This window comes from Pseudomonas sp. SWI36, from assembly GCF_002948105.1.
Lineage (GTDB): Bacteria > Pseudomonadota > Gammaproteobacteria > Pseudomonadales > Pseudomonadaceae > Aquipseudomonas > Aquipseudomonas alloputida.
Window position 1 is genome coordinate 1702181 of sequence record NZ_CP026675.1, and the last position, 461373, is coordinate 2163553.

Annotated in this window: 399 protein-coding genes, 10 tRNA genes, 6 rRNA genes, 11 pseudogenes and 1 riboswitch (2 of these 427 only partly in view); of the genes and pseudogenes, 194 read left to right on the forward strand and 232 right to left on the reverse strand. The window is 61.1% G+C overall.

Features of this window, described 5'->3' with window-relative positions:
- The 3 genes in view from C4Q27_RS08325 to C4Q27_RS08335 are tightly spaced (each overlapping or abutting the next) and all read right to left on the reverse strand, a layout consistent with a single transcriptional unit that may run on beyond the window.
- A protein-coding gene (locus C4Q27_RS08325) for a hypothetical protein (protein ID WP_104886733.1) crosses the window boundary here: on the reverse strand, positions 1-256 show its 5' portion. Its footprint begins 209 nt before the window's first position; 256 of the gene's 465 nt are visible here — the first part of the coding sequence; its start codon is at positions 254-256; its stop codon lies off the left edge, out of view.
- Positions 253-891 carry a PilW family protein gene (locus C4Q27_RS08330; protein ID WP_020192261.1) on the reverse strand — a complete coding sequence of 213 codons (639 nt, stop codon included), beginning with the start codon at positions 889-891 and terminating at the stop codon, positions 253-255. The genes C4Q27_RS08325 and C4Q27_RS08330 overlap by 4 nt, the downstream gene beginning before the upstream one ends.
- Positions 888-1070 carry a prepilin-type N-terminal cleavage/methylation domain-containing protein gene (locus tag C4Q27_RS08335; RefSeq protein WP_020192262.1) on the reverse strand — a complete coding sequence of 61 codons (183 nt, stop codon included), beginning with the start codon at positions 1068-1070 and terminating at the stop codon, positions 888-890. Before C4Q27_RS08335 ends, C4Q27_RS08330 begins: the two co-directional genes overlap by 4 nt.
- A 109-nt stretch (positions 1071-1179) precedes the next feature.
- Here C4Q27_RS08335 and C4Q27_RS08340 point away from each other — a divergent pair, with 109 nt between their 5' ends.
- Positions 1180-1662, forward strand: coding sequence for a GspH/FimT family protein (locus C4Q27_RS08340; protein ID WP_010951873.1), 483 nt, complete (start codon positions 1180-1182; stop codon positions 1660-1662).
- Between the two features lie 76 nt (positions 1663-1738).
- On the opposite strand, the gene ispH is transcribed toward C4Q27_RS08340, so the two are convergent.
- From ispH to murJ, 6 genes are all read right to left on the reverse strand, one after another.
- Positions 1739-2686, reverse strand: coding sequence for a 4-hydroxy-3-methylbut-2-enyl diphosphate reductase (ispH, locus tag C4Q27_RS08345; RefSeq protein ID WP_064491425.1), 948 nt, complete (start codon positions 2684-2686; stop codon positions 1739-1741).
- A gap of 14 nt (positions 2687-2700) precedes the next feature.
- Entirely contained in the window at positions 2701-3138 is a 438-nt protein-coding gene (fkpB, locus tag C4Q27_RS08350) for an FKBP-type peptidyl-prolyl cis-trans isomerase (protein ID WP_010951871.1), read from the reverse strand.
- The gene (lspA, locus tag C4Q27_RS08355) at positions 3131-3646 is read right to left on the reverse strand and encodes a signal peptidase II (protein ID WP_003247609.1); all 516 of its coding nucleotides are present in this window, start codon (positions 3644-3646) and stop codon (positions 3131-3133) included. The genes fkpB and lspA overlap by 8 nt, the downstream gene beginning before the upstream one ends.
- The gene (gene ileS / locus C4Q27_RS08360; RefSeq protein WP_104886734.1) at positions 3639-6470 is read right to left on the reverse strand and encodes an isoleucine--tRNA ligase; all 2832 of its coding nucleotides are present in this window, start codon (positions 6468-6470) and stop codon (positions 3639-3641) included. Before ileS ends, lspA begins: the two co-directional genes overlap by 8 nt.
- Positions 6467-7417 carry a bifunctional riboflavin kinase/FAD synthetase gene (ribF, locus tag C4Q27_RS08365; protein WP_010951868.1) on the reverse strand — a complete coding sequence of 317 codons (951 nt, stop codon included), beginning with the start codon at positions 7415-7417 and terminating at the stop codon, positions 6467-6469. The genes ileS and ribF overlap by 4 nt, the downstream gene beginning before the upstream one ends.
- 118 nt (positions 7418-7535) lie before the next feature.
- Positions 7536-9074: a murein biosynthesis integral membrane protein MurJ gene (gene murJ, locus C4Q27_RS08370; protein ID WP_064491427.1), complete on the reverse strand. Its 1539-nt coding sequence runs from the start codon at positions 9072-9074 to the stop codon at positions 7536-7538.
- Between the two features lie 250 nt (positions 9075-9324).
- On the opposite strand from murJ, the gene rpsT reads away from it, so the two are divergent.
- Entirely contained in the window at positions 9325-9603 is a 279-nt protein-coding gene (rpsT, locus tag C4Q27_RS08375) for a 30S ribosomal protein S20 (protein ID WP_003247625.1), read from the forward strand.
- Positions 9604-9838: 235 nt separating this feature from the next.
- On the opposite strand, the gene C4Q27_RS08380 is transcribed toward rpsT, so the two are convergent.
- From C4Q27_RS08380 to C4Q27_RS08435, 10 genes are all read right to left on the reverse strand, one after another.
- Entirely contained in the window at positions 9839-12139 is a 2301-nt protein-coding gene (locus C4Q27_RS08380) for a PqiB family protein (protein WP_104886735.1), read from the reverse strand.
- Positions 12132-12755, reverse strand: coding sequence for a paraquat-inducible protein A (locus C4Q27_RS08385; protein ID WP_014589576.1), 624 nt, complete (start codon positions 12753-12755; stop codon positions 12132-12134). Before C4Q27_RS08385 ends, C4Q27_RS08380 begins: the two co-directional genes overlap by 8 nt.
- Positions 12742-13401 carry a paraquat-inducible protein A gene (locus tag C4Q27_RS08390; protein WP_020190949.1) on the reverse strand — a complete coding sequence of 220 codons (660 nt, stop codon included), beginning with the start codon at positions 13399-13401 and terminating at the stop codon, positions 12742-12744. The genes C4Q27_RS08385 and C4Q27_RS08390 overlap by 14 nt, the downstream gene beginning before the upstream one ends.
- 259 nt (positions 13402-13660) lie before the next feature.
- A 5S ribosomal RNA gene (gene rrf / locus C4Q27_RS08395) occupies positions 13661-13776 on the reverse strand.
- Between the two features lie 131 nt (positions 13777-13907).
- Positions 13908-16800 (reverse strand): 23S ribosomal RNA (locus C4Q27_RS08400).
- A gap of 243 nt (positions 16801-17043) precedes the next feature.
- A tRNA-Ala gene (locus tag C4Q27_RS08405) sits at positions 17044-17119 on the reverse strand.
- Between the two features lie 24 nt (positions 17120-17143).
- A tRNA-Ile gene (locus C4Q27_RS08410) sits at positions 17144-17220 on the reverse strand.
- Positions 17221-17305: 85 nt separating this feature from the next.
- Positions 17306-18842 (reverse strand): 16S ribosomal RNA (locus tag C4Q27_RS08415).
- The 16S, 23S and 5S rRNA genes sit together here with 2 tRNA genes alongside, the layout of an rRNA operon.
- Before the next feature lie 984 nt (positions 18843-19826).
- Positions 19827-21320, reverse strand: a complete 1494-nt coding sequence (locus tag C4Q27_RS08430; protein WP_064493232.1) for a CoA-acylating methylmalonate-semialdehyde dehydrogenase — start codon at positions 21318-21320, stop codon at positions 19827-19829.
- Between the two features lie 69 nt (positions 21321-21389).
- The gene (locus C4Q27_RS08435) at positions 21390-22736 is read right to left on the reverse strand and encodes an aspartate aminotransferase family protein (RefSeq protein WP_064493233.1); all 1347 of its coding nucleotides are present in this window, start codon (positions 22734-22736) and stop codon (positions 21390-21392) included.
- A gap of 118 nt (positions 22737-22854) precedes the next feature.
- On the opposite strand from C4Q27_RS08435, the gene C4Q27_RS08440 reads away from it, so the two are divergent.
- The 5 genes from C4Q27_RS08440 (at position 22855) to C4Q27_RS08460 (ending at position 27207) form a co-directional block, all read left to right on the forward strand.
- Positions 22855-23772, forward strand: a complete 918-nt coding sequence (locus tag C4Q27_RS08440; protein ID WP_014755221.1) for a LysR family transcriptional regulator — start codon at positions 22855-22857, stop codon at positions 23770-23772.
- 90 nt (positions 23773-23862) lie between these two features.
- Positions 23863-24525, forward strand: a complete 663-nt coding sequence (locus C4Q27_RS08445) for a TetR/AcrR family transcriptional regulator (protein WP_003255279.1) — start codon at positions 23863-23865, stop codon at positions 24523-24525.
- Between the two features lie 9 nt (positions 24526-24534).
- Positions 24535-25119, forward strand: a complete 585-nt coding sequence (locus C4Q27_RS08450; RefSeq protein ID WP_010951864.1) for a YigZ family protein — start codon at positions 24535-24537, stop codon at positions 25117-25119.
- Between the two features lie 368 nt (positions 25120-25487).
- Positions 25488-26174, forward strand: coding sequence for an SDR family oxidoreductase (locus tag C4Q27_RS08455; RefSeq protein WP_104886736.1), 687 nt, complete (start codon positions 25488-25490; stop codon positions 26172-26174).
- 85 nt (positions 26175-26259) lie between these two features.
- A complete protein-coding gene (locus C4Q27_RS08460; protein WP_003255282.1) occupies positions 26260-27207 on the forward strand; it encodes an adenosine deaminase in 948 nt (315 codons plus the stop codon).
- 20 nt (positions 27208-27227) lie between these two features.
- On the opposite strand, the gene C4Q27_RS08465 is transcribed toward C4Q27_RS08460, so the two are convergent.
- On the reverse strand, positions 27228-27941 hold the full coding sequence (locus tag C4Q27_RS08465) for a helix-turn-helix transcriptional regulator (RefSeq protein ID WP_004576993.1): 714 nt from the start codon (positions 27939-27941) through the stop codon (positions 27228-27230).
- Positions 27942-28430: 489 nt separating this feature from the next.
- Here C4Q27_RS08465 and C4Q27_RS29745 point away from each other — a divergent pair, with 489 nt between their 5' ends.
- On the forward strand, positions 28431-28628 hold the full coding sequence (locus C4Q27_RS29745; protein WP_080574868.1) for a hypothetical protein: 198 nt from the start codon (positions 28431-28433) through the stop codon (positions 28626-28628).
- Here the strand turns inward: C4Q27_RS29745 and C4Q27_RS08475 are convergent.
- A complete protein-coding gene (locus tag C4Q27_RS08475) occupies positions 28579-29760 on the reverse strand; it encodes a multidrug effflux MFS transporter (protein WP_003255285.1) in 1182 nt (393 codons plus the stop codon). The genes C4Q27_RS29745 and C4Q27_RS08475 overlap by 50 nt on opposite strands.
- A gap of 107 nt (positions 29761-29867) precedes the next feature.
- On the reverse strand, positions 29868-30065 hold the full coding sequence (locus C4Q27_RS08480; protein WP_014589568.1) for a heavy-metal-associated domain-containing protein: 198 nt from the start codon (positions 30063-30065) through the stop codon (positions 29868-29870).
- A 145-nt stretch (positions 30066-30210) separates the two neighbouring features.
- Between C4Q27_RS08480 and C4Q27_RS08485 the strand changes: the two genes are divergently transcribed.
- The 5 genes and pseudogenes from C4Q27_RS08485 to C4Q27_RS29980 all read left to right on the forward strand — a co-directional run bounded on the left by C4Q27_RS08485 (position 30211) and on the right by C4Q27_RS29980 (position 35567).
- Positions 30211-30597 (forward strand): hypothetical protein, encoded by a 387-nt coding sequence (locus tag C4Q27_RS08485; protein WP_003255287.1) that lies wholly within the window; start codon positions 30211-30213, stop codon positions 30595-30597.
- Positions 30598-30649: 52 nt separating this feature from the next.
- Positions 30650-33049, forward strand: coding sequence for a heavy metal translocating P-type ATPase (locus tag C4Q27_RS08490; RefSeq protein WP_104886737.1), 2400 nt, complete (start codon positions 30650-30652; stop codon positions 33047-33049).
- Positions 33046-33456, forward strand: a complete 411-nt coding sequence (gene cueR, locus C4Q27_RS08495; protein ID WP_004576995.1) for a Cu(I)-responsive transcriptional regulator — start codon at positions 33046-33048, stop codon at positions 33454-33456. Before C4Q27_RS08490 ends, cueR begins: the two co-directional genes overlap by 4 nt.
- Before the next feature lie 365 nt (positions 33457-33821).
- Positions 33822-34661, forward strand: a pseudogene (locus C4Q27_RS29975) (cache domain-containing protein); the annotation flags it as partial.
- A 201-nt stretch (positions 34662-34862) separates the two neighbouring features.
- Positions 34863-35567 (forward strand): methyl-accepting chemotaxis protein, encoded by a 705-nt coding sequence (locus C4Q27_RS29980; RefSeq protein WP_371919367.1) that lies wholly within the window; start codon positions 34863-34865, stop codon positions 35565-35567.
- Positions 35568-35662: 95 nt separating this feature from the next.
- Here the strand turns inward: C4Q27_RS29980 and C4Q27_RS08505 are convergent, their stop codons facing one another.
- Positions 35663-36442, reverse strand: a complete 780-nt coding sequence (locus C4Q27_RS08505; protein ID WP_003255291.1) for a helix-turn-helix transcriptional regulator — start codon at positions 36440-36442, stop codon at positions 35663-35665.
- A gap of 89 nt (positions 36443-36531) precedes the next feature.
- On the reverse strand, positions 36532-37809 hold the full coding sequence (locus tag C4Q27_RS08510) for an acetyl-CoA C-acetyltransferase (RefSeq protein WP_064493237.1): 1278 nt from the start codon (positions 37807-37809) through the stop codon (positions 36532-36534).
- Between the two features lie 117 nt (positions 37810-37926).
- Here C4Q27_RS08510 and C4Q27_RS08515 point away from each other — a divergent pair, with 117 nt between their 5' ends.
- The 8 genes from C4Q27_RS08515 (at position 37927) to C4Q27_RS08555 (ending at position 44182) form a co-directional block, all read left to right on the forward strand.
- Positions 37927-39279, forward strand: coding sequence for a 3-oxoacyl-ACP reductase (locus C4Q27_RS08515; RefSeq protein WP_104886738.1), 1353 nt, complete (start codon positions 37927-37929; stop codon positions 39277-39279).
- A 2-nt stretch (positions 39280-39281) separates the two neighbouring features.
- Complete coding sequence (locus C4Q27_RS08520; protein WP_104886739.1) at positions 39282-40133, forward strand: MaoC/PaaZ C-terminal domain-containing protein; 852 nt, start codon at positions 39282-39284, stop codon at positions 40131-40133.
- 78 nt (positions 40134-40211) lie between these two features.
- On the forward strand, positions 40212-40517 hold the full coding sequence (locus tag C4Q27_RS08525; protein ID WP_003255298.1) for a MazG-like family protein: 306 nt from the start codon (positions 40212-40214) through the stop codon (positions 40515-40517).
- Positions 40514-41263 carry a methyltransferase domain-containing protein gene (locus C4Q27_RS08530; protein WP_064493240.1) on the forward strand — a complete coding sequence of 250 codons (750 nt, stop codon included), beginning with the start codon at positions 40514-40516 and terminating at the stop codon, positions 41261-41263. Before C4Q27_RS08525 ends, C4Q27_RS08530 begins: the two co-directional genes overlap by 4 nt.
- 22 nt (positions 41264-41285) lie before the next feature.
- Complete coding sequence (locus tag C4Q27_RS08535) at positions 41286-41921, forward strand: DUF4136 domain-containing protein (RefSeq protein WP_014589558.1); 636 nt, start codon at positions 41286-41288, stop codon at positions 41919-41921.
- A 19-nt stretch (positions 41922-41940) separates the two neighbouring features.
- Positions 41941-42510 carry a DUF4136 domain-containing protein gene (locus tag C4Q27_RS08540; RefSeq protein WP_010951849.1) on the forward strand — a complete coding sequence of 190 codons (570 nt, stop codon included), beginning with the start codon at positions 41941-41943 and terminating at the stop codon, positions 42508-42510.
- A 305-nt stretch (positions 42511-42815) separates the two neighbouring features.
- A complete protein-coding gene (locus C4Q27_RS08550) occupies positions 42816-43286 on the forward strand; it encodes a prepilin peptidase (RefSeq protein WP_010951848.1) in 471 nt (156 codons plus the stop codon).
- Between the two features lie 119 nt (positions 43287-43405).
- Positions 43406-44182 carry a response regulator transcription factor gene (locus C4Q27_RS08555; RefSeq protein ID WP_029615321.1) on the forward strand — a complete coding sequence of 259 codons (777 nt, stop codon included), beginning with the start codon at positions 43406-43408 and terminating at the stop codon, positions 44180-44182.
- A gap of 72 nt (positions 44183-44254) precedes the next feature.
- Here the strand turns inward: C4Q27_RS08555 and C4Q27_RS08560 are convergent, their stop codons facing one another.
- Both C4Q27_RS08560 and pbpC read right to left on the reverse strand, forming a co-directional pair.
- Entirely contained in the window at positions 44255-45919 is a 1665-nt protein-coding gene (locus C4Q27_RS08560; protein ID WP_104886740.1) for a ShlB/FhaC/HecB family hemolysin secretion/activation protein, read from the reverse strand.
- A gap of 92 nt (positions 45920-46011) precedes the next feature.
- Positions 46012-48365: pseudogene (gene pbpC / locus C4Q27_RS08565) on the reverse strand (peptidoglycan glycosyltransferase PbpC).
- Between the two features lie 77 nt (positions 48366-48442).
- Between pbpC and C4Q27_RS08570 the strand changes: the two are divergent.
- On the forward strand, positions 48443-48736 hold the full coding sequence (locus C4Q27_RS08570; protein ID WP_004577004.1) for a hypothetical protein: 294 nt from the start codon (positions 48443-48445) through the stop codon (positions 48734-48736).
- A gap of 150 nt (positions 48737-48886) precedes the next feature.
- Here the strand turns inward: C4Q27_RS08570 and C4Q27_RS08575 are convergent, their stop codons facing one another.
- Positions 48887-53788, reverse strand: a complete 4902-nt coding sequence (locus tag C4Q27_RS08575; RefSeq protein WP_104886741.1) for an alpha-2-macroglobulin — start codon at positions 53786-53788, stop codon at positions 48887-48889.
- 279 nt (positions 53789-54067) lie between these two features.
- Between C4Q27_RS08575 and C4Q27_RS08580 the strand changes: the two genes are divergently transcribed.
- From C4Q27_RS08580 to C4Q27_RS08590, 3 genes are all read left to right on the forward strand, one after another.
- Positions 54068-55423, forward strand: a complete 1356-nt coding sequence (locus C4Q27_RS08580) for an MATE family efflux transporter (RefSeq protein WP_064493245.1) — start codon at positions 54068-54070, stop codon at positions 55421-55423.
- Positions 55424-55519: 96 nt separating this feature from the next.
- On the forward strand, positions 55520-55906 hold the full coding sequence (locus C4Q27_RS08585; protein ID WP_172402827.1) for a polymorphic toxin type 44 domain-containing protein: 387 nt from the start codon (positions 55520-55522) through the stop codon (positions 55904-55906).
- Positions 55884-56315, forward strand: a complete 432-nt coding sequence (locus C4Q27_RS08590; RefSeq protein WP_064493246.1) for a hypothetical protein — start codon at positions 55884-55886, stop codon at positions 56313-56315. Before C4Q27_RS08585 ends, C4Q27_RS08590 begins: the two co-directional genes overlap by 23 nt.
- A gap of 35 nt (positions 56316-56350) precedes the next feature.
- Here C4Q27_RS08590 and speA read toward each other — a convergent pair whose 3' ends face one another.
- The 4 genes from speA to C4Q27_RS08610 form a co-directional block, all read right to left on the reverse strand.
- Entirely contained in the window at positions 56351-58264 is a 1914-nt protein-coding gene (speA, locus tag C4Q27_RS08595) for an arginine decarboxylase (RefSeq protein ID WP_010951840.1), read from the reverse strand.
- A gap of 150 nt (positions 58265-58414) precedes the next feature.
- Positions 58415-58786 (reverse strand): translation initiation factor Sui1, encoded by a 372-nt coding sequence (locus C4Q27_RS08600; RefSeq protein ID WP_003255318.1) that lies wholly within the window; start codon positions 58784-58786, stop codon positions 58415-58417.
- Positions 58787-59025: 239 nt separating this feature from the next.
- Positions 59026-59559, reverse strand: a complete 534-nt coding sequence (locus tag C4Q27_RS08605; protein ID WP_010951839.1) for an NUDIX hydrolase — start codon at positions 59557-59559, stop codon at positions 59026-59028.
- A gap of 2 nt (positions 59560-59561) precedes the next feature.
- The gene (locus C4Q27_RS08610; RefSeq protein WP_104886742.1) at positions 59562-60629 is read right to left on the reverse strand and encodes a DUF2333 family protein; all 1068 of its coding nucleotides are present in this window, start codon (positions 60627-60629) and stop codon (positions 59562-59564) included.
- A gap of 247 nt (positions 60630-60876) precedes the next feature.
- Between C4Q27_RS08610 and C4Q27_RS08615 the strand changes: the two genes are divergently transcribed.
- From C4Q27_RS08615 to accC, 6 genes are all read left to right on the forward strand, one after another.
- Positions 60877-62232 carry a diguanylate cyclase gene (locus tag C4Q27_RS08615; protein WP_010951837.1) on the forward strand — a complete coding sequence of 452 codons (1356 nt, stop codon included), beginning with the start codon at positions 60877-60879 and terminating at the stop codon, positions 62230-62232.
- A gap of 651 nt (positions 62233-62883) precedes the next feature.
- Positions 62884-64437 carry a methyl-accepting chemotaxis protein gene (locus C4Q27_RS08620; protein WP_371919368.1) on the forward strand — a complete coding sequence of 518 codons (1554 nt, stop codon included), beginning with the start codon at positions 62884-62886 and terminating at the stop codon, positions 64435-64437.
- A gap of 188 nt (positions 64438-64625) precedes the next feature.
- Complete coding sequence (locus C4Q27_RS08630) at positions 64626-66398, forward strand: protein-disulfide reductase DsbD (protein WP_104886744.1); 1773 nt, start codon at positions 64626-64628, stop codon at positions 66396-66398.
- A gap of 179 nt (positions 66399-66577) precedes the next feature.
- The gene (aroQ, locus tag C4Q27_RS08635) at positions 66578-67033 is read left to right on the forward strand and encodes a type II 3-dehydroquinate dehydratase (RefSeq protein ID WP_010951834.1); all 456 of its coding nucleotides are present in this window, start codon (positions 66578-66580) and stop codon (positions 67031-67033) included.
- A 99-nt stretch (positions 67034-67132) separates the two neighbouring features.
- Positions 67133-67594, forward strand: a complete 462-nt coding sequence (accB, locus tag C4Q27_RS08640) for an acetyl-CoA carboxylase biotin carboxyl carrier protein (protein WP_003255332.1) — start codon at positions 67133-67135, stop codon at positions 67592-67594.
- Between the two features lie 17 nt (positions 67595-67611).
- Positions 67612-68967: an acetyl-CoA carboxylase biotin carboxylase subunit gene (gene accC, locus C4Q27_RS08645; RefSeq protein ID WP_003255333.1), complete on the forward strand. Its 1356-nt coding sequence runs from the start codon at positions 67612-67614 to the stop codon at positions 68965-68967.
- 90 nt (positions 68968-69057) lie between these two features.
- Here accC and C4Q27_RS08650 read toward each other — a convergent pair whose 3' ends face one another.
- Entirely contained in the window at positions 69058-70911 is a 1854-nt protein-coding gene (locus C4Q27_RS08650) for a sigma-54-dependent Fis family transcriptional regulator (protein ID WP_064492936.1), read from the reverse strand.
- 284 nt (positions 70912-71195) lie between these two features.
- Between C4Q27_RS08650 and C4Q27_RS08655 the strand changes: the two genes are divergently transcribed.
- The 7 genes from C4Q27_RS08655 to C4Q27_RS08685 all read left to right on the forward strand — a co-directional run bounded on the left by C4Q27_RS08655 (position 71196) and on the right by C4Q27_RS08685 (position 79146).
- Positions 71196-72251, forward strand: coding sequence for an ATP-NAD kinase family protein (locus C4Q27_RS08655; protein ID WP_064492935.1), 1056 nt, complete (start codon positions 71196-71198; stop codon positions 72249-72251).
- A 22-nt stretch (positions 72252-72273) separates the two neighbouring features.
- Positions 72274-73251 carry a thiamine pyrophosphate-dependent dehydrogenase E1 component subunit alpha gene (locus tag C4Q27_RS08660; protein ID WP_010951830.1) on the forward strand — a complete coding sequence of 326 codons (978 nt, stop codon included), beginning with the start codon at positions 72274-72276 and terminating at the stop codon, positions 73249-73251.
- Between the two features lie 33 nt (positions 73252-73284).
- On the forward strand, positions 73285-74307 hold the full coding sequence (locus C4Q27_RS08665; protein ID WP_010951829.1) for an alpha-ketoacid dehydrogenase subunit beta: 1023 nt from the start codon (positions 73285-73287) through the stop codon (positions 74305-74307).
- On the forward strand, positions 74304-75410 hold the full coding sequence (locus C4Q27_RS08670; protein WP_104886745.1) for an acetoin dehydrogenase dihydrolipoyllysine-residue acetyltransferase subunit: 1107 nt from the start codon (positions 74304-74306) through the stop codon (positions 75408-75410). The genes C4Q27_RS08665 and C4Q27_RS08670 overlap by 4 nt, the downstream gene beginning before the upstream one ends.
- A 52-nt stretch (positions 75411-75462) precedes the next feature.
- Positions 75463-76527, forward strand: coding sequence for a 2,3-butanediol dehydrogenase (locus C4Q27_RS08675; protein ID WP_256600102.1), 1065 nt, complete (start codon positions 75463-75465; stop codon positions 76525-76527).
- A 213-nt stretch (positions 76528-76740) separates the two neighbouring features.
- Positions 76741-78474: a C13 family peptidase gene (locus tag C4Q27_RS08680; protein ID WP_104886747.1), complete on the forward strand. Its 1734-nt coding sequence runs from the start codon at positions 76741-76743 to the stop codon at positions 78472-78474.
- Between the two features lie 27 nt (positions 78475-78501).
- A complete protein-coding gene (locus C4Q27_RS08685; protein ID WP_010951825.1) occupies positions 78502-79146 on the forward strand; it encodes an oxidoreductase in 645 nt (214 codons plus the stop codon).
- Positions 79147-79253: 107 nt separating this feature from the next.
- Here the strand turns inward: C4Q27_RS08685 and C4Q27_RS08690 are convergent, their stop codons facing one another.
- The 4 genes from C4Q27_RS08690 to C4Q27_RS08705 form a co-directional block, all read right to left on the reverse strand.
- Complete coding sequence (locus C4Q27_RS08690) at positions 79254-79541, reverse strand: YceK/YidQ family lipoprotein (RefSeq protein ID WP_003255347.1); 288 nt, start codon at positions 79539-79541, stop codon at positions 79254-79256.
- The gene (ubiX, locus tag C4Q27_RS08695; protein ID WP_013970698.1) at positions 79538-80167 is read right to left on the reverse strand and encodes a flavin prenyltransferase UbiX; all 630 of its coding nucleotides are present in this window, start codon (positions 80165-80167) and stop codon (positions 79538-79540) included. Before ubiX ends, C4Q27_RS08690 begins: the two co-directional genes overlap by 4 nt.
- Positions 80164-81513, reverse strand: coding sequence for a UDP-N-acetylmuramate:L-alanyl-gamma-D-glutamyl-meso-diaminopimelate ligase (gene mpl / locus C4Q27_RS08700; protein WP_064492931.1), 1350 nt, complete (start codon positions 81511-81513; stop codon positions 80164-80166). The genes ubiX and mpl overlap by 4 nt, the downstream gene beginning before the upstream one ends.
- Before the next feature lie 66 nt (positions 81514-81579).
- Complete coding sequence (locus C4Q27_RS08705) at positions 81580-83595, reverse strand: sigma-54-dependent Fis family transcriptional regulator (RefSeq protein ID WP_104886748.1); 2016 nt, start codon at positions 83593-83595, stop codon at positions 81580-81582.
- Between the two features lie 254 nt (positions 83596-83849).
- Between C4Q27_RS08705 and C4Q27_RS08710 the strand changes: the two genes are divergently transcribed.
- From C4Q27_RS08710 to C4Q27_RS08760, 10 genes are all read left to right on the forward strand, one after another.
- Positions 83850-85370, forward strand: coding sequence for an aldehyde dehydrogenase family protein (locus C4Q27_RS08710; RefSeq protein WP_010951822.1), 1521 nt, complete (start codon positions 83850-83852; stop codon positions 85368-85370).
- Between the two features lie 227 nt (positions 85371-85597).
- Complete coding sequence (gene eat, locus C4Q27_RS08720; RefSeq protein ID WP_003255355.1) at positions 85598-87046, forward strand: ethanolamine permease; 1449 nt, start codon at positions 85598-85600, stop codon at positions 87044-87046.
- A gap of 46 nt (positions 87047-87092) precedes the next feature.
- Complete coding sequence (locus C4Q27_RS08725; protein WP_104886750.1) at positions 87093-88487, forward strand: ethanolamine ammonia-lyase subunit EutB; 1395 nt, start codon at positions 87093-87095, stop codon at positions 88485-88487.
- Positions 88488-88495: 8 nt separating this feature from the next.
- Positions 88496-89314, forward strand: a complete 819-nt coding sequence (eutC, locus tag C4Q27_RS08730) for an ethanolamine ammonia-lyase subunit EutC (RefSeq protein WP_010951820.1) — start codon at positions 88496-88498, stop codon at positions 89312-89314.
- A 107-nt stretch (positions 89315-89421) separates the two neighbouring features.
- Positions 89422-89880 (forward strand): GNAT family N-acetyltransferase, encoded by a 459-nt coding sequence (locus C4Q27_RS08735; protein ID WP_012051075.1) that lies wholly within the window; start codon positions 89422-89424, stop codon positions 89878-89880.
- A 234-nt stretch (positions 89881-90114) separates the two neighbouring features.
- Positions 90115-90762 (forward strand): DedA family protein, encoded by a 648-nt coding sequence (locus C4Q27_RS08740; RefSeq protein WP_104886751.1) that lies wholly within the window; start codon positions 90115-90117, stop codon positions 90760-90762.
- A 20-nt stretch (positions 90763-90782) separates the two neighbouring features.
- Positions 90783-91598, forward strand: a complete 816-nt coding sequence (locus C4Q27_RS08745) for a zinc-dependent peptidase (RefSeq protein ID WP_104886752.1) — start codon at positions 90783-90785, stop codon at positions 91596-91598.
- 92 nt (positions 91599-91690) lie between these two features.
- Positions 91691-92218 (forward strand): inorganic diphosphatase, encoded by a 528-nt coding sequence (gene ppa, locus C4Q27_RS08750; RefSeq protein ID WP_003255365.1) that lies wholly within the window; start codon positions 91691-91693, stop codon positions 92216-92218.
- Between the two features lie 182 nt (positions 92219-92400).
- A complete protein-coding gene (locus tag C4Q27_RS08755) occupies positions 92401-93102 on the forward strand; it encodes an XRE family transcriptional regulator (RefSeq protein ID WP_049587189.1) in 702 nt (233 codons plus the stop codon).
- Between the two features lie 523 nt (positions 93103-93625).
- Positions 93626-94096: a hemerythrin domain-containing protein gene (locus C4Q27_RS08760; protein WP_104886753.1), complete on the forward strand. Its 471-nt coding sequence runs from the start codon at positions 93626-93628 to the stop codon at positions 94094-94096.
- Between the two features lie 161 nt (positions 94097-94257).
- Here the strand turns inward: C4Q27_RS08760 and C4Q27_RS08765 are convergent, their stop codons facing one another.
- Positions 94258-96435: a TonB-dependent siderophore receptor gene (locus C4Q27_RS08765; protein WP_064492924.1), complete on the reverse strand. Its 2178-nt coding sequence runs from the start codon at positions 96433-96435 to the stop codon at positions 94258-94260.
- Positions 96436-96616: 181 nt separating this feature from the next.
- Here C4Q27_RS08765 and C4Q27_RS08770 point away from each other — a divergent pair, with 181 nt between their 5' ends.
- The 3 genes from C4Q27_RS08770 (at position 96617) to C4Q27_RS08780 (ending at position 99631) form a co-directional block, all read left to right on the forward strand.
- A complete protein-coding gene (locus tag C4Q27_RS08770; RefSeq protein WP_003255373.1) occupies positions 96617-97309 on the forward strand; it encodes a response regulator transcription factor in 693 nt (230 codons plus the stop codon).
- Positions 97309-98637, forward strand: a complete 1329-nt coding sequence (locus C4Q27_RS08775) for a sensor histidine kinase (RefSeq protein WP_104886754.1) — start codon at positions 97309-97311, stop codon at positions 98635-98637. The genes C4Q27_RS08770 and C4Q27_RS08775 overlap by 1 nt, the downstream gene beginning before the upstream one ends.
- A 100-nt stretch (positions 98638-98737) precedes the next feature.
- On the forward strand, positions 98738-99631 hold the full coding sequence (locus tag C4Q27_RS08780) for an alpha/beta hydrolase (RefSeq protein ID WP_104886755.1): 894 nt from the start codon (positions 98738-98740) through the stop codon (positions 99629-99631).
- Positions 99632-99652: 21 nt separating this feature from the next.
- Here the strand turns inward: C4Q27_RS08780 and C4Q27_RS08785 are convergent, their stop codons facing one another.
- Positions 99653-100633 carry a zeta toxin family protein gene (locus C4Q27_RS08785; RefSeq protein ID WP_064492920.1) on the reverse strand — a complete coding sequence of 327 codons (981 nt, stop codon included), beginning with the start codon at positions 100631-100633 and terminating at the stop codon, positions 99653-99655.
- 150 nt (positions 100634-100783) lie between these two features.
- A riboswitch (FMN riboswitch) is annotated at positions 100784-100925 on the forward strand.
- A gap of 80 nt (positions 100926-101005) precedes the next feature.
- Between C4Q27_RS08785 and ribB the strand changes: the two genes are divergently transcribed.
- The 5 genes from ribB (at position 101006) to C4Q27_RS08815 (ending at position 107796) form a co-directional block, all read left to right on the forward strand.
- On the forward strand, positions 101006-101656 hold the full coding sequence (ribB, locus tag C4Q27_RS08790; RefSeq protein WP_020192444.1) for a 3,4-dihydroxy-2-butanone-4-phosphate synthase: 651 nt from the start codon (positions 101006-101008) through the stop codon (positions 101654-101656).
- 165 nt (positions 101657-101821) lie between these two features.
- Positions 101822-102064 (forward strand): exodeoxyribonuclease VII small subunit, encoded by a 243-nt coding sequence (locus C4Q27_RS08795; protein ID WP_003255380.1) that lies wholly within the window; start codon positions 101822-101824, stop codon positions 102062-102064.
- Complete coding sequence (gene ispA / locus C4Q27_RS08800) at positions 102061-102948, forward strand: (2E,6E)-farnesyl diphosphate synthase (protein WP_020192445.1); 888 nt, start codon at positions 102061-102063, stop codon at positions 102946-102948. Before C4Q27_RS08795 ends, ispA begins: the two co-directional genes overlap by 4 nt.
- A gap of 177 nt (positions 102949-103125) precedes the next feature.
- Positions 103126-105021, forward strand: a complete 1896-nt coding sequence (gene dxs / locus C4Q27_RS08805) for a 1-deoxy-D-xylulose-5-phosphate synthase (protein ID WP_010951809.1) — start codon at positions 103126-103128, stop codon at positions 105019-105021.
- Positions 105022-105924: 903 nt separating this feature from the next.
- A complete protein-coding gene (locus tag C4Q27_RS08815) occupies positions 105925-107796 on the forward strand; it encodes a TonB-dependent receptor domain-containing protein (RefSeq protein ID WP_104886756.1) in 1872 nt (623 codons plus the stop codon).
- Here C4Q27_RS08815 and C4Q27_RS08820 read toward each other — a convergent pair.
- The 12 genes from C4Q27_RS08820 to nrdR all read right to left on the reverse strand — a co-directional run bounded on the left by C4Q27_RS08820 (position 107774) and on the right by nrdR (position 116527).
- Positions 107774-108586 (reverse strand): cobalamin-binding protein, encoded by an 813-nt coding sequence (locus C4Q27_RS08820; protein ID WP_104886757.1) that lies wholly within the window; start codon positions 108584-108586, stop codon positions 107774-107776. The genes C4Q27_RS08815 and C4Q27_RS08820 overlap by 23 nt on opposite strands.
- The gene (locus C4Q27_RS08825; RefSeq protein ID WP_064492915.1) at positions 108586-109005 is read right to left on the reverse strand and encodes a hypothetical protein; all 420 of its coding nucleotides are present in this window, start codon (positions 109003-109005) and stop codon (positions 108586-108588) included. Before C4Q27_RS08825 ends, C4Q27_RS08820 begins: the two co-directional genes overlap by 1 nt.
- Positions 109002-109619 carry a GTP cyclohydrolase II gene (ribA, locus tag C4Q27_RS08830; RefSeq protein WP_003255389.1) on the reverse strand — a complete coding sequence of 206 codons (618 nt, stop codon included), beginning with the start codon at positions 109617-109619 and terminating at the stop codon, positions 109002-109004. Before ribA ends, C4Q27_RS08825 begins: the two co-directional genes overlap by 4 nt.
- Before the next feature lie 180 nt (positions 109620-109799).
- Positions 109800-110543 (reverse strand): ABC transporter substrate-binding protein, encoded by a 744-nt coding sequence (locus C4Q27_RS08835; protein ID WP_010951804.1) that lies wholly within the window; start codon positions 110541-110543, stop codon positions 109800-109802.
- 16 nt (positions 110544-110559) lie between these two features.
- Positions 110560-111063, reverse strand: a complete 504-nt coding sequence (locus tag C4Q27_RS08840; protein WP_010951803.1) for a phosphatidylglycerophosphatase A — start codon at positions 111061-111063, stop codon at positions 110560-110562.
- The gene (gene thiL / locus C4Q27_RS08845) at positions 111060-112028 is read right to left on the reverse strand and encodes a thiamine-phosphate kinase (RefSeq protein WP_010951802.1); all 969 of its coding nucleotides are present in this window, start codon (positions 112026-112028) and stop codon (positions 111060-111062) included. Before thiL ends, C4Q27_RS08840 begins: the two co-directional genes overlap by 4 nt.
- Before the next feature lie 18 nt (positions 112029-112046).
- Positions 112047-112547, reverse strand: coding sequence for a transcription antitermination factor NusB (gene nusB, locus C4Q27_RS08850; RefSeq protein WP_003255393.1), 501 nt, complete (start codon positions 112545-112547; stop codon positions 112047-112049).
- Positions 112544-113020: a 6,7-dimethyl-8-ribityllumazine synthase gene (gene ribE, locus C4Q27_RS08855; RefSeq protein ID WP_003255395.1), complete on the reverse strand. Its 477-nt coding sequence runs from the start codon at positions 113018-113020 to the stop codon at positions 112544-112546. The genes nusB and ribE overlap by 4 nt, the downstream gene beginning before the upstream one ends.
- Before the next feature lie 91 nt (positions 113021-113111).
- Complete coding sequence (gene ribBA, locus C4Q27_RS08860; RefSeq protein WP_003255398.1) at positions 113112-114203, reverse strand: bifunctional 3,4-dihydroxy-2-butanone-4-phosphate synthase/GTP cyclohydrolase II; 1092 nt, start codon at positions 114201-114203, stop codon at positions 113112-113114.
- Between the two features lie 18 nt (positions 114204-114221).
- Positions 114222-114887, reverse strand: coding sequence for a riboflavin synthase (locus tag C4Q27_RS08865; RefSeq protein WP_003255399.1), 666 nt, complete (start codon positions 114885-114887; stop codon positions 114222-114224).
- A 42-nt stretch (positions 114888-114929) separates the two neighbouring features.
- Positions 114930-116060, reverse strand: coding sequence for a bifunctional diaminohydroxyphosphoribosylaminopyrimidine deaminase/5-amino-6-(5-phosphoribosylamino)uracil reductase RibD (ribD, locus tag C4Q27_RS08870; RefSeq protein WP_049588007.1), 1131 nt, complete (start codon positions 116058-116060; stop codon positions 114930-114932).
- 2 nt (positions 116061-116062) lie between these two features.
- A complete protein-coding gene (nrdR, locus tag C4Q27_RS08875) occupies positions 116063-116527 on the reverse strand; it encodes a transcriptional regulator NrdR (protein ID WP_003255402.1) in 465 nt (154 codons plus the stop codon).
- Positions 116528-116633: 106 nt separating this feature from the next.
- On the opposite strand from nrdR, the gene C4Q27_RS08880 reads away from it, so the two are divergent.
- From C4Q27_RS08880 to trxA, 3 genes are read left to right on the forward strand one after another with little or no spacing between them, the layout of a single operon-like run.
- On the forward strand, positions 116634-117080 hold the full coding sequence (locus C4Q27_RS08880) for a YbaY family lipoprotein (RefSeq protein WP_020191400.1): 447 nt from the start codon (positions 116634-116636) through the stop codon (positions 117078-117080).
- A 3-nt stretch (positions 117081-117083) separates the two neighbouring features.
- Positions 117084-117740, forward strand: a complete 657-nt coding sequence (locus C4Q27_RS08885) for a methyltransferase (protein WP_064492914.1) — start codon at positions 117084-117086, stop codon at positions 117738-117740.
- Between the two features lie 31 nt (positions 117741-117771).
- Positions 117772-118644: a thioredoxin gene (gene trxA / locus C4Q27_RS08890; protein ID WP_010951799.1), complete on the forward strand. Its 873-nt coding sequence runs from the start codon at positions 117772-117774 to the stop codon at positions 118642-118644.
- Between the two features lie 151 nt (positions 118645-118795).
- Here trxA and C4Q27_RS08895 read toward each other — a convergent pair whose 3' ends face one another.
- The gene (locus C4Q27_RS08895) at positions 118796-119140 is read right to left on the reverse strand and encodes a hypothetical protein (RefSeq protein ID WP_064492913.1); all 345 of its coding nucleotides are present in this window, start codon (positions 119138-119140) and stop codon (positions 118796-118798) included.
- 130 nt (positions 119141-119270) lie between these two features.
- Here C4Q27_RS08895 and C4Q27_RS08900 point away from each other — a divergent pair, with 130 nt between their 5' ends.
- The 5 genes from C4Q27_RS08900 to C4Q27_RS08925 all read left to right on the forward strand — a co-directional run bounded on the left by C4Q27_RS08900 (position 119271) and on the right by C4Q27_RS08925 (position 123278).
- Positions 119271-119870, forward strand: a complete 600-nt coding sequence (locus C4Q27_RS08900) for a DUF2796 domain-containing protein (RefSeq protein ID WP_104886758.1) — start codon at positions 119271-119273, stop codon at positions 119868-119870.
- Positions 119871-120581 (forward strand): ABC transporter ATP-binding protein, encoded by a 711-nt coding sequence (locus C4Q27_RS08905; protein ID WP_104886759.1) that lies wholly within the window; start codon positions 119871-119873, stop codon positions 120579-120581.
- The gene (locus tag C4Q27_RS08910; RefSeq protein ID WP_010951795.1) at positions 120581-121846 is read left to right on the forward strand and encodes an FtsX-like permease family protein; all 1266 of its coding nucleotides are present in this window, start codon (positions 120581-120583) and stop codon (positions 121844-121846) included. Before C4Q27_RS08905 ends, C4Q27_RS08910 begins: the two co-directional genes overlap by 1 nt.
- Positions 121847-121972: 126 nt before the next feature.
- A complete protein-coding gene (locus C4Q27_RS08920; protein WP_020191397.1) occupies positions 121973-122485 on the forward strand; it encodes a DUF3299 domain-containing protein in 513 nt (170 codons plus the stop codon).
- A gap of 109 nt (positions 122486-122594) precedes the next feature.
- Positions 122595-123278, forward strand: coding sequence for an OmpW family protein (locus C4Q27_RS08925; protein ID WP_010951793.1), 684 nt, complete (start codon positions 122595-122597; stop codon positions 123276-123278).
- On the opposite strand, the gene C4Q27_RS08930 is transcribed toward C4Q27_RS08925, so the two are convergent.
- A complete protein-coding gene (locus tag C4Q27_RS08930) occupies positions 123266-124471 on the reverse strand; it encodes an MFS transporter (protein ID WP_104886760.1) in 1206 nt (401 codons plus the stop codon). The two genes, C4Q27_RS08925 and C4Q27_RS08930, sit on opposite strands and share 13 nt — an antisense overlap.
- 103 nt (positions 124472-124574) lie before the next feature.
- Between C4Q27_RS08930 and C4Q27_RS08935 the strand changes: the two genes are divergently transcribed.
- The gene (locus tag C4Q27_RS08935) at positions 124575-125018 is read left to right on the forward strand and encodes a helix-turn-helix domain-containing protein (RefSeq protein ID WP_010951791.1); all 444 of its coding nucleotides are present in this window, start codon (positions 124575-124577) and stop codon (positions 125016-125018) included.
- A gap of 30 nt (positions 125019-125048) precedes the next feature.
- Here the strand turns inward: C4Q27_RS08935 and C4Q27_RS08940 are convergent, their stop codons facing one another.
- Together C4Q27_RS08940 and C4Q27_RS08945 are read right to left on the reverse strand one after the other, a co-directional pair.
- Positions 125049-125981: an NAD-dependent epimerase/dehydratase family protein gene (locus C4Q27_RS08940; protein WP_003255418.1), complete on the reverse strand. Its 933-nt coding sequence runs from the start codon at positions 125979-125981 to the stop codon at positions 125049-125051.
- Entirely contained in the window at positions 125974-126858 is an 885-nt protein-coding gene (locus tag C4Q27_RS08945; protein ID WP_019439170.1) for a sugar nucleotide-binding protein, read from the reverse strand. The genes C4Q27_RS08940 and C4Q27_RS08945 overlap by 8 nt, the downstream gene beginning before the upstream one ends.
- A gap of 258 nt (positions 126859-127116) precedes the next feature.
- On the opposite strand from C4Q27_RS08945, the gene C4Q27_RS29300 reads away from it, so the two are divergent.
- The 3 genes from C4Q27_RS29300 to C4Q27_RS08955 are packed head-to-tail and all read left to right on the forward strand — an operon-like array spanning position 127117 to position 128966.
- Positions 127117-127278 carry a hypothetical protein gene (locus C4Q27_RS29300; RefSeq protein ID WP_155741836.1) on the forward strand — a complete coding sequence of 54 codons (162 nt, stop codon included), beginning with the start codon at positions 127117-127119 and terminating at the stop codon, positions 127276-127278.
- A gap of 42 nt (positions 127279-127320) precedes the next feature.
- Positions 127321-128112 carry a TSUP family transporter gene (locus C4Q27_RS08950; protein ID WP_014755162.1) on the forward strand — a complete coding sequence of 264 codons (792 nt, stop codon included), beginning with the start codon at positions 127321-127323 and terminating at the stop codon, positions 128110-128112.
- 8 nt (positions 128113-128120) lie between these two features.
- A complete protein-coding gene (locus C4Q27_RS08955; RefSeq protein WP_104886761.1) occupies positions 128121-128966 on the forward strand; it encodes an alpha/beta hydrolase in 846 nt (281 codons plus the stop codon).
- A gap of 11 nt (positions 128967-128977) precedes the next feature.
- Here C4Q27_RS08955 and C4Q27_RS08960 read toward each other — a convergent pair whose 3' ends face one another.
- The gene (locus C4Q27_RS08960) at positions 128978-129787 is read right to left on the reverse strand and encodes a helix-turn-helix transcriptional regulator (protein ID WP_020191391.1); all 810 of its coding nucleotides are present in this window, start codon (positions 129785-129787) and stop codon (positions 128978-128980) included.
- A 178-nt stretch (positions 129788-129965) separates the two neighbouring features.
- Here C4Q27_RS08960 and C4Q27_RS08965 point away from each other — a divergent pair, with 178 nt between their 5' ends.
- Both C4Q27_RS08965 and C4Q27_RS08970 read left to right on the forward strand, forming a co-directional pair.
- Complete coding sequence (locus C4Q27_RS08965) at positions 129966-131408, forward strand: sodium:alanine symporter family protein (protein WP_064492906.1); 1443 nt, start codon at positions 129966-129968, stop codon at positions 131406-131408.
- A 63-nt stretch (positions 131409-131471) separates the two neighbouring features.
- Positions 131472-132470, forward strand: a complete 999-nt coding sequence (locus C4Q27_RS08970; protein WP_081273286.1) for an asparaginase — start codon at positions 131472-131474, stop codon at positions 132468-132470.
- A 106-nt stretch (positions 132471-132576) separates the two neighbouring features.
- Here the strand turns inward: C4Q27_RS08970 and C4Q27_RS08975 are convergent.
- The 9 genes from C4Q27_RS08975 to C4Q27_RS09020 all read right to left on the reverse strand — a co-directional run bounded on the left by C4Q27_RS08975 (position 132577) and on the right by C4Q27_RS09020 (position 143483).
- Positions 132577-132672 (reverse strand) — tRNA-Sec (locus tag C4Q27_RS08975).
- A gap of 6 nt (positions 132673-132678) precedes the next feature.
- Entirely contained in the window at positions 132679-134601 is a 1923-nt protein-coding gene (selB, locus tag C4Q27_RS08980; protein WP_064492918.1) for a selenocysteine-specific translation elongation factor, read from the reverse strand.
- On the reverse strand, positions 134598-136025 hold the full coding sequence (selA, locus tag C4Q27_RS08985) for an L-seryl-tRNA(Sec) selenium transferase (protein WP_064492904.1): 1428 nt from the start codon (positions 136023-136025) through the stop codon (positions 134598-134600). The genes selB and selA overlap by 4 nt, the downstream gene beginning before the upstream one ends.
- A 139-nt stretch (positions 136026-136164) precedes the next feature.
- The gene (gene fdhE, locus C4Q27_RS08990; protein ID WP_064492903.1) at positions 136165-137091 is read right to left on the reverse strand and encodes a formate dehydrogenase accessory protein FdhE; all 927 of its coding nucleotides are present in this window, start codon (positions 137089-137091) and stop codon (positions 136165-136167) included.
- 4 nt (positions 137092-137095) lie between these two features.
- Positions 137096-137752 carry a formate dehydrogenase subunit gamma gene (locus C4Q27_RS08995; RefSeq protein ID WP_011953329.1) on the reverse strand — a complete coding sequence of 219 codons (657 nt, stop codon included), beginning with the start codon at positions 137750-137752 and terminating at the stop codon, positions 137096-137098.
- The gene (gene fdxH / locus C4Q27_RS09000) at positions 137749-138699 is read right to left on the reverse strand and encodes a formate dehydrogenase subunit beta (protein ID WP_003255436.1); all 951 of its coding nucleotides are present in this window, start codon (positions 138697-138699) and stop codon (positions 137749-137751) included. The genes C4Q27_RS08995 and fdxH overlap by 4 nt, the downstream gene beginning before the upstream one ends.
- Positions 138699-141767, reverse strand: a complete 3069-nt coding sequence (gene fdnG, locus C4Q27_RS09005) for a formate dehydrogenase-N subunit alpha (RefSeq protein ID WP_158666130.1) — start codon at positions 141765-141767, stop codon at positions 138699-138701. Before fdnG ends, fdxH begins: the two co-directional genes overlap by 1 nt.
- Positions 141768-141914: 147 nt before the next feature.
- Positions 141915-142676, reverse strand: a complete 762-nt coding sequence (locus C4Q27_RS09015; protein WP_020192248.1) for an SDR family NAD(P)-dependent oxidoreductase — start codon at positions 142674-142676, stop codon at positions 141915-141917.
- A gap of 21 nt (positions 142677-142697) precedes the next feature.
- Positions 142698-143483, reverse strand: a complete 786-nt coding sequence (locus C4Q27_RS09020; RefSeq protein ID WP_104886763.1) for a TSUP family transporter — start codon at positions 143481-143483, stop codon at positions 142698-142700.
- Positions 143484-143683: 200 nt separating this feature from the next.
- Between C4Q27_RS09020 and C4Q27_RS09025 the strand changes: the two genes are divergently transcribed.
- Positions 143684-145066 carry a PLP-dependent aminotransferase family protein gene (locus C4Q27_RS09025; RefSeq protein WP_020192246.1) on the forward strand — a complete coding sequence of 461 codons (1383 nt, stop codon included), beginning with the start codon at positions 143684-143686 and terminating at the stop codon, positions 145064-145066.
- Positions 145067-145156: 90 nt separating this feature from the next.
- Here the strand turns inward: C4Q27_RS09025 and C4Q27_RS09030 are convergent, their stop codons facing one another.
- Together C4Q27_RS09030 and C4Q27_RS09035 are read right to left on the reverse strand one after the other, a co-directional pair.
- On the reverse strand, positions 145157-145702 hold the full coding sequence (locus tag C4Q27_RS09030; RefSeq protein WP_003255446.1) for a single-stranded DNA-binding protein: 546 nt from the start codon (positions 145700-145702) through the stop codon (positions 145157-145159).
- A gap of 9 nt (positions 145703-145711) precedes the next feature.
- Entirely contained in the window at positions 145712-147106 is a 1395-nt protein-coding gene (locus C4Q27_RS09035) for an MFS transporter (RefSeq protein WP_064492899.1), read from the reverse strand.
- Between the two features lie 129 nt (positions 147107-147235).
- On the opposite strand from C4Q27_RS09035, the gene uvrA reads away from it, so the two are divergent.
- On the forward strand, positions 147236-150070 hold the full coding sequence (gene uvrA / locus C4Q27_RS09040) for an excinuclease ABC subunit UvrA (protein WP_010951778.1): 2835 nt from the start codon (positions 147236-147238) through the stop codon (positions 150068-150070).
- A gap of 72 nt (positions 150071-150142) precedes the next feature.
- Here uvrA and bfr read toward each other — a convergent pair whose 3' ends face one another.
- From bfr to tyrS, 54 genes are all read right to left on the reverse strand, one after another.
- Positions 150143-150607 (reverse strand): bacterioferritin, encoded by a 465-nt coding sequence (gene bfr, locus C4Q27_RS09045; protein WP_003255449.1) that lies wholly within the window; start codon positions 150605-150607, stop codon positions 150143-150145.
- Positions 150608-150770: 163 nt separating this feature from the next.
- Complete coding sequence (locus C4Q27_RS09050) at positions 150771-152210, reverse strand: catalase (RefSeq protein WP_064492898.1); 1440 nt, start codon at positions 152208-152210, stop codon at positions 150771-150773.
- 172 nt (positions 152211-152382) lie between these two features.
- Positions 152383-152769 (reverse strand): 50S ribosomal protein L17, encoded by a 387-nt coding sequence (rplQ, locus tag C4Q27_RS09055; protein ID WP_003255451.1) that lies wholly within the window; start codon positions 152767-152769, stop codon positions 152383-152385.
- A 42-nt stretch (positions 152770-152811) separates the two neighbouring features.
- Positions 152812-153813, reverse strand: a complete 1002-nt coding sequence (rpoA, locus tag C4Q27_RS09060; RefSeq protein WP_003255452.1) for a DNA-directed RNA polymerase subunit alpha — start codon at positions 153811-153813, stop codon at positions 152812-152814.
- A gap of 22 nt (positions 153814-153835) precedes the next feature.
- Complete coding sequence (rpsD, locus tag C4Q27_RS09065; RefSeq protein ID WP_003255453.1) at positions 153836-154456, reverse strand: 30S ribosomal protein S4; 621 nt, start codon at positions 154454-154456, stop codon at positions 153836-153838.
- A 15-nt stretch (positions 154457-154471) separates the two neighbouring features.
- On the reverse strand, positions 154472-154861 hold the full coding sequence (gene rpsK, locus C4Q27_RS09070; protein WP_003255454.1) for a 30S ribosomal protein S11: 390 nt from the start codon (positions 154859-154861) through the stop codon (positions 154472-154474).
- A gap of 18 nt (positions 154862-154879) precedes the next feature.
- A complete protein-coding gene (gene rpsM / locus C4Q27_RS09075; RefSeq protein WP_003255457.1) occupies positions 154880-155236 on the reverse strand; it encodes a 30S ribosomal protein S13 in 357 nt (118 codons plus the stop codon).
- Between the two features lie 131 nt (positions 155237-155367).
- On the reverse strand, positions 155368-155484 hold the full coding sequence (gene rpmJ, locus C4Q27_RS09080) for a 50S ribosomal protein L36 (RefSeq protein ID WP_002555468.1): 117 nt from the start codon (positions 155482-155484) through the stop codon (positions 155368-155370).
- Between the two features lie 28 nt (positions 155485-155512).
- A complete protein-coding gene (gene secY, locus C4Q27_RS09085; protein WP_003257108.1) occupies positions 155513-156844 on the reverse strand; it encodes a preprotein translocase subunit SecY in 1332 nt (443 codons plus the stop codon).
- Positions 156845-157279 carry a 50S ribosomal protein L15 gene (gene rplO / locus C4Q27_RS09090; protein WP_003255461.1) on the reverse strand — a complete coding sequence of 145 codons (435 nt, stop codon included), beginning with the start codon at positions 157277-157279 and terminating at the stop codon, positions 156845-156847. It lies immediately after the preceding gene.
- A gap of 3 nt (positions 157280-157282) precedes the next feature.
- Positions 157283-157459 (reverse strand): 50S ribosomal protein L30, encoded by a 177-nt coding sequence (gene rpmD, locus C4Q27_RS09095; protein WP_003255463.1) that lies wholly within the window; start codon positions 157457-157459, stop codon positions 157283-157285.
- A 2-nt stretch (positions 157460-157461) separates the two neighbouring features.
- Positions 157462-157962, reverse strand: coding sequence for a 30S ribosomal protein S5 (gene rpsE, locus C4Q27_RS09100; RefSeq protein ID WP_003255465.1), 501 nt, complete (start codon positions 157960-157962; stop codon positions 157462-157464).
- Between the two features lie 3 nt (positions 157963-157965).
- Positions 157966-158316 (reverse strand): 50S ribosomal protein L18, encoded by a 351-nt coding sequence (gene rplR, locus C4Q27_RS09105; RefSeq protein ID WP_003255467.1) that lies wholly within the window; start codon positions 158314-158316, stop codon positions 157966-157968.
- A 10-nt stretch (positions 158317-158326) separates the two neighbouring features.
- Positions 158327-158860, reverse strand: coding sequence for a 50S ribosomal protein L6 (gene rplF, locus C4Q27_RS09110; RefSeq protein WP_003255469.1), 534 nt, complete (start codon positions 158858-158860; stop codon positions 158327-158329).
- Positions 158861-158872: 12 nt separating this feature from the next.
- Positions 158873-159265: a 30S ribosomal protein S8 gene (rpsH, locus tag C4Q27_RS09115; protein ID WP_003255471.1), complete on the reverse strand. Its 393-nt coding sequence runs from the start codon at positions 159263-159265 to the stop codon at positions 158873-158875.
- A gap of 208 nt (positions 159266-159473) precedes the next feature.
- Positions 159474-159779, reverse strand: a complete 306-nt coding sequence (gene rpsN, locus C4Q27_RS09120) for a 30S ribosomal protein S14 (protein ID WP_003255472.1) — start codon at positions 159777-159779, stop codon at positions 159474-159476.
- A 13-nt stretch (positions 159780-159792) separates the two neighbouring features.
- Complete coding sequence (rplE, locus tag C4Q27_RS09125; RefSeq protein ID WP_003255474.1) at positions 159793-160332, reverse strand: 50S ribosomal protein L5; 540 nt, start codon at positions 160330-160332, stop codon at positions 159793-159795.
- A 20-nt stretch (positions 160333-160352) separates the two neighbouring features.
- The gene (rplX, locus tag C4Q27_RS09130) at positions 160353-160667 is read right to left on the reverse strand and encodes a 50S ribosomal protein L24 (RefSeq protein ID WP_003255476.1); all 315 of its coding nucleotides are present in this window, start codon (positions 160665-160667) and stop codon (positions 160353-160355) included.
- An 11-nt stretch (positions 160668-160678) separates the two neighbouring features.
- Positions 160679-161047 (reverse strand): 50S ribosomal protein L14, encoded by a 369-nt coding sequence (rplN, locus tag C4Q27_RS09135; protein ID WP_002555479.1) that lies wholly within the window; start codon positions 161045-161047, stop codon positions 160679-160681.
- A 23-nt stretch (positions 161048-161070) separates the two neighbouring features.
- Positions 161071-161337, reverse strand: a complete 267-nt coding sequence (gene rpsQ, locus C4Q27_RS09140; RefSeq protein ID WP_003255478.1) for a 30S ribosomal protein S17 — start codon at positions 161335-161337, stop codon at positions 161071-161073.
- Between the two features lie 2 nt (positions 161338-161339).
- Entirely contained in the window at positions 161340-161531 is a 192-nt protein-coding gene (rpmC, locus tag C4Q27_RS09145; RefSeq protein WP_002555481.1) for a 50S ribosomal protein L29, read from the reverse strand.
- Positions 161531-161944, reverse strand: a complete 414-nt coding sequence (gene rplP / locus C4Q27_RS09150; protein WP_003255479.1) for a 50S ribosomal protein L16 — start codon at positions 161942-161944, stop codon at positions 161531-161533. The genes rpmC and rplP overlap by 1 nt, the downstream gene beginning before the upstream one ends.
- 12 nt (positions 161945-161956) lie before the next feature.
- Positions 161957-162643: a 30S ribosomal protein S3 gene (rpsC, locus tag C4Q27_RS09155; RefSeq protein ID WP_003255481.1), complete on the reverse strand. Its 687-nt coding sequence runs from the start codon at positions 162641-162643 to the stop codon at positions 161957-161959.
- Between the two features lie 13 nt (positions 162644-162656).
- The gene (gene rplV / locus C4Q27_RS09160; protein WP_003103908.1) at positions 162657-162989 is read right to left on the reverse strand and encodes a 50S ribosomal protein L22; all 333 of its coding nucleotides are present in this window, start codon (positions 162987-162989) and stop codon (positions 162657-162659) included.
- An 11-nt stretch (positions 162990-163000) separates the two neighbouring features.
- Positions 163001-163276, reverse strand: a complete 276-nt coding sequence (gene rpsS / locus C4Q27_RS09165; protein WP_003255482.1) for a 30S ribosomal protein S19 — start codon at positions 163274-163276, stop codon at positions 163001-163003.
- A 16-nt stretch (positions 163277-163292) separates the two neighbouring features.
- The gene (rplB, locus tag C4Q27_RS09170; RefSeq protein WP_003255483.1) at positions 163293-164117 is read right to left on the reverse strand and encodes a 50S ribosomal protein L2; all 825 of its coding nucleotides are present in this window, start codon (positions 164115-164117) and stop codon (positions 163293-163295) included.
- Between the two features lie 14 nt (positions 164118-164131).
- Complete coding sequence (gene rplW / locus C4Q27_RS09175; protein WP_003255484.1) at positions 164132-164431, reverse strand: 50S ribosomal protein L23; 300 nt, start codon at positions 164429-164431, stop codon at positions 164132-164134.
- Complete coding sequence (gene rplD / locus C4Q27_RS09180) at positions 164428-165030, reverse strand: 50S ribosomal protein L4 (protein ID WP_003255485.1); 603 nt, start codon at positions 165028-165030, stop codon at positions 164428-164430. The genes rplW and rplD overlap by 4 nt, the downstream gene beginning before the upstream one ends.
- A 12-nt stretch (positions 165031-165042) precedes the next feature.
- Complete coding sequence (gene rplC / locus C4Q27_RS09185) at positions 165043-165678, reverse strand: 50S ribosomal protein L3 (RefSeq protein WP_003255486.1); 636 nt, start codon at positions 165676-165678, stop codon at positions 165043-165045.
- 80 nt (positions 165679-165758) lie between these two features.
- Positions 165759-166070, reverse strand: a complete 312-nt coding sequence (gene rpsJ / locus C4Q27_RS09190) for a 30S ribosomal protein S10 (RefSeq protein WP_003186070.1) — start codon at positions 166068-166070, stop codon at positions 165759-165761.
- Between the two features lie 141 nt (positions 166071-166211).
- On the reverse strand, positions 166212-167405 hold the full coding sequence (gene tuf / locus C4Q27_RS09195) for an elongation factor Tu (RefSeq protein WP_010951775.1): 1194 nt from the start codon (positions 167403-167405) through the stop codon (positions 166212-166214).
- Between the two features lie 27 nt (positions 167406-167432).
- Positions 167433-169580 carry an elongation factor G gene (fusA, locus tag C4Q27_RS09200; protein ID WP_003255490.1) on the reverse strand — a complete coding sequence of 716 codons (2148 nt, stop codon included), beginning with the start codon at positions 169578-169580 and terminating at the stop codon, positions 167433-167435.
- A 30-nt stretch (positions 169581-169610) separates the two neighbouring features.
- Positions 169611-170081 (reverse strand): 30S ribosomal protein S7, encoded by a 471-nt coding sequence (rpsG, locus tag C4Q27_RS09205; protein ID WP_003246741.1) that lies wholly within the window; start codon positions 170079-170081, stop codon positions 169611-169613.
- Between the two features lie 106 nt (positions 170082-170187).
- Positions 170188-170559 carry a 30S ribosomal protein S12 gene (gene rpsL / locus C4Q27_RS09210; protein ID WP_003255492.1) on the reverse strand — a complete coding sequence of 124 codons (372 nt, stop codon included), beginning with the start codon at positions 170557-170559 and terminating at the stop codon, positions 170188-170190.
- A 211-nt stretch (positions 170560-170770) separates the two neighbouring features.
- The gene (gene rpoC / locus C4Q27_RS09215; RefSeq protein WP_010951774.1) at positions 170771-174970 is read right to left on the reverse strand and encodes a DNA-directed RNA polymerase subunit beta'; all 4200 of its coding nucleotides are present in this window, start codon (positions 174968-174970) and stop codon (positions 170771-170773) included.
- A gap of 64 nt (positions 174971-175034) precedes the next feature.
- A complete protein-coding gene (gene rpoB, locus C4Q27_RS09220) occupies positions 175035-179108 on the reverse strand; it encodes a DNA-directed RNA polymerase subunit beta (RefSeq protein WP_003255495.1) in 4074 nt (1357 codons plus the stop codon).
- 220 nt (positions 179109-179328) lie between these two features.
- Entirely contained in the window at positions 179329-179694 is a 366-nt protein-coding gene (gene rplL, locus C4Q27_RS09225; RefSeq protein ID WP_003255496.1) for a 50S ribosomal protein L7/L12, read from the reverse strand.
- Between the two features lie 77 nt (positions 179695-179771).
- Positions 179772-180272 (reverse strand): 50S ribosomal protein L10, encoded by a 501-nt coding sequence (gene rplJ / locus C4Q27_RS09230; RefSeq protein ID WP_003255497.1) that lies wholly within the window; start codon positions 180270-180272, stop codon positions 179772-179774.
- 197 nt (positions 180273-180469) lie between these two features.
- Positions 180470-181165 (reverse strand): 50S ribosomal protein L1, encoded by a 696-nt coding sequence (gene rplA / locus C4Q27_RS09235; RefSeq protein ID WP_003255499.1) that lies wholly within the window; start codon positions 181163-181165, stop codon positions 180470-180472.
- On the reverse strand, positions 181165-181596 hold the full coding sequence (gene rplK, locus C4Q27_RS09240) for a 50S ribosomal protein L11 (protein ID WP_003255500.1): 432 nt from the start codon (positions 181594-181596) through the stop codon (positions 181165-181167). The genes rplA and rplK overlap by 1 nt, the downstream gene beginning before the upstream one ends.
- 119 nt (positions 181597-181715) lie before the next feature.
- Entirely contained in the window at positions 181716-182249 is a 534-nt protein-coding gene (gene nusG, locus C4Q27_RS09245) for a transcription termination/antitermination protein NusG (protein WP_003255501.1), read from the reverse strand.
- Between the two features lie 9 nt (positions 182250-182258).
- Positions 182259-182627, reverse strand: coding sequence for a preprotein translocase subunit SecE (gene secE, locus C4Q27_RS09250; RefSeq protein WP_010951773.1), 369 nt, complete (start codon positions 182625-182627; stop codon positions 182259-182261).
- Between the two features lie 44 nt (positions 182628-182671).
- Positions 182672-182747, reverse strand: a tRNA-Trp gene (locus tag C4Q27_RS09255).
- A gap of 54 nt (positions 182748-182801) precedes the next feature.
- Entirely contained in the window at positions 182802-183995 is a 1194-nt protein-coding gene (gene tuf / locus C4Q27_RS09260; protein ID WP_003255489.1) for an elongation factor Tu, read from the reverse strand.
- Between the two features lie 78 nt (positions 183996-184073).
- Positions 184074-184149, reverse strand: a tRNA-Thr gene (locus C4Q27_RS09265).
- Positions 184150-184178: 29 nt separating this feature from the next.
- A tRNA-Gly gene (locus tag C4Q27_RS09270) sits at positions 184179-184252 on the reverse strand.
- A 24-nt stretch (positions 184253-184276) separates the two neighbouring features.
- Positions 184277-184360, reverse strand: a tRNA-Tyr gene (locus C4Q27_RS09275).
- Positions 184361-184512: 152 nt separating this feature from the next.
- On the reverse strand, positions 184513-184938 hold the full coding sequence (locus C4Q27_RS09280) for a hypothetical protein (RefSeq protein ID WP_014589472.1): 426 nt from the start codon (positions 184936-184938) through the stop codon (positions 184513-184515).
- Between the two features lie 7 nt (positions 184939-184945).
- On the reverse strand, positions 184946-185695 hold the full coding sequence (locus C4Q27_RS09285; protein ID WP_010951771.1) for a pantothenate kinase: 750 nt from the start codon (positions 185693-185695) through the stop codon (positions 184946-184948).
- Positions 185685-186644: a bifunctional biotin--[acetyl-CoA-carboxylase] ligase/biotin operon repressor BirA gene (gene birA, locus C4Q27_RS09290; RefSeq protein WP_010951770.1), complete on the reverse strand. Its 960-nt coding sequence runs from the start codon at positions 186642-186644 to the stop codon at positions 185685-185687. Before birA ends, C4Q27_RS09285 begins: the two co-directional genes overlap by 11 nt.
- A gap of 185 nt (positions 186645-186829) precedes the next feature.
- Positions 186830-186945, reverse strand: a 5S ribosomal RNA gene (rrf, locus tag C4Q27_RS09295).
- Positions 186946-187076: 131 nt separating this feature from the next.
- Positions 187077-189969: ribosomal RNA gene (locus C4Q27_RS09300) — 23S ribosomal RNA — on the reverse strand.
- Between the two features lie 292 nt (positions 189970-190261).
- A 16S ribosomal RNA gene (locus C4Q27_RS09305) occupies positions 190262-191798 on the reverse strand.
- 754 nt (positions 191799-192552) lie between these two features.
- Positions 192553-193752, reverse strand: coding sequence for a tyrosine--tRNA ligase (gene tyrS / locus C4Q27_RS09310; protein ID WP_064491031.1), 1200 nt, complete (start codon positions 193750-193752; stop codon positions 192553-192555).
- A 213-nt stretch (positions 193753-193965) separates the two neighbouring features.
- On the opposite strand from tyrS, the gene C4Q27_RS09320 reads away from it, so the two are divergent.
- Positions 193966-195387 (forward strand): peptidoglycan DD-metalloendopeptidase family protein, encoded by a 1422-nt coding sequence (locus C4Q27_RS09320; RefSeq protein ID WP_003255509.1) that lies wholly within the window; start codon positions 193966-193968, stop codon positions 195385-195387.
- A 3-nt stretch (positions 195388-195390) separates the two neighbouring features.
- A complete protein-coding gene (locus C4Q27_RS09325; RefSeq protein ID WP_064491032.1) occupies positions 195391-196482 on the forward strand; it encodes an anhydro-N-acetylmuramic acid kinase in 1092 nt (363 codons plus the stop codon).
- 59 nt (positions 196483-196541) lie between these two features.
- Here the strand turns inward: C4Q27_RS09325 and erpA are convergent, their stop codons facing one another.
- Complete coding sequence (gene erpA / locus C4Q27_RS09330; protein ID WP_003255511.1) at positions 196542-196892, reverse strand: iron-sulfur cluster insertion protein ErpA; 351 nt, start codon at positions 196890-196892, stop codon at positions 196542-196544.
- Positions 196893-197039: 147 nt separating this feature from the next.
- Positions 197040-198074 carry an N-acetyl-gamma-glutamyl-phosphate reductase gene (gene argC / locus C4Q27_RS09335; protein ID WP_019472953.1) on the reverse strand — a complete coding sequence of 345 codons (1035 nt, stop codon included), beginning with the start codon at positions 198072-198074 and terminating at the stop codon, positions 197040-197042.
- Positions 198075-198216: 142 nt separating this feature from the next.
- On the opposite strand from argC, the gene hemJ reads away from it, so the two are divergent.
- The 6 genes from hemJ (at position 198217) to C4Q27_RS09365 (ending at position 202643) form a co-directional block, all read left to right on the forward strand.
- A complete protein-coding gene (gene hemJ / locus C4Q27_RS09340) occupies positions 198217-198642 on the forward strand; it encodes a protoporphyrinogen oxidase HemJ (RefSeq protein WP_010951764.1) in 426 nt (141 codons plus the stop codon).
- Between the two features lie 28 nt (positions 198643-198670).
- Positions 198671-199627, forward strand: coding sequence for a nitronate monooxygenase family protein (locus C4Q27_RS09345; RefSeq protein ID WP_064491033.1), 957 nt, complete (start codon positions 198671-198673; stop codon positions 199625-199627).
- Between the two features lie 67 nt (positions 199628-199694).
- Complete coding sequence (locus C4Q27_RS09350) at positions 199695-200477, forward strand: SDR family oxidoreductase (RefSeq protein WP_010951762.1); 783 nt, start codon at positions 199695-199697, stop codon at positions 200475-200477.
- 63 nt (positions 200478-200540) lie between these two features.
- Positions 200541-200879 carry a histidine triad nucleotide-binding protein gene (locus tag C4Q27_RS09355; protein ID WP_003255518.1) on the forward strand — a complete coding sequence of 113 codons (339 nt, stop codon included), beginning with the start codon at positions 200541-200543 and terminating at the stop codon, positions 200877-200879.
- A gap of 65 nt (positions 200880-200944) precedes the next feature.
- A complete protein-coding gene (coq7, locus tag C4Q27_RS09360) occupies positions 200945-201592 on the forward strand; it encodes a 2-polyprenyl-3-methyl-6-methoxy-1,4-benzoquinone monooxygenase (protein ID WP_104886764.1) in 648 nt (215 codons plus the stop codon).
- A 10-nt stretch (positions 201593-201602) separates the two neighbouring features.
- Complete coding sequence (locus C4Q27_RS09365; RefSeq protein ID WP_104886765.1) at positions 201603-202643, forward strand: DUF2157 domain-containing protein; 1041 nt, start codon at positions 201603-201605, stop codon at positions 202641-202643.
- 76 nt (positions 202644-202719) lie between these two features.
- Here the strand turns inward: C4Q27_RS09365 and C4Q27_RS09370 are convergent, their stop codons facing one another.
- Positions 202720-203142, reverse strand: a complete 423-nt coding sequence (locus tag C4Q27_RS09370; RefSeq protein ID WP_004376171.1) for an OsmC family protein — start codon at positions 203140-203142, stop codon at positions 202720-202722.
- Positions 203143-203333: 191 nt separating this feature from the next.
- On the opposite strand from C4Q27_RS09370, the gene crp reads away from it, so the two are divergent.
- Positions 203334-203978 carry a cAMP-activated global transcriptional regulator CRP gene (gene crp / locus C4Q27_RS09375; RefSeq protein WP_010951759.1) on the forward strand — a complete coding sequence of 215 codons (645 nt, stop codon included), beginning with the start codon at positions 203334-203336 and terminating at the stop codon, positions 203976-203978.
- Here the strand turns inward: crp and C4Q27_RS09380 are convergent.
- The 4 genes from C4Q27_RS09380 to C4Q27_RS09395 form a co-directional block, all read right to left on the reverse strand.
- Entirely contained in the window at positions 203975-204679 is a 705-nt protein-coding gene (locus C4Q27_RS09380; protein WP_014589460.1) for a lipoate--protein ligase family protein, read from the reverse strand. The genes crp and C4Q27_RS09380 overlap by 4 nt on opposite strands.
- Positions 204680-204826: 147 nt before the next feature.
- Positions 204827-205660, reverse strand: a complete 834-nt coding sequence (trpC, locus tag C4Q27_RS09385; protein WP_064491036.1) for an indole-3-glycerol phosphate synthase TrpC — start codon at positions 205658-205660, stop codon at positions 204827-204829.
- The gene (gene trpD, locus C4Q27_RS09390) at positions 205657-206706 is read right to left on the reverse strand and encodes an anthranilate phosphoribosyltransferase (protein WP_010951756.1); all 1050 of its coding nucleotides are present in this window, start codon (positions 206704-206706) and stop codon (positions 205657-205659) included. The genes trpC and trpD overlap by 4 nt, the downstream gene beginning before the upstream one ends.
- A 9-nt stretch (positions 206707-206715) precedes the next feature.
- Positions 206716-207309 (reverse strand): aminodeoxychorismate/anthranilate synthase component II, encoded by a 594-nt coding sequence (locus tag C4Q27_RS09395; RefSeq protein WP_003255531.1) that lies wholly within the window; start codon positions 207307-207309, stop codon positions 206716-206718.
- 367 nt (positions 207310-207676) lie between these two features.
- On the opposite strand from C4Q27_RS09395, the gene estP reads away from it, so the two are divergent.
- Entirely contained in the window at positions 207677-209566 is a 1890-nt protein-coding gene (gene estP, locus C4Q27_RS09400; RefSeq protein ID WP_104886766.1) for an esterase EstP, read from the forward strand.
- A gap of 385 nt (positions 209567-209951) precedes the next feature.
- Here the strand turns inward: estP and trpE are convergent, their stop codons facing one another.
- The 9 genes and pseudogenes from trpE to C4Q27_RS09445 form a co-directional block, all read right to left on the reverse strand.
- Positions 209952-211433, reverse strand: a complete 1482-nt coding sequence (gene trpE, locus C4Q27_RS09405; protein ID WP_104886767.1) for an anthranilate synthase component I — start codon at positions 211431-211433, stop codon at positions 209952-209954.
- A 69-nt stretch (positions 211434-211502) separates the two neighbouring features.
- A complete protein-coding gene (locus tag C4Q27_RS09410; RefSeq protein WP_014589455.1) occupies positions 211503-212321 on the reverse strand; it encodes a phosphoglycolate phosphatase in 819 nt (272 codons plus the stop codon).
- Complete coding sequence (rpe, locus tag C4Q27_RS09415) at positions 212318-212992, reverse strand: ribulose-phosphate 3-epimerase (protein ID WP_003255539.1); 675 nt, start codon at positions 212990-212992, stop codon at positions 212318-212320. The genes C4Q27_RS09410 and rpe overlap by 4 nt, the downstream gene beginning before the upstream one ends.
- Before the next feature lie 152 nt (positions 212993-213144).
- A complete protein-coding gene (locus C4Q27_RS09420) occupies positions 213145-213972 on the reverse strand; it encodes an ABC transporter permease (protein ID WP_014589454.1) in 828 nt (275 codons plus the stop codon).
- A gap of 10 nt (positions 213973-213982) precedes the next feature.
- A complete protein-coding gene (locus C4Q27_RS09425) occupies positions 213983-215230 on the reverse strand; it encodes an ABC transporter permease (protein ID WP_010951751.1) in 1248 nt (415 codons plus the stop codon).
- Between the two features lie 60 nt (positions 215231-215290).
- Positions 215291-216325: an ABC transporter substrate-binding protein gene (locus C4Q27_RS09430; RefSeq protein ID WP_064491038.1), complete on the reverse strand. Its 1035-nt coding sequence runs from the start codon at positions 216323-216325 to the stop codon at positions 215291-215293.
- A gap of 40 nt (positions 216326-216365) precedes the next feature.
- Entirely contained in the window at positions 216366-217490 is a 1125-nt protein-coding gene (locus C4Q27_RS09435; protein WP_003255547.1) for an ABC transporter ATP-binding protein, read from the reverse strand.
- A 295-nt stretch (positions 217491-217785) separates the two neighbouring features.
- A complete protein-coding gene (locus C4Q27_RS09440; RefSeq protein ID WP_173401663.1) occupies positions 217786-218418 on the reverse strand; it encodes a response regulator transcription factor in 633 nt (210 codons plus the stop codon).
- 7 nt (positions 218419-218425) lie between these two features.
- Positions 218426-220812 (reverse strand): annotated as a pseudogene (locus C4Q27_RS09445) (PAS domain S-box protein).
- A 95-nt stretch (positions 220813-220907) separates the two neighbouring features.
- Between C4Q27_RS09445 and C4Q27_RS09450 the strand changes: the two are divergent.
- Entirely contained in the window at positions 220908-221906 is a 999-nt protein-coding gene (locus C4Q27_RS09450) for an alpha/beta hydrolase family protein (RefSeq protein WP_104886768.1), read from the forward strand.
- 27 nt (positions 221907-221933) lie between these two features.
- On the opposite strand, the gene C4Q27_RS09455 is transcribed toward C4Q27_RS09450, so the two are convergent.
- From C4Q27_RS09455 to C4Q27_RS09465, 3 genes are read right to left on the reverse strand one after another with little or no spacing between them, the layout of a single operon-like run.
- On the reverse strand, positions 221934-222701 hold the full coding sequence (locus C4Q27_RS09455) for a TerB family tellurite resistance protein (RefSeq protein ID WP_010951746.1): 768 nt from the start codon (positions 222699-222701) through the stop codon (positions 221934-221936).
- A 1-nt stretch (position 222702) separates the two neighbouring features.
- Entirely contained in the window at positions 222703-223374 is a 672-nt protein-coding gene (murU, locus tag C4Q27_RS09460) for an N-acetylmuramate alpha-1-phosphate uridylyltransferase MurU (protein WP_010951745.1), read from the reverse strand.
- Positions 223371-224390, reverse strand: coding sequence for an aminoglycoside phosphotransferase family protein (locus tag C4Q27_RS09465; RefSeq protein ID WP_014755129.1), 1020 nt, complete (start codon positions 224388-224390; stop codon positions 223371-223373). Before C4Q27_RS09465 ends, murU begins: the two co-directional genes overlap by 4 nt.
- Before the next feature lie 130 nt (positions 224391-224520).
- On the opposite strand from C4Q27_RS09465, the gene C4Q27_RS09470 reads away from it, so the two are divergent.
- The 11 genes from C4Q27_RS09470 to C4Q27_RS09520 all read left to right on the forward strand — a co-directional run bounded on the left by C4Q27_RS09470 (position 224521) and on the right by C4Q27_RS09520 (position 238559).
- Positions 224521-227328 (forward strand): LPS-assembly protein LptD, encoded by a 2808-nt coding sequence (locus tag C4Q27_RS09470; RefSeq protein ID WP_104886769.1) that lies wholly within the window; start codon positions 224521-224523, stop codon positions 227326-227328.
- Positions 227303-228628 (forward strand): peptidylprolyl isomerase SurA, encoded by a 1326-nt coding sequence (gene surA / locus C4Q27_RS09475; RefSeq protein ID WP_019750284.1) that lies wholly within the window; start codon positions 227303-227305, stop codon positions 228626-228628. Before C4Q27_RS09470 ends, surA begins: the two co-directional genes overlap by 26 nt.
- Positions 228625-229614 (forward strand): 4-hydroxythreonine-4-phosphate dehydrogenase PdxA, encoded by a 990-nt coding sequence (gene pdxA, locus C4Q27_RS09480; protein WP_014860204.1) that lies wholly within the window; start codon positions 228625-228627, stop codon positions 229612-229614. The genes surA and pdxA overlap by 4 nt, the downstream gene beginning before the upstream one ends.
- Complete coding sequence (gene rsmA / locus C4Q27_RS09485; RefSeq protein WP_003255558.1) at positions 229611-230414, forward strand: 16S rRNA (adenine(1518)-N(6)/adenine(1519)-N(6))-dimethyltransferase RsmA; 804 nt, start codon at positions 229611-229613, stop codon at positions 230412-230414. Before pdxA ends, rsmA begins: the two co-directional genes overlap by 4 nt.
- Before the next feature lie 191 nt (positions 230415-230605).
- Complete coding sequence (gene apaG, locus C4Q27_RS09490; RefSeq protein ID WP_064491652.1) at positions 230606-230986, forward strand: Co2+/Mg2+ efflux protein ApaG; 381 nt, start codon at positions 230606-230608, stop codon at positions 230984-230986.
- Positions 230986-231852, forward strand: a complete 867-nt coding sequence (locus C4Q27_RS09495) for a symmetrical bis(5'-nucleosyl)-tetraphosphatase (protein WP_004576191.1) — start codon at positions 230986-230988, stop codon at positions 231850-231852. Before apaG ends, C4Q27_RS09495 begins: the two co-directional genes overlap by 1 nt.
- 14 nt (positions 231853-231866) lie before the next feature.
- Positions 231867-232199 (forward strand): thiosulfate sulfurtransferase GlpE, encoded by a 333-nt coding sequence (glpE, locus tag C4Q27_RS09500; RefSeq protein ID WP_104886770.1) that lies wholly within the window; start codon positions 231867-231869, stop codon positions 232197-232199.
- A 283-nt stretch (positions 232200-232482) separates the two neighbouring features.
- Positions 232483-234405 (forward strand): PrkA family serine protein kinase, encoded by a 1923-nt coding sequence (locus C4Q27_RS09505; RefSeq protein WP_003255563.1) that lies wholly within the window; start codon positions 232483-232485, stop codon positions 234403-234405.
- 155 nt (positions 234406-234560) lie between these two features.
- A complete protein-coding gene (locus C4Q27_RS09510) occupies positions 234561-235832 on the forward strand; it encodes a YeaH/YhbH family protein (RefSeq protein ID WP_003255564.1) in 1272 nt (423 codons plus the stop codon).
- Positions 235829-237397: a SpoVR family protein gene (locus tag C4Q27_RS09515; RefSeq protein WP_010951740.1), complete on the forward strand. Its 1569-nt coding sequence runs from the start codon at positions 235829-235831 to the stop codon at positions 237395-237397. The genes C4Q27_RS09510 and C4Q27_RS09515 overlap by 4 nt, the downstream gene beginning before the upstream one ends.
- 55 nt (positions 237398-237452) lie before the next feature.
- A complete protein-coding gene (locus C4Q27_RS09520) occupies positions 237453-238559 on the forward strand; it encodes a multifunctional CCA addition/repair protein (RefSeq protein WP_104886771.1) in 1107 nt (368 codons plus the stop codon).
- A 423-nt stretch (positions 238560-238982) separates the two neighbouring features.
- Here the strand turns inward: C4Q27_RS09520 and C4Q27_RS09525 are convergent, their stop codons facing one another.
- The 3 genes from C4Q27_RS09525 to folB all read right to left on the reverse strand — a co-directional run bounded on the left by C4Q27_RS09525 (position 238983) and on the right by folB (position 241098).
- Positions 238983-240041 carry an IS110-like element ISPpu11 family transposase gene (locus C4Q27_RS09525; RefSeq protein WP_098316384.1) on the reverse strand — a complete coding sequence of 353 codons (1059 nt, stop codon included), beginning with the start codon at positions 240039-240041 and terminating at the stop codon, positions 238983-238985.
- Positions 240042-240241: 200 nt separating this feature from the next.
- Positions 240242-240751: a 2-amino-4-hydroxy-6-hydroxymethyldihydropteridine diphosphokinase gene (gene folK / locus C4Q27_RS09530; RefSeq protein ID WP_010951738.1), complete on the reverse strand. Its 510-nt coding sequence runs from the start codon at positions 240749-240751 to the stop codon at positions 240242-240244.
- Positions 240742-241098: a dihydroneopterin aldolase gene (folB, locus tag C4Q27_RS09535; RefSeq protein WP_004576188.1), complete on the reverse strand. Its 357-nt coding sequence runs from the start codon at positions 241096-241098 to the stop codon at positions 240742-240744. Before folB ends, folK begins: the two co-directional genes overlap by 10 nt.
- A gap of 74 nt (positions 241099-241172) precedes the next feature.
- Between folB and plsY the strand changes: the two genes are divergently transcribed.
- The gene (gene plsY, locus C4Q27_RS09540; RefSeq protein WP_014589441.1) at positions 241173-241742 is read left to right on the forward strand and encodes a glycerol-3-phosphate 1-O-acyltransferase PlsY; all 570 of its coding nucleotides are present in this window, start codon (positions 241173-241175) and stop codon (positions 241740-241742) included.
- Positions 241743-241759: 17 nt separating this feature from the next.
- Here the strand turns inward: plsY and tsaD are convergent, their stop codons facing one another.
- Entirely contained in the window at positions 241760-242785 is a 1026-nt protein-coding gene (gene tsaD / locus C4Q27_RS09545; RefSeq protein ID WP_010951736.1) for a tRNA (adenosine(37)-N6)-threonylcarbamoyltransferase complex transferase subunit TsaD, read from the reverse strand.
- Between the two features lie 204 nt (positions 242786-242989).
- Between tsaD and rpsU the strand changes: the two genes are divergently transcribed.
- From rpsU to C4Q27_RS29750, 12 genes and pseudogenes are all read left to right on the forward strand, one after another.
- Positions 242990-243205 (forward strand): 30S ribosomal protein S21, encoded by a 216-nt coding sequence (gene rpsU, locus C4Q27_RS09550; protein ID WP_003255575.1) that lies wholly within the window; start codon positions 242990-242992, stop codon positions 243203-243205.
- 304 nt (positions 243206-243509) lie between these two features.
- Positions 243510-245492 carry a DNA primase gene (gene dnaG / locus C4Q27_RS09555; protein WP_064491650.1) on the forward strand — a complete coding sequence of 661 codons (1983 nt, stop codon included), beginning with the start codon at positions 243510-243512 and terminating at the stop codon, positions 245490-245492.
- Positions 245493-245559: 67 nt separating this feature from the next.
- On the forward strand, positions 245560-247410 hold the full coding sequence (gene rpoD / locus C4Q27_RS09560; RefSeq protein WP_003255578.1) for an RNA polymerase sigma factor RpoD: 1851 nt from the start codon (positions 245560-245562) through the stop codon (positions 247408-247410).
- A gap of 127 nt (positions 247411-247537) precedes the next feature.
- Positions 247538-251281: a bifunctional diguanylate cyclase/phosphodiesterase gene (locus C4Q27_RS09565; protein ID WP_064491649.1), complete on the forward strand. Its 3744-nt coding sequence runs from the start codon at positions 247538-247540 to the stop codon at positions 251279-251281.
- A gap of 137 nt (positions 251282-251418) precedes the next feature.
- Positions 251419-251495, forward strand: a tRNA-Ile gene (locus C4Q27_RS09570).
- A gap of 163 nt (positions 251496-251658) precedes the next feature.
- Positions 251659-253074, forward strand: a complete 1416-nt coding sequence (locus tag C4Q27_RS09575) for a site-specific integrase (RefSeq protein ID WP_104886772.1) — start codon at positions 251659-251661, stop codon at positions 253072-253074.
- Complete coding sequence (locus C4Q27_RS09580) at positions 253067-256303, forward strand: hypothetical protein (protein WP_104886773.1); 3237 nt, start codon at positions 253067-253069, stop codon at positions 256301-256303. Before C4Q27_RS09575 ends, C4Q27_RS09580 begins: the two co-directional genes overlap by 8 nt.
- Positions 256300-256968 carry a hypothetical protein gene (locus C4Q27_RS09585; protein WP_104886774.1) on the forward strand — a complete coding sequence of 223 codons (669 nt, stop codon included), beginning with the start codon at positions 256300-256302 and terminating at the stop codon, positions 256966-256968. The genes C4Q27_RS09580 and C4Q27_RS09585 overlap by 4 nt, the downstream gene beginning before the upstream one ends.
- A 40-nt stretch (positions 256969-257008) precedes the next feature.
- A complete protein-coding gene (locus C4Q27_RS09590; protein ID WP_158666131.1) occupies positions 257009-257428 on the forward strand; it encodes a hypothetical protein in 420 nt (139 codons plus the stop codon).
- Positions 257425-259590, forward strand: a complete 2166-nt coding sequence (locus C4Q27_RS09595) for an AAA family ATPase (protein ID WP_104886776.1) — start codon at positions 257425-257427, stop codon at positions 259588-259590. The genes C4Q27_RS09590 and C4Q27_RS09595 overlap by 4 nt, the downstream gene beginning before the upstream one ends.
- Before the next feature lie 478 nt (positions 259591-260068).
- Positions 260069-260187, forward strand: a pseudogene (locus C4Q27_RS29985) (site-specific integrase); the annotation flags it as partial.
- A 213-nt stretch (positions 260188-260400) separates the two neighbouring features.
- Positions 260401-260479, forward strand: a pseudogene (locus C4Q27_RS29750) (hypothetical protein); the annotation flags it as partial.
- 101 nt (positions 260480-260580) lie between these two features.
- Here the strand turns inward: C4Q27_RS29750 and C4Q27_RS09600 are convergent.
- On the reverse strand, positions 260581-261135 hold the full coding sequence (locus C4Q27_RS09600; protein WP_104886777.1) for a serine acetyltransferase: 555 nt from the start codon (positions 261133-261135) through the stop codon (positions 260581-260583).
- Between the two features lie 187 nt (positions 261136-261322).
- Between C4Q27_RS09600 and C4Q27_RS09605 the strand changes: the two genes are divergently transcribed.
- The 10 genes from C4Q27_RS09605 (at position 261323) to C4Q27_RS09655 (ending at position 272389) form a co-directional block, all read left to right on the forward strand.
- Positions 261323-261784, forward strand: a complete 462-nt coding sequence (locus C4Q27_RS09605) for an Lrp/AsnC family transcriptional regulator (protein WP_104886778.1) — start codon at positions 261323-261325, stop codon at positions 261782-261784.
- Positions 261785-262123: 339 nt separating this feature from the next.
- Positions 262124-263806, forward strand: a complete 1683-nt coding sequence (locus C4Q27_RS09610) for an NAD(P)/FAD-dependent oxidoreductase (protein WP_064491647.1) — start codon at positions 262124-262126, stop codon at positions 263804-263806.
- A 14-nt stretch (positions 263807-263820) separates the two neighbouring features.
- Positions 263821-264615 carry a carbon-nitrogen hydrolase family protein gene (locus tag C4Q27_RS09615; protein ID WP_104886779.1) on the forward strand — a complete coding sequence of 265 codons (795 nt, stop codon included), beginning with the start codon at positions 263821-263823 and terminating at the stop codon, positions 264613-264615.
- A gap of 140 nt (positions 264616-264755) precedes the next feature.
- Positions 264756-267056: a pyrroloquinoline quinone biosynthesis protein PqqF gene (gene pqqF, locus C4Q27_RS09620; RefSeq protein WP_104886780.1), complete on the forward strand. Its 2301-nt coding sequence runs from the start codon at positions 264756-264758 to the stop codon at positions 267054-267056.
- A 159-nt stretch (positions 267057-267215) separates the two neighbouring features.
- Positions 267216-267287 carry a pyrroloquinoline quinone precursor peptide PqqA gene (pqqA, locus tag C4Q27_RS09625; protein WP_003243383.1) on the forward strand — a complete coding sequence of 24 codons (72 nt, stop codon included), beginning with the start codon at positions 267216-267218 and terminating at the stop codon, positions 267285-267287.
- Between the two features lie 78 nt (positions 267288-267365).
- Positions 267366-268277, forward strand: coding sequence for a pyrroloquinoline quinone biosynthesis protein PqqB (gene pqqB, locus C4Q27_RS09630; RefSeq protein ID WP_010951729.1), 912 nt, complete (start codon positions 267366-267368; stop codon positions 268275-268277).
- Positions 268278-268440: 163 nt separating this feature from the next.
- Positions 268441-269196, forward strand: coding sequence for a pyrroloquinoline-quinone synthase PqqC (gene pqqC / locus C4Q27_RS09640; RefSeq protein WP_003255592.1), 756 nt, complete (start codon positions 268441-268443; stop codon positions 269194-269196).
- Entirely contained in the window at positions 269193-269468 is a 276-nt protein-coding gene (gene pqqD, locus C4Q27_RS09645; protein ID WP_104886781.1) for a pyrroloquinoline quinone biosynthesis peptide chaperone PqqD, read from the forward strand. The genes pqqC and pqqD overlap by 4 nt, the downstream gene beginning before the upstream one ends.
- A complete protein-coding gene (gene pqqE, locus C4Q27_RS09650; RefSeq protein ID WP_014860209.1) occupies positions 269440-270600 on the forward strand; it encodes a pyrroloquinoline quinone biosynthesis protein PqqE in 1161 nt (386 codons plus the stop codon). The genes pqqD and pqqE overlap by 29 nt, the downstream gene beginning before the upstream one ends.
- Complete coding sequence (locus C4Q27_RS09655) at positions 270566-272389, forward strand: S9 family peptidase (RefSeq protein ID WP_104886782.1); 1824 nt, start codon at positions 270566-270568, stop codon at positions 272387-272389. Before pqqE ends, C4Q27_RS09655 begins: the two co-directional genes overlap by 35 nt.
- Positions 272390-272452: 63 nt before the next feature.
- Here C4Q27_RS09655 and C4Q27_RS09660 read toward each other — a convergent pair whose 3' ends face one another.
- Entirely contained in the window at positions 272453-272611 is a 159-nt protein-coding gene (locus C4Q27_RS09660) for a YqaE/Pmp3 family membrane protein (RefSeq protein WP_003177654.1), read from the reverse strand.
- Positions 272612-272758: 147 nt separating this feature from the next.
- Positions 272759-274039 carry an aspartate aminotransferase family protein gene (locus tag C4Q27_RS09665; RefSeq protein ID WP_104886783.1) on the reverse strand — a complete coding sequence of 427 codons (1281 nt, stop codon included), beginning with the start codon at positions 274037-274039 and terminating at the stop codon, positions 272759-272761.
- A gap of 210 nt (positions 274040-274249) precedes the next feature.
- Between C4Q27_RS09665 and C4Q27_RS09670 the strand changes: the two genes are divergently transcribed.
- The gene (locus tag C4Q27_RS09670; protein ID WP_010951723.1) at positions 274250-275173 is read left to right on the forward strand and encodes a LysR family transcriptional regulator; all 924 of its coding nucleotides are present in this window, start codon (positions 274250-274252) and stop codon (positions 275171-275173) included.
- 337 nt (positions 275174-275510) lie between these two features.
- Here the strand turns inward: C4Q27_RS09670 and C4Q27_RS09675 are convergent, their stop codons facing one another.
- The 10 genes from C4Q27_RS09675 to bioB all read right to left on the reverse strand — a co-directional run bounded on the left by C4Q27_RS09675 (position 275511) and on the right by bioB (position 288715).
- Positions 275511-277289, reverse strand: coding sequence for an acyl-CoA dehydrogenase C-terminal domain-containing protein (locus C4Q27_RS09675; protein WP_104886784.1), 1779 nt, complete (start codon positions 277287-277289; stop codon positions 275511-275513).
- Between the two features lie 124 nt (positions 277290-277413).
- The gene (locus tag C4Q27_RS09680) at positions 277414-278697 is read right to left on the reverse strand and encodes a diguanylate cyclase (protein ID WP_064491642.1); all 1284 of its coding nucleotides are present in this window, start codon (positions 278695-278697) and stop codon (positions 277414-277416) included.
- Between the two features lie 474 nt (positions 278698-279171).
- Positions 279172-280230, reverse strand: a complete 1059-nt coding sequence (locus C4Q27_RS09685; RefSeq protein ID WP_098316384.1) for an IS110-like element ISPpu11 family transposase — start codon at positions 280228-280230, stop codon at positions 279172-279174.
- A gap of 1424 nt (positions 280231-281654) precedes the next feature.
- Entirely contained in the window at positions 281655-283460 is a 1806-nt protein-coding gene (locus C4Q27_RS09710) for a phenylacyl-CoA dehydrogenase (RefSeq protein WP_010951720.1), read from the reverse strand.
- Between the two features lie 287 nt (positions 283461-283747).
- On the reverse strand, positions 283748-284044 hold the full coding sequence (locus tag C4Q27_RS09720) for a hypothetical protein (protein ID WP_003255603.1): 297 nt from the start codon (positions 284042-284044) through the stop codon (positions 283748-283750).
- 212 nt (positions 284045-284256) lie between these two features.
- Positions 284257-284937 (reverse strand): dethiobiotin synthase, encoded by a 681-nt coding sequence (gene bioD / locus C4Q27_RS09725; RefSeq protein ID WP_003255605.1) that lies wholly within the window; start codon positions 284935-284937, stop codon positions 284257-284259.
- A gap of 10 nt (positions 284938-284947) precedes the next feature.
- Positions 284948-285766: a malonyl-ACP O-methyltransferase BioC gene (gene bioC, locus C4Q27_RS09730; protein ID WP_064490770.1), complete on the reverse strand. Its 819-nt coding sequence runs from the start codon at positions 285764-285766 to the stop codon at positions 284948-284950.
- Positions 285759-286490, reverse strand: coding sequence for an alpha/beta fold hydrolase (locus tag C4Q27_RS09735; RefSeq protein WP_003255608.1), 732 nt, complete (start codon positions 286488-286490; stop codon positions 285759-285761). Before C4Q27_RS09735 ends, bioC begins: the two co-directional genes overlap by 8 nt.
- Positions 286483-287655 carry an 8-amino-7-oxononanoate synthase gene (gene bioF, locus C4Q27_RS09740; RefSeq protein ID WP_104886790.1) on the reverse strand — a complete coding sequence of 391 codons (1173 nt, stop codon included), beginning with the start codon at positions 287653-287655 and terminating at the stop codon, positions 286483-286485. The genes C4Q27_RS09735 and bioF overlap by 8 nt, the downstream gene beginning before the upstream one ends.
- 1 nt (position 287656) lies before the next feature.
- A complete protein-coding gene (bioB, locus tag C4Q27_RS09745; RefSeq protein ID WP_064490767.1) occupies positions 287657-288715 on the reverse strand; it encodes a biotin synthase BioB in 1059 nt (352 codons plus the stop codon).
- Positions 288716-288804: 89 nt separating this feature from the next.
- On the opposite strand from bioB, the gene C4Q27_RS09750 reads away from it, so the two are divergent.
- The 4 genes from C4Q27_RS09750 to rarD all read left to right on the forward strand — a co-directional run bounded on the left by C4Q27_RS09750 (position 288805) and on the right by rarD (position 292435).
- Positions 288805-289536 (forward strand): ComF family protein, encoded by a 732-nt coding sequence (locus tag C4Q27_RS09750; RefSeq protein ID WP_104886791.1) that lies wholly within the window; start codon positions 288805-288807, stop codon positions 289534-289536.
- 49 nt (positions 289537-289585) lie between these two features.
- Positions 289586-290350 carry a TOBE domain-containing protein gene (locus C4Q27_RS09755; protein WP_104886792.1) on the forward strand — a complete coding sequence of 255 codons (765 nt, stop codon included), beginning with the start codon at positions 289586-289588 and terminating at the stop codon, positions 290348-290350.
- A 158-nt stretch (positions 290351-290508) separates the two neighbouring features.
- On the forward strand, positions 290509-291483 hold the full coding sequence (locus tag C4Q27_RS09760; protein WP_020192753.1) for a serine/threonine protein kinase: 975 nt from the start codon (positions 290509-290511) through the stop codon (positions 291481-291483).
- 64 nt (positions 291484-291547) lie between these two features.
- Positions 291548-292435 carry an EamA family transporter RarD gene (gene rarD, locus C4Q27_RS09765; protein ID WP_003255619.1) on the forward strand — a complete coding sequence of 296 codons (888 nt, stop codon included), beginning with the start codon at positions 291548-291550 and terminating at the stop codon, positions 292433-292435.
- 296 nt (positions 292436-292731) lie between these two features.
- Here rarD and C4Q27_RS09770 read toward each other — a convergent pair whose 3' ends face one another.
- A complete protein-coding gene (locus tag C4Q27_RS09770) occupies positions 292732-293250 on the reverse strand; it encodes a glycine cleavage system protein R (RefSeq protein WP_010951709.1) in 519 nt (172 codons plus the stop codon).
- A gap of 449 nt (positions 293251-293699) precedes the next feature.
- On the opposite strand from C4Q27_RS09770, the gene C4Q27_RS09775 reads away from it, so the two are divergent.
- Entirely contained in the window at positions 293700-295877 is a 2178-nt protein-coding gene (locus tag C4Q27_RS09775) for a malate synthase G (RefSeq protein ID WP_010951708.1), read from the forward strand.
- A gap of 48 nt (positions 295878-295925) precedes the next feature.
- On the opposite strand, the gene C4Q27_RS09780 is transcribed toward C4Q27_RS09775, so the two are convergent.
- A complete protein-coding gene (locus C4Q27_RS09780) occupies positions 295926-296471 on the reverse strand; it encodes a response regulator (protein ID WP_064490762.1) in 546 nt (181 codons plus the stop codon).
- 116 nt (positions 296472-296587) lie between these two features.
- Between C4Q27_RS09780 and C4Q27_RS09785 the strand changes: the two genes are divergently transcribed.
- From C4Q27_RS09785 to C4Q27_RS09825, 8 genes are all read left to right on the forward strand, one after another.
- Positions 296588-298525 (forward strand): putative nucleotidyltransferase substrate binding domain-containing protein, encoded by a 1938-nt coding sequence (locus tag C4Q27_RS09785; RefSeq protein ID WP_104886793.1) that lies wholly within the window; start codon positions 296588-296590, stop codon positions 298523-298525.
- Complete coding sequence (locus C4Q27_RS09790; protein WP_010951705.1) at positions 298522-299232, forward strand: PolC-type DNA polymerase III; 711 nt, start codon at positions 298522-298524, stop codon at positions 299230-299232. The genes C4Q27_RS09785 and C4Q27_RS09790 overlap by 4 nt, the downstream gene beginning before the upstream one ends.
- Before the next feature lie 147 nt (positions 299233-299379).
- Positions 299380-299898 carry an RNA polymerase sigma factor gene (locus C4Q27_RS09795; RefSeq protein ID WP_010951704.1) on the forward strand — a complete coding sequence of 173 codons (519 nt, stop codon included), beginning with the start codon at positions 299380-299382 and terminating at the stop codon, positions 299896-299898.
- Positions 299895-300851, forward strand: a complete 957-nt coding sequence (locus tag C4Q27_RS09800) for a FecR domain-containing protein (protein ID WP_104886794.1) — start codon at positions 299895-299897, stop codon at positions 300849-300851. Before C4Q27_RS09795 ends, C4Q27_RS09800 begins: the two co-directional genes overlap by 4 nt.
- A 517-nt stretch (positions 300852-301368) precedes the next feature.
- Positions 301369-303801: a TonB-dependent siderophore receptor gene (locus tag C4Q27_RS09810; RefSeq protein ID WP_104886795.1), complete on the forward strand. Its 2433-nt coding sequence runs from the start codon at positions 301369-301371 to the stop codon at positions 303799-303801.
- 56 nt (positions 303802-303857) lie between these two features.
- Entirely contained in the window at positions 303858-304970 is a 1113-nt protein-coding gene (locus tag C4Q27_RS09815) for a PepSY domain-containing protein (RefSeq protein ID WP_064492520.1), read from the forward strand.
- Positions 304967-305152 (forward strand): hypothetical protein, encoded by a 186-nt coding sequence (locus C4Q27_RS09820; RefSeq protein WP_019750253.1) that lies wholly within the window; start codon positions 304967-304969, stop codon positions 305150-305152. The genes C4Q27_RS09815 and C4Q27_RS09820 overlap by 4 nt, the downstream gene beginning before the upstream one ends.
- Before the next feature lie 67 nt (positions 305153-305219).
- Positions 305220-308006, forward strand: a complete 2787-nt coding sequence (locus C4Q27_RS09825; RefSeq protein ID WP_064492519.1) for a dermonecrotic toxin domain-containing protein — start codon at positions 305220-305222, stop codon at positions 308004-308006.
- Positions 308007-308024: 18 nt separating this feature from the next.
- Here C4Q27_RS09825 and C4Q27_RS09830 read toward each other — a convergent pair whose 3' ends face one another.
- From C4Q27_RS09830 to glnE, 8 genes are all read right to left on the reverse strand, one after another.
- Entirely contained in the window at positions 308025-309467 is a 1443-nt protein-coding gene (locus C4Q27_RS09830) for a lipopolysaccharide kinase InaA family protein (RefSeq protein WP_064492518.1), read from the reverse strand.
- A complete protein-coding gene (locus C4Q27_RS09835; RefSeq protein WP_064492517.1) occupies positions 309467-310219 on the reverse strand; it encodes a lipopolysaccharide kinase InaA family protein in 753 nt (250 codons plus the stop codon). The genes C4Q27_RS09830 and C4Q27_RS09835 overlap by 1 nt, the downstream gene beginning before the upstream one ends.
- Positions 310216-310950, reverse strand: coding sequence for a lipopolysaccharide kinase InaA family protein (locus C4Q27_RS09840; protein WP_010951698.1), 735 nt, complete (start codon positions 310948-310950; stop codon positions 310216-310218). The genes C4Q27_RS09835 and C4Q27_RS09840 overlap by 4 nt, the downstream gene beginning before the upstream one ends.
- Entirely contained in the window at positions 310950-311756 is an 807-nt protein-coding gene (gene rfaP / locus C4Q27_RS09845) for a lipopolysaccharide core heptose(I) kinase RfaP (protein ID WP_010951697.1), read from the reverse strand. The genes C4Q27_RS09840 and rfaP overlap by 1 nt, the downstream gene beginning before the upstream one ends.
- On the reverse strand, positions 311753-312877 hold the full coding sequence (locus C4Q27_RS09850; RefSeq protein WP_003255647.1) for a glycosyltransferase family 4 protein: 1125 nt from the start codon (positions 312875-312877) through the stop codon (positions 311753-311755). The genes rfaP and C4Q27_RS09850 overlap by 4 nt, the downstream gene beginning before the upstream one ends.
- Positions 312877-313935 (reverse strand): lipopolysaccharide heptosyltransferase I, encoded by a 1059-nt coding sequence (waaC, locus tag C4Q27_RS09855; RefSeq protein WP_104886796.1) that lies wholly within the window; start codon positions 313933-313935, stop codon positions 312877-312879. The genes C4Q27_RS09850 and waaC overlap by 1 nt, the downstream gene beginning before the upstream one ends.
- On the reverse strand, positions 313936-314985 hold the full coding sequence (gene waaF / locus C4Q27_RS09860) for a lipopolysaccharide heptosyltransferase II (protein ID WP_064492516.1): 1050 nt from the start codon (positions 314983-314985) through the stop codon (positions 313936-313938).
- Between the two features lie 202 nt (positions 314986-315187).
- Positions 315188-318121: a bifunctional [glutamate--ammonia ligase]-adenylyl-L-tyrosine phosphorylase/[glutamate--ammonia-ligase] adenylyltransferase gene (glnE, locus tag C4Q27_RS09865; protein ID WP_010951694.1), complete on the reverse strand. Its 2934-nt coding sequence runs from the start codon at positions 318119-318121 to the stop codon at positions 315188-315190.
- A 383-nt stretch (positions 318122-318504) separates the two neighbouring features.
- Between glnE and aceE the strand changes: the two genes are divergently transcribed.
- The 5 genes from aceE to C4Q27_RS09890 all read left to right on the forward strand — a co-directional run bounded on the left by aceE (position 318505) and on the right by C4Q27_RS09890 (position 327267).
- A complete protein-coding gene (gene aceE, locus C4Q27_RS09870) occupies positions 318505-321150 on the forward strand; it encodes a pyruvate dehydrogenase (acetyl-transferring), homodimeric type (protein WP_010951693.1) in 2646 nt (881 codons plus the stop codon).
- A gap of 13 nt (positions 321151-321163) precedes the next feature.
- Positions 321164-322807 carry a dihydrolipoyllysine-residue acetyltransferase gene (aceF, locus tag C4Q27_RS09875; RefSeq protein ID WP_104886797.1) on the forward strand — a complete coding sequence of 548 codons (1644 nt, stop codon included), beginning with the start codon at positions 321164-321166 and terminating at the stop codon, positions 322805-322807.
- Positions 322808-323113: 306 nt separating this feature from the next.
- Complete coding sequence (locus C4Q27_RS09880) at positions 323114-325804, forward strand: bifunctional diguanylate cyclase/phosphodiesterase (protein WP_014860927.1); 2691 nt, start codon at positions 323114-323116, stop codon at positions 325802-325804.
- A 167-nt stretch (positions 325805-325971) separates the two neighbouring features.
- Complete coding sequence (msrA, locus tag C4Q27_RS09885; RefSeq protein ID WP_010951691.1) at positions 325972-326640, forward strand: peptide-methionine (S)-S-oxide reductase MsrA; 669 nt, start codon at positions 325972-325974, stop codon at positions 326638-326640.
- A gap of 3 nt (positions 326641-326643) precedes the next feature.
- Positions 326644-327267, forward strand: a complete 624-nt coding sequence (locus C4Q27_RS09890; protein ID WP_019437095.1) for a glutathione S-transferase — start codon at positions 326644-326646, stop codon at positions 327265-327267.
- A gap of 165 nt (positions 327268-327432) precedes the next feature.
- On the opposite strand, the gene creD is transcribed toward C4Q27_RS09890, so the two are convergent.
- The 4 genes from creD to C4Q27_RS09910 form a co-directional block, all read right to left on the reverse strand.
- Positions 327433-328761, reverse strand: coding sequence for a cell envelope integrity protein CreD (gene creD, locus C4Q27_RS09895; RefSeq protein ID WP_064492513.1), 1329 nt, complete (start codon positions 328759-328761; stop codon positions 327433-327435).
- Positions 328762-328867: 106 nt separating this feature from the next.
- Positions 328868-330304: a two-component system sensor histidine kinase CreC gene (gene creC / locus C4Q27_RS09900; RefSeq protein ID WP_064492512.1), complete on the reverse strand. Its 1437-nt coding sequence runs from the start codon at positions 330302-330304 to the stop codon at positions 328868-328870.
- A complete protein-coding gene (gene creB / locus C4Q27_RS09905; protein ID WP_019437093.1) occupies positions 330304-330984 on the reverse strand; it encodes a two-component system response regulator CreB in 681 nt (226 codons plus the stop codon). Before creB ends, creC begins: the two co-directional genes overlap by 1 nt.
- A 132-nt stretch (positions 330985-331116) precedes the next feature.
- The gene (locus C4Q27_RS09910; protein ID WP_014589395.1) at positions 331117-331617 is read right to left on the reverse strand and encodes an ATP-dependent zinc protease; all 501 of its coding nucleotides are present in this window, start codon (positions 331615-331617) and stop codon (positions 331117-331119) included.
- Positions 331618-331799: 182 nt separating this feature from the next.
- Between C4Q27_RS09910 and C4Q27_RS09915 the strand changes: the two genes are divergently transcribed.
- Together C4Q27_RS09915 and C4Q27_RS09920 are read left to right on the forward strand one after the other, a co-directional pair.
- Complete coding sequence (locus tag C4Q27_RS09915; RefSeq protein ID WP_014589394.1) at positions 331800-332687, forward strand: acyltransferase; 888 nt, start codon at positions 331800-331802, stop codon at positions 332685-332687.
- 240 nt (positions 332688-332927) lie between these two features.
- Positions 332928-334277 carry an APC family permease gene (locus C4Q27_RS09920; RefSeq protein WP_104886798.1) on the forward strand — a complete coding sequence of 450 codons (1350 nt, stop codon included), beginning with the start codon at positions 332928-332930 and terminating at the stop codon, positions 334275-334277.
- A gap of 96 nt (positions 334278-334373) precedes the next feature.
- Here the strand turns inward: C4Q27_RS09920 and C4Q27_RS09925 are convergent.
- Positions 334374-334948, reverse strand: a pseudogene (locus C4Q27_RS09925) (DUF2780 domain-containing protein).
- 175 nt (positions 334949-335123) lie between these two features.
- Between C4Q27_RS09925 and C4Q27_RS09930 the strand changes: the two are divergent.
- Positions 335124-336083: an RHS repeat-associated core domain-containing protein gene (locus C4Q27_RS09930; RefSeq protein WP_256600062.1), complete on the forward strand. Its 960-nt coding sequence runs from the start codon at positions 335124-335126 to the stop codon at positions 336081-336083.
- Positions 336084-336243: 160 nt separating this feature from the next.
- On the opposite strand, the gene fdhA is transcribed toward C4Q27_RS09930, so the two are convergent.
- From fdhA to C4Q27_RS09965, 7 genes are all read right to left on the reverse strand, one after another.
- On the reverse strand, positions 336244-337443 hold the full coding sequence (gene fdhA / locus C4Q27_RS09935) for a formaldehyde dehydrogenase, glutathione-independent (RefSeq protein ID WP_011953256.1): 1200 nt from the start codon (positions 337441-337443) through the stop codon (positions 336244-336246).
- A gap of 302 nt (positions 337444-337745) precedes the next feature.
- Positions 337746-338603, reverse strand: a complete 858-nt coding sequence (gene purU, locus C4Q27_RS09940) for a formyltetrahydrofolate deformylase (RefSeq protein WP_016714526.1) — start codon at positions 338601-338603, stop codon at positions 337746-337748.
- Between the two features lie 11 nt (positions 338604-338614).
- On the reverse strand, positions 338615-339247 hold the full coding sequence (locus C4Q27_RS09945; RefSeq protein WP_003255677.1) for a sarcosine oxidase subunit gamma: 633 nt from the start codon (positions 339245-339247) through the stop codon (positions 338615-338617).
- Between the two features lie 170 nt (positions 339248-339417).
- Positions 339418-342432 (reverse strand): sarcosine oxidase subunit alpha, encoded by a 3015-nt coding sequence (locus C4Q27_RS09950; protein WP_104886799.1) that lies wholly within the window; start codon positions 342430-342432, stop codon positions 339418-339420.
- On the reverse strand, positions 342429-342764 hold the full coding sequence (locus C4Q27_RS09955) for a sarcosine oxidase subunit delta (protein WP_010951682.1): 336 nt from the start codon (positions 342762-342764) through the stop codon (positions 342429-342431). Before C4Q27_RS09955 ends, C4Q27_RS09950 begins: the two co-directional genes overlap by 4 nt.
- A gap of 14 nt (positions 342765-342778) precedes the next feature.
- Positions 342779-344029, reverse strand: coding sequence for a sarcosine oxidase subunit beta family protein (locus C4Q27_RS09960; protein ID WP_003255680.1), 1251 nt, complete (start codon positions 344027-344029; stop codon positions 342779-342781).
- A gap of 15 nt (positions 344030-344044) precedes the next feature.
- On the reverse strand, positions 344045-345298 hold the full coding sequence (locus C4Q27_RS09965) for a serine hydroxymethyltransferase (RefSeq protein ID WP_003255681.1): 1254 nt from the start codon (positions 345296-345298) through the stop codon (positions 344045-344047).
- A gap of 324 nt (positions 345299-345622) precedes the next feature.
- On the opposite strand from C4Q27_RS09965, the gene C4Q27_RS09970 reads away from it, so the two are divergent.
- The gene (locus C4Q27_RS09970; RefSeq protein WP_047603169.1) at positions 345623-346663 is read left to right on the forward strand and encodes a low specificity L-threonine aldolase; all 1041 of its coding nucleotides are present in this window, start codon (positions 345623-345625) and stop codon (positions 346661-346663) included.
- A 34-nt stretch (positions 346664-346697) separates the two neighbouring features.
- Here the strand turns inward: C4Q27_RS09970 and C4Q27_RS29990 are convergent, their stop codons facing one another.
- The 4 genes and pseudogenes from C4Q27_RS29990 to C4Q27_RS09990 form a co-directional block, all read right to left on the reverse strand.
- Entirely contained in the window at positions 346698-347435 is a 738-nt protein-coding gene (locus C4Q27_RS29990) for a methyl-accepting chemotaxis protein (RefSeq protein ID WP_371919369.1), read from the reverse strand.
- Positions 347436-347609: 174 nt separating this feature from the next.
- A pseudogene (gene mcpH, locus C4Q27_RS29995) lies at positions 347610-348635 on the reverse strand (methyl-accepting chemotaxis protein McpH); the annotation flags it as partial.
- A gap of 526 nt (positions 348636-349161) precedes the next feature.
- On the reverse strand, positions 349162-349464 hold the full coding sequence (locus C4Q27_RS09985; protein WP_003255684.1) for a cell division protein ZapA: 303 nt from the start codon (positions 349462-349464) through the stop codon (positions 349162-349164).
- Entirely contained in the window at positions 349461-349691 is a 231-nt protein-coding gene (locus C4Q27_RS09990; protein WP_003255686.1) for a hypothetical protein, read from the reverse strand. Before C4Q27_RS09990 ends, C4Q27_RS09985 begins: the two co-directional genes overlap by 4 nt.
- 266 nt (positions 349692-349957) lie before the next feature.
- On the opposite strand from C4Q27_RS09990, the gene C4Q27_RS09995 reads away from it, so the two are divergent.
- Positions 349958-351583, forward strand: a complete 1626-nt coding sequence (locus tag C4Q27_RS09995; RefSeq protein ID WP_003255688.1) for a methyl-accepting chemotaxis protein — start codon at positions 349958-349960, stop codon at positions 351581-351583.
- Between the two features lie 108 nt (positions 351584-351691).
- On the opposite strand, the gene gbcB is transcribed toward C4Q27_RS09995, so the two are convergent.
- Positions 351692-352792 carry a glycine-betaine demethylase subunit GbcB gene (gene gbcB / locus C4Q27_RS10000; protein WP_014589387.1) on the reverse strand — a complete coding sequence of 367 codons (1101 nt, stop codon included), beginning with the start codon at positions 352790-352792 and terminating at the stop codon, positions 351692-351694.
- Positions 352793-353087: 295 nt separating this feature from the next.
- Here gbcB and gbcA point away from each other — a divergent pair, with 295 nt between their 5' ends.
- Positions 353088-354380: a glycine-betaine demethylase subunit GbcA gene (gene gbcA, locus C4Q27_RS10010; protein ID WP_064490902.1), complete on the forward strand. Its 1293-nt coding sequence runs from the start codon at positions 353088-353090 to the stop codon at positions 354378-354380.
- A 43-nt stretch (positions 354381-354423) separates the two neighbouring features.
- On the opposite strand, the gene C4Q27_RS10015 is transcribed toward gbcA, so the two are convergent.
- The 7 genes from C4Q27_RS10015 to C4Q27_RS10045 all read right to left on the reverse strand — a co-directional run bounded on the left by C4Q27_RS10015 (position 354424) and on the right by C4Q27_RS10045 (position 363734).
- The gene (locus C4Q27_RS10015; RefSeq protein WP_064490901.1) at positions 354424-355323 is read right to left on the reverse strand and encodes an RHS repeat-associated core domain-containing protein; all 900 of its coding nucleotides are present in this window, start codon (positions 355321-355323) and stop codon (positions 354424-354426) included.
- 607 nt (positions 355324-355930) lie between these two features.
- Positions 355931-356701, reverse strand: a complete 771-nt coding sequence (locus C4Q27_RS10020; RefSeq protein WP_003255694.1) for an electron transfer flavoprotein subunit beta — start codon at positions 356699-356701, stop codon at positions 355931-355933.
- Between the two features lie 10 nt (positions 356702-356711).
- Positions 356712-357944 (reverse strand): electron transfer flavoprotein subunit alpha/FixB family protein, encoded by a 1233-nt coding sequence (locus C4Q27_RS10025; RefSeq protein WP_064490900.1) that lies wholly within the window; start codon positions 357942-357944, stop codon positions 356712-356714.
- Entirely contained in the window at positions 357944-359896 is a 1953-nt protein-coding gene (dgcB, locus tag C4Q27_RS10030; RefSeq protein WP_088513489.1) for a dimethylglycine demethylation protein DgcB, read from the reverse strand. The genes C4Q27_RS10025 and dgcB overlap by 1 nt, the downstream gene beginning before the upstream one ends.
- Positions 359897-360074: 178 nt before the next feature.
- Positions 360075-362135, reverse strand: a complete 2061-nt coding sequence (gene dgcA, locus C4Q27_RS10035) for a dimethylglycine demethylation protein DgcA (RefSeq protein WP_003255697.1) — start codon at positions 362133-362135, stop codon at positions 360075-360077.
- A gap of 15 nt (positions 362136-362150) precedes the next feature.
- Entirely contained in the window at positions 362151-362681 is a 531-nt protein-coding gene (locus C4Q27_RS10040; RefSeq protein ID WP_003255698.1) for a DUF5943 domain-containing protein, read from the reverse strand.
- A gap of 75 nt (positions 362682-362756) precedes the next feature.
- Positions 362757-363734 (reverse strand): dipeptidase, encoded by a 978-nt coding sequence (locus tag C4Q27_RS10045; protein WP_003255700.1) that lies wholly within the window; start codon positions 363732-363734, stop codon positions 362757-362759.
- Positions 363735-364019: 285 nt separating this feature from the next.
- On the opposite strand from C4Q27_RS10045, the gene C4Q27_RS10050 reads away from it, so the two are divergent.
- The 3 genes from C4Q27_RS10050 (at position 364020) to C4Q27_RS10060 (ending at position 365958) form a co-directional block, all read left to right on the forward strand.
- Entirely contained in the window at positions 364020-364436 is a 417-nt protein-coding gene (locus tag C4Q27_RS10050) for a lysozyme inhibitor LprI family protein (protein WP_064490898.1), read from the forward strand.
- Positions 364437-364574: 138 nt separating this feature from the next.
- Positions 364575-365267: a hypothetical protein gene (locus C4Q27_RS10055; protein WP_020193117.1), complete on the forward strand. Its 693-nt coding sequence runs from the start codon at positions 364575-364577 to the stop codon at positions 365265-365267.
- Positions 365268-365340: 73 nt separating this feature from the next.
- Positions 365341-365958: a hypothetical protein gene (locus C4Q27_RS10060; RefSeq protein ID WP_064490897.1), complete on the forward strand. Its 618-nt coding sequence runs from the start codon at positions 365341-365343 to the stop codon at positions 365956-365958.
- Between the two features lie 3 nt (positions 365959-365961).
- Here C4Q27_RS10060 and C4Q27_RS10065 read toward each other — a convergent pair whose 3' ends face one another.
- On the reverse strand, positions 365962-366909 hold the full coding sequence (locus C4Q27_RS10065; protein WP_011953245.1) for a GlxA family transcriptional regulator: 948 nt from the start codon (positions 366907-366909) through the stop codon (positions 365962-365964).
- Positions 366910-367053: 144 nt separating this feature from the next.
- On the opposite strand from C4Q27_RS10065, the gene choX reads away from it, so the two are divergent.
- From choX to C4Q27_RS10085, 4 genes are all read left to right on the forward strand, one after another.
- Entirely contained in the window at positions 367054-367998 is a 945-nt protein-coding gene (choX, locus tag C4Q27_RS10070) for a choline ABC transporter substrate-binding protein (protein WP_014589378.1), read from the forward strand.
- Positions 367999-368121: 123 nt separating this feature from the next.
- A complete protein-coding gene (locus tag C4Q27_RS10075; protein WP_003255710.1) occupies positions 368122-369006 on the forward strand; it encodes a 3-keto-5-aminohexanoate cleavage protein in 885 nt (294 codons plus the stop codon).
- A gap of 162 nt (positions 369007-369168) precedes the next feature.
- Complete coding sequence (locus tag C4Q27_RS10080; protein ID WP_104886801.1) at positions 369169-370134, forward strand: L-carnitine dehydrogenase; 966 nt, start codon at positions 369169-369171, stop codon at positions 370132-370134.
- Positions 370135-370144: 10 nt separating this feature from the next.
- Entirely contained in the window at positions 370145-370615 is a 471-nt protein-coding gene (locus C4Q27_RS10085; RefSeq protein ID WP_104886802.1) for a thioesterase family protein, read from the forward strand.
- 44 nt (positions 370616-370659) lie between these two features.
- Here C4Q27_RS10085 and C4Q27_RS10090 read toward each other — a convergent pair whose 3' ends face one another.
- Entirely contained in the window at positions 370660-372324 is a 1665-nt protein-coding gene (locus C4Q27_RS10090) for a reprolysin-like metallopeptidase (protein WP_256600063.1), read from the reverse strand.
- 369 nt (positions 372325-372693) lie between these two features.
- Here C4Q27_RS10090 and C4Q27_RS10095 point away from each other — a divergent pair, with 369 nt between their 5' ends.
- Positions 372694-372951, forward strand: a complete 258-nt coding sequence (locus C4Q27_RS10095) for a hypothetical protein (protein ID WP_003255717.1) — start codon at positions 372694-372696, stop codon at positions 372949-372951.
- A 118-nt stretch (positions 372952-373069) separates the two neighbouring features.
- On the opposite strand, the gene C4Q27_RS10100 is transcribed toward C4Q27_RS10095, so the two are convergent.
- Together C4Q27_RS10100 and C4Q27_RS10105 are read right to left on the reverse strand one after the other, a co-directional pair.
- Positions 373070-374176: a GlxA family transcriptional regulator gene (locus C4Q27_RS10100; protein WP_010951663.1), complete on the reverse strand. Its 1107-nt coding sequence runs from the start codon at positions 374174-374176 to the stop codon at positions 373070-373072.
- Between the two features lie 501 nt (positions 374177-374677).
- Entirely contained in the window at positions 374678-376054 is a 1377-nt protein-coding gene (locus C4Q27_RS10105) for an L-serine ammonia-lyase (protein WP_010951662.1), read from the reverse strand.
- Between the two features lie 452 nt (positions 376055-376506).
- On the opposite strand from C4Q27_RS10105, the gene C4Q27_RS10110 reads away from it, so the two are divergent.
- From C4Q27_RS10110 to choV, 3 genes are all read left to right on the forward strand, one after another.
- Positions 376507-377454: a choline ABC transporter substrate-binding protein gene (locus C4Q27_RS10110; protein WP_014589371.1), complete on the forward strand. Its 948-nt coding sequence runs from the start codon at positions 376507-376509 to the stop codon at positions 377452-377454.
- Between the two features lie 81 nt (positions 377455-377535).
- Positions 377536-378384 carry a choline ABC transporter permease subunit gene (gene choW / locus C4Q27_RS10115; RefSeq protein WP_172830946.1) on the forward strand — a complete coding sequence of 283 codons (849 nt, stop codon included), beginning with the start codon at positions 377536-377538 and terminating at the stop codon, positions 378382-378384.
- Positions 378381-379559 carry a choline ABC transporter ATP-binding protein gene (gene choV, locus C4Q27_RS10120; RefSeq protein ID WP_010951660.1) on the forward strand — a complete coding sequence of 393 codons (1179 nt, stop codon included), beginning with the start codon at positions 378381-378383 and terminating at the stop codon, positions 379557-379559. The genes choW and choV overlap by 4 nt, the downstream gene beginning before the upstream one ends.
- A 173-nt stretch (positions 379560-379732) precedes the next feature.
- Here the strand turns inward: choV and hisF are convergent, their stop codons facing one another.
- From hisF to C4Q27_RS10150, 6 genes are all read right to left on the reverse strand, one after another.
- The gene (gene hisF / locus C4Q27_RS10125) at positions 379733-380503 is read right to left on the reverse strand and encodes an imidazole glycerol phosphate synthase subunit HisF (protein WP_104886804.1); all 771 of its coding nucleotides are present in this window, start codon (positions 380501-380503) and stop codon (positions 379733-379735) included.
- Between the two features lie 10 nt (positions 380504-380513).
- Positions 380514-381251, reverse strand: a complete 738-nt coding sequence (gene hisA / locus C4Q27_RS10130; RefSeq protein ID WP_064490893.1) for a 1-(5-phosphoribosyl)-5-[(5-phosphoribosylamino)methylideneamino]imidazole-4-carboxamide isomerase — start codon at positions 381249-381251, stop codon at positions 380514-380516.
- Positions 381252-381278: 27 nt separating this feature from the next.
- A complete protein-coding gene (locus tag C4Q27_RS10135) occupies positions 381279-381539 on the reverse strand; it encodes a DUF2164 domain-containing protein (protein ID WP_064490892.1) in 261 nt (86 codons plus the stop codon).
- Complete coding sequence (hisH, locus tag C4Q27_RS10140) at positions 381540-382178, reverse strand: imidazole glycerol phosphate synthase subunit HisH (RefSeq protein ID WP_014589369.1); 639 nt, start codon at positions 382176-382178, stop codon at positions 381540-381542. It lies immediately after the preceding gene.
- Positions 382179-382772: an imidazoleglycerol-phosphate dehydratase HisB gene (gene hisB / locus C4Q27_RS10145; protein WP_003255736.1), complete on the reverse strand. Its 594-nt coding sequence runs from the start codon at positions 382770-382772 to the stop codon at positions 382179-382181.
- A 186-nt stretch (positions 382773-382958) separates the two neighbouring features.
- Positions 382959-384620, reverse strand: coding sequence for an OFA family MFS transporter (locus C4Q27_RS10150; RefSeq protein ID WP_014755064.1), 1662 nt, complete (start codon positions 384618-384620; stop codon positions 382959-382961).
- Between the two features lie 268 nt (positions 384621-384888).
- Here C4Q27_RS10150 and C4Q27_RS10155 point away from each other — a divergent pair, with 268 nt between their 5' ends.
- From C4Q27_RS10155 to C4Q27_RS10170, 4 genes are all read left to right on the forward strand, one after another.
- Entirely contained in the window at positions 384889-387135 is a 2247-nt protein-coding gene (locus C4Q27_RS10155; protein WP_064490890.1) for an AsmA family protein, read from the forward strand.
- Entirely contained in the window at positions 387132-388199 is a 1068-nt protein-coding gene (gene mutY, locus C4Q27_RS10160; RefSeq protein WP_010951654.1) for an A/G-specific adenine glycosylase, read from the forward strand. Before C4Q27_RS10155 ends, mutY begins: the two co-directional genes overlap by 4 nt.
- On the forward strand, positions 388196-388468 hold the full coding sequence (locus tag C4Q27_RS10165) for an oxidative damage protection protein (RefSeq protein ID WP_003255742.1): 273 nt from the start codon (positions 388196-388198) through the stop codon (positions 388466-388468). The genes mutY and C4Q27_RS10165 overlap by 4 nt, the downstream gene beginning before the upstream one ends.
- 90 nt (positions 388469-388558) lie before the next feature.
- Positions 388559-388634: transfer RNA gene (locus tag C4Q27_RS10170), tRNA-Phe, on the forward strand.
- 187 nt (positions 388635-388821) lie between these two features.
- Here the strand turns inward: C4Q27_RS10170 and C4Q27_RS10175 are convergent.
- Positions 388822-389049, reverse strand: a complete 228-nt coding sequence (locus C4Q27_RS10175) for a hypothetical protein (protein ID WP_019439077.1) — start codon at positions 389047-389049, stop codon at positions 388822-388824.
- Positions 389050-389288: 239 nt separating this feature from the next.
- On the opposite strand from C4Q27_RS10175, the gene C4Q27_RS10180 reads away from it, so the two are divergent.
- Positions 389289-389723 (forward strand): hypothetical protein, encoded by a 435-nt coding sequence (locus tag C4Q27_RS10180; RefSeq protein WP_104886805.1) that lies wholly within the window; start codon positions 389289-389291, stop codon positions 389721-389723.
- Positions 389724-389960: 237 nt separating this feature from the next.
- On the opposite strand, the gene gabP is transcribed toward C4Q27_RS10180, so the two are convergent.
- Positions 389961-391346 (reverse strand): GABA permease, encoded by a 1386-nt coding sequence (gene gabP / locus C4Q27_RS10185; protein WP_104886806.1) that lies wholly within the window; start codon positions 391344-391346, stop codon positions 389961-389963.
- Between the two features lie 631 nt (positions 391347-391977).
- Here gabP and C4Q27_RS10190 point away from each other — a divergent pair.
- From C4Q27_RS10190 to C4Q27_RS10210, 5 genes are all read left to right on the forward strand, one after another.
- Positions 391978-392751, forward strand: a complete 774-nt coding sequence (locus C4Q27_RS10190; RefSeq protein WP_003255746.1) for an ABC transporter ATP-binding protein — start codon at positions 391978-391980, stop codon at positions 392749-392751.
- Positions 392752-392762: 11 nt separating this feature from the next.
- Positions 392763-393515, forward strand: coding sequence for an ABC transporter substrate-binding protein (locus tag C4Q27_RS10195; RefSeq protein WP_021782626.1), 753 nt, complete (start codon positions 392763-392765; stop codon positions 393513-393515).
- Positions 393516-393569: 54 nt separating this feature from the next.
- A complete protein-coding gene (locus tag C4Q27_RS10200) occupies positions 393570-394262 on the forward strand; it encodes an ABC transporter permease (protein ID WP_003255749.1) in 693 nt (230 codons plus the stop codon).
- A complete protein-coding gene (locus C4Q27_RS10205; protein ID WP_014589362.1) occupies positions 394262-394951 on the forward strand; it encodes an ABC transporter permease in 690 nt (229 codons plus the stop codon). Before C4Q27_RS10200 ends, C4Q27_RS10205 begins: the two co-directional genes overlap by 1 nt.
- 111 nt (positions 394952-395062) lie before the next feature.
- Positions 395063-396268, forward strand: a complete 1206-nt coding sequence (locus tag C4Q27_RS10210; RefSeq protein ID WP_054888458.1) for an adenovirus L4-33K/L4-22K family protein — start codon at positions 395063-395065, stop codon at positions 396266-396268.
- Between the two features lie 354 nt (positions 396269-396622).
- Here the strand turns inward: C4Q27_RS10210 and C4Q27_RS10215 are convergent, their stop codons facing one another.
- Positions 396623-396910 (reverse strand): DUF3077 domain-containing protein, encoded by a 288-nt coding sequence (locus C4Q27_RS10215; RefSeq protein WP_047603189.1) that lies wholly within the window; start codon positions 396908-396910, stop codon positions 396623-396625.
- Between the two features lie 530 nt (positions 396911-397440).
- Between C4Q27_RS10215 and C4Q27_RS10220 the strand changes: the two genes are divergently transcribed.
- The 3 genes from C4Q27_RS10220 (at position 397441) to C4Q27_RS10230 (ending at position 398475) form a co-directional block, all read left to right on the forward strand.
- Entirely contained in the window at positions 397441-397689 is a 249-nt protein-coding gene (locus tag C4Q27_RS10220; protein WP_010951646.1) for a hypothetical protein, read from the forward strand.
- Between the two features lie 98 nt (positions 397690-397787).
- Positions 397788-397863, forward strand: a tRNA-Thr gene (locus tag C4Q27_RS10225).
- Between the two features lie 288 nt (positions 397864-398151).
- Positions 398152-398475 carry a helix-turn-helix domain-containing protein gene (locus tag C4Q27_RS10230; RefSeq protein WP_104886807.1) on the forward strand — a complete coding sequence of 108 codons (324 nt, stop codon included), beginning with the start codon at positions 398152-398154 and terminating at the stop codon, positions 398473-398475.
- Here C4Q27_RS10230 and C4Q27_RS10235 read toward each other — a convergent pair.
- The gene (locus C4Q27_RS10235) at positions 398472-398822 is read right to left on the reverse strand and encodes a type II toxin-antitoxin system RelE/ParE family toxin (RefSeq protein WP_104887855.1); all 351 of its coding nucleotides are present in this window, start codon (positions 398820-398822) and stop codon (positions 398472-398474) included. The two genes, C4Q27_RS10230 and C4Q27_RS10235, sit on opposite strands and share 4 nt — an antisense overlap.
- A 173-nt stretch (positions 398823-398995) precedes the next feature.
- Between C4Q27_RS10235 and C4Q27_RS10240 the strand changes: the two are divergent.
- The 4 genes and pseudogenes from C4Q27_RS10240 to C4Q27_RS10260 all read left to right on the forward strand — a co-directional run.
- A pseudogene (locus tag C4Q27_RS10240) lies at positions 398996-399316 on the forward strand (integrase); the annotation flags it as partial.
- Positions 399317-400250: 934 nt separating this feature from the next.
- Positions 400251-401227, forward strand: a pseudogene (locus C4Q27_RS10250) (integrase domain-containing protein).
- Positions 401224-401523: a hypothetical protein gene (locus C4Q27_RS29755; protein ID WP_104886808.1), complete on the forward strand. Its 300-nt coding sequence runs from the start codon at positions 401224-401226 to the stop codon at positions 401521-401523. Before C4Q27_RS10250 ends, C4Q27_RS29755 begins: the two are co-directional and overlap by 4 nt.
- Before the next feature lie 278 nt (positions 401524-401801).
- On the forward strand, positions 401802-404600 hold the full coding sequence (locus C4Q27_RS10260) for a hypothetical protein (protein ID WP_104886809.1): 2799 nt from the start codon (positions 401802-401804) through the stop codon (positions 404598-404600).
- A gap of 170 nt (positions 404601-404770) precedes the next feature.
- Here the strand turns inward: C4Q27_RS10260 and C4Q27_RS10265 are convergent, their stop codons facing one another.
- The 7 genes and pseudogenes from C4Q27_RS10265 to C4Q27_RS10290 form a co-directional block, all read right to left on the reverse strand.
- Positions 404771-404980 carry a KTSC domain-containing protein gene (locus tag C4Q27_RS10265; RefSeq protein WP_104886810.1) on the reverse strand — a complete coding sequence of 70 codons (210 nt, stop codon included), beginning with the start codon at positions 404978-404980 and terminating at the stop codon, positions 404771-404773.
- Positions 404981-405014: 34 nt separating this feature from the next.
- Complete coding sequence (locus C4Q27_RS10270) at positions 405015-406889, reverse strand: ATP-binding protein (protein ID WP_104886811.1); 1875 nt, start codon at positions 406887-406889, stop codon at positions 405015-405017.
- A complete protein-coding gene (locus C4Q27_RS10275) occupies positions 406882-408291 on the reverse strand; it encodes an SIR2 family protein (protein WP_256600064.1) in 1410 nt (469 codons plus the stop codon). Before C4Q27_RS10275 ends, C4Q27_RS10270 begins: the two co-directional genes overlap by 8 nt.
- 546 nt (positions 408292-408837) lie before the next feature.
- Positions 408838-408972, reverse strand: a pseudogene (locus C4Q27_RS29305) (hypothetical protein); the annotation flags it as partial.
- Positions 408973-409476: 504 nt separating this feature from the next.
- Positions 409477-411945: a TonB-dependent receptor gene (locus C4Q27_RS10280; RefSeq protein ID WP_064491787.1), complete on the reverse strand. Its 2469-nt coding sequence runs from the start codon at positions 411943-411945 to the stop codon at positions 409477-409479.
- 99 nt (positions 411946-412044) lie between these two features.
- Positions 412045-413028 carry a FecR domain-containing protein gene (locus tag C4Q27_RS10285; protein ID WP_064491789.1) on the reverse strand — a complete coding sequence of 328 codons (984 nt, stop codon included), beginning with the start codon at positions 413026-413028 and terminating at the stop codon, positions 412045-412047.
- 5 nt (positions 413029-413033) lie between these two features.
- Entirely contained in the window at positions 413034-413543 is a 510-nt protein-coding gene (locus C4Q27_RS10290) for a sigma-70 family RNA polymerase sigma factor (RefSeq protein WP_064491786.1), read from the reverse strand.
- A gap of 301 nt (positions 413544-413844) precedes the next feature.
- Here C4Q27_RS10290 and C4Q27_RS10295 point away from each other — a divergent pair, with 301 nt between their 5' ends.
- The 3 genes and pseudogenes from C4Q27_RS10295 to C4Q27_RS29760 all read left to right on the forward strand — a co-directional run.
- Positions 413845-414168 carry a helix-turn-helix domain-containing protein gene (locus tag C4Q27_RS10295; protein WP_064491785.1) on the forward strand — a complete coding sequence of 108 codons (324 nt, stop codon included), beginning with the start codon at positions 413845-413847 and terminating at the stop codon, positions 414166-414168.
- Positions 414168-415394, forward strand: coding sequence for a type II toxin-antitoxin system HipA family toxin (locus C4Q27_RS10300; protein WP_064491784.1), 1227 nt, complete (start codon positions 414168-414170; stop codon positions 415392-415394). The genes C4Q27_RS10295 and C4Q27_RS10300 overlap by 1 nt, the downstream gene beginning before the upstream one ends.
- A gap of 41 nt (positions 415395-415435) precedes the next feature.
- A pseudogene (locus C4Q27_RS29760) lies at positions 415436-415528 on the forward strand (DUF3079 domain-containing protein); the annotation flags it as partial.
- Between the two features lie 163 nt (positions 415529-415691).
- Here the strand turns inward: C4Q27_RS29760 and C4Q27_RS10310 are convergent.
- The gene (locus tag C4Q27_RS10310) at positions 415692-417989 is read right to left on the reverse strand and encodes a TonB-dependent siderophore receptor (RefSeq protein ID WP_064491783.1); all 2298 of its coding nucleotides are present in this window, start codon (positions 417987-417989) and stop codon (positions 415692-415694) included.
- Positions 417990-418129: 140 nt separating this feature from the next.
- Between C4Q27_RS10310 and C4Q27_RS10315 the strand changes: the two genes are divergently transcribed.
- The 3 genes from C4Q27_RS10315 (at position 418130) to C4Q27_RS10325 (ending at position 422038) form a co-directional block, all read left to right on the forward strand.
- The gene (locus C4Q27_RS10315) at positions 418130-418849 is read left to right on the forward strand and encodes a response regulator (protein ID WP_060545248.1); all 720 of its coding nucleotides are present in this window, start codon (positions 418130-418132) and stop codon (positions 418847-418849) included.
- 1 nt (position 418850) lies between these two features.
- Entirely contained in the window at positions 418851-420218 is a 1368-nt protein-coding gene (locus tag C4Q27_RS10320) for an ATP-binding protein (protein ID WP_104886813.1), read from the forward strand.
- 149 nt (positions 420219-420367) lie between these two features.
- Positions 420368-422038, forward strand: a complete 1671-nt coding sequence (locus C4Q27_RS10325; RefSeq protein WP_020190008.1) for an FMN-binding glutamate synthase family protein — start codon at positions 420368-420370, stop codon at positions 422036-422038.
- Positions 422039-422189: 151 nt separating this feature from the next.
- Here the strand turns inward: C4Q27_RS10325 and C4Q27_RS10330 are convergent, their stop codons facing one another.
- A complete protein-coding gene (locus C4Q27_RS10330; protein WP_003255784.1) occupies positions 422190-423509 on the reverse strand; it encodes an OprD family porin in 1320 nt (439 codons plus the stop codon).
- Between the two features lie 474 nt (positions 423510-423983).
- Between C4Q27_RS10330 and C4Q27_RS10335 the strand changes: the two genes are divergently transcribed.
- The gene (locus tag C4Q27_RS10335; protein WP_104886814.1) at positions 423984-426053 is read left to right on the forward strand and encodes a TonB-dependent siderophore receptor; all 2070 of its coding nucleotides are present in this window, start codon (positions 423984-423986) and stop codon (positions 426051-426053) included.
- A gap of 67 nt (positions 426054-426120) precedes the next feature.
- Here the strand turns inward: C4Q27_RS10335 and C4Q27_RS29765 are convergent, their stop codons facing one another.
- Positions 426121-426318 carry a hypothetical protein gene (locus C4Q27_RS29765; protein ID WP_011953221.1) on the reverse strand — a complete coding sequence of 66 codons (198 nt, stop codon included), beginning with the start codon at positions 426316-426318 and terminating at the stop codon, positions 426121-426123.
- Between the two features lie 192 nt (positions 426319-426510).
- Positions 426511-427617 (reverse strand): agmatine deiminase, encoded by a 1107-nt coding sequence (gene aguA / locus C4Q27_RS10345; protein ID WP_010951636.1) that lies wholly within the window; start codon positions 427615-427617, stop codon positions 426511-426513.
- Positions 427618-427894: 277 nt separating this feature from the next.
- Here aguA and rfbC point away from each other — a divergent pair, with 277 nt between their 5' ends.
- From rfbC to C4Q27_RS10365, 4 genes are read left to right on the forward strand one after another with little or no spacing between them, the layout of a single operon-like run.
- Positions 427895-428440 (forward strand): dTDP-4-dehydrorhamnose 3,5-epimerase, encoded by a 546-nt coding sequence (gene rfbC / locus C4Q27_RS10350; protein WP_104886815.1) that lies wholly within the window; start codon positions 427895-427897, stop codon positions 428438-428440.
- A gap of 42 nt (positions 428441-428482) precedes the next feature.
- On the forward strand, positions 428483-430297 hold the full coding sequence (locus C4Q27_RS10355; RefSeq protein ID WP_010951634.1) for an ATP-binding protein: 1815 nt from the start codon (positions 428483-428485) through the stop codon (positions 430295-430297).
- Positions 430294-431700 (forward strand): sigma-54 dependent transcriptional regulator, encoded by a 1407-nt coding sequence (locus C4Q27_RS10360; RefSeq protein ID WP_010951633.1) that lies wholly within the window; start codon positions 430294-430296, stop codon positions 431698-431700. The genes C4Q27_RS10355 and C4Q27_RS10360 overlap by 4 nt, the downstream gene beginning before the upstream one ends.
- Complete coding sequence (locus tag C4Q27_RS10365) at positions 431700-432155, forward strand: YiiD C-terminal domain-containing protein (protein WP_104886816.1); 456 nt, start codon at positions 431700-431702, stop codon at positions 432153-432155. Before C4Q27_RS10360 ends, C4Q27_RS10365 begins: the two co-directional genes overlap by 1 nt.
- Positions 432156-432315: 160 nt before the next feature.
- Here C4Q27_RS10365 and cysQ read toward each other — a convergent pair whose 3' ends face one another.
- Positions 432316-433134 carry a 3'(2'),5'-bisphosphate nucleotidase CysQ gene (cysQ, locus tag C4Q27_RS10370; protein ID WP_104886817.1) on the reverse strand — a complete coding sequence of 273 codons (819 nt, stop codon included), beginning with the start codon at positions 433132-433134 and terminating at the stop codon, positions 432316-432318.
- Positions 433131-433697 carry an ADP compounds hydrolase NudE gene (nudE, locus tag C4Q27_RS10375; RefSeq protein ID WP_003255794.1) on the reverse strand — a complete coding sequence of 189 codons (567 nt, stop codon included), beginning with the start codon at positions 433695-433697 and terminating at the stop codon, positions 433131-433133. The genes cysQ and nudE overlap by 4 nt, the downstream gene beginning before the upstream one ends.
- 64 nt (positions 433698-433761) lie before the next feature.
- Here nudE and yrfG point away from each other — a divergent pair, with 64 nt between their 5' ends.
- Entirely contained in the window at positions 433762-434424 is a 663-nt protein-coding gene (gene yrfG / locus C4Q27_RS10380) for a GMP/IMP nucleotidase (RefSeq protein ID WP_104886818.1), read from the forward strand.
- Between the two features lie 96 nt (positions 434425-434520).
- Here yrfG and lysM read toward each other — a convergent pair whose 3' ends face one another.
- On the reverse strand, positions 434521-434961 hold the full coding sequence (gene lysM, locus C4Q27_RS10385) for a peptidoglycan-binding protein LysM (protein ID WP_104886819.1): 441 nt from the start codon (positions 434959-434961) through the stop codon (positions 434521-434523).
- A gap of 175 nt (positions 434962-435136) precedes the next feature.
- Between lysM and fdhD the strand changes: the two genes are divergently transcribed.
- From fdhD to C4Q27_RS10400, 3 genes are all read left to right on the forward strand, one after another.
- On the forward strand, positions 435137-435967 hold the full coding sequence (gene fdhD / locus C4Q27_RS10390) for a formate dehydrogenase accessory sulfurtransferase FdhD (protein ID WP_010951628.1): 831 nt from the start codon (positions 435137-435139) through the stop codon (positions 435965-435967).
- A gap of 5 nt (positions 435968-435972) precedes the next feature.
- Positions 435973-438318, forward strand: coding sequence for an FdhF/YdeP family oxidoreductase (locus C4Q27_RS10395; protein WP_104886820.1), 2346 nt, complete (start codon positions 435973-435975; stop codon positions 438316-438318).
- Positions 438319-438514: 196 nt separating this feature from the next.
- Positions 438515-438997 (forward strand): glycine zipper domain-containing protein, encoded by a 483-nt coding sequence (locus tag C4Q27_RS10400; protein WP_064491775.1) that lies wholly within the window; start codon positions 438515-438517, stop codon positions 438995-438997.
- Between the two features lie 56 nt (positions 438998-439053).
- Here the strand turns inward: C4Q27_RS10400 and C4Q27_RS10405 are convergent, their stop codons facing one another.
- From C4Q27_RS10405 to hslO, 3 genes are all read right to left on the reverse strand, one after another.
- Positions 439054-439494, reverse strand: coding sequence for a thioesterase family protein (locus tag C4Q27_RS10405; protein WP_003255804.1), 441 nt, complete (start codon positions 439492-439494; stop codon positions 439054-439056).
- Positions 439495-439777: 283 nt separating this feature from the next.
- The gene (locus C4Q27_RS10410) at positions 439778-441319 is read right to left on the reverse strand and encodes a phosphoenolpyruvate carboxykinase (RefSeq protein ID WP_104886821.1); all 1542 of its coding nucleotides are present in this window, start codon (positions 441317-441319) and stop codon (positions 439778-439780) included.
- A gap of 179 nt (positions 441320-441498) precedes the next feature.
- Positions 441499-442398, reverse strand: coding sequence for an Hsp33 family molecular chaperone HslO (hslO, locus tag C4Q27_RS10420; RefSeq protein ID WP_020191055.1), 900 nt, complete (start codon positions 442396-442398; stop codon positions 441499-441501).
- Positions 442399-442518: 120 nt separating this feature from the next.
- Here hslO and C4Q27_RS10425 point away from each other — a divergent pair, with 120 nt between their 5' ends.
- Positions 442519-443313, forward strand: a complete 795-nt coding sequence (locus C4Q27_RS10425; protein WP_104886822.1) for a phosphatase PAP2 family protein — start codon at positions 442519-442521, stop codon at positions 443311-443313.
- Between the two features lie 27 nt (positions 443314-443340).
- Here the strand turns inward: C4Q27_RS10425 and C4Q27_RS10430 are convergent, their stop codons facing one another.
- Entirely contained in the window at positions 443341-443742 is a 402-nt protein-coding gene (locus tag C4Q27_RS10430; RefSeq protein WP_003255812.1) for an RNA-binding S4 domain-containing protein, read from the reverse strand.
- A gap of 175 nt (positions 443743-443917) precedes the next feature.
- Between C4Q27_RS10430 and C4Q27_RS10435 the strand changes: the two genes are divergently transcribed.
- Positions 443918-444334 carry an ATP-dependent zinc protease gene (locus C4Q27_RS10435; RefSeq protein WP_371321092.1) on the forward strand — a complete coding sequence of 139 codons (417 nt, stop codon included), beginning with the start codon at positions 443918-443920 and terminating at the stop codon, positions 444332-444334.
- Entirely contained in the window at positions 444331-445236 is a 906-nt protein-coding gene (gene rimK, locus C4Q27_RS10440) for a 30S ribosomal protein S6--L-glutamate ligase (protein WP_003255817.1), read from the forward strand. Before C4Q27_RS10435 ends, rimK begins: the two co-directional genes overlap by 4 nt.
- 97 nt (positions 445237-445333) lie before the next feature.
- On the opposite strand, the gene C4Q27_RS10445 is transcribed toward rimK, so the two are convergent.
- On the reverse strand, positions 445334-446647 hold the full coding sequence (locus tag C4Q27_RS10445) for an ATP-binding protein (RefSeq protein WP_014589336.1): 1314 nt from the start codon (positions 446645-446647) through the stop codon (positions 445334-445336).
- A gap of 13 nt (positions 446648-446660) precedes the next feature.
- Positions 446661-447401 (reverse strand): two-component system response regulator OmpR, encoded by a 741-nt coding sequence (gene ompR, locus C4Q27_RS10450; protein ID WP_003255821.1) that lies wholly within the window; start codon positions 447399-447401, stop codon positions 446661-446663.
- A 217-nt stretch (positions 447402-447618) separates the two neighbouring features.
- Between ompR and C4Q27_RS10455 the strand changes: the two genes are divergently transcribed.
- From C4Q27_RS10455 to C4Q27_RS10470, 4 genes are all read left to right on the forward strand, one after another.
- A complete protein-coding gene (locus C4Q27_RS10455) occupies positions 447619-449943 on the forward strand; it encodes a Tex family protein (protein ID WP_104886823.1) in 2325 nt (774 codons plus the stop codon).
- A complete protein-coding gene (locus tag C4Q27_RS10460) occupies positions 449943-450326 on the forward strand; it encodes a PaaI family thioesterase (RefSeq protein WP_003255824.1) in 384 nt (127 codons plus the stop codon). Before C4Q27_RS10455 ends, C4Q27_RS10460 begins: the two co-directional genes overlap by 1 nt.
- A gap of 153 nt (positions 450327-450479) precedes the next feature.
- Complete coding sequence (gshA, locus tag C4Q27_RS10465) at positions 450480-452057, forward strand: glutamate--cysteine ligase (protein ID WP_269806267.1); 1578 nt, start codon at positions 450480-450482, stop codon at positions 452055-452057.
- Entirely contained in the window at positions 452057-452689 is a 633-nt protein-coding gene (locus C4Q27_RS10470; RefSeq protein WP_104886824.1) for a TetR/AcrR family transcriptional regulator, read from the forward strand. The genes gshA and C4Q27_RS10470 overlap by 1 nt, the downstream gene beginning before the upstream one ends.
- Before the next feature lie 142 nt (positions 452690-452831).
- Here C4Q27_RS10470 and C4Q27_RS10480 read toward each other — a convergent pair whose 3' ends face one another.
- From C4Q27_RS10480 to C4Q27_RS10515, 8 genes are all read right to left on the reverse strand, one after another.
- Positions 452832-453047 carry a molybdopterin-binding protein gene (locus C4Q27_RS10480; protein ID WP_003255829.1) on the reverse strand — a complete coding sequence of 72 codons (216 nt, stop codon included), beginning with the start codon at positions 453045-453047 and terminating at the stop codon, positions 452832-452834.
- Positions 453048-453074: 27 nt separating this feature from the next.
- Positions 453075-453887, reverse strand: coding sequence for an aliphatic sulfonates ABC transporter ATP-binding protein (gene ssuB / locus C4Q27_RS10485; protein WP_104886826.1), 813 nt, complete (start codon positions 453885-453887; stop codon positions 453075-453077).
- A complete protein-coding gene (ssuC, locus tag C4Q27_RS10490; protein WP_003255831.1) occupies positions 453884-454681 on the reverse strand; it encodes an aliphatic sulfonate ABC transporter permease SsuC in 798 nt (265 codons plus the stop codon). The genes ssuB and ssuC overlap by 4 nt, the downstream gene beginning before the upstream one ends.
- Before the next feature lie 10 nt (positions 454682-454691).
- Positions 454692-455840 carry an FMNH2-dependent alkanesulfonate monooxygenase gene (gene ssuD, locus C4Q27_RS10495; RefSeq protein ID WP_003255833.1) on the reverse strand — a complete coding sequence of 383 codons (1149 nt, stop codon included), beginning with the start codon at positions 455838-455840 and terminating at the stop codon, positions 454692-454694.
- A 59-nt stretch (positions 455841-455899) separates the two neighbouring features.
- Entirely contained in the window at positions 455900-456865 is a 966-nt protein-coding gene (locus C4Q27_RS10500; protein ID WP_014589331.1) for a sulfonate ABC transporter substrate-binding protein, read from the reverse strand.
- A gap of 85 nt (positions 456866-456950) precedes the next feature.
- Positions 456951-457544 (reverse strand): NADPH-dependent FMN reductase, encoded by a 594-nt coding sequence (gene ssuE, locus C4Q27_RS10505; RefSeq protein WP_003255835.1) that lies wholly within the window; start codon positions 457542-457544, stop codon positions 456951-456953.
- Positions 457545-457761: 217 nt separating this feature from the next.
- Complete coding sequence (locus tag C4Q27_RS10510; protein WP_003255836.1) at positions 457762-458400, reverse strand: peroxiredoxin; 639 nt, start codon at positions 458398-458400, stop codon at positions 457762-457764.
- Positions 458401-458565: 165 nt separating this feature from the next.
- Positions 458566-459900, reverse strand: a complete 1335-nt coding sequence (locus C4Q27_RS10515; RefSeq protein ID WP_064491769.1) for an OprD family porin — start codon at positions 459898-459900, stop codon at positions 458566-458568.
- A 474-nt stretch (positions 459901-460374) separates the two neighbouring features.
- Between C4Q27_RS10515 and tauA the strand changes: the two genes are divergently transcribed.
- Positions 460375-461346 carry a taurine ABC transporter substrate-binding protein gene (gene tauA, locus C4Q27_RS10520; RefSeq protein WP_020191047.1) on the forward strand — a complete coding sequence of 324 codons (972 nt, stop codon included), beginning with the start codon at positions 460375-460377 and terminating at the stop codon, positions 461344-461346.
- A 13-nt stretch (positions 461347-461359) separates the two neighbouring features.
- Positions 461360-461373, forward strand: the 5' portion of a protein-coding gene (gene tauB / locus C4Q27_RS10525; protein WP_064491768.1) for a taurine ABC transporter ATP-binding subunit. It continues 775 nt past the right edge of the window; 14 of the gene's 789 nt are visible here — the first part of the coding sequence; it begins with the start codon at positions 461360-461362; its stop codon lies off the right edge, out of view.

The window sequence follows — 461373 nt, forward strand, 5'->3', positions numbered from 1 at the left end:
GCCACTGCCCAACCAGATCGTGCGGCCTGGGCGGTGGCAGGCACGCGTTACAAACGTCAGGGGGCGCCCGTTCAAGTTCGCGTACCCCGGCCAGCAAAGTGGCCTCAGCCTCTTCCAGCGCCATCAGGCCATCGCTCAGGTTGCCGGTCATTCGCGTTTCCACCAGCGCGTCGCGCAGGGCAGATGTGGCAAGCAGGCCCAGCAGGACGCTGAGCACCAACGCCAACAACAGGACAACACCCCGCTGTCGGTTCATGAATCCGGAACCGGGTTGCGCAATGCCACGCTCAGCGCATGGTGCTGCTCAAGCTGCAAGGTCGGCTCATACAATGTCAGCTGAAGATCGATCCGCTCTCCAGCCACCTGAACCACACGCAGTTCGCGCACGTAATCGACCAAGGGCTGATTGCGGCCGCGCCGCTCGAAGTAAAGCGTACTTCCAACGTGAACATAGCGATGCCGGCTGAAAGGCAAAGCCATAAGCTTGTCAGTCCCTTGCGCGCGCTCCTTGTGTACCTCCACCGTGTCGATACAGTTTGTCAGCAAGGTCCAGTCGGGGTCGCCGGCATATCCTGGTAACTCAGCGACAACCAGGCTCAAACTTGACGGGCCGTTCGCCAAGGGCCGGGCAAAGGCCTGCTCCGCGCCTGGGATCAGAAAGTCGTCTGGGCCCAGGCGCAGGCAACCGAACATCCCGGCCATGCGGATATCCTGCGCCATGCGCAGCAACGCAAGCCGCGCAGAATCCTGCATGCGCACTGCCGTACTTTGCAGGCGCCAAGTCTGGTGCGCAGAGACAAAAAGCTGACTGGCCGCCGCCAGCAGCATCAATCCGATCGCCAGCGCCACCACCATCTCAAGCAACCCAAACCCTGTATGGCAGCGCCTCATCGCCGCCTGCGCTCATGTTCGCTGTGCAGCGCCATCGCCGCCTGTCCATCCCGGCGCGCGCTGTCCGCAGCCTGCAATGCCTGCAACTGCATAGCAGCCGTTGCGAACAGGCCTGCGGCCACGACCACAACCGCCAACAGCACTTCCAGAAGCGTCATGCCCCCTTGCCTTGCATGCATCCCTGCGCCTCCTGCGACTTTTCCCGTCATTGCTTTCAACTTGGGCGACTGGACCTCTTTTCCAACCGCCAGGAAGCTATAGCCAAGCACGTCCAGGGAGGAATGCACGGTGAAGCAACGCGGCGTAACACTGATACAAATGTTGTCGGCCTTGGCCGTGGCGGTCTTGCTGACCCAACTGGGCATGCCGGCCTACGCCCGAATGAGCGATGACCTGCACCGGGCGGCGGCTGCCCGTGATCTGGCGCAGGCGCTGCGCAGTGCACGCAGCCATGCGCTGTTGCAGGGTCAGCCGGTGCTGGTGCTGGCGCTGGACGGTAATTGGGGGAATGGGTGGCGGGTAGTGCTGGAGCATAACCGGCAGGTGCTGCGCGAACAGCGCCTTTCAAAGCCGCTGAAAATAACCAGCAATCGCGGTGAGCAGTTCAAATTCAGTGCGCTGGGCGTGCCCATGACGTCGGGCAACAGCTGGTTGGGCGCAAAACTGGAAATGTGCGAACGCGCCGCTGCTCGCAGCCGATATCAGGTGGTGCTGGCATCAAGCGGCAGAGTCAGGTTGCTTACGGAGGACCTGAGCAATGACCGCTGCTAGCGCGGTCATTGCAGGAGCGGTCTTGTGTCGCGCAAGGGCTGCAAAGCAGCCCCTGCATTGGCGGCGGTGCTGCCCGTCAGATCAGCGAGCGAACCCGCAGCTCTTTGGGCATTGAAAAGGTGATGTTCTCTTCGCGCCCGTCCAGCTCTTCAGCGCCAGTGGCGCCCCAGGCCTTGAGCTGTTTTATCACGCCACGCACCAGCACTTCGGGCGCAGAAGCACCGGCGGTGATGCCGATGCGCGCGGCCTGGTCAAACCAGCCGCGTTGCATGTCCTCGGCACCGTCGATCAGGTAGGCCGGGGTGCCCATGCGCTCAGCCAGCTCACGCAAACGGTTGGAGTTGGAACTGTTCGGGCTGCCGACCACCAGCACCACGTCGCTCTCGCCGGCCAGTTGCTTGACGGCATCCTGGCGGTTCTGGGTGGCGTAGCAGATGTCGTCCTTGCGCGGGCCGCCGATGTTCGGGAAGCGCGCACGCAGCGCATCGATGACGCGGCTGGTGTCGTCCATCGACAGTGTTGTCTGGGTGACGAAAGCCAGGTGGTCCGGGTCGCGCACCTGCAGGTTGGCCACATCTTCCTCGTCTTCGACAAGGTAGATGGCGCCGCCGTTGCTGGCATCGTACTGGCCCATGGTGCCTTCGACTTCCGGGTGCCCTTCGTGGCCGATGAGAATGCACTCACGGCCATCGCGGCTGTACTTGGCCACTTCGATGTGAACCTTGGTCACCAGCGGGCAAGTGGCATCGAACACTTTCAGGCCACGGCCAGCAGCTTCCTGGCGCACGGCCTGGGAAACACCGTGGGCACTGAAGATGACGATGACATCGTCCGGCACCTGGTCCAGCTCTTCGACAAAGATGGCGCCGCGGTTACGCAAGTCTTCCACCACGAACTTGTTGTGCACCACTTCGTGGCGCACATAGATCGGCGGGCCGAAGACTTCCAGCGCGCGGTTGACGATCTCGATCGCCCGGTCGACCCCGGCGCAGAAGCCGCGAGGGTTGGCGAGTTTGATTTGCATGCTCGGCTCCAGGCTTACAGGGCCTTCACCTCGAGGATCTCCACCTCGAAGGTCAGGGTCTTGCCAGCCAGTGGGTGATTGAAGTCGATGGTGACCTGGTCGTCATCGAACGCTTTGACCACACCCGGCAGCTCGGTGTTGGCGGCGTCGTTGAAGATGATCAGCAGCCCTTCGGACAACTCCATGCCTTCGAAGTTGGACCTCGGCATGACCTGCACGTTCTGCGGGTTAGGCTGGCCGAAGGCGTTCTCCGGGGCCACTGCCACGGTGCGCTTGTCACCGGCCTTGAAGCCGAACAGGGCGTTTTCAAAACCCGGCAGCAGGTTGCCATCACCCACTTTGAAAGTAGCCGGGGCCTTATCGAACGTGCTGTCGACGGTGTCGCCGTTTTCCAGGTGCAGCGCGAAGTGCAGGGTGACTTCGGTGTTCTGGCCGATACGGGTGTCAGTCATGGACCGGATCCTCGGACTTCTTGCTCTTGAACATATCCAGCGCCAGCATCACCGCACCAACGGTGATGGCGCTGTCGGCCACGTTGAAGGCCGGGAAGTAATGGCGGTTCTGCCAGTGCACCAGGATGAAGTCGACTACGTGGCCCAGCACGATGCGGTCGTACAGGTTGCCAATCGCCCCACCCAGCACCAGCGCCAGCGCCACGGCCAGCCAGGTCTCGTTGCGCCCCAGGCGCTTGAGCCAGACGACCAGTACCGCGCTGACCACCACGGCGATCAGGGCGAACAACCAGCGCTGCCAACCCGCTCCGTCAGCCAGGAAGCTGAACGCGGCACCGGTGTTGTAGGCCAGGGTCCAGCTGAAGTAGTCAGGAATGACCACGATCTGCTGGTACATGGTCAGGGCGTTGTTGAAGTACAGCTTGGTGGCCTGGTCGATGACCAGGACCAGCAAGCTCAGCCACAGCCATGCAAGGCGCCCGAAGCGCCCCGCTGCAGGGTTAGGCATAGTGGCGCACCTCACCCGAGCCGGTCAGGTTGTCGACGCAACGGCCGCAGATTTCCGGGTGCTCCGGATGGCTGCCGACGTCGGCGCGGAAGTGCCAGCAACGGCCGCACTTGGTGTGGCCGGACTTGACCACTTGCAGCTTGAGGCCTTCGACTTCGGTGGCTACCGCTTCGGCCGGCGCCTGTGCGAACGGCACCACGCTGGCGGCCGAGGTGATCAGCACGAAGCGCAACTCGTCGCCCAGCTTGCCCAGGTCGGCACTCAGGCCTTCGTCGGCGTACAGGGTCACTTCGGCTTGCAGGTTGCCGCCGATGACCTTGGCAGTGCGCTGGTTTTCCAGCTCCTTGTTGACCGATGCCTTCACTGCCATCACGCGGTCCCAGTAGGCGCGGTCCAACTCGGTGCCTTCCGGCAGCTCGCTCAGGCCTTGGTACCAGCCGTTGAGCATTACCGACTCGTTGCGCTCGCCCGGCAGGTACTGCCAGATTTCGTCGGCGGTGAATGCCAGGATCGGCGCGATCCAGCGCACCAGCGCCTCGCTGATGTGGTACAGCGCAGTCTGGCAGGAACGGCGGGCGACACTGTTGGCGCCGGTGGTGTACTGGCGGTCCTTGATGATGTCGAGGTAGAAGCCGCCCAGCTCCTGTACGCAGAAGTTGTGCACCTTGGAGTAGACGTTCCAGAAACGGTACTCGCTGTAGTGCTCTTCCAGTTCGCGTTGCAGCAGCAGGGTACGGTCCACGGCCCAGCGGTCCAGCGCCAGCATGTCTTCCGGGGCCAGCAGGTCGCGGGCCGGGTCGAAGCCGGACAGGTTGGACAGCAGGAAGCGGGCGGTATTGCGGATACGCCGATAGGCGTCGGCACTGCGCTGCAGGATCTGCTCGGAAACGGCCATTTCACCGGAATAGTCGGTGGCCGAAACCCACAGGCGCAGGATATCGGCACCCAGGGTGTTGTTGACCTTCTCCGGCTCGATGGTGTTGCCCAGCGACTTGGACATCTTGCGGCCGTTCTCGTCCACGGTGAAACCGTGGGTCAACAGCTCGCGGTATGGCGCATGGTTATCGATGGCGCAACCGGTCAGCAAGGACGAGTGGAACCAGCCGCGGTGCTGGTCGGAACCTTCCAGGTACAGGTCAGCGCGCGGGCCGGTGGCGTGGCCGATGTCGTGCGAGCCACGCAGTACGTGCCAGTGAGTGGTGCCCGAGTCGAACCACACGTCGAGGGTGTCGGCGATCTTGTCGTACTGGTCGGCTTCAGCGCCCAGCAGTTCAGCGGCGTCCAGCTTGAACCAGGCCTCGATGCCTTGCTGCTCGACACGCTTGGCCACTTCTTCCATCAGTTCGACAGTGCGCGGATGCAGCTCGCCGGTCTGCTTGTGCAGGAAGAACGGGATCGGCACACCCCAGTTGCGCTGACGCGAGATGCACCAGTCCGGGCGGTTGGCGATCATCGCGTGCAGGCGCGCCTGGCCCCAGGCCGGGACGAACTTGGTGTCTTCGATGGCTTTCAGCGCACGCTCACGCAGCGGCTCGCCGGTGCTCGGCTGCTTGTCCATGCCCACGAACCACTGCGCGGTGGCGCGGTAGATCAGCGGGGTCTTGTGGCGCCAGCAGTGCATGTAGCTGTGGCTGATGGTTTCGGTGTGCATCAGCGCACCGACTTCGCTCAGCTTCTCGACGATGGCCGGGTTGGCCTTCCAGATGAACTGGCCGCCGAAGAATGGCAGCGAGTCGACATACACGCCGTTGCTCTGCACCGGGGTAAGGATGTCGTCGTTGACCATGCCGTAGCGCTTGCAGGTGACGAAGTCGTCTTCACCGTAGGCTGGCGAGGAATGCACCACGCCGGTACCGGCGCCCAGCTCGACGTAGTCGGCCAGGTAGATTGGCGACAGGCGATTGTAGAACGGATGGCGGAAGTTGATCAGCTCCAGCGCCGAACCTTGGGCGGTGGCAACGACCGAACCTTCCAGGTTGTAGCGCTTCAGGCACGACTCGACCAGCTCTTCAGCCAGCACCAGCAGGCGTTCGCCGGTGTCGACCAGGGCGTACTTGAATTCCGGGTGGATATTCAGGGCCTGGTTGGCCGGGATGGTCCACGGGGTGGTGGTCCAGATCACGATGGCGGCCGGCTTGGCCAGCGAGGCCAGGCCGAAGGCGGCGGCCAGCTTGGCTTCATCGGCAACCGGGAAGGCCACGTCGATGGTCTGCGACTTCTTGTCGGCGTACTCGACTTCCGCTTCAGCCAGCGCCGAACCGCAATCAAAGCACCAGTTCACCGGCTTCAGGCCCTTGAACACGAAGCCTTGCTTGACCATCTCGGCCAGGGCGCGGATTTCACCGGCCTCGTTGGCGAAGTTCATGGTCTTGTATGGGTTGTCCCAGTCACCCAGCACGCCCAGGCGGATGAACTCGGTCTTCTGCCCTTCGATCTGCTCGGCAGCGTACTCGCGGCACAGCTCGCGGGTACGGTCGGCGGAAAGGTGCTTGCCGTGGGTAACCTCGACCTTGTGCTCGATCGGCAGGCCGTGGCAGTCCCAACCTGGCACGTACGGCGCATCGAAGCCGGCCAGGGTCTTGGAACGGACGATCATGTCCTTGAGGATCTTGTTCAGCGCATGACCGATGTGAATCTTGCCGTTGGCATAGGGCGGGCCGTCGTGCAGGACGAACTTGGGACGATCCTTGCCAATTTCGCGCAGCTTCTGGTACAGGCCAATGCTGTCCCAGCGCTGCAGGATCTGCGGTTCGCGCTGAGGCAGGCCGGCCTTCATGGGGAAGGCGGTGTCCGGAAGGTTAAGCGTGGCTTTGTAGTCGGTCATTTCAGGCTCTTCGTTAGCGGTTGAGCGTGCCAATGTGCACGTGCGGCGGCGATATCCGCATCGATCGCCGACTTCAGCGCCTCCAGGGAGGCGAATCGCTGCTCTTCACGCAGCTTGTGGTGGAACTCCACCGTCAGGCGCCGGCCGTAAAGATCGCCGGCAAAGTCCAGAAGATGAATCTCCAGGTGCGGGCGCCCATCACCGGCAACGGTGGGGCGCACGCCGATATTGCCGACACCCGGCCAAGCTTTGCCGTCGATCACGATGCTGGCCAGGTATACCCCGGACAGCGGCACGCGGCGGCGCTTGAGCTGGATGTTGGCGGTTGGTGTGCCGAGCTGGCGGGCCAGCTTCTGGCCGTGCAGCACGCGGCCTGTAATGCGGTACGGGCGGCCCAGCAGGTGTTCGGCCAGTTCGAAGTCGCCCTCGGACAAGGCCTTGCGCACTTCGGTGCTGCTGACCCGCAGGCCATCCTGGATGACCGTGTTGGCGGCCTCGACGGTAAAGCCGTACGCGTTGCCGGCCTCGACCAGGAAAGCGAAGTCGCCAGCGCGGTCGCAGCCGAAGCGGAAGTCATCGCCCACTTCGAGATGACGCACGCCCAGGCCGTCGACCAGGATGGCCTTGACGAAGGCATCGGCACTGAGCTTGCTCAGACGCTGGTTGAACGCCAGGCACAGCACCCGGTCGATGCCTTCGGTCGCCAGCAGCTCGATCTTGTCGCGCAGCCGGGCCAGACGTGCCGGCGCGGTATCGGGTGCGAAGTACTCGCGTGGTTGCGGTTCGAAGATCACCACGCAGGTCGGCAGGCCCAAGGCCTGACCGCGCTCGCGCAGGCGCGCCAGGATTGCCTGGTGGCCGCGGTGAACCCCGTCGAAGTTGCCAATGGTGGCGACACAGCCCCGGTGCTCGGGGCGCAGGTTGTGAAGACCTCGAACCAGCTGCATAACGCGCTTCTTGCTCATAAAGTGGCCGATTATAACCACACCCGGGCGCTGGTGACAGGCAGCAGCGCCCAAGGGCGGCGTGGAATGCGAAAAACCGACGCCTGACCCGCCAAAAGCCTCAGTGCAAGGCCTTGCGAGCGAAATGCCGGGGCCTGAAGCCACACAGGTACAGGCAGCCAAAATACGTCACGACGCCCGCCAGGATCAGCGCCCCAAGCCGCAGGAAGCGCTCAAGCATGATGCCCTGTTCCCAGGCCGGCATATAGTGCATGCCCGCCAGCAGTACTGCCGACATCAGCGCCACCGCCAACACAAGCTTGAGCAGGAACACTGCCCAGCCAGGCTGAGGCTCGAACAGCTGCTGACTGCGCAGCTTCCAGAACAGCAAACCGGCATTCAGGCAGGCACCGAGGCTGATCGCCAATGCCAGGCCGGCATGTGCAAGCGGGCCGACCAGGACAAGGTTGAACAGCTGGGTGCAGACCAGGGTGAAGACTGCGATCTTCACCGGCGTGCGAATATTCTGCTGCGCATAGAAGCCAGGTGCCAGTACCTTGATCAGAATGATCGCCAGCAAGCCCACGGAATAGGCGATCAACGCTCGCTGGGTCATCGCCGCATCAAACGCGCTGAACTTGCCATATTGAAACAAAGCAACGGTCAGCGGTTCGGCAAGAATGGCCAACGCCAGGGTGCAGGGCAGTACCAGCAGGAAGCACAGGCGCAGGCCCCAGTCGAGAATCCGTGAGTACTCCTCGCGGTCCTTGTTGGCGTAGGTCTTGGCCAGGGTCGGCAGCAGGATGGTGCCCAGGGCAACGCCCAGCACACCGGAAGGCAGCTCCATGAGGCGGTCGGCGTAGTACATCCACGATACCGAGCCGGCCACCAGGAAGGAGGCGAAGATGGTGTTGATGATCAGCGAGATCTGGCTCACCGACACCCCCAGGATCGCCGGCAGCATCTGTTTCAGTACCCGCCACACACCCGCGTCCTTGAGGTTCAGGCGCGGCAGCACGAGCATGCCGATCTTCTTCAGCGCTGGCAGCTGGTACAGCAACTGCGCCAGGCCACCCGCCAGCACGCCCCAGGCCAACGCCATGATTGGCGGGTTGAAGTACGGCGTCAGCAACACGGCGAAGGCGATCATCGCCACGTTCAGCAAGGTGGGCGTGAAGGCCGGCACCGAAAAGCGGTTCCAGGTATTGAGGATCGCTCCGGCCAGGGAAGACAGCGAGATCAGGAATATATAAGGAAACGTCACCCGCAACAGGTCGGTGGTCAGCTCGTATTTTTCGGTGCTGTCGACAAAACCCGGGGCCGTCGCCCACACCACCCACGGTGCAGCGAGGATGCCGATGGCGGTCACCAGGGCCAGCACCAGGGTCAGAAGGCCGCTGACATAGGCAATGAAGGTGCGCGTCGCCTCCTCGCCTTGCTGGGTCTTGTACTCGGCCAGAATCGGCACGAAGGCCTGGGAGAATGCGCCTTCGGCGAAGATGCGCCGCAACAGGTTGGGCAGTTTGAACGCGATGAAGAAGGCATCGGTAGCGACACCAGCACCAAAGATGCGGGCCAGGATGGTGTCGCGAACAAAGCCCAGCACCCGCGAAATCATGGTGATCGAGCTTACTGCAGCCAGGGATTTGAGCAGGTTCATCGAAAAGATTCACGCCAATGACAGAGGACGCTGCCAGAGAGCGTCCGAATGTGCGATACTCCCGCGCCTTCGCAGGGGAGCCAAAAATTCCCGAGTGTACAGGTCGCGCAGCAGAAAGGAATCTTTCCCGCTTGTTGGCGCACCGCTCGGCGGAACCTTGCAGGTGGCCTTGACATCCGCTCGACTGATCGGCATGATTCGCGGCCTATTTTGTTTGCTATTTACCTAAAGTCTTTCGAGGAGCTCGACGGTGGCCAACACACCTTCCGCCAAGAAACGTGCAAAACAGGCTGAGAAGCGTCGCAGCCACAACGCCAGCCTGCGTTCCATGGTCCGCACCTACATCAAGAATGTAGTTAAAGCCATCGACGCAAAAGACGCCGAAAAAGCGCAAGCCGCTTACGTTCTGGCTGTACCTGTAATCGACCGTATGGCCGACAAGGGTATCATCCACAAGAACAAGGCTGCTCGTCACAAAGGCCGTCTGAATGGCCACATCAAGGCGCTGAAAGAAGCTGCAGCTGCCTAAGCGACGCGCTAGTCGAAAAACCGACCCTAGGGTCGGTTTTTTGTTGCCTGCGATTTATGCTTGCGGGCCCAGTTCCATGTGGGTCTCGATCTCTGTGTGTCGCGAAAGGGCTGCGAAGCAGCCCCGGCAATCTCAGCTTCTGCGCTGAAACCGAGGGGCCGCTACGCGCCCCTTTCGCGACGCAAGGCCGCTCCCACAAAAAAGCAGGGCCGCGTTTGGCGGCCCTACTTTTACATCACTTGGCGATCTGAATCTTCGGTGCCCACTGCAGCCATTCATCCTCGGCCTTTTCGAACAAGGCAAAGGTCTGCTGCGGCCGTGCCGGGTTACCCATCTGCTCGCCATCTGGCGTTGCGAAGGCGATACCGCCATCGATCAGGGTTTCCAGCGACTCGGTACGCACTGTAGCGCCCTTGAACAGACTCCAGTCGAAACCGAAACCACTGCTGTTCCAGAAGCGGCTACCGCTGCGCACCAAGGCGGCATAGCGCGGCTCGATGAGGATATGAATCAGCACGCGGTCAGCGCTCTGGCCCAGCTCGAAGCCTGTCACCTTGCCCACCGTAACCTCACGATAGGTAACCGGCACACCCGGCTTGATCGAGCCGCGACGCGGTGCACTGAGCGTCAATGGCAGGCCGACCTCTGGCCCTGCTACCTCCGGTGCCTCGGCCAGGGCGATGAAATCGCGCTGTGGCCCACGGTTCTTGGCTGCTGGCTGCACTTCCAGGTACTGCCCACCTATCAAGGTGTCCAGGTTTTCAGTGCGCACCAGGCCCAGGGCCGGCTTGACCACCCAGAACTGCGTGCCGGCACGGGCAATGCGATCCGCCGATTCGGTAATGCGCGCCCGTAGCAGCACCGCCTGCAGGTCATCGGTGAGGTCGACGCTCTCGATGCTGCCCACATCCAGGCCGCGGAAGCGGATGGCCGTGCCCGGTTTCAGGCCATCGGCACGCTCTACACGGATGGTGATCAACGTACCCGCACGGTTCACCGCTTCCTGGCTGTCATGCAGGCGGAAGCGTGGAATGTGCCGTTTCAGCGGTACATCGGGCCGTGGTGTATCGAACGCAATACCGCCGGCCATCAGTGTTTGCAGCGACTCACTCTTGATCTTGATGCCCGACAGGCCGCCGGTCAGGGTGATCCCACTGACGTTCCAGAAGCGCGACGAACCATTGACCAGCTTCTCGTACTCCTTCTCGATATGCACACCGATCAGGATGCGGTTGCTGTTACGGGCGAACTGATAGCTCTGCACGCTACCCACCTTCACCTGGCGGTACGTCACCGGGCTGCCGATTTCCAGCGAACCCAAGGTGTCGGCGAACAACACCATGTGCAGGCCCGGCGCTTTGAGGTCGAGCGGCGGCGCCTTGGCACGCGCCTCGAACTCACGCTCTGGCCGTGCGCCCTTCTCACCAGGACGAATGGCGATGTAGTTACCTTTGACCAAGGCTTCCAGGCCAGTGATTCCCGCCAGGGAAATCGACGGTTTGACTACCCAGAACTGTGTCCCGTCTACCAGGTAGTCCTCGGTCAGTGGGTCGAGTGTCAGCTCGGCCGAAGCGCTGGCCAGGTTGTCTTCCATCTTCAGGGCTTTCAGCGAGCCCACCTGGATGCCCTTGTACATGACCGGCGTGCGACCCGCCTGCAGGCCTTCATAATCGCTCAGCTTCACTTTTACCCGGATACCCGCCTGGGCGGCATCGAAGTCCTCGTACAGACGGAACGGCAGGCTCGGATCGGTGGGAGGGCTGTCCTTGCGGTACTCCGGCGTGGCGAAGGCGATACCACCCGCCACAATGCTCGACAACGACTCACTGCGCACCTTCACACCCGAAAGCGAAGCATCGATGCTGACACCGCTGGCGTTCCAGAAACGCGTGTGCTTGCGCACTAGGCTGGCGTAGGCCGGCTCGATGAAGACTTTCACCTCTACGGTGCTCTGGTCCTCGGACAGGCGGTAGCTTTTCACCCGGCCAACCTGAATCTGCTTGTAGAATACCGGGCTGTCACGGTTGAGCGAGCCCAGCCTGTCGGCCTTGAGGGTCAGGTGCAGGCCTGGTTCAGAATCCGAGAGCGGTGGCGCCACCTTCAATGCCACAAAGCGTTTGGTACGTTCCCCCTCTCCCGGGCTAACGGCGATGTAGTTACCCGACACCAGTGTTTCAAGGCCAGATATACCGGCCAGGCTGACACTCGGCTTCACCAGCCAGAAACGCGTGCCTTTGGTTAGATGGGGCTCGGCAGCCTTGTTCATCTCGATGGTAGCGATCACCCCCTGCGTGTCGCCCTTGGCGTCGAGCACCAGGCTTTTCACCTTGCCGACCGGCATGCCTTTGTAGATGACCTCGGTCTTGTTGGCGACGATACCCTCTCCCGACTCGAAGCGGACTTCAATTTCCACGCCAGCGTCGCGGTAGGCCTGCCACGCGAGCCAGCCACCGATCATCAGCGCAATCAAAGGCAGGATCCAGATGGCCGACCAGTTCGAGGCTGGGCGGGTTTTAGCCGTTGGCAGGTCACTCATGGTCGTCATCCGACTCCGTGTTATCCCAAATCAGTCGGGGATCGAAAGTTAAAGCGGCAAGCATTGTCAGGATCACCACAGTTGCGAAGGCGACAGCGCCCAGGTTGGCTTCGACACTGGCTATTCGGCCAAAATTCACCACTGCCACCAGGATGGCAATGACGAAGATATCCAGCATGGACCAGCGCCCGATGAATTCGATGAAGCGGTACATCAATATCCGCTGCCGGGCCGAAAGCGGCTGCCGCCGCTGAACGGAGTACAACAGCAAGCCGATACCCACCAGCTTGAACGTGGGGACCAGGATACTGGCAATGAACACCACAGCCGCAATGGGCACCATGCCGTGCTTGAGCAGGGTGATGACACCGGACATGATGGTGTCCGGGCTACCCTGACCGAGGGTACTCACGGTCATGATCGGCAGTATGTTGGCCGGGATGTAGAGGATCGACGCCGCAATCAGCAACGCCCAGGTGCGCACGATACTGTTCGGCCGGCGTGCATGCACGATAGCGCCGCAACGTGTACAGGTTTGCGAAGTGCTGTCTGGCTCTTGCCTGTTCAGCTCGTGACACTCATTGCAGACAACAATGCCTGCGTCAATCGCCCGCATGCAGGTCCTCCCCCGATAGCGCACTCCAGATCTGGTGGGGCGACATCACCACTTCGAGCCACACCTGGATCAATAACAGACTGATGAAACAGAACAGCCCAAGGCCCACGGTCAGTTCGGCCAGGTCCACCAGTTTGACGATGGCCACCAGCACCCCCATGAAATAGACCTCGAGCATGCCCCAGTCACGCAGGTGGTGATAGATGCGGTAGAAGACCAGGCCGTAGTCCCGCCCGAAGTTCAAGCGGATGCTCAACAGCACGGCCAGCTGACAGAGCAGCTTCGCCAGCGGAATGACCATGCTACAGAGCAGTACCACTACGGCAACACCGCGCATTCCCGAGTTGTACAGGCCTAGCACGCCACTCCAGACCGTATCGTCCGAAGTCTGGCCAAGCAGGTGCAACTGCATGATCGGCAGGAAATTGGCCGGCACGAATAGCAAAAGGGCCGTCAGCACCAAGGCCAGGCTGCGATTGACCACATTATGCCGGTGGGCATAGAGCTCGTAGCCGCAGCGCGGGCATTGGGCTTTCTCATCATGCTGCAGCACGGGCTTGCGCAGCAGCAGGTCGCATTCATGGCAGGCGACAAGCTCGTCCAACGGCAGCTGGGCCAGGGTTTCAGGTTCGACAGAATTGGACATAGAGCGCTTCTGTATAGGTGCGTGGGGGCTATTCTAGTGTTCTGACTCGAATTATGGGAGGCGACGTTGTCCTGAAGGGTGTGCGGGGGGCGCCCCTGCCTGGCGTTGCACCCTTCCCTTGTAGGAGCGGGTTTACCCGCGAACACCGGCGAAGCCGGTGCCATCTCCGCTCCCGCAGTGATTCGAGCAGTTCCAGTTTTTTGCCCACCAAAGACAAAACCCCTACCTGCATGCGCAGATAGGGGTTTTGCGAAATGAATCTTGACGATGACCTACTCTCACATGGGGAAACCCCACACTACCATCGGCGATGCATCGTTTCACTACTGAGTTCGGGATGGGATCAGGTGGTTCCAATGCTCTATGGTCGTCAAGAAATTCTGTTGCCAGAATGTCCAGATGGACAGCCCAGCGAATTCGGATATGCGATATTTGTGGTCTTACGAATTTTCGGGTTTTTCGTCTTCACCACCGCAATCTGCGTCAGCAAATTGCTTGGGTGTTATATGGTCAAGCCTCACGGGCAATTAGTATTGGTTAGCTCAACGCCTCACAGCGCTTACACACCCAACCTATCAACGTCGTAGTCTTCGACGGCCCTTTAGGGGATTCAAGATCCCAGTGAGATCTCATCTTGAGGCAAGTTTCCCGCTTAGATGCTTTCAGCGGTTATCTCTTCCGAACATAGCTACCCGGCAATGCCACTGGCGTGACAACCGGAACACCAGAGGTTCGTCCACTCCGGTCCTCTCGTACTAGGAGCAGCCCCTCTCAAATCTCAAACGTCCACGGCAGATAGGGACCGAACTGTCTCACGACGTTCTAAACCCAGCTCGCGTACCACTTTAAATGGCGAACAGCCATACCCTTGGGACCGGCTTCAGCCCCAGGATGTGATGAGCCGACATCGAGGTGCCAAACACCGCCGTCGATATGAACTCTTGGGCGGTATCAGCCTGTTATCCCCGGAGTACCTTTTATCCGTTGAGCGATGGCCCTTCCATACAGAACCACCGGATCACTAAGACCTACTTTCGTACCTGCTCGACGTGTTTGTCTCGCAGTCAAGCGCGCTTTTGCCTTTATACTCTACGACCGATTTCCGACCGGTCTGAGCGCACCTTCGTACTCCTCCGTTACTCTTTGGGAGGAGACCGCCCCAGTCAAACTACCCACCATACACTGTCCTCGATCCGGATAACGGACCTGAGTTAGAACCTCAAAGTTGCCAGGGTGGTATTTCAAGGATGGCTCCATGAGAACTGGCGTCCCCACTTCAAAGCCTCCCACCTATCCTACACAAGCAAATTCAAAGTCCAGTGCAAAGCTATAGTAAAGGTTCACGGGGTCTTTCCGTCTAGCCGCGGATACACTGCATCTTCACAGCGATTTCAATTTCACTGAGTCTCGGGTGGAGACAGCGCCGCCATCGTTACGCCATTCGTGCAGGTCGGAACTTACCCGACAAGGAATTTCGCTACCTTAGGACCGTTATAGTTACGGCCGCCGTTTACCGGGGCTTCGATCAAGAGCTTCGCTTGCGCTAACCCCATCAATTAACCTTCCGGCACCGGGCAGGCGTCACACCCTATACGTCCACTTTCGTGTTTGCAGAGTGCTGTGTTTTTAATAAACAGTCGCAGCGGCCTGGTATCTTCGACCGGCATGGGCTTACGGAGCAAGTCCTTCACCCTCGCCGGCGCACCTTCTCCCGAAGTTACGGTGCCATTTTGCCTAGTTCCTTCACCCGAGTTCTCTCAAGCGCCTTGGTATTCTCTACCTAACCACCTGTGTCGGTTTGGGGTACGGTTCCCAGTTATCTGAAGCTTAGGAGCTTTTCTTGGAAGCATGGTATCAACCACTTCGTCGCCTGAAGGCAACTCGTCATCAGCTCTCGGCCTTGAAATCCCGGATTTGCCTAAGATTTCAGCCTACCACCTTAAACCTGGACAACCAACGCCAGGCTGGCCTAACCTTCTCCGTCCCTCCATCGCAATAACTGGAAGTACAGGAATATTAACCTGTTTTCCATCGACTACGCTTTTCAGCCTCGCCTTAGGGACCGACTAACCCTGCGTCGATTAACGTTGCGCAGGAAACCTTGGTCTTTCGGCGTGCGAGTTTTTCACTCGCATTGTCGTTACTCATGTCAGCATTCGCACTTCTGATACCTCCAGCAAGCTTCTCAACTCACCTTCACAGGCTTACAGAACGCTCCTCTACCGCATCATCGTAAGATGATACCCGTAGCTTCGGTGCATGGTTTGAGCCCCGTTACATCTTCCGCGCAGGCCGACTCGACTAGTGAGCTATTACGCTTTCTTTAAAGGGTGGCTGCTTCTAAGCCAACCTCCTAGCTGTCTAAGCCTTCCCACATCGTTTCCCACTTAACCATGACTTTGGGACCTTAGCTGACGGTCTGGGTTGTTTCCCTTTTCACGACGGACGTTAGCACCCGCCGTGTGTCTCCCATGCTCGGCACTTGTAGGTATTCGGAGTTTGCATCGGTTTGGTAAGTCGGGATGACCCCCTAGCCGAAACAGTGCTCTACCCCCTACAGTGATACATGAGGCGCTACCTAAATAGCTTTCGAGGAGAACCAGCTATCTCCGAGCTTGATTAGCCTTTCACTCCGATCCACAGGTCATCCGCTAACTTTTCAACGGTAGTCGGTTCGGTCCTCCAGTCAGTGTTACCTAACCTTCAACCTGCCCATGGATAGATCGCCCGGTTTCGGGTCTATACCCAGCGACTAAACGCCCTATTAAGACTCGCTTTCGCTACGCCTCCCCTATTCGGTTAAGCTCGCCACTGAATATAAGTCGCTGACCCATTATACAAAAGGTACGCAGTCACCTAACAAAGTAGGCTCCCACTGCTTGTACGCATACGGTTTCAGGTTCTATTTCACTCCCCTCTCCGGGGTTCTTTTCGCCTTTCCCTCACGGTACTGGTTCACTATCGGTCAGTCAGTAGTATTTAGCCTTGGAGGATGGTCCCCCCATATTCAGACAAAGTTTCTCGTGCTCCGTCCTACTCGATTTCATTGACAAGAGATTTTCGTGTACGGGGCTATCACCCACTATGGCCGCACTTTCCAGAGCGTTCCACTAATCTCAAATCAACTTAAGGGCTGGTCCCCGTTCGCTCGCCACTACTAAGGGAATCTCGGTTGATTTCTTTTCCTCAGGGTACTTAGATGTTTCAGTTCCCCTGGTTCGCCTCTTGCACCTATGTATTCAGTACAAGATAACCAGCTTGTGCTGGCTGGGTTCCCCCATTCAGAGATCTCTGGATCACAGTCTGTTTGCCGACTCCCCAAAGCTTATCGCAGGCTACCACGTCTTTCATCGCCTCTGACTGCCAAGGCATCCACCGTATGCGCTTCTTCACTTGACCATATAACCCCAAGCAATCTGGTTATACTGTGAAGACGACATTCGCCGAAAATTCGTACGTTGCTCCTTCGAGCAGAACTCACAAATTTTACCTTAGCCTGATCCACCAGCAGTGAAACTGGTGTTCAGTCTATATCTATCACATATCCGAATTTTTAAAGAACGATCTGACAAAAGTCAGAAATCAACATTCGAGCTGAATGTTCATTTCTAAGTTCTGACAAGTAACTGCGTACGGCGAAAGTGGTGGAGCCAAGCGGGATCGAACCGCTGACCTCCTGCGTGCAAGGCAGGCGCTCTCCCAGCTGAGCTATGGCCCCGTATTCTACGGCTGAACCATGTAATGGTAGGTCTGGGCAGATTTGAACTGCCGACCTCACCCTTATCAGGGGTGCGCTCTAACCAACTGAGCTACAGACCTATAACAGGGTCGCGTTACAGCATCGTCTTTTACAATGAATCAAGCAATTCGTGTGGGAGCTCATCAGCAGGCTGATGTCGTCGATTAAGGAGGTGATCCAGCCGCAGGTTCCCCTACGGCTACCTTGTTACGACTTCACCCCAGTCATGAATCACACCGTGGTAACCGTCCCCCCGAAGGTTAGACTAGCTACTTCTGGTGCAACCCACTCCCATGGTGTGACGGGCGGTGTGTACAAGGCCCGGGAACGTATTCACCGCGACATTCTGATTCGCGATTACTAGCGATTCCGACTTCACGCAGTCGAGTTGCAGACTGCGATCCGGACTACGATCGGTTTTGTGAGATTAGCTCCACCTCGCGGCTTGGCAACCCTCTGTACCGACCATTGTAGCACGTGTGTAGCCCAGGCCGTAAGGGCCATGATGACTTGACGTCATCCCCACCTTCCTCCGGTTTGTCACCGGCAGTCTCCTTAGAGTGCCCACCATAACGTGCTGGTAACTAAGGACAAGGGTTGCGCTCGTTACGGGACTTAACCCAACATCTCACGACACGAGCTGACGACAGCCATGCAGCACCTGTGTCAGAGTTCCCGAAGGCACCAATCCATCTCTGGAAAGTTCTCTGCATGTCAAGGCCTGGTAAGGTTCTTCGCGTTGCTTCGAATTAAACCACATGCTCCACCGCTTGTGCGGGCCCCCGTCAATTCATTTGAGTTTTAACCTTGCGGCCGTACTCCCCAGGCGGTCAACTTAATGCGTTAGCTGCGCCACTAAAATCTCAAGGATTCCAACGGCTAGTTGACATCGTTTACGGCGTGGACTACCAGGGTATCTAATCCTGTTTGCTCCCCACGCTTTCGCACCTCAGTGTCAGTATCAGTCCAGGTGGTCGCCTTCGCCACTGGTGTTCCTTCCTATATCTACGCATTTCACCGCTACACAGGAAATTCCACCACCCTCTACCGTACTCTAGCTTGCCAGTTTTGGATGCAGTTCCCAGGTTGAGCCCGGGGCTTTCACATCCAACTTAACAAACCACCTACGCGCGCTTTACGCCCAGTAATTCCGATTAACGCTTGCACCCTCTGTATTACCGCGGCTGCTGGCACAGAGTTAGCCGGTGCTTATTCTGTCGGTAACGTCAAAACAGCAAGGTATTAGCTTACTGCCCTTCCTCCCAACTTAAAGTGCTTTACAATCCGAAGACCTTCTTCACACACGCGGCATGGCTGGATCAGGCTTTCGCCCATTGTCCAATATTCCCCACTGCTGCCTCCCGTAGGAGTCTGGACCGTGTCTCAGTTCCAGTGTGACTGATCATCCTCTCAGACCAGTTACGGATCGTCGCCTTGGTGAGCCATTACCCCACCAACTAGCTAATCCGACCTAGGCTCATCTGATAGCGCAAGGCCCGAAGGTCCCCTGCTTTCTCCCGTAGGACGTATGCGGTATTAGCGTTCCTTTCGAAACGTTGTCCCCCACTACCAGGCAGATTCCTAGGCATTACTCACCCGTCCGCCGCTGAATCAAGGAGCAAGCTCCCGTCATCCGCTCGACTTGCATGTGTTAGGCCTGCCGCCAGCGTTCAATCTGAGCCATGATCAAACTCTTCAGTTCAATACTGCTTGGGTTTTTAAGAAACCCTAAACTTGGCTCAGCAATCTCAAATGACTATGTGATTTCTCGCATGGCCACTTGTGATGCTGATAATCTTTTTGACTATCAGTCCGTACTCACAAGCACCCACACGAATTGCTTGATTCGATTTGTTAAAGAGCGTTGGTTAAGAGCTTTTCATCTCAACCGAGGCGCGCATTCTACGCTTTCCTCAGAGCCTGTCAAGCGTTTATTTTGAAGTTTTTTGCGAGAAACTCGTTTAGCTTCAAACACTTGGCTCGCTGCGATCTCTCGTAGCGGGAGGCGAATCATACAGCACTCAGAAGCGCTGTCAACCATCATCTCAACCGCTTTCGATCATTCGATCGTAGCCCTTTCAGCTTTTGCCTTAACTACTTAACTCATTGAATCTCAAGAAGTTTTTCGTTCCGATGTCGCTGGAAGTGGGGCGCATTATAAGGGGATTCGAGAGGGCGTCAACCTTTAATTTCAAGAAATTGAAATATAAGGGGGAAAGACCGTATCGGGGCTGCCAAGTGTTCGCCACGACAGTTTCAGCGCCTGTGAGATCGAGCGCCGCCCGCGCGGCGCTTCGCGGGTAAACCCGCTCCTACGTTTGTTTCGGGCCAATTATGCCTGTGAGATTCGCGCGCGAACGCTTTGGTGCCTGTCTCGATATCGCGTCGAACAAACAAGGCGGTCGCGCGCGCCTGGCACAGGAGGGACTGGCCGGAAACAAACGTAGGAGCGGGTTTACCCGCGAAGCGCCGCGCGGGCGGCGCTCGATCTCATAGGCGGTGAATGTCTCAAGCCGGACGCGCGCGGCGCTCGATCTCACAGGCGCTGCAGGGGTTATGGCAGACACATCTCACCGCCAAAACCACCTCAAGACATACCCACCACACCTCCCCCTACAACAGCAACAACCAACCCCCAAAAACAAAGCGGGGAGGCCTGACGGCCTCCCCGCTTCATCTACTTCCCTTACAGGCTAGGGAATGCAAACTGCGACGCTTCATGGCTGGCCCGCTGCGGCCACCGCTGGGTAATGGCCTTACGACGGGTATAGAAGCGCACACCATCCGGGCCATAGGCATGCAGGTCACCAAACAGCGAACGCTTCCAGCCACCAAAGCTGTGGTAGGCCACCGGCACCGGCAGCGGTACGTTCACACCCACCATACCCACTTCGATCTCGTCGCAGAACAGACGGGCCGCTTCACCGTCACGGGTAAAGATGCAGGTGCCGTTGCCATACTCGTGATCGTTGATCAGCTGCATGGCCTGCTCCAGGCTATTCACACGGACCACGCACAGCACCGGGCCAAAGATCTCCTCTTTATAGATGCGCATCTCCGGGGTCACATTGTCGAACAGGGTGCCACCTACAAAGTAGCCATCTTCATTACCCGCCACACGGAAGCCACGGCCATCCACCACCAGCTTGGCGCCAGCAGCAACACCGTCATCGATGTAACCCACGACCTTGTCACGCGCTGCCGCAGTCACCAGCGGGCCCATGTCCAGGCCGCACGAGGTGCCGGCACCAATCTTCAGCGCCTTGATCTGTGGCTCCAGCTTGGCAATCAGGGCGTCAGCCACTTGGTCGCCCACGCACACGGCTACCGAAATGGCCATGCAACGCTCGCCACACGAGCCGTAAGCCGCGCCCATCAGTGCACTGACTGCGTTGTCCAGGTCGGCATCCGGCATCAGCACCGCGTGGTTCTTCGCGCCCCCCAGGGCTTGTACACGCTTGCCACGCTTGGTGCCTTCGGCATAGATGTACTCGGCGATCGGGGTCGAACCCACGAAGCTCAGTGCTTTGACTTCCGGCGCTTCGATCAGCGCATCCACCGCTTCCTTGTCACCGTGCACGACGTTGAGGATGCCCTTCGGCAGGCCGGCTTCCAGCAGCAACTGGGCAATGTACAGGGTCGAGCTCGGGTCACGCTCGGAAGGCTTGAGGATGAAAGCGTTGCCGCAGGCGATGGCCAGCGGGTACATCCACAGCGGCACCATGGCCGGGAAGTTGAATGGGGTGATACCGGCAACCACGCCCAGCGGCTGGAAGTCGGACCAGGCGTCGATGTTCGGACCGACGTTACGGCTGTACTCCCCCTTCAGCACTTCTGGGGCTGCACACGCAAACTCGACGTTCTCGATACCACGCTTCAGTTCGCCGGCGGCGTCTTCCAGGGTCTTGCCGTGCTCTTCGCTGATCATCTGCGAAATCTTGGCTTCGTTCTGCTCCAGCAGTTGCTTGAAGCGGAACATCACCTGGGCGCGCTTGGCCGGAGGGGTGTTGCGCCAGGCCGGGAAGGCTGCCTTGGCCGAGTCGATCGCTTCCTGCACGGTTGCGCGGCTGGCCAGTTCGACCTTGCGAACGGCCTGGCCAGTGGACGGGTTGAAGACATCGGCGGTGCGCTCACCCTTGGTAACCAGTTCGCCGTGAATCAGGTGCTGAACAATGCTCATGCAAAACTCCAGATAAACAAAGGAGAGCCAGGCGCACGCTGCGGGCGCCTGGCATCAATATCGGAAAGATCAGTCGATCAGGTTCAGGGTTTCGCCTACCGCATCGAACAGGAGGTCCAGTTCCTGCGGCTTGGTATTGAAGGTTGGGCCGAACTGCAGGGTGTCGCCACCAAAGCGTACATAGAAGCCGGCTTTCCACAGCTTCATGGCCGCTTCGTATGGGCGAACGATGGCATCACCGTCACGGGCGGCGATCTGGATGGCGCCGGCCAGGCCGTAGTTACGGATATCGACGATATTCTTGGTGCCCTTCACGCCGTGCAGCAGCTTCTCGAAATGCGGCGCCAGTTCAGCCGCGGACTGCACCAGGTTTTCCTTCTGCAGCAGGTCCAGCGCGGCGAGACCGGCGGCACAGGCTACCGGGTGCGCCGAGTAGGTGTAGCCGTGTGGGAATTCCACGGCGTATTCCGGGGTCGGCTGGTTCATGAAGGTCTGGTAGATCTCGCTGCTGGCAATCACTGCGCCCATCGGGATGGCGCCGTTGGTCACCTGCTTGGCGATGCACATCAGGTCCGGGGTAACGCCGAAGGCTTCCGAGCCGGTCATCGCACCCATGCGGCCGAAGCCAGTGATCACTTCGTCGAAGATCAGCAGAATGTTGTGCTGGGTGCAGATTTCACGCAGGCGCTTCAGGTAACCCTTTGGCGGCGGCAGCACACCGGCCGAACCGGCCAGCGGCTCGACGATGACTGCTGCGATGTTGGAGGCATCGTGCAGCTCGATCAGCTTGAGCATTTCGTCAGCCAGCGCGATACCGCCCTCTTCCGGCAAGCCTTTCGAGAAGGCATTCACCGGCAATACAGTGTGAGGCAGGTGGTCGACGTCCAGCAGTTGGCCAAACATCTTGCGGTTACCGTTGACGCCACCCAGGCTGGTACCCGCGATGTTCACGCCATGGTAACCACGGGCACGGCCGATGATCTTGGTCTTGGTTGCCTGGCCTTTCAGGCGCCAGTAGGCACGCACCATCTTCAGTGCGGTATCGGCGCACTCGGAACCGGAGTTGGTATAGAAGACGTGATTCAGATTGCCCGGAACCAGCTCGGCGATCTTTTCCGCCAACTGGAACGACAGCGGGTGGCCGAACTGGAACGCTGGGGAGTAGTCCAGCGTACTCAGTTGACGGGTCACCGCGTCGGCGATTTCCTTGCGAGTGTGCCCTGCGCCGCAGGTCCACAGGCCGGACAGGGCGTCGAAGATCTTGCGCCCGTGGTCATCGATCAGGTAGTTGCCTTCGGCCGCCACGATCAGGCGTGGGTCGCGCTGGAAGTTGCGGTTGGCGGTGTAGGGCATCCAGTGGGCGTCCAGCTTGAGCTGGCTGGCGATACCGGCAGGACCAGTTTCGGGCATGTTCATCGGCGGTTCCTCGGAAGACGATTAGGCAACGATGGATGTTGTTGCAGCTAAATTGGCACGGCGATAGAGTCTGAAAAAGCCTACATTTCTAACCTTCAGACAGGCCGTGACTAAACTAATGAGCCGACGCCCCGATCCACTCGCCCAAGTCAGCGATTTCGACATCCGCCTGCTGAAGATCTATCGCAGCGTCGTCGAGTGCGGTGGCTTCTCGGCTGCCGAAAACGTACTGGGCATTGGTCGCTCGGCCATCAGCCAGCAGATGAACGACCTCGAGCAACGCCTTGGCCTGCGCCTGTGTCAGCGCGGCCGCGCCGGTTTCTCGCTGACGGAGGAAGGCCGCGAGGTCTACCATTCAGCCCTGCAACTGCTCAGCGCGCTGGAAAGCTTCCGCACCGAGGTCAACGGCCTGCACCAGCATTTGCGCGGCGAGCTGAACATCGGCCTGACCGACAATCTGGTGACCCTGCCGCACATGCGTATCACCCATGCCCTGGCGGAACTCAAGGATCGGGGCCCTGATGTGCGCATCCAGATCCGCATGATCGCCCCCAGCCAGGTCGAGCACGGCGTGCTCGACGGCAGCCTGCACGTTGGCGTCGTACCACAGACCAGCCCGTTATCGGGGCTTGAGTATCAACCGTTGTACAGCGAACGCTCGCTGCTGTACTGCGCGGTTGGCCACCCGCTGTTCTACGCCGACGACCAGCAGATAGACGACGAGCGCCTCAACAGCCAGGAAGCCATCACCCCCACCTTCCGCCTGCCGGCCGACATCCAGGCGCACTACCAGGCGCTGAATTGCACAGCCAGTGCTTCTGACCGCGAGGGCATGGCGTTTCTCATCCTTACCGGGCGCTATATCGGCTACCTGCCCGACCACTACGCCATGTTCTGGGTGCAGCAAGGCCGTTTGCGTGCGCTCAAACCCAAGGAGCGTTTTTATGACCTGAGCCTGAGCTGGGTTACCCGCAAAGGCCGGCGCCCCAACCTGGTGTTGGAAAGCTTCCTCGAAAGCCTGGCTGCGACACGTTGATGCCTGTCTGTGCCGCAAACGCTTGTCACTTCGGCACAGGCAGGTAATCTTGTCCCACAGCCGCAGCCACTGCACCGTACGGAATCGTCCATGACCCTAGAAGTCCCTGCGCATCGCCTCTCCGCCTCGGGCAAGCCCGCGGGCCGTATCCGCCAGAAGAACGAACAGGCCATTATCCAGGCCGCCGAAGATGAATTCGCCCGCCATGGTTTCAAGGGCACCAGCATGAACACCATCGCCCTCAAGGCGGGGTTGCCCAAGGCTAACCTGCATTACTACTTCACCAACAAGCTGGGCCTGTACATCGCCGTGCTCAGCAACATCATCGAGTTGTGGGACAGCACCTTCAACGCCTTGAGCGTCGATGACGACCCCGGTGAAGCCCTGAGCCAGTACATCCGCACCAAGATGGAGTTCTCCCGGCGCAACCCGCAAGCTTCGCGCATTTTCGCCATGGAAGTGATCAGCGGTGGCACCTGCCTGACCGAATACTTCAGTGCCGACTACCGCGAATGGTTCCGCGGCCGTGCTGCGGTATTCCAGGCCTGGATCGAAGCAGGCAAGATGGACCCGGTCGACCCCGTACACCTGATCTTCCTGCTCTGGGGCAGCACCCAGCACTACGCTGACTTCGCCACCCAGATTTGCCAGGTGACTGGCCGCAGCCGCCTGACCAAGCAGGACATGGAAGACGCGAGCAACAACCTTATCCACATCATTCTGAAGGGCTGCGGCATCAAGCCGGCTGCCTGACCGTCCTTTATGCCTTCTACCCTGCTCGACCTCTGCGAATACCGCGAGGAAATCCGCAAAAGCCGCTTCATCACCCTCGCCGGGCCGATCAGCAGCGCCGCCGAAGCGATGAGTTTCATCGAACGTCACAGCGACCTGGCCGCTACCCACAACTGCTGGGCCTGGAAACTCGGCGCGCAGTACCGCAGCAGTGACGACGGCGAACCCGGCGGCACCGCAGGGCGGCCGATCCTGGCAGCCATCGAAGCGCAGGACTGCGATCAGGTGGTGGTGCTGGTGATCCGTTGGTACGGCGGCATCCAGCTGGGTACCGGCGGCCTGGCCAGGGCTTATGGCGGCGGCGCCAACAAGTGCCTGCAACAGGCGCCCAAACGCCTGCTGGTGCAGCGCAGCCATTTCAGCTGCAGTTGCAGTTTCAGCGAGCTGGCGCTGGTGAAGCTGCGTCTGGCCGAGGTTGACGGCCTGGTCCTGGATGAACAGTTCACCGCCAATGGTGTGGACCTGGTGATTGCCCTCGGTGACGCCCACCTGGCGCCATTGCAACAGCAACTGGCGGACCTGAGCCGCGGGCGTATTTTGCTCGAAGCACGCTGAACATTGCCCACAACAACTGTGGGCCTGCCTGTGGATAAGCTTGGGGCACTCTCTTGCAGGCTAGTGATTTCGAGGCCCCCAGAGCTTTGATCATATTTTGATCACTATTTGATGACAGTCGTAAACTGCTGAATGTGCGCGACTTATCCCCAGCGAACCGCCCATCCAAGCCGCACCCCGCTTGCTCACCTTGCACACAATAACTGTGGACCAGCTTGTGGATAACCCGTGCGCCAACAGGCGAAGCGCCCGGCCCCGCAAGGCCCAGACAAAACTGACCATTTTTTAACCAGACGCAAACCAGGCACGCGTATTCGCCGTGACGTATGCTCAATTCCTTTCTCCTACACCGATAAAGGAATGTTCCTATGGCCAATTCAAGAACTGCCCTCATCATCGGCGCCTCGCGCGGCCTTGGCCTGGGCTTGGTACAACGCCTGCACGAAGACGGTTGGCACATCACTGCCACCGTCCGTAACCCGCAGCAGCCCGGCGCCCTGGCGAACGTGCCCGGCGTGCGCATCGAGCAGCTGGAAATGAACGACACCGTTCAGCTCGACAGCCTGAGGCAACGCCTGCAAGGCCAGGTGTTCGACCTGATATTCGTCAACGCCGGGGTCATGGGCCCCCTGCCGCAAGACCTGGAGGCAGTCCACAACAGCGACATTGGCGATCTGTTCATGACCAACGCTGTGGCGCCGATACGCGTGGCTCGCCGCCTGGTGGGTCAAATACGCGAAGGCAGTGGTGTGCTGGCTTTCATGAGCTCGATCCTGGGAAGCGTCACCATCCCAGACGGTGGCGAAATCTGCCTGTACAAGGCCAGCAAGGCGGCACTGAACTCGATGATCAACAGCTTCTTCGTTGAGCAGCAGCGCCCGGACCTGTGCGTGCTGGCCATGCACCCGGGCTGGGTGAAAACTGACATGGGTGGCGAAAACGCCGAAATCGATGTGCTCACCAGCACCCGCGGCATGATCGAACAGATCAAGGCCCAAAGCGGCAAGGGCGGCCTGCGTTTCATCAACTACAAGGGCGAACCCTTGGTCTGGTGATTCACCAGGTCGCAGCCCGGCTGGGCGCATTGCCCAGCCAGCCCCTGTAGAATGGCCGCAACCGTACCTGATTGAGATGACCACTATGTATGACTGGTTGAACGCCCTGCCCAAGGCCGAACTGCACCTGCACCTGGAAGGCTCACTGGAGCCAGAGTTGCTGTTCGCCCTGGCCGAGCGCAACAAGATCGCCTTGCCCTGGGCCGATGTGGAGACCTTGCGCGGTGCCTATGCCTTCAACAACCTGCAGGAGTTCCTCGACCTGTATTACCAGGGCGCGGATGTGCTGCGCACCGAGCAGGACTTCTACGACCTGACCTGGGCCTACCTGCAACGCTGCAAGGCCCAGAACGTGATCCACACCGAACCCTTCTTCGACCCGCAGACCCACACCGACCGCGGCATTGCTTTCGAAGTGGTGCTCAACGGCATCAGCCAGGCGCTCAAGGATGGCCGCGAACAACTGGGCATCAGCAGCGGCCTGATCCTCAGCTTCCTGCGCCACCTCAGCGAGGATGAAGCGCACAAGACCCTCGATCAGGCCTTGCCGTTCCGCGATGCGTTCATTGCCGTAGGCCTGGACAGCTCGGAGATGGGCCACCCGCCCAGCAAGTTCCAGCGGGTGTTCGACCGCGCCCGTAGCGAAGGCTTCGTCGCCGTTGCCCATGCTGGCGAAGAAGGCCCGCCCGAGTACATCTGGGAAGCCCTCGACCTGCTGAAGATCAAACGTATCGACCATGGCGTGCGCGCCATCGAGGACGAGCGCCTGATGCAGCGCATCATCGACGAGCAGATCCCGCTCACGGTGTGCCCGCTGTCCAACACCAAGCTATGCGTGTTCGACCACATGAGCCAGCACAACATCCTCGACATGCTCGAGCGTGGTGTGAAAGTCACGGTCAACTCGGACGACCCGGCCTACTTCGGTGGCTACGTCACGGAGAACTTCCACGCTCTGCATACCCACTTGGGCATGACCGAAGACCAGGCTCGTCGCCTGGCGCAGAACAGCCTGGACGCACGGCTGGTTTGAGTAGCATGACGACGTTGCGCTCAACCGACCTGCAACGTCGCCACGCGGGCTATGCGATTGATCTGCTGGATACCCAGCGCCGAAATATGCAGTGCCCGTGAGTCCTCTATCTCGCGCATCCAGCCAGATTGCAGGAACAACCTGAACAAGGCCTGACCCAGTACGCCACCCAGATGCGGGCCTTGGTCATTCCATTCGGTGCAGCGGCAGATCACGCAACCTCGTTGCTGGTGTGGCGCCAGGGCATCGATGTACACCCCGACCAAGGCCAACTGCGCCCGCCCCTCGTCACTGACCCTCAAGTGCCGTCCGCTGCCTTCCAACCAGCCAGCCACCACCATGCGATGATACAGCTCACTGGCCAACTCCCCACCCAGGTGATCGCCACAACGGCGCGCCCGGCGCATCGACAGCGGCAGCGACGATACCGGCGCTTCGGCACGCTCTCCCCTGGCGCTTTCCAGCTGTACGCTGGCCAAGGCCTCTACCGCCGCTCCGACCTGCGGGGTAGCCAGGCAGAAGTAACGTTTGCGGCCCCTGGCTTCATGCCTGAGCAAACCGGCCGACGACAGCAGCGAAAGATGTGCGCAGGCTGATGATGAAGTCAGGCCAGTCATTATCGCGAGCTCATTGGCCAACCGTGGTGTGCCATCGATCAATGCCCACAACATGGCACTGCGCTTGGGGTCGGCCATCAGGCTGGCAATTTGGCTGATACTGCTGGCTGCGTTCATGTCCTTGTAACTCCCTGCAAGTTCACGGTGGGGATGCGATGGCCAACCCTGCCAGGGAAGCGCCTCTCGCTGGCACTGGCCTGGCTCGCCAGTATAAGCCGCAGAAAACGCCGGTTCAGACGGCCAGGTGCCATCGTACTCATGACGAAAAACCACTGGGTATGCCTACCCATGGCAAGCAGCGAGGCGGCTTCGAAAACGCCCCGGCACCCAGTCAATCAAGGCACCGGTACGCCCACACAAACGCGCTGAAACATCTTGATGAAAACAAACTTGCAGCCATTTCAGATGTGGCCCACAGCAACCTTCCACAAATAGTGCGAAACAAAGCGAAGGTTCTGCGGGTTTGCAGGCATTGCGCCCAAAGTAGGAAACACCACCAGGGAAATGCGCACACTTACCGTCAGTCAGGACGCTGAAGCCGTGTCATGGCAGGCTGGCGGGCCAGCGCTACACTTGAGCGGCTCCCCTTCCTGGAGGTATGCAGCGATGAAAATTATCGTAAGTGCGTCGAGCCGAAACCCCGCCTGCCCTTGGCAAGTCCAGCTCGATCAGCATGTGGTCAGTTTCCGCAGCGAGGCTGAGGCGCGTGCCTTCGTCGCCACGCTGGAAACCCGGCTGCAGGCACCTCACCCGCTCATGCGGGAGCCTTGGCCTGCAGACGCCGGGTCAACAGCGCGACACTGACCACAAGCGCCCCGCACAGGCTGATCACGATTGCCATTGGCACCGCACTGCCATCATGCAGCAGCCCGACCAGCGCCGCAGCACCCGCAGCTACGCTGAACTGCACGCAGCCCATCAGTGCCGACGCGCTGCCGGCACGCGCGCCCTGTCCACTCATGGCGCAGGCCGAAGCATTGGGAATGATGCAACCAAGGCTGGCGATGCAGATGAACAGCGGCACCAGTAGCGGCCACAATTGCGCAGGGCGCAACGCCGCCACGCCCAACAGCACCAGGCCCGCAACCAGATACAGCCACACCGCACGGCCCAGCAGGAAGGCCGGCCCGCGTTTGGCCAGCAGGCGGGCGTTCACCTGCGCCACCAGGATAAAACCTGCGGCGTTGGTACCGAACAGCCAGCCGTAGTGCTCAGCGGGCACGCCATACAGTTTGATGAATACGAAAGGTGAACCGGCGATATAGGCGAACATGCCAGCAATGGCGATACCGCCGGTCAGGGCATGGCCGAGGAAAACCCGGTCAGCCAGCAGCCGCAGGTACTGGCGTAAAGCACCAGATAGCGGTTGGCGGGGTATATGCTCGGGCAGGCTTTCCGGCAGGCCCAGGCTTACCGCAAGCAGGCAGCCAGCACTGAACAGGCTCAGAGCAAGGAAGATCGACTGCCAGCCGGCCAGGTTCACCAGCACCCCACCCAGCATCGGTGCCAGGATCGGCGCCAAGCCCATGACCAGCATCAGTTGCGAAAACACTTTGGCTGAAGCTACCGGGTCGCACTTGTCGCTGACGATGGCCCGCGAAAGCACCATGCCGGCACAACCACCCAGTGCCTGGATGAAACGCGCCACCACCAAGGTATCGAGGTTGGGGGCGTAGGCACAGGCCAGTGATGCCAGGGTGAACAGCGTAACGCCGAACATCAGCGGTTTGCGTCGGCCAAAGCGGTCGGCAACCGGCCCATAGGCCAACTGCCCGATAGACAGGCCCAGGAAGTAGGCGGCCAACGTGGCCTGGACGTGTTTTTCATCGGTGGCGAACGCTTGCGCCATGGCCGGAAAGGCTGGCAGGTAGAAGTCGATCGCCAAGGGCCCGAACGCACTGAGTGCGCCCAGGATGAGCACCATTCGCAGGTTCATCAGGAATCCATAGCAGGCTAAGCAAGTGACTGATTCTACCTGCTGTGGACCCTGTCAATGTGAAAAGATTTGCAACACTGTTAGCCCCGGAGGGAGCAATCAGGTCTTCAGGCGAGTTCAGCCTGATACCCCTCATCCCGAATCGCAGTGAGGATCTGCTCCTGCGCCAACTCGCTCTGCACACGCACCTGTTTGCCCGCCAGATCAACTTCCACCCTGGCTGCCGCATCCTGCTCCTGCACCGCGCGGGTCACGGCTTTCACGCAATGGCCGCAGGTCATGCCTTGCACATTGAACACTTGCATGGGGGTTACCTCCTTCAGGTTTTTCACAAGTCTCAAGCTTGCCATCAGGGCAAGGTCAAGCCCTGCCTGCAACGCCCGGGGTGGAAATCCGCGTCCGCGTCGGCCAAGCTGCGCCTTTGACGATCAGGCAAGCAGGAGATTTTTCATGTTCAGGGCAGCATTGGGCGTCGTCGGGCTCTTGGGCGCGCTGGCTGTGGTGCCACCGGCATTCGCCGAGGGCAACTCGGCCTACAGCGTACTGATCATTTCCCGGGAGCGCCTGGAAGTGGCCACCAGTTGCGAAATCGGCGTGTACCTCAACGACCAGCTTTCCGGGCGCGTTTTCCAGGAGCAGTCCACCTCGTTCAACCTGCCGCCTGGCCCGGTGGATGTGCGCCTGCGCCTGCTGCCTGGGCAAATGCCGGGTTGCGCCGCAGGTATAGAGGACCAGCGCAGCACGCGTTTGAATCTGCAGGCGGGCCAGATCAACAAATACCGCATCGCCATGGGGCAATATGGGCTGGAGTTGAAACGAGCCGACCTGGGCTATTGACCTTGCCTGCGTGGCAAGGTTGATGCTGGAGGCCTGCCCAAGGAGGAGAGCCATGCCCGCATCCACCACATACGACCTGCCGATCTCCGGCATGACCTGCGCCAGCTGTGCTGGCCGGGTCGAGCGCGCCCTGCGCAAGGTCACCGGCGCTGAACAGGTCAGCGTAAACCTCACCACTGAAAAAGCCCGGGTTGTAGCCCCGCCTGCCAGCCTGCCAGCCTTGGTCGAAGCCGTGCGCGAGGCCGGTTACGGGGTACCAACCCGCACCCTCGAACTGCAGATAGGCGGCATGACCTGCGCCAGTTGTGTCGGCCGAGTAGAGCGCGCCCTGGGCAAATTGGCCGGGGTCGAGCAGGTCAGCGTCAACTTGGCCAGCGAACGCGCGCACCTCGAAGTGCTTGCGGCCCTTGATGACAACCTGCTGATCGACGCTGTGCAAAAGGCAGGCTACAGCGCCAGCCTGCCGCAATCGACCAAGGACGACCAAAGCGCTATCCAGCGCCGCCTGCGCAACGAGCGCCTGGCAGTCGGTGCAGCCTTGCTGTTGGCCCTGCCGCTGGTATTACCCATGCTGGTACAACCGTTCGGCTTGCACTGGATGCTACCCGCCTGGGCGCAGTTTCTGCTGGCCACACCCGTGCAGTTCATTCTCGGTGCCCGCTTCTACATTGCAGCCTGGAAGGCCGTGCGCGCCGGTGCCGGCAACATGGACCTGCTGGTGGCCCTGGGCACCAGCGCTGGTTATGGCCTGAGCCTGTACCAATGGGCACAGGCTCCCGCCGGCATGGCTCCGCACCTGTACTTCGAAGCCTCAGCCGTGGTGATTGCCCTGGTATTGCTGGGCAAGTACCTGGAAAGCCGCGCCAAACGCCAGACCGCCAGCGCCATCCGAGCCCTCGAAGCCCTGCGCCCGGAACGCGCACTGCGCGTGGTCGACGGCGTGGAAGAGGACGTGGCCATCGCCCACTTGCGCGTGGGCGACCTGGTACTGGTCAAGCCCGGCGAACGCTTCCCGGTCGACGGCGTGGTCGAAGACGGCAGCAGCCATGCCGATGAGGCCCTGATCAGCGGCGAGAGCCTGCCAGTGCCCAAGCAACCCGGCGACAGCGTCACCGGTGGCGCCATCAATGGCGAAGGCCGGCTGCTGGTGCGTACCCAGGCACTGGGCACCGAGACCGTGCTGGCGCGCATCATCCGCCTGGTGGAAGACGCCCAGGCCGCCAAAGCGCCGATCCAGAAGCTGGTCGACCGTGTCAGCCAGGTGTTCGTCCCGGCCGTGCTGGTACTGGCGCTGATCACCCTGATTGGCTGGTGGCTGGCTGGGGTACCGCTGGAAACCGCGCTGATCAACGCCGTCGCCGTGCTGGTCATCGCCTGCCCCTGCGCCCTCGGCCTGGCCACGCCCGCCGCGATCATGGCCGGCACCGGGGTCGCCGCCCGCCACGGCATCCTGATCAAGGATGCCGAAGCCCTGGAGCGTGCCCATGCGGTCAACCGCGTAGTGTTCGACAAAACCGGCACCCTCACCTCCGGCAGCCCGCGGGTGGTTCACAGCCAGGCGCTGGACGGCAACAGCGCCGACCTTTACCGCCTGGCCGGCGCCCTACAGCGTGGGAGTGAGCACCCGCTGGCCAAGGCGGTGCTGGTGGCCTGTGCAGAGCAAGGGCTGGACGTGCCAACCGTTGCCGACAGCCAGTCGCTGACCGGGCGCGGCATTGCCGGTCGCGTTGAAGGCCGTGAACTGGCGCTGGGCAACCGCCGACTGCTTGACGAAAGCGGTCTGCAGCCCGGCGATTTGGCCGCCCAGGCCCAGGCCTGGGAAGCGGAAGGGCGCACACTGTCGTGGCTGATCGAGCGCGGCGCGCAACCGAGAGTCGTGGGCCTGTTCGCCTTTGGTGACAGCCTCAAGCCTGGCGCCGCGCAGGCCATCGAAACCCTGCACACCCAACACATCAGCAGCCACCTGCTGACCGGTGACAACCGTGGCAGCGCCAAAGTGGTTGCCGAGGCACTGGGCATCGACGATGTGCACGCCGAAGTGCTACCGGCCGACAAGGCCGCGACCGTGGCCGCGCTCAAGCAGGATGGGGTGGTCGCCATGGTTGGCGATGGCATCAACGATGCACCGGCGTTGGCCGCGGCCGACATCGGCATTGCCATGGGTGGCGGTACCGACGTGGCCATGCAGGCCGCCGGCATCACCCTGATGCGTGGCGACCCGCGTCTGGTGCCCGCCGCGCTGGAAATCAGCCGCAAAACCTACGCGAAGATCCGCCAGAACCTGTTCTGGGCCTTCATCTACAACCTGATCGGCATTCCGCTCGCCGCGCTGGGTTACCTCAACCCGGTACTGGCAGGTGCCGCCATGGCCCTGTCCAGTGTCAGCGTCGTCAGCAATGCACTGTGGCTTAAAACGTGGAAACCCACCAGCAGCACCCAGGAGGCGCCATGAATATCGGCCAGGCCGCCCGCCGCAGCGGGCTCAGCACCAAGATGATCCGTTACTACGAGTCCATCGGCCTGCTCAAACCCGCCACTCGCAGCGACAGCGGCTACCGCCTGTACCAGGCGCAAGACTTGCACAACCTGGCCTTCATCAAACGCTCCCGCGACCTGGGCTTTTCCCTCGAAGAGGTCGGCAAATTGCTGACCTTGTGGCAGGACCGCCAACGTGCCAGCGCCGATGTGAAGGCGCTGGCCATGCACCACATCGATGAACTGAACCGGCGCATCGAGGAGCTGGTGAGCCTGCGCGACACCCTCGGCGAGCTGGTTTCGCACTGTCAGGGTGACGACCGCCCGGACTGCCCGATCCTCAAAGACCTGGCCAATGGTGCTGCAGGCAGCTGCTGTCACTGAGCTGCCACGAGCGTTTGGCATGCCATAAATGTCCAAACACGACCGATTAGTCACCAACCACGACTTTATCCAATAAATACGGGCGTTTTGGCTTCATAAAACCCGGATGCTGCCGATGTAGATGCTACCTGCCTCGTGTGTCGAAAATAACAATTCCGGGAGCGTCGATGAGCATCAAACAGAAATTGACCTGGGCATTCGCGGTCATCGCCGGCTTGCCCATCGTTCTGGTGGCCACCCTGGTGGTCATCAACCTGCGCGGCGAAGCCCGCGACGGATTCCTCGACAGCAGCAGCCGGGAAATCCGCCAGGTCAGCAATGCGATGAACATCTTCTTCCAGGGGATCAACCAGAACGTCGAGTACATGGCTTCCCAGCCAATGGTTGCCGCCACGGGCAGCGAGCTGAACAAGTACATGAGCGCAACCCCGTCTTACGAACTGGGCGAGCAGGCCAGCAAAATTCTCGACTTCATGACTCGCCTGGCCAACTCACATCCCGCCTACGCCTACCTGTCCTACGGGGTGAATGACGGCGGCTACACCGGCTGGCCGGCCGGCCAGAAGTTTGTCAATTATGACCCACGCACCCGCCCCTGGTACCAACTTGCCATGGCCAACCCTGGCAAGACACTGCGTACCGGTGCCTACTACTGGGCCGCCGACGATGCGGTGCTGGTCAGCACCGTGCGCACCGTGGCCAACCAGCTGGGCAACCCCGGCGGCGTGGTCAACATCGACGTGTCGCTCAAGGGCCTGACCGAGATCGTCAAGCAGATCAAACTGGGCGAAAGCGGCTACCTGATGCTGGTGGAAAGCAACGGCAACGTGATGGTCGACCCGCGCGACGCCACCCACAATTTCAAGCAGCTGGGAAGCTTTGGCGACGGTTATGCCAAGCTGGCCAAAGCCGGCAAAGGCCTGGTCGAGGTCGAACTCAATGGCGTGCACTACATGGCCAACGTCTACCCCGACCAGCAGCTGGGCTGGACCTTCATCGGCCTGATCGAACAAAGCGAAGTGATGCAGACCACCACCCGGCTCACCTGGCTGATCGGTGTCATCGCTGTGGTGTTGGCCGCGCTGTTCGCGGTGGTCGGTGCGGCCTTCGCCAAACTGATCGTGCGCCCGATCAACAGCGTCACCAATGGCCTGGAAGACATTGCCCAAGGTGAGGGTGACCTGACCCGCAACCTGGAAATCCGCGGCCGCGACGAAACCGCGCAACTGGCCAACTGGTTCAACCAGTTCCTCGGTGCCATTCGCAGCCTGATCCAGCACATCGGCACTGCTGCCAGCAAGATCCTCAGCACGTCCAGCAGCTCGACCCGCGTCTCCAGCGACATGGCCGAGGCGGCCGGCCGCCAGCGCGAAGCCGTGGACATGGTTTCCACCGCATTCCACGAAATGGTCGCCACCGCCAATGAAGTGGCACGGTCCTGCAGCCAGGCGGCGCAGTCGGCCGACAGCGGCCAGCAGCAGGCCCGCGAAGGGCAGCAGCAGATCGATGCGGCGGTACACAGCGTTGATCGCCTGAGCCACGAAATCGAGCAATCGGCCCAGTCGATCCAACAGCTGGAGCGTGACAGCAACGCCATTCAGTCGATCCTCGGCACCATCCGTTCGATTGCCGAACAGACCAACCTGCTGGCCCTGAACGCCGCCATCGAAGCGGCCCGTGCCGGTGAACAGGGCCGCGGCTTTGCCGTGGTGGCCGACGAAGTGCGGGCGCTGGCCAAGCGTACTGCCGACTCCACCGCCGAAATCGACGGTTTGCTGGGCAACCTGGCCAGCCGTACCGCCGAAGTGGCCGAGCAGATGCACGCCAGCCTGGAAGTGTCGCAGCAGTCGGTCAGCCGCATTGGCCTGGCCCGCGACAGCTTCGGGCAGATCCGTGAGTCGGTGGACGTGATCCGCGACATGAACACCCAGATCGCCACGGCCGCCGAAGAGCAGCATCAGGTGGCTGAGGACATCAACCGGCACATCAGCCAGATTCACGGGGATGCGCAGTTGGTGGCCGAGCTGGCCCAGGCGGCGCGCCAGGACTCCGAGAGCCTGGCTGGGCTGTCCAATGAGCTGGATACGCTGGTGCGCAGGTTCCGCACCTGATGATGCATGGCCTGTGCCGGCCCTTTTCGCGGGTGGTAACGCGCCCTCCGTAGGCGCGGGTTTACCGCGAAGAGGCCGGCACAAGTAACCCTGAACTAAAGCTTCAACTCCCCCGGTGTCGCGCCAAACAGCTGCTTGAATGCCGCAATGTAGGCCGAGGTGGAGTCATACCCACACCCCAGCGCCGCCTCGGTCACATTCTCCCCCGCCTCCAGCAACGCCAGCGACGACAACAGCCGCATGCGCTGGCGCCAATTACGAAAGCTCAAGCCGGTCTCCCGTTGAAACAGCCGCATCAGCGTCTTCTCCGAACACCCCAGCTCCCGCGCCCACTGCTGCAAGGTCTGCGGCTGGTCTGGTGCAGCGATCAAGCCATTGCACAGCGCCAGCAAACCAGGGTGGCGGGGCAACGGCAGCGAAAAACCGACTTCCGGCAAGGTGCGCAACTGATCGAGCAGCACTGCCACCAGACGCGATTCGGCGCTGTCGTCCTCTGGGTAATCTGCCGGGAACAGGCAGAACTGCTTGATCAGCTCGCGCGCCAGCGGCGTGACTTCCAGCACTCGGCATTGTTCCGGCGCCCATGGGCAGGCATCGCGGCGCACATACAGGCTGCGCATCTCGGCTTGCATCGAGGTGACCACTTCATGCTCGGCATCGGCGGGGATCCACACCCCCCACTGCGGTGGGGCAAAGTAACTGCCGTCGCGTGTGTACACGCCGAGTACGCCGCTGATGGCGTAGGAAAACTGTACCCAGTCGTGCTGGTGGCGAGTCGTCCAGGAACCGGCGCCAAGGCTTTCGGCACGGGCGTAGAGCGGTCTGGGCAGGTGTTCCAGCGCGGGGATAGCGCGGGGGTGTCCGATGATCGGCATGGTATTTTCTTTTAGTTCTGACCAGACAAGCCTAACAGCTGGATCATGATCGAGGCACTCGCCGCCTCTGCCGTTACCCTGGAGGTGCTTCAACGCTCGACGATAACGGTCACCCCCTGCCCGCCTGCCGCACAGATCGAAATCAGCCCGCGCCCCTTACCCGCCGTCGCCAACAGCTTGGCCAGGTTGGCCAATATCCGCCCACCGGTTGCCGCAAACGGGTGCCCGGCCGCCAGCGAACTGCCCCTGACATTGAGTTTGCTGCGGTCGATCGCGCCAAGCGGCGCCTCCAGGCCCAACCGCTCACGGCAGTAATCGGCATCTTCCCAGGCCTTGAGCGTGCACAGCACCTGGGCCGCAAAGGCTTCGTGGATTTCGTAGTAGTCAAAGTCCTGCAGCGTCAGGCCATTGCGTGCCAGCAAGCGCGGCACGGCATACACCGGCGCCATCAACAACCCTTCGCGCCCCGTGACAAAATCCACCGCGGCGGTTTCGCCATCCACCAGATAGGCAAGCACCTGCAACCCCTGCTGCTGCGCCCACGCCTCGCTGCCCAACAGCACCAGCGAAGCACCATCGGTCAACGGCGTGGAATTACCCGCCGTCAACGTGCCCTGCCCGCTGCGGTCAAAGGCTGGTTTGAGTCCGGCCAACTGCTCAAGGCTCAGGTCGGGGCGCAGGTTGTTGTCCCGTGCCAGCGAAAGAAACGGCGTCAACAGGTCGTCCTGCCAACCCTCGGCATAGGCAGCGGCCAGCTTCTGGTGGCTAAGCAGCGCCAATTCGTCCTGCTCGGCGCGGCCAACGCGCCAGGTGTGGGCCATGCGCTCGCAATGCTCGCCCATCGACAACCCCGTACGCGGCTCGCTATTGCGTGGCAGCTCGGGTTTCAGGTGATGAGGCCGCAGCTTGAGGAAGGGCTTTAACCGTTCGCCAAGGCTTTTGCCACGGTTGGCCTGCAGCAATATATGGCGCAAGCCTTCGTTGACGGCGATCGGCGCATCGGAGGTGCTATCGACACCGCCTGCAATACCGCAGTCGATCTGCCCCAGGGCAATCTTGTTGGCTACCAGCAGCGCAGCCTCCAGCCCGGTACCGCAGGCCTGCTGGATGTCATAGGCCGGGGTCTGCGGTGACAGGCGCGAACCCAACACGCACTCGCGGGTCAGGTTCATGTCGCGCGAGTGCTTGAGCACGGCACCGGCCACCACCTCGCCCAACCGCAGCCCGTGCAGGCGATAGCGTTCGATCAAGCCTTCAAGCGCGGCCGTGAGCATCGCCTGGTTGCTGGCTGTAGCGTAGGCGCCATTGGAGCGGGCGAAAGGGATCCGGTTGCCGCCCAGGATCGCGACCCGGCGAGTTGAACGCATGCGCGTGTTCCTCCTGAAACAATTTGTTCGGTACAGCCTAGGTGTTTTTACCGCATTCGAACGACCCTGCCGCAAAGTTGGTCCACACTTTCAAGCTTGCCTTTCGGGAGACCCCTCATGAGCGATCGCTACCTCGGTTTTGCCAACTCCAATCTCGGCCGCCGCCTCGTGGATGCCCTTGGCCTGCCACGCCCGGCGCCACTGGAGCGCTGGCAGGCTGGCCGCCTGCGGCCGGTGGAAGGTGCCCTGGTACTGGGTGGCGGGCCACTGGCGACGCAGGTCGAAGCCATCGCCCCGCGCCTCACTGACGAGGTATACAGCTTCAATGCCGACAACCTGCAGGCTGAAGCCTGGGTGGCCGGCCTGGGGCCGAAAATCAAGGCCGTGGTCTTCGATGCCAGTCACTTGTCCGACAGCGATGCACTGAAGCAGTTGCGTGAATTTTTCCAGCCGCTGTTACGCAGCCTGGCCCCATGCGCCCATGTACTGGTGCTGGGCCGTGCACCGGAAGGCCTCGACGACCCACTGGCCAGCGTTGCACAGCGTGCCCTTGAGGGCTTCAGCCGCTCACTGGCCAAGGAACTGCGCAATGGCGCGACTGCCCAGCTGCTGTATGTCGCCCCCGGTGCCGAAGATCAGCTGGAAGGCGCCCTGCGCTTCTTCCTCTCGCCGAAGAGTGCATTCATCTCTGGCCAGGTACTGCGCCTGCAAGCCTGCACCAGCCAGGTAGAGGACTGGACCCGCCCACTCGGCGGCCGCCGTGCGCTGGTCACGGGGGCTGCGCGCGGCATCGGCGCCGCCATTGCGGAAACCTTGGTACGGGACGGCGCCGATGTGCTGCTGCTGGATGTACCGCAGGCCAGCCAGGACCTCGACGCCGTCGCAGCACGCCTCGGCGGCAAGGCACTGCCACTGGACATATGCGCGAGCGATGCGGCAACGCAACTGCTCGCGGCCCTGCCCGACGGCATCGATATCGTGGTGCACAACGCCGGTATCACCCGCGACAAGACGCTGGCCAACATGACGCCGGAATACTGGGACGCCGTGCTGGCCGTGAACCTCAAGGCACCGCAAGTGCTCACCCAGGCGTTGTATGACAACGGCGCGCTGGGGGAAAACGCGCGCATCACCCTGCTGGCCTCGGTCAGCGGCATTGCCGGCAACCGCGGGCAGGCCAACTATGCCGCGAGCAAGGCCGGGCTGATCGGCCTGGCCCAGGCCTGGGCGCCACGGCTCGCCGAGAGCGGTGGCAGCATCAACGCCATCGCCCCCGGCTTCATCGAAACCCACATGACTGCAGCCATGCCCATGGGCCTGCGCGAGGCGGGCCGGCGCCTGAGTTCGCTGGGCCAGGGTGGGCGCCCGCAGGATGTCGCCGAAGCCATTGCGTGGCTCAGCCAGCCAGGCTCCGGGTCGGTCAACGGCCAGGTGCTGCGGGTGTGCGGCCAGGCACTGATGGGGGCCTGAACATGAGCCGACAATGGCACGACCTGCACAACCCTGCCGCCCGCGCCAGCCTGTACCTGCGCGCAGCCAGCAAACGCTCCATCAGCGGCGACCGGCTGCCGGACGATGGCCTGCGCTGTTTCATGCGGGTCCAACCGGGCAATCTGGGTGCCTATCGAAGGCTTTGCCACTTTCCCGATGATGGCCGCCTGCCGGGGACCTATCCTCATGTGATGGCGTTTGCCCTGCAATTGCAGCTGATGACAGCCGATGATTTCCCCTTCCCGCTGCTGGGTCTGGTACACCTGCACAACCGCATCGAAGTGCTGCGCCCGCTTGGTGCTGTCGAAGGGCTGCGCTTTGCGGTGTACGCGCACAACCTGCAGCGCCATGCCAAAGGGGGCACCTTCGACCTGGTCACCGAGGCTGAAGATGGCATCGGCCTGCTCTGGCGCGAGACCAGCCGCATGTTGGTGCGTGGCTTGACCCTGGAAGTCGAGGCAAGTGAGCCCGCCGACACGGCGCCTGATTCATTGCCCGAGGCCACCCGCTGGTATGCCGACAGTGATATCGGCCGGCGATATGCCAAGGTGTGCGGGGATTACAACCCTATCCACCTCAGTGCTGTCAGTGCGCGGTTGTTCGGCTTTCCAACGGCCATTGCCCATGGCATGTGGACCAAGGCAATGGCCTTGGCCGCGCTGCGCGGGCACTTGCCGCACAGTGGCTTTGCCTTTGAGGTGGACTTCCGCAAGCCGGTCAGGTTGCCTTCAGAGGTGGTGCTCAGTGCCAGTGAAGCGGGCCCTTCGGGCCAACTGCGCCTGGACGGGCACGGGGACGTGCTGCATATGGTCGGCCGTTGGGAGTGCCTGTAGGGCCGGGCCTGTCCTGGCGGTATACGCTTGCTTTGCATCGGGCCTGGGCAGAAGCTATGCAGCAATAGGAGACCCCCGATGAACCTGCAAGAACTCACCCAACGCCTGCATCAGATCCGCGATACCAACGACTGGCGCGGCTTCCACAGCCCGAAGAACCTGGCCATGGCCGCCAGCGTCGAAATGGCCGAACTGGTAGAAATCTTCCAGTGGCTGAGCGAGGACGAATCGCGCCAGCTGCCTGCCGACAAACTCGCCCACGCCGGCCAGGAGATCGGTGACGTGGTGCTCTACCTGTTGCTGCTGTGCAGCGAACTGGGTCTGGACATGGACCAGGTGGTGCGTGCCAAGCTGGCCGACAGCGAGAGGCGCTTCGCCCGATGAACGACCGTCATTTCGATGAGCTGGCCACCCGCTTTGCCGAAAAGATCTATGGCGGCGCCAAGGGTGCGATCCGCCTGGCCGTGCTGCAGGCCGACCTGGCCGAAGCGCTACCCGACCGCCCGCTACGCATCCTCGACATCGGCGCCGGGTTGGGCCACATGGCCTTGTGGCTGGCCGAGCGCGGCCACCAGCTGACCCTGGCCGAACCTGCGGCGCCCATGCTCGACGGCGCCAAGGCACGCTTTGCCGAAGCCGGCCAGACCGCGACCTTCATCCAGGCGCCCTGGCAAGACCTGCTCGGCCAACTGACCGAGCGCTACGACCTGGTGCTCTGCCACGCCGTGCTCGAATGGCTGGCCGAACCCGAGAGCATCCTGCCGGTGCTGCACCAGCTCACGGCCCCCGACGGCTGGTTATCGCTGGCCTTCTACAACCGCGACGCCCTGGTCTATCGCAACCTGCTCAAGGGCCATTTCCGCAAGTTGCGCAGCAACCGGCTGGAAGGTGAAAAGCAGAGCCTGACCCCACAGAAACCGCTTGATCCACGCGAACTCAAGGCGCAACTTGAGCCTATGTGGCAGGTTGAAAGCGAAAGCGGCGTGCGGGTGTTTCACGACTATATGCCCAAGGAATTCCAGGGCAAGGCCGAGCTGCTCGACCTGTTGGAAATGGAACTGGCCCACCGTCGCCACCCCACCTTCGCCGGGCTTGGCCGCTACCTGCACTGGGTTTGCCGCCCCCGCTAATCCGCCGCGCCGGGAGAAACACATGCCGTACCGTCTGTTGTGCCTGGCCCTGCTGCCCATTGCCCTGGCTGGCTGCCAGGGCAGCAACCCGTATGTGGCCAGCAGCCGCCCGTTACCACCGGCCCCCGCCCAGGCGGCCACCACCTTCGACGCCAGTGCTTACCCTGCGCCCGCTCGTGATTATGGGCACTACCGCAGCTGGAGCTGGCGCAATGGCCAGTTGCCCAGCGGCGCTGTCGATGCCGACCCGGCGCAACTGGCCGATGCCGTCAGCGGTGCGCTCGACCAGCATGGCCTGCGCCCCTCTCGCGCAGGCCCTGGCGACTTGCTGGTGAGCGCCGATATGCGCCTGGAAAAACGCTTGCGCCAAGTGCGTGACTACGACACCTACGACCCCTACTACGGGCCGTACCCCTATGGAGGTGTCGGCTATGGCGGCTACCGCCACGGTTATGGAGGCTATGCCAGCGTGCCCATCGTGCGTACCTACGAGGTCGAAGTCCTGGTGGTGCGCATCGACCTGTACGACGCCCGCAGCGGCCAGCCGGTCTGGAGCGCCAGCGCCGAAAGCAGCAGCAACAAGGACTCGCCCCGCGAACGCGAAAGTGCCTTGCGCGACTCTGTGCACAAGGCGCTCAGCGGCTATCCTCCCAGTTAATAGCTAACGGAGAACCATCATGTTGCGCCGTCTCGTTCTACTGTCATTCGCGTTGTTGCTCGCTGCCTGCTCCAGCAACAACGTCCAGCAGGATTTCGATGCCAGCCGCGATTTTGCCGCCTACCGTAGTTGGGCATGGCAGGAGCCAGGCCTGCAGTACCGCCCGGATGACCCACGGATCAAGAGCGACCTCACCGAGCAGCGCATTCGCCAGGCGGTGGCAGACCAACTCGACCAGCGCGGCCTGCGCCCGGTACAAGGCGGAGCGCGGCCCGACCTGACAGTACGCACATACCTGATCGTGGAGCAGCGCCAACAACAGATCACCACCAACTACGGCGGTGGCTGGGGTGGCTACTGGGGCGGCTACTGGGGTGGCCCGATGTACAACGAAACCCGCAGTGTCGACTACAAGGTCGCCACCATCCAGGTCGACATGTTCGATGGGCGTGACGGCAAGCTGGTATGGCGCGGCAGTGCCGAGCAGATCATGAACAACTACCCGCCAAGCCCGGAAGAACGCAACAGCGCAATCCGCAATACCGTGGCCAAGGTGCTGGGCAACTACCCACCGGGCAGCAAAAAATAGCGTTGGAACGCGGCTTTTGCATGCACCGTGGCCCGGCGGGAGCGGGTTTATCCGCGAAGCAATTGGCCCGGTGCATGGCACCGGCTTCGCGGATGGTCGCGGGTGAACCCACGCCTACATAGATGGCGATTCCGAGTACGACTGCGTCACCGGCCTGGCCTGTGTCAGCTACGACAAAATCCATTCCACGCACGCCTTTTTTCCGATGCCAACCGCACTCCCCCGCACGTTCCCGTCTATCTTCTTTTAAGGAAACCTGACTGACCGGGTAGAAGTGTTCAACATTTGGGAAAGGCGACCTGCCAATGCAAAGCATTGTTCTCCTGCTGTGGCTTGCCTTGTGCTCCGAACAGGATGTGCGTCAACGCCAGATATCCAACGTGCTGACCCTGGGGGCGGCTGGCTGCGCCCTGGCCTGGCTGTTCAGCACCGGTCACAGCTGGATAGGCGCCGAAGCCAGCGAGGCCGGTTGGGCGCTGGCCATCGTCATGCTGCTGACCCTGCCAGGCTACATGCTCGGCCGCTTCGGCGCCGACGACGTCAAGCTGATGGGCGCCCTGGCCCTGGCCACCAGCCCGCAATATGTGCTCGGCACCTTCATTGGCGCGGGTGTCACTGTACTGGTCTGGCTACTGACCCGCCGCCGCCTGTGGACTCTGCTCAACCCCAAGGTAAAGAAGCGTTTGCAGGCCCTGACCGAAGAAATGGGCGACAAGCAGGCATTCGTCCCCTATGTGTTATCAGGTTTTCTTCTAACGGCCGTATGGATCCAATAACCCTTCCAGTGGTCCGATGACTTGTACAGACCTTGTACATATTCGCTGAGTGCGACTACTTTTAAGCTGCCAGAGCGTCTGGCACGGGAGCAGGGCTGTATAAGAACAGGGAGTTGATCGTGTCCAGATCAGTGAGTGAAGTAAAGGTGTTGGTGGTTGATGACCAACCGGTCATTGTCGAACAGCTGAGTGAATTCCTTCAAACCAAGGGCTATGCCTGCGTTACAGCCCTCTCAACCGACGAAGCCATCGAGCACTATGTGGCAGACCCGACCATCGGCTTGCTCATCTGTGACCTGCATATGCCCGATCGGGATGGCATCGAGCTGGTGCGCGCCTTGAAGGAAATCAACGGCAGCCAGCGCACGTTCGAAGCCATCATGTTGACAGGGCGTGCCGAGAAACAGGACTTGATCCGGGCGATACGCGAAGGGTTTGCCGATTACTACCAGAAGCCGATGGACCTTGATGAACTGCTGGCAGGCGTCCGTCGGCAAGAAGCGGCTTTGCTGGAGCGCCAGCGCAACCTCCGTGACCTGGGTGGGCTGAACCAGCGCCTGCAGGAACTGGCCGAGTCGGTGGACGAACTGTATCAGGACCTGGAAAAAGCCCGTGGCCAAGGCACCCACCGGCGTGCCAGTGATGTAGAAGAAAGCGAAAGCGAGCTGCCAGCAGCGTTCGAGAAACTGTCACCACGCCAGCTGGAAGTAGCGCGCCTGGTAGGCAAGGGCAAGACCAATTACCAGATCGCCTGCGAACTGGGCATTACCGAAAACACCGTGAAGCTGTATGTGTCTCAGGTATTGCGTTTGACGCATATGCACAACCGCACCCAGCTGGCTCTGGCGCTGACCCCCAGCTCGTCACCCGTGCACCAGCGGTTCACGACCCATTGAGTGAAGGCTCGGCTTACCATCTGGAGCGGCTTCGTGCTGCAAAGGCTGCTCCTGCAAGCCCATAGTTGCCTGCTACAGCTGGATCGCCAGGTTCAACGATAGCCGCGGCCCACGGTCCAGGCTATCCAGCGCAACATCCGCCAACGGCTTGGCCACTTCCAGCGCCACATTGAACACATGCCCACCCCCTAACCGCACACCCAGCGCCACCGATGCCAGATGGGCGTCCTCCACCGGTCCCCGGTTATGCCAGGCCTGAGCGGTATCCACCACCGCATAGGGCTGAACCTGCGCAAGCCAGCTACTGCGCATGCTGTAGTTGAGCTCGTAAGCCACACCCCAGCCCTTGTCACCGTCCGCCTGATCGCGCGGGTAACCGCGCCCGAAACTCTGCCCGCCAAACCCCGCACGCTCGCTGTCGGGCAAGCGATCATCACTCCAGTACAACGCCCCGGACACCACCCCCTGCCAGTTTTCCAACAGGGTGTCGCTCTGCAAACCGGAAAGCCGCAAGCGAAGGAAGTCGAGATCGTAGTCAGCATCGCTGCGTGCCCCCAGGTAGTCCAGCCCCTGATGGACCCCGGCACTGACGATACGCAAACGCCCCTGCTCCACCTTGCGCCAGTCACCTTCGAATGACAGCGCCCGCACATAGGTGTCGTATTTGCGAGACGTTGGCTGCTCGGCCATCCGGTCTTCATCATGCTCACTGACCGAGTACAGGTGGCCCTGCACCGCCAGCCACTCATTCGGCCTGACAACCACCGGCTGACGCAGGCCGATCGCATAGCGCTCACTGTCGTGCTCGCGGGTGATATCGCGGCCATCGTCCAAACGTATGCGCGTGCCGGGCTCGCTGCGGTAGCGCGACGCCGACAGCAGCAGTTGGCTACCGGCGGCGTCCAGGTACTGGCTGTAATCGAGGCGCTGGTAATAGACCCGGTCATTGCCAGGGGGCAGCAGCCAGCTGGCCGTGACACGTTCGCCATGGCGGGTCTGGGCATTGCTGGCTACGGTGATCAGGGCCTGTGCAGCATCACGGCTGGAGTCGGCCACGGTCACAGCGGCGCTGAGCGGCGTGCGTCGCGCATGCACGGTCAACTGGGCGACACCATCGGCAGCCCGTGCCATTGCCAGTTCGGCCTCTACCACGACCCCTGGCATGCGCGTAGCCAGGCCCAGATAGCGCTCCAGCGTTTCGCGGGTCAGTGGGCGCTCGGCCTCAATGCGCGCCAGCAACTGCTGCAAATACTCACTGGCCGGCCCAATATCGCCGTCCAAGCGGTAATCACGTACGTAACCTTCGACCAGCACCACGTTGACCCTGCCATCGGCCACATCCTGAGGAGGCAGGTAGGCATACGACAGCAAGTAGCCCTCCTGCCGGTAGCGTTGGGTCAGGCGCTGGGTGTATTGCTGCAATTCACCCAACGTGGTTTCGCGCCCGATCAGCGGCTGATAGTGTTCACGCAGGTCGCCCAAGGGGAACACCGTGCCGCCCTCGAAGCGCACTTTTTGCAGCACCAGCCGGGTGTTGGCCGGGGCCCAGTCGGGGTTGTCGATAGCCGCCCCTGCCAACCGTATATGGGGGATCAGAGGGGAATAGTCCGTCATCGGCAGGTTGGCGCTGGGCAGACGCCGCTCGTACTCATGGCTGTCGAGAAACCCCGGCAACGGGTCGGCGTGGGCAGCAAGTGCCCAAAGCAGCAACATCAGGGGCACGACCAGAGGACGCATAGGGCACTCCATGTTCCCATGGGTTGCGGGGCACCAGCCGGTCACACCCGTCACTTGCAAGCGTAGGTGCTGGCCCGGCTGTCGTCGAACACCTACTCACTGACCTGGAACGCCACCCGCGCCGTCTGACCGCTTTCGTCCAGCGCGCTGAGTTCGGCCTGCCCGACCTGTGGCAAACGCAGCAACAAGCTGTCCTGCCCCTGGGTTTCACCCAACGGCTGGCCGTTGAGGAACCACCAGCGCCGTCCACCACCACCCAAGGCAGATACCTGCAATTGCAACGGCTCAGTGCTGGTGGCCGGGCGGCGCAGATTGTCGCCTGGGCGCACGCCGACGATCGACAGCGGTGGTGCGCTGGCCGGCGCCTGCGGCGGGCAGGCCGGGTCGATGGCCGGCAAACGCGCCATGCGCCGCTCGACACGGGGTAGCCAAGGCTCCAGCGGCGCCGGCCACAGGGCGATGTCACGAGCCTTGGCGCCCGGGCAGCTACCATCGACCCGCAAGCCCTGCTCGTTGACCCACACTTTTTCGCGCAAGCCCAGGCCCAGCGGCTGGTCGGCTGCCTGCAAGGTTGGTGGCGTGGTGCCGTCCAGGGTCCATGCAAAGCGCTGACGCCGACAGTTGGTGTCCTGCTTGCTCATCGGCTGGCCCAGCGGCCAACAGATCGCCGCAACGCCGATATTCGCAGGTACCGGCGCTACCGGGACGCTGATGCCGCGTTGGCTGTCGCGATTGCTCAACAGATCGTGCACCTGCAACATCAGCGGCGCCGCCGACGCCAGGCCGAACTGCCCAGGCACCGGTGTACCGTCGGGGCGGCCAATCCATACGCCGATCAGGTAGCGCGGCCCCACGCCAATCGACCAGGCATCGCGAAAGCCGTAGCTGGTGCCGGTTTTCCAGGCCAGTAGCGGGCGCTGCACCAGTTCGGCGTGCGGGTCGCGGTCCGGGCGCGCCTGGCCGCTGAGGATACGCCGGATGATCCACGCCGCCCCCGGTGACAGCAACCGGTGCTCCACCAGAGGGGCCTGTGGCTGCAAACGCACCTGCGCACTGTTGCCACCCCGCGCCAGCGCCGCGTAGCCCCCGACCAGGTCCTCCAGCCGGCTGCCGGCACCGCCCAGGATCAACGACAGGTTGGGCTCGGCAAGGGGGGGCAGTATCAACGGCATGCCCGCCATGCGCAGTTGCGCGGCAAAGCGTTTCGGGCCGTAGGCCTCCAGCAATTGCACGGCGGGCAGGTTGAGCGACAGGGCCAGCGCCGAGCTGGCCGACACCGGCCCGCTGAACCCCATGGAGAAGTTGCCAGGGCGATAGTCGCCATAGCGTCGTGGAACATCCTGCAACAGCGATTCGGAATGGATCAGGCCATCGTCCAGCGCCATGCCGTAAAGAAACGGCTTGAGGGTAGAGCCGGGCGAACGTAGCGAACGCACCATGTCGACATGGCCAAAGCGGCGCTCATCAGACAAATCTATCGAGCCCAGGTACGCGCGCACCGCCATGCTCTGCGCTTCGACCACCAGAATGGCGGCCGAGGTACGCTCCGGCAGCCGTGCGCGCCAGCCCAGCAGCAAGTCTTCGAGGCGCCGCTGAAGCGCAGCGTCAAGCGTGGTGCGGATCAGCGGCGGGCTGTCAGCGCTGTTCAGGCGCCGGGCCAGCAATGGCGCCAGGGCCGGCTCCTGGCGTGGCGCCAACACCAGCGGCTCCTCGGCCGCCTCGCGAATTTGCTGGGCCGGCCACACCTGGTATTCAGCCAGGCGCTGCAGCACCTTGTCCCGGGCACGCTGGGCACGCTCGGGTGGCGGTCCGGGCGCAGCCGGCTGGGTGCCTGGGGCAGCACGGCCAGCAGTGCCGCTTCGGCAGGTGTCAGGTGCAGGGGCGACTTGCCCAGGTACGCCCAGCTGGCTGCCGCCACGCCCTGAAGCGTGCCGCCGAAAGGTGCGCGGTTCAGGTAGATCTGCAGGATGTCGCGCTTGGACAAGTGCCATTCCAGCTGCAAGGTGCGCCATAGCTGGCGCAGTTTGCCGACCAGGGTACGGTCGTGCGGGTCGAGCAGGCGTGCCACCTGCATCGACAATGTGCTGCCGCCCGACACGACACGCCCCCCGCGCAGGTTCAGCCAGGCCGCGCGGGCCAATGCCAGCGGGTTGACCCCTGGGTGGTTGTAGAACCAACGGTCCTCGTAAGTCAGCAAAGCCTGCAGGTAAAGCGGCGAAACCTCTTCAGGGCTTACGGGGTAGCGCCACACGCCATCAGCATCGGCAAAGCGCCACAAGGGCGTGCCGTCTTCGGCCAGCACTACCCGGGCCAGGTCATCACCCGGCAGCGGCAGCGGCCAGATACGATCTGCCAGCCAGAACAGGCTGCCGAGCACCAGCAGACTGATCAGCGCGGCACGCAACAACCTGCCCGCACGGCACCGTGGTCGCGCTAAGCTTGGCATCGGGAACCGACCTGGCCAGGTAATGGCCAAAGGCTTTGGGACGACAACCTCGCCGATTTTTTCATCAGGAAGCAACTATGCATGTAGAAGGTTTTTTCGAGTGGCTGGGCCAGGCACTGGGGTCGTTGATCCGCTTCATCGTCGACGCATTGAGCGGGTTGTTCAACCTGCTGGCCAATGCCGGTGGCAACTTCATCGATGGCCTGTCGCGCACCTTGGGCATGGACACTTCGCTGCTGAGCATCCTGGCCCTGATCATCGGCCTGATGCTGCTGTACTCGGCAATCCGCGCATTCATGCGCGCCTCGATCATCCTCGGAATCATCTGGCTGGTGCTGGGGCTGTGGGTGATGAGCTGGGTGATCCACTGATCTGCGCGGTCTTTGTGGGAGCGGCCTTGCGTCGCGACAGGGCTGCACAGCAGCCCCAGGATTTCAGCTTCGCCGCTTGAATTGTCGGGGCCGCTTTGCGGCCCTATCGCGACGCAAGGCCGCTCCCACGCTGTCCGCGTAGAGGGGTCTCTAGCGGGCTTTCACCGTCATCTCCCCTTGCCCATCGCCCACGGCCTGCAGGTTCGGCCGGTACATCGATTCGACCTGCGGCGGCGGCACGCGGTAAGTGCCCGGGGTCACTGCTCGCGCCAGGTACAGCAGGTGGGTGGTGCCATAGCCCTCAAGCTTGAGCGCGGCAACATAACGGTCATCACGGTACTCCTGATGCACCACGCTGGCGTTCTGCATCGACTCGCGCCACGCCTTCACTGCACTGCTGGCGTTGTCCAGGCTGGCGGCGCTTTGAGCCAGGTTCTGGTTTTCCAGCTCCAGGCCTGCCGGCAGCAGGTCCACCACCAACGCATCCGGCACGCGGTCCTCAGCCTTGAGCGCCAGGTGCACGAGCACAAGGTCGCCACTGCGCAGGTTGTGCAGGTCCAGCGGCTGGCCATTCATACCCAGGTACTCTCTGTGAATCTGCATGCCATTGCCGCCTGCCGCAGGTGCCTGGCGCGGGTAGCCGGACAAGGTCAGCTGCTGATAGAGCGTCTCACTGCCTTGGTTCTGCACGCTCAGCGGTGAAGCCAGCAACGGGCCCTCAAGCTTCATACCGGCCTCGGCATTGTTCAACTCGCGCACTTCCCCCGCGCTGTCCAGGCGTGCCTGCCACTGGCCTTCCGGCTTGCCCAGCAGGCCACGGCCAGCGAGGAACAGTGCATTGCGCTCTTGGGTCGACAGCCAACGGTTGGCCGCCAGTTCATCCGACAAGGCGAACAGGCGCTGATCGACCTGGCTGCTGGCCAGGTTGCTTTCCTGCAGCAGCGCCAGGATCAGCGCCTGGTCACGCAGGGCGCTGCCATAATCGGCCAGCCAGCCTTTGCCACGGCTGATGCCCAGGCCCGCCTGCAAGGCTTGCTCGGCACGCGGTTTGTCGCCCATTTTGTCCAGCGCCACTGCCAGTTGTACCAGCGGCAGACCGGAGCGGGCATCGGCGCGACGTTCGAACAGCCCGCGCAGGGCACCCAACGGCGCCTGCTGGCTGCGCGACAGCACCAGCGCCGCATAGGCCTGCACGGCAAAGCGCGTATGGTCGGCATTTTCGCTGTAGTCGACTTCGATCAGGTTGCGCTCCTGCAGGTAACGCAGCAGGCGCTCACTGGCCTTCTTCAGTGCCTCGGCGGGCACGCCGTAACCCTGGTCACGGGCACGCAGCAGGAAGTCGGTCACATAGGCGGTCAACCAGTACTCTTCCTCGCTGTCCGAACTCCACAGGCCAAAGCTGCCGTTGTAGCGCTGCATCCCCAGCAAGTGCTCGATGCCCATTTCGATCTTGCGTTTGCGCACATCCGCCGGCTCGCCCTTGATGCCAAGGCGCTTGAGGCTGTCGGCATCGGCGTACAGCGAAGGGTACAGGCCGCTGGTGGTCTGTTCGAGGCAGCCGTAGGGGTAGGCTTGCAGCGCGCGAATCTGCTCGGCAAGGTTCAGCGGCGGCCGGCTCGACAAGGCCAGGCTGGCTTCCAGGCCAGCGGGCTCGAAGGCGGCCAGGTCTGCTTCGGGCAGGGTCCACGGCTGGTCCTTCAAGGCCACGCGGTAGTGCTTGAGCATTGCCGGGTAGGCCGGGCGCACGCCCAGCGTCCACTCACGTTCGAACGCATTGTCCGGCTCGTTCGGCAGTTGCAGGCCCGTCACCCGGACATGCACCTTGCCCTGCCCCAGCCCTCCCTGGGCCTGCACCGGAATCATCAGCGTCGAGCGCTGCCCTTCGGCCAGGTTAATGCTCTGCACGGCGTTGGCCGCCAGGCTCAGTTGCCCATCCGTGGTGATTTCGACGCTCAGTTGCTGGGCGCGGCCGGACAGGTTGGCCAGGTCCAGTGCCAGGCTGGTACGGTCGCCACCGGCCAGGAAGCGCGGGGCCGAAAGCTCGGCAATCAACGGCGCGGCGACCACGGTCTTGCCTTCGGCCATGCCGAAGTGCTCTTCGGTCCAGGCCTGGGCCATCAGCCGCAGTTCACCGTTGAAGTCGGGGATGTCGACCGTGGCCTGGCCCTCACCCTTGTCGTCCAGTGTCACCGGCAGGCTCTGCTGGGCGACGATGGTTATCGTAGTGTTGGGGCGCTTGCCCCCCTTGGCCATCGCTGCGTCACCACCGAACGCCAGGCTGGCCAGGCGACCTTGGCCGGCCTCTATCAACTGGCCGTAGATGTCCAGTTGATCGGCACCATAGGCCTTGCGCCCGAACAGGCTGGCGAACGGGTCGGGGGTTTTGAAATCGGTGATGTTGAGGATGCCCACGTCCACCGCCGACAACAACACATGCACCTGCTTGGGCACACTGCCATCGGCGTTGGCGGCCTTTACCTTCACTGTCAACGGCTGTTTCGGGCGCATTTTCTCCGGCGCCTGCAGGCTCAGCGCAAGCTTGCGCTCGGCGCGGTCCAGCGGCAGGTGCAGCACGCCCACGGCGCGCTTGGGCGTGGCATTGGCCTTGCGCTCACCAGGGCGGATAACCAACGCGCTGATGTACAGGTCGTGACGGGCCCAGGCCTTGTCCAGTTGCACGTCAAAGGTCTTGCCCTCGGCGGGCACATCGATCTCCTGCCACCACAGCGGGCCATCGCTGGACTCGATCATCAGGTAACCGCTGCCCGCAGCGGGCGGAGTGACGGTGACCTTGGCGGTAGAGCCATCGGCGTAGGAGGGTTTGTCCAGCGCCAGCTTGACCTGGTCCGGCCGCACCGCGCCGCCCTCAGCGTTGTCCTGGGCACGATAGCCGGCCCAGAAGCGCTCACTGGATACCAGACCGGTCTGCGGGTCTTCCACCTCGACGCGGTAAGGGCCCCATTCAACCTGGAAGCTGAGCTTGGCAGTGGAACCTGCCTTGACGCTGATCGTCTCTTCGTTCTGGGTCAGGAACTTCTCGTTGTAGGCGTAGCTCCAGCCGTCGTTTTGCGAGTAATTCCAGTAATAATCCCGGCGTTCGCGAACAAGGCGCACCTTGAGCGCGTCGGCCGCCAGTTTGTTACCGTCGCGGTCGGCCACCAGGAACTCGAATTCCACGGGCCCGTCGCTATCGGTCTCCTCACCTTCGAACAGGCCTCGCAGGCCCGGCAGGCGCTCAGCCGGCCAGATAGGCTGCTCCAGGCGCCGGGTGATCGGCCGACCACCCGACTCCTGCAGGCTGGCCTGCACGGTCAGTTGCAGCGGAGAGCGGGCTTCGGCCCAACGGCTTTCGATATCGACCACCGCCTTGCCGGCCTGGTCAAGGGTGACTTCGTCCAGTTCCAGGTCCTGGTTCAGATCGGTTTCGGTGACCGAGCCGAACTGGTAGCCAGGCAACGCCGGTACGGCCTCGCGCAGCGGGCGCACATAGGCCTGACCGCTCAGGCGGTTGCCGGCGGCCGGCGCACCATAGAGGTAACGGCCATTGACCTGGATGCGCGCATCTTCATCCGGCGAAAGCGGTTGGCTGCTGCCCTTGAGCTCCAGCGCCAGGCGCTCGGGCAGGAAGTCTTCGACGAGGAATTCATAAACCTGCTTGCGCCCGCCACCCAGGTCGAGCAGCAGTTGCCAACGGCCGGTCGGGGCCTCGGTGGCCAGTTGCAACTGGTATTGGTACAAGCCATTGCTGTCGGCTTCCCAGACGAACTTGCGGCTCACCTGTTCATCCGGGCGACGCACTTCCACGCTCACCGGCTGGGCTTTGACCGGCTTGCCGTCCTGGTCGCGCAGCAGGCCGTTGAGCAGCACCGTCTCACCCGGGCGGTACAGGTCACGCGGGCCGAAGATGAAGAACTGCAGCGGGTTGGCCTGAGGCCCGGTAATGTCGAATTCGGCCAGGTCCAAGGCTGCGGTGTTCAGGCGCAGCAGCGTGGTATGCACGCCCTGGGTGGCAATCAGGGTATCGGCCTTTGGCGTGATCGGCAGTTGGGCATGCCCCTTGCCATCGCTGGTGGCCTGGGCCAGCAGCTTGCCCTTTTCGTCATGGACTTCCAGGTTGACGCCGCTAAGCGCCTTGCCGCCTTCCAGGGCTTGAGCAAACACGTCGATGCGATCGCGGTAGCGGTGGGCCGACACGCCGATGTCGCTAAGGGTGAACAGGGTTGCCGGCTGAGAATAATCGTAGGTACCCGAGGCGCGCATCACTGCCAGGTACACGCCTGGCGCCTGCAACGGCTTGATGCCGGCAATCGGCAGCAACACGGTCTCGCGCGTGTTGCGCGCCGGGTTTAGATCGAAGCGGCCGCTGTAGACCAGCTCGGCCATGTCCAGGGTTTCCTTGGACTGGTAGTAGTACAGGCTGCTGTTGCGTCCCCAGTTGGCCAGGAAGGTCGAAAGCATGTCTGGCTTGACGCGGAAGAACTCGACATCCACTTTGTCGACGTTCAGGGCAATCACCGGCAGGCCTTCGGCCAGGCGCGTAGGCAGCAATGAGCCGCGGCTGGCAAAGCCGATGGTCGGCTGCATGTCGCGGGTTTCCAGGCGGGTGATCGACTCGCTGTCCAGCTGCTTGCCGTTGACTGCCAGCAGCCCCTTGTCGACGGTCAGCACCAGCTTGCGCTGCGGCTCCAGGTGGCGCAAACGCAGCTCCATCTGGTTGTCGGAGAGTTCCCAGGCACCGTCGAGCTTGCCTTTGACGGTGTCTACCAGGTGCACCTTGGTGGTGAAGTCCTGCTTGGCATCCAGCGGTACGGAGAAGCTGATCGACAGCGTTGCCGCGCCATCGAGCTGCACTTCCGATACGTCCAGCACCGTGAGTTCGCGGCCCTCGTAGCGCTTGGCGAGCACGGTCGGGTCCTCACGCTTGGGGGCGGAGGCTTCGGCGGGCGCGGGTGCCACAGACTTCTCGACCGGTGCTGGTTTACCCGGCGTGGAAGAGTCACAGGCACTGAGCAACGCCAGCGCGCAGGCCAGCAACAATCCTTTGTTGAACATGAGATAGGAACTCTTGGGCAGCGTGTACGTGAGGGCAGCAACTATAGCGCAACGTCAGGTGCAGCACCCGGCGTTGCGCGCCAGGTCAGACCATGGTCGCGCTAAATGGTTGCCTGGTCGGTACACTGTGGCCATTCGTTAAAAGGGGGCCGCGTTGCGCCCCTTCGCGGGCTCGCCCGCTCCCACAGGTTTGGCGCCGGCCACAAGAGCAACACTTTCCTGTGGGGGCGGAAGCCCGCGAAGGGGCACACAGCGGCCCCAAAATCTCATGGAATGCACATGCCCCAACTCGCTGCCGACTGGCGCCACCGCCCCACCCACCGCAAGGTCTGGGCGTTGGCCGCGCCGATGATCCTGTCCAACATCTCGGTACCGCTGGTGGCGCTGGTCGACAGCACGGTCATCGGTCATCTCCCGCACGCTCACCAACTGGGCGCGGTAGCTGTGGGCGCCACCTTGTTCACCTTCATAGTCGGCCTGATGGGCTTCCTGCGCATGGGCTCCACCGGCTTCGCTGCTCAGGCCGCCGGCCGTGGCGACGGTGCAGCGCTACGCCAGGTCCTGGTGCAAGGGCTGCTGCTGGCGGTCGGCTTCGCCCTGTTGATCGGCCTGCTGGCCCTGCCCTTCAGCCAGCTGGCACTCCATGCGATGCAACCCAGCGCAGCCCTGCAGCAATCCACCGAAGACTTCTTCCATACCCGCCTGCTTGGCCTGCCTGCGGCGCTGGCCAGTTACGCGCTGGTCGGCTGGTTCCTCGGTACGCAGAACGCCAGGGCTCCACTGGCCATCCTGCTGACCACCAACCTGCTGAACATCGCCTTGAACCTGTGGTTCGTGCTGGGCCTGGACTGGGGTGTACTGGGCTCGGCGCGGGCATCGGTGATTGCCGAATGGACTGCCGCCCTGCTCGGCCTGGCCCTGACCCGCCCGGCTCTGCGGGCCTACCCGGGGCAGATCGTGTGGGCAGCGCTCAAGCGCTGGCAGGCCTGGAGGCCACTGCTGGCGGTGAACCGCGACATCTTCCTGCGTAGCCTGGCGCTGCAACTGGTGTTCCTGCTGATTACCGTGCAGGGCGCACGCCTGGGCGAAGCGACCGTGGCGGCCAACGCCCTGTTGCTCAATGGCCTGCTGCTGACGGCCTATGCGCTGGATGGGCTGGCCCATGCGGTGGAGGCCTTGTGCGGCCATGCCATTGGTGCCCGTGACCGCGACACCTTGCGCCGCTCGCTGGTGGTCGCTTGTGGTTGGTCACTGATCACCAGCCTGGGCTTTGCCGGGCTGTTCCTGCTGGGTGGGCACCTGTTCATCGACTTGCAGACCGACATCGAAAGTGTGCGGGCGGCGGCTTATCCGTATTTGCCCTACCTGGCGTTGCTGCCGCTGATCGCGGTGTGGAGTTACTTGCTGGATGGCTTGTTCATCGGCGCGACCCGGGCGCGGGAAATGCGTAATGCAATGCTGGTTTCGGTGTTGATTGCGCTGCCGGTGGCAGTGGCCATGAGCGGGTTGGGCAACCATGGGTTGTGGGTGGCGTTTCTTGGGTTCATGGGGTTGCGGGCGGTGACGTTGGGGTGGGTTGGATGGAAACTGAAACTGGAGGGCAAGTGGGTCACAGGGCCCGGAAACACAATATGAAAAATATGCTCGATTGACTGCTTCCAAGCCTCTGGCCGATAAAAGCAGAACCCATGGAGGGGGCTCACACCAACGGCCTATGAGCAAGGAGCCATCATGTACCCTCCACCCGCGCCATCAGGTGTCTCAGTACTTAGCAACATGCACGCTGCAAGCAAAGAGCGTAACTACTTTAAAAATGGCGGCAGTGCTTTTCTAGTGTCGTGGTTCTATTCGAAGGTTCGTAATCGAGGCGAGTGGGATTACAAGCAACAGGGAAGGCAATATGAGGCATTAGGTAATTTCAATTATGGCGCAACTGGAACTGCTGCTGGCCTTTCGGAGGAGTTCCTGTTGAGGGGGGCGGGATGGGCACAGAGCCGCGCGGGGACCAGTAATTCAGCATTTGGATCATGGTGGGGCAGTTCCCCTTATGGCGACGACCCCGAGGATCAGGAATGGATCAAGAAAGGGATCGAATATGCCAAGTCATACGGGTATTAGATGGCTGATTGCTTGCCTGCTTCTGCTTATCCTCGGTCAAACCCTATGGATCTTCTCCAGAGATGCAAGGCCTGTGTTGACCAAGATTGTTTCTGAAACTCCAATTGGCAAGCAGAGTGCCATTTATGAGGTGCTCAGCGATGCTGGTGGGGCGACAGTGCCGCTGATCTACTTGTACTTTGTGGCTGAAAAACAACAGCACGATGATCTGGTCTTGAAGGGCCTTGAAAGGCTGACGCCTTTCCTGGTCACTCGACAATCGGGCGCCGTGCTGCACGTGGAGGGCCTGAAAATAACGGCGCGGACTGAGGAGCAGGTCTACAGCTATTCGAGTACCACTCTTCTCGAAGAGGGTGGCGCAGTATTGCCTATTACAATCGAACTCACCGCGACGTCTCACCGAGAGTGATAGTCAAAGGGGCCGCGCAACGGCCCCTTTGCATTTCAGGAGGACAGGTACGAAGACCGGGTCAAGCCCAGGCGCAAGGCATCCAGATACTGGGTCCGCTCACGCGCAGTGATCTTGGCGCTGGCAACCTTGTCGCGGTAATGCGTCATCAACTCTTCCGGCGACAGGTGCACGTAGCGCAGCATGTCTTCGATGGTGTCGTGGGTTTCGATACCGGCGTGGTACACACTGCCGTCGGCATTCTGGTAGATGTTCACCGAATCGGTGTCACCGAACAGGTTGTGCATGTCACCCAGGATTTCCTGGTAGGCACCCACCAGGAACACGCCCAGCAGGTAATCCTCACCCTCCTTCACCGCATGCACCGGCATGCTGGTTTCGATGCTCTGCTCGTCAACGTACTGGTTGATCTTGCCGTCGGAATCGCAAGTCAGGTCCTGCAATACCGCACGCCGCATCGGCTCTTCGTCCAGGCGGTGCAGCGGGATGATCGGCAGGACCTGGCCGATGGCCCAGGTGTCTGGCAGGCTCTGGAACACCGAGAAGTTGCAGATGTACTTGTCGGCCAGCTTGTCGTTCAGCTCGTCCAGCACCTGGCGGTGCGAGCGCTGGCGGGCTTTCAGCGAGTTGTGCAGGCGGCGGCACACGGCGAAATAGCACTGCTCGGCCAGGGCCTTCTCGCCCAGGCTCAGCTTGCCATCGGCGTACTGCGCGGCCACATCACCCATGTAGTGGGTGGCGCGCCAGTAGGTCTCGGTGACCATCTCGATGTCGGTCGGGCCAAGCAGGTCGACCAGCCACTGCACGGTCTCGGGCAGGGCTTCCTTGTTCTCGATGGTCGGTACGTCGTCGTTGTGTTTCTCGACGTCGGTCACCTGGATCACCAGCATGGCGTGGTGCGCGGTCAGCGAACGGCCACTCTCGGAGAAGATGTGCGGGTGCGGCAAGCCCTGCGCGTCGCAGAACTCCTTGAGCATGCCCACCACCACGCCGGCGTAGTCGTCCATGTCGTAGTTGATCGAGCTGGCATTGCGCGAGTGGGTGCCGTCGTAGTCCACACCCAGGCCGCCACCCACGTCGATGTGGTCGACCGGCAGGCCCAGCGCACGCAGTTCGCCGTAATAACGGATGGCTTCCTTGAAACCGTGCTGGTAGTCAGCCAGGTTGGCAATCTGCGAACCCATGTGGAAGTGCAGCAGGCGGATGCCCTGATCCAGGCCCGCATCGCGGAAGCGCTGCACCACCGAAAGCAACTGGGCGGCGGACAAACCGAACTTGGACTTCTCGCCACCGGTGTCGGCCCACTTGCTCGAGGCCAACGACGACAGGCGAACGCGCAGGCCAACCTGTGGTTTCACCTTGAGCTCGGCGGCCTCTTCGATCACCAGGGCCACTTCCGACTCTTTCTCGATGACGATGAACACATTGTGGCCAAGCTTCTGCCCCATCAGCGCCAGGCGAATGAACTCACGGTCCTTGTAGCCGTTGCAGACGATGGTGCCGCCCTTCGGCGCCAGCGCCAGCACTGCCAGCAACTCGGGTTTGGAGCCGGCTTCCAGGCCGATGGAAACGTTTTGCGTGGCGATGATGTTTTCCACCACCGCTTCCTGCTGGTTGACCTTGATCGGGTACAGCGCGGTGTACTGGCTCTGGTATTCCAGGCGCGCGATGTTGGCGTCGAAGGCACCGGTCAGCTGGCGCACACGGTCCTGCAAAATGTCAGGGAAGCGCACCAGCAAGGGCAGCGACAAGCCGCTCTGGCGCAGTTCGTCGACCTGTTCGAACAGGTCGATCGGAGCGCTTTGAGGGCCGTTGGGGCGTACTTCGACGCGCCCGGCTTCATTGATGGCGAAATAGCCAGCGCCCCAATGGCGGATACCATAAACACTGCGGCTGTCGGCCACGGTCCATTGGCTACCATCGTCTTTGCGTGTGCGTCGTACGGACATTCAAGTCCCCTATAGATAAGTCGAAGACACTGCCCGCAGGCAGCGGGGCGAGTGTAAAAGCTGAAAATGACGATTCATCCGTGCTCAGGCATAGACTCTGACCACGGGAACGAGTTTAGAAAGCGCTGGGCAAAAAATCGCGCGATGGCCTCAGCCGCCGGACTTTTTCGCCTTGAAACCCTGTTTGGTCAGCTCACCGATCAACAGCTCGACATGGTCGCCCTGGATCTCGATAACCCCGTCCTTCAAGGCGCCGCCGGTACCGCAGCGGCGCTTGAGTGTGGTCGCCAGCTCTTTGAGCTGATCGGGCGGCAGCGGCACGCCGGTGACGGTGGTCACGGTCTTGCCGCCACGGCCTTTGCTTTCGCGGCGCACGCGGGCAATGCCGTCGCCTTCGGGGATGATTTGCTGCTTGCAGGTGCAGGCGTCCACCGGCTGGCCACAGTCGGGGCAGTGCCGACCGGCGTCGGTGGAGTACACGAGACCGCCAAGGGCGGAAAAGGAAGAAGCTTTCTTGGCCACTTTTGTTCCTCGGTGCTGAGGACAAAAACTGGTCGTGCCTTGGGGTTGAGGCCGACCGCGAAGCCCCACTCTGGCAGGGGCGGCGCTACTGCTGCAAGAATTGCGGCAGCCCGAAAAGGGCGCGCAGTGTAACGATAAATACGCCGGTTGTGTAGGAGCGGATTTACCCGCGAACAAGGGCAAAGCCCTTGCCCTGGGAAACGGGTGTCTGGGCCGGTATTTCGCGGGCAAACCCGAGCCTACAAAGTGGCCTTGTAGCGCTGCAACGCCGCCAACGAGTCCGGGCAATAAGGCTTGCTCAGGCTTTCCTGCTCAGCCTGTTCCAGACCGATGAAGCGCGCTTCAATAACCTCTTCCGGCTGCAACCGCAACGGCGCATCCGACACCGCCGAATACACCGCGCACCACAAGCGGTTATCCGGCTGGTCGAAATAGAACCGCTCGTGAAAGCGCAGCTCGGCGCCCTCGATGCCCAGCTCTTCGGCCAACTCGCGCGCAGCCGACTCGGCATACGCTTCGCCAGCCGCGACCATGCCGCCCGCTGCCACATCCCAATAGCCGGGGTACAGCGCCTTGCTCAGCGTACGCCGGTGTACACACAATTCACCGGCACTGTTGAACAGCAGAATGAACGTGCAACGACCGATCAGGCCACGCTCGCGCAGCTCGGCACGGGGCAAGGCGCCCAGTACCTGGTCGGTTTCGTCCACCCAGGTGACCAGCTCGCGGTCGGAAGCCGCCCGATGGGCGGCCTCGGTTGGGCTGATAGCCATCATCAACCCTGCGACAGCAGCTGACGCAGATCGATAACCGCAGCGTTGGCCCGGGAAATGTAGTTGGCCATGACCAACGAGTGGTTGGCCCACATGCCGAAGCCACTGCCGTTGAGCACCATCGGGCTCCACAGCGACTCTTGCGAGGCCTCCAGCTCACGGATGATCTGACGCACGCTGACGGTGGCATTCTTCTTCGCCAGCACGTCGGCGAAGTCCACCTCGATGGCACGCAGCAGGTGCGACAGCGCCCAGGCTTGGCCACGGGCTTCATAGAACACGTTGTCGATCTGCAGCCATGGGGTTTCCACCAGCTCCTCATCCACCTGCGGCGCCTGGCCGGCAACGACCGACTCGGTCTTCAGCGTGGTGTTGAGCTTGACCCGGCCAACGCTGGCCGACAGGCGCTGCGACAGCGAGCCCAGACGGGTGGCGACGTCACCCAGCCAGTTGTTCAGGTTGTCGGCGCGGGTATAGAAGATAGCGCCCTTGTCGCCGGCAGCCAGACGGGTCTGGTAGCGGGTCAGCGACTTGATGCCCTCTTCGAACTCCGACTCGCTCGATGGCAGGATCCAGCTCTTGTTGTCGAAGTTGAAGCGCGGCTCGGCCTTGGCCAGGTCGGCGTCTTCGGTGGACTGCGACTGCGAACGGGCGAAGTCTTTACGCAGGGCACGGGACAGGTCGCGGACCTGGACCAGCACGCCATATTCCCAGCTTGGCATGTTGTCCATCCACAGCCCTGGCGGGAAGCGGTCGTTGGAAATGTAGCCGCCCGGCTTGTTCAGCAAGGTGCCGGCCACGGTCTTGAGGGTTTCGACGGTGGCATAGCCCACCACCATCTGCTGGCCAGTACGTTCGGCTGCGGCCTGGGCGTTTTGCTGCACCGGGAACAGAGCAGGCTCCTGGCTCCAGTACCAGCCCAGGCCGATACACACCAGCAGGTACAACCCGATCAGGGTCCCCAGGGCACGGCTCCAAAGGCCGCCAAGGTAGCTACGGGCGGCAGCGCCGCGCCCGTCGACACGCTCACGGGGCTCGGCTTTGGCCTCGCGGTTTTTCCAGTCCAGCATGGCTTTGTCCTTATCAGTCACGACGGTTCAGGGGCTTTGACCACAGGCCTGCGCTAGCGTGCCACGGGAAGCCCGAATGGCTGCACTATAAAGCAGACACCACCGTACGCATAAGCGACCATTCAGTCAGCAACTGAATATTCGTTCTGCCCGCTTTGTTGACGCAGGGCACTCACGCACGTGAAAAGAGCTGCTAGCATAGAGCCATCATTGCCCCTGCACATCCCAACCTATAAGTAGCCAGGACATGAGCCAAGCAGTCGAGCCGAGCCCGCAGTGCCCCGTCCAACAGTTGACGCGTAACGGCCTGCGCAAGGACGACCCGCTCGACCAACTGCTGCTGCCCGTGCGCAAACCGGTGTACATCCTGCTGCAGGACCACGAGCGCGCCCAGCGCCTGGCCCAGCAACTGGAATTCTTTGGTCTGGTGGTGCAGGCGTTGCCCAGCGCCGCAGCGTTTCTCGCCTCGATCAGCGAGTACCCGCCGTCGGCCATCATCATGGATGTCGACTTCACCGGCGCCGGCCTGGGCTTGCTGCTGGCCGCTCAGGTGCAGCAGGGCCTGGCACGCTCCATTCCGTTGCTGTTCTTCAGCCATCACGAAGCCGACACCCCTACCCGCCTTGCCGCAGTACGCGCCGGCGGTCAGGACTTTCTCACCGGCAGCCTGGAAGCTTCCAGCTTGCTGGAAAAGGTCGAACTGCTGACCAACACCGCCCCGCACGACCCGTTGCGCGTGCTGATCATCGATGATTCGCGCACACAGGCCATGTACACCGAGCGTGTACTGGCCGGCGCCGGCATGCTCACCCGCAGCCTGACCGACCCGATCCGCACCATGGCCGAGCTTGCCGACTTCCAGCCCGACCTGATCATCCTCGACCTGTACATGCCGGCCTGCACCGGCCCGGAGCTGGCCAAGGTAATCCGCCACAGTGACCGTTATGTGAGTGTGCCGATCATCTACCTGTCTGCCGAGGACGACCTGGACAAGCAACTGGATGCCATGAGCGAAGGCGGTGATGACTTTTTGACCAAGCCGTTTCGCTCACGCCACCTGATCACCACCGTGCGCAACCGCGCCGCCCGCGCCCGCCATTTGAAGGCGCGCATGGTCCGCGACAGCCTGACCGGGCTGTACAACCACACCCATATCCTGCAGCTGCTGGAAGACTGCAGCTTCCGCGCCCGCCGTGAGCAGCAGCCGTTGAGCTTCGCCATGCTCGACATCGACCACTTCAAGAAGATCAACGACCGCCACGGCCACCCCATGGGCGACCGAGTGATCAAGAGCCTTGCCCTGTTCCTCAAGCAGCGCTTGCGCAAGACCGACTTCATTGGCCGCTACGGTGGCGAGGAGTTCGCCATCGTCATGCCCAATACCGCGCTGGATGCCGCACACAAGGTGCTGGACGAAATCCGCCGGCGCTTTGCCGAAATTCTCTACCCGGCGCAGCCGCGCGACTTGCAGTGCACCTTCAGTGCCGGGGTGGTGCAACTGGACGAGGGGCTGGATGCACTGACCATGGCCAGTGCAGCGGACGAGGCGCTGTACCGGGCCAAGCATGCGGGGCGCAATTGCGTCGTTCGTGTAGAGCCCTGAAATTCGCACTCACGGTGCCGGCTTCTTCACAGGCTCGCCCGCTTCCCCAGGCATTTCACATACCTCAAGTCTGGAGGTAAACCTGTGGGAGCGGGCGAGCCCGCGAAGAGGCCAGTGCCGGCCACACCAATGGAGGCACTGTGCCACTTTTTTTTGACACCAAGCCCCTGGCGTCATCACCCCGTCACAAAATCGCAATAACTTCAGGCGCCTACCTCTCCCCTGCGCAGGAAGTTCGCGGCTATGCGCCTGAAGTGGCTGACCAATTTCAACACGCTGTTGCTGGTGACCGTGTGTATCGCCTTGGGCGCCACCCTGTGGTGGTCACAGCGCGCCCTCGAACGCCCCTACCAGCTGATGGAGCGCTATCTGGGCCTGTCCCAGCAGTTCCAGAACCAGGCGGCGCGCAATATCCAGGCCTACCTGGGCAGCGGCGACGCCCTGCGCCAGGCCGCCGCCATGGAGGCGAACCAACAGTTGCAGGCCGCATTGACGGACTGGCCGGTAGAGCTGGCCGAGAAGTTGCGCCCCAGCCTGGATAGCCTGCAGGCCTTCACCGCCAACGAACTGCTGGCCGCCGGCAAGCTGGCCGGCGACCCACAAGCCCTGCTGCTGCAAGCCGAGCGGGAGCTGGGGGCGAACTTCGAGCAGATGGCCAGCTACGCCCGCGACAGTGGCAACGCCGAGGCCAATCGCTACTTGCTGCCCTTGCTCGACGCCACCCTGCACCTGGGGCGGCTGTCATTGGCTCGCGACAAGCTGGTCAGCAGCGGCCGCCCGGAGCTGGCCGACGAGGTGGAGCGCGAGCTGCAACTGATCCGCGCCCAGGCCCAGACGGTCGACGGCCTGCCACTGCTCGGCGTAACCCGCACGGCCGAATCCGGAGCCGACGACTTCGCTGCGATGATGGGCCTGGAATCCCAGAGCAGCGCCCAGCAGGAAGACATTGCCGTGGGCCTCAAGCGTGAATTGCAAAGCCTGCTCAACCGCTACCCGGCCGAACTGCAACGCACCCGCGAACAGATCGAGCGCCGCGCCGAACTGGCCGCCACCACCGGCCAGCGCCTGGAAGCCGTACAACAGGCCATCGCCGCGCTGGAACCCGAAGTACGCGGCCAGCATGCGAAAATCGCTGCCGAGGTGCGCATCATCCAAGGCCTGATGATCGGCCTTATCCTGCTGATCGCCCTATTGATCGATACGCTGCAACGGCGCCTGGCCCGGACCCTGACCGGACTGGCCCCGGCCCTGTCACGCTGGGCCGAGGGCGACTTCGCCCAAGCCATCGCCCTGGGCAAGACCAACCGTGAACTGCACGACATCCAGGAGTCGCTCAACCGCCTGCGTCAGTACCTGGTGGAGCTGGTCGGCACCATCCGCCATAACGCCGAGCAGGTGGCCGGCAGCAGCCATGCCCTGGCCGGCATGAGCGCTGCGCTGCACGGCGGCGCCGAGCGACAGGCCGGCGATACCGGGCAGATCCGCGATGCCTTGGGCGAGCTGGAAGCAACCATTCAACAAGTGGCTGGTGATGCCAGCGCCGCCGCCGAGGCCAGCCGCGATGCCGGGCGTGCGGTGGAACAAGGCCAGGCGGTAATCGGCCAGAGCCTGTCGGGCTTGCGTGAACTGGTCGATGAAGTGCAAGGCAACGCCCGCATGATCGAACAATTGGCGGAAGAGTCGGCCACCATTGGCGGGGTACTGACGGTGATCCGCTCGATTGCCGAGCAGACCAACCTGCTGGCACTGAATGCCGCGATCGAAGCGGCCCGTGCCGGCGAGATGGGCCGTGGCTTTGCCGTGGTCGCCGATGAGGTGCGCTCACTGGCTCAGCGCACCACGGGGGCTACCGGCGAGATCCAGGCGTTGATCGACCGCCTGCAGCAGGCCGCCAGAAGTTCGGTGGCGGGGATGCGCGCGCAACTGGAGCATGCCGAGGCCACGGCCAACCAAGCCCAGGCGGCGGATGGGGCGCTGGATGAGATTGTCTGTGCCATTCGTACCATTTCCGATACAGCGGTGCGGATTGCCGATGTCACGGCACAGCAGAGTGGCGCGGTGAGCGAGATTCGTGACCACAGCGAGCGGATTCACGAACTGGGTGAAGACAACCTGCAGCGCATTGGCGAGGGGCGTGAACAGGGTGAACAGCTGCTGAGCCTGGGCGGTGAGCTGAACCGGGCGGTGCGAGCGTTCAGGGTCTGAGTCGGCGGGTGGTCGTCAGGACAGGTGTAGCAGCTGAAGAGGGTTTGACGTGACATGTGTTGCGTCTGGGAGATCGAGCGCCGCCCGCGCGGCGCTTCGCGGGTAAACCCGCTCCTACGTTTGTTTCGGGCCAATTATTCCTGCGCATCCGTTATCATGCCGGGCACGTTCCACCTCGCGAGTCCGCCATGCGCCGCCTGTTTTTCATGCTGTTCCTGCTGCTGGCCAGCCCTGCCTTCGCCACAGGCCTGCTCGACAACCGCCCCAGCGCCACCCTTGGCGCCGCTTCGCTGGCCAACAACGCCGACTTCCTGCCGGTACACGAGGCCTTCAAGCTCAACCTGGTCCAGGCCGATGCGCAAACCATCAAGCTGCGCTTCGTTGCCACCGATGGCTACTACCTTTACCTCCACCGCTTCCAGTTCCGCACGGAACCGGCCGACATCACCCTGGGCACACCGAACATCCCCAAGGGTGAGGCCAAGCACGATGAATTCTTCGGCGACGTCGAGGTGTACCACGGCGTGCTCGATATCGAGTTGCCACGTAAAGACCCACGCGCCTTCACCCTGCTGGTGGGCTACCAGGGTTGCGCCGACAAGGGCTTGTGCTACCCGCCGGAAACCGCACGCCTGAGTATCGATGGCGAAGGCGTTGCAAACACGCCAGCCACCCGCGAACACGGCTGGAACTGGAAGTCGCTGCTGCTGTTCTTCCTCGCTGGGGTCGGCCTGACCTTCACCCCCTGCGTGCTGCCGATGTTGCCGATCCTTTCCGGTGTCGTGCTGCGCGGCCAGGTTGGCGGCGTGCGCGGCCTGGCGCTGTCGCTGGCCTACGTGCTGCCAATGGCCGCCAGCTTCGCGGTGCTCGGCGCACTGATGGGCCTGTTCGGCGCAAGCCTGAACCTGCAGGCGCGCCTGCAGTCGGCCTGGGTGCTGGTACCTTTCGCGCTGTTTTTCGTAGTGTTCGCCCTGGCCATGTTCGGCCTCTTCGAACTGAGGCTGCCCCAGGCCCTGAGCAACCGCCTGAACAACGTCGCCAACCACACCCGCGGCGGCTCGCTGCTGGGCGCAGCTGTGCTCGGTGTGCTCTCCAGCTTGCTGGTTTCTCCGTGTGTATCGGCGCCCCTGGCCGGTGCCTTGCTCTATATCAGCGCCAGCGGCGATGCCCTGGGTGGCGCACTAAAGCTGTTCGCCCTGGGTTTGGGCATGGGTGCACCGCTGCTACTGGTGGCCACCGGTGGCGCGGCCTGGCTGCCCAAAAGCGGCCCGTGGATGAATACGGTAAAAAACGCCATTGGCGTACTGCTGCTGGGGCTGGCCATCGGCTTGCTCAGCCGTGTACTGCCGGGCCCTGCGACCTTGCTGCTGGTCGGTTTCCTCGCTGCGGGTGTGGCACTGTTCCTCGGTGCGCTGGAATTCGTCGTCAAGACGACGCCCCAGCGCCTGGCGCAACTGCTCGGTCTGGCCTTATTGGTGTACGCGCTGGCTTGCTGGTACGGCGCCCTCACTGGCCAGGGCGACCCACTGCGCCCACTGCCAGTTGCGTCACTGGCCGCCAGCGGCGGTCTGCCGGCAGCAAAAGCCGATGCCTGGCAGACCATCACCACACCTGATGCCATGGACGCAGCCCTGGCGCAAGCCAAGGCCGCCGGCCAGCCAGTGCTGCTGGACTGGTACGCCGACTGGTGCATCAGCTGCAAGGTGATTGAGCATGAGGTGCTCAATGCACCGCAGGTGCGAACACAGCTGGCCGGCTTCAAACTGCTGCGGTTCGACATCACCGAAAGTAATGCCGAGCAACGCAAGCTGCTCGACCGCTATCAGCTGTTCGGCCCACCCGCCCTGCTGTTTTTTGCTGCGAACGGCAGCGAAATTACCGCTGATCGGGTGATTGGCGAGATAAATGCCGGTGAATTCGCGCAGATTCTGACGCGCGTGCGCGGCAAAGTCGGTCTATAACTTCCCGCGAGCTCGGAAAAATCCTGAAATGAGTGACCGGATTTAATTATCCGGTCACATACTTCGCGCGAACCTCGGACATCGTGCTGGCTATTGCCGGGAACTGGACACTTGCCGTTGCTTTACGGCACACTCGCCGCGCTGTGTCGAATTGCCCTACAAATCCAAGGAATCCGCAGATGGCAACGCTACTGGTGCTCCACGGCCCAAACCTCAACCTGCTCGGTACTCGCGAGCCAGGCCACTACGGCGCCGTGACCCTGGCTCAGATCAACCAGGACCTGGAGCAACGTGCCCGCGCCGCAGGCCACCATCTGCTGTACCTGCAGAGCAATGCCGAATACGAACTGATCGACCGCATTCACGCCGCACGCAACGAGGGTGTGGACTTCATCCTGATCAATCCGGCTGCTTTCACCCACACAAGCGTCGCATTACGTGACGCATTGCTTGCGGTGAGCATCCCATTCATCGAAGTGCACCTGTCCAACGTGCACAAACGCGAACCGTTCCGTCACCACTCCTACTTTTCCGATGTTGCCGTAGGGGTGATCTGCGGTCTGGGCGCCAGCGGTTATCGCCTGGCCCTGGAGTCCGCGCTGGAACAACTGGCTGCCAACGCACAGCCCAAATGATGAAAACCCTGGCCTAAGTGGGCCGGGGTTCGAGAGAAACGTTTCAGATACGTTTTTTGTATTTCGCCCCCTGACCGAACCTTTGGGAGTTGATGATTAATGGATATCCGTAAAGTCAAGAAACTGATCGAGCTGCTGGAAGAGTCTGGCATCGACGAACTGGAGATCAAGGAAGGCGAAGAGTCGGTCCGTATCAGCCGTCACAGCAAGACCCCAGCTGCCCAGCAGTTCTACGCACCGGCGCCTATGGCCGCCGCCCCTGCCGCTGCGCCGGTTGCCGCTGCTGCGCCAGCCGCCGAAGCCACTGCTGCCGCCCCGGCCCTGAAAGGCACCGTGATCCGTTCGCCAATGGTAGGTACCTTCTACCGCAAGCCTTCGCCGACCTCGCCTAACTTCGCTGAAGTTGGCCAGTCCGTGAAGAAAGGCGACACCCTGTGCATCGTCGAAGCCATGAAGATGATGAACCACATCGAAGCCGATGTTGGCGGTGTCATCGACGCCATCCTGGTAGAAGACGGCCAGCCGGTTGAGTTCGACCAGCCGCTGTTCACCATCGTTTGAATCGCGGAGAGCCAACGATGTCTGGGAAGCTCGAAAAAGTCCTGATCGCCAACCGCGGGGAAATTGCCCTGCGGATCCTGCGTGCCTGCAAAGAGCTGGGTATCAAGACCGTCGCCGTGCACTCCACTGCCGACCGTGAACTGATGCACCTGGGCCTGGCAGACGAGTCGGTCTGCATCGGCCCTGCATCGTCCAAGGATTCCTACCTGCATATCCCGGCGATCATCGCTGCCGCCGAAGTGACTGGCGCCACTGCGATTCACCCGGGTTACGGCTTCCTGGCGGAAAACGCCGACTTCGCCGAACAGGTGGAAAAATCCGGTTTCGCCTTCATCGGCCCGAAAGCCGACACCATTCGCCTGATGGGCGACAAGGTTTCGGCCAAGGACGCGATGATCAAGTCGGGCGTACCGACCGTACCGGGCTCCGATGGCCCACTGCCGGAAGACGAAGAAGTCGCCCTGGCGATTGCCCGTGACGTCGGCTACCCGGTGATCATCAAGGCCGCCGGTGGCGGTGGTGGTCGCGGCATGCGCGTGGTGCACAAGGAAGAGGACCTGATTTCCTCGGCCAAGCTCACCCGTACCGAAGCCGGTGCTGCCTTCGGCAACCCGATGGTTTACCTGGAGAAGTTCCTGACCAACCCACGTCACGTGGAAGTGCAGGTACTGTCCGACGGCCAGGGCAACGCCATTCACCTGGGCGACCGCGACTGCTCGCTGCAGCGCCGTCACCAGAAAGTACTGGAAGAAGCACCAGCCCCGGGCATCGATGAGAAAGCCCGCCAGGAAGTGTTCAAGCGCTGCGTCGATGCGTGCATCGAGATCGGCTACCGTGGTGCCGGTACTTTCGAGTTCCTGTACGAAAACGGCCGCTTCTACTTCATCGAGATGAACACCCGCGTGCAGGTTGAGCACCCGGTATCGGAGATGGTCACTGGCATCGACATCGTCAAGGAGATGCTGAGCATCGCCGCTGGCAACAAGCTGTCGTTCCGCCAGGAAGACGTGGTGATCCGCGGCCACTCGCTGGAGTGCCGGATCAACGCCGAAGACCCGAAGAAGTTCATCCCGAGCCCAGGCAAGGTGAAGCACTTCCACGCCCCGGGCGGCAACGGCGTACGCGTCGATTCGCACCTGTACAGCGGTTATTCGGTTCCGCCGAACTACGACTCGCTGATCGGCAAGCTGATCACCTACGGCAAGGACCGCGACGAAGCCATGGCGCGCATGCGCAATGCCCTGGACGAGATCGTCGTCGACGGCATCAAGACCAACATCCCGCTGCACCGCGACCTGGTGCGTGATGAAGGCTTCTGCAAAGGCGGCGTCAACATTCACTACCTCGAGCACAAACTGGCCAACCAGGAGTGATCGTGTAGTGTGATGTACCAGAACCCCGGCCCTGTGCCGGGGTTTTTTATTGCCTGCCAGAATCTGGGGCCGCGTCGCGGCCCCAGGGCTCTACCCCTTCATCCGCGGCATGTCGATGCGGTGCTCATGCACTCGCCGATAAAGCGTCGCCCGCGAAATACCCAAAGCCCGCGCCGCATCAGCCGGCTTCCAGCGATGGCGGATCAGCGCGTCCAGCAACAGCTGCCGGGCCGGGCACGACACCCCGCTTTCAGCCGAGCCAACCGCTTCACCGCGCACCTCCTGCGGCAGATCCTGCAGCCGCACCTGCCCGCCCTCACTCACCGCACAGGCATACCGCAACACCTGCCGCAGCTGGCGCAAATTGCCCGGCCAGCGATAAACCAGCAGCGCCTGCAGCGCGTCATCCGCCAACACCACCTCCACCCCGCAGGCCGCCGCCTCTTCGGCCAGCAACTGGTGAATCAGCCCCAGCCGGTCATCACGCTCACGCAAGGGGGGAAGCTCGAAACGGGCATTGGCCAGGCGGAAGTACAAGTCTTCACGAAATCGCCCGTCCTCCACCATCGCCGCCAGATCGCGATGGGTCGCACAGATCACCTGAATATCCACCCGCTCCCGCCGCGCCGCGCCCAGCGGCGCTACCTCACCCTCCGCCAGCACCCGCAGCAGGCGGGTTTGCAGGTTCAGCGGCATGTCCCCGATCTCGTCGAGGAACAGCGTGCCGCCATCGGCCTGCTGCAACAGCCCTTGCATGCCTTTGCTGGAAGCCCCGGTGAAGGCCCCGGCCACATAGCCGAACAACTCGCTCTCGATCAGGGTTTCCGGAATGGCCGCGCAGTTCAGGGTAACGAACGGGCCATCACAGCGCTGGCTTTGCTGGTGCAGCTGGCGGGCGAATACCTCCTTGCCGGCCCCGGTCTCACCCAGTACCAGCACCGCCAGGTTGCAGTCCTTGACCCGCGTGGCCAGCCGCAGGTGTTGCTCGATACGGGTGTCCTGGGCCTGGCGCACAGGCTGCGCACGCTGGCGTTGCTGCGGTGCACTGACCCGGCCATACAAACCACCCAGACCGGGCAGGCGCTGGGCGGACGACGCGCTCACCCGGCGCAGTTGGTCGATGTCGAACAGTTCGCCTATATGCTCGGGCAAGCGCCCCAGGCGTTCCACCAAGCGTTGCCGCGCCAGGCTGTTGATCGCCTGCAAGCGGCCATCGGCATCCCAGGCCAGCAGGTAGTCGGGCTGGCTCTCCACATAGCCCGGCGTACCATGGGCGCGCATCACCCAGTGACCTTGGGCGCTGTGCATGAAGAAGGCGTTTTCGATCTCGCGGGCGGTTTGCTCGACCAACTGGCGGATCAGGTGCTGGCTGCGCCGATCGTCCGGCGACTGCAAGGCCGACACATCGACCACGCCCAACAACTCACCCAACGGGTCGAACACCGGCGCCGCTGTGCAGGTCAGGCCGATGAAGGCGGCGCGAAAGTGATCGCGCTTGTGCACCGTGACCGGGGCCTTGCTGGTCAGCACCGCCGCCACGCCGCATGTGCCCTCCTCGCCTTCCGACCAGCAGGTCCCCAGATACAGCCCGGCCTTGCGACAGTCGTTGCGGATCGCCGACTCGACCCGGTAATCGATAGTGCGCCCCTGAGCATCGGTAAGCAGCACGCAGTAGTCAGCGCCGCGCACCCGCTCATGCAAGCGCGCCACGGCATCGCTGGCGATGCGCAGGAACAGCTCGGCGCGTTCGCGGCATTCGTTGAGCAGGCTTTGGGAAAGGATACGCGGCCCCTGCTGGGAACCGGGGTCGAGGCGGTACACATCCATGGAGCGGCGCCATGAATCGAGGATCAGCGGTGGTACCGGCGCCTGCGGCAGGCGGTCGGCATTCTTCAACACCCTGCTGACGCAGTCCACATGGGCTCGGGAGTTCGCGGCAAGCATTCAGGCCCTCCGGTTCTCGTTACTGTTTTTATCGTTGTCCGGCCATTAAGCGCCTCTGGGCATGCCCCGACAAGCACTGTGTGATTACCGGCTGGCTTGAGACGCAGCGTCTCAGTGTCTCGGCTAAGCAGGCCCGGCGCTGGCACCCGGCGTCTCGCCACCCCTACCCGTGAAAACCTGCCCGAACACGACCAGAGCCCTCTAGCCCGGCCACTTCAGCCATCGCGAAGAAAGCTGGCACCCCGCTTGCTCCTGCCCTTGCAAACAAAAATACGAGGTGCGCCATGCCGCTACCCGCCCCGATTGTCGGGATCATTGCCAACCCTGCCTCTGGCCGCGACCTGCGCCGCCTGACCGCCAATGCCGGGCTCTATTCGAGCACCGACAAGGCCTCGGCTATCCAGCGCCTGCTGGCCGCTTTCGGTGCCACCGGCATTGGCCAGGTGTTGTTGCCCAGCGACATGACCGGCATCGCTGCCGCCGTGCTCAAGGCCAGCCAGGGCCCAGGGGCCCGTGACCAGCACTGGCCGGCCATCGAGATCCTCGACCTGCCACTGAGCCAGACCGTGGCCGATACCCGCCTGGCTACCCGGCGCATGGTCGAGCGCGGCGTGGCGATGATCGCCGTGCTGGGCGGTGATGGCACCCACAAGGCGGTCGCCGCCGAGGCCGGTGACGTGCCGCTGCTGACCCTGTCCACCGGCACCAACAACGCCTTCCCCGAACTTCGTGAAGCCACCAGCGCAGGCCTGGCCGGTGGCCTGCTTGCCAGTGGCCGGGTACCGGCCAGCATCGGCTTGCGCCGCAACAAACGCTTACTGGTGAACGTGCCGGAACAACAGCTGGCCGAGTGGGCCTTGGTCGAGGTGGCCGTGTCGCCGCAGCGCTTCATCGGTGCCCGTGCACTCAGCCGCAGCGAGGACCTCTGCGAAGTCTTCGCCTGCTTCGCCGAGCCCCACGCCATCGGCCTGTCGGCCCTGTGCGGTCTGTGGTGCCCGGTGTCACGGCAAGATCCGCACGGCGCCTGGGTACGCCTGGCCCCCGACGCCGAACAGGCGCTGTTGGCGCCGTTGGCGCCCGGGCTGCTGCAAGCCTGCGGCATCACTGCCTGCGGTCCGCTGACACCCGGCGTCGCCCAGCGCCTGAGCCTGGCCAGCGGCACCCTGGCGCTGGATGGCGAACGCGAAATCGAATTTGCCGAGCATGACACCCCCACCATCACCCTCGACCACCAAGGCCCACTCAGCGTGGACGTCGAGGCCGTGCTGGCGCATGCCGCCCTCCACCACCTGCTGGCCGTCCCGCGCGGCCACCGGCTGCACCCTGCAAACCCGTGTTGAGACAACCCCGGAGAACAACAAGATGTCCAATCAACTCAGTACTGAACAACTGCTGCATGCCTATGAAGTCATGCGGACCATCCGCGCCTTCGAAGAACGCCTGCATGTAGAGTTCGCCACCGGCGAAATTCCCGGCTTCGTCCACCTGTATGCCGGCGAAGAAGCCTCTGCCGCCGGGGTCATGGCCCACCTGCGCGACAGCGACTGCATCGCCTCGACCCACCGCGGCCATGGCCACTGCATCGCCAAAGGCGTGGACGTGTACGGCATGATGGCCGAGATCTACGGCAAGAAGACCGGCGTGTGCGGTGGCAAAGGCGGCTCGATGCACATTGCCGACCTGGAAAAGGGCATGCTCGGTGCCAACGGTATCGTCGGCGCCGGCGCACCACTGGTGGCCGGGGCGGCGCTGGCGGCCAAGCTCAAGGGCCGTGATGACGTGTCGGTAGCCTTCTTCGGCGATGGGGCATCCAACGAGGGCGCCGTGTTCGAGGCCATGAACATGGCGTCGATCATGAACCTGCCCTGCATCTTCGTGGCCGAGAACAACGGCTACGCCGAGGCCACTGCCTCCAACTGGTCCGTAGCCTGCGACCACATTGCCGACCGCGCTGCCGGCTTCGGCATGCCAGGCGTCACCATCGACGGCTTTGACTTCTTTGCCGTATACGAGGCCGCCGGCGCTGCTATCGAGCGCGCCCGCTCCGGGCAAGGGCCGTCGCTGATCGAGGTCAAGCTCAGCCGTTACTACGGCCATTTCGAAGGCGATGCGCAAACCTACCGCGCCCCTGATGAAGTGAAGAACCTGCGCGAATCCCGCGACTGCCTCATGCAATTTCGCAACAAGACCACCCGCGCCGGCCTGCTCACGGCCGAGCAACTGGACGCCATCGACGCCCGCGTCGAGGACCTGATCGAAGACGCCGTTCGCCGCGCCAAATCCGATCCCAAGCCACAGCCCGCCGACCTGCTCACCGACGTCTACGTCGCCTACCCCTGAGCCGCGGATTACAAGAACAACAGGAGAACCACCATGGCAAGAAAGATCAGCTACCAGCAGGCCATCAACGAGGCCCTGGCCCAGGAAATGCGCCGCGACAGCACAGTGTTCATCATTGGCGAAGACGTCGCCGGCGGTGCCGGTGCGCCCGGCGAGGATGACGCCTGGGGTGGCGTGTTGGGCGTGACCAAAGGCCTGTATCACCAATTCCCCGGCCGCGTGCTTGACGCGCCGCTGTCGGAAATCGGCTACGTCGGCGCGGCCGTCGGTGCTGCCACCCAGGGCCTGCGCCCGGTGTGCGAACTGATGTTCGTCGACTTCGCCGGCTGCTGCCTGGACCAGATCCTCAACCAGGCCGCCAAGTTCCGCTACATGTTCGGCGGCAAGGCAGTGACCCCGCTGGTGATGCGCACCATGTATGGCGCCGGCCTGCGTGCGGCAGCCCAGCACTCGCAGATGCTCACCTCGCTATGGACGCACATCCCCGGCCTGAAGGTGGTGTGCCCATCCTCGCCTTACGATGCCAAGGGCCTGTTGATCCAGGCGATCCGCGACAACGACCCGGTGATCTTCTGCGAACACAAACTGCTGTACAGCATGCAGGGCGAGGTGCCGGAAGAGGTGTACACCGTACCGTTCGGCGAAGCCAACTTCTTGCGCGATGGCGACGACGTGACCCTCGTTACCTACGGGCGCATGGTGCATGTGGCGCTGGAGGCCGCCAACAACCTGGCCCGCCAGGGCATCGACTGCGAAGTGCTGGACCTGCGCACTACCAGCCCGCTGGACGAGGACAGCATTCTGGAAAGTGTGGAGAAGACCGGCCGCCTGGTGGTGATCGATGAAGCCAACCCGCGCTGCTCGATGGCCACCGACATCAGCGCGCTGGTGGCACAGAAGGCTTTTGGCGCACTCAAGGGACCGATCGAAATGGTCACCGCGCCGCATACCCCGGTGCCGTTCTCCGACGCCCTGGAAGACCTGTACATCCCTGACGCGGCGAAGATCGAAGCCGCCGTGCGCAAGGTGATCGAAGCCGCAAGGAGTGCCGCATGAGCCAGATCCATACCCTGACCATGCCCAAGTGGGGCCTGTCGATGACCGAGGGCCGGGTGGACACCTGGCTCAAGCAGGAAGGTGACGAAATCAGCAAGGGCGACGAGGTGCTGGACGTCGAGACCGACAAGATCAGCAGCAGCGTCGAAGCGCCTTTCAGTGGCGTGCTGCGCCGCCAGGTAGCCAAGCCGGATGAAACCTTGCCCGTCGGCGCACTGCTGGCGGTGGTAGTCGAAGGCGAAGCAGAGGAGGCCGAGATCGATGCCGTGGTACAGCGCTTCCAGGCCGAGTTCGTCGCCGAAGGTGGCGCCGACCAAAGCCAGGGGCCGGCCCCTCAGAAGGCGGAAGTAGGCGGGCGCCTGCTGCGCTGGTTCGAGCTGGGTGAAGGCGGCACACCGCTGGTGCTGGTGCACGGCTTTGGCGGTGACCTCAACAACTGGCTGTTCAACCACCCGGCACTGGCTGCCGAGCGGCGGGTCATCGCCCTCGACCTGCCGGGCCACGGCGAGTCGGCCAAGACCCTGCAGCGGGGCGACCTGGATGAGTTGAGCGAAACCGTGCTCGCCCTGCTCGACCACCTGGACATCGCCAAAGCCCACCTGGCCGGCCATTCCATGGGTGGTGCCGTCAGCCTCAACGTGGCGCGCCTGGCCCCGCAGCGGGTGGCCAGCCTGAGCCTGGTAGCCAGCGCCGGTCTGGGCGAAGCGATCAACGGGCAGTACTTGCAAGGTTTCGTCACTGCGGCCAACCGCAATGCACTCAAACCGCAGATGGTGCAGTTGTTTGCCGACCCGGCGCTGGTCACCCGGCAAATGCTGGAGGACATGCTCAAGTTCAAGCGCCTGGAAGGTGTGGACCAGGCCCTGCAGCAACTGGCAGGGGCGCTCGCCGACGGCGACCGGCAGCGCCACGACTTGCGCGGAGTACTTGGCAATCACCCGACACTGGTGGTGTGGGGTGGCAAGGATGCGATCATCCCGGCCAGCCATGCCGAGGGCCTGGAAGCCGAAGTACAGGTGCTGCCAGAGGCCGGCCACATGGTGCAGATGGAGGCGGCCGAACAGGTCAACCAGCAACTGCTCGCATTCCTGCGCAAGCACTAAGCCCTTTTCGTGAGCCTGGAGAACAACAATGAATGACCTGAGCCACACCCACATGCGCGCGGCCGTCTGGCATGGCCGCCACGATATTCGTGTCGAACAGGTACCTTTGCCGGCCGACCCTGCGCCGGGCTGGGTGCAGATCAAGGTGGACTGGTGCGGCATCTGCGGCTCCGACCTGCACGAATATGTTGCCGGCCCGGTGTTCATCCCGGTAGAAGCCCCGCACCCGCTGACCGGCATTCAGGGCCAGTGCATCCTCGGCCATGAATTCTGCGGCCACATCGCCAAGCTTGGCGAAGGCGTGGAAGGCTATGCCGTAGGCGACCCGGTGGCGGCAGACGCCTGCCAGCATTGCGGTACCTGCTATTACTGCACCCATGGCCTGTACAACATCTGCGAACGCCTGGCGTTCACCGGCCTGATGAACAACGGTGCCTTCGCCGAGCTGGTCAACGTGCCCGCCAACCTGCTCTACCGGCTGCCGCAGGGCTTCCCTGCCGAAGCCGGGGCACTGATCGAACCGCTGGCGGTGGGTATGCACGCGGTGAAAAAGGCCGGCAGCCTGCTTGGGCAAACCGTTGTAGTGGTGGGGGCCGGCACCATCGGCCTGTGCACCATCATGTGCGCCAAGGCTGCGGGTGCGGCAGAGGTCATCGCCCTTGAGATGTCCTCTGCGCGCAAAGCCAAGGCCAAGGAAGTTGGCGCCAACGTGGTGCTGGACCCCAGCCAGTGCGATGCCCTGGCGGAAATCCGCGCACTGACTGCAGGGCTGGGCGCCGATGTGAGCTTTGAGTGCATTGGCAACAAACATACGGCCAAGCTGGCCATCGACACCATCCGCAAAGCAGGCAAGTGCGTGCTGGTGGGTATTTTCGAAGAGCCCAGCGAGTTCAACTTCTTCGAGCTGGTGTCCACCGAGAAACAGGTGCTGGGGGCGTTGGCGTACAACGGCGAGTTTGCCGACGTGATTGCCTTCATTGCTGATGGTCGGCTGGATATTCGCCCGCTGGTAACCGGCCGGATCGGATTGGAGCAGATTGTCGAGCTGGGCTTCGAGGAACTGGTGAACAACAAAGAGGAGAACGTGAAGATCATAGTTTCACCAGGTGTGCGCTGATTGCACCTTGAAGGCAACGTGGCACCTGTGGGAGCGGGTGGGCCTGCGAGCAATGCAACACAGTGGAGGGCACCGGCTTTGCCGGTGTTCGCGGCTGAAGCCGGTCCTACAGGGTACGCGCAAGGTTCCAAGGCTGTGCGCTGACACAGGGGCTCGCTGTCTCAGGATCCCATTCTGCGTCATACTCGGCAGACCTATTGCCCGGTCCTCTCCATGCGTCCACTGCTCCCCATTACCCTGGTCCTGCTGCTCGCCGCCTGTGGCGATGGCGAATCGCTGCTCCCGCCCGACGCACGGCTGCCTGACGGTGGGCGTTACCGAGGGCAGGTGGTCGATGGCCTGCTGCAAGGTGAGGGCCGGATCGACTACCCCAACGGCAGCTGGTACGCCGGCAGCTTCAAGGACGGCCAGTGGCACGGCCAAGGTGAATGGCATGGGCAGAACGGCGAGGTCTACCGGGGCCAGTTCGCCGAGGGGCTGTTTCAGGGCCTGGGTGACCTGATCACCCCAGGCAGCCACTATAGCGGCACCTTCCGCCACGGCCGCCGCGACGGCGAGGGCACCCTCAAGCAAGCCGACCAGACATACCGCGGCCAGTTCAAGGACGACCTGTACGACGGTGCAGGCCAACTGGAACTGGCCGACGGCAGTCGCTACCAAGGCCTGTTCGCCAAGGGCAAGCCCAACGGCGCCGGGGTGCGCAGCGATGCCAGCGGCAACCAGTTCAGCGGCCACTTCGTCAACGGCCAGCTACAAGGCGCCGGCACCTACGACAGCGTTGATGGCGAGCAGTACATCGGCGAATTCAAGGACAACCGCCTGGAGGGCCGTGGCCGCTACGAAAATGCCGACGGCGACGTGTGGATCGGTGAATTCAAGGACGGCTCGCTGATCGGCGAAGGGGAGTTGCTGGGCAGCGATGGCAGCCACTACAAGGGCGAGTTCGCCGACTGGCGTCTGTCGGGCCAGGGCAGCCTGCAACTGGCCGACGGCAGCAAGTACATCGGCGGTTTCCTCAACGATGCCTACCATGGCCATGGGCGGCTGATTCTGCCCAGTGGCAAGGTCGAAAGCGGAACATGGGCCAACGGCGTGCGCGTGCGCGACCAGAACGGCAAGCTGCTGCCAGACCCACTGGACCTGGCGTTGCTCAACCAGGGCCGGCTGCTGGACGAGGCGCTGGCTCGGGTACCTCGCTCGGCGCCACCGATCCAGCTGTATAGCCTGGTAGTGGCCGGCGATGGCCAGCAAAGCGTATTCCTGCGCGAAGCCGACTACGTCAGCCGCATGCTCAAGGTGCGCTTTGGCGCCCGTGGCCAGGTAACCCTGGTCAACCACCGCGACCACATGGCCACACGCCCCATGGCCACCCGCGAAAACCTCTCCCGCGCTGCCGCCACCCTGGCAGAGCGCAGCGGCCCCGAAGACCTGGTGTTCATCTACCTCACCAGCCATGGCAGCCAGGACCACCAGCTGGTGCTCGACCAACCCCGCCTGCAACTGGCCGACCTGGCCGCTGACGAGCTGGCCACTGCCCTGGCGCCGCTGAAGGATCGCGACAAGGTCATCGTCATCTCCGCCTGCTATTCAGGGGGCTATATCGCTCCGCTCAAAGACGAGCGCACGCTCATCATGACCGCTGCCCGGGCCGACCGCGTCTCCTTCGGTTGCTCGGAGGAAGCCGACTTCACCTACTTTGGCGATGCCCTGTTCGCTGAAGCGCTGAACCAGACCGACGACCTGAAACAGGCGTTTGAACTGGCGCGTGCCAGCGTTGCCGAAAGAGAACAAAGGGAAGGCTTCGAGGCCTCCGAGCCGCAGTTGTGGGCACCGCCGGCCGTGCTTGAGCACTGGCACCAGCTGCGCCAGCAACAAGCCGAAGAAGCGTTGCGTAACGCCACACAGGCCAACGTGAGCAAGCAGGCAAAAATGCCCGGCACTCACTAGACTTGTGTGTAACAAGGGAGAGACATCATGTACTTGACGCCTCAGCATGTCCTGCTTGCCGGAGCCACCGGCCTGACCGGTGAACACCTGCTAGACCGCCTGCTCAACGAGCCCACCATCACCCGTGTCCTGGCGCCTACACGCCGGCCATTGGCCGAGCACCCGCACCTGGAAAACCCGGTGGGCGACCCGGCGGTATTCCTTCCGCAACTGGCCGGGCGGGTCGACATCGCCTACTGCTGCCTGGGCACCACGCTGAAGCAGGCGGGTTCCGAATCGGCTTTCCGCGCGGTGGATCTGGACATGGTGGTCGCCTTCAGCAAGCGTGCCCGGGAAATGGGCGCACGGCATCTGCTGGTGATCAGTGCAGTGGGCGCCGATCCTAAGTCGTCAATTTTCTATAACCGGGTCAAGGGCGAGATGGAAGAAGCGCTCAAGGCTCAGGACTGGCCACAGCTGACCATCGTGCGGCCCTCGTTCCTGCTGGGCGAGCGACTGGAGCCACGGCTGACTGAACAGCTAGTTGCGCCGTTTTCCCGGTTCATACCCGGGAAATACCGGGGAATCGAGGCTTGTACCCTGGCGCGGGCGCTGTGGCGGCTGGCGCTGGAAGAAGAAGACGGCGTGCGGGTTGTGGAGTCGGATGAATTGCGCAGGTTGGGCAGGATCTAGGCTTCGCTTGTGCTGGCCTCTTCGCGGGCACGCCCGCTCCCACAGGGTCTCCATAATCTTCCAGTGACTACTCACCAATAGGAATGGGCGTGCCGGCGAAGAGGCCATCACAGGCCGCCGCTAGCCTGGAAGCCTATGCCGGCCGCTGTCAGCAAAGACAACGGCAGCAGCAGGGTATCAAGCAACATGCTCCCCGGCAGATCCAGACGCGGATACGCCGGAGCGTCAGCCCCGTAATGATCCCGCGGGCAACACCCGCCATTTATCACATACAAATCCAGCCGGGTACCGGCATACACCACCGGTGCGCCGGGCTTGTTGGCATCCAGCGTGCGCACCGTGGCGCAGCCACCCAGCATCACCAGCGCCAGCAACCCCGCCAGTGCTCGCTTCAATCATCCACCCCGAAGTGGTGCTCGCCCCAACGCGGCAACATGTCCTGGGGGATGTTCAGCAGGTTGAGGATACGCGCCACGACAAAGTCGACCAGGTCGTCGATGGTCTGCGGCTGGTGATAGAACCCCGGTGCCGCTGGCAGGATTACCGCGCCCATTTGCGACAGCTTGAGCATGTTTTCCAGGTGGATGGTGGAGAATGGCGCTTCGCGTGGCACCAGGATCAGTTGACGACGCTCCTTGAGGGTAACGTCGGCAGCACGCTCGATCAGGTTGTTGCAGGCGCCAGTGGCGATGGCCGACAAGGTGCCAGTGGAACAGGGGACCACCACCATTGCCGCCGGGGCGCCAGAGCCCGAGGCTACCGGCGACATCCAGTCTTCCTTGCCATACACACGGATCTGCCCGTCGGCCGCGCCGGTGTATTCGGTCAGGAAGGCCTGCATCGCCTGGGGCTTGGCCGGCAACACAACATCCGTCTCGGTGGCCATCACCAACTGTGCGGCCTTGGAAATCAGGAAGTGCACCTCGCGGTCTTCGCGTACCAGGCAATCGAGCAGGCGAAGGCCATACTGGGCACCCGAGGCGCCCGTCATGGCCAGGGTGATGCGTTCCGGCCCGCTCACTTCAGCGCCTCGGCCAGCTTGCCGTGCAGGCCGCCGAAGCCGCCGTTGCTCATGATCACCACATGGGTGCCTGGGCGAGCCTGACCTTTGACCCGCTCGATGATCGCTTCGAGGCTATCGGCCACCACGCTCGGCACCTTGCACTGCGCGGCGGTGGCGGCCAGGTCCCAGCCGAGGTTGGCCGGCGCATACCAGATCACCTGGTCGGCGTCGTTGACGCTTTCTGGCAGGCCGTCACGGTGGGCACCGAGTTTCATCGAGTTGGAGCGTGGCTCGATCACCGCGATCACAGGCGCCTCCCCCACCCGCTTGCGCAGGCCGTCGAGCGTGGTGGCAATGGCGGTCGGATGGTGGGCGAAGTCATCGTAGATGGTCACACCTTGTACTTCGGCAACCTTCTCCATGCGCCGCTTGACGCTCTTGAACGCACTCAGGCCGTCGATGCCCATGGCCGGTACCACGCCTACATGACGCGCTGCTGCCAGGGTGGCCAAGGCGTTGGCGACGTTGTGCTGGCCGGTCAGCGCCCAGTCCACCACACCCTGCACTTCGCCCTCGAACAGTACTTCAAAGCGCGAGCCATCTGGGCTGAGCAGGCGGGCTTGCCACTGGCCGCCCTCCCCGGTGGTTTGCACAGGGGTCCAGCAGCCCATGCCGATCACACGCTCCAGCGCTTGCTCGGTGGTCGGGTGGATGACCAGGCCTTCGCTGGGGATAGTCCGCACCAGGTGGTGGAACTGTCGCTCGATCGAGGCCAGGTCCGGGAAGATGTCCGCGTGATCGAACTCAAGGTTGTTGAGGATCGCGGTACGCGGGTGATAGTGGACGAACTTCGAGCGCTTGTCGAAGAAGGCGCTGTCGTACTCGTCGGCTTCCACCACAAAGAACGGCGTGTCGCCCAAGCGGGCCGACACCGAGAAGTTCTGCGGCACGCCGCCAATCAGGAAGCCCGGGCTCATGCCGGCGTGCTCCAGCACCCAGGCCAGCATGCTGCTGGTGGTGGTCTTGCCGTGAGTACCGGCAACGGCCAGCACCCAGCGGCCTTGCAGCACGTGGTCGGCCAGCCACTGCGGGCCGGAGACGTAGGGCAGGCCCTTGTTCAGCACGTATTCAACCGCTGGGTTGCCGCGCGACATGGCGTTGCCGATGACCACCAGGTCTGGCGCCGGATCCAGCTGGGCCGGGTCATAGCCTTGGGTCAGTTCGATACCCTGGGCTTCGAGCTGGGTGCTCATCGGGGGATAGACGTTGGCGTCGGAGCCGGTGACGCGGTGGCCAAGTTCCTTGGCCAGCACCGCCAGCGAACCCATGAAAGTGCCGCAAATACCGAGAATGTGAATATGCATGGTCGACCTCGCAAAACATCGAGGCAGGGTAGCCCAGGGCGCGACAAATCGCACCCGCTGTTTCGCTCAGTCGCCCCTAGTAATGCCGTGTTTGCGCAGTTTTCGATACAAGGTATTGCGGCTGATGCCCAAGTGCTCGGCAACGCGGGTGAGATGCCAGTGTTTTGCCTCCAGGACCTCCTTCAGCGCTTGCCGCTCCGCGTCGAGCAGAACCTCGGTCCCTCCAGATTCACCCACAATCTCAGCGGCACCGCCGGACCTGTGGGAGCGGGCTTGCCCGCGAACGAGGGCAACGCCCTCGCCCTCCATTTCCTGGTCGGACATCTTCGCGGGCTCGCCTACCCCCGCGAGAGGTGGGCTGGTGCGGATGACTGCGGGGAGGTCCACAAAGGTAATGCGGGCATCTTCGCAAAGCGCCACCAAAGTACGCAGCACATTGCGCATCTGCCGCACGTTCCCTGGCCAGTTAAATGCGAGCAGCGCCTGCCGCGCCCGGGGCTCGATGTCTATCCATTGCCCCTGCGTCTCCTGACGCAGCAGAAAGTCCAGCAACTGCGCCTTGTCACTGCGTTCGCGCACCGCCGGCAGCGCGACCTCCAGGCCATTGAGGCGGTAATACAGGTCCTCGCGGAAACTGCCCTGTTCAACCCGTTCCAGCAGGTCACGGTGCGTAGCGCTGACGATGCGCACGTCCACCGCCTGCGGCTCTCCCCCGATCGGCACCACCTGGCGCTCCTCCAGCACCCGCAGCAGTCGGGTTTGCAGGGCAAGCGGCATATCGCCGATCTCGTCCAGCAGCAAGGTGCCGCCGTCGGCCTGCAACAGCTTGCCGCGCATGCCCTCCTTGCGCGCGCCGGTAAAACTGCCGCCGCGGTACCCGAACAGCTCACTCTCGATCAGGCTTTCCGGGATAGACGCGCAGTTGATGGCGACGAACGGCTTGCCGCGCCGCTCACTGGCCTGATGCACAGCCTGGGCGAAGGCTTCCTTGCCACAGCCGGTCTCGCCGCGCAGCAGCAATGGCACATCGCGCTCGAACACCCGCACGCTGCGGCGGAAATCATTTTGCAACGCAGGGTCAAGCAGACAGACCAGCGGCTCCACTTCAGCTGCGGGCCGCGGCTGGGCGGCCGGCACCGACCACACCGGCGCCCGGGCCTGCCCCCGCAGGCTGGCGAACACCTGGCGACCGTCCAGGGTGCGCAGCGGCCAGACAGCACTGCCGCCGGGCGTGGCACGGCTGAACATTTCGTCATGGCTGCACGCGAAAAAGCACTCCAACGGTTTGCCCAGCACGCCACCCCGTACCGTGCCCAGCAGGTTCAGTGCGCTTTGGTTGGCAGCGCAAATGCGCCCATCGCCGTCGAACGCCAGCAAGCCTTCGCTGAACAGGCCGACCGACTCGGCTTGCAGGTGAAAACGCAATAACCATTGCTGCTCGAAATGGCGCAGGAAATAGCAGCTTTCGATCATCTTCGCCGACAGGTTGACCAACGCCATGGTGTGGAACTGGCTTTGCCGCGATACGTCGGGGCGCGCAGAGGACACGTCGAGTACCGCCAGCAGGTCGCCATGCGGGTCGAACACCGGGCTGGCCGAGCAAGTCAGCCCGGTGTGACGGCCACGGAAGTGCTCGTTCTGATGGATGGTCAGCGCCTGGCGCTCGACCAGGCAGGTGCCGATGCCATTGGTGCCCTCACGCGCCTCGCTCCAGTCGGCGCCCAGCCACAGCCCCGCACGCTCGAAGCTGCGCCGCTCGGCGGGGGCACTGACGCAATTGAGGATCACCCCGCGGGCGTCGGTCAGCAGCACCGCGTGGCCTGCACCGGAAAGCTGCCGGTGCAGGCTGTTCATTTCATGGTCGGCAATTTGCAGCACCTGGTGCAGGCGCTCGCGGCTTTCCAGCAGGCGCCCATGCTCAAGCACCACCGGCGCTTCGATCACCGCCGGGTCGAGGTGGTAATCCTCCAGGCAGCGCAGCCAGGAACGGGCGATGGACGGATCACTGCCGCCCTCCCCGGCCCCGCCATGGGCAACGCTATGGACCTGCCGGGCATGGCGAGTGAAGTGATTGCTCTGCATTGTTGTAATTCTCCGCAGATAGAGCGTCAGCCCAGCATCCTCCACCCGGTTAGGCTTTGCAATGCACACGCCTGTGATGTGTCGCAAACGGCACAAAATGTCACCCCAGGCGTACCGGCGCCGGCACAGCGGCCCTTGATCAGGCCCGTAAAAATGACCCAAGTCATTGATTTGCCTGGCACCGCCAACACTGGCCCAACCCTTGCTCTATGCTTTTCAACTCCCTAATAAGCACAATACCAAGGAGACACACCATGCGTTATGCACATCCCGGTACCGAAGGCGCGAAGGTTTCCTTCAAGAGCCGCTACGGCAACTACATCGGTGGTGAGTTCGTTACTCCGGTAAAGGGGCAGTACTTCGAAAATACCTCCCCGGTGAATGGCAAGCTGATCGCTGAATTCCCCCGCTCTACTGCCGAAGACATCGACAAAGCCCTGGATGCCGCCCATGCTGCGGCCGACGCCTGGGGCCGCACTTCAGTGCAGGATCGCTCCAACGTGCTGCTGAAGATCGCCGACCGCATCGAGCAGAACCTCGAACTGCTGGCCATTACCGAAACCTGGGACAACGGCAAGCCGATCCGCGAAACCCTCAACGCCGACATTCCGCTGGCGGTCGACCACTTCCGCTATTTCGCTGGCTGCATCCGCGCCCAGGAAGGCGGCGCTGCCGAAATCAATGAAGGCACCGTGGCCTACCACATCCACGAGCCACTGGGCGTGGTCGGGCAGATCATCCCCTGGAACTTCCCAATCCTGATGGCTGCCTGGAAGCTTGCCCCGGCACTGGCCGCTGGTAACTGCGTGGTGCTCAAGCCTGCCGAACAGACGCCGCTGGGTATCACCGTACTGCTCGAAGTCATTGGCGACCTGTTGCCACCTGGCGTGCTCAACGTAGTGCAAGGCTATGGCCGCGAAGCCGGTGAAGCCCTGGCCACCAGCAAACGCATCGCCAAGATCGCCTTCACCGGCTCTACCCCGGTGGGCTCGCACATCATGAAATGCGCCGCCGAGAACATCATCCCGTCCACCGTCGAACTGGGTGGCAAGTCGCCGAACGTATACTTCGAAGACATCATGCAGGCCGAGCCAAGCTTCATCGAGAAGGCGGCAGAAGGCATGGTGCTGGCGTTCTTCAACCAGGGTGAAGTGTGCACCTGCCCGTCGCGTGCCCTGGTGCAAGAGTCGATCTACCCGCAGTTCATGGAAGTGGTGATGAAGAAGGTGCTGCAGATCAAGCGCGGCGACCCGCTGGACACCGACACCATGGTCGGCGCGCAGGCCTCGCAGCAGCAGTTCGAAAAAATCCTCTCGTACCTGCAGATTGCCCAGGAAGAAGGCGCCGAGCTGCTCACCGGCGGCAAGGTCGAGAAGCTGGAAGGTTCGCTGGCTACCGGTTACTACATCCAGCCGACCCTGCTCAAGGGCAACAACAAGATGCGCGTGTTCCAGGAAGAAATCTTCGGCCCGGTGGTCAGCGTCACCACCTTCAAGGACGAAGCCGAAGCGCTGGCAATTGCCAACGACACCGAGTTCGGCCTGGGTGCCGGCGTGTGGACCCGCGACATCAACCGTGCCTACCGCATGGGCCGCGGCATCAAGGCTGGCCGTGTGTGGACCAACTGCTACCACCTGTACCCGGCGCATGCCGCGTTCGGCGGGTACAAGAAGTCGGGGGTTGGGCGTGAAACGCACAAGATGATGCTGGATCACTATCAGCAGACCAAGAACCTGCTGGTGAGCTACGACATCAATCCGCTGGGCTTCTTCTAGACCGCGTCGCCTTCTTCGCGGGTAAACCCGCTCCTACAGGTTCACCGTTGGTTCCAGAGCCGGTGCGGTACCTGTGGGAGCGGGCAAGCCCGCGAAGAGGCCGGACTTGCTTTACACAAAACCCAGGGCGGTAACCGTGCACCAACCGCTCTGGCTCGCTTCCTGCAGTACCCATCACCATCGGCCCGGAACCCTTCCGGCCACCAAGAAAAACAACAGGTGAATCTATGCCAAGCGAACATTCCGCCGGATCGCCGGCAGGCTCCTCCGTCGACTTCGAGAAAGTCGGCTCTGACTATTTCCAGCAACGTGAACTGAAAAAAGGCGCCGCCGGCTGGGTACTGCTGGTCGGCCTGGGCGTGGCGTACGTCATTTCCGGCGATTACGCCGGCTGGAACTTCGGCCTGGCGCAGGGCGGCTGGGGCGGCATGTTTCTGGCCACCTTGCTGATGGCAACCATGTACCTGTGCATGTGCTTCTCGCTGGCCGAACTGTCGTCGATGATCCCCACCGCTGGCGGCGGCTACGGCTTTGCCCGCAGCGCGTTCGGACCGTGGGGCGGCTTTCTGACCGGCACGGCGATCCTGATCGAATACGCCATCGCCCCAGCCGCCATCGCGGTGTTCATCGGCGCCTACTGCCAATCGCTGTTCGGTATCGGCGGCTGGATGATCTACCTGGCGTTCTACATCGTGTTCATCAGCATCCACATTTTCGGCGTGGGTGAGGCACTGAAGCTGATGTTCATCATCACCGCCATCGCCGCCATTGCCCTGGCCGTATTCCTGATAGGCATGGTGCCCCATTTTGATGCAGCCAACCTGTTCGACATCGCCAAAACGGACGCCGTCGGCGCCAGCAGCTTCCTGCCGTTTGGCTATGTCGGCGTGTGGGCAGCCATCCCCTACGCCATCTGGTTCTTCCTTGCCGTCGAAGGCGTGCCACTGGCCGCAGAAGAAACCAAGAACCCCAAGCGTGACCTGCCACGCGGCCTGATCGGCGCCATGCTGGTACTGCTGGCCTTCGCCTTGCTGATCCTGGTGGTCGGCCCGGGCGGCGCAGGCTCCGAGGCGCTGAAGGCCTCCGGTAACCCGCTGGTCGAAGCCCTGTCGAAGGCCTACGGCGGCTCCACCTGGATGGGCGGCTTCGTCAACCTGGTCGGTCTGGCCGGGCTGATCGCCAGCTTCTTCTCGATCATCTATGCCTATTCCCGGCAGATCTTCGCCCTGTCCCGCGCCGGTTACCTGCCGCGCAAACTGTCGGAAACCAACAAGAGCAAGGCCCCGGTACTGGCCTTGGTCATCCCCGGCATCATCGGGTTTGCCCTGTCGCTGACGGGCCAGGGTGACTTGCTGATCCTGGTGGCAGTGTTTGGCGCTACCCTGTCTTACGTGCTGATGATGGCTGCGCACATCACCCTGCGCATCCGCCGGCCAAAGATGGAGCGCCCCTACCGCACCCCGGGTGGCATCTTCACATCCGGCCTGGCGCTGGTGCTGGCGTGCATCGCCGTGGTCGCCGGATTCCTGGTGGACCCGCGGGTAGTCATTGGCGCTGCAGTGATCTATGCGGTATTAATTGCCTACTTTGCTTTCTACAGCCGCCACCACTTGGTCGCGGGCACACCGGAAGAGGAATTCGCCGCGATCCAGAAGGCCGAAGAGGCCCTGCACTGATCGCCGCCACCCGCCGCGGGGCAACCCGCGGCTCTGGAGATTCTGTATGGCAAGTTTCGTACACACGGTCGGCCATCTGGTCTACCGCTTCGACAGCCTCAAGGACGTGATGGCCAAGGCCAGCCCGGCACGCTCCGGGGACTGCCTGGCAGGCGTGGCGGCCAGCAACGACGCCGAGCGCGTCGCCGCGCAGATGGCGTTGGCCAACATTCCGCTAACGCACTTTCTCAATGAAGCACTGATCCCTTACGAAGCAGATGAAGTTACCCGCCTGATCATCGACACCCACGATGCCCAGGCCTTCGCCCCGGTCAGCCACCTGACCGTGGGTGGCCTGCGTGACTGGCTGCTGAGCGAGGAAGCCAACGAAGACAGCCTGCGCGCCCTGGCGCCCGGGTTGACCCCGGAAATGGCCGCTGCCGTGTCGAAGATCATGCGCGTGCAGGACCTGGTGCTGGTGGCGCAGAAAATCCGTGTGGTCACCCGGTTCCGCGGCACCATGGGCCTGCGCGGGCGCCTGTCGACCCGGCTGCAACCCAACCACCCGACAGACGAACCGGCCGGTATTGCCGCCAGCATCCTCGACGGCTTGCTGTACGGCAACGGCGACGCCATGATCGGCATCAACCCGGCCACCGACAGCATCGCTTCGATCTGCGCCCTGCTGGAAATGCTCGACGCCATCATCCAGCGCTACGACATCCCCACCCAGTCCTGCGTGCTGACCCACGTCACCACCTCGATCGAAGCGATCAACCGCGGCGTGCCACTGGACCTGGTGTTCCAGTCCATCGCCGGCACTGAGGCGGCCAACGCCGGCTTCGGCATCAACCTGAACGTGTTGCAGGAAGGCTACGAAGCAGGGCTGTCGCTGAAACGTGGCACCCTCGGGCAGAACCTGATGTATTTCGAAACCGGCCAGGGCAGTGCGCTCTCGGCCAACGCCCACCACGGCGTCGACCAGCAGACCTGCGAAACCCGCGCCTATGCCGTGGCTCGTCACTTCAAGCCGTTCCTGGTCAACACCGTGGTCGGTTTCATTGGCCCGGAATACCTGTACAACGGCAAGCAGATCATCCGCGCCGGCCTCGAAGACCATTTCTGCGGCAAACTGCTGGGCGTGCCGATGGGTTGCGATATCTGCTACACCAACCATGCCGAAGCCGATCAGGACGACATGGACACCTTGCTGACGCTGCTGGGGGTGGCCGGCATCAACTTCATCATGGGCATCCCCGGCTCCGACGACATCATGCTCAACTACCAGACCACCTCGTTCCATGACGCGTTGTACGCGCGCCAGACCCTGGGCCTGAAGCCCGGGCCGGAATTCGAGGCATGGCTGGCCCGCACCGGTATCTTCACCCAGGCCGATGGCCGGGTGCGCTTCGGTGACAACCTGCCGCCGGCCTTCCGCCAGGCCTTGGCACAGCTTGCATAGGGATGACCATGGACCACCGCACGCCTACCCCCGACAACCCTTGGCTGGCCCTGCGCAACCTGACCCCGGCGCGCATCGCCCTGGGCCGCACCGGCACCAGCCTGCCGACCGGGGCGCAGCTGGACTTCCAGTTCGCCCATGCCCAGGCACGAGATGCCGTGCACCTGGCTTTCGACCACGCCGGCCTGGCCAGCCAGCTGAGTGACCGCGGGCGCGAAAGCCTGGTGTTGCACAGCGCTGCCAGCGACCGCCACCAGTACCTGCAGCGCCCGGACCTTGGCCGGCGGCTGAACGAAGACTCGATTGCGACCCTTCGCCAGCATGCCCAGGCCAACCCCGGTGGCGTCGATCTGGCCATCGTGGTAGCTGACGGCCTCTCGGCACTGGCCGTGCATCGCCACACACTGCCGTTCCTGACCCGCTTCGACGAACAGGCTGCCGCCGACGGCTGGACCTGCGCCCCGGTGGTACTGGTGCAGCAGGGCCGCGTGGCAGTGGCCGATGAGGTCGGCGAGCTGCTGGGCGCCCGGATGACGGTGATGCTGATCGGCGAGCGCCCGGGGCTGAGCTCGCCCGACAGCCTTGGCCTGTATTTCACTTACGCACCCAAGGTCGGCCTGACCGATGCCTACCGCAACTGCATTTCCAATATCCGCCTGGAGGGGCTGAGCTATGGCATGGCGGCGCACCGCCTGTTGTACTTGATGCGCGAAGCCTGCCGGCGCCAGCTTTCCGGGGTGAATCTAAAGGACGAAGCCGAGGTCCATAGCCTGGAGAATGAAGACAGCGCCAACCAGAAAGGCAACTTCCTGCTCGGCAAAGGGTAAAAAATCTGTCACGGAAGGCGGATTGCACTCGTGCCGTGCATTGGGCAGCATGCCCTTGAACGCTGCTGGCATTCCGCTGTTTCCCAAATGGACTCTGAGGGCCGCACATGCGCATCATCAAAGCAACCCTGGAACACCTCGACCTGCTCACCCCGTTGTTCGTCAAATACCGTGAGTTCTACGGGCAACTGCCCTACCCCGACAGCTCGCGCAGCTTTCTGGAAAAGCGCCTGAAGCGGGACGAGTCGGTGATTTACCTGGCACTTCCGGATGATGACGACAGCAAACTGCTGGGCTTTTGCCAGCTGTACCCGAGCTACTCGTCGCTGTCGTTGAAGCGGGTATGGATTCTCAACGATATCTATGTGGCCGAGGACTCCCGGCGCATGCTGGTCGCCGACCATTTGATCCGCGAGGCGAAGAAAATGGCCAAAGAGACCAATGCTGTGCGCATGCGCGTGTCGACCAGCGCGAACAATGAAGTGGCGCACAAGACCTACGAATCCATCGGGTTTCGTGAGGACACCGAGTTCAAGAGCTACATCCTGCCAATCAGTCAGGATTGACCGGCACCGACCGCTTCGCGGGCACGCCCGCTTCCACAAGCAAGGTAGTGATCCTTGTGGGAGCGGGCGTGCCCGCGAAGCGGTTGGTAAAGGAATACCCATCTACCGTAACCCCCCGCTACAAACTCTCCGGGCATGTTCCTGACTTAGCCGTATAATGGCTCACCTGTCATGTGTGAAAATTTACCCTCCCCCCGGTAACCAAGCCTACGCCCAAGAACACAGGTGCTGTACATGGATTTCAACCCGCTGGACCTTATCCTGCATCTCGATGCCTACCTCGATCTGCTGGTCACCAATTACGGTCCCTGGATCTACGCCATCCTGTTCACCGTGATCTTCTGCGAAACCGGCCTGGTAGTGATGCCATTCCTGCCGGGCGACTCGTTGCTGTTCATCGCCGGCGCCGTTGCGGCGGGTGGCGGCATGGACCCGGTACTGCTGGCCGGCCTGCTGATGGCCGCTGCAATCCTGGGCGACAGCACCAATTACGTGATTGGCCGAACAGCCGGCGAGCGTTTGTTCAACAACCCCAACTCCAAGATCTTCCGCCGCGACTACCTGCAACGTACCCACGATTTCTATGAACGCCATGGCGGCAAGACCGTGACCATGGCGCGCTTCCTGCCCATCTTGCGCACCTTCGCACCGTTCGTCGCGGGTATCGCCCACATGCACTACCCACGCTTCCTCGGCTTCAGCGTTGCCGGTTCGCTGCTTTGGGTCGGCGGCCTGGTCACCTTGGGCTACTTCTTCGGCAACGTGCCGTTCATCAAGCAGCACCTGTCGCTGATGGTGGTGGGCATCATCGTCCTGTCGCTGGTGCCGATGATTCTCGGCTTGCTGCGTGGGCGCCTGGGCCGTACGGCCAAGGCTCACTGAACAGGTAAAGAACGAACGGCATGTGGTCATTCAGCGCCTGGCGGCGCAAGCGTACTCTGGCGCGTTACCCGATCACGCCACAGCAATGGCAGGCCGTACGCGAGCGGCTGCCGATGCTGGACGGCATCAGCGACGCTGAAGACCGCTGGCTGCGCGAAGCCTGCATCCTGTTCCTGCTCGACAAGCACCTCACCTGCCTGCCCGGGGTCGAACTGGACGACGAACAGCGCCTGTTGCTGGCTGCCCAGGCACAGTTACCCCTGCTTCACCTGGGTGAGCTGAACTGGTACCAAGGCTTCCACGAAATCATCCTGTACCCCGACGACTTCAAGAGCCCCCAGCGCCACCGCGATGCCAGTGGCGTGGAGCATGTGTGGGACGGCGAACACAGCGGCGAGTCGTGGCAGCAGGGGCCGATCATCCTGGCCTGGAACGGCGTGCAGGCCAGTGGTGGCTGGGAGGCTTACAACCTGGTCATCCATGAGCTGGCGCACAAGCTCGACATGCTCAACGGCGATGCCAACGGCCTGCCACCGTTGCACAGCGGCATGCCCGTTGATGAGTGGGCAAGCGCCATGCAGCAGGCTTACGACGACCTCAACCAGCAACTGGACGCCAACCCCGACGCCGAAACCGCGATCGACCCCTATGCTGCGGAAAACCCGGCAGAGTTCTTTGCCGTTACCAGCGAGTACTTCTTTAGTGCCCCTGACCTGCTTCATCAGGCTTATCCAAAGGTCTACCACCAGTTGTCGCTGTTCTACCGGCAAGACCCGCTGGCGCGCCTGTGCCGGCTGCAGGCGGAACACCCCGAGTACCGCGAAAGCCACGCCTGACGGGCCCGCACATCAGGCCAAGCGTGGCGTGCCCCGGCAGAATGTGCCTATAATCGCCGCCACTTTTTGGTCAAACACGGGGGCACTGCCCAATGAGCTACAGCAAGATTCCGGCGGGCAAAGACCTGCCGAACGACATCTACGTCGCCATCGAGATCCCGGCCAACCACGCGCCGATCAAATACGAAATCGACAAGGACAGCGACACGCTGTTCGTCGACCGTTTCATGGCTACCCCAATGTTCTACCCAGCCAACTATGGCTTCATCCCGAACACCCTGGCTGACGACGGTGACCCGCTGGACGTGCTGGTGGTTACCCCTTACCCAGTGGCCCCAGGCTCGGTTATCCGCGCCCGTCCGGTTGGCGTGCTGAACATGACCGACGACGGTGGCGGCGACGCCAAGGTCATCGCTGTTCCTCACGACAAGCTGTCGCAGCTGTACGTTGACGTCAAGGAATACACCGACCTGCCAGCCCTGCTGATCCAGCAGATCGAGCACTTCTTTGCCAACTACAAAGATCTCGAGAAGGGCAAGTGGGTCAAGATCGAAGGCTGGGAAGGCGCCGATGCCGCCCGTGCCGCGATCACCAAATCGGTCGCTGCCTACAAGGGCTGATTTCGACTGCAGGGAAACCCCGCTTTGGCGGGGTTTTTCATGCCTGAATGGAACGCGCTCACTGCTGGGAACAAATCCTACACAGTCCTACACCAGCATCCTACAAACAGCCTCTTTTCGTACAAATCCCGTCAACACCCGGTTCATTTCCTTACTGGCAACCCGCCGCTACACTCGCCGCCATGAACACTTCCGGCGACCGCCTCAGAGCCCTGCTCCACGAATGTGGCCTGACCCCTTCCGATTTCGCCGCCCAGCGCAGCGTCACAGCACAGCACGTCAACAACTGGTTCAAACGCGGTGTGCCTTTGGCCCGACTGGACGAACTGGCCGATCTGTTCTGTGTGCACCGGCGTTGGCTGCGCACCGGTGAAGGCCCCAAACACCCCAATCCACTCCTGCGCAACGGCCGTCCACGGCCAGCGCCCGCCAACCCGCTTACCCCGCTGTCGGAACATCGTGGCCGGGTATTGAAGGTGCCCTACTACGAAGTGCGCAACGGCTTGCTGTCGCCGGTGGGCAGCAAGCACCTGCGCTTGCCGGCAAAAGCCCTGAAGGGCTTGGGTGTGCAAGCCGGCAACGCAATCTGCCTGGCAATGCCGGCCAGCAACATGCTCCCGCTGATTCCGCTGCAAGCTACCTTGGCCATCGACCTGGGCATGACCCAGGTGGTCGAGGGCGAAACCTATGCCCTGCTGCAAAACGGCATGCTCAGGGTAAACAACCTCAGTCTTGGCCCGCACGACACCCTGTACCTGCACAGCCATGACCGGCGCAACTACACGGTCGAACGCTACACCGCTGCTCAGCGTCAGGCGCAGGGCCTGGAAATTCTTGGCTGGGTGTTCCACTGGTCACATTTCCGCCAGCAGCGGCCCAGTTGAAGCGCTCTGGGCAATTTTTTGCTGGGCATCCTGCGCCCGCCCTTGTATGCTACGCCGCACATTAAGCCCCGACCGGCGCGAGCCGCGTTCCAGAGGGCTCGGCGATATCCCACACGGGCATCTGCCATCTCTTTCAGGCCCTTGATGGCCACACAGTTAAGGCGATTGCGGCTTACCATAAATTAGTCGGAAGCGTCCCCGAGAAGCCGGCCACAAGCCGGCTTTTTAATTTGGCAATGCCCCGTCCTGAATAAGGTTGACACCTCCCGTTGTGCTCAGCCCCCCCGCTGTTCACGTTCAGCCCGCAAGCGATTCTGGGGTGTCGGCTTCTTCTTGTCGCGCATATAGATATCAAGTTGATATTTCGAAATCTTCCAATGGAGGGTTTTTTCTGAAGGTGAGCGTTTCGCGCCAGACTATAATAAAACGATTAGATGTGCGCTGACACGTGCGGCCATCCTTGGAGATTGCTTATTACTTATATTTAATCTGTAACGGTTTGATGTAGTGATGAGGACTTAGCATGAACGCCTTATTGAAAGAGCTGCACGCCTATCATCATGAGGTGGCTACCAAAATTACTCAGATCAAAGAATTACTGGAGAGGATAAGACACGGCTCTGCGGGTGCCGATGACTGCAAGCTGTTGTTTAAGCAACTGGAAGCCTTGCATGGTGATGCAGAGCGGCACCACCATGAAAATGAAGAGCTTATTCGGCTGGCCTTGCTGACAACCGACGCACCGATTCACCAACGGGTCATGGCCATCGAGCAAGATCATAAAGCCTTCACGCGAATTGCCGGACAGCTCAAGATGTTGGAGCAGTCAAAGCAAGAGGCCAGAGCAATTGCCGACACGATCGAAGACTTCATCAAGAAATATTATGACCATATGGATGCCGAGGAGAATATTTTCTTTCCGGTGGCAGACAAGTGGTTGTCAGACACCCAATGGCAAGAAATAAAGCATCAATGGCACTCGGAGACTTCCTGAATTAAAACCAAGCGCCTGATTAACACTTACTCTCACAACTTTGTTGCACTGATACCCGATGGTGCAGATACTCTTCTAGATTTCTCATGATTCAGCATCAAGGCCGCGCCCTTTGCAGGCACGGCCTTGTGTCGCGCTGCACCTAGCGGCTACAGATCCCGTCAGAAGTCATACCGCGCCCCAACCATCATGCTGCGCGACGGCCCGTAGAAGTTGAACGTGGAGGTCGAGCCCACCCGCGACAGGTAGTCCCGGTCGAACAGGTTATTGACGTTGAAGGTGGCGGTCAGCTTCGAAGTCACCGGGTACGACAGCATCGCATCCACCGTCGCGTAGCCCGGCGCGTCGATACGCACGCCGCCGTTTTCGGAGTAGAAGTTGCTCATCGCGGAAATTCCGCCACCAATCGCCAGGCCGGTCAGCGGCCCTTGACTGATGGTGTACTTGCTCCAAAGCGAAGCCTGGTTGCGCGGCATGATGAAGAACGTGGTTTCGGCGTCACCCTTGACGGTTTCGGTCTCCATCCAGGTGTAACCGGCCAGCAGTTCCCAATTCGGCGTCAGCTTGCCGCTCACTTCCACTTCCGCGCCCTTCACGCGGGTCTTGCCGGATGCAACGGAATCGGTAGTGGCCACACCATCGGCATCGTACAGGGTGGTAGCGCGGTTCTTGTCGGTCAGGCGGAACACCGAGAAGCGCGTATTCAAATCGCCGCCAAAGTAACTGCTCTTGAGGCCGAACTCGTACTGCTCGCCTTCACGCGGTTTCAACACCCGGCCACTGCTGTCGGTGTCGGATTGAGGCTTGAAAACCTGCGAGTAGCTAGCGTACAGCGCGTGGTTCTCGGTCAAGTCATAGACCAGGCCCCCGTACGGGGTGAAGTGGCCGTCCACACGCTTGCTGTCATTGGTCGATGCACCGCTGCTCAGGGTGGTGGTGTAGAAATCACCGCGGTACCAACTGAAACGGCCACCGGCAATCAGCGCAAGGCGCTCGATCGGGCGGAAGGTGACCTTGGAATAAAGGCCGTATTCCTCTTCCTGCATGCCGGTCTCGGTGCTGTAGTTGGGCGACGGTTTGGCGAACTGTTTAGGCGAGTAGGTGTTGACGTTGATGGCACCCAGGTTGGTGGTGCCGTTGAGATACTCGGTGTCGTAGTTCTTGTAATCGCTGCCCACCACGAACTCGCTGACCTGGCCGAAGGTTTCGAACGGCTGGCTGTAACTGGCGTCCAGCGAGTAGGTGTCCTGGGTGAAATCACGGGCGCTGGCGCGCTCGGAGTTGGCGCCTGTGGTGGCATTGGTTGCAGTGAAGGCGTACAGGTAGTTGGTGTCGCGGTGCGAGCCACGGGCCGCGACACGGCCGTAACCGCCATTGTCGAAGCGGTGGGTCAGCTCGGCGACCAGGTCGGTGGTCTTGCCGTCGAAGTAGTTCCAGTCGGCGCCCAGGAAACGCGAATGGCTGAAGTCGGGTACCTCGCCGGACAACGTGGCCGGGTAGCCGTTGTGCGGGGTGATGTTCTTCACTTCGTGCATCAGGCCGAACGACAGCGTAGTGGCGTCGTCCAGGTCGATATCCAGCGCACCGTAATAGCTGTTGCTGGTGTTGGCGTTGTAGTCCACTTCGCCATTGGTGTCGTCACGGGATGCAATGAAGCGCCCGCGCACGCGACCGGCGGCGTCCAGCGGGCCGCTCAGGTCGATTTCTTCATGGTTGGTGTCCCAGGTGCCGTAGCTGCCTTCGATGTGGCCCTGAAACTCGGCGGTCGGGCGTTTGCGTACCATGTTGACGATACCGCCCAGTTCGCTGGTGCTGCTGAACAACCCGGCCGGGCCGCGCATGATTTCGACACGGTCGAACGCGGCCAGCGACGGTACGGTGCCAAAGATGCTGGCCATGGGGGCCGGCAGGCCATCGATGTTGAATTCGCTGTACTCGTAGCCACGGGCGTAGATCGACGAACGGCCGCTGTCATTGGTCAGGGTGCGCAGGCCGGCGGTGTACTTGGCCAGGTCATCCAGATGTACGAACTGGCGATCCTTGACGTAGTCCTGGGTGTAGACGGTGATCGACTGCGGGATGTCCTTGAGCGCTGCCGGCGTCTTGGTGCCCACGGTAGCGGCATCGACGCTGTAACCGCCGGTTTCCTCCGAAGGCAGCATGTCGTACAGGCGGTTGCCTTCGATGGTCAATGCAGGCAGATCAAGCGAGTTGTCTTCAGCCGCCGCCTGGGCCGCTACCGTTTCGGCCACTGCCGATAAAGAAAACGGTGCCAGCAACCCCAGCGCCAGCCATCCCCGAACCCGTTGCAAGCTGCCCACACTTTTGAAACCGGTCATGACACACCCTTCGCCCAAATGATATTGAATCGCAAACGAAACAAGTTGCTTTTTGCGAACGATACCGGAGCGAAAACCAGGGTGCAGCAGGATTAACCTTCTTAACACATCAAGGCGTTGCCCTTTCCCTGCAGCCAGTGGGATGATTCGCAACTGATAAAAGTTCTCATCAAGGCTCGCCGTGCCCACCTCACTTCTCCTTGCCGAAGACGACCCACGCCTGCTTCAGGACCTGGACCGCCATTTCCGCAACCGCGGTTTCCAGGTGCACGCCTGCGCCAGCGGCACCCAGGCCCTGAATGCCATACAGCAATCGCAGTTCGAACTGGTGCTGCTGGACATCATGCTGCCAGGCATCGACGGCCTCAGCCTGCTCGACGCCCTGCGCCGCCAGCAGGCAGTGCCGGTCATGCTGATGTCGGCACTAGGGGCCGAGCAGGATCGAATCAGCGGCTTCACCCGTGGTGCAGACGACTACCTGCCCAAGCCCTTCAGCCTGGCGGAGCTGGACGCACGGGTAGATGCCTTGCTGCGTCGCGTGGCATTCGATCGTGGTACGGCGCTGCGTGCCGACGTGGGGGAGGTGATGCTGGACCACGACCGCCAGGACGTTATCCACAACGGCAACGCCGCTGGCCTTACCGCTTCCGAATTCCGCTTGCTGGTCACGCTGCTGGCCCACCCCGACGAAGCGTTGAGCAAGCCCTTCCTGTACCAGACCGTGCTGCACAGGGCCTATACCCGACTGGACCGAGGCCTGGATGTGCATGTGTGCAACCTGCGCCGCAAACTGGCCGACATCAATGCCCAGCACCTGCAGATCCAGGCCGTGCGTGGCCAAGGGTACATCCTGGTCGACACGGAGCAGACCTGATGCGTCGCCACCCGTTGCTGTGGAAACTGGCCTTGCTACAAGTCAGCTTCTGCCTGTTGCTGATCTGGCTCATCTGGACCTGGGGCCTTTCGGTGGAACGCAGTACCTATTTTCTGTCCCAGGCCGACCAGGACTACCTGGCGCGTTATGCTCAACAGGCCGAACAGGCGTGGGAGCAGGACGGCGCAGCCGGCACCGAAGCCTGGCGCAAGCAGGTGGCACGGGCCGAGGACACCTGGGTGGCCGTGATAGGTCCACACCTTCAGAGCCTTGGCACCACGCCGCTGAGCGCCGAGGAAGCCAGCCACCTGACATTCATGCGCAAGCTCGACTGGCCGATGAGCCGGCGCCTGCAGGATGAACTGCCCTACGTCAGCATCGAATTTCCGCAACACCCCGAGCATGGCCGCCTGGTGCTGCAACTGCCCGAACGGCTGCTACCCACAGGCCTGACACCCTGGACCCATGTGGTCACGCATGGCGTTGCCCCCGCACTGCTGGCCCTGCTGCTAGGCCTTGCGCTATACCGGCATCTTGTCGTGCCGCTGAACCGCCTGCGCGACCGCGCCGACGCCCTGCGGGCCGATGATCTGGACAGCCCCGCCCTGCCCCTGCAGGAGCGGCGTGATGAGCTGGGTGAGCTGGCTCAGGCCTTCGAGCACATGGCCGGGCGCCTGCGCCAGAGCCTTGAGCAACAGCGCCTGCTGTTGCGCACGCTGTCTCACGAATTGCGTACGCCGCTGGCGCGGCTGCGCATCGCCCATGACAGCGACTTGCCACCGCCGCAGCTGCGCGAGCGCCTGGACCGTGAGGTGGCCGACATGCAGAAGCTGCTGGAAAACACCCTCGACCTGGCCTGGATGGACACCGAACAGCCCAGCCTGGCGAGCGAGCCGGTATTGGTGCTTTCCGTGTGGGAAGCCTTGTGCGAGGACGTCTGCTTCGAAAGCGGCTGGGACCGTGCGCGCCTGCCGTGTTCACTTGGCACCGACTGCCTGGTGCAGGCCCATCTGGACAGCCTGGCCCAGGCCCTGGAAAACCTGTTGCGCAATGCCATTCGCCACTCGCCGACCGAAGGCCAGGTCAGCCTCGATGGCTGGCGGGAGGGCGCATACTGGCACCTGCGACTGAGCGACCAGGGGCCAGGCGTACCTGATACCGACCTAGAGCGCATCTTCAAGCCCTACCAACGCCTGGCCGACAGTGGCGCAGGCTTCGGCCTGGGCCTTGCTATCGCCCGTCGCGCCATCGAACTGCAAGGCGGGCGGTTATGGGCCAGCAATGGGCACCCGGGCCTGTGCCTGCACATGACCTTGCCTGCGGCCTGAGACTGTTTAGAAAGTTAATGCGCTTTACGCTCGATCGGGACTGGTTATCATCTGGGCGCTCAAGCCTTGCGCTCCATGCAAAGCCCTGACGAGACGCCTGATGAGCAAGAAGAACCTGATGCTGGCCTTGGCACTTGCCCTGGCGGCCCCTCTTGTCCTGGCACAGCCCGAGCATGACCAGAAGATGGACACGTCGGTGCTACGGCGCCAGGACCTGGCCTATCACTTCAGCCAGTTTGATCTGGACTCGGCCGATGGCCTGCGTCACTACCGCCTGTGGGTTGGCAAGCCGAATCGTCCAGCGCCGGCATCGGGGTACCCGGTGCTGTGGATGCTCGATGGGAATGCTGCACTGGGGACGCTGGATCAGCAACAACTGGACAGGCTCGCCGCAGGCCAGGCGCCCCTGCTGGTGGCGGTGGGTTATCGGACCGAACTGCGCATCGACAGGGCCGGCCGTACGCTGGACTACACCCCGGCGCTGCCGGAGCAGGTGCAGCAGCGTGATCCGCTGACCGGCCAGCCCAGCGGCGGGGTCGATGCGTTCCTGGAACTTTTGACCGGGCGCATGCGCACGATGGTGTCGGCTATGGCGCCGATCGATCCGCAACGACAGACGCTGTGGGGGCACTCCTATGGTGGCCTGGCCGTGCTTCACGCACTGTTTACCCGCCCCGGCGAATTCTGCCTTTACGCGGCTGCCAGCCCGTCACTGTGGTGGCGCGATGGCGTGATTGTCCGGGAGGCGCAAGGACTTCCCTCACGCCTGGGCGAGGCGCGCCCGCGCCTGCTGCTGATGCGCGGCGGGCAGGAGCCCGCCAACCCGCATGGTTCGCCGCACGAGGACGACGAGTTGCCTGCGCGCCGCCTGGCGGCAGATCTGGCCGCGATCAAAGGCCTCGACGTGCGCTATGAGCGCTTCGACGGTCTGGGGCATGGGCCCATGCTGGCCGCCTCCCTGCGCAGGGTGATCGAAGGCATGTCTGGCCAGTGACCAGCCCTGCGCCTGTCCGACTCAAGGTTGCGCGTACTTGAGCACGTACAGGCACAGTTCGCGGTAGACATCCACAGGCAGCTGCGACATCAGCTTCTGAGCCTGGCCGAGGGTTTTGCAATTGAGTTCGGCCATCGTCCGACGGTGTTTCAAACCCAGCAGGCCGGCATGCACCACCTGCGCATACTGAATATAGGAACAGGGGAAATCGGCCTGGGGGCTGCGCTGGACCTTGAAGTTGATCTTCAGGTCTGCTCCGCGGAAGAATGCCCTGCCCTGGTAGGTCTGCTGGGGCACGAGGAGCCCTTTTTCAGGACAGGTGCTGTGACAGACCGGCAGGCTATTCCTGTCCGTCTCCAGGCCACGTCGATAGATCACGATTTCGGAACCCGGCACCTCGATACAGGCGTTTTCGAAAGCATCGATGATGGCCCTGCCATTGATTTGCGCCTCTTCGATCTGCGTCAGGCTGACCACACGCTCGATCTCCTGATTGCCAACGCTGTTGACCACACGGTCCAGGGTCGACCAGTGGCTGAATTCTTTCTGACACGCAATCAGATGGACCTCGCTCTGATAGCCCTGCCGGGCGGCTTCAGGTGGAAAATCAGCGAAATGAGGGCTGTCGAGCGCGGTTTCCATGATGATGTTGTATTTGTTTTCCATCGCATACGTGCAAATCATTGCCCCCAGGCGCCAGATGAACGACTCGGTATGCTCATAGACATGCAGCACGCCTTTGTCTTCCATCGCCCGATAATGAGGGTGCAGTTCACGAAAATGGGTTTCGTAAAGGCGAACATAATTGTCGTAGCGCCCGCTCTTCAGCAGCGTTTTTTCCAGCAAGTACGTCTTACCCGAGCCTTGTGTACCGGCAATGATGAGCATTTTGGGCTTGAGCACGCCGTCGACGTAGTCGCGCTTCTTGTCGAACAAAGTGTCGACGACCTTTCTGAATGCGAGATGGAGATCGGTATCGGTAAAAGGATAGAGAGAGGACATGACGGTTCGTTTCCTTGGTTTGCCAATGTGACCGTCACGAAGGTAAGCGCTGCGGCAGGTGAGAAAGGAGTAGATGGTTACTGCTGCAAGTCTCGCCGAAGGTAGTAGAACCGCGGGTTGCCACTGGGGTGGCACTGTGCTGTATGCTTGGCCGGTCTTCAGGGCGGGGTGTAAGTCCCCACCGGCGGTAAATCGAAAGATGAGCCCGCGAGCGCCCCGACCATGTCGGGGGTCAGCAGATCTGGTGCAACTCCAGAGCCGACGGTCATAGTCCGGATGAAAGAAGGCGTCATGCAGGGGCCATCCGGGCGCCCTTGCGCGCGCATTTTGTTCGCCCCGAGACGTTCATCGATCATTCACGAGGAGCGTTTCATGTTCACCCAGCACCACGCGCAATTCCCCAATGTTTCCGCCGCCATCGCCGCCTTCCAGGCCGGGCGCCCAGTACTGTTGCTCGACGATGACGACCGCGAGGACGAAGCGGACATCATTGCCGCCGCCGAGAACATTTCGCTGCAGACCATGGCCATGATGATTCGCGATTGCAGCGGCATCGTCTGCCTGTGCCTGGACGAAGCCACCGTCGACGAACTGCAGCTGGCACCCATGGTGCAGAACAACCAGGCCCGCCACGGCACCGGTTTCACCGTCACGATCGAGGCGGCCGAAGGTATCACCACCGGGGTTAGCGCCCAGGACCGCATCACCACCATTGGCGCAGCACTGCGCTCCAGCGCCGAACAGCGCCATATTGTCAGCCCGGGGCATGTTTTTCCGCTGCGCGCCCGCAATGGCGGGGTGCTGACCCGCCGTGGGCATACCGAAGGTTCGGTGGACCTGGCGCGCCTGGCCGGCCTGCGCCCGGCAGCGGTCTTGTGCGAGCTGATGAACCCCGATGGCAGCATGGCCCGTGGTGAGCAGGTGGCGGTATATGCACGGCAGTACAATTTGCCGGTGCTGACCATCGAGGAGCTGGCGCGGTACCGTGAGGCAATGCTGGAACGGGAAGCAGAGCCGGCCTGATCCACCGAACCGGGACGCTTTGCGGTCCTTGTGCGAGCGGCCCTTTCGCGACATAGGGCCGCTCCTCCATCGGTCTGCATCAGCCGATGCAGTTGCCGGAAGTTTGCTCCCCCCGCCCCGCTCTGCTAGTGTCGCGCCGTTCTGAATGCCACCGAGACAGTCGCCATGGCCCGCAAAAAAGCCTCCCTCGATTTCGAGCAATCCCTCGCAGACCTGCAAGCACTGGTCGAGCGCCTGGAGAACGGCGAGTTGTCGCTGGAAGAGTCGCTGGCCGCCTTTGAACAAGGCATCGCCCTGACCCGTGACTGCCAGGGCGCCCTGGCCCAGGCCGAACAGAAGGTGCAAATTCTGCTGGAGCGCGACGGCGAACTGGCTGCCCAACCCTTCGACGCGGAGCCGGAAGCATGATTGGCACCTACCAGGCCAGTTGCCAGGCGCGCGTCGACGCAGCCCTCGAACCGCTGTTCATCGCCCCGAGCAAAGAGCTGGAACGCCTTTACGCCGCCATGCGCTACAGCGTGATGAACGGCGGCAAACGCGTGCGCCCGTTGCTGGCCTACGCGGCCTGCGAAGCCTTGGGCGCCCCCGCCGAGCAGGCCAACGGTGCAGCCTGCGCGGTCGAGCTGATTCATGCTTACTCGCTGGTGCATGATGACCTCCCGGCCATGGACGACGACGACCTGCGTCGCGGCCAGCCGACCACCCACAAGGCGTTTGACGAAGCGTGCGCCATCCTTGCTGGCGACGGTTTGCAGAGCCTGGCTTTCAGTGCCCTGCTCGACCCTTGCCTGAGCCCTCAGATCGACAGCATTCGCCTGGCCATGGTTCAGGTACTGGCCAAAGCTGCCGGCCCGGCCGGCATGGTTGGCGGCCAGGCCATCGATCTCGGTTCGGTGGGCCAGAAGCTGGACCAGCAGGCGCTGGAGTTCATGCACCGGCACAAGACCGGCGCGCTGATCGAAGCCAGCGTACGCCTCGGCGCCCTGGCCAGTGCCCGTGCCGAACCGGCGCAGCTGGATGCCCTGCAAACTTATGCACAGGCCATTGGCCTGGCATTCCAGGTGCAGGACGACATCCTCGACGTGGAAAGCGACACTGCTACCTTGGGCAAACGCCAAGGTGCAGACATAGCGCGTGACAAACCGACCTACCCGGCCCTGCTGGGGCTGGAAGCCGCCAAACTCTATGCAATCGAACTGCGCGACCAGGCGCTGGCCGCACTGCAAGGGTTCGGCGAAAAGGCCGAGCCGCTGCGGGCCTTGGCGCGTTATATTGTCGAACGCCGTAACTAAACAGCTTCACCTATCCCTGTAGGGTCGGGTTTACCCGCGAATGCGATCTTGAATTTGCCGACGCATTCGCGGGTAAACCCGCTCCTACAGGGGGCCGCGTAACCTGTGGTCGAATGGGCACTTTTCCCACAATGGGGTAAACTGCCGCGTCTTCACACACCTATAACGACTCGCCTGATGCCCACGACGTTTCAAGAGATCCCCCGCGAACGCCCGGTCACGCCGTTGCTCGACCGCGCTGACACGCCTGCCGGCCTGCGCCGGTTGGCCGAAGCCGACCTGGAAACGCTGGCCGACGAACTGCGCCAGGAATTGCTCTACACCGTTGGGCAGACCGGTGGGCATTTTGGTGCCGGTCTGGGCGTCATCGAGCTGACCATCGCCCTGCACTACGTGTTCGACACCCCGGACGACCGGTTGGTGTGGGACGTGGGGCACCAGGCCTACCCGCACAAGATCCTCACCGGGCGCCGTAACCGCATGCTCAGCCTGCGCCAGAAGGACGGCATCGCGGCCTTCCCGCGCCGCAGCGAAAGCGAGTACGACACCTTTGGCGTTGGCCACTCCAGCACCTCGATCAGCGCCGCGCTGGGCATGGCCATTGCTGCCCGCCTGCAGAACAGCGCACGCAAGTCGATCGCGGTGATCGGTGATGGCGCGCTGACCGCCGGCATGGCATTCGAGGCGTTGAACCACGCCCAGGAAGTCAATGCCGACATGCTGGTGATCCTCAACGACAACGACATGTCGATTTCGCGCAATGTCGGCGGCCTGTCCAACTACCTGGCCAAGATCCTCTCCAGCCGCACCTACGCGAGCATGCGCGAAGGCAGCAAGAAAGTGCTGTCGCGGTTGCCAGGCGCCTGGGAAATTGCCCGTCGCACCGAGGAATACGCCAAGGGCATGCTGGTGCCAGGCACGCTGTTCGAAGAGCTGGGCTGGAACTACATCGGCCCGATCGACGGCCACGACCTGCCCACCATGATCGCCACCCTGCGCAACATGCGTGACCTGAAAGGCCCGCAGTTCCTGCATGTGGTGACCAAGAAGGGCAAAGGCTTCGCCCCTGCCGAGATTGACCCGATCGGCTACCACGCCATCACCAAGCTGGAGCCGGCCGACAAGCCGGCCGCGCCGAAGAAAGCCAGCGGCCCGAAATACTCCGCGGTGTTCGGCCAGTGGCTGTGCGACATGGCCGCCGCCGACAACCGCCTGGTGGGCATTACCCCGGCAATGAAGGAAGGCTCGGACCTGGTCGACTTCAGCGAGCGCTACCCTGAGCGCTACTTCGACGTTGCGATCGCAGAGCAACATGCCGTGACCTTGGCGGCCGGCATGGCCTGCGAGGGCAGCAAGCCGGTGGTGGCGATCTACTCCACCTTCCTGCAGCGTGCCTACGACCAGCTGATCCATGACGTGGCGGTGCAGAACCTCGACGTGCTGTTCGCCATCGACCGCGCCGGCCTGGTCGGCGAGGATGGGCCGACCCACGCCGGCAGCTACGACCTGTCGTACCTGCGCTGCATCCCGGGCATGCTGGTGATGACCCCCAGCGACGAGAACGAACTGCGCAAGATGCTCAGCACCGGCCACTTGTACAACGGCCCGGCCGCTGTACGGTACCCGCGTGGTACCGGCCCGAATGCGCCGATCAGCGGTGACCTGCAACCACTGGAGATCGGCAAGGGCGTGGTCCGCCGCCAGGGCGAGAAAGTGGCCCTGCTGGTGTTCGGCGTACAACTGGCTGAGGCCATGCAAGTGGCCGAACAGATCAACGCCACGGTGGTCGACATGCGCTTCGTCAAGCCGCTGGACGAGGCGCTGGTGCTGGAGCTGGCAGGCAGCCATGAGCTGCTGGTAACCATCGAAGAGAACGCCATCATGGGTGGCGCGGGCGCTGCGGTGGGTGAGTTCCTTGCCAGCCAGGCAGTGCTCAAGCCGCTTCTGCACCTGGGGCTGCCGGATATCTATGTCGAGCATGCCAAGCCTGCGCAAATGCTGGCTGAATGCGGGCTGGATGCGGCCGGGATCGAGGCTTCGGTGAAGGCCCGCATGGCCAGGCTCGGGCTCTAGGGCCCTTTCGCGGGTGAACCCGCTCCTACGACGGCCTGCGCCCGATCACCGATGTGTGCCCACTGTAGGAGCGGGTTTACCCGCGAATACGGTAGCGGCGGCAACGGTGAACGACTGGTGAGAATTGGCCAGCAGGACCGGCCCTTTCGCGGGTGAACCCGCTCCTACGACGGACTGCGCCCGATCACCGATGTGTGCCCACTGTAGGAGCGGGTTTACCCGCGAATACGGTAGCGCCGGCAACGGTGAACGGCTGGTGGAAATTGGCCAGCAGGCCCGGCCCTTTCGCGGGTGAACCCGCTCCTACGACGGCCTGCGCCCGATCACCGATGTGTGCCAACTGTAGGAGCGGGTTTACCCGCGAATACGGTAGCGCCGGCAACGGTGAACGACTGGTGAAAATTGGCCAGCAGGACCGGCCCTTTCGCGGGTGAACCCGCTCCTACGACGGCCTGCGCCCGATCACCGATGTGTGCCAACTGTAGGAGCGGGTTTACCCGCGAATACGGTAGCGGCGACGACGGTGAACGGCGGGTGAAAATTGGCCAGCAGGCCCGGCCCTTTCGCGGGTGAACCCGCTCCTACGACGGACTGCGCCCGATCACCGATGTGTGCCCACTGTAGGAGCGGGTTTACCCGCGAATACGGTAGCGGCGGCGACGGTGAACGACGGGTGAAAATTGGCCAGCAGGACCGGCCCTTTCGCGGGTAAACCCGCTCCTACGACGGGCTGCGCCCGATCACCGATGTGTGCCCACTGTAGGAGCGGGTTTACCCGCGAATACGGTAGCGGCGACAACGGTGAACGGCGGGTGAAAATTGGCCAGCAGGCCCGGCCCTTTCGCGGGTAAACCCGCTCCTACGGGGACAGCACAGTGCTGTGGAAATACTTTGGAACTGCCCATGAAAAAATTAGCCTGTACCACGATTCTCTGTGCCCCTACATTCCTTCTGGCCGCTGAGCGCGACGACGCCCTCAAACTCCCCGACGTGCTGATCAGCGCCAGCCGCCAGGTCGAATCGCGTACCGCCACCAGTGCTGCCAACACGGTTTTCACCCGCACCGACATCGACCGCCTGCAACCCTCCAGCGTCACCGACTTGCTCTCCCGCGTGCCGGGCGTGCAAGTGGCACCTACCGGTGGCCGTGGCAGCCTGCCGGGCATCTTTATCCGGGGCACCAAGGCCGCGCAAAGCCTGGTGCTGGTCGATGGCGTGCGCATCGCCAATGCCACCTCGGGCGACAGCGGCCTGCAGTTTCTGGACATCGACCAGATCGAGCGCATCGAAGTCCTGCGCGGCTCGCGCTCAGCGGTGTACGGCAGCGATGCCATTGGCGGGGTGATCCAGATCTTCACCCGACGCAGCAATGGCCCCGGCCTGCAGCCACGCCTGCGCATGGCCGCCGGCAGCAACCAGACATTCCAACGCAGCCTGGGGTTTTCTGGCGGCAACGACTCGACCCGCTTCAACCTTGGCGCCAGCCTGGATGAAACTGCCGGTATCGACTCGACCGGGCCATCCTTCGCCAGCGATGGTGACCACGACGCCTACCGCAACAAGGCGTTGAACCTGAGCCTGAGCCACACCTTCAGTGAGCGCTTCGAGGCCGGCTTGAACCTGCTCGACAGCCGTGGTCGCAGCGAGTACGACAACCCGTTCGGCGGCTTCGACCCCGTCACCTTCGAAAGCTTCGGTCAACAACCCTACACCGACTTCAGTGTCAGCAGCCTGGGCAGCTACGTTGACGTTCAGGTCACCGAAACCTGGCACTCACGCCTTGAACTGGCCCATAGCGAGAACCGGGACGACAAACGCGACAAGCTCAGCGCTGAGCGCTTCGTGTTCAACACCTACCGCGATCAGGCTACCTGGCAGAACGACCTGGCCCTCGGCGAACGCAACACCGTACTGATCGGTGGCGACTGGTACGAAGACCGCGTACACGGCACTACCGATTTCATTGAGGACAGCCGCTGGAACCGTGCCGTGTTCGCCCAGCACCGCTACCGGGGCGAGCAGTTTTCCACTGAGCTGGGGGTGCGCCATGACCGCAACCAGCAGTTTGGTGGCCAGACCACCTGGAGCGGCAGCCTGACCGTACCGCTGAACGCGAACAACGATGTGCTGCTGTCCTACAGCGAAGGCTTCCGCGCGCCAACGTTCAACGACCTGTATTACCCACAGTTCAGCAACCCGAACCTGGACCCAGAGCACTCCAGAAGCTACGAGCTGCAATGGCGCAGCCAGCTGACTGCAGAGAGCCGGCTGGAGACTTCGCTGTACCGCACCGACCTGCGCGACGCGATCATCTTTGGCCAGAACTCGATACCCCGTAACGTCGCCTCGGCACGAATCAATGGTGTGGAAATGGCGCTGGCGCAGCAGTGGGGCGCCTGGCACAGCCAGCTTGGCCTGGCGCTGATCGACCCACGCGACCGCGACACTGGCCACACTCTCGCCCGCCGCGCCCGCCGCACCTTGAGCCTGGACCTGGACCGAGAGTTCGGGCGTTTCAGCGTGGGTGCCAGCTGGCAGGCGGTCAGCAACAGTTATGACGATGAGGCCAACCGCAACCGCATCGGTGGCTATGGTCTGCTGGGTTTGCGCAGCAGTTGGGCGGCTAGCGACGAACTGAAACTCGAAGCCAAGCTGGATAACCTGCTGGACCGCAGCTACAGCCGCGCCCTTTACAGCTATGAGGGTGCGTATCACCCTTACCGCGAAGAGGGCCGCACTGTGCTCTTGAGCATCACCTGGACACCGGCGCTTTAGCGTCCAGCAACGCACACAAGCGGGCGGTGGCTTCGATCATCTGCCCGCTGGGGCGCTCCAGCCCTTTGTCCGGGACCACCAGCAGACGCCCATCAGCCACCGCCCGAATCTGCGGCCAGGCCTTCCAGCTGGCCAGTTGCGCCTCATCAGCTGCCAGGATGACCTGCGGATTACGCAGCAGCACGGACTCCACATTCACCTGTGGCGCCGGCTGGCCAAGGTCGGCGAACACATTGCGCGCCCCGCACACGGCCAGGGCGTCGCTCACCACCTGACGGCCACCGAGCGTGTACAACGGCCGATCCCAGACTTGATAAAACACCTGCAAGGGTTCGTCACGCCGATACTGCTGGCGCAGCTGTTGCAGCCGCTCACGCAGGGCTCGCGCGTATGAATGGCCCTGCTCGGCACGCCCGACACGCTCGGCAATGGCCTCGATCTGCTCGATCAGCTGGCTGATGTCATGGGGTTCGGCGCTGAAGGTGGCGATACCCAGGCGCTTGAGTTGGTCGCGCTGGGCCGGCGGCACACTGCCTGGCCACAGCAGCAACAGGTCGGGGCGCAAGCTGAGCAGGCGCTCCATGTCCAGTTGCCCTTGGCGCCCGACCGAAGGCAAGTGGCGCAGCGCAGCCGGCCGGTCGCCGCCATCGAGCACGCCCACCAGCAGGTCGTCGGCCTGCAGCTCAAGCATGATCTCGCTCATCGAGGGGGCCAGACTGACGACACGTAGCGGTTCTGCAGCCAGTACGGTGCAGGCGAACAACGCCAGCAGGCCAGGTAGCAGTCGCATCAGCCCAGCTGGCGCGGAATGCGATAGAGGTACAGCACTACAACGGTAGACACTGCGAGGAGGATCTGCGGCACTGCCTCCAGGCCGACCAGCACCGACAATGCGGCGACCCAAGCCGGGAAGCAGGCATACAACATGGCCATGCGCCGCACCCGCGCCAGTTCGATCCAGGCAGCGGCTTCTTCGCCCGTGCCGAGCACCTTTGAGGTGGCAATTAGTGCGCGCTTGTAGGCACCGAAGCGCGGCAGGCTGAGGAACATGGTGGCCGCACCGGCGATGAACAGTGGCATGGCCAACACCGGGATCAGTGCATCACCGCCCCCAAAGGCCCAAGCCATGACTGGCAGCGGCACCAGGCCCACCGCCAGGTACTGCCACCAGGCCAGCGCCAGGCGCCGCTTGACCTCGGCGCGGGTCACGCCTGGGGCACCTCGCCCTGGTGTTCGTTGCCCAGCATGTGGCCCAACTTGCCGGCCTTGGTCGCCAGGTAGTAGCGGTTGTGCGGGTTATGCCCGGTGTGCAGCGGCACACGCTCGGCAACCACGATGTTCATGTCGGTCAGGGCCTTGACCTTGCGCGGATTGTTGGTCATCAGGCGCAGCGACTTGACGCCCAGGTGCTCGAGCATCGGCAGGCATATGGCGTAGTCACGCTGGTCGGCAGCGAAGCCCAGGCGCTCGTTGGCTTCGACGGTGTCGGCGCCGCCATCCTGCAGCTCGTAGGCGCGGATCTTGTTCAGCAGGCCGATGCCACGGCCTTCCTGACGCAGGTACAACAGCACCCCACGGCCTTCGCGGGCGATGGCCTGCAGCGCGGCTTCCAACTGCGAGCCGCAGTCGCAACGCTGGCTGAACAGTGCATCGCCGGTCAGACACTCGGAATGCAGGCGCCCCAATACCGGCTGGCCGTCCGCGATATCACCCAGGCTGAGCACCACATGCTCACGGCCTGTGGCTTCGTCGAGAAAGCCATGCATGGTGAAGGTCGCGAAGGGCGTCGGGAGTTTTGAGGCGGCAACAAAGACGACGGGCACGTTGTGCTCCTGGAGTAAGTAGGAAATTTCTCGTGGGCCGATTGTATCAGCAGGTTGGGGAATGTGGGCTGGCTGTATACAGTGGCTTAAGATCGAAAAGTTCGATACTTATTAAAAGCCATCGCTCAACCCCAAGCCCGCAGCCCAAGAGGGCCGCGATATACCTTGGTGTATTCGGCTTCAGTGTGGGTGACTGTCCGCGCTGAACGGATAGGGCTGTTTCCAGTGCTCGAAAATCGGCTTCAGTTCGCCGCTACGTATCAGCTCCTTCATGCGCTTGTCGAACAGTTCGCACAGAGCCTTGGCCTGGTCGTTACGGGCAAAGGCCAGGTACAACGGCAACTCGGCCACATGGGTACGGCGGAAACGCTCCGGGTGAGAGGTTTGCCCGAGCACGTAGTCGACCTCGGTCAGTGCGTCGATGTAGTAGTCCACCCGGTCATGCTCGAGCATCGGCAGAATGCCCTCGCGACGCTGGATTTCGCGGAATTCGCGCACATTGGGCAAGTAGCTGCCGTAATCATAACCACGCACCCAGGCCAACCGGTACTTGCCGATGGTCTCCAGGGTAGGCACAGGTTTGCTGGCCAGCCCCAGGGCATAGATATGGTCCATGTCGAAGTGCCAGCGCGGGTACAGGTTGTCGTCGTTCTCTTCCTTGTACGAGCCGACCCAGGCATCAGCCTCGCCGCGTTTGACCAGGCCAACCGCCCGGCTGTAGGGCGCGCTCTGGGTAACCACCTTGACTCCGGCCGGCTCGAACACTTTGCGCAGCACATCCCAGGCCACCCCGGTACCGTCGGCGTTGGTGTAGTCGAGCCACTCCTCGCTAACCAGATGGATCTGTTTCGGCATGCCCTCGGCAGCCGTCACCCACGGGGCAATACTCAGCAGCATTGCCAGCAGTACAGTCCTTAAGGCCATTCACGCACTCCCTGTTTCAGGCAACCGCCCACACCAGAACCTGCATGCCCAGCCAGGCAAACACGCCGGCCAGGATATCGTCGAGCATGATGCCGACGCCCCCGTGCACATGGCGGTCGATCCAGCGAATCGGCCACGGTTTGAGGATGTCGAAGAAGCGGAACATCAGGAACCCTGCCAACAGCCACTGCCAGCCCTCCGGCACCAGCCAGAGGGTGATCCACATGCCGACAATCTCGTCCCAGACAATGCCTTCATGGTCGTGTACGCGCAAATCATTGGCAACTTTGCCGCACAACCAGAAGCCAAACAGCATGCTCACGCCGAGCAACAACCAGTAGCCCCAGTCGGGCAGCAGCTGCCACAAGGGGATGAACGGTATGGCGACCAGCGAGCCCCAGGTACCCGGGGCCTTGGGCAGAGTGCCGGAACCGAAGCCAAAGGCGATGAAGTGCCACGGGTTGCGCCAGACCGAAGGCGGAACGAACTCCGCAGGCACCTGGTTGGGGTGATCGGTCACGGTCTCTCCCTAAAGTGTTGATAGCCCCGCTGGACGGGGGTTATGTCCTGGCCCTGTGAGTCGCGCAAGGTCACACCCTGCCCTTCGAGCACACGACCAATGATATGTACCTCGATGCAACCGAGACCAGCCAAGGGCGCCAGCGCTTCGGGCGGCAAGGTGAAGGCCAGTACATAGTCGTCGCCACCGGTGAGTGCTGCCTGCAACGCCGCTTCGCGCCCGAGGAATGCCTCTAAGGCAGGAGACACTGGCACCTGCGCCAGGTTCACCTCCAGCGCCACGCCGGAGGCCTTGGCGATATGACCGCAGTCAGCGAGCAGGCCATCGGAAATGTCCAGGGCCGCAGTGGCCTTGCCACGCAGCAGAGCCCCGAGGGTGAGCTGCGGCATCGGTGACCAGTAATGAGCCAGCAGCGGCTCGGCCTGCGCGGCAGGCGCCTCGCGCTCACCCAGCACCAGCGGCAAGGCACCGGCGGCTTTGCCCAGCGAACCACCGACACACAACAGATCACCCGGCCTTGCACCGCTGCGGCGCAAGGCCTGGCCAGCCGGCACGCGGCCAAACACGGTCACGGTGATGCTCAACGGGCCACGCGTGGTGTCACCACCGATCAGGCTCATGCGGCAACGGTGGGCCATGCGACCAAGGCCGTCGGCATAGGCCGCCAGCCAGTCAGGGCCAACGTCAGGCAGGGTCAGTGCGAGGGTGAAGCCGATTGCAGTCGCGCCCATGGCTGCCAGGTCACTGGCCGCCACAGCCAACGAACGCTGGCCAAGCAGCAACGGATCGCAAACAGCAGGAAAGTGCACCCCGGCGACCAGGGTGTCGGTCGACACCGCCAGTTGCTCACCGGGGGGAAGGTCCAGCAGGGCGCAGTCGTCGCCGATACCCAGCGCCACGCCCTCGCCGCCCTGCGCACAGGGCGCCGCGGCGAAGTAATGGTTGATCAGCTCGAACTCACCCATGGCCAAGCAGCGCCAGGATCAGCGCTTGTTCGCCTTGACTTCTGCTTCACGCAGCGCCGGGGCGAGCTTGTCCAGTACGCCGTTGACGAACTTGTGGCCGTCAGTGGCACCGAAGACCTTGGCCAGTTCCACACCTTCGTTGATCACGACGCGGTAAGGCACGTCGACGCGTTTGATCAGTTCCCAGGTGGACAGGCGCAGCACAGCCAGCTCGACCGGGTCGAGCTCTTCCAGTGCGATGGTCATGCAAGGCACCAGCGCTTTGTCGATTTCGCCCTTGATTGCCGGGACCCCATGCAGGATCTCGCGGAAATAGGCACCGTCGACATCGGTGAAATCGTTATCCACCCGGAACTGCGCTTCGATCTCGTTCAGCGAATGCTGGGCCATGTGCCACTGGTAGAGGGCCTGGGTCGCGAGCTTGCGGGCTTCGCGGCGCTTGGCGCTCTTGGAGGGCTTGCCGGCATCCGCAGGTTTTGGATCGCGCGGGTTGAAACGATCGCTTTCGTCGCTAATCACTTGGCCTCCAACTGCGCCAGCAGGCTGACCATTTCCAGTGCGGACAGGGCAGCTTCAGCACCTTTGTTGCCGGCTTTGGTGCCAGAACGCTCGATGGCTTGCTCGATGGAGTCGACGGTCAGTACGCCGAAGGCCACCGGAACACCGAACTCCATGGACACCTGGGCCAGGCCCTTGGTGCACTCGCCCGCCACGTATTCGAAGTGCGGGGTACCGCCACGGATCACGGCGCCCAGGGCGATGATCGCGTCGTAGGCGCCTTGCTGGGCGACCTTCTGTGCCACCAGCGGGATCTCGAATGCACCCGGGGCACGGATGATGGTGATGTCGCTTTCGCTGACACCGTGGCGTACCAGGGCATCAACGGCACCGCTTACCAGGCTTTCGACAACGAAGCTGTTGAAGCGGCCAACCACCAAAGCATAGCGACCTTTGGGGGCAATGAAGGTACCTTCGATGGTCTTCAGGGTCATTCCGATATTCTCATCTTCAAGAGCGAGGCCGCATACAAGCGGCCTCGACAGGGGTCTGGACTCGAGCAGAGGGCGTCAATGCCGCCTCAAGTCACTCGGAGGGCACGTATTCTACAACTTCCAGATCGAATCCGGATATCGCGTTGAACTTCATCGGCGAACTCATCAGGCGCATCTTGCGCACACCGAGGTCACGCAGGATCTGCGAACCGGCACCCACAGTGCTGTAGGTGGTCGGTGCCTTGGCCGGCGCATCGCCCGCGCTTTCGCGGATGTGCGCCAGCAGCACGTCGCCGTCCAGCGGGTGCCCCAGCAGCAACACCACACCACTGCCGGCCTCGGCCACTGCGGCCATGGCCGCGCGCAGGCTCCAGCGGCCTGGCTGCTTGACCAGCAGCAGGTCGCGCAGCGGGTCCATGTTGTGCACGCGCACCAGGGTCGGTTCTTCCGCGCAGATCTTGCCCAGGGTCAAGGCCATGTGCACGTCGCCTTCGACCGCGTCACGGTAGGTGACCAGGTTGAACTCACCCAGCTCGCTCTCCACCGATTGCTCGGAAACACGCTGCACGGTGCGCTCGTGGATCATGCGGTAGTGGATCAGGTCGGCAATGGTGCCGATCTTCAGGCCGTGCTCGGCGGCGAACACTTCCAGTTCGGCGCGGCGCGACATGGTGCCGTCGTCGTTCATCACTTCGCAGATCACGCCGCTTGGCTCGAAACCGGCCATGCGCGCCAGGTCACAGGCGGCTTCGGTGTGGCCGGCACGCGCCAGCGTACCGCCTGGCTGGGCCATCAGCGGGAAGATGTGACCAGGGCTGACGATGTCTTCGGCCTTGGCGTCCTTGGCAGCGGCAGCCTGCACAGTGCGTGCGCGGTCGGCGGCGGAAATACCGGTGGTGACGCCCTCGGCGGCCTCGATCGACACGGTGAACTTGGTGCCGAAGCCCGAGCCGTTGCGCGGCGCCATCAACGGCAGCTTCAGCGTTTCGCAACGCTCGCGGGTCATCGGCATGCAGATCAGGCCACGGGCGTGCTTGGCCATGAAGTTGATGTGCTCCGGCTGGCAGCACTCGGCCGCCATGATGATGTCGCCTTCGTTCTCGCGATCTTCGTCATCCATCAGGATGACCATTTTGCCCTGGCGGATGTCTTCGACCAGTTCTTCGATGCTGTTGAGCGCCACGCGGCACCCCCTTCTCAATCAGGATTTCAAGAAGCCATTGGCGGCCAGGAAGCTTTCGGTAATGCCACTGCCCTTGCTCGGTTCGGCGGCCTTGTCACCCAGCAGCAAGCGCTCCAGGTAACGGGCCAGCAGGTCGACCTCAAGGTTTACCCGACGCCCTGCACGGTAATCGGCCATGATGGTTTCGGACAGAGTGTGCGGGACAATGGTCAGCTCGAATTCGGCGCCATTGACCTCATTGACCGTCAGGCTGGTGCCGTCGACGGTGATCGAACCCTTGTGGGCGATGTACTTGGCCAGTTCCTTCGGTGCACGCACGCGGAACTGGATGGCGCGGGCGTTATCGCTGCGCGAAATGATTTCGCCAACCCCGTCGACGTGGCCGCTGACCAGGTGCCCGCCCAGGCGGGTAGTGGGGGTCAGGGCTTTTTCCAGGTTGACCTTGCTGCCGCTCTTGAGGTCGATGAAGGCGGTGCGCTTGAGGGTTTCGACGCTGACATCGGCCCAGAAGCCGTCGCCCGGCAGCTCCACGGCCGTGAGGCATACACCGTTGACGGCGATGCTGTCGCCGAGCTTGACGTCCCCCAGGTCGAGCTTGCCGGTTTCTACGTAGACGCGCACGTCACCACCCTTGGGGGTCAGGCTGCGGATGGTGCCGATAGATTCGATGATGCCGGTGAACATGGGGTCTTCCTCAAAAACGGTTTGCGCGGGGCAAGCCCGGCATTATACGCCGGGCGCCGGCAGGGGGATGGCCGTGACCCGCCAGTCATCGCCCACTGCGCGCATTTCGGTAATTTTCAGCCGTGGTGCTTCGCTCATCTTGTCCATCGGCCAGTCCAGCAGCGGCCGAGCCTGAGAGCCGAGGAAGGTGCCAGCGACGAACAGCTGGTACTCATCGACCAGGCCTTGCCGTGCGAAGGCACCGACCAGGCCGGCACCGGCTTCCAGCAGGATTTCGTTGACGCCGCGGGCGGCCAGGGCGTGAAGCAGCGCCCCCAGGTCGACCTGGCCATTGTCGCCCGGCAAGCTGAGCAATTCGTGGCCGGCAGCGGCATAGCGCGGGTCATCTGCGACAGCAGTCACCACCAGAGCCGGGCCGGCCTGGAAGAACGGCGCCGCCAGTGGCAGGCGCAGACGGCCATCGACCAGCACCCGCAAGGGTGTGCGGCTAAGAGCCAGGGCAGTAGTTTCGGCATCCAGGCCCAGCTCGGCACCACGCACGGTCATGCGTGCGTTGTCTGCCAGCACGCTGGCGGCGCTGGTCAACACCACGCTGGAGCGGGCGCGCAAGCGCTGCACGGCTGAGCGGGCGGCCGGGCCGGTGATCCACTGGCTCTCACCACTGGCCATGGCGGTGCGGCCGTCCAGGCTCATGGCCAGCTTGGCGCGAACGAACGGCAGGCCGTGCTCCATGCGCTTGAGGAAGCCTGGGTTGAGGGCGCGAGCCTCGGCTTCGAGCACCCCGCTGGCCACTTCGATTCCGGCTTCGGCCAGGCGCCGCAGGCCCTGTCCCGCCACTTGCGGGTTAGGGTCCTGCATGGCTGCGACTACACGCGCCACACCGGCCTTGACCAGCGCTTCGGCACACGGCGGCGTACGGCCATGGTGGCTGCATGGCTCCAAGGTGACATAGGCACAAGCACCCCGGGCAAGTTCACCGGCCTGGCGCAGGGCATGCACTTCGGCATGTGGCTCGCCGGCGCGAACGTGCCAGCCTTCGCCAACCACTTCGCCATCACGCACGATCACGCAGCCTACGCGCGGGTTCGGGTGGGTGGTGTACAGGCCTTTACGCGCCAGCTCCAGCGCACGGGCCATGTAGTGGGCGTCAAGGATGGCGGCTTGGCTGGGCATGTTCACTCTTTAGCTGGCTCACGGGCCAGGCGGTCGATTTCTTCGCGGAACTCGTCGAGGTCCTGGAAGCGCCGGTACACCGAGGCAAAGCGGATATAGGCCACTTCATCGAGTTTGCGCAGCTCGGCCATGACCATTTCACCGACCACCAGCGATTTGACTTCGCGCTCGCCCGTGGCACGCAGCCGGCTCTTGATGTGCGCCAGCGCAGCTTCCAGGCGCTCGACGCTGACCGGACGCTTTTCCAGGGCCCGTTGCATGCCAGCGCGCAGCTTTTCTTCGTCGAAGGGCTGGCGCGTGCCGTCCTGCTTGATCAGCCGGGGCAGCACCAGCTCGGCGGTTTCGAAGGTGGTGAAGCGCTCGCCGCAGGCCACGCATTCACGGCGGCGGCGCACCTGCTCGCCCTCGGCGACGAGGCGAGAGTCGATGACCTTGGTGTCGTTGGCACCGCAAAAGGGACAGTGCATGGTGGCAGGCAACAAAAAAAGGGAGGGCCATGGTAGCGCATTGCACTGGCAAGACAAGCCAAAGGGGTTAACATCCATGGGAAATATGCCCGTGAAGGACTCCCCCATGCACTACCGAGCGCTCGTCGTGCTGTGCTGCGCCGCTTTGCTTGCCGCTTGCGGCAGCGACAGGCCAAAGACCGACAACCCGGCGCCCGCGCCAGCCCCCTCGGCCAAGGCCGAAGTACCGGGCCCGTTGCCGGCCTACCAGCGCGAGCTGAGTGGCACCTTGCTGGAAATCCCGGCGGGTGCCGAGGTGGAACTGGCCTTGCTGGTGATCGACGAGCGCGACCGCCCGCAGCGCCTGCTGGCCAGCAGCAACCTGACCGGTACCGGCCAGGCGCTGCCCTACCACCTGCGTTTCAACCCCGAAGCCTTCCCGCCCGGTGCCCGGGTCGAACTGCGTGGCCGCGCCAGCAACTCCGGCCAGCTGATCATGCACCTGCCCCCGGTGCGCATTACCCAGGCACAAACCCAGGCCACCGGCCCGCTGCGTTTCGAGAAGGCGCCTTAAGTGATGCCGCTGGCCCTGCAACAGGCCCTCAGCGGCCTGATCGGCGAAGCACGCCTGATCGTCAGCGAACTGCCCGACTGTGACCTGAAGCTATGGCTGATCGACGACCAGAACATGGATCGCGCCTTCAGCAGCGAAGAAACCCGACGCATTCTTGAAGAACCTCCCTATTGGAGCTTCTGCTGGGCCAGCGGGCTGGCAATGGCCCGCTACCTGGCCGAACGCCCGGAATGGGTGGCAGGCAAGCGCGTGCTGGACTTTGGCGCCGGCTCTGGTATCGCCGGCATTGCTGCTGCACGCGCCGGTGCACGGGAAGTGGTGGCCTGCGACCTCGACCCGCTGGCCCTCGCTGCCTGCCGTGCAAATGCAGCACTGAACGGGGTGACACTAAGCTACAGCAGCGATTTTTTTGCCGAGGAAGACCGTTTCGACCTGATCCTGGTTGCCGATGTGCTGTACGACCGCGCCAACCTGCCGCTGCTGGATGCCTTCCTGAGCCGCGGTCGGCAGGCCTTGGTGGCCGACTCGCGGGTACGCGACTTTCGCCACCCGTTGTACCAGCAATTGGGCGTGCTCGAAGCACTGACCCTGCCGGACCTGGCCGAGCCACACGAATTCCGCCGGGTCAGCCTGTACCACGCCAGCCGCGACACCTTATAGTGGTGCCATACACGAGTTTGCGAGAGTCGCGATGACCCAAGACACGCCTTACATTTTCGACGCCACCGATACCAACTTCCAGCAACTGGTGATCGAGAACTCCTTCCACAAGCCGGTGCTGGTGGACTTCTGGGCCGAGTGGTGCGCGCCGTGCAAGGCGCTGATGCCTTTGCTGGCTAAGATTGCCGAGGGTTACCAGGGCGAACTGCTGCTGGCCAAGATCAACTGCGACGTAGAGCAACAGGTGGTTGCCCAGTTCGGCATCCGTAGCCTGCCGACAGTGGTGCTGTTCAAGGACGGCCAGCCGGTGGACGGTTTTGCCGGGGCACAACCGGAGTCGGCGATCCGCGCCATGCTCGAGCCGCATGTACAAATGCCCGCCGCGCCCACCGCCGCGCCACTGGAGCAGGCAAAGGCACTGTTTGCCGAAAGCCGTTTTGCCGAAACCGAAACGCTGCTACAGGCGCTGCTGGGTGAGGACAACAGCAATGCCGAGGCGCTGATCCTGTATGCCCGCTGCCTGGCCGAGCGTGGTGAGCTGGGCGAAGCGCAAGTGGTGCTGGATGCGGTCAAGACTGACGAACACAAAGCTGCACTGGCCGGTGCCAAGGCCCAGCTGACCTTCCTGCGCCAGGCTGCCAGCCTGCCGGAAGTGGCTGACCTTAAAAGCCGTCTGGCGCAGAACCCGCAAGACGACGAGGCGGCTTATCAGCTGAGCATTCAGCAACTGGCTCGCCAGCAGTACGAGGCGGCGCTGGAAGGTCTGCTGAAGCTGTTCCAGCGTAACCGTGGCTACGAGAACGGGCTGCCGCAGAAGGCGCTGTTGCAGGTGTTCGAGTTGCTGGGTGGCGATCACCCGCTGGTTGGTGTTTATCGTCGCAAGCTGTCGGCGGCGATGTTCTGAGTGACCTTGAAGCCTGCGCTGGACCTGTTGGAGCGGGCATGCCCGCGAAGAAACCGACACAGTGGATGGCACCGGCTCTGCCGGTGTTCGCGGGTAAACCCGCTCCTACGGGTGACCGCGCAGGCGTTTCAATTTTCAAGCAAGACAGCGCTCACCCTACCCAGTGATAAACGGGCGCATCCACGCCGCTCTCCACCTTTACCTCACTGCTGTGCCGCAAGCGCACCAGCAACCGTTTACCCGCCGCCGTACTCCCCGCCAACCCTTCCAGGCGGTCCAGCAATTCCGGCCCGCTCATCTGTCCTGCCAGACGCAACACATCACGCGCCGCAGCCCACTGACCGTCATTTTGGCGCGGTGCGACCACCGCAGCTGTCGCGGCCGCCTGGGCTACCATCGGCACCTCGGTCTGCCGCCCCAGTTGCGCCCACTCTTCAGGCGTCAGCTCGATGGTCAGGTCCACCGGCCAATCACCAATCTGTCCACGAATTCTCATGATGCATTCCTTGAACCCACGTCAATGCAGCCATGCTACCGCAACATGAAACATGCGCCACGCAGGCTGGCGGCGCGCCGAAACCTTGTTATAACATAACCCGATCTTTCAGCCCGCTCCGGAGTCGTCCATGCGTCGCCTGCTGCTCGCCCTGCCCTTCGCTTTGCTGCCACTGGCCGTGGCCCATGCTCACGATGACCATGATCATGACCACGCCCACGGCTCCCTCGGCGCCCACGAGCATGGCGTAGCCAAGCTCAACGCAGTGCTCGATGGCAATACCCTGGAACTGGAACTGGACAGCCCGGCAATGAACCTGGTCGGCTTCGAGCATGCCGCCAGCAGCGATGCCGACAAGGCCAAAGTCGCCGCCGTGCGCCAGCAGCTTGAACAACCCCTGAAGCTGTTCGGCCTTTCTGCTGCCGCGGACTGCAAGGAAGAGCAGCAGGCGCTGGAAAGCCCTCTGTTCGGTGACGCAGCGAAGGCCGACGACGATGGTGACGAGCACGAACATGAACATGAACATGAACATGAACACGACCATCAGCACAGCGACATCGGCGCCCACTATCAGCTGACTTGCGCCAACCCCGACAAACTCACACAGCTGGACCTGGCGCCGCTGTTCAAGGCCTTCCCCGCCACCCAGAAAATCAACGTGCAACTGATCGGCCCCAATGGCCAGAAAGGCGTGGAAACCACGCCCACCAAGGCAGCGGTCGCCTTCTGAATGAACCAGCCGTTGATCGATCTGCATGACCTGGTGTTCGCCTGGCCAGGTCACCCGCCGCTGCTGGATATTCCGGCATTGCGCCTGGACGCTGGTGAAGCACTGTTCCTCAAGGGCCCCAGCGGCAGTGGCAAGACGACCTTGCTGGGCCTGCTGGGCGGGGTGAACGTGCCGGTCCAGGGCCGCATCCAGTTGCTCGGTCAGGACCTCGGCAGCCTGAGCCAGGGCGCCCGCGACCGCTTTCGGGTCGATCACACAGGGTATATCTTCCAGCAGTTCAACCTGCTGCCGTTCCTCTCGGTACGTGAAAACGTCGAACTGCCCTGCCGCTTCTCGCGCAGCCGCAAGGCACGCGCCGAGCAGCGCCATGGCAGTGTTGACCAGGCGGCCAGCACGCTGCTGACCCACCTGGGCCTGGGCGACCCTGCCATGCTCGCCCGCCGCGCCGACAGCCTGTCGATCGGCCAGCAACAGCGGGTCGCAGCCGCCCGCGCACTGATCGGCCAGCCTGAGCTGGTGATCGCCGACGAACCGACCTCGGCACTGGATGCGGACACGCGCGAAGCATTCATCCGCCTGCTGTTCGATGAGTGCCGCGCCGCCGGTGCCAGCCTGTTGTTCGTCAGCCACGACCAGAGCCTGGCGCCGCTGTTCGACCGCCACCTGTCGCTTGCCGAACTGAACCGCGCCGCCAAGTCCCGGGAGGCCTGATGTACCTGCTCCGCCTTGCCTTGGCCAGCCTGGCCAACCGCCGCTTCACTGCGTTTCTGACCGCCTTTGCCATTGCCCTGTCGGTGTGCCTGCTGCTGGCTGTTGAGCGGGTCCGTACCGAAGCCCGTGCCAGCTTCGCCAGCACCATCAGCGGCACCGACCTGATTGTCGGTGCACGCTCCGGCTCGGTGAACCTGCTGCTGTATTCGGTGTTCCGCATTGGCAACGCGACCAATAACATCCGCTGGGACAGCTTCCAGCACTATGCACAGGACCCACGGGTGAAGTGGGCAATCCCGATCTCGCTGGGCGACTCGCACCGCGGCTACAGAGTGATGGGCACCACCACGGATTACTTCAGCCATTATCAGTACGGCCGCCGCCAGCATCTGCAACTGAGCCAGGGGCGTGAGTTTGCCAACGACCCGTTCGAGGTAGTGCTCGGCGCTGAAGTGGCCGAGGCATTGCACTACAAGCTGGGTGACAAGCTGGTGCTAGCCCACGGCGTGGCCGCAATCAGTCTGGTCAAGCACGACGACAAGCCGTTTACCGTGGTCGGCGTACTCAAGCGCACCGGCACCCCCGTCGACCGCACCCTGCATATCAGCCTGGGCGGCATGGAGGCGATCCATATCGACTGGCACAACGGCGTACCCGCCCGTGGCGCCGGGCGCATCAGCGCCGAACAGGCCCGTACGATGGACCTGCAACCTGCCGCCATCACTGCGTTCATGCTTGGCCTGAACAGCAAGATCGCAACCTTCAGTTTGCAGCGAGAGATCAACGAGTACCGCAGCGAGCCATTGCTGGCGATCCTGCCGGGGGTCGCCCTGCAGGAACTGTGGAGCCTGATGGGCACTGCGGAACAGGCATTGTTCGTGGTGTCGCTATTCGTGGTGCTGACCGGTTTGATCGGCATGCTCACGGCGATTCTCACCAGCCTCAACGAACGCCGCCGGGAAATGGCGATCTTGCGTTCGGTCGGGGCCCGGCCTTGGCATATTGCGGGGTTGCTGGTACTGGAAGCACTGTCACTGGCCTCGGTCGGGATCGTGGCCGGGCTTGGCTTGCTATATGCGGGTATCGCCCTGGCACAGGGGTATGTGCAGGCCAACTATGGTTTGTATCTGCCACTGGCTCTGCCGAGTACCCATGAATGGACCTTGCTGGCTATCATCCTGGGGGCCGCGTTGCTGATGGGCAGCGTGCCGGCGTGGCGGGCTTACCGGCAATCGCTGGCCGACGGCCTGTCCATACACCTCTGAGTGCGCGTAATGATCAAAGACCTCACCGCCTGCTTCGCGGGCACGCCCGCTCCCACAGGGAGCCCCGCAGGCTTCGGAGCTTGTGCAGTACCTGTGGGAGCGGGCTTGCCCGCGAAGAGGCCGGCAATGCACATGCTGCTGGCCTTGCTGTTGCTGGTAGCGATGCCTCTATGGGCCGCCGAACCCAAGGAGCTGGACTGGCCCGCACTGATCCCTGAAGGCGCCCCGGTCATCCCGCCACAACTGGCGCCGCTGCACGACATGTCACAGCTCAGCAACGCCCTGTCTGCCGAATCCGCACCTCCCGCGCGTCAGCAGGCGCCCGACGCGCCAGTGGTAAAAAGCCTCGACGGCCAACAGGTCAAACTTCCCGGCTACATCGTGCCACTGGAGGTCAGCGAAGAAGGCCGCACCACCGAATTCCTGCTGGTCCCTTACTATGGCGCGTGCATCCACGTGCCGCCGCCGCCGCCGAACCAGATCGTGCATATTTTCAGCGAGATGGGCGTGCGCGTCGAAGACCTCTACCAGCCCTACTGGATAGAGGGAAAGATGCAGGTTAAAGCTTCCAGCAGCGAGCTGGCCGACGCCGGCTACCAGATGGAAGCCGAGAAAATCTACGCTTATGAGCTGAGATGAGAACTGTTTCGAATTCGTGAAGACGCTTCGTTGAGCTGGGTCAAACTTTCCGTTTGACCAGCTCCGTACCATTGGACTACTCGATTAATAACGTCCTTTGGGAGCTTCCATGAACAAGTCCTTGCTGGGTGCCTCGCTTGTGGCCCTTGCGCTCGCCGCCCCTGCCGCCCACGCCTATCAGGCGGGGGACATGATCCTGCGCGCAGGCGCCATCACCACCGCCCCGAACGAGAGCAGCGGCGACCTCAAGTTCGACGGCAACAAGGTGTCGGGCACCAAGGCGACCCTGGACAGCGATACCCAGTTGGGCCTGACCTTTGCCTACATGCTCACCGACCACATCGGCCTGGAGCTGCTGGCAGCTACCCCGTTCAAGCACACCGTCGGCGTAAAAGGTCTGGGCGGCGGGCTGGACGGCAAGCTGGCGGACATCAAGCAACTGCCGCCAACGCTGTCGCTGCAGTACTACCCAATGGAGCCAAATTCGCGCTTCCAGCCGTACGCTGGCGTCGGTATCAACTACACCCTGTTCTTTGACGAAGACTTGAGCAGCGCACGCAAGGAACAAGGCTTCAGCAACCTCAAGCTGCAGGACTCGGTAGGTATCGCCGGCCAACTGGGCATGGACTACATGCTGACCGACAACCTGCTGGTAAACGCCTCGGTCTGGTACGTCGACATCGACACCAAGGCCAGCGTCAATGGCCCGACCGCCCTTGGCTACAGCAAGACCAAGGTCGACGTCGACGTCGACCCGTGGGTATACATGGTCGGCCTTGGCTACAAGTTCTGACCTGAACATTGCAGGGCGGCCTCGGCCGCCCTCGCGCGTTTCAGCCATAGCCAGTAGCACAGTGCGACGGCACTGATGCCCATGCCAAGCCCACACACCGCAACCCAGCCACAGTGGGCAAACACCCAGCTCGCCAACACCGCCCCCAAACCGCTGCCCAGCGAATAGCAACACATGTAGGCGCCGATCAAACGGCTAGCCATCGCACCACGCCCGGCCAGCAACAAGCTCTGGTTGGTGACATGCACTGCCTGCACGGCAAAGTCCAGCATCAGCACACCCAGCACGAAGGCCAGCAATGAATGTTCGACGAACGCTGTTGGCAGCCACGACAGCGTCAGCAGGGCCAACGACACTCCGGTCGTACGCTCACCGCGCCCAAGGTCAGCCAGACGACCAGCATGCGAAGCCGCCAGCGTGCCCGCCACACCTGCCAGGCCAAACAGGCCGATCTCGGTATGGCTCAGTGCCAGCGGCGCAGCACTGAGTGGCATGACCATGGCACTCCACAGCACGCTGAATGCGGCGAAGATCAACACACCGAATACGCCGCGCTGGCGCAGCAACCTGTCGTGCCGATACAAGCTGAACTGGGCCAAGATCAGCGCCCGGTAACCCGGCCGGCTCCCCATCGGCTGCCCGCCGGGCAGACTGCGCCACAGCACCAGCGCCAGCAACATCAAGAGCCCTGCGGCGACAAGGTACACACTTCGCCAACCGGCCACGTCAGCCAGCCCGCCCGAAGCCAGCCGTGCCAGCAGAATACCCAGCACCACACCACTGGTGACAGTGCCTACCGCCTGCCCTTGCTGGCCAGGTGAGGCAAGGCTCGCAGCATGAGCCACCATCACCTGCACCATGACTGCCATCAACCCGGTGATCGCCAGAGCCAGCAGCAATATTGCCCAGTTCGGCGCCATGCCAACGCCGACCAGCGCAAGCGCCGCGAACAGCAACTGGCCAAGCAACAAGCGTTTACGGTCGACCAAGTCCCCGAGCGGCACAATCAGTAGCAGCCCCAGGGCGTAGCCCGCCTGGGTCGCGCCGACTACCCAGCCAATCTGCTGCTGCGCCACTCCCAACTCAGCAGCCATCGACTCAAGCAGCGGTTGAGCGAAGTACACCGTCGCCACCGCCATTGCGCTGGTGGTGGCAAGCAACAGGGTTATCCAGCGTGTCAGCGAAGGAGTCATCGGGCAAAGCCTCTGGGATCTGGTTTCAATTTGAAACCACATGCTGGCTATTTAGCAAATGTGGTTTTAATCTGCAACCAGATAATCAAGACAGGCTTGCCCCATGCTCGATGAAAACAATGCGCAGTGCCCCGTGGCCCGGGCTCTGGAGGTGCTGGGTGACCGGTGGGCGCTGATGATCCTGCGCGATGCCTTCGACGGCCTGCGGCGTTTCAGTGAATTTCAGAAGAACCTGGGGCTGGCGAAGAACATCCTCACCTCGCGGCTAAAGCTGTTGGTGGAAAGTGGGTTGCTGATGACACAGCCGGCGTCGGATGGCAGTGCCTATAAAGAATATGTGCTGACCGATAAAGGGCGGTCGGTGTTTCCAGTGGTGGTTGGTTTGAGGCAGTGGGGGGAGCGGTTTCTGTTCGAGGCGGGAGAAGCGCGTTCGGAACTGGTGGACGGCGTGACGGGGCAGGCGCTTGAAATATTGCAGGTCCGTGGCCAGGATGGGCGGGTCTTACATCCCGAAGATTGCCAGCGCAGAAGGGTGCGGCATGGGTGATGTCAGGGCTGCTGAGCAGCCCCGCGGGGCTCAGCCTTTACCGAGAAGCTTTGTCAGGCCTTCAACCATCGGCGTTACCTGCGCAAATTTGAACCGCGCCAACAACCGCTGGTTATCCGCTCGCGAATGGCGGATATCACCCGATCGCGCCGCCGCATAGCTGATCGCTGGCAAGCTCCCTACAACCTTCTCCAACGCAGCCAGCAACTGGTTCAGTGAGGTCGCCTGGTTCAGCCCGATATTCACCGCCCCCTCCTCGACCTGCGGCTGCTCCAGTGCCTGCACCATCACCTGCACCAGGTCGCCCACGTAAAGGAAGTCACGGGTCTGCTCGCCGTCACCGAACACTGTAATCGGCAAGCCCTGCACAGCGCGCTCGCAGAAGATGCTGATCACCCCGGAATACGGTGAGGAAGGGTCCTGCCGTGGCCCGAAGATATTGAAGAAGCGAAACACCACCGGCTCCAGACCATGCTGGCGACGGTAGAAGTCCAGGTACTGCTCACTGGCCAGCTTGTCCACGGCATAAGGGGTCAACGGCGCCTTGGGCGTGTCTTCGGAAATCGACTCCCCTTCACCATTGTTGCCGTACACCGCTGCGCTGGAGGCGAAGAGCACCCGGCGCACGCCATGCACGCGCATGGCTTCGCAAACGTTGAGGGTACCGATGAAGTTACTCTGGTGGGTACGCACCGGGTCTTCGACCGAGGCCTGAACCGACGCTACCGCCGCCAGATGCACCACAGCACGGCAGCCAGCCGCAGCCTGAGTGACCAGCCCTGCATCGGCAACATCACCTTCGATCAGTTCCAGCCGTGGGTGGTCGACCTGCAGATTGCTTCGCCGGCCGGTGGAGAAGTCGTCGAGAATGCGTACGGCGTAGCCTTTGTCCAACAACGCATCGCACAGGTGGGAGCCAATGAAGCCGGCACCGCCGGTGATCAGGATGGGGGCGTCAGCCATGGCGGTAGAACCGGTCCAGTAGAGGTGGCAAACCAGCGCGCCAGGCACGCGGCTTGATACCGAAGGTATGAAGGATTTTCTTGCAGGCCAGTACCGCGTGCTGTGGCTCTTCGCTGGCATCCGGGCGCGCGGCATGGGCCTGCGGCGTGGGGGCCTGAACGGCCAGCTGGCGGTATTGACCGGCCTCGGCGAGGATCGCCTGGCCCAGCGCCAGCGGCGTGGTCGCCTCATTGCCGGCGTAATGGTAGGTGCCCCACAGCGGCGCATTGCAATCAAGTTGCTTGAGCACCGACAGGATCACTCGGGCAGCATCATCGACCGGCGTCGGGTTGCCACGTCGATCATCGGCCAGCAGCAGCTCCTGTGGTTGCTCGGCACGGGTCAGGAAGCGGCCCAATGCGCCATCGATGCTCTCGTCCAGCAACCAGCCAAAGCGCAGCAACACATGCTGCGGGCAGGCCGCACGCACGCTCTGCTCGATGCGCCATAGAGCCTGGCCACGCATGCCCAGCGGCACTGGCTCGTCCTTTTCGCTATAGGCCGTGGCCCGCGAACCATCGAACACACGGTAGCTGGATGGCTGCACCAAGGTGATCTGATGGTGCTGGCACAGCTCTGCCAACCGCTCCACCGCCCGCTCCTGTTGGGCCAGGCGCTGCTCGCTGACCGACTCGGCCTGGAACCAGTCGAAGTAATAGGCCAGGTTCACCAGCGCGTCGGGGCGATGGTCATCGAGCAACTGAGTGAGGCTTGAGGGCGCCCAGCCGTTCTCGGGCGGGCGCGGTGCCAGGAATGCGATGTCCTCCTCGGCCCCAAGACGAATCAGCGCTTGCCCGAGGGCATTGCCACCACCCAACAGCATTAGGCGCATACGCATAGAGTCAGCAGATCCGGAGAGGTTGATGAGAAAAAAGAGTCATTTTGCGGTTTCCTGCCCGGGAAGTCCAACACCGGACCCGTTCGATGCCACAGGGCGTGATTCCACAGTTTCACCGCTCAATACCGCCACAGACAGAAATTTCCTACGACATACGAGGAATGGGCTGACTACCACGTCACGGCATAACTGCATTGAATAGTCGACTCCCCACTTGCCAGCCAGGGAGTTTCACACAAAAACGACAAGGAACGTTCAATGCCTCATTCGGAAGCTGCCTACCTGGATTTCTACCCAGAGCAAAGCCAGGCCATAACCTTTGCAAGCCAGACCCTTGCTGATTTGGGTGGACCGGAGGCTAAAGGAGTAGCACTTCAGGCTCGTATATTCGCCGATCAACTCGAGAAAGGTGCTCGCTGAAGACCCGCTGCTGGTACGTGGTTGAGCACAGGAAAATACTCCATGATCGAAATCGACTTGACGTTTGTTCTGCTACTCGCACTGGTTGCACTGATGGCCGGCTTTTTTGATGCTATTGCCGGGGGCGGTGGCCTTATCACGCTCCCGGTGTTGTTTATTGCCGGTGTAGAACCCTTGGCAGCTATTGCCACTAACAAGTTCCAGGCAGCTTCGGCTACGGTTTCGGCTACGTGCGCCTTCGCCCGCAAAGGCATGATCGACTGGAGACGAGGCAGTCCCATGGCTGTCATGGCGTTTATCGGTGGGGCGCTGGGGGCCTTGTCGATAACTTATGTCCCCAAAAGCGTTTTGCAGGCGTGCGTCCCACCACTGCTGATCCTGATCGCCGCCTACTTTGCCTTCAGTCCAAAGCCGAATGAACAAGCGCGCAAGGCAAAGGTATCGACCAGCCTATTCTGCGTGACGGCTGCACCAATCATTGGCTTTTATGACGGCATCTTCGGCCCCGGAGTCGGCTCGTTCTTCATGCTGGCTTGCGTGGTCCTCCTGGGCCAGCACCTCATTCAAGCCGTATGCACCAGCAAGCTTTTGAACGCGGCCTGTAACCTGGGCGCACTATCCGTCTTTTCTCTCAGCGGGGCGATCATCTGGCCGCTGGCGCTGGCAATGGCGCTCGCCGCCTTTCTGGGCGCACAATTGGGGGCTCGCTGCGCAGTTCGCTTCGGCTCTCGCCTCATAAAACCGCTGCTGGTCAGCGTCTGCTGCATCATGGCACTCAAACTGCTGCTCGATACCGGCAACCCGCTCGGCGAATGGCTCAACCAGTTCTTCTAGAGAGCACCATGCACATTCAAAAGGCTTCCCCACAGCGCGAGAAGTGGCAGTTTGACGAGCCCGCCCCGGGCAAAGAACTGTTCATCAATGAAGTCTTTGGAAACTACCAGCAACAGGCGCGATTGCTGGTACCTGATATCGAGCGCGCAGCTCCCGCATTCGTCTTGGGGGGCGCGCGTTCCGACTTTACCCGGCTCAACCCCCTGCTTTATCGCCTGCAAGCCGCGGGCATTGGTTCACTCACTGGCAATCTGTCAGGTCACAGCCTCGCCAGCGAACCAGGCGCAATGGCGCCGTCACTGGCGACGAACCTTGATGAAGCACAGCGCTTCCACGCGCATATCGCGCCGCGATGCCGAACGCTCATAGGCCACAGCCTTGGCGGGGCAATTACGCTTAAGCTTGCAGCACAGTTGCCACAAGTGGACAGCATCGTACTGATCTGCCCCGCAGTTTATCCAGACCATGCCCACCAAGCGCCGTTCGGCCCGGCATTCACTGCGGCCATCAACAAGCCTTTCGGTTTTCTGGAGAGCGATAGCTATACCTTCCTCAACCAGTTTCGTGGAAGAGTATTGATGGTGATCGGCGAGTACGACGGGCTCAACTCCCAGAGATTCGGCAAAGGCCCCGGCACCAGCGCTGGCAACCTGTGGCTTGCCGGCACTGAACGCTATAGCCCGATTCCTGAAGAAGTTAACCTCGCCTTGATGCGAGCAGTTCCAGCGTCGCGTTTGCAATGTCTGTTTCTTACCGACTGCGACCATGGCATCGCGGCACATTTGCGCCGTACTCCGGCAATAGCGGACCAGGTTGCCGACACGGTCGCAACGTTCATCCTCGACAATGCTTAAGGCGTTTAGCATTACTCGATCTCGAACAGACCATTGCGCAATGGCGCCACGCTCAATCGCTCACGCACATCGTCATCTATGCGCGGATCATCCGGCCGGTACAGTTTCACCTGCCGATACGCATTGATGCGATTGATCTCCTCGCCCAGGTATTCCCACACCACCCGGGTACAGGCCGGGTTGCGCCGGTCGCCGCTGGATACCCCGGCCTTCAGGCCATTCAGCCGGGTAATGCGGCTTTTGAAGCTGGGGATGAGGATGGTCTGGCTCATTTCGTTGAATGTCAGCGACTCGTAGTCGATGAGGAACATCCGGTCCTGCAGCTGGAACGCCGCCCCCAGGTAGCGGCAGCGTACCTCGGCATGCTGATCGGTGGCGCTGGAGCGCTCCTGCCGTTCCTGGCGCTCGAACAGAAAACGGCCGCGCTCTTCCCACAGGTGCACCAGCGACACGAGGATCGTGCCCGGCACCGACATGCAGTTGGAGTACTCGAAGTAGTAACCGCAATAGCGCGAAAGGTTGCCGCCATGTTCGTGCAACGGGCGGAACAACTCGCTGATCGGGTCACTGGGCTGCTGGGGCTGGGGCGATACCCGCGCACCGATCAGACGGGCGAACTGCTCAGCGGGCAGGTTCAGTTCGTAATCCTCGACACCGAAGAAGTCGCCGATACGCTTCAGGTTGAAAGCCGTCGGACGGCTTTGCCCGCTCAGGTACTTGTTGAACTGCGCGCGGTTGATCGACAGCTGGCGGCAAACTTCGGAAATAGAGCGGTAGTGGCTGCAGGCAAGTTTGAGGTTTGTAGCGAAGTGATCGCTCATATGCGGAGTCCAGGTGACGCGAATGACGCCATTGTAGCATCAAGTCGCATCAAGTCAGAGCAATCCGCGAAATTGTAACCACTCTTGTCATAGCCAACCATGCGCCCCAACGAATAGCGGTGCGCCTGCCGTCCGCTGGTCTTTCCACACGAAGAATAAGAATCGAGGTCATTTTCCAATGCTCGAAGTAATCAACGATTTCCTTTCGGGGAAACTCCTCATCGTGCTGATCGTAGGGCTGGGTAGCTACTTCACCATCCGCTCCCGGTTCGTCCAGTTCCGCCACTTCACCCATATGTTCAGCGTGTTCAAGGAATCGCTGCGTGGCCAGGCAGGCCAGCTGAGCTCCTTCCAGGCCCTGATGCTGAGCCTGGCCGGCCGCGTGGGCGCCGGCAACATCGCCGGTGTCGGTATCGCAGTGACCCTGGGCGGCCCAGGTGCCGTGTTCTGGATGTGGGTCACCGCACTGGTGGGCATGTCCAGCAGCTTCTTCGAATGCACCCTGGCCCAGGTGTACAAGCGCGCTGATGGCGACGGCCTGTACCGTGGCGGCCCGGCCTACTACATCCAGCACGGGCTGAAGCGCAAGAGCATGGCCATCGTGTTCTCGATCTTGCTGCTGGTCACCTACGGCTTCGCCTTCATCGGCCTGCAGTCGTACACCGTCACCCACTCGCTGCAGAATGCCTTTGCCTTCGACCCAAGCCACACCGGTATTGTCCTGGCCGTGCTGCTGGCCATCACCTTCATCGGCGGCATCAAGCGCATCGCGGCGGTGTCGGACCTGCTGGTACCCGTCAAGACCCTGGCCTACATCGGCGTGACCCTGTACGTGATCGGCACCCAGATCGAACACGTGCCAGCCATGCTGGAAACCATCTTCAAGAGCGCCTTCGGCCTCGACCCGGCGTTTGCCGGCCTGCTCGGCAGCGCCATCGTCATGGGCGTGAAACGTGGCGTGTTCGCCAACGAAGCAGGCCTGGGCAGTGCACCGAACGTCGCTGCCGTGGCTGCCGTGAAACACCCGGGCGCGCAGGGCGTGGTCCAGGCCTTCAGCGTGTTCCTCGACACCTTCGTGATCTGCACCTGCACCGCCTTGCTGATCCTGCTGTCGGGCTTCTACACCCCAGGCTTCGAAGGTGACGGCATCGTCCTGACCCAGAACTCGCTGGCCGCCGTAGTCGGTGACTGGGGTCGCGTGTTCGTCAGCGTGGCGCTGTCGCTGTTTGTCTTTACCTGCATCCTCTACAACTACTACCTCGGCGAGAACAGCCTGCAGTTCCTCAGCCGTAACCGCGTAGTGTTGATGGTGTTCCGTGGCCTGGTACTGGCACTGGTCGTTTGGGGTTCGATGCAAGACCTGTCGACCGTGTTCGCCTTCGCCGACATCACCATGACCTGCCTGGCCTTCGTCAACCTGGTGGCCCTGGCCCTGCTGTTCAAGGTCGGCCTGCGAGTCATGCGCGACTACGACGAGCAGCGCAAGGCCGGTGTAAAGCAGCCTGTGTTCGACTCGTCCAAGTTTGCCGACCTGGACCTGGACCGCAATGCCTGGCCTGCCAATCCTCAGGTGGAAACAGCCACTGACAAAGCAGTCGGCCAAGTTCAGACGCAGCGCTGATATCCTCCCCTGCCCAGCCGCCCCTTCCGCGGGCGGCTTTTCTTTGTCCGCTCACCGCTACGGATGCTTTCCATGCGCGCAGTAAAGAATCTTCTCGTTCTCTATACCGGTGGCACCATCGGCATGCTCGAAACCCCCGAAGGCCTGGCACCGGCCGGTGGTTTTGACGCGCGGATGCGTGAACACTTTGCCCAGATGGCCAATGCACCCCAGGTGCAATGGACACTGCACGAGCTGAACCCGCTGCTCGACAGCGCCAACATGCAACAGCACAACTGGCTGGCGATGCGCGATGCCATCGTCGCGGCGGTGGATGTAACGGGCCACGATGGCGTGCTGGTGCTGCACGGTACCGACAGCATGGCCTACAGCGCTGCAGCGTTGTCGTTCCTGTTGCTGGGCCTGCCAGCACCGGTAGTGCTGACCGGCTCGATGCTGCCGGCAGGTGCCCCGGACAGCGATGCCTGGGACAACCTGTGCGGCGCATTGCGCCAGTTCGAGCACGGCCTGGAAGATGGCGTGCAACTGTACTTCCACGGTCAGCTGCTGCATGGCTGTCGGGCGTCGAAGCTGCGTAGCGAAGCGTTCGATGCCTTTGCTGCGCTGCCGCGCCATCGTGACGCTGAGCGGGCCGATACGATCCCTGCCGAGCTGGGTTACAAGCAACCGCGCAAACCGGTCAACCTGGCGGTTGTGCCGGTGTTCCCGGGGCTTCAGGCCGGGCATTTGCAGGCCTTGATCGACAGTGGTGTGCAGGGCTTGCTGCTGGAGTGCTACGGCAGCGGTACCGGTCCGTCGGATGACCAGGCGCTGCTGAATGTGCTGAGCGCAGCGCGCCAGCGCGGCGTGATGTTGGCGGCGATCAGCCAGTGCCCGGAAGGCTCGGTGGTGTTCGACACCTATGCAGCGGGTAACCGCTTGCGCGGGGCCGGGCTGGTCAGTGGCGGTGGCATGACCCGTGAAGCGGCACTGGGCAAGATGATGGCGCTACTGGGCGCAGGGTTGGATGCTGACGCAGCAGACCGCTGGTTTGTCCTGGATTTGTGTGGCGAGCGGGCTTGATCAGCGCCCTTTAGGGCCTCTTCGCGGGTAAACCCGCTCCTACGACGATAGCGTTTCCTGTGTAGGAGCGGGTTCACCCGCGAAGAGGCCCTAAAGGGTGAAAAAATGGCGGAAGGCAGCGGGAGTCGAACCTGCCCGGGAACGGCTGCCGTCCCCAACCGGGTTTGAAGCCCGGCCGCGCCACCGGGCGCGATTGCCTTCCTTGAACTCAGTGCCTGGCGTGCTGTTGAGCCAGGGCGCTGTCGGCGCGGATGTGACGCTGGTCGGCCACCCTCCGGGTCAGGCCGATGCGGTCGAAGTATTCCAGAATCTGCACACTGCGCTTGCGACCGATGCCCAACATATCGCGAAACGCGGCAACCTGCACTATCGTCGTTTCGCTGGCCTGCCCCAGCATCAACGCTGCCATGCGCTGTAGCGTCGCCTCGGGGTAGAACAAGTCGCGCACCACCTGATGTACCAGGCCCAGCCGGGCCAACTTGCGCAGTAACAGGCGCACATCGGCTTCGGCACGGTTCTCCTCACTCGCCAGCGTCCTGACCCAGGGTGGGTCAAATTGCCCTGCGATCAACTTCGGCTGCAGACGTGCCCACAATGCACTGTCGGCTTCGCTCAACTGTACCTTGTGATCGGGCAGATGCAGCCATGGCCCGCTGCTGGCGATGGCGCTGTCGTCGAGCAGTTCATCCAGCAAACTGACGAATGCCGGCCGTTCCAGAGGCAAGGCTACAAAGCGCCGCAAGCGATCACGGTCAGGGCCAAGCTGGTCGGGCTCTTGCTCGTGAAAGCGCGCCAGCTGCTCCAGGACCTGCTGCTTGAGCGCCTGCCATTGAGCGTTGGCGAACAGCAGTTGGCCCTGCCGGGTGGCCACCACCCGCACATCGTCCGGTAACTGCCAGGTTTCCCGCAGGCGGTTGAACTGCCGCTCGAGCCGCTGCGGGCTAATACCGCCCGGTGCACTGGCGAGCAGCGCTGGCAGTGCCTGCTCCAGATCCACTGCGTCGCGCAGCACCAGCAACTGTTGCAGACGGGCATCGCTGCGGCGTTGGCGACTTGGCGCGAACGGGTCGAGCACCTTGCCGCCGCCCAGTGTGCGCTGGGCGCGCTGATCGCGCAGCACCAGGCGGTCGCCGTGCACGGCCTGCAACGGCGCGTTGAGCAGCAACTGGGCAAACATGCGTTGGCCGGCAGCCAGGCTTTCGCCTTCGAGCAAGGCGACCCGGGCCGTTACATCCTGGGTGCCGAGGTGCACATGCACGGCGCTGAAATGTTCGAAAGTACGCTTCTCGTCCGGTAACAGGTACAGCTCGATATCCACCCGAACACTGGGCGCATGCAACCATTCGGGCACCAGCCAGTCGCCCCGGTGCACCTGCTCCACGGCCAGGCGCTCGGCAGCGATGTTCAGCGCCACCCGTTGGCCTGCTTCTGCCACCAACGCGGCCTGGTTCTGCGCATGCAGGCCACGCACGCGCACCACCTTGCCGGCCTTGCCCAGCAACAACGTATCACCCGCACTGACCCGCCCGGCCAGTGCCGTGCCGGTGACCACCACACCGGCGCCGGTAACCGCAAAGGCACGGTCGACGGCCAGGCGAAAACCACCGTGCACACTGCGTTGCCGTGTACCTGCTTCGGCCTCCAGCAGGGCCTGGCGCAACGCTTCCACGCCCTCCCCGCTGATGCTCGACAGCGGAAACTGCCGCGCACCGGCATACGGCCCAGGCGCCAGCAGTTCACTGACTTGCATCTGCACCTCGGCCAGACGCGACGGCTCTACCCGGTCGCATTTGCTGATCGCCACCAAGGCCTGGGGAATGCCCAGCAGCTCGATGATCGCCAGGTGCTCACGGGTCTGCGGCATGACCCCGTCGTCGGCCGCCACTACCAACAGCACCAGGTCGATGCCATGGGCGCCGGCCAGCATGTTGTGGATAAAGCGCTCGTGGCCCGGCACATCGATGAAGCCGGTCAGCGGCCCGCCTTCGCTCAGCGCCGCATAGCGGTAACCAAGGTCGATGGTCATGCCGCGGGCGCGCTCTTCTTGCCGCTGGTCGCCGGCCTGGCCGGTCAGCGCCAGCAGCAGTGCGGTCTTGCCGTGGTCGATGTGGCCAGCGGTACCAACGATCACTGCACCGGCCCCAGCTGCAGGGCTGGCAACTGGGCCAGCCACTGGGCTTCGTCATCCAGCTGGCGCAGGTCCAGCCACAGGGCATCGTCGTCAATGCGGCCCAGCACCGGCACCGGCAGGTCGCGCAGGGCGCGCTCCAGCACATGCAGGCTGCGCCCGCGCAACTTCTTCGACACTTGCGGGCGCAGGCACAGCGCGGCACTGGGCAAGCGCGCAACCGGCTGGCTGCCACTGCCGATCATGCCCAACGCGGGCTCTACGCTAATTGCCCATTGCTCACCGAGACGCGCCTTGAGTTCAGGCGCCAGGCGCTCGGCCTGGGCCTGAATCTCGGCCTGGCTGCGGGTCAGCAGGCGCAGGCTGGGCAGGCGCTCGGCCAGGCGATCGGGGTTGCGGTACAGCGCCAGCACCGCTTCGAGTGCAGCAAGGGTGATCTTGTCGACGCGCAACGCACGCTTGAGCGGATTTTTCTTGATCCTGGTGATCAAGTCCTTGCGGCCGACGATGATCCCGGCTTGCGGACCACCCAGCAGCTTGTCGCCACTGAAGGTGACGATATCGGCACCATCGGCCAGAGCCTGGCGTACCGTGGGTTCGGCGGGCAGACCCCAGCGGGTAAGGTCGAGCAGGCTGCCGCTGCCCAGGTCTTCAAGCAGTGGCAGTTGATGTTGGTGGGCGATACGTGCCAGCTCGGCAGTAGGCACCTGGGTGGTGAAGCCCTGGATGCTGTAATTGCTGCAATGCACCCGCATCAGCAGGCCAGTGCGCGGGCCGATGGCGGCCTCGTAGTCGCGGGCGTGAGTACGGTTGGTAGTGCCAACCTCGTGCAGCTTCACGCCGGCGCGGGCCATGATGTCGGGAATACGGAAAGCACCACCGATCTCGATCAGCTCGCCGCGAGAGATGATGCCTTCCTTGCGCGCGCCCAGGCTGTTGAGCGCTAGCAGCACGGCGGCGGCATTGTTGTTGACCACGGTGACGGCTTCGGCACCGGTCAGCTCGCGGATCAGGCCTTCGATCAGGTCATCACGGTCGCCACGTTTGCCGGTGGCCAGGTCGAATTCCAGGTTGAGCGGGTAACGAGCCGCGGTCTGCATGGCCTCGATGGCTTCATCCGGCAGCAAGGCGCGGCCCAGGTTGGTGTGCAGCACGGTCCCGGTGAGATTGAACACGCGGCGAACCTGGCTGCGTTGCTGGAGGGCGAGGCGTTCGCCGCTGCGGCCAAGGAGGATTTCCGGAGCCAGTTCGGCGCTGCCGAGTTCGCCATTACGGGCGGGCTCGCGCAGGTCGTCGAGCAGCTGGCGCAGGGTATTCAGCACGGCGTCACGGCCGTGGCGATCGATCAGAGGGAGGCAAGCCGGGTGGCGAAGGAGGGTATCGATGGACGGCAGGCGTGGGGTGTCGCTGGCAAGGCTGTTGGACATGCGGTACTACCTTGGACTGATCCGTTGTCTGTGCTGGCCCATTCGCGGGTGAACCCGCTCCTACAAGTACAGCGTGATCCGGAAGGTTGGCGCAATTACCTGTAGGTACGAAGGCAAGTCGGTGTTTCAGTGTAGACCCTCAGCCACTTCCCGGGGCGAGCATCAGGTTGGGCGCCAGGCGATGGAACCCCTCCCCGTCCAGGCGTATATCCAGGGCCAGGCTGGCCAGGTCATCGGCCAGCGGCTCGGCCGCCGCATCGTTCTCCAGGTAGTTCTGCTTCAGGTAGCTGTCGCACCCTGGGCAGCATTCGGCGCGCAGCGGCGCTTTGCCTGGCGCATGGCGATCATCCTCAAGGCTGGTGTAACGCAAGTCCTTGCTGGACTCGCAGTACACGCACTTGACCCGCACCACATGCCACTCACAGGCACACAACGAACAGGCCAGGTAACGCAAACCGTTGTGCTTTCCACGGTTGCGCACCACCCCGGCCATCGCCGGCGAACCACAAGCCGGGCATTGGGCCAGGCTGCCGGCAGGCTCGAGCTGGTGTGCGGGCAGCGCCAGCAGCCAGCTGGACCACGCCGCCTGCAACGCGGCCCCGAGGAACGGCACCAGTGCTGCAGGCACACCATCGTACTGACCTGCCAGCAAAGCAATGCCCCAGCCCTTGCGCTGATTGTCATCACTGCCTCGTAGCACCTGCAGCGCCTCACCCAGCGGGCCACTGCGTTCGCCGCTGAGGTGCTCTAGCAGTGCCTGCAACCAGACCAGCCACGGCCCTTCACGCACCAGGCTGTCAGCCGCCAGCGGCGGCAAACCATGATCCATGCACAGGCGCTGACGCTCCTCGGCCACGGGCAAGCCGCTGGGCGGGTTATCCACAAGCTGCTGCTGGATGCGGCATAAACGCGCAATCAACCTCAGGTAGTCGCCAAGCGCGTTGCCCTCGGCCAGTTGCTCCAGGCGGGCGGCGCGCAGTTCAAACAGGTTGGCGGCGGGCAGGTGCAGAAATGGCGGCGTGACTGCCGACGCTTCGATCTGCCCGGGTTCGAGTAGGGTGCTCAAGCGCTTATCCTTCTTTTCGTCCGTGATCACCCGGCGTCTTGTCGCCGGTCACTTCGCGGTACCACAACTCATGATGCTTGCGGGCCCAGGCGCGGCTGACCCAGCCATGCAGCATGGCGCCGATCGAGCCCTTGATCCAGATGCCGGCGTAGATGTGCACGATGATGCTGAGAATCAGCACGAAGGCCGCCAGCGCATGCAGCAGCGCAGACAAGCGAATGGCATCGATGCCAAACCAATGGCTGAAGTATGCGCGCCAGATCACCACGCCACTGACCAGCAATACCAGCATGCACACCAGCAGGGTCCAGAACAGCAGCTTCTGCCCGGCATTGTACTTGCCGATCGGCGGTACGCCCTCCTCCTCGTTGCGCATTACCCGGTCCACCCGGCGCAGCCACAGGCGATCATTGGCGGTGATGAAGTTGGCCCGCCAGAAGCGCAATACCAGGCCGAGGAAAAACACGAACATCGCCACCCCGATGAAGGGATGCAGAATGCGCGTCCACGGCCCGCCGCCGAACAGGTTGCTGAGCCAGAATAGCGCCGGATGGAACAGCGCAAGCCCCGACAGCCCAGCCAGGATGAACAGGATCGCCACCACCCAGTGGTTGCTACGCTCGTTGGCGTTGTAGCGCAGGATGGGTTTGTTGTCGTTCATGGCCGCTGCTCCCCTTGCCCACCGGGCTGCTTCGGATCATAGACATGGACCGACGGGTCCACTTGATGCACGCTTTCGTCCGGCGGTGTCGGGTGTTCATCCTCCTCGACACGCTGTGGGCCGATCCGCACATAGTGGAAGAACCCCGCCAGCACCGCCGCGCCCATGGCCAACAGCGCCAGCGGCTTGGTGAAGCCCTTCCACAACCCCACCAACGGGCTGATCACCGGCTGGTCCGGCAGGCCGGCATACAGCTTCGGCGTGTCGGCATGGTGCAGCACGTACATCACGTGGGTACCACCGACGCCATCCGGGTCGTACAACCCGGCCTTGTCGTAGCCCCGCGACTTCAGATCGACGATGCGCTCGGCCGCATGCACTTTCATCTCGTCCTTGCTGCCGAACACGATTGCCCCGGTCGGGCAGGTTTTCACGCACGCCGGCTCCAGCCCCACGCTCACGCGATCGGAACACAGGGTGCACTTGTACGCCTTGTGGTCTTTCTGCGAGATGCGCGGGATGTTGAACGGGCAGCCGGTGATGCAGTAGCCGCAGCCGATGCAGTGGTCCTGGTTGAAGTCGACGATACCGTTGGCGTGCTTGATGATCGCGCCCGGGCTCGGGCAGGCCTTCAGGCAACCTGGGTCGGCACAGTGCATGCAGCCGTCCTTGCGGATCAGCCACTCCAGGTTGCCGTCGTCGCGCTCGTGCTCGGTAAAGCGCATCAGTGTCCAGGTCTCGGCAGTGAGGTCCTGGGGGTTGTCGTAGGTGCCGTGGTTGTGGCCAACCTCGTCACGCAGTTCATTCCACTCCGAGCACGCCACCTGGCAGGCCTTGCAGCCGATGCACTTGGTAGTGTCGATCAGCTTGGCAACCTCCTCCTGCTGACGCACCGAGGGCGGCACGGTAGTGGTGGCCGAGCGGGCGATGATGTCTTGGCTGGCCATCAGAGTTTCTCCACTTTCACGAGGAACGACTTGGACTCTGGCGTCTGCGTGTTGCCGTCACCGAGGAACGGCACCAAGGTGTTGGTCAGGTAGCCATGCCGGGTAGCGCCGGTGAAGCCCCAGTGCAGCGGAATGCCGATCTGGTGCACGGTCTGATTGTTGACCTGCAGCGGGCGAATCCGCTTGGTCACCACCGCCACCGCATCGATATGCCCACGCTTGCTCGACACCCGTACCCGGTCGCCGGCCTTGATGCCTTTCTCGTTGGCCAGCACCTCGCCTATCTCGACGAACTGCTCGGGCTGGGCAATGGCGTTGAGCCGGCAATGCTTGCTCCAGAAGTGGAAATGCTCGGTCAACCGGTAGGTGGTCGCCGCATAAGGGAACTCGTCGTGCGTGCCGAGGGTGTCCCACACAGAATCGAAAATGCGCCCGGCCGGGTTGCTGGTGGCCTTCTTGTTCTGCGGGTGCAGCGGGTTGATGCCGATCGGTGTTTCGAAGGGCTCATAGTGCTCGGGGAACGGGCCTTCGGCCATCTTGTCGATGGCGAAGAAACGCGCCACGCCTTCGGGGTTCATGATGAAGGGGTTCATCCCCGCCTCGGGCGGCGAGTCGACCTTGAAGTCCGGCACGTCGGTGCCGGTCCAGGCCTTGCCGTTCCACCATACCAGGCGCTTTTTCTCCGGGTCCCACGGCTTGCCTTGCGGGTCGCTGGAGGCACGGTTGTAAAGGATGCGGCGGTTGGCCGGCCAGGCCCAGGCCCAGTTCTGCACCTGGTGCATGCCATACGGGTCGCTGTTGTCGCGGCGAGCCATCTGGTTGCCTTGTTCGGTCCAGCTACCGGCAAAGATCCAGCAGCCAGACGCGGTGCTGCCATCGTCCTTGAGCTGGCCGAAGCCCGCCAGTTGCTGGCCCGCCTTGATCACCGCGCCAGTCGGGTCGGTGACATCGGCCACCGCCCAGCCGTTCATCTCCTTGGCCAGCTCCTCCGGGGAGGGCTCCTCAGGGATCTTGTACGGCCAGCTGATATTCATTATCGCGTCAGGATAGGCCCCCCCTTCGGCCTGGTAACGTTGGCGCAGGCGCAGGAACAGCTCGCTCATGATCTGCACGTCGGTACGTGTCTCGCCCGGGCCGTCTGCGCCCTTCCAGTGCCATTGCAGCCAGCGGCTGCTGTTGACCAGCGAGCCGTCTTCCTCGGCGAAGCAGGTAGTGGGCAAGCGGATCACTTCGGTCTGGATAGAGGCCGTGTCGACATCGTTGAACGGCCCGGCGTTGCGCCAGAATTCCGAGGTCTCGGTGGCCAAGGGATCCATGACCACCAGCCACTTGAGCTTGCCCAGTGCCGCAGTGACGCGGTTTTTGTCCGGCAGCGCGGCGATCGGGTTGAAGCCCTGGCACATATAACCATTGACTTTGCCCTGGCCCATCATCTCGAACATGCGCAGCACGTCGTAGGCCGGTACATCGAGTTTGGGCAGCCAGTCATAACCCCAGTTGTTTTCCGCCGTGGCGTTGGCGCCGTACCAGGCCTTCATCAGGCTGACGTGGAACTTGCCGTAGTTCTGCCAGTACGACAACTGCCCAGGCCGCAGCGGCTTGGAAGCGCGCTTGTCGATGTAGGCGGCGTAGTCCTGCTCGGCGTCACCGGCCAGGGTCAGGTAGCCCGGCAGCGAGTTGGACAGCAGGCCGAGGTCGGTCAGGCCCTGGATGTTGGAGTGCCCGCGCAGGGCGTTGACCCCGCCTCCGGGCATGCCGACGTTGCCGAGCAGCAACTGGACCATGGCCGCACTGCGGATAATCTGCGCACCGATCGAATGCTGCGTCCAACCTAGCGCATAAAGGATCGTCATGGTCTTGCCCGGAACCGAGCAGGAGGCGATCTCTTCCCAGACCTTCATCATGGCGTCCTGTGGCATGCCACAGGTCATGCTCGCCAGTTCCGGGGTATAGCGGCTGTAATGCTGCTTCATCAGCTGGAACACGCAGCGAGGGTGTTGCAGTGTCGGGTCGACCTTGGCGTAGCCGTCCTCACCCAGCTCGTAACCCCAGCCGGACTTGTCGGTGTACACACGCTTGGCCTCGTCGTAGCCGCTGAACAGCCCATCCTCGAAGCCATAGTTCTCTTTGACGATGAACGACACGTCAGTGTAGTTGCGCACGTACTCGTGCTGGATCTTGTCGTTGCTGAGCAGGTAGTTGATCAGCCCGCCCATGAAGGCGATGTCGGTGCCGGTACGGATCGGTGCGTAGTAATCCGCCACCGAAGCGGTACGGGTAAACCGCGGGTCGACCACAATCAGCCGCGCCTTGTTGTGCGCTTTGGCCTCGGTCACCCACTTGAAGCCGCATGGATGCGCTTCTGCTGCGTTGCCACCCATCACCAGGACCAGATTCGCGTTGGCGATATCGGACCAGTGGTTGGTCATGGCGCCACGGCCGTACGTCGGGGCAAGACTTGCCACCGTCGGGCCATGTCAGACACGTGCCTGGTTATCGAACCCCAGCATGCCTGTTGCGCGGATGACCTTGTGGGTCAGGTAGCCAGCCTCGCTGGAAGCGGCGGAGGCGGCAAGAAAACCGGTGGTGAGCCAGCGGTTGACCGTTTGGCCTTGGGCGTTCTTCTCGATGAAGTTGGCATCGCGGTCCTGCTTCATCAGGTCGGCGACGCGGTCCAGCGCCTCGTCCCAGCTGACCCGCACCCACTCTTTGCTGCCCGGCTTGCGAACCTCGGGGTACTGCAGGCGGCTCGGGCTGTGGATAAAGTCCAGCAAGCCGGCGCCTTTCGGGCAAAGTGTGCCGCGGTTGACCGGGTGGTCGGCGTCCCCTTCGATATGGATGATGTTCTGTTTGACGTTCTTACCCGCATCACCCTGGCTGTACAGGATCAGGCCGCAGCCGACCGAACAGTAGGGGCAGGTGTTACGGGTTTCTTTGGTATGCGCCAGCTTGAAGTGACGCACCTGCTCGGCGAATGCCGGCGTCGGGGCCATGCCCAACGCCGCAAGGCTCGAGCCTCCAAGGCCGACGGCGGCGACCTTGAAGAACTGCCGACGGTTCAGGTCCATCGTGCACTCCTGATCAGGTGGTGGACGCGCGGAACATTGCCGGCGCCTCTTGGTAGTCACGGTGGCGGCCAATTGATGGCCGCCAAAGGATAAGACTAGCCAAGAATCCAGAAGGTGCGATGACCTGGGTCAGTGGTGCGGCCCCGATCAGGCACGTGGCAGGTTGCGCACCACATTCAGCGCCGCACTGCTCTGCGCCACAGGCATGATCTCGATGGTATTGATATTCACGTGCGCCGGCTGCTCGGCAACCCAGGCTACCGTCGCTGCGATGTCCTCCGGCAGAAGGGCCTCTACATCCCGATACAAGGCCTGCACGGCGTCCATGTCGCCATTGAGGCGCACCACCGAGAAGTCAGTGCCTGAGCACAGCCCCGGCTCGATGTTGCTCACCCGCACCCGGGTGCCAGCCAGGTCGGCACGCAGGTTGAGGCTGAACTGGCGGACGAACGCCTTGCTGGCGCCATACACGTTACCGCCCGGGTAGGGGTAAGTGCCGGCGATCGAGCCGATGTTGATGATCATGCCGCTATCGGCTTCCACCATCTGCGGCAGGATCTTGTGGGTGACCATGGCCAGGCCGGTGATGTTGGTGTCGATCATCTGCTGCCAGTTTGCGGCACTGCTGGTTTGGGCACGGTCCACGCCCAGCGCCAGTCCCGCGTTGTTGACCAGCAGATCGATCTGCAGCGACGCCTCACGCATCTGCTCGACCGCCTTCTCGAGCGACACTGAATCAGTGACATCCAGCGCCAGCGGAATGAAATTTACGCCCAGTTCGGCCTCCAGTGCTTTCAGTTTGTCCATGCGCCTGGCTCCACCGATCACACGGTAGCCTTTGCCGATCAGGGTGCAGCAGATGGCGCGGCCAAAGCCTGAGGAAGCACCGGTTACAAATGCGGTTTTCATTCGTTATCTCCTATCAATGGGTCAGGTCAGGTACTTCACGCCCAGGCTGGTGAACAGGCAGAGCATCGAGAACACCAACGCCTTGCGCACCACGTCGTTGCCTTTACGCAAGGCCAGGGAACTGCCCAGGTGGTTACCGAGGATGTTGCAGGCCACAAGTGGCAATGCCAGCAGGTAGACGACCTTGCCTGCGCTGACGAACGCCACCAAAGCACCGATGTTGGAAGCGAAGTTGAAGGTTTTGGAGTTGGCCGAACTGGAGACCAGGTCCATGCGCAGCAGGTAATGGAAAGCGATGATGAACATGCTGCCGGTACCGGGGCCGAAGAAGCCGTCGTAGAAGCCAATGGCCAGGCACGTCAACGGCACTACGGTGTACAGCATTCGCGAAGACAGCTCGCGCTCCTCGACCGGACGATCCTTGGGGGTAAGGAAAATGAGAATGCCGAGTGGGATCAGTGCCAGGATGATCTTGCCCACCGTTTCCTGCGAGATCGATACGATCAGGTGAGCCCCCAGGTAGGCGCCTAATAGCGAAAACGGCACCCCGACCAACGCTACCTGCCAGACCATCTTGCTGTTGGCCAGGAAGTTGCGGATAGCCGCCAGCGTGCCGAGGGTACTGACCAGTTTTTCCTGGCCCAGTGCCACTTGGGGCGGCATGCCAACCAGCAGAAAACCCGGCACCAGAAACAAACCTCCACCACCGGCAATGCTGTCGACGAAGCCCGCAACGAAGGCGATCGCGCCAAGTATGAGGACTGCCAGCAACCAGTGCTCCGCCCAGTAAGAACCCAACATTTCCATAGCGATGTCCATCCAGTGGAGCGTTATGCCAGGCACAGCCCGAGTGTGGCCGGCCTGATCGGTGCGATGATTGTAATTTCAAAAATTGAATCGATTCAATCTAAAATAAATTCAACTCAATTTAGCCAATTACCATCATTACCTGCATCCGAGCTTTCATGCTAGGCTTTCGCGCTCTTGCAAAGCCTGGTGCCATCTCCATGTGGGTCCCCCAATACAGCCATCAAACACAGCCGGTTTACCTGATGATCGCTGATGCCCTTGAACAGGACATCGAAAGTGGTCGGCTTGCAGAAGGCGATCGCTTACCCACGCTCAAGGACCTGGCCGAGGCGCTGAATGTAACCCCCGGCACTGTTGGCAGGGCCTACGACGAAGCAGCCAAGCGTGGTCTGGTGGCTGGCGAGGTAGGCCGAGGCACATTTGTCAGGCAACTGCGGCAGCCATTACCCGCCCCGTCGGTGCCCACACCCGTTGCTGGCGAGAGTAGCCAGATCGACCTCTCGATCATCAAGCCCAACGACGCTCACATGAGCGAGTGGCTAGGCACGGCTATCAGCGAACTGGCCGCCTCATCGGACTTGGGGCAGGTACTCGACTATGTGACAGAGGGTGGTCACACCTCCCACAAACAAGCCGGTGCGACCTGGATACAGCGCTGGCTGCCTGATGCTCGCTGGCAGCAGGTAGTACTGACCGCTGGGGCCCAACATGGGCTGCTGGTGGCCATCAGCAGCCTGTCGAAGAGTGACGATGTGGTGCTGTGCGAGTCGCTCTGCTACCCGGGCATCATATCCCTGGCCCACAGCCTGGGCCGGCGCCTGCGCGGCGTCGCCATGGACGAACACGGGCTCATCCCGGAGGCATTGCGCGCGGCCTGCCTGGAACACCGCCCTTCCCTGCTGGTGTGCGTCACCACGCACCAGAACCCGACCAACTCGATCATGCCCCCAGCAAGGCGCCAGGCTATCGCCGAGATCGCCCGTGAGTTCGACCTGTTCATCGTGGATGACGATATCTACGGTTTTCTCGAGCCCAGCCCGGACTACAAGCCGCTTGCAGCGTATGCGCCTGAACGCTCGGTATACCTCACCAGCCTGTCCAAAAGCGTACTGCCGGCGCTGCGCATCGGCTACCTGTACGCCCCGCCGCAAACCCTGTCGCGGTTATCATCGATGGTACGCAGCAGCGTGTGGATGCCATCGCCTCTGATGGCGCAATTGGCCAGTAACCTGATCAACAGCGGCAAGGCCGACCAGTTGGTGCGTATGCAGCAGCAGGAGGCGGCCGCGCGCCAGCACATGGCCCGGGAGATTCTTGGCCAATACAAGATCCGCAGTCAGCCCCACAGCTTCCATATCTGGCTGGAGCTGCCAGAACCGTGGACCAGCGACGAGTTTGCCAACTTAGCGCGTGACAACGGCGTAACGGTGGTCAGCGGCAGCCAGTTCCTGCCTGAACGCAGCCACGCCACCAGCGGTGTGCGCATCGCCCTGATGGCACCCAGCCGCCAAGAACTGGGCTTTGCCCTGACCAAGCTGGCAAGCCTGCTGGATTCGCCGGAGCCCCGGTTGTTCTACTGAAAGCGATGCCAGATACGCAGTGCTGCCCATAAAAAAACCCAGGGCAACGGCCCTGGGTTTCTGGTCTTGCTGAACGCCCTACCGCTCTGATCAGAACGGAATATCGTCATCGAAGCTGTCGAAGTCAGCCGCCGGCTGCGGCGCAGGCTGTTGCGGCGCTGGGCGCTGAGGGGCCTGTTGCGGGCGCTGGGCCTGCTGGCGTGGCGGTGCCTGGTTGTACTGTTGCTGCTGGCCGCCACCATAATTGCCGCCACCCTGGTTGTACGGGTCGCCGCCCTGCTGCTGGCCCTGCGGACGACCGCCGAGCAGCTGCATGGTGCCGTTGATGTCGACGATGATCTCGGTGGTGTAGCGCTTGATGCCGTCTTTTTCCCACTCGCGGGTCTGCAGCTTGCCTTCGATGTAGCACTGCGAACCCTTGCGCAGGTATTCGCCAGCGATTTCGGCAACCTTGCCGAACAGCGACACACGGTGCCACTCGGTACGCTCGACCTTCTGGCCCGACTGCTTGTCAGTCCACTGCTCGCTGGTGGCCAGGCTCAGGTTGGTCACGGCGTTACCGTTGGGCAGGTAGCGGACTTCGGGATCCTGGCCACAGGTACCGACCAGAATGACTTTGTTAACCCCACGGGCCATAACGTTCTCCTAGGCTTCGCACGCCGAAGAGGCTGGATTCACCAGTCGCTCGAGGGTCGCACGGTCCAAAATTTTCGTATCCAGTTTGATATAGATGGCGGCTTCTTCTTCCACCACCACAGCGTCGGTCACACCCGGCACGGCCATCAGGCGCTCGGTCAGGCCGGCTTCCCGGACCGCCTCAGGCGTCAGGGGCATGCGCAGGCTGGTCACATATGGCGGCTCGTTCATGCGCAAGGCGACGATCAGCCAGATAGCACACAGCACCGCGCTACCGAGGAACACCGTGTTCAGCCCACCGTGCTGGAACAGCCAGCCGCCAAGAATCCCGCCTAACGCTGCACCGAGGAACTGGCTGGTGGAATACACCCCCATTGCCGTCCCCTTGCCACCGGCAGGCGACACCTTGCTCACCAGAGAAGGCAGCGAAGCCTCCAGCAGGTTGAATGCGGTAAAGAATACCACGGTGCCAATCACCAGTCCGCGCAAACCGTCAGCCCACTCCCAGAAGTATATCTCCGTCAGCAGCAGGACACTGACCGCGCCGGCCAACACACGTTTCATCTTGCGCTTTTTTTCGCCGTAGATGATGAACGGGACCATTGCAAAAAATGAGATGAACAGCGCGGTCAGGTACACCCACCAATGCTGCTCCTTGGGCAGGCCACCACGCTCGACGAACGCCAGCGGCAGCGCAACGAAGCTGGCCATGAGGACGGCGTGCAGGATGAAAATGCTGACGTCCAGGCGCAGAAGGTCCGGATGGCGCAGGGTCGGGCCGATGGCCTGGCGCGCCACACCCGACTCGCGGTGCTGCAAAATGCTGTGGGTGCTGGGCACGACAAACGCGATCAACAGCATGCCGACCAGGGCAAGCCCAGCCGTGACCAGGAACAAACCTGACAAACCAAAGGCACTTGTCAGCAATGGACCGACGACCATGGCGACAGCAAACGACAGGCCGATGCTCATGCCGATCATGGCCATGGCCTTGGTCCGGTGTTGTTCGCGGGTGAGGTCCGACAGCAGTGCCATGACCGCAGCAGAAATTGCCCCCGCGCCCTGCAGGATGCGCCCGGCAATCACGCCCCAGATAGAGTCGGCTTGGGCCGCCAGTACACTGCCCAGGGCGAAGATCACCAGCCCCAGATAAATCACCGGCCGACGACCGATGCGGTCGGAAATCATCCCGAACGGGATCTGCAATATCGCCTGGGTCAGGCCATAGGCACCAATGGCCAGGCCGATCAGGGCAGGCGTGGCGCCAGCCAGGTCCATGCCGTAGGTGGCCAGTACCGGCAAGACCATGAACATGCCCAGCATACGAAAGGCAAAGACCAAGGCAAGGCCGCCAGCGGCGCGGGTTTCGCCGCCACTCATGCGCTCGTTGTGGGTGTCGTGCATGGATTAACCTCGTGTGAACCGGCGGCGATTCTATCAGTCCGACAGCTTGACGGCATCTACGCGACGCTTTGCCGCGTCATACTGGCGCGCCGTATACTTCCTTGTTTATGCCCGCCAAGCGAGGCCGCAGTGGACAAGATCCTGATTCGTGGGGCACGTACCCACAACCTGAAGAACATCGACCTGACCCTGCCCCGGGACAAGTTGATCGTGATCACCGGCCTGTCCGGTTCCGGCAAGTCGTCCCTGGCGTTCGATACCTTGTACGCCGAAGGCCAGCGCCGCTATGTGGAATCGCTGTCGGCCTACGCCCGGCAGTTCCTGTCGATGATGGAAAAGCCCGACGTCGACACCATCGAAGGCCTGTCGCCGGCGATTTCGATCGAGCAGAAGTCGACCTCGCACAACCCGCGCTCCACGGTCGGCACCATCACCGAAATCTACGACTATCTGCGCCTGCTGTACGCCCGCGTCGGTACTCCACGCTGCCCGGACCACGATATCCCGCTGGAGGCGCAAACGATCAGCCAGATGGTCGACCTGGTGCTGGAGCGCCCGGAAGGCAGCAAGCTGATGCTGCTCGCGCCAGTGGTGCGCGAGCGCAAGGGCGAGCACCTGGCAGTGTTTGACGAGCTTCGCGCCCAGGGCTTCGTGCGGGCCAGGGTCAACGGCAAGCTCTACGAACTCGATGAGTTGCCCAAGCTGGACAAGCAGAAGAAGCACAGCATCGATGTGGTGGTGGACCGCTTCAAAGTCCGCGCCGACCTGCAACAGCGCCTGGCTGAATCGTTCGAGACCGCGTTGAAACTGGCCGACGGTATTGCCCTGGTGGCACCGATGGACGACGAACAAGGCGAAGAGACGATCTTCTCCGCGCGCTTCGCCTGCCCGGTGTGCGGCCACGCGATCAGCGAGCTGGAACCGAAGCTGTTCTCCTTCAACAACCCGGCTGGCGCTTGCCCAACTTGCGACGGCCTGGGGGTCAAGCAGTTCTTCGACACCAAACGCCTGGTCAACACCGAGCTGACCTTGGCCGAAGGCGCGATCCGCGGCTGGGACCGGCGTAACGTGTACTACTTCCAGATGCTCGGTTCGTTGGCTGCGCACTACGGCTTCAGCCTGGAGGAGCCTTTCGGCGAGCTGTCAGCCGAACACCAGAAAGTGATCCTGCAGGGCAGCGGCAAGCAGAGTGTCGATTTCAAGTACCTCAACGACCGAGGCGACATCGTCAAGCGATCGCACCCGTTCGAAGGCATTGTGCCGAACCTTGAGCGCCGCTACCGCGAAACCGAATCGGCCACCGTGCGTGAAGAACTGGCCAAATTCCTTGGTACGCAACCGTGCCCGGATTGCCGGGGTACGCGCCTGCGCCGCGAGGCGCGCCATGTGTGGGTGGGCGAGAAAACCCTGCCGGCGGTAACCAATTTGCCGATCGGTGAAGCCAGCAACTACTTTGGTCAACTGACCCTTACTGGCCGGCGTGGCGAAATCGCGGCAAAAATCCTCAAGGAAATCTGCGAACGACTTCAGTTCCTGGTCAATGTCGGTCTCGACTACCTGACCCTGGATCGTAGCGCCGACACCCTGTCCGGTGGCGAAGCGCAACGTATCCGCCTCGCCAGCCAGATCGGCGCTGGTCTGGTGGGGGTGATGTACATCCTCGATGAACCGTCCATCGGCCTTCATCAACGCGACAACGACCGCCTGTTGGCCACCCTCAACCATTTGCGCGACCTGGGCAACACGGTGATCGTGGTGGAACACGACGAGGACGCCATTCGGCTGGCCGACTACGTGGTCGATATCGGCCCGGGCGCCGGTGTTCACGGTGGGCAGATTGTCGCCGAGGGCTCGCCCCAGGAGGTCATGGACCATCCCGATTCGCTGACTGGCAAGTACCTGTCCGGGCGCAAGAAGATCGTCGTGCCGGCCAAGCGCACGCCGCGCAACAAGAAGCTGCAGCTCAAGCTCAAGGGCGCACGTGGCAACAACCTGCAGAACGTCGACCTGGAAGTACCGATCGGCCTGCTGACCTGCGTGACCGGTGTATCCGGCTCGGGTAAATCGACGCTGATCAACAATACCCTTTACCCCTTGGCCGCTACCGCCCTCAATGGCGCAAGCAGCCTGGAAGCCGCACCGCACAGCAGCATGGACGGCCTGCAGCACCTGGACAAGGTGGTGGATATCGACCAGAGCCCGATCGGCCGCACACCACGCTCCAACCCGGCCACCTACACCGGCATCTTCACGCCGATCCGCGAGCTGTTCTCCGGTGTCCCGGAGTCACGCTCGCGTGGTTATGGCCCGGGGCGTTTCTCGTTCAACGTCAAGGGTGGCCGTTGCGAGGCCTGCCAGGGCGATGGCCTGATCAAGGTGGAAATGCACTTCCTGCCGGACATCTACGTGCCGTGTGACGTGTGCAAGAGCAAGCGCTACAACCGCGAAACCCTGGAGATCAAGTACAAGGGCAAGAACATCCACGAGGTGCTGGAAATGACCATCGAGGATGCCCGCGAGTTCTTCGATGCGGTGCCGGCGCTGGCGCGCAAGCTGCAAACGTTGATGGATGTGGGCCTGTCGTACATCAAACTGGGGCAATCAGCGACCACGTTGTCCGGCGGTGAGGCGCAGCGGGTGAAGCTGTCGCGCGAACTGTCCAAGCGCGATACCGGCAAGACCTTGTACATCCTCGACGAACCTACTACCGGTCTGCACTTTGCCGATATCCAGCAGCTGCTGGATGTGTTGCATCGCCTGCGCGACCACGGCAATACCGTGGTGGTGATCGAGCATAACCTGGATGTGATCAAGACCGCCGACTGGCTGGTTGACCTGGGGCCTGAGGGCGGCTCCAAGGGTGGGCAGATCATTGCCTGCGGTACGCCAGAAGAGCTGAGCGAGATGAAGCAGTCATATACCGGCCATTACCTGAAACCATTGCTGGAGCGGGACCGGGCCTAAGTGTTGCCAGCGCAATGAAAAAGCCCCTGGTACCGATGGTGCCAGGGGCTTTTACTTGAGCCTGTGGGTAACTTACATCTGCGACTGCAGGTAGTTTTCCAGCCCGATGGCCTTGATCAGGCCCTGCTGCTTCTCAAGCCAGTAGGTGTGATCTTCTTCGGTGTCGGCCAGCTGCGCACGCAGGATGTCACGACTGACGTAGTCCTTGTGCAGTTCGCATAGCTCGATGCCTTTACAAAGCGCACCGCGCACCTTGTATTCGAGCTTGAGGTCTGCCTCGATCATTTCCGGCACGGTGCTACCGACCTCCAGGTCATCCGCACGCATGTCAGGGGTCCCTTCGAGCATGAGGATACGACGCATCAGGGCATCGGCGTGCTGCGTCTCTTCCTCCATCTCGTGGTTGATGCGCTCGTAGAGCTTGGACAGGCCCCAGTCTTCGTACATGCGCGAATGAATGAAGTACTGGTCGCGTGCCGCCAGTTCGCCCTTCAGCAGCGTGACGAGATAGTTGATTACATCCGGGTGGCCTTGCATCGCCCTGATTCTCCATGTGAAAACGTCTATGCCACATAGTGTGAACCAGCTTTTGCCTATGGTCACTGAAAAACGCGCAATCAGACGCAAAAAATCGGTTAAACAGTAGTGATATTCATTGAAAAACCGCCCAAATGAGGGCGGTTCTTCTTATCACTTCGACTTAGGCGAGATTGATGCCCAAAGCCTTCGCAATCCCTTCGCCATAGGCCGGATCCGCCTTGAAGAAGTACTGTAGCTGACGCTGAATCACGTCTTCGCTGACACCCGCCATGGTACCGGCGATGTTGCTGATCAGCAGGCCTTTCTGCTCATCGCTCATCAAACGGAACAACGCGCCGGCATGACTGAAGTAGTCAGTGTCCTCACGGTGATCGTAGCGATCAGCCGAACCATTCATGGCCAATGCTGGCTCAGCATGACGTGGCGACTGTTTCGGGGCATCGCTGTAGCTGTTTGGCTCGTAGTTCGGTGCACTACCGTAACTGCCGGTGGCCATCGAGCCGTCACGCTGGTAGCTGTTCACCGGGCAGCGTGGCGCGTTGACTGGCAATTGCTGGTGGTTGGTCCCCACGCGATAGCGGTGCGCGTCGGCGTAGGCGAATACGCGGCCTTGCAGCATGCGGTCCGGCGAAAGACCGACGCCGGGCACCATATTGCTCGGCCCGAACGCGGCCTGCTCGACCTCCGCAAAATAGTTGAGCGGGTTACGGTTGAGCTCCAGCACACCCACCTCGATGAGTGGATAATCCTTCTGCGACCAGGTCTTGGTCACGTCGAATGGGTTCTCGTCGCGGCTGGCAGCCTCGGCTTCGCTCATCACCTGAATGCAGACAGTCCAGCGCGGGTAGTCGCCACGCTCGATGGCCTCGAAGAGGTCGCGCTGAGCGTAATCCGGATCGGTCCCTGCCAGGCGTGCAGCGTCTGCCGGGGTGAGGTTCTTGATGCCTTGTTGGGTCTTGAAGTGCCACTTGACCCAAGTGCGCTCACCCTTTGCATTGATCAGGCTGTAGGTGTGGCTGCCAAAGCCATGCATGTGACGGTAGCCGTCCGGAATGCCACGGTCGGAAAACAGGATGGTGACCTGATGCAACGCTTCTGGAGAGTGCGACCAGAAGTCCCACATCATCTGAGCATTCTTCAGGTTGGACTGCGGGTGGCGCTTCTGGGTGTGGATAAAGTCCGGGAACTTCAGTGGGTCGCGAATGAAGAATACTGGCGTGTTGTTACCGACAATGTCCCAGTTGCCTTCCTCGGTGTAGAACTTCACCGCGAAGCCGCGCGGGTCACGCTCGGTATCTGCAGAGCCGCGCTCGCCACCAACGGTGGAGAAGCGTAAGAAAGTCTCGGTTTGTTTACCGACCTCTTCAAACAGCTTGGCGCTGGTATAGCCGGTGATATCGTGAGTAACGGTAAAGGTACCGTAGGCGCCCGAGCCTTTGGCATGGACGCGGCGCTCAGGAATGTTCTCGCGGTTGAAATGGGCGAGCTTCTCGATCAGGTGGAAGTCGTCGAGCAGCAGCGGACCGCGCGGGCCGGCGGAGCGGGAGTTCTGATTGTCGGCTACAGGTGCACCGCTAGCGGTGGTGAGAATCTTGCTCATGGGCTCTCCATTTCGGTCTTCAAGGGCCGGCTGATCGGCTGTAGAGAGAGTATTGACGAGCAAGATTACAGGGACAAATTCATTACATGACTTACATCAATAGAAATAAACAATAGATGTATAAACAAAAAACCGGGCACTAGGCCCGGTTTTCTGTAGCAGACAGAACGTCTTACTCAGCAGCTTCTACAGCACCGCCGACCGGACGATCAACCAGCTCGACATACGCCATAGGCGCGTTGTCGCCAGCGCGGAAACCGCACTTCAGGATGCGCAGGTAGCCGCCCTGACGGGTGGCGTAACGCTTGCCCAGGTCGTTGAACAGTTTGCCAACAGCGGACTTCGAACGGGTACGGTCGAAGGCCAGACGACGGTTAGCAACGCTGTCTTCCTTGGCCAGGGTGATCAGCGGCTCGGCAACGCGGCGCAGTTCCTTGGCTTTCGGCAGGGTGGTTTTGATCAGCTCGTGCTCGATCAGCGACACTGCCATGTTCTGGAACATAGCCTTGCGGTGAGAGCTGGTACGGCTCAGGTGACGTCCACTTTTACGATGACGCATGATTCATTCCTTACCAAACACTACGTTCGGTGATTACGACGATCAGGCGGTCGCCTTGTCGTCTTTCTTAAGACTTGCAGGCGGCCAGTTGTCGAGGCGCATGCCGAGAGACAGACCACGAGAGGCCAGAACGTCCTTGATTTCAGTCAGGGACTTCTTACCCAGGTTAGGAGTCTTCAACAGCTCTACTTCGGTACGCTGAATCAGGTCGCCGATGTAGTAGATGTTCTCCGCCTTGAGGCAGTTGGCCGAACGTACAGTCAGTTCCAGGTCGTCAACCGGACGCAGCAGGATCGGATCGATCTCGTCTTCCTGCTCGACTACGACAGGCTCGCTGTCACCTTTGAGGTCGACGAACGCGGCCAACTGCTGTTGCAGAATGGTCGCAGCGCGGCGGATAGCCTCTTCAGGATCCAGGGTGCCGTTGGTTTCCAGATCAATGACCAGTTTGTCCAGGTTGGTACGCTGTTCAACACGGGCGTTCTCGACCACATAGGCGATACGACGCACCGGGCTGAAGGAGGCGTCCAACTGCAGACGGCCAATGCTACGGCTTTCGTCTTCGTCGGTTTGACGGGAGTCGGCCGGCTCGTAACCACGACCACGAGCTACAGTGAGCTTCATGTTCAGAGCGCCGTTCGACGCCAGGTTCGCGATTACGTGATCGGGGTTGACGATCTCGACATCGTGATCCAGCTGAATATCGGCAGCGGTAACCACCCCCGAACCCTTTTTCGACAAGGTCAGCGTAACTTCGTCACGACCATGCAGTTTGATAGCGAGACCTTTCAGGTTCAACAGGATTTCAATTACGTCTTCCTGAACACCTTCGATCGCGGAGTACTCATGGAGTACGCCATCGATCTCGGCCTCGACTACTGCACAGCCAGGCATGGAGGACAACAGGATGCGGCGCAGCGCGTTGCCCAGGGTATGGCCGAAACCACGCTCGAGAGGCTCGAGCGTAATTTTGGCGCGGGTCGGACTGACTACCTGCACATCAATGTGGCGGGGAGTCAGGAACTCATTTACCGAAATCTGCATGGATGCACCTATTTTCTAGCCCTTACTTGGAGTAGAGCTCGACAATCAGGTTTTCGTTGATGTCGGCAGACAGGTCGCTGCGAGCAGGAACGTTCTTGAAAACGCCCGACTTTTTAGCAGCATCCACGTCAACCCACTCAACGCGGCCACGCTGGGCGCACAGTTCAAGGGCTTGAACAATGCGCAACTGGCCCAGCGATTTCTCGCGGACTGCGACCACGTCACCCGGACGAACTTGGTAGGATGGAATGTTTACAGTCTTACCGTTGACGCTGATCGCTTTGTGCGAAACCAGCTGACGGGACTCGGAACGAGTCGAGCCGAAGCCCATACGGTAAACGACGTTATCCAGACGGCACTCGAGCAGTTGCAGCAGGTTCTCACCGGTTGCGCCTTTTTTCGAGGCAGCAGCTTGGTAGTAACCGCGGAACTGACGCTCCAGAACACCGTAGATACGACGGACTTTTTGTTTCTCACGCAGCTGGGTGCCGTAGTCGGACTGACGGCCACGGCGCTGGCCGTGGATACCTGGGGCTGCTTCGATATTGCACTTCGATTCCAGAGCGCGAACGCCGCTCTTCAGGAACAGATCAGTGCCTTCACGACGAGACAGTTTGCATTTTGGACCAATGTAACGTGCCATTCTTCTGTCTCCTGATTACACGCGACGCTTCTTCGGCGGACGGCACCCGTTGTGCGGGATTGGCGTCACGTCGGTGATGCTGGCGATCTTGTAGCCGCAGCTGTTCAATGCACGAACGGCGGACTCACGACCTGGACCTGGACCCTTGACGTTAACGTCGAGGTTCTTCAGACCGTATTCCAGCGCAGCTTGACCAGCACGCTCAGCAGCGATCTGAGCTGCGAACGGGGTGGATTTGCGCGAACCACGGAAACCCGAACCACCGGAGGTCGCCCAGGACAAAGCATTGCCCTGACGGTCGGTGATGGTCACGATGGTGTTGTTGAAAGAAGCATGGATGTGGGCGATGCCATCAACCACTGTCTTTTTGACTTTCTTACGAGGACGAGCAGCAGGTTTTGCCATGTCTATATTCCTGGGCGATTACTTGCGGATCGGCTTACGCGGGCCCTTACGGGTGCGTGCGTTGGTCTTGGTGCGCTGACCGCGAACCGGCAGACCTTTACGATGACGCAGGCCGCGGTAGCAACCCAGGTCCATCAAGCGCTTGATCTTCATGTTGATGTCACGACGCAGGTCACCTTCGGTGGTGAACTTCGCGACTTCGCCACGCAGGGTTTCGATTTGCTCGTCGCTCAGATCCTTGATCTTAGCGGCTGGGTTTACACCAGCGTCTGCACAAATCTTCTGTGCAGTTGTGCGACCGACACCATAGATGTAGGTCAGCGAGATAACAGTATGCTTGTTATCTGGAATGTTGACGCCTGCAATACGGGCCATTCAGTGGGACTCCAATTGACAGCTACCTACGCCCCGGAAGCCAAGAAATAGGGCGCGAGATAATATCGCTGTAGAAACGAATAATCAACCCAGCAGCACACTAGCTGCTGGGTTTGAAGCGCAGATCACACTCAGCCTTGGCGCTGTTTGTGACGCGGTTCCGCGCTGCAGATCACTCGTACGACGCCTTCGCGACGGATGATCTTGCAGTTACGGCACAGCTTTTTCACCGATGCACGAACTTTCATTACCGACTCCTCGAACCTTAGGGGCGTATCAGCGCAGCAAACCGCTGCCACCGTAGCCTTTCAGGTTGGCTTTCTTCATCAGGGATTCGTACTGGTGCGAAACGAGGTGCGATTGTACTTGGGACATGAAGTCCATCACAACCACTACCACAATCAGCAACGAGGTCCCGCCAAGGTAGAACGGCACATTTGCTGCCACCACCAGGAACTGGGGCAGAAGGCAGACGGCCATCATGTAAAGAGCACCGAACATGGTCAAACGGGTCAGAACGCCATCAATGTAGCGTGCCGACTGCTCACCAGGACGGATACCCGGAATAAAGGCACCGGACTTCTTCAGGTTTTCCGCTACGTCTTTCGGGTTGAACATTAACGCTGTGTAGAAGAAGCAGAAGAAAATGATCCCTGCACTAAACAGCAGAATGTTCAACGGCTGACCAGGAGCGATCGACTGCGAGATGTCCTGCAGCCAGCCCATACCTTCGGACTGACCAAACCAGGCACCCAGCGAAGCCGGGAACAGCAGAATGCTGCTCGCGAAAATAGCCGGGATAACCCCCGCCATGTTCACTTTCAGCGGCAAGTGGCTAGTCTGCGCAGCGAAGACCTTACGGCCCTGCTGACGCTTGGCGTAATGAACGGCGATACGACGCTGACCACGCTCAATGAACACCACAAAACCGATAATCGCTACTGCCAGCAGACCGATGGCGACCAGGGCGAAAATGTTGATATCGCCTGTGCGTGCAGACTCGAAAGACTGCCCGATTGCTCTCGGAAGACCGGCAACGATACCCGCGAAAATCAACATCGAGATACCGTTGCCCACACCGCGCTCGGTGATCTGCTCGCCCAGCCACATCATGAACATCGCGCCTGCCACGAAAGTGGAAACAGCGACGACATGGAAGCCCAGGCCTACAGAAAACGCCACGCCCTGGTTGGCCAGGCCAATGGACATGCCAATGGCTTGGACCAGTGCCAGGATAACGGTGCCGTAGCGGGTGTACTGGCTGATCTTGCGACGGCCAGCTTCACCTTCCTTCTTCAACTGCTCCAGTTGCGGGCTGACCGCCGTCATCAACTGCATGATGATCGATGCCGAAATGTACGGCATGATCCCCAGTGCAAAGATGCTCATGCGCTCGAGCGCGCCACCGGAAAACATGTTGAACAAGCTAAGAATGGTCCCCTCATTCTGCCGAAACAGATCCGCCAGACGGTCCGGATTGATGCCGGGAACCGGGATATGCGCACCTATCCGATAGACGATGATCGCCATGAACAGAAAGCGCAGACGAGCCCAGAGTTCCGACATCCCGCCCTTACCGAGCGAAGAGAGAGCACCTTGCTTAGCCATTTATTCCTCGAATTTGCCGCCAGCTGCTTCGATAGCCGCACGCGCACCCTTGGTGGCTGCGATACCCTTGATGGTGACTGCGCGAGTAACTTCGCCAGACAGCATGATTTTCACACGCTGAATGTGCTGGTTGATCACGTTGGCATCCTTCAGGGATTGCACGGAGATCACGTCGCCTTCCACTTTGGCCAGCTCGGAAAGACGCACTTCAGCGCGGTCCATGGCTTTCAGGGAAACGAAGCCGAACTTCGGCAGGCGACGGTGCAGCGGCTGTTGACCGCCTTCGAAGCCAGGAGCGATCGAACCACCCGAACGGGAAGTCTGACCTTTGTGGCCACGGCCGCCGGTCTTACCCAGACCGCTACCGATACCACGACCTGGACGATGCTTCTCGCGACGGGAACCCGGCGCTGGACTCAGATCATTGAGTTTCATCGATTAGCCCTCGACCTTCAGCATGTAGTAAGCCTTGTTGATCATCCCGCGGTTCTCGGGAGTATCCTGGACTTCTACAGTGTGACCGATGCGACGCAGACCCAGGCCTTTAACACACAGCTTGTGGTTAGGCAGACGGCCCGAGACGCTCTTGATCAGCGTTACTTTTACGGTTGCCATGATCAGAAGATCTCCTCGACGCTCTTGCCACGCTTGGCGGCAATGGATTCAGGAGATTGCATGGCTTTCAGACCCTTGAAGGTGGCGTAAACCACGTTCACTGGGTTGGTCGAACCGTAGCACTTGGCCAGAACGTTCTGAACACCAGCAACTTCCAGGACAGCACGCATTGCGCCACCGGCGATGATACCGGTACCTTCCGAGGCAGGCTGCATGTAAACCTTCGAGGCGCCGTGGGCAGCCTTGGTGGCGTACTGCAGGGTGGTGCCCTTCAGGTCAACCTGGATCATGTTGCGGCGAGCAGCTTCCATGGCTTTCTGGATCGCGGCTGGTACTTCGCGCGACTTGCCACGGCCGAAGCCAACACGACCTTTACCATCACCAACCACGGTCAGCGCGGTGAAGGTGAAGATACGGCCGCCTTTTACGGTTTTGGCAACGCGGTTAACTTGAACCAGCTTCTCGATGTAGCCTTCGTCGCGCTTTTGATCGTTATTTGCCATAACTTAGAACTCCAGCCCGCCTTCACGAGCAGCATCAGCCAGCGCTTTGACGCGGCCATGGTACTTGAAGCCGGAACGGTCAAAGGCAACTTGAGATACACCGGCGGCTTTCGCACGCTCAGCTACCAGCTTGCCAACCTTAGTGGCCGCGTCGATGTTGCCAGTGGCGCCATCACGCAGGTCTTTGTCCAAGGTCGAGGCGCTTGCCAGAACCTTGCTGCCGTCGGCCGAAATGACCTGGGCGTAGATGTGCTGCGAGGAGCGGAACACGCACAGGCGCACGACTTCGAGTTCGTGCATCTTGAGACGTGCTTTGCGAGCGCGACGCAGTCGAATAACTTTTTTGTCGGTCATTTACTAGGCCCTACTTCTTCTTGGCTTCTTTACGACGGACTACTTCGTCCGCGTAACGCACACCTTTACCTTTGTAAGGCTCTGGCGGACGGAAGTCGCGGATTTCAGCGGCCACCTGACCTACCAGCTGCTTGTCGATACCCTTGATCAGGATGTCGGTCTGGCTAGGTGTTTCAGCGGTGATACCGGCTGGCAGTTCGTAGTCCACTGGGTGAGAGAAGCCCAGGGCCAGGTTCAGGACGGTGCCTTTAGCCTGTGCCTTGTAACCAACACCGACCAGCTGGAGCTTGCGCTCGAAGCCTTGGCTTACGCCTTGGACCATGTTGTTGACCAGAGCGCGGGTGGTACCGGCCATGGCACGAGCTTGCTGGTCACCATTGCGAGCGACGAAACGCAGCTCACCAGACTCTTCGGTAACTTCAACAGACGAGTGAACGTTCAGTTCGAGAGTACCTTTGGCACCCTTCACCGAAAGCTGCTGACCGGCGAATTTGACTTCGACACCGGATGGCAGCTTAACGGGGTTCTTAGCGACGCGAGACATGTCTATCCCCCCTTAGAACACTGTGCACAGAACTTCGCCGCCGACACCGGCAGCGCGCGCAGCGCGATCAGTCATCACACCTTTGTTGGTGGAGACGATAGACACGCCCAGACCGCCACGTACTTTCGGCAGATCGGTGACGGCCTTGTACTGGCGCAGGCCTGGACGGCTGGAGCGCTTCAGTTCCTCGATGACCGGACGGCCTTCGAAGTACTTCAGTTCGATCGACAGGGAAGGCTTGGCCTCACCAGTTACCTGGTAGCCAGCGATGTAACCTTCGTCCTTCAGAACTTTGGCAACCGCGACCTTCAGGGTAGAGGAAGGCATGCTTACGACGGACTTTTCAGCCATCTGGGCATTACGGATGCGAGTTAGCATGTCCGCTAACGGGTCCTGCATACTCATGGGCTAGATGCTCCTGATACAAGAATTATTAGCCTTGCGGCTATGACAACCACCTGAACGGTTTGGGCAAAAACCCAGGCTCAGGTGAGCCGGTCATTCTAGACACAAGGCAGAAACGAAACAAGCCCCATATAGGGGCTTGTTTGTTGGCAAGGTCACCGGCGGTCGGAAGATTGCTCCCCTTCCACCCGTGCCTTGCCTGCAGCGATTACCAGGAGGCCTTGACCAGACCTGGTACGTCACCGCGCATTGCAGCTTGACGCAGCATGTTACGGCCCAGGCCGAACTTACGGTATACACCGTGAGGACGACCGGTCAGGCGGCAACGGTTACGCAGGCGCGAGGCGCTAGCGTCGCGTGGCTGCTTCTGCAGAGCGACAACGGCAGCGAAACGCTCTTCTGGAGAGGCGTTCAGGTTGACGATGGTCGCTTTCAGCTCAGCACGCTTCTTAGCGAACTTTGCTACCGTGAGCTGACGCTTCAGCTCGCGGTTTTTCATGCTCTTCTTGGCCATTTTCCTACTCCAATCAGTTGCGGAACGGGAACTTGAAAGCACGCAGCAGAGCGCGGCCTTCGTCGTCCGAACGAGCAGTGGTGGTCAGGGTGATGTCCAAACCGCGCAGAGCATCGATCTTGTCGTAGTCGATTTCCGGGAAGATGATCTGCTCTTTCACGCCCATGCTGTAGTTGCCACGACCATCGAAGGACTTGGCATTCAGGCCGCGGAAGTCGCGAACCCGAGGCAGGGAGATCGCCAGCAGGCGGTCCAGGAATTCGTACATCTTGTCGCTACGCAGGGTCACCTTGACGCCGATCGGCCAGCCTTCGCGGACTTTGAAGCCAGCGATGGATTTGCGAGCGAAAGTCACAACCGGCTTTTGACCGGTGATCTTTTCCAGGTCGGCAACAGCGTGCTCGATGACTTTCTTGTCGCCGATCGCTTCGCCCAGACCCATGTTCAGGGTGATCTTGGTAACGCGCGGAACTTCCATCACGTTCGACAGCTTAAGTTCTTCCTTAAGCTTAGGAGCGATTTCGTTCCGGTAAATCTCTTTCAGTCGTGCCATGGTCTTCTACCTAGCAGTGTTCAAGCATCAACCGCTTTTTGGGTCGACTTGAAGACACGAATTTTTTTACCGTCTTCTACTTTGAAACCAACGCGGTCAGCCTTGTTGGTTTCACCGTTGAAGATGGCAACGTTGGAAGCGTGCAGAGGCGCTTCTTTCTCGACGATACCGCCCTGTACGCCCGCCATCGGGTTAGGCTTGGTATGACGCTTGACCAGGTTCACGCCACCGATAACCAGACGGTCATCAGCCAGAACCTTCAGCACCTTACCGCGCTTACCTTTGTCTTTGCCGGCGATCACGATGATCTCGTCGTCACGACGAATCTTTTGCATGTCGGATCTCCTTACAGCACTTCAGGGGCGAGCGAGACGATCTTCATGAACTTCTCAGTACGAAGTTCACGGGTCACTGGCCCGAAGATGCGAGTGCCGATCGGCTCTTGCTTGTTGTTCAGCAGAACAGCAGCGTTGCCGTCGAAACGAATGATGGAACCGTCAGCGCGACGAACACCGTGACGGGTACGTACGACGACAGCGGTCATCACTTGGCCTTTTTTGACCTTACCGCGCGGAATTGCTTCCTTGACGGTTACTTTGATGATGTCACCGATACCGGCGTAACGGCGGTGCGAACCGCCGAGTACCTTGATGCACATGACGCGACGAGCGCCGCTGTTATCGGCCACATCGAGCATGGATTGAGTCTGAATCATAAAATTTCTCCGACCCTTAGCCCTTAGACTTCAACAGCGCGTTCGAGGACTTCAACCAGTGCCCAGGACTTGGTCTTGGCCAGCGGACGGGTTTCACGGATGGAAACCTTGTCGCCGATCTTGCACTGGTTGGCTTCGTCGTGCGCGTGCAGCTTAGTCGAACGCTTAACGTATTTACCGTAAATCGGGTGCTTTACGCGACGCTCGATCAGAACGGTGATGGTCTTGTCCATTTTGTCGCTGACGACACGGCCAGTCAGCGTACGGACGGTTTTTTCAGCTTCAGCCATGATCACTTACCTGCCTGCTGGTTGAGCACAGTTTTCACGCGAGCGATGTCACGCTTAACTTGCGAGAGCAGGTGCGACTGCCCCAACTGGCCAGTTGCTTTCTGCATACGCAGATTGAACTGGTCGCGCAGCAAGCCGAGCAGTTGCTCGTTCAGTTGCTGTGCCGATTTTTCACGAAGTTCATTCGCTTTCATCACATCACCGTCCGCTTAACAAAGGAGGTGGCGAGAGGCAGCTTTGCAGCAGCCAGGGCGAAAGCTTCGCGCGCCAGCTCTTCAGAAACACCCTCGATCTCGTACAGGACTTTGCCTGGCTGAATCTGGGCAACCCAGTATTCCACGGAGCCCTTACCTTTACCCATACGAACCTCAAGAGGTTTTTTGGAGATCGGCTTGTCCGGGAACACACGGATCCAGATCTTACCGCCACGCTTAACGTGACGGGTCAGCGCACGACGTGCGGACTCGATCTGGCGAGCGGTGAGGCGACCGCGAGCAACAGCTTTCAGGGCGAATTCGCCGAAGCTGACTTTGCTACCGCGCAGTGCCAGACCACGGTTGTGGCCAGTCATCTGCTTGCGGAATTTTGTACGCTTTGGTTGCAACATTTGGCGTACCCCTTACTTAGCAGCTTTTTTACGAGGCGCTGGTGCTTGTGGTTTCAGTTCTTCTTGGCGACCACCAATAACTTCGCCTTTGAAGATCCAAACCTTCACACCGATCACACCGTAAGTGGTGTGAGCTTCGTAGGTGTTGTAGTCGATATCGGCACGCAGGGTGTGCAGAGGCACACGACCTTCGCGATACCACTCGGTACGAGCAATCTCAGCACCGCCGAGACGACCGCTCACCTGGATCTTGATGCCCTTGGCACCAATACGCATGGCGTTCTGTACCGCGCGCTTCATGGCGCGACGGAACATTACACGGCGTTCCAGCTGCTGAGCTACGCTCTGCGCAACCAGCATAGCGTCGAGTTCCGGCTTGCGGATCTCTTCGATGTTGATGTGCACAGGCACACCCATCTGCTTGGTCAGGTCCTGACGCAGCTTCTCGACATCTTCACCTTTCTTACCGATAACGATACCGGGACGAGCGGTGTGGATGGTGATGCGTGCAGTTTGAGCCGGACGATGAATATCGATACGGCTTACGGACGCGCTTTTTAGTTTGTCTTGGAGGTACTCACGCGTTTTCAGATCCTTCAACAGGTAATCTGCGTAAGTAGCACCGTCTGCGTACCAGACGGAGGTGTGCTCCTTGACGATTCCCAGGCGAATGCCAGTGGGATGTACTTTCTGACCCATCTGATCGACTCCGTTACTTGTCCGCAACCTTGACAGTGATATGGCAAGACCGCTTGACGATGCGATCAGCACGGCCTTTGGCACGTGGCATGATGCGCTTCAGCGAACGCCCTTCGTTGACGAAGACGGTGGAGACCTTCAGGTCATCAACGTCTGCGCCTTCGTTGTGTTCGGCGTTGGCTACGGCCGACTCGAGGACTTTCTTCATGATTTCAGCGGCTTTTTTGCTGCTGAAGGCCAACAGGTTGAGCGCTTCGCCCACCTTCTTCCCGCGGATCTGGTCGGCGACCAAGCGGGCTTTCTGGGCGGAGATGCGAGCGCCCGACAACTTAGCGGCTACTTCCATTTCCTTACCCCTTAACGCTTGGCTTTCTTGTCAGCCACGTGCCCGCGATAGGTGCGGGTACCGGCGAACTCGCCCAGTTTGTGGCCGACCATGTCTTCGTTCACGAGAACTGGAACATGCTGGCGACCGTTGTGAACCGCGATGGTCAGACCGACCATTTGTGGCAGGATCATCGAACGGCGCGACCAGGTTTTAACTGGCTTGCGATCGTTCTTCTCCACCGCCACTTCGACCTTCTTCAACAGGTGAAGATCGATAAAAGGACCTTTTTTCAGAGAACGTGGCACTGTCGTATCCCTCTAGTTACTTGCGACGACGGACGATCATGTTGTCGGTACGCTTATTACCACGGGTTTTAGCACCCTTGGTTGGGAAGCCCCATGGCGATACCGGATGACGACCACCGGAGGTACGACCTTCACCACCACCGTGTGGGTGGTCAACCGGGTTCATGGCAACACCACGAACGGTTGGGCGAACGCCGCGCCAGCGTTTGGCACCAGCTTTACCCAGCGAACGCAGGCTGTGCTCGGAGTTCGAGACTTCGCCCAGGGTCGCACGGCACTCAGCCAGGACTTTACGCATTTCACCAGAGCGCAGACGCAGGGTCACGTAGACACCTTCGCGAGCGATCAGCTGAGCCGAAGCACCAGCGGAACGAGCGATCTGAGCACCTTTACCCGGCTTCAGTTCGATGCCGTGAATGGTGCTACCTACTGGAATGTTGCGCAGCTGCAGGGAGTTACCGGCCTTGATTGGGGCCAGGGCACCTGCGATCAGCTGGTCGCCAGCGCTCACGCCTTTAGGCGCGATGATGTAGCGACGCTCACCGTCTGCGTAGCACAGCAGGGCGATGTGAGCAGTACGGTTTGGATCGTATTCGATACGCTCGACAGTGGCTGGAATGCCATCTTTGTCGTTGCGACGGAAGTCGACCAGACGGTAATGCTGCTTGTGACCACCACCAACGTGACGAGTGGTAATGCGGCCATTGTTGTTACGACCACCAGACTTCGATTTTTTCTCGATCAGCGGTGCGTGAGGAGCGCCTTTGTGCAGCTCCTTGTTGACCACCTTGACCACGAAACGGCGGCCAGGGGAAGTCGGTTTGCATTTAACGATTGCCATGATGCACCCCTTCCTTACTCAGCACTGCTGCTGAAATCGAGATCTTGGCCTGGCTGAAGGGAGACGATCGCCTTCTTCCAGTCATTACGCTTGCCCAGACCACGTGCGGTACGCTTGGTTTTACCCAGAACGTTAACAGTCGACACGTTTTCAACTTTTACGTTGAACAGGCCTTCGACAGCTTTCTTGATTTCCAGCTTGGTTGCATCAGTAGCAACCTTGAATACGAACTGGCCTTTTTTCTCAGCCAGAACGGTAGCCTTCTCGGAAACGTGCGGGCCAAGGAGGACTTTGAATACGCGTTCCTGGTTCATCCCAGCAGCTCCTCGAATTTCTTCACGGCCGAGACAGTGATCAACACTTTCTCGTATGCGATCAGACTGACCGGGTCGGAACCTTGTACGTCACGTACGTCGACGTGCGGCAGGTTACGAGCAGCCAGGTACAGGTTCTGATCAACAGCGTCGGAAACGATCAGTACATCGCTCAGACCCATGCCGTTCAGCTTGTTCAGCAGATCTTTGGTTTTCGGTGCTTCAACAGCGAAGTCCTGAACCACGACCAGACGGTCGCTACGCACCAGCTCAGCGAGGATGGAGCGCAGAGCTGCGCGATACATCTTCTTGTTGAGCTTTTGCGAGTGATCTTGAGGGCGAGCTGCGAAGGTTACACCACCGCCACGCCAGATCGGACCACGAGTGGTACCAGCACGAGCACGGCCAGTACCCTTCTGACGCCATGGGCGCTTACCGCCACCAGCCACGTCGGAACGGGTCTTCTGCTGCTTGGTGCCCTGACGGCCGCCGGCCATGTAGGCCACGACTGCTTGGTGAACCAGCGTCTCGTTGAATTCGCCACCGAAAGTCAGTTCGGAAACTTCGATCGCCTGAGCGTCATTTACATTAAGTTGCATGTCAGTTTCCCCTTAACCGCGAGCCTTGACAGCTGGACGTACAACCACGTCGCCGCCAGTAGCGCCAGGTACGGCACCCTTGATCAGCAGCAGGTTGCGTTCAGCGTCTACGCGAACTACTTCCAGGGACTGAACAGTCACGCGCTCGGCGCCCATGTGACCGGACATTTTCTTGCCCTTGAACACACGACCAGGAGTCTGGCACTGGCCGATGGAACCAGGAACACGGTGCGACACGGAGTTACCGTGGGTGTTGTCCTGACCACGGAAGTTCCAGCGCTTGATGGTACCGGCGAAGCCTTTACCTTTGGACTGACCAGTAACGTCTACCAGCTGGCCTGCAGTGAAGAGTTCAGCTTTGATCAGATCGCCAGCCTGGAAATCGCCTTCTTCAAGACGGAACTCCCAAACACCGCGACCAGCGGCAACGTTGGCCTTGGCGAAGTGGCCTGCCTGAGCGGCAGTCACACGCGAAGCACGACGCTCGCCGACAGTGACTTGCACTGCACGGTAGCCATCGGTTTCTTCAGTTTTGAACTGGGTGACGCGATTCGGCTCGATCTCAATGACCGTGACCGGAATGGAGACACCTTCTTCGGTGAAAATGCGGGTCATACCGCACTTGCGACCGATTACACCAATAGTCATGTTGTAAACCTCATGAGTGTACGGGGCTTTCACCCGCTATGGCCGCCCATTTCAGAGCGTTACACGACTAGACCGAAGTCTTAGCCGAGGCTGATCTGTACTTCCACACCTGCCGCCAGATCAAGCTTCATCAGCGCGTCAACGGTTTTATCCGTTGGCTGGACGATGTCCAGAACACGCTTATGAGTGCGAATCTCGTACTGGTCACGCGCGTCTTTGTTGACGTGCGGGGAGACCAGAACGGTGAAACGCTCTTTGCGGGTAGGCAGTGGAATTGGACCACGCACTTGTGCACCAGTACGTTTCGCGGTTTCCACGATTTCCTGGGTGGATTGGTCGATCAGGCGATGGTCGAAAGCCTTCAACCTGATACGGATTTGCTGATTTTGCATTGGATTTCAGACTCCAGGCTGTTCCCAACGGACGCACTACGCCCGCTAAAAGGAGGCGTGATTCTATAGACGCCCCCAATTAGTGTCAACCCAATAAAAAAAACCCCCGCTGAGCGGGGGTTTTTTCAATCGGTCGAGTGATTACTCGATGATTTTGGCCACAACGCCGGCGCCGACGGTACGACCGCCTTCACGGATAGCGAAGCGCAGACCGTCTTCCATTGCGATGGTCTTGATCAGGGTAACAGTCATCTGAATGTTGTCACCTGGCATTACCATTTCAACGCCTTCCGGCAGTTCGCAGTTACCGGTCACGTCAGTGGTACGGAAGTAGAACTGTGGACGGTAGCCTTTGAAGAACGGAGTGTGACGGCCGCCTTCTTCCTTCGACAGGACGTAGACTTCTGCGGTGAACTTGGTGTGCGGCTTGACCGAACCCGGCTTGACCAGAACCTGGCCACGCTCAACGTCGTCACGCTTGGTACCACGCAGCAGAACGCCGCAGTTCTCGCCAGCACGACCTTCGTCCAGCAGCTTGCGGAACATCTCAACACCGGTGCAGGTGGTGGTGGTGGTGTCACGCAGACCAACGATTTCCAGCGGATCCTGAACGCGGACGATACCACGCTCGATACGACCGGTAACAACGGTACCACGACCCGAGATCGAGAATACGTCTTCGATCGGCATCAGGAACGGCTGGTCGATGGCACGAACTGGCTCAGGGATGTAGGCATCCAGAGTTTCTACCAGCTTCTTGACAGCGGTAGTGCCCATTTCGTTGTCGTCTTTGCCTTCCAGGGCCATACGAGCGGAACCGATGATGATCGGAGTGTCGTCGCCTGGGAAGTCGTAGGTGGACAGCAGGTCGCGAACTTCCATCTCGACCAGTTCCAGCAGCTCAGCGTCGTCTACCAGGTCAGCCTTGTTCAGGAAGACCACGATGTACGGAACGCCTACCTGACGGGACAGCAGGATGTGCTCACGGGTTTGTGGCATCGGACCATCGGCGGCCGAGCAAACCAGGATCGCGCCGTCCATCTGGGCAGCACCGGTGATCATGTTCTTCACGTAGTCAGCGTGACCTGGGCAGTCAACGTGAGCGTAGTGACGAATGTTCGAGTTGTACTCGACGTGAGCGGTGTTGATGGTGATACCGCGCGCTTTTTCTTCCGGAGCCGAGTCGATCTTGTCGAACTCAACGACTGCCGAACCGAAAACTTCGGAGCAGACGCGAGTCAGAGCTGCGGTCAGAGTGGTCTTACCGTGGTCAACGTGGCCGATGGTGCCGACGTTAACGTGGGGAAGGGAACGATCAAATTTTTCTTTAGCCACGACAGTGAACCTCTTGCCTAAAGGGGATTAGCCTTGTTTTTTAACGAGTGCTTCGACGATGTTCGACGGAGCTTCGGCGTATTTGGAGAATTCCATGGAGTAGCTTGCGCGACCCTGAGACATGGAACGAACGTCGGTTGCGTAACCGAACATCTCTCCGAGCGGTACTTCAGCACGGACGACACGGCCAGAGACCGACTCATCCATACCCTGGACCAGACCACGACGACGGTTCAGGTCACCCATCACGTCACCCAGGTAGTCTTCCGGGGTTACAACTTCGACTTTCATGATCGGCTCGAGAACCACGCCACCGCCCTTCTGGGCCAGTTGCTTGGTCGCCATCGAAGCAGCGATCTTGAACGCCATTTCGTTGGAGTCGACGTCGTGGTACGAACCGTCGAATACCGCGGCCTTCAGGCCGATCAGAGGATAACCGGCAACAACGCCGTTTTTCATCTGCTCTTCGATACCCTTCTGGATCGCAGGGATGTATTCCTTAGGAATCACACCACCAACGACTTCGTTGGAGAACACCAGACCTTCTGTGATGTTGCCCTTGTCGTCCACGTCCGGCTCGGAGAAGCGAACCCAGCAGTGACCGAACTGACCACGACCACCCGACTGACGAACGAACTTGCCTTCGATCTCGACGTTGGATTTGGTGATCTTCTCGCGGTACGAAACCTGCGGCTTGCCGATGTTGGCTTCGACGTTGAATTCGCGCTTCATGCGGTCAACGAGGATGTCCAGGTGCAGCTCACCCATACCGGAGATGATGGTCTGACCGGTTTCTTCATCGGTCTTGACGCGGAACGATGGGTCTTCCTGAGCCAGCTTGCCCAGTGCGATACCCATCTTCTCCTGGTCCTGCTTGGTTTTCGGCTCTACAGAGAGCGAAATCACAGGCTCAGGGAAGTCCATACGCTCAAGGATGATCGGCTTGTCGGCGTTGCACAGGGTATCACCAGTAGTGACGTCCTTCATGCCGATCAGAGCAGCGATGTCGCCTGCACGTACTTCTTTGATCTCTTCACGCTGGTTGGCGTGCATCTGGACCATACGACCAACGCGCTCTTTCTTGCCTTTGACCGAGTTGATGACGGAGTCACCGGAGGTCAGGAAGCCCGAGTAAACGCGAACGAAGGTCAGAGTACCAACGAACGGGTCGGTGGCAATCTTGAAGGCCAGGGCCGAGAACGGCTCGTCGTCGTCAGCATGACGCTCGTCGAACTGCTCTGGCTTGACTTCGTCCTTAGGCACGTCGATCAGGTCAGGGTGGATACCCTTGATCGCAGGGATCTCGGTCGGAGCTGGCAGGAAGTCGATAACGGCGTCGAGAACCAGGGGAACACCCTTGTTCTTGAACGACGAACCGCAGACAGCCGGAACGATCTCGCTGGCCAGGGTGCGCGCGCGCAGGCCTGCCTTGATCTCTTCGACGGACAGCTCACCTTCTTCAAGGTACTTGTTCATCAGCTCTTCGGTGGCTTCGGCGGCGGCTTCAACCATGTTGTTGCGCCATTCGTTAGCCAGCTCGACCATATCCGCAGGAATTTCTTCCTCGCGGTAGGTAGTACCCTTGTCGTCGTCGTTCCAGTAGATAGCCTTCATCTTGATCAGGTCAACCTGACCCTGGAAGTTATCTTCCGAACCGATGGCCAGCTGAACAGGAACCGGAGTGTGACCCAGACGGTTCTTGATCTGACCTACGACGCGCAGGAAGTTTGCACCAGCACGGTCCATCTTGTTCACGTAGACAACACGCGGAACGCCGTACTTGTTGGCCTGACGCCATACGGTTTCGGACTGCGGCTCAACGCCGGAGGTGCCACAGAACACAACGACCGCGCCGTCGAGTACACGCAGCGAACGCTCTACTTCAATGGTGAAGTCAACGTGGCCAGGGGTATCGATAACGTTTACGCGGTAGTTGTCATACTGACCACGGGAACCTTTCCAGAAGGTGGTAACGGCAGCGGAGGTAATGGTGATACCCCGCTCCTGCTCCTGCACCATCCAGTCGGTGGTCGCGGCGCCGTCATGCACCTCGCCCATTTTGTGGCTCAGACCTGTGTAGAACAGGATCCGCTCGGTAGTGGTGGTCTTGCCCGCGTCAACGTGGGCACAGATACCAATGTTACGGTAGCGGTTAATTGCTGTAGTACGAGCCATAAAGCCCTCGCAAAAAGATTGATGCTTGAATTAGAAGCGGTAGTGCGAGAACGCTTTGTTGGCTTCAGCCATACGGTGAACGTCTTCACGCTTCTTGACTGCAGCACCCTTGCCTTCGGCAGCATCCAGCAGTTCGCCGGCCAGACGCAGAGCCATCGACTTCTCGCCGCGCTTGCGGGCGTAGTCTACGAGCCAGCGCATTGCCAGAGCGTTACGACGGGATGGACGAACTTCAACCGGGACCTGGTAAGTGGCACCGCCGACACGACGGGACTTTACTTCGACCAGCGGAGCGATGGCGTCGAGAGCTTTCTCGAAGATTTCCAGGGGGTCGCTGTTCTTGCGTGCTTTGACGGTATCCAGGGCACCGTAAACGATGCGCTCGGCTACGGCCTTCTTGCCGCTTTCCATCACGTGGTTCATGAACTTCGCGAGAATCTGGGATCCGTACTTCGGATCGTCAAGGATCTCACGTTTTGCTGCTACACGACGTCTTGGCATGATAAGCCCTCAAACGGTCTTCAGGTTAGCCCGGGACCAGGTCATTCGACCCACGCCCGACCTTACTCTTATCGACTCAAAAAAATGGATGTCTGCAAACGACCGATTACTTCGGACGCTTGGTACCGTACTTCGAACGACCCTGGTTACGGCCTTTAACGCCCGAAGTATCCAGAGAGCCGCGAACGGTGTGGTAACGAACACCTGGCAAGTCTTTTACACGGCCGCCACGAATCAGGACGACGCTGTGCTCTTGCAGGTTGTGGCCTTCACCACCGATGTACGAGGAAACCTCGAAACCGTTGGTCAGACGCACACGGCATACTTTACGCAGTGCCGAGTTAGGTTTTTTCGGCGTGGTGGTGTACACACGGGTGCACACGCCACGACGCTGCGGGCAGTTCTGCAGCGCAGGAACGTCGGACTTCTCGACCGAACGCTTACGCGGCTGACGTACCAGCTGGTTGATAGTTGCCATCTACTAGCTCCACTGATTGTCTTGCGACTCTATTGTCTTGCAAGAAAGCCAAAAATTGGCGAGACGGAGCCTCACCAAATTTAAGGGTACAAAAGTCTAAAGAGGATCTTGCACCCAGTCAAGACGAGGCCCCGGCCCTCCCCGCCCGATCATCGGCAACATTTCATGTCGCCGATGATCGCCCGAGGCTTGCCGGGGCCTTGCCCTGTACTTAATTACCGCTGGAATTCAGCGCTTCGGTCAGTGCAGCTTCCACTTCACTGGCGCTTACACGCAGCGGTTTGTCGGCATCACGGCGACGCTTGCGCTCGCTGTGGTAGGCCAGACCAGTACCGGCCGGGATCAGACGACCCACGACCACGTTCTCTTTCAGACCGCGCAGGTAGTCGCGCTTGCCGGTTACCGCCGCTTCGGTCAGTACGCGGGTTGTTTCCTGGAAGGAAGCCGCGGAGATGAACGACTCGGTGGACAGCGAGGCCTTGGTGATACCCAGCAGCACTCGGGTGAACTTGGAGATGAACTTGTCCTCGCTAGCGAGACGCTCGTTCTCTACCAGCACCTGGGTCAGTTCCATCTGGTCGCCCTTGATGAAGCTGGAATCGCCCGACTCGGAGATCTCAACCTTGCGCAGCATCTGACGCAGAATGGTCTCGATGTGCTTGTCGTTGATCTTCACGCCTTGCAGACGGTAAACGTCCTGGATCTCGTTGACGATGTACTTCGCCAGCGCACTCACACCCAGCAGACGCAGGATGTCATGCGGATCGCTCGGGCCGTCGGAGATAACTTCGCCGCGGTTTACCTGTTCACCTTCGAAGACGTTCAGGTGGCGCCACTTCGGAATCAGCTCTTCGTAAGGTTCGCTACCGTCGGTCGGAGTGATCACCAGGCGACGCTTGCCCTTGGTCTCTTTACCGAATGCGATGGTGCCGCTGACTTCAGCCAGAATCGAGGCTTCTTTCGGACGACGCGCTTCGAACAGGTCGGCAACGCGTGGCAGACCACCGGTAATGTCACGGGTCTTCGACGTCTCTTGCGGGATACGCGCGATAACGTCACCAACACCGATCTGAGCACCGTCAGCCACACCGACAAGGGCGTTGGCCGGCAGGAAGTACTGGGCAGGTACATCAGTACCTGGCAGGTACAGGTCCTTGCCTGCAGCATCGACCATCTTGATTGCTGGACGGATTTCCTTGCCTGCGGCAGGGCGATCCTTGACGTCCAGTACTTCAATGTTGGTCAAGCCGGTCAGTTCGTCGGTCTGACGCTTGATGGTGATGTTTTCTTCCATGCCCACGAAGGTCACGGTACCTTTCAGCTCGGTAACGATCGGGTGGGTGTGCGGGTCCCACTTGGCGACGATGGCGCCAGCTTCGACCTTTTCACCTTCCTTGACCGAAATCACCGCACCGTAAGGCAGCTTGTAGCGCTCACGCTCACGACCGAACTCGTCAGCAATCGCCAACTCACCCGAACGCGATACGGCAACCAGGTTACCGTCGGCACGCTCAACCTGCTTCAGGTTGTGCAGACGCACCATACCGCCATTCTTAACCTGGACGCTGTCGGCAGCCGAGGTACGGCTTGCAGCACCACCGATGTGGAACGTACGCATGGTCAGCTGGGTACCCGGCTCACCGATCGACTGGGCAGCGATAACGCCGACAGCCTCACCGATGTTCACCTGGTGACCACGAGCCAGATCACGACCGTAGCACTTGGCGCAAATGCCGTAGCGGGTTTCGCAGTTGATCGGCGAACGCACGATCACTTCGTCGATGCTGTTCAGCTCGATGAACTCGACCCACTGCTCGTCGACCAAGGTACCGGCCGGAACGATAACGTCCTCGGTGCCTGGCTTGAACACGTCACGGGCGATGACACGACCCAATACACGCTCACCCAGTGGCTCTACAACGTCGCCGCCTTCGATGTGTGGCGTCATCACCAGGCCCTGATCGGTGCCGCAGTCGATCTCGGTCACTACCAGATCCTGGGCAACGTCCACCAGACGACGAGTCAGGTAACCGGAGTTAGCGGTTTTCAGTGCGGTATCCGCCAGACCCTTACGAGCACCGTGAGTCGAGATGAAGTACTGAAGTACGCTCAGACCTTCACGGAAGTTCGCGGTGATCGGCGTCTCGATGATGGAGCCGTCCGGCTTGGCCATCAGACCACGCATACCGGCCAGCTGACGGATCTGGGCTGCGGAACCCCGCGCACCCGAGTCAGCCATCATGTACATCGAGTTGAAGGACTCTTGCTCGACTTCCTTGCCTTCGCGGTCGATGACCTTCTCTTTCGAGAGGTTGGCCATCATCGCCTTGGACACTTCGTCGTTCGCCTTCGACCACAAGTCGATGACCTTGTTGTACTTCTCGCCCTGGGTTACCAGGCCGGAGGCGTACTGGCTCTCGATTTCCTTCACTTCGTCGGTAGCGTTACCGATGATGCGGGCTTTCTCGTCCGGGATAACGAAGTCGTTAACACCGATGGAAACGCCGGAAATGGTCGAGTATGCGAAACCGGTGTACATCAGTTGGTCGGCGAAGATAACGGTCTCTTTCAGACCAACCACGCGGTAGCACTGGTTGATCAGCTTGGAGATCGCCTTTTTCTTCATCGGCTGGTTGACCACGTCATACGGCAGACCTGCCGGCACAACCTGGAACAGCAGCGCACGGCCGACGGTGGTGTCGACGATGCGGGTGTTCTTGACCACCGAGCCATCACGCTCTTTCACGGTTTCGTTGATACGAACCTTGATTTTCGCGTGCAGGGCGGCTTCGCCGGCGCGGAATACGCGGTCGACTTCCTGCAGGTCGGCGAACACGCGACCTTCGCCCTTGGCATTGATGGCTTCCCGGGTCATGTAGTACAGACCCAGTACAACGTCCTGCGACGGAACGATGATTGGCTCACCGTTGGCTGGCGACAGGATGTTGTTGGTCGACATCATCAGCGCACGCGCTTCGAGCTGGGCTTCCAGGGTCAGCGGCACGTGAACGGCCATCTGGTCACCGTCGAAGTCGGCGTTGTACGCAGCACAGACCAGCGGGTGCAGCTGAATAGCCTTACCTTCGATCAGTACGGGTTCAAACGCCTGGATACCCAGACGGTGAAGGGTCGGTGCACGGTTGAGCAGTACGGGGTGTTCGCGAATCACTTCAGCGAGAACGTCCCAAACCTCTGGCAGCTCGCGCTCGACCATCTTCTTGGCAGCCTTGATGGTGGTCGCCAGACCACGCATTTCCAGCTTGCCGAAAATGAACGGCTTGAACAGCTCGAGGGCCATCTTCTTCGGCAGACCGCACTGGTGCAGACGCAGGGTCGGACCTACGGTAATTACCGAACGGCCGGAGTAGTCAACACGCTTACCGAGCAAGTTCTGACGGAAGCGACCTTGCTTACCTTTGATCATGTCGGCCAGGGACTTCAGCGGACGCTTGTTCGAGCCAGTGATGGCGCGACCACGACGGCCGTTGTCCAGCAGAGCGTCAACCGCTTCCTGCAGCATGCGCTTTTCGTTGCGCACGATGATGTCCGGCGCCGACAGATCCAGCAGGCGCTTCAGACGGTTGTTACGGTTGATCACCCGACGATACAGGTCGTTCAGGTCGGAAGTCGCGAAACGGCCACCATCCAGCGGAACCAGCGGACGCAGGTCCGGCGGCAGCACTGGCAGGACGGTCAGGACCATCCACTCAGGCAGGTTGCCCGAGCCCTGGAAAGCTTCCATCAGCTTCAGACGCTTGGAAAGCTTCTTGATCTTGGTTTCCGAGTTGGTCTGCGGAATTTCTTCGCGCAGGCGGCCGATCTCGTGCTCCAGGTCGATAGCGTGCAGCAGCTCGCGGACAGCCTCGGCACCCATACGGGCATCGAAGTCGTCACCGAACTCTTCCAGCGCTTCGAAGTACTGCTCGTCGTTCAGCAGCTGGCCCTTTTCCAGGGTAGTCATGCCCGGGTCGATAACGACATAGCTCTCGAAGTAGAGCACGCGCTCGATATCACGCAGGGTCATGTCCATCAGCAGGCCGATACGGGACGGCAGCGACTTCAGGAACCAGATGTGGGCAACCGGCGAGGCCAGTTCGATGTGCGCCATGCGCTCACGACGAACCTTCGCCAGGGCAACTTCAACGCCGCACTTCTCGCAGATTACGCCGCGGTGCTTGAGGCGCTTGTACTTGCCGCACAGGCACTCGTAGTCCTTGACTGGGCCAAAGATCTTGGCGCAGAACAGGCCGTCACGCTCAGGCTTGAACGTACGGTAGTTGATGGTTTCCGGCTTCTTAACTTCACCGAACGACCACGAACGGATCATTTCAGGCGACGCCAGACCGATGCGGATGGCGTCGAACTCTTCGACTTGACCCTGGTTTTTCAGCAAATTCAGTAGGTCTTTCAAGGCCTTTCCTCCTGGCGGAGCAGGGAGCGGGCATTACCTGCCCCACTCCCCTTCGCGTCACGTGTTATTCGGTTTCCAGATCGATATCGATACCGAGCGAACGGATCTCTTTGATCAACACGTTGAAGGACTCGGGCATGCCCGGCTCCATACGGTGATCGCCATCCACGATGTTCTTGTACATCTTGGTACGGCCGTTCACGTCGTCCGACTTCACTGTGAGCATTTCTTGCAGGGTGTATGCCGCGCCGTATGCTTCCAGCGCCCACACTTCCATCTCCCCGAAACGCTGACCACCGAACTGCGCCTTACCACCCAGCGGCTGCTGGGTAACCAGGCTGTAGGAACCAGTGGAACGCGCGTGCATCTTGTCGTCCACCAAGTGGTTCAGCTTGAGCATGTACATGTAACCAACGGTCACAGGACGCTCGAACTTGTTGCCGGTACGGCCGTCGAACAGCACCATCTGGCCGCTCTCTGGCAGGTCGGCCAGTTTCAGCATGGCCTTGATCTCGCGCTCCTTGGCACCATCGAAGACCGGGGTAGCCATCGGCACGCCTTTCTTCAGGTTGTTAGCCAGGGCCAGGATCTCTTCGTCGGTGAATTCGTCGAGATTTTCCTGACGACCGCCGATCTCGTTGTAGACCTCGGTCAGGAACACGCGCAGCTCAGCGGCTTTACGCTGCTCTTCGAGCATGCGGTCGATCTTCTCGCCCAGACCCTTGGCCGCGAGGCCCAGGTGGGTTTCAAGGATCTGACCAACGTTCATACGCGAAGGTACACCCAGCGGGTTCAGTACGACGTCAACCGGAGTACCGTTGGCATCGTGCGGCATGTCTTCAACCGGCATGATGACCGAGACGACACCCTTGTTACCGTGACGACCGGCCATCTTGTCACCCGGCTGGATGCGGCGGCGGATTGCCAGGTAAACCTTGACGATCTTCAGTACGCCCGGTGCCAGGTCATCGCCCTGCTGCAGCTTGCGCTTCTTGTCTTCGAACTTGTCGTCCAGCAGACGGCGACGGTCGACGATGTACTGCTGAGCCTTTTCCAGCTGCTCGTTCAGTGCATCTTCAGCCATGCGCAGTTTGAACCACTGGCCATGCTCCAGACCGTCCAGCACCTCGTCAGTGATCACGGTGCCTTTCTTCAGGCCTGCACCACCATCAACCACCTGGCCGTTCAGAGCAGAACGCAGACGCTCGAAGGTTGCACCTTCAACAATGCGGAACTCTTCGTTGAGGTCTTTGCGGATCTCGTCGAGCTGCATCTTCTCGATGGCCAGCGCGCGGCTATCGCGCTCCACGCCATCACGGGTGAAGACCTGTACGTCGATGACAGTACCCTTGGTGCCGGTTGGCACACGCAGGGAGGTGTCCTTAACGTCGCTGGCCTTCTCACCGAAGATTGCGCGCAGCAGTTTTTCTTCCGGAGTCAGCTGGGTTTCGCCTTTTGGCGTGACCTTGCCAACCAGGATGTCGCCAGCGCCAACTTCAGCACCTACGTAAACGATACCGGCTTCGTCCAGCTTGTTCAGTGCGGCTTCACCCACGTTCGGGATGTCCGCAGTGATTTCCTCTGGGCCGAGCTTGGTGTCACGCGCCACACAGGTCAGTTCCTGAATGTGGATGGTGGTGAAGCGATCTTCCTGAACAACACGCTCGGACAGGCAGATGGAGTCTTCGAAGTTGAAGCCGTTCCACGCCATGAACGCGATGCGCATGTTCTGACCCAGAGCCAGCTCACCCATGTCGGTGGACGGGCCGTCGGCCATGATGTCACCACGCTGAACCTTGTCACCCTTGCTCACCAGCGGACGCTGGTTGATGCAGGTGTTCTGGTTCGAACGGGTGTACTTGGTCAGGTTGTAGATATCCACACCCGCTTCGCCGGTTTCCACTTCGTCGTCGGCAACGCGAACAACGATACGGCTGGCGTCGACCGAGTCGATCACACCACCGCGGCGAGCAACCACGCAGACACCGGAGTCACGGGCAACGTTGCGCTCCATGCCGGTACCTACCAGCGGCTTGTCGGCACGCAGGGTCGGTACAGCCTGACGCTGCATGTTCGAACCCATCAACGCACGGTTGGCGTCGTCGTGCTCGAGGAACGGAATCAGCGACGCTGCAACGGAAACAACCTGCTTCGGCGAAACATCCATCAGGGTGACGTCTTCCGGCGCCTTGACGGTGAATTCGTTCAGGTGACGAACTGCTACCAGCTCATCGATCAGTTGCTTCTTGTCGTTCATCGCGGCCGAAGCCTGTGCGATAACGTGATCTGCCTCTTCGATTGCCGACAGGAACACGATGTCGTCGCTGACAACGCCTTCCTTCACCACGCGGTACGGGCTTTCCAGGAAGCCGTACTGGTTGGTGCGGGCGTAGGCCGCCAGGGAGTTGATCAGACCGATGTTCGGACCTTCAGGGGTCTCGATCGGGCACACACGGCCATAGTGGGTCGGGTGTACGTCACGGACTTCGAAGCCGGCACGCTCACGGGTCAGACCGCCAGGGCCGAGTGCGGAGACGCGGCGCTTGTGGGTAATCTCCGAGAGAGGGTTGTTCTGGTCCATGAACTGGGACAGCTGGCTGGAACCGAAGAACTCTTTCACCGCTGCCGCTACCGGCTTGGCGTTGATCAGGTCTTGCGGCATCAGGCCTTCGCTTTCCGCCATCGACAGGCGTTCCTTGACCGCGCGCTCGACACGCACCAGGCCAACGCGGAACTGGTTCTCGGCCATCTCGCCGACGCAACGTACGCGACGGTTACCCAGGTGGTCGATGTCGTCGACGATGCCTTTGCCGTTACGGATATCGACCAGGGTCTTCAGAACCTCGACGATGTCTTCCTTGCTCAGCACGCCCGAACCCTCGATCTCGGTACGACCGATACGACGGTTGAACTTCATGCGGCCTACGGCGGACAGATCGTAACGCTCGGCACTGAAGAACAGGTTGTTGAACAGGGTCTCGGCTGCGTCCTTGGTTGGCGGCTCGCCTGGACGCATCATGCGGTAGATCTCGACCAGCGCTTCCAGTTGGTTGCTGGTGGTATCGATCTTCAGAGTGTCAGAGATGAACGGACCGCAATCGATGTCGTTGGTGTACAGGGTCTCGATACGAACAACCTGCGCCTTGGCGACCTTGATCAGCAGCTCGGTAGTCATCTCGGTGTTGCATTCGGCGAGAATTTCGCCGGTAGCCGGATGCACGATAGCCTTGGCGGTAGTGCGGCCCAGGACGTATTCCATTGGAACGTCCAGTTGCTTGACGCCGGCCTTCTCGAGCTGGTTGATGTGGCGCGCGGTAATACGGCGGCCTTGCTCGACGATGACTTTGCCGGTTTCGTCATGGATGTCCATGACTGCAACTTCACCACGCAGACGCTGCGGTACCAGTTCCAGGCTGAGTTTTTCGCCGGAAATGTGGAACACGTTGGTGGTGTAGAAGGTGTTCAGCACTTCTTCAGTGCTGTAACCCAGGGCGCGTAGCAGCACCGAGGCCGGCAGTTTGCGGCGACGGTCGATACGCACGAACACGCAGTCCTTCGGGTCGAACTCGAAGTCCAGCCAGGAACCGCGGTAAGGGATGATGCGAGCGGAGTACAGCAGCTTGCCCGAGCTGTGGGTCTTGCCACGGTCGTGGTCGAAGAACACACCAGGCGAACGGTGCAGCTGGGAAACGATCACACGCTCGGTACCGTTGATAACGAAGGTACCGTTCTCAGTCATCAGGGGGATTTCACCCATGTAGACTTCTTGCTCTTTGATGTCCTTGATCGCTTTGTTCGACGATTCCTTGTCGAAGATGATCAGGCGCACCTTGACCCGCAGTGGGACCGCGAAGGTCACGCCACGCAGGACACATTCCTTCACATCGAAGGCGGGTTCGCCCAGGCGATAGCCTACGTACTCCAGGGCAGCATTGCCGGAGTAGCTGATGATCGGGAATACCGATTTGAAGGCCGCGTGCAGGCCGACGTCGCGGAAGTGATCCTTGGATGCTCCCGCTTGCAGGAATTCGCGATACGAATCCAGCTGGATGGCCAGGAGGTAAGGCACATCCATGACGTCCGGCAACTTGCTAAAGTCCTTGCGGATACGTTTTTTCTCAGTGTATGAGTAAGCCATCAGCGTTCCCCAGCTTGGTCACCTGCTTGTTTGGCTTCTCCCGGCGGGAGCAGCCAGAAAATCGTGCAAACCCCTTGGTTTGCGCCACCCACATGGGTGTCTTGCAGCTCGTTATCGGGACCGGCCTGACCGGCCACCAATAACGGAAAAAGGCCGGTGGCATAAGCCACCAGCCATCAGCCTTTCGCTCAACGCTCAGGCTGGCATCGCAAGGTCGAGATTACTTCAGCTCGACTTTAGCGCCTGCTTCTTCCAGCTTCTTCTTAGCGTCTTCAGCAGCTTCTTTCGAAACGCCTTCAGCTACAACCTGAGGAGCGCCATCGACTTTCTCTTTGGCTTCTTTCAGGCCCAGACCGGTCAGTTCGCGAACGGCCTTGATCACGTTCACTTTCTTGTCGCCGGCTTCAACCAGAACAACGTTGAACTCGGTCTGCTCTTCAACAACGGCAGCAGCAGCAGCTGGGCCAGCAGCGGCAACAGCAGCGGTAACGCCGAAGGTTTCTTCCATTGCTTTGATCAGCTCAACAACTTCCAGAACGGTTTTCTGGCCGATTGCTTCGATGATTTGTTCGTTAGTCAGAGACATGACTTAAATCCTGTATTGGGGTGACAGCCTACGCAGCCATCAAATTAAACGTATGATTTTGAAAGAATTCGCGCGCCTTAGGCGGCGGTAGCTTCTTTCTGGTCGCGAATGGCTGCCAGAGTACGAGCCAGCTTGCTGGTGGCGCCTTGAATAACGCTCATCAGTCGTGCAATAGCTTCGTCGCGGGTCGGCAGGGTAGCCAACACGTCGATCTGGTTCGCTGCAATGAAATTGCCGTCAAACGCAGCTGCCTTGATCTCGAACTTGTCCTGACCCTTGGCGAACTCTTTGAACAGACGAGCAGCAGCGCCCGGGTGTTCGTTGGAGAAAGCAATCAGGGTCGGGCCTTTGAACGCGTCGTTGAGGATCGAGAATTCGGTGCCTTCAACAGCGCGCTTGAGCAGGGTATTACGCACTACACGTACGTATACGCCAGCTTCGCGGGCCTCTTTACGGAGTCCGGTCATTGCGCTTACAGTCACACCACGGGCATCAGCCACGACAGCGGACAGAGCGACTTTGGCAGCCTCGTTGACTTCAGCGACGATGGCCTTCTTGTCTTCGAGTTTAATTGCCACGGGTTTACTCCTGGTTTTTACCGTTTCATCTGGCCGAGGCCGGATGTCGTTTTGGTGTCTGATTCGGTAACGAATCGGGAGCACCATCTGCGTGGGCTGATGTTTTAAGGCTTGCGCCGCCTACGGTCTTGGATAGCCCCCGCCAGGCAGGGACCCCAATTTTTGCTGGCGGCGCGACTGGTCGCGCCGCCATGTTCTTACACGTTCAGCGAGCTCTGATCGATGACCAGACCTGGGCCCATGGTGGTGCTCAGGGTAACGCGCTTAACGTAGATACCTTTCGAGGAAGCTGGCTTGATACGCTTCAGGTCAGCGATCAGGGCTTCAACGTTTTCCTTCAGCTTGTCAGCTTCAAAGCCGATCTTGCCAACGGAGGTGTGGATGATACCGTTTTTGTCGGTACGGTAGCGAACCTGACCAGCCTTGGCGTTTTTCACGGCAGTGGCTACGTCTGGGGTCACGGTACCAACTTTCGGGTTAGGCATCAGGCCGCGAGGACCCAGAACCTGACCCAGCTGACCTACAACGCGCATGGCATCAGGCGATGCGATAACGACGTCATAGTTCAGGTCGCCGCCTTTCATTTCGGCAGCCAGATCGTCCATACCTACGCGATCAGCGCCGGCAGCCAGAGCAGCTTCAGCAGCTGGACCCTGGGTGAAGACAGCAACGCGAACGGTCTTGCCAGTGCCGTGTGGCAGCACGGTAGCGCTACGTACGACCTGGTCGGATTTACGCGGGTCAACACCGAGGTTAACGGCGATGTCGTAGGACTCGACGAACTTGGCAGCAGGCAGCGAGGCCAGCAGAGTTGCCGCTTCTTCGAAGTTGTAGGCCTTGCCTGCTTCGATTTTCTCGGCGATTGCCTTTTGGCGTTTGGTCAGCTTAGCCATTACACACCCTCCACGTTCAGGCCCATGCTGCGGGCAGAGCCAGCGATGGTGCGTACAGCAGCGTCCAGGTCAGCGGCAGTCAGGTCAGCCTGTTTGGCTTTCGCGATGTCTTCCAGCTGAGCACGGGTAACGGTACCGACTTTAACGGTGTTCGGGCGAGCCGAACCACTGGTCAGGCCAGCAGCTTTCTTCAGCAGAACCGAGGCAGGGGTGCTCTTGGTCTCGAAGGTGAAGCTACGGTCGCTGTAGACAGTGATGATCACTGGAGTCGGCAGGCCGGCTTCTTGACCCTGGGTACGGGCGTTGAAGGCCTTGCAGAATTCCATGATGTTCACACCATGTTGACCCAGAGCTGGACCAACGGGCGGGCTTGGGTTGGCCTGGCCGGCCTTAACTTGCAGCTTGATGTAAGCCTGAATCTTCTTAGCCATGAGCTACTCCAAAATCGGGTACGAACGCCTGATGGCTCCCCGGATGACTTGCGTTTTATCCCAGTGACGACAAAACCCCGCAGCACACAGGGCTGCGGGGTATGGGATGCTTCGTCCGCCTAGACCTTTTCGACCTGGCTGAACTCGAGCTCCACCGGAGTAGAGCGACCGAAAATGAGCACCGCAACCTGCAGGCGACTCTTTTCGTAGTTAACTTCTTCGACACTACCATTGAAGTCAGCGAACGGACCATCAATGACTCGAACCACTTCACCTGGCTCGAACAGCGTCTTGGGCTTCGGCTTATCGCTACCGTCGGCAACGCGACGCAGGATGGCCTCAGCTTCTTTATCGGTAATCGGCGCAGGCTTGTCAGCAGTACCGCCAATAAAGCCCATCACGCGAGGGGTGTCCTTGACCAAGTGCCAAGTCCCTTCATTCATCTCCATCTGGACCAGTACATAGCCAGGGAAGAATTTACGCTCACTCTTGCGCTTCTGGCCGTTGCGCATTTCGACAACTTCTTCGGTCGGGACCAAGATCTCGCCGAAACCGTCTTCCATGCCAGCCAGCTTGACGCGCTCGATGAGGGAGCGCATTACATGCTTCTCGTAACCCGAGTAAGCATGCACAACATACCAACGCTTAGCCACGGGACACCTTTAGCCAACGATCAAGGAGACCGCCCAGCCGAGCAGGGAGTCGAGCCCCCACAGCAGCAGTGCCATAACCAGCACGACAGCCACGACAATCAGCGTGGTCTGGGTGGTTTCCTGGCGGGTCGGCCACACGACTTTACGAATCTCGGTACGAGCTTCCTTCGCCAACGCAAAGAACGACTTGCCCTTCGCAGTCTGCAGAGCTACAAAGCCCGCGACAGCAGCAAGGACGAGAAGAACAAGAACGCGATACAGGATTGGAGAGCCGGAGTAATATTGATTACCCACAACACCAACAACCACCAAAGCCACTACAGCCAGCCACTTGAACAGATCAAAACGCGATTCTTGGGCTTCAGTTTTGGGGGTCATCGAGGAGGATCCTGTAAGAAGAAAGCCATCACACCGAGGTGAAATGGCAGGTCAGGAGGGAATCGAACCCCCAACCTACGGTTTTGGAGACCGTCGCTCTGCCAATTGAGCTACTGACCTGTAACGCTGTATCAGGTCGGCCATTATACCGGCCTGATCAAGTAAATCAACTACTTATTCAATAATTTTTGCTACGACGCCGGCGCCGACGGTACGACCGCCTTCACGGATAGCGAAGCGCAGACCGTCTTCCATTGCGATGGTCTTGATCAGGGTAACAGTCATCTGAATGTTGTCACCTGGCATTACCATTTCAACGCCTTCCGGCAGTTCGCAGTTACCGGTCACGTCAGTGGTACGGAAGTAGAACTGTGGACGGTAGCCTTTGAAGAACGGAGTGTGACGGCCGCCTTCTTCCTTCGACAGGACGTAGACTTCTGCGGTGAACTTGGTGTGCGGCTTGACCGAACCTGGCTTGACCAGAACCTGACCACGCTCAACGTCGTCACGCTTGGTACCACGCAGCAGAACGCCGCAGTTCTCGCCAGCACGACCTTCGTCCAGCAGCTTGCGGAACATCTCAACACCGGTGCAGGTGGTGGTGGTGGTGTCACGCAGACCAACGATTTCCAGCGGATCCTGAACGCGGACGATACCACGCTCGATACGACCGGTAACAACGGTACCACGACCCGAGATCGAGAATACGTCTTCGATCGGCATCAGGAACGGCTGGTCGATGGCACGAACAGGCTCAGGAATGTAGCTATCCAGAGTCTCTACCAGCTTCTTGACAGCGGTAGTGCCCATCTCGTTGTCGTCTTTGCCTTCCAGGGCCATACGAGCGGAACCGATGATGATCGGAGTGTCGTCGCCTGGGAAGTCGTAGGTGGACAGCAGGTCGCGAACTTCCATCTCGACCAGCTCCAGCAGCTCAGCGTCGTCTACCAGGTCAGCCTTGTTCAGGAAGACCACGATGTACGGAACGCCTACCTGACGGGACAGCAGGATGTGCTCACGGGTTTGCGGCATCGGACCATCGGCGGCCGAGCAAACCAGGATCGCGCCGTCCATCTGGGCAGCACCGGTGATCATGTTCTTCACGTAGTCAGCGTGACCTGGGCAGTCAACGTGAGCATAGTGACGAATGGTCGAGTTGTACTCGACGTGAGCGGTGTTGATGGTGATACCGCGCGCTTTTTCTTCCGGAGCCGAGTCGATCTTGTCGAACTCAACGATTGCCGAACCGAAAACTTCGGAGCAAACGCGAGTCAGAGCTGCGGTCAGAGTGGTCTTACCGTGGTCAACGTGGCCGATAGTGCCGACGTTAACGTGGGGAAGGGAACGATCAAACTTTTCCTTAGCCATCGATACAATCCTCCGCAGAAGAAATAGTCTTGCGCTGATAAAACAAAGGCAGATATTTTCATATCTGCCTTGTTTATATGGAGCTCTTGAGCGGACTTGAACCGCTGACCTCACCCTTACCAAGGGTGTGCTCTACCAACTGAGCTACAAGAGCGAAACACTTTGTGCAAAATCCTGCAAACTTGGAGCGGGTAGCGGGAATCGAACCCGCATCATCAGCTTGGAAGGCTGAGGTTCTACCACTAAACTATACCCGCGGAGCTTGCGGCTCTCGCTAAAACTGGTGGAGGGAGAAGGATTCGAACCTTCGAAGCTCTCGCAACGGATTTACAGTCCGTCCCCTTTGACCGCTCGGGAATCCCTCCAGATGTGGCCGGCATTCTATTTGTCTGCCGTCCTAGTGTCAAGCGTTTTTTCAAATTTTTTCAATCAAATCTGAAACTTAGCTGCTTTGACACCGCTTCCAGTTCTACCACCTGAGTGGTGTTCCCTGTGAAGCGGGCGCCATTCTATCAAGCTATTCGTCAGTTGCAATACCCTGGCAGAAAATAATTTTATGTTTTAAGTCTTTGAAATCATTGGAAAGAGCCAAGAGCACCGTTTGGTCCAGCAAACGCTCGCTTTCGGGGGCAACCTTGAGCCAGCGACCATCCGCCCCAGGCAGCTGTCCTGACACCGGCAAGGTGGCAATATCCAGACTCAGCAGGCGTTGACGCAGCGCATCCAACTGCTCCTGCCCCTTCACGCCACCGACCACCAGGCATTCATCACGACGCTTGGGCGGTGCCGACACACCTGTTTCACGCAACAGACGGATTTCTTGCTGATTCCCCTTGTACAGTGACAATGGGGCGACTTCCTTGACCTTCAGCGGGGCTTCCTGCTGATGCCATACGTAATAAAAGACGTTGAGCACCAGTAACAGCAGAAACAACCAGCGCATAGGCACCTCAATCCAATGGGCAGGCCATTGCCAGGCCAACGAAAACCAGGTCAGGCACGACACGCGCCTGTGGTAGGGCCGCCCTCACCAGTGGCGCATCACCGCCAGTGAGGAACACGGTGAACTCCTCACCCCATAGCACACGAGCCTGCTCAAGCTGGGTGTAGGCAAAGCCCTGGAGCATCAATACGCAACCGCGCTCTACCGCTTCGACAGTCGAGCGACCTGGTGACAAGCTGCTCAATGCGCGCTCCGCGGAGGCGTCGTCATAGCGGATACGACGGGTGTGAGTGCGCAGCTGGCTACGCATCAATGGCATACCCGGGCAGATGTAGCCCCCAAGATGCTCGCCATCTGCAGAAACGAAGTCCGCTTTTGCCGCGGTACCCAGGTCAATCACCAGGCACGCACCCTTGGCCAGGTGAAATGCCCCCAACGCCGCCAGCCAACGATCCATACCCAGGCGCTGATAGTCGTCATAGCCATTGCGCACACCTGCCATTTCACGGACAGGGTGGGCAACCTTCGCCTGCACGGCAAATGCCTGAGCAATCAACGCGCAAAGCGCATCGGTCTCTTCTTCGCTGCGCACACTGACAATACGGCAACCCGTGAGACGCACTGAAGCGAGCGCAGCCACTTCCGCCACCAGCGCCTGATCGGAATCGACGATCCCACCACCTTCAATCACAGCATCGGCGACATGGATCACCCGCCACTTGATGAAGCTGTTACCGCAATCGAGCTCAAGAATCATCACGCAACCTCAAACTGAGCTCACCACCACTGAAGCTCTTTTCCATCCCGTCCACCTCAAGGCGCAAACCACCCTGCCCGTCGACGCCAAGAACCACGCCATCAATACGTGTACTACCAGCAACCAGCGATACATTGCGCCCCTGCCACAAGTGCGCCTGCTCCCACTCCTCCTGGAATGCGGCAAAGCCGTAGCGGCGATGGCGCGCCAATTCGTGCTGTAGCTGCTGACTGAGCAGCGCGACCAAGTGATTGCGATCTATGGCTGCACCAACCTCACGCCGCATAGAAGTCCACTGCTGATCGACCTGTTCGTTTACCTGCATGTTTACATTGATACCAATGCCTAGCACCACATGACAGACATCTGCAGGATCGCCCACCAACTCCAGGAGGATCCCGGTGATCTTCTGCCCACGTACCAACACATCGTTAGGCCATTTGAGCCCGACATCCTTTACACCGAACGCCTGTAAGGTGCGCATTACCGCCAACCCCACTACCAAGCTCAACCCCTCGAGCTGACGCATGCCTCCATCAACGCGCAGCACCAGGCTGTAATAGAGATTTTCAGCAAATGGGCTGACCCACTGCCGGCCGCGCCGACCGCGTCCGGCGCTCTGGCGCTCAGCCAGAACCAGGAATGGAGCCGCCTGCCCTTCACTGGCAAGGCGCAAGCCTTCGGCATTGGTCGAATCGATGGTTTCGTGGATGAAGACCGGCCACTGTTCGCCCACGGCGAATCCGGCGATTGCCTGCGCCTCAAGCAACGCCAGTGGCGCGGCCAGCTGGTAACCGCGCCCACGAACTTTGTGAATGGTGAGGTTCAGCTCACTTTCCAGATGCTGCAGCTGTTTCCAAACTGCGCTGCGACTCACCCCTAGGGCTGCCCCCAGAGCTTCTCCGGAATGGAACCGACCGTCCTTGAGGAGATTCAACAACTTCAGCATGCCAGTCTCGACTTGGAATAAGGCAGGCATGATAGCCATGGGCTGTTGGCTTGCATAGGAAAAGGGCCTGCAGGAGAGGCCGCGTATCGCAATCACAGGGAGGAGCATTGGCAAGGCCAGGCTTTTTAAGCCCACAAAGACAAAACCCCTACCTGCATGCGCAGATAGGGGTTTTGCGAAATGAATCTTGACGATGACCTACTCTCACATGGGGAAACCCCACACTACCATCGGCGATGCATCGTTTCACTACTGAGTTCGGGATGGGATCAGGTGGTTCCAATGCTCTATGGTCGTCAAGAAATTCTGTTGCCAGAATGTCCAGATGGACAGCCCAGCGAATTCGGATATGTGATATTTGTGGTCTTACGAATTTTCGGGTCTTTCGTCTTCACCACCGCAATCTGCGTCAGCAAATTGCTTGGGTGTTATATGGTCAAGCCTCACGGGCAATTAGTATTGGTTAGCTCAACGCCTCACAGCGCTTACACACCCAACCTATCAACGTCGTAGTCTTCGACGGCCCTTTAGGGGATTCAAGATCCCAGTGAGATCTCATCTTGAGGCAAGTTTCCCGCTTAGATGCTTTCAGCGGTTATCTCTTCCGAACATAGCTACCCGGCAATGCCACTGGCGTGACAACCGGAACACCAGAGGTTCGTCCACTCCGGTCCTCTCGTACTAGGAGCAGCCCCTCTCAAATCTCAAACGTCCACGGCAGATAGGGACCGAACTGTCTCACGACGTTCTAAACCCAGCTCGCGTACCACTTTAAATGGCGAACAGCCATACCCTTGGGACCGGCTTCAGCCCCAGGATGTGATGAGCCGACATCGAGGTGCCAAACACCGCCGTCGATATGAACTCTTGGGCGGTATCAGCCTGTTATCCCCGGAGTACCTTTTATCCGTTGAGCGATGGCCCTTCCATACAGAACCACCGGATCACTAAGACCTACTTTCGTACCTGCTCGACGTGTTTGTCTCGCAGTCAAGCGCGCTTTTGCCTTTATACTCTACGACCGATTTCCGACCGGTCTGAGCGCACCTTCGTACTCCTCCGTTACTCTTTGGGAGGAGACCGCCCCAGTCAAACTACCCACCATACACTGTCCTCGATCCGGATGACGGACCTGAGTTAGAACCTCAAAGTTGCCAGGGTGGTATTTCAAGGATGGCTCCATGAGAACTGGCGTCCCCACTTCAAAGCCTCCCACCTATCCTACACAAGCAAATTCAAAGTCCAGTGCAAAGCTATAGTAAAGGTTCACGGGGTCTTTCCGTCTAGCCGCGGATACACTGCATCTTCACAGCGATTTCAATTTCACTGAGTCTCGGGTGGAGACAGCGCCGCCATCGTTACGCCATTCGTGCAGGTCGGAACTTACCCGACAAGGAATTTCGCTACCTTAGGACCGTTATAGTTACGGCCGCCGTTTACCGGGGCTTCGATCAAGAGCTTCGCTTGCGCTAACCCCATCAATTAACCTTCCGGCACCGGGCAGGCGTCACACCCTATACGTCCACTTTCGTGTTTGCAGAGTGCTGTGTTTTTAATAAACAGTCGCAGCGGCCTGGTATCTTCGACCGGCATGGGCTTACGGAGCAAGTCCTTCACCCTCGCCGGCGCACCTTCTCCCGAAGTTACGGTGCCATTTTGCCTAGTTCCTTCACCCGAGTTCTCTCAAGCGCCTTGGTATTCTCTACCTAACCACCTGTGTCGGTTTGGGGTACGGTTCCCAGTTATCTGAAGCTTAGGAGCTTTTCTTGGAAGCATGGTATCAACCACTTCGTCGCCTGAAGGCAACTCGTCATCAGCTCTCGGCCTTGAAATCCCGGATTTGCCTAAGATTTCAGCCTACCACCTTAAACCTGGACAACCAACGCCAGGCTGGCCTAACCTTCTCCGTCCCTCCATCGCAATAACTGGAAGTACAGGAATATTAACCTGTTTTCCATCGACTACGCTTTTCAGCCTCGCCTTAGGGACCGACTAACCCTGCGTCGATTAACGTTGCGCAGGAAACCTTGGTCTTTCGGCGTGCGAGTTTTTCACTCGCATTGTCGTTACTCATGTCAGCATTCGCACTTCTGATACCTCCAGCAAGCTTCTCAACTCACCTTCACAGGCTTACAGAACGCTCCTCTACCGCATCATCATAAGATGATACCCGTAGCTTCGGTGCATGGTTTGAGCCCCGTTACATCTTCCGCGCAGGCCGACTCGACTAGTGAGCTATTACGCTTTCTTTAAAGGGTGGCTGCTTCTAAGCCAACCTCCTAGCTGTCTAAGCCTTCCCACATCGTTTCCCACTTAACCATGACTTTGGGACCTTAGCTGACGGTCTGGGTTGTTTCCCTTTTCACGACGGACGTTAGCACCCGCCGTGTGTCTCCCATGCTCGGCACTTGTAGGTATTCGGAGTTTGCATCGGTTTGGTAAGTCGGGATGACCCCCTAGCCGAAACAGTGCTCTACCCCCTACAGTGATACATGAGGCGCTACCTAAATAGCTTTCGAGGAGAACCAGCTATCTCCGAGCTTGATTAGCCTTTCACTCCGATCCACAGGTCATCCGCTAACTTTTCAACGGTAGTCGGTTCGGTCCTCCAGTCAGTGTTACCTAACCTTCAACCTGCCCATGGATAGATCGCCCGGTTTCGGATCTATACCCAGCGACTAAACGCCCTATTAAGACTCGCTTTCGCTACGCCTCCCCTATTCGGTTAAGCTCGCCACTGAATATAAGTCGCTGACCCATTATACAAAAGGTACGCAGTCACCTGACAAAGTAGGCTCCCACTGCTTGTACGCATACGGTTTCAGGTTCTATTTCACTCCCCTCTCCGGGGTTCTTTTCGCCTTTCCCTCACGGTACTGGTTCACTATCGGTCAGTCAGTAGTATTTAGCCTTGGAGGATGGTCCCCCCATATTCAGACAAAGTTTCTCGTGCTCCGTCCTACTCGATTTCATTGACAAGAGATTTTCGTGTACGGGGCTATCACCCACTATGGCCGCACTTTCCAGAGCGTTCCACTAATCTCAAATCAACTTAAGGGCTGGTCCCCGTTCGCTCGCCACTACTAAGGGAATCTCGGTTGATTTCTTTTCCTCAGGGTACTTAGATGTTTCAGTTCCCCTGGTTCGCCTCTTGCACCTATGTATTCAGTACAAGATAACCAGCTTATGCTGGCTGGGTTCCCCCATTCAGAGATCTCTGGATCACAGTCTGTTTGCCGACTCCCCAAAGCTTATCGCAGGCTACCACGTCTTTCATCGCCTCTGACTGCCAAGGCATCCACCGTATGCGCTTCTTCACTTGACCATATAACCCCAAGCAATCTGGTTATACTGTGAAGACGACATTCGCCGAAAATTCGTACGTTGCTCTTTCGAGCAGAACTCACAAATTTTACCTTAGCCTGATCCACCAGCAGTGAAACTGGTGTTCAGTCTATATCTATCACATATCCGAATTTTTAAAGAACGATCTGACAAAAGCCAGAAATCAACATTCGATACGAATGCTCATTTCCAGGTTCTGACCAGGAAAAACGTCTTCGACAATGAATCAAGCAATTCGTGTGGGAGCTCATCAGCAGGCTGATGTCGTCGATTAAGGAGGTGATCCAGCCGCAGGTTCCCCTACGGCTACCTTGTTACGACTTCACCCCAGTCATGAATCACACCGTGGTAACCGTCCCCCCGAAGGTTAGACTAGCTACTTCTGGTGCAACCCACTCCCATGGTGTGACGGGCGGTGTGTACAAGGCCCGGGAACGTATTCACCGCGACATTCTGATTCGCGATTACTAGCGATTCCGACTTCACGCAGTCGAGTTGCAGACTGCGATCCGGACTACGATCGGTTTTGTGAGATTAGCTCCACCTCGCGGCTTGGCAACCCTCTGTACCGACCATTGTAGCACGTGTGTAGCCCAGGCCGTAAGGGCCATGATGACTTGACGTCATCCCCACCTTCCTCCGGTTTGTCACCGGCAGTCTCCTTAGAGTGCCCACCATAACGTGCTGGTAACTAAGGACAAGGGTTGCGCTCGTTACGGGACTTAACCCAACATCTCACGACACGAGCTGACGACAGCCATGCAGCACCTGTGTCAGAGTTCCCGAAGGCACCAATCCATCTCTGGAAAGTTCTCTGCATGTCAAGGCCTGGTAAGGTTCTTCGCGTTGCTTCGAATTAAACCACATGCTCCACCGCTTGTGCGGGCCCCCGTCAATTCATTTGAGTTTTAACCTTGCGGCCGTACTCCCCAGGCGGTCAACTTAATGCGTTAGCTGCGCCACTAAAATCTCAAGGATTCCAACGGCTAGTTGACATCGTTTACGGCGTGGACTACCAGGGTATCTAATCCTGTTTGCTCCCCACGCTTTCGCACCTCAGTGTCAGTATCAGTCCAGGTGGTCGCCTTCGCCACTGGTGTTCCTTCCTATATCTACGCATTTCACCGCTACACAGGAAATTCCACCACCCTCTACTGTACTCTAGCTTGCCAGTTTTGGATGCAGTTCCCAGGTTGAGCCCGGGGCTTTCACATCCAACTTAACAAACCACCTACGCGCGCTTTACGCCCAGTAATTCCGATTAACGCTTGCACCCTCTGTATTACCGCGGCTGCTGGCACAGAGTTAGCCGGTGCTTATTCTGTCGGTAACGTCAAAACAGCAAGGTATTAGCTTACTGCCCTTCCTCCCAACTTAAAGTGCTTTACAATCCGAAGACCTTCTTCACACACGCGGCATGGCTGGATCAGGCTTTCGCCCATTGTCCAATATTCCCCACTGCTGCCTCCCGTAGGAGTCTGGACCGTGTCTCAGTTCCAGTGTGACTGATCATCCTCTCAGACCAGTTACGGATCGTCGCCTTGGTGAGCCATTACCCCACCAACTAGCTAATCCGACCTAGGCTCATCTGATAGCGCAAGGCCCGAAGGTCCCCTGCTTTCTCCCGTAGGACGTATGCGGTATTAGCGTTCCTTTCGAAACGTTGTCCCCCACTACCAGGCAGATTCCTAGGCATTACTCACCCGTCCGCCGCTGAATCAAGGAGCAAGCTCCCGTCATCCGCTCGACTTGCATGTGTTAGGCCTGCCGCCAGCGTTCAATCTGAGCCATGATCAAACTCTTCAGTTCAATACTGCTTGGGTTTTTAAGAAACCCTAAACTTGGCTCAGCAATCTCAAATGACTATGTGATTTCTCGCATGGCCACTTGTGATGCTGATAATCTTTTTGACTATCAGTCCGTACTCACAAGCACCCACACGAATTGCTTGATTCGATTTGTTAAAGAGCGTTTGGTTAAGAGCTTTTCGTCTCAACCGAGGCGCGCATTCTACGCTTTCCTCAGAGCCTGTCAAGCGTTTATTTTGAAGTTTTTTGCGAGAAACTCGTTTAGCTTCAAACACTTGGCTCGCTGCGATCTCTCGTAGCGGGAGGCGAATCATACAGCACTCAGAAGCGCTGTCAACCATCATCTCAACCGCTTTCGATCATTCGATCGTAGCCCTTTCAGCTTTTGCCTTAACTACTTAACTCATTGAATCTCAAAGAGTTTTTCGTTCCGATGTCGCTGGAAGTGGGGCGCATTATAAGGGGATTCGAGAGGGCGTCAACCTTTAATTTCAAGAAATTGAAATATAAGGGGGAAAGACCGTATCGGGGCTGCCAAGTGTTCGCCACGACAGTTTCAGCGCCTGTGAGACCGAGCGCCGCCCGCGCGGCGCTCGATCTCACAGGCACTGCAAGGGTTGTGGCGGACACATCTCACCGCCAACACCCTCTCAAAACAGCCCCCTCCCCCTACAACAGCAACCACCAAACCCCAAAAACAAAGCGGGGAGACCTACCGGCCTCCCCGCTTCTATATAGCTACACCATCCAGGCAATCACTCAGCCTTGAGGGTAACCCGGCCAAACGACTTCTTGCCCGCCTGGCACACATGGGTAGCACCAAGGACAAACATGAAGTCCTTGTCGACCACTGCACCATCAACTTTCACCGCGCCGCTATTCAGCAAGTCTCGCGCCTGTGCCGAGTTCTTGACCAGACCAGCCCGGTTCAGCACCGCAGCAATTGGCAGGTCTTCCGCCGCAGCCACTTCGATCTCCGGCAAGTCTTCCGGCAGCTCGCCTTCCTTCATACGGTTACCGGCAGCACGGTGAGCATTGGCCGCAGCCTCCTCACCATGGAAGCGCGCCACAATTTCTTCCGCCAGCTTGATCTTGATGTCACGTGGGTTGGCGCCATTGGCAACATCGACCCGGAACTGCTCGATTTCTTCCATCGAACGGAAGCTCAGCAACTCGAAGTAACGCCACATCAGGGTATCCGGGATAGACACAAGCTTGCTGTACATCACCCCTGGCGCTTCCTGGATGCCGACATAGTTGCCCAGCGACTTCGACATCTTCTTCACGCCGTCGAGCCCTTCGAGCAGTGGCATGGTCACGATGTTCTGCGCTTCCTGGCCATAAGACCGCTGCAGTTCGCGCCCCATCAGCAGGTTGAACTTCTGGTCGGTACCGCCCAGCTCTACGTCCGCCTTCAGCGCTACCGAGTCGTACCCCTGCACCAGCGGATAGAGGAACTCGTGAATGGCAATCGGCTGGTTGGTGGTGTAACGCTTGTCGAAGTCATCACGCTCCAGCATGCGCGCGACGGTGTACTGCGAAGCCAGGCGAATGAAGTCGGCAGGGGTCAGCTTGTCCATCCACGTGGAGTTGAACGCGACCTCAGTCTTGGCCGGGTCAAGAATCTTGAAAACCTGCTGCTTGTACGTCTCGGCGTTCTCCAGCACCTGCTCGCGGGTCAGCGGCGGGCGCGTGGCGCTCTTGCCGCTCGGGTCGCCAATCATGCCGGTGAAGTCACCAATCAGGAAGATGACCTGGTGGCCCAGCTCCTGGAACTGACGCAGCTTGTTGATCAGCACCGTGTGACCCAGGTGCAGGTCAGGTGCGGTCGGGTCGAAGCCAGCCTTGATGCGCAGAGGTTGGCCGCGCTTGAGCTTCTCCACCAGTTCCGACTCGACCAGTACTTCTTCCGCACCGCGCTTGATAAGCGCCAGCTGCTCTTCAACCGACTTCATAGACAAACCCGCAAGGCTCAGATTCAGGGGGAGCCAACCATACAAGATCGGCCGTCAAATACAAGTTTCGCAAAGGAATGTGACCCGAACACAGGCTTGCGGCGTCTACGCGCCCTTGCGTGAAAATGGATTTGGTTATATTTTATACAGTTATTTCATCTTCATCATGTCATTCATCTTTTCCATTTCACTTTTTTCAAAGTCACCTTGCCCATGACCAACGAACCGCCTAAAGCGCCCCCGCTTTATCCGAAGAGCCATCTGTTGGCCGCCAGCGGCATCGCCGCCCTGCTCAGCCTGGCTTTGCTGGTATTTCCTTCCAGCGAAGTGGAAGCCAAGAAAACCACCCTCAACCTCGAGCTCGAAAGCCCTGCCGAGCAGTTGAAAGACGAATCCCGCGCCGCGCCACTGGTGCAAAGTGAAGGTGAGCAAGGCTCGCCTTTCGCCCAGATCGAAGAGGCTACCCCCGAAACCCAGAAGGCCGATCAGCAGGCCCCGGCCGCTGAGCCGGTTGCCGAGGCCGCCAAGGAGCCTGGCCACCGCGAAGTCACCGTGGCCCGCGGCGATACCCTGTCCACCCTGTTCGCCAAGGTCGGCCTGCCAGCCAATGCTGTGCATGATTTGCTGGCCAGCAACAAGCAGGCCAAGCAGTTCAGCCAGCTCAAGCACGGCCAGGTCTTGCAATTTGAGCTCGACAAGGATGGCCAGCTGGCCAGTCTGCACAGCAAAGTCAGCAACCTCGAAACCATTCGCCTGACCAAAACCGCCAAGGGCTACACCTTCAATCGTGAAATCAGCAAGCCGGTGATACGCACTGCCTATGCCCACGGCGTGATCAAGAGCTCGCTGTCTGCTTCCGCCCAGCGCGCCGGCCTGTCCCACAGCATGACCATGGACATGGCCCGCGTGCTGGGTTACGACATCGACTTCGCACAGGATATTCGCCCTGGGGACGAGTTCGACGTGGTCTACGAACAGAAGGTGATGGACGGCAAGGTCGTCGGCACCGGTAACATCCTCTCTGCGCGCTTCACCAACCGCGGCAAAACCTACACTGCCGTGCGCTACACCAACAAGCAGGGCAACACTACCTACTACACCGCCGACGGCAACAGCCTGCGCAAGGCCTTCATCCGTACGCCCGTCGACTTCGCCCGCATCAGCTCGCGCTTTTCCGCCGGTCGCAAGCACCCCATCCTGAACAAGATCCGCGCCCACAAAGGCGTCGACTACGCGGCCCCCCGCGGTACGCCGATCAAGGCAGCCGGTGACGGTCGCATCGAACTGGCCGGGCGCCGTGGTGGCTACGGCAATACCGTGATCATTCAGCATGGCAACCGCTACAAGACGCTGTATGGCCACATGCAGGGCTTTGCCAAAGGCATCAAGACCGGCAGCACGGTCAAACAGGGCCAGATCATTGGCTACATCGGCACTACCGGCCTGTCCACCGGCCCACACCTGCACTACGAGTTCCAGGTCAACGGCGTGCACGTCGACCCGCTGAGCCAGAAGGTGCCAATGGCTGACCCGATTGCCAAGAACGAGCGTCAGCGCTTCCTGCAGCAGAGCCAGCCGCTGATTGCCCGCATGGATCAGGAAAAGGCCACCCTGCTCGCAGCGAACAAGCGCTAAGCCATGGCGCTCTACCTGGGGGTGATGTCCGGTACCAGCCTCGATGGCCTGGATATCGCCCTGGTCGAACAAGGCGAGCAGCTTGAACTGCTCGCCACCCACTACCTGCCCATGCCCCCGGACCTGCGCCAGGACCTGCTGGCCCTGTGCAGCAGCGGCCCTGACGAGATTGCCCGTGCAGCACTGGCGGAAAACCGCTGGGCCAGCCTGGCCGGCGAAGGTATCCGCCAACTGCTGGCTCGCCAGGGACTGAAGCCCGAAGCCGTTCGCGCCATCGGCAGCCACGGCCAGACCATTCGCCATGAACCGGCCCGCGGCTTTACTGTGCAGATCGGTAACCCCGCACTGCTCGCCGAACTGACCGGCATCAGCGTGGTCGCCGACTTCCGCCGTCGCGATGTGGCTGCCGGCGGCCAAGGCGCGCCACTGGTACCGGCCTTCCACGAAACCCTGTTCAGCCAGCTTGGCCGACGCCTGGCAATCCTCAACGTAGGCGGCTTCAGCAACCTCAGCCTGATCGAGCAGGACAAGCCGGTTCATGGGTTCGATTGCGGCCCGGGGAACGTGTTGCTGGATGCCTGGATCGAGCGCGAGCACGGCCACGCCTATGATGCAGATGGCGCCTGGGCTGCCTCGGGTGTGGTTCAGCCCGGGTTGCTCAGCGCACTGATGGCTGACCCGTTCTTTGCCGGCAGCGGCCCGAAGAGTACCGGCCGCGAGGTGTTCAACCTGCCTTGGCTGGATCGCCACCTGGCCACCCTGCCGGCATACCGGGCCCAGGACGTGCAGGCGACACTGCTGGAACTGACCGCACGCAGCATCATCGATTCGCTTGGCAAAGCCCAGCAAGGCACCGAGGCGCTGTTGGTCTGTGGTGGAGGCGCCCGCAACGGCGCGCTGATGGCCCGTCTTGGCCAGCTGCTACCTGCGGCCCGTGTCGCAAGCACTGGCGCCTATGGCGTAGACCCGGACTGGGTCGAAGCCATGGCCTTCGCCTGGCTGGCTCACTGCTGCCTGGAGGGTATCGCCGCCAACCGCCCCAGCGTCACTGCCGCCAAGGGCCTGCGCGTACTGGGCGCAATCTACCCGGCATAGCCACTACGCCAGAAAGCAAAACGCCGCGCAATTGCGCGGCGTTTTCGTATGCCCAACCCTTAGATCGAAAACGACGACCCGCAACCGCAGGTGGTCGCGGCATTCGGGTTCTTGATCACGAAACGCGAACCTTCCAGGCCTTCCTGATAGTCCACTTCGGCACCCGCCAGGTACTGGAAGCTCATCGGGTCGACCACCAGGGAAACGCCCTCGCGCTCGACAATGGTGTCATCTTCGGCCACGTCTTCATCGAAGGTGAAGCCATACTGGAAGCCCGAGCAACCACCACCGGTCACGAACACCCGCAGTTTCAGACGTTCATTGCCTTCCTCATTGACCAGGTTTTTCACCTTCTGGGCTGCCCCATGGGTGAACTCCAGACCGGTAGGGGTGAAGGTTTCGACGCTCATGTTGATTCTCCCGGCGCGGTAGCCGCCATAAAACTCGATGACGCGCATTATCCGCTTTCCCGAGAAAATCGGTCAAGAATTGTGCGGCTTTAGTCGCGACCTGCAAAAAGGCCCGCACGACGCGGGCCTTTTCCACTGCTGGCGGCCTTACGGCAGCAAGCCGGCATGGGACAGGCCCATGCGCTCATCCAGACCGAACAGAATGTTGAGGTTCTGCACCGCCTGGCCGGAGGCACCCTTGACCAGGTTGTCGATCACCGAAAGCACCACCACCAGATCACCACCCTGCGGACGATGAACGGCAATGCGGCAGACGTTGGCACCACGCACGCTACGGGTTTCCGGATGGCTGCCTGCTGGCATTACGTCGACGAACGGTTCATCGGCGTAGCGTTTCTCGAACAGCGCCTGCAGGTCGACCGAGGTATCGACCACGTTCGCGTACAGGGTGGCGTGGATGCCACGGATCATCGGCGTCAGGTGCGGCACGAAAGTCAGGCCGATGTCCTTGCCCGCAGCCAGGCGCAGGCCCTGGCTGATCTCCGGCAAGTGGCGATGGCCCTTTACCGCGTAGGCTTTCATGCTTTCGCCGGCCTCGCAGAACAGCGAGCCCACTGCCGCACCACGACCAGCGCCGCTCACACCCGACTTGCAGTCGGCGATCAGGCGCGACGGGTCAGCCAGGCCCGCCTCCAGCAGCGGAAGGAAGCCCAGCTGGGTTGCAGTCGGGTAGCAACCCGGCACAGCGATGAGGCGTGCCTGGCGGATCTTCTCGCGGTTGACTTCGGGCAGGCCATAGACTGCGTCCTTGAGCAGCTCTGGCGCGCCATGGGGCTGACCGTACCACTTGCCCCACTCAGTGGCATCCTGCAGACGGAAGTCGGCCGACAGGTCGATCACCTTGGTGCCAGCCGCCAGCAGCTCACCGGCCAGGGCGTGGGCAACACCATGCGGCGTGGCGAAGAACACCACATCGCAGGCGGCCAGAGCCTTGCTGTCCGGCACGCTGAACGCCAAACCGTCATAGTGGCCGCGCAGGTTCGGGTACATGTCCGCCACCGCCACGCCCGCCTCGGAGCGCGAAGTGATGACCGCCACTTCGGCCTGTGGATGCTGTGCCAGCAGACGCAACAGTTCGACGCCGGTGTAACCCGTGCCGCCGACGATACCGACCTTGATCATAACGCTTGCCCCTTATCAACGAGCCGTCTGGAAAGCGCACGATAATAGGGGCGCAGGGCGCCTGTAACAACTCTTCGGGTGACCCTTCGGGCGCCTGACCACTACTATCTGACGACCGTGACTATCTGAAGGAACTCCCTCCATGCTTTACCTATGGATCAAAGCGCTGCATATCGTCAGCGTGGTCTGCTGGTTCGCCGGCCTGTTCTACCTGCCCAGGCTGTTCGTCTACCACGCCCAGAGCCAGGACAGCATCAGCCAGGAACGCTTCGTGACCATGGAGCGCAAGCTGTACCGCGGCATCATGAACCCGGCGATGATCGCCACCTACGTGTTTGGCGCCTGGATGCTGTACCTCACCCCCGGCTGGCTGAGCCAGGGGTGGCTGCATGCCAAGCTCACCCTGGTCATCCTGCTGACCGGCTACCATCACGTGTGCGGTGCCCAGCGCAAACGCTTCGCCAACGGCACCAACACCCGCAGCCACGTTTACTATCGCTGGTTCAACGAAGTGCCCGTGCTGATCCTGCTGGCTATCGTCATTCTGGTGGTGGTGAAACCGTTCTGACATAGCCACCCGCTCAAGGAGCCTTGCCATGTCGCTACCTGCTTCGCTCGAACAACGCCTGCGGCTGCCCGTGGTTGCCGCGCCGATGTTCCTCATCTCCAACCCCAAACTGGTGCTGGCCTGCTGCGCCAGCGGCGTGGTTGGCAGTTTCCCGGCCCTGAACCAACGCGACAGCGCTGGCTTCAAGGCCTGGCTGGAAGAGATCGAGGCTGGCCTGGCTCAACTGCAGGCGCCAGCGCCCTACGCCGTCAACCTGATCGTCCACCCGACCAACCCGCGCCTGCAGGCCGACTTGGCCTTGTGCGTCGAACACCGTGTACCAATCGTTATCACCAGCCTGGGGGCGGTAAAGGAAGTGGTCGATGCCGTACACGGCTACGGCGGCCTGGTGCTCCACGATGTCACCACCCGCCGGCATGCCGAAAAGGCCGCCGAAGCCGGTGTCGATGGCCTTATCGCCGTCGCCGCAGGCGCGGGCGGCCATGCCGGCACCTGGAGCCCGTTCGCCCTGGCCGCAGAAATTCGCCAGTTCTTCGACAAGACCCTGCTGCTGGCTGGTTGCATTAACCACGGCCACGAGATCCTGGCCGCACAACTGCTGGGGGCGGACCTGGCGTACATGGGCACGCGCTTCATCGCCACCACAGAAAGCCAGGCTCAGGGCGCCTACAAACAGATGCTGCTGGATGCCCATGCCGCCGACATCATCCACACACCCGTGGTGTCCGGCATCCCCGCCAGCTTCCTGCGCCAGAGCCTGGAGCAGGCCGGCTACGACATGAACGCCCTCAAAGCGGGGCAGGTGCAAGGCAAGCTCAAGCCGATCGATGACGAAGCCAAGGCCTGGAAGACCGTATGGTCAGCGGGCCAGGGCGTCGGTGCCATCCATGACCTGCCCAGCGCCAGCGCATTGATCGAGCGCCTGCATGGCGAGTACCGGCAAGCCCTGGAGCACTGCCAGGTTCTGCGCGCCCGCGCCTTGTAGCAAAAGGCAACACCTTGCACGGGCAAGTTGTACACTAGGCGCCCTCTTCCGCCCCCAGGAGCCTTGCATGACCCGTTACGCCATGATCACTGGTGCTTCCAGCGGCCTGGGCCTGGCCTTGGCGGAAGCGCTGGCACGGCGCGGGCGCAATCTGATCCTGGTGGCACGCCAACGAGAAACGCTGGAGCCTGTTGCCATCGAGCTGACTCAGCGTTTCGGCGTCGAGGTGCTGTTCCGCGCCTGCGACCTCAGCCAGCCGCTGCGCCTTTCAGGCTTCGTGCTAGAGCTGGAAGAAGGCGAGCGGCGTATCGACTTGCTGGTCAACTGCGCGGGCTTGCGCACCTATGGGCCGTTCCTGGCCCATGAATGGGCCGACGAACAGGATCTGCTGGAAGTCAACGTGCTGGCCCTGAGCCGCCTGTGCCATGCCATCGGTAACCTGATGGCTGTACAGGGTGGCGGGCAGATTCTCAACGTCGCCGGCCTGGCCGGGGTGGCGCCTGGCCCATGGATGGCCGCCTATGCCGCCAGCAAGGCCTACGTGTTGAGCTTTTCCCAGGCCCTGCGCGAAGAACTCAAGCGCACCGGCATCAAGGTCTCGGTACTGTGCCCTGGCCCGGTACGTTCCGCACGCCGGCGCATTGCGCGGCTCGATGGCAAGCCGCGCTGCCTCAGCCCCGAGGAAGTGGCGCTGTACACCGTGCGGGCACTGGACAAGAACCGCGCACTGATCATGCCCGGCCGGCGCAACCGCTGGCTGGCGTTCGCACCGCGGCTGCTGCCGCGCTGGCTGGTGCGCAAGCTGGCCGGGGCCATCCACCGCCGCTATTGCCCCTCAGGCATGGAATAGCCACTGGGCGAGCGGCTCACGGCTGAGTACACTCGGCCCGACCCTCACCATGGAGCAAGTGCTGTGGACGATCTATTCCTCAAAATCATCAACCGGGAAATCCCGGCAGATATCATCTATGAAGACGACCAGATCCTGGCCTTCAAGGACATTGCACCCGCGGCACCGGTACATTTTCTGGTCATCCCGAAAAAGCACATTCGCACCCTCAATGACCTGACCGAAGAAGACAAGGCCCTGGCTGGCCACATCCTGTTCACCGCCCAGCGCCTGGCTGTCGAACAAGGCTGCGAGGAAGGTTTCCGTGTGGTCATGAACTGCAACCCCAAAGGCGGCCAGACCGTCTACCACATCCATATGCACGTGCTTGGCCAGCGCCAGATGAACTGGCCTCCGGGCTGACCCACGGCAAGCGACCCCGCCGCTATTGCGGTAAACTGTCGGGCACATTCTTGCGGAGGTGCCCGATGGCTACCGAACGTCACTACTCGCCGCTCGACCGCTTGTTGCTGCAGGCCGATACCGCCATGCGCACCTTGCTGCCCTTCAGCGGCCAACCCACCCGGCCATCGCCGGCCATCGTCCAGCCAGACGCTGACCTGGACGAGCAGCAGGCCCGTCATATTGCCGGGCTGATGCGCATCAACCATACCGGTGAAGTCTGCGCCCAGGCGTTGTACCAAGGCCAGGCCCTGACCGCCAAGCTGCCCGAAGTGCGCAAGGCCATGGAGCATGCCGCCGAGGAAGAAGTGGATCACCTGGCCTGGTGCGAACAGCGCATTCGCCAGCTGAACAGTCACCCCAGCGTGCTCAACCCTCTGTTCTACGGCATGTCGTTCGGCATCGGCGCACTGGCAGGGCTGGTCAGCGACAAGGTCAGCCTGGGCTTCGTCGCCGCTACCGAACATCAGGTGTGCAAGCACCTCGACGAGCACCTGAAGCAGCTCCCGCACGAAGATGAAAAATCCCGGGCCATTCTCGAGCAAATGCGCATCGACGAAGAACAGCACGCCGAGTCTGCACTGGAAGCCGGTGGTTATCGCTTCCCGGCCCCCGTCCGCTTTGGCATGAGCTTGCTGGCCAAGGTCATGACCAAGAGCACATACCGCATCTGAAGGCATCACCATGACGGATCGATTCGACGCCAAGGACCTGGCGCGCGCCGTGCAAGCAGGCATTCTCCAACCAGGCCAGGATCAAAGCCTGTTGGCATTCCTGCGCCAGCAACCCGCACCACGTGGCAGCTTTCAGCTGGCCCATGTTGCCTTCTACTTTGGCGCCATGCTGATCATGGCGGCCCTGGGCTGGTTGCTCACCGAGGCCTGGATGAGCCTCGGTGACGGCGCGCTGTTGATCATCGCCAGCCTCTATATCCTGTTGATCACCTTGTTCGCCCTCAATCTGCAACGCCGCGCCCAGCCCGTCGCCGCTGGCGTGCTGGCAGCAGTAGCAGTCAGCATCGTGCCGCTGGCGGTATTCGCTATCGAACGCATGCTCGGCTGGTGGCCACTGGACGATGCGCAGGCCGACTACCACCAGTACTACACCTACGTGCAGGGTGGCTGGCTGGCGATGGAAGCAGCCACGGTGCTTGCCGGGCTGCTGATGCTGCGGTTGATCCCCTACCCGTTCGTCGTCATGCCAATGGCCGTAGCCTTGTGGTTCATGTCGATGGACCTTAGCGAGTGGTTCTTCGGCTCCCCGTTCAGCTGGGAGCAGCGCCGCCAGGTATCCCTGTGGTTTGGCCTGGGCTTGCTGGTGGTGTTCCTCGTGATAGACGGTCGCACGCGTGAAGACTACGCCCGTTGGGGTTACCTCGCCGGGCTGGCAGCATTCTGGGGCGGGTTGACGCTGCTGGACAGCGGCAGTGAGTTGGGCAAGGCCATGTACTGCCTGATCAACATTGCGCTGATGGGCATGGCGGTGCTGCTGCGTCGGCCGGTGTTCATGGTGTTTGGTGCGCTGGGGGTGGCGGCTTATCTGGGATATCTGTCGTACGAGGTGTTTGCCCAGTCGCTGCTGTTCCCGGTGGTGCTGACCATGATCGGGCTGGGGGTTATCTGGCTTGGGCTGGTTTACCAGAAGCGCCGGGAGCGGTTGAGCCATGCGCTGAGAGGCAGTCTTCCGCAATGGTTGCGGATGGCCCTTCCGGCTCTGCGCAACTGAAACTCGCCCGGGCCGCGGGTGGGAGCGGGTTCACCCGCTTCCACAAGGGCTGCAAAGCGGCCCCGGAATCTCAGCCTTAACCCAGCTCTACGATTTCATACCCATGGGTAATCTCAACCCCGGCACGCTCGAGCATGATCGAAGCCGAGCAATACTTTTCCGCCGACAGCTCCACCGCCCGCTTGACCTGCGCTTCTTTCAGCCCACGCCCCTTCACCACAAAGTTCATGTGAATCTTGGTGAACACCTTCGGGTCTTCGCTGGCGCGCTCCGCCTCCAGAAATGCCTCGCAGCTTTCCACTGCCTGGCGCGACTTCTTCAGAATGCTCACCACGTCAAAGCTGCTGCAGCCACCCAGGCCCAGCAACAGCATTTCCATCGGTCGCACGCCCAGGTTGCGGCCGCCGGCCTCGGGCGGGCCGTCCATTACGACGACATGGCCGCTCCCCGATTCGCCGAGGAACATTGCCTCACCGGCCCACTGGATACGTGCCTTCATCTACCCGGACTCCTGATTTTCGGAAAAGGGTGTCAGCTTAGACCTTGTGCGGCTGTGGGAAAAGCACGAGATGTGTCGGTTTAGTACCGAAACATCTCGTAGTGTCTGATAAGCTGGCGCCAAATGACTGGCGCTCGCCGTCAGCCAACCTCTAAAAAAAGCCTATGCGTCATATCGAACAGGATTTCGTGATGGTTGCCTCCGCCCTACCCGCCAAGATAAAGAACATCGACAAGCTGCTGGTACACTGCCAGCGCCGCCGCTACACCGCCAAAAGCAATATCATCTGCGCCGGCGACCGGGCCGAGACACTGTCGTTCATCATCAAGGGTTCGGTCACCATCCTCATCGAGGACGACGACGGCCATGAAATGATCATCGCCTACCTCAACCATGGCGATTTTTTTGGCGAGCTAGGCCTGTTCGAGCCCGTTGATGGCGAGCAGCAGCGCAGTGCCTGGGTACGCGCCAAGACCGAATGCGAAGTGGCCGAAATCAGCTACGAGAAGTTTCGCGAGCTGGCGCGCCAGGACCCGGAAATCCTCTATGCCCTGGGTAGCCAGATGGCCCAGCGCCTGCGCAACACTACGCGCAAGGTTGGCGATTTGGCATTTTTCGACGTGACCGGGCGAGTTGCCCGCTGCCTGCTGGAACTGTGCAAGCAGCCCGACGCCATGACCCACCCCGATGGCATGCAAATCAAGATTACCCGTCAGGAAATCGGCCGAATCGTCGGTTGCTCTCGGGAAATGGTCGGCCGCGTTCTCAAGGACCTCGAGGAACGCAGCCTGGTGCAGGTCAAGGGCAAGACCATGGTGGTCCACGGTACCCGCTAATCCTTGGGCAACTCGGCCAGCACCTTGGCGTAGGCCTGCGAAAGGCGCTCGAACCAGGGCGCTGCCGGCGCCACTTCGTGCAAGGCGATGTGCGCATCAGCGCGACAGCGTTGCTCCAGCTCACAGCACTCGTTGAAGCGGTTGACCGCCGCCACCATCGACTCACGCTCGTTGTCCAGCAGCAGCGCACCGTGCACCAGCACCACAGGGCGCTTGCCACCCAGGCCCTGACGCCAGCGCTGGGCGGTACCCACCAATTTGCGGCCATTGAGGTTGACGTTGTAGCGGCCATCGCAGAAGGCCCCGTCGATTTCCCCGACTGACGCTACGCCGCCCCACTCGCGCAGCACATCACACAGCGGCAGACACAGGCGCTCGTAGGCATTTTCGATACGGCCGTGGTCGCCTTCACTGCGCGGTGCGGCGTAGACCAGTGCAACGTTCACCGTCGAATGCGACTGAGGCACCGGCTCGCCGCCGGTTTCTCGCAGCAGCACCGGCCAGCCAGCAATAGCCAATTCCGCGCAGGCGACCTCGAAGTTGCCCAGCCGGCTCATGCGCCGAGGCATGACCAGCGCGTGGTCGGTGGGGCGCCAGAACAGCACGCCACTTTCGCGTTCGCCACGGCAGACGGCGGCCAGCAGTTCCTGCTCGGCGTGCAGGCCTTGTTCGACGCTCAGGGCCAGGGGTTGATCGGTCATTGATCCACCTATGATGTTGATTTCACTGGCCTCTTCGCGGGTAAACCCGCTCCTACGACAGGGCGCGTATCCGTGTAGGAGCGGGCTTGCCCGCGAAGAGGCCATTACAGGTACAAAAAAGCCGGCAAAAACGCCGGCTTCATTTGATCAGTCCAGTTGCTGAACAGTCTTCTTCACCTGCTCGGGGAAGAACAGCCGCTGTAATTCCAGGCCAGGCTGCTCAGCGCGCATGAACGCCTCACCCACCAGGAACGAGTAAACCTCGTTGATTGCCATCAGCTCCACATCGGCCCGGTTGAGAATACCGCTTTCGGTAATCGCCAGACGGTCACGCGGAATGCGCGGCAGCAGGTCAAGGGTGGTTTCCAGGCTGACCTCGAAGGTGTGCAGGTTGCGGTTGTTCACCCCCACCAGCGGCGTATCCAGGGTTTTCAGCGCGCGCTCCAGTTCATCGCCATCGTGCACTTCCACCAGCACGTCGAGGCCGACGTCCTTGGCAGTGGCGGCCAGTTCAGCCATCTTCACGTCATCCAGCGCCGACACGATCAGGAGTACGCAATCTGCGCCCAGGGCCCGGGCCTCGACGATCTGGTAAGGGTCGACCATGAAGTCCTTGCGGATCACCGGCAGCGAAACAGCCGCGCGGGCCTGCTGCAAGTACTCATCGGCACCCTGGAAATAATCGACATCGGTCAACACCGACAGGCAGGTGGCCCCGCCCTTCTCGTAGCTGACCGCGATTTCCGCTGGCACGAAGTGCTCGCGGATCACGCCCTTGCTTGGCGAAGCCTTCTTGATTTCGGCAATCACCGCGGGCTGCTTGCGCTTGGCCTGCTCGATCAGCGCGTTGGCGAAGCCTCGCGGGGCGTCAGCGGCCTTGGCCAGGGCCTCCAGCTCGGCGAGGCTGACGCGCGCACTGCGCTCGGCCACTTCCTGAAACTTGCGGGCAATGATCCTTTCCAGCACCGTCGGCACACTCATGCTTCGTTCTCCACCTTGAATACTGCAGTAAAGGCACCCAATTCCTGCAGCTTTTCCCAGGCCAGGCCGGTGTGCAGTACATCATGGGCCAGTTCTACACCGGCTTTCAGGCTCATGGCATGGTCGGCTGCATACAGTGCCGCGCCAGCATTAAGCACGATCATCTCGGCGGCCTTCTGACCGTTCTCGGTCTTGCGCCGGCCCAGCGCATCGCGGATCAACTCCAGCGAAGCCTGCGGGCTCTCGACAGCCAGGCCATGAAGGCTCTGACTCTTCATGCCGAGGTCTTCCGGCTCGACCCAATATTCAGTGATTTCGTCATTTTTCAGTTCGGCGACGAAGGTGGGTGCAGCCAGGCTGAACTCGTCCAGACCATCCTTCGAGTGCACGACCAGCACATGCTTGCTCCCCAGGCGCTGCAGCACCTCAGCCAGCGGGCGGCAAAGGGTTTGCGCGAACACACCGACCACCTGGTGCTTCACTCCGGCCGGATTCGTAAGCGGGCCGAGCATATTGAACAGGGTGCGCAACCCCAGTTCTCGACGTGGGCCAGCGGCATGTTTCATGGCCGAGTGGTGACTTTGCGCGAACATGAAGCCGATGCCCAGGCTGTCGATGCAGCGTGCCACTTGAGTTGGCGTCAGGTTCAGGTAGATGCCGGCAGCTTCCAGCAGGTCGGCACTGCCGCTCTTGCCCGAGACTGCGCGGTTACCATGCTTGGCCACCGGGCAACCCGCCGCCGCCAGGACGAAGGACGAAGCGGTGGACACGTTGAAGATGTTAGCGCCATCACCGCCGGTTCCGACAATATCGACGACACCATCGAGGCTTTGCAGCTCGACCTTTTCGGCCAGCTCGCGCATCACCGACACCGCACCGACGATCTCGTCGATGCTTTCGCTTTTCATGCGCATGCCCATCAGGAAAGCGCCTATCTGCGCCTCGCTGCACTGACCGGTCATGATCTGGCGCATGACCTCGCGCATTTCTTCGGTGGTCAGGTCCAACTGGCCGACGATACGGCTCAACGCACTCTTGATATCCATGTTCGATCCTTAACGGCGGCCGCCGGTCTGCTTGAGGAAGTTGGCGAACAGTTCGTGGCCCTGCTCGGTCAGGATCGACTCAGGGTGGAATTGCACCCCTTCGATATTCAGCGTCTTGTGGCGCAGGCCCATGATCTCATCGACCGAGCCGTCAGCATGGGAGGTCCAGGCGGTAACTTCCAGGCAGTCGGGCAAGGTTTCACGCTTTACCACCAGCGAATGGTAACGGGTCACGGTCAGCGGGTTGTTAAGGCTGGCGAACACGCCCAGGTCGCGGTGATATACCGGGCTGGTCTTGCCGTGCATGACCTGACGTGCACGTACAACGTCGCCGCCAAAGGCCTGCCCGATTGACTGGTGGCCCAGGCATACGCCGAGGATTGGCAACTTCCCGGCGAAATGCAGGATGGCCTCGATGGACACGCCTGCCTCGCTTGGGGTGCACGGGCCCGGAGATACGACGATGCGCTCAGGGTTGAGGGCCTCAATCTGGGCGATGGTCATTTCGTCATTGCGAATGACCTTGACCTCGGCACCCAGCTCGCCAAGGTACTGAACGACGTTGTAAGTGAATGAGTCATAATTGTCGATCATCAGTAACATGGTGTTAAACCTCTTGAATCTACTGACTTCATGATTCGAACCTTCCGGCACCAGCCACAGGCGCGGCTTTGCCACAACGGGCGGTAAACGAGAAGGCAAACGGGGACGGGCCGGGCGGGCCGGCAGGAGATAAAGTCAGGCGCGCCAACGCCAACGGGCGTGGGCCTTGATTACGCGCATCAAGAGTTTGCTGACGATCAACACAGGATAGGTCTCGCTCATACGTCCCGGCACAGTAGCCTACCGGGGCGACGGGCGCAATATGCCTGTAAACACGGGGAAACGAATGGACTTGGGAGCGAAGCACGACGATTTGCTAAGGTCGATGGGCTTGTCCTGATAAAAACAAAGAAAAGGATGTTCCCCGATGCGAAAAGCCCCGTTATTGCGCTTTACCCTCGCTTCACTGGCCCTGGCCTGCAGCCAGGCGTTGGCCGGCCCTTCGCCCTATTCAACCCTGATCGTGTTTGGCGACAGCCTCGCCGATGCCGGGCAGTTTCCCGATCTTGTTGGAGGTACCCCAGGCGCGCGTTTCACCAACCGTGACGCCGACGGCAACTTCGCCCCGGTGTCGCCGATGATCCTCGGTGGCCGCCTGGGCGTTGCGCCAGGCGACCTTAACCCGTCGACATCCGTAGGCATCCAGCCCGATGGTAATAACTGGGCAGTCGGCGGGTACACCACCCAGCAGATCCTGGACTCGATCACGACAACGTCCGAGACCGTCATCCCACCAGGAAACCCCAATGCCGGGTTGGTGCTGCGCGAGCGCCCCGGCTACCTGGCCAACGGCCTGCGCGCCGACCCCAATGCCTTGTACTACCTGACAGGCGGCGGCAACGACTTCCTTCAGGGCCTGGTGAATAGCTCGGCCGACGCCGTAGCCGCCGGCGCCCGCCTGGCTGCCAGCGCCCAAGCGCTTCAGCAAGGAGGCGCGCGCTACATCATGGTCTGGCTGCTACCTGACCTCGGCCAAACGCCCAATTTCAGCGGCACGCCACAGCAAAACCCACTGTCACTGCTCTCCGCTGCGTTCAACCAGTCACTGATCAGCCAGCTAGAGCAGATCGATGCCCAGATCATTCCACTGAACATCCCTGTGCTGTTGAGCGAGGCGCTGGCCAGCCCCAGTCAGTTCGGCCTGGCCAGCGACCAGAACCTGGTCGGCACCTGCTACAGCGGCGATAGCTGCGTGGAAAACCCGGTGTACGGGATCAACGGCACAACGCCAGACCCGACCAAACTGCTGTTCAACGACTCGGTCCACCCGACCATCGCGGGTCAGCAGCTGATTGCCGATTACGCCTACTCGATCCTCGCGGCCCCCTGGGAACTGACCCTGCTACCGGAAATGGCTCACGCCAGCCTGCGGGCTCACCAGGATGAGTTGCGTAATCAGTGGCAGACGCCTTGGCAAGCAGTTGGCCAATGGCAAGCCTTTGTCGCCAGCGGCGCTCAGGACCTGGACTTCGACGGCCAGCGCAGCGCGGCCAGCGGTGACGGCCGCGGCTACAATCTGACCGTGGGCGGCAGCTATCGCCTGAACGACGCCTGGCGCCTGGGCCTGGCCGGCGGTGCGTACCGGCAGAAGCTGGAAGCTGGTGAACAGGACTCGGACTACAAGCTGAACAGCTATATGGCCAGTGCCTTTGCCCAATACCGCCAGGACCGCTGGTGGGCCGACGCGGCGCTGACCGCCGGGCACCTAGACTACAGCGACCTCAAGCGTACCTTCGCCCTGGGCGTGAATGACCGCAGTGAGAAGGGCGACACCGACGGCGAGGCCTGGGCAATGTCAGGGCGGTTGGGCTACAACCTGGCGGCCGACACCAGCAACTGGCAGTTGGCACCTTTCATCAGTGCCGACTATGCGCGGGTGAAGGTGGATGGCTACGACGAGAAGAGCGGACGCTCGACGGCGCTTGCCTTCGATGACCAGGAGCGCACGTCACGCCGCCTGGGCGTGGGGGTGCTGGGCAGTGTGCAGGTACTGCCAAGTACCCGGCTTTTCGCCGAGGTGGCGCAGGAGCATGAGTTCGAGGACGACGAGCAGGATGTGACGATGCACCTGACCAGCTTGCCGGCGAATGACTTCACCCTGACCGGGTATACGCCGCACAGCGACCTGACCCGGGCGAGCCTGGGTGTGAGCCATGAACTGGTGGCAGGGGTGCATTTGCGCGGGAACTACAACTGGCGCAAGAGTGATGAGTTGACGCAGCAGGGCATTAGCGTGGGGGTTAGCGTGGACTTCTGAATTGCTGGGGGCCGCTTTGCGGCCCATTCGCGGGTGAACCCGCTCCTACGACGGCCTCGTATGCCTGAGGCTTGCGCAACCCTTGTAGGAGCGGGTTTACCCGCGAATACGGTAGCGGCGACAACGGTGAACGCCTGGTGGAAATTGGCCAGCAGGCCCGGCCCATTCGCGGGTGAACCCGCTCCTACGACGGCCTCGTATGCCTGAGGCTTGCGCATCCCCTGTAGGAGCGGGTTTACCCGCGAATACGGTGGCGGCGGCAACGGTGAACGGCGGGTAGAGATTGGCCAGCAGGCCCGGCCCTTTCGCGGGTAAACCCGCTCCTACACAACCTTGTAGGAGCGTGGTTTACCCGCGAATGGGCTGCGCAGCAGCCCCAATCAATTTATCTGGCGGAAGTCTGCTCGGCCAACGCCACCGCACGGAACATCGCCCGGCGCTTGTTGATGGTTTCTTCCCATTCCAGCGCCGGCACCGAGTCGGCAACGATGCCGCCACCGGCCTGCACATGCAGCTCGCCGTCCTTGATCACTGCGGTACGAATGGCAATTGCGGTATCCATGTTGCCGTTCCAGGCAAAATAGCCGACGGCACCGCCGTAAACCCCACGCTTGACCGGCTCCAGCTCGTCGATGATCTCCATCGCCCGGATCTTGGGCGCACCCGACAAGGTGCCAGCCGGCAGAATCGCCCGCAGTGCATCCATCGCCGTCAGGCCTTCACGCAGCTGGCCGGTAACGTTGGAAACAATGTGCATCACGTTGGAGTAACGCTCGATCACCATCTTCTCGGTCAGGCGCACACTGCCGGTCGAAGACACACGACCGACATCGTTGCGACCCAGATCGATCAGCATCAGGTGCTCGGCAATTTCCTTGTCGTCCGACAACAGGTCGTCTTCCAGCGCACGATCGGCCTCTTCGGTCGCACCACGCGGGCGGGTACCGGCAATCGGGCGCACGGTGACCAGGTTGTCCTCGACACGTACCAGCACTTCGGGCGAGCTGCCGACCACATGGAAGTCACCGAAGTTGAAGAAGTACATGTATGGCGTCGGGTTGAAGCAGCGTAGCGCGCGATACAGGTCGATAGGCGCAGCCTTGAAGTCGATCGACATGCGCTGCGACGGCACCACCTGCATACAGTCCCCGGCCAGGATGTATTCCTTGATACGACCGACGGCGTTTTCGTAATCCTCGCGGGTGTAGCTGGAGCGGAACGCCGGTTCGGCCGCCTGCGGCCCGCTCAGGTCCAGGCCGCGGCGCGGGGTGATTGGCTGGCGCAAGGTTTCCAGCAAACCTTGCAGGCGTGCCTGGCCCTGTTCGAAGGCCTGATCTTCAGCTGGGTCGACCAACACGATGGCGTGCATCTTGCCCGCCAGGTTGTCGAACACCACCACCGCGTCGGACACCATCAGCAGGATATCCGGTACGCCCAGCGGGTCCGGGTTGGGGCTGGCCCCCAGGCGCTTTTCAACATAACGCACGCAGTCGTAGCCAAAGTAGCCGACCAGGCCGCCATTGAAACGCGGCAGGCCGGGGATATCGGCAACTTTGTAGCGGTCCTTGAAGGTTTCAACGAATGCCAGCGGGTCTTCGACCTCGCAGCTTTCCACCTCGACGTCATCGTGCAGGATGCTGACACGGTAGCCATGCACACGCATCACGGTGCGCGATGGCAAGCCGATCATCGAGTAACGGCCCCACTTCTCGCCGCCCTGCACCGATTCGAGCAGGTACGAGTTGGGCTGGTCAGCCAGTTTCAGGTAGATCGACAGCGGCGTGTCGAAGTCGGCCAAGGTTTCACAGGCCAAGGGAATACGGTTGTAGCCGGCAGCGGCCAGGCGCAGGAATTCTTCGCGGTTCATGAGTAGTCTCGTGGCAAGCAGCAATAGGTCAGGCAAACGGACGGGCCGGCACACGCCGGCAGGCTGAAGTCAGGCGCGCCAACGCCAACGGGCCAAGGCCTTGATGACTTTCATCCAGAATTTGCCAGTAACCGCCACGGTGGACTCTCTGTCTTGTGAGGCTTGAAGGTCCGCCAACGTTATCCCAGTGGCCGGGTCTGCGCAACCGGGCAGCAATGCGCGCAGGTCGTCGATTACCAGGCTGGGGGATTCGTCGTCGATCGGCCGGCCATGGTTATAGCCGTAGGTCAGGCCCACGCATTGCACGCCAGCCGCCTTCGCCGCCTGCACGTCACTGCGCGAATCACCGACAAACAGGGACTGCTGCGGGGTAACACCGGCCATCTGCATGACGAATAGCAACGCCGCCGGGTCGGGCTTTTTCTGCGGCAGGGTGTCGCCACCAATGATCCAGCGGAAGAAATTACCGATCTTCATCTGGTCCAGCAGCGGGCCAACAAAGCGCTCAGGCTTGTTGGTAATCAGCGCCATCTCCACGCCCTGCTTGCGCAGCCAGCGCAGGGTGTCGCGCACGCCGGGGTAGACCACGGTAAGTTCATGGCTTTCGGCATAAGCGTCCATGAACAGCGCCAGCGCCTGTTCTGCCAGCGCATCGTCCACGTCGGCATGGTCGATGCCGCCCGCCAACGCGCGGCGCACCAGCACCTGGGCGCCATTGCCAACCCAGTGGCGCACGGCCTCAAGGCCAGCAGGCGGGCGCCCCAGTTCGAGCAGCATGCGGTCCACGGCGGCGGCCAGGTCAGGCACGGAATCGATCAGGGTACCGTCCAGATCGAACATCACCAGCCTTGGCAGCGTTCCCGGGAACAGCTGCTCGAAGCCACTCATGGGCGGGCCAGGGCCAGTTCGGCGCGCATCTTGGCGATCACTTCCTGATAGTCCGGGGCGTTGAAGATCGCCGAGCCGGCCACGAAGGTGTCGGCGCCAGCGGCAGCGATCTCGCGGATGTTGTTGACGTTCACGCCACCATCGATCTCCAGACGGATATCACGGCCACTGGCGTCGATCAGCGCACGCGCTTCGCGCAGCTTGTCGAGGGTGCCGGGGATGAACTTCTGCCCGCCGAAGCCTGGGTTGACGCTCATCAGCAGCACCATGTCGATCTTGTCCATCACATACTTCAGGGCGTCCAGGCTGGTGGCCGGGTTGAACACCAGGCCGGCTTTGCAGCCACCATCCTTGATCAGCTGAAGCGAACGGTCGATGTGCTGCGTGGCTTCAGGGTGGAAGGTGATGTAGGTGGCGCCCGCTTCGATAAAGTCGCCAATGATGCGGTCAACCGGGCTGACCATCAGGTGCACGTCGATCGGCGCAGTAACGCCGTACTTGCGCAGAGCGGTACAGACCATCGGACCGATGGTCAGGTTGGGGACATAGTGATTGTCCATGACATCGAAGTGGACGATGTCTGCACCCGCAGCCAATACCTTGTCGACGTCCTCACCCAGGCGGGCAAAATCGGCAGAGAGAATGGAGGGGGCAATAGCGTAGGGCTGCATGGCGCACCTGTTGGCAGAGTCACGGTGGCGCGCATTGTAACTCAGGGAAAGCGATGAAGGCTGATTGGTATCAATTGCTGTCGACCAGCGCAACCTGTGCCGGCCTCTTCGCAGCTTTAGCCGCGAAGAGGCCGACACAGGCAACCCCCTCATCAGGCCGGCTGCTGGGTCCTCAGCTTCTCACTACGCCCACGCAACCATTCCAGGGTCAGCAGCAACACCACCGAGAACGCAATCAACAAGGTCGCCGCCGCGGCAATGGTCGGGCTCAGGTTCTCGCGAATACCGCTGAACATCTGCCGCGGCAGGGTTGCCTGCTCCGGCCCGGCGAGGAACAGCGTCACCACCACCTCGTCAAACGAGGTGGCAAAGGCAAACAGGGCGCCCGAGATGACGCCGGGTGCGATCAGCGGCAGGGTCACCCGGCGGAAAGCCAGCAGAGGCGAAGCTCCCAGGCTGGCCGCCGCACGCACCAGATTGTAGTTGAACCCCTGCAGCGTCGCCGACACGGTGATGATGACGAACGGCACACCCAGTACCGCATGCACCAGAATCAGCGAGGTGAAACTGTTGCCCATACCCAGAGGGGCGAAGAACAGGTAACTGGCCACCCCGATGATCACTACCGGCACCACCATGGGCGAGATCACCAGCGCCATCACCAGCGACTTGCCGGGGAAATCGCCCCGGGTCAGGCCGATGGCCGCCAAGGTGCCGAACACCATGGCCAGCACTGTGGCCGCCGGGGCAACGATGATGCTGTTTTTCAATGCCCGCATCCATTCGGCCGAGCCGAAGAAGTCCTGATACCACTGCAGCGAGAAGCCCTGCAGCGGGTACACCAGGAAGCTGCCACTGTTGAACGACAGCGGCACGATCACCAGCACTGGCAAGATCAGAAACAGCAGGATCAAGCCGCAGAGAATACGCAGGCTGTAGAACCAGACCCGCTCCACGGGCGACATGTATGGGCTCAGCATGACAGGCTCCTCAGCTCAGGCGCAGACGGCTGGCGCCGACCAGCCAGCTATAGATCAGGTACAACAGCACGGTCGCCAGCAGCAACAGCCCGCCCAGTGCGGTGGCCATGCCCCAGTTGATGCTGGTGTTGGTATAGAAGGCGACGAAGTAGCTGACCATCTGGTCGTTGGGGCTACCCAGCAGCGCCGGGGTGATGTAGTAACCGATGGCAAGGATGAACACCAGCAGGCAACCGGCGCCAACACCGGCGTAAGTCTGCGGGAAGTACACCCGCCAGAAACTGGCGAACGGGTGGCAGCCCAGCGAGATCGCCGCACGCATGTAGCTTGGGGAAATACCCTTCATCACGCTGTACAGCGGCAGGATCATGAACGGCAGCAGGATGTGCACCATCGAGATGTAGACACCTGTGCGGTTGAACACCAGCTCCAGCGGCTGGTCGATGATGCCCATGGCCATCAGCGCGCTGTTGATCAGCCCGCCCGACTGCAGCAGCACGATCCAGGCCGCCACCCGCACCAGGATCGATGTCCAGAAAGGCAACAGCACCAGAATCATCAGCAGGTTGCTCTGCCGGGTCGGCAGGTTGGCCAACAAGTAGGCCAGTGGGTAGGCCAGTACCAGGCAGATAGTGGTAATCACCACGCCCATCCACAGGGTACGGACAAAAATGTCCAGGTAAATGGCCTGGTCCGGGGTGGCCTTGGCCAGCTCACCAAGGTCATCGATGCGATGGTCCACCGAGGCCAGCAGGTAGAAAGAGGTCACCGAACTGGTATTGCGGCGTATCGCCTGCCAATAAGCCGGGTCGCCCCAACGCTCGTCGACAGCCTGCAACGCCTCTTTATAAGAGGCAGGCTCAGCCTTGAAGGGCAGCGCACGGGCAGTCTTGGTCAACAAGCTGCGGTAACCGGCCAGCTCCATGTTCAAGCGTTTGGAAAGGTCACCAAGGGTCTGGTTCTTGCGCGACTCGGCCAAATCCTGGCTCAGCGCCTTGTAAACGTCCTCGCCTGGCAGGCTCTTGCCATCCCACTGGCTGATGATTTCCACCGTGCGCGGCAGGCCGCCGACCACTTCAGGGTTGCCGACGCTCTTGTACAGCAGCGCCGCAATCGGCACCAGGAACACCAGCAGAAGAAACAGCGCCAGCGGCGCGATCAACGCCTGCGCCTTCCAGCGGTTGACCCGCTCGGCGTGTTTGAGGCGCTGCTTGAGACTTGGACCTGCGCCTTCGTTGAGGGGCACTGCAATGGCCATGGCGAACTCCGCAATACAGGCTGAATTGGGGGCCGCTTTGCGGCCCCACACACTGGACGTTTACTTCTTCGCCGCCCAGGCGTTGAAGCGTTGCTCCAGCTGCTCGCTGTTGTCGGCCCAGAACGCCACGTCGATCTGCACCTGGTTGGCAATGTTCTCTGGCGTGGTCGGCATGTCTTTCTTCACTTCGTCCGACAGCAGGCTCACGGCCTTGGAGTTGGCCGGGCCATAGGCGATGTTTTCGGAGTAGATCTTCTGCTGCTCGGGCTTGACGCTGTAGGCGATGAACTTCTTCGCCTCTTCGACGTTTTTGGCGCCTTTGGGAATTGCCCATGCGTCGAAGTCATAGATGCCGCCGTTCCACACCACCTTGAGGTTGCTTTCTTTCTGCACAGCGGCAATACGGCCGTTGTAGGCAGAGCTCATGACCACGTCGCCAGAGGCCAGGAACTGCGGTGGCTGTGCACCCGCTTCCCACCACTGGATGCTGGGCTTGAGTTCGTCGAGTTTCTTGAAGGCGCGGTCCTGGCCTTCCTTGGTTGCCAGCACTTTGTAGACGTCCTTGGGCGCAACACCGTCGGCCATCAGTGCAAATTCCATCGTGTACTTGGCGCCCTTGCGCAGGCCGCGCTTGCCCGGGAACTGCTTGGTGTCCCAGAAATCGGCCCAGCTGGTGGGGGCGGTCTTGAGCTTGTCGGCGTTGTAGGCCATGACCGTGGACCAGACGAAGAAGCCCACACCGCAAGGCTGAATGGCACCAGGCACGTAGTCTTCCTCGTTGCCGAACAGGGCCGGGTCGAGCTCTTCGAACATGCCTTCGTCGCAACCGCGCGCCAGCTCTGGCGACTCAACCTCTACCAGGTTCCACGACACACTCTTGGTGTCGACCATTGCCTTGACCTTGGCCATTTCGCCGTTGTACTCACCCGCGACAATCTTGCCATTACCCGCTTTTTCCCAGGGTTCGTAGAACGCTTTGACCTGGGCAGCCTTGTTGGCGCCACCGAACGAGATCACGGTGAGGTCTGCGGCCATGGCCTGGCCAGCGGTGAACAGCCCCAAAGCCAGGGCGGTCAGTTTCAACTGCTTGCGCATTATTATTCTCTCCACAGTACAGGGTTGGTGAAGCAATCCATCAATGGGCTTCGGCAATCGGATCGAGCGCGCGGGCGTGCTCCACCTCCCAGCCCAGCGGTACTACATCGCCCACGGCCAACGCCGGGTCGAGCTCGGCAATAGGCTGCTTCACGAAGAAGTCGCCTTTGCCGCAAACCTCCAGACGCACCCGCACGTGGTCGCCCAGGTAAATGAATTCGGCCACCCGGCCAGAGAACCGGTTGACGCAGCTTTCACTGTGGCCGTTCAGGCGCACGCGCTCCGGGCGTATCGACAGGGTCACCGGCTCGCCGGCCTGGCCGACATTCACCGCCAGCGCCTCGACCCGCTCGCCGCGAGGCAACTGCACCTGGCAACGTTTGCCATCGCTGGCCAGCAGGGTGCCGCTGATGCGGTTGTTCTCGCCGATGAAGTTGGCGACGAAGGTGTTGCAGGGCTCTTCGTACAGCGTGCGCGGGTCGGCGATCTGCTGGATTTCGCCCTGGTGGAACACCGCCACGCGGTCGGACATGGTCAGCGCTTCGCCCTGGTCGTGGGTCACGTACACCACGGTCACACCAAGACGTTGGTGAATGTGCTTGATCTCCATCTGCATGTGTTCGCGCAGCTGCTTGTCCAGCGCGCCAAGTGGCTCGTCCATCAGCACCAGCTGAGGCTCGAACACCAATGCCCGGGCCAGCGCCACCCGCTGCTGCTGGCCACCGGACAACTGGCCGGGGTAGCGTTTGGCGAAAGCGTCGAGCTGCACCATGTTCAGCACACGTTTGACCCGCTCGCTGATGTCGGTCTTGCTCAGGTTGCGCACGGTCAGCGGAAAGGCCAGGTTCTCGGCCACGGTCATGTGCGGAAACAGCGCGTAGTTCTGGAACACCATGCCGATATCACGCTTGTGCGGCGGCACGTTGTTGATCGAGCGCCCGCCAAGCTGGATTTCACCGGCGGTGGGGGTTTCGAAGCCCGCCAGCATCATCAGGCTGGTGGTCTTGCCCGAGCCGGACGGGCCAAGCAGGGTGAGGAACTCGCCCTTGCGGATATCCAGGTTGAGGTCTTTGACGATCAGCGACTCGCCGTCGTAGCTCTTCTGCACACCACGGAAGCTGACCAGCGTTTCGCCGGTTGCAGCGTTCGACTTCGCCTCGCTCATGCCTGCACCTTCTTGTTGGATGACTGCGTAGGCAAAAGAGTAGAAGAGACGCAAGCGCCCGAAAATCGGGGGTACTGAGAGAATGCCATCATCCGGATGGAAGATTTGTTGTAGGGATCGCCCTACAAGGATGGCGGGATTGGAATGCCCTTGCGAGCCAACCACGAAACCTGTGGGAGCGGGCATGCCCGCGAAGAGGCCGGCTCAGCCATAGAGATCAGCAGGCCAGGCCCGTTCGCGGGCATGCCCGCTCCCACAGAGGATTCGGGAAGTTTCGGGCACCCGTATGTCGCAATCAGACCAGCTTGTGCTCCATGGCGTACTTCACCAGCTCCGCCAGCGAGTTCACTTTCAACTTCTGCATCAGGCGTGCCTTGTGGGTGCTGATGGTCTTGCTCGACAGCGCCAACTGCTGGGCGATGTCGTTGACGTTGGCGCCTTGGGCCAGGCGCTCGAACACTGAAAACTCGCGCTCCGAGAGCAGTGTGTGCAACGGCCGGGATTCGGTGAGGCCTACTTCGAACACCATGCGGTCGGCCAGCGACGGGTCGATATAACGCCCGCCACCGGCCACCCGACGAATCGCTGTCAACAACAACGCCGGATCACTGTCTTTGGTGGCATAGCCCGCCGCACCGGCCTTCAGCGCCCGCGCCGCCATCTGTGCCTCATCGTGCATCGACAACATCAGGATCGCTGGAGCATCGTGCAGCGCACGGATACGCGGGATCGCCTCCAGGCCGTTCACACCCGGCATCGAGATGTCCAGCAGTACCACCTCGCACGGTGTGTGGCGCAGGGTTTCGAGCAACTGCTCGCCATTACCGGCCTCCCCCGCCACTTGCATGTCCTTGGCCAGGCCAATCAACTGCTTGATGCCTTCACGGACAATGGTGTGGTCTTCGGCCACCAGAACTCGAATCACGATTGCTCTCCTACTCCAACGGAATGGCCACGCTCAGGCTGGTGCCTTCGCCCGGCTCGCTTTCCAGCGTCATGCTCCCCCCAGCATCAGCACCCGCTCGCGCACACCCACCAGGCCAAACGAGGTGGGCCGCGTCTGCTCGCGGCAAAAGCCTTGGCCATCATCACTGACCGTCATGCGCAACTGTCCGCCCTCACGTACCAGCTCAATCTCTACGCTGTGCGCCTGGGCGTGACGCATCACATTGGTCAGCGCCTCCTGGAGGATACGAAACAGCCCGGTGGCCTTGGCATCACTCAATGCTGGCAGATTATCGGGTACTTGCACCAGACAGGGGATTTGCGTACGTGCCTCGAAACGCCGCGCCTGCCATTCGATGGCCGAGGCAATGCCGGCATCGAGGATCGGCGGACGCAAGGCAGTGGCGACATCGCGCACCAACTGGAATAACTGGGCGATCAGGCGTTTCATGCTCGCCAGGCGATCATTCAGGCCAGGGTCCAGCTCGGCATAGGCCAGCTCGCACATCGACACTTCCAGCTTGAGCACGGTCAGCATCTGCCCCAGTTCATCATGCACTTCCCGGGCGATACGAGCTTTCTCTTCTTCACGCACGCTCTCCAGGTGGGCCGAGAGTTCGCGCAACTGCTCCTGGGACTTCGCCAACGCCAGCTCGGCCCGCTTGCCCTGTGTGATGTCCCAGACTACACCGTCCCACACCACCTGGCCGTTGCCCAGATGCCGGGCGCTGGCCTTGATATCGGCCCAGCGCTGTTCGCCCTGCCGGGTGAGGATGCGCCCCTGCCAGGACCAGTCCTGGTCGCTGGCCAGGGCCAGGTCCTGCACCCTGTGATAATCAGCACGGTCCTCGGGGTGCACCAGGTTGCGCAGGCCCATCTGCGGGTGCTGGATCTCGCTGGGTGCATAACCCACCAAAGCCTCGCTACCCTCACTGATATAGGGGAACTCCAGATCGCCCTCGGCCGGGTCACGCTCCAGGCGAAACACCAACCCTGGTACGTTGCCAGCAATGCCCTTGAGCCGCGCCTCGCTTTCGCGAAGGGCCGCCAAGGCACGGTGGCGCTCGGTGACATCGGCGAGGTAGACCACCAGATATTCGGAATCACGAAAGCGCAGAAAGCTCAGCGACAGCTCCACGGGTAGCAAGCTTTGATCAGCCCGCCGGCATTGCGTCTCAAATTGACCGACACCCCCCGCCCCCGTACGCGCCCCCTTCCACAGCTCTAGCCACCGGTCCATGTTCAGGCTCGGCTCGAAGTCGCTCAGCGGCCGCTCCAGCAACGCCCCTTCGCTGTAGCCCAACATGCGCTCGGCGGCATGGTTGGCGTAACGCACATGGCTGTCCCAGTTGACCCAGAGGATACCTACGGTGCTCTGGTCGATGGCGAACTGGCTCAGGCGCAACGCCTCTTCGCGCACCTGGCGCTCAACAAGGCTTTCTCGCGCGGCCAGCAGGCTGCGCTCCAGCTGGCGCTGCTGACGGCGTTGCCACACCAGCGTGGCCAAGGCACACAACAGCAACAGACCGAACAGCAAGGCCATGTTCTGCCAGAAGCCCGGCGACTCGCTCAGGCGCGGGTACTTCGGCTGCAACCAGCGCTGATGCAGTTGTTCCAGCTCCTTGGCCGGCACTGCCTGCAAGCCACGTTCAAGTACATCGGCCAGCAGCGGCCAGTCGCGCCGCGAACCGATACGCAACAGTTGCGGCAGGCCGATATCGCCGACCACCGCCAGCTCACCGAACTCGCTCTCGCGCGACAGGCGGCTGAGCTGCGCTTCATCCAGCACGGCGAAACTGGCCTGGCCACCTACCACCAGTTGCAAGGCCTCACGATCGTCGGGCACCCCCTGCAGGTTGAGGTTGCCGTAGTTGCCGCGCAGGTAATCCGCCAGCGGGCTGGGCATGCGCACCGCGACGCGTTGCTCGGCTTCAAGCTTTTCCAGTTCCACGGCCATGGCCCCGGTGCGCGGCCCCACCACCAGCTGTGGCACGCGCATGTACGGGTCGCTGAATAGCCACAGGCGCAGGCTGGCCGGCGTCTGGGTAAGGCCAGGGGCGAAGTCGATTTCGCCGCTCTGCAGGGCATGTTCCAAACTGGCCTGGTCAGTGAAGTTACGCCAGGTGAGGTCCAGCCGCAGCGTCTGCGCCAGGCTGTTCACCAGCTCCACATTGGCCCCATAGAGTTGCTGCAGTCGCCGGTCGAACTGGGCGTAGGGCGCCTGCAACACCAGGCCGACACGCAGGCTGCGGTGGGTGTCCAGCCACTGCTGCTGGTCAGGCTCCAGCACCACAGTTGGCAGCGCCTCGGGCTTGGCCCAGGCAATCAAGGGCAGCCACAAGCAGCCGATAACCAACAGGCGACGCACTCGCTTCATCTATACGCTCGACTTGGCAAAGACGGCCATGCAGCATGGCCGTCACGGGCAAATACTATTAGGCTGCCGGTTTCATTCTGGCCTTGGGTTGACTCATGTCCACACTTTATCGCACGACGCTGGCAATGTGCTGCCTGGCCTCGGTCCTTCCACTCGGCGCCCTGGCCGCCGATGCCGAAAAACCACCTGCAAATGCCATGGCACCGGCTGCCGAGGCACCACGCCCACCCTTGCTGGAACGCAGCCAGGAGGATGCTCTGGCGCTGGAACGGCTGCTGCCCAAGGCTGAGCAGCAGACCCTGCAGGCCGGTGCCGACAGCTTCCTGGCCCTGTGGAAGCCGGCCAACGACAACGATCCGCAAGGGGCGGTGATCATTGTCCCTGGTGCAGGCGAAACGGCCGACTGGCCAAATGCAGTCGGCCCACTGCGGCAAAAATTCCCTGATATCGGCTGGCACAGCCTGAGCGTCAGCCTGCCCGACCTGCTCGCAGACAGCCCGCAAGCGCGGGTCGAAGCCACACCACCGGCAGCGCCTGCGCCAGACAAAGGCGAAAGCGCACCGGTCAAGGACGTTCCGGCCGATGCCAACGCCAACGTGGCCCAAGCCACCGCAGCCGATGCCGACACAGCAGAAAGCACCGATGCCGAACAAGCCAGCGAGCAGACCGACCCGGCAGATGCCGAACGCATCTTCGCCCGCCTGGATGCCGCCGTGGCGTTCGCCCAACAACACAATGCCCGCAGCATCGTACTGATCGGCCATGGTAGCGGTGCATATTGGGCGGCGCGCTACCTGAGCGAGAAGCAGCCACCACAGGTACAAAAACTGGTGATGGTCGCTGCGCAGACCCCTGCACGGGTGGAGCAGGACCTGGAAAGCCTGGCCCCAACCTTGAAGGTACCCACGGCCGATATCTACTACGCCACCCGCAGCGCTGACCGCAACGCAGCCCAGCAACGGCTGCAGGCCAGCAGGCGGCAGAAGGATAGCCAGTACCGACAATTGTCATTGATTGCCATGCCAGCAAACAAAGCGGCGGAACAAGAGCAATTGTTCCGCCGGGTGCGGGGGTGGATGAGCCCTCAGGGCTGAGTCAGGCTTGATCCTTGTGGCGGGGCGTCAAAGGCCGCGCCGCTTGCGGATCATGGCATAGGCCTGGTGCAACTCACGGGTACGCGCGGTTGCTTCACGCACCTGCGCCTCGCTGGCACCGGTACCTGCCAGCTTGTCCGGGTGATGCCGGCTGACAAGCCGACGATACGCCTGCTTGACCTTATCGGTGTCGGTGTCTGCGTCCACCGCCAGCAAGCGCAACGCTGCCGCGTAGGTCATGGGCACGCTTTCTGCTCCCGTGGCCTTGCGCGGCTCGTACTCCAGGGACATGGCCTGCACCTGGCGCCGGCTCATGCCCAGCTTCTGCCCCCAGTCCAGCAGCAACTCACGCTCCTTGTTGCCCATCTTGCCGTCAGCCCAGACCATGCGCCAACAGGCCCGCAAGGTACCTTCCGCCGCGTGGGGCTGCTGACTGATGCGCCGCAGGTGCCCGCCAAGCCGGTCCTTGCCCGCCTTGCCACGGTTGAACGCATTGATGGCGCGCAACCGGGCTGCCTCGGCCAGGTCCAGGCGCACCATCTCCTGACGCGCCTGCTGGATATGCTGCTCGGCTACCCGTCCATCGCACTTGGCCAGGCGCCCGAGCATCACGAACAACAACTCGTCGTCGCGTAATGCAGGGCGCCCACCCAGGCGTTCGCGCATGTCTTCCCAGCCTTGCAAGCGCAGCCGGCGGTCGATGGCCTGCCCAAGCAACGCACCGAGCAAGGCACCCGGTATGCTCGCAACGGCAAAGCCGGCACCCACACCTATCACCGTGCCTGGCCACCACATGTCAGGCGCGCTCGCCAATCAGAGACTCAGCCTCGGCCAGGCGTTCAAGCGTGCCAACATCCACCCAGTGCCCACGGTAGTGTTCGCCAGATACCTTGCCGGCCGCCATCGCCTGGCGCAGCAACGGTGCCAGCTTGAAGGCACCCGCCTGGCAACCTTCGAACAGCGCCGGGTGCAGCACGGAAATGCCGCTGAAGGTCAGCGTGCCGGGCGCGTCATCGCCGTCAACGACCTGCTCGCCCACCAGGCGGAAGTCACCACGGCCGTGATGGCCAGGGTTGTCGACCAGTACCAGGTGAGCCAGGCCTTGCAGGGGAGCCTGCAATCGCGCGAAGTCGTAGTCGGTCCACACATCGCCATTCACCAGCAGGAACGGCGCATCACCCAACAAAGGCAGGGCCTTGAAGATGCCGCCGCCGGTTTCCAGCGGTTCACCTTCAGGTGAATAGCGAATGCTCAGGCCGAAGCGGCTACCGTCGCCCAGATGGTCTTCGATCTGCTGGCCAAGCCAGGCATGGTTGATCACCACTTCGGTCACGCCCGCTGCCGCCAGGGCGCGCAGGTGGTACTCGATCAGCGGCTGGCCGGCGACCGGGACCAACGGTTTTGGGGTGTGCAGGGTCAGCGGGCGCATGCGCTCGCCCTTCCCCGCAGCCAGGATCATGGCCTTCATGCACGCGCTCCGGCCTGCAACTCGGCAATCAGCTCACCCAGCTCCGCCAATTCGGGCCGGCGACCGATCACTTCATTTATATAGGCGAAGAAACGCGGCACGTCGCCCAGGTAACGCGGCTTGCCGTCGCGGTGGCAGATACGGGCGAAGATGCCGATCACCTTCAGGTGCCGCTGCACGCCCATCAGGTCACTGGCGCGGTGGAAGGCTTCGAACTCGGCGTGCACCGGGATGCCAGCCGCCTGCGCCTGCTGCCAGTAGTCGCTCAGCCAACCTTCGACCCGCGCCTGCGGCCAGCTGACAAAGGCGTCCTTGAACAGGCAGGTAATGTCGTAGGTGACCGGGCCGTATACCGCATCCTGAAAGTCCAGCACACCAGGGTTGGGGGTGCTCTGCATCAGGTTGCGCGGCATGTAGTCACGGTGTACCAGCACCTTGGGCTGCGCCAGGGCGCTGTCGATCAGCAACTGGCTGACGCGCTGCCAGGTGGCCTTCTGTGCATCGGTGAAGGTCAGGCCCAGCTCACGCCCCACGTACCATTCGGGGAACAGTTCCACTTCACGGCGCAGCAGGGCGTCGTCGTAGCTGGGCAGCGGTGCGTCCATTGGCAAACGCTGGAACTTCAGAAGGGCATCGATGGCGTCGGCGAACAGGCCATCGGCGTTGTCTGCATTGATGATGTCAAGGTATGTCTGAGTGCCCAGATCCCCAAGCAGCAAAAAGCCGCGTTCCAGGTCCTGGGCGTGGATCAGCGGCACATGTACGTCAGCGCTGGCCAGCAGGTGGTCGATGGCGACGAACGGTCGGCAGTTCTCCTGCGGGGGGGGCGCATCCATGATCACGAAACTGTGGCCAGCACCCTGCCAGCGGAAATAGCGGCGGAAGCTGGCGTCGCTGCTGGCAGCGGTCAGGCTGCCTGCAGGCACCTCGCCCCAGGCGTTGTCACGGAAAAGATCATTGAGCTGCTCATCGAGCCAGACCGTCAGTTGTTGCAGGCGTACATCGTGTTCAGGCATTGCAAGGGTCTCCGACGGCCCTAGCCGTCAAGCGGGTCATGCTTTATTATCCAGCATCTTTTTCAGACCATCGAGAGGCGTGCGGCCCCACACGCGGGCAGATGGCACGCAGGAAGCCCGGACTAATAAGATGGCATTGAAATCCCCCGCGTTTCGTAGAAAGTTTCCGTTGCTGGTAACCGGCGGTCTGCTGGCCCTGCAACCTCTGGCCACCTCATACGTAGTGGCAGCCGAACAGTTCGACTGCCAAGTGTCCGCCGCCGGTGGTTGGGACTGCAAGCCCAAAACCCCAGTCAACAACTTGCCGCCGCGCCCGGTGCACGAAGGTGCAGCCGTCAGCTCCGGCACCGAAGCGGCGGGCGAAGCCGAAACTGCGGACCGGCCCGTGCTGGTTACCGAGGCCAAGGGCCGTGGTCTGAAGTCGCGCAGCGAAGACTACAGCCACCTGGACTGGGTGCCGCGTGAAAAGCTCACCGCCGCGCAGCTGGCTGAAACCGGCCCATACTGCGGTGGCGCGTATATCGAGCCAACCCGCCCGGGCATGGCCGACACCACGCCGAAGGACGAGTCGCCGACCTACATCAATGCCAAGGTATCCAAGTACCAGCAGGAGCAGCAGATCGCTACCCTCGCCGGTGACGTGGTGATGCGCCAGGGCAGCATGCAGGCCGAAGCCGACGAGGCCAACCTCTACCAGGCCGAAAACCGTGGCGAGCTCAAGGGCAACGTCAAGATCCGTGACAACGGTTCGCTGGTGGTCGGTGACGAGGCCCAGATCCAGCTCGACACTGGCGAAGCCCAGGTCGACAACGCCGAATACGTGATGCACAAGTCGCACATCCGCGGCAGTGCCCTGTACGCCAAGCGTGGCGAAAACGCCATCATCCGCCTCAAGGACGGTACGTACACCACCTGCGAACCGGGCAGCAACGCCTGGCAGCTGAAAGGCAACAACATCACCCTGAACCCGGCCACCGGTTTCGGTACTGCGACCAACGTTACGCTTCGGGTCAAGGATTTCCCGGTGTTCTATACACCGTACATCTACTTCCCGATTGACGACCGTCGCCAGTCCGGCTTCCTGCCGCCGTCGTTCAGCACCAGCAGCGACACCGGCTTCATGCTGGTCACGCCGTACTACTTCAACCTGGCGCCTAACTACGACGCCACGTTGTACCCGCGTTACATGGCCAAGCGCGGCCTGCTGATGGAAGGCGAGTTCCGCTACCTGACACCTTCCAGCGAAGGGCAGTTCGGCGGCGCCTACCTGAACGACAAGAACGACGACCGCAAAGATCAGACGGATTACAAAGATCAGCGCTGGATGGTCAACTGGCAGCACAAGGGTGGCCTGGACGAACGCCTGATGACCGAGGTGGACTACACCGACATCAGCGACCCGTTCTACTTCCAGGACCTGGAATCCGACCAGATTGGCGTGGAAAGCCGCGACCTGCTGAACCAGCAGGGTGCGTTGACCTACCGCGGCGACAGCTACACCGCGCGGTTGAATGTGCATGCCTACGAGATGGCGACCATCTCGCAGATCACGCCGTATGATCGCCTGCCGCAGCTGACCCTGAACGGTACGCTGCCGTTCCAGCCTGGCGGTTTGAACCTTGGGTACGAGACTGAAGCTGTTCGCTTTGATCGTGACCTGAAGGACGATTTCGTTCTGGACGAAGATGGCAATCCAGACGCCAGCGCCGGCGTACCCGGTCGTCGTCTTGACGAAAACATCTTCGGTGTAGCGCGTGCCAACGGTACCCGCCTGAACGTCGCCCCGTCCATCAGCCTGCCGATGGAGGCCAGCTACGGCTACATCACGCCGAAGCTGAAGTACATGTATACCCATTACGACCTTGACCTGGATAGCAAGGGCAAGAGCGACATTGCTGCCGCGAACGCAGACACACTGGACGTGTTCGGCGACTACAAAAGCAACCTGAACCGCGATATCCCGATTCTCAGCGTCGACAGCGGCCTGTATTTCGACCGCAACACCTCGTTGTTCGGCACCAACTACCGCCAGACCCTCGAACCGCGCATGTTCTACCTCTATGTCCCGTACAAGGACCAGATGGACATCCCGCTGTTCGACACGGGTGAAACCCTGTTCAGCTACGACTCGCTGTTCCGTGACAACCGTTTCAGTGGTACCGACCGCATCGGCGACGAGAACAAGCTGTCGCTGGGCGTGACCACCCGCTGGATCGAGGAGAACGGCTTCGAGCGCCAGAACTTCAGCATCGGCCAGGCTTACTACTTCAAGGACCGCAAGGTCCAGCTGCCAGGCATCGATTACCGCACCCGCAAGGACGCGCAGTCCGATGTATCGCCATACGCCCTGATGTACAACTACTACTTCAACCGCGACTGGCGCTTCAATTCGGACTTCAACTGGGACCCGGACAGCCGCAGCACCCGCTCGGGCAGCGCGATGTTCCACTACCAGCCTGAAGACAACCCGAACAAGATCGTCAACCTCGGTTATCGCTACCGTAACGACACCATTGCCTACGACTCGACCACGGGTACCTGGAAAGTGGGCGGCGGTGACTATGGCACCCCGGGCGATCCGAACTACATCAAGGATTACTACAAGATCCAGCAGCACGACTTCTCGGTCATCTGGCCGATCGTGCCGCAGTGGAACGTAATCGCTCGCTGGCAGCATGACTACAACCGCAACCGTACCCTGGAAGCCATGGGTGGTTTCGAATACGACAACTGCTGCTGGAAGCTGCGCCTGATCAACCGTTACTGGATCGACTACGACGATTTCAGCCAGGCCCTTCCACAGAACGAAAAAGGCGACCACGGTGTCTTCCTTCAGATCGTCCTGAAAGGCCTCGGCGGCGTAGTTGGCAACAAGGTCGAGTCTTTCCTCGACCAAGGCATTCAAGGTTACCGTGAACGTGAAGACCAAGCTTATTGATCGTCTGCGCCCAGTGTTGCTGGGCGTCGCTTTGCTGAGTGGCGCGGTGCATGCCGCGGTGCAACCTCTTGATCGCGTGGTGGCTATCGTCGACAACGACGTGGTCATGCAAAGCCAGCTGGACCAGCGTGTCCATGAGGTCCAGCAAACCATCGCCAAGCGCGGCGGCGGCGTGCCGCCGACCAGCGCTCTGGAACAGCAGGTACTGGAACGCCTGATCGTCGAGAACCTGCAGCTGCAGATCGGCGAGCGCTCTGGCATCCGCATCACCGACGAAGAGCTGAACCAGGCCATTGGCACCATTGCCCAGCGCAATGGCATGTCGCTGGACCAGTTCCGCGCGGCGCTGGCCCATGACGGCCTGTCGTTCGACGACGCTCGCGAGCAGGTCAAGCGCGAGATGATCATCAGCCGCGTGCGCCAACGCCGCGTTGCCGAACGCATCCAGGTGTCCGAGCAGGAAGTGAAGAACTTCCTGGCCTCGGACCTGGGCAAGATGCAGATGTCGGAAGAGTACCGCCTGGCCAACATCCTCATCCCGACCCCGGAAGCCGCCAACTCGGACGATATCCAGAAGGCTGCGCGCAAGGTCGGTGACGTGTACCAGCAACTGCGCCAGGGTGCTGACTTCGGCCAGATGGCGATTGCCAACTCGGCCAGCGAAAACGCCCTGGAAGGCGGCGAGATGGGCTGGCGTAAAGCCGGTCAGCTGCCACCCGACTTCGCCAAGATGCTCAGCAGCATGCCGGTGGGCGAAATTACCCAGCCTATTCGCATCCCCAACGGCTTCATCATCCTCAAGCTCGAGGAGAAGCGCGGCGGCAGCGAGAACGTACTGCGTGACGAAGTGCATGTACGCCACATCCTGATCAAGCCAAGCGAGATCCGCAGCGAGGCGGCCACCCAGCAGCTGGCCGAGCGCCTGTACGATCGGATCAAGAACGGCGAAGACTTCGGCGAACTGGCCAAGAGCTTCTCGGAAGACCCGGGTTCGGCACTCAACGGCGGCGACCTCAACTGGGTCGATCCGAACAGCCTGGTACCGGAGTTCCGTGAACAGATGGCCAATGCCCAGCAAGGCGTGGTGACCAAACCGTTCAAGACCCAGTACGGCTGGCACGTTCTGGAAGTGCTGGGCCGCCGCGCCACCGACAGCACCGAGCAGGCTCGCGAACAGCAGGCCCTGAGCGTACTGCGCAACCGCAAGTACGACGAAGAGCTGCAAACCTGGCTGCGCCAGATCCGCGACGAAGCCTACGTTGAAATCAAGCTGCCTGGCGCTGACCAGGCCGCCCAGTGAAGCCCCTGCGCTTCGCCGTCACCCCCGGCGAGCCGGCCGGCATAGGCCCCGACCTGTGCCTGCTGCTCGCCGCAGACGCCCAGCCCCACCCCCTGATCGCCATCACCAGCCGTGACCTGCTCGCCGAGCGGGCCACGCAGCTGGGGCTGGCCGTCAGCCTGCTGCCGGTAGCCCCGGGCCAATGGCCTGACCTCCCGGCACCCGCAGGTAGCCTGTACGTCTGGGATACCCCCTTGGCGGTCCCGGTGGTGCCAGGCCAGCTCGACAAGGCCAACGCAGCGTTCGTGCTGGAAACCCTGACCCGCGCTGGGCAAGGCTGCCTGGACGGGCACTTCGCCGGGATGATCACGGCCCCGGTTCACAAGGGAGTGATCAACGAAAGCGGTATCGCCTTTTCCGGGCATACCGAATTCCTTGCCGAACTGACCCGCACCGCACAAGTGGTAATGATGCTGGCCACCCGCGGCCTGCGCGTGGCCCTGGTGACCACGCACCTGCCACTGCGTGATGTTGCCGACGCTATCACTGCAGAGCGCGTCGAACGTGTAACCCGTATCCTGCATGCCGACATGCGCGACAAGTTCGGCATTGCCAACCCGCGTATCCTGGTGTGTGGCCTCAACCCGCACGCGGGCGAGGGCGGCCACCTGGGCCGCGAAGAAATCGACATCATCGAGCCGACCCTGGCCCGCCTGCGCACCGAAGGCATGGACCTGCGCGGGCCGCTGCCGGCCGATACCCTGTTTACCCCCAAATATCTGGAGCACTGCGATGCGGTGCTGGCGATGTACCACGACCAGGGCCTTCCCGTACTCAAGTACAAAGGCTTCGGCGCAGCAGTGAACGTGACCTTGGGCCTGCCAATCATCCGCACGTCGGTTGACCACGGCACCGCCCTGGACCTGGCCGGCACTGGCAAAGTCGACACCGGCAGCCTGCGCGTCGCACTGGAAACCGCCTACCAGATGGCCGAGAACCGACCATGAACGAGCAATACCAACACCGGGCGCGCAAGCGCTTCGGCCAGAACTTCCTGCACGACGCCGGTATCATCGACCGCATCCTGCGTGCCATCAACGCCAAGGCCGGCGAACACCTGCTGGAAATCGGCCCGGGCCAAGGCGCCCTGACCGAAGGCCTGCTGGGCAGTGGCGCACAGCTGGACGTGGTGGAGCTGGACAAAGACCTGGTGCCGATCCTGCAGCACAAGTTCGCTGATCGCAGCAACTTCCGCCTGCACCAGGGCGACGCCCTGAAGTTCGACTTCAACCAGCTGGGCGTGCCGCCGCGCAGCCTCAAGGTGGTTGGCAACCTGCCCTACAACATCTCCACCCCGCTGATCTTCCACCTGCTCAGCCACGCCGGGCTGATCCGCGACATGCATTTCATGCTGCAGAAGGAAGTGGTCGAGCGCATGGCCGCCGGCCCTGGCGGCGGTGACTGGGGGCGCTTGTCGATCATGGTGCAGTACCACTGCCGCGTGGAGCACCTGTTCAATGTCGGCCCTGGTGCCTTCAACCCACCCCCGAAAGTGGATTCGGCAATCGTCCGCCTGGTGCCGCACGAAGTGCTGCCGTTCCCGGCCAAGGACCACCTGCTGCTGGAGCGTGTCGTTCGCGAAGCGTTCAACCAGCGCCGCAAGACCCTGCGCAACACCATGAAAGGCCTGCTGGACAGCGCCGCCATCGAGGCTGCTGGCGTTGATGGCAGCCTGCGTCCTGAACAGCTCGACCTGGCAGCCTTCGTGCGCCTGGCTGACCAACTGGCTGATCAGCAACAAGCCTGATTTAGCCCGTTCCGGCCTCTTCACGGGCCACAAGGGATCGCACAACCCTCAAATCCTGTGCGACCCCTTGTAGGAGCGGGTTTACCCGCGAAGAGGCCGACACAGCCCCCCCCAAGCCCGATCACCGCTGGCCCTCCCCCCTCCCAATGGCCTAGACTGCATTATTGCGTCAGTTCGCCCAAGGCCCTTGCATGTCCGACCCCCGCTATCAAATCGACGTCAGCGTCGTGACCCGCTACCTGAAAGAACAATCCGACCCCGAAAACAGTCGCTTCGCTTTCGCCTACACCATTACCGTGCAGAACAACGGCTTGCTCAGTGCCAAGTTGCTGTCGCGCCACTGGCTGATCACCAACGGTGACGGCGAGGTAGAGGAAGTACGCGGCGCCGGCGTGGTCGGCCAGCAACCCAACATCGACCCTGGCCAGAGCCACACTTACAGCAGTGGTGCCGTCATCAGCACCCGCGTTGGCACCATGCAGGGCAGCTACCAGATGTTCGCCGAAGACGGTAAGCGCTTCGACGCCGAGATTGCCCCCTTTCGGCTGGCAGTGCCCGGAGCGCTGCACTGATGGCCACCTACGCCGTCGGTGACCTGCAGGGCTGCCTGCAGCCACTCAAATGCCTGCTCGATCGCGTCAGTTTCAACCCCGCCGTCGACCGCCTGTGGCTGGTCGGCGACCTGGTCAACCGCGGCCCCGAGTCACTGGAAACCCTGCGCTTCCTGTACTCGATCCGTCATTCACTGGTCTGCGTGCTGGGCAACCATGACCTGCACCTGCTGGCCGCCTGGCACAACGTCGAGCGCCTCAAGAAAAGCGACACACTGCGCGAGATCATCGAAGCGCCGGACGCCGACCAGCTGTTCGACTGGCTGCGCCAGCAGAAGCTGCTGCATTACGACGAGCCCCGCGGCATCGCCCTGGTTCATGCCGGCATACCGCCACAATGGACCCTTGGCAAAGCCCTGGAGCTCGCTGCCGAGGTCGAGGAAGTGCTGCGTGACGACACCCGCCTGCAGCTGTACCTCGACGGCATGTATGGCAACGAGCCGAACAAGTGGAGCAAGAACCTCGCCGGCGTCGAACGCCTGCGGGTCATCACCAACTACTTCACCCGCATGCGCTTCTGCACGGCCGATGGCAAACTCGACCTCAAGAGCAAGGAAGGCCTGGGTAGCGCGCCCAAAGGCTACAAAGCCTGGTACGCGCACAAGGACCGCCGCTCACGCCACGTGAAGATCATCTTTGGCCATTGGGCCGCTCTGCAGGGTGAGGTCACCGAGCCCGACGTCATCGCCCTGGACACTGGCTGCGTATGGGGCGGCGCCATGACCCTGTACAACGTCGACAGCGGCGAATACCACCGCTGCGACTGCGCCGACGACGGCACCCTGCGCCAGCCGGCACAACCCACTACACTCAACGACCACACCTGAAGGAAGTAGTACCCATGAGCGAATTCAAGCGCATCCCTCCTGAGCAGGCCTTGGAGCTTCGCAAGAAAGAAGGTGCGGTCGTCGTCGACATTCGCGACCCACAGGCCTTCGCCGCCGGCCACATCACCGGCGCCCGGCACCTGGATAACCACTCGGTCGCCGATTTCATCCGCAACGCCGACCTCGACGCGCCAACCTTGGTGGTCTGCTATCACGGCAATTCCAGCCAAAGCGCTGCCGCCTACCTGATAGGCCAGGGTTTCTCCGACGTGTACAGCGTGGACGGCGGCTTCGAACTGTGGCGTGCGACCTACCCGGCCGAGACCGCCCAAGGCAGCACTGAATAATTTTTTTAATTTTTCCTGCAGCCCGCGCCCCGTGCGGGCTTGCGGCTTATCTGACGAACGGTCATTCGTAACTTCTGCCCTCCTCGCCCCTTGACCTTGCAGATAACCAACTACGCTTAAGCTCAGGCCATCCAAAAAAGGGGAGAGCCGGTACACCGGCGTGCGGGTCATCGGTAGCGTTACAGGGTGTTCTGGGGGTATACAGCAATCGGCCAACCCGGTTGCATGCCAGCATCAGCTGACTGATCCGGCGTCGTCTCCACGTATCGAGCGAGGTGACGTCATGAGTATTTTTAGCCACTTCCAACAACGTTTCGAGTCTACGCGCCAGGAAGAACTCTCGCTGCAGGAGTACCTCGAGCTGTGCAAAGAGGATCGCAGTGCCTACGCATCGGCGGCCGAACGGCTGTTGCTGGCCATCGGTGAGCCAGAACTGATCGACACCTCTACCAACTCCAGGCTGTCGCGCATCTTCTCCAACAAGGTTATCCGCCGCTATCCGGCCTTTGCCGACTTCCATGGCATGGAAGAGTGCATTGACCAGATCGTGTCGTACTTCCGCCACGCCGCCCAAGGCCTGGAAGAGAAGAAACAGATCCTCTATCTGCTGGGCCCGGTAGGCGGCGGCAAGTCCTCGCTGGCGGAAAAACTCAAGCAGCTGATGGAAAAGGTGCCGTTCTACGCGATCAAGGGCTCGCCGGTATTCGAGTCACCTCTGGGCTTGTTCAATGCCACCGAAGATGGGGCCATTCTCGAGGAAGAGTTCGGCATCCCACGGCGCTACCTCAATACCATCATGTCGCCTTGGGCCACCAAGCGCCTGCAGGAGTTTGGCGGGGACATCTCCAAGTTCAAGGTGGTGAAGCTGTACCCGTCGATTCTTAACCAGATCGCCATTGCCAAGACCGAACCCGGCGATGAAAACAACCAGGACATCTCGGCCCTGGTCGGCAAGGTCGATATCCGCAAACTTGAGGAATACCCACAGAACGACGCCGATGCTTATAGCTACTCGGGCGCGCTGTGCCGGGCCAACCAGGGCCTGATGGAATTCGTCGAAATGTTCAAGGCGCCGATCAAGGTCCTGCACCCCTTGCTCACCGCCACACAGGAAGGCAACTACAACAGTACCGAAGGCCTTGGGGCGATCCCCTATACCGGTATTCTGCTGGCGCACTCCAACGAATCGGAGTGGCACACCTTCCGTAACAACAAGAACAACGAAGCGTTCATCGACAGGATCTATATCGTCAAGGTGCCGTACTGCCTGCGGGTCAGCGATGAAATCAAGATCTACGACAAACTGCTGGTCAACAGCTCGCTGTCCAAGGCCCACTGTGCGCCAGATACGCTCAAGATGCTGGCTCAGTTCACAGTGCTTTCGCGCCTGAAAGAGCCCGAGAACTCCAATATCTATTCCAAGATGCGCGTTTACGACGGGGAAAACCTCAAGGACACCGATCCAAAGGCCAAGTCGATCCAGGAATACCGGGACTCTGCGGGTGTCGACGAAGGCATGAACGGCCTGTCGACGCGCTTCGCCTTCAAGATCCTGTCCAAGGTGTTCAACTTCGACCCACACGAAATTGCCGCCAACCCGGTGCACCTGCTGTATGTCCTCGAACAGCAGATCGAACAGGAGCAATTCCCGGCTGAAGTGCGCGAACGCTATCTGCGCTACCTGAAGGAATACCTGGCACCGCGCTACATCGAGTTTATCGGCAAGGAAATCCAGACCGCCTACCTGGAGTCCTACAGCGAATACGGCCAGAACATCTTCGACCGCTACGTGTTGTATGCAGACTTCTGGATCCAGGATCAGGAATACCGCGACCCGGAAACCGGCGAAATTCTCAACCGCATTGCGCTCAACGAGGAACTGGAAAAGATCGAGAAACCGGCTGGCATCAGCAACCCGAAAGACTTCCGCAACGAGATCGTCAACTTCGTACTGCGCGCACGCGCCAACAACAATGGCAAGAATCCAAGCTGGCTGAGTTATGAAAAGCTGCGGGTCGTGATCGAGAAGAAAATGTTCTCCAACACCGAAGACCTGCTGCCGGTCATCAGCTTCAACGCCAAGGCCAGCAAAGAGGACCAGAAGAAACACAACGACTTCGTCACCCGGATGGTGGAGCGTGGCTATACCGACAAACAGGTGCGCCTGCTGTCGGAATGGTACCTGCGGGTCAGGAAATCGCAATAAAGCGGCAAGCTACGAGCCGCAAGCTGCAAGCTGCCTGGCGTTGGCATTGCTGCCCACGTCACAGCTTGCAGCGGCGGTGGCTGCTCTTTCTTGCAGCTTGAAGCTTGTGGCTTGCAGCTTGTGGGTTGCAGCTGCATCCAGTCACCGGAGGGACCATGAGCTACGTTATAGACCGACGCCTGAACGGCAAGAACAAGAGCACGGTCAACCGCCAGCGCTTCCTGCGGCGGTACCGCGAACATATCAAGAAGGCCGTCGAAGAGGCGGTGAGCCGCCGTTCCATCATGGATATGGAACACGGCGAGCAGATCAGTATTCCCGGGCGCGACATCGACGAACCCGTCTTGCATCATGGTCGCGGGGGCAAACAGACCATCGTGCATCCTGGCAACAAAGAGTTCACTGCCGGTGAACACATCCCACGGCCGCAAGGCGGTGGAGGCGGTGGCGGTCGCGGCAAGGCCGGCAATTCCGGCGAGGGCATGGACGAGTTCGTCTTCCAGATCACCCAGGAAGAATTTCTCGAATTCATGTTCGAAGACCTCGAGTTACCCAACCTGGTCAAACGTCACCTGACTGGCGCCGACACCTTCAAGACTGTTCGCGCCGGCATCGCCAACGAAGGCAACCCGTCACGCATCAATATCGTGCGCACCCTGCGCTCGGCCCATGCCCGGCGTATCGCCCTGACCGGCAGCAGCCGCGCCCTGCTGCGCGAAGCACAAAAGGAACTCGATCGCCTGCGGGTCGAAGAGCCGGACAATTTCACCGATATCCAGGAAGTCGAACAGGAAATCGAGCGCCTGAAGGCACGTATCAACCGCCTGCCCTTCCTCGACACCTTCGACCTCAAGTACAACCTGCTGGTCAAGCAACCCAACCCCAGCTCGAAGGCAGTGATGTTCTGCCTGATGGACGTATCCGGTTCGATGACCCAGGCCACCAAGGACATCGCAAAGCGCTTCTTCATCCTGCTGTACCTGTTCCTCAAGCGTAACTACGAGCGCATCGAAGTCGTGTTCATTCGCCACCACACCAGTGCCCGGGAAGTCGATGAAGAAGAGTTCTTCTATTCGCGGGAAACCGGCGGCACCATCGTCTCCAGTGCCCTCAAGCTGATGCAGGAGATCATGGCCGAGCGTTACCCGGCCAGCGACTGGAACATCTATGCCGCGCAGGCCTCTGATGGCGACAACTGGAACGACGACTCGCCCATCTGCCGCGACATCCTCTCCAAACAGATCATGCCGCATGTGCAGTACTACACTTACGTTGAGATCACCCCCCGTGAACACCAGGCGCTGTGGTATGAATACGAGCGTATCGGAGATGCTTTCCCCGACACGTTCGCCCAGCAGCAGTTGGTATCGGCCGGCGACATCTACCCGGTCTTCCGTGAACTCTTCCAGCGCAGGTTAGCCACATGACCGCCAGAGCACAGAGACGCCAACCCATTTCCACTGGGTCCGAGTGGACGTTCGAGCTGATCCAGACCTACGACCGGGAAATCAGCCGCTTGGCCGAGCGTTACGCCCTGGACACCTACCCCAACCAGATCGAGGTCATCACTGCCGAACAGATGATGGACGCCTACGCCTCGGTCGGCATGCCGCTGGGCTACCACCACTGGTCCTACGGCAAGCAGTTCCTCAGTACGGAAAAGTCTTACAGCCGCGGCCAGATGGGCCTGGCCTACGAGATCGTGATCAACTCTGACCCCTGTATCGCCTACCTGATGGAAGAAAACACCATGTGCATGCAGGCACTGGTGATTGCGCACGCGTGCTACGGCCATAACAGTTTTTTCAAAGGCAATTACCTGTTCCGTACCTGGACTGACGCCAGTTCGATCATCGACTATCTGGTGTTCGCCAAGCAGTACATCGCCCAGTGCGAGGAGCGCCACGGTATCGATGCTGTGGAGGATTTGATCGACTCCTGCCATGCCCTGATGAACTACGGTGTCGACCGCTACAAGCGGCCTTACCCTATTTCTGCGGAAGAAGAGCGGCGCCGGCAACAGGAGCGCGAAGAGCATCTTCAGCGTCAGATCAACGACCTTTGGCGGACAATTCCGAAAAACGCTGAAAAGGGTAACGACCGCGATGAGGGGCGCTTCCCCGCCGAACCGCAGGAAAACATCCTGTATTTCATCGAGAAGAACGCCCCGCTGCTCGAACCCTGGCAGCGTGAAGTAGTGCGCATCGTGCGCAAGATCGCCCAGTACTTCTACCCGCAGCGCCAGACCCAGGTCATGAACGAAGGTTGGGCAACCTTCTGGCACTACACCCTGATGAACGACCTGTACGACGAGGGGCTGATTACCGAAGGCTTCATGATGGAGTTCTTGCAGTCGCACACCAGCGTGGTGTTCCAGCCCGGCTTCGACAGCCCGTACTACAGCGGCATCAACCCCTACGCACTGGGCTTTGCGATGTACACCGACATCCGCCGCATGTGCGAAAACCCCACCGAGGAAGATCGCCACTGGTTCCCCGAAATTGCCGGCAGCGACTGGCTTTCTACCATCAAGTTCGCCATGAGCAGCTTCAAGGACGAGAGCTTCATCCTGCAGTACCTGTCGCCCAAGGTGATGCGCGACCTCAAGCTGTTCAGCATCCTCGATGACGACCAGCGCGACGACCTGCTGGTGCCCGCCATCCATGATGAGGCTGGCTACCGGGTGATTCGGGAGCAGTTGGCAGCGCAGTACAACCTGGGCAACCGTGAACCGAACGTACAGATCTGGAGCGTCGACCGCCGCGGAGACCGCTCACTGACCCTGCGACACCAGCAACACAACCGCAAACCGCTGGGCGACTCGACCGACGAAGTGCTCAAGCACCTGCATCGCCTGTGGGGCTTCGATATCCACCTGGAGACCGTGCAAGGCGAGCAAGTGATGAGTACTCACCACATGCCGCCACGCGGCGAACATAGCGAAAGCGCCGACTACGGCCGTATGGACCTGGCTGTTATCCACCACCTCTGATGCGACCCCATGACCGCCGACGGGTTATCCTGTCGGCAGTTATGGAGAGCTGCACATGCACATCTACAAAGTTGGCGGCGCCGTGCGCGACCGTTTGCTCGGCCGCCCTGTCAGCGATATCGACTGGCTGGTGGTGGGCGCCACCGTCGAAGAAATGCTAGCCAAGGGCTATCGGCCGGTGGGAGCCGATTTCCCGGTGTTCCTGCACCCGAAAACCGGTGAGGAATACGCCCTGGCGCGCACCGAGCGCAAGAGTGGGCGAGGCTACGGCGGGTTCACTTTTCACGCCAGCCCCGACGTAAGCCTGGAAGAGGACCTGATCCGTCGCGACCTCACCATCAATGCGATGGCCGAGGATGAGGCGGGCACGGTCTACGACCCCTACCAAGGCAAGAACGATCTGGATCAACGCCTGCTACGCCATGTTTCCCCGGCATTCGCCGAAGATCCTTTGCGTGTGCTGCGTGTTGCACGCTTTGCTGCCCGTTACGCACCACTGGGGTTCCGGGTTGCCGATGAAACCTTGGCGCTGATGCGCCAGATCAGCGCCTCGGGCGAACTGCAGGCACTCACTGCCGAGCGCAGCTGGAAGGAAATCGAGCGCGCGCTGATGGAAGTGCAACCGCAGGTGTTCTTCAAGGTGCTGAGCGCGTGCGGGGCCCTGCAGGAGCTGCTGCCAGAGCTCGATGACAGCTCCCGGACATTGGCGGCGCTGGAGCAGGCAGCGACGCACGAACAACCGCTGCACGTGCGCTGGGCCTGCCTGTTGCGGGGGTTGGCACCGACATCGATCAAAGCCGTCAACCAGCGCCTGAAGGCACCGCGTGAGTGCCAGGAACTGGCCATGCTGACAGGGGAATGCCTGGCGCAGGGCAATCAGGCGCTCGAACTGCCTGCCACGGCACTGCTGGAGCTGTTGCAGAAGTTCGATGTGTACCGACGGCCGCAGCGATTTGAGGATTTTCTGACCGTTTGTGAGATGGCGGCGCGGGGCGATGGCGAGCAGGGTTACCCACAGGCCGATTACCTGCGAGGCGCAGCAGCGGCGGCGCGAGCGGTGGATGTGAAGCCGTTGGTGCAAGCCGGGCTCACGGGGCAGGCACTGGGCGAAGCACTCAAAGGTGAACGGCTGAAAGCGCTCGAGGCTTACCAGCGCGGTTAGACCTACCGGCCTCGCGGGTAAACCCGCTCCTACGGGGGCACACATCGAGGTTTGGGCACAGCCCGTCGTAGGAGCGGGTTTACCCGCGAAAGGGCCGGGCCTGCTGGCCAATTTCCACCCGCTGTTCACCGTCGCAGCCGCCACCGTATTCGCGGGTAAACCCGCTCCTATGTATGGACTCGCCCACACTGTCTAGCTGCTTTTTTGAACATAGGAACCCGGTTGCATCTATGTATCAGGCCTGTTCGAGGAAGCTTTTTGCTTCTGGCCAACATCGTGGTGAGCTCGCAGTGTGCCGTTTACATGGAGGCCACTATCAGGCCTGTAGGAGCGGAGGCATCGGTCTGCGACGGTCTTACCTAGGGTCAATGTTCACTAGCAGGGGTTGGAGCGCCTAGCGCCCCGGTGGCATTACCCGGTTGGTCAGAGGCTCATAGCCGCCTCCGGTTTTTCGTTCGGTTTGCGTTGGTAAACCTGATCGCTCTGTAACAGGGCCCAGATAATCCGCAGATTTCGATTAGCCAGCCTGATCGCCGCCTCCTTGCGCCCAAGGCGGGATAGCCAGCGCAAGAGGCGGCGATCATCTGGCTGATCGGAATCAGGCCTTAACTGACTCAAGACAGCATGCGCGCCCTGGATCATCAGGCTGCGTATGTAGCCGTCACCGCGCTTGCTCATCTTGCCCAATCTGATTTTGTTTCCGCTGCTGTGCTGATCGGGCACGATACCGAAGAAGGCGGAATACATTCGGCCACTGGCGAAGCGGCTGGGGTCGGTCTGTTTCGCCACGATCGCCGTGGCAATGATAGGGCCGACGCCACGAATGGTGATCAGTCGCTGAGCGACTTTATCCTCTTGGGCAGTCGCTTCGAGCCGGCGGCTCAGCGCCGCTATGCGTTCACCTAGAGACAACCAGTCCATCAGCAACTCATCGAGCAACTCGCGCAACAGGTCGGGTAGAGGCAAGGAAGCATCCTCAAGCGCCTGAGGCACATGCTTATTGATCGCGGCATCGCCCTGGGGCATGGATACGCCATGCTCGAGTAGCAAACCACGGATCTGATTACCCAGCGCGGTATGTCGCTTGATGTTACCGCGCCGGATACGGTGCAGCGCTTGAATAGCCAGTGCTGTGGTGCTCTTGATCGGTATCGAAGCGATGCTCGTATCGCGACCGGCACGCAAAATGGCATAGCAGTCGTTACGATCGTTCTTAGCACCGCTGCGATGTTCGGCGACACGTTGCGCCGGCAGGATGCGAACCGGATTACCTTTGGCCTGCAGCAGTCTGGCCCAGGCTTGTGCACCTGGACCGCACTCCATCAAGACGGCCACGGTCGTTGGCAGCCTGAGCAGGAAATCGTGGAACGCTTGGCGGGATTTGATGCGATCTTCGTAGATCACCCGACCAGTAGCGTCCTCGCCTGCTAATTGGAAGACCTGTTTGGCCAGGTCTACGCAGATGGTTGTGCAAAGCTCCACATCAGTGGAAGACAGGGAATCGTGTTTCGAACTATGCTTTTTCATGGTCTCGCCCTCGCTGCCGTTGGCTTCTTCGAACACCACCGTGGCACTGTGATGCCTCGGCGGGGGCGAGTCCATCGATTACAGGGGGCACACATCAGAGGTTGGGCTCAGCCCGTTGTAGGAGCGGGTTTACCCGCGAAGAGGCCGATACAGGCTTATGCGGGCGTCAACTGCAACCCGCGCCACTCAAAGGCGACCGGGGCCAGTACCTGATCGATCTGCGCTTCCTGCCACAGCTGCGCCATGCACTTGCCCACCCCCGGATGCACCAGGTCGGGTGCCAGCAACGACAGCGGCCACAGCACAAAAGCGTTCTTCAGAATCTCGGCCCGGGGCAGTACCAGCCCATCGAAGGTACCGTGCAAATCGTCATACATCAGCACGTCGATATCCAGCGGCAGCCCCTTGCGGTCAGGTGCATAGCGGCCATTGTCGGCCTCGATGAACTTCAGCCGGCGGTCCAGCTCGATCAACGGCAACGCGGTTTGCCCGGTCACCACGAAGTTGATGAACGGCCCGCTCTTGATGCCCACCGCCTGGCTTTCGAAGGCCGGCGAACAGCGCATGTCAGTCAGGATGCCAGCCAACGCATCGAGCCCGGCGCACAAATGCGCCTCACGGTCGATGTTGCTGCCCAGGCCCAGGTAAACCGTGCTCAGAGACATCCGCGCTCGATCTCCACGCCAACACCACCACGGGCCGCCGGCACCGCGCCCGGCTTGGTCAGCTTCAAGCGCACCCAAGGGATGTGGAACTCGTCCATCAGGGTTGCCACCAGGCGCTCGGCAAATGTCTCAACCAGTTCGAAACGGGCCTGTTCGGCAAACGCCTGGATGCGCGCCGACACACTGGCGTAATCCAGCGCCAGGTTCAGGTCGTCTCCGGCGGCGGCCGGGCGGTTGTCCCAGGCAAAGCTCAGGTCCAGGCGCAAGCACTGGCGAATATCCCGCTCCCAGTCATAGGCACCGATGACGGTATCGACTTCCAGGCCTTCGATGAACACTCTGTCCAAGCACTTCTCTCCACAGCACGACAAGGGCGACTGGCGCCGTTAGAATCAGGGCGTCCTCGCCCGGAATAGTTAGCATGTTTTGGTTACTGGCGTTGCTCGCCTACCTGCTCGGCTCGCTGTCCTTCGCCATTGTTCTCAGCCGCCTCTCGGGCAGCCCGGACCCGCGTTCCAGCGGCTCAGGCAATGCCGGCGCCACCAACATGCTACGCCTGGCAGGCCGTAAACTGGCGATCCTGACCCTGCTAGGCGACCTGTGCAAGGGCCTTTTGCCGGTATTGCTCGCCCGCGCTGCCGGGCTGGACCTGCACGCGCAGGCCTGGGTGGGCATATGCGCAGTGCTGGGCCACCTGTTCCCCCTGTACTTCCGCTTCAAGGGCGGCAAGGGCGTGGCGACGGCTGCCGGCATGCTCATGGGCCTGTATTTCCCGGCCGCGCTGCTGGCCATCGGCGCCTGGCTGCTGACCTTCTACCTCACGCGCACCAGCTCACTGGCCGCGCTGATTGCCACGCCACTCACCTTGCCATTGCTGGCCTGGCGCGAGCCCGAAGCCCTGCTGCCGATCAGCGTACTGACAGTGATGATCGTGTGGCGCCACCGCAACAACCTGCGCGACTTGTTTGCAGGGCGCGAACGGCACTTCTGAACCTTCGACGCGCTACCTTACAGCGGCGGCAACTGTTCCATCGGCCAGCGTGCCTGCACGCTGATCGCCAGGTCTTGCTGCTGCCCGGCCAGCAGGCGCTGGCAACCGGCGTAGGCGATCATCGCACCATTGTCGGTACAGAATTGCGGGCGCGCGTAGTACACGTTGCCCTTGATGCTACCGAGCATGTCCTCCAGAGACGCGCGCAGGGCCTTGTTGGCACTCACGCCACCCGCGATGACCAGCCGCTTGAGGCCGGTCTGCTTGAGCGCCCGCTTGCACTTGATGGTCAAAGTCTCCACCACCGCCTGCTGGAATGCCAGGGACAGGTCGCAACGGGTTTGCTCACTGTCGTCGCCAGCATTCTTGCATTGCTGCCAGGTGTTCAGGGCGAAGGTCTTGAGGCCACTGAAGCTGAATTCCAGGCCTGGCCGATCGGTCATTGGCCGCGGGAACACGAAGCGCCCAGGCACACCTTGCTCGGCCAGACGCGCGATTTCCGGACCACCCGGGTAATTGAGGCCGATCAGCTTGGCGGTCTTGTCGAACGCTTCACCGGCAGCATCGTCCAGGCTTTCGCCCAACAGTTCGTACTGACCGATGCCATCGACCCGAACCAGCTGGGTATGGCCACCGGAAACCAACAAAGCGACGAACGGAAACTCTGGCGGGTTTTCTTCCAGCATGGGTGCCAGCAGGTGACCCTCCATGTGGTGCACACCGATCGCCGGGATGTCCCAGGCAAAGGCCAGCGCCTGGGCGCAGGAAGCGCCCACCAGCAAGGCGCCGACCAGGCCGGGGCCCGCGGTGTAGGCGATGGCGTCGATTTCGGTGGCAACGCAGCCTGCCTCGTCCAACACCTGGCGGATGAGCGGCAGCATGCGCTTGACGTGATCACGCGAGGCAAGCTCGGGCACCACGCCGCCGAAGACGCGGTGCAGGTCGATCTGGCTGAACAGTGCATCGGCCAACAAACCGCGTTCACTGTCGTATAATGCGACGCCGGTTTCGTCGCAGGATGTTTCCAATCCCAGTACTAGCATGGGCTCGTCCCTTGTGGGGGCTGAATTCGAAGCCGCGCATGATAGTCCCCGTGTCGGGTGCCGACCAGCGGTTTTCGATCAGAGGCTTTGCATTCCGGCTTGCTAAGGGTTAACATCCGCAACCCTTGAAAACCGACGTTCTCCAGCACACCTTTGTTTTGCCAGGAGCACGTCTACCCCGGTAATGAATTAAGGTAGCCCTGGATGCCAGCCGTCAAAGTTAAAGAGAACGAACCCTTCGACGTAGCTCTGCGTCGTTTCAAGCGCTCCTGCGAAAAAGCCGGTGTACTGGCTGAAGTTCGTAGCCGCGAGTTTTACGAGAAGCCGACCGCAGAGCGTAAGCGCAAAGCAGCTGCTGCTGTTAAGCGTCACGCCAAGAAAGTTCAGCGCGAACAGCGCCGCGCCGTTCGTCTGTACTAATACAGGCGTTCAACGCAAAGCTTCTGCCCTGCCCGGCTAACCCCCGGGCGATGGCAGTGGTCGTTTCAAACTTGAGCAGCTAGCTCAAGGCCCTGCACAAGCTTCATGCGAACTGCATCATGGGCAACCTGCCTGAAACGTCAGAGCTGGTCCTCCTTGCTGTATGACCAGACGTGCACGTCCGACTGACGAGCCCTTAGGGGCTGGCGACGAGCACACATTCCCTCGCACTTCCCCAAGCAGCACTCGCCCCCTTCGGCGCGTGAGCGATTAGACTTGCCAGTTGCCAGATAACGAGACTGCCATGGCCGGGCTGATTCCCCAGAGTTTCATTGACGACCTGATCAACCGCCTCGACATCGTCGACGTGGTGAGTTCGCGCGTCCAGCTGAAAAAAACCGGCAAGAACTACTCGGCCTGCTGCCCGTTCCACAAAGAAAAAACCCCGTCCTTCACGGTCAGCCCCGACAAGCAGTTCTACTACTGCTTCGGCTGTGGCGCCGGTGGCAACGCCTTGGGCTTTGTCATGGACCACGACAACCTGGACTTCCCCCAGGCCGTCGAGGAACTGGCACGCGCCGCTGGCATGGAAGTCCCCCGCGAGCAAGGCCGCCGCGACCAGAAGCCGCGCCAGCCCACTGACTCGCCACTGTACCCGCTACTGGACGCCGCCTCGGAGTTCTACCGCCAGGCCCTGCGCAGCCACCCGTCACGCAAGGCAGCGGTGGACTACCTCAAGGGCCGCGGCCTGTCCGGGGAAATTGCCCGCGACTTCGGCCTGGGCTTTGCCCCGCCCGGCTGGGACAACCTGCTCAAGCACCTGGGTGCCGACACCCTGCAGCAGAAGGTGATGATCGATGCCGGCCTGCTGATCGAGAACGCCGAGAGCGGCAAGCGCTACGACCGCTTCCGCGACCGGGTGATGTTCCCGATACGTGACAGCCGCGGGCGCATCATCGCCTTCGGTGGCCGGGTGCTCGGCGACGACAAGCCCAAGTACCTGAACTCCCCGGAAACCCCGGTGTTCCACAAGGGGCAGGAGCTGTACGGGCTGTACGAGGCGCGCAAGCACAACCGCAACCTCGACGAGATCATCGTCGTCGAGGGCTACATGGACGTCATCGCCCTGGCCCAGCAAGGCCTGCGCAATGCCGTGGCCACCCTTGGCACCGCCACCAGCGAAGAGCACCTCAAGCGCCTGTTCCGCGTGGTGCCCAGCGTGCTGTTCTGTTTTGACGGCGACCAGGCCGGGCGCAAGGCCGCCTGGCGCGCACTGGAATCGACATTGTCGAACCTGCAGGACGGCCGTCGCGCGCGCTTCCTGTTCCTGCCCGAAGGCGAAGACCCGGACAGCCTGGTGCGCGCCGAAGGTACCGACGCCTTCATGGCCCGTATCAACCAGCATTCCCAACCGCTGGCCGACTACTTCTTCGAGCAACTTGGCGTGGAAGCCGACCCGCGCTCGCTGGAAGGCAAGGCGCATATGGCGACCTTGGCCGCACCGTTGATCGAAAAGATCCCCGGCGCCAACCTGCGCCAGCTGATGCGCAACCGCCTGAAGGAAATCACCGGCCTCGATCCGCAGCAGGTCGAGCAGCTGGCGCAACAAGCGCCGGCGACCAGCAGCATGCCGGACTACGACCCTGGCTACGATTACGACGCCATGGCCAGCTACACCCCCGACTACGGCGACATGCCGCAGCACGACTATGCCCCCGCTCATCAGGAACAGGCGTGGAAACCCAACAAGGGGGGCAGCAAGAAGCCGTGGAGCGACAAACCCTGGGACAAGAACCGCAAGGGCGGCAAGCCCTGGCAGCAACGCGACGAAGCGCCTCCCCGCGTGCCAGCGCCAGTCGAGCCGCCCACGCTGGCCGCCCTGCGCACCCTGCTGCACCACCCACTGCTGGCCGGCAAGGTGGAAGATGCCAGCCACTTCGCCGACGAAGAACACCTGTACAGCCAGCTACTGGTGGCATTGATCGAAGCCGCGCAGAAAAATCCTGGGCTAAGCTCAATGCAGTTGATCGCACGTTGGCATGGCACCGAACAGGGCCGCCTGCTACGGGCTCTGGCGGAAAAGGAATGGCTTATCGTGGCCGACAACCTTGAACAACAGTTTTTCGACACTATAACTAGCTTGTCCGCCCGCCAACGCGAGCGCAGCCTGGAACAACTGCTCAGGAAATCACGTCAAAGCGAATTGACCAGCGAGGAAAAAACCCAGCTCCTCGCCCTGCTGAGTCGAAATGTTCCCGCACAAACGCCGACCTCATCTGGCGCGTGAGGCCCATGCTCGGGTATAATCCTCGGCTTGTTTTTTGCCCGCCAAGACCTTCAGTGGATAGGGTGTTATGTCCGGAAAAGCGCAACAGCAGTCTCGTATCAAAGAGTTGATCACCCGCGGTCGTGAGCAGGGCTACCTGACTTACGCGGAGGTCAACGACCACCTGCCTGAGGATATTTCAGATCCGGAACAGGTGGAAGACATCATCCGCATGATCAACGACATGGGGATCAACGTATTCGAGAGTGCTCCGGATGCGGATGCCCTTCTGTTGGCGGAAGCCGACACCGATGAAGCCGCGGCCGAAGAAGCCGCTGCTGCATTGGCGGCAGTTGAAACCGATATCGGCCGCACGACCGACCCGGTGCGCATGTACATGCGCGAAATGGGTACTGTCGAGCTGCTGACCCGCGAAGGCGAGATCGAAATCGCCAAGCGTATCGAGGAAGGCATTCGTGAAGTCATGGGCGCCATCGCCCACTTCCCGGGCACTGTCGACTACATTCTCGGCGAATACGACCGCGTCACCACCGAGGGTGGCCGCCTGTCGGACGTTCTCAGCGGTTACATCGACCCTGACGACAACATTGCCGCGCCAACCGAAGAAGTGCCGATCCCAGGCGCCAAGGCCGCTGCGGCGAAGGAAGAGTCCGACGACGACGAAGAGGAATCCGAAAGCGGTGACGACGAGGAAGAGGCCGAGAGCGGCCCGGATCCGGTCGTCGCAGCCCAACGCTTCGGTGCGGTATCCGATCAGCTTCAGGCAACCTCCAAGGTCCTGAAGAAAAATGGTCGTAACCACAAGGAAAGCATCGAGGCCCTGCAGGCCCTGGCTGACCTGTTCATGCCGATCAAGCTGGTACCAAAGCAGTTCGAGGTACTGGTCGAGCGTGTCCGTGACGCCCTGAACCGTCTGCGACAGCAAGAACGCGCCATCATGCAGCTGTGCGTACGTGACGCCCGCATGCCGCGAGCTGACTTCCTGCGCATGTTCCCAAGCAACGAAACCGACCAGACCTGGAGCGGTGACCTGGCCAAGCGCAACACCAAGTGGGCTGCCGCCCTGGGTGAAAAGAACGCTGCCATCGTCGCTTGCCAACAGAAGCTGATCGACCTTGAGACCGAAACCGGCCTGACCGTTGCCGAGATCAAGGAAATCAACCGTCGCATGTCGATCGGTGAAGCCAAGGCCCGCCGCGCCAAGAAAGAAATGGTCGAGGCGAACCTGCGTCTGGTGATTTCCATCGCCAAGAAGTACACCAACCGTGGCCTGCAGTTCCTAGACCTGATCCAGGAAGGCAACATCGGTCTGATGAAAGCGGTGGACAAGTTCGAATACCGTCGCGGCTATAAGTTCTCGACCTATGCCACCTGGTGGATCCGTCAGGCGATCACCCGTTCGATCGCTGACCAGGCACGCACCATCCGCATTCCGGTGCACATGATCGAGACGATCAACAAGCTCAACCGTATTTCCCGCCAGATGCTGCAGGAAATGGGTCGCGAGCCGACTCCGGAAGAGCTGGGCGAGCGCATGGAAATGCCTGAGGACAAGATCCGCAAGGTACTGAAGATCGCCAAAGAGCCGATCTCCATGGAAACCCCGATCGGTGACGACGAAGATTCGCACCTGGGCGACTTCATCGAGGACTCGACCATGCAGTCCCCGATCGACGTGGCCACGGTCGAAAGCCTCAAGGAAGCCACCCGTGACGTGCTCTCGGGCCTGACCGCACGTGAAGCCAAGGTGCTGCGCATGCGTTTCGGTATCGACATGAACACCGACCACACCCTCGAAGAGGTGGGTAAGCAGTTTGACGTAACGCGTGAGCGGATCCGTCAGATCGAAGCGAAGGCGTTGCGCAAGCTGCGCCACCCGACTCGCAGCGAGCACCTACGCTCCTTCCTCGACGAGTGATGACAAAACCCCGGCCCAGGCCGGGGTTTTTCTTTAGTGGCCCGTGACATAAAGCCCGCCTTCCGTTGCACACCTGCGGCAATGCCCGTCTACACTCGACTTCAGACCACCTGAGTGCGAGGCTGCCATGTCCTTGAAGCCGGCCATTCTGTTGCTGATCCTGATTTTGTGGAACACAACGGCCGGCGCCCTGACCCTGACAGATGAGGAGAACGCCTGGCTGGCTGCCCACCCGCAGCTGAAACTGGGCGTAGACGCCTCTTGGCCACCGTTCGAGTTTCGCGACCAGGAGGGCCGGTACCAGGGATTGGCCGCCGACTACATCGCCATGATCCAGCAGCGCCTGGGCGTGACGTTCAAACCGGTCGAACCCAGCAGCTGGACCGAGGTGCTGGCGCAGGCGCGGGAAAGCCGTATCGACCTGCTGCCCGGCATCATGTCCACCCCCGAACGCCAGGGCTTCCTGGCCTTCACTCGCCCGTACCTCGACTTCCCCATTGTGATCCTCGCGCACAAAGGCGGCGCACAACCGCGCAAGCTGGCTGACCTGTACGGCTTGAAAATTGCCGTGGTCGAGAACTACGCCCCGCACGAGTTGCTGCGTACCCACCACCCGGACCTCAACCTGGTTGCCCTGCCAAACGTCAGCTCCACGCTGCAAGCCCTGGCCACCGACCAAGTGGATGCCGTGGTCGGCGACCTCGCTTCCAGTATCTGGAGCCTGCGCCAACTCAAGCTCGACGGCCTCTACGTCAGCGGCGAAACGCCCTACCGCTACCAGTTGGCGATGGCCGTTCCCCGCGACAAGAGCGTGCTGGTCGGCATCCTCGACAAAGTGATGGCCGACATGAGCAGCAGCGAAATCAGCCAGATCCAGCAACATTGGGTGGGCAATGTGGTCGACCAGCGGATGTTCTGGTCCGACCTGCTGGTGTATGGCCTGCCAACGGTGCTGCTGCTGATGGCTGTGCTGGCAGTGGTCATTCGCATCAACCGCCGGCTCAGCTCGGAAATTTCCCGGCGCATCGCCCTTGAGCAAGAACTGCGCAGCAGCGAGTACCACTACCGCGGCCTGGTCGAGAGCCTGTCAGCCATCGCCTGGGAAGCCGATGCCAACGACTTCACCTACAGCTACGTTTCACCCCATGCCGAAGACCTGCTTGGCTACCCATTGAGCGACTGGCTCAGGCCCGGTTTCTGGCGCAGCATCCTGCACCCGGAGGACGCGCTCTGGGCTCAGGCCTACTGCGACAGCGAGACCGCAGCGGGGCGCGACCACAGCCTGGACTACCGGGTGATCCGGGCTGACGGTCAGCCCCTCTGGGTACGCAATATCGTCAGCATGATCGAGCACGGCCACCAGCCAGTGATGCGCGGGCTGATGATCGACATCAGCGAAACCAAGCGCACTGAGGACGCCCTGCGCCTGTCCGAACAGAAGTTCGCCTCGGTATTCCAGCAGTGCCCCGATATCTTGCTGATCGCTCGCCACAGCGATGGCTGCCTGCTGGAGGTGAACGAGGCTTTCGAAGAGCAGATCGGACTGCCCCCAGACCAGGTCATTGGCCGCACTGCCACCGACCTTGACCTGTGGGGCGTAGAGGGCAGTGGCCCGGTCCTGCTTGAAAGGTTGCACCAAGGTGGTATCCGTAACCTGGAAATGAGCTTCCGACGCAGCAACGGCCAACTGTTCACTGGCCTGACTTCGGCTGAAACCTTCGAACTGGACGGGACGCCCGCGCTGGTAGTGGCAGTACGCGACATCAGCCAGCTCAAGGAGACCCAGCAACAGCTGCAAACTTCGGAAGAAAAGTTCGCAAAGGCTTTCCACGCTTCGCCCGACGGCCTGCTGCTGTCGCGCCAGAGCGACGGTTTGCTGCTGGAGGTGAACGAAGGCTTCTGCCGCCTCACCGGCTACGACCTCAACCCAACCATCGACCAGACCTCGCTGGACCTGGGTATCTGGGTCGACCTCAACGAGCGCAAACGCCTGGTCGACCAGCTCAACCGCGACGGCTTCGTGCGCGACTTCACCTGTCATATCCGCCGCAGCGACGGGCAGATCCGACTGTGCGAGCTTTCCGCCCGGCCCCTGCCGATTACCGGCGTCGACTGCATGCTGACCATCGCCCGCGACATCACCGAGCGTCACCTGATGCAAGAAAAACTGCAGCTGGCCGCCACGGTGTTCGAGAACACTGCCGAAGGGGTGCTGATTACCGACATTGACCAACGCATCAGTGCCGTCAACCGTGCCTTCAGCGAAATCACCGGCTACAGCGAGATCGAGGCCCTCGGCCAGACCCCGCGCCTGCTCGCCTCTGGCCAGCACGACAGCGCTTTCTACCTGGCCATGTGGCACCAGCTTACCGCCGAGGGCCACTGGCAGGGCGAAATCTACAACAAGCGCAAGAACGGCGAACTTTACCCCAGCTGGCTGACCATCAGCGCCGTGCGCAACAGCGACCGCGAGATCACCCACTTCGTGGCGGTTTTTGCAGACATCTCCAGCATCAAGCACGCCCAGGCCAAACTCGACTATCAGGCCCACCACGACCCGCTGACCGGCCTGCCCAATCGCACCTTGTTCGAAAACCGGCTACAGGGCGTACTCACCTGTGCGCAGGTGTCCAACCGCCAGGGCGCAGTGCTGTTCCTGGACCTCGACCGCTTCAAGCACATCAACGACAGCCTTGGCCACCCGGTCGGCGACCTGCTGCTCAAGGGCATCGCCCAGCGCCTGAAAGAGCAGGTACGCGACGTTGATACCGTAGCCCGCCTGGGTGGCGACGAATTCATCATTCTGCTGCCCGGCTTGCACAAGCCCAGTGACGCCAGCACTATCGCCAACAAACTACTGGCCTGCTTCAACGCACCGTTCCAGGCCGGCGAGCATGAGTTTTTCACCAGCGCCAGCATCGGCATCAGTCTCTACCCACAGGATGGCACCGACGTCTCCACACTCATCCGCAACGCCGACGCCGCCATGTACCGCTCCAAGGCCAAAGGCCGCAACCGCGTCGAAGCCTACACCCGCGACCTCACCGCCCAGGCCAGCGAGCGCATCGCCCTGGAGCATGAGCTGCGCCGGGCCGTCGAACGCAACGAAATGAGCCTGTGCTTCCAGCCCAAGCTCAGCCTGAAGACCCAGAGCCTCGTGGGTGCCGAAGCGCTGATCCGCTGGAGCCACCCGACCTTTGGTGAGGTACCGCCGGAACACTTCATCCACTTGGCGGAAGAGAACGGCACCATCCTGCAGCTCGGCGACTGGGTACTGGAGCAAGCCTGCCGGCAGATGCAGGCCTGGAAGCAGCACTACGAACCCTTCGGCCCGCTGTCGATCAACCTTGCCGGCGCCCAGCTGCGCCACCCACACCTGGCACGGCGCATCGAACAACTGCTCAAGCACCATCAGCTGAAGGCCGGTGACCTGCAGTTGGAAATCACCGAGAACTTCATCATGAGCCAGGCAGAAGAGGCCCTGGCCGTGCTGTACCAACTGAAGAAACTCGGCGTACAGCTGGCCATCGATGACTTCGGCACCGGCTATTCCTCGCTCAGCTACCTCAAGCGCCTGCCGCTGGACATCCTCAAGATCGACAAGTCGTTCATCCGCGGCCTGCCCGACGATCCACACGACGCCGCCATTGCCCGGGCGATCATTGCCCTGGGCCGCAGCATGCAGTTGACCATCATTGCCGAAGGCGTGGAGAACCAGGCCCAGCAACGTTTTCTGGCGGCCGAGGGCTGCGAGCAGATCCAGGGCTACATCGTCAGCCTCCCGCTACCACCAGAGGAATTCGCGGCCGCGTTTCTTCGCATAGCACTATCGGATCTTTCAGATGGCACAGGTGCGAAACCCTCGTTATAATCCGCCCACTTACTGAGGGCCTATAGCTCAGTCGGTTAGAGCAGAGGACTCATAATCCTTTGGTCCACGGTTCTTATGTGGTACGAATGCCAGTGTGGTATTTGAAGCCCATTTTTGTTAGTTTGTAATGCCTCAATGCCACTGTAGCTCAATCGGTTAGAGCATCCGACTCATAATCGGCAGGTCGAGGGTTCGATTCCCTCCAGTGGCCCCATTTTTCAGCAAAATCAACCAGTTACCGCACTCCTCAGAAGGTCAATGACCACGCTGACGGAGCTTTCTGCGTTCCAAAAATTCGACAATTTGAGATTTCGCTCTTGACATGGCAAGTGCAACACCCAAAGCTAAAAAGGGTGTGGTATTTGGAACGAGAGCTCATGAAAAATTTCCTCCTGGTCGATGCGCCACTGACGAGTGAAGCGAACTACCTCCTGCTTCACCTCGACCCTGGCGTCCCCGACGAGGCGCGGGAGTTCAAACCGTTCACCGACTACACGGCTTGGCTGGCACGTAGAGGCTATGCCCCCAACACCGAGAAGGCCTACTCTGAACACGTCGGGCGGTTCGTCGATTACGTCTACGAAGCGTCGAAGACCCCATTTCCTGCAGATGTCGAGGTCACCATTGAGACCATCATCTACAGCTATCAGTCTTTTCTGATGTTCGGGACGGGAGCCTCGAACCCGATAGCGAAGACGCTGGCCGAGCGTTTGGGGAAAGTGAGGCTCACGGGGCAGAGCTCAATCGCCCAGACCATTGAGTCTTCGATCCGATGGTTTCTCCAGGTAGCAGAGTCGAAGAATATCTCTGCGCCTGACCAGCTGTTTAGCCGCTTTTACTCGAGCCGCGCTGAGTACCGAAGCCAATACGAGCTCTCTGCCCAGAAGGCCAATTCTTGGATGGCCGCAGTCATTCGTGATTCGCTCAACTCAGTCCTGCCAAAGCGCAAGAAAGACAGGCTGTTTGCTCAAGCGGGGCGAAGGGATAGGAAAAATGACAAGCAGCCGTTCAAGACCCTTCCATTCCCCATCGAACGATCTGTCGACCTGGTCAGGCAGACCAAGCCTGGGAAGTCCAAGACCTTCTACCGGGACATGACTCTCTACGCCCTTCTTGGTGCGACAGGCGCCCGCTCAAGCGAGGCGCTGCAGGTGAGAATGCCTGACATCGATGATGACGCGTTCGCCGTGTTTCTTCGCGACCCATTTGCAAGGAAGACACCTGGCCTCACTGAAGAGGAGCACAAGCTTCTGTCCTGGAAAGGCCGAGAGACTGAGATCACCTTCATGATTGAGCCATTCGCCCGAATATTCTGGGAGAGCCTCGAGAAGTACCTGGCCCTCGAATACAACGCCAGCGTTGGCCATGATTTCCTCTTTCAAAACACTGACGGCAGGCCCTTCTTCGCAAGCGACAGGAGCAGCCGCGACAAAACCTTCAAGAAATATGCGTTGAGAGCAGGCTTGCCGGACGTCACAGGCATCAGCCCACACTCACTTAGGCACATGTACGGAACCTACACACTGAATTACATGCCTGTCCCTGGTCAGAGCATTCCTGGCCTACCCATTACCTACGTGAAGATTCTGATGGGTCACGCCAGTATCACTTCCACGATGAAGTACGCGAAGCACGATACCGACATCATCGATGCGTACATCCAGCACGCGAACCAGCACGTCACCCAGAGGGGCGATGCCTCCTTTAGGGCAATCCGCGAGGAGTTCTTCATGCGTCAGCTTGAGGTGTTGAAGGACGAAGCGAACCGCATTGAAGGGGCAAAAAATGATTAACCTGACCAAGGACATCCAGATCATCAAGACTGGAGAGGCCTTGGAGCGGTCGATCAAAGAGGCGATCACCAAGGCCAAGGCATGCGTCTGCAGAGAGCTGTTCGGTACGAACTACATCTCTCCAAGCAAGGTAACAAGCGGTGCCCGCAACGAATACTACAACGCATCCATCGTGCGTCTATTCGATGATCACCTGAGCGTTTCTAATGCCCCCGTCTACGACGAGGCGTGGGTGCGTAACGCCTTGGCCTGCACAAAGAAGACTGCCGCTCTGGCAGTTGCGAAGCAGGTGGTTCCGAAAGCGTCTGTCGACTGGCTCAACAAATCCTCCCTGGAGAGGCTGAGCAGAGACTGCATTTTGATCCTTCACTTCCTCTGGCAAGAGCGGGCCGTCTTACTTCCGGCTGATCTGAGGAAGCCTACAGTTCACAACGAGGACGCAGGCACCAATTACTTTGAGTTCGCTGCAGCATCTTACACCGAGGTGCTGGCATTCGTGAGCCAGCCATTTGTCTCACATGTCTCTTATGAAGGCATTCCAGACATCCTCTCTGTAATGAAGCCTACAGCTGTCAAGAACTTTGAGTGGTATGCATGGCGGATGATTCGCTGCACAGACTGGCATCGAATCGAAGACATCAATCCAGATGACATCTCGGACTTGGTCGACCACTTGGTCGTGATGCGCAGAGGTGATATTGACTGGTTCAAATACCCTATTGCCCCAGCCGCATTCTGGAACTACGTTCAGAGGTTGTATCCTGATAGGTGTAGCCAAGTCGCTCTTCGCGCTAAAAATGATTTACACGCGAGCAGAAAAGCACTGGTCTCGGGTGAGTATGACTACCCTGATGAGCACAAGGATAGCGTAGAGTCCTGGTTGAAATATCAGGACAAATTCACCGAACTGCAGAAGTCTCGAGGAATTAAGTCTTTTAGCGCATACAACAAAAGCTTTGCTGTCCTGAACACGTGGCTATTCGGAGAGTATCCTACTGCCACAGGATTGACTCCTCCTCACCCAGGCGAGTTGAATAGAAGACACATGGAAGGCGATGGTTTCACAGGCTTTCTGACTTTTCTTCGCAGAGGCCGGTCAAACACAACCGTCCAGCAAATCATGTATCACATTGTCACTTTGTTTAACTACTTAGTGGCAAACTCGAGCGCAGACGAAAAGCTTGCCGGCTTCGTTTGCCCGATACTGGAGATTGATTACCCCATCGTCAGAAGGAGCAACAGCTCCAATAAGCCGGCATTTCATTCAGAGCATTTCCCGTACCTCCTGCAATACTGCTATGCAATTGAATCATTCACAACATATGTTGCAGAAAAAGTTTATGACGAGCAGATAAATCTGTTCGACAAAGAATACAGGGCCGACATCGAAACCAAAAACTGGAACGAGGCCCAAAAAGTAATTCAAACTGAAAAGCTTGGATATATCCCTGTTGTATTTTATCGAAATCCATCATTCGATGCTTCGCTGCCAAAGTCTGAAGATAACCGCCCCATGAAATATGAGGCGCTACGACTTCTGCCAAGGTTCGTTGTACCAATTATTGAGCACACAGTAGAGCGCAACGACAAGTGGGTGTTCTACCCACAGCCAAACTACATAAGACATAACATTGTAGCCCTGGAGACAGGCATTCGAAGCATCCACATTCGGTGGTTGGAGAAGCGCACCTATGCCAAGCATATTGATCGGTCGAGGCCTCTCCCTCCACTTTGTAAGTTGCACATCAATACCGACAAAGTAAACGGCCCGTGGGATGCCACTGTTTCGAAGTCGGTTATTGAGCTACTGGATCGCCAAAAGGCGATGATCCCTTGGTTCAACGACCCGTCAATGGAAGTCGAGACTTGGTATGACTACCATGAGGACAATGAGCACGGAAAAATCATCACACTTTTCCCCAAGGGAGAAACTCCTGGCGTGCTGACTCCAGAGGCCTATGGGAAATATTTCAAAAGGCTAATCTATTCCTTTGATCTTTTCTGTAGATACCAACTGGGAATTGATCCGACGAACTCAATGCCTGAGGCGCTGGGCGACCTGGAAACAATCGACGAGCCTATCGACTACTTGGCGGCAGTGAAGCTTGAGGGACAAGCCTGCAAGCTAATCGAGCACACCCCACATTCCTGCAGGGTGTCTGTAGTATCTGAGTTCATCAGGGTCTTGCCACCGCACATCATTGGGAACTTCATCACTGGCCATGCCACTGTTGAACACGTCATGTATTACGCCAAAGTCGACCCTGAGTATCTGAAGACAGTGTCTCAGTACCAGAAGATGAGCGTCGAGCAGGGCTTGCTCGTTGAGCGCCCAGCGATGTCAATGATCAAGGCTGAAGACCCTGCTTCGAAGTTGCAGCAGGCTTTCCGAAGAGACAAAGCACAGTCCCTGAGTGACTTTGGGGCAATCTCATTCGACCGTGAGACCAAAGACGATGTGGTATCTGGCGTGAGGGCTGCAAAGCAGCGCCCCATCGAGTCATTGGCCTTCATGCCTACTCACATTTGCCCGTTTGGAAATCACTGTCCTGCGGACGTCATAAAAGACCTGGGTGCCATACCAGGCGTGAGTATGCCATGCGGGGGGTGTTACTACTCGGTCAAGACTGTCGACCATCTGCCCAGGATCTACGGCGTCATCCGTGTGATGACTGATGAATGCAGCGAGTTGGAAGCTCATATCGCCGAGGCCAAAAGGAACGGTGCATCGCCTGAAAGCCTCATGCAAAAAGTCAATCGCCGAAAATTCCTCGCGGCAGAGATCATCTCGTGGAGCATTACTGCTCACTGCCTTGAGCAAATGCATAGCGAGATCAAAACACGTGAGGATTTCCTTGTAGAGAAACCTGAGATCGTCACTGAGCGACTGGAACGCCTGGAGTTGAAAGAAGGCTCACTTTCCAACCTGATTGCGCGCACAGCGGAAGCCAAGTCGCATGCAGAGTATTTCACTCCACAGCTGGATAAGCAGATTCAAGTCGCAAGAAATAAGCTCCTGGCCTTCACTGGAAACTTTAACCGCATGCTGCAAGCAGCTCCTACAGGGTTCACGTTGATCGATGAATTCAGGGGGCTGATTCGGTCTACGTGTGAAGTCCTCGGTGTTTCAATACACGAACTGAGTGATGCGCTGGCTCAGCCAATGGCCTTGGAGCGCCCTACCGCGATCCTGAAGCTAATTTCTAGCCCTGGAGGTGTCCCGGCATGAGCAAAGGAGCTAAAAAGGGCCAGAACCGCTTTGCTGGCTCTCAAAAGCGGCATCGCGACTACAGGATCACTCGAATCAAAGACGAGGTCATTCCTAAGCTGAAAGCGTTCGTAGGGAAAACGTCATTCGATGGGGTTACCCCTTACTCCAGGTTCTGTGCCGAGCTGTACAATGATGGCCTGCCTGTAAACGAAAAGAAAATTGGCTACAGAACCCTAGTACAGAGCACTGACTATTGGGCGCTCATCGGGCCTATCTTCTACAAGCACTGGGATTCCGCTGGGAACATGGAGTCGAAGAAGGACAAGCTTGTCGGAAAACTGGCTGTTCAACGAGCAGACCAGCTTCAAGCTGAGACCGAGAGACTGAGGAAGGAGGTTGAAGCTCTTCGCTCTGCCCTCCGTAGCCATGGTGCTTCGCCGGCGGCACTAACGGACACAAAGCATGTTGATCAAGGCTTCATGGCGAAGTTTGACAAAACCTGCCGAGCTCTGAAATTAGTGCTTGATAAAAGTGACGGAATGTTCACGGTTGACATTCAGACCAAGAAGATCAGCTGCACTTTCGACGACCTTGAACCAGTCGAGGGACTTGTGCCAACCGAGGTAGTCGAGCCATTCATCATGTGGTTGAAAGCAAAAGAGACAGGCCATGGCGTGCAGTGATTTGAAGCGTTCCCCATTCGAGCGGTACAGAGACTATGTCATGCAGCTCGAGCAGGCCGGCAAAAAGTTTCCTGTGAACCAGTTTGGAGATGTCAACTTCAGCAAGATTGCTGACGAGTGCGGCAATCGCCGGCAGTGGTTCTCAGAAAGTGCCAAGAAGGTCTTTTGCCCACAGGGTGAAACCCTTGAGCAGGTGATCGCCAAGGATATTCGTCGCATAGGCAGCGAGTTTTCTTCACCTAAAGACGCTGAGTCTGTGCTTGTGGACATGGCTGACTCAAAGAGCAAAGAAGCCAGCCGGCTGCGATCCATGCTCGAGCAGAAGTCGAAGGAAAACGAACTTCTACGAGAACAGGTCGAGCGTCTCTCAGCCGAGGTACGCATGCTTCGCTCGACTGCGGCTGAGGTCAGTAGCCAGCAGGAGATGATGATTGATTCTGGGCGGTCATTCATCCTATGAGCAACCTGTCCAGTGTTGTGCAAGTTAGCTCAGTGAAGCCTGGTAGCATCGGCGGTGCCATCTTCTCTGGCCGTATCATTGGTGAGAATAAGGTCTTCACCTGCAAGGCCAGCTATAAAATAATCACTCGTGTCCCCCAACCAGGCGAGTGCTGGCAAGTCAAAGGTTCGATTGTCGGTCACGATCAGTTCAGGGATTTTGTTCTGGTCGAAAGCTGCCACATCGTTAACCTGCCTGTGGCCGCATACGTCGAACGCCTACTCATCAAGCATCCAGCATTCCGGGGGCTAGCATTTGGTAAGGCCAAAGTAGCGAAACTCGTTAGGGAATTCGGTGCTGAGAACCTAGCCCAGACCCTGACTGCCGGGAAAGCCAGTCACTTAGCTGAAGTGATCAATCCTGATCTGGCGCAGAAACTGGTAGAAGCCTGGGCAACACTGCAGAACGAAATCTCAACTATTGAGTTTCTCATGGAGCATGAATTCGACCCTAGTCTTGCCAAAAGTATTCTGAAGGTTTGCCAAACAGACACCGTGGAGCGCCTCAAGCGCAACCCTTACAGCCTGGTAGCGTTCCATGGTGTTCATCCGAATCTGTGGAGAACTGTAGAAGCTGCGGCATCCAAACTGGGGATCAAGCCAGATGACCCCCGCAGGTTGGCAGGGATGGTCGAATACCTGCTGTATGTCCGCCTGGATCAAGGCCACACCGCTTGCTCGGTTGATGATCTGAAAGCTCAACTAAGACAAAAAGTCGCGTCTCTGGGGCTGGTCGACCTATCAATAACCTCTGCTCTTGATAGACGTGCCGTATGCGTCAAAAAACTTCACGGAGTGACTTTCATACAGCCGCTGGGTGCTGCGCTTGTCGAGAGTCAGCTTGAGCAGCGTATCGTATCCTTGCTGTCCGCTCAGACGTCTCTCCTTCATGGTTCGGCTCAAGAACTTGCCAAGGCCATTGAAGACTACTGCGCACAGATTGAGGCCTCCTCTGGCCACTCGCTCACGCCGGAGCAAAAGGGCGCTGTGCTAATGGCACTTACGAACCGAATCAGTACGCTCACTGGGTTCGGAGGCACGGGAAAGACAACCGTATTGAAGGCCATCGTCGATATCGCTTCGGAGTATCGCCCAGTACATATCCTGGCTCTGAGCGGCAAAGCCAAGGAGCGAGCAAGGGAGGCCACTGACCGGGACACTTATACGATTCACAGCTTCCTGATCAAGATCAGCAGCGAATCGTCTGGGCTTAGCAGCGGTGGCGACCCGCTTGTGATCATCGACGAGGCCAGCATGGTCGACATCGCACTGATGCTCAAGCTACTCAATGCATTTGCTAAGAAGGAGCTGTCACTTCTCCTGGTCGGCGACACTGGCCAGCTATCCCCGGTAGGGTATGGAATCTTCTTTCACGCGCTGGCCAAGTCTAAGGCGATACCGTCAACTCACCTGACCAAGGTTCACAGGACAGTAGGCGATAGCCACCTACAGAAGACCGCCATGCAGATTCGCTCAGGGCAAATTAGCACTCTGCCGATCTGGAACGGTGAGCGCGATGGCGTGTTCCTCATTCCCTGCGCGACCACCCAGGATCTGATGACCCATTTGGCTAGAATCAAGCGGGTCATCCCTGATGCTCAGATCCTGACGCCCCACATGTCGGATCGCATGCCGGACTCTGGCCACAAGATCAACAATCATCTGCAGAGTGTCCTTCAGCACACGGACGAGACGCCAGGCATCTTGATGGGCAAATACTGGCTTCGTGTTAACGATCCGGTCATCGTCACCCAGAACAGTTACGAGCATAACCTGTTCAACGGAACCACTGGCGTGATGTCAGGCGTGACAGCCATCGATGGCGAGATCGCAGGCATGTTCACCTTCAATGGAGTCGAAGTGACTCTTTCCCGGATGGACTTGTTCCTGCTGGGGGTCAAGCTTGCCTACGCGATCTCCATCCACAAAGCACAAGGCAGCGAGTACCAGACCTCCATCATCTGCTCCCTGAGCCAAAGCGAATTCGTAGAGCGCAGCATGCTGTACACCGGCATCTCACGATCCAAGCGCCTGGCCTTGATTCTGAGCACCCAGGAGCTCGTGCAGCAGGGTGTGGCCCGACCGAACCGCAGCGATACCCTCTGCGTTGGCTTCTCGGTTTGATTTGAGCGACCACAAGCCCCTCCACCGAATCCGAATTGTCAAAAAAAATCACGGAGTGTCTACCTGTGCGCAGCACGGGTAGAAACCGTTATTTTTATTGACAACACCTCGTCGAGCGAAGCGAACAGCCTTGGCTCTGGAAGTGGTTAGGCTCTGCCTCACCGCTTCCCGAGCCCCTCGGGCGGCGCAGAGCGGGGTCTGGGGCAGGGCCCCAGGGTGTTGATCTCAGCGCCGAAGTAATTTCCGAAAATTGTCAGATATAAATGTCACACTGGTGTTGCATTTATAAAATCTTGTGCTAGGATTCGCTCATGGTTGAGAAGCACATGGTTTATGGGCCTTGTGAGAGCAGATAGACCGGACGGACAGTATCCAGCCGGACAATTTGTGCACCACATAACGGTTCGAGTCCGTGTGGGCCCACCAGATACGACAAAGCCGCGCGATTGCGCGGCTTTTTCATGCCCGCAAGAAATAAATGGGCAGGGGCGCGTACATCCAGCGCAGCGGCGCCGAGCGCATGACCTTGGAAGTAGCGCTGAAACGGTATCTCAGCGAAATCAGCCCACCAAGAAGCCGATCACCCAGCACGCCGATAATCGCGGAAAGGTGCCCTATCGATACTTCAAGCCAAACATCCTAGCTTGAGGATCGGACAATGAGCCGAATAGCCACCATTATCAGCTCACAAAATGAGCCGAATATGCTCGCTAATCGGCTCACAGATGAGCAAACCTATGAATGAACCTGGGCCTGCCCCGTGACAACGGACGCCAGGAAGCTGGCTACAGAGCCAACTGCCTCAAGCCTTTGCGTATTCGTTCGGTGCGCTCATCACTGGCGCGGCGCCTGGGGATAAACGAAGAAGGCCGCACCACTGCACGATCCAGTCCATCGGGCGAGGCCATCAACCATGGGCAACCCCATAAGAACCCTCCCAGCCTGCTCCACCATCCCCTCTGCCAACGTCCGCAAATGTACCGCTGTTGGTTAATCCCCTCCCGGACGCATCTCGACCTGCCGTGGGTTGTAGAAGGTCATGCCAGACGGAATATCCCGCGTAACCAACGACATCGCGCCAATCACCACGTCATCGCCAATGTCGATGCGATCAGCAACGATGCAACTGTTGGCGCCCATGCTCACGTTGTCACCAATGCGCAGTGCGTACTCCTGCAACCCCAGGGTCTTGATGCCAATCGAGCAGTTCTGCCGGATGAAGAAGTTGCGCCCGATGCTTACATACCGGGTAATGACCACCCCCGGCAGGTGCGCGATGCGCAGGCCGGGGGCAATCTGGGCGCCGATGTCGATGTCCACCCCATACTTGAGGTTGAGCCGCTGTTGCATGCGCCGGGCGTGACGCCGGGCAAGGCCGCCGCGGGCGTCGAGGTACTGGGCCAGGCGATAGGCGAAGAGGAAACGCAGTTTGTTGTCCTTGCGTGCGCGGCGCAGTACGTTGAACAGCAGGCTGATAGGGCGTCCGGGCTTTTTCTTGTTGGAGACTTCCAGTCGCCAGCATTCGAGCAGATGGTCGAGGTTCACGCTGAGGTTCCCGTTGGACTAGCACTTCATCATGCCGAATTAGTGCCGAAGACGCAGCCTTCGGACATGCACGGCCGTTCTCACCAAAAGTGCCAAGCCGACGCCGTCAACGGTGATCGACTGTACCTGGCCTTGCCCTGATTGGCACAGGCTGGCTAGGCTAGCGGGCCAACCGTAGAGACTCGCCATGTCGGATTCCCGCTCCATCACGCTGGATGAAATCGATCGCCAGCTGATCGCCCTGCTGCAGATCAACGCCCGCGAAAGCGTCGCCACCCTCGCCCGCCAGTTGGGCATCGCCCGCACCACCGTCAATTCGCGCCTGGAGCGGCTGGAGAAAAACAAGGTTATCTCCGGCTATGGCGTACGCCTGGGCCAGAGTTTGATAGGCGGCGGGTTGCAGGCGTATGTCGGGATCAAGGTGCAGCCGCGTTCCGGCAAGGACGTGGTGCGGCGCCTGAGTGCCATGGGCCAGGTGCAGCAGCTGTGTGCGGTAAGCGGCGAATTCGACTATGTGGCCTGGCTGCGTACGGACTCGCCCGAGCAGCTGGATCAGTTGCTCGACCAGTTTGGCAGTGTCGACGGGGTGGAGAAAACCACCACGTCGATCATTCTCAGCAGCAAGGTGGACCGTGGACAGCCGCTTTGAACGGACTGGCGCTCGGGTGAGGTTAGCGGGCGTGGGTCAGTTCTAGATTTCACGGCAGGTGCCGGTTGTAGGAGCGGGTTTACCCGCGAATAGGACAGAGAATCTACCGACGCATTCGCGGGTGAACCTGCCCCTACAAAGGGCCAGGGCGGTTTCTGAACTACCTCGACCGCCTGCCTCGTCTTAATGAACATGAGCTTAATCATTACGACGAAACTAACTACATTCAGACAACACTCTGCACCTTAATAACGAACACCCCACTCCCTAAAATGACAGCCAGGCATCTCCTATACTCAGGCTCCGCTCCTCGCGCAGCCTCTCTGGCAAGGTCATTTCATGAACAAGAAGAACCGCCACCCCGCCGACGGCAAGAAGCCGATCACCATTTTCGGCCCGGACTTCCCTTTTGCTTTCGACGACTGGCTGGAACACCCGGCAGGCCTGGGCAGCATTCCGGCTGAGCGCCATGGGGAAGAGGTGGCCATTGTCGGTGCCGGTATCGCCGGCCTGGTAGCGGCCTACGAGCTGATGAAGCTGGGCCTCAAGCCGGTGGTGTACGAGGCTTCCAAGCTGGGCGGCCGGCTGCGCTCGCAAGCCTTCAATGGCACTGACGGGATCGTTGCCGAGCTGGGTGGCATGCGCTTCCCGGTGTCGTCCACCGCCTTCTACCACTACGTCGACAAGCTGGGCCTGGAAACCAAGCCCTTCCCCAACCCGCTGACCCCAGCTTCGGGCAGCACGGTGATCGACCTGGAAGGCCAGACCTACTACGCCGAGAAGCCCACCGACCTGCCGCAACTGTTTCATGAGGTAGCCGACGCCTGGGCCGATGCGCTGGAGAGTGGTGCGCAGTTCGCCGATATCCAGCAGGCCATCCGCGACCGTGATGTACCGCGCCTGAAGGAACTTTGGAACAAGCTGGTGCCGCTGTGGGACGACCGCACCTTCTACGACTTCGTCGCCACCTCGCGCTCTTTTGCCAAGCTGAGCTTCCAGCACCGGGAAGTGTTCGGCCAGGTCGGTTTCGGCACCGGCGGTTGGGACTCGGACTTCCCCAACTCGATGCTGGAAATCTTCCGCGTGGTGATGACCAACTGCGACGACCACCAGCACTTGGTGGTCGGGGGCGTGGAACAAGTGCCACAGGGCATCTGGCGCCACGTACCGGAACGCTGCGTGCATTGGCCAGAGGGCACCAGCCTCAGCACACTGCATGGCGGCGCACCGCGTACCGGGGTCAAGCGCATTGCCCGCGCCGCCGATGGCCGCCTGGCGGTCACCGACAACTGGGGCGATACCCGCCACTACAGCGCAGTACTCGCCACCTGCCAAACCTGGTTGCTGACCACCCAGATCGACTGCGAGGAATCGCTGTTCTCGCAAAAGATGTGGATGGCCCTGGACCGTACCCGCTACATGCAGTCGTCGAAAACCTTCGTCATGGTCGACCGCCCGTTCTGGAAAGACAAGGACCCGGAAACCGGCCGTGACCTGCTGAGCATGACCCTCACCGACCGCCTCACCCGCGGCACTTACCTGTTCGACAACGGCAACGACAAGCCCGGGGTGATCTGCCTGTCGTACTCGTGGATGAGCGACGCGCTGAAGATGCTGCCGCACCCGGTGGAGAAGCGCGTACAACTGGCCTTGGATGCGCTGAAGAAGATCTACCCGAAGACCGATATCGCCGGGCACATCATCGGCGACCCGATCACGGTTTCCTGGGAGGCCGACCCGTACTTCCTCGGCGCCTTCAAAGGTGCGCTTCCGGGCCATTACCGCTACAACCAGCGCATGTACGCGCACTTCATGCAGCAGGACATGCCGGCGGAGCAGCGCGGTATCTTCATTGCCGGTGACGACGTGTCTTGGACCCCCGCCTGGGTTGAGGGCGCGGTGCAGACGTCGCTGAACGCGGTGTGGGGTATCATGAACCACTTTGGTGGCCACACCCACCCCGAAAACCCCGGCCCGGGCGATGTGTTCAACGAAATCGGGCCGATCGCCCTGGCGGATTGAGACAAGGAGGCACCATGCGCATCGCTCTGTACCAGGGCGCACCCAAGCCACTGGATGTGCCCGGCAACCTGCAACGGCTGCGCCACCAGGCGCAGTTGGCAGCCGAACGCGGCGCACAGTTGCTGGTGTGCCCGGAGATGTTCCTGACCGGCTACAACATCGGCCTGGCCCAGGTCGAGCGCCTGGCCGAGGCCGCCGATGGCCCGGCAGCCATGACCGTGGTGGAGATCGCCCAGGCGCACCGCATCGCCATTGTCTATGGCTACCCGGAGCGCGGCGATGACGGGGCGATCTACAACAGCGTGCAGCTGATCGATGCGCATGGCCGCAGCCTGAGCAATTACCGCAAGACCCACCTGTTCGGTGAACTGGACCGCTCGATGTTCAGCCCTGGTGCGGACCACTTCCCGGTGGTGGAACTGGAAGGCTGGAAGGTTGGCCTGCTGATCTGCTACGACATCGAGTTCCCGGAGAACGCCCGACGCCTGGCGCTGGACGGCGCCGAGCTGATCCTGGTGCCGACGGCGAACATGACGCCGTACGACTTTACCTGCCAGGTGACCGTGAGGGCACGGGCGCAGGAAAACCAGTGCTACCTGGTATATGCCAACTACTGCGGCGCGGAAGACGAGATCGAGTATTGCGGGCAGAGCAGCATCATCGGCCCGGATGGCAGCTTGCTGGCCATGGCCGGGCGGGATGAGTGCCAGTTGTTGGCAGAGCTCGAACATGAGCGGGTGGTACAGGGGCGCAGGGCGTTTCCCTACCTGACCGATTTGCGCCAGGAGCTGCACCTGCGTAAAGGCTGACAGGGGCCGCTATGCGGCCCATTCGCGGGCACGCCCGCTCCCACGGGATCTGCGCTGCCTTTCATACCGGCGCCATACCCGCGAAAAGGCCGGGCCTGCAAACAAATCGGTTAGCATGGAGAGCAGCCACCGGAGCCCCCATGCCTGACGCCATCCGCCAACTCACCCTCGCCAACGGCTTGCAACTGACCCTGCGCCACGCCCCTCGCCTCAAGCGCTCGGCCGCCGCACTGCGGGTGCACGCGGGCAGCCACGACGCGCCTGCCAAATGGCCCGGTCTGGCGCACTTCCTCGAACACCTGTTCTTCCTCGGTACCCCGGGCTTCCCGCTGGAAGACGGCCTGATGCGCTACGTGCAAGCCCTGGGCGGCCAGGTCAACGCCAGCACGCGCGAACGCGCCACCGACTTTTTCTTCGAGGTGCCACCCAACGCGCTCGGTGGCGGTCTCGAGCGCCTGTGCCAAATGCTGGCAGAACCGGATCTGGGCATCGAACGCCAACGCCGTGAACGCGAAGTGATCCATGCCGAATTCATCGCCTGGTCGCGCAATCCAACGGCCCAACAGCAGTTCGCCTTGCTGCAGTCAGTGTCGGCCAAGCATCCACTGGGCGCTTTTCATGCTGGCAATCGATACACCCTGGCCTTGCACGACGCGGCTTTCCAGCAAGCGCTTGCGGGCTTTCATCAACGCTTCTACCAAGGCGGCCAGATCTGCCTGAGCCTTTGCGGTCCGCAGCCGCTGGATGAACTTGAACACCTTGCCCGGCAGCATGCCGAACTGTTCGCCGCAGGTGAGCGCGTGCCGCAAATGCCGCCGCCGCCACTGCCAGCAATCGCTAGCTCCCTGACCTTCACTCACCAAGGCCTCCCCAGCGGCGCCGAGCACGCCCTGGAACTGCTGATCGCTTACCTGGAGGACAGCCGCCCAGGTACCTGGCTGGGCGCGCTGCGCGAGCGTGGCTGGCTACAACGTTTCACAGCCGAAAGGCTGTATGCGTTCGCCGGTCAGCTGCTGTGGCACCTTGACCTGAAGCTCAGTGCCGACGCTTGCCCGGACGAAGCCAGCGCCCTGCTGCAAGGTTGGTTCAGGTTCATCCGTCAGGCCGACCGCGAACAGTTGAACCATCAATTCGGCTTACTGCAGCACAGCCGAGCGCACAGTGCCAGCGCGCTCGAGCTGGCCCGCCGGGACAGCACTGGCCAGCCGTTCGCCAAGCTGGATACCCAAGGGTTGCAGGCGCTTGGCGCCTTGCTGGAAAGCCTGCCAGGTGGCGACCATGGCGATTGGCAGCTTTTGCCAGTCGACCCATTGCTTATGGCTGACCTGCCCCATGCCAAGGCGCAGCCGCTGCCGGCAGCACTGAAGATCAGTGACCAGCTCCCGCCCGCGCGCCAATACGCTGCGCTGTACCTGCGCTGGCATGTACCTTCGCCGTTGCGCCAGCAGCTACAGCGTGTGCTGGAACTGGCCCTGGCACCGCTGCAGGAACGCTGTAACCGCGCCTCCGTGCAACTGCAGTACAGCAGCGCCGGAGAATACTGGCAGTTGCACTGCGCCGGCCTGCCAGCAGCAGTGCTGCGGGCAGTGGAACAAGCCTTGGCCTTGATGCTCAAGCCACCTGCCAGTTGCTGGCTGCCCTGCACGGCGCTGCCCCCGGCCCTGATCCCCATCAGGGCCCTGCTCAAGCAACTGCCAGACGCGGTACGGGGTAGCCTGCCCGCAGCGGTGCCTGCCTGCACGCTTACCCAGCAGCAACTCGACAGCCTGTGGCTGCACACCGAGTGGCATGGCATGGCCGCAGGCTTCGAGGATACCGCGCTAAAGGCCTTGGGCAATGCGCTGCAGCAGTGCCCTGGGCATGGCTCGCGACCTGGCCCCCTGCCAACCTGGTCAAACCACCGCTGGCAGCATGCCCAAGTGCCAGGCAGCGAACATGCACTGCTGCTGTTCTGCCCGTTGCCTGCAGCCAAAGAAGCCGCAGGCCGCCTGTTAGCCCAATTGCTGCAAGGGCTGGTTTACCAGCGCCTGCGGGTAGACTTGCAACTCGGCTACGCGGTGTTCAGCGCCTTTCGTCAGGTCGAGGGGGTCGGTGGGCTGCTGTTCGGCGTGCAATCCCCCCACACCGCTCAGGCACAGGTGCTCGACCACCTGCTCAGCCTGCTGCGCCATGGCGTCACCCTTGACCCGGCCGCTCGCCAGGCATTGGCTGGGCAATTCGACGAGCCCGCCATGGCCAATGCCGATGTCGCCGAATGGGCGTGGCAGACACACTTGGCCACACAAGCCGATCGGCTGGATGTGCTGCGCAGGTCTATCCTGACTACGCGGCAGACGGATCTGGACCACCTGCTGAGCGACCTGCTCAACCCAGGTTCCGCTTGGCTATGTTTGGCCAACGCTGCCGCGCCAGACACTTCCTGGCAGGGCGAAAATCAATGATTATTACGCCAACTGCAACGGCGCTTCTCGAATAATTAACCTTCCGGTTCAAATTTTTCTTGTAAGATAGCGCAATCCCGTTTTCACGGAACTGCCAACGCATGGCGGTACCCAAGTAGTAGCTGAACAACCCAACCCTCATTCGGAAGGAGTAATTCCATGTGGACCAAACCTGCATACACTGACCTGCGTATCGGCTTCGAAGTCACCATGTACTTCGCTAACCGCTAAGCCAGGCTTAGGGTTTCACGCCTCGGCCTGCCGGGGCGTTTTCGTTTTTTCGATCCGGTTTCTGCATAGAGAGTGGCCATGTACATCCAGGTTCTCGGCTCCGCCGCCGGTGGCGGGTTCCCGCAGTGGAACTGCAACTGCGTCAACTGCAAGGGCTACCGCGATGGCACCCTGAAAGCCACGGCGCGCACCCAGTCATCCATCGCCCTGTCCGACGACGGTGTGCACTGGATATTGTGCAATGCCTCGCCCGACATCCGCGCCCAACTGCAGGCCTTTGCGCCGATGCAGCCGGCCCGGGCACTGCGCGACACCGGTATCAACGCCATCGTCCTGCTGGACAGCCAGATCGACCACACCACCGGCCTACTCAGCCTGCGCGAAGGCTGCCCGCATCAGGTGTGGTGCACGGACATGGTCCACCAGGACCTGACCACCGGTTTCCCGCTGTTCAACATGCTCAGCCACTGGAACGGTGGCCTGCAGTGGAACCGTATCGAGCTGGAAGGCAGCTTCGTGATCGACGCCTGCCCCAACCTCAAGTTCACCCCCTTCCCCCTGCGCAGCGCCGCGCCGCCTTATTCGCCACACCGCTTCGACCCGCACCCGGGCGATAACCTTGGTTTGATGGTCGAAGACACCCGCACCGGCGGCAAGCTGTTCTACGCCCCGGGCCTGGGCCAGGTAGACGAAAAGCTGCTGGCGATGATGCACGGTGCCGACTGCCTGCTGGTCGACGGCACCCTGTGGGAAGACGACGAAATGCAGCGCCGTGGCGTGGGCACCCGCACCGGCCGCGAGATGGGTCACCTGGCCCAGAACGGCCCGGGCGGTATGCTGGAAGTGCTGGACGGTTTCCCGCGCCAGCGCAAAGTGCTTATCCACATCAACAACACCAACCCGATTCTCGATGAAAACTCACCCGAGCGCGCCGAAGTCCTGCGCCGGGGCGTCGAAGTTGCCTTCGATGGCATGAGCATCGAGTTGTAAAACAGTCTGTGAGGCGACACCAGACCCTGTGGGAGCGGGCATGCCCGCGAAAAAAGCCAACACGGTCGATGGCACCGGCTTCGCCGGTGTTCGCGGGCACGCCCGCTCCCACAAGGGAGAGGGATGTGCCAGGCCAGATAATCGTTCTACAGGAGCCAGCCGAATGAGCGACGCACTGCCAATGTCCCCTGCCGAATTCGAGCAGGCCCTGCGCGCCAAGGGCGCCTATTACCACATCCATCACCCGTACCACGTGGCGATGTACCAGGGGCGCGCCACCCGCGAGCAGATCCAGGGCTGGGTGGCCAACCGCTTCTATTACCAGGTCAACATCCCGATGAAGGATGCCGCGATCCTGGCCAACTGCCCGGACCGCGAAGTGCGCCGCGAGTGGATCCAGCGCCTGCTCGACCACGATGGTGCGCCCGGCGAGGATGGCGGCATCGAAGCCTGGCTGCGCCTGGGCCAGGCTGTCGGGCTGGACCCGGACCAATTGCGCTCGCAAGAACTGGTATTGCCTGGCGTGCGCTTTGCCGTGGACGCCTACGTCAACTTCGCCCGCCGGGCCAGCTGGCAGGAAGCCGCCAGCAGCTCGCTGACCGAGCTGTTCGCCCCGCAAATCCACCAGTCACGCCTGGACAGCTGGCCGCAGCACTACCCGTGGATCGACCCCGCCGGCTATGAGTATTTCCGTACCCGCCTGGGCCAGGCGCGACGCGATGTGGAACACGGCCTGGCGATTACCCTGCAGCACTACACCACCCGTGCGGGCCAGGAGCGTATGCTGGAGATACTGCAGTTCAAGCTGGATATCCTCTGGAGTATGCTCGATGCCATGAGCATGGCCTACGAACTGAACCGCCCGCCCTATCACTCCGTCACCCAGGAACGGGTGTGGCACAAGGGAATCACCCTATGAGTTTCGACCGTAACAAGGTACCCAACTGGCGCCCCGGCTACCGCTTCCAGTACGAGCCGGCGCAAAAGGGCCATGTGTTGCTGTACCCCGAAGGCATGATCAAGCTCAACGACAGCGCGAGCCTGATCGGTGGCCTGATCGACGGCCAGCGTGACGTGGCAGCGATCATCAGCGAACTCGAACAGCAATTCCCCGGTGTCCCGGAAGTGGCGGACGACATCGAGCAGTTCATGGAGGTGGCCCGTGCCGAACACTGGATCGTCCTCGCCTGAGTTGCCGCCCACGCCCGAGGTCGGCCTGCCGCTGTGGCTGCTGGCCGAGCTCACCTACCGCTGCCCGCTGCAGTGCCCTTACTGCTCCAACCCGCTGGACTTCGCCGCCCAGGGCCAGGAGCTGAGCACCGAACAGTGGTTCAAGGTCATGGCTGAAGCGCGGGAAATGGGTGCCGCACAAATCGGCTTTTCCGGCGGTGAACCGCTGGTACGCCAGGACCTTGCTCAACTGATCGCAGAGGCCCGCCGCCTGGGTTACTACACCAACCTGATCACCTCGGGCATTGGCCTGACCGAGGCGCGTATCGCCGACTTCAAAAAGGCCGGCCTGGACCATATCCAGATCAGCTTCCAGGCCAGCGACGAGCAGGTGAACAACCTGCTGGCCGGCTCGAAAAAGGCTTTTGCACAGAAGCTGGAAATGGCCCGCGCGGTGAAAGCCCATGGCTACCCGATGGTGCTCAACTTCGTCACCCATCGGCACAACATCGACAAGATCGACCGCATCATCGAGTTGTGCATTGCCCTGGAGGCCGACTTTGTCGAGCTCGCCACTTGCCAGTTCTATGGCTGGGCGCACCTCAACCGCCTGGGGCTGCTGCCAACCCGCGCGCAGCTCGAGCGGGCCGAACGTATCACCAACGAATACCGGGACAAGCTCAAGGCCGAGGGTAACCCGTGCAAGCTTATTTTCGTTACCCCTGACTACTACGAAGAGCGCCCCAAGGCCTGCATGAACGGCTGGGGCAACCTGTTCCTCACCATCACCCCGGACGGTACCGCATTGCCCTGCCACGGCGCCCGCCAGCTGCCGGTGCAGTTTCCGAATGTACGCGACCACGACTTGCACCATATCTGGTATGAATCGTTCGGTTTCAACCGCTTCCGTGGCTATGAGTGGATGCGCGAACCGTGCCGCTCCTGCGACGAGAAAGAAAAGGACTTCGGCGGCTGTCGCTGCCAGGCCTTCATGCTGACCGGCGATGCCAGCAACGCCGACCCGGTGTGCGCCAAGTCGACCGAGCACGGCATCATCCTCAAGGCCCGCGAGGAGGCAGAAACCGCCCAGCTCGCGATCGAACAGATGACCTTCCGCAATGATCGAAACTCCCGTGTCATCGCCCGCGGCTGAATTCAGCGCGGCCCAGGCGGTTGCCGCCGGCACCGACTTCGCCGAACTCAAGGTCAGTGCCGACGGGCTGTTCTGGAACGAATTCCGCCCGGCCGATGGAGCGTGCCGTATCTGGCACTGGCTGCACTACCAGGCCCGCTGCCTGACCCCGGACGGCTTCAGCGTACGCAGCCGGGTCTATGAGTACGGCGGCGGCAGCTTCTGCCTGGGTGGCGACGGGCTGGTGTTCGTCAACGAAAAGGATCAGCAGGTCTACACCCAGCCGCTGGACGATCTGTTACCACGTGCACTGACCCAAGATGCCCGCTGCCGCTATGGCGATGTGCAGTGGCACGACGGCCACGTGCTGGCCGTCGAAGAGCGCCATGCCGAGCAGGTAGAGCACCGCCTGGTCGCTTTGGGTGACAGCAGCCGCGAGGTGCTCGCCGAGGGCGCGGACTTCTACGCCTCGCCTGCCGTCAGTGCCGATGGCCAGCGCCTGGCGTGGATCGAATGGGACCGCCCGGCCCAGCCCTGGACCGTCACCCGGTTGATGTGCCGCGTGCGCGATGCCAGCGGCCACTGGGGACCGGCGCAATGTGTAGCCGCCGCCGAAGAATCGCTGCAACAACCACGCTTCGATGCCGAAGGTCGGCTCTACTGCCTGTCCGACCGCAATGGCTTCTGGCAACCCTGGGGTGAGGTCGATGGCCAATGGCAGGCGTTACCTGCCGCACCGGCAGACCATGCTGCTGCGCCTTGGCAATTGGGCACCTGTACCTGGCTGGCACTGGGCCCGCAAAGCTACCTGGCCAACTGGTTCGAAGACGGCTTCGGGCAATTGGGGCTGCGTGGTGAAGATGGCCGTATGGAGCGTTTCGCCAGTGCCTACACACGCTTTCGCAGCCTGGCCATGGACAGCGAACACCTGTATGCCATTGCCGCGTCGCCCATCAGCCCACCGGCAGTCATTGCCATTGACCGCGGCAACCATGAAGTACGCGTACTGGCCGGTGGCGCCGAAATACTGCCAGCAGGGCAAATCAGCCTACCGCAGCCGATCCACTACGGCAGTGGCGGCGAGCAGGCCCATGGTTTCTTCTACCCGCCAGCGCAGCCGCAAGGCGCCGCACCGCTGGTGGTGTTCATCCACGGCGGGCCAACCTCAGCCTGCTATCCCGTGCTCGACCCGCGCATCCAGTACTGGACCCAGCGTGGCTTTGCCGTGGCCGACCTCAACTACCGGGGCAGCACCGGCTATGGTCGGGAATACCGCCAGGCACTGCACCTGCGCTGGGGCGAAAGTGACGTGGCCGATGCCTGCGCGGCGGTCGAATACCTGGCTGCTCAAGGCCTGGTCGATAAGCACAAGGCGTTTATCCGCGGTGGTAGCGCCGGTGGCTACACCACCTTGTGCGCCTTGGCGTTCCATGACGTGTTCCGCGCTGGCGCCAGCCTCTATGGGGTCAGCGACCCGCTAGCCCTGGGCCGTGCCACGCACAAGTTCGAAGGGGATTACCTGGACTGGCTGATCGGCGACCCGCAGCGCGACGCTGAACGCTATCGCCAGCGCACGCCGCTGCTGCATGCGCAGCGCATCAAGGTGCCGGTGATTTTCTTCCAGGGTGAGCTGGATGCGGTGGTGGTGCCGGAGCAGACACGCGCCATGTTGACGGCGCTACAGGCCAACGGGATCGACGCTGAAGGGCATTTTTATGCGCAGGAACGGCACGGGTTCCGCAAGGCCGAGAACCTGGCGCATGCCTTGGAAGAAGAGTGGAAGTTCTATTGCCGGGTGTTGGCGCAGTAGTTCCAGGCGCCCCGAGCAGGAGCGACCTTGCGCTGCTCCTGCAGGGGCCAATCTCTGCCTGTATCAACGTTTGGCGATGATATACACCGCATGCACGATCCCCGGAATGTATCCCAGCAAGGTCAGCAGAATATTCAGCCAGAACGCCCCGCCAAACCCCACCTGCAGAAACACGCCCAGCGGTGGCAGAAGAATGGCGATGATGATGCGAATAAAGTCCATGCGAGTCTCTCCTGAAGGGTTACATCAAAGACTAGCTCCCGGCCGTAGAGGTTCCACAGGCAAAAAAAAACGCCCCGGGCCGAATGAAACAGGCCAGGGGCGATGCGCAGGAACGCCAGACGGTTCGTTGAATTCTTTGCCAGGCCGCTACGCCGGCATTTCGCGACGGGCCTGCTGCTGGGCATGCAGGCGGGCGAAAGCGCGCGCCAGGCGCAGCAGCATTTCGTCGATGTTGCCTTTGCTCACAGTCAGCGCCGGTGAAAAGCGCACTACATCCACTTGCGGCGCGTTGAGCAGCAGGCCTTCGTGCAGGGCCGCGGCCACCAGTTCGCGGGCCAGGTTTTCTTTCAGTTGCAGGGCCCATAACAGCCCGTGACCGCGCACTTCACCCTGACCATAGCGCCCGGTCAGGCGGCTCAGGCCTTCACGCAGGTGACGACCGTTGTCCTGGACCTGGGCCAGAAAGCCAGGTTCCAGCACGCTGTCCAGCACCGCCAGGCCGGCGGCGCACATCAGCGCGTTGCCGTGATGGCTGCCTTCCAGCTCACCAGGCTCGGCGCAGCATGCCTTGCCCCTCGCCAACAAGGCGGCCAGCGGCACGCCGCCCCCCAGGCCCTTGCCCAAGGTGATGATGTCGGCACGCACGCCATAGAGCTCCTCGGCCAGCAGCGCACCACAGCGACCAATACCGGTCTGCACCTCATCAAGGATCAGCAGGATGCCCAGTTCGCGGCAGAGCGTTTCCACGCCCTTGAGGTATTCCTGAGTAGCGGGAATAACGCCCGCCTCGCCCTGTATCGGCTCGAGCATGATTGCCACGGTGCGTGAATCCACCTCGGCGTGCAGCGCCGCCAGGTCATTGAACGGCACCTTGCTGAAACCCGGCAGGCCAGGTTCGCAGCGATTGCACGGCAACGGGTCGGACGCGGACAGCGCGCCCAGGCTCCGGCCATGGCAGGCTTGGCTGGCAGTAATGATGTGATAGGCGCCATTGCGGTGCAGCTGGCCCCACTTGCGCGCCAGCTTGATCGCCCCTTCACAGGCCTCGGCACCGCTGTTGAGCAGGTAGGCCTGGTCACTGCCGGTACTCTGACACAGCCGGTTGACCAGTCCCAGCAGGCCACGGTTGTGGAAGCCCGAGCCCGGGTTGATCAAGGCCTGAGCCTGGTTGCCCAACGCTTTGACCAGCACGCTGGGGCTGTGGCCCAAGCTGTTGACCGCACCGCCCTGAGTGAAGTCCAGGTAGGCATGCCCTTCGTTGTCCCACAACCACGAGCCCTGGCCACGCACGAATACCTGCGCTGCACGTTCGGCGCCGGGCATCAGGCGCTCAGGCGACAGCTCAGACGCGTGCGGCACGATCACCGGCGCACGCTTGGGCTCGGCGACGGCGGCAGGAGCCGAGCGGCGCAGGTTGAACAGGTTCATCAGGGCTCCAACCAATCACGGTAAAGGGCAGCCACGGTGCGGTCTTGGTGCCGGCACTCGATATTTTGCCTTGCCTATCAAAAGTGTTTTTCATCCGGGGTAACAATCGACCGAATCATCGCTGTAACCCTTTGGAATACGGCGATAGACTAGGCTTCAGCAGGGTTTTCGACCATTTCGTTTTTCCAGCATTTTCGATAAGTGTTGCTTATGGATTTCCGCCAACTGCGTTATTTCGTCGCGGTGTACGAAGAAGGCCACGTAGGCCGTGCCGCCGAACGCCTGTCGCTGTCACAGCCGGCGCTTTCCCAGCAGATCCGCCAGTTGGAGCACAGCCTCGACCTGAGCCTGTTCGAGCGCAGCAACAAACGCTTGCTGCCGACCCTGGCTGCCCACACCTTGTACAACCATGCCCTGCCGTTGCTCGACGGCCTGCAGCGGGCCCACGAGGCCATGCGCAACTTCAAGGGCCAGTCGCTGCGCACCCTGGCTATCGGTGTATTGCAGACCGTGCGCCCAAGCCTGATACCGCAGCTGCTTGAACGGCTGCGCAAGGCTCAACCTCACCTGGTCGTGCAGATTTACGAGTTGTCGGGGTTGGAGATCGAACGGCGCCTGCTCAACGGCAACCTGGACATCGGCATCAGCTATTTGCCGCCGCGCCAGCCAGGGCTGCATGGCCTGCTGCTGTACGAAGACGAGCTGCAACTGGTCATACCCGATACCCACCCGCTGAAGGACTTCAAGAAGGTGTCCATCCGCCAAGCCGCCGAGTTGCCCATGCTGATGCTGGGCGAGGAGTTCCAGATCCGTCAGATCTGGCAGGCGCAGCTGGCCAGTCAGGGCCGACGGCCGCAGGTGCAGGCAGAGATGAACAATATGGCAGGGATTCTCGATAGCCTCGCGCACACAGCGCTGGCGACCATTCTGCCGGGGCGTGCCAAGGAGGCCGCCGAAGATGATCAAGGTCTGCTGTGGAAGCCGTTGAGCGAGCCGCGCGTGCCGTTGAAGGTCGGCCTGGTATTTCGCGATGCCCAGCGCCAGCAGGCCTCTGTGGAGCTGCTGCGCACGTTGCTGGAGGAAGAGACGGACGCTCGCCTGATGGGAGCATCACCGCTGGATGTGCTGGCCTGAAACACGCACGCAAAGAAAACCCCGCCGAAGCGGGGTTTTCCAGACTGTTTCCCTGTGACATCCGTATCGCCCCGCCATCCTGGCAGGTGGTCCTTCGTCGTCGTCCTTGATCTGTCCTTTGCGCTTCCTGCGCAACGTCCATGTGGTAAAGATTAACCGTGGATCCAATCTTAGAACAGTGGTGAAAAGTCACCACGTCGTGTAGGAAAAAGCTTACACAGGAGATTCATTCACAGATATGCGATGGCTGGGGCCGCTTCCACCTATCCAACTTAGGCGATACCTGTGGGAGCGGCCTTGCGTCGCGATTGGGCTGCGCAGCAGCCCCAAAAATCGATCAGAACTGCTCGGCTTCCAGCAGGTACAGCGACTCACTCCCCGCCTTCACCGAAGCCACCAGCGAATCCACCCGTGGCAGCAACCGCGCAAAGTAGAACCGCGCCGTCCCCAGCTTGCCCGAATAGAATGGCGCATCCCCCTCGCCCGCCAGCGCCGCCCGCGCCATCAGTGCCCACATGTAGCCATAGGCAACATAGCCAAAGGCATGCAGGTACTCGACCGAAGCCGCGCCAATTTCATTCGGGTTGCCCTTGGCCTGCTGCAATACCCACTCGGTCAAGCTGTCGAGCTGATCGAGAGAAGCGCCCAGTGGCTTGGCGAATTCGTCCAGTTCGCTGCCTGCACCGGTAATGAACTGGCGAATCTCGTCAGAGAACAGCTTGTAGTATGCCCCGCCGCTGGCCACCACTTTACGCCCCATCAGGTCGAGGGCCTGGATGCCATTGGTACCCTCGTAGATCTGGGTAATGCGCACATCGCGCACCAACTGCTCCTGCCCCCACTCACGAATGTAACCATGCCCGCCGAATACCTGCTGGCCATGCACTGCGCACTCCAGGCCCAGGTCGGTGAGGAAGGCCTTGGCCACCGGCGTCAGCAGTGCCACCAGCTCTTCGCTGCGTTTGCGCACGCTGGCGTCTTCGCTGTACTTGGCACTGTCCAGTTGCATGGCCACGTAGGTGGAGAAAGCGCGGCCACCCTCGATCAGCGCCTTCATGGTCAAAAGCATGCGACGCACGTCCGGGTGGACGATGATCGGGTCGGCCGCCTTGTCCTTGGCTTGTGGGCCGGTCGGGGCACGGCTTTGCAGGCGATCGCGGGCGTACTCCACGGCGTTCTGGTAGGAGCGCTCGGCCGACGCCAGGCCTTGAATGCCGACGCCCAGGCGCTCGTAGTTCATCATGGTGAACATGGCCGCCAGGCCTTTGTTCGGCTCACCGACGATGTAGCCGACAGCTTCGTCGAAGTTCATCACACAGGTAGCCGAAGCCTGGATGCCCATTTTGTGCTCGATCGAGCCGCAAGTGGCCGGGTTCCGTGCGCCGAGGCTACCGTCTTCATTGACCAGGAACTTCGGCACCAGGAACAGCGAAATCCCTTTCGGCCCGGCCGGTGCATCCGGCAACTTGGCCAGCACCAGATGGATGATGTTCTCGGTCAGGTCGTGTTCACCACCGGTGATGAAGATCTTGGTGCCGCTGACCTTGTAGCTGCCGTCAGCCTGGGGCTCGGCCTTGGTGCGGATGATGCCCAGGTCGGTGCCGGCATGCGGCTCGGTCAGGCACATGGAGCCGGCCCAAACGCCGGCATACATGTTCGGAAGGTATTTTTCCTTCAAGGCCTCGCTGGCGTGGGCGTTGATCGACAGGCAGGCGCCGGCGGTCAGCATCGGGTACAGGCCGAAGGCCAGGCTGGACGCGTTGACCATTTCCTCGACCTGGGCCGAGATGGCCTTGGGCATACCCATACCACCGAACAGCGGGTCGCCGCCCACGCCCACCCAGCCGCCTTCAGCGTAGGTGTTGTAGGCCTCGATGAAACCGGCTGGGGTGCGTACCGCGCCGTTGTCCCAGTGGCAGCCCTCCTCGTCGGCGGCGCGGCTGAGAGGCGCAATGGTCCTGGCGGTGACCTTGCCGGCTTCTTCCAGCACGGCCATGGCCGTGTCGGCATCGACAACCTCGGCCAGCCCGGGCAACTGCGTCCACTGCTCGGCCACGTTGAAGACTTCATTCAGTACGAAGCGCATGTCGCGCAGCGGCGCTTTATAGTCAGCCATGACAACCTCTCGCTAGTCGGGTCGGGGCGGTCTCGGGGAACCGCGACACTGGGGTTACTGGCAGTGTAACCGAACAACTTTTGCGAGACATAGGGTCATCAATAGACTACATAGTCTCATTTGGTCACGCCGTACGCACTGCCCCACGCGGCGATTGTCGCCCATGCACCATGACACAATTGCGCCCCGCGCCTTTGGCACTGTACAGCGCCTGGTCGGCGGATTTCAGCACCGCCTCGGGGTTGCGATGATCGGCCTGGCGCTCGGCCACGCCGATACTGATGGTGACCGAGACCGTGCCGCCGGCGCTGCCAGCCCGGCGCTGGCGCCCGGCGGTATCGTCCTGCGGGCGGTTGTGCTGATCGCGCAGGTGCATCACGTAATTGGCGATCACTTCACGCACGGCTTCCACATGCGGTACGCATTCCGCGGCGGTCTTGCCGGCGAACACCAGGGCGAACTCCTCCCCGCCATAACGGTAGGCACGGCCACCGCCGGTGACCTTGGACAAGCGGCTGGCGACCAACCGCAGCACCTGGTCCCCGACATCGTGGCCGTGGGTGTCGTTGAATTTCTTGAAGTGGTCGACATCGGTCATGGCGATCACATAGTTACGCCCCAGGCGCTGCATGCGCTCGTTCAGCGCACGGCGCCCCGGCAGGCCAGTCAGCTCGTCACGGAAGGCCATCTGATAAGCCTCGTGCGCGACGGCTGCGGCGATCATCAACATCACCTGGCTGCACATGATGTTCAAGGTAAACGGCAGGATGAAGGTTTGCGGCAGCATCCAGAAAATCCCCAGCAGACCGATCAACTGCGCGGCGTGCAGCGGCCGGGGTGCACGCAGGTACTGCACCACCAGCAGAATGAACACACCCAGGAACAGCGGGTAGACCATCTGGATCAGGCTCATCCAGTGGCCATGCAAAGCCGGCCAGCGGATCTCCGCCAACCAGGTCAGCAACGCCTCGGGGTAGCTTTGCTGGAGGGCCACCGCCACACTGCCCACGGCAAACAGCACCGCACCGCGGGCGACCAGGTCCTGCAGCAGGTGCGTACGCTCCTGCCAGGCGCCATACAGCCCGAACAGCGCCGGCAGTAACAGGCAGACAAGGTGGAAGATCACCGCGGCGTCCTCACGCACGCGGCCATGGTCACGGTAGAAGTCGGTCTGGGTATCGAGCAGGAAGTAGGCGATGTACACCGTCAGCATCAGGAACAGCTCACGCTGGCGGCGGTAAACCGCGCAGTAGGTGCCACCCAGCAGCAGAACCAAGGTAGGCAGGACATTGAACAGCGATGTGAAAAAGACGCTGAGGTCTCTCACATAGGCTGCGGCGAGCCCTGCCAGCAACAAGAACAGCGACGGCAGGAAGTGGCTTGCGCGAACAGCGTTAAGACGAAACAAGGGTAATCTCCAACCCGGCAGATCAATAATGGCATTGTGCCCTCACTTCATCGGCAGTGCACTGGAACAGTTGAATTTGCGGTTGGATGAACGAACTTCCGGCCGCCACGCGAGCCTTGTAGGAGCGGGTTTACCCGCGAATGCGGTGGTGGCGGCAACGGTGAACGGCGGGTGGAGATTGGCCAGCAGGCCCGGCCTCTTCGCGGGTGAACCCGCTCCTATGTATGGACTCGCCCACACTGTCTAGCTGCTTTTTTGAACATAGGAACCCGGTTGCATCTATGTATCAGGCCTGTTCGAGGAAGCTTTTTGCTTCTGGCCAACATCGTGGTGAGCTCGCAGTGTGCCGTTTACATGGAGGCCACTATCAGGCCTGTAGGAGCGGAGGCATCGGTCTGCGACGGTCTTACCTAGGGTCAATGTTCACTAGCAGGGGTTGGAGCGCCTAGCGCCCCGGTGGCATTACCCGGTTGGTCAGAGGCTCATAGCCGCCTCCGGTTTTTCGTTCGGTTTGCGTTGGTAAACCTGATCGCTCTGTAACAGGGCCCAGATAATCCGCAGATTTCGATTAGCCAGCCTGATCGCCGCCTCCTTGCGCCCAAGGCGGGATAGCCAGCGCAAGAGGCGGCGATCATCTGGCTGATCGGAATCAGGCCTTAACTGACTCAAGACAGCATGCGCGCCCTGGATCATCAGGCTGCGTATGTAGCCGTCACCGCGCTTGCTCATCTTGCCCAATCTGATTTTGTTTCCGCTGCTGTGCTGATCGGGCACGATACCGAAGAAGGCGGAATACATTCGGCCACTGGCGAAGCGGCTGGGGTCGGTCTGTTTCGCCACGATCGCCGTGGCAATGATAGGGCCGACGCCACGAATGGTGATCAGTCGCTGAGCGACTTTATCCTCTTGGGCAGTCGCTTCGAGCCGGCGGCTCAGCGCCGCTATGCGTTCACCTAGAGACAACCAGTCCATCAGCAACTCATCGAGCAACTCGCGCAACAGGTCGGGTAGAGGCAAGGAAGCATCCTCAAGCGCCTGAGGCACATGCTTATTGATCGCGGCATCGCCCTGGGGCATGGATACGCCATGCTCGAGTAGCAAACCACGGATCTGATTACCCAGCGCGGTATGTCGCTTGATGTTACCGCGCCGGATACGGTGCAGCGCTTGAATAGCCAGTGCTGTGGTGCTCTTGATCGGTATCGAAGCGATGCTCGTATCGCGACCGGCACGCAAAATGGCATAGCAGTCGTTACGATCGTTCTTAGCACCGCTGCGATGTTCGGCGACACGTTGCGCCGGCAGGATGCGAACCGGATTACCTTTGGCCTGCAGCAGTCTGGCCCAGGCTTGTGCACCTGGACCGCACTCCATCAAGACGGCCACGGTCGTTGGCAGCCTGAGCAGGAAATCGTGGAACGCTTGGCGGGATTTGATGCGATCTTCGTAGATCACCCGACCAGTAGCGTCCTCGCCTGCTAATTGGAAGACCTGTTTGGCCAGGTCTACGCAGATGGTTGTGCAAAGCTCCACATCAGTGGAAGACAGGGAATCGTGTTTCGAACTATGCTTTTTCATGGTCTCGCCCTCGCTGCCGTTGGCTTCTTCGAACACCACCGTGGCACTGTGATGCCTCGGCGGGGGCGAGTCCATCGATTACACGACGGCCTGTGTCCAACCCCTGACGTGTGGCCACCACCGATCAGTGTGGTAGGAGCGGGTTTACCCGCGAATACGGTGGTGGCGGCAACGGTGAACGGCGGGTGGAGATTGGCCAGCAGGACCGGCCTCTTCGCGGGTGAACCCGCTCCTACACGACGGCCTGTGGCCAACCCCTGACGTGTGGCCACCACCGATCAATGTGGTAGGAGCGGGTTTACCCGCGAATACGGTGGCGGCGGCAACGGTGAACGGCGGGTGGAGATTGGCCAGCAGGGCCGGCCTCTTCGCGGGTGAACCCGCTCCTACACGACGGCCTGTGGCCAACCCCTGACGTGTGGCCACCACCGATCAGTGTGGTAGGAGCGGGTTTACCCGCGAATACGGTGGCGGCGGCAACGGTGAACGGCGGGTGGAGATTGGCCAGCAGGACCGGCCTCTTCGCGGGTGAACCCGCTCCTACACGACAGCCTGTGGCCAACCCCTGATGTGTGGCCATCACCGATCAGTGTGGTAGGAGCGGGTTTACCCGCGAATACGGTAGCGCCGGCAACGGTGAACGGCGGGTGGAGATTGGCCAGCAGGCCCGGCCTCTTCGCGGGTGAACCCGCTCCTACACGACGGCCTGTGGCCAACCCCTGACGTGTGGCCACCACCGTGGTAGGAGCGGGTTTACCCGCGAATACGGTGGCGGCGGCAACGGTGAACGGCGGGTGGAGATTGGCCAGCAGGGCCGGCCTCTTCGCGGGTGAATCCGCTCCTACACGACGGCCTGTGGCCAACCCCTGATGTGTGGCCACCACCGATCAGTGTGGTAGGAGCGGGTTTACCCGCGAATACGGTGGCGGCGGCAACGGTGAACGGCGGGTGGAGATTGGCCAGCAGGGCCGGCCTCTTCGCGGGTGAACCCGCTCCTACACGACGGCCTGTGGCCAACCCCCTGACGTGTGGCCACCACCGTGGTAGGAGCGGGTTTACCCGCGAATACGGTAGCGGCGGCAACGGTGAACGGCGGGTGGAGATTGGCCAGCAGGACCGGCCTCTTCGCGGGTGAACCCGCTCCTACACGACGGCCTGTGTTCAACCCCTGATGTGTGGCCACCACCGATCAGTGTGGTAGGAGCGGGTTTACCCGCGAATACGGTGGTGGCGGCAACGGTGAACGGCTGATGGAGATTGGCCAGCAGGCCCGGCCCTTTCGCGGGTAAACCCGCTCCTACGAGGGACCACGCTGAACCTGAAGACAAAAAAACCCGCCTGCCGGTCAGGGCAGGCGGGTTTTGGCTACAGCTCCAGTATCAGTACGACAGGCCGAAGTGCTCTTCGTCCATCGCCATCAGGTTGTTGGCGCCCGACAGCATGGTCGCCACATGGGTACGGGTACGCGGCAGGATGCGCTGGAAGTAGAAGCGGGCAGTCTGCAGCTTGGCGGTGTAGAACGCCTCCTCGCTGGTACCGGCTGCCAGTTTCTCGGCGGCCAGGCGGGCGATGTCGGCCCAGAAGTAGGCCAGGCAGGCATAGCCGGAGTACATCAGGTAATCGACCGAAGCCGCACCCACTTCTTCACGGTCCTTCATGGCAGCCATGCCCACTTTCATGGTCAGCTCGCCCCACTCCTTGTTGATGGCCGCCAGCGGTTCGACGAACTCCTTGACCGCTTCGTTACCTTCCTGCGCCTGGCAGAACTTGTGCACGATCTTGGTGAAGCCCTTCAGTGCTTCGCCCTGAGTCATCAGCACTTTACGACCGAGCAGGTCGAGGGCCTGAATACCGGTAGTGCCTTCGTACAGCATGGAGATACGGCTGTCGCGCACATTCTGCTCCATGCCCCATTCGGCGATGAAGCCATGGCCACCGTAGATCTGTACGCCGTGGTTGGCGGCTTCGAAACCGACTTCGGTCATGAATGCCTTGGCGATCGGGGTCAGGAACGCCAGCAGGGCATCAGCCTTCTTGCGCTCTTCTTCGTCCTGGCTGTACTTGACGATGTCCACCTGCTTGGCAGTGAAGTACACCATCGCGCGATTGCCTTCGGCGAAGGCCTTCATGGTCAGCAGCATGCGCCGTACGTCCGGGTGGACGATGATCGGGTCAGCGGCCTTGTCCGGTGCCTTCGGGCCAGTCAGGGAACGCATCTGCAGGCGCTCACGGGCGTACTTCAGGCCACCCTGGAACGCCACCTCGGCGTGGGCCAGGCCTTGCAGCGCGGTCCCCAGGCGAGCAGTGTTCATGAAGGTGAACATGCAGTTCAGGCCTTTGTTGGCTGGGCCGATCAGGTAGCCGGTGGCCGCATCGAAGTTCATGACGCAGGTAGCGTTACCGTGGATGCCCATCTTGTGTTCGATCGAGCCGCAGCTCACGCCGTTGCGCTCGCCCACGCCTCCCTCGGCGTTGGGCAGGAACTTCGGCACGATGAACAGCGAAATCCCCTTGGTACCGGCCGGTGCGTCCGGCAGGCGGGCCAGGACGATATGGACAATGTTGTCGGCCATGTCGTGCTCACCGGCCGAAATGAAGATCTTGGTGCCCGACACTTTGTAGCTGCCGTCGGCCTGTGGCTCGGCCTTGGTGCGCAGCATGCCCAGGTCGGTGCCGCAGTGCGGTTCGGTCAGGCACATGGTGCCGGTCCACTCGCCGGACACCAGCTTGGTCAGGTAGGTGTGCTGCTGCTCGGCAGTGCCATGCGCAGAAATAGTGTTCATCGCGCCATGCGACAGGCCTGGGTACATACCCCACGACCAGTTCGAGCCACCGACCATTTCGCTCAGGGCCAGGCCCAGCGACTCTGGCAGGCCTTGGCCGCCATGCTCGACGTCATGTGCCAGGCTCGGCCAGCCGCCTTCGACGAACTGCTGGTAGGCTTCCTTGAAGCCGGTTGGGGTTTTCACCCCCGATTCGCTCCAGGTGCAGCCTTCCTGGTCACCCACGCGGTTCAGCGGCGACAACACCTGCTCACAGAACTTCGCGCCTTCTTCAAGGATCGCGTCGACCATGTCGGGCGTGGCGTCCTGGCAGCCCGGCAGGCTCTGATAGTGCGCCTCATAGCCAAGCAGCTCGTCGCGAACGAAGCGGATATCACGCAAGGGGGCTTTGTAGTCAGGCATTGCGATGAACCTCTAGGTGAGTTCTGTGGGGTGACCCGCGCTTGGCGGAAGCCGATCAAACAGTTGTTTGAAACTTACGTTTAGCTCAGCTTTCTGTCAAGGATGGACTATGGTGCCATTTACGCCACGAAAAATGGCAAATACGCCAACGCTCGGCAAAACGCCTGTAGGAGCGGGCTCGCCCGCGGATGCGTCCAACCAAACCAGACTGCTGTCTGATCGGACGCATTCGCGGGCAAGCCCGCTCCTACAAGGGCAGGCGCTGAAATAGGGGATGACGCAAGTGTTCAGGCGTAGGTGTCGATGATCCGGCCAAGCATTTCGTCGGATGCCTTGGCGACCTTTGCGCCGAGTTCGACTTCGGTCTTGCCCACCGCCTGTTGCACGACACTGGTGGCCAAGTCCATCTGCTGGCTGCGGTCGACCGCGCGCAGGCGTTCGGCCTGAAAATCGCTGGACTGGCTAGTGGCGGTACGTTCGGCAGTGGTGTTGGCGATCTGGCTGGCGGCCTGATCGACGCGGTTCTGGCCGGTCTGGATTGCGCTCAGGCCCGCGTAGTAGGCGGAGCTACCGGTGATTTCCATGTCAGGACTCCATTGACGCTGGATGACGAACAGCCCCAATTAAAACAGGCTAGGGGCGAAAAGGCCCGTTTAAATCCCTAATGGCTCAATGCCAGTTGATAGGCCTTGGGTATTCCTGCTCTGGCCACTTCGCGGTTAAACCCGCGCCCACAACGGTATGCGTTCTCTCGTAGGAGCGGGTTTACCCGCGAAGAGGCCGGGCCCGCATCACACTAATCCAGCAGATCCAGCTGCAGATGCTCCGCCACCATGTCGGCACTGGCCTGCTTGAGCTTGGGCACCCGCCCCAGGCAAGGCGCCGGCAAGCGCTCTGCCAGGCTGGCCAGGTTCTCTTCCAGGCGTGAGGTGCGCGGCTCGATGATGTTTGCCACCCAACCCGCCAACTGCAGCCCATCACGCTCGATCGCTTCGGCGCTGAGCAAGGCATGGCTGATGCAACCCAAGCGCACGCCTACCACCAGAATCACCGGCAACCGCAGGGCAACGGCAAGGTCGGACAGGTTCTCCAGGCCCGACAGCGGTACGCGCCAGCCGCCGGCCCCCTCTATCAAGGTGAAGTCGGCATTTTGTTGCAGCACATTGCGCATCGCCGCGAGCAGTTCTGGTACAGCCAGCGTCACCCCTGCCTCGCGCGCCGCCACATGCGGGGCTATAGCAGGCTCGAAGGCAAACGGATTGACCTGCTCATAGGGCAGCTTGACCGTGCTTTCGTCGATCAGCGCCAGGGCATCGCTATTGCGCAAGCCTTTCGGCGTCATCGTGCAGCCCGAGGCCACCGGCTTGGCACCCAGCGTGCTCATGCCCTGCAAACGCGCCGCATGCAGCAGGCCGGCAGCGATGGTGGTCTTGCCGACATCGGTATCGGTACCCGCAATGAAAAAGGCCTGGCTCATCGTGCTCCCCTTACACCTGTGGCTTGCGCAACACACCATAGACCACTTGATAGGTGGCTGGCAGCCCCGCAGGCTGGCGAAATGCCTCATAGGCCTGCAACAGGCCCTGCATTCGCGCCCGGCCGGTGAGGCCGGAAGGTCGCCCAGGGTTCAGATTGTGCGCCCCCAACGCCTTCAGTTCGTGGGTCAGGCTGCGCACATCCGGGTAGTGCAGCACATGCGGGCACCGCTCCAGCTCAAGCTGTTCAAAACCGCTGGCTGCGCACAGGCGCTGATAGTCTTCGAAACGGCGGAAGCGGTTTACATGCACCAGGCCATCCACCGCCTGCCAGCTGGCGCGCAGTTCGTCGAGAGTGCCCACGCACAGGCTGCTGAAGGCCAGTACTCCACCTGGGCGCAGCACCCGCTGCGCCTCGGCCAGCACACTGGCGAACTGATCGCACCACTGCACCGCCAGGCTGGAAAACACCAGGTCGACACTGGCATCGCGCAGCGGCAGACGCTCGGCGTCGCCAACCACGTGATACTGCGCACCACCCTTTACATGACGGGCATGAAGCAACATGCCTTCGGCTATATCCACCGCCACGCCGCTGGCCTGGACGAAACGCTCGGCCAGCATGCGGCTGAAATGGCCGGTGCCACTGCCCAGGTCCAGCCATTGTGACGGCTGCAGGCCTGCCGGCAACTGCTCCAGCAGGCTCAGGCCTACAGCGCGCTGAAGGGCCGCCACGCTGTCGTAACTGGCCGCGGCGCGGGAGAACGAGGCCGCCACCTGGCGCTTGTCGGGCAATGCGCCGGGCAGGGTCGGACGGGAAAGGTCAGTCATCGCCACTCTCATGCAGAAAACTCTTGATGCCCGCCGCCAGCTCCTGCGGGTACTCCAGCAGGAACGCGTGGGAACTGTCTTCGACCAGGCCCACTTCTACATCGGGCAACAGCTCGCTCAACGCCTTTGCCGCCTCTGCCGGCACTAGCGCGTCGCTGCCGGCGAACAGGTGCAGCTGCGGGCCACCATAGGCCTGCAAGGCTTCACGGGTGTCCAGCTTGGCCAGCACTTCAAGGCCAGTGGCCAGGTACAACGGGTCGGTATCCGGCACACCGACACCCAGTTGGCGCAACAGGGTGCGCGGCTGCAGGGCGCCATCGCTGCACAAGGTACGGAAGCGCTTGAGGGTGACCTGGGTGTGGTTGCGGCAGCCGTCGAGGAAGGTGCCGAAGGTGTCTTCGGCCATGCCATGGGGCCAATCTGGCCGGGCCAGGAAGCTGGGGTTGCTGGCCAAGGTCAGCAGCCCGCAGCAGTGGTCGCCACGCTTGTGCGCCAGCGCGCTGGCCAACATGCCACCCAGTGACCAGCCACCCAGCCAGACATTGCTGGGCAGCTTGCGGTCCAGATGGTCGATCCAGGCCTGCACATCGCTGTGGGCCAGTTCTGGCAGGGGCATCAGCTCTACCTGCAGGCGGGCGTCCTGGGCTCGCAGGCTAGCGGCCAGCGGCTCCAGCGCAGCAGTTCCCAAGCCCCAGCCGGGCAATAGAACAAGTCGATTACGCATCGGCGTTCTCCAACTGTGGATAACACTCGGCCAATGCATTCAACAATAGCTGCACCTGCGCCTCGCTGTGTGCGGCGCTCAGGGTTACCCGCAGGCGTGCGCTGCCAGCCGGCACGGTGGGTGGGCGGATGGCCGTCACCAGCAAGCCGCGCTCACGCAGCAGGCGTGACAGGCGCAACGCCTGCGCACTGTCACCGATCACGATAGGCTGGATCGGCGTCGGGCTGTCCATCAACTGCAGCCCCAGCTGCTGCGCGCCTTCTCGGAACTGGCGAATCAAGGCTACCAGGTGCTCACGACGCCAGGTTTCGCGGCGCAGCAGCTCCAGGCTCTTGAGTGTGGCGCAGGCCAGCGCCGGTGGCTGGCTGGTGGTGTAGATGTAGGGGCGGGCGAACTGCACCAGCGCCTCGATCAGCTCTTCGCTGCCAGCAACAAAGGCGCCCGCAGTGCCGCAAGCCTTGCCCAGCGTGCCGATCAGCACCGGTACGTCATCCACGCCCAGGCCAAAGTGCTCGACGATGCCGCCGCCCTGTGCGCCCAAGGTACCCAGGCCATGGGCATCGTCAACCATCAGCCAGGCTCCGCGGGCACGGGCGACATCAGCCAGCGCCGGCAGATCGGCGAGGTCACCGTCCATGCTGAATACGCCATCGGTCACCACCAGGGTATTGCCGACTGCCTTGTCCAGGCGGCTGGCCAGGCTGGCCGGGTCGTTATGCAGGTAGCGGTTGAAGCGGGCACCACTGAGCAGCCCGCCATCCAGCAACGAGGCATGGTTAAGGCGGTCTTGCAGTACCGTGTCGCCCTGCCCCACCAGCGCGGTGATGGCGCCCAGATTGGCCATATAGCCGGTGGAGAACAACAGGGCGCGCGGGCGGCCGGTGAGTTCAGCCAGTGCCTCTTCAACCTGATGGTGCGGGGTGCTGTGGCCAACCACCAGGTGCGAGGCACCACCACCCACACCCCAGCGCTCGGCGCCGGCCTGCCAGGCGGCGATCACCTCGGGGTGGTTGGCCAGGCCCAGGTAGTCATTGCTGCAGAAGGCCAGCAACCGCTGGCCGTCGACCACCACTTCCGGCCCTTGCGGGCTTTCCAGCAATGGCCGCTGCCGATACAGGTCTGCGGCGCGCCGTTCGGCCAGGCGCGCTGCCAGGTCGAAAGCCATGTCAGGCTGTCGCGGCGTCGTAGAACATCTCGCTGCTGCGCTGCTCGACCAGCGCTTGCTCGATGGCTGCCTGGTGCACTTCGTCGGCGTGCTCTTCACGCGCTTCGGGCTTGATGCCCAGGCGTGCGAACAGCTGCATGTCCTTGTCGGCCTGGGGGTTGGCAGTGGTCAGCAGCTTTTCGCCGTAGAAGATCGAGTTGGCGCCCGCCATGAACGCCAGGGCCTGCATCTGCTCGTTCATCTGCTCGCGGCCGGCGGACAGGCGCACGTGAGACTTGGGCATGAGGATACGGGCCACGGCCAGCATACGGATAAAGTCGAACGGGTCGACGTCCTCTTCCTCAGCCAGCGGCGTGCCGGCCACCTTGACCAGCATGTTGATCGGCACCGACTCCGGGTGTTCCGGCAGGTTGGCCAGCTGGATCAGCAGGCCGGCGCGGTCATCCAGCGATTCACCCATGCCCAGAATGCCACCAGAGCAGATTTTCATCCCGGCATCGCGTACGTAGGCCAGGGTCTGCAGGCGCTCGCTGTAGGTACGTGTGGTGATGATACTGCCGTAGAACTCCGGCGAGGTGTCGAGGTTGTGGTTGTAGTAGTCCAGACCAGCGTGGGCCAGGGCCTTGGTCTGCTCCTGGTCGAGTTTGCCGAGGGTCATGCAGGTTTCCAGGCCCATGGCCTTGACGCCTTTGACCATCTCCAGCACGTAGGGCATGTCTTTGGCCGACGGGTGCTTCCACGCCGCCCCCATGCAGAAACGGGTAGAACCGATGGCTTTGGCGCGGGCAGCTTCTTCCAGCACCTTCTGCACTTCCATCAGCTTCTGTTTCTCCAGCCCGGTGTTGTAGTGGCCGGACTGCGGACAATATTTGCAATCTTCCGGGCAGGCGCCGGTCTTGATCGACAGCAAGGTCGAAACCTGCACGCGGTTGGGGTCGAAATGCGCGCGGTGCACGGTCTGCGCCTGGAACAGCAAGTCATTGAACGGTTGCTGGAACAGCGCCTTGACCTCGGCCAGGGACCAGTCGTGACGTGTTGTTGCAGTTGTGCTGGCGCTCATCGGCGTTTCCTTGTTTAGGCTGTAGCTGGCGCCGGGACAGGAAAGCCCGCCAGCGCATCACGGATAGCTCGCATAGTCATGGAAGGCCTATGAACTGTCAACTGCACTGGAAGCGACTGGTTTACAAGTGCTCACTTATTAATCAGAAGTGCTTGTTATGCGATGAACCTGCCGAGCAGCATTACCCGCTGTGCATCACCTGCGAACAGGCGCTGCCCTGGCTGGGTGATCAGTGCCGGCATTGCGCCCTGCCCTTGCCCATGGCCGGCTTGACCTGCGCCCCGTGTGGCCGCTGCTTGCCGGCCTTCGATCAGGTCATTGCCCTGTGGCATTTCGGCTTTCCGGTGGACACGTTGATCAGCCGTTTCAAGCACAATCGCCAATGGCCTTTGGGGCGCCTGATGGCTGAGCTGCTGGGGCAGGGGCTGCAGTATCGCTATGCCGAAGGGCTGCCTCGCCCTGACCTGCTGTTGCCTGTGCCTTTGGCCAGGCGTCGACTGCGCGAGCGGGGGTTCAACCAGGCAGGGATGCTTGGGCGGTGGTTGTCGTCGCACGTCGGGGTAACCTGCAACGAGCGTTTGCTGGCCCGCACCCGCGAGACACCGGCACAGCAACATCTGGGCGCCAAGGCACGGCAGCGCAATTTGCGCCAGGCGTTCGCGGTCATGGGCAAACTGGAAGGCAAGCATGTCGCCATCGTCGATGATGTGTTGACCACCGGTGCCACTGCGCAGGCTATCGCCCAGGCACTGCGCAAGGCAGGTGCGCGGCGGGTGGATGTGTATTGCCTGGCACGTACGCCCAAACCGGGGTATGTATGACCAGGCGCGACCTGCCCATTTGTAAAGCACCTTTGTATACGGAATACCCATGTCCCTACCCCCCGTTCTCACCCAGCACATCGCCCGCCGCCCACAGCGCATCGCGCTGCTGCAGCACATTGCCGAACAAGGCTCGATCACCCGCGCCGCCAAGGCCGCGGGTATCAGCTACAAGGCGGCCTGGGATGCCATTGACGAGCTCAACAACCTGGCCAGCCAGCCCTTGGTCAAGCGCAGCACCGGTGGCCGCGGCGGTGGCGGTGCGCACTTGTCGGCGGAAGGCGAGCGGGTGTTGCGCCTGTACCAAAGGCTGCAGGCCCTACAGGCACAAATCCTTGAAGCCGCCGAAGAATCCGGCGACCTCGACCTGCTCGGGCGCCTGATGCTGCGCACCAGTGCGCGCAACCAGTTGCAGGGCCAGGTCAGCGGTCTGCGCCCTGAAGGCCGGTATGACCGCGTCAGCCTGGCATTGGGTGGCGGGCTGGAGATCGATGCGCTGATCACCCACGACAGCACGGCGCGCCTGGAGCTGACAGTGGGAACAACGGTGGTGGCGCTGCTCAAGGCCGGGTGGGTGCGCTTGTTGGCGGAGGGGGAAGAGGCCGAAGCGGGGAGCAATTGCCTTTGCACGAAGGTGGAGGAAGTGCTGGCAGAGGTCGATGGGCCCAGTGAAGTCAGGCTGGCGTTAGGCAACGGGCAGACCCTGTGTGCAATGGCTGATGCGCACTGGTTGGCTGCCCAGCAGGTCGTGGATGGCAGTGTGGTACGGGTGCAGTTTCACCCGTCTTATGTGTTGATCGGGGTTCCCGCATAGTCTGGCCGCGCGGTGCGCGGTTCGCGGGCTTGCCCGCTCCCACAGGGACCGCACCACCCGATGCATCTGGGCCGTAATGTGCGGGCACGCCCGCGAAGGGGCCGGCACCGATATAAAGCGGTACCATGTCCCCACGCCGCTTACCCTCCGGAGCCACCATGTCCCACCCCTTCGACACCCTCACCCCCGACCTGGTCCTGGACGCAGTGGAAAGCCTGGGCTTTCTCAGCGACGCTCGGGTGCTGGCGCTGAACAGCTACGAGAACCGCGTGTACCAGGTGGGCATCGAAGACGCGCAGCCGTTGATTGCCAAGTTCTACCGCCCAGGCCGCTGGAGCGATGCAGCCATCCTCGAAGAACACGCTTTCACGGCCGAACTCGCCGACTGCGAAGTCCCGGTGGTTGCGCCCATGCAGCACGATGACCGCACCTTGTTCGAACACAAGGGCTTCCGCTTCACGCTGTTCCCCCGTCGCGGCGGCCACGCCCCCGAACCTGGCAACCTCGACCAGTTGTATCGCCTGGGCCAGTTACTTGGCCGCCTGCATGCCGTGGGCGCCAGCAAGCCGTTCAAGCACCGTGAGGCACTGGCTGTGGACAACTTTGGCCACGCCTCGCTGAACACCTTGCTGGAGGGTAATTTTGTCCCACGTGAACTGCTGCCGGCGTTCGAGTCCGTGGCCCGCGATCTGCTCAAGCGGGTGGAGGACATCTACGCTCGCACACCACACCAGCTCATCCGCCTGCACGGCGACCTGCACCCCGGCAACCTGATGCACCGCGACGAGGTGTACCACGTGGTCGACCTCGACGATTGCCGCATGGGCCCAGCGGTGCAAGACCTGTGGATGATGCTGGCCGGCAACCGCGAGGAGCGCCTGGGGCAACTGGCCGAGCTGATCGACGGCTACAACGAGTTCCACGACTTCGACCCGCGCGAACTGGCCCTGATCGAGCCTCTGCGTGCCCTGCGCCAGCTGCACTATAGCGCCTGGCTGGCAAGGCGCTGGGACGACCCGGCATTCCCGCCCAGCTTCCCTTGGTTCGGCCAGCCACGCTACTGGGGCGACCAGATTCTCGCCTTGCGCGAACAGATGGCTGCGCTGGATGAAGCTCCGCTGAAATTGTTCTAGAAGCACGCCCGCCTCTGTCTACAATAGGCGTCGCTTTATTTAGCAACCTAAGCAAGGATTCTGCATGCACGCCGCAAACCCGCGTCGCGGGTACATACTGGGCTTGAGCGCCTACATCATCTGGGGCCTTTTCCCCCTCTACTTCAAGGCAATCCAGAGCGTCCCGGCGGTGGAGATCATTGTCCACCGGGTGCTCTGGTCAGCACTGTTCGGCTCGCTGCTGCTACTGGTGTGGAAACACCCCGGCTGGTGGCGTGAACTGCGCAACAACCCGCGCCGGCTGGGCATCCTGGCACTGAGCGGTGCCCTGATCGCCGGTAACTGGCTGACCTACGTGTGGTCGGTGAACAACGGCCGTATGCTCGAGGCCAGCCTGGGCTATTACATCAACCCGCTGATCAATGTACTGCTGGGCATGCTGATTCTTGGTGAGCGCCTGCGCCGCCTGCAATGGCTGGCGGTGGGCATGGCTGCCGTGGGTGTGGCGCAGCAGGTGTGGCAAGTGGGCAGCCTGCCGTGGGTGTCGCTGGTGCTGGCGTTGAGCTTCGGCTTCTATGGGCTGATCCGTAAGCAGGCGCCGGTGGCTGCGCTGCCCGGCCTGGTGGTGGAAACCTGGATGCTGGTACCGCTGGCCCTTGGCTGGCTGCTACTGCACCCGGCCGCGATGAGTGCCCAGGGCGCGTTCTATACCAGCAGCGAGGCGCTGTGGCTGATGGCGGCCGGGCCGGTAACGCTGGTGCCGCTGGTATGCTTCAACGCCGCCGCACGGCACCTGCCGTACACCACGCTGGGCTTCCTGCAGTACCTGGCGCCGACCTTGGTACTGTTGCAGGCCGTAGTGCTGTTCGATGAGCATTTGTCGTCGAGCACCCTGGCGGCCTTCATGTTCATCTGGGCAGGTTTGGCGATTTACAGCGTCGATGCATGGCTGAACTTGCGCAAACGTAGCTGATCAGAAAACGATCAAAACTCTGCAGGTCATGTAGCGCCTGGCCTGCAGAGACATCTCCATAGGTTATCCACACCCTCGTCCCCGCGCTTTGTGCACAAGCTGCTGATAATTGGGCATTTTTTGAGCAAAACAGTACAAGGCACGTGATACCTGGGCTGGAGAGGTACACCCCCAGGTTATCCACAGGGCCTTCCCCGTGATATCGGGATAACCGCAGGTGGCCGCTTCGCACCCCATCAAGACACAAGCGGCCTTGTGTCGCGATTGGGCCGCAAAGCGGCCCCGGCAATCGCTGATCAATCCTCTGCCCGCAGCTTCAACTCCACCATCAAGTCATCCGCCAGGCTCTCCAGCCGCTGCTGCAGTTCTTCCAGCGGCAAGGTCAACGGCAACGCCAGCAATGCGTCGGCGTGGAACAACGGCTCGCTGCTCATCGGCGCCGGCCGCACTTCTGTGGAAAACCGCTCGACGTTTACCTGCAGCTCAGCCAGCAAGCGGGTAATGTCCCGCACGATCCCCGGCCGGTCGTTACCCACCAGCTCCATGGCAATTGGCTTCCAGGTGCACGACGGCTCAATCCCGCTCTCGGCGATCAGCACGCGAATGTCATACCTGGCCAGCCCCTGCAGCGAGGCCACAAGCTCGGCGTAATTCTCTGCCGGCACCGCCACCCGCAGAATGCCAGCAAACTGCCCGGCCATACGCGACATGCGGCTTTCCAGCCAGTTACCACTGTGGTCGGCGATGCACTGGGCAATACGTTCGACCTGGCCGGCCTTGTCAGGGGCAATTACAGTCAGTACAAGATGATCCACAAGCCCTTCCTCGTGTCGGACCGCGCCGGGCGGCAGAAAATCGGGGGATCGAGTCAGTATAGGCAAGGCGCGGCAACCTGCCGCAGGGCAATCTGCACAGCCAATCGTGTACTGTTTCAAGATTTATCTGGAACAATCCACCTGTTTTTTGCGAACATACCTACTCCCAGCGTGACCATACGCGACCAACGGGTCGCACAACGGCGCTTTTAGTCTGATTTTGCCCCGCCTACTGCTTCATGTAGTATCCCGTGGCGCGGACTACAAAACGTCGTTTGGATGTCTGCCAAGGCGCCTGTGAAAATACGCACACTGCCCGCCAGCCTGTCTGGCAGGCCGCACCCAGCCGCCCCCAAGCAACCCCGGGGGCATGCACTGGTGCCGTGTTTAGAGAAGCGCTACAGGCTTAATACAGAAGAGCGAAATAGCTGAGCAGAGTGAGGCAAGCAATGACTGGATACGTTCAAGTCGGTGGCCTTCAGGTCGCCAAGGTCCTGTACGACTTCGTGAACAACGAAGCCATCCCCGGGACCGGCATCGTCGCCGAGCAGTTCTGGGCGGGTGCAGAGAAGATCATCAATGACCTCGCTCCAAAGAACAAAGCCCTGCTCGCCAAGCGCGACGAGCTGCAAGCCAAGATCGACGCCTGGCACCAGGCACGCAAAGGCCAGGCCCACGACGCCGCAGCCTACAAAGCATTCCTCCAGGAAATCGGCTACCTGCTGCCACAAGCCGACGATTTCCAGGCCACCACCCAGAACGTGGACGAAGAAATCGCCCACATGGCCGGCCCACAACTGGTAGTGCCGGTGATGAACGCCCGTTTCGCCCTGAACGCCGCCAACGCCCGTTGGGGTTCGCTGTACGACGCCCTGTACGGCACCGATGCCATCAGCGATGAAGGCGGCGCCGAAAAAGGCCAGGGTTACAACAAGGTGCGCGGCGACAAGGTCATCGCCTTCGCCCGCGCCTTCCTCGACGAAGCCGCGCCACTGGCCGCCGGCTCGCACGTCGACTCCACGGGCTACCGCATCGAAGGCGGCAAGCTGGTTGTTGCCCTGAAAGGCGGCAGCAACACTGGCCTGCGCGACGATGCGCAACTGATCGGCTTCCACGGCGACGCCGCCGCTCCCACTGCCGTGCTGCTCAAGCACAACGGCCTGCACTTCGAAATCCAGGTCGATGCCAGCACCCCCGTCGGCAGCACCGACGCCGCTGGCGTCAAAGACATCCTGATGGAGTCGGCACTGACCACCATCATGGACTGCGAAGACTCGGTTGCAGCCGTAGACGCTGACGACAAAGTCATCGTCTACCGCAACTGGCTGGGCTTGATGAAAGGCGACCTGGCCGAAAGCGTGAGCAAGGGTGGCAAAACCTTTACCCGCACCATGAACCCGGACCGCGAGTACGCGGCGCCTAACGGCGGCAGCGTGACCCTGCACGGTCGTTCGTTGCTGTTCGTGCGCAACGTTGGCCACCTGATGACCAACCCGGCGATCCTCGATGCCCAAGGCAACGAAATCCCCGAAGGTATCCAGGACGGGCTGTTCACCAACCTGATCGCCCTGCACAACCTCAACGGCAACACCAGCCGCAAGAATACCCGCAGCGGCAGCGTGTATATCGTCAAGCCGAAGATGCACGGCCCTGAGGAAGTGGCCTTCGCCACCGAGATCTTCAGCCAGGTCGAAGACCTGCTGGGCATGCCGCGCAATACCGTCAAGGTCGGCATCATGGACGAGGAACGCCGTACCACGGTCAACCTCAAGTCCTGCATCAAGGCAGCCGCCGAGCGCGTGGTGTTCATCAACACCGGCTTCCTTGACCGCACTGGCGATGAAATCCACACCTCGATGGAAGCCGGCGCCGTGGTGCGCAAAGGTGCCATGAAGAACGAGAAGTGGATCGGCGCCTACGAAAACAACAACGTCGACGTTGGCCTGGCCACCGGCCTGCAAGGCCGTGCGCAGATCGGCAAAGGCATGTGGGCCATGCCTGACCTGATGGCCGCCATGCTCGAGCAGAAGATCGCCCACCCACTGGCCGGTGCCAACACCGCCTGGGTACCGTCGCCAACTGCCGCCACCCTGCACGCCCTGCACTACCACAAGGTGGACGTACAGGCGCGCCAGCGTGAACTGGCTTCACGTACCCCGGCGTCGGTGGACGACATTCTGGCCATCCCGCTGGCTGCCGACACCAACTGGTCGGCCGAAGAGATCCGCAACGAGCTGGACAACAACGCCCAAGGCATTCTCGGCTACGTGGTGCGCTGGATCGACCAGGGCGTGGGTTGCTCGAAGGTGCCGGACATCAACAACGTCGGCTTGATGGAAGACCGTGCCACCCTGCGCATCTCTGCCCAGCTGCTGGCCAACTGGCTGCGCCACGGCGTGGTCAGCCAGGAACAGGTGCTGGAAAGCCTCAAGCGCATGGCCGTGGTGGTCGATCAGCAGAACGCTGGCGACCCCCTGTACCGCCCGATGGCGCCGAACTTCGACGACAACGTGGCGTTCCAGGCGGCTGTGGAACTGGTAGTGGAAGGTGGCAAGCAACCGAACGGTTATACCGAGCCGGTACTGCACCGCCGTCGCCGCGAGTTCAAGGCGCGTAACGGGTTGTAAGCAGCATCTGCGCCAGGGGTGGGCCGTTTTACGGCCCCCCCCTGCGCATCATCCAATTTTCAGTTCTTTGTTCACCAGCTCCAACAGCTTGCCAAGATCCACCGGCTTGAGCAGGAAGTCCACCACCCCCAGGTGCATCACATCCACTGCCTCTTCCACATCGGTGTCGCCCGACACCACAATGATCGACAATGCCGCCCGCTCCGACGCACGAATCGTCCTGATCAAGTCCAATCCACTTTCAGGCTGCATGCGCAAATCGGTAATCATCAAGCCGATACGCTTCTGGTAGTGCAGGTACAACCTGGCTTCCTCGGCCCCATCCGCCCCCACCGCATCGATGCCCCGGCTTTTCAGGTACAGGATCAGCGCCTCCCGGTTAACCGCGTTGTCATCCACCACCAGCACCAACGGTTTGGCTGCCACAGGCGCACTTTGGTTTATCACGGCCAAGGCCTCGCGCTCGGCGTCGCTCAGGATGTCGGTGTGCTCAGGCATGCTCATCTCGTCAAAAAAATTCCGCTTCAGCATTAGGACCGCATTACTCGCGTAACCCGTTTCGCCTTTCGTCGGGTCTTTGACAAGGGCGCTCATAGACTTACGTCCAATGGGCACCACCCCGCCGCAAGCCGACCATGGAGGCAGAGAACAACATGGCCGGTACCTATATATAGATATATATAGTTCGGCATAGCGATACGGTCAGTTTCATGAGCAAAAAGGACGCCTACAGCCAGGCGGGCAAGACAGCGGTACTGCAAAACATCCAAGGCACATTGCAGTTCCTGCAGCGCTTTCCGCCGTTCAATCAGATGGAGCACAGCCACCTGGCCTTCTTGGTCGAGCAGTGCCAGCTGCGCTTCTACGCCTGCGGTGAAAGCATCGTCAAACCTGCCGACGGGCCGGTCGAGCACTTCTACATCGTCAAGCAGGGCCGCGTGGTTGGCGAGCGCCAGCACCTGGCCAAACCAGGCGTCGAGACCACGTTCGAGATCACCAGCGGCGAGTGCTTCCCGCTGGCAGCCCTGCTGGGTGAGCGGGCAACCCGCACCGAGCACCTGGCCGGGGAAGACACCTTCTGCCTGCAACTGAACAAGGCCGCATTCATCCGCGTGTTCTCGATGTCTGATGTGTTTCGGGATTTTGCCCTGCGCGGTGTCAGCAGCCTGCTTGATCAGGTCAATCAGCAAGTACGCCAGCGCGCTGTGGAAACCCTCGGCACCCAGTACTCGCTGAACACCCCTCTGGGTGAACTGGCAATGCGTCACCCGGTGGTGTGCAGCGCCGATACACCCCTGCGCGAAGCCGTGCGGCTGATGCACGAGCAACAGGTGGGCAGCATCGTGGTGGTCGACCCGCAGCGCTACCCCATCGGTATCTTCACCTTGCGCGACCTGCGCCAGGTGGTGGCGACAATAGATGCAGACCTGGGCGCCACCATCGACCGGCACATGACCGCAAAACCGTTCTACCTCCCACCCCAGGCCAGCGCCTTCGATGCCGCCATGGCAATGACCGAGCGGCATATTGCCCATGTATGCCTGGTGGAAAACCGGCGCCTGTGCGGCGTGGTTTCCGAGCGCGACCTGTTTTCCCTGCAACGGGTCGATCTGGTTCACCTGGCGCGCACCATACGCCATGCGCCACGCCTGGATACGCTGGTTTCACTGCGCGGCGAAATCAGCCAGCTTGTGGAACGCATGCTGGCCCATGGCGCATCGTCGACGCAGATCACCCAGATCATTACCTTGCTCAACGACCATACCGTGTGCCGGGTCATCGAACTGGCCTTGGCCGAACGTGGCGACCCAGGCGTGCCGTTCAGCTGGCTGTGCTTTGGCAGCGAAGGGCGACGCGAGCAGACCCTGCACACCGACCAGGACAACGGCATCCTCTTCGAAGCGGTCGACAGCGCCGAGGCCGACGCCATCCGCGCTCGCCTGCTGCCGCTGGCGCAATACATCAACCAGTGTCTGGCCCAGTGCGGTTTCACCCTGTGCATGGGTAACGTCATGGCCGGCAACCCCGAACTGTGCCTGTCGCGCAGCGAGTGGGCGCGGCGCTTTGCCGGGTTTGTTCGCGAAGCCAGCCCGGAGAACCTGCTGGGCTCGAGCATCTACTTCGACCTGCGTGTGGTGTGGGGCGACGAGCAAGGCTGCGAGCAGCTGCGCCAAGGCCTGCTGGCACAGGTAGCCGACAACCGCATCTTCCAGCGCATGATGGCTGACAACGCCCTGCGCCAACGCCCGCCGGTGGGCCGGTTGCGCGAGTTCGTGCTGACACGCCAGGGCAACGACAAGGCGGCGACCCTCGACCTCAAGGTCCAGGGCCTGACGCCCTTCGTGGATGGTGCCCGTTTGCTGGCCCTGGCCAATGGCATAGCTGCCTGCAATACCCTGGAGCGCCTGCGCCAACTGGTAGCCAAGGGCGTGATCGAACCGTTGGACGGCGCCGCCTATGAAGAGGCCTACCACTTCATCCAGCAAACCCGCATGCAGCAGCACCAGCGCCAGATACGCGACAACCTGCCTTACTCCAACCGGCTCGACCCGGACAGCCTCAACCACCTGGACCGGCGCATCCTGCGCGAGTCCCTGCGCCAGGCCCAGCGCCTGCAAAGCAGTCTGGCCTTGAGGTACCAGTTGTGAGCCTGTTCGCCTGGCTGCGCCCCAGCGCGCCCGAGCTGGACCACACCACACGCCAGCGCCTGGCCCGGTTGCCCAAGCCCGTACCGCTGGGGGTATGTACCCTGCGTGAGCAGCGCTGGGTGGTGCTGGACCTGGAAACCAGCGGGCTCAACCCCAACCGTGATCAGGTACTGTCGATCGGGGCGGTGGCCATCGAAGACGGTGCCATCGACTTTGCCCAGCAGTTCGAACGCACATTGCACCGGCCTTTGCAGAAGACCAACGCCAGCGTACTGATCCACGGTTTGGGCCCCAGCGCCCTGGCTGCCGGTTGCGACCCGGCCGAGGCCCTGCTGGATTTGCTCGATTTCATTGGCAACAGCCCGGTGCTGGCGTTTCACGCGCCATTCGACCAACGCATGCTGGCGCGTGCGCTGAAAGAGAGCCTGGGGTACCGCTTGCAGTCGCCGTTCCTCGATATCGCCGAGCTGGCGCCGATGCTCAACCCCGACACCGTGCTGCGCGAGGCCGGGCTGGATGACTGGGTAGCGCGGTTTGGCTTGCAGGTTGAAGAACGCCATCATGCCAGTGCCGATGCCCAGGTGACCGCAGAACTGGCGCTGATCCTGTTCAGCCAGGCCCGGCGCCAGCAGCTGGACAGCCCGCTGCAGCTGGAGCAACGGTTGCGCGGATGGCGACGGCGCAAGATGCAGAGTCATGGTTTGTAGGGATAGGCACTGAAAATTCCAAGGCATACCCTTCAGCCTTTTCCATGATGGCGATCCGATAAGCGTCCATTGCACCCACCCCCTCCCCTCTGCAACAATCGCGAATAATTATCGTTAGTTAATGCATTCGTTCCGGGGGGACGCTGCTTGTCTTCTGCACAAAGCCCACACGCCGATCTGGTCGGTGCGCTGTACCGCGACCACCGCGGCTGGCTGCTCGCCTGGCTGCAACGCAGCATGGCCTGCCGCCAACGTGCTGAAGACCTGAGCCAGGACACCTTCGTGCGCCTGCTTGGTCGTGAGCAACTGGACACACCCCGCGAACCCCGCGCGTTTCTGGCCGCCGTGGCCAAGGGGCTGATGTTCGACCACTTCCGCCGCGCCGCGCTGGAACAGGCCTACCTGGCCGAGCTGGCACTGATCCCTGAAGCCGAACAGCCCTCGCCAGAAATGCAGCACCTGATCCTTGAAGACCTCAAAGCCATCGACCGCCTGCTCGGCAAGCTGTCGAGCAAGGCTCGCGCGGCGTTTCTGCACAGCCGTCTGGACGGCATGGGCCATGCCGAAATTGCCGAGCGCCTTGGCGTTTCGGTATCGCGGGTGCGCCAGTACATCGCCCAAGGCATGCGCCAGTGCTACGTGGCCTTGTACGGGGAGCCGACGTGAGCAACCTCCCGGTTTCGTCCCGGGTCCTGGAAGCCGCGATTGCCTGGAAACTCAGCCTTGGCGACAGCAGCGGCACGCCTGATGAACGCAATGAATTCATGCGCTGGCATGCCGCCAGCGAAGAGCACGCACGTGCCTGGCGCCAGCTCGGCGCCATGGACCAACGCGTTAGCGCGGCGGCTGGCCCGGCACGCCAGGCGCTGCTGCAATCGCGCGCCAGCCTGCGGCGACGCATTGGCAAGGTTGGCGGCGGGCTGGCCGGCACATTTCTGCTCGGCGCGCTGCTGGCATGGGTCGGCGCCCCGTCGCTGGCACCCAGCTACTGGCTGGCCGACCAGCGCACCGCCACGGGTGAATTGCGCACCTTGCGCCTGGAAGACGGCACACTGCTGAGCCTGAACACCCACACCGCCGTGGACATCGACTACGCCGGCGCGCAACGGGTGATCGTGCTGCACCAGGGCGAAATCTCGGTCGAAACCGGCCACCAGGACCCGCGCCCGCTGCTGGTACGCACTGAAGACGGTCGCTTGCGGCCACTGGGCACGCGCTTCCTGGTGCGCCGCGAAGCCGGCGGTACGCGCCTGGAAGTGCTGCAAGCCTCGGTCGCCGCCATGCCGCATGACAGCGGCGACGAACAGGTGCTGCGCGAAGGCCAGCAGGTGTTGATGACCGCCAATGGCCTCGGCGAGGTTGGCACGGTGCCTGCCGGTGCCGATGCCTGGACCCGCGGCATGCTGGTGGTCGACAACGTACGCCTGGGCGACCTGCTCGCCACATTGGGCCAGTACCGCAGCGGCTACCTCGGGGTGGATGCCAAGGTCGCCGACCTGCGCGTGACCGGCAGCTTCCCGCTGACCAACACCGACCTGGCGCTGGCCTCGCTGGTGCCGGCGTTGCCGGTGAAGATCGAGCGGCATACCCAGTGGTGGGTAAACGTCACTTCCAAATAGGCCGGGCCTGCTGGCCAATCTCCACTAGCCGTTCAGCGTTGCTGCCACCACCGTATTCGCGGGTAAACCCGCTCCTACCACGGCGGTGGGCACACATCGCGGTCGTCGTAGGAGCGGGTTCACCCGCGAAGAGGCCGGGCCTGCTGGCCAATTTCCACCTGCCGTTCACCGTTGCCGCCACCACCGTATTCGCGGGTAAACCCGCTCCTACCACGGTGGTGGGCACACATCGGGGTCGTCGTAGGAGCGGGTTCACCCGCGAAGAGGCCGGGCCTGCTGGCCAATTTCCACTAGCCGTTCACCGTTGCCGCCGCCACCGTATTCGCGGGTAAACCCGCTCCTACCACGGTGGTGGACACACATCGCGGTCGTCGTAGGAGCGGGTTCACCCGCGAAGAGGCCGGTGCTGGCAAAATCCCATTAAATAATTCTCAATATTTTTCAGATTCACCCTGTCACTTTTCAGATCTCGCTCGGCAAGGAAGCAGCAAGCACTTACCCGTCGAGGAACCGCCGCATGTCCCGTGCCGTTGATCATATCCTGCGCCCCAGCCTGATGGCCCTGGCCATCGGCCTGGCTGCCCCGCTGACCAGCCCTGTCTTGTTCGCCGCCGAGCAATCCACGTCGCGCGCCTACAACCTGCCCAGCGCGCCACTGGCCACCACCCTCAACCAGATCGCCAGCCAGGCCGGCATTGCCTTGGCCATCGACCCGACACTGGTCAGCGGCCGCACCTCGGCCCCGGTCAGCGGCCAATACGACGGCCTGGGCGCCCTGCAAGCCGCCCTGAGCGGTACCGGCCTGCAGTTGCAGCAGAGCAGTGCGGGCAGCTACAGCCTGGTGGCCGTGCCGGATGGCACACTGGCCTTGCCGGAAACCACCGTGAATGCCACCAGCGCCAGCGAAAGCGCCTGGGGCCCGGTTGAAGGCTACGTGGCCAAGCGCACCGCTGCTGGCACCAAGACTGACACGGCACTTGTGGAAGTCCCCCGCTCCATCTCTGTCGCCACCCGCGAGCAAATGAAAGACCGCGGTGTACACAGCCTGGATGATGCAGTGCGCTACATGCCAGGCATCGTCTCCGCCAGCTTCGGCAGCGACACCCGTTATGACTGGATGCGCGTGCGCGGCTTCGAGCCAACGCAGTTCCTCGATGGCCTGCCGCTGCCCCGCGGCGTGTACGCCAACCCGAAAGCCGAAACCTGGAACCTCGACCGCCTCGCCCTGCTACGCGGCCCGGCCTCTTCGCTCTACGGCCAGACCCCACCTGGCGGCCTGCTGGACATGGTCAGCCGCCGCCCGCAAGCGGAAAGCGCTCACGAAATCGAGCTTCAATACGGCAGCGACAACCATCGCCAGATCAACTTCGCCAGCACCGGCAAGATCGACGATGAAGGTCGCTTTCTCTATGGCGTCAGTGGCGTTATCCGTGACAGTGGCACGCAAATTGACCACATTGACAACAAGCGCTACAACATTGCCCCAAGCCTGACCTGGAACATCGACGAAGACACGACGCTGACCTTCCTCACCCAGTTCACCCGTGACGATACCGGTGCCACCAGCCAGTTCCGGCCCATCCAGGGCACCAAGATCGACATGCCGTTCGGCAAGATCTCGCACCACAAGAACCTGGGTGACCCGGATTACGAGTTCTACGACCGCACTTACTACGCGCTGGGTTACGCCTTCGAACACCGCATCAATGACGTCTGGCAGTTCCGCCAGAACCTGCGCTACACCAAGTCGGACCTGTCGTTCCAGACCATCACCCCTGGCAGTTACTACGAGCCCGGCGGCCCGGTCAAAGACGATGGCACTGTCAGCCGCATGTCCACCAACACCGATGAAGACATCAGCCAGTTCGCGGTGGACAACAACTTCCAGGCGGACTTCGCTACCGGGGACATCAACCACACGCTGTTGATCGGCCTGGACCACCAGCGCATCAACACCAACTACCTGTCGATCTTCGACTTCAACGTGCCGGACAGCAACGTCAACAACCCGGTCTACGGGCTGCCGATCACTCGCCCGGATCGCTCGACCGCGTTTTACGACTACAACCAGAAAACCCGTCAGACCGGCCTGTATGTGCAGGACCAGATGGCGCTTGGTAACTGGCGCCTGACCCTGGGCGGTCGTGAAGACTGGGTGCACACCGGCACCAAGTTCTTCAACCAGGGCGATGCCACCAATACCCAGCGGGACAAGAAGTTCAGCGGCAACGCAGCCATCAGCTACGTGTTCGATTCGGGCTTCGTGCCGTACCTGTCCTATGCCGAGTCGTTCCAGCCGTCCAGCAATGCCAGTGTGTCGGCCTCGGACTCGTTCAAGCCCACCGAAGGCAAGCAGTGGGAGCTGGGCGTGAAGTATCAGCCGCCGGGGTCCAATACCCTGTTGTCGGCAGCCGTGTACGACCTGACTCAGAAAAACGTCTCGGTCACCAACACGGTCGGTGGTGTGACCATCACCAGCCAGACCGGTGAAGTGAAAGTCCGCGGCCTTGAGCTGGAAGCGGTTTCCGATGTGACCGACAACCTGAAGGTCATTGCCGCCTACACCCTGGCCAAGTCCGAGGTGCAGGACGGCGATTTCAAAGGTAACCGCCTGCAACTGATGCCTAACCAGCAAGCGTCCATCTGGGGCGACTACACCTGGCACTCGGGCGTACTCGACGGCTTCGGCATCGGCCTGGGCGCGCGTTATACCGGCAATACCTACGGCGACCAAGGCAATACCTACCTGGGCAAGGCCAAGGCCTACACCGTCTTCGATGGGTCGGTGCATTACGACCTGGGTCGCCTGAACGGCAGCCTGAAGGGCGCGTCGGTCGCGGTCACCGCCACCAACCTGCTGAACAAGGATTACCTCTCTACTTGTGACGCGTACTACTGCTACTACGGCGATGAGCGCAGCGTCGTCGCCAGCGCCACTTACAAGTTCTGAGTGAGCTGGGGCCGCCTTGCGGCCCCGGGTTCCAACCGACAACAATCGGTACCGTGATGAAGAGCCCCACCATTCGCCGCTGGTCCTTGATCCACACCTGGAGCAGCCTGGTCTGTACCCTGTTCCTGCTGTTGCTGGCAGTCACCGGCCTGCCGCTGATCTTCCACCACGAACTCGAACACCTGCTAGGCGACGCCCCTGAACTGCGTGAAATGCCGCCAGGCACCCCGCACCTCGACCTGCAGCAACTGGTGCTCAAGGCCGAACAACATCGCCCCGGCGAGGTCATGCAGTACTTCGGCTACGATGAAGACGAGCCCAACGGCGTGGTCGCCATTACCGCCGCCACCGCCGGCACCGACCCCAACCTGTCGCACACCTTCATGCTCGATGCACGCACCGGCGAGGCGGTGGCCATGCCGGCCGCCAATGGTGGATTCATGATGGTGATGCTGCGCCTGCATGTGGACATGTTCGCAGGCCTGCCGGGCAAGCTGCTGCTGGCCTTAATGGGCGTATTGTTCATTGTCGCGATTGTCTCCGGCACCGTGCTCTATGCGCCGTTCATGCGCCGCCTGGAATTCGGCACCGTACGCCACAAGAAATCCCGCCGCCTTCGCTGGCTCGACCTGCACAACCTGATTGGCGTGGTCACCCTGGCCTGGGCATTGACGGTGAGCGTGACCGGGGTAATCAGTGCCCTGTCCGACCTGGTCATCGCGGCCTGGCGCAACGACAGCCTGGCTGCGATGGTTGCCCCCTACCGCGACGCCCCGCCGCTCGTCGAGCGCGCCCCAGCCACTCGCCTGCTGGAAATTGCCGAGCAGGCCGCGCCCGGCATGCGCCCGGATTTCATTGCGTTTCCAGGCACGCGTTTCTCCAGCGAGCACCACTATGCGGTGTTCTTGAACGGTGCCACCCACCTGAGTTCGCACCTGTTCACGCCGGTACTGATCGATGCTCGCACCCTTGCAGTGACTGCCGTCGGCAACCGTCCCTGGTACATGGATGCCATGGGCCTGTCGCAGCCACTGCATTTCGGCGATTACGGCGGGCGACCGATGCAGATCCTCTGGGCGTTACTCGACGTGCTGACAATCATCGTGCTCGGCAGCGGCCTCTACCTGTGGTGGAGCAAACAGAGTAAACCCAGGGAGGCGCGCGCATGAGCCACAGGTCGCAACCCACTGCGCGCCTCTTCGCCTGGCCAGTGTTGATTGCCCTGCTTGGCTTCCTGGGCCTGTTCGCTGCGCTGCTCGGCGACGGTGGCTGGGACGTTCTGGCATGGGCCGGCCTGGGCCTGCCGGCCCTGCTGAGCCTGCGCGGGCTGCTCTGGCGTCGGGGGCGCTAGCCCGCTACCACCCCGCAACCGCAGGTATTGCCAAGCATGGGGTTTTCCTCAACCAAGGACCCGCCCCATGCGCCCCCTCGAACAACTGGAACAGGTCGACCGACAGATCGGTGACCTGCTCGACGGCCTTCCGACCCTCGACCTTCAACAATCCATCAACCCCGACACACGCACCTGGCTGCACGGCGAACTGGCCAGCTTCTGGACCACGGCCGATGAGCATGGTGAAACCCCCAGACAAAAGCTGCTGGCACTGCGCAAGGCGCTGATGCTGGCCGAGGTTGAGCTGCGCCTGGGCGACCAGACCTTGGCCAACGGGTCAGCCGAGCAGCTGCGGGCCTGCCTGGAACAACCGCTACCCTCGCAGCGCAGGCATCTTCCACTGGCCAGCAGGCCACAGGTCTACCGCGTGCTGCTGGAAGGCATACGGCCCAACTGGCGCAGCTACCTGCCAGGCGCACTGATCATCGTTGCCGGTACCGCCGAAGGCCCTATGCTCACGCCTCAGGATGCCGCAGGCGCTGCCTTGCTGTGCAGCCTGTCACAAGGCATAGAGGCCTTCGACTCCCTTGCCGCACTGCATTTGGAGCTTTGTGAACGCCTGGAAGCCCCCCTCCAGAGCAGACCTCTGCTGCAGCTGTACTCTGACGCGCAGGCAGACCGCGCTCGCCGGTCACAGCGTCTGCGCTATGACTGGTACGCCGATAACCTGCTGGAGGCCCAGATCGACAGTGCGATAGAAGCCCAACGCCAACGCTTGAGTGACACCGGCTTGTGGAGCAACGCCTCACCCGACCAGCACACCCAAATACATAAAGCCTTGGCGCTATGGCACGAAGTCGGCGCCAAACCCATCCTGCAAACACGCTACTCCCAATTGCTTGAGAAGCACCTGCCCAACTGGCTGCGCAATACATCTGCGCAAGGCCTGAGCCATATGATGCAGGCCATGCAAACGCTGGTGGCAATCGCCGAGCAGGCTGCTGCCCCGGGAGTGCTGAGCCTTGACGACTTCAAGCAACGCAATAGCCTGCTGGCCTGGGCCAACGCACGCCTTCGCGAACGCCTGAGCCATGACCTGGGGTACGAAACAGATCCTCGCGAGATCAAGATCGTGGTCGTACGCGCCCGCCGCACGGGCGCAATCATGCATCCCTTCGCCCTCTCATCCTATGTCACCTATGCAGGCATGCGACGCGTGGGCCACGAGATGGTGGAGATGGTCGAGGAAATCAACACCCTCGAAGAGATCGCTCTCAAGAACTTGCCGTGGTTCGATACCGACTACTGGCTGACTGCCCGGGTGATCCATGCCCACGGCAAAGCCATGCCCGCCGGGCTCACGCCGCAGTATGTCAAGCACATGGTCCGGGAACTGAACGTGGGTGACAGCTACGCAAAGTACCTGCACACCCAACTCATCAGTTCCAGAGCAGGCAAATGGCGCCTGACTGCGCACAGCAAGGTAAACCGTGCACGCATGCACGCTGAAGCAGTCAAGGCGCGCTACGCCGGACACTTTGGCGAAGACCCTTTCGAACATGGCTACAACTGGGTGCGCGCAGTGCTGGACCAACCACACAATGCCTTGCGTGCGCCAGTAGCAGGCTACCCGGTCACTGTTCGGCAGTTGAACATCATGGGCCATACCCTGCAGGGCGTGCTGCTGCTCAACAGCCTCCCCTACAAGTCTCCGGCATGCGTGCTGTACACCCCGGATGCTCCGGACCGCAGGGCCTGGCGCCGTTTTCGCACGACCCGCGAACTGCTTCGCACATTGCGCCAACAGCCCACGTTGAGAGCATACGTAGCCCAGCGCCTGCCATTGCTGCCTGCCGCCACGGTGCAGCGGCTGCTGGAGAAGGGTCGCATGAGCACACATTTGACGACACCCGAGATCCAGGACGACCTGTTCTTCGTCTACTACATGGCCGAGGCCCGGGCACTGATTGCCCAGGCCGACGCCGACAGCATGACGACCAGGGAAGTGAATACGGAATCGGTCATGGCGTTGAGCTGGCGCTTGCTGGACTTCATCAGCCTGCTGCTGCCGAACCGGGCGCTGCTGGTGCTGTCGATCGGCCGCATGGCAATCGATATCTGGGACGGCGCCGAGGCCTTCAAGCAAGAGGATGTCGAGGGGGTGATGCGGCATGCCTATCAGGCGCTTAGCCACCTCAACGATGCGGGTACCAGTTTCATGGGTTCCAGAGTGCTACGCCGATCCCTGCGCGGGATCCCCAAACCACCGCCACTGCCGCTGCCCGCACGCCTCCAGGTACAACCGGGCAGCGGCAGCCTGCGCTATCGCATAGACGGTATCTACGGTGAAGGTGTCTACGAGCAAAGCTCGGCGTTTGGCGGGCAATCGCTGTACTTCGTCAAGGACAACGACAACCGCTATTACCGGGTCAGCTTCGACGGCTACCGCTGGCGAGCCATCGACCCTGACCAGCCAGATGCCTATCTGCAGCAACCGCTCAAGCGCAAAGCCGACGGGCAGTGGGTCATCGACTCACCGGTGCTCTGGTACGACGGGCTGCCCGACCTGAAGCAATTACTGCAGGACTGCTATCTACAAACGCCTGTGGCCGGCCTGCCGGTAAACATCGAACAAGGGCTTTTTCAGGCTGACGATCAGCTGTACCTGGCGCTCGAGAACGGGCAGTTGCCTGTGCGCCGCCACCTGCTGCCGGATCATTACCACTTGCAGATTGCCATCGCCAGCGACGCCGGCGTGGTGCCGTGGGCGGTGCTGCGCCACGAAAACGGCCAGTGGCTGATACGCGTTCGCCAGGCAGGGCGCAGCAGTGACTGGCTGACACTGCCAGATCAACCACCGCCGGCCCACTGACAGCCGGAACCGGCGGCCTCAGTCGACCAGTTTTGGCAACAGCCGGTCCAGCCGCTGATGCAAGGCACTGCCAGTGGGCCAGTTGCGCAGCAGCCGTGCCCGGTCACGGGCATAGGCCGGGGCGAAGCTGAGCTGGGTGGCGTGCTGGCACATGGCATCGAGGTCGATCAGCGACCACTGGCCGTTGTGCCAGAACAGGTTATGGCCTTTGAAGTCGCCGTGGCTGATGCGCTCTCGAATCAGCTGCTGCATCACGTGCACCAAGGCATCCACCTGCTCCTCGGGCGCATCGCCGCTTTCGACGTAGGGCGCGAAGCATGCCGTCAGGTCCGGGCCGTCGACATACTCGGTGACCAGGTAAGCACGGCTGCGCAGGCCCAGCACCCGCTGTTCCAGCACCGCGAGGGGGCGTGGCGTGGCGATGTCGAGGAATTCCAGGCGGTGGCCTTCAATCCAGGAATGCCAGGCCCGGCTCGGGCGCCAGAAGCGCTTGAACCAATGTGCGGTGTTCTTGATGTTGTAGCGCTTGATCACCAACTGGCGACCATTGACCTCGATGCGCGCCACACTGGCAGCGCCACCGGTCTTGTACAAATGGCCCTTGTCGATCAGCGCATCGGCCTGCTCCAGTACAGGCTGCATGGCCTCGACCTCACTGCGGCGGATCGCCTGCAAGCCCGAGAGGGTGCGCTGGACGCTGAACAGGCTGCACTCGCGGCCAGCCTTGTCCAGATAGTCCTTCTGGCGCCAGTTGCGTACCTTGTCCACCTGTTTCTGCAGCGCTTCCAGCGGCAAGGCATGCTCGGCATTGGCCAGCAGGTAATGCACCAGCAGCTCTTCGATGAACGGCTCCAGGCGCTTGGGCAACTGGGCGAAGAACACCCCGAGGTTTTCCAGCACGCGTGGACGCGACAACTGCTGACCGGGTGTTTCCGCCCTGATGCCCGCACCGTCGATCAGGTACAGCTTGCCGGCATGGCGCAGCAGGTTGTCCAGGTGCAGGTCTTCCTGCCAAAGGCCTCGGGCGTGCATGTGCGCCACAGCCGTGAGCGCTTCGCCCAGTACCAGGTGCTGCTCGTCCGCCAGCACAGGCAGGTTTTCCACTGCGGCCCAGGCATCGGCCAGGCTTTGGGCACCGTCAAGGAACTCGAACAGCAGCCAGCCGCCCTCGCCTTCCTTGAGGCCGTCGGCCACTAGCGTCGGTGTGGTCAGGCCTTGTTCGGCCAGCAACTTCACACCCTGCAGTTCGCGCTGGAAATGCCGCGCGGCGTTACCCCCGACCAGCAACTTCGCCAGCACCGGTGTGCCACGCCAGACACCAGCGCCCACATAACGCTGGCCCGGTAGTACGCGCAGCAGGCTGAGCAATTGCAAGTCGGCGCTGCCGGCGGCATCAACCAACGTGATACTCAGGGGCAGCGCCGGGCTGCGCCCGGCATCCTTCAGTTCAGACAAACGCATCAGCGGGCCTCTTTTTGACGACGGCGTTGCGTCAGCCGTTGCAGCCAGGTGTCGACCAGCGCGCCGTCAGCCGGCTGCCCCAGGTAGGTAGCCAGCAAAGTACGTACATCCTGCACGCGCCAGGCCTGCGCGCGGCGCAGCAGCGGTTCCAGGTCCTTGAGGCGGTCACGCATGCCGAACAGCAGCGGCCGGGTCTTTTCCAGGTCGATCAATTGCGCGTCCCAACCCTCGCGGCGTTGACGCAGGAAAATGTGCTTGGGGTAGAAGCAGCCATGCACCTGGCCGGCGCTGTGCAGGGTACGCGCCAGCTGACCGCAGGCCTGCAGGATGCCAGTGCGCTCGGCTTCACCCAACCGCGGCCACTGCGCCAGCAGGCTGTCGAGGTCGGCCCACTCGTCCAGAGCGCGGGTCATCAGGATGGCCCGGTGCTTGCCGCCCTGCTTGCGCTCGCCGTAGAACACCGCCTGCAATGCCGGAATGCGCAGCTTCTGGTAGCGACTGATGTTGCGGAATTCGCGGGCGAAGGTGGGCTCGCCGAACGGCCGGTGCAAGGTACGGGTCAGGTAGTCGCTCTGGCGCTTGAGGTAGTAGCCTTTGCCTTCGAGTTCCAGACGGAAGACGCTGCTCCAGCCACCACGGCCGGTGTTGGGTTCGTCCACAGCATCAAGCTGCAGTGCCCACAGCGCCTCGAAGTTGTCCAGGCCATGGCGCTTGAGCAGCGCGAGGTCCGCGCTGGCCAGGTAATCGGTCATTCCCTTCCCTCGAAAAAGCCCAGTACCCGATGAATGCGCTTCTTGTCACGCACATTCAGGCGGTCGCGGCCACGGTATTGCAGGTAGAAGCGCAAGCGCTGGGTAGCTGACAGGTGGTATTTGGCCACTTTGTCCAGGCATGCCAGGTCCTTGATCATCCGGTGGCGCCACATGAAACCGCGCCAGAAGTCGCCGGTGGGGCAGTCGATGAAGAATAGCGTGCCTTGGTCATCGACCAGCAGGTTGCGCCACTTCAGGTCGTTATGGGCAAAGCGGTGTTCGTGCATGACCCGGGTATGGCGCGCCAGCTGACGGCTGACATGGTCGACCCAGGCGCGGTCGGCCAAGCGCGCATCGTTGTGTTCGGCCAGGGCCGACAGGTCTTCGGTGTGCGGCAGTTCACGGGTGATCATCGCGCCACGGCCAAAGGCCAGGCCGTTGCGCTCCAGGCCCCAGGCCACGACTTCGGCAGTGGGGATACCCCATTTGGCGAACTGCTTGAGGTTTTGCCATTCGGCCTTGATGCGTGGCCGCCCCAGGTACCGGCGCATGTGCTTGCCGGCCCCGGTGTAGCGCTTGACGTAGTAGTTGATCCCGTCACGCTCGATGCGTACCACTTCACTGAGCGGGTCGCGGGTCAGCCGTTCGCCCTGGAGGGCGAACACCGCGTCGAGGCTGCCGAAGTCCGCCGCCAGGTGTTCGTACCCCGGCGCCAGTGTCCAACTCGCCATCAGAGTGCATCCCCATAGCGTTGCTTGCGATCGTAGAGTTTCTGGGCCTTGCGCTCCAGCCAGGCGAGCAGCGCGGCTTCGTCCTTCAGCACCTGCCGCAGCGGACGCTGGAAGTAACCACGCAGGAAGCGCAGCTTGTCGCGTTGGGTCAGGCCGATGTCCAGGGCCGAAAAGTACAGCGCAGCCAGGTCCTTGTCGCGCCAGCGGCGGCTGATTCTGGCACGGGTTTGCGCGCGGTGCAGGTCGATCACCGACAGCTTGAAGTCATCCGCCGTCACCGGGCGGTCGGTGTGCAGCAGGAAATGGCAGATGTAGCAATCGCGGTGGTTGACCCCGGCGCGGTGCATGCCGCCGGTCATCTTCGCCACCTCGGCGATAAGTGCACGCTTCAGGCGCGGCTCGGGCGGCTGTTTGACCCAGTCGATGCTGAAGTCTTCCAGGCTGATGGTCGGCGCCAGCTCTTCGGTGATGATGAACGAGTGCTGTGCCGCCGGGTTGCTGCCGCGCTCGCCGTAGGCGACTGCGGTCATGGTCGGCACGCCCACTTCATGCAGGCGTTGGATCGCCCGCCATTCCTGGCCGGCCCCGAGCACCGGCAACTTGGCGGTGAACAGGTTCTTGAAGATCTCGCCCCAGCCGATGCCACGGTGGATCTTGACGAAAAAGCCCTCGCCAGCCACTTCGGTGCGCAGCGTGCGGCGCCCTTCCAGCTCGCGATAGACCTCGCCTTGCAGCGCCTCCACGGCGTCGAAGGCATCACGCCCGGCCCACAGGCGTTTGAAGGGTTCGGCCAATATCAGCTTCATGCGGTCTTCTGCCCCAGGATCACGTCGGCAGCATGCTGCGGCATGCTGTACAGATCGGCGCTATCAGCAAATGCCAGGCCATTGCGCGACCAGCTGGCACGCGCCTGCGGGTCTTCGAGCATGCGCTGCAGATAGCCGTTGAGCTGGTCTTGTTCGAACGGCTCGTCCAGCACCAGGCCGCTGTCGGCCTCGGCAATGTAGTGGGCATAACCGCACACCTTGGACACCAGCACCGGCAAGCCGGCGACCAACGCTTCGAGCAGCACCGTACCGGTATTCTCGTTGTACGCCGGGTGAATCAGCAGGTCGGCGCCCAGCAGGAAGCGCGGGATGTCGCTGCGGCCCTTGAGGAACTGCACCTGGTCGCCCAGGCCCAGGGTAGCGCTTTGCAGCTGGAATACCTTGGGGTCGTCCTGGCCGATCACCATCAGCCTGGTGCGTTTGCGCAGGGCTGACGGCAGCGCGGCCAGTGCCTTGAGGCTGCGGTCCACGCCTTTGGTCTTGAAGCCTGAACCAATCTGCACCAGCAGCAGGTCGTCATCCCCCAGGTTGAATTCCTTGCGGAACTCGGCGCGGATCTCGGCGGCATTGGCCGGAGCACGGCGATCCTGGGAAATGCCTGGCGGCAGCAGGTGGAAGCGTTCTACCGGGGTGCCGTAATGCTTGATGAACAGCGGCTGCTGCACTTCGGAAATCATCAGCACTTCGGTATGGGCGTCCTTGGCGAACACCGCACGCTCGTACTCGGCAAAGTGCCGGTAGCGGCCCCAGCGGCGGTACAGCCCACCGCGCAGGGTCTGTGCCTTGTCCTCGAAGCAGCCGTCGGCGGCGTAGTACACGTCCAGCCCTGGCATCTTGTTGAAGCCGATCAGGCGGTCGACCGGGCGCTTGGCCAGGTCGGCGGCCATCCAGGCGCTGAGCTTCTCGTTGCGGCGGTGGTTGAAGATCGCCTTCACCGGCGCCACCAGCACCTCGAAGCCCGGCGGAATGTCACCCTCCCAGATCAGCGTATACACACGGATCTGGTGACCCCGCTTCTGGCATTCCAGGGCAATGCGCATGAAGTCGCGCTGCAGCCCGCCGAAGGGGAAATATTTGTAAAGCACGAAAGCCAGTTGCATCAACGGACATCCTCAGCCAGCAGCAACGCGCTCAAGCGGCTCGCCACATGCTCGGGATTCAGGCGAGTGAAGCACAGCGGCCACTCGCGTTTCAGATCGAACCGGCGCAGGTCGTCGGCGCTCGGTTTGTAGGTGCACTTCTTCTGCAGGCAGGGAGCGCAAGGCCAGTCACTGGCCTGGTGAATCTGGGTCCGTCCGTAGGCGCCAGTCAGGCCCGGATTGGTAGGGCCAAACAGCGAAAGGGTGGGCACATCGAGTGCCGCCGCCAGGTGGCCAAGGCCGGTATCGACCGCCACGCAGGCCTTTGCCGCCGCCAGAACACGAGCGACGCCGGCAAGGTTCAATTTGGGGAGCACCTGGCAGTTGTTCAAGCCTTGGGCAATTCGCTCGGCCCGCGCCTTCTCAGCCGGATTACCCCAAGGCAGGCGCACTTCCAGCTTGCGCCGGCCCATGCGCTCGGCCAGTTCGCGCCAGTAGGCTTCGGGCCAGTGCTTGGTCGCCCAGGTGGTGCCATGCAGGAACACCACATAGGGCGCAGCCGGCGGCAGTTGCAGGCGGTCGAGGTCCAGGCCGTAGTTGCCGATGCCTTCTGGCAGGTCATAAGCCAGGGCCATGGCAAACAGTTGGCGTACCCGCTCCACCGCGTGCTGGCCGGTAGCGACCGACAGAGGCCGGTCGTAGAAGCGGCTGGCCCAGCCTTCGCGCGCCGAGTAGCGGTCCAGGCCGGCTACGGGTGCCTTCACGTAACGGGTCAACCAGGCCGACTTGACCAGGCCCTGGGCGTCGATCACAAGGTCGTACTTGCGCTCGCGCACGCGCTGCTTGAACGCCTTCCACTCGCCACTCTTGATGGTTTGCCAGAGGTTCTTGCGCCAGCGACGGATCGCCACCGGGATGACCTGGTCGACCGCGGGGTGCCAACCGGGGATTTCGGCGAAGCCTTCTTCCACCATCCAATCGAAACGGATGCCGGGAATGGCATGGGCGGCATCGGTAAGCGCCGGCAGGGTGTGGATTACATCCCCCAGCGACGAGGTCTTGATGATCAGTACCCGCACTTAGTCGACCTCGGCCACGGTATCGATCAGGTCCGGTCCGCTGAGGCTGTGCAGGGCGGCGATCACTTTGCCCGGCTCCAGCAGACGCAGGCAATTGTAATGGCCAAAGCGACAGGTGCGGTCAAAGCACGGGCTGCACTCGATACCGGTGCGCACCACTTCCACCTGTTCGGCCAGCGGCGGGGTGAAGCCGGGTGAAGTAGAGCCATACACCGCCACCAGCGGACGGTTCAGCGCAGCGGCCACGTGCATCAGGCCGGAGTCGTTGGACACCACGGCATGGGCGCAGGACATCAGGTCGATGGCCTCGGCGAGCGAGGTCTCACCGGCCAGGTTGGACGACTCTTCACGGAGCCCCGGAATCAGCCGGTCGCGGATCTGCTCACCGACCGGGTGATCGTTCTTCGAGCCAAACAGCCACACTTGCCAGCCTTGGCGAATCATCGCATCGGCCACAGCGGCATAGTGCTCTGCCGGCCAGCGCTTGGCTTCGCCAAACTCGGCGCCAGGGCACAGCGCCAGTACCGGACGGTCCAGTTCCAGGCCGAACTTGGCCAGGGCGGCGTCACGGCTTTGCGCTTCGATCTGCAGGTTGGGGCGCGGGTATGGCTGCGGCAGCTCGGTGTCGGGCGCGTAAGCCAGGGCCATGAAGCGCTCGATCATCAGCGGGTAGCGGGCCTTGTCCAGCTTGCGCACATCGTTCAGCAGGCCGAAGCGCATTTCACCACGCCAGCCGGTGCGTTTGGGAATGCCGGCAAAAAAGGGCACCAGCGCCGACTTGAGCGAATTGGGCAGCAGGATGGCCTGGTCGTACTGGCCGGCCAGGGACTTGCCGATGCGCCGCCGCGTGGCCAGCTCCAGCGCGCCGTGGCCGAGCGGGAAGCTCAAGGCCTGGCGCACTTCAGGCATGCGTTCGAGGATCGGCCGGCTCCATTCAGGGGCCAGCACGTCGATCACGCAGTCGGGGTGCTGCTGTTTCAGGCACTGGAACAGGGTCTGCGCCATCACCATGTCGCCGACCCAGCTGGGGCCAATGATCAGTATTCTCATGCTTAGTCCAGAAACGCTCGGGGAGGCTACAGGCTGCGGTACAGCCTGGCCTCCCCTCTTTATATTCAGGCTATGTGGCGGACAGTGTACCACTCACATGGCCTATTCGCGGGCAAGCCCGCTCCCACAGGGATTGCACACTGCTCAGGGCCTGTGCAGTACCTGTGGGAGCGGGCTTGCCCGCGAACAAGCCAACACGGTATCAGCTTAAACCCAACTCACCCCAGATCCGCCGCACTTCACGGCGTTCATCGGCAAACTGCGCCGCATCGATCACCCCGGCCTCCTTCTGCAGGGCCTGGCGGTGGGAGGCCGAGCGGAACGCCTTGTACACTTCACGCAACAGCACCGCGTCACTGGCCGGCATCAAGTTCGCCTGCTCCAGCTCTTCCAGAATGCGGATGTTATCGGTCCATCGAAGTATGGCCGGATGGTCATGGGACCAGGCCAAAGCGGCGTATTGCACCATAAATTCGATATCGACGATACCGCCGGCATCCTGCTTGATATCGAAGGGTACGCCGGCGTCGAAGGCGTTCGCCGCAGTACCGGCAGCCGTCGCCTTGGTACCGAGGTTGTCACGCATCTTGGCGCGCATTTCACTCACCTCGCCGCGCAGTTTTTCCAGGTCGCGGGCCTGGCCCAGTACCTTGGCACGCACACCTTCGAATGCCGCCCCCACCTGCTTGCAACCCACCAGCACACGGGCCCGTACCAGCGCCTGGTGTTCCCAGGTCCAGGCTTCGTTCTGCTGGTAGCGCTCGAAGGCGCCCAGCGAGCTGACCAGCAGGCCCGAGGCGCCGGACGGGCGCAGGCGCATATCCACGTCGTACAGTTGGCCCGAGTTGGTCTGGGTGGTCAGCAGGTGGATGATGCGCTGCCCCAGACGCGTGAAGAACTGCGCGCTGTCGATAGGCTTCGCACCGTCGGTTTCCGCCTGCGGATCGCCGTCATGGATGAAGACCAGGTCCAGGTCCGAACCGTGGCCTAGCTCCAGGCCGCCCATCTTGCCGTAACCGATGATGATGAAACCCGGGTCGCACAGGCTGCCGTCGCTGCGCTTGGGTTGGCCGTGGCGGGCCACGGTCTGGCGCCAGGCCAGGGCCAGCACCTGGTCGAGGATGGCTTCAGCCAGCCAGGTCAGGTAGTCGCTGACTTTCATCAACGGCAGGTTGCCGCTGATTTCCGAGGCGGCCACGCGCAGGCTGTGGGCCAGCTTGAAATGGCGCAGCGCCTCCATCTGCTGCTCCAGGTCGTCCTCGGGGATGCGCGTCAGGCGCTCGCGCAGCTCGCTGGCCAATTCTGGCGCCAAGGGCGGGCTGAACAAGCGGCCCTCATTGAGCAGTTCGTCGAGCAGCAGCGGGTAAAGGGCAATCTGCTCGGCAATCCACGGGCTGGCGGCGCACAGCGTCAGCAAACGGCGCAAGGCACCGGGGTTTTCGGTCAGCAGTACCAGGTAGGCAGAACGCCTTGCCACAGCCTCGACCAATGGCAGCACCCGCTCAAGCACCAGGTCAGGGTTGTCATGCTCCACCGCCTGGGCCAACAGCCGTGGGATGAATGCGTCAAGTCGCTCACGGCCGATGCGCTGCATCGAGCGCAACTGCGGGCTGGAACGCAGCCCGGCCAGGCGCCTCAAGGCTTCGGCGGGTTGCTTGAAGCCAGCCTCTTGCAATTGCCGGCCAGCGGCTTCTTCATCCTGCGCCTGCTCCCACAACGGCGACCACTCGCCACCCACCACCAGTTCGCCTTCGCCGTCTTCATCATCCGGGTCGGCAATGACCTGGCGGAAATGCCAGTCGATACGGCCACGCCAGTACATCAACTGGTCGTGGAAGCTCTGCCAGTCGGCAAAACCGAGCACGTAGGCCACGCGTGCCTGATCGGTCTCACCTTCCGGCAACATTTGCGTCTGGCGGTCGGCAATGGCCTGGATCGCGTGCTCGGTATAGCGCAGGAACTCATAACCCTCGCGCAACTCGGCCACCACTGCTGGCGGCAGGTAGCCTTGGCCTTCCAGGGTGGCCAGCACCTTGAGCAACGGCCGCTGCTGCAGGCTGAGGTCACGCCCGCCGTGGATCAGCTGGAAGGCTTGGGCGATGAACTCTACTTCGCGAATACCACCGGCACCCAGCTTGATGTTCTCGGCCATGCCCTTGCGCCGCACTTCCTGCTGGATCAGCTGCTTCATGGTGCGCAGCGCTTCGATTGCGGAAAAGTCCAAGTAGCGGCGGTAAACGAACGGGCGCAGCATCTCCTGCAACTGCGCGCCGGCCGCCTGGTCGCCGGCCACCACTCGCGCCTTGATCATCGCGTAACGTTCCCAGTCACGGCCCTGGTCCTGGTAGTACTGCTCCAGTGCATTGAAGCTGAGCACCAGGGCACCCGCCGAACCATAGGGACGCAGGCGCATGTCAACGCGGAACACAAAGCCGTCGACGGTAACCGGGTCCAGTGCCTTGATCAGCCTTTGGCCCAGGCGCGTGAAGAACTCCTGGTTATCCAGCGAGCGCTTCACCCCTTCGGTTTCACCGCCCTCGGGGAAACCGAAGATCAGGTCGATGTCCGACGACAGGTTAAGCTCTACCGCTCCCAGCTTGCCCATGCCCAGCACCACCATGTGCTGCGGCTGGCCGCTGCGGTTGCCGATGGGCGTGCCGAATTGCTGGCAATGGCGCGGGTACAGCCATTGGTAGGCTTCGTCGATGGCCGCATCGGCAAGGTCCGACAGGTCACGGCAGGTTTCGCCAAGTTCCGCCTGACGGGTAATGTCGCGCCAGATAATGCGCAGCTGCTGGCGGTTGCGCGCGCGGCGCAGATTGCGCGCCAGCTCGTCCTCGCTCTGTGCCGCCTGGGCTGTTGCGGCGATTTGCCCGCGCAGCTCACCCGGGGCGTAACGCCGCTCCAGCTCGCCGCTGGCCAGCAGGGCGAACAGCATGGCGGGCTCGCGCTGGGCCAAACTGAGCACGAATTCACTGGCAGCAGCCACCTGATCGAACTGCTGCCGGTGCAGCGGGCTCCAGGCCTGCAGGTCGAGTTCGGGGTGGCCGGCCACGGCATCGCTGATGAACTGCTGGTTGCGAGTGACCAGCGGCTGCAAGGTGGCAGGCAGATCGGAGGGCAAAGGTAGGCGCATGGTCTATCCTTGATCGGCGTGAAATAGAGGGGAAAAAGCGGCCAAGGGGAAGCCGGACCACGGTTGGACTGTCGTACAAAAGTTGGAAATAGCTGAAAAAAACGAAAACTTGGCAACAAACATCAAGAACCACCCGTTCGCGACACAATGCCAACCAACATGAACGTTTTTCCTCACAAGCCAAGGTGCGACCAAACGTCGCACAAATGTAGTTTTACTACTACTCGTGTCGTGTAAAAGCATGAAATGCGAAAGCAAATGTAGTAAAACTACAACGCGCCGGAAGACACCCCGGTAATCCAAGAATTCACGACGTCTGCCCATAAGGCCAGTCGCAATCTCAGGCAATCGATTCTGGTTGCCTTTCCGCCCTGGAGCAAGCCATGCAAGACCTCGATCCAATCGAAACCCAGGAATGGCTGGATGCCCTGGAGTCGGTCCTCGACAAAGAAGGCGAAGACCGCGCTCATTACCTGATGACCCGTATGGGCGAGCTGGCCACCCGTAGTGGCTCCCAGCTGCCATATGCGATCACCACGCCATACCGCAACACCATCCCTGTCACCCACGAAGCACGCATGCCTGGCGACCTGTTCATGGAACGCCGCATTCGCTCGATGGTGCGTTGGAACGCGCTGGCCATGGTCATGCGTACCAACCTGAAAGACTCGGACCTGGGCGGACACATCTCTAGCTTCGCCTCCAGTGCCACCCTGTACGACATCGGCTTCAACTACTTCTTCCAGGCCCCTACCGAAGAACACGGCGGCGACCTGATCTTCTTCCAGGGCCACGCATCGCCAGGCGTCTACGCCCGTGCCTTCATGGAAGGCCGTATCAGCGAAGACCAGATGAACAACTTCCGCCAGGAAGTGGACGGCAACGGCCTGTCTTCGTACCCGCACCCATGGCTGATGCCTGACTTCTGGCAGTTCCCGACCGTTTCGATGGGTCTGGGCCCGATCCAGGCGATCTACCAGGCTCGCTTCATGAAGTACCTGGAAGCCCGTGGCTTCATCCCGGCCGGCAAGCAGAAGGTCTGGTGCTTCATGGGCGACGGTGAGTGCGACGAGCCGGAATCCCTGGGTGCAATCGCCCTGGCCGGCCGCGAGAAGCTGGACAACCTGATCTTCGTCATCAACTGCAACCTGCAGCGCCTCGACGGCCCGGTTCGCGGCAACGGCAAGATCATCCAGGAACTCGAAGGCGTGTTCCGTGGCGGTGGCTGGAACGTCAACAAAGTCGTCTGGGGCCGTTTCTGGGACCCACTGCTGGCCAAGGACACCAACGGTGCCCTGCAGCGCCGCATGGACGAAGTCATCGACGGCGAATACCAGAACTACAAAGCCAAAGACGGCGCGTACGTTCGCGAGCACTTCTTCAACACCCCGGAACTCAAGGCCATGGTCGAAGACCTGTCCGACGAAGAGATCTGGAAGCTCAACCGTGGCGGTCACGACCCGTACAAGGTCTACGCGGCGTATCACCAGGCTGTTAACCACAAAGAGCAGCCGACCGTCATCCTGGCCAAGACCATCAAGGGTTACGGCACCGGTGCTGGCGAAGCCAAGAACACCGCGCACAACACCAAGAAGGTCGACGTCGACAGCCTGCGTCACTTCCGTGACCGCTTCGACATCCCGGTCAAGGATGCCGACCTGGAGAACCTGCCGTTCTTCAAGCCGGAAGAAGGTTCTGCCGAAGCCAAGTACTTGGCCGAGCGCCGTGCTGCCCTGGGCGGTTTCGTGCCACAGCGCCGTGCCAAGAGCTTCAGCGTGCCGACCCCGCCACTGGAAACGCTGAAAGCGATCCTGGACGGCTCGGGCGACCGCGAAATCTCCACCACCATGGCCTTCGTGCGTATTCTGGCGCAACTGGTCAAGGACAAGGACATTGGCCAGCGCATCGTTCCGATCATCCCGGACGAAGCCCGTACCTTCGGTATGGAAGGCATGTTCCGCCAGTTGGGCATCTACTCGTCGGTCGGCCAGCTCTACGAGCCAGTCGATAAAGACCAGGTGATGTTCTACCGCGAAGACAAGAAGGGCCAGATCCTCGAGGAAGGCATCAACGAAGCCGGCGCCATGTCGTCGTTCATCGCTGCCGGTACCTCGTACAGCTGCCACAACCAGCCGATGCTGCCGTTCTACATCTTCTACTCGATGTTCGGTTTCCAGCGTATTGGCGACCTGGCCTGGGCCGCTGGCGACAGCCGCACCCGTGGCTTCCTGATCGGCGGTACCGCCGGCCGTACCACCCTCAACGGTGAAGGCCTGCAGCACGAAGACGGTCACAGCCACATGATGGCGGGCACCATCCCGAACTGCCGCACCTACGATCCGACCTACGGCTACGAGCTGGCGGTGATCATTCAGGACGGCATGAAGAAGATGACCGAAGAGCAACAGGACATCTTCTACTACATCACCGTGATGAACGAATCCTATCAGCAGCCAGCCATGCCGGCCGGTGTCGAGGAAGGCATCATCAAGGGCATGTACCTGCTGGAAGAGGACACCCGCGAAGCTGCACACCACGTACAGCTGATGGGCTCCGGTACCATCCTGCGCGAAGTCCGCGAAGCCGCGAAGATCCTGCGTGAAGAGTTCAACGTCGGTGCCGACGTGTGGAGCGTCACCAGCTTCAACGAACTGCGCCGCGACGGCCTGGCCGTGGAACGCGCCAACCGCCTGAAGCCTGGCCAGAAGCCACAGCAGACCTACGTCGAGCAGTGCCTGAACGGTCGCAAAGGCCCGGTCATCGCCTCTACCGACTACATGAAGCTGTTCGCCGAGCAGATTCGTCAGTGGGTACCGAGCAAAGAGTTCAAAGTCCTGGGTACCGACGGTTACGGTCGCAGCGACAGCCGCAAGAAGCTGCGTCACTTCTTCGAAGTCGACCGCCACTTCGTGGTGCTGGCTGCCCTGGAAGCCCTGGCTGACCGTGGCGAGATCGAACCCAAGGTTGTCGCAGACGCTATCGTCAAGTTCGGTATCGACCCGGACAAGCGCAACCCACTGGACTGCTGAGGAGTATTTTTAAGTGAGCGAACTCATTCGCGTACCTGACATCGGCAGCGGTGAAGGTGAAATCATCGAGCTGTTCGTCAAGGTCGGTGATCGTATCGAGGCTGACCAGAGCCTGCTGACCCTGGAGTCCGACAAGGCCTCCATGGAAATTCCGGCGCCCAAGGCTGGCGTCATCAAGGAACTGAAGGTCAAGCTGGGCGACCGCCTGAAAGAAGGCGACGAACTGCTGGTCCTGGAAGCCGAGGGCGCCGCTGCTGCGGCCCCTGAGGCTCCGGCTGCTGCCGCTGCTCCAGCTCAGGCTGCTGCGCCGGCTCCGGCCGCCGAAGCTGCCCCTGCTCCGGCAGCAGCCCCGGCTGCCGCCAGCGTGCAGGACATCCACGTGCCGGACATCGGTTCGTCGGGCAAGGCCAAGATCATCGAAGTGCTGGTCAAAGTCGGCGACACCGTCGAAGCCGACCAGTCGCTGATTACCCTGGAGTCCGACAAGGCTTCCATGGAAATCCCGTCGCCGGCCGCCGGCGTGGTCGAAGAAGTGCTTTGCAAGCTGGAAGACGAAGTCGGCACTGGCGACCTGATCTTCAAGCTGAAAGTGGCGGGTGCCGCCCCGGCTGCCGCGCCGGCACCGGCTGCTGCTCCTGCACCAGCCAAGGCTGAGGCTGCTCCGGCTGCCGCACCTGCCGCTGCAGCCCCGGCTGCTGCCCCTGCACCGGCTGCTACCGCACCGGCCGCTGGCAGCAATGCCAAGGTTCACGCAGGCCCTGCTGTTCGTCAGCTGGCCCGTGAATTCGGTGTCGAGCTGGGTGCAGTTGCTGCCACCGGCCCGCACGGTCGCATCCTGAAAGAAGACGTGCAGGTCTACGTCAAGGCCATGATGCAGAAGGCCAAGGAAGCGCCGGCAGCCGCCGGTGCGACCGGTGGTGCTGGCATCCCGCCGATCCCTGCCGTGGACTTCAGCAAGTTCGGTGAAGTGGAAGAAGTGGCCCTGACCCGCCTGATGCAGGTCGGTGCTGCCAACCTGCACCGCAGCTGGCTCAACGTGCCGCACGTGACCCAGTTCGACTCTGCCGACATCACCGAGCTGGAAGCCTTCCGCGTTGCGCAGAAGGCCGTGGCCGAGAAGGCTGGGGTGAAGCTGACCGTGCTGCCACTGCTGCTCAAGGCCTGCGCCTTCCTGCTCAAGGAACTGCCGGACTTCAACAGCTCGCTGGCGCCAAGCGGCAAGGCCATCATCCGCAAGAAGTACGTGCACATCGGCTTCGCCGTGGACACCCCGGACGGCCTGCTGGTCCCTGTGATCAAGAACGTCGACCAGAAGAGCCTGCTGCAACTGGCTGCCGAAGCCGCTGCACTGGCCGAGAAGGCGCGCACCAAGAAGCTGTCGGCTGACGAGATGCAAGGCGCTTGCTTCACCATCTCCAGCCTCGGCCACATTGGCGGCACCGGCTTCACGCCGATCGTCAATGCGCCGGAAGTGGCTATCCTGGGCGTCTCCAAGGCGACCATGCAGCCAGTCTGGGATGGCAAGGCCTTCCAGCCAAAGCTGATGCTGCCGCTGTCGCTGTCCTACGATCACCGTGTGATCAACGGCGCTGCCGCCGCGCGCTTCACCAAGCGCCTGGGCGACGTGCTGGGCGATATCCGCACCATGCTGCTGTAAGCCAGCACACTGCCCCTCCTTGCGAGGGGCAGTACCCTTTTCGAGCTGCCACGCTCGTACCTCAACCCCGTCGATTGGCGGGGCTTTTTTTGCCTGGGAAAAGCTGGGAGGGCTTCGCCCTCCTTTCGCGACACAAGGCCGCAAAGCGGCCCCAAAATCTCCAGCCAAACTACAGAATCGGCCACGTCAGCCGATAACCTGTCCACAGCATCAAGCATGGCCGCTTGCCAGCCCTCGGGACATGATGCAACCTTGCCAAATCCGCCGCAGCCACAAGGCAGCGTTCCCTCTTCAAGCGAGTCTTCGATGAAAAGCCAACCCGATGCCGCCAGCCGTGTGGCGGCCGAGGTCGTGACACAGTTACCCGTGCCCTCGCGGCTCGGCATGCTGCGTTTCGAAAGGCTCAACGAAGCCACCTGGGCCATGCTCTACCTTGACCCAGCCTGTGAGCGCCAGTTCGGCCTGAAAACCGGCGAGCTGTGTGCCCTGATTGACGCGCCCTACGCCAGCCTGATGGAACCCGAAGCACGCTACCGGCTGCACGACGAAATCCAGTTGCAACTGGCCCAGCGCGGCTACTATCGCGTGCGCTACACCCTGCACACGCCGAGCACCTCGCTGCGCCTGCTGGAAGCGGGTGAAGCCTACAAGCAACACAACCGCCAGCTGTTGCGCGGCTACCTGAGCGTGCTCGATGACCAGCAGGAAGAGACCGGCGAACCCGGCGCCAGCGACCTGGAGTCACGCAACAACCGCCTGCAACTGGCCCTGCAACTGAACCAGCGCACGCAGCAAGAACAACTGGAGCACCTGGAGCGGGTGCGCGGCCAGCAGGACCTTATCCTGCGCCTCGCCCGCCATCGCTACAGCGCGGGCAACTCGCTGCTCGAAGCGGCCCAGCTGATCACCCAGAGCGCCTGCGAAATCTACAAGGTCGACAGCGCCAGCATCTGGCACCTGGAAGACCAACGCCTGGAACCGATCATCGCCTGGTACCGCGATGCACAGGAGCACCGCCAGCCCGAAGCCATCGATGCCAGCCGCTTCCCCGACTACCTGGATGCACTGCACGCAAGCCGCGCCATCGACGCTCACAACGCCGGCCACGACCCGCGCACCCGCGCCCTGGCGCAAAGCATGCGCCCGGAAAACAAGGCCATGCTCGACGCCAGCATCCGTGTCGATGGCCAGGTGATCGGCGTGTTGTGCCTGGAGCAAACCGGCCAGCCAAGGGCCTGGCAGTCGGACGAGATTGCCTTTGCCGGTGAGCTGGCCGACCAGTTCGCCCAAGTGATCACAAACCACAAACGACGGGCCGCGGCCAGCGCCCTGCACCTGTTCCAGCGTGCGGTCGAGCAGAGCGCCAGCGCCTTCCTGCTGGTGAACCGCGACGGCCGGGTGGAGTACGTCAACCCCAGCTTCACCGCCATCACCCAGTACAGTACCGACGAAGTGCAGGGCCGCCAGCTGGGTGAGCTACCGGCACTGGAGAACCTCAGCGAACTGCTGTTCGACTCGCCGTCGAGCCTGGCCATGGGCAACAGTTGGCAGGGCGAGTTCAAGAGCCGGCGCAAAAACCTGGAGCCGTACTGGGGCCAGTTGTCGATTTCCAAGGTGTACGGTGACAACCGTGAACTGACCCACTACATCGGCATCTACGAAGACGTCACCCAGACCAAGCTGGCCCAACAACGCATCGAGCGCCTGGCTTACACCGACAACCTCACCAACCTGGGCAACCGCCCGGCGTTCATCCGCAGCCTGGACGAGCGCTTCGCCCGCGATGGCGAAAGCTCGATGTGCCTGCTGCTGGTGGACATCGACAACTTCAAGCGCATCAACGACAGCCTTGGCCACCAGACCGGCGACAAGCTGCTGATCAGCCTGGCCAGGCGTTTGCGCAACAGCCTGCACAGCGGTGGCATCCTGGCGCGCTTTGCCAGTAACGAGTTCGCCGTGCTGCTCGACGACACCAGCCTTGAAGATGGCCAAGGCGTTGCCCAGCAGTTATTGTGCACCCTCGACAAGCCGATGTTCGTCGACAACCAGCTGATCAACGTCACCGCCTCGGTAGGCCTGGCCTGTGCACCGTTGCACGGCGTCGACCCGGCCAGCCTGATGAAGAATGCCGGCCTTGCATTGCACAAGGCCAAGGCCAACGGTAAACACCAGGTACAGGTGTTTACCGAAGTGCTCAACGCCGAAGCCAGCTACAAGCTGTTCGTCGAGAACAACCTGCGTCGTGCCCTGACCCAGAATGAGCTGGACGTGTTCTACCAGCCCAAGCTGTGCCTGCGCAGCGGTCGCCTGCTGGGCCTGGAAGCGCTGCTGCGCTGGAACCACCCCGAACGCGGCATGATCCGCCCGGACCAGTTCATCAGCGTGGCCGAGGAAACCGGCCTGATCATCCCTATCGGCAAATGGGTGGTGCGCCAGGCGTGCTGCATGAGCCAGCAACTGCGCAAGGCCGGCCTGGGCAACCTGCATGTAGCCATCAACCTGTCGCCCAAACAGTTCTCCGACCCGGACCTGGTGGCGTCGATCAGCACCATCCTCAAGGAAGAAGCCCTGCCCCCGCACCTGCTGGAGCTGGAGCTGACCGAAGGCCTGCTGCTGGAAGCCAGCGAAGACACCCACCGCCAGCTGGACGAACTGAAGGCCCTGGGCCTGACCTTGGCCATGGACGACTTCGGCACCGGTTATTCGTCGCTGAGCTACCTGAAGAAGTTTCCGATCGACATCCTCAAGATCGATCGCAGCTTCATCAACGAAATCCCCGACAACCAGGACGACATGGAAATCACCTCGGCGGTGGTGGCCATGGCCCACAACCTGAAGCTGAAGGTGGTGGCCGAAGGGATCGAGACGCCAGAGCAGCTGGCGTTCCTGCGCCGTCACCGCTGCGACGTGGGCCAGGGTTACCTGTTCGACCGGCCGATTCCCGGGCGCGAGCTGGCCGAACGGCTGAAGCGCTATCCGCGTGGCCCGGTGGCCTGACAGCTGCGTAATCCTCGGGCACTATAGAAGCCATTCGGGCCCTTTCGCGGGCACGCCCGCTCCCACAGGAAACCACAACCTTTGGAACCTGTGCTGTACCTGTGGCAGCGGGCATGCCCGCGAAGGCCCAAACCCCTACCCCACTGAATAAACACAGAGGAACGGTCATGGTCCTGCGTTCGGAAATCCTGGTGAACAAAAACGTCATGCCCACTGCGGAACAGGCCCTGCCTGGCCGCGACACGCCAATGAGCCTGCCCGAGTTCCACTACGTCTTCAAAGACACCCCACTGCTCGGCCCGTTCTTCGAAGGCGCCATCGACTTCGCCATCTTCGGCCTGGGCTGCTTCTGGGGCGCGGAGCGCCGCTTCTGGCAGCGTGAAGGTGTGGTCAGCACCGTTGTCGGCTACGCCGGCGGCTTCACCCCGCACCCTACCTACGAAGAAGTCTGCTCGGGCCTGACCGGCCACACCGAAGTGGTGCTGGTGGTGTTCGACAAGGACAAGGTCAGCTACCGCGAACTGCTGGCAATGTTCTGGGAGCTGCACAACCCCACCCAAGGTATGCGCCAGGGCAACGACATCGGCACCCAGTACCGCTCGGCCATCTACTGCACCAGCCCGGAACAGCTGGAACAGGCCAAGGCCAGCCGCGACGCCTTCCAGGCCGAACTGAGCAAGGCCGGCTTCGGTGAGATCACCACCGAAATCGACCAGGCACCGACCGTCTATTTCGCCGAGGCCTACCACCAGCAGTACCTGGCCAAGAACCCGGACGGCTACTGCGGCATCGGCGGCACCGGCGTGTGCCTGCCACCCAGCCTGCAAGGTAACTGAAGCATGAGCACGATGACCCTGTTCCACTCGCCGTTGTCGCCTTTCGTGCGCAAGGTCATGGTGGTGTTACACGAGACCGGCCAGCTTGAGCGTGTGCAGCTGCAGCCGGTGAACATCAGCCCGGTGAGCGGCGACCCGCAGCTCAACCTGGACAACCCGATCGGCAAGATCCCGGCCCTGCGGCTGGAAGACGGCACCGTGCTGCATGACAGCCGGGTAATCTGCGAGTACCTCGACATGCAGCACGTAGGCCTGCCGCTGCTGCCACGAGAAGGCTCGGCGCGCTGGCGGCGCATGACCTTGGTATCACAGGCCGATGCGATCATGGATGCGGCGGTGTCGAGCCGTTATGAGAGCTTCCTGCGGCCAGAAGACAAGCGCTGGGATGGCTGGCTGCAGGCGCAGGGTGACAAGATCCGCCGTAGCCTGGCCAACCTTGAGCAGGAGCACTTGCCGGAGCTGATCTCCGGCTTCGACCTGGCGGCGATTGGCGTGGCCTGTGCGCTGGGCTATCTGGATCTGCGTCAGCCCGGGTTTGGCTGGCGTGAGCGCCAGCCTGGGTTGGCGGCGTGGTATGCCGAGGTGGTCAAGCGGCCATCGATGGTCGCTACGGCGCCAGTGGCCTGAGGGCCCCTTCGCGGGTAAACCCGCTCCTACAAGGTTTTCCACAGTGTGCGCTATCTGTGGTGGGCTTGTGGGAGCGGGCGTGCCCGCGAAGGCCTCACCTCGGTATCACAGGAAACAACAGCCCGATCCTGAGCGCCAACCAGCGCCCGATCTCTCTATCCTCCCTCATGCCACCCTCCCCACACGCGCCCAGTCCAGCCGCCGGGTCAGCACCATGAACACCCCAAGCAAACCGAAACACAGCAACGACCCCATCAGCAGCGCATAGTCTTCGGCACTCAGCAGCCCGTAGAGCAGCGCGTACAACGCCGCCAACCCCGCTGCAAAACCCACTCCTCGCCCCAGGCTGCGCAACACATGGCTCAGGTAGAAACCGATCAGCAGCACACAGGCTGAAGCCGACAGCCCATACGCCAAACCAAAGCCAATGTGCTCGGACAACGACAGCAGCAACAGATAGAAGAACGCCAGCGCCACGCCCACCAAGATGTACTGCACCGGGTGCACACTCAGATTCTTCATTACCTCGAACAGGAAGAAACCGGCAAAGGTCAGGGCAATGAACAACAACGCGTATTTGATCGCCCGCTCGCTTTTCAGGTACTGGTCCACCGGGTCTATAAAACTCACGCCAAAGCTGCGCTCACTGAAATCCGTACACTGCCCGGCGTTAGCGCACTGGCGTATGGCATCCTCAAGGTTGGTGGCAAAGAACGAGGTTTGCCAATGGGCACTGAAGCCTTGAGCATCGATTTCGCGGCGGTTGGGCAAGTAATTGCCGACGAAGCTCGGGTGTGGCCAGTTGGCGCGCATGTCCACGCTGCTGGTACGGCCCACGGGTACCACGTGCAACTGGCCGGTACCTTGCAGCGCCAGGTCAAAGCCATAGCTGAACGTTCGCGCCTGTAACCCGTCCAGCCCCGGCAGGCTGGCGTGCACGCCGCCGCGCATCCAGTCGAGCTGGGTGCCGGGCTCGAACGGCACTTTTTGCTCGTCCATGCTCAGCTCCAGAGCACTTTCGATACCGCGGATATCACTGATGCCCACCACCAGGAACGGCTTGTCGAAGCGGTAGTCGTCAAAGTCCTTGTCGATGCCCCAATGCGCCGGGAGCTTGAAGCGGCCGCTGATACGGCCTTTGGTGTGAAACAACCGGGCCTGGTAGATGCCGCGGGCGCGCAGTTCGGTGTCCACACCCAGGTCGGCGTCGAAGGTTTCCGGCAGGAAGTACAGGTGGCCGGTGATGGTGCTGGTTTCCTGGGTACGCTCACCGTCCTTTTCGATCCAGCGGCGCTGGTACTTGCGGTACGGCACCACCAGCAGCGGGCCGCTGAGTTGCTGATCGAAGCTGGTGCTCTGGGCGATATCGCGCAGCACACCGTCGCGCATGGCCTGGCGCTCGTCGATCAGGCCGTTGATCAGCAGCAGCGGGATGAGCAACAGCAACATCAGCATGGCGATCATGCCGAGTTTGAAACCGAGGGTCTTGTTCATGTGGCCTCCTGTGGCAGTGGGCGCAGTGTCTGCGCCTTGCGTGGAGGCTTTGTGGAGCGTGTGTGTGATTTATGTGTAATTGAGACTGCTGAGCAGCCCGGCTATCTCAGCTAATGCGCCGCAGCGGCAGCCACAACCGCACCCGTACCCCGCCATCGACGTTGTCCACCGCCAAGGCCCCGCCGTGCAGTTGCATCACCTCGGCCACGAAGTTCAGCCCCAGCCCGGTGCTCTTGCGCCCGCTACCGGGCCGCGGCAGCGAGTAGAACCGCTCGCTGACCCGCCCGATGGCATAGGCCGGTATCGCTTGCCCCTGGTTGAACACACTCAACGCCACGCGTTCGCCAGCGCGCTCCAGGTCGAACAGCAGCGTGCCCCCTTCCGGGGTGAAGTCCAGTGCGTTGTCGAGCAGGTTGGCCAACGCCTGGCGCATCAGGAACGGATCGCAAAGCAAGCGCAAAGTGGCAGGCACCCGCTGACGTACCTGCAAACGGGCGCCTTCGATACGCGCCGCATGGGCCAGCAGCAACTCATCGACCAACGCCGCCAGCGCCACCTGCTGCTCGTCCTCCAGCGCCTGCATCTGCTCGACCCTGGCCAGGTTGAGCAGCCGCTCGATCATCTGCTGCAAACGCTCGCTCTCGCGCTCGATATTGCCGGCAAAGCGCGCCCGCTGATCAGCGGGCATGTCCTCGCCCTGCAACAGCTCGGAAGCACCGCGGATGGCCGCCAGCGGGCTTTTCAGCTCGTGAGTCAGGGTGTGCACGTAGCGCTCGACATAGGCCTTGCCTTCCAGCTGGGTGCGCATGCGCTCCACTGCCTGTGCCAGGTTCGCCAGCTCGCCGCCCTTGTAATGCGGAAGCTCCGCACGCTCACCTTCGCTGACCGCCTGCGCATAACCTGCCAACTTGCGCAGCGAGCGCGCAAGCCACCACGACAGAGCCGCGCCGATCAGCAAGCCCAGGCCGATCAGCCCTAGCCCCAGGGTGAGCAGGCGCCGCTCGGAGCGGTCGATGTAGGGTTGCAATGAGCTATTGGGCTTGGCGACGGTGACAACGCCGATGATCTTGCCGTTGTCGATGATCGGCGCGCCAACGTGCATCACCGAGGTGCTTTCGTCGTTGGGGTCGCTGCGGGTAGAGCGGGCGCCATACTGGCCACGCAGGGTCAGCAGCACGTCATTCCACTGCGAGTAGTCCTTGCCCAGGGCCTCGCCGCTGGAGTCCAGCAACACGATGCCCTTGGCGTCAGTGACGTAGATGCGGTGGCTGACCTGGTTCTTGGCCAGCCCCCAGATCTGTGCGCCCGGGCTGCGCGAGCCGTAGGCCTCGAGCACCTCGGGCAGGCGGCCCTGGTTCAGGGTGCCGGCCTTGACGTCATCCCGCAGGATTTCTGCCAGCAGGTTGGCAGTGTCTACCAATGTTTCTTCGGAAGATTGGCGCACTACCGGGCGAATCTGTTCGCGTACGGTATTGAGCAAGAAGTAACCGGCCAAACCGACGAACAGGAAGTACACCAGGAAGATGCGAATACCCAAGCGCATCAGGCGTGCTCCGGGCTATAGCTGTAACCGAGGCCGCGATGGGTCTGGATCGGCTCGGCATCACCCGCTACCTGGCGCAGTTTGGCGCGCAGGCTCTTGATATGGCTGTCGATGGTGCGCTCATAGCCCACGTCGGAGGCCACGCCCAAAGCGTCGAGCAGCTGTTCGCGGCTGAACACCCGCTGCGGTTGTTCGAGCAGGCATTGCAGCAAGCGGAACTCATGCCGGGTCAGCGTGAGCGGCTGGCTGCGGTAGGTAATCTGCATGCGTAGGGTGTCGAGCTGGAACAAGGTGGTTCCGCCGGCAGCCTCGGCCCTCGGAGCCATGCGTTTGAGGATCGCCCGAACGCGCGCTGCCACTTCACGAGGACTGAAAGGTTTTACCACGTAATCATCGGCGCCGATTTCCAGGCCTACTACGCGGTCGATTTCACCGTCCCGGGCGCTGAGAAACATCACCGGCACCTCGGTGAACCGGCGCAGCTGGCGACAGGTTTCGAAGCCACTGATGTCGGGCAGGCCGATGTCGAGGATGACCAGGTCGGCCGGGCGCTGGCGCTGCTGGTCGAGGGCGGCACTGCCCAGGGTTACCCACTCGGTGCTGTGACCGTCGGCCTGCAGGGCGTAGACCAGGGTGTCGGCGATGGCGGCTTCGTCTTCGACGATGAGGATATGGGGCATGGCGTCCGGCCTTGCGGTTTTGAAGGTTGGCACATCTCAGTGTAGGAGCGGGCTTGCCCGCGAACACCGGCGAAGCCGGTGCCTGACACCACATTATGTGTGTTCGCTACATTGTATTGCGCCCGCTTCAAATCAACAGCCTGGCTTGCCAGCAGTGAACTTCTTCGCCGGGTTTACCGCCGCCTTGAACTCGCGCAGCGCCTTGGAACCCACCAGCAGCGGGTAGTTGAAGTTGCTGCGGTCCACCAGATTCACCTCGACGGTGCGCTTCACATCCCCCAGGCACAACTCCAGGTCGACCACCGGGCGCTTGGAGACCTCTGGCGCATCCCCTTCGTCCTCTTCATCGGCACGGCCCTTGATCTTGCTGATGCGCGAGACCTTGTGCTCGTACACCTTGCCGTCCGAGTCCTTGGTCGCCAGGCGGAAGCGCACCCACTCGTCGCCATCGCGGGTGAACAGCTCGATATCCTTGGCCGACAGCGACGCGGTGAAGGCGCCGGTGTCCATCTTGGCTTTCAGGGTTTCGCCCAGCTCGGGCAGGGCGATGTTCTCGTAACGGCCGTAGAGGGTGGGCTCGGCGGCCATTACCGGCAGCGCCAACAATGACAACAGGGCTAGCAGTGGTTTCACAGGCAGGCTTCCTTGAAAAGGGTCAGTGCTTAGACTGCACTGGCAAGATAGGTTCGCTTTCACAAGACTAAACAACATAACGTGAAACATTTGTTCCCGCCGCCGGGCATTGGACATTTGGCGTAGACGACCGCCCTGCTTATCATTGCCAACCGTTTATCTCCCACAACAAGAGTCTTTTTATGCGTCGCCTGCTGACCGGCATTCTCACTACCACCCTGCTGCTGCTCAATACTGTGGTATTGATCTGCCCGCTGCTGGTCTTCGCCCTGCTCAAGCTGGTGTTGCCAGGCCGTGGCCGCGACTACGCGTCGTGGGCGGTGATGTGGGTGGCCGAAACCTGGTCGGAAATCGACAAAGCCATCTTCGCCCTGTGCATCCCTACTCAGTGGGACATCCGCGGTGTGGAAAACCTGCGCAAGGACACCTCGTACCTGGCCGTGAGCAATCATCAGACCTGGGTCGACATCCCGGCGTTGATCGAAAGCCTCAACCGCCGTACACCGTTCTTCAAGTTCTTCCTGAAAAAGGAACTGATCTGGGTGCCGTTGCTGGGCCTGGCCTGGTGGGGGCTGGATTACCCGTTCATGAAGCGCTACAGCAAGGCGTTTCTGGAAAAGCACCCGGAGCTCAAGGGCAAGGACCTGGAAATCACCAAGGCGGCTTGCGAGCTGTTCAAGCGCCAGCCGGTGACCGTGGTCAATTACCTGGAGGGCACCCGGTTTACCGAAGCCAAGCGCCAGGAGCAGCAGTCGCCGTATCGCTACCTGCTCAAGCCCAAGGCGGGTGGTGTGGCGTTTGTGCTCGCGGCATTGGGCGAACAGCTGGATGCCCTGCTGGATGTGACCATCGTGTACCCCGGTAATAAGGCGCCGGGGTTCTGGGACCTGCTCAATGGCAGCATTAGCCGGGTGATTATCGACATTCAGGTGCGGGAGCTGGACCCGGCGTTGTGGGCGGGGGATTACGAGAATGATCCTGAGTTCAGGCAGACGGTACAGGCCTGGGTGAACCAGTTGTGGGTGGCGAAGGACCAGCGGATCGAGCAGCTGCGGGCGGAGATGGGCTGAGACCTTCTGCCGCCTGAACTGGCCCATTCGCGGGTGAACCCGCTCCTACAACCGCTTCATTCAGGCATGCGCTGCCCCTTGTAGGAGCGGGTTCACCCGCGAAGAGGCCGGACCTGCCATAGCCAGAATCCGATCAAAACCCAGGCTAATAATCAGCATAAGGATTACTTTTTTGTCTTCCCCCACCTAAGTGGATAAAAATCGACCACAGCACAACTACAAAAATGCCTGGATCGATCAATGGCCAACCCACCCAGCTCTAACCCCGCCCAGCTTCGCCGTGTTCTCGGCCTCCCCGCCCTGGTGTTCTTCGGCCTGGTGTACATGGTCCCGCTGACCATTTTCACCACCTACGGCATCGTCACCGAACTTACCGGTGGCCGCACCGCCGGCGCCTACCTGGTCACCCTGGTGGCCATGCTGTTCACCGCCGCGTCCTACAGCTTCATGGTCAAGCGCTTCCCGGTCGCGGGCTCGGCCTATTCCTACACCAACATGGCCTTCGGCCCCAATGTCGGCTTCCTGGCCGGCTGGTCGCTGTTGCTGGATTACCTGTTCCTGCCGATGATCAACTACCTGCTGATCGGCCTGTTTCTCAACATTGCGTTCCCCGCAGTGCCTGCCTGGGCCTTCGTGCTCGCATGCATCGCTTTGGTGACAGTGCTGAACGTGGTCGGTATCAACTCGGTGGCCAAGACCAGCAACCTGATCGTCGGCGCGCAGATCGTGTTCATTGGCGTGTTTGTCGCGCTGTCCTGCCAGACATTGGCTGGCCAGCCGCTCGACCTGCTGTCGCCGCTAATCGGCGATGGCAGCAAACCTGGCTTTGGCCACCTGATGGCTGGCGCAGCGGTGTTGTGCTTGTCGTTCCTGGGCTTCGACGCCGTATCGACCCTGGCCGAAGAATGCCGCGACGCACGCCGCGACGTGCCACGGGCGATCATCCTCACCACCCTGTTCGCCGGGTTGCTGTTCACCGTGCTGGCTTACGTCAGCCAGTTGGTGCTGCCAGGCAGCAGCTTCGCCAATGCCGATGCAGCGGCCAACGAAGTGATGTTCAAGGCTGGCGGGCAGTTTCTCACCAACTTCTTCACCGCTGCTTATGTGGCGGGCAGCCTGGGTTCGGCGCTGGCCTCGCAGGCCGCGGTGTCGCGTATCCTGTTCACCATGGGGCGTGACAACGTGCTGCCACGGCGCAGCTTTGGTTACCTGTCGCCGCGCTTTGGTACGCCGGTTTTCGCCATTGCGCTGGTGTCGGCGTTCTCGCTGCTGGCGTTGGTCATCGACCTGTCTACCCTCGCCTCGCTGATCAGCTTTGGTGCGCTGGTGGCGTTTTCGGCGGTGAACCTGGCGGTGGTGAAAACGCACCTGATGGATGATGCCTCGCAGCGCAACTTCATAGGCCTGCTGAGCTATGGTCTGGTGCCGCTGGTAGGGCTGGGGTTGACCTTGTGGCTGTGGACCAGCCTGTCGGCGCTGACGCTGGTGATTGGCCTGTGCTGGTTTGCCTTGGGCCTTGCGTACCTGGCAGTTCTGACAGCAGGCTTCCGCCGCCCCGTCCGCCTGGTGGATTTCTCCGAAGCTGTCTGACCTGATGCAATTTCGCTTTTGTGGGGGCAGCCCTTTCGCGACGCAAGCCGCCCCTACAGCACTCAGCCCATGGCTTGAGGGCTGTCGCTAGAATCCTCAGACCGAAGGCTGGGCCAATGGCGCTGGGGTAGTCCACAAACTCCCCAGATTCTGCAACAACGACCCGGCAATGCCCTGCTGCCCCAGATACTGCAGAATCAGTGGCGCAAACTGCCCGATCATCCCGGTATCCATCCCCAGCGCCTTGAACGCATTGTCCAGGTCGCTACGGTTTTCCACGTTGTTGCCCAGTGCGTTGCTCAGCGCTGACTGGCTCTCGCTGTTCTTGCCGAGCAAATCCCCCAAACCACTCAACCCGCCCAGCGCATTTGCACCGGCCAGCAGGTCCAGGCCCGGCACCGCCTTGGTCAGTTGCCCATAGTCATCGCTGCTAAGGTTGTTGCGCGCCAGCCCCAGCATGGCTCCTGCTCCGCCTACCGCCTGTTCGGGGTGATGTTCAGCTGGCTGCCCAGGGTGTTGAGCAGATTGGCCTGCGCTTCGGGTGCCTGTACCTGGCCCTGCTGTTGCTGGTTCTGCATGGCGGACACGGCGTTGGCGGCGTCGCTGAGGTTGAAGGCGAACACCGGGCTTGCAGCCAGGGTCATCAGGGTTGCCAGGGTGATTGCTTTCATCGGAAGGGACCTCGTTGGCCGGGATGGCCAAGTAAACGATTGCTTTGACTGATTGTTACAGGGTTTGTTCCGAACTGCCTGTCACCTGACAAATTTGCCAGTTGTGACCCTATGCACATTAGCGCAGATTGAGAGTCTCAAATCGTCTCAGAGGCATCAGAAAATGACGAGCAACGTGAGTAACGAGACAATAGCGCCGGCGGCGTCATGTACAAATGAGCAGCCAAGAATAACGGAGGACGGGATCACATTCTTTTATAAAAATCGTAACTTAGCAAGCTTCATATCTACAAATTACAGTGGTCGGATAGTAGCAGAACAAAACATAAAACTGGCGCAATTAGATCAAGCACAGACAGCCAAAATAATGTCGGTAGATCGAGCTAACTCCGTACTCGGCATAGGCCATGGCTCGATGAAATATTCACCCTATGGCTATATTGAAAGCGACAGCCTGTCAACATTACTCGCATTCAGCGGACAGCGCTTCGATAGGGTTCTCCAAGGATATGTATTGGGCAATGGCTATCGAACATACAACCCAAGACTACGGCGATTTACTAGCCCTGACACACTTAGCCCCTTTGAGGTCGGAGGATTGAATCCTTATGCATATTGTTTGAACGACCCTATCAACAATATCGATCCATCTGGGCACAAGGCATTCAATCTATCTAAGTCATTTAAAAATCTTTTTGGACGAAAAGCCAAAAAAATTGAACGTATCAATAATTACAATAAGTCTGCCACCGACTTCAACAACGAGCGCAAAGAGATGGGACTATTCGACCCATTTGACGAAGAAGGAAATCTTGATATTTATAGATTATATAGGAATAGAAATTTAATCAATAAAATGCCTTCAAAACCCAGCCAAACACTATCAGGAAAAGATAAGGCCTATGCCGCCAAGCATGAAAAAACCCTCGAAGATATCAGTAATGACCAAATCCCCTATTTGAAGCAATCGAAAGATCTAATAAAAGAGCATTCAATCGAATTAGATAAAATTGCAAAAGATGTAGAATACTGGAAGCCTTCGCAGGGTGCGCAACAAAATAGAAACATTCGAAGCACCGCATCCACGCCAAGCCACTTTTGGTTCAACAGCAAACGAACAGATAAGTACGACTAGCAAACTCATGTCAAGCCATTATCAATGAGAGCGTGCAACACTTAAGGCAGCGGCCCTTTCGCAGCGCAAGGCTGCATCTACAGTGCGCCAGTGCGGACTTTGATCAGTTATATATAAAAAAGCCCCTCAAATTGAGGGGCTCTTGTCAGACAACTGCTTTTTACGCAGCACCCCACATCTTGTGCGGGTCGATCACAAACTTCTTAGGCACACCCGCATCAAACTCGCCATACCCTTCCGGCGCCTGATCCAGGTTGATCACCTGCACACCTACAACCTCAGCAATGTTGATGCGGTCCCACATGATCGCCTGCATCAACTGGCGGTTGTATTTCATGGTCGGGGTCTGGCCGGTGTGGAAGCTGTGCGACTTGGCCCAGCCCAGGCCAAAGCGGATGCTCAGCGCGCCGATCTTGGCTGCAGCATCCACCGCGCCTGGGTCTTCGGTCACGTACAGGCCCGGGATACCGATGTTGCCGGCCACGCGGGTCACTTGCATCAGCGAGTTCAGCACGGTGGCCGGGGCCTCGTGCTTGGCACCTTCGTGGCCATGGCCACGGGCCTCGAAGCCGACGGCGTCGACGGCGCAGTCCACTTCCGGCTCGCCGAGGATGTCGACGATCTGCTCGTGCAGCGGGGTGTCCTTGGACAGGTCGACCACTTCGAAGCCTTGCGACTTGGCATGGGCCAGACGGGCCGGGTTGAGGTCACCGACGATCACGCAGGCGGCGCCCAGCAGGCGCGCCGAGGCCGCGGCGGCCAGGCCGACCGGGCCGGCACCAGCAACGTAGACAGTGCTGCCTGGGCCCACGCCAGCGGTTACGGCGCCGTGGTAGCCGGTGGGCAGGATGTCGGACAGGCAGGTCAGGTCACGGATCTTTTCCATGGCCTTGTCGCGCTCAGGCAGCTTCAGCAGGTTGAAGTCGGCGTATGGCACCAGCACGTATTCGGCCTGGCCGCCGGTCCAGTCGCCCATGTCGACGTAGCCGTAGGCACCGCCGGCACGGGCAGGGTTTACAGTGAGGCAGACACCGGTGTGCATCTCTTTGCAGGAGCGGCAGCGACCGCAGGCGACGTTGAACGGGACCGATACCAGGTCGCCGATCTGCATGCGCTCGACGTCGCGGCCCTTCTCGACGATTTCACCGGTGATTTCGTGGCCCAGGACCAGGCCGACCTGGGCAGTAGTGCGGCCACGGACCATGTGCTGGTCAGAACCGCAGATGTTGGTGGAGACCACCTTCAGGATGACGCCGTGTTCGATTTTCTTGCCGCGCGGGTCCTGCATTTTCGGGTAGTCGATGTGTTGCACTTCGACCTTGCCGGCGCCGAGATATACCACTCCACGATTGCCAGACATTGCTTGTACCTCGCTTGATTATTATTTATGCAGCGTTGGTTGAAGCACCGCCATCCGTGGGCGGCATGTACTACTGGAATGCAGGGAATTGTGGGCCGGATGGCGCCGGACGCACTGACTGGAAGCGACAGGGAGATGCCTTTTAGCGGCAGGGGTGTCGCTGGGGAGTATGGGCAAACAGAGAGGCGGCCTGTGCTGGCCTCTTCGCGGCTAAAGCCGCTCCTACGGGGGACCGCACCAACCCGAGGGCTGTGCTGTACCTGTAGGAGCGGCTTTAGCCGCGAAGAGGCCGGTACCGGTTACTACAGAACGACAGTCCGGTTGGCGTTCAGGAACACCCGCCGCTCGATGTGATAACCCACCGCCCGCGCCAATGTCAGGCATTCGATATCCCGCCCTTTGGCAATCAGGTCTTCGGGATAGTGACTGTGATCCACCACCTCGACACCCTGGGCAATGATCGGCCCTTCGTCCAGGTCGTTGTTGATGTAGTGCGCCGTGGCACCAACCATTTTCACGCCCTTGTTGTACGCCTGGTGATAAGGCTTGGCGCCTTTGAAACCCGGCAACAGCGAGTGATGAATATTGATCGCCCAACCATCCAGACGACGGCAAAGCTCGGGCGACAGTACCTGCATATAGCGGGCAAGAATGACCAGCTCGGCACCAGTCTCCTCGATCACCTGCAGCACCTTGCGCTCTTGCCCCGGCTTGTCCTTGGGGTCGAGGGCGAAGTGGTAGTAAGGGATCTTGTGCCACTGCGCCAGCGGTTCGAGATCAGGGTGGTTGGACACCACCGCGACCACATCCATGCCCAGTTGGCCAATACGCTGGCGATACAGCAGGTCATTCAGGCAATGGTCAGCCTTGGACACCATGATCACCACCTTGGGGCGGTGGTTGGGTGCGGTCAGCTCGAAAGCCATGCCGAACGCTTCGCTGCGCTCGGCGAGGCCGGCCCGGAAGCCTGCCTCGTCGAAATCGTCCGGCTGGCGGAACTCGACGCGAATGAAGAAGCGTCCCGACTGCCGGTCATCGAAGGAGTGGTGCTCCGTCACGTAGCAGCGCTGCTCGAAGAGGTAACGCGTCACCACGTCGACGGTGCCGAGCATGCTCGGGCAGTCGGCGGTGAGAATCCAGGTATCCGGTGCCCGACTCATGTTCTTGCTCCTTAGGCTTCGATGCTCAGGCCGTATTCGGCAGAAGCGTCCTGCAGCCACAGCCACCAGTAGTCGGCGAAGCTACGGCGAATCACCAGCTCCCAGGTGTCTTCTGCAGTGCGGCGGATCACCAGTTGCGACTTGGCGAACACGGTGCCCACGGCCTTGCCCACCGGGAAGTTGTTCGGGTGAACATCATAGCTGGTGGACTTCATCAGCACGTCGCGCACGTTCGGGCCGCGCAGTTCCAGCAGGCTTTGCCCGCCACTGACATTGACGACCTGAATGTGCTGGCCTTCAAGGGCCGCACGCAGCTTTTGCTCCGCTGCCAGCTCCTGGCCGCCGGGCACGATCAGCAGCCACTCATCTGGGCCGACCCATTGCAGCGACATGTCCTTGTTGGCGACCACGGTCAGCGCCACGGGCAGCTCCAGGCCAAGGGCCTTGTGCACGCCGGCGGCGAATTCCGGGTTGTGGCCATCACCGCGCAGGGTGAGGTGGCCGAGGAACTTGCGTTCACGCAGGGTCACGCCTGCGTTCTTGCGGCCTTTGCCTACCAGGCTGGCCAGGTCGGCATGGTGCAGTGGCGACTGGGCTTTGGCCTCGGCGCCGGGGTTTTGCTGGAAGACGTTGATAGCGCTCATTTCTTACCTGCCTTGAATTCTGGATTCGACCACGATGCCTGCGGGAGACGGCCATCCTGTGGGAGCGGGCATGCCCGCGAATGCGATGTTGAATTCACCGCCCTCTTCGCGGGCACGCCCGCTCCCACAGAGACCTCATTCCACGCCTGGCACCGGTTGGACCGGGGGCCTTAGACGTTCTGCCGCTCACCCTTCGGATCGAAGAACACCGAAGACACGATTTCCGCCTCGATCACGCTGCCATCTGCCTGCGGCGAGTAGACACGCTCGCCCATGCGCTTGAGGCCGCCTTTGACCACACCCATGGCGAACGAGTAGCCCAGGGAGTTGGACGCGTAGCTGGAGGTGACGTGGCCGACCATGTCCATCGGGATCGGCTGTTTCGGGTCGAACACCAGTTGGGCGCCTTCCGGCAGCCACTTGGTCGGGTCGACCGGCTTCAGGCCCACCAACTGCTTGCGGTTCTCACGTACGCAGTCTTCGCGGTTCATGCCACGCAGGCCGATCCACGAGAACGGCTTGTTGCGGCCAACGCACCAGCTCATGTTCAGGTCGTCCGGGTTCATCGAACCATCGGTGTCCTGGCCAACGATGATGAAGCCCTTTTCTGCACGCAGTACGTGCATGGTCTCGGTGCCGTACGGGGTCAGGTTGTACTTCTTGCCGGCCTCGATGATCTGTTCCAGCACGCCCATCGCGTAGTTGGCCTGCACGTTCACTTCGTATGACAGCTCGCCGGTGAACGAGATACGGAACACGCGGGCCGGCACGCCACCGACGTTGCCTTCCTTCCAGGTCATGAACGGGAAGGCTTCCTTGTCCATGTCGATGTCGGTCAGCTCGCTCAGCAGCTTGCGGCTGTTAGGGCCGGACAGGGTCATGGTGGCCCAGTGGTCGGTGACCGAAGTGAAGTACACCTTCAGCTCTGGCCATTCGGTCTGGTGATACAGCTCCATCCACTGCAGCACGCGGGCAGCGCCGCCGGTGGTGGTGGTCATGATGAAGTGGTTGTCGCCGACGCAGGCGGTTACGCCGTCGTCGAAGACCATGCCGTCTTCCTTGCACATCAGGCCGTAGCGGGCCTTGCCCACGTCGAGCTTGGTCCAGGCGTTGGTGTAGATGCGGTTGAGGAATTCGCGCGCGTCCGGGCCCTGGATGTCGATCTTGCCCAGGGTCGAGGCGTCCAGCAGGCCCACGCTGTCGCGCACGGCCTTGCATTCACGCGTGACGGCAGCATGGATGTCTTCGCCGGCTTTCGGGAAGTACCACGGGCGCTTCCACTGGCCGACGTCTTCGAACTCGGCGCCGTTCTTCACGTGCCAGGCATGCAGGGCAGTGAAGCGCACGGGCTCGAACAGGTGACCACAGTGACGGCCCGCTACCGCGCCGAAAGTGACCGGCGTGTAGTTGGGGCGGAACATGGTGGTGCCCATTTCCGGGATGGTGATGCCGATCGAACGGGCGGCGATGGCCAGGCCGTTGATGTTGCCCAATTTGCCCTGGTCGGTACCGAAGCCCAGCGCGGTGTAGCGCTTGACGTGCTCGACCGACTCGAAGCCTTCACGGGTGGCCAGCTCGATGCCGGCGGCGGTCACGTCGTTCTGCTGGTCGACGAACTGCTTCGGCCCCTTGGTGCCTTTGTCGTGTGGCACCAGGAACAGTGCCACAGTGGCCTCTTCCTTGCGCGCAACGGTTTTTGGCAGGGTGCCGACAGTGGCCTTGAAACCGGCCTCGGTAGCTGCGCGAACGCCGCCTTCGAAGCCATCGGCAATCACATCGCCCAAGGCATACACGCCGTTGATACCACCGACGCACTCGCGCTTCTGCGGGGCATCGCCCGGCACGAAGCCAAGGATATCGTCACGCCATACCGGGCGACCGCCCAGGTGCGAAGCCAGGTGCACGATCGGGCTGTAACCGCCCGAGGACGCGATCAGGTCGCACTCGAGGATTTCGCCTGGGCTGGTGACTTTGTGCGCCTGCACATCGATCGCCGCCACACGGGCACCGGTGACGTGCTTGCTGCCTTTGGCCTCGATCACGGCGCTGGAGGTGAGGATGCGAATGCCTTTGGCACGCGCTTCTTCAACCAGCGAGCCACGTGGGTTGTGGCGGGCGTCGGCGATGGCGACCACTTGCAGGCCTGCGTCGTGCCAGTCCAGCGCGGCGCGATAGGCGTGGTCGTTGTTGGTCGACAGTACCAGCTTGCGACCCGGCGCCACGCCATAGCGGCGAACATAGGTGGAAACAGCACCGGCCAGCATGTTGCCCGGCACGTCGTTGTTGCCGTACACCAGCGGGCGCTCGTGGGCGCCGGCAGCCAGTACCACGCGCTTGGCGCGAACGCGGTGCACGCGGTGGCGAACCTGGCCGATCGGGGCGCGGTCGCCGAGGTGGTCGGTGAGGCGCTCGTGAATGGTCAGGAAGTTATGGTCGTGATAGCCGTTGACCGTGGCACGTGGCAGCAGGGTCACTTCCGGCAGGCCTTCCAGCTCTTTGACCACGGCGTTGACCCACTCGGCAGCAGGCTTGCCGTCGAGGGTTTCGCGGGTGTCGAGCAGGCTGCCGCCGAACTCTTCCTGCTCGTCAGCCAGGATCACGCGGGCACCGCTGCGCGCAGCGGCCAGTGCGGCAGCCAGGCCAGCAGGGCCGGCGCCGACGATCAGCACGTCGCAGTGCCGGTTCATGTAGTCGTAGCTGTCAGGGTCGTTCTGCAGCGGCGCACGGCCCAGGCCGGCGGCTTTGCGGATGTACTTCTCGTAAGTCATCCAGAACGATTTGGGGTACATGAAGGTTTTGTAGTAGAAGCCCGGCGGCATCATGCTGCCGCCAACCTTGCCGAGGATGCCCATGACGTCGTTGTTGACGTTCGGCCAGCCGTTGGTGCTGGTGGCGACAAGGCCCGCGTACAGTGCCTGTTGGGTGGCGCGCACGTTGGGGATCTGGGTAGCTTCGCTGGAGCCGATCTGCAGGATGGCGTTCGGCTCTTCGGTACCGGCGGCGATGATGCCGCGTGGGCGCGAGTACTTGAAGCTACGGCCGACAATGTCGACGCCGTTGGCCAGCAACGCGGCGGCCAGGCTGTCACCGGCATAACCCTGGTAGGTCTTGCCGTTGAAGGTGAAGTTCAGGACCTTGCTGCGGTCGATACGGCCGCCGCTGGCGAGGCGATAGGTCTGGCTCATACTTTTTCCCCTTGGCCTTTGACGGTCGACGCGGCGCTGGTGGCTTTGCCGCTGGCGGTCACTTGCGGCTTCTCGCCAATCTTGTAGGTTTCCAGAATTTCGTAGGTCACGGTGTCACGGGTGACGTTGAAGTACTGGCGGCAGCCGGCAACGTGGTCCCACAGTTCATGGTGAATACCGCGCGGGTTGTCACGGTAGAACATGTAGGTACCCCACTCCTCGTCGGAGCAGGCGTTAGGGTCCAGCGGGCGGGCGATGTGCGCCTGGCCAGAGGCGTGGAACTCTTCTTCGGAGCGCAGCTCGCCGCAGTGGGGACAGAAAATATGCAACATGACGGTGTCTCCGGTTAGTGGGCGACGGCGGCGGCGCCGTGTTCGTCGATCAGTGCGCCGTTGTAGAAACGGTCCATGGAGAACGGCGCGGCCAGTGGGTGCATTTCGCCCTTGGCCAGGCTCGCGGCGAAGACGTTGCCCGAACCCGGGGTCGCCTTGAAGCCGCCAGTACCCCAACCGCAGTTGAAGAACATGTTCTTGACCGGGGTTTTGGTGATGATCGGGCAGGCGTCCGGCGAGGTGTCTACGATGCCGCCCCACTGGCGGTTCATGCGAACACGCGACAGGTTGGGGAACATCTCGACGATGGCCTGCAGGGTGTGCTCGATCACCGGGTACGAACCGCGCTGGCCGTAGCCGACCCAGCCGTCGATACCGGCACCGATCACCAGGTCGCCTTTGTCGGACTGGCTGATGTAGCCGTGTACGGCGTTGGACATGATCACGCTGTCGATGATCGGCTTGATCGGCTCGGATACCAGCGCTTGCAGCGGGTGCGATTCCAGCGGCAGGCGGAAGCCGGCCAGCTTGGCCATGTGCCCGGAGTTACCGGCGGTGACCACGCCGACGCGCTTGGCGCCGATGAAGCCTTTGTTGGTTTCCACACCGATGACCGCGCCGTTTTCCTTGCGGAAGCCGATCACTTCGGTTTGCTGAATCAGGTCGACGCCCAGGGCGTCGGCAGCGCGGGCGAAGCCCCAGGCCACGGCATCGTGACGGGCAACGCCGCCACGGCGCTGTACGGTGGCGCCGAGGATCGGGTAGCGGGTGTTCTTCGAGCAGTCCAGGTACGGGATTTCGGCCGCAACCTGGGCAGTGTTCAGCAGCTCGCCATCCACGCCGTTGAGGCGGTTGGCGCTGACCCGACGCTCGGAGTCACGCATGTCCTGCAGGGTGTGGCACAGGTTGTAAACGCCGCGCTGGGAGAACATCACGTTGTAGTTGAGGTCCTGGGACAGGCCCTCCCACAGCTTCATGGCGTGCTCGTACAGGTGCGCCGACTCGTCCCACAGGTAGTTGGAACGCACGATGGTGGTGTTACGGGCGGTGTTGCCGCCGCCCAGGTAGCCCTTCTCGATCACGGCGACGTTGGTGATGCCGTGCTCTTTGGCCAGGTAGTAGGCCGTGGCCAGGCCATGGCCGCCACCACCGACAATGACCACGTCGTAAACCTTTTTAGGGGTTGGCGTGCGCCACATGCGCTGCCAGTTTTCGTGGTGGCTGAGGGAGTGCTTGAAAAGGCCGAAGCCCGAGTAACGTTGCATGGTGTGTGACTCCACTCAGCGGTAGACAGGGAAATCTGCGCACAGGGCCGCGACGTTCTTCGCCACATCGGCTTCGACGTCTGCGTCACCGAGGTTGTCGAGGATGTCGCAAATCCAGCCAGCCAGGGCCACGCACTGGGCGACCTTGAAGCCGCGGGTGGTGACGGCCGGGGTGCCGATACGCAGGCCCGAAGTGACGAACGGCGACTGCGGGTCGTTCGGCACGGCGTTCTTGTTGACGGTGATATGCGCACGACCCAGGGCGGCGTCGGCGTCTTTGCCAGTCAGGCCCTGACGGATCAGGCTGACCAGGAACAGGTGGTTGTCGGTACCACCGGAAACCACATCGTAGCCACGGTCGATGAACACCTGGGCCATGGCCTGGGCGTTTTCGATCACTTGCTGCTGGTAGGCCTTGAATCCAGGCTCCAGCGCTTCCTTGAAGCACACTGCCTTGGCAGCGATCACGTGCATCAGCGGGCCACCCTGGGCACCCGGGAATACAGCGGCGTTCAGCTTTTTCTCGATCTCTTCGTTCGACTTGGCCAGGATCAGGCCGCCACGCGGACCGCGCAGGGTCTTGTGGGTGGTGGTGGTGACCACATCGGCGAACGGGATCGGGTTCGGGTACAGGCCAGCGGCAACCAGGCCGGCAACGTGGGCCATGTCGACGAACAGCAGTGCGCCCACTTTGTCGGCGATGGCGCGGAAGCGTGGGAAGTCGAGGGTCTTGGAGTAGGCCGAGAAACCGGCAACGATCATTTTCGGCTTGTGCTCGACCGCCAGGCGCTCGACTTCGTCATAGTCGATCAGGCCGGTGTTGGTGTCGATGCCGTACTGGACTGCGTTGTACAGTTTGCCCGAGGACGACACCTTGGCGCCGTGGGTCAGGTGACCGCCGTGGGCCAGGCTCATGCCCAGGATGGTGTCACCGGCTTGCAGCAGGGCCAGGTAGACCGCGCCGTTGGCCGACGAGCCGGAGTGCGGCTGGACGTTTGCGTAGTCGGCACCGAACAGCTGCTTGGCGCGCTCGATGGCCAGGGCTTCTACCTTGTCCACGTGCTCGCAGCCACCGTAGTAACGCTTGCCAGGGTAGCCTTCGGCGTACTTGTTGGTCAGGCCGCTGCCTTGGGCCTGCATGACGCGCTTGCTGGTGTAGTTCTCCGAGGCGATCAGCTCGATGTGATCTTCCTGGCGCTGTTCTTCGGCATTCATCGCCGCCAGCAGTGCATCGTCGTAACCCTGGATCTGGTCTTGCTTGCTGAACATTGTGTATCTCCCGGCAGCGATCGTTTTTTGTCGTGGGGCACTGTGGCCCTTTGTGGCGATGTTATGACTGGTGGGGTCGGGTCAGATGCCTGCGCACGCCTTGCAATGGCGCGTTTACGACATTCTCTTTGTGCCGCCCATGCGGGCCCCTTCGCGGGCGCGCCCGCTCCCACAGTGATTGGCGTTTGCAGGACCATTGTAGGAGCGGGCGCGCCCGCGAAGAGGCCGGCACAGTAATGAACAGAAATCGCTGCACGGGTTGTATAGGCAAGTGCTGAATCGATGGTTTAGAGTGCTGATCTGCGTCGTTCACAGGACCGTGCCATGACAGACAAAAGCCAACAATTCGCCAGCGACAACTATTCCGGTATCTGCCCCGAAGCCTGGGCGGCGATGGAGAAAGCCAACCGCGGCCACGACCGCGCCTACGGCGACGACCAGTGGACCGAGCGTGCATCGGAGTACTTCCGCAATCTGTTCGAAACCGACTGCGAGGTGTTCTTTGCCTTCAACGGCACCGCGGCCAACTCCCTGGCCCTGGCATCGCTGTGCCAGAGCTATCACAGCGTGATCTGCTCCGAGACCGCCCACGTCGAAACCGACGAATGCGGTGCACCGGAGTTCTTCTCCAACGGCTCCAAGCTGCTGACGGCGGCCAGCGTCAACGGCAAGCTGACGCCACAGTCGATCCGCGAAGTGGCGCTCAAACGCCAGGATATCCACTACCCCAAGCCGCGCGTGGTGACCATTACCCAGGCCACCGAAGTGGGCACGGTGTACCGCCCCGACGAGCTGAAGGCGATCAGCGCCACCTGCAAGGAGCTGGGCCTGAACCTGCACATGGACGGCGCACGCTTTACCAATGCCTGTGCGTTCCTGGGCTGCAGCCCGGCCGAACTGACCTGGAAGGCCGGTGTGGATGTGCTGTGCTTTGGCGGCACCAAGAACGGCATGGCGGTGGGCGAAGCGATTCTGTTCTTCAACCGCCAGCTGGCCGAAGACTTCGATTATCGCTGCAAGCAGGCCGGGCAACTGGCGTCGAAGATGCGCTTCTTGTCGGCGCCCTGGGTCGGGCTGCTGGAAGATGGCGCATGGTTACGCCATGGCAACCACGCCAATCATTGCGCGCAACTGCTGGCATCGCTGGTCAGTGACCTGCCGGGAGTAGAGCTGATGTTCCCGGTGGAGGCCAACGGGGTGTTCCTGCAAATGCCAGAGCACGCCATCGAGGCGCTGCGGGGCAAGGGCTGGCGCTTCTATACCTTTATCGGCAGCGGTGGCGCGCGCTTCATGTGCTCGTGGGATACCGAAGAAGCGCGGGTGCGTGAGCTGGCGGCGGATATCCGCGCGATCATTGGTGGCTGAGCGAGAGCCGGGGCCGCCTTGCGGCCCCTGCGATCTAGAGCTTGAACCCACCCATCTGCCGCGCCAGGTCATCAGCCAACCCACGCAACGCCTGGCACTCCTCGCGGCACCCTTGCACCTCCGCCGCTGTCTCACGCGCCAAATCGGAAATCCCCTGCACCGTCCGGTTTATTTCCTCGGTCACCGCCGACTGCTCCTCGGTAGCCGTGGCCACCTGATGGTTCATGTCGCTGATGTGCTCTACCTGGTCGGTAATCGCGCTCAGCGATGCCCCGGTGCGCTGGCTCGATTCCACGCCACTGCCGGTCGCCTGCTGCCCTGCCTGCATTGAACTCACCGCCGAACCAGCACCCAGCTTCAGGCGCTGGATCATCTGCTGCACTTCATCGGTGGACAGCTGTGTGCGCCGGGCCAGCGTACGTACTTCATCGGCCACCACAGCGAACCCGCGCCCCATCTCCCCTGCCCGCGCGGCCTCGATGGCAGCGTTCAACGCGAGCAGGTTGGTTTGCTCGGAAATGCTGCGGATTACCGCGAGCACTTCATCGACCGAAGCGACTTCGTCGGCCAGCTGGCTGACCGCATCGGCCGCCTTGCCGATGTCGCCCGACATGCCCTCGATGCCACGAATGGATCGTTGCACCACCTCGCGGGCCTGCAACGCCTCGTCTCGTGCCGACTGCGACGCCTGGGCCGCATCGCCGGCATTGCGGGCGATGTCCTGCACGGTCAGGCCCATCTCGTGTACAGCAGTGGCGACCATTTCGGTCATCTCCTGCTGGCGCCCGGAGCGCTCGGCGGTGTTGTCCACCACCTGGGTTACCTGCTCCACGGCCCGCCGCAGCCGCTCGGAGGTATTCAACACCTCGCCGATCAGGCTGCGTTGGCTGTCCAGGAAGCGGTTGAAACCACGGGCCAGGTCACCCAGCTCATCCTGACGCGAATCGTCCAGGCGGTGGCTGAGATCACCCGCTCCACCGCCAATCTGAACCAATGCGGCGGTAACGCGGCGGATCGGCCGCACCAGGCCACGCGCCAGCAGTACCACCAACAGCAGCGACACCAACGCGACGGCGCCACCGATCAGGCTGGTCAGCCAGACGGCCTGATGCATTTGCGCGTAAATTTCCGACTCTGGCACTTCGGCCACAAGGGTCCAGTTGAGGTCGCGCAGCGGCAGGCCCAGCGCCAGGTAGCGCTCACCGTCACGGCTGAAGCGGCTGCTACGCAGGCTCTCGCCTCCGGTCATGACGCCTTTGGCTGCGTCAGCGCCAAGCTGCTCGGCAAGCTGGCGCTTGCCACTGAAGGCAGCATCGGGATGCACCTGGATCAGGCCATCGTTGCGCACCAGGAACACCTTGCCGTGCTCGCCAAAGCTGAAGTCGTGGATCAGCTTCGATAACTCGGTCATACGCAGGCCCATGCCGGCCACACCCACCAGCTTGCCTTCCTTTTCCACGCGATAGTCGATGAACAGAGCCAGTTCGCCGGTGGCACCATCGATGTCGATGTTGATGAAGCGCTCGGCGCCGCTGTCGATGTAACCGTAAAACCACTTGTCCTTGGGGTTGCTGCGGCTGAGGGTGCGGTCCAGGCCGTTCTCGTTGTAGTAGTGGCCGGTTTCGGTCGAGGCGAACAGCGCAGTGAAGGCGTGGTTGCGCTGTTTGGCGGCGGTCAGGTATTCGATGAATTGGGGTGCCTGCGCGGGATCTTCACCGGCAGCAAGCCAGTCGCGCAGCAGGGTGTTACCGGCAATGTCCGCGGCAGCGACCAACGGTTGGCCCAGCATGCGCTCGATGTCGTTGCGGATGGCTTCGATGCTGGCTGGCAGGGCAGTGTCGACCAGGTAGCGGTCGGTGAGGCGGTTGAGCGCCACGGTGAAGATAATGACCACCACCAGGATGCTCGCCAGCAGGGCAGCGCCCATGCTGGTGATCAATTGCAACTGGATGCTCTTACGCCAGATACGCATGTCCCTACTCCCCCGCACATTATTGTTTTGCGGGAAGTGTATACACTTGCGTATCCAGTTAATCCAGTGATCTGAAGCAATCAGATGCCCCCTGTAGGAGCGGGTTTACCCGCGAATGCGATGTTGAAGCCACTGACGCATTCGCGGGTGAACCCGCTCCTACGGGGGGGGCGGTGTACGGGCTTATTGTTGAGCGATGGCCGCACGATGGCATCCACCGTGGCGTCGATCTGCGCTTGAGTTCGCGCAAGGGTCTGCTGATGCCTGTAGGAGCGGGTTTACCCGCGAATGCGATGTTGAAGCCACTGACGCATTCGCGGGTGAACCCGCTCCTACGGGGGGCGGTGTACGGGCTTATTGTTGAGCGATGGCCGCACGATGGCATCCACCGTGGCGTCGATCTGCGCTTGAGTTCGCGCAAGGGTCTGCTGATGCCTGTAGGAGCGGGTTTACCCGCGAATGCGGTGTTGAAGCCACTGACGCATTCGCGGGTGAACCCGCTCCTACGGGGGGACGGTGTAAGGCCTTATTGCTCAGCGATGGTCCGCACGATGGCATCCACCGTGGCGTCGATCTGCGCTTGAGTTCGCGCAAGGGTCTGCTGATGCTCTTTCTGCAGTTCAACCTGTTTGGAGCACAGGTTAAGGGCAGCCAGCACCAGCAGTTTGTCACCGATCAAGGTCGGGTACTGACGCTTGGTCTCGTTAAGGGCTTTGTTGAGCATCCGTACCGCCTGGGCCAGGGTTTCTTCCTGGCCTTCGGGCGCCTTGATCGAATAGTCGATGCCGAGGATCGACACGACATTGATCGGCTGCTCCTGCAGTCTCATGCGCCAACAACGCCCGCGCTGGCGCGCTCGACCAGAGCCTGGATGCGTGCTGCGGTAGCGCCGTTCTTCTCTTCCTGCTCCATCAGCGACAGCTGCAGGGTTTCGTTCTCTTCCTTGGCCTGGGCCAGTTCCTGGCCAAGGGCGGTGTTCTGCTCGATGAGTTGAGCGTTTTTCTGCATCAGGTCGCTGACCAGTTGCTCGATTTGATTCAGGGAAGCTTCCAGCATGGGTCTATCTCAGGTTGTTGCGAGGGGCACACACGATAAAGAAAAGTGCGCCCTATCGCCATTAAATATCGGATTCATAAGGTGTCGAACCCGCAGATTGACAGGGTAATCGACCCCTTGTTCCGACCTGGATCAACCGCCGGTCAGGAAAAGGTTCGCGGTTGCACCATTTTCCCCGGTCGCATTCAAGACTGGCCAGTCACGACCGATAGCCCGGCAAGTCATGTTTTGTCGCTCTTATCCCACTTGCCTGGATCCTCCTCTCCATGTCCCTACGCAACATGAATATCGCCCCGCGCGCGCTTCTCGGCTTCGCGCTCATCGGCCTGCTGATGCTCGGCCTTGGTATCTTCTCCCTGGTGCAGATGGGCAACATCCGCCAGGCGGGCGTTGCCATCGAGCAAGTCAGCGTGCCCAGCATCAAGATCCTCGACGAACTCACCGCGCTGAACCTGCGCATGCGCACGCTTTCCTACCGCCTGCTGCTCAACCGCGAGCCGGCAACCCAACGCGATACCCTCGATCTGCTGGACCAGCGCAACAGCCAGATCGACCGTGCACGCCAGGCCTATCTGCCAATGATCGTCGCCGCCGACGAACAGGCAGCATTCGACCAGTACGGTCAGTTGCTCAACCAGTACCGCCAGTTGGAATCGCGCATGCGCACACTGAGCCAGGCCGACCGCCTGGATGAATTGCGTGACCTGCTCAACCGCGACCTGCTGGCCAACTCCGAGCAGATCAACAAGGTCATGGACACCTTGGTACGCATCAACACTGACCAGACTCGCGCCACCAACGAAAAAGCCGCCAACCAGTATGCCGGCGCTTTCGCTCTGGTGATCGGCCTGCTGGTTGCCGCCACCGTACTGACCTTCGCCTGTGCTTTCCTGCTGACCCGCAGTATCGTCAAGCCGATCGAAGAAGCACTCAAATGCGCCGAGCAAGTCGCCGACGGCGACCTGACCCACGTCATCCGCGCAGAGGGCACCGACGAAGCCGCCCGGCTGTTGCGCGCCATGGCGCGCATGCAGGACAAGCTGCGCGACACCTTGCAGCAGATCGCCGGCTCCGCCACCCAGCTGGCCTCGGCGGCAGAAGAGTTGAATGCCGTCACCGACGAAAGTGCCCGTGGCCTGCAGCAGCAGAACAATGAGATTGAACAGGCCGCCACTGCAGTCACCGAAATGACCAGTGCGGTGGAAGAAGTGGCGCGCAATGCCGTGAGCACTTCAGAAGCCTCCAGTGAAGCCAGCCGCTCCACCGGTGATGGTCGTGACCTGGTGATGGAAACCGTGGGTGCGATCGAGCGCATGAGCGGTGATGTGCAGGCCACCGCCAAGCTGATTACCCACCTGGCCGAACAGTCGCGCGACATTGGCAAGGTGCTCGACGTGATCCGTGGCCTGGCCGACCAGACCAACCTGCTGGCGCTCAACGCAGCCATCGAAGCCGCGCGGGCCGGTGAAGCGGGCCGTGGTTTTGCCGTGGTCGCCGATGAAGTGCGGGCATTGGCCCATCGTACCCAACAGTCGACCAGCGAAATCGAGCGCATGATCGGCAGCATCCAGGGCGGTACGGAAGAGGCGGTAGAATCGATGCGCACCAGCACCGAGCGTGCGGAGTCGACACTGAACATCGCCCGGGGCGCAGGCATGGCACTGGACACCATCGCCGGCGCGGTGGCGCAGATCAACGAGCGCAACCTGGTAATTGCCAGTGCGGCCGAAGAGCAGGCCCAGGTAGCGCGGGAAGTGGACCGCAACCTGGTGAACATCAATGACCTGTCGGTGCAGAGTGCTACCGGGGCGCATCAGACCAGCGCGGCGAGTGCCGAGCTGTCGCGCCTGGCGGTAGACCTCAATGGCCTGGTAGCCCGGTTCCGCACCTAGAAGCATTCGCGGGCACGCCCGCTCCCACAAGGTTCACCGCAGTCCTGAAGATAGCGATGACCCTGTGGGAGCGGGCGTGCCCGCGAAGAATCCAGACTGGCCACTGGATCAGTAATCGATCCGCACATCCCCTTTCGGCACGCTGCAGCACGACAGGATGTAGCCCTCGGCTTCGTCCTCTTCGGTAATCCCGCCGTTGTGCTCCATCTCCACCTCGCCGCCCAGCTTGAGCACCTTGCAGGTGCCGCAGATGCCCATGCCGCAGGCTTTCGGGATCATCAGGCCAACCTTGGCTGCCGCCGCATGCACGGTCTCGCCCGGGGCGATGCGGATGCTCTTCTCGCTGCCGATGAACTCCACCAGATTGAGGTCGGAAACGTCCAGCTCAGGTGCATCGGCCGCCTGCTCGGCGTGCTCCACGGCATCGGCCTTGGCTTCCGCCGGCGTCGCGCCGAACGACTCCTCGTGGTAATTCGCCATGTCGAAACCGACCGCTTCGAGCAGGCGCTTGACCGCTGTCATGTACGGCGTCGGACCGCAGCAGAACACCACGCGCTCCATGTAGTCCGGCGCGATCAGTTCCATCAGCCGCTGGTTCAGGTAACCGCGGTAACCCGCCCACGGCTCGCCCAGGCCGTGCTTTTCGCAAATGATGTGCAGGCTGAAGTTGGGGATGCGCGAAGCCATCTGCTCCAGCTCGCGGTGATAGATGATGTCCTTGGGCGAACGGGCGCTGTGCACGAACACCATGTCGACATTGGCGTTGGTGTCGTAGAACCAGCGCGCCATCGACATCACCGGGGTAATGCCCACGCCACCCGACAGGTACAGCACCTTGCCCGACGGGAAGTCGATGGCGTTGAACAGGCCCACAGGGCCGTGCACCGGCAGCTCGAGGCCTTCGTGCATGGTGTCGTGCAGGAAGTTCGACACCAGGCCACCCGGCACGCGCTTGACGGTGATCGAGAAGCTGTAGGGCACTGACGGCGAACTGGAGATGGTGTAGGACCGCATCACGGGCTTGCCTTCGATCTCCAGCTCCAGGGTGACGAACTGCCCTGGCTTGAAGAAGAACATGATCGGCTGGTCGGCCATGAAGCAGAAGGTGCGCACGTCCCAGGTCTCCTGGATGACCTTGACGCAGCGCACGATGTGGCGGCCGTTGGCCCAGGTCTGGGTAGTGACCGGATTGAGGAAGGTATCGGACATGTTCATCTCCAGCGGCCGACTATGGCCCTTTTCATGGCTGCGATAATGCGCAAGCTGAAGACGACGCACATTCCTGCCTGCGACATCGACGTGCTTATCGCGACCAGCCCCGTGGCACAAGGGCTGGCGCGTCGTTATTCAAATCGGCCATGTCGCCCATGGATACGGTTCGCGGCGTCTTCGGACGCACACTCCACGGCAAAAGAACTAGCTGTTTTATCTGAAGCAGCCTTGCGGCACCACAACAACGATTAGCCACCTTTTGCCGGCCGCATACGGCCCCGAGGAATACACGATGGACGTCACCGCAACCCTGAGCCTGGGCGATCCACTTGAACCTGCACGCAAGGCTACCGCCGAGATGTTGCAGACCCGCGAGCGCACCTACTCGCTGCCCCAGCCTTTCTACACCGACGAGCGTCTGTTCCAGATCGACATGCAGGAGATCTTCCATAAAGAATGGTTGATCGCCGGCATGACCTGCGAGATCCCGGCCAAGGGCAACTACATCACCCTGCAGATCGGCAAGAACCCGATCATTGTGGTGCGCGGTGCCGAAGGCAAGGTGCATGCCTTCCACAACGTCTGCCGCCACCGCGGTTCGCGCCTGTGCGTCAGCGAGAAAGGCAAGGTGGCCAAACTGGTGTGCCCATATCACCAGTGGACTTACGAGCTGGACGGCCGCCTGCTGTTCGCCGGCACCGAGATGGGTGCTGACTTCGATATGAGCCAGTACGGCCTCAAGCCCGTGAACGTGAAGGTTGCCGGCGGCTACATCTTCATCAGCCTGGCGGAAAACCCGCCTGCCATCGACGAGTTCCTGGCCACGCTGGACCATTACATGGAACCGTACGACATGGAGAACACCAAGGTGGCGGTGCAAACCACCTTGATGGAAAAGGCCAACTGGAAACTGGTGCTGGAAAACAACCGCGAGTGCTACCACTGCAACGGTTCGCACCCGGAACTGCTGCAAACCCTGCTGGAGTGGGACGACACCAACGACCCGCGCGCCAGCCAGGAATTCAAGGACCATGTGGCCGCCTCCGCCGCTGCCTGGGAAGCCGAGAAGATCCCGTACCTGCACAAGAGCCACGGCCTGCGTAACCGCATCGTGCGTATGCCGCTGCTCAAGGGCACCGTGTCGATGACCATGGACGGCAAGCAGGCCTGCCAGAAGCTGATGGGTCGCATCAAGAACCCGGACCTTGGCTCGATGCGCATCCTGCACCTGCCGCACTCGTGGAACCACTGCATGGGCGACCACATGATCGTGTTCACCGTGTGGCCGATCAGCGCCCAGGAGACCATGGTCACCACCAAGTGGCTGGTGCACAAGGATGCCGTCGAAGGTGTGGACTACAACCCCGAGAACATGCGCAAGGTGTGGGACGCCACCAACGACCAGGACCGCCGTCTGGCCGAAGAGAACCAGCGCGGGATCAACTCCACGGCGTACCAGCCTGGCCCGTATTCGAAGACTTACGAGTTTGGTGTGGTGAACTTCATTGACTGGTACAGCGGGCGGCTACTGAACAACCTGGGAGCAGAGCCTGCGCCGTATCTGAAGGAAGTGCAGGCGCAGTAACCCGTACCACCCACTGGCACGGCAAATTGCCGTGCCAGTGGGTTTATGGTCGCCTTATGTCCCGATTCGGAGACGGAGGCGGCGCACTGGGTTCAGTACCCCAGCGACGCCACGCATCCGCAGCTGCTCGACCTGCCGAAGCGATCCTGGCCCCGAGTGCCGTGCCTCTGCCCCACACGTACGAAGCCCCTTCGACAACCATGCGCATACCGGTGACTTCATAGAATGTCTCCCAGGCTACCCTTGCCCCCGACACTCCGGGCTGCCCCACCCCCCGCCATACAGCCTGTGCCGCCTCGGCGTTGGAGAACAAGCCACCGCTGATGTTCCCAATTGCGTTGCCCAACCCCAGGCGACGGCCGTGACTGGTCAGTACATTACCAATCCACCCTTGTTCGACTCCGCTCATTGCGGTGCTTGCAACCCCCATTCCTCCTGTGTAGAAAAGGCTCGTATTACCGATCCGGGATCTTAGGCTCGGCGCCGTATATTCCGTACCGGAATGCTGGCTTTGCAAGCGGGCTACCACGTTTCTGGCCGTTCGTGCGATAGCCCCGCCCAACGTCACCGAACTTGAAAACATGCTTATGCCACTGATCACCGGGCTAATCACGTCGACCTGGGGGCGGGCGAACCGGGCGAACCGGGTGGCCGGGGCGGCGCCACTGGGGTCGACCCGGTTGATCGGGTCGCCACCGCAATAGGCATAGGCATTCAGCCCACCCTCCGAGAAAGGGCTGAGTGAGTCGGCAGAGTGAAAGCGCATCAATACAGGGTTGTAGGTTCGCCGGCCGTTGCCCAGGTGATAGCAACCCGTCAGGTGATCGACCATCTGCCCGGTGAAGGCAATATTCCTTGCACCAGCACAGGCCCCGTATGCTGAATAGGACTTTGGAATCCCGCCCATGTGGGCAGGGATAACGGGTTGCAGCATGCCATGCATGATGAACGCTCAGCCGATAGTGATCGCTCATCCTACTCGCCTGGAACAGGACTGCTAACTGATAGAAATGATAGGTTCTTGGTACTTATTCACAGGTTTTGACTCAGGTGATCCTGAATTTTCACCTGCACTCAGGGTTCAAGCGTGTGTGAGCCCCGATTGGCTGTTTTCTGATCAAAGCACTCGAAGACAGGAACGGCGTGGCCTACAGCCGGTATCAAACAGATTATCCACAGACCGGCTCACAGAGATTGTGGGAAAATCCTGGCAAAAAGCAGCATGCCCGCATCAGGCGATGCCAAGGGAAGCTGATCATTTTATGATCTAAACCGTGTAAGCGCCGTTATATAAGGCTCCCAGCCATGCACCAACAATTTATCCACACCTTGGCGAACAGATTCCGTGGGCAAAACGGAGCGTACCTGACATTCAGCCGTTTTGCTGGAATCCAGGCATGTGAGGGGGGAAGTGAATAACTTATACACAGGGGACTGGGCTATGAATTGTGTCGCAGGGGCCGCAGCGGGCCCCAGGATCTCGAGTCTGGCTCAGGATTGTCAGGGCTGCTAAGCGGCCTATCGCGTAACACAGGCCGCTCCCACGGGACTCAGCGCAATACGCCCTCTTCCACCAGCAGCTTGAGGATCGCCTCAGCGCCTTCCTGCGGCGAAACGTCCTTCAGCACCTTGCCACCACCGCCACTGGCCTTGGCCGTCGCCGCCTTCATGCGGTCGGCGCCGCTCTTGGCCTTGATCACCTTCAAGCGCTTGGGCCTTGGACGGGCCGGTTGCAGCTCGGCTTCAGCCAACAGCTCATCTTCGACAATGGCCACGTTACGCGCCGCCAATACCCCCCGGCGCGCAGGCCCAAAAGCGCTCTGGCGCGGCTTGGGCGCCGCGTTATCCACAGTCGCCAGCAATGGCAGACGCACCTTCAAGCGACGCCGCTGACCACGCGGCAGAGCCTGCAACACCTGCGCGGTGCCGTTGTCGATCGACTCCACCTCAGCCAACCCGACAATCAGCGGCCAGCCGAGCTTTTCGGCCAGCAGGAACGGCAACATGCCCGACCCCTCGCCAGTCTCGGCCTGGCTGCCGGTCAGCACCAGTTGGGCCCCGGCGTCGCGCAGATAATCGCCCAGCACGCCCAGCACATCGGCCCCGGCCGGTTGCTCCAGCACGTCGAGGTGGTCCAGGCCCATGCCCAGGTAAGCGCGCAAGGCCTCTTCCTGTGGATCGCCCGCATGCACCACCTGCAAGTTATCCCCAGCCAGCTGCAAACCCAACTCCACGGCGCGGGCATCCTGCTCGGCGCGGCGGGCGCGGCCGGAGCTGGGGTGGGCACCAATGGAAACCAGGCTGATCACTTTCGTACTCATGCTCGTGCCCTTATGCCGCGTCGCGCTGGCCGCCGCTGCGGTAGTTGTCCACAGCCTCGATCAGCGCCTTGAGAATCGCCGAGCTGTCGCCAATCACCGACAGGTCAGCCCGTTTGATCATGTCGCAGCCCGGATCCATGTTGATCGCCACCACCTTGTCGCAGGCACCGATACCCTGCAGGTGCTGGATCGCGCCCGAGATACCCACAGCCACGTAGACACGCGCGGTAACCCAGGTGCCGGTAGCCCCCACCTGGCGGTTGCGCGGCATGAAGCCGTCGTCCACCGCCACCCGCGAGGCACCTTCGGTAGCGCCGAGGGCTGCGGTGGCCTTGTGGTACAGGTCCCAGTCCTTGACACCGTTGCCGCCCGAGACGATGAACTCCGCTTCAGCCATGGCAATGGTGGCCGGGTCGACGGCCACCGAGCCAAGGTCTTCGATGCGCGGCAGGCTGCGCACCACACTTGTGGACAACTCCACCGGCAACGCTTCGTGACGGGTTTCGCTGACCGGCTCGGCGCACTCGGCCGCCGCCAGGATCAGGCGCGGCACAGTGCGTTGCAGGTCTTGCTGGCCGGCGCCGGCGCGGCCGATGCACTGGCCGTCCTTGACCTGCCATACCCGCGTTGCCGGGCGCTCGCCCAGCGCGGCGCCCAGGCGCCGACCCAGTTCCCCGCCACCGGTGCGGCTGTCAGGCAGCAGCCAGTGGCGCGGCGCGAACTGGTTATCCACAGCCCGCAGGCCTTGCACCAGTTGCTCCGGTGCATAACCTTCAAAGGCCTCGCCTTCGATAACCAGCAGGCGATCGACACCGGCTGTGGAAAAGTTGCTTTCCTTGTGCTCGTTGAACACCACGGCCAGCACCGCCCCGTCGCTGCCAGCCAGGCTGTGGGCCAGGCCAAGCAGGTCGCGGTCGTGGCTGCTCAGGCGGCCGCCAACCATGTCCGGCACGACGGCAATGTAGAACGCCGGCGCCGCCACCTGGTGCAGTGGCAACTTGACCTCGGCTGCTGCCGTGCGCCGCCCGCCCGCGCCGGTGCCCTGCTGGGCGCCGCTGCGGTCGATGCGCTTGATGCCGGCCGGGCCGACAAAGCCTGCGGCAATCGCATGTGGGTTCTTGCGGATGATGCCGTTGGGCCCCATCCAGCTGGTCTGTTGCGTCTGCATCGCGGCATGCAGCGGGTGCAGACGGTTACGGGCGATCCACTCGGCGCGTGGATCGCGGCGGATAATGTCGCTCATCAGTGCACCTCCGCAGGTTCACGTTTAGCCGTTTGCGGCTTTGGGACAGTGGATGCGTCCTCCTCGATCAGCACGTCGGCCACCAGTTCGGCCAAGTCCTTGATCTGTGGGCGCGGCTCGACCACGCCTTCAAGCATGGCGGTGCACTGCGGGCAACCCACGGCTACCAGCTCGGCCTCGGTCTCACGGATGTCGTCCATGCGCATGTCGGGAATACGCTGCTTGCCAGGGATGTCAGTGATCGGCGCACCGCCACCACCACCGCAGCAACGGGAACGGAAGCCCGAGCGCTGCATCTCGCGCACCTCGATACCCAGCGCCTTGAGCACTTCGCGCGGGGCTTCGTACTCGCCGTTGTAGCGGCCCAGGTAGCACGGATCGTGGTAGGTGACGCTGCCGCCCTTGTGCTGGCCAAGGTTGAGCTTCTTGGCCGCGATCAGTTCGGCGATGTAGGTGCTGTGGTGCTGCACCTGGTAGTCACCGCCCAGGGCGCCGTATTCGTTCTTCAGCACATGGAAGCTGTGCGGATCGCAGGTGACGATACGCTGGAACTTGTACTTGGCCAGGGTCTGGATGTTGCGCTTGGCCAGTTGCTGGAAGGTTGCCTCATCGCCCAGGCGGCGCGCCACGTCGCCGCTGTCGCGCTCTTCCAGGCCGAGTACGGCGAAGTCCACACCCGAGGCTTTCAATACTTTGACAAACGAACGCAAAGTGCGCTGGTTACGCATGTCGAAGGCACCATCACCGACCCAGAACAACACTTCGGTCGCTTTCACTTCAGACAGCAGCCGCAGGTTAAGGTCGGCAGCCCAGTTCATGCGCCCGCCGGGGGCGAAGCCGCCAGGGTTGTCGGTGGCAATCAGGTTGTCCAGCACCTCGGCGCCCTTGTTCGGGGTGGCGCCCTTTTCCAGGGTGAGGTGGCGGCGCATGTCGACGATGGCATCGACATGCTCGATCATCATCGGGCACTCCTCGACGCAGGCACGGCAGGTGGTGCAGGACCACAGCGTCTCGGCGTCGACCAGGCCATTGACGATCGGCTGGTGTGGATTGCCGCCGTGTTCGCCGATTGGTTTGCCAGGGTATGGGCTACCGGCGAATTGCGCGTCAGTGCCACCGGCAAGGCCGATGACCATGTCCTGGATGAGTTTTTTCGGGTTCAACGGCTGGCCAGCGGCAAAGGCCGGGCACATGGCTTCACATTTACCGCACTGCACGCAGGCATCGAAGCCCAGCAGCTGGTTCCAGGTGAAGTCCACCGGCTTTTCCACGCCAAGGGGAGCGTTCGGGTCTTCCAGGTCCAGCGGCTTGAGGCCGGTGGAGCGGCCGCCGCCGAAGCGTTCGGCACGGCGGTGCCAGGCCAGGTGCAAGGCACCGGCGAAGGCGTGCTTCATCGGGCCGCCCCAGGTCATGCCAAAGAACAGCTCCGACACACCCCACAGCACGCCCAGGCCCAGAACGGCGACCATCACCCAACCACCGGTGTTGGCCGGCAGGATACCGGCGACCGGCAGGGTGGCAATGAAGAAGCTCACGGCGAACGCCAGCAAACTCTTCGGCAGGCGCATCCACGGGCCCTTGGACAGGCGAGAGGGCGGGTTGAGGCGGCGTTTGAAGACAAAGATGGCACCGGTGAACATGATCACCGTGGCTACCAGCAGTGCGTAGCCGAGGATCTTGCTCTGCAGGCCAAAACCATGCACCAGAATGGCCAGCACAGCAGACAGCACAAAGCCGCCCGCAGTGGCCACGTGGGTCTTGGACATGTATTTGTCGCGCTCAACCACGTGGTGCAGGTCCACCAGGTAGCGGCGCGGCATGGCCAGCAGGCCGCCGATCAGGTTGACCTTGGACGGCCGGCCACGGCGCCACATGCGCACCCGGCGCAAGGCACCGAGCACTGCCAGGCCAAGGGCAGCGAACAGCAGGATGGGTAGAAGGGTGTTCAACATGGGAGACTCCCACAAACAGCTGGATTCTTGCGCCGACCAGAGGGCGAGACTGGCCCCATGTAAGAGCGGGTTCACCCGCGAATGCGTCCGGTCAGGCAACAGTGTTGTCAGTGCTGACGCATTCGCGGGTAAACCCGCTCCTACAGGGATCGCGCCCGATGGCGGCGACTGTTAACGATCAGAAGTCCTTGCACAGGCGCAAGGCGTCGTAGATCGCCGCATGCACGTTGCGCTGGGCCACGCAGTCGCCGATGCGGTACAGCAGGTAGCCTTCGCCCGGCTGGCTGAGGATCGGCTGTGGCTTGATGGCGAACAGCGCCTCCACGTCGATCTGGCCCTTGTTGCGCGAACCTTCCTTGAGCGCGTAGTACAGCTCCTCGTCAGGGCGCACGCCGTTTTCAACCACGACTTGATCGACCACGCGCTCTTCCTTGGCGCCGGTGTATTCGTTCTCCAGTACCGCCACCAGCTTGTCGCCTTCGCGGTAGACCTTTTCCAGCATCATGTCGCCGGTCATGATCACTTCTTTGGGGTACATGCTGCGGTAGTAGGTGGGGAAGGTGGTACCGCCCATGGCCACACCTGGCTTGATGTCGTCGGTGACGATCTCGACCTGGCTGCCCTTGTCGGCGATGAAGTCGGCGACCGACATACCGGTGAATTCGCAGATGGTGTCGTACACCAGCACATTCTTGCCCGGCGCTACCTTGCCATCGAGCACATCCCAGCTGCTGACCACCAGCCCTTCAGCGGCGCCCCAGTGCTCGTTCTGCTCCAGGAACGAGTGCCCACCTACGGCCAGCACGATGACGTCCGGGCGCAGATCCTGGATGGCGGCCACATCAGCGGCAGTGCCCAGGCGCAAGTCGACTTTCAGGCGAGCCAGCTCAAGCTGGTACCAGCGGGTGATACCGGCAATCTGGTCACGCTGCGGGGCCTTGGCGGCAATGGTGATCTGCCCGCCAATCTGGTCCCTCTTCTCGAACAGGGTCACGTCGTGGCCGCGTTCAGCAGCCACGCGGGCCGCTTCCATGCCGGCAGGGCCTGCGCCAACCACCACCACCTTGCGCTTGACGCCGGTGGTCTTCTCGATGATGTGCGGCACACCCATGTACTCACGGGAGGTCGCGGCGTTCTGGATGCACAGCACATCCAGGCCCTGGTACTGGCGGTCGATGCAGTAGTTGGCACCGACGCACTGCTTGATCTGGTCGATCTGGCCCATCTTGATCTTGGCGATCAGGTGCGGGTCGGCCATGTGCGCACGGGTCATGCCGACCATGTCCACGTAGCCGCCTTCAAGAATGCGCGTGGCCTGGTTCGGGTCTTTGATGTTCTGCGCGTGCAGCACCGGGACCTTGACCACTTCCTTGATACCGGCCGCCAGGTGCAGGAACGGCTCCGGCGGGTAGCTCATGTTGGGGATGACGTTGGCCAGGGTGTTGTGGGTATCGCAACCCGAGCCGACCACGCCGATGAAGTCGAGCATGCCGGTGGCGTCGTAGTAGGCGGCGATCTGCTTCATGTCCTCGTGGCTGAGGCCATCAGGGTGGAACTCGTCACCGCAGATACGCATGCCCACGCAGAAGTCGTCACCCACTTCGGCGCGTACGGCTTTCAATACTTCCAGGCCGAATTTCATGCGGCCTTCAAAGGTGCCGCCCCATTCGTCGGTACGCTTGTTGACCCGTGGGCTCCAGAACTGGTCGATCATGTGCTGGTGCACCGCCGACAATTCCACGCCGTCCAGGCCGCCCTCTTTGGCGCGACGCGCAGCCTGCGCGTAGTTGCCGATTACCCGCCAGATCTCTTCCACCTCGATGGTTTTGCAGGTGGCGCGGTGCACAGGTTCGCGAATGCCCGATGGCGACATCAGCGTCGGCCAGTTGAAGCCGTCCCAACGCGAGCGACGGCCCATGTGGGTAATCTGGATCATGATCTTGGCGCCATGCTTGTGCATGGCGTCGGCAAGGTTCTGGAAGTGCGGGATGATGCGGTCGGTCGACAGGTTGACCGATGCCCACCATTCCTGCGGGCTGTCGATGGCCACCACCGACGAGCCGCCACAGATGGCCAGGCCGATGCCGCCCTTGGCCTTCTCTTCGTAGTACTTCACATAGCGGTCGGTCGTCATGCCGCCGTCAGTGGCGTAGACCTCGGCATGCGCGGTGCTGAGCACACGGTTGCGGATGGTCAGTTTGCCGATCTGGATCGGCTGGAACATTGCTTCGAATGCCATGACGCTATCTCCGGCTTACAACGGCTTTGTAACGAACAGGCCATCTTCGTGGCCTTCTTCCGACCCGCCATAGACCTGCTCGGCCACGGTGCGGATCTTGCTGCCGCGGGCAGCGAGAATCTGGTCCATCGCGCCAGCGAACCAGCCGGTGAACATGTAGTCGACCTTGCGGCCGCACTTGCCATAGACGTACACGAACGCAGAGTGCTTGAGCTTGACGCTGCAGGTACCTTTATCCAGGTCGATATCCTGGATCTCGAACAGGCCCCAGCCACGCTGGCTCAGGCGCTTCATGTAGTGCTCGAACACCGCCACGCCTTCCAGGCCATGGCACTCGGCCTCTTTTTCACACCAGTGCCAGGCAGACTTGTAGCCAGCCTTGTAGAGGATCTCGGCATAGGCGTCGGCGCCCAGCACTTCCTCGATGCCCATATGGTTATTGACGAAGAAATGCCGAGGCACATACAGCATCGGCAAGGCGTCGCTGGTCCAGACACCGGTCTCGCTGTCGACTTCGATTGGCAATTGCGGGGCGATTTTGGCCATGGAAACTCAACTCCATAAAATTTTTTGTGGGTGCCCCGGCGTTGCTGGCAGGGGCTATCAGGCTTGGAGAGCGGCTTACTCGCCCCAGACATCCTTGAGGACGTTTACCCAGTTCTCGCCCATGATCTTGCGCACCACGCGCTCGGAATGGCCGCGTTTGAGCAAGGTCTCGGTGAGGTTGGGGAATTCGCCGACGGTGCGAATGCCCAGCGGGTTGATGATCTTGCCGAAGTTGGTCAGGCGGCGGGCGTAGCCCTTGTCATGGGTCAGGTATTCGAAGAAGTCCTGGCCGTGACCCTGGGTGAAGTCGGTACCGATACCGATGGCGTCTTCACCGACGATATTCATGGTGTACTCGATGGCCTCGGCGTAGTCATCGATGGTCGAGTCAATGCCTTTGGCCAGGAACGGCGCGAACATGGTGACGCCAACGAAACCGCCGTGATCGGCGATGAACTTCAGCTCTTCGTCCGACTTGTTGCGCGGGTGCTCTTTCAGGCCCGAGGGCAGGCAGTGCGAGTAGCACACCGGCTTTTTCGATTCGAGGATGACTTCTTCGGAAGTCTTGGAGCCGACGTGGGACAAGTCGCACATGATGCCGACACGGTTCATCTCGGCAACGATCTCGCGACCGAAGCCGGACAGCCCGCCGTCACGCTCGTAGCAGCCGGTGCCAACCAGGTTCTGGGTGTTGTAGCACATCTGCACGATGCCCACGCCCAGCTGCTTGAACACATCCACATAAGCGATCTGGTCCTCGAACGCATGGGCGTTCTGGAAGCCGAAGAGGATGCCGGTCTTGCCCAGCTCCTTGGCCTTGCGGATGTCGGCGGTGGTGCGCACCGGCATCACCAGGTCGCTGTTGTCGCGGATCAGCTTCTGGCTGGACGCGATGTTGTCGACGGTAGCCTTGAACCCTTCCCAGACCGACACCGTGCAGTTGGCCGCAGTGAGGCCGCCTTTGCGCATGTCTTCGAACAGCTCGCGGTTCCATTTGGCGATGATCAGGCCATCGATGACGATGCTGTCGGCGTGTAGTTCGGCTGGGCTCATCAGGCTGTCCCCTTTTATAGAGTTGGGTCGCGCCAAACCTTCTGCCGGCGCTTTGAGGCCAGCATATGCCTGTGCCCCGAGGCGCCCCGGTGCAAAAACGACAGGGGGTTTGCCGAAAGCGTCAATGCGCGACAAGAGCGCGTCTGGCGCGTGTTCCGGGGATGAGAGACAGTCTCGATAACGACATTTGCGGCCGGTACATGAACATTTGGTCAGGGAGCTACCACCTGACCTCTGGCTGAGCGAGAATCCCTGCGATTCGACAGCCTGTTGAGGAGAAAACGGATGAAATCAATGGCATGGCTGGTGCTGCTGGCCATCGTGAGCGGGGCCCAGGCCGGTGAGGAAGAAAGCACACCTTGCGACAATGTGGAGACCGACCAGCAAACGTTCGCCTGTGCAGCATTCAACAAGCAGGTCGCCGAGCGTGAGCTGCAGTCGGCCTACGACGAACTGATCGAGCGCATGCGTGATCAGTTTGGCGACGAGGCTGGCCTGATGTCGCGAATAGAGGCAGCCGAGAAAGTCTGGATCCAACTGCGCGATGCAGACTGCAAGGTCGAAACCCATGCTGAACAACCCGGCAGCAACGCCTACCAGATCGCCTGGAACAGCTGCATTGCACAGCGCAGCGATGAGCGGGCGGAGTATTTGCGCAGCCTGGGCTCGCAAAACAGTGACGAGCCGGCACCCGAAGATTGATCAGCACGCGCGAGTGAAGGATCAACTCCAGAGGAACAACATGCCGCTGATGCCCCCTGCGTAATTGCTCGATAGTGCCCTCAGACCACGTGCTCACCATGTGTGTCTTGGAACTCACAACTATCAAGGAATTACAAAGTGGCTGACATCAAAGTTGAAATGGAAAAAATCCGCAAAGAGGGTCAAGAGCGCGTAGCCGCTACCGGCCAGACCATCTGCATCTTCGCTGACAATGTGCCTGCCAACATTGCAGAAGACATCCTGGCCGGCATGCGCTTGATGACCGAACTGGCCAATAAGAAGTTCGACAAGGAAACCCAGCAGCGCGAGTGGTACAACTTCTACAACGATGGCCTGATCAAGTTTGGCTGGACCATGACGGGCGCAGCACATGCCGAAGATGCCATTGATGAGGACAACCTGACCCTGGCAGAGCTGATCACCAAGTCCGTCACCATCAGCGTCTCCGCGGACCCTCGTCGCGCCGCCTGCGCCAGGCGTGTTCTGCAAATTGTCGTGCAGAAGCCGGAAGTCAAGGCGCACCTGGAAAAGCACAGCCATAGCGAAACCGGCAAATCGAGCAACTTCGTGGTCGCCCAGTGCGAAATGACGCCACAAGGCCTGCCTGCGATGCACATGACCAGCTTCCAGGCCAGCTACGACTCGAAAGTCGAGCGTGAAGGCGCCCTGACCCGCAAGGTGGACAAAACCTCTACCCGCGTCTATCGCGCTTCGCAACAAGGCACGTTCAGCGTTCGTCACTTCGACGCTGCACGTGATCTTGTGAATGAGAAGATCAAAGGCGACCTCGGCGCGTTTCTCGCTATCTGATTAGCGAGGCCGGGTACCAGAGCGCGCTGGTACCCGGTTCTGGTCATCTGCATCCATCAAGGAGCAATGCCACATGGACGATACGAGCCTGGACACCCGAATATTCGAGGAGCGGCTAAGCATCAAGCCTGCGCCCTGGCTGACACTCGATACATGGGAAGATTTGCAGCTATGCCTGCGTTATTCGCAAGCAGTAGCCAATGAAAAATACTCGATGGAAACCCAGCCTCAGCAATGGTTCACTGTCGCTATCGCCACCTTGCAATCATTGAAATTCACCCTGCTCGAACATACACATAAAACCATTGTGTATGAGCCGCACTTGCTTGCATTAAGCGATGTGTACAGTGGCTTTCTACCCCCACCGCGCGAAAAAGGGCCTTGGTTCAAGAGCCTCGACGAAAATGTTCAAGCCGCTCTGCAGTCGGCAGGTACGCGTACCTTCACCGTCATGAACGCCTCTTCACATCTCAGTATCGAAATGGACCATGAAGGGGACCAGGTCCCGGTTGCGATCCTGTTCTATGCCTACTGCATTACCGACCCGGTCGAGCCCACCAGAAAGCTGAACCTGATATTCGATCACCTGGGTGCACGCTTCAATGCAGCAGGTTTCGCCCAGCTTCGCGAGGATCTGCAAGCAAGGAATCGCGAAAAGCTAAGGGCCATTCTCGAGCGTGAACTGGATTGAAGCTCACTTTGTACCGCTGGGCCGTCGCTCCTCCCGCGGGCACCGTCCAAACCTCAGCTTGTAGCGCCGCGTGAAATAGGATGGCAGTTCAAACCCGCACGCAAGGCTGACTTCAGTCACCGACATGTCGGTCTGGGCCAACAGCTGGCGCGCCTTGTCCAGCCGTAACCCGAGATAGAAACCACTCGGTGTTGCATCCAGGTGCATGCGAAACAAACGCTCCAGTTGACGCCTTGTCACCTTGATCGCGGCAGCCAGTTCCAGCGTACTCAGCGGTGGCTCGATGTGTTTTTCCATTTCGCCAATGGCATGGACCAGCTTCTTGTTGCTGATGCCATAACGCGCACCGATCTGCATGCGCTGGTGGTCCTGGCGCTGACGGATACGACCCAGCACGAACTGCTCGGACACCTTGACCGCCAGTTCGCTGCCGTGAGACTGGGCAATCAGGTGCAGCATCAAATCGATCGAGGCCGTTCCGCCGGCACAGGTGATGCGGCTGCGGTCGATCTCGAACAGCTCCTGGGTGGCTTGAAGGCCTGGATAGCGTTCCTTGAATGCCTCCAGCGCCTCCCAATGCAATGTCGCCCGGTAGCCCTCGAGCAGCCCTGCCTCGGCCAGCACCATCGCGCCCGTATCGATGCCACCGAGCATGACAGCTTCGTGGTTGAGCCGGCGCAACGCATGCAGCAGTTTGGGTGCGACATTGGCCAGTGGTTCGAAGCCCGCGACCACCAGCAGGATGTTGGCCGGCTCGCCCTCCCCCAAGGCGGCATCGGCATTGATCGACATGCCATTGCTCGCCAGCACCGCCTCACCGTCCAGGCTAAGCACCTGCCACCGGTACAACTGCCCCCCAAAACGATTGGCCACCCGCAGTGGCTCCACCGCCGAAATGAACCCCATGGCAGAAAAGCCGGGCACCAACAGAAAGGCAATCGTCTCCATCATCCCCTCCTCCACAGAAACTGGTCGCCCCGGTGCTAATTCCTGTCGCTAGCGTGCGCTTGGGCAAGGTAGCGCCAGCGTAGCGTATTCACACGGTCCGCAGAGGCCGCCCTCAATAACAATATGCACTGCCGATGGAGAGCCACCATGCACAGCTTGATCCGCCGCAGCCTGTTGCCCCTTGCCCTGAGCAGCATCGTCGCCACCCCGCTTTTCGCCGCCGAGCCCGCCGCCTGCAAAAACGTGCGCCTTGGCGTGGTCAACTGGACCGACGTCATTGCCACCAGCGCCATGGCCCAGGTACTGCTCGACGGCCTGGGGTACCAGACCAAACAGACCAGTGCCTCGCAACAGATCATCTTCGCCGGCATACGCGACAAACGCCTGGACATGTTCCTGGGTTACTGGAACCCGATCATGACCCAGACCATCACCCCGTTCGTCGATGCCAACCAGGTCAAAGTGCTGGACAAGCCAAGCCTGGAGGACGCGCGCGCCACCTTGGCCGTGCCGAAATACCTCTACGACAAGGGCCTGAAGACTTTCGCCGACATCCACAAGTTTGAGAAGGAGCTGGGCGGCAAGATCTATGGCATAGAACCGGGTTCCGGCGCCAACACCCAGATCAAGGCAATGATCACCAAGAACCAGTTCGACCTGGGCAAGTTCCAGCTGGTCGAGTCCAGCGAGGCCGGCATGCTCGCCGCCGTCGACCGCGCGGTGCGGCGCAAGGAGGCCGTGGTGTTCTTCGGCTGGGCGCCGCATCCGATGAACGTGAACATCGACATGGCCTACCTGGGTGACAGCCAGGATGCGCTTGGGCCTGACGAAGGCCGTGCGACGGTGTGGACGGTGACGGCGCCGGACTATGCCGAACGCTGCCCCAATGCCCACCGCCTGCTGGCCAACCTGAAGTTCAGCGCCGAGGACGAGAGCCGCATGATGCAGCCACTGCTCGACCACAAGGATGCGCTGGAATCGGCCCGCCAGTGGCTCAAGGACCACCCCGAGGACAAAGCCCGCTGGCTTGAGGGTGTGACCACCTTCGATGGCAAGCCGGCTGCGGACAACCTCAAGCTTACCGCCAACTGACAGGGCCCTTTCGCGGGCACGCCCGCTCCCACAGGTACAGCGCCACACTCGGGATCACATTGATCCTGTGGGAGCGGGCATGCCCGCGAAAAAGCCAACACCGACATCACAAGGAACTGCACCATGAACCACGACGTCATCATCACCTGCGCCCTCACCGGTGCCGGCGACACCGCCTCGAAAAGCCACCTGGTCCCGGTCACCCCCAAACAGATCGCCGAATCCGCCGTAGAGGCCGCCAAGGCCGGCGCCACCGTGGTCCACTGCCACGTCCGCGACCCGCAGACCGGCCGTTTCAGCCGTGATGTAAACCTCTACCGCGAAGTCATGGAGCGTATCCGCGAAGCCGACGTGGACATCATCGTCAACCTCACCGCCGGCATGGGCGGCGACCTGGAAATCGGCCCGGGTGAAACGCCGCTGGCGTTCGGCCCGGGCACCGACCTGATCGGCCCGCTGGAGCGCCTGGCCCATGTCGAAGCACTGTTGCCGGAAATCTGCACCCTCGATTGCGGCACCCTCAACTTCGGTGACGGCAACTCGATCTACGTGTCCACCCCGGCCCAACTGCGCGCCGGCGCCAAGCGCATTACCGAACTGGGGGTGAAGGCCGAGCTGGAAATCTTCGACACCGGCCACCTGTGGTTCGCCAAGCAAATGATGAAGGAAGGCCTGCTCGAAGACCCGTTGTTCCAGCTGTGCCTGGGCATCCCGTGGGGCGCACCGGCTGACACCACCACCATGAAGGCCATGGTCGACAACCTGCCTGCCAACGTCACCTGGGCCGGCTTCGGCATCGGCCGCATGCAGATGCCCATGGCCGCCCAGGCCGTGTTGCTCGGCGGGAATGTGCGGGTGGGCCTGGAAGACAACTTGTATCTGGACCGTGGCGTGCTGGCCAGCAATGGCCAACTGGTGGAACGCGCAAGCGAGATCATCACCCGCATGGGTGGCCGCGTGCTCAGCCCGGCAGAAGGCCGGGAAAAAATGAACCTCAAGCGCCGCTGATTCAACGATCGCAAATGCGCCGAAGACCCTGTGGGAGCGGGCGTGCCCGCGAAGCAGGCAACGCGATGGATGGCACCGGCCGTGCCGGTGTTCGCGGGCATGCCCGCTCCCACAGGGTTAGCCATGAACCCTGATGACTGTGTTTTTCCCTGAGGACTAGCTATGCCCTTTATCACTGAAATCAAAACCTTCGCCGCCCTGGGTAGCGGCGTGATCGGCAGCGGCTGGGTCGCCCGTGCCCTGGCCCATGGCCTGGATGTGGTGGCCTGGGATCCGGCGCCCGGCGCCGAAGAGGCACTGCGCAAACGTGTCGCCAACGCCTGGCCGGCACTGGAAAAACAAGGCCTGGCCCCTGGTGCATCGCAAGACCGCCTGAAGTTCGTGGCAACCATCGAGGAATGCGTGCGCAACGCCGATTTCATCCAGGAAAGCGCACCAGAGCGCCTGGACCTCAAGCTCGACCTGCACGCAAAAATCAGCGCCGCAGCCAAGCCTGATGCAATCATCGGCTCAAGCACTTCGGGCCTGTTGCCCAGCGAGTTCTACGAGTCGTCGACTCACCCTGAACGCTGCGTTGTCGGCCACCCGTTCAACCCGGTGTACCTGCTGCCGCTGGTGGAGATCGTCGGCGGTAGCCGCACCTCACCCGAGGCCATTGAAGCTGCCAAAACCATCTACACCGCACTCGGCATGCGCCCGCTGCATGTGCGCAAGGAAGTGCCAGGCTTCATCGCCGACCGCCTGCTCGAAGCGCTCTGGCGCGAGGCATTGCACCTGGTCAACGACGGCGTTGCCACCACGGGCGAAATCGACGACGCGATTCGCTTCGGCGCAGGATTGCGCTGGTCGTTCATGGGCACGTTTCTGACCTATACCCTGGCCGGTGGCGATGCCGGCATGCGCCACTTCATGTCGCAGTTCGGCCCTGCCCTGAAGCTGCCCTGGACGTACCTGCCAGCACCGGAACTGACCGACAAGCTGATCGACGATGTGGTGAGCGGCACTTCCGAGCAACAGGGCGAGCGCAGCATCGCTGCACTGGAGCGCTACCGTGACGACACCCTGCTGGCGGTGCTCGAAGCGGTGAAAACCAGCAAGGCCAGCCACGGCCTGTCATTCAGCGATTAAGGAGGCCAAGATGCCCGCTCTGATCACCTACCGCACCACGGTCCAGGAGGACTGGGTCGATTACAACGGGCACCTTCGCGATGCCTTCTACCTGCTGATCTTCAGCTACGCGACCGATGCCCTGATGGAGCGCATCGGCCTGGACGCCGATAGCCGCGGGCAAAGCGGTAATTCGCTGTTCACGCTGGAGGCGCATATCAATTATCTGCACGAGGTGAAGCTGGGCACCGAGGTGTGGGTGCAGACGCAGATCATCGGATTCGATAAAAAGCGACTGCACTTGTATCACAGCTTGCATCGAGCAGGTTTTGACGAGGCGTTGGCCGCCAGTGAGCAATTGCTTTTACATGTGGACCTGGCGGGACCAAAGGCCAAGCCTTTTGGAGAATTCAGCACCAATCAACTACAAAGCGTGGTCGATGGCCAACGGGATTTACCAACGCCAGCCTTTACAGGCCGTGTGATAAAGATCCCCATTTGACGCTAACGAGAGCAGTCAGCCCATGGCTGCTCGCTAGGCCTCGGTTATTGTGGGATATCGAGATTTATCCAGCTTTGGTACCTACCGTTATCGCATGCCAGTAACTCAGGCCCCGGCATTAAGCTGGGCTGAGAGCCTAGGCAAAGGTTGCGGTTATAGCTCTGTATTTTCAAGGTATGATCGGGCTGCGCTGATACTATCCAGAGAAGACCATCTTTGACTGTTGCGGGGCATGGTTCAGCCAAAACATAATTGTCAGCCCGCGCGACCACACAATTACCGCCCGGCGCCACAATCCTGAACGTACCCGCATCGCCCCACGGCTCTAAGGTCCATTTCTGCTGCGGGCCAGGAGAGCACGCGACGAACTGGATACTTGACCCGGCGAAATCCTGCAAGCAAGGGTGAGGGGAACCTTGCTCCAGCCGACCTTTATTTTTAAGCACACCCGGCATGGGAGGGTAGAAACTCTCTATACTTGCCCTACGCTCGTTGATCGCGCGGGCGACATCATGATGTGCGACAGTTCCCAGAGGTTGTCCTTGATAACTCAGCCGCGGATTGGAGTAAAACGGTACTTTCGGACATGTCGGGTTACAGTCATAAGACATCTGAGTTCGGAATCTGAGGTTCCCTCCATCCGGACCGTAGCGATATCCATGAATATAATTATTACTTTGCCCATCCCAGTTATGGATCATGCCAAAGTTGTGACCAATCTCGTGGGCTAACGAGGTAATGCAACTAATCGCCGAAAATCCTTGCGTCTTATTACTCGACGGCTTACCCGCGCCGCATAGCTCACTATTGGCAACGTACATCGAGACTAGATCAGCCCTGAGCTCCACCCTTTTGGCATTGACAGCGGGATTATTGTATTGAACCTCATTGAGGAGCGTTCCAAAGTCTTTCCCCACTTCGTCAATAGCAGAGTCTATAAACCCCGCAAACTCGTAAGTAATATTCACCTTGCTATTTTTTGCAATTTGATTTACATCCTGCAACCCTAGCATCAAATCAGCACGATAGTTTGGATTTTTCTCGCGAGACTGCACTGTACTTACAAATAGCAGCCTTATAATACTGTAGGCAGATGTGACCTGCTGCGGTTGTTCTAGAGCAGGGGATGCCGGAATCTCAACTTCTACGCCCAGTGCATCTTCAGAGGGTAACTTTGACTCGTCAACCTTGACCAGCACGTGTGTATCTGAGCCTATATAAACCAATCGGTATTGCTGGCCCTCCACCAAAAAACTGCCTGCCAACTGATTACCAAGGCGAATGACAGACATATAATACTTAGGATCGAAATCAATTTCTGCTTCCGACCCTGAGCTGCCTATTTTCCACTTTGAAGACTGATAGCCAACCCATCCTTCGTAACCATCAGCCAAGACGTTAAAGTTTCGCCGGTGAAACTTTTCAGCCTTTCGATTCGGCAGTGTTATAGCTATATTTTCAGTGCTCGCCCCAATCAATGATTCGTCAACCTTAACTAGCGTGAATTCTTCATTAGCGGGGTCGGCCAGCAAAGTTTTGAGATAACCTTTTGCTGTTTTCTGAAGCATCTGGCGGCTTTGAGTAGGTTGCAGTGTAAACAGCTGCGGAACAACACTCGAAACTGTGCTTGTTTGCGGGTTAGATGACGAACATGAGGCCATTATCAAGGTCGCGCCTAGGACAATGATCATGCAGATATTCTTTTTCACATTTTCCGCTCCTGTGGAATCCACCTTCCACAAAAGAGCACAAACTTCTGCAGTCCGTCACCTGACATAAATGCTAGGTGTATGAATGTATAGGGGGTCTGGCGGAATAAAAATAACCCCGGAAAGCCGTGAGCTACCGGGGCCAAGAGCGAGCAACATCCACTGCGTGTGAGCGAGGGTGACCAAACCCTCTGTACCGTGAATGGCCTCAGTGTGCGTGCTTGCCTGGCAGGGGATTTAGTCGTAAACGACCTGTTCTTAGCCAAAGCAGCCATGGCGACATTCTGTCCTTGCGAGGCTGTCGCACACGTCACAGAATCGGTCGTAAATCACAGCAGCACTCTCTTAGCGATAAAAGGGACAACAGCCATGATGCATGCGGATTTGATTGATCAGGACGACCTCGCCGGCCACCTGCGCGCGCGCGGTTTCGATATTCCTGCCGGGGCCAGTGCCGAACAGGCGTGTGAAGCGGTGGTTCGTGGGCTGACTGAGCCCAATGCGCGGGCGCTGAAGGGGATGGTGGAGCAGATGTACACCGGTAGTGCGACGATCCTGCCGGCAGTGCGCCAGGCCATCGACAAGCAACTGTTGCCAGCGTTGGCGCAGTTCAACAAACGCGCGTAATTCATTTACCCAGGCCCGGCCTCTTCGCGGAACAAGCCCGCCCCCACAGATCACCGCTGGCTTAGTTCAGCGGGTGACCTGTGGGAGCGGGCGTGCCCGCGAAGAGGCCGGCGCGGTATCAGAGCCTTACACTGGCAAATGTCGACTCGTTGCGCGCCTGGCTCAGGGCCGCCATCGGCCCGCTGTGCGGCGACAGGGTCATGGCCTGCGGAATCGGCATCATGGCTACCTGCTGTGCGGTGTTGGAGCCCACACGCTCGTCACGCGGCGGAATACCGAAGTACTCGCGATAGCACTTGGAGAAGTGCGGGGTCGACACGAAGCCGCATACCGATGCCACTTCGATGATCGACATCGGCGTCTGCTTCAGCAGCTGCCGCGCGCGGATCAGGCGCAACTTCAGGTAGTAGCGCGAAGGTGAGCAGTGCAGGTACTTCTGGAACAGGCGCTCCAGCTGGCGTCGCGAAACCGACACATAGACCGCCAGTTCGTCCAGGTCGATCGGTTCCTCAAGATTGGCCTCCATCAGCGCGACGATTTCCTGCAACTTCGGCTGGTTGGTGCCAAGCATGTGCTTGAGCGGCACACGCTGGTGGTCCTGCTCGTTGCGAATACGCTCGTAGACGAACATCTCGGAGATCGCCGCCGACAGCTCGCGGCCGTGATCACGGCTGATCAGGTGCAGCATCATGTCCAGCGGCGCGGTGCCACCGGAGCTGGTGAAGCGGTTGCGGTCAAGGGTGAACAGGCGGGTGCTCATGTTCACCCGCGGGAAGGCTTCCTGCATTGCGGCCAGGCATTCCCAGTGCACGCTGCAATCGAAGCCGTCGAGCAGGCCGGCGCAGGCCAGTGCCCAACTGCCGGTGCACACGGCGCCCAGCCTGCGCGACTGACGGGCCTGGGCTTGCAGCCAGGTGACGTGTTCACGGGTGACGGAGCGCTGGATGCCAACACCACCACAGACAATCACGGTGTCGATGGGCGGAGCATTGCTGATTGCGGCATCCGGTGTGATTTGCAGGCCATCGCTGGCCCACACCTGGCCGCCATCGATCGTCAGCGTGTGCCAGCGATACAGCTCACGGCCAGACAGCTGATTGGCCATGCGCAGCGGCTCGACCGCCGATGCCAGGGAAATCAGGGTGAAATTGTCCAATAGAAGAAACCCGATGGACTGGGGTGTTGTGCGGTTCTGGGTTGGATTCCCGGAGGTGTACGACGTCATCGCGATTTCTCCTCACACAAATGCAGGGTGTGCCTCAGGCGGGCACTTACTTCTTGTTATGACCCCTCGGTCATTTTCCGGGGGTAGGCTTGCCAATCTCAACGCAAACGTCGTGCCTAAAATTGAACGGCTATCCAAAAAAACCTGAAAACGACGCCTTTACTGGGCATTTCAAGTGCTTGCATCGTGTTGGCCAGTCGTCCAGAACAGGCGAGCTAGCGCGTTGCCTGTAACGGTTGAGCAGTTTAGTGACACGCGCCGCGTGGGTTTCCCAGAAGCGACACCCTTAAGTGTCACCGACAAGGCCTACACTGATCGCGACATCCGACGATCGGTAGGCGGGGCGCCCATCACCGCACCATAAAGAGGCATAGGCGGTTGTGTTGCACCTGCATCAGCCTCAAGGGCGTCTTCGCGGGCAAGCCCGCTCCTACAGGGATTGCACAGTTCCTGTAGGAGCGGGCTTGCCCGCGAAGACGCCCAGAAGGTCAGATCAGGAAATCAGCACTCGATAGCGCTGACCGCCAGGCCGCCGCGCGAGGTCTCTTTGTACTTGTCGTGCATATCGGCGCCGGTATCGCGCATGGTGCGGATTACCTGGTCGAGGGAAATGAAGTGCTCACCATCGCCGCGCAACGCCATCTGCACCGCGTTGATGGCCTTCACCGCAGCAATCGCGTTGCGCTCGATGCAGGGCACTTGCACCAACCCGCCCACCGGGTCGCAGGTCAGGCCAAGGTTGTGTTCCAGGGCAATTTCAGCGGCGTTCTCAACCTGTGGCGGGGTGGCGCCGAGCACTTCGGCAAGCCCCGCTGCGGCCATCGCGCAGGCCGAGCCGACTTCCCCCTGGCAGCCCACTTCGGCACCAGAGATCGAAGCGTTCTTCTTGCACAGGATGCCCACAGCGGCGGCAGCCAGGAAGTAATCGACAACACTGGATTCATCCACCGCATCGCTGAAGCGCATGTAGTAATGCAGCACTGCCGGGATGATGCCCGCCGCGCCGTTGGTAGGCGCGGTCACCATGCGCCCACCGGCGGCGTTTTCTTCATTGACCGCCAAGGCAAACAGGTTGACCCATTCCATGGCACTCATGGTCGAGCCGATCACGTTGGGCTTGCCGATTTCCTGCAGGCTGCGGTGCAGCTTGGCGGCGCGGCGACGCACGTTCAGCCCGCCGGGTAGCGTGCCCTCGTACTTGAGGCCGTTGTTGACGCATTCCTGCATGGCTTCCCAGAGCTTGTGCAGGCCAGCGCGGATGTCTTCCTCGCTGCGCCAGACCTTCTCGTTGGCCATCATCAATTGCGACACGCTGAGGTCGTTTTGCTTGCACAGGCGCAGCAGTTCGGCGGCGCTGTTGAAGTCGTACGGCAGCACTGTCTGGTCAGCATCCAGCACACCGCTGGCGGCTTGGGCTGCATCGACCACAAAGCCGCCGCCCACCGAGTAATAGGTGTCGCGGTGCAACTCGCCCTGCTCGCCTTCGGCAATCAGGGTCATGGCGTTGGGGTGATAGGGCAGGTTCTCGTCCAGCAGCAGCATGTCGCGGGCCCAGACAAACTCGATGGGCAAGCGGCTATCCAGCTGCAGGGTGTTGGTTTCGCGCAGGTCGGCGATACGCGGCACGATCTGGGTCGGGTCAATGGCGTCAGGCCACTCGCCCATCAGGCCCATGATGGTGGCGTTGTCGGTGCCATGACCGATACCGGTGGCCGACAGCGAGCCATACAGGCGCACTTCGATCCGCTTTACACGTTCCAGCTCGCCGCGTTCTCGCAGGCCCTGAACGAACAGGGCGCCAGCACGCATGGGGCCGACGGTGTGGGAGCTGGAGGGCCCGACACCGATCTTGAACAGGTCGAACACGCTGATGGCCATTGTCGAATCACCTCTTGCTGGGCTTGTCTCTGCGCGCCATGCGCAGGGCGGCGTAGCTGCTAGGCTCAAACAGCGGGCCGCCTTGAATGCCAGCATCATCGGGCTTTTACCGCCCACCTCGCCGTCTGCAACCGACGTACTTTTGTCCAGCAGCGCCGCGCTGTTTTCAACCAGGAACTGCGCCCACCGCGCCGTTTTCCAGCGGCCTGGTGACGCAAAAATGCGCGCGAGGGGGTGGAAAAATCCATAAGCGACATCGCCCATACTGGATACGACCCGTTCCGTACTGGATACGACCCCACCAGTAGGCGATTGCCCGGCGCTGGAGGATTATCGAAAGCGACTCGTAAAGCACGGCCACGCATCCTGCCCTCTGCAGGCCTGGTCGACCGGACCCTCAGAAAGCCCGGCGACCCACGCGAACCCGAAGACAATATCTCAGGAGTCCATCCATGAAAGGTTCACCCTCGCTGTTGCTGGTTGCGTTGCTGTCCGCGCCATTGCTGGCCCAAGCAGCCGAACCCGAGCAATGTCAGACTGTACGCTTCTCCGATGTCGGCTGGACCGACATCACAGTCACGACCGCGACCACCAGCGTTGTGCTCGAAGCCCTGGGTTACAAAACCCACACCACCATGATCTCGGTACCGGTGACGTACAAGTCGCTGGCCACCGGCAAGGACCTGGACGTGTTTCTCGGCAACTGGATGCCGACCATGGAGAACGACATCAAGCAGTACCGCGATGCCGGCACGGTAGAAACCGTGCGCGCCAACCTGGAAAACGCCAAGTACACCCTGGCAGTCCCCCAGGCGCTGTACGACAAGGGCCTGAAGGATTTCAGCGACATTCCCAAGTTCAAGAAGGAACTGAACGGCAAGATCTACGGCATCGAACCGGGTAACGACGGCAACCGCACCATCCAGAGCATGATCGACAAGAACGCCTTTGGCTTGAAGGACGCCGGTTTCAAGATCGTGCAGTCCAGCGAGGCGGGCATGCTGTCGCAGGTTGATCGCGCGCAGAAACGCGGCGAGGCCTTGGTGTTCCTGGGCTGGGAGCCACACCCGATGAACACCCGCTTCAAGATGCAGTACCTGACCGGCGGGGACGAATTCTTCGGCCCCGACTTCGGCAAGGCGACCGTGCTGACAAACACCCGCAAGGGATATACGCAGGAATGCAGCAACGTTGGCCAACTGCTTAAGAACCTGTCGTTCGAGCTCAAGGATGAAAGCACCATGATGGGCTATGTCCTGGACGACAAGATGAAACCCGAAGCCGCCGCCAAGAAATGGATCAAGGACAACCCAGGCAAGCTGGATGCCTGGCTGGCCGGCGTTACCACCGTGGATGGCAAACCTGGCCTGGAGGCGGTCAAGGCCAAGCTTACGCAATAACGAACTACGCAGTAGCGCTACCTCGGGGCAGGACCGTGCCTGCCCCGGGTTGATTTCAATCTATGCAGGTGGAAGCTCGCTATCATGCTTATCGATCAGAAAATACCCCTGGGCCAGTACATCGCGTCGTTCGTCGAATGGCTGACCCAGAACGGCGCGAATTACTTCGACGCCATCGCGCAAGGCCTGGAGTTCATGATCCATGGCGTCACCAGCGCCCTGACTTTCTTCAACCCGTTCGTACTTATCGCCCTGTTCGCCGCCCTGGCGCATTTCATCCAGCGCAAGTGGGCACTGACCGCATTTGTCGCCCTGTCGTTCCTGCTGATCCTCAACCTGGGTTACTGGCAGGAAACCATGGAGACCCTGGCGCAGGTCACCTTCGCCACAGTGGTATGTGTGGTGATCGGCGTGCCTCTGGGCATCCTCGCTGCGCACAAGCCGATGTTCTATACCGCCATGCGCCCGGTGCTCGACCTGATGCAGACGGTGCCCACCTTCGTCTACCTGATCCCTACCCTGACCCTGTTCGGCCTGGGCGTGGTGCCGGGGCTGATCTCCACCGTGGTGTTCGCCATTGCCGCGCCCATTCGCCTGACCTACCTGGGCATCTGCGACGTGCCGCAGGAGCTGATGGACGCCGGCAAGGCCTTTGGCTGCTCGCGTCGTCAGCTGCTTACCCGTATCGAACTGCCGCACGCGATGCCAAGCATCGCCGCCGGTGTCACTCAATGCATCATGCTGTCGCTGTCGATGGTGGTCATTGCCGCCCTGGTTGGCGCTGATGGCCTGGGCAAACCTGTGGTCAACGCACTGAACACCGCCGATATCTCCCTGGGCTTCGAAGCGGGCCTGGCGATCGTGCTGCTGGCAATCATGCTCGACCGTATCTGCAAGCAACCGGAACTGCCGGTAAGGGGTGAGGCATGAGCATCATTCGTTTCGAAGACGTCGACGTCATCTTCTCCAACAAGCCGCGCGAGGCACTGGCGCTGCTGGACCAAGGCCAGACCCGCGAGCAGATCCTCAAGCAGACCGGCCTGGTGGTAGGTGTCGAAAAGGCCAACCTCGATATCAACAAAGGCGAGATCTGCGTGCTGATGGGCTTGTCCGGTTCGGGCAAGTCGAGCCTGCTGCGCTGCATCAACGGCCTCAACACTGTCAGCCGTGGCAAGTTGTTCGTCGAACACGAAGGCAAGCACATCGACATTGCCAACTGCTCCGCGGCCGAGCTGAAGATGATGCGCACCAAGCGCATTGCCATGGTGTTCCAGAAGTTTGCCCTGATGCCTTGGCTGACGGTGCGCGAGAACATCAGCTTCGGCCTGGAAATGCAGGGTCGCCCGGAAAAGGAACGGCGCAAGCTGGTCGACGAGAAGCTTGAGCTGGTGGGCCTGACCCAGTGGCGCAACAAGAAGCCGGATGAGCTGTCTGGCGGCATGCAGCAGCGCGTGGGCCTGGCCCGGGCGCTGGCGATGGATGCCGACATCTTGCTGATGGACGAACCGTTCTCGGCCCTGGATCCACTGATCCGCCAGGGCCTGCAAGATGAGCTGCTTGGCCTGCAGGCCAAGCTGAGCAAAACCATCGTGTTCGTCAGCCACGACCTGGACGAGGCGCTGAAACTGGGTACCCGAATCGCGATCATGAAGGACGGTCGGATCATCCAGTACAGCAAGCCGGAGGAGATCGTGCTGAACCCGGCCGACGAATACGTGCGCACCTTCGTCGCCCATACCAACCCGCTGAACGTGCTGTGCGGGCGCAGCCTGATGCGCAGCCTGGACAACTGCAAGCGGGTCAATGGCTCGGTGTGCCTGGACCCAGGTATCGATTCATGGCTGGACCTTGGCGAAGGCGGCGCGCTCAAGCGTGCACGCCAAGGCCAGAACGGGCTGGACATGCAGAAATGGGCACCGGGGCAAGATGTGGAGCTGCTGGAGCGCAGACCGACCGTGGTGCACGCCGACATCGGCATGCGTGAGGCACTGCAGATTCGTTATCAAACTGGCAACAAGCTGGTGCTGCAGGATAACGACAGGGTGGTGGGGATACTCGGGGATACCGAGCTTTACCACGCGCTGCTCGGCAAGAACCACGGGTGAGGCAATTGGGGCCGCTTCGCGGCCCTTCGCGGGCACGCCCGCTCCCACAGGTTAGGACTGCCCCCAAGAAGTTGGACACCAATCCAACTCTTGGGGGGCAGTCCAGGTTTGCTGAGATCTCTGTGGGAGCGGGCGTGCCCGCGAAGGGCTGCAAAGCAGCCCCGATCAATGGATCAGCGAACGACAATCCCGCGCGAAGTCATGTAGGCCTTGGCCTCCGGCACTGTGTACTCGCCAAAGTGGAAGATGCTGGCCGCCAGCACCGCGCTGGCATGCCCTTCCAGAATGCCGTCTGCCAAGTGCTGCAGGTTACCCACACCCCCCGAGGCAATCACCGGAATCCCCAGCGCATCACTGATAGCGCGGGTAACGCCCAGGTCGAAGCCGTTCTTCATGCCGTCCTGGTCCATGCTGGTCAGCAGGATCTCGCCAGCGCCCAGGCCTTCCATCTTCTTCGCCCACTCGACTGCATCCAGCCCGGTCGGCTTGCGCCCGCCGTGAGTGAAAATCTCCCAGCGCGGCGCTTCACCTGGCCCGGACACTTTCTTGGCATCGATGGCGACAACGATGCACTGCGAACCGAAACGGTCCGCCGCCTCACCGACAAACTCTGGGTTGAACACCGCGGCGGTGTTGATCGAGACCTTGTCGGCACCGGCGTTGAGCAGGTTGCGGATGTCCTGCACGGTCCGCACGCCACCACCAACCGTCAGCGGGATGAACACCTGGCTGGCCATGCGCTCGACGGTATGCAGCGTGGTGTCGCGCCCATCGACGCTGGCGGTGATGTCGAGAAAGGTGATTTCGTCGGCACCTTGCTCGTCGTAGCGACGGGCGATTTCCACCGGGTCGCCGGCATCACGGATGTTCTCGAACTTGACGCCCTTGACCACCCGGCCGTTGTCCACGTCCAGGCAAGGGATAATGCGCTTGGCCAGTGCCATGGTTCAGTCCTCAGCCTTGGTAGTTGTCACAGAAGGTCTGGGCCTCAGCGACATCCAGGGTGCCTTCGTAGATGGCACGGCCGGTGATGGCGCCGATGATGCCCGGGGCCTTGGCGTCCAGCAGGGCCTTGATGTCGCCCAGGTTGTGAATGCCGCCCGAGGCGATCACCGGGATACGGGTGGCTTCAGCCAGTGCCTTGGTGAAGGGCACGTTGCAGCCCTGCATCATGCCGTCCTTGGCGATGTCGGTGTAGACGATCGCCGAGACGCCATCGGCCTCGAAACGCTTGGCCAGGTCGATGACCTGCACCGAGCTCACTTCAGCCCAACCGTCGGTGGCGACGAAACCGTCCTTGGCGTCCAGGCCGACGATGACCTTGCCCGGGAAGGCTTTGCACGCTTCAGCGACGAACTCGGGCTGCTTGACGGCCTTGGTGCCGATGATCACGTAGCTGACGCCAGCCTTGACGTAGTGTTCGATGGTTTCCAGCGAACGGATACCGCCGCCGATCTGGATCGGCAGGTTCGGGTAGCGCTTGGCGATGGCGGTAACCACTTCACCATTGACCGGCTGGCCTTCGAAGGCTCCGTTGAGGTCGACCAGGTGCAGGCGGCGGCAGCCACCCTCGACCCACTTGGCGGCCATGCTCACCGGGTCGTCGGAAAATACCGTAGAGTCTTCCATGCGGCCCTGGCGCAGGCGCACGCAAGCACCGTCCTTCAGATCGATAGCGGGGATAATCAGCATCTTGGGAACCTGTCTATTTGTTGGGTTTCAGGGCTTCTCGAGTGCCCACAGGTCGCTTTCGATGCTCTCGAACCGCTCCTTGAGGTGCAGCTGAACATCGGCAATCGCCCTGTTGTAGTAATGGGGTGCAATCTCTTTGCTGAACAGCTCGAGGACCTCGGCCACCTCGAACGACCCCAACTGCAGCTCGAAGCGGTCTTCGAGAAAACGCTTCAAGCTGTCGAGCGCTTCGCGCTCCTGCTCGGGGGCCAGGGTGATGGTCGGGGCTTTGGTCTTCGACCTGCTCATTTACCAGCGCCCGTCCCAGGCGATGAAGTTCTGCAGCAGCTGCAGGCCATGGGTATGGCTCTTCTCCGGGTGGAACTGCACGGCAAAACGCGAACCGTCGGCCAGCGCTGCGGCAAAGTCGACGCCATAGTGACCGCGACCCACCACCTGGCCCGGCTTGCCGGCATTGATGTAGTAGCTGTGCACGAAGTAGAAACGTGCGCGGTCAGGGATGTCGTGCCACAGCGGGTGGTCGATGGTCTGGCTGACTTCGTTCCAGCCCATGTGCGGCACCTTCAGGTGCTCGCCCTCTTCTTGCAGGTCTTTGCCGAAAAAGCGCACCTGGCCAGGGAACAGGCCAATGCAGTCGACGCCAGTGTTTTCCTCACTGTGCTCGAGCAGCGCCTGCATACCGACGCAGATGCCGAGGAACGGGCGGTCCTGGCTGACTTCGCGCACCAGGCTGTCGAAGCCCAGGCGGCGGATCTCGGCCATGCAGTCGCGAATCGCGCCCACGCCCGGGAACACCACACGGTCGGCCTCGCGGATCACTGAGGCATCGCTGGTAACCAGCACTTTACCTGCACCTACGTGCTCAAGCGCCTTGGCCACCGAGTGCAGGTTACCCATGCCATAGTCGATTACGGCTACCGTTTGCATTTACAGGCACCCTTTGGTGGAAGGCATCTGCCCGGCCATACGCTCGTCGAGGGTGATGGCCATGCGCAGGGCGCGGCCGAAAGCCTTGAATACGGTTTCGATCTGGTGGTGGGTATTGTGGCCACGCAGGTTGTCGATATGCAGGGTTACCAGGGCGTGGTTGACGAAGCCCTGGAAAAACTCCTGGAACAGGTCGACATCGAAGCCGCCAACGCTTGCACGGGTATACGGTACGTGCATCTGCAGGCCTGGGCGGCCAGAGAAGTCGATGACCACGCGTGACAGCGCTTCGTCCAGCGGCACGTAGGCGTGGCCGTAGCGGAAGATACCTTTCTTGTCACCGATGGCTTGGGCGAATGCCATGCCCAGGGTGATGCCGACGTCTTCGACGGTATGGTGATCGTCGATATGCGTGTCACCCTTGCACTCGATATCCAGATCGATCAACCCATGGCGGGCGATCTGGTCCAGCATGTGTTCAAGGAAGGGCACACCGATATCGAATCGGGCCTTGCCACTGCCATCGAGGTTGATCGAGCACTTGACCTGGGTTTCCAGGGTATTGCGCTCGACGGAAGCCTTACGTTCAACCATCACCAGCTCCGCAAAATCATTGGGCGAAAAGGGTTTCATTATAGGCCCAGAACGCGCCAGCTTGAAACGCGGATGACATATGGCAAAGCCAGGTTTTACGCGGGCTGGATGCCGCTACAGGTCTATACAACCACAACGGCCCGCTCCTGCATCTGCGAAAGGGGCGCAACGCGCCCCCCCTGCTGATCAATGGAACAGCACAGCGGTCTTCTGCAAGGTCACCCAGACACCCCAGGCCAACGGCACGACCACCACCGCCCAGGCCAGCAGCACCAGTGGCAGGCTGCCTGGAGCCGCTTTCCACTCCAGCGACCGCGCCCCATCGGCGCCCTTGTCATGGCTCAACGCCCGCTCGGCCGCCAGTTCGGCATCACTCATGAAGTGCTTGTCGGCCACCGGGCGCACCAGCATGTTGCAGATAAAGCCCAGCACCAGCAGACCCGCGAGGATGTACAAGGTCATGTCATAAGCCGCCGCCCGCTCCACGCCCGCTGCCAGTTGATACTCGCGCAGGTAGGTGATCAGCACCGGCCCCAGCACCCCCGCTGCCGCCCAGGCGGTCAGCAGGCGGCCATGGATGGCACCCACCATCTGCGTGCCGAACAGGTCGGCCAGGTAGGCCGGCACGGTTGCAAAACCACCTCCATACATCGATAGGATGATGCAGAACGCTGCCACGAAAAGCGCCACGTTGCCCAGGTGACCCATGTTAGGCACCAGGCTGTACAAGCCCACGCCCAAGGCGAAGAAGGCAAAGTAGGTGTTCTTGCGGCCGATGTAATCGGAGAACGATGCCCAGAAGAACCGGCCGCCAATGTTGAAAAGGCTCAGCAGGCCGGTAAAGCCGGCGGCGATCGCGGCAATCTGCGCCAGCTGCGCAGTGCTCAGCTGGCTGAAGGTCAGTTCGTTGCCCAGTAATTTACCGGCGAACACTTCCTGCAGCAGCGGTGACGCCATGCCCAAAATGCCGATGCCCGCCGACACGTTCAGGCACAGCACCAGCCAGATCAGCGCGAACTGCGGGGTCTTCCAGGCCACACTGACGTGCACATGACGGTCGGTGACCATGGCGTTACCGGCATTCTTCAACGGCGCAGCCCAGCCCTCAGGCTTCCAGCCGGTCGGTGGTACGCGATACGCCAGGGCGCCAGCGGTCATGAACACAAAGTAGATTGCCGCCATGGCGACAAAACTCTGCCATACGCCAACCTCGTGCTCATTGCCAAAATGCCCCATAAGCGCGGTGGCCAGCGGCGCCCCGACCATGGCCCCGCCGCCAAAGCCCATGATCGCCATACCGGTGGCCATGCCGCGTTTGTCCGGGAACCACTTGATCAAGGTCGACACGGGTGAGATGTAGCCCAGGCCCAGACCGATACCGCCAATCACGCCCGAGCCAAGCCACATCAGCCACAGCTGATGGGTTTTCACACCTATCGCCGAAAGCAGCATGCCACCGCACCAGCACAAGGCCGACACCAGGCCAGCCTTGCGCGGGCCGGCGTGCTCCAGCCAGCCGCCCAGCACCGCCGCCGAGCAACCGAGGAAGACGAAGAACAGGGTGTAGATCCAGCTCAGCATCGAGATTGGCCAGTCGCATTCGGCGCTGAACATCCGGGCCATGAAGCCCATGTCTGCCGCACAGGCGACGGGGGCGGTGATCCCCAGGGCTTGCGACAAAGGCAGCCAGAATACCGAGAAGCCGTAGGCCATACCGATGCACAGGTGAATGGCCAGGGCAGCTGGCGGGACCAGCCAGCGGTTGAAGCCCGGGCGGGCGATTATGCGTTCCTTCGACAGGAAGCCTGGCTCACTGGCCAAGGTTCCCGTCGCGACGGTACTGGTCATGAATCTGATCCTTGTTATAGGGAGGGTGCTCGCAAAGCGGCGCAAGGGTAGCAGCATCAAGCAGCATGAAGGCAATCTGCCATCGTTCATTTTCGCCTGACTGAAACGGTCATGTTCCCGGCAAAACCTCAATATTAGGCTGTCGAAAGCCATACTCTCTGATACAGGCGTAGGAATTTCCTACATCTCTAGTCGTACAAGCGGGGGTAACCGCGACAGCGTTATACTCTGCCGCCTGAACTCACTAACGGACTAAAAGGACTCGCCCATGAAAGCGTTCGGCAAAATCCTGGGACTGGGGCTTCTCGGGTTACTGCTGATCATCGTGGCGCTGGGCTTCGCCCTGACCCACCTCTTTGATCCCAACGACTACAAAGACGAGATTCGCCAGCTGGCACGCGACAAGGCGCACGTCGAACTGACCCTCAACGGTGACATCGGCTGGAGCCTGTTCCCGTGGCTGGGCCTGGAGCTGCACGAAGCCAGCATCGCCACCTTGAACAAACCCAAGGAACCGTTCGCCGACCTGCAGATGCTTGGCCTTTCGGTCCGTGTGCTGCCGCTGCTGCGCCGCGAAGTGCAAATGAGCGACGTACGTGTCGAGGGCCTGAACCTGACCCTGGCGCGTGACGAACAGGGCCATGGCAACTGGGAGGACATCGGCAAACCGCTGCCCGCGCAGAATGGCGCAAGCACCGATGCATCCGCACAGGCACCTGCCGAGCAGACGCCTGCGACCACCAACAGCAACGACCGCGCCATCAAGCTGGACATCGACAGCCTGACCGTGAACAACGCCCGCGTGCAGTACACCGATGCCAAGACCGGCCACAGCTACAGCGCCGAAAGCATCCAGCTGAGCACCGGCCCAATCCATGAAGGCGCAAACATTGCGCTCAAGGCCAGCGCCTTCATCAGCGCCAGCCAGCCGAGCATCAAGGCCCGTACCGAGCTGGCTGGCGAATTGCGCTTCGACCGCAAGCTCAAGCGCTACAACTTCGAAGACATGCGCCTGTCGGGCGAGACCTCGGGTGAGCCTACCGGCGGCAAGACCGTGACCTTCGCCGCCCAAGGCCAACTGCTGGTCGACCTGGCCGCCAATGTCGCCTCGTGGAACGGCCTGAAACTTTCGGCCAACCAACTGCGCGCCCTCGGTGAGCTGAACCTGCGTGATCTGGACAAGGCACCCCAGCTGAGCGGCGGCCTGTCCATCGCCCAGTTCAACCTGCGCGCCTTCCTTGAAAGCATTGGCCACCCGCTGCCGGCCACCAACGACCCGGCCGCCTTCGCCAAGCTGGAGCTGGTGACTCGCCTGCAGGGCACACCCAGCAGCCTGGCCCTGGAAGACCTGGCAGTGAAGCTGGACGACAGCACCTTCAGCGGCCGCGTGGCCGTCGAAGATTTCGCCAAACAAGCCCTGCGCCTGCAGCTTAAGGGCGACACCTTCGACGCCGACCGCTACCTGCCGGCCAAGAGCGAAGAAGCCAAGGGCGCCACCGCTGCGCGCCAGGCCGAGGTCAAGCAACAAGAGGCCAGCGCCGTAGCCGGTGCCGGCACCACACCACTGCCCAACGCCCCAACACAAGTGGCATGGAGCGACGACAAGCTGCTGCCGGTCGACCGTCTGCGCGCCCTCGACCTGCAGGCCGACCTGGCCTTCGGCTCGTTGACCCTGGATAAGCTGCCGATCGAGAGCGCCCAGCTCAAGGCCGTTGGCCAAGGCGGCCTGTTGACCCTGCAAACCCTGCGCGGAGAGCTGTACAACGGCACCTTCGAAGCCAAGGGCACGGTCGACGTGCGCCCTGCCGTGCCACAGCTGGGTGTGAACACCAATATCCAGCGGGTGCCGGTGGAACACTTCATCAAGACCGAAGGCAAGGAACAGACGCCGCCGGTCAAGGGCCTGCTGACCCTGACCAGTGATCTGACAGCCACCGGTAACAGCCAGAAAGCACTGGTCGACACCCTGAACGGCAGCGCAAACTTCGCCATCAACGATGGCGTGCTGGTCAATGCCAACCTGGAACAGCAGCTGTGCCAGGCCATCGCCACGCTCAATCGCAAGACGCTGAGCAGCGAACCACGCGGCAAGGACACCCCGTTCCAGGAGCTGCGCGGCAGCCTGGTAGTACGCAACGGCGTCGCCAGCAACCCGGACCTCAAGGCGCGCATCCCGGGTCTGACCGTCAATGGCCATGGTGACCTCGACCTGCGCGTGCTGGGCATGGACTACAACATCGGCATAGTCGTCGAAGGCGACCAGCGTGCCATGCCGGACCCGGCCTGCCAGGTCAACGAACGTTATGTGGGTGTTGAAGTCCCCCTGCGCTGCCGTGGTCCGCTGGAACTTGGCGCAAAGGCCTGCCGCCTGGACCAGAACGGCCTGGGCAAGGTTGCCGCCAAGCTGGCCGGCAACCGCCTGAAAGACAAGATCGATGAAAAACTTGACGAAAAACTTGGAGACAAAGTGAGCCCGGAACTGAAAGACGCGCTCAAGGGGCTGTTCAACCGATGAGCCCCGAGCAGTTCTCCAGCGCAGTGCTGGACTGGTATGACGAGCACGGCCGGCACGACCTGCCCTGGCAACAGGGCATCACGCCGTACCGGGTGTGGGTGTCGGAAATCATGTTGCAGCAGACCCAGGTCAGCACCGTGCTCAATTACTTCGACCGCTTCATGCAGGCCCTGCCAACCGTGCAAGCCCTGGCCGAGGCACCGGAGGACGAAGTGCTGCACCTGTGGACGGGCCTGGGCTACTACACCCGCGCACGCAACCTGCAAAAGGCCGCCAAGGTCGTCGTCGAACAACATGGCGGCGAATTCCCGCGCAGTGTCGAGCAGCTTACCGAGCTGCCCGGCATTGGCCGCTCCACTGCCGGCGCCATCGCCAGCATCAGCATGGGCATCCGCGCACCGATCCTCGACGGCAACGTCAAGCGCGTGCTGGCACGCTACACCGCCCAGGCCGGCTACCCTGGCGAACCCAAGGTTGCCAACCAGCTATGGGCCACCGCCGAGCGCTTTACCCCGCAACAACGCGCCAACCACTACACCCAGGCGATGATGGACATGGGCGCCACGCTGTGCACGCGCAGCAAGCCCAGTTGCCTGATCTGCCCGTTGCAGCGCGGCTGCGAAGCGCACCTGCACGGCGAAGAAACCCGCTACCCCGAGCCCAAGCCACGCAAGGCTCTGCCGCAACGGCGCACACTGATGCCACTGCTGGCCAACCACGAAGGTGCCATCCTGCTTTATCGACGCCCTTCCAGCGGCCTTTGGGGGGGCTTGTGGAGCCTGCCGGAGCTGGACGACATCGCCCAGCTCGACGACCTGGCCTACCAGCACGGCCTGCGCCTGGCTGGCCGCCACGCCATGGACGGCCTGACCCATACCTTCAGCCACTTCCAGCTGGCGATCGAGCCCTGGCTCGTGCACGTCGACCCGGTCGGCGAGCACGTGGCCGAGGCCGACTGGCTCTGGTATAACCTCGCCACCCCGCCGCGCCTGGGCCTCGCCGCCCCGGTGAAAAAGCTGCTTGAACGCGCGGCCGACGAACTGATCGCAGGAGACGCCCGATGACCCGCACCGTGATGTGCCGCAAATACCAAGAAGAACTGCCAGGCCTGGAACGCCCGCCCTATCCCGGTGCCAAGGGCCAGGACATCTTCGAACACATCTCGCAGAAAGCCTGGGCCGACTGGCAGAAGCACCAGACCATGCTGATCAACGAGAAGCGCCTGAACATGATGAACGCCGAGGACCGCAAATTCCTCCAGGCTGAGATGGACAAGTTTTTCGCCGGCGAAGAATACGCCCAGGCCGAAGGCTACGTTCCACCGGCCGAATGACCCCAAAAATCGTAAGCGACGGAATTAATTTAAAATTTTTTCAAAAAGTCGTTGACGAGCGGTCCGGAAATCTATTTAATTCACCTCGTCGCCCAGATAGCTCAGTCGGTAGAGCAGAGGATTGAAAATCCTCGTGTCGGCGGTTCGACTCCGTCTCTGGGCACCACCTTCAAGCTTCTGGTGGTTGCAAAGTTACCCGAAGCGACAACAAGAAACCCGCCTAGTGCGGGTTTTTTGTTGTCTGTGATTTTTAACTTCAGGCGGCTTCGAAGAACACCAGATTTCACAACGCAACCTGAAGGCTCGCCCTGCAATCGAGAAACCCGCAGCCTAAGCAGACTGCGGGCCAAACCTTACTCGTCCGACATGGAACGAAGATGATTGAATGCGTCCTCGGTCATGTGCCCCATGTAGGAGATGCTGTGCAACTGAAGGTGGCCGTGTTGCTTGCCTTTTTCGATAATGGCGGCGATGTCAGCCTTTGTAATCCTTTGCTCGTCGCAACCGGCGAAACCGGTTGGATAGTAAACCCTGCCATCGTCCGTGTAGCCGTACAGGGTGACCAGATAAAAGTGCTTCATGACTCCTCCTTTGTAGCGCAAACGTGCGCATCACTCACAGACGCCGAATTGGCGCAGTGACAGGCTGCCAGCCAGCATGGCTGGCAGCAGGAGAGAAGCTACGCAGGGCCCACGGTCCGCATAATCTGGATATGTATCCCACAGACATCTCAAGCTGCAGCGCCCAGGCGCGCTGCTTGGGTTTATCGGGCAATTGCGCTTCAATACGCGCACTTTCAGACACACCCAAGGATTTCCCCATGGCCACCCCCACCAAGCAACAGAAACGCGCCAAGCGCGCCGCCAGCAAGGCCAAGCAGAACCGCATGGTTCGCAGCGGCCAAGCGGTCAAGGCCAGTGCCGGCGACAGCGCCAGCGTCGAGCAGGTGTACAACAAGGCCATGGAGTCGGGCAGCTACGACGCGATGTTCAACAAGATGAAGGAAGCTCAGGAAGGCGGCCTGGTGCCAATGATCTCGGTGTTCCTGGTGGATCCGCTGCTCGCCCTGGTGCTCAAGGGGCACAAGGAAGAACACGCCACCGACTACATCGTGCTGGTGTTCAACGCCTACCGCAAATGGCTGGACGGCGCTGACGAAGAGACCACCATGGCCTGGCTGGAGAGTGATGAGTTCCAAGACGCCTATATCGCCGCTTCCGAACTGGTGGCCAAACAGCAGAAGCAGTTCGGCTGACAGGGCCATATAACCTGTTGCGCCCCCTGTAGGAGCGGGTTTACCCGCGAATACGATGGCGGCTGCAACGGTGATTAGCCAAGGAAATTGGCCAGCAGCCCGGCCCTTTCGCGGGTAACCCCGCGCCTACGGGCCTGTGGTGAACCTGCGGGCTTGCCCGCGAAAGGGCCATCACAGGCCACAAAAAAAGGCCGCACCCTTCACAAGGTGCGGCCTTTTCATTTCAGCCAGCGCCGATCAGCTGTCCAGCACCGCCCGCCCGGCAGCCTCGCGCTTGCGGTGCACCAGCAAGCCAGCCGCCACCACACCAATACTCAGCAGCGCAGTCGCAATGATCTCCGCACGGTGATCCTCACGCAGCGCCATGACCACCAGAATGGCAACGATGAAGGCAATGGTCGCCCAGGTCAGGCCCGGGAACAGCCACATCTTGAAGGTGATCTTCTCGCCGCGGGCTTCACTCTGGGCGCGCATGCGCAGCTGCGAAACGGCAATCACCAGGTACACCAGCAGCGCGATGGCGCCAGAGCTGGCCAGCAGGAACTCAAACACCTGGGCCGGTGCCACGAAGTTGGCGAACACGCAAAGGAATGCCGCTGCGGTGGACAGCAGTACCGCCACATGCGGGGTCGCCGCCTTGGTGGTGCGCTGGGCGATGGCCGGGGCGTCGCCACGCTTGCTCAGCGAGAACAACATGCGCGAAGAAGTGTACAACGCCGAGTTCAGGCAGCTGGTCACGGCAATCAGCACGACAATGTCGACGATCAGCTTGGCATTCGGCACACCGATACGGCTCAGCACGGTCTGGTAGGAGCCCGTCTCGGCAAGGGCCGGGTCGTTCCACGGCACCAGGGCCACGACCAGGAAGATCGACACCAGGTAGAACAGGCAGATACGCCAGATTACCGAGTTGGTGGCACGGCTGATCTGCTTGCCCGGGTCCTTCGACTCGGCAGCGGCGATGGTGACGATTTCGGTACCCATGAACGAGAACATGGTGGTCAGCATGGCTGCCAGCACTGCGCCCAGGCCGTTGGGCATGAAGCCCTGGGTATCGAACAGGTGGCTGGCACCGCTCACCTGGCTGCTCGGTACAAAGCCGAACAAGGCAGCACAGCCCACGGCGATGAAGCCGATGATCGCCAGCACTTTGAGCAGGGCAAACCAGAACTCGAACTCACCGTAGTTCTTCACGCTGCACAGGTTGGTAAGTGTCAGTGCCAGGGTAATGATGAGGGAGAACGCCCACAGGTCAACCGCCGGGAACCAGGCATGCAGAATGGCCGCGGCGGCGTTGGCCTCCAGCGGAATTACCAACACCCAGAACCACCAGTACAGCCAGCCAATGGTGAAACCGGCCCAGCGCCCGATGGCGCGGTCGGCATACGTAGAGAACGAACCGGTGTCAGGCGAGGCGACTGCCATTTCACCCAACATACGCATCACCAGCACGACCAGCGTACCGGCGGCAGCGTAAGCCAGCAGCACGGCAGGGCCGGCCGCTGCGATGGCGTGGCCGGAGCCTACGAACAGGCCGGCACCGATGACGCCAGCGATGGACAGCATGGTCACATGCCGTTGTTTGAGCCCCTGAGCGAGGTCATTGGAATTGTTACCGCTCATTGAAACTACCTTTGTAAGGAGTGGACCACGCCGACTGCGGGTACAGAGCGCGCCAGGGGATGACCTAGGCGTCGCTGCAATCGGCGGTTTCCAACTGGCAATAAGCGCGCCATATGACGAATGCACTCGTCAGAAAATTCTGCAGGCCTTTTAGGATGCGGCCTGGAGGGCTTTCGGCCGTTGCATGACCGAAAGGGCATCAAATCAGCGGATTACTGAAATACCCACTTACAAATGCACCAAAGGTGCTCCTCGGTAACACCTGTGCACCACTGCAATGCCAAAAAGTGCAACCCATGGGTACAACCTTGTGACATCAACATGGCATTCGTGGGTGAACCCGTTTGCACTGGCAAAAGGTCGGGTTTACCCCTCCAATGGGTCAAAACAGCTTCCATGAGCCGGCCAAAGCTGGCACCATCGCGCCTTTTTTCATCAAGGCTCTGGTGCTGGGCGACACCTTCGCGGACATCTGCGCGACGTTACGCTGTAGCGATGCGACAAACTGCCCCACCAGCGCCCCCAGTCCCCGGCGACCCTGTTGGCCGTCATAATGCCGCTATGCTAGCTTGGCGCACGCCAGGAAGGCCGCCAACAGCTGGGAACGCACCCGAACACATGAGGACCGCACATGGCTCAGGCCACGCCCGCGCTGGAAATCCGCAATTTGCACAAACGCTACGGCGAGCAGGAAATTCTAAAGGGCATTTCGCTGACCGCTCGCGACGGTGACGTGATCTCCATCCTGGGGTCGTCCGGCTCCGGCAAGTCCACCCTGCTGCGCTGCATCAACCTGCTCGAGAACCCGCACCAGGGCGAAATCCTGGTCGCCGGCGAAGCTCTCAAGCTCAAAGCCGCCAAGAATGGCGACCTGATCGCAGCCGACAACCGCCAGATCAATCGCCTGCGCAGCGAAATCGGCTTTGTCTTCCAGAATTTCAACCTGTGGCCGCACATGTCGATCCTCGACAACATCATCGAGGCGCCACGCCGCGTGCTCGGCCAAAGCAAGGCCGAGGCCATCGAAGCCGCCGAAGCGCTGCTGAACAAGGTCGGCATCTACGACAAACGCCACAGCTACCCCGCCCAGCTTTCCGGTGGCCAGCAACAGCGCGCCGCCATTGCCCGTACCCTGGCCATGAAGCCCAAGGTCATCCTGTTCGACGAGCCCACTTCGGCCCTCGATCCGGAAATGGTCCAGGAAGTGCTTAACGTTATCCGCGCATTGGCCGAAGAAGGCCGTACCATGCTGCTGGTGACGCACGAGATGAGCTTTGCCCGCCATGTGTCCAGTGAAGTCGTCTTCCTGCACCAGGGCCTGGTCGAAGAGCAGGGATCGCCGCAGCAGGTCTTCGAAAACCCGACCTCGGCGCGTTGCAAGCAATTCATGTCCAGCCACCGCTAACGGAGCAATACATGCACACCTACAAGAAGTTTCTCCTGGCAGCTGCTGCCACGCTGGTGATGTCGGCAAACGCCATGGCCGCAGAAAAACTGCGCATGGGCATCGAAGCCGCCTACCCACCGTTCAACAACAAGGATGCCAGCGGTAACGTGGTTGGCTTCGACAAAGACATTGGCGACGCCCTGTGCGCCAAGATGAAAGTCGAGTGCTCGGTCGTTACCTCCGACTGGGACGGCATCATCCCGGCCCTGAACGCCAAGAAGTTCGACTTCCTGGTGTCGTCGCTGTCGATCACCGACGAACGCAAGCAGGCTGTGGACTTCACCGATCCGTACTACTCCAACAAGCTGCAGTTCATCGCGCCGAAAAACGTCGATTTCAAGACCGACAAAGCGTCGCTCAAGGGCAAGGTCATCGGCACCCAGCGCGCCACCCTGGCCGGGACCTACCTTGAAGACAACTACCCGGATGTCGATATCAAACTGTACGACACCCAGGAAAACGCCTACCTTGACCTGGTTTCCGGTCGTATCGACGGCATCCTGGCCGACAAGTACGTGCAGTACGAGTGGCTGAAAAGCAAAGACGGCTCGAACTTCGAGTTCAAGGGCGAGCCGGTGATGGACAGCGACAAGATCGGCATTGCCGTGCGCAAAGGTGACACCAAGCTGCGCGACGACCTGAACAAAGCCCTGGCAGAAATCAAAGCCGACGGTACGTACAAGAAAATCAACGACAAGTACTTCCCGTTCAGCATCGAATGATCCGCCCTGACCGGCGCGCCCTTGCGGCGCGCCAGTCCCTAAAATGACCTGCCCATGAATATCGACCTGCACGGATTCGGTCCGGCCATGATGGCCGGCACCCTGATGACCGTAAAACTGGCGCTTTGCGCCTTGCTGTTGGGGCTGGTCCTGGGCCTGCTCGGCGCCCTGGCCAAGACCTCCCCGCTCAAGCCGCTGCAATGGCTTGGCGGCTTCTACTCGACCCTGGTTCGCGGCGTGCCCGAACTGCTGTGGGTGCTGCTTATCTATTTCGGCACCGTCGGGCTCATGAACAGCCTCGGCGAAGCCCTGAACATGCCGGGCCTTGAGCTAAGCGCCTTCGCCGCGGGCGTGATCGCCCTGGGCCTGTGCTTTGGCGCCTACGCCACCGAAGTGTTCCGTGGCGCCATCCTGGCGATCCCCAAAGGCCACCGCGAAGCTGGCCTGGCGCTGGGCTTGTCCAAGGGCCGCATCCTCTCGCGGATCATCCTGCCGCAGATGTGGCGCATCGCCCTGCCCGGCCTTGGCAACCTGTTCATGATCCTGATGAAGGACACCGCCCTGGTATCGGTAATCGGCCTTGAAGAAATCATGCGTCATTCGCAGATCGGCGTGACCGTGACCAAAGAGCCGTTCACCTTCTATATGGTCGCGGCCTGCATCTACCTGGGCCTGACCGTGCTTGCCATGACCGGTATGCATTTCATGGAAAAACGCGCCGCTCGCGGCTTTGCGAGGGCTGAATAATGAATTGGGAAGTCATCTTCAAATGGCTGCCACGCCTGGCCGAGGGTGCGGTCCTGACCCTGGAGCTGGTGGCCATTGCCGTGGTTGCAGGGTTGATCCTGGCCATCCCGCTGGGCATCGCCCGTTCCTCGCGCCACTGGTACGTGCGCGCGGTGCCGTTCAGCTACATCTTCTTCTTCCGTGGCACGCCGCTGCTGGTGCAGTTGTTCCTGGTCTATTACGGCCTGGCGCAGTTCGATGCAGTGCGCTCCAGTTCGCTGTGGCCGTACCTGCGCGATCCGTTCTGGTGCACGGTGCTGACCATGACCCTGCACACCGCCGCGTACATTGCCGAGATCCTGCGTGGCGCGCTGCAGTCGATCCCCAAAGGTGAGATCGAAGCGGCCCGGGCGCTGGGCATGTCGCGGGGCAAGGCGCTGTTCTACATCATGCTGCCACGCGCCGCGCGCATCGGCCTGCCGGCGTACAGCAACGAAGTGATCCTGATGCTCAAGGCCAGTGCCCTGGCCAGTACCGTGACCCTGCTGGAGCTGACCGGCATGGCCCGTACCATCATCGCCCGCACCTACCTGCCGGTGGAAATCTTCTTCGCCGCAGGCGTGTTCTACCTGGTGATCTCGTTCATGCTGGTGCAAGGCTTCAAGCTGCTGGAGCGCTGGTTGCGCGTGGATGCCTGCCAAGGCCGCTGACATCTCCTAGCCATCTTCGCGGGCACCCCCGCTCCTACAACAGGCCTATGCTGAACCTTCGTAGGAGCGGGTTTACCCGCGAACAGGCCCTCAACCCCAACACACATCCCCATGCCCAGCCCCCTCCACAGCCACCACCTAAGCACCCGCTTCCAGGCCCTCGACCAGTTCCTGATCGAGCACCAACAGCTGTGGAAACCCCGCCCCTTCACCACCCTGCAACTGCCTTGGGAAACCACCCACCCAGAGCTTGCCGCCCACCTGCGCCAATGTTCCCTGGCAGACGCCGAAGCCGACAGCGCCGCTGACCGCTTGCCTGCCCCATTCCCGCAACTGGCCGAACAAGCCCGACAGCTCGCCACGCTCGGCAGCCTTGCGCAAACCAATCTACCGCCTGCCGCCCACCGCCTGGACGTCGCTGTCCCCGGCCGCAAATGGCAGCAGATCGAAGCCTTCGCCAGCCACCTAGCCTTCCGCGAGCAGCCCCGGCACTGGCTGGACTGGTGTTCTGGCAAAGGCCACCTCGGCCGTCGCCTGCTGCAACCCGGGCAACACCTGACCTGCCTGGAGTACGACGCCGACCTGGTCGCTGCCGGTCAGGCCCTGAGTGCACACCACCACTTGCAAGCACAGCACGTACATCAGGATGTGATGGCCAGCGACAGCGCTCGCCACCTGGCTGACGATAAAAGCGTGGTTGCCCTGCATGCCTGTGGCGATCTGCATGTACGCCTGATGCAACTGGCCAGCCAGCAAGGTTGCCGGCAACTGGCCATAGCCCCCTGCTGCTACAACCGCATCGCCGCGCAGCAATACCAGGCGTTATCCACAGCCGCGCAGGCGTCGAGCCTGCAGCTGTCGCTGGACGACCTGGGCCTGCCCTTGAGCGAAACCGTCACTGCCGGCGCCCGCGTGCGGCGCCAGCGCGACACCTCGATGGCCCGGCGCCTGGGCTTCGACCTGCTGCAACGCCAGCAGCGCCAGAGCGATGAATACCTGCCGACGCCTTCCCTGCCGGTGGCCTGGCTGGAGAAGCCCTTCGAGCAATACTGCCGCGACTTGGCTGAACTGAAGCAATTGCCAGTGAGCGGCGACCCGGACTGGGCAATGCTGGAAGCTGCGGGCTGGCAACGCCTGGCCGAGGTTCGGAACCTGGAGCGCGTACGCAACCTGTTCCGTCGGCCACTGGAGCTGTGGCTGGTACTCGATCGCGCCCTGTTCCTCGAAGAACAAGGCTATGACGTGCGCCTGGGCCTGTTTTGCGATTACCCACTGACCCCGCGCAACCTCCTCATTCTGGCGGAACGCGACGGTTAGCCGCAGCACAACCTGTGGATAAGTCTGTGAACAAGCTTGTGATTACCTGTTGGATCCAAGCGCTATTTCAAGCGCTTGGCTTATTCCTGCTTGCGGCTGCAGCCCAGTAAAAACAGGCGTTTGCGCAAAGACCAGCGGCGTAGCGATCCGGCATGCCTTTCGCTCAGGTCGCCGATGCCACTTGTGCATAAACATTTCTTGTGGTTAGCGCAAGCGGCTGTTGTGGGAGCGGCCTTGCGTCGCGAATGGGCTGCAAAGCAGCCCCGGCGATTTCAGAGATTGTGCCGAAAACGGGGGCCGCTTTGCGGCCCTTTCGCGACGCAAGGCCGCTCCCACAAATGACCGCGCCAATGCCTAATGCGCCTTGCCCTTGGCGATCTCGATATCGTTCATCAGCGCCTTGGCCATGTCGCACAGGTAATCGGCTGCCCCCAGGAATTTATGGTCGTCCTCCATATCGCCCTCGCGCACCAGGTGCTTGATGTAGCCCATCAGGATCGAGACATGCTCGTAGGCCGCGTCGACGGGGACGCCGGGCTCTACGCGTAGGAGATTGAGGGATGGGTTACCGGCTGCGAGGAAGGTTTCCACGCCTGCGGTTGTGATTGGTTTGGGGGTGTTATCTGGCGGAAGGCTTTTCAATTTTTCGAACTCCTATATTCCTCAAGGAGTTGCAGCATTCATTCTTTCTCACCGGAACAAATGGCGGCAACCGTGCACAGGGTGAGAAACCGAGTGAATATAGGAAGCCTCGGCCAGACCGAAGTCTGCCCGCGCACGGTCGCCATTATGCAGCCGCTAAATTCGTAGTCGGGTTCTCACACCCGGTCGCCAGAGCGACCCGCAAACGGTATCTGTGAGCCCTTTCCCCAACAACAGCGTTACTTCGACGGCGCGCGTAGGATACTTCCGAAGCATCCAAATGCTGAAGCTTTTAGCCCCATGGTTCAGAATTGCCTTACACAGATAACCCGGCTTACCCGCCCCCGTGTAGGAGCGGGTTCACCCGCGAAGAGGCCATACCAGACAACACAAGGCTAATGCTCCACCGCCGCAACGGTGTATCATCCGCCCCCCAAATCATTAAAAAGTGACGTCGCGCGCTGCCCGCCAGCCCCGCGACCTTCTGGCGTTGCGCCAGAACCGACAATGGACCACCGGACCTGAGCATCGTGACCCGAGCCAACCCCCTCGCCCTGCTGACCTTCGCCCTGGCCCTGACCGGCTGCGCCGGCGGCACCTCGCCCCACCCCAACAGCAACCTGGGCTGGAACCACCCCGGCATGCAGCTGGGCGGCGACAAAGGCCTGCCCCTGCGCACAGAAGCCCCATGCCGCAAGCGCGGCTGCGACAACGACAAGCTGTTTTTCAACCCGGGCAAAAGCGAGCCTAGCGTCACCACCATGCACCGCGGCTGGTAGGAAAATTCTTCTTTTAGGCCGGTGACTTAGGTCTTTTGCGAACATTCGCAAGGAAGTGGTTTACAGGCGCCAAACGATCGCTATAATGACGCCCCATTGCCGGTATAGCTCAGATGGTAGAGCAACTGACTTGTAATCAGTAGGTCCCGGGTTCGATTCCTGGTGCCGGCACCATACGCAGTATCAAAAAAGGCTCACCGAAAGGTGGGCCTTTTTTGTTTTCCCCCCGCAGCCCCCAATCCCCTGCCTTCCAGATGCCCTGAAGCCACCACGATCGGTGTAGGAGCTGGCTTGCCTGCGATGGGCTGCGCAGCAGCCCCAACCCCCCCCAAGCAGATGCAATTCTCTGATCACAGCCCAGCTCAAAAACAGACACACCCTCCAACACAAACGCTTTGACTCGCCAACCAATCCCCACTACGATTTATCGCAAATTTTAGATATTTCCGCCGAGGCAAGCCAATGGCGCTTCAATTCCACGAAAGCCCTTTCCACGCCACCCACGACGCAGATACCGCCAGCAAAATGGCCTTGAAAATGGACTTGTCCATTTTCATCACTGACTGCATCAAAAAAATGGGCCTCAAACAGCATGATGCCGCAGCCAAGCTGAACGTAACCCAATCCCGCATATCCGAGCTTGCAAATGGCAAGATCGAGAAATTCACCTTGGACGCCATGATGGACATGCTGGACAAGCTAGGCTTTCGCACAACCCTGACCCTGCCCTCGAACGATGCCGGTTCACAGCCCCAGATCGTGATCACCCAAACACCTGGCAGCTAAACCCTGTATCCCATTTTTCTCAGTTCTTGCTTCAACTCTTTCATCCGCTGTTCGGCGACCTGCATCGCGTGCCGGTCGGACCTGTTGGTCGTTTTTACGAACGAATGCAACACGACGACCATGTCTGCAAATTTGGCCACATACACGCATCGGAATGCAGGGCTGCCGTTGATGATGAGCTCAATCGCACCCGCCCCTACCGACTCGGTCAACGACTTGATCGGCCGCTCTGGGTCCTGGCCATACTGGATGCGTCGCAGGTCTTTACCAAAATCGTCCTGAACGTCCTTGGGAAGGTCTTTGTATTCACGCTCAGCAGCTGCACTCACAAACGCAAACTTTTTCAACGGTCTACCCACGGCGAGATGCTGGATTGGGGACGGCATGGATGCCAGGAGGAGGGAATCTAGCGCAGTGGCTTGCAGTTGGCGGAATTAGAAATGTTTCGCGGTTTGACCCTGAAATATCGTGTTTCTCTCACCCGCTGAAATCAGTTCGACCTCATTTGGGGCCGGGGTTTGCCGCACTCAGGACGATGGGCTACGACACCAAGGTGGGTATCTGCGGCCGTGGCTTGCGAGCCATGGCGTGTAGTGCGCTGGTTGAATCCGGGCTGTAGTCGGAGACGGCTATCGAGCGGCAGATGAGCCACAAGGAACGCAACAACGTGCGCGCCGCCTACACCCACAAGGCCGAGTTCCTCGAAGAGCGCCGGATGATCATGACCTGGTGGAGCCGGTTTCTGGAGGCGAACCGCGAGGACCATGTGACGCCGCACGAGTTTGCCAAGCAGACGGGCGAGAACGTAACGCGCCTGCGCAGTGCCAAGAGGACCGAGTAACCCGCCGCACCGCCACCTCAAACCCGCTGTGAAGTTACCCACAGCACCCCATGAAGCTCCTCCGCGCGGGTCCTTTCAAACGGGGCTGCAAAGCCGCCCCGTTTGAAAGGACCATTCCTAAGAAAAAAACTGCTGGCACAGCGCACGTCTGTGGAAAACCACTGATGTCCACCGGGGGATAGTTTTATCCACAGGCGCTAGATCCCTGAAATCTCTTTGCTTGACGAATATTGTCCACAGGCGTAGACCGGGGTTGCAAGCGCTGTCGATGACAGCACCCCAGGTGACCCGAACCTCAAAGGTCACGCCGCTCCCGCGGTGGTTCTCCCCAAGGGCGATTCGCATTCGGCAGCTCGCCCGGTCACCTCCCCGGTGATGGATGCCAACTACATTTCATGGCCCTCGTGCGCCAGACGACACTCCCTATTGCGCTGCCCTGCAGCAACCTATCCGCTTGGCCGAATCTTGCGCCAACCTGTGCCCGTCTCTTTCTTCTGGAAAGAGACGGGCGCTCCTGACACTGCTGCAGCCCTGATCGCACATGGCTCAGCGGCAATTCCCCTCGTGACAATCGGCGTGACAAACGCCGATGTCTCCAGCAACAGCGATGTAGATGATGGTGCCGCAGACCAAGGAATGGACTGCACCTGACTGACAGTCAGGCATGCCCCGGTCATCGCATTGCTGCGCTCACCCGGCTCAGGATCTCGCGGCACTGGTCTCGTCAGCCAATGCAGCCTCCACCCGCCCACCGGTAACGGTGTTCAGGAGGCCAGATCATGAGATGCCCTTGCTCCCGGTCGTAAGGAGCCGCCAGTCCCGCGTAGAGGACACTCCCCACAGGTCGCAGGGGCCTTGATCCCTGATAACACTCAGCATTCTTGGCGGGATGACGTGGGGCGAGGATCGGAGATCGAAAGATGAGGTGACTGACATGGCATTGGTGGGTAAACGCGATGGCCGCAATTTCGGCTACGGCAGGCAATTAAGCTACGCAGGGCCGCAGGCGCTGAAAGATATGTTCAGTGGAGGCCACTACGGCACGGTCAAGGCGCACTGTGATCGGTGGCAGGCATTCGTAAAGTGGTGTCGCTCCGAACAGGGACCCGGTATCAATGATGCGCGGCAGATTGATCGAAAGGTATTGGCCGACTACGCGGCGTATCTGCGCGACGTGGTTGAGCGCGGTGACCTCGCCGTCAGCACCGCGCAAAACCGCCTATCCAGCGTTAACAGGACCATGGCAGCACTTCGCGGTGACCAGTGCGTGAAATTGCCCAGCCCGAGCAAGGCGTTGGGAATGCAGCGCAGCGGTGTTCGACAGTCGGTGCCGCAAGGCCAAGACCGCGAACAGGTTAAGCAAATCGTCGATGCACTTTGCCGCCATCATCAGCAACGGGCTGCCGCGATTGTTCTATTGGCACGAGCCACCGGCATGCGCCTGCGTGAGACCATCTTGGCGGACCTGCCACGGCTAAGCCGTGAGGCTAACGACCTACACAGGATAAATATTCAGGATGGCACCAAAGGCGGCCGCGCTGGAGCTTCGGCGCCCCGTTGGATTGCGGTGGACGACCATGTTCGTGAGGCGCTTGGGTTTGCACGGCAGGTGTCGCCTTTCGGTAGTCGCAACCTGATTGCGCCAAATGAAAGCTACCTACATCTTCTGCAAGAAATCGTCAGTCCTGCGCGGAAAACCCTGCATGCACACAACCTCAAAGGCTTCCATGAGCTACGAGCTGCATACGCATGTGAGCGCTATAAGCAAATCACCCAGCACTGTGCACCAACGGCGGCCAATGTTGCCGGGTAGATAAGAACCTAGATCGTGAGGCCCGGAGGCAAATCAGCTATGAGCTGGGACACGGTCGTATTGACGTGGTGTCGGCATATATTGGTGGTCGAACATGAGCAAGCCATTCAATATGGAACTATTTCTGACGGGCGTTTTGACCGGGTCACATGCCACGCGCCAACGCCATCTGCATCAGGCGAAGGCTATCCAATCCGCAATTTCGGAGCGCTGGAAACGCGACACCCCTTGGGCTTGGCAGAGAAAACACCTTGCTTGGTTTCTCAATCACCACCTAAACCGGCACAGTGAGTCGACGCGCTATTACTATTTCCTAACCGTGCAACTGCTCACTCATCGATTAGACAAATCATGGGGCTTCAACCACCAAGCAGGAGGCAGAAAACGACCGTAGCCGCCACTCAAGCGTCTGCCAATGCATCGTGAATGGCGCTGTGCGATGGGCAGCTCTAAATGATCACCACGGTACGTTCTTTGCTGAGGCATAACCCATGAACGAAGCAGTGACCATCTCCTATCGAGGGTTAATGACAGCGGTCTCGCTTTGCACCATTTTCTGTTCTACTCATGGGACGATTCTGCGGTATAACTGACGTAAGACTCGATCTGCGACTGATCCTAACGGGATCATAAATACATTAAGTTTGTGTTTTCTAGATTAAGGGGGTAAGTTTGGAACTGCTAAAGCGGGCATTTATAAACAGTATAGTTCAGGATCTGATAACGCTGAACGGAACTGAGTTCGAATATTTTTGCCTCCCTATATTTGAGAAACTCGTGGGAGAGGTAGCGACGCACAAGGGGAGTAACCTTTACGCAAAGCCGATCAGTCGGACGGTCGATTTCTCTACAGATAATTTTAATATCGTAGGTCAATGCGGGACTGATGAAGGATATTTCGATTCATTTGCTAGTGATTTTGATGAGATTCAAAAACTCAAAATCGAGATCACCAAACCTATCAAGGATATTAACTCAGCAATTAAGAACAGCAGCCAATGCCAAGAGATATATCTATTTGCAAATCAAGAGGCAAAAGCAGGGCGCCTTGATAAAGTTGACAAGTTGATTCGGCATTTGGCGCTGGGCAGGCAAATAAAAGTTTATGACTCCGAGAAGATCGCCGAAATTGTATCAGACAATGTAGGCGACCAAAGATTTATCGTAAACGTACTAACTTATTTACCTCGTGCCTCCGCCCTATATTCGGCCATTTCGAAAGCCAACGAGCTTCCTGTACTTCCCGCAGAATACATATCTCGCCAACCTGAAGAGGACATAATTGATCTGGTACAGCGAAGCAAAACGACAGCGCTGTATGGTTTGAGCGGTATAGGCAAAAGCAAGTTAGCTTTATCTATTAGCCATCGTTTGAAAAATAAATTTGATTCTGTAGTTTGGATAGACGCATCAGCAGCTGAAGCTTTTGACTTTGGATCTGTAAAAGTCAGTGGGTATGATAAAAATCTAAATCTTGCTTATATTTGCGAAAAATTTTCAGTTTTAGTAATTCTCGACAATATCTCCGGCGATGCAGGCGAACTGGAAAACAAATTCAACGCTTTCGCAAGTGAAGGGAGTCGGCTTCTTATAACGTCAATTGAGAGAGTTCTGGATAAGTCGCGATCTTACCAGGTCTCAGAGATGAGCGGTGCCGAGTCTCGAGAATTGATCAAGAGCTTAATCGATTTAAATGATAGTTTTGTCGAACGAATCATCAGCCAAGTGGGCGGGCACCCTCTATGTTTAGGGTTGGTATGCCAAATTATTAAAGAAGAAGAATTTGATCCCGAAGAGGTTGAGGAGTTTTTGGGTGAGATCGAACAGATTCCAGATGAAATCGTAGCCGGGCGCTCTCAGACAATCTCCGATCTGGTAATCGGCAAATATCTCGATAAATTTAAAACTGAACTCTCTTTGATTGCACTTTTAGATGCTGAAATGGTGAGCAATTTCGTATTTAATAAATTACTAGGAAGCAAGGCCTTAAGAAATTTGGAGAAGACCGCCTTAGTAGTCAGATCCAACCCAAATTATTCAACAATTCACTCAATAGTACTACTATCTGTTAAGAAAGCAATTGCAAACAGCCCCGAAACTGACAAACTCACAGTAAAAATAGGCGAGTTACTTCTAGAGCAAAATGAGTTTAAAAATAGCGGCTATTATAGCTTTTGCGTACTACACAAACAGATTTTAGAGTCACTTTATAAGTCAACGTTGAATGAACGCCATAAAAAAGCCATTTTGTACGCAATTGTTCAAGTTACAGACAGCCTGGTTCATAAAGGTGCGCTTGTTCGGGAGATCGATTCCTTTGATTTAAGCGGTAACTCCCTAGAGGATCTTCTACTACTTATAGAGTCGATGGAGCTGAAGTTAATCTCTATTGATCGCCCCGCCTATCCTGAAGATTATCACGTTGAAGCAAGGCGTTCTATTGAGAGCCTAGAGAGTATTGAGAAAAGTCTCCAAGAGGGTACCGCCTCAATGCTTCTTGTTAGGCATCATATTGCCAAGCTTGAGTATTGGGATGGCAATTCGGAGAGAGCCAAGTTGCTATTTGAAAACCTTCTCAAGGACTATCCAGGAAGTGAGCAATGCATCTTGCAATTGGCGAGAATCGCTGACAATTCAAAAAATCTAGCTGAAGTAGAGCGCTATGTAAGCATGGTGCTAGATTCAAGAGCGAGCGAAGCTTCCTACTCAATTATCCTATCTTTTTACGACTTAATTGCAAGTTCGAAGTACAAGAATCTTCGAGCTAAATACATAGAGGCAAGGCTTGATAATTTTTTGTCAGATATCTCAATAAATTTAAGATCATCTTTTGATCATCCTTATCGGATACTGAGTCGATTGTCTAGCTATCTCGGCTTTGAGTTGCCGGACGCATTTAAAGAACTCAGCGAAGCGTTGCCGCCGCCTGACAATATTGACACCAATCAAAAACTTATGATGGCCTACGCAGATATTCAAGCCGCCATCTATCGTATGTTTAAATATAAAAAATTTGAAGGATGGGAGGCCAAACTTGACTACGCTTCGGGCTTGGCCAAAAATTACTATAGCAATGCACTTCGTGATGGCAATGATTTCGCCAGAGTTAAGGTAGCAAAATTCTATATTGAAATTGGCGATTTCGACGAGGCCGGCCGATTGCTCGACGAGGTTGAAAATTGTGATGCATTTTTCCATCAAGCTCGAGCTAAACAGTTGAGAGGGCAGAAAAAATTTACGCTCGCGACAAATCAAATTGATTTGGCAATTGATAAGTTAGGGACCGAAAAAAATGTTGAGCATTTTTCAACAAGCTTTTTAAACGACAAGGCAGAAATTTTGCACGATTGCAACATAGATGAAGCTATAGAGATACTGCAACTGGCTATTTCCAAACAGTCGAATTCTAAGACTAAGAGTTCTTGGGAGCGTAAGTTAGGCTTTTGGATGCAGAAGCGATCGCAGGGGTAGCATTAGAAAGTAAATATCGCGTTAAAAGTCTGCGTCACTGCAAGCGACGCCTCATTTTTAATCAGGAGTAGATCAGTCGTCTTTTCTGCTTAAACCTCGCGACTCTGATTCTGTGGATCAGAGTCGCGGGAGCACCACTGGCTCATTCAATAGAATTCGGAAAAATCAGCTCAAAGCTTGACACACGAATATCTATTTTTAATCTGCGAATGGAGATACGACCCTTTAGAGGCTGCATTTATTAATCCAGCATACTCGTATTCCGGAACAGATGAATACTGATACACAGCTCCATTATTGAACTCCACCTCAAGGATTTGCTCGTCGACATCATAACCAATCGAACTCACATTACTAGATATTACAGGCGTACGCTCCATCGTTTGTGTCTCCAGTTGTTTTGTTGGGATGTACTTAACCTGCAGTAGGATCCTGTTTGCGCCAAGCTTCGGTCAGAGGCTTATAATTCTCACTTTGGACAGACTCAGTCCAGCCACCGCTTCTTACACGTTCACCGTCTTCTCCCTTCGGTACGACGACTAAAGGATCGTCGCTTTCAGGACGTCTCCCTTCAGGAGGGCGATCTATGATAGCTCGTATCGGCATATTAACGGCCTCTCCCACTATCAACGCCTCCCCAGTACGAAGAACCGGAAGCATCGAAAATAGCCCTTTTAGATTATCAGATGCGCACGAGGTAACCTGTGATCGGTCCGAGTCATTTGTTAAGCGTAAGGAAATTACAGTACCGCACTGCGAGAGGATTGTGCTATCCACCTCAGATGGACGCTGGCTGACAAGCATTAAACCAACACCATACTTCCGCCCTTCTTTCGCAATGCGTCTTGAGGCAGTAGCAGCTCGGCTTTTTGACTGCGGGCTGAGATATATATGCGCTTCTTCGAGTACTACAAGTAAAGGGCGCTGCCTACCACCCTCCGGCTTCATTCGCCCCCAGAAGATTGCGTCGTACAATATCCTAAGTACGGCACCTATTAGGTCATCGACGACTGCCGTGGGTATACCTGATAAATCAAATACAGAAATAGGTGTATCCGCTCCCACCCAAGATTCGAGTAGAGCATCAAGATCAGCGGCAGTTGTACCATCGGTGTCTGGGGACCACGGTCCAGGACGAAACAAAAATTGCATTCGCGGATCACGAAGTTTACTTTCTAAGCTATCGAGATGAGGGCGTGGCAAATCTCCATAGAGCCCACCATAAATCTTTTCTGCCCCCGCCTCCGTTGTAATTGGCCTGAATCGAGGGCGTAAGAGTTGCTCACTGTCCCCGACCGCCTTTACCGGAGGCACCCCATCTTCAAGATAAGCTCTTGTCGTCTGCGTTTGATTCTGATTCTTACTTACTGTATGAGTTGCACAGTGCAACGAATATAAATCGTGCCAAAGCTGATACACTGAAAACGGTAGCGGAGTGTCAACAGTGACAGCGAGGTCAGGCAAACCATGCGGAGCACCTCCCGGCTTCGATGCTCGCTTGCTAGATAGTAACTTTTCTTGCAATAGAACTAATGCCGTTCCGGTGACAGATCCCATTGCCATTGAAATAAATTCTTCGGCCGTGAGTGCCCAAAACGGGATATACAGTTCTCTTTCTCCTAAGGTTGGATCAGCACCAACTCGAAAAACTCGGGCTTGCTCACCAAAGGCATTCGCATACTCCCCATGAAGATCAAACAATACTACTCGAGCTGACTGGAAGCGTGAACGATCAGATACAGCGCCCAGCAAATTTGCCACAGCATTTGACTTTCCTGAACCGGTACTTCCAACCACAGCAGAGTGGCGGGTAACTAGTTTATTTATATCAAGATATGCACGAATTGATTCAGCACTTGCAACTCGACCAACAGCTACATATCCATCATCATCTTCTGGGGCATACACCGTTTTTAGATCAGATTCAGTAACAACATGGACGGAGTCACCTATCGACGGATATTGAGCAATACCCCGTTCGAATTTAGTTCCCCTTCTTCCTTGCCCTACGAGTTCGACTTTGAGCCAACGATTACCAAACTGTGTAGCAAGCTCTGGCGGACCAGGGGCAGCCCCAGCGCCAACTTGCGATATCACTCCGTATAGATCAACGTATCCAGACGGAATACGAACAAATCCGCCTACTTGCCCAACTCGATATGCTTCACCATGTACGAATAGAAGTCCTGCAGGAGTGCTATCCGCAAGCTTCACGCTAATGCTTGAACCGTTAACATCCTCAACACTGCCTAGTCTGGAAGGATCAGAGTTTAAGTTAGCGCTACGCATCGTAGTTACTTCCACCGCATAGCTGCTCAAGAAATAGACCGAAATAGTGGAAATCACCCAACCGACTACGAGGCTGAAGTTCTTTTCGTTCGTCGACTTCCACCTCCTCTTCGGTCAACCACGGCAGATGCTCTTTTCCGCCAATAGTTCCAGAGCGATATCGGCCTACACGGTTCCCCACAACGGCTCCATCCCAAGCAAGAACGGTTAGATTACTTTGCTTCACTGCGTACTCAACAGCTCTGGAGTGTTGATCTAGACCTGAGTACATTAAGGCGAAGCATTGCGCATTGCGATTGCCTCGCAGTCCATCTAGTAAAATCTCGTTCAAATGCTCGTCGAGAAAAGAGTAGCCACACACAACTAATCTTGGAGCATCCTTTCCTTGAAAAAAAGCTCTTAACCGATCAAGCATAGCTAGATATGGCATGCGGCGGCTTTGGTCGTATTTGAGATGCGACGGAAAAATCATGACCTTACCGGCTTCAGCTTCCCGAGTAACGCGGACAACCCGTGTAACTTTTACTCCGTTTACTACTTCTTCACTTTTCTCCCAGTTAACCGACCCGTGTAGCTTCCATAATCTCGTCCATCTGGAAGGTATTAAATCGTGCTCAATAGACGCTAAGTCGAACCAGGGTTTGTGTGAACCCACGAATCCATCAAAGTGGGGAAGCGGATGCTGCTCAAAAGCCTGTTCAAACAGAACATCATAATTTGGGGTGAATATTTCGATAGGTGCGTCACGATGGACGCCCCCCACCCAAGATGCAAAGCGATTGTACGCATTACGGTACGCTGGCAATGGTTTATTGACTTCTTCAAGAATGAGAGCACATATTACCTCGTCGAGATCACGTAACTCTTTCTTGGTCATTCCTAAGACACTAGAACTCCCTCTACGATTCGCTAGCGTACGCAACTCCGTGAGAACATCTTCAACAGTAGGAGTTTTTTCATCGTCTGCCTGGCATTCAGCACATAAGAAATCCCAATATTCCTTATACTTCGTAGCACCGCCCGCGTTTTCGTCGCTTGCTTTAAGCCCTATTGCAATACGAGCTGTCAACTCTACAACGGCAGGAATCAATACAATACTTTTTATACCATTAGCGTCGTAAACACCCAAGGGACAGCCTGCGCCGACAAAACAGCCTATTCGCTGTTTATCGTCTTGCATTACTTGCCTTAAGTTCCGGGCTTGTTGTGCTGCGTCATGGATAGCAGGTAAAACGCTATATTTAGGCGCACTCGCCTCAGGCGCCTTACTTGATGCAGAAACTGCGCTCGAATTATCGGTCACGGCCTTCACTTCCCTTGGTATTACCCTATTTTTTGCAGTGCCATCTGCATTCAGAGATAGTGGCAAAATGGAATTGATATCACAACCACTTTTCTGCATTCAAGCTGCGCACCTATCTTTACGGTAGGTTGCTCATGTTTTTACGGTTGTTTTGCCCCAGCAAAGGTTCGTTACTTGAACACTCAATCAACAAATACCACCCCTCTGACTAGGGTATTTTTAGGGGTATGAAGAAACAAATCTTTTTAGAAAAGCTATATTTTTTAATAAGTTAGCGCGCCAGTTCGACTCCTCGTGCCGCACCATACGCAGTATCAAAAAAGGCTCACCGAAAGGTGGGCCTTTTTTGTTTTCGGCTAGGAGGTATGACTCAAATGGCGGACTCCCCCAGCCTTGCGCAAGACGCTGTGCACTCAGCTTGCTCACGCTACGGGGCAACCGCCGCGGCGACTCGGCCGTAGAGCTGCCTCAACAATCCCATAGCGCTCTTCCAGGCTGCACCGTCGCGCATAGTAAAAGATTCAAAAGCACGCCGCGTCGTCTGTAGGAGCGGCCTTATGTCGCGGAGGGCCGCAAAGCGGCCCCGGAAATCTCAGGCCAGAATAGCGAAAGCTCAAGCCCTCCGAGATGGCTCAAAAAGCCCTGTCAGGCGGCTTTCTGCTCCAAACTCTCCCAACCTAGGCAAGCCAGCGCCAATGTGCGTGGTACCGCTTCACGACCACTGCTGTAGCGGCTGATGCTACGGGGGCTGACTCCCAGCGCTTCGGCAGCCTGGTCGAGCGTCCGGTTGGAGTTATCCACAGAACAGCATGAAGCTCTTTCGCGCAGCCACGCGGTTAAGGGCCCAAACTAGATGAACAACTTCTGGGCCACGATCAGCTGGGACAACGGGGTCTGTGGAAACCCGATGACTCCACGTAGGAATACGTTTTATCCACAGGCGCTAATCACCTGAAAATGCATTTCTTGAGACCATTGTCCACAAGCGTTGACTGCTGTTTCTAATGCTGCCGGGGCAGCAAAATTTGGCCTGGAGCCGGGAAAGCCACACCGCAACCGGAGTGGTTCAAGCCGAGTAGGATCCGCATCCGACAGTTCGTACGTTCACTACCTATGTGATGCCGAAGAGCTTGGCTGCTCAACTAACCCAGCATTCGCGTAGACGCGCGATTTAGGATGTTTTGAACAGCTCGATTGCTCGGAGGGTTTTCACAAAGCCTCGGTCGATACCCGCCATTCGCCAGTGAGCGCTCTCGACCCAAAGCCAATGCCCGGTGGCTAATTTCAGAAGTCGTATCGCGTGTTCAACATCACATTGCGCGGTTCACCGTAGTACCCGCTGTAGAACGTGGTGTCCAACGCACTGATGTACTTCTTGTCAAACAGGTTGTTCACGTTGAGCGTGGTGGAAAGCTGGTCGGTGAGCTGATAGCGGGCCATGAGGTTGACCACGGTAAATTGCGATTGCTTGGCCTTGACCGTGCCCATCGCCGTGCTCGGCGTAACGGTTATGTGGGTGCCGCTTTGCCAGTTCGCGCCACCGCCAACGGTCAGCCGATCGAAATCGCCCGGCAGCCGGTAGGTGCTCCACAGCTTCACCATGTTGGCAGGGGCTTCGGTGTTCAAGCGCTCGCCGTCGCGATCCTTGGTGATGCCATGGTTGTAGCTGGCGGAAACATTCCAGCCAGGCATCAGCTCGCCATTGGCTTCGACTTCAAAGCCACGGGTAGTCGCCCCGCTTACTGCCTTATAGGCGGCGGTAGAGCCATCGTTGTTGACGGTCTTGCCTTCGTCGAGTACAGCAAGGTTGTCTTGCTTGATCTCGTACGCCGCGATACTGGTGTTCAACAGGCCACCAAAGAATTCGCTCTTCAAACCTATCTCGTAGTTGTCACCTTCACGCGGTTCAAGGGTCGAGCCATCGGCGTCACGCACGCTCTGTGGTTTGAAAATGCTGGTCCAACTGGCATAAACCGAGTGCACGTCGTTGAGGTCGTAAACCACGCCTGCATAGGGTGTCACCACGCCGTTTTCCTTGTAATCCGTCGTGCGATTGCTGCGTGGCGTCGCCGGGTAGGTCAGGTCGTAGTCGTAGTTATACTTGTTGACGCGCGCACCGAGGATCACCGACAAGTTGTCGGTCGGGCGCAGCCGAGTGGCAATGTAGGTGCCACTCTGGTGAATGACGGTGTCGCCATCGTAGAGCTTGCCGCCACCCATGACAGGTTGGTTGGTGTAGTTGTCCCATTCGTAGAAATTGACGAAGGTCCCTTCGATCCCGGTACCACGGGTGGGCGTATGGCGATTCTCGTAACGCGAATAGTTGTAGCCAACGATCAGCTCGTGCTGGCGGCCGAAGAGCTGGAAGGGGCCTTGTGCCTGCAGGTCTACGCCGGTCTGTTTCTGCCAGGTGCTGCCCGCGCCACCGTACAGACGCACGCCAGCGCCCGTGTTCTCGTCAGGGAAGCCCCAGCTGGCGGTGGCCAGCTTGTAGTCGTCACGCTTGATGTACATGCGGTTCACGGAAGCCTTCAAGCTCCAGTCATGAGCCAGCTTCTGCTCGATGCTTGCGAAAGTGTTGAGGGCATCTTGCGGGTTGTGGCTCCAGCGTGCGGCACTGTTGGTCGAGCGAGAGAAATCGGTCTGTTTGCCATTGCTGTAGAACAGTGGGAAGGCCACGGATGACGAGCCTTGCGGGTTATTCTTCTGGTAGTCGGCGCCGACGGTAAGCAGGGTGGTATCGGTCAGGTCGGCTTCGAGGACACCATAGAAAATCTGCTTTTCTTGTGAATAGTGGTCAACGAAACTGTTGTTCTGCTGGTACGCCGCGACCATGCGGCCACGCACGTTACCGGCTGGGGTCAGCGGGCCGGACAGGTCGACTTCGGTGCGATACTTGTCCCAAGAGCCCACTCCAGCGGTGATGTGGCCTTTGAATTGATCAGTAGGGCGTTTGCGCACCAGATTGATGGTGGCCGAAGGGTCTCCCGCGCCGGTCATCAGGCCAGTCGCACCGCGCAGCACTTCGACACGGTCGTAGATGGCCATGTCCGCAAGGCTTTGCGCCGACATTTGCGTTGCGATATCCAGCGTCGTCGGAATGCCATCGAATTGGTAATTATCTACCGAGTACCCACGTGAATAGATGTTGAAGCGTTCGCTCCCCAGGCTCTGCACCGACAGCCCAGGCGTCTGCTGCAGCACTTCGGTAATGTCATTGAGCCCCTGGTCATCCATGCGCTGGCGAGTGATCACGCTCACCGACTGCGGCGTTTCACGTATCGACAGGTTCATCTTGGTAGCGGTGCTGCTTAGCCCTGTGGTGTACGAGCCTGTCCCTTCTGTGGTTGCACCTAATGACCGCGAATTGATCGACGTCACCCCCAGCTCCAACGCCCCGCTCGGCTCAGCGGCCTGCATCAGCAGGTAGTTGCCGCTGTCGGTCCTGAACACGTTCAGACCGGTGCCAGCCAGTAACCTGGCAAAGCCCTGCTCCACGTTGAAACTGCCCTTGACCCCAGGACTGGTCTTGCCGGCCGTTAGGCTGGCATCGATCGATAAAGGGATACCAGCCTGGCGACCAAACTGGCTGAGTGCCAGGTCGAGCGGGGCCGCATCAATGTCGAAACGAATGATGCTACTGGCCGCCGGCTGGGCCAGTGCGGCATTGGTACCAGACAGGCTGCACAGGGTCAGGCCAGTGGCGAAGGCCAGGTGGATGGCGCGGGCCAGCGGGGTGATTCGATGCGTCATGTGGAACGTCCGAAAGGGTCAGAGGAACCGCGGTATTGGCGGGGTATGCCCTGAAGCCAATCGAGAACGAAAAAACTGCGCAGAGGGTGAAAATATTTTTCAGGCGCCAGCTCTCGGTACCACCGTCACCCAGTAGCGGGTTCGCCGTTGAATGCTCACTGGCAGGCTACTTTCCAGCAGTGCGAGGATGCGTTCGTTGTCATCCAGCGGGTAGGACCCCGTCACCCGCAAGCCGGCCACACGCGGGTCGCAACGCAAGATGCCCGGGCGGTAGCGGCCGAGCTGGTCGATCAGTTCGTCCAGGCGTGTGGCCTGGGCAATCACGAAGCCGTCGATCCAGGCATCGTCCTGCACCGCCGGTTGACTGACGACGATCCCCTCGCTATCGAGCCTTGCGCGCTGGCCGCTGTCGATGACGCGCTGACCCCGGCCATGTCGCAGCGTGGCAGCCACGCGCCCGCTGCTGACCGACAGCAGCGTACCCGGACAACCATCCCCGCAACGTACTGTGAAGCGGGTGCCGAGCGGCCGCATCAGCGCATCGTCGGTTTGCACCAGCAGCGGTCGGCCGAAGGGGTCGTGCCCGGTGAGCACGTTGATTTCGCCATACCGCAACAAAATGCGCCGCTCGTTGGCATTGAAATCGATGTCCACCGCCGTGGCGGTGTTCAGCCACAGTTCGGTGCCATCGTCCAACACCTGACGGCGGCGCTCTCCGGTCTCGGTGCTGAGGTCTGCCAAACCGCCCTGCAGCCATTGGCTTTCTCTGTTCTGCCAGGCGATGGCCCCCAGCAAGCTGGCACCCATCAACATTTTCAATACCTGGCGACGGTCACCGCTGACATAGCGGGCCTGCTGTAGCGCAGACCGGGCGACCGGGTCGCCTAGCACGCCAGCGTTGTTGCGCAGCAGCGCCGGCAAACCCACCATGCGCTGCCACGCAAGTTCGTGCTCGCTGTCGGCCTGACGCCAGCGTTCAAGCTCCCGGATTTGCTCGGCGGTGATATCGCCGGACTGGGTCAACGAATACCAGGCGATGGCCTGCTGGCGCACGCTGGCGGAAATCGGCTGGGCCTGGGACATGGCGGTCACTCGAACTGACTGGCATAGCAGCGATCGAAGGCCTTGAGCATGGCCCTCTGAACCTGGTCGACACTCAGCGCCAGCTGCGCGGCGATCTGCTTGTAGGTCAGCCCATCGAGCTGCGACAGCAGAAAAATCTCCCGCACTCGCGGCGACAGCCCGTGCAGCAGCTCATCGAGCTGTGTGAGGGTTTCGATCAGCAAGTGTCGCTCTTCGGCGGAGATCTCGTATTGCTCCGGTTGCGCCGCCAATGCCTCGGTATAGGCACGCTCCACCGCCAGGCGCCGCCAACGGTTGATCAACAGGCTGTTGGCGATGGTGGCCAGGTACGCCAAGGGGCGCTGCACATCGTTGAGCGGGCGTCGCGCGCGCATGATACGCACGAACGTGTCCTGGGCCAGATCATCAGCATCAGCAGCCTCCCCCAGACGCTTCATCAGCCAGCGCTTCAACCAGCTGCGGTGCTGCGTGTAGAGGCGCTCGACATCCAGGTCGAAGGAGCTTGGGGGTCCCATAGGCGAGTGGCCTGTCTGCGTTCTTGTGAGCGGAATATGATAATCACTCGCAATTAAGCAGTGCAAGCAGCGGGGGGGACGGAGTAAAAGGCTCACCGAAAGTTGGCCTTTTTTGTTTTAACCCCCACAGCCCCCACTCCACTCTAGGCCCTGCAAGCTCATCCCCTTTATAAAATATCTTTTGATGATATCTTATCGAATATAAGGTGCCATAAAACGAGACCTTAATTTTCTGATACGTTTTATTAGTGTGTATTGAGTGGTACCTTATCCTCTATAAAATGTCGCTTGGTGCCACTTTATGAAAGACTTTTTCCCTGTTCAGAGCACCTCAGTGCTGCACCGAATAGGCCTTCTGATGAAGGAGGCGCGTCTGCGCATGAGAATGCGTCAGGCAGACCTTGCGGACCTGGCTGGAATTTCTCTCCGCACTGTTCGTCACCTCGAGAGGGGTAAGGCTGACGGTGTTTCGTTGCGAGATTTCATGCTCGCGCTGTTCACTGTTGGAATCTCTGACCGGGTTTTCCAGGCGTTGATCGATGACCCTGCGCTTGATCTCAACTCTTTAGAAACCAACACGACCAAGCGCGTAAAGCTGCCGCGCTGCAACGCGGAGGACTTCTGATGTCACGCGCTTACATCTACATGGAGTGTCCGGAAACAGGTGAGACTGTGACGTTGGGTAGGCTGACCCTTGCTGGTCGCACGGGAACCTTCGTCTATGCGCCGGAGATCGTGGATGCCAAGCGTTGGGTGCCCGACCCGATACGATATCCGCTCTCCGCTCGACCCTTTCCGGTACATAAGAATGGCGGCGTTCCTGGGTTCATTGATGATGCGATGCCAGATGGCTGGGGGGAACGACTGCTGCGCCGCACCCTAAAGGGAGAACTCACTCCGATCCAGCTCCTGCTGCTGTCTCCCAACGAAGATCGCGCCGGAAATATCATGGCTGGCGAAGTTCGCACACCGCGGCCGGGCATAGGCGAAAGGCCGGTGAAAATGCTTGAAGCCAAAGGGCTCGATCACTTCATAGAGGTTTGTGCTGCGATCTATGACAGCCAGCTGAGCGCAGAGCAGCTGGAGGCATTGAGAATACGGGATCAGCGCTCAGCAGTGGGTGGTGCCAGGCCCAAGCGTACGTACCGTTTTGATCACAAGCTGATTCTGGCGAAGCCACGCGATAAATTTGACCACTACGACCTACCGAAATTTGAGTATGCCTGCATGACTTTTGCGGCTACCAAGGGAATGAATGTCGCCCGGACAGCACTCCATCAAAGTGAAAAAGGCAACACGCTGCTAGTAGAGCGATTTGACCGAAAATGGTCAGAGAATGATGCAAGGTTTCGGCGCATCCCGATGATGAGTGGCTTAACTCTTCTCGATGCCGAATGGCATGCGCAGCGCAACAAAGGGTGGATCTACGCGGCGCTCGCCGATGAGCTGTACCGCAGAGGCGCGCCAGATGCTGATAGGCAGGAGCTCTACAGGCGAATGGCCTATAACGCTCTCGTGGGGAACAGTGACGATCACCCTCGTAACCACGCCGTGATTTGGCAGGAAGGGGCTTGGCGCCTCTCGCCAATGTATGACGTTCTTCCCGTACTGGGAGAGGGGCCTGCACAGGGACTGTCAATGGATGTTGGGATCAACGGTCCCCTTCTAAGTCGAGCTAACTTGCTTAGCCAGCATAAGCATTTTGCACTGACGGAAGATGAGGCGGCAGGCATATTGGATGAGGTCGCTTCTTGGCAGTCAGAGCTGATGGAACACTATGCAAAGCATTTGGCTGGGGCTGAGCTGGATGCGGCGGCGGACGCAACAAGCTGCGAGAGACTGCTGGCTTAGGGGCGGGCTGCGAAGGCCTCGCTCGAAAGCTTCGCGCTTACGCAGATCGGACCATGCACCAGGTCGAGCTGTTTGGCGAAGATTGGGATAGCTTCGAGGGCCGATTGGAGATGCCAGTTGAGCCAGCAAGCGCCAGAGCACAGGTGAGAAAGCGCCGCTTGGCGGCCCAGCGCAGGCCTTGGAGCGAGCGCTGGTTCTGTAGGAGCCGGCGCTGCGGTTGCAGGCACCGGCTGCGCCGGTGTTCGCGGGTGAACCCGCTCCCACAGGTACAGCGCCAGGCCTTGTGGAAGGGCTTGATCAGAACGCGGTGCTTACCGTCAACGACAGGTTACGCGGGTCGCCGTAGATGGCCCCGGCATAGAACCCGTACTGGCTGTAGTAGTGCTTGTCGAACAGGTTGTTGGCGTTGAGGCTGACACTGGTGTTGTCGGTCAGCTGGTACTTGGCCATGGCATTCCAGATGGCATAACCGGACCAGTTCACGTCAGTGGCACCATTGCTCACACCGTTCGTGGGCTGGCCAGCCGGGCTGGAGATGGCGCGGATGTTGGTCTGCGCAGTCACGCCGGCGCCCAGGGTCAGGCGGTCGAGCGGGCCGCTCAAGCGGTAGGTGGTGGAGGCCTTGAACAGGTGCGACGGGTCGCTGCGGCCGTCGCTGTCGACGCGGCGGAAGTGCAGGTAGGTGTAACCGGCGTAGACGTTCCAGTTGGGGGTCAGGGCGCCTGCGACTTCCAGGTCGATACCGTCGGTTTCCTGCCCGGAGCCGGCCTTGTAGGCGCTGCCGCCAGTCGGGGTGGTCAGGTCGCCGTCCAACACGGCCTTGTTTTCCTGCTTGGTGCGGAAGTAGGCCGCCGAGGCGTTCAGGCGGCCATCGAACCACTCACCCTTGATACCTGTCTCGTAGCTTTGCCCACGAATCGGCTCGACCTTGCTGCCACTGCTGGTTTCAGAGGTTTGCGGGGTGAAGATGTCGGTGTAGCTGGCGTATACCGAGTAGTTGTCATTGAGGTCATACACCGCGCCCAGGTAGGGGGTGACGATGCCGTTTTCTTCCTGGCTGCTGCGCTCGCCGGCCACGCTGCGGGTGACCGAGGAATAGTTGCTGGTGCGCACGCCAACGATCACCGACAACGGGTCGGTGATGCTCAGGCGGGTGGCGGCGTACATGCCCTGCAGGCGAGTGGTGGTCTTGCTGTGAAGGCCGGTGCGCGAGGCGATGAGGTCGTAGTCGTCATCCACGCCATTGTGCCAGTCGGTGACCGGGAAGCCGTTGTTGGCGCGGAACTGGCAACCCAGTGCAGGCGCGCTGGTCATGCCGTCGCCGACCATGGTGCAGGTGTACTGAGGCGACCAGCCGACGGTGCGGCTGTCGTTGTAGCCGACCATGGCCTGGTGGGTGCGGCCAAACAGCTGGAACGGGCCGGACAGGTCGATCTGCGCCGACTGCTGGGTGGTGTCGCTGGAGCTGTGCAAACCGTTCAGCACGGCGCCGCTGCCGTCCTGGTCCCAATAGCCACCGTAGCTGCCGCGCCCAGCTGAGTTCACCTTGGCAAGGCCGCGATGGTTCAGGGCTTCGGTGGTGGCTTGGGCGGCTTTCAGGTCCAGGGTCCAGTCGTTGTCGAAGCGGTGCTCGAGCGAACCGAACGCAGTGCGGGTGGTGTACTCGCCAAAGCTCCAGCTGGGCACCACGTTGGTGCTGCGCGGCAAGTCGGTCTTGCTGCCGTCGCGGTACCAGATCGGGATGTTCGCGCCCCAGCCGCCACCCACGACCTTGTTGTATTCATACTGGTAACCGGCGCCCAAGGTAGTGGCGTCGTCCAGGTCGAACTCGAAATTGGCCAACGCGGCGCGGGAACGTTCGGACTGGTTGTCGCGGAAGGAGTTGGCATCCTGCTGGGTCATCACGAAGCGCGAACGCAGGCGGCCATCTTCGGACAGCGGCAGGTTCAAGTCAGCACCCAGACGACGCTTGTCCCAGCTGCCATAAGTGGCATAGGCACTACCGCCGAAGGTTTTGGTGGGTGCCTTGCGGATCAGGTTGACGGTGGCCGAGGGGTCGCCGGTGCCGCCCAGCAGGCCGTTGGCGCCGCGCACGATGTCGATGCGTTCGTACAGGTCCATGTTCAGCGCATTGCCGCTGCCACTGAAATCGGAGCCGCCCTGGGTCTGCAGGCCATCAACCTTCCAGTTGCTGATCGAGTATCCACGCGCGCGGTAGTCGGTGCGCCCACCCACCTCGGACTTGTTGGCCGTTACGCCTGGGGCGGTTTCCAATGCCTGCTCGATGGTGTGGATGTCGCGGTCATCCATCTGCTGGCGGGTGATGGTGGTAACCGATTGCGGCGTCTGCCGTGGTGTCAGTGCCAGGCCAGTGGAGCTGCGGGTGCTCTCGACCGTATAGCCCAACTGGCCGGCCTCGTCGGCAGGCTGTAATGCGCTGTCTTCGATCTGTGTGGCGTCGAGTTCAAGGGGTTTGCCGTCGGCAGCCACTGCACCACCGCTGATGGCGACGGCGACGCAGAAGGCCAGCGGCTTGAGGCAATTGCCACTTTGACTGAAGGGGATGAACACTGGCGTGATGCTTTGGGGATTCATTTGGGAAGGCTTCGTATTTGCAGATGATTTTTTGTTAGGATTCTAGGGATCAGCCCTCCGGGCTCCAGACCCGACATGTACGGGGATGTAATTGAACGTAACGAGCGCCACCGGCCCTCACCGAACAGGTGTTTTTCTGCATGAGCACGACCCTGCTGGTTGTCGATGATGACGACGAGATCCGCGAACTTCTTTGTGATTACCTGACCGATGCCGGCTACAACGTGCTGGCGGCAGCCGACGGTCAACAGATGCGCGACCAGCTGGCCCGGCACAAAGTGGAGCTGGTGGTGCTCGACCTGATGCTGCCGGGTGAGGACGGCCTTAGCCTGTGCAGGCAGTTGCAGGCCACACCAGGGTTGGCAGTGATCATGCTGTCAGCCAAGGGCAGCACACTGGACCGCATCATCGGCCTGGAAGTAGGCGCCGACGACTATCTGGCCAAGCCCTTCGAACCACGCGAACTGATCGCCCGGATCAAAGCCGTACTGCGTCGTCCGCAACGCCTGGGCACCTCTGCCGAAGAACCCGTGGTGGACGCCCAGCTGTTCGCAGGCTTTCGCCTGGAACACGTCAAGCGCCTGCTCACCCGCCCGGATGGCGAGACCCTGACCCTGCCGCGCTCCGACTACCGCGTGCTGCGCGAACTGCTGGAAGCCAACAACCGAGTGGTCTCCCGTGACCAACTGACCCGCAGCGCGTTCGGCCGCGACCACCTGCCCGACGACCGTTCGGTGGACATGTGTGTCAGCCGCCTGCGCCAGCAGCTGCGCCGGGCGCCGGCGGGGACCGCGCAAATCCTGACCATCCGCAACGAAGGCTACCTGCTGAGTCTCGCCCCCCTCGCGGCCGGTGCCTGACATGCGCTGGTTTCACCGGCTATGGCCTCGCACCTTGTTTGGTCAGCTGCTGCTGATCATGGTCAGTGGCACGCTGGTGATTCAGTTGATGTCGAGCAGCATCTGGTTCGATGTGCGTTTCGCCCAGGCGCTAGAGGTGCCCGTGCGACTGGTTGCTGCACGCAGCGCACCCCTGATTACCCAGGCCGACTGCCACGGCGGTACGCTGCAGGCGCCAGCCCACTACCAGCTTCACTGCGTCGAAAGCCCGCCTGCGCAAGAGCATGACGAGCGCCGCGGGCACAGGCGGGTCGAGCTGTTGTTGCAGCAGGCCCTGAAGTACGAGCTGGGGCATGCCCAGGACGTGCGCCTGATGAACGTGCAACTCACCGACGAACTGGGCCAGCCGATCGTCTGGCGCAGCCTGTTCGGCCTGCGCACGGCCCAGGCGCATATCCAGTTCGCGGTGCCGCTGGCCGATGGCCACTGGCTGACCGTTGCGGGCCAGGAACTGCAGGGCTGGAGCGGCGAGTCGGCCTGGGTGCTGATCAGCGATTACCTGCTGCGGGTGTATGCGCTGCGCATCGTCGCGGTGTTGCTAGTATGCCTGGTTGCCGTGCGCCTGTGCCTGCGCCCGTTGCGGCGCCTGGCCGATGCCGCACGCGGCCTGGGCAGCAACCTCGAGCAGCCTCCCCTGGCGCTGGATGGCCCGGAGGAAGTGCGCCAGGCGGCGCAGGCGTTCAACGCGATGCAGCAGCGGCTGATTGCCATGGTCAACGACAAGGCCTACTTCCTGGCCGCCGTGTCTCATGACCTGCGCACCCCACTGACCCGCATGCGCCTGCGACTGGAGCGCTTACCCGATGACGAACACCGCCAGCGCCTGCAGCAGAACATCACGCAGATGGACAATATGATCGGTCAGGTTCTGGATTACCTGCGTGCCGGAGAGCAGCAGAATTTGCAGCAGGTGGACCTGGACCGATTGGTTGCGCGCCAGTGTGCGGACCTGGCGACTGACCAGGAACCACTGCCGGTGCACGGCCGGGTGAACAGCCTGCGGGGGGATGCCCTGCTGCTGCAGCGCTGCCTGCAGAACTTGTTGGTCAATGCGTTGCGTTATGCCAAGGATGTTTCTGTCACGCTGGAGCGGACCACCACAGGAGTGTTCATCCACATCGACGACCATGGACCAGGCATTTCGCCAGCGCTGCTGCCGACCATCACCGACCCGTTCGTGCGCGGTGAGGGATCGCGTAACCAGGCATCCGGCGGATATGGGCTGGGGCTGAGCATTGCCCAGCGGATCGCCGCCAGCCATGGGGGTGAGCTGATATTGTCGAACCGTGAGAGCGGTGGATTGCGGGTCAGCATACTGCTGCCTGGCTAACGCGATCGTCTGTGGGAGCAGCCCCACACCATAGGACTGCGCAGACCTGGGAATTCGCAATCAGGTAACAGTCTTTTACCGATTACCCAGGTTTTCCGTCCCCTGCGTTTGCCTATCCTAGGCCCGGTCATCCTGCCTGCGATGGACCCATGAAACACTCTCTTCCCAGCCGCTACGCCTGCCTCGTACTCTGCCTTGTCTTCACTTTCGCCAGCCTGCCCCTGCTGGCCCAACATGCCTGGCTGTGGCCGGTAACGCTGATCACCGCGCTGCTCAGCCTGGTCGGTCTGAATGACCTGCGCCAAAGCCACCATGCGGTGCGACGCAACTACCCGATCCTGGGCAATATCCGTTACCTGATCGAAACCATCCGCCCGGAAATCCGCCAGTACCTGATCGAAGGTGACGACGACAAGCTGCCGTTCTCCCGCTCGCAACGCTCGCTGGTCTATGCCCGCGCCAAGAACGAAAGCGCCGAGAAAGCGTTCGGCACGCTCAACGACGCCTACAAACCTGGTTTCGAATTCATCAGCCATTCCATGCTACCGGTGGCCACGCCCGACCCTGCGTCGTTCCGCATTGCCATCGGCGGGCCGCAATGCCGAATGCCCTACTCGGCCTCGATCTTCAACATCTCGGCGATGAGTTTCGGCGCCCTCAGCGCCAACGCCATCGCCGCGCTCAACCGCGGCGCGCGCATGGGCCGGTTTGCCCATGACACTGGCGAGGGCAGTATCAGCCCATACCACCGTGAACACGGCGGCGACCTGATCTGGGAAATTGGCAGCGGCTACTTCGGCTGCCGCACCGAGGACGGTCGTTTCGATCCACAGCGCTTCGCCGAACAGGCCCGCTCGGCACAGGTGAAGATGATCGAGATCAAGCTCAGCCAGGGCGCCAAGCCTGGCCACGGCGGCATTTTACCGGGGCACAAGGTCAGCCCCGAAATTGCCGAGACCCGTGGCGTACGTGTAGGCGAGGACTGCATCTCGCCGGCGGCGCACAGCGCCTTCCGCACACCGGTCGAGCTGCTGCAGTTCGTAGCCGGCCTGCGCGAGCTTTCGGGCGGCAAGCCCGTGGGCTTCAAGTTCTGCCTGGGCCACCCTTGGGAATTCATGGGCATTGCCAAGGCCATGCTCGCCACCGGCATCACCCCTGACTTCATCGTTGTCGATGGCAAGGAAGGCGGCACCGGCGCGGCACCTCGCGAGTTCAGCGACAACATGGGCGTGCCAATGCGCGAAGGCCTGATGTTCGTGCACAACACGTTGGTCGGCCTGAACCTGCGCTCCAGCATCCGCATTGGTGCGGCGGGCAAGATCGTCAGCGCCTTCGACATTGCCAGCGTATTGGCCATCGGCGCTGACTGGGTCAACTCGGCACGCGGTTTCATGTTTGCCATTGGCTGCATTCAGTCGCAGAGCTGCCACACCAACAAGTGCCCGACCGGCGTGGCGACCCAAGACCCTCTGCGCCAGCGCGCCCTGGTGGTGCCAGACAAGGCCGAGCGGGTGGCCAGCTTCCACCGCAACACACTGCACGCACTGGCCGAGATGTTGGCTGCCGCAGGCCTGGAGCACCCTTCGGAGCTCAAGCCCAAGCACCTGGCACGGCGCATCAGCCCCAGCGAAATCGGGTTGTTTTCGGACTTGCACACATTCCTCAAGCCGGGCGAATTACTCAGTGGCTCGATCGAAAGCGAGTTTTATGCGCGGATGTGGCGGATGGCGCGTAGCGACAGTTTTGCGCCGGAGACGGGGGACACTGCAACACGAACTGTGGCATCAAGACTGCGCCACGAAGAGACTGAACCTGCATGACAAACATGACTGGGGCTGCCCTGCAGCCCTTCGCGGGCGTGCCCGCTCCCACAATTTGCAGCGCCATCGAAGGCGGCGCTTTACCTGCGGGAGCGGGCAAGCCCGCGAAGGGCCGCAGCGCGGCCCCAGCTTTCATGCAAAGAACTGCGGATCAGAAGATGCTGATCGGGTACTCGACGAATACGCGGACTTCGTTGCCGTCGTCGTTGTAACCGTTCTGCTGCACAGCGTTGTTGGTACGCAAGAACGAGCTACGCAGCTTGATCGACAGGTCCTTAGCCGGGCCGTCCTGCACCACGTAACGGATCTGGTTGAAGATTTCGCGCTCTTTACCTTCGCCGAAGCCTTGCGGGTTGGCGACGTTGCGGGTGTTGATGTTGTCACCCACCACGTAAGCCAGCTTGTAGGTCAGGCCCGGAATGCCGTAGGCACCGAAGTCCAGGCCGTAGCCCAGCTGCCAGGAGCGCTCGTCTTCGGCGTTGAAGTCGGACCAGTACGAGTTGGCCAGGTAGATGGTGGAACCACCGTCACCCACGCCGCCGGCGTTCTGGTAGAAGCCGTAGTTGTAGCCCGTGCTGCCGGTGCTGCGCTGGTGAGCGAGGGTGAACGAGTGCGCACCGTACGCGTAGGTGGCTGCAAGGCTCCAGATGGTGTTGGAGTCGCCGTTCAGGCCTGCGGCTTTTACGTACTTGTTGTTGATGTCCGACTTGTAGCCGTTGAAGTCCAGGGTCAGGGACTGGTCGCTGGCGATCGGGAAGACGTAGTTCAAGCCCAGGTAGTGCTTCTTCATCACATCTTCGTTGTCGGCGGTGTACAGCGAAGCGGTGAAGTTGTCGGTGAACTTGTAGCTGCCACCTAAGACGTTGATCGACTTCAGGCCACCACCATCACGGCGCTCGGCGCTCTTGCGCGCTTCCTGGGTGAAGCGGCCGGCGTTCAGTTCCAGGCCCTGGATCTCTTTGGAGGTGATCAGGGTGCCGGTGAAGCTTTCTGGCAGCAGACGTGCATCGTCGTACTGCAGCACTGGCAGTGCTGGCATCTGGTCACCGTACTTCAGCACGGTGTTGGAAATGCGGAATTTCACAGCAGCACCACCACGCGCCAGGTTGTGCGGCGAGCTGGCGTTGCCTTCGGCATTGGTGGTTTCGTGCGGTTTGAAGAAGTCGACGCCGCCACCACCGTTGTGGCCTTTGCCGCCATCCAGGCGCACGGCGTACAGGCCGAATGCGTCAACACCGACGCCAACGGTGCCTTGGGTGAAACCGGAGGAGAAGTTGGCGATGAACGCCTGGCCCCATTCGATCTGGTCGTCGGTGCCATGCTTCTTGTCACGGTTGATGTAGGCGTTGCGCAGAAGGACGTTGGCGTGACTGTCCTCGATGAAGCCCTTGCTGTCAGCCTGGTCATTGGCCTGAGCCTGGGTCGCGGCGATCATCGCCAGGGCGACCAGGCTGATCCTGGTTTTCAACATGTTGTTTTCCTTATTTCTTAATCAAAAACGCGCTGCAATATGACGCCAGGAACCAACGCCCCTTCGTAGGTTCGACGCTATGCGGATCCAGCCGGGTGGGCCGACCGGTAATTTCACGGCGGCCCTTGGCAGCAGCTTGGCCAATACCATGGCCAGCAGGCGTTGGCCGAATCCTAGCCGTGTGCGATTACAAATGTCAAAAAGTCGTGAAATGCAGGTTGATATAACCGAAATTAACGGCCTGTCCGGTGCATTTACATGCAGGTTTGCGCTATCAGCGGACAAATTATCTTGTGTAGGAATTTGCCATTTGATCGAACGGACAATTTCCTGGGAGCAGGCAGAGCGTGGCCGCAGAGGCCGTTACAAACGGACACATATGTAAAGACAAGCCTTTACAAATACCCAAGCAAGAGTAAATAGCAAGCATTACCATTCGCACCTAATTTTCAACTGTCCGGTTTGAATGTGCCCATGCTTGTACCCTGCCGTCTTTCACCCCTGACGCTTGGCCTGTCGCTGCTTTTCAGCGCCAGCCTGGCCAGTGCCGCCACCACCACACTGCCGGAGTCGTCGGTTACCGCCGACAGCGAACGCGAGAAGGACAACCCGCGGGTCAAGGAGGTGAGCACCGCAACCCGCACCTCGACGCCCGTGCGTTATGTGCCGCAGGCCATCGATACGGTGAAAACCGCCAATGTGCTGGATTACGGCAGCAACACGCTGGGCAAGGCGCTGGAGGGTATCCCCAACGTCAGCAGCGGCGCCGACACCCGTTTTGACAGCGTACGCATCCGCGGCTTCGAGGCCAGCAACGACTTCTACCTGGACGGTATCCGCGACGACAGCCAGTACATCCGCGACCTGCACAACATCGAGCGGGTCGAAGTGCTGAAGGGGCCTGCTGCGGTACTGTATGGCCGTGGTAGCCAGGGCGGCATCGTCAACAGGGTCAGCAAGGCACCGGAGCCGGGTCGCCGCTCGACCATCGAAGCGCAGGCCGGCAGCGAAGACCTGCGCAGCCTGTATGCCGACCTGAGCGCCGACCCCAGCGACACGGTCAGCCTGCGCCTGAACATGGGCAACCAGGACAACAACAGCTTTCGCGATGGTATCGACGGCAGCCGCCAACTGTTCGCCCCGTCGATCAGCTGGCAGATCACCCCCGACCTGAACTGGCTGGTGCAGTATGAATACAGCCGCTACAACCGCACACCAGACCGCGGCATCCCGAGTGTCAACGGCCGCCCGGCAGACGTCAGCCGCAGCGCCACCTACGGCGACCATCGTGACTACATTGACGACCGCGCCCAGTCGCTGCGCTCGCGCCTGAACTACCAGCTGAACGAAACCTGGCAGCTGCGCCACACCCTGGGCCTGTTCAAACTCGACAGCGAGTTCGACAACACCTATGTCACGGGCTACAACGCCGGCACCAATACCTTGACCCGCCAACGCTGGCAGCAGGACCTGAACACCCGCAACCTGTTCAACAACCTGGAGGCCGAGGGCGACTTCGACACCTTGGGCCTTGAACACAAGCTGCTGCTGGGCCTGGAGTTCGGCAACCAGCGGCGCGATCCGCTGCTATACAGCGCCGGCAGCCAGAGCCTGCCAGGCCTGGGCAAACCCAGCCAGCCGCACAATGGTACGTTGGCGGTATCGAGCAACAACCACACCGTGGTCGACAGCCGCGGGGTTTATCTGCAGGACCAGATTCGCCTGAACGATCAGTGGCAGGTTCTCGCCGGCGTGCGCTTTGACCAGTTCGAAGTGGAAACCACCAACAAGGATGGCTTGCGCGAACCGCAGGACAGCAACAGCACCAGCCCACGCCTGGGCGTGGTCTACACGCCATGGCGCGACCATTCGTTCTACGCCTCGTGGAGCAAGACTTTCTCACCGGTGGGTGGCGGCTTGATCGGCATCACCCCAGGGGCACAGGGCAACACCAATAAAACCGACCCGGAAGAGACCCGGCAGAAAGAAATAGGCGTAAAGAGCGACTGGTTGGACCAGCGCCTGACCACCACCCTGGCCATCTACGAGCTGGAACTTTACAACCGCCGCACCCGCGACCCGAACGACCTGAACATCATCTTGCTCAGCGGCATGCAGCGTTCGCGCGGCATCGAACTGACGGCCACCGGCAACATCGTCGGCAACTGGTATGTACGCGGCGGCATTGGCCTGCAGGATGCGATCATCGTCAAGGACAATAACGGCCAGGAAGGCAACCGCATCAATGACGTGGCCAAGCGCAATGGCAGCCTGTTCGTGACCTGGAAGCCAGAATTGGGGTGGTACGCCGAAACCGGGCTGACACTGGTGGGCGAGCGTTATGCGGACAACCAGAACACCACGGTATTACCAGGGTATGGCCGTTGGGATGCACTGGCGGGGTATCGGACCCATGACTGGGATGTGCGGGCGGCATTGAGCAACATTGCTGACAAGACCTACTACAGCTCGGCGACCAGTGCGGCGCAGATCCAGGTGGGCGATCCGCGTAGCCTTGTGGTGACGGGTAGCTACAGTTTCTGATTTTAAGTTGCCTGTACCTGCCTCTTCGCGAGCATGCCCGCGAAGAGGCAGGTACAGGTGCAATAGATCAGTGCCACACCGCCATCAGCGCCTGCATCTCTGCTTCGCTGATCAACCCTTGGGGGTATCGCCCGGCAAGCAGACGTCGTGGGTCGGTCGTCCTGACCCTGATGCTTCCATGGTGTTTCAACCGCTTCGCCAAAAGCCTGAGCGATTGGCGATCAACTGCCGATGGGCGCAAAGCCGACTCACTTGCTGCGTTCATGTCCACACGTACTCCCTGGCCCGTGAGCGGCTAATTTACGTAGGTATTGTTACAGATCAGAGGCGCGGCCTGACCGTGCCATCTCGCTATCTGCTTGAAAAACAATACAAAACGTATGCCAGCTCGGCCTCCGGGCGTCGCCCGCGCAAAAAAGAGGCCCGTCACATGACGGGCCTCTCATTCATTACGGGCTCAGCGCTTGACCGGCGCCGGCTGCTGTTGGGTCAGGCAGTGAATGTTGCCGCCACCCAAGAGCAGCTCGCGGCCCGGGATCATCACCACCTCATGGTCGGGGAAGATCCTTGCCAGGATCGCTCTGGCTTCAGCATCTGCCGGGTCGTCGAAGCTTGGGGCAATGATGCCACCGTTGACGATCAGGAAGTTCACGTACGAACCCGCCAGGCGCACCGACGGGTCACGCTCCTGGCTGCCGGCGACCTGGTCGACACCGGCGCACTCTTCGGCAGTGGCGAACAGCGGGCCCGGGATCGGCATCTTGTGCACGATGAACTCGCGGCCCTTGGCGTCGCGGGTGTTCTTCAGCACATCCATGGCCGCGTGGCAGCGCGCATAGTTGGGGTCGTTGGAATCATCGGTCCAGGCCAGTAACACTTCACCCGGGCGCACGTAACAGCAGAAGTTGTCGACGTGACCGTCAGTTTCGTCGTTGTACAGGCCATCGGGCAGCCATACCACGGTGTCGACCGCCAAGTGATCACGCAGCACCGCTTCGATTTGCTCGCGGCTCAGGTGCGGGTTGCGGTTGCGGTTGAGCAGGCATTCCTCAGTGGTGATCACGGTGCCTTCACCGTCTACGTGGATCGAACCACCTTCCAGCACAAAGCCTTCGGTCTGGTAGCGCTGGCAGCGCTCCATTTCCAGCACCTTGGCGGCCAGTTCCTCGTCGCGGTTCCAGGGTGCGTACAGGCCGCCATCGAAGCCGCCCCAGGCGTTGAAGCCCCAATCTACACCACGCACTTCGCCATGGTCGTTGATGACGAAGGTAGGGCCGGTGTCACGCACCCAGGCATCGTCGTTGCTGATTTCAACCACACGAATGTTCGGCTGGTCGAGCTGGCGCCGGGCGTTCTCGTACTGGCCGGCGGAGACCGCGACGGTAACAGGTTCGAAACGGGCAATGGCCTTGGCCAGGGTTACGTGGGCAGCCTGCGCCGGCTTGCCGCCCAGACGCCAGTTGTCCGGGCGCTCCGGCCAGACCATCCATACCTGAGTTTGTGGGGCCCACTCGGCGGGCATGTGGAAACCATCGGCACGGGGCGTGGAGTTGAGGGTTTTCATGGGTGACCTCTGTGATGGCCCTGAGCCGGGTATGCTGGGGCGTTTGTCAATTTATAACCGATATATATCGATATTTGAAGCCTGAAAATCGAAGAATGCCGCGCCATTCGGCGAATTTAAATCGATAACAATCGACACCTGTCAGCACTGGTCTGGTGAAAGGAACGGCCTGCTGTCTACCATAGCCACACCTTATGCATCCTGTTACAGCTACGCGCGGAAATTTCCGGCAAGGCCGACTAGGGTCAATACTTGAACGACGGGCCAGCGAGCCGCTATGAACATCATCCCTACAGCAATCCCTGAAGTACTGATCATCGAGCCGAAGGTGTTCGCTGACAGCCGTGGTTTTTTCTTCGAGGCATTCAACGCCCGTGAGTTCTCAGAGCAAACCGGCGTGAACGTGGCGTTCGTCCAGGACAACCACTCGCGCTCCATCAAGGGCGTGCTGCGTGGGCTGCACTACCAGGTGGCAAACACCCAGGGCAAGCTGGTGCGCGTGGTGCACGGGGAGATCCGCGATATCGCCGTGGACGTGCGCAAAAGCTCGCCAACATTCGGCAAATGGGTCGCGGTGCACCTGTCAGCCGACAACCATCGCCAGCTGTGGATTCCGCCTGGCTTCGCCCACGGTTTTGCGGTGATGAGTGAATCGGCCGAGTTCCTCTACAAGACCACCGACTACTACAACCCTGGCGCCGACCGCTGTATCCGCTGGGACGACCCGCAACTGGCCATCGACTGGGGGTTGAAGCAGCCACCGCTGTTATCGGACAAGGACAAGGTGGGCCTGCCATTGGCAGAGGCGGAAGTGCTGCCTTAACTAGCGCATAATTGCGTCAGACTTTTCTGGCGCATTTACCTGATGATTGCAAAGCCCACGCCCCCACGCCGTCCCCGCTGGCGCAGCCTGGCCCTGCTGGCGCTGATCTTGGCCCCATTACTATGGCCCCTGCATCACTTGGCCGAACGCTATTACCAGGAAGAACTGGCCTCGCAGAACCGCCAGACCCTCGACCTGTATGTCGCCAACCTGCTCGGCACCCTGCACCGTTACGAGACCTTGCCGCAAATTCTCGGCGACTTGCCGGCGCTGCGTGGCGTGCTGGCCGACCCTTTCCGCCTGGAAGCGGTGACCAACGCCAACCGCCTGCTCAAGGACATCGTGCAGAAGACCGGTGCCGAGGTGATGTACCTGATGGACGTCAGCGGCAACACCTTGGCCGCCTCGAACTGGGACAAGCACGACAGCTTCGTCGGCCGAAACTTCGCCTTCCGCCCTTACTTCAACGAAGCCATGGCCGGCCACCTGGGCCGTTTCTTCGGCCAGGGCACCACCTCGGCCAAGCGCGGCTATTTCTTTGCCGCGGCCGTGCGCGACCGCGAGCGGATCGTCGGCGTGCTGGTGGTCAAAGTCGATCTCGACCACACCGAAACCCTGTGGGGCCGTACGCCCGAGCAGCTGTTGCTGACCGATCACAATGGCGTAGTCATCCTGACTTCGCGCCCCGACTGGCGCTTCCGTGCTACCCGCACGCTGACCGACGCCGAGCGCCAGGCCATCATCGCCATCCAGCCCTATCCGACCCAGGCCCCACAGCCGCTGGTTCTCAACCCGCAGGCCTGGATCACCCAGACCCGCGACATCAAGGAAACTGGTTGGCAAGTCAGCATCCTCGCCCCGCGCACGCTGGTTGATCGCTCGGTGCAGACGGTAATGGCCATCGGTGCCGGTACGCTGCTGGTACTGATGTTGCTGGCAGGCCTGGTGATGCAACGGCGGCGCCATTACATCGACCGCATCGACTTCGAAGCCCGTGGCCGCCAGGAACTGGAAAAGCGCGTGGCCGAACGTACCGCCGACCTTGAAGGCCTGAACACCCGCCTGAAAAATGCCGTGCTGGAGCGCGAAAACGCTCAGCAAGAGGCAGTGCGCGCACAGGACGAACTGGTGCAGGCCGGCAAGCTGTCGGTGCTCGGCACCATGTCGGCCAGTATCAGCCATGAGTTGAACCAGCCCCTGGCCGCCATCCGCAGCTACGCAGAAAACGCCGAGATCCTGCTCGACCACCAACGTACCGAAGACGCCCGCGGCAATCTCAAGCTGATCGGCGAGCTGACCGGGCGCATGGCCTCGATCATTGCCCACCTGCGTGCCTTCGCCCGTCGCGACCGCCATGCCCCGGAGAGCGTGGCCCTGCAGCCGGCCCTGGACGATGCCCTGGCGCTGCTGGCCAAGCGCCGCCGGGCGATGGCCGTAGAGCTGATCCGCGACCTGCCGGAAGCCACCTTGTGGGTACAGGCCGGCGAAACCCGCCTGCGCCAAGTACTAGGCAACCTGCTGGCCAATGCCCTCGACGCCCTGACCGAAAAGGCCAACCCGCGCCGCCTGTGGTTAAGTGCCGAGCAACGTGATGACTGCGTCTACCTGTACATCCGTGACAACGGCCCCGGCTTCAGCCGCCAGGCCCTGGAGCACGCCAAGGAGCCGTTCTTCACCACCAAGACCCGCACCCAGGGCCTGGGCCTGGGGCTGGCCATCTGTGAAAGCCTGATGCGCGCCCTGGGCGGTGAACTGCTGCTGGCCAACCACCCGGAAGGTGGCGCAATGCTGACTCTCCAGCTGCGGGTGGCCGCATCTGGCGCTACTTTGCCCAATTCGGAGGACCCCTCGGCATGACCACCGAGACACTGATCGACAGCCGAGCCCAGGTCATCCTGGTGGACGATGACCCCCACCTGCGCCAAGCCTTGAGCCAGACCCTGGACCTGGCCGGGCTCAAGGTAGTCGCCCTGGCCGAAGCCCAAGGCCTGGCCGAGCGTATCGAGGCCGACTGGCCAGGCGTGGTGGTCAGCGACATCCGCATGCCGGGCATCGATGGCCTGCAGTTGCTGGAACAACTGCACGGCCGCGACAGCGAACTGCCGGTGCTGCTGATTACCGGCCACGGCGATGTGCCGCTGGCGGTGCAGGCGATGCGCGCCGGGGCTTATGACTTCCTGGAAAAACCCTTTGCCACAGACGCCCTGCTCGACAGCGTACGCCGCGCCCTGGCCTTGCGCCGGCTGGTGCTGGACAACCGTAGCCTGCGTCTGGCACTGAGCGACCGCCAGCAGCTGGCAACCCGCCTGGTCGGCCATTCACCGGCCATGCTGCGCCTGCGCGAGCAGATCGGCGCCTTGGCCGGCACCCGCGCCGACGTGTTGATTCTGGGCGAAACCGGCGCTGGCAAAGAGGTGGTGGCTCGTGCGCTGCACGACCTGTCCAGCCGCAGCGAAGGGCCGTTCGTGGCGATCAACGCCGGCGCGCTGGCCGAATCGGTGGTCGAAAGCGAACTGTTCGGCCACGAGCCCGGTGCGTTCACCGGCGCGCAGAAACGCCGTATCGGCAAGTTCGAATTTGCCAACGGCGGCACGCTGTTCCTCGACGAAATCGAGAGCATGAGCCTGGATGTACAGGTGAAGTTGCTGCGCATGCTGCAGGAGCGAGTGGTCGAACGCCTGGGCGGCAACCAGTTGATCCCGCTGGACATCCGCATCATAGCCGCGACCAAGGAAGACCTGCGTCAGTCTGCCGACCAAGGGCGTTTCCGCGCAGACCTGTATTACCGCCTGAACGTGGCGCCGCTGCGTATTCCGCCACTGCGTGAACGCGGCGACGACATATTGGTGTTGTTCCAGCATTTCGCCGATGCTGCCAGCCAACGTCATGGCCTGTCGCCGCATGCGCTGCAACCCGCGCAACGCGCCCTGCTGCTGCGTCATGACTGGCCAGGCAACGTCCGCGAGCTACAGAACGCGGCCGAGCGTTTCGCCCTTGGCCTGGAACTGGCACTGGATGGCCAGGCACCCTCGGCAGCAGCACCGGCAGCGCCCATGCTCAGCGGCAACCTCAGCGAACAGGTCGAGCAATTCGAACGTTCGCTGATCGCCGCCGAACTGGCCCAGCCACACGGCTCCATGCGGAGCCTGGCCGAAGCACTGGGTATCCCCCGCAAAACCTTGCACGACAAGCTGCGCAAGCATGGCTTGAACTTCGACGGCGGCAGCGGCGGGCATGACGATCAAGAGGACAACCGTTAATGAGCACCGATAGCCAGTACCTGCAGTCCGTACTGCACAGCGACATCCCCCTGACCCGCGAAATGGGCCTGGAAGTGATCGATTGGCAGCAGCACACCCTGCGCCTGCAACTGCCGCTGGCGGCCAACGTCAACCACAAAAGCACCATGTTCGGCGGCAGCCTGTACTGCGCAGCAGTGCTGGTGGGTTGGGGCTGGCTGCACCTGCGCCTGCGTGAACTGGGGATCGATGACGGGCATATCGTCATCCAGGAAGGGCAGATCAGCTACCCGTTGCCAGTGACCGGCTCGGCGGTGGCGCGTTGTGCAGCGCCCGACGAGAAAACCTGGGAGCGGTTCCTGACCCTGTACCAGCGGCGTGGGCGGGCACGGTTGACGTTGGAGACCACGGTGAGCAATGACGGCAGTGACGAGCCGGCGGTGAGGTTCAGCGGCCAGTACGTCCTGCACCGCTAGCCCAGCAGCCGCTGAAAGTAACTGCGCTGCACAAAACCCAAAGGCTGGCGCAAAACCTGTGGGAGCGGGCAGGCCCGCGAACACCGGCGAAGCCGGTGCCCCGCACCGCGGTGCCTGCTTCGCGGGCTCGCCCGCTCCCACAGGATAGGGTGAGAGTCCGTCAAATCAGGTTCAGGAAGGCCTGGCGCCATGCAGCATTGGCAGGTAATGCCAGGAAATGCGGATTGAGCAGCGACTCGCGTGGCGGATACCGGAACGGCAAGCCATCCAGCCCGATCACTTCGCCACCGGCCCCCTCCACCACACCCTGCGCCGCAGCAGTGTCCCACTGCGAAGTCGGCGCCAGGCGCGGATAGCAGTCTGCGCTGCCCTCAGCCAGCAGGCAGAACTTCAACGAACTGCCGATATTGGCCAGCTCCAGCTCACCCACCGCAGCCCCAAGGCCGGCCAACAGCGCTTCCTGCTCCGGGCTGGAATGCCGACGGCTGGCCACCACGGTAAAACGCTCGCCCTGCGCGGGTTCGTTGCGTACTTGGATCAGCTGGGCTGCCTCGCCGGCATCTGCACGCCAGGCCCCCATCCCGCGCCCACCGAAGTAGCAGCGTCCATTGGTCGGCATCGACACCACGCCAAACACCACGTCGCCGTTCTCGATCAGGGCGATGTTGACCGTGAACTCTTCACTGCCGGCAATGAACTCCTTGGTGCCATCCAGCGGATCGACCAGCCACCAGCGGCTCCAGCTTTGCCGCTCGGCCAGCGAAATATTGCAGTCCTCTTCGGACAGCACCGGAATCTGCGGCGCCAGCGCCAGCAGGCCATCGGCAATTACCCGGTGCGCCGCCAGGTCGGCGGCGGTAACCGGCGAATCGTCGGCCTTGTTGGTCACCGCAACATCGGCGCGCCAGAATGGCAGGATCGCCTCGCCTGCCGTCAGTGCCAGCTTGACCACTTCGTGCATCAGTTGCAGGTCGTTCATAGCTCCAGCAACCCCCGCTGAATCAGCAGGTCACGGGCCAGGTACAGCGCCGCCAGGGCGCGGCCCTCGGTGAACTGCGGATGCATGGCCAAGGCCGACAACTCACGCAGGTTGACCTTGTCGACCCGCATCGGCTCGGGCTCGTCGCCTTCCAGGCGCTCTTCGTACAGGTCGCTGGCCAGCACCACCTGAATCTTCTGACTCATGTAGCCCGGCGACAACGACAGTTCCGTCAGGTGCTCCAGCTGGCGTGCGCCAAAACCGGCTTCTTCCTTGAGCTCCCGGTCGGCTGCCGCCAGCACGTCTTCGCCCGGCTCGATCAAGCCCTTGGGCAACGACAGCTCGTATTCATCGGTGCCACCGCAGTACTCCTCCACCAGCACGGCGTGCTCGGCATCGAGCATGGCCACGATCATCACCGCGCCGTAGCCGTTACCCCGGCCCACCAGGCGCTCATAGGTGCGCTCGGCGCCATTGCTGAAGCGCAGCTGTACGGCTTCGACGCGGAACAGGCGGCTACTGGCGACAATTTCGCGGCTGAGTACGGTGGGTTTCTGGCGCATGGGGCGGCTCCTTGGCGTGAACGGGTTACTATACCGTGGCTTGCCGACTGATCGAGAGTTTCCCATGCCTGTTCTTCCCTGGTCTGCCATCGATACCGTCCTGCTGGACATGGATGGCACCCTGCTCGACCTGCATTACGACAACCGCTTCTGGCTGGACCACCTGCCCCAGCGCTATGCCGAGCTGCACGGTGTAAGCCGGGCCATGGCCGAAATGGAGCTGCAACCGCTGTTCGAACGCAATGCCGGCACATTGAACTGGTACTGCCTGGACTTCTGGAGCCGCGAGCTACGCCTGCCCATTCGCGAGCTGAAGCGGGAAATTGCTGACCTGATTGCCCTGCGCCCGGATGCCGATACCTTCCTGGCGGCGATTCGCCAGGGCGGAAAGCGTGTCGTGATGATCACCAATGCCCACCGTGACTCGCTGTCGCTGAAGCTGGAACGGGTGGAGCTGGCGCCGTACTTCGAGCGGCTGATCAGCTCGCACGACTATGGCTACCCGAAGGAAAGCCCGCAGTTCTGGGATGCCCTGCAGGCGGATATCGGCTTCGAACCGGAACGCAGCCTGTTCATCGATGACACGCTGGCGATTCTGCGCAGTGCACGGCGGTTTGGTGTGGGGCACTTGCTGGCGGTGCGCCAGCCCGATAGCCAGGCACAACCACGCGATACCGAAGAGTTTGCAGCGGTCGAGGATTACCGGGCGTTACTGGAAGGCCTGTAAGGCCCCATTCGCGGGCATGCCCGCTCCCACTCAGTGCTGGCGCTGTACCTGTGGGAGCGGGCGCGCCCGCGAAGAGGCCGGTACAGACTTCAGCGATCAGTCAGGAATACGCAGCACCTGCCCCGGATAGATCTTGTCCGGGTGCTTGAGCATCGGCTTGTTGGCCTCGAAAATCTTGTTGTACTGATTGGCATTGCCATACACGACCATGGCAATGGCTGAAAGTGTGTCGCCCGATTTCACTGTGACGAACCTTGCCGCCTGGACTACCGGCCCGGTCACGGTGATCTGGTCCTCGACACTGGCCACGCCGCTGATGTTGCCCGCCGCCAGGATAATCTTCTCCTTCTCTTCCTGGCTGGCCACTTCACCCTTGAGGATGATCTTGTCTCCTTCTACAGTGGCGGTGATGTTGGGGTTGCCCAGGCCAACAGCTTCCACATGTTTCTTAAGCTGCTCGTCGGCATTGGCGTTGCCAGGGGTCAGCAGGTCGATCAACTTCTCGCCGGCTTCCTTCACGAAACTGAACAGGCTCATTGCGCTCTCCTTGTTGACGAAACCTTGGACACAGGAGTCTAGGTCAGCTTTACCACTTCCGCCCTGCGCGACCAATCGACGCGGTCTATCAAGGCATAGACCCTAGCGATTAGACGCCGCCGGCCCACGCGCCTAGGCTTGTGCTATCAGAAAGCCGCCGGTATTCAGCGCCCCGATGAACAGCAAACCTCCGGTCTGCGCGGCCTCATCGCCCTTGTCCATGCCCGCCGCCAGCAACACCTACGACTACGTCCAGCTCAGCGACGCCAAACGCGACAGCACCCCGCTGGCCGAGGAAGTGGCCCTGGCCATTGTCTATAACGGCCTCAACCAGGCGGTGATGCTGGTCAGTCCTACCGATCTGGAAGACTTCGCCGTCGGTTTCAGCGTCGGCAGCGGCATTGTCGAAGGCACCGCAGAAATCTACGACCTCAAGCTCTCCGGCAGCGGCTCGGCACTGTACGCCGACCTGGAAATCTCCAGCCGGGCGTTCTGGAACCTGAAAAACCAGCGCCGCCAACTGGCCGGCACCAGTGGTTGCGGCCTGTGTGGGGTCGAGGCCCTGGAGCAGGCACTGCCGGATCTGGCCGTGTTGCCGGGTGCACCCCTGCCCCCGGCCCAGTGGCTGGTCGGCCTGCGCGAGCGCATCGACGCCTTCCAGCCACTGGGCCAGCATTGCGGTGCCGTGCATGCAGCATTGTTCATGGACCGCCAAGGCGAACTGCTGCTTGGCCGCGAAGACATCGGCCGGCACAACGCCCTCGACAAACTGATCGGCGCGCTGCTGCGACAACGCATCGACACCCAGGGTGGCCTGGCCATCGTCACCAGCCGCTGCAGCCTGGAGCTGATCCAGAAAGTACTGCGTGCCGGCATCCAGACCTTGGTCAGCCTGTCGGCGCCCACCGGCCTTGCCCTGCAATGGGCGCGCAAGCACAACCTCAACCTTATCCACTTGCCCAAGCACAGCGCACCGCGGGTCTACAGCCCAGCGGCGGAGTCGTAACAGTCGTGACCTCGTACCAACAACTTCCGGACAACACCCCAACCTCCCCCCCTCGCTACAAGCCCTACCACGGCCCCGCCGGCGGTTGGGGCGCACTGCGTAGCGTAGCCAAGGCCTGGGTCGGCAGCGATAATGCGCTGAAGAACATTCGCGCCCTGCTCAAGACCAACCAGAACGGCGGTTTCGACTGCCCCGGCTGCGCCTGGGGGGACTCGCCGGAAAGCGGCATGGTCAAGTTCTGCGAGAACGGCGCCAAGGCGGTGAACTGGGAAGCTACCAAGCGCCGTGTCGATGCTGCCTTCTTCGCCCGTTACAGCGTCACCTCGCTGCTGCAACAAAGCGACTACTGGCTGGAGTACCAAGGGCGTCTGACCGAACCGATGGTCTATGACGCTCCCAGCGACCGTTACCTGCCGATCAGCTGGGATGCCGCCTTCGCCCTGATCGCCCGCGAACTGAACAAGCTGACCAACCCTGACCAGGCCGAATTCTATACCTCGGGACGTGCCAGCAACGAAGCGGCGTACCTGTACCAACTGTTCGTGCGCGCCTACGGCACCAACAACTTCCCTGACTGCTCGAACATGTGCCATGAGGCCAGCGGCGTGGCGTTGGGGCAAAGCGTCGGGGTCGGCAAAGGTACAGTCACCTTCGACGACTTCGAGCACGCCGACGCCATTTTTGTCTGGGGCCAGAACCCCGGCACCAATCACCCGCGCATGCTCGACCCACTGCGTGATGCGGTAAAGCGTGGCGCCCAGGTGGTGTGCATCAACCCGCTCAAGGAGCGTGGTCTGGAGCGCTTCCAGCACCCCCAGAACCCACTGGAAATGCTGACCAACAGTGACCGCCCGACCAACACCGCCTTCTTCCGCCCGGCCCTGGGTGGCGACATGGCGATGCTGCGCGGCATGGCCAAGTTCGTCCTGCAATGGGAACGCGAAGCCCAGGCCAACGGCGAACCGGCCGTATTCGACCACGCCTTCATCGCCGAACATGGCCATGGCGTCGATGAGTACCTGGCCGTGGTGGACGCCACGCCGTGGTCGCACATCCAGGCACAGTCCGGCCTCACCTTGGCCGATATCGAACTGGCCGCGCGTATGTACTGCCGTGGCAAGCGGGTGATCATGTGCTGGGCGATGGGCATCACCCAACACCGTCATTCGGTGCCGACCATTCAGGAAATCGTCAACCTGCAGATGCTGCGTGGCAACATCGGCGTGCCCGGTGCCGGCCTGTGCCCGGTGCGTGGCCACAGCAACGTGCAGGGTGACCGCACCATGGGCATCAACGAGCGCCCGCCAGAGGCGCTGCTGGATGCCATCGAAAAGCGCTTTGGCTTCCCTGTGCCACGGCGCAATGGCCATAACACCGTCGAAGCCATTCACGCGATGCTCTATGGCCGGGCCAAGGTTTTCATCGGCTTGGGCGGCAACTTCGCCCAGGCCACACCCGACACCGAGCGTACCGCCCAGGCGCTGCGCAACTGCGAGCTGACCGTGCACATCAGCACCAAGCTCAACCGTAGCCACCTGGTCCATGGCAAGCAGGCACTGGTCCTGCCGTGCCTGGGCCGCACCGACATCGACCTGCAGGCCGAAGGACCGCAGGCAGTCACGGTTGAAGACTCGTTCAGCATGGTCCACGCCTCCAACGGCCAGCTCAAGCCGCTATCGACGCAAATGCGCTCAGAGCCTGCGGTGATCGCCGGCATCGCCGCCGCCACGCTGGGCAAGCAACCGGTGGACTGGCACTGGCTGGTGGCCGACTACGACCGCATTCGCGATCTGATCGGCGACACCATTGCCGGTTTCAGCGGCTTCAACCAGCGCCTGCGTAATCCGGGTGGCTTCTATCTAGGCAACAGCGCGGCCAGCCGCGAATGGGCGACCAGCACCGGCCGCGCCAACTTCAAGGCCAACCTGCTGCCCGACACGCTGCTTGACGAACGCGTACGCGCCAGCGGCCAGTTGCCAGACTTGATCATGCAATCGATGCGCTCGCACGATCAGTACAACACCACTATCTACGGCCTGGACGACCGCTACCGCGGCGTGCGTGGCCAGCGCGAGGTGCTGTTCGCCAACGAAGCCGACATCATCCGCCTGGGCTTCCAGCCGGGGCAGAAGGTCGACATCGTTTCATTGTGGGGGGATGAGCATGAGCGCCGGGTGCAAGGCTTTACCCTGCTGGCCTTCGACATACCTGCCGGGCAGGCGGCGGCGTATTACCCGGAGGTGAACCCGCTGGTGCCGCTGGAGAGCATTGGCGTTGGTAGCCATACGCCGACATCGAAGTTCATTGCCATCAAGCTGGAGCGTGCGAGCGAGGACAGGCGTATCCTGTAAAAACGAAAAAAGCCCTGTTCCGTGGCGGCTCAGGGCTTTGTCATAAAGGTCTCAGACAGCCTGAAAACGATAAAGTTTCATAGTAAATACAGCAAGTTAGAGAATTGTGTACAACTCGTGTTACTCGTCGGATTTCCGTTGCCAGCCAAGTCTCTTAGCCTCAAATTCGCCTCGTCATCCCTATGAGGCTCTCTTGATGAAGAAGTACTCCTCGATTCTGTTGTTGTCTTTCAGCTTGCTCAGCGGCGTTGCCATGGCAGGCGGCACCACCGAAGCCGGCATTGGCGGCGCATTGGGTGGGGTACTGGGCTCAGTGGTGGGCAACTCCATCGGCGGCAGCACCGGTGGCGCCATTGGTGCCGGTCTGGGCGGCGCGGCAGGCGGCGCATTGGGCGCCGACAAGCGCCAGCGCGGTGAGGCTGCTATTGGCGGCGCGCTGGGTGCTGCCGGCGGTAACGTGGTGGGTCGCTCGGTGGGTGGCACCACCGGTAGCTACATTGGCGCAGCAGCCGGCGGTGGCGCCGGTGGTGCACTGGGTAACTACATGGGCAACAAGGCCGACGAAGACGAACGCCACGAAAATCGCCGCTATCGTCGCGGCTACGACGACGACCGTCGTCACTGGGACCGTGGTCACCACTATGGCCACCGCAAGCACAAGCGCCACTGGCGCGACTAACGCCTGAGGGCTCTGCCCCCGGCAACAAAAGCCCCGCCCCTGCCAGCGGGGCTTTTTTATGCCTGCCGCTCCAGCACGAGGCCGGACAGGATCACCTGCAGCGCCTCTGGCAACGCCACAGGCCGTCCACTGTCGCGCTCGATGAACACCTGCACTACCGTGCCTGCTGCGCACGCCTCCGGTTCGCCCGGGCGATACAGCGCCAGCCGGTACTCTACCGTGCTGCCCGCCAGACGCGTCACTCCCAACCCCACCTCCAACAAATCCGGGAAGCCCGGTAGCGCGTAGAAATCCGCAGCCGAACTGACCACGAAGGCGGCCAGTTCACCGTGCCGCAGGTCCAGTTCCGCCTGCTCGACGAGAAACGCCTGTATCGCGGTTTCGAAGAAACCGTGCACCGTTGCACCGGCGATGTGGCCGTTCAGGTCGTTGTCCTGGGGGCGGGTAAGGATCGGGTGGAAGTGGGAGAAGGCAGTGCGCTGAGGGGCTTCGGTCATCTGGCTGGCTCTTGTCTACGCAATGGATGCTGACAGTGAAACAGAAAAACCAGAATTTCGCTGCCTATGCGGGCCCCTTCGCGGGTAAACCCGCTCCTACACGACGGCCTGCGCCCACCGCCAATCAGTGTGTAGGAGCGGGTTTACCCGCGAATACGATGGCGGCTGCGACGGTGAACCACGGGTGGAAATTGGTCAGCAGGTCCGGCCCTTTCGCGGGTAATCCCGCACCCACAAAAAAGCCGCCCCTGGGGGCGGCTTTCTCGTTGCGGCTGAGCTCGGCTTACAGCTGCGGGCCAGCGGCCTTGATGGCGTCGGAAACTTCGAACTTCTTGAAGTTTTCGATGAACAGCTTGGCCAGACCTTTGGCAGCCTCGTCGTAGGCCGCTTTGTCAGCCCAGTTGGTGCGCGGGTTGAGCAGTTCGGTTTCAACGCCCGGAACGGCCTTCGGCACGTCCAGGTTGATGATGTCCAGGTGCTCGGTTTCGGCACCGACCAGTGCGCCGCTCTGGATTGCGGCGATCACGGCACGGGTGGTGGGGATGCTGAAGCGCTTGCCAACGCCGTAGCCACCACCGGTCCAGCCGGTGTTGACCAGGTAGACCTTGGAGTTGAAGCCGTTGATACGCTTGATCAGCAGCTCGGCGTACTCGCCAGCCGGACGCGGGAAGAACGGTGCGCCGAAGCAGGTGGAGAAGGTCGACTTGATGCCGCCGCCCGAACCCATTTCAGTGGAACCGACCAGCGCGGTGTAACCGGACAGGAAGTGGTAGGCCGCCTGCTCGTTGTTCAGGATCGAAACCGGAGGCAGAACACCTGTCAGGTCGCAGGTGAGGAAGATCACTGCGTTAGGCTCGCCGCCCAGGTTCGCTTCCGAACGCTTGGCAACGTGCTCCAGCGGGTAGGCCGCACGGCTGTTCTGAGTCAGGCTGACATCGGTGTAGTCGGCGTGCTTGTTGGCGTCGAGAACGACGTTTTCCAGTACTGCGCCGTGCTTGATGGCTTTCCAGATGACCGGCTCGTTCTTCTCGGACAGGTCGATGCACTTGGCGTAGCAGCCGCCTTCCATGTTGAAGACAACGCCTTCGCCCCAACCGTGCTCGTCGTCACCGATCAGGTAACGGCTTTCGTCAGCCGAAAGGGTAGTCTTGCCAGTGCCGGACAGGCCGAAGAACAAGGTCACATCGCCTTCTTCGCCGATGTTGGCCGCGCAGTGCATAGGCAGTACGTCGGCAGCCGGCAGCAGGAAGTTCTGCACCGAGAACATGGCTTTCTTCATTTCGCCGGCGTAGCGCATGCCAGCGATCAGCACTTTCTTCTGGGCGAAGTTGATGATCACGCAACCGTCGGAGTTGGTGCCGTCACGCTCAGGCTCGCACACGAAGTTGGCGACGTTGAGGATCTGCCACTGGTCGCGGCCAGCCGGGTTGAACTGCTCCGGGTTGATGAACAGGCAACGACCGAACAGGTTCTGCCAGGCAGTCTGGGTGGTCATCTTCACCGGCAGGTAGTGCTCGGCTGCGGCCCCTACGTGAACATAGGAAACGAAGTGATCCTGAGCGTCGTTGAACGCCTCGACGCGAGCCCACAGGGCATCGAACTTGTCGGCCGGGAACTTGCGGTTGATCGGGCCCCAGGAAATGGCGTCCTGGGTGGAAGGTTCTTCGACGATGAAACGGTCAGCCGGCGAACGGCCGGTACGGTGACCAGTCTCCACGACCAGTGCGCCAGTATCGGCTAGTACGCCTTCACCGCGTTGCAGCGCTTCTTTTACCAGCTCATCGACGCTCAGGTCGGTGTACACGGTGTTGTTGGCTTGCGTCATGAGATACCCCATCCGGCCCGAGGCCGAGTGCTCCAAACGTTTTGTAGTTGTCTTGAAAAAACTACTACAGCGAAAAAAGTGGCCGGATTATGCCAGAAACGCCCAAAAAAAGTAGGCCCCTCCTGTCAGAACTGCGCTTTTGCGCAATTCGACAGGAGATTATCCTGTGATTTAACGTTTCAGTGACGAGTTTCTGAGGCCACGTCAGTACCGCCACCCGCAAACAATTGCGCCACATCGCTGGCATCGAAGAAGTAGCGCTCGTTGCAGAACTGGCAATCGATCTCTACCGTCCCGCCACATTCGTCCACCAGCGCCTTGGCGTCGTGCTCGCCCAGACTGACCAGCGCATTGCCGGAGCGTTCCCGAGAACAGCTGCAATTGAAGCGCAGTGGCTGGATATCGAACAGGCGCACGGCGTCTTCGTGATACAGGCGGTGCAGCAGTGTTTCGTTGCCCTCTGTCCACTCTTCAGGCTTGAGCGTCTTGGCCAGGGCGACCACATGCTGCCAGCTGTCTTCGCGCTCTTCATCATCCGGCTGGCGATCACGCGGCAGTTGCTGCAGCAATAGCCCACGGGCCTTGCCGCCTTCGGCATTGAGCCAGAAACGGGTATTGAGCTGCTGCGACTGGACGAAGTAGTTGGTGAAACATTCAGACAGGTTGGCGCCATCGAGGTCGACGGTCCCCTGGTAGCGCTGGCCCTTGACCGGGTCGATGGTCAGGGTCAGGTGGCCGTCGGGCATCAGCTGCGACAGGGTGGCACCAGCCGGAATCTGGTCCGCTTCGTAGCGGGCCATGCCACGAATCTCGCGCTCACTGGAACATTCCACCATCAGCAGCGGAATCGGCCCGGCCGAACGCGCCTGCAGAATCAGCAGGCCATCGAACTTCATCGCACCCACCAGCAAGGCGGTGGCGGCCATCAACTCGCCGAGCAGCACCTTGACCGGCTGGGGGTACTCATGACGCGCCAACACCGCGGCGTAGCTGTCATCGAGAGACACCCACTCGCCGCGCACATCGCGCTCGTCGAAGATGAAACGTTGGGTGAAATCGGTATCAGGCAAATCGCTCATAGGTTTCGGCTATCTAAAAAATGATGACAAAATGGTTACAAGGGTTGTCGAAAACCGGCGAGAACCCGTGACAGAGCGCTCACAAGGCGCTCCGATTCCTGTTTGCAATAGAGGTATTTTATGGACAATCGACCACTGTTCCAAGCAAGGTGGTCCTGGGGGCCATTGGCAGCCTGTACGCTGCTTCCCATCGCTCTACTGTGTTTCTGGTTATGGCCTTTTGGCCAGATCCTGTGCCTGACTTTCGACGAGTGGCTGTTCCGCAGCCTGAACGCGCCGCTGGCCGATAGCACCACCTGGCGCTACATCTGGACCATCGGCAGCCTACGCCCGTTCGACATCGTCGTCGGCCTGATCCTGCTGGCAGTGCTCATTCGTGGTGACTGGGTGTTCAAGGCTGCTCAGGTTCGCCAGGCATTTTTCGGCTTTCTGGTCACGCTACTCCTCTTAGTGGTGATTCGCGCGCTGTTTTCCAAGTGGGTGGATGCAGCCGGGTGGCAACACAAGAGTCCATCGATGATCTTCGACGACGTCGTGCACCTGAGTGACTATTACCCGAACCTGGAGGCTGCCTGGGAACTCAAGGACCGCTCCAGCAAGAGTTTTCCGGGTGATCACGCCTCGGTGCTGTTGATCTGGGCGCTGTTCATGAGCGTGTTCAGCCGCGGCCTTGCGCAATACCTGGTGGTCTGGGGGCTCGCAGCGCTGTTCATGCTGCCGCGCCTGGTGGCCGGTGCCCACTGGGGGCAGGACGACTACATCGGCGGCTTGCTGATGGCCGTACTGGCGCTGGGCTGGAGCTACTACACGCCGCTGGCGGCCAAAGGCAGCGAGGCGTTGATGCGCTGGACAGCGCCGTTGTTCAAGCTGCTGTCCACGTTACCGTTGGTCGGACGAATGGCGGTGTTGCGCTAGATTTTTGGGGCTGCGCAGCAGCCCCATTCAATCGTAACTTCCATGCAGCTGATGAATCTGCCGCCGCTGCTTCTTGGTCGGCCGGCCATCGGTGGTCACGCCCATGGCCCCGGCCTTACGCATTTCAGCCGCCTGTTCACGGCGACGCACACTTTCTTCGGTTTCCTCGTACAACGCCTGCGCCTCTGGGGCACCACGACGCACCACCGACAGCGCCTTCACCACCACCGTGCGCTCATCGAAGCCGGTACGCAGCACGAACTCGTCGCCCACCCGCGGCTCCTTGCCCGGCTTGCAACGCTCGCCCCGGCAATGCACCTTGCCACTCTCGATCGCCGCCTTGGCCAGCGCTCGCGTCTTGTAGAAGCGCGCCGCCCACAGCCATTTGTCCAGGCGAACCTTGTCGTCGTCTTCGGCTTTTTGTGCCATCCCGTTACCTCGGATTCTGTCTTTCATCGAACTGTACTACCTTCACATACGGATGCAAAAAGTCCCCGCCGTGCTTAAAGTTCACCACCTCATTCGCAGGGTGCGCTTCGTGAAGACATTTGACCATTTGACTGTGATCGGCCTGCGCGAGTGGGTCGCCCTGCCTGACCTCGGCGTGGCCGGGCTGCGCGCCAAGATCGACACCGGTGCCAGCACGTCGAGCCTGCATGCCACCGAAGTGGAACCCTTCGAGCGCGACGGCCAGCCCTGGGTTCGCTTCACTGCGCACCTGGGCTCGGTGGTGCAGTTGCGCCACCGCCGCTGCGAGGCACCGTTGGTGACGATGAAAACCATCAAGAGCTCCAACGGCCACGCCCAGACCCGCTACGTCATCCGCACGTCACTGGCGCTGGGTGATGGTGTGTGGGAGGTGGAGTTCACCCTGGCCTGCCGCAAGAACATGCGCTACCGCCTGTTGCTTGGCTCCAAGGCCCTGATACACGGCCAGCTGGTAGTGAACCCAGGCCTGAAATACGTACAAGACAAACCGGCCTTCCCGGCCACCCTTTCCCCTGTCACAGGTGCTGCATGAAGATCGCTGTGCTGTCGCGCAATCCGCGTCTGTATTCCACCCGCCGCCTGGTCGAAGCCGGTACCCAGCGTGGCCACGAAATGGTGGTGATCGATACCCTGCGGGCCTACATGAACATTGCCAGCCACAAGCCGCAGATCCACTACCGCGGCAAGCCGCTGGAAGGCTTCGATGCAGTGATCCCGCGCATAGGTGCTTCGGTTACGTTCTATGGCTGCGCGGTGCTGCGCCAATTCGAAATGATGGGCGTATACCCGCTCAACGAGTCGGTAGCCATTGCCCGCTCGCGCGACAAGCTGCGCTCGTTGCAACTGTTGTCGCGGCGCGGCATAGGCCTGCCGATCACCGGTTTCGCCCACTCGCCGGACGATATCCCCGACCTGATCCAGATGGTCAACGGTGCCCCGCTGGTGATCAAGGTACTGGAAGGCACCCAGGGCATTGGCGTGGTGCTGTGCGAAACGCCCCAGGCGGCCGAGTCGGTGATCGAAGCGTTCATGGGCCTCAAGCAGAACATCATGGTGCAGGAGTACATCAAGGAGGCCGGTGGCGCAGATATCCGGTGCTTCGTGGTAGGCGACAAAGTAATTGCCTCGATGAAGCGTCAGGCCAAACCAGGCGAGTTCCGCTCCAACCTGCACCGGGGTGGCGTCGCCAGCCTGATAAAAATCACCCCTGAAGAGCGCATCACCGCCATTCGGGCGGCCAAGGTGATGGGATTGAGCGTGGCGGGTGTGGATATCCTGCGCTCCAACCACGGGCCGTTGGTGATGGAGGTAAACTCGTCGCCAGGGCTGGAGGGCATCGAAGTCACCACCGGCAAGAACGTCGCCGGGATGATCATCGAGCACCTGGAGAAGAATGGCGGGCCCAATCAGACCCGGACCAAGGGCAAAGGCTGATTCAAGCCTGTACCCGCCGCTTCGCGGCCAAGCCGCTGCCACAGGTACTGCGCAATCCCTGTAGGTGCGGCTTTAGCCGTGAAGAGGCCAGTGAGCCTCACACAGCATTACGCGGCAGCAGCAGCCCCAGCGGTAACCTGACCCGCGCCTCGATCCCGCCGCCAGACCGGTTACGCAACTCCACGTTCCCGCCATGTTGCGCAGCAATCCGCTTGACGATCGCCAGCCCCAGCCCGGTGCCCTTGCCGCCCCTTGCCCGGTCACCGCGAATGAACGGGTTGAAGATGGTTTCCAGCTCCGACTCGTCAATACCGGTGCCCCGGTCCAGCACACTGAGCACCACATACGGCGCACTCTCGTCACCTGACACATAGGCAGCCACCTCGACCCCCTTGCCAGCATGGTGCAGGGCGTTGCCGATCAGGTTGCCCAGCATGCGCTTGAGCGAAACCCGGCGCAGCGGGAACGGTGGAATCGGCTCCAGGCACAGGCGCACACGCTCTACCGGCTGGTTGTACGGAGCCACCACCTCACGCACCAGGTCAGCAAGGTCGACCTCTTCCACCGGCTCGTCACGGCCATCGCGGATGAAGGCCAGGAACTGATCGAGAATCGCGTCCATGTCCTCGATATCGCGAACCATGTCATCGCTTAGCTCGTTGTCGCTGTTCAGCAAGGACAGCGACAGACGCAGACGCGTCAGAGGCGTGCGCAAGTCGTGGGAAACCCCGGCCAGCATCAACTCACGCTCGCGCCCGGCCTGCTCGACATCCTCGGCCATCTGGTTGAACGCCTTGTACACCTCGGTCATCTCGCTGGGGGTATCGCTGATCGGCAGGCGCACACTGCGCCCCTGGCCAAGCTGGCGGGCGGCGAACACCAAGCGTTTGAGCGGCTGGTTGAGCTGACGCACAAAAATCCACGCCGAGGCGGTGGACAACAAGCCAATGGCCAGGAACCAGCCCAGCACGTTCCAGATCTTCTGCCCACGCAGCGGGTGCGGATACAGCGGCACTTTCAGCCAACCCGGACCCAGGCTTGGCGCATTGACCCATAACGCGGGCGGTGCATGAATGCGCAGGCGCACTTCGGTGTCGTCACCCAGCTCGGCCTGCATCTGCCGTTGGTAGATTTCACTGTAGGGCCAATGCTGCTCGCCTTCGGGCACACCCGAGCCGGTCACCCGGATAAGGCCTGCCGCCTCGGCGATCTTGTCGCGGTTTTCTTCGTCGGCGGCCCAATAGGCGCGCAAGGTCAGCGCCACACCATGGCTGTACTGACGGTCGACCAGCACGTCCTCGTTCATCAGCAGGTAGACCAGGGTCAGCGCCTTGGAGAACAGAACGACGATCAACACCAGCCACAGGGTGCGGGCGAAGAAACTTTGCGGAAACCAGAGCGGTGTTTTCATCGACGTCCAGGCATCATTTTCCGGCGTTTCCGTCCGGTACGAACACGTAGCCCACGCCCCAGACGGTCTGGATGTAACGCGGCTTGGACGGGTCCGGCTCGATCATGCGACGCAGGCGTGAGATCTGCACGTCGATGGAGCGCTCCAGCGCATCCCATTCGCGGCCGCGCGCCAGGTTCATCAGCTTGTCGCGGGTCAACGGCTCGCGGGCGTGCATCACCAGAGCCTTGAGCACAGCGAACTCGCCGGTGGTGAGCATGTGCACTTCGTTGCCACGCTTGAGCTCGCGGGTGGCCAGCGACAGCTCATAGTCGCCGAAGGTGACCGACTCGTCCTCGCTGCCCGGCGCTCCCGGCACGCTCGGCGCCTGGCGGCGCAGCACCGCCTTGACCCGGGCCATCAGTTCGTCCGGGTTGAACGGCTTGCCCAGGTAGTCGTCGGCGCCCAGCTCCAGGCCCTTGATGCGGCTGAGCTCGTCGCCCTTGGCGGTCAGCATGATGATCGGGATCTGGTTGTTCTGCTGGCGCAGGCGCTTGCAGGCGGACAGGCCATCCTCGCCTGGCAGCATCAGGTCGAGCACCACCAGGTTGAACACCTCGCGCTGCAGCAGGCGATCCATCTGCTCGGTGTTGGGCACTGCACGGGCACGGTAGCCCTTGCTGGTGAAGAAACGTTCCAGCAGGCTGCTAAGCCCCGGATCGTCGTCGACGATGAGAATCTTGTCACCTTCAGCGGTGTTTGGCGTGCCGGTCATGAATAACTCCTCTGATATCGCCGCGCATTATGGCGTAGCCATTGCTGCACGTTGCGTGAGCATTGTTAGCAGATTTTTCCCCCGGCGCCAGTTCTGGCTGGCCGGGCGCCATCACCGCAAGCCGTTTGCGATGGGTATAATGCGCGGCTTTCATCCAGCGCCGCCGGGCAAAAAGCCCACAGGCGACCCCCGTATTCACAAATGTCAGGTGGTTTACATGGACAGCATCAACAGCCGTATCGCCGAGGAACTGGGCGTACGCCCGCAGCAGGTCGAGGCGGCCGTGAGCCTGTTGGACGAAGGCTCGACCGTGCCCTTCATCGCCCGCTATCGCAAGGAAGTGACCGGTAGCCTTGACGACACTCAGTTGCGCCACCTGGAAGAGCGCCTGCGCTACCTGCGCGAACTCGACGAGCGCCGGGCCAGCATCCTTTCCAGCATCGAGGAACAGGGCAAGCTGACCCCGGAACTGGCCCGCGAGATCAAGCTGGCCGACACCAAGACCCGCCTCGAAGACCTGTACCTGCCGTACAAGCAGAAGCGCCGCACCAAGGGCCAGATCGCCCTGGAAGCCGGCCTTGGCGAACTGGCCGATGGCCTGCTCAACGACCCGACCCTGGTCCCGGAAAGCGAAGCCGCACGCTTCGTCAACGCCGAAAAGGGCGTGGCCGACGTCAAGGCCGCGCTGGAAGGCGCCAAGTACATCCTGATGGAGCGCTTTGCCGAAGACGCCGCCCTGCTCGACAAGCTGCGCAGCTACCTCAAGCAGGAAGCCGTGCTCAGCGCCCGCGTCGTGGCCGGCAAGGAAGAAGAAGGCGCCAAGTTCCGCGACTATTTCGCTCATGACGAGCTGCTGCGCACGGCGCCATCGCACCGGGCCCTGGCGATCTTCCGCGGGCGCAACGAAGGCGTGTTGAGCGTCTCGCTGAAGGTCGGCGAAGAACTGCCCGGCACCCTGCACCCGTGCGAGCTGATGATCGGCAACCACGTCGGCATCGAGAACCGCAGCCGGCCGGCCGACAAATGGCTGGGTGAAGTGGTGCGCTGGACCTGGAAGGTCAAGCTGTACACCCACCTGGAAACCGACCTGTTCGGCGAGCTGCGCGACAGTGCCGAAGGCGAGGCGATCAACGTGTTCGCCCACAACCTGCATGACCTGCTGCTGGCCGCCCCGGCCGGCCCGCGCGCCACCCTGGGCTTCGACCCGGGCCTGCGCACCGGCTGCAAGATCGCCGTGGTCGACGCAACCGGCAAGCTGCTGGACCACACCACGGTCTACCCGCACGCGCCGAAGAACGACTGGGACCGCACCATTTCCATCATGGCCGCACTGTGCGCCAAACACTCGGTGGAGCTGATCGCCATCGGCAACGGCACAGCCAGCCGCGAAAGCGACAAGCTGGTGACCGAGTTGGTCAAGAAATATCCCGCCCTGAAAATCACCAAGATCATGGTTTCCGAAGCCGGTGCGTCGGTGTACTCGGCATCGGAACTGGCCGCCCGCGAGTTCCCGGACCTGGACGTGTCGATCCGCGGCGCCGTGTCGATCGCCCGCCGCCTGCAGGATCCGCTGGCCGAACTGGTGAAGATCGATCCGAAATCCATCGGTGTCGGCCAGTACCAGCACGACGTGTCCCAACTGAAACTGGCACGTGGCCTGGACGCGGTGGTCGAGGACTGTGTGAACGCCGTGGGCGTGGACGTGAACACCGCTTCGGTGGCGCTGCTGACGCGCATCTCCGGCCTCAATGCCACGCTGGCACAGAACATCGTCGCCCACCGCGATGCCAATGGCCCGTTTGCTACCCGTGCAGCGCTGAAAAAGGTCAGCCGCCTGGGTGAGAAAACCTTCGAGCAGGCCGCCGGCTTCCTGCGTGTGATGAACGGCGACAACCCGCTGGACGCCTCTGCGGTACACCCTGAGGCCTACCCGCTGGTGCAGCGCATTGCTGCCGATACCGACCGCGACATCCGCTCGCTGATTGGTGACAGCAGCTTCCTCAAGCGACTGGACCCGAAAAAGTTCACCGACGAAACCTTCGGCCTGCCAACCGTCACCGACATCCTGCAAGAGCTGGACAAGCCCGGCCGCGACCCACGTCCGGAGTTCAAGACCGCCACCTTCCAGGAAGGCGTCGAAGACCTCAAGGACCTGGAACCGGGCATGATCCTCGAAGGCGTGGTGACCAACGTTACCAACTTCGGTGCCTTCGTCGACATCGGCGTGCATCAGGACGGCCTGGTGCATATCTCGGCGCTGTCGGAGAAGTTCGTCAAAGACCCGCGTGAGGCGGTCAAGGCCGGCGATGTGGTCAAGGTCAAGGTCATGGAAGTGGACATCCCGCGCAAACGCGTCGGCCTGTCCATGCGCATGAGCGACACCCCGGGCGAGAAGGTCGAAGGCAACCGCGGTGGTAATCGTGGCAATGGCGGCAATCGCCAGCCGCAGGCACCGCGTCAGCGCGAAACCGCCACCGCAGCCCCGGCCAACAACGCCATGGCCGCCCTGTTCGCCAACGCCAAGCAACTGAAGAAGAAGTAATGGACGTACCTCGCGAATACGTCGAAAGCGCCTTCAGCCAGCTGCTGGGCTGCCGCCTGCAACACCTGGACACCGGTGTTGCCGAAGTAGCCCTGGCGCTCGAGCCCCAGTTGCGCAACCGTGGCCAGAAGCTGCACGGCGGGGCGATCTTCAGCCTGGTGGATATCGCCATGGGCCTGGCTTGCTCGGCCAGCCATGGCTTTGACCAGCAAAGCGTCACCATCGAGTGCAAGATCAACTACATGCGTGCCGTCAGCGACGGCGAAGTGCTGTGCACCGCCCGTGTGCTGCACGCCGGGCGGCGCACCCTGGTGGTCGACGCCGACGTAGTTCAGGGCGACAAGCTGGTGGCCAAAGCGCAAGGAACCTTCGCGGTTCTCTAGCTCACCAAGCAGTATCTGCGGTATTTTCAGCAGTGCGCTGGCACTGCTGGAACCGCGTAAACCAGGCGACAACGCCAGTTCCTTTCTTCCTACCCTTGTAGACCGTTATCTCTACCCCCATATTGGGGCGACTGACGCGTGAAGGAATACATCTTGAGCGAACTCCTCAACCGCCGCCTGAGCCTGCTCGGCGCCAATCTCCCCCTGCTCAAGCAGTGCCTGCACGGTATTGAGCGCGAATGCCTGCGCGTGACCGATGAAGGTCGCCTGGCCCAGACCCCGCATCCGGAAGCACTGGGATCGGCGCTGACCAACGAGCAGATCACCACCGATTATTCCGAGTCGCTGCTGGAGTTCATCACCCCAGCGCTGGCCGACCCGGCCAAGGTGCTCGAAAGCCTCGAAGAGACCCACCGTTTCGTCTACAGCAAGCTGGGCGACGAATACCTGTGGAGCCCGTCGATGCCGTGCACGCTGCCGGCCGAGGAGGATATCCCGATCGCCGAGTACGGCAGCTCGAACATCGGCAAGCTCAAACACGTCTACCGCAAGGGCCTGGCCCTGCGTTACGGCCGCACCATGCAGTGCATCGCCGGTATTCATTACAACTTCTCGCTGCCCGAAGCGCTTTGGCCACTGCTGCGCGAAGCCGAAGGCAGTACGGAAAATGACCGCGACTACCAGTCGTCGGCCTACATCGCGCTGATTCGTAACTTCCGCCGCTACAGCTGGCTGCTGATGTACCTGTTCGGTGCCTCGCCGGCCCTGGACAAAGGCTTCCTGCGTGGCCGCCCGCACCAGCTCGAAGAGCTGGATGCCGAAACCCTGTTCCTGCCTTATGCCACCAGCCTGCGCATGAGCGACCTGGGTTACCAGAGCAACGCCCAGGCCGGTCTTACGCCCTGCTACAACAACCTGGCCAGCTACACCGACAGCCTGCGCAAGGCCGTTGGCACGCCCTACCCGCCTTACGTTGAAATCGGCACACATGTGGATGGCGAGTGGGTTCAGCTGAACACCAACATTCTGCAGATCGAAAACGAGTACTACTCGAACATCCGCCCCAAGCGTGTCACCTACACCGGCGAGCGGCCGATCCAGGCCCTGACCTCGCGGGGTGTGCAGTATGTGGAAGTGCGCTGCCTGGACATCAACCCGTTCCTGCCGGTCGGTATCGACCTGACCGAGGCGCGCTTCCTCGACGCATTCCTGCTGTTCTGCGCGCTGGAAGAAAGCCCGCAACTGGACAACGGTGAGTGCGGCCAGTGCACCAGCAACTTCCTGACCGTGGTCAAGGAAGGCCGTCGTCCGGGCCTGGAGTTGCACCGCAATGGCCAGCCGATCAGCCTGAAAGACTGGGCCAGCGAGCTGATCGAGCGTATCCGCCAATTGGCCAATCTGCTCGACCAGGCGCAAGGCTCTGATGAGCACGCCAAGGCCCTGGATGCGCAGCAGGCCAAGGTCGACGACACCTCGCTGACCCCGTCGGCCCAGGTGCTGGCACGCATGACCGAGCATGACGAGAGCTTCGTCCAGTTCTCGCTGCGCCAGAGCCGTGTGCACGCCGAGACTTTCCGCGAGCAACCGCTGAGCAACGAAAAACAGCAAGCATTCGAGACGCTGGCCCGCGAGTCGCTCGCCAGGCAGTCCGAGCTGGAGCGAGACGAAGTCGGTGATTTCGACCTGTTCGTCGGCGCCTACCAGGCCAGCATCCTGGCAATCAGCAGTTGATGAACCGCACCACCACCCCGCGCAAACCGCGCGCCAGCAGCCAGGCCAGGATCGAGGCGATCCTGGCGGCTGCGCGTGAGCTGTTGGCCGAACAAGGGGTGGCAGCTCTTTCTATCTACAGCGTGGCCGAGCGGGCGCAGATTCCGCCTTCGTCGGTGTATCACTTCTTCGCCAGCGTGCCGGCCTTGCTGGAGGCACTTACTGCAGATGTGCACCGGGCGTTTCGCGAAGCCCTGAGCGCTCCGATCGACAGCAGCGCGTTCAGCACCTGGCACGAACTGTCACGGCTGATCGAACAACGCATGCTTGATATCTATCACGAGGATGCCGCGGCGCGGCAGTTGATCCTGGCGCAGCATGGCCTGAGCGAGGTAGTGCAGGCCGACCGGCAGCACGACATGGAACTGGGCGACTTGATGCACAAGTTGTTCGACCAGCATTTTCACCTGCCGGTGATGCCACCGGATGTGGATGTGTTTGCCCTGGCCATGGAGTTGAGCGACCGGGTGTATGCACGGTCGGTGCAGCTGCACGAGGCGATCACCCCGCGCATGGCCGAGGAAGGCAAGCGGGTGTTCGAAGCGTATCTGGGGTTGTATCTGCCGCCGTTTCTGGCCAAGCGTTCCCGCTGAGAAATCTGGGGCCGCTTGGCGGCCCTTCGCGGGCAAGCCCGCTCCCACAGAGCCCGCGCGCACCCTGGAGCTTGCGAAGTACCTGTGGGAGCGGGCGTGCCCGCGAAGGGCTGCAAAGCAGCCCCAATATCAAACCGCCGCATCACAGCTTGGCGATGGACACTTCGGTCGACTTCACAAAGGCAATCACTTCACTGCCCACCTGCAACTCCAGCTCCCGCACGGAACGGGTGGTAATCACCGAAGTGACGATACCCGAAGCCGTCTGCACGTCGATTTCCGACAGTACCGGGCCTTCGAGGATTTCTTTCACAGTACCTTTGAACTGGTTGCGAACGTTGATGGCTTTGATAGTCATGGCTTGCTTCCTTTTGGCTTCTGGGATTCAAAGCGCCCAACGCAGCTGCGTGGGCAGAGGGGCTACAGGATCCGGCTCGGGCGCAGTGCCCGGGGTGGACAGAACACGGTTGAGCACTTCGCTTTCCAGCGCGGCCAGACGGTGCGAACCACGCGCCCGGGGCCGTGCCAGGTCAACAGTGAGGTCGAGCCCGACCTCGCCGTCCTCGATCAGGATCACCCGGTCCGCCACGGCAACCGCCTCGCTGACGTCGTGGGTGACCAGCAGCACAGTGAAGCCGTGCTGACGCCACAGGCGTTCGATCAGTTGCTGCATCTCGATACGGGTCAATGCATCCAGCGCCCCCAGTGGCTCGTCCAGCAGCAGCAGGCGGGGTTGGTGAATCAAGGCTCGGGCCAAAGCCACGCGCTGCTTCTGGCCTCCCGAGAGCGCTGCCGGCCATTCGTTGGCGCGGTCGGCCAGGCCAACCGCATCCAAGGCCTCCAGCGCACGCTGACGCCAGTCGCCAGACAGCCCAAGGCCAACGTTGTCTATCACCTTCTTCCACGGCAGCAGCCGCGCGTCCTGGAACATCAGGCGGGTTTCTTCACGGGCCTCTTCCAGCGGCGCGGCACCCGCCAGTAGTTGCCCGGCGGTGGGCTGGTCCAGCCCGGCCAGCAGCCGCAGCAAAGTGCTCTTGCCGCAGCCGCTGCGGCCGACAATGGCCACGAACTGGCCGGCCGGAATGTGCAGGTCGATACCCTTCAGAACTTCGCGTTGGCCAAAAGTCTTGCGCAGGCCCTTGGAGGCCAGCGGGGTGCCACGCAGCAGGCGTGGCGGCTGTTCCTTGAGCACGGTCATGCGCCCTCCTTCCTGGCAACTTGATAGGCCGGGTGCCAGCGCAGCCACACACGCTCCAGGCCTCGGGCCGCAAGGTCGGCAAGCTTGCCGAGCACGGCATACAGGACGATGGCCAGCACTACCACGTCGGTCTGAAGAAATTCGCGAGCATTCATTGCCAGGTAACCGATGCCGGCGTTGGCCGAAATGGTTTCGGCAACAATCAGGGTCAGCCACATGAAGCCAAGGGCGAAACGCACACCCACCAGGATCGAAGGCAGCGCCCCCGGCAGGATCACCTGGCGGAACAGGCCGAAGCCGGACAAGCCGTAACTGCGCGCCATTTCCACCAACGCTGGGTCAACGTTACGGATGCCGTGGTAGGTGTTCAGGTAGATCGGGAACAACGTGCCCAGCGCGACCAGAAAGATCTTTGCCGATTCGTCGATACCGAACCACAGAATCACCAGCGGGATGAGCGCGAGGTGCGGCACGTTGCGGATCATCTGTACCGAGCTGTCGAGCAGGCGTTCGCCCCAGTTCGACAGGCCGGTGATGAAGCCCAGTACCAGGCCGATGCTGCCGCCGATGACAAAGCCCAGGCCTGCACGCCAGCCGCTGATGGCCAGGTGGGTCCAGATTTCGCCGCTGCGCACCAGCTCGACACCCGCGCTTACCACTGCGCTAGGTGCCGGCAGGATACGCGTCGACAGCCAGCCGGCGCTGACGGCCAGTTGCCATATGGCCAACAGCAGCACCGGCAGCGCCCACGGCGCCAAGCGCTGGGTCAGGTTGGAAGAAGTTGCACGACTCATGGCCAGGCCCTCAGCTCTGCGACACAGATTTGGGCAGGATGTCGTTGGCCACCATCTCGCCGAACGGGCTTACATAACCTCCGGCTTTCGGCTGCTCTGGGCGCTGCACATCCAGGTGCGGGAACAGCAGCTCCGCCACGCGGTAAGACTCTTCCAGGTGTGGATAACCCGAGAAGATGAAGGTATCGATGCCCAAGTCGGCATATTCCTTGACCCGTGCTGCCACGGTAGGGCCGTCGCCCACCAGCGCGGTACCCGCGCCGCCCCGTACCAGGCCAACACCTGCCCACAGGTTGGGGCTGACTTCCAGGTTGTCGCGGTTGCCGCCGTGCAGGGCGGCCATGCGTTGCTGGCCCACCGAGTCGAAACGCGCCAGCGAGGCCTGGGCGCGGGAGATGGTGTCATCGTCCAGGTGCGAGATCAGGCGCTCGGCGGCGGCCCAAGCCTCTTCGTTGGTTTCCCGCACGATCACGTGCAGGCGGATACCGAAGCGTACTTCGCGCCCTTGAGCAGCCGCTTTTTCGCGCACCTGTGCGATCTTCTCGGCAACGGCTGCCGGTGGCTCGCCCCAGGTCAGGTACAGCTCGACCTGTTCGGCCGCCAGGTCCTGAGCGGCCTCGGACGAGCCGCCGAAATACAGCGGTGGGCGTGGTTGCTGAATCGGCGGGTAGAGCAGCTTGGCGCCCTTTACCTGGATGTGCTTACCGTCGTAATCGACGTTTTCGCCTTCCAGCACCTTGCGCCAGATACGGGTGAACTCGACCGAAGCTTCGTAGCGCTCCTGATGGTTCAGGTGCAGGCCATCACCCGCCAGCTCGTCCGGATCACCACCGGTCACCAGGTTGAATAGCGCACGGCCATTGGACAAGCGATCGAGGGTGGCCGCCTGGCGTGCTGCCACGGTCGGCGAAATGATGCCCGGGCGCAGGGCTACGAGGAACTTCAGGCGTTGGGTCACGGGGATCAGCGACGCGGCCACCAGCCAGGAGTCCTCGCAGGAACGCCCGGTCGGGATCAGCACCCCACCAAAACCAAGGCGGTCAGCAGCCTGCGCGATCTGCTGCAGGTAACCGTGGTCGACCGCACGTGCGCCTTCGGAAGTGCCCAGGTACTTGCCGTCACCGTGGGTGGGGAGGAACCAGAAAATGTTAAGGCTCATTGGAGTCGTCTCCTCAAGGGTGGCTCTAGCCGGAGCGGCGCCCCGGCACTGGCAGTCAATCAAGGCGCGCTAGCGACTTTGGCAGGGGGTGTCCAGATCACGTCCTTGATGCTCAGCGGCTTGGGTATCAGCTTGAGCGCCTGGAAGGTGTCGGCGATCTTCTGCTGCGCGGCCACCACGTCCGGGGTCAGCGGCGCAGCGCCGTAGCCTTGGCGTTTGACAGAGGTCAGGGTGATGTCGGCAGGCAGGCCGAGCAGCGGGGCAACCTGGTCGGTCACTTCCTGCGGGTTGGCCTGGGACCACTCACCCACAGCGCGCACTTCCTCGATCACGGTGTTGATCACCGCTGGGTGCTGTGTCGCATAGTTGCGGGTGGCGAGGTAGAACTGGTGGTTGTCGACCAGGCCCTTGCCGTCACGCAGGGTGCGCGCTTGCAGCTGCTGCTCGGCGGCGGCCTGGTAAGGGTCCCAGATCACCCAGGCATCCACGCTGCCGCGCTCGAAGGCGGCGCGGGCGTCGGCCGGCGGCAGGTAGACAGGCTGGATGTCGCTGTACTTGAGGCCGGCGTCTTCCAGGGCGCGGACCAGCAGGTAGTGCACGTTGGAGCCTTTGTTGAGGACGACCTTTTTACCCTTGAGGTCCTTCACCGACTGGATCGGCGAGCCCTTGGGCACGAGGATCGCTTCGCTGTGCGGCGCTGGCGGCTCGTAGGCCACGTAGAGCAGGTCGGCGCCAGCGGCCTGAGCGAACACAGGAGGGGTCTCGCCGGTGACACCAAAATCGATGGAACCGACGTTCAGCCCTTCAAGCAGCTGCGGGCCGCCGGGGAATTCGGTCCATTGCACCTGTACACCCTGCTCGGCCAGGCGCTTCTCCAGCGTGCCCTTGGCCTTGAGCAGCACCAAGGTGCCGTATTTCTGGTAACCGATACGCAGGCTCTCGGCCTGGGCTTGGGTAATGGCGCCGAAGGACACAGCCGCCGCAAACAGGGCGACCAGACCACGACGCAAGAAGACTGTGCGCATGGCGCTCTCCTGTGCGAATGGGGTTCGGGTTGCACCTGCTTGCCTCGTTAACGGGCGAGTAAGGTGGTGAAGCGGGTAATGCCGTTCAGATGCTCCAGCGAGCGCTGATCAGACGTTCGTTCAATACGCCGGGGGCCACGGGGCGTGGCCGACGGGCCAGGGCGACGTGGAAGGTTTCCAGCGAGTCGTGCAGGCGTTCTTCCAGCGCCTGTACCAACTGCGCGGGCTTTGTGCCTTCTGCGTAAGCCACCTGGCTGTCGTCGGCAAAGATCCCTTGCAGGGTCTCTTGTGCCTTGAGTGCCGATAGCACCGGCTTCAATGCGTAATCCACCGCCAGCATGTGGGCGATGCTGCCGCCAGTGGCGATGGGCAACACGATCTTGTGGGCCAGGGCGCGCTCGGGCAGCAGGTCAAGCAAGGTTTTCAGGGCACCGGAAAACGAAGCCTTGTACACCGGGGTGGAGACGATCAGGCCATCGGCCTGGGCCACCAGTTGCTGAAAGTGTTGCACATGCGGGCTGTCGAAACGGGCATGCAGCAGGTCTTCGGCGGGGAAGTCACGCACCTGGAACGTCACCACTTCAACGCCGCGATCCTGCAGCCACTGGCGCGAACGCTCGAGCAGCACGCCGGAGCGTGAACGGAGACTTGGGCTACCACCGATTGAGACGACCAGCATTGCTGCGCTTCCTTGTGTTCTGTTGGAGGTGACATTAACAGCTGCCACATATATCTAGAAATCATATTTTTTCATTTGTTTATTCCATTATTGTCTTTACTCATCAAGGCCTCTTCGCGGGCGCGCCCGCTCCCACAGGTTTTGCAGGCATAAAAAAGGGCCGTCGAAACGGCCCGAAAATCCCTGCTTGGCTAAGAGCAATGCAACGAGGAATCCATTAACGATTGGGTTGAGGGGTCAGGCGCAGATAGGGTTTGACCGCCCGGTAACCTTTGGGGAAGCGCTGCTTGATCTCCTCCTCATCTTTGAGCGAAGGCACGATCACCACTTCGTCGCCGTCCTGCCAGTTACCGGGTGTGGCGACCTTGTGGTTGTCGGTCAGTTGCAGCGAGTCGATCACCCGCAGAATTTCGTTGAAGTTGCGCCCGGTACTGGCCGGGTAGGTAATGGTCAGGCGCACCTTTTTATTCGGGTCGATGATGAACAGCGAGCGCACGGTCAGGGTGTCGCTGGCGTTCGGGTGGATCAGGTCGTAAAGGTCGGACACCTTGCGGTCAGCGTCAGCAATGATCGGGAAGTTGACCACGGTATTCTGTGTTTCGTTGATGTCATCGATCCACTTGTGATGCGAGTCGACCGGGTCCACCGACAGGGCGATGGCCTTGACCCCGCGCTTGGCAAACTCGTCCTTCAGCTTGGCGGTCAGGCCCAACTCGGTGGTGCACACCGGGGTGAAGTCGGCCGGGTGGGAGAACAACACCCCCCAGCTGTTGCCCAGCCACTCGTGGAAGCGGATCTTGCCTTCGCTGGAATCCTGTTCGAAATCGGGGGCGATATCGCCGAGTTTGAGGCTCATGGGCTGCGGCTCCTGGGCTGGGTTCTGTACCGTATGGGTTCAATGTGCCTGCAATCGATTAAAAACAAAAAGAATAAATAACAATTTATTTATAACCATAACGCATAGCAATTTACAGGCACAAAAAAGCCTCGCATCACGCGAGGCTTCTTGTTCAGCTACCGCTTACAGGAAGTTGTAAGTGTAGTTCACGATGAAGCGAGTCTGGTCTTTGTCCAGGGCGCTTTCGCCGCTACCACGGTAGACACCTTGACGCAGGCTGAAGCCCAGGCCTTTGAGAGCGCCTTCCTGAAGGGTGTAGTCGACGCGGGCGTCACGTTCCCATTCGTTGTAGGTGCCGTCACCCGACCTGTTGCGAACATCATCACCACGCAGGTAGGACACCGAAGCCTTCAGGCCTGGAACACCCAGAGCCGCAAAGTCATAGGAGTACTGACCAAAGGTTGTATTCTCACCGGCGCGGGCAAACTGGTTGATCATGCTATCGGTGAACAGGTAGAAGCTCGCGCCGCCGTTACCTTCCAGAGAGGAAGTGGAGCCGTCTTTACGGACGCTACCTTGGTTCAGCCAGACGAAACCACCATCGTCACCCACTTGCTGGTGACCGAGCATCAGCGCATGGCCACCCAGGGTGTAGGTGAACATGGCGCTCCAGGTCTTGTTGTCGACCTCGCCCGAGTTCTTCGCGTAGCCACCGTTGTTGTCGAAGGCATAGCCAGTCTGGCCATTCTTGCCGTCGCTGCTGCTGTCGAAGTAGCGCAGGTCAGTCTTGAACGACTGGTTGTCGGCAATCTTGAATACGTGGGTCGCACCCAGGAAGTGCTGCTTGTAGAAGTCTTCCAGGTTCGAGTAGTAGTACTGCAGGGTCAGGTCTGGGGTGAGCTTGTAATCACCGCCGGCGAACTGGAACTTGTTGCTGTCGCGGAAGGCGCCGGAAACGGAGAGACCGGTACGGTTGCTCGAAGCACGACCCATGGCGTGAGTCAGTTGACCCGCGTTGATGGTCAGGTTGTCGATTTCCTTCGACTGGAGGGTGCCACCCTCGAAGGTCTGCGGAAGCAGACGACCATCGTTGGAGACCAGGATCGGCAGCATAGGCGCCAGGGCGCTACCGTAGTGGACCTCGGTTTTGGAGAAGCGCGCCTTGGCGTTACCACCAATGCGTGCCCAGTCGTGGACTGCCGAACCATCGGAGTCACTCGGGAAGAACGTGTTGTTGGCATCTGGACGGCTACCACGGCCACCATCCAGGTGAATGCCCCACAGCGCTTGAACATCAACACCAAAACCTACGGTGCCTTGAGTGAAGCCAGACAGGTAGTCGAGCTTGAAACCCTGACCACTTTCTTTCTGGTCAATACCGCTTTCGCGGTTGTCATCGTTGAAGTACATGGTGCGCGAGCTGAGCGACAGCTTGCTGTCCTCAACGAAACCGGCAGCGCCTGCTTGTTGGGCGAGAACCCCCAGTGCCACGGCCAGAGCCAGGCTGGACTTGTACATGTTTTGCTCCTCTACGTTCTAATTTTTGTGTATCTCTGGCGGAGGGGTCTGATGCCCCGCTCACCGGGATGGGCGATTTAGTCCCAAAGCGTGACCGTTAAGTCAATCGTTTCTAAACGTTTCGCGACTTTGGTCTAAGACGCCACCTGCGCTACAGGATAATGACAATCCTATAAATCCAAAATGACTGTTTTATGTATTTGTAAGACTTTTAAGGAATATATTAGGAACCTTTACTGCCATCCGTTGTAGCAGAGAATCTTCTAATAGCTTTTGGTTATTTGCAAACGTTTGCTCATAACCTAATGCCAAATCGTTCTATAGGGTCTTGCAGGCACCTCTGGCTTCGTCAGGGGTCATGGCTTTAAAGCGTTTGGCTCCTAAGCTAATGCAAAAAAGTTATTTATTTTAATTTTCTTAGATCATTTAGCCTTCTCGTCATCCAACCCGACTTGCCTGACGAGAGGTTCAACCATGATCCCGCACGCTCCGCTGCGCCTGTTCGCTGCCCTGACCCTCGCCAGCACCAGCTGGTTGGCCCAGGCAGCCGACCTGACAGTGGCCTACCAGACCACTGTCGACCCGGCCAAAGTGGCACAGGTCGATGGCGACTACGAAAAAGCCAGCAAGGCCAGCATCGACTGGCGCAAATTTGATAACGGCGCAGACGTGATCACTGCCGTGGCCAGCGGCGACGTGCAGATCGGCTACCTGGGCTCCAGCCCGCTGGCCGCTGCCGCCACCCGCAAGCTGCCGGTTGAAACCTTCCTCATCGCCACCCAGATTGGCGCGGGTGAAGCGTTGGTGGCCCGTGACAGCATCAAGTCGCCGCAAGACCTGATCGGCAAGAAGGTCGCCGTCCCGTTCGTATCCACCGGCCATTACAGCCTGCTGGCCGCACTGAAAAGCTGGAATATCGACCCTTCCAAGGTACAGATTCTCAACCTGGCGCCGCCGGCCATCATTGCCGCCTGGAAGCGCGGCGACATCGATGCGACCTACGTGTGGGACCCGGCTCTGGGCGTGGCCAAGGAAAACGGCAAGGTACTGATTACCTCCGGTGAACTGGCGCAGAAAGGCGCGCCTACCTTCGATGCCTGGATCGTGCGCAAGGACTTCGCCGAGAAACACCCTGATGTGGTCAAGGCCTTTGCCAAAGTCACCCTCGATGCCTACGCCGACTACCGCAAGGACCCAAAAGCCTGGCTGGCCGACAAGGGCAACGTAGACAAGCTGGTGAAGCTGTCCGGTGCCAAGGCCAGCGACATCCCGGTGCTGCTGGAGGGCAACGTCTACCCGCTGGCCGCTGACCAGGCCCACGCCCTGGGCGCGCCGACCACCCAGGCGCTGACGGACACCGCCAACTTCCTCAAACAGCAAGGCAAAGTCGAAGCAGTGCTGCCGGACTACTCGCCGTACGTCAGCGCCAAGTTCCTTCCAAACTGATCCGGAGCCCGTCATGGCCTTGCTCGA

Coding starts and splice junctions, on each gene's coding strand:
- C4Q27_RS10400 (WP_064491775.1), top strand. CDS start 438,515: ATGAAGAAGTACTCCTCGATTCTGTTGTTGTCTTTCAGCTTGCTCAGC.
- bioC (WP_064490770.1), bottom strand. CDS start 285,766: ATGACTGACCTTTCCCGTCCGACCCTGCCCGGCGCATTGCCCGACAAG.
- bioB (WP_064490767.1), bottom strand. CDS start 288,715: ATGAGCGCCAGCACAACTGCAACAACACGTCACGACTGGTCCCTGGCC.
- hslO (WP_020191055.1), bottom strand. CDS start 442,398: ATGAGCGATTTGCCTGATACCGATTTCACCCAACGTTTCATCTTCGAC.
- C4Q27_RS09575 (WP_104886772.1), top strand. CDS start 251,659: ATGAAAAATTTCCTCCTGGTCGATGCGCCACTGACGAGTGAAGCGAAC.
- C4Q27_RS10360 (WP_010951633.1), top strand. CDS start 430,294: ATGACCACCGAGACACTGATCGACAGCCGAGCCCAGGTCATCCTGGTG.
- C4Q27_RS08910 (WP_010951795.1), top strand. CDS start 120,581: ATGTACCTGCTCCGCCTTGCCTTGGCCAGCCTGGCCAACCGCCGCTTC.
- pqqF (WP_104886780.1), top strand. CDS start 264,756: ATGCCTGACGCCATCCGCCAACTCACCCTCGCCAACGGCTTGCAACTG.
- C4Q27_RS08570 (WP_004577004.1), top strand. CDS start 48,443: ATGCATGTAGAAGGTTTTTTCGAGTGGCTGGGCCAGGCACTGGGGTCG.
- choV (WP_010951660.1), top strand. CDS start 378,381: ATGAGCATCATTCGTTTCGAAGACGTCGACGTCATCTTCTCCAACAAG.
- C4Q27_RS09565 (WP_064491649.1), top strand. CDS start 247,538: ATGTCCTTGAAGCCGGCCATTCTGTTGCTGATCCTGATTTTGTGGAAC.
- gbcA (WP_064490902.1), top strand. CDS start 353,088: ATGGACGTCACCGCAACCCTGAGCCTGGGCGATCCACTTGAACCTGCA.
- C4Q27_RS10460 (WP_003255824.1), top strand. CDS start 449,943: ATGGACGTACCTCGCGAATACGTCGAAAGCGCCTTCAGCCAGCTGCTG.
- C4Q27_RS10270 (WP_104886811.1), bottom strand. CDS start 406,889: ATGCGTAGCGCTAACTTAAACTCTGATCCTTCCAGACTAGGCAGTGTT.
- C4Q27_RS09325 (WP_064491032.1), top strand. CDS start 195,391: ATGGCGCTCTACCTGGGGGTGATGTCCGGTACCAGCCTCGATGGCCTG.
- C4Q27_RS08745 (WP_104886752.1), top strand. CDS start 90,783: ATGTGGTCATTCAGCGCCTGGCGGCGCAAGCGTACTCTGGCGCGTTAC.
- C4Q27_RS09825 (WP_064492519.1), top strand. CDS start 305,220: ATGCGCCCCCTCGAACAACTGGAACAGGTCGACCGACAGATCGGTGAC.
- C4Q27_RS10195 (WP_021782626.1), top strand. CDS start 392,763: ATGCACACCTACAAGAAGTTTCTCCTGGCAGCTGCTGCCACGCTGGTG.
- C4Q27_RS08505 (WP_003255291.1), bottom strand. CDS start 36,442: ATGCCGATCATCGGACACCCCCGCGCTATCCCCGCGCTGGAACACCTG.
- C4Q27_RS08455 (WP_104886736.1), top strand. CDS start 25,488: ATGGCCAATTCAAGAACTGCCCTCATCATCGGCGCCTCGCGCGGCCTT.
- rpmD (WP_003255463.1), bottom strand. CDS start 157,459: ATGGCAACCGTAAAAGTAACGCTGATCAAGAGCGTCTCGGGCCGTCTG.
- thiL (WP_010951802.1), bottom strand. CDS start 112,028: ATGGGTGAGTTCGAGCTGATCAACCATTACTTCGCCGCGGCGCCCTGT.
- C4Q27_RS08740 (WP_104886751.1), top strand. CDS start 90,115: ATGGATTTCAACCCGCTGGACCTTATCCTGCATCTCGATGCCTACCTC.
- C4Q27_RS10445 (WP_014589336.1), bottom strand. CDS start 446,647: ATGAAAACACCGCTCTGGTTTCCGCAAAGTTTCTTCGCCCGCACCCTG.
- C4Q27_RS08680 (WP_104886747.1), top strand. CDS start 76,741: ATGCGTCCACTGCTCCCCATTACCCTGGTCCTGCTGCTCGCCGCCTGT.
- rpsC (WP_003255481.1), bottom strand. CDS start 162,643: ATGGGTCAGAAAGTACATCCCACTGGCATTCGCCTGGGAATCGTCAAG.
- C4Q27_RS08660 (WP_010951830.1), top strand. CDS start 72,274: ATGTCCAATCAACTCAGTACTGAACAACTGCTGCATGCCTATGAAGTC.
- C4Q27_RS10150 (WP_014755064.1), bottom strand. CDS start 384,620: ATGACCAGTACCGTCGCGACGGGAACCTTGGCCAGTGAGCCAGGCTTC.
- C4Q27_RS08725 (WP_104886750.1), top strand. CDS start 87,093: ATGGCAAGTTTCGTACACACGGTCGGCCATCTGGTCTACCGCTTCGAC.
- accC (WP_003255333.1), top strand. CDS start 67,612: ATGTCTGGGAAGCTCGAAAAAGTCCTGATCGCCAACCGCGGGGAAATT.
- C4Q27_RS08940 (WP_003255418.1), bottom strand. CDS start 125,981: ATGGCTGACGCCCCCATCCTGATCACCGGCGGTGCCGGCTTCATTGGC.
- ppa (WP_003255365.1), top strand. CDS start 91,691: ATGAGCTACAGCAAGATTCCGGCGGGCAAAGACCTGCCGAACGACATC.
- C4Q27_RS29755 (WP_104886808.1), top strand. CDS start 401,224: ATGAGCAAGCCATTCAATATGGAACTATTTCTGACGGGCGTTTTGACC.
- mpl (WP_064492931.1), bottom strand. CDS start 81,513: ATGCATATTCACATTCTCGGTATTTGCGGCACTTTCATGGGTTCGCTG.
- rpmC (WP_002555481.1), bottom strand. CDS start 161,531: ATGAAAGCGAATGAACTTCGTGAAAAATCGGCACAGCAACTGAACGAG.
- rplL (WP_003255496.1), bottom strand. CDS start 179,694: ATGTCTCTGACTAACGAACAAATCATCGAAGCAATCGGCCAGAAAACC.
- C4Q27_RS09950 (WP_104886799.1), bottom strand. CDS start 342,432: ATGAGCCAGACCTATCGCCTCGCCAGCGGCGGCCGTATCGACCGCAGC.
- dgcA (WP_003255697.1), bottom strand. CDS start 362,135: ATGGCATTCGAAGCAATGTTCCAGCCGATCCAGATCGGCAAACTGACC.
- tsaD (WP_010951736.1), bottom strand. CDS start 242,785: ATGCTAGTACTGGGATTGGAAACATCCTGCGACGAAACCGGCGTCGCA.
- C4Q27_RS10470 (WP_104886824.1), top strand. CDS start 452,057: ATGAACCGCACCACCACCCCGCGCAAACCGCGCGCCAGCAGCCAGGCC.
- rpe (WP_003255539.1), bottom strand. CDS start 212,992: ATGCAGCCCTACGCTATTGCCCCCTCCATTCTCTCTGCCGATTTTGCC.
- gbcB (WP_014589387.1), bottom strand. CDS start 352,792: ATGTCCGATACCTTCCTCAATCCGGTCACTACCCAGACCTGGGCCAAC.
- C4Q27_RS10500 (WP_014589331.1), bottom strand. CDS start 456,865: ATGCGCACAGTCTTCTTGCGTCGTGGTCTGGTCGCCCTGTTTGCGGCG.
- cysQ (WP_104886817.1), bottom strand. CDS start 433,134: ATGAACGACCTGCAACTGATGCACGAAGTGGTCAAGCTGGCACTGACG.
- C4Q27_RS29300 (WP_155741836.1), top strand. CDS start 127,117: ATGCCTCATTCGGAAGCTGCCTACCTGGATTTCTACCCAGAGCAAAGC.
- crp (WP_010951759.1), top strand. CDS start 203,334: ATGGTTGCCTCCGCCCTACCCGCCAAGATAAAGAACATCGACAAGCTG.
- C4Q27_RS09605 (WP_104886778.1), top strand. CDS start 261,323: ATGTCGGATTCCCGCTCCATCACGCTGGATGAAATCGATCGCCAGCTG.
- C4Q27_RS08930 (WP_104886760.1), bottom strand. CDS start 124,471: ATGACTCCTTCGCTGACACGCTGGATAACCCTGTTGCTTGCCACCACC.
- C4Q27_RS10100 (WP_010951663.1), bottom strand. CDS start 374,176: ATGACGTCGTACACCTCCGGGAATCCAACCCAGAACCGCACAACACCC.
- C4Q27_RS10200 (WP_003255749.1), top strand. CDS start 393,570: ATGAATATCGACCTGCACGGATTCGGTCCGGCCATGATGGCCGGCACC.
- ispA (WP_020192445.1), top strand. CDS start 102,061: ATGATTGGCACCTACCAGGCCAGTTGCCAGGCGCGCGTCGACGCAGCC.
- C4Q27_RS08885 (WP_064492914.1), top strand. CDS start 117,084: ATGCCGCTGGCCCTGCAACAGGCCCTCAGCGGCCTGATCGGCGAAGCA.
- C4Q27_RS08705 (WP_104886748.1), bottom strand. CDS start 83,595: ATGCAGAGCAATCACTTCACTCGCCATGCCCGGCAGGTCCATAGCGTT.
- C4Q27_RS10135 (WP_064490892.1), bottom strand. CDS start 381,539: ATGAGCAGGTCGAAGACCAAAGCCCCGACCATCACCCTGGCCCCCGAG.
- C4Q27_RS08380 (WP_104886735.1), bottom strand. CDS start 12,139: ATGAGTGACCTGCCAACGGCTAAAACCCGCCCAGCCTCGAACTGGTCG.
- bioD (WP_003255605.1), bottom strand. CDS start 284,937: ATGAGCCAGGCCTTTTTCATTGCGGGTACCGATACCGATGTCGGCAAG.
- rpoB (WP_003255495.1), bottom strand. CDS start 179,108: ATGGCTTACTCATACACTGAGAAAAAACGTATCCGCAAGGACTTTAGC.
- C4Q27_RS10430 (WP_003255812.1), bottom strand. CDS start 443,742: ATGGCACAAAAAGCCGAAGACGACGACAAGGTTCGCCTGGACAAATGG.
- C4Q27_RS09590 (WP_158666131.1), top strand. CDS start 257,009: ATGCAGCTCGAGCAGGCCGGCAAAAAGTTTCCTGTGAACCAGTTTGGA.
- C4Q27_RS09350 (WP_010951762.1), top strand. CDS start 199,695: ATGACCCGTTACGCCATGATCACTGGTGCTTCCAGCGGCCTGGGCCTG.
- rplB (WP_003255483.1), bottom strand. CDS start 164,117: ATGGCAATCGTTAAATGCAAACCGACTTCCCCTGGCCGCCGTTTCGTG.
- secY (WP_003257108.1), bottom strand. CDS start 156,844: ATGGCTAAGCAAGGTGCTCTCTCTTCGCTCGGTAAGGGCGGGATGTCG.
- C4Q27_RS08330 (WP_020192261.1), bottom strand. CDS start 891: ATGAGGCGCTGCCATACAGGGTTTGGGTTGCTTGAGATGGTGGTGGCG.
- C4Q27_RS08670 (WP_104886745.1), top strand. CDS start 74,304: ATGAGCCAGATCCATACCCTGACCATGCCCAAGTGGGGCCTGTCGATG.
- rsmA (WP_003255558.1), top strand. CDS start 229,611: ATGAACGAGCAATACCAACACCGGGCGCGCAAGCGCTTCGGCCAGAAC.
- C4Q27_RS08935 (WP_010951791.1), top strand. CDS start 124,575: ATGCTCGATGAAAACAATGCGCAGTGCCCCGTGGCCCGGGCTCTGGAG.
- C4Q27_RS10515 (WP_064491769.1), bottom strand. CDS start 459,900: ATGTACAAGTCCAGCCTGGCTCTGGCCGTGGCACTGGGGGTTCTCGCC.
- C4Q27_RS10210 (WP_054888458.1), top strand. CDS start 395,063: ATGCCCAGCCCCCTCCACAGCCACCACCTAAGCACCCGCTTCCAGGCC.
- aroQ (WP_010951834.1), top strand. CDS start 66,578: ATGGCAACGCTACTGGTGCTCCACGGCCCAAACCTCAACCTGCTCGGT.
- C4Q27_RS10065 (WP_011953245.1), bottom strand. CDS start 366,909: ATGATGGAGACGATTGCCTTTCTGTTGGTGCCCGGCTTTTCTGCCATG.
- C4Q27_RS09965 (WP_003255681.1), bottom strand. CDS start 345,298: ATGTTCAGCAAGCAAGACCAGATCCAGGGTTACGACGATGCACTGCTG.
- C4Q27_RS08445 (WP_003255279.1), top strand. CDS start 23,863: ATGACCCTAGAAGTCCCTGCGCATCGCCTCTCCGCCTCGGGCAAGCCC.
- C4Q27_RS09610 (WP_064491647.1), top strand. CDS start 262,124: ATGAACAAGAAGAACCGCCACCCCGCCGACGGCAAGAAGCCGATCACC.
- C4Q27_RS10275 (WP_256600064.1), bottom strand. CDS start 408,291: ATGCAGAAAAGTGGTTGTGATATCAATTCCATTTTGCCACTATCTCTG.
- C4Q27_RS08965 (WP_064492906.1), top strand. CDS start 129,966: ATGCTCGAAGTAATCAACGATTTCCTTTCGGGGAAACTCCTCATCGTG.
- C4Q27_RS08955 (WP_104886761.1), top strand. CDS start 128,121: ATGCACATTCAAAAGGCTTCCCCACAGCGCGAGAAGTGGCAGTTTGAC.
- C4Q27_RS08510 (WP_064493237.1), bottom strand. CDS start 37,809: ATGCGTTCAACTCGCCGGGTCGCGATCCTGGGCGGCAACCGGATCCCT.
- C4Q27_RS08685 (WP_010951825.1), top strand. CDS start 78,502: ATGTACTTGACGCCTCAGCATGTCCTGCTTGCCGGAGCCACCGGCCTG.
- ssuE (WP_003255835.1), bottom strand. CDS start 457,544: ATGCTGGTCGTCTCAATCGGTGGTAGCCCAAGTCTCCGTTCACGCTCC.
- C4Q27_RS08430 (WP_064493232.1), bottom strand. CDS start 21,320: ATGAGCATTGTTCAGCACCTGATTCACGGCGAACTGGTTACCAAGGGT.
- C4Q27_RS08590 (WP_064493246.1), top strand. CDS start 55,884: ATGCCAAGTCATACGGGTATTAGATGGCTGATTGCTTGCCTGCTTCTG.
- C4Q27_RS08880 (WP_020191400.1), top strand. CDS start 116,634: ATGCACTACCGAGCGCTCGTCGTGCTGTGCTGCGCCGCTTTGCTTGCC.
- C4Q27_RS09970 (WP_047603169.1), top strand. CDS start 345,623: ATGACAGACAAAAGCCAACAATTCGCCAGCGACAACTATTCCGGTATC.
- C4Q27_RS10310 (WP_064491783.1), bottom strand. CDS start 417,989: ATGAATCCCCAAAGCATCACGCCAGTGTTCATCCCCTTCAGTCAAAGT.
- ribD (WP_049588007.1), bottom strand. CDS start 116,060: ATGCCCAGCCAAGCCGCCATCCTTGACGCCCACTACATGGCCCGTGCG.
- C4Q27_RS08465 (WP_004576993.1), bottom strand. CDS start 27,941: ATGAACGCAGCCAGCAGTATCAGCCAAATTGCCAGCCTGATGGCCGAC.
- C4Q27_RS10295 (WP_064491785.1), top strand. CDS start 413,845: ATGAAAGACTTTTTCCCTGTTCAGAGCACCTCAGTGCTGCACCGAATA.
- tyrS (WP_064491031.1), bottom strand. CDS start 193,752: ATGAAGTCGGTTGAAGAGCAGCTGGCGCTTATCAAGCGCGGTGCGGAA.
- birA (WP_010951770.1), bottom strand. CDS start 186,644: ATGCTGAAGTTGTTGAATCTCCTCAAGGACGGTCGGTTCCATTCCGGA.
- C4Q27_RS09945 (WP_003255677.1), bottom strand. CDS start 339,247: ATGAGCGCTATCAACGTCTTCCAGCAAAACCCCGGCGCCGAGGCCAAA.
- rplW (WP_003255484.1), bottom strand. CDS start 164,431: ATGAACCAGGAACGCGTATTCAAAGTCCTCCTTGGCCCGCACGTTTCC.
- C4Q27_RS09735 (WP_003255608.1), bottom strand. CDS start 286,490: ATGCGTAATCGACTTGTTCTATTGCCCGGCTGGGGCTTGGGAACTGCT.
- C4Q27_RS08630 (WP_104886744.1), top strand. CDS start 64,626: ATGCGCCGCCTGTTTTTCATGCTGTTCCTGCTGCTGGCCAGCCCTGCC.
- glnE (WP_010951694.1), bottom strand. CDS start 318,121: ATGCGCCTACCTTTGCCCTCCGATCTGCCTGCCACCTTGCAGCCGCTG.
- C4Q27_RS10280 (WP_064491787.1), bottom strand. CDS start 411,945: ATGACGCATCGAATCACCCCGCTGGCCCGCGCCATCCACCTGGCCTTC.
- eat (WP_003255355.1), top strand. CDS start 85,598: ATGCCAAGCGAACATTCCGCCGGATCGCCGGCAGGCTCCTCCGTCGAC.
- bfr (WP_003255449.1), bottom strand. CDS start 150,607: ATGCAAGGCCACCCGGATGTAATCAACTATCTCGTCACGCTGCTGAAG.
- C4Q27_RS09670 (WP_010951723.1), top strand. CDS start 274,250: ATGGATTTCCGCCAACTGCGTTATTTCGTCGCGGTGTACGAAGAAGGC.
- C4Q27_RS08775 (WP_104886754.1), top strand. CDS start 97,309: ATGCGTCGCCACCCGTTGCTGTGGAAACTGGCCTTGCTACAAGTCAGC.
- C4Q27_RS08765 (WP_064492924.1), bottom strand. CDS start 96,435: ATGACCGGTTTCAAAAGTGTGGGCAGCTTGCAACGGGTTCGGGGATGG.
- fusA (WP_003255490.1), bottom strand. CDS start 169,580: ATGGCTCGTACTACAGCAATTAACCGCTACCGTAACATTGGTATCTGT.
- C4Q27_RS10085 (WP_104886802.1), top strand. CDS start 370,145: ATGCCCGCTCTGATCACCTACCGCACCACGGTCCAGGAGGACTGGGTC.
- choX (WP_014589378.1), top strand. CDS start 367,054: ATGCACAGCTTGATCCGCCGCAGCCTGTTGCCCCTTGCCCTGAGCAGC.
- C4Q27_RS08710 (WP_010951822.1), top strand. CDS start 83,850: ATGCGTTATGCACATCCCGGTACCGAAGGCGCGAAGGTTTCCTTCAAG.
- C4Q27_RS08525 (WP_003255298.1), top strand. CDS start 40,212: ATGAACCTGCAAGAACTCACCCAACGCCTGCATCAGATCCGCGATACC.
- rplF (WP_003255469.1), bottom strand. CDS start 158,860: ATGTCTCGCGTCGCTAAGAACCCCGTTAAGCTGCCATCCGGTGTCGAA.
- mutY (WP_010951654.1), top strand. CDS start 387,132: ATGAGCCCCGAGCAGTTCTCCAGCGCAGTGCTGGACTGGTATGACGAG.
- C4Q27_RS08815 (WP_104886756.1), top strand. CDS start 105,925: ATGAAAAAATTAGCCTGTACCACGATTCTCTGTGCCCCTACATTCCTT.
- C4Q27_RS09810 (WP_104886795.1), top strand. CDS start 301,369: ATGTCCCGTGCCGTTGATCATATCCTGCGCCCCAGCCTGATGGCCCTG.
- C4Q27_RS10155 (WP_064490890.1), top strand. CDS start 384,889: ATGAAAGCGTTCGGCAAAATCCTGGGACTGGGGCTTCTCGGGTTACTG.
- dgcB (WP_088513489.1), bottom strand. CDS start 359,896: ATGTTGAACACCCTTCTACCCATCCTGCTGTTCGCTGCCCTTGGCCTG.
- C4Q27_RS10300 (WP_064491784.1), top strand. CDS start 414,168: ATGTCACGCGCTTACATCTACATGGAGTGTCCGGAAACAGGTGAGACT.
- C4Q27_RS08535 (WP_014589558.1), top strand. CDS start 41,286: ATGCCGTACCGTCTGTTGTGCCTGGCCCTGCTGCCCATTGCCCTGGCT.
- hisB (WP_003255736.1), bottom strand. CDS start 382,772: ATGGTTGAACGTAAGGCTTCCGTCGAGCGCAATACCCTGGAAACCCAG.
- C4Q27_RS08435 (WP_064493233.1), bottom strand. CDS start 22,736: ATGAACATGCCCGAAACTGGTCCTGCCGGTATCGCCAGCCAGCTCAAG.
- C4Q27_RS09720 (WP_003255603.1), bottom strand. CDS start 284,044: ATGGAAATCACCGGTAGCTCCGCCTACTACGCGGGCCTGAGCGCAATC.
- C4Q27_RS10405 (WP_003255804.1), bottom strand. CDS start 439,494: ATGACCGAAGCCCCTCAGCGCACTGCCTTCTCCCACTTCCACCCGATC.
- hisF (WP_104886804.1), bottom strand. CDS start 380,503: ATGGCACTGGCCAAGCGCATTATCCCTTGCCTGGACGTGGACAACGGC.
- rplD (WP_003255485.1), bottom strand. CDS start 165,030: ATGCAACTTAATGTAAATGACGCTCAGGCGATCGAAGTTTCCGAACTG.
- rpsN (WP_003255472.1), bottom strand. CDS start 159,779: ATGGCCAAGAAGAGCATGAAAAACCGCGAGCTGAAGCGTCAGCTCACG.
- creD (WP_064492513.1), bottom strand. CDS start 328,761: ATGAACAAGACCCTCGGTTTCAAACTCGGCATGATCGCCATGCTGATG.
- glpE (WP_104886770.1), top strand. CDS start 231,867: ATGAGCGAATTCAAGCGCATCCCTCCTGAGCAGGCCTTGGAGCTTCGC.
- rpsQ (WP_003255478.1), bottom strand. CDS start 161,337: ATGGCTGAAGCTGAAAAAACCGTCCGTACGCTGACTGGCCGTGTCGTC.
- C4Q27_RS09020 (WP_104886763.1), bottom strand. CDS start 143,483: ATGGAAATGTTGGGTTCTTACTGGGCGGAGCACTGGTTGCTGGCAGTC.
- ssuD (WP_003255833.1), bottom strand. CDS start 455,840: ATGAGCCTTAACATTTTCTGGTTCCTCCCCACCCACGGTGACGGCAAG.
- C4Q27_RS10050 (WP_064490898.1), top strand. CDS start 364,020: ATGAAATCAATGGCATGGCTGGTGCTGCTGGCCATCGTGAGCGGGGCC.
- C4Q27_RS08835 (WP_010951804.1), bottom strand. CDS start 110,543: ATGGCCTTAAGGACTGTACTGCTGGCAATGCTGCTGAGTATTGCCCCG.
- C4Q27_RS09750 (WP_104886791.1), top strand. CDS start 288,805: ATGAACTGTCAACTGCACTGGAAGCGACTGGTTTACAAGTGCTCACTT.
- C4Q27_RS10020 (WP_003255694.1), bottom strand. CDS start 356,701: ATGAGTACGAAAGTGATCAGCCTGGTTTCCATTGGTGCCCACCCCAGC.
- ispH (WP_064491425.1), bottom strand. CDS start 2,686: ATGCAAATCAAACTCGCCAACCCTCGCGGCTTCTGCGCCGGGGTCGAC.
- C4Q27_RS09840 (WP_010951698.1), bottom strand. CDS start 310,950: ATGGCGAGTTGGACACTGGCGCCGGGGTACGAACACCTGGCGGCGGAC.
- ileS (WP_104886734.1), bottom strand. CDS start 6,470: ATGACCGACTACAAAGCCACGCTTAACCTTCCGGACACCGCCTTCCCC.
- C4Q27_RS09595 (WP_104886776.1), top strand. CDS start 257,425: ATGAGCAACCTGTCCAGTGTTGTGCAAGTTAGCTCAGTGAAGCCTGGT.
- C4Q27_RS10265 (WP_104886810.1), bottom strand. CDS start 404,980: ATGGAGCGTACGCCTGTAATATCTAGTAATGTGAGTTCGATTGGTTAT.
- C4Q27_RS09835 (WP_064492517.1), bottom strand. CDS start 310,219: ATGACCGATTACCTGGCCAGCGCGGACCTCGCGCTGCTCAAGCGCCAT.
- C4Q27_RS08650 (WP_064492936.1), bottom strand. CDS start 70,911: ATGCTTGCCGCGAACTCCCGAGCCCATGTGGACTGCGTCAGCAGGGTG.
- C4Q27_RS08580 (WP_064493245.1), top strand. CDS start 54,068: ATGCCCCAACTCGCTGCCGACTGGCGCCACCGCCCCACCCACCGCAAG.
- C4Q27_RS09380 (WP_014589460.1), bottom strand. CDS start 204,679: ATGACCGATCAACCCCTGGCCCTGAGCGTCGAACAAGGCCTGCACGCC.
- nudE (WP_003255794.1), bottom strand. CDS start 433,697: ATGCGCCAGAAACCCACCGTACTCAGCCGCGAAATTGTCGCCAGTAGC.
- trxA (WP_010951799.1), top strand. CDS start 117,772: ATGACCCAAGACACGCCTTACATTTTCGACGCCACCGATACCAACTTC.
- C4Q27_RS09320 (WP_003255509.1), top strand. CDS start 193,966: ATGACCAACGAACCGCCTAAAGCGCCCCCGCTTTATCCGAAGAGCCAT.
- C4Q27_RS09030 (WP_003255446.1), bottom strand. CDS start 145,702: ATGGCCCGTGGGGTTAACAAAGTCATTCTGGTCGGTACCTGTGGCCAG.
- C4Q27_RS10290 (WP_064491786.1), bottom strand. CDS start 413,543: ATGGGACCCCCAAGCTCCTTCGACCTGGATGTCGAGCGCCTCTACACG.
- C4Q27_RS08905 (WP_104886759.1), top strand. CDS start 119,871: ATGAACCAGCCGTTGATCGATCTGCATGACCTGGTGTTCGCCTGGCCA.
- C4Q27_RS09015 (WP_020192248.1), bottom strand. CDS start 142,676: ATGAAAACCGCATTTGTAACCGGTGCTTCCTCAGGCTTTGGCCGCGCC.
- folK (WP_010951738.1), bottom strand. CDS start 240,751: ATGTCTCTGAGCACGGTTTACCTGGGCCTGGGCAGCAACATCGACCGT.
- rpoA (WP_003255452.1), bottom strand. CDS start 153,813: ATGCAGATTTCGGTAAATGAGTTCCTGACTCCCCGCCACATTGATGTG.
- C4Q27_RS08675 (WP_256600102.1), top strand. CDS start 75,463: ATGCGCGCGGCCGTCTGGCATGGCCGCCACGATATTCGTGTCGAACAG.
- C4Q27_RS09585 (WP_104886774.1), top strand. CDS start 256,300: ATGAGCAAAGGAGCTAAAAAGGGCCAGAACCGCTTTGCTGGCTCTCAA.
- C4Q27_RS10175 (WP_019439077.1), bottom strand. CDS start 389,049: ATGAAGCACTTTTATCTGGTCACCCTGTACGGCTACACGGACGATGGC.
- C4Q27_RS09880 (WP_014860927.1), top strand. CDS start 323,114: ATGAAAAGCCAACCCGATGCCGCCAGCCGTGTGGCGGCCGAGGTCGTG.
- argC (WP_019472953.1), bottom strand. CDS start 198,074: ATGATCAAGGTCGGTATCGTCGGCGGCACGGGTTACACCGGCGTCGAA.
- rpsU (WP_003255575.1), top strand. CDS start 242,990: ATGCCAGCCGTCAAAGTTAAAGAGAACGAACCCTTCGACGTAGCTCTG.
- C4Q27_RS09510 (WP_003255564.1), top strand. CDS start 234,561: ATGAGCTACGTTATAGACCGACGCCTGAACGGCAAGAACAAGAGCACG.
- C4Q27_RS09710 (WP_010951720.1), bottom strand. CDS start 283,460: ATGCCTGACTACAAAGCCCCCTTGCGTGATATCCGCTTCGTTCGCGAC.
- rplO (WP_003255461.1), bottom strand. CDS start 157,279: ATGAAACTCAATGATCTGAGTCCAGCGCCGGGTTCCCGTCGCGAGAAG.
- C4Q27_RS10025 (WP_064490900.1), bottom strand. CDS start 357,944: ATGAGCGACATTATCCGCCGCGATCCACGCGCCGAGTGGATCGCCCGT.
- C4Q27_RS09960 (WP_003255680.1), bottom strand. CDS start 344,029: ATGCAACGTTACTCGGGCTTCGGCCTTTTCAAGCACTCCCTCAGCCAC.
- C4Q27_RS09660 (WP_003177654.1), bottom strand. CDS start 272,611: ATGGACTTTATTCGCATCATCATCGCCATTCTTCTGCCACCGCTGGGC.
- C4Q27_RS10455 (WP_104886823.1), top strand. CDS start 447,619: ATGGACAGCATCAACAGCCGTATCGCCGAGGAACTGGGCGTACGCCCG.
- C4Q27_RS09420 (WP_014589454.1), bottom strand. CDS start 213,972: ATGCTGAGCCCATACATGTCGCCCGTGGAGCGGGTCTGGTTCTACAGC.
- murU (WP_010951745.1), bottom strand. CDS start 223,374: ATGAAGGCCATGATCCTGGCTGCGGGGAAGGGCGAGCGCATGCGCCCG.
- fkpB (WP_010951871.1), bottom strand. CDS start 3,138: ATGACTGACACCCGTATCGGCCAGAACACCGAAGTCACCCTGCACTTC.
- rimK (WP_003255817.1), top strand. CDS start 444,331: ATGAAGATCGCTGTGCTGTCGCGCAATCCGCGTCTGTATTCCACCCGC.
- aceE (WP_010951693.1), top strand. CDS start 318,505: ATGCAAGACCTCGATCCAATCGAAACCCAGGAATGGCTGGATGCCCTG.
- C4Q27_RS08530 (WP_064493240.1), top strand. CDS start 40,514: ATGAACGACCGTCATTTCGATGAGCTGGCCACCCGCTTTGCCGAAAAG.
- rplR (WP_003255467.1), bottom strand. CDS start 158,316: ATGACCGACAAAAAAGTTATTCGACTGCGTCGCGCTCGCAAAGCACGT.
- pqqC (WP_003255592.1), top strand. CDS start 268,441: ATGAGCGACGCACTGCCAATGTCCCCTGCCGAATTCGAGCAGGCCCTG.
- ompR (WP_003255821.1), bottom strand. CDS start 447,401: ATGACCGGCACGCCAAACACCGCTGAAGGTGACAAGATTCTCATCGTC.
- C4Q27_RS09760 (WP_020192753.1), top strand. CDS start 290,509: ATGTCCCACCCCTTCGACACCCTCACCCCCGACCTGGTCCTGGACGCA.
- hemJ (WP_010951764.1), top strand. CDS start 198,217: ATGCTTTACCTATGGATCAAAGCGCTGCATATCGTCAGCGTGGTCTGC.
- rfaP (WP_010951697.1), bottom strand. CDS start 311,756: ATGAAGCTGATATTGGCCGAACCCTTCAAACGCCTGTGGGCCGGGCGT.
- C4Q27_RS09675 (WP_104886784.1), bottom strand. CDS start 277,289: ATGGCTGACTATAAAGCGCCGCTGCGCGACATGCGCTTCGTACTGAAT.
- C4Q27_RS09615 (WP_104886779.1), top strand. CDS start 263,821: ATGCGCATCGCTCTGTACCAGGGCGCACCCAAGCCACTGGATGTGCCC.
- C4Q27_RS09990 (WP_003255686.1), bottom strand. CDS start 349,691: ATGCTGGAAGCTTCCCTGAATCAAATCGAGCAACTGGTCAGCGACCTG.
- C4Q27_RS10510 (WP_003255836.1), bottom strand. CDS start 458,400: ATGAGCCTCAAACTCGGCGATATCGCCCCCGATTTCGAACAGGATTCC.
- rpsM (WP_003255457.1), bottom strand. CDS start 155,236: ATGGCCCGTATTGCAGGCGTCAACATTCCAGATAACAAGCATACTGTT.
- C4Q27_RS08865 (WP_003255399.1), bottom strand. CDS start 114,887: ATGTTCACCGGCATCATCGAATCTATCGGCACCATCCGCAGCCTGACC.
- C4Q27_RS09450 (WP_104886768.1), top strand. CDS start 220,908: ATGTCCACACTTTATCGCACGACGCTGGCAATGTGCTGCCTGGCCTCG.
- C4Q27_RS08540 (WP_010951849.1), top strand. CDS start 41,941: ATGTTGCGCCGTCTCGTTCTACTGTCATTCGCGTTGTTGCTCGCTGCC.
- C4Q27_RS09815 (WP_064492520.1), top strand. CDS start 303,858: ATGAAGAGCCCCACCATTCGCCGCTGGTCCTTGATCCACACCTGGAGC.
- coq7 (WP_104886764.1), top strand. CDS start 200,945: ATGGCTACCGAACGTCACTACTCGCCGCTCGACCGCTTGTTGCTGCAG.
- C4Q27_RS10480 (WP_003255829.1), bottom strand. CDS start 453,047: ATGACTATCAAAGCCATCAACGTTCGCAACCAGTTCAAAGGTACTGTG.
- C4Q27_RS29980 (WP_371919367.1), top strand. CDS start 34,863: ATGGTCGCCACCGCCAATGAAGTGGCACGGTCCTGCAGCCAGGCGGCG.
- C4Q27_RS09775 (WP_010951708.1), top strand. CDS start 293,700: ATGACTGGATACGTTCAAGTCGGTGGCCTTCAGGTCGCCAAGGTCCTG.
- rplC (WP_003255486.1), bottom strand. CDS start 165,678: ATGACTATTGGTGTAATCGGTCGCAAGTGCGGTATGACCCGCATTTTC.
- C4Q27_RS10095 (WP_003255717.1), top strand. CDS start 372,694: ATGATGCATGCGGATTTGATTGATCAGGACGACCTCGCCGGCCACCTG.
- selA (WP_064492904.1), bottom strand. CDS start 136,025: ATGTCCAACAGCCTTGCCAGCGACACCCCACGCCTGCCGTCCATCGAT.
- C4Q27_RS09515 (WP_010951740.1), top strand. CDS start 235,829: ATGACCGCCAGAGCACAGAGACGCCAACCCATTTCCACTGGGTCCGAG.
- secE (WP_010951773.1), bottom strand. CDS start 182,627: ATGACCCCCAAAACTGAAGCCCAAGAATCGCGTTTTGATCTGTTCAAG.
- C4Q27_RS09435 (WP_003255547.1), bottom strand. CDS start 217,490: ATGAGCGAGGCGAAGTCGAACGCTGCAACCGGCGAAACGCTGGTCAGC.
- rplV (WP_003103908.1), bottom strand. CDS start 162,989: ATGGAAGTAGCCGCTAAGTTGTCGGGCGCTCGCATCTCCGCCCAGAAA.
- C4Q27_RS08820 (WP_104886757.1), bottom strand. CDS start 108,586: ATGCGACTGCTACCTGGCCTGCTGGCGTTGTTCGCCTGCACCGTACTG.
- C4Q27_RS08520 (WP_104886739.1), top strand. CDS start 39,282: ATGAGCCGACAATGGCACGACCTGCACAACCCTGCCGCCCGCGCCAGC.
- C4Q27_RS08440 (WP_014755221.1), top strand. CDS start 22,855: ATGAGCCGACGCCCCGATCCACTCGCCCAAGTCAGCGATTTCGACATC.
- C4Q27_RS10325 (WP_020190008.1), top strand. CDS start 420,368: ATGAAACACTCTCTTCCCAGCCGCTACGCCTGCCTCGTACTCTGCCTT.
- C4Q27_RS09915 (WP_014589394.1), top strand. CDS start 331,800: ATGCGTCGCCTGCTGACCGGCATTCTCACTACCACCCTGCTGCTGCTC.
- ssuC (WP_003255831.1), bottom strand. CDS start 454,681: ATGAGTCGTGCAACTTCTTCCAACCTGACCCAGCGCTTGGCGCCGTGG.
- C4Q27_RS09520 (WP_104886771.1), top strand. CDS start 237,453: ATGCACATCTACAAAGTTGGCGGCGCCGTGCGCGACCGTTTGCTCGGC.
- C4Q27_RS09430 (WP_064491038.1), bottom strand. CDS start 216,325: ATGCGCAAGCAGTTGAAACTGACCGCCCTGGCTTTGGGGCTGTTCACC.
- ribB (WP_020192444.1), top strand. CDS start 101,006: ATGTTCACCCAGCACCACGCGCAATTCCCCAATGTTTCCGCCGCCATC.
- lspA (WP_003247609.1), bottom strand. CDS start 3,646: ATGCCTAACCCTGCAGCGGGGCGCTTCGGGCGCCTTGCATGGCTGTGG.
- ssuB (WP_104886826.1), bottom strand. CDS start 453,887: ATGACCGTGCTCAAGGAACAGCCGCCACGCCTGCTGCGTGGCACCCCG.
- C4Q27_RS10180 (WP_104886805.1), top strand. CDS start 389,289: ATGGCCACCCCCACCAAGCAACAGAAACGCGCCAAGCGCGCCGCCAGC.
- tauA (WP_020191047.1), top strand. CDS start 460,375: ATGATCCCGCACGCTCCGCTGCGCCTGTTCGCTGCCCTGACCCTCGCC.
- C4Q27_RS08615 (WP_010951837.1), top strand. CDS start 60,877: ATGAGCCAAGCAGTCGAGCCGAGCCCGCAGTGCCCCGTCCAACAGTTG.
- rplP (WP_003255479.1), bottom strand. CDS start 161,944: ATGTTGCAACCAAAGCGTACAAAATTCCGCAAGCAGATGACTGGCCAC.
- plsY (WP_014589441.1), top strand. CDS start 241,173: ATGTTTTGGTTACTGGCGTTGCTCGCCTACCTGCTCGGCTCGCTGTCC.
- dnaG (WP_064491650.1), top strand. CDS start 243,510: ATGGCCGGGCTGATTCCCCAGAGTTTCATTGACGACCTGATCAACCGC.
- C4Q27_RS09820 (WP_019750253.1), top strand. CDS start 304,967: ATGAGCCACAGGTCGCAACCCACTGCGCGCCTCTTCGCCTGGCCAGTG.
- C4Q27_RS09455 (WP_010951746.1), bottom strand. CDS start 222,701: ATGTGGTGGCCAGGCACGGTGATAGGTGTGGGTGCCGGCTTTGCCGTT.
- C4Q27_RS09785 (WP_104886793.1), top strand. CDS start 296,588: ATGAGCAAAAAGGACGCCTACAGCCAGGCGGGCAAGACAGCGGTACTG.
- C4Q27_RS10335 (WP_104886814.1), top strand. CDS start 423,984: ATGCTTGTACCCTGCCGTCTTTCACCCCTGACGCTTGGCCTGTCGCTG.
- C4Q27_RS09985 (WP_003255684.1), bottom strand. CDS start 349,464: ATGAGACTGCAGGAGCAGCCGATCAATGTCGTGTCGATCCTCGGCATC.
- aguA (WP_010951636.1), bottom strand. CDS start 427,617: ATGAAAACCCTCAACTCCACGCCCCGTGCCGATGGTTTCCACATGCCC.
- C4Q27_RS09850 (WP_003255647.1), bottom strand. CDS start 312,877: ATGCAACTGGCTTTCGTGCTTTACAAATATTTCCCCTTCGGCGGGCTG.
- C4Q27_RS09345 (WP_064491033.1), top strand. CDS start 198,671: ATGTCGCTACCTGCTTCGCTCGAACAACGCCTGCGGCTGCCCGTGGTT.
- C4Q27_RS09665 (WP_104886783.1), bottom strand. CDS start 274,039: ATGAACCTGTTCAACCTGCGCCGCTCGGCTCCTGCCGCCGTCGCCGAG.
- cueR (WP_004576995.1), top strand. CDS start 33,046: ATGAATATCGGCCAGGCCGCCCGCCGCAGCGGGCTCAGCACCAAGATG.
- C4Q27_RS08620 (WP_371919368.1), top strand. CDS start 62,884: ATGGCCAGCTACGCCCGCGACAGTGGCAACGCCGAGGCCAATCGCTAC.
- C4Q27_RS10320 (WP_104886813.1), top strand. CDS start 418,851: ATGCGCTGGTTTCACCGGCTATGGCCTCGCACCTTGTTTGGTCAGCTG.
- C4Q27_RS08665 (WP_010951829.1), top strand. CDS start 73,285: ATGGCAAGAAAGATCAGCTACCAGCAGGCCATCAACGAGGCCCTGGCC.
- trpC (WP_064491036.1), bottom strand. CDS start 205,660: ATGAGTGTGCCGACGGTGCTGGAAAGGATCATTGCCCGCAAGTTTCAG.
- rpsE (WP_003255465.1), bottom strand. CDS start 157,962: ATGGCAAATAACGATCAAAAGCGCGACGAAGGCTACATCGAGAAGCTG.
- rpsH (WP_003255471.1), bottom strand. CDS start 159,265: ATGAGTATGCAGGACCCGTTAGCGGACATGCTAACTCGCATCCGTAAT.
- rpoD (WP_003255578.1), top strand. CDS start 245,560: ATGTCCGGAAAAGCGCAACAGCAGTCTCGTATCAAAGAGTTGATCACC.
- C4Q27_RS08760 (WP_104886753.1), top strand. CDS start 93,626: ATGAACGCCTTATTGAAAGAGCTGCACGCCTATCATCATGAGGTGGCT.
- ribF (WP_010951868.1), bottom strand. CDS start 7,417: ATGCAGCTGGTTCGAGGTCTTCACAACCTGCGCCCCGAGCACCGGGGC.
- trpD (WP_010951756.1), bottom strand. CDS start 206,706: ATGGATATCAAGAGTGCGTTGAGCCGTATCGTCGGCCAGTTGGACCTG.
- creB (WP_019437093.1), bottom strand. CDS start 330,984: ATGCCCCATATCCTCATCGTCGAAGACGAAGCCGCCATCGCCGACACC.
- rfbC (WP_104886815.1), top strand. CDS start 427,895: ATGAACATCATCCCTACAGCAATCCCTGAAGTACTGATCATCGAGCCG.
- C4Q27_RS09655 (WP_104886782.1), top strand. CDS start 270,566: ATGATCGAAACTCCCGTGTCATCGCCCGCGGCTGAATTCAGCGCGGCC.
- erpA (WP_003255511.1), bottom strand. CDS start 196,892: ATGAGCGTCGAAACCTTCACCCCTACCGGTCTGGAGTTCACCCATGGG.
- C4Q27_RS10285 (WP_064491789.1), bottom strand. CDS start 413,028: ATGTCCCAGGCCCAGCCGATTTCCGCCAGCGTGCGCCAGCAGGCCATC.
- C4Q27_RS09050 (WP_064492898.1), bottom strand. CDS start 152,210: ATGAGCAAGATTCTCACCACCGCTAGCGGTGCACCTGTAGCCGACAAT.
- purU (WP_016714526.1), bottom strand. CDS start 338,603: ATGAGTCGGGCACCGGATACCTGGATTCTCACCGCCGACTGCCCGAGC.
- rplE (WP_003255474.1), bottom strand. CDS start 160,332: ATGGCACGACTGAAAGAGATTTACCGGAACGAAATCGCTCCTAAGCTT.
- C4Q27_RS29990 (WP_371919369.1), bottom strand. CDS start 347,435: ATGACCGAAATGGTCGCCACTGCTGTACACGAGATGGGCCTGACCGTG.
- eutC (WP_010951820.1), top strand. CDS start 88,496: ATGGACCACCGCACGCCTACCCCCGACAACCCTTGGCTGGCCCTGCGC.
- C4Q27_RS08485 (WP_003255287.1), top strand. CDS start 30,211: ATGTTCAGGGCAGCATTGGGCGTCGTCGGGCTCTTGGGCGCGCTGGCT.
- C4Q27_RS09365 (WP_104886765.1), top strand. CDS start 201,603: ATGACGGATCGATTCGACGCCAAGGACCTGGCGCGCGCCGTGCAAGCA.
- C4Q27_RS09025 (WP_020192246.1), top strand. CDS start 143,684: ATGTGGGTCCCCCAATACAGCCATCAAACACAGCCGGTTTACCTGATG.
- C4Q27_RS10080 (WP_104886801.1), top strand. CDS start 369,169: ATGCCCTTTATCACTGAAATCAAAACCTTCGCCGCCCTGGGTAGCGGC.
- fdhD (WP_010951628.1), top strand. CDS start 435,137: ATGAACAGCAAACCTCCGGTCTGCGCGGCCTCATCGCCCTTGTCCATG.
- tuf (WP_003255489.1), bottom strand. CDS start 183,995: ATGGCTAAGGAAAAGTTTGATCGTTCCCTTCCCCACGTTAACGTCGGC.
- C4Q27_RS10110 (WP_014589371.1), top strand. CDS start 376,507: ATGAAAGGTTCACCCTCGCTGTTGCTGGTTGCGTTGCTGTCCGCGCCA.
- C4Q27_RS10045 (WP_003255700.1), bottom strand. CDS start 363,734: ATGAGCCCAGCCGAACTACACGCCGACAGCATCGTCATCGATGGCCTG.
- C4Q27_RS08390 (WP_020190949.1), bottom strand. CDS start 13,401: ATGTCCAATTCTGTCGAACCTGAAACCCTGGCCCAGCTGCCGTTGGAC.
- C4Q27_RS10060 (WP_064490897.1), top strand. CDS start 365,341: ATGGACGATACGAGCCTGGACACCCGAATATTCGAGGAGCGGCTAAGC.
- pqqB (WP_010951729.1), top strand. CDS start 267,366: ATGTACATCCAGGTTCTCGGCTCCGCCGCCGGTGGCGGGTTCCCGCAG.
- yrfG (WP_104886818.1), top strand. CDS start 433,762: ATGCCTGTTCTTCCCTGGTCTGCCATCGATACCGTCCTGCTGGACATG.
- C4Q27_RS08900 (WP_104886758.1), top strand. CDS start 119,271: ATGCGTCGCCTGCTGCTCGCCCTGCCCTTCGCTTTGCTGCCACTGGCC.
- C4Q27_RS09425 (WP_010951751.1), bottom strand. CDS start 215,230: ATGGCCATTGCAGTGCCCCTCAACGAAGGCGCAGGTCCAAGTCTCAAG.
- accB (WP_003255332.1), top strand. CDS start 67,133: ATGGATATCCGTAAAGTCAAGAAACTGATCGAGCTGCTGGAAGAGTCT.
- C4Q27_RS10105 (WP_010951662.1), bottom strand. CDS start 376,054: ATGGCCATCAGCGTGTTCGACCTGTTCAAGATCGGTGTCGGGCCCTCC.
- dxs (WP_010951809.1), top strand. CDS start 103,126: ATGCCCACGACGTTTCAAGAGATCCCCCGCGAACGCCCGGTCACGCCG.
- C4Q27_RS08895 (WP_064492913.1), bottom strand. CDS start 119,140: ATGAGAATTCGTGGACAGATTGGTGATTGGCCGGTGGACCTGACCATC.
- C4Q27_RS10075 (WP_003255710.1), top strand. CDS start 368,122: ATGAACCACGACGTCATCATCACCTGCGCCCTCACCGGTGCCGGCGAC.
- C4Q27_RS09920 (WP_104886798.1), top strand. CDS start 332,928: ATGGCCAACCCACCCAGCTCTAACCCCGCCCAGCTTCGCCGTGTTCTC.
- rpsG (WP_003246741.1), bottom strand. CDS start 170,081: ATGCCAAGACGTCGTGTAGCAGCAAAACGTGAGATCCTTGACGATCCG.
- C4Q27_RS09470 (WP_104886769.1), top strand. CDS start 224,521: ATGGCATTGAAATCCCCCGCGTTTCGTAGAAAGTTTCCGTTGCTGGTA.
- C4Q27_RS08475 (WP_003255285.1), bottom strand. CDS start 29,760: ATGAACCTGCGAATGGTGCTCATCCTGGGCGCACTCAGTGCGTTCGGG.
- rpmJ (WP_002555468.1), bottom strand. CDS start 155,484: ATGAAAGTTCGTGCATCGGTGAAAAAGCTGTGCCGTAACTGCAAGATC.
- rplQ (WP_003255451.1), bottom strand. CDS start 152,769: ATGCGTCATCGTAAAAGTGGACGTCACCTGAGCCGTACCAGCTCTCAC.
- fdxH (WP_003255436.1), bottom strand. CDS start 138,699: ATGGCCAGCCAAGACATCATCGCCCGCTCGGCCACCACTACCGTGCCG.
- C4Q27_RS08560 (WP_104886740.1), bottom strand. CDS start 45,919: ATGCGTCCTCTGGTCGTGCCCCTGATGTTGCTGCTTTGGGCACTTGCT.
- C4Q27_RS08480 (WP_014589568.1), bottom strand. CDS start 30,065: ATGCAAGTGTTCAATGTGCAAGGCATGACCTGCGGCCATTGCGTGAAA.
- speA (WP_010951840.1), bottom strand. CDS start 58,264: ATGTCCGTACGACGCACACGCAAAGACGATGGTAGCCAATGGACCGTG.
- msrA (WP_010951691.1), top strand. CDS start 325,972: ATGGTCCTGCGTTCGGAAATCCTGGTGAACAAAAACGTCATGCCCACT.
- C4Q27_RS09995 (WP_003255688.1), top strand. CDS start 349,958: ATGTCCCTACGCAACATGAATATCGCCCCGCGCGCGCTTCTCGGCTTC.
- C4Q27_RS08655 (WP_064492935.1), top strand. CDS start 71,196: ATGCCGCTACCCGCCCCGATTGTCGGGATCATTGCCAACCCTGCCTCT.
- gabP (WP_104886806.1), bottom strand. CDS start 391,346: ATGAGCGGTAACAATTCCAATGACCTCGCTCAGGGGCTCAAACAACGG.
- waaF (WP_064492516.1), bottom strand. CDS start 314,985: ATGAGAATACTGATCATTGGCCCCAGCTGGGTCGGCGACATGGTGATG.
- rplX (WP_003255476.1), bottom strand. CDS start 160,667: ATGCAAAAGATTCGTCGTGACGACGAGATCATCGTGATCGCCGGCAAA.
- C4Q27_RS10205 (WP_014589362.1), top strand. CDS start 394,262: ATGAATTGGGAAGTCATCTTCAAATGGCTGCCACGCCTGGCCGAGGGT.
- C4Q27_RS09035 (WP_064492899.1), bottom strand. CDS start 147,106: ATGCACGACACCCACAACGAGCGCATGAGTGGCGGCGAAACCCGCGCC.
- C4Q27_RS08995 (WP_011953329.1), bottom strand. CDS start 137,752: ATGAACGACAACAAACCCATCCTGCGCTACAACGCCAACGAGCGTAGC.
- pqqD (WP_104886781.1), top strand. CDS start 269,193: ATGAGTTTCGACCGTAACAAGGTACCCAACTGGCGCCCCGGCTACCGC.
- C4Q27_RS08335 (WP_020192262.1), bottom strand. CDS start 1,070: ATGCATGCAAGGCAAGGGGGCATGACGCTTCTGGAAGTGCTGTTGGCG.
- C4Q27_RS08920 (WP_020191397.1), top strand. CDS start 121,973: ATGCACATGCTGCTGGCCTTGCTGTTGCTGGTAGCGATGCCTCTATGG.
- rpsD (WP_003255453.1), bottom strand. CDS start 154,456: ATGGCACGTTACATTGGTCCAAAATGCAAACTGTCTCGTCGTGAAGGC.
- C4Q27_RS09505 (WP_003255563.1), top strand. CDS start 232,483: ATGAGTATTTTTAGCCACTTCCAACAACGTTTCGAGTCTACGCGCCAG.
- estP (WP_104886766.1), top strand. CDS start 207,677: ATGCGAAAAGCCCCGTTATTGCGCTTTACCCTCGCTTCACTGGCCCTG.
- C4Q27_RS08950 (WP_014755162.1), top strand. CDS start 127,321: ATGATCGAAATCGACTTGACGTTTGTTCTGCTACTCGCACTGGTTGCA.
- C4Q27_RS08575 (WP_104886741.1), bottom strand. CDS start 53,788: ATGTTCAACAAAGGATTGTTGCTGGCCTGCGCGCTGGCGTTGCTCAGT.
- C4Q27_RS09410 (WP_014589455.1), bottom strand. CDS start 212,321: ATGAGTGGCTTCGAGCAGCTGTTCCCGGGAACGCTGCCAAGGCTGGTG.
- hisH (WP_014589369.1), bottom strand. CDS start 382,178: ATGCAAACGGTAGCCGTAATCGACTATGGCATGGGTAACCTGCACTCG.
- C4Q27_RS10355 (WP_010951634.1), top strand. CDS start 428,483: ATGATTGCAAAGCCCACGCCCCCACGCCGTCCCCGCTGGCGCAGCCTG.
- C4Q27_RS08490 (WP_104886737.1), top strand. CDS start 30,650: ATGCCCGCATCCACCACATACGACCTGCCGATCTCCGGCATGACCTGC.
- C4Q27_RS10365 (WP_104886816.1), top strand. CDS start 431,700: ATGAGCACCGATAGCCAGTACCTGCAGTCCGTACTGCACAGCGACATC.
- C4Q27_RS08585 (WP_172402827.1), top strand. CDS start 55,520: ATGTACCCTCCACCCGCGCCATCAGGTGTCTCAGTACTTAGCAACATG.
- C4Q27_RS08735 (WP_012051075.1), top strand. CDS start 89,422: ATGCGCATCATCAAAGCAACCCTGGAACACCTCGACCTGCTCACCCCG.
- C4Q27_RS09495 (WP_004576191.1), top strand. CDS start 230,986: ATGGCCACCTACGCCGTCGGTGACCTGCAGGGCTGCCTGCAGCCACTC.
- bioF (WP_104886790.1), bottom strand. CDS start 287,655: ATGGCTTTCGACCTGGCAGCGCGCCTGGCCGAACGGCGCGCCGCAGAC.
- C4Q27_RS08785 (WP_064492920.1), bottom strand. CDS start 100,633: ATGTCCTCTCTCTATCCTTTTACCGATACCGATCTCCATCTCGCATTC.
- C4Q27_RS09395 (WP_003255531.1), bottom strand. CDS start 207,309: ATGTTACTGATGATCGACAATTATGACTCATTCACTTACAACGTCGTT.
- C4Q27_RS08755 (WP_049587189.1), top strand. CDS start 92,401: ATGAACACTTCCGGCGACCGCCTCAGAGCCCTGCTCCACGAATGTGGC.
- ribE (WP_003255395.1), bottom strand. CDS start 113,020: ATGACCCTGAAGACCATCGAAGGTACCTTCATTGCCCCCAAAGGTCGC.
- rplA (WP_003255499.1), bottom strand. CDS start 181,165: ATGGCTAAGCTGACCAAACGCCAAAAGGCAATCGCCGAGAAAATCGAA.
- C4Q27_RS10165 (WP_003255742.1), top strand. CDS start 388,196: ATGACCCGCACCGTGATGTGCCGCAAATACCAAGAAGAACTGCCAGGC.
- C4Q27_RS09370 (WP_004376171.1), bottom strand. CDS start 203,142: ATGAAGGCACGTATCCAGTGGGCCGGTGAGGCAATGTTCCTCGGCGAA.
- C4Q27_RS09830 (WP_064492518.1), bottom strand. CDS start 309,467: ATGCGTTTGTCTGAACTGAAGGATGCCGGGCGCAGCCCGGCGCTGCCC.
- rpsL (WP_003255492.1), bottom strand. CDS start 170,559: ATGGCAACTATCAACCAGCTGGTACGTCAGCCGCGTAAGCGTTCGGTC.
- apaG (WP_064491652.1), top strand. CDS start 230,606: ATGTCCGACCCCCGCTATCAAATCGACGTCAGCGTCGTGACCCGCTAC.
- C4Q27_RS08795 (WP_003255380.1), top strand. CDS start 101,822: ATGGCCCGCAAAAAAGCCTCCCTCGATTTCGAGCAATCCCTCGCAGAC.
- C4Q27_RS08550 (WP_010951848.1), top strand. CDS start 42,816: ATGCAAAGCATTGTTCTCCTGCTGTGGCTTGCCTTGTGCTCCGAACAG.
- C4Q27_RS10015 (WP_064490901.1), bottom strand. CDS start 355,323: ATGCATGGCATGCTGCAACCCGTTATCCCTGCCCACATGGGCGGGATT.
- C4Q27_RS10425 (WP_104886822.1), top strand. CDS start 442,519: ATGGACAATCGACCACTGTTCCAAGCAAGGTGGTCCTGGGGGCCATTG.
- C4Q27_RS08450 (WP_010951864.1), top strand. CDS start 24,535: ATGCCTTCTACCCTGCTCGACCTCTGCGAATACCGCGAGGAAATCCGC.
- C4Q27_RS09580 (WP_104886773.1), top strand. CDS start 253,067: ATGATTAACCTGACCAAGGACATCCAGATCATCAAGACTGGAGAGGCC.
- C4Q27_RS09280 (WP_014589472.1), bottom strand. CDS start 184,938: ATGCGCTGGTTGTTTCTGCTGTTACTGGTGCTCAACGTCTTTTATTAC.
- fdhA (WP_011953256.1), bottom strand. CDS start 337,443: ATGTCTGGCAATCGTGGAGTGGTATATCTCGGCGCCGGCAAGGTCGAA.
- creC (WP_064492512.1), bottom strand. CDS start 330,304: ATGCGCTTGGGTATTCGCATCTTCCTGGTGTACTTCCTGTTCGTCGGT.
- lysM (WP_104886819.1), bottom strand. CDS start 434,961: ATGAGCCTGTTCAGTTTCGTGAAGGAAGCCGGCGAGAAGTTGATCGAC.
- C4Q27_RS09890 (WP_019437095.1), top strand. CDS start 326,644: ATGAGCACGATGACCCTGTTCCACTCGCCGTTGTCGCCTTTCGTGCGC.
- C4Q27_RS08945 (WP_019439170.1), bottom strand. CDS start 126,858: ATGCGTATGCGCCTAATGCTGTTGGGTGGTGGCAATGCCCTCGGGCAA.
- C4Q27_RS08385 (WP_014589576.1), bottom strand. CDS start 12,755: ATGCGGGCGATTGACGCAGGCATTGTTGTCTGCAATGAGTGTCACGAG.
- C4Q27_RS09780 (WP_064490762.1), bottom strand. CDS start 296,471: ATGAGCGCCCTTGTCAAAGACCCGACGAAAGGCGAAACGGGTTACGCG.
- C4Q27_RS08605 (WP_010951839.1), bottom strand. CDS start 59,559: ATGGCTATCAGCCCAACCGAGGCCGCCCATCGGGCGGCTTCCGACCGC.
- rpsK (WP_003255454.1), bottom strand. CDS start 154,861: ATGGCAAAACCTGCTGCTCGTCCTCGTAAGAAAGTCAAAAAGACAGTG.
- rarD (WP_003255619.1), top strand. CDS start 291,548: ATGCACGCCGCAAACCCGCGTCGCGGGTACATACTGGGCTTGAGCGCC.
- C4Q27_RS09755 (WP_104886792.1), top strand. CDS start 289,586: ATGTCCCTACCCCCCGTTCTCACCCAGCACATCGCCCGCCGCCCACAG.
- rplN (WP_002555479.1), bottom strand. CDS start 161,047: ATGATTCAGACTCAATCCATGCTCGATGTGGCCGATAACAGCGGCGCT.
- rpsJ (WP_003186070.1), bottom strand. CDS start 166,070: ATGCAAAATCAGCAAATCCGTATCAGGTTGAAGGCTTTCGACCATCGC.
- C4Q27_RS10410 (WP_104886821.1), bottom strand. CDS start 441,319: ATGACGCAAGCCAACAACACCGTGTACACCGACCTGAGCGTCGATGAG.
- C4Q27_RS08780 (WP_104886755.1), top strand. CDS start 98,738: ATGAGCAAGAAGAACCTGATGCTGGCCTTGGCACTTGCCCTGGCGGCC.
- nrdR (WP_003255402.1), bottom strand. CDS start 116,527: ATGCACTGTCCCTTTTGCGGTGCCAACGACACCAAGGTCATCGACTCT.
- C4Q27_RS08970 (WP_081273286.1), top strand. CDS start 131,472: ATGCTTTCCATGCGCGCAGTAAAGAATCTTCTCGTTCTCTATACCGGT.
- trpE (WP_104886767.1), bottom strand. CDS start 211,433: ATGAACCGCGAAGAATTCCTGCGCCTGGCCGCTGCCGGCTACAACCGT.
- C4Q27_RS09285 (WP_010951771.1), bottom strand. CDS start 185,695: ATGATTCTTGAGCTCGATTGCGGTAACAGCTTCATCAAGTGGCGGGTG.
- C4Q27_RS10315 (WP_060545248.1), top strand. CDS start 418,130: ATGAGCACGACCCTGCTGGTTGTCGATGATGACGACGAGATCCGCGAA.
- C4Q27_RS08960 (WP_020191391.1), bottom strand. CDS start 129,787: ATGAGCGATCACTTCGCTACAAACCTCAAACTTGCCTGCAGCCACTAC.
- C4Q27_RS08610 (WP_104886742.1), bottom strand. CDS start 60,629: ATGCTGGACTGGAAAAACCGCGAGGCCAAAGCCGAGCCCCGTGAGCGT.
- C4Q27_RS10190 (WP_003255746.1), top strand. CDS start 391,978: ATGGCTCAGGCCACGCCCGCGCTGGAAATCCGCAATTTGCACAAACGC.
- C4Q27_RS09955 (WP_010951682.1), bottom strand. CDS start 342,764: ATGTTGCATATTTTCTGTCCCCACTGCGGCGAGCTGCGCTCCGAAGAA.
- C4Q27_RS29765 (WP_011953221.1), bottom strand. CDS start 426,318: ATGAACGCAGCAAGTGAGTCGGCTTTGCGCCCATCGGCAGTTGATCGC.
- C4Q27_RS29745 (WP_080574868.1), top strand. CDS start 28,431: ATGAAAATTATCGTAAGTGCGTCGAGCCGAAACCCCGCCTGCCCTTGG.
- C4Q27_RS09465 (WP_014755129.1), bottom strand. CDS start 224,390: ATGCCTGAACACGATGTACGCCTGCAACAACTGACGGTCTGGCTCGAT.
- C4Q27_RS08925 (WP_010951793.1), top strand. CDS start 122,595: ATGAACAAGTCCTTGCTGGGTGCCTCGCTTGTGGCCCTTGCGCTCGCC.
- C4Q27_RS10230 (WP_104886807.1), top strand. CDS start 398,152: ATGGCGCTTCAATTCCACGAAAGCCCTTTCCACGCCACCCACGACGCA.
- C4Q27_RS08460 (WP_003255282.1), top strand. CDS start 26,260: ATGTATGACTGGTTGAACGCCCTGCCCAAGGCCGAACTGCACCTGCAC.
- C4Q27_RS10330 (WP_003255784.1), bottom strand. CDS start 423,509: ATGTTGAAAACCAGGATCAGCCTGGTCGCCCTGGCGATGATCGCCGCG.
- murJ (WP_064491427.1), bottom strand. CDS start 9,074: ATGAACCTGCTCAAATCCCTGGCTGCAGTAAGCTCGATCACCATGATT.
- rplK (WP_003255500.1), bottom strand. CDS start 181,596: ATGGCTAAGAAGATTCAGGCTTACATCAAGCTGCAAGTTAAGGCCGGC.
- C4Q27_RS10040 (WP_003255698.1), bottom strand. CDS start 362,681: ATGGCCAAAATCGCCCCGCAATTGCCAATCGAAGTCGACAGCGAGACC.
- C4Q27_RS08515 (WP_104886738.1), top strand. CDS start 37,927: ATGAGCGATCGCTACCTCGGTTTTGCCAACTCCAATCTCGGCCGCCGC.
- hisA (WP_064490893.1), bottom strand. CDS start 381,251: ATGCTGATTATCCCCGCTATCGATCTGAAGGACGGTGCTTGCGTGCGC.